Here is a 461,373-nt window from a genome sequence, read left to right on the forward strand (position 1 = left end):
AGGCCGATTTCCAACCCAATTTCCATCTGGAAGTCACGCCCGACTTCCTCCGCGAGATGCTCGCCCATTTGCGTGCCCATGAAGTCGACATCATCACCCTCGACGAGGTGCACCGGCGACTCCTCGAGCAGAACTTCTCGCGGCGCTTCGCCTGCTTCACCTTCGACGACGGCTATCGCGACAATCGCGATTTCGCGCTGCCGGTGATGCGCGAGTTCGATGCGCCGTTCACGATCTTTGTCACCGCCGATTTCGCCGCGGGCAGCGGCCTGCTCTGGTGGCTCGCGCTCGAGAGGATCGTTGCCGACGCGGACATGATCGAGGCGCCGATCGGAGGCACCGCGACGCGATTGGATGCACAGGATGCGACCGCCAAATGCATCGCGTTCCAGCGCCTGCACGACTGGTTGCGCGGATTGCCGGGTGAACACGAGATCCAGCGCGAGATGAGCGCGCTGTGCGCACGACATGGGGTCGATGCGGGCGCGATCTGCCGCGAGCTCTGCCTGTCCTGGGACGAATTGAGAGCACTTGCAGACGAGCCGCTGGTCACGATCGGCGCGCATTCCGCAAGCCACTGCAATCTCGCCAAACAAAGCGAAGAGGACGCGTTGCGCGAGATGGCGGAGAGCCGGGCGCGGATCGAGGACGCGTTGCAGCGGCCCGTGCGACACATGGCCTATCCTTACGGCGACCGCGCCGCGGCCGGTCCACGCGAGTTCATGCTGGCAGCGAGGGCCGGCTTCAACTGCGCAGTCACCACCCGCCCCGGCATGATCTTTCCAGAGAATGGAGAGCATTTGACCGCGCTGCCGCGGGTGTCGCTCAACGGCCATTACCAGGACGCGCGCGTGCTGCCAGTCCTGACCTCAGGCGCGGCCATCGCGATGTGGAACGGCTTCCGCCGCATCGACGCGGCATAGGTTAGAGCGACGTCCTCCGTACAACCGGCAGACTTCGCGCGAACAAGCTTCCGACGCGACCTGCCGGAGCCCCTCGCTTGACTCGAACAGCCACGCGGCCCACACAGATCGCAAAGTCAGGGAGGTACCATGTTGAAGGATCTGTTCTCACTCCAAGGCCGCATCGCGCTCGTGACCGGCGGCTCGCGCGGCATCGGCAAGATGATCGCGGCCGGCTTCCTGAGCGCCGGCGTCTCGCGCGTCTACATCACGGCGCGGAAGGCGGGGCCTTGCGAACAGACCGCCCAGGAGCTCAGCGCCAAATATGGCAGCGAATGCATCGCGCTGCCGATCGACATCTCCACGCTGTCCGGAATCGAGAGGCTCGCCGGCGAGATCAAGGCACGCGAGCCCAAGCTCGACATTCTCGTCAACAATGCAGGCGCCGCCTGGGGCGCTGAGTTCGACGAATTCCCCGAAAGCGGCTGGGACAAGGTCATGGACCTGAATGTCAAAACGCCGTTCTTCCTGACCAAGGCGATTGCCGCGCCGCTGCGCGCGGCGGCGAGCCGCGAGCGGCCGGCCAAGGTGATCAATATCGCTTCGATCGACGGCATCTTCGTCAACCCGCTGGAGACCTACTCCTACGCGGCAAGCAAGGCGGGCCTGATCCATCTGACCCGGCGCATGGCGGCAAAGCTGATCCACGACAACATCGTGGTGACCGCGATCGCGCCCGGCCCGTTCCAATCCGACATGAACAAGGCAGCCCGCGACCATGCCGACGAGGTGGCAACGCGTGTGCCTGCGGGCCGGATCGGGACCGAGGAGGATATGGCGGGGACGGCGATCTATCTCGCCTCGCGCGCCGGCGACTATGTGGTGGGCACCACCGTCGCGGTCGACGGCGGCATCGTCTATGCCAATCCCGGCATTCCCGGCGCGGGCTGGGACAGCTGAGTAGTAAAGGCGAATGGCGAGTAGCTCTTCCCTACTCGCTATTCGCCACGCCCTACTCGCAATTCACATCACGACTCGATCTTCACATACTCGAAATCGCCCGGCTTGTTGTCGATGCCGACCCGGGGCGGGGCGATCCAGGGCGCAAAGCCGCCGATCTCGGTGACCGGCTGCATCAGCGAGGCGATGTAGGCGCCGTCATCGGCCGACGGCAGCCATTCGCTCTTGCGCTTCTGCCAGGTCGCCTCGTCGATCAGGATGCCGTCCGGCGTCGCATGGACGTCCTTGAACTCGCCGATGGCACGGTGGAAGGCGACGTGCGGCAGCTTGAGCTGGAACGCATAGCCTGCCGTGGTGATGATCTTGTTCCAACGCAACAGGCCCTTGACGCAGTCCTGCGAGTAGTCGTCGCGCAGCCGCATGTTGAGCGCCGTCAACGCTGGCTCCTCGACCCGCTTGATCTCACCGTCCACCAGCTTGAGCACCGGATAGGTCGAGTTCTTGAGCTGATGATCGTCCTGGATCTGAGTCTCGTGATAGCGGCCCTTGATGCCGGCATTGAAGGCATTCGCCGCATTGGTCGAAACCTCGGAGCCGAACAGGTCGAGCGAGAGCGTGTAGTGCAGATTGAGCTTCTTCTGGATGGTCGGCAGATCGATGACGCCGAGCGCACGCACCTTGGCAACATCGGTCGGATCATCGATGCCGGCGGCGCGCATCGCGTCAACTGTGCGCTGAATGACGCGTCCGACGCCGGTCTCGCCGACGAACATGTGATGCGCCTCTTCGGTCAGCATGAAGCGGCAGGTGCGCGACAGCGGATCGAAGCCGGACTGCGCGAGCGAATGCAGCTGCATCTTGCCGTCGCGGTCGGTGAAATAGGTGAACATGAAGAAGGACAGCCAGTCCGGCGTCTTCTCGTTGAAGGCGCCCAACATCCGTGGTGAGTCCGCGTCGCCCGAGCGGCGGCGGAGCAACTCGTCTGCCTCCTCGCGCCCGTCACGGCCGAAATATTTCTGCAACAGATACACCATCGCCCAGAGATGGCGGCCTTCCTCGACATTGACCTGGAACAGGTTGCGCATGTCGTACAGCGAGGGCGCGGTCTTGCCGAGATGGCGCTGCTGCTCCACTGATGCCGGCTCGGTGTCGCCCTGGATCACGATCAGGCGGCGCATCAGCGCGCGGTATTCGCCGGGCACCTCCTGCCAGGCCGGCTCGCCATAATGCTCACCGAACGGAATGACGCGATTCTCTTCCTGCGGAGCAAGCAGAATGCCCCAACGATAATCGGGCATCTTGACGTAGTCGAACTTGGCCCAGCCGCGCGGATCGACGGAATAGGCCGTGCGCAAATACACCAGCGACTGCTGGAAGCCATCCGGGCCCATGTCGTTCCACCAATCGACATAGCCGGGGTGCCAACCTTCCAGCGCTTTCAGCACCTGGCGATCCTCGGCCAGATTCACGTTGTTCGGAATCTTGGTGCTGTAGTCGACGTTCATGATGTTCATGTTCATGGCCTTTTCCTCCCGAAAGGGGCGAATGGCGAATTGCGAATAGGAGGAGACCACTCCCTACTCGCTACTCCCCATTCGCTATTCGCTACACTCGTGTCATGTCGTAGCGGGGCTTCTGTCCTGTGCCGTAACGCTTCAAGGCGCCCTCCTCGCCGACCGCATTGGGGCGCTGGAAGATCCAGTTCTGCCAGGCGGTGAGGCGGGCGAAGATCTTGGATTCCATCGTCTCAGGACCGGCGAAGCGCAGGTTGGCCTCCATGCCGGTCAGGCTGTCCGGCGAGAAGCTCGCGCGCTCCTCGAAGAAGACGCGAATCTCGTCGTTCCAGTCGATGTCGTCGAGCGCGAAGGTCACGAGCCCGAGCTCCTCGGCGTCGTCGGCTTCGAGCGCCTGGCCGATCTTGTCGCGGACGCGCTCAAGCTCCGAAGGATCGGCCTGGAACCGCGATTCCAGCCGCGTCAGACCGTGACTCATCGGATAGGGACCGAAATTCATCGCCGACAATTCGATCGCCGGCGGCGGACGATTATCGCCCTGGATGGTGCCGATCAGCATGTAGGAGCGGTCGGCGGCGAACACGAGCTCGGCCAGCGTGCCGGCAAAGCAGGAGCCGGGTTCGACCAGCGTGACCAGCGTGCGCGAGGTGACGTCGATGCGCTTCAAGACGCGCTTCCAGTAATGCCTGATCTCGTTGACCAGCCAATGCGCCTTGTTGGCGTCCAGGAAGGCGTCGTAAGCCAGAACCTGCGCGCGTTCGCCATGCGACTTGAACACGAGCATCGCGATCTCGAGTTCGTTGATCCGCAGATGCAGGATCGCATCATCGATCTCGCGCGCGACCTGCAGCGGCCAGAACGACGCGCCTTGCGCGATCATGCCGTCGATATCGGCCGGCGGCGCGGCCTCCGGCGCCGCGATCGTGATGGTGGCGATCCGCGCCGCACGGTCGATGTCGACATTGACGAAGCCATAGCGCACGCTGGTCGCATCGATCGTGCGCTTGAGCGGCGTCAGCGCGACGCCCTTGCCGCCGCCCTTGCGTTTCGAGCTGGCAGCAAATTCCTTGGCGCGCTCGGCAACCTTGGCGTCGACCTTCGAGTTCGGCGCGACCTCGTCGACCAACCGCCACTGCACGGCGCGCTTGCCCTTGATGCCTTCTTCTACGGTGCAGAAGACGTCGGCGTGATCGCGGCGCACCTTGCGCTTGTCGACCACGCGCGTCAGCCCGCCGGTGCCGGGCAGCACCGCGAGCAGCGGCACTTCCGGCAGCGCCACCGAGGACGAGCCGTCGTCGGCGAGGATGATGTGGTCGGTCGCGAGCGCCAGCTCATAGCCGCCGCCCGCCGCCGTGCCGTTGACGACCGTGATGAAGCGCTGGCCGCTGTTCTCGCTGGAATCCTCGAAGCCGTTGCGGGTCTCGTTGGTGAACTTGCAGAAGTTCACCTTATGCGCATGCGTCGCGCCGGCCAGCATGCGTATATTGGCTCCCGCGCAGAACACGCGGGCCTTGCCCGAGCGCAGCACGACGACCTTCACCTCGGGATGTTCGAAGCGCAGCCGCTGCACGGCGTCCGCGAGCTCGATGTCGACGCCGAGGTCATAGGAATTGAGCTTGAGCTGATAGCCCTCGAACAGGCCGCCATTCTCATCGACGTCCATGGTCAACGTCGCGACCTCGCCGTCGACGGAAAGTTTCCAGTGCCGATAACGAGAGGGATCAGTCTGGAAATCGATGAACGTCTTACCTCCCGCGAGCACGCGGTCTTCCCCGGCCATGAGACACCTTTGAGCGGTGAATGATTATCATTTACATGCACAATAATGCATGTTTTAGATCGCGTCTACCCGGAAAAGCAAAAACATGCATTTTGTTTCATGATTGTGATGCCACGGACGACAGTGTCGCGGCCGCAAAATCCGCGATCGTCTTGACCGTAGCTTCCGGCGCCTCCCGATGCGGCGAGTGGCCGACGCCGGGCAGCATCGTCACTGCCACGGGGCAGTAACATTCCTCTTGGACGATCTCGACCTGGCGCGTGGTGCCGTACTGATCATCGCTCCCCTGGATCACGGCCACGGGCACGCGGACGTAAGCGAGAAAGCCGGTGATGTCCCAATTGCGAAACTGCGGATCGAGCCAGGTGCCGTTCCAGCCATAGAAGGCGTTGTCGACATCCTTGTGCCAGCGCGCCAGCTTGGTCCGGAGTTCGGTGGTCTCGTAGGTCGCCTTGATCGCCGCGATCGACGTGACCGAGACGTCTTCGACGATGACGTGCGGCGCGATCAGGACGACGCCGCGCAAGCGATGATCCTGCGGGCCGCCGGCATAGATCGCCGCGATCGAGGCGCCGTCGGAATGGCCGACCAGGAGACCGTCGCGAAAGCCGATCGCGTCCAAGAGCTTGGGAAGCACAGTCAGCGCCTCGCGCTCCATGTAGTCGAGCGGCCGCGGCAGCGCGACCGGGCTCGAACTGCCGTAGCCCGCGCGGGAATAGACGAAGACCGAAGCGCCGGTCGCCTGCTGGAGCTTGTCCGGAAATTCGCCCCACAGCCCAACCGAGCCAAGCCCCTCATGCAGCATGACGATGCACGGCGCTGCCGAAGGCTGTGGACCGATCAGGCGGTATTCGAGTTCAGCGGAGTCGATGGTGAGGGAGCCGGTCGCTCGTAGCTTCATGCGCTGCTCTTTCCTTCGTCATGCCCGCGCTTGTCGCGGGCATCCACGTCTTTCTTCGCATCAGCAAGGCGTGGATGGCCGGGACAAGCCCGGCCATGATGGCGTAACGACTACTGCGTCCCCTCGCGCAGCTTGAAGCGCTGGATCTTGCCGGTCGCGGTCTTCGGCAAGGCGTCCACCACCTCGATCCAGCGCGGATACTTCCACGGACCGATCTTCTGCTTGACGTGGTCCTTCAGCACCTCGTGTAACGTCGCCCGGTCGGCATCGGGCCGCAGCACGACAAACGCCTTCGGCTTCAGCAGCCCCTCCGGATCGGCGTCCGGCACCACGGCGGCTTCCAGCACGGACGGATGCGTGATCAGTGCGCTCTCCACCTCGAACGGCGAGACCCAGATGCCGGAGACCTTGAACATGTCGTCCGAGCGGCCGCAGTAGGTGTAGCGCCCCTCGGCATCCTTGACATATTTGTCGCCGGTGCGGGTCCAATAGCCTTCGAAGGTCGAGCGACTCTTGTGGCGCTGATTCCAGTAGCCCTCACCGGCTGACGGCGCATGCACCACCATCTCGCCGACCTCGCCATCCGGCACGTCCTGGCCGGACTCGTTGACGAGCCGCACCTGATAACCCGGCACCGGCCGTCCCGAGGTGCCGTATTTGATATCGCCGGGCGCGTTCGACAGGAAGATGTGCAGAAGCTCGGTCGAGCCGACACCGTCGAGAATGTCCACGCCGAAACGCGCCTGCCAAGCTTTGCCCACCGTTTCCGGCAAAGCCTCGCCGGCCGAGGTACAGATGCGCAAGCGATCTCCCGCCTGCTCGTTCTTCAACGACTCGTCGTTCAACATCGCCGCAAACAGGGTCGGCACACCGTAGAAAATAGTGGGATTGTAGCGGTTGAGCAGCTTGAACATCAGCGCCGGCGTCGGCCGTTCCGAATTGAGGATCGTGGTGGCGCCGACGGAAAGCGGAAAGGTCAGCGCATTGCCGAGACCATAGGCGAAGAACAGCTTTGCAGCGGAGAGGCAGACATCGTCCTCGCGAATGCCGAGCACCTGTTTGGCATAGGTCTCGGCCGTCGCGGCGAGATTGCCGTGCAGATGGCGCACGCCCTTGGGCATGCCGGTCGAACCGGACGAATATAGCCAGAAGGCCGGCTCATCCTCATGCGTCGCAACCGTGGCGAAGCTGTCGCTCTCACGCGCGAGCTCTTCCGACAGCAGCTTGTGGCCGAAGGCGTTGGCGCCGGAGACGACGACGCAATCGAGATCGGGCATGCGCCCGACGATGTCCTTCACCGCCGGAAACAACGCTTCGGACACGAACAGCACGCGCGCACGGCAATCCGCGAGCACATAGGCGTATTGATCGGTCGTGAGCAGCGTGTTGAGCGGCACCGGCACCACGCCTGCCCGCATCGCACCCAAGAACACCGCGGGGAAATCGACGGTGTCGAGCATGATCATCGCGACGCGTTCTTCGCGGCGCACGCCCAGGCGGCGCAAGAAATTGGCGACACGGCAGGTCTGCTGCTGCAGCCCGCGATAGGTCAACTCAGAGACCGTGTCTGTATAAGCGAGCTTGTCGCCGCGTCCAGCCTCGATATTGCGGTCGAGCAACCACGATACTGCGTTGTAGGACCCTGAAATCTTGGACTCCAAGGCGTTCCCTCCCCGATTTCTTGAATTATAGTGCATAGAAGGCCACTAACGCCGCTTGCTGTCAATGCTTCGCAGCATTATGTTTCCGACTCGTGATCGCGCCGCCGAGGGACATGACGCAAGACAGCAGCACCGAGCAGGACACGGCGGCCAACTCTGACGCCGAGACTGCATTTCTCGAACAATTAGGCCAGCGGGTGCGCACGATGCGCGCGCTACGCGGCATGTCGCGTAAGGTGCTCGCCAAAGTATCCGGCATTTCCGAGCGCTACATCGCCCAGCTCGAGAGCGGCAAAGGCAACGTCTCGATCGTGCTGCTACGGCGTGTGGCGCATGCGATGGGCGCACCGCTGGAAGATCTCATCCCTGGCGGCGAGCCGTCGCCGGATTGGCCGGTGATCCGCGATCTCCTGAAGAAGGCGAACCCAAGCCAGATCGCGCAAGCGAAGGAGCTGTTGGCCGGCAGCACCTCGGCGCCGCTGCGCCGCGCGTTCTCCGGCATCGCACTGATCGGCTTGCGCGGCGCCGGCAAATCCACGCTCGGCAAACGGCTCGCGGACGCGATCGGTTGGAGCTTCGTCGAGCTCAACAAGGAGATCGAGCGGCAGAACGGGCTCTCGGTGGCCGAGATCATCAATCTCTATGGCCAGGAAGGTTTTCGCCGCATGGAGCAGGCCACGCTGGTGCAACTGCTCGCGCGCAAGGAGCTGATGGTGCTGGCCACCGGTGGTGGCATCGTCTCCGAACCCGTCACCTTCGACCTGATCCTGAAATCCTTCTATACGATCTGGCTGAAGGCCGAGCCGGAAGAGCATATGGCGCGCGTGCGCCAGCAGGGCGACCTGCGGCCGATGGCGGACGACCGCTCGGCCATGGCGGAGCTGCGCAACATCCTGGTGAGCCGCGAGCCGCTCTATGCCCGCGCCAACGCGGTGGTCGACACCGCCGGCCTCACGGTCGACGCCGCCGCGACACGGCTCGCGCAGGCGGTCAAACCGATGCTGGCAAACGACGCCAAGGCGTTCGCGCGGGGTTGACCCATCCAGATGTCGCCGCGACCGCTTTTGTCGTGAGCTTCAAGAATCGCCGTCAGCCTGTCCTTGATCTCCGCGACATCGGCACCGGTCTTCGTCGATCGGCAACCGGCTGCAATGCGCTACGCATCATCCTGCCTGCAATCTACTTGCGTTCGAAGCCCGAGCTCGGACTGCGCGATCGCGATGATGGTGAGGCATTGCGAAACGACACCATTCATCCGCGAGGGCTGGCGTCCCGCGTTAACCACCAGCGTCATTTCAATACCGTCGCGACTTGGCGCGCACCTTCCGATTAATTAATAAAGAGTTAAGTGATCGGAGGACGTATCGTGCAAGACCGTCGTCGCGAGACTCGCCACCGCGTCTATTACGGCGGCGTTCTGACATTCAATGCACGCTGCTCGACGCTCGCCTGCATCGTGCGCAATTTCAGCGATCGTGGCGCGAAGGTCGAGTTCGAAGGGACCGCGTTACTTCCCGACCGCATCGACATCACCATCGAACGACGCGGCTTGTCGCGCCGCGCGCGGATGATGTGGCGCGACCAAGACGCCGCCGGCCTCGCCTTCTGCGATGAAGAGGACGGCGGGGTGATCCCGTTGGAATGGGCGCGGATCTTGCGCGAACGCGAGCTGGCCAACAAGCGGCTGAAAGCGCGCATCGAGCAATTGCTCTCGGAGCGCTGAGCAGAATGTCGGAGCATCAGCTGGAGTCAGCGGACGAGCTTTGGCTCGCCGCAGCCAACACGCCCACCCCGCAAGCGTCGCGCGTCGCGAAACACCGTCCATGGTGGCGCTGGCTCCGACGTCTCGTGCTTCTGTTCGCCGCCCAATATACCCTCGTGCTGCTCGTAGGTGTCGCTGCGGCCGGCACTGTGCGCGCGCTTGTGCTGCCCCAGATCCTCAGCCGCTTCGAGGCGATCGCCGCGGCGCTCAAGCATACGCCGTTCCACTGAACTCTCCGGCAACGAAAGACCTCGTCGTTGGCTTGCGAAGTTCGCATCGCGCCGCCGCACACTCGTTTGCGAATTAATGCGCGACGCCGAAATCCATCGGCCAGAAGTACACCGCTTCGGCCTGAGGTTTGGCCTCCGGGAATTTAGGGAACGGACTGGCGCGGTGAACGATGTCGAGTGCGGCCTGGTCCAAGACCGCATTGCCGGATGATTTGATGATCCGCACGTCGGTGACAACGCCATCACGATTGAGCACGAACCGCAACGTCGCTTTCCCCACCGCGCGATGGGCCGCCGCCGGATAGCGCTTGAACTTCTCGAGGTGGCCGACCACAAGAGCATTGTAAGCGTTTGATGCAGCCTCGGAGAATTGACCGATGCGATCGTTCTTCGGCGGCGCGGTGGTTTCGGGCGTCGGCGGTTGCGCTGCTGCTTGCATCTCCTCCACTTGCTTGGGTTCGGGCTTGGGCAGTGCCGCCTCGGCGTTCTCGGCCGGCGGTGGTGGCGCCATCTGATCGTCGGGCTTCTGCGCCTCGACCTTCGGCGGCTCCGGCGGCGCGGCATCAGCCTGCTGCATTTCCGGCCCGACCGGAAGATCCTCCTGATCCTGGACCTGCGGCGCAGCGCTTTGAACCGGCGCCAGCGTGACCGCGATAGCGGGAAGAATGGCCGGCTCAGGCGACGTGCGCGTGGTCCACAGGACAGCGCCCGCGATGAGCAACGCATGCGCGGCAGCAATCACGATGGCTGCGAGCAACCAGCGCGCGGGCTTTCGTTGTTCCGGCAGATGCAGCGCGAACGAGGTCATGGCGTCAAGATCATCGCTTGAAGATCATGGCTAATAATCATGGCTTGGCCGGCGCCTCTTCGAGACCGACCAGCGCCAGCTTGAGATAGCCGGCGTCCCGCAACAGGTTCATCACGCTCATCAGAGCAGCGTAGTTCAGCTCCTTGTCGCCGCGGATGAAGATCGTCTCATCCTTGCGGTTGGCGGTCGCCGCGTCGAGCGCGCTTGCCAGCATCTCGCGCGCGACCACGGTTTCGCCGACCGCAATGGTCCCGTCCGGCTTGATGGTAAGGAACAGCGGCTTGTCCGGCCGCGGCTGCTCGGGCGCGGTGCTGGCGGGCAGGTTGACGCCGATGTCCACGGTGGCAAGCGGCGCCGCCACCATGAAGATGATCAGGAGCACCAGGATCACGTCGATGAACGGAGTGACGTTGATCTCGTGCTGAACTTCGAGTTCATCGCCGCCTAACCGCGAGCCAAGACGCACAGCCATCGTGGTCACTCCGCCGCATGCGGCAGGGATGCGGGCAGCCCTCGCCGGCTCCGGCTGATCGCCAACAAGATCAGCGCGGAGGCGTCGGTCAGCAGCGCGCGATACCCGGTGATCACCCGCGCCAGGTGGTTGTAGATCACGACCGCAGGGATGGCGGCGACCAGCCCGATCGCCGTGGTCAGCAAGGCCTCCGCGATCCCGGGCGCGACCACGGCAAGATTGGTGGTGTGGGATTCCGAGATGCCGATAAACGCGTTCATGATGCCCCACACCGTGCCGAACAGGCCGACGAAGGGCGACACCGCACCGATCGTCGCGAGGACACTGGTGCCGCGAGAGATCCGCCGCGCCGCCGCGGCTTCGACCCGCTCCAATCGCAGGCCGACGCGCTCCTTGAAATCGTCGTCAAAGCGATCCGACAGCACGGTCTCTCGCACCGCTGACATGACGAGCTGGGCCGCTGCGTCGCTCTTGTCATGACAGGAGGGAATCATCTCCTGCAGGCTACCGGCCTCCAGCAGCTTGATCCGGCGCTGCACGAGTCGTCTCTCCGAGGCGAGTTCGATCGTCTTGGCGAGCCACACCGTCCACGTCAGCAGCGATGCCAGTGCAAGCCCGATCATCACCGCCTTCACGACCATGTCGGCACTCAGGAACATGCCCCAAGGCGACAGATTTCGCGGCAGCAGAGCATTGACCTCCTGCGCCAGGGCAGGCTGTGAAGCCGTGAGGAAGCCAAGGCCGATCAGGAGGCAAAACACGCCGAGGGCAGGATATCTCCTGCCCTCGCACTTCCAGGCCGATTGCGCGCTCTCTTGCATGTCGCCCTTTCCGCGGCCGGCTATCCGACCGCTTTTGATTTTGCAGCTCATATCTTTTGTGAAATGCCGAAATAGAAGCCGCGCCGCGGACCGTATTGCGGAGCAAACACGCCGATGCCGGAGCCGTCCCTGATCTCGTAGATCGAATCGAAAACATTGACGACGTCGAAGCGGAACGTGGTCGGCTTGTTCGGCGCGACCCAATAGAAGTCGTGCGAGACCCCGAGATTGACCTGGGTGTAGGACGGCAGATGGTCGGTGTTGGCGAAGCCGGACCGCAGGCCGCTGCCATAGATCATCGACACGCTGTACCGGGTATCGTTCCACAGGTAGGACGCGCCGGCCGACGCGGTCAGCACCTGCGCATGATCGGTGTAGACGTAGTGCGAGGCGATATAAGCGAGCTCGTCCGGGGCGAACAAATATTGGTTCGAGACGACGTTGGTGGCGACCTGCTTGGCCCAGGCGAGGTTTCCATACAGGCGCAGATTGCCGTTTTCGTAATTCGCCTTGAGCTCGACGCCCACGTTCTCGCCGCGCTCGTAGTTGAACCCGCTCAGCACATAGGCGGCACCGAACTGGCCGTCGTCGAGCAGATCCCTGGCGAGCTTGTAATAGCCGTCGACGCCGACTTCGAGACCGGGAATCGGATAGACCTTCTGCACGACACCGACATCGAACACATGCGAGCGCTCGGGCAGCACGGGGTCGTTCTGCGACACCGCGGGCTGCTGCGTGGTGCCCTGGACCAAGGCGAGATTGGTCGGCGCCGCGATCACCTGCGATGGCGGCGTGAAGTTGCGCGCGTAGCCGGCGTGGAACGTCGTGCCGTCGTAGGGTTTCCAGGTCAGGCTGATCCGCGGGCTCAACTGATTGGCCTCGACATATTGCCACATCTGGTCGAACCGAAGCCCGGCATTCAAGGTCAACTGGTTGTTGATTCGCCACTCGTCCTGCACATAGGCGCCGAACAAATAGCCGAGCTTGGAGCTGGAATCGAAGATGGTGGCGGGAGCCAGCGGATTGCCGGCGGTATCGAAGGCCTGCGCACCGGTGGCATCGATCGGGAACGCCGATGAGATGTTGTTGACCAGCGAGCGCTCCGCACTCGCCGTGAAGCCGAACCGCACGGTATGCGCATAACCGGCCCGCCAGGCGGTATCCTCCTGGATGCCGTTGATGAAGCTTTGCCGATAGACGTCGGACGAAACGCCGTTGAAGACGAGATCGCCGATCGGATCCGGCATGAAGTGGAGCTGGCTGTAACGATTGAAATAGGAGATCTGGTAATCGACGTCGTCAGCCGACTTCTGATAGGCGAACACGTTGAACTGGTTGAACTCGTTCTGATGCTCGTTGAGGAAGGTGGAATCGAAGTTGGTCACGCCGAACGCGTTGAAGGCCGGGGTCTGTCCCGGGTTGTTCGGAATCTGGAAGGTGCTGTTCGAGACTCCGCTCATGAACGTCAAACGGCTGGTTGGGTCGATCAGGGTCGAGAGATAAAGAAAGCCCTTCTCCTGGGACGTGCGGTCGTGGATCGCATCCCGCGCCGGTGTCGGGTTTTCGATACCCAGATTGTTCTGCATAAAACGCCCCGACACGAAATATTGAGTATTCCCGATCGTGCCGCCGTATTCGCCGGTCGTCGTGATCGTGCCGTGACTGCCACCATAGACACCGATCGAACCGGAATTGTTGAACGCATCATTGCGGGTCTGGATATCGATCACGCCAGCCGTGCGCAGACCGAATTGCGCGGGCAAGGCGCCGGTAAGCAGCGCCAGACTGCCGACGATGCCGGTGTCGAGGATCTGCCCGAACGCTCCGACGCCGTCCGGCAGCATGATGCCGTTGATGCGGTACTGAACGTTGGCATGCTCGTTGCGCACATGCAGATCACCGGAAGCGGCGGAATCCTGAGTCACGCCAGGGAGTTGCAGCAGCGCCTTGTCGAGCGGCGCATTGTCGCCTTGCGGCAGGGCCTGGATATTCTGCCTGCTCATCACCGTCGATGTCGCCCCGACCGGGGCGACGATGCCCTGCCGAGCGGCATCGAAGGTCTGGTTCTGGCTGGCGACCGCTTGAACCTGAACCTCTGCCGGGGTCGGCGCGGGAGCCGATGTCGACGCAACTGCGCGTGCGGCGGGCCGCCGCGACGTCGCCACACGGACCGGCGGCGTGCGCCGCCGCGGCCGTTCGGCCGGTGCGACCACGCGGGTCTCCGGCAGCACGGTGCCTTGATCGGATTGCTGTGCAGGCGCCGCCGGCGTCTGAGCGGAATTGCCGTCCTGGGCTGAGGCTGCCGCATTCATCGCGACAAGCAAGGCACATGACGACGCGGAAAGAAAAGCCTTACGGCCGAACTGCGTCCGTGGAGGAAACATAAAACATCTGTCCTGACATCGATTTCATAGGGACTCCCGGCGCTTCAGCGCGCCGGCAGACGACAAATGAGGGCGGCCGCCGGCCGATCAGACCGACGCAGCCAACGCGCGCACTTGCCGAGGCAAGCGTCGATGTCAGGTCAGAGGAGGTCCACGTGATTGGAAAGCGACGCGCGGCCGCTCGATGCGGGCAAAATTCCGGGCAGCCGGGGGACCGATCGCGCCGACGGCGAAATCAACCACCAGCGCCGGTGGCGACGATACCAAGCCCACCGCGATGTCGGAGCTCGCCATGCAGATCGGGCACAGCGTGTCTGCATCGTCATCATCGGGGTGGGCGGGCGTACCACCGTCGTCATGCGCAGCTGCAGAGAGGAGCTTGCCGATCGGTCCGGCACTGACGGCCTTGCCGTCGAAGGAATGAATGTGGCCGAAGGACAGCGACAGGTTGATGACCAGCGCAATCAGCGCCAGCCACGATCCCCGCCCGATATTGTCCCGAAACCAGCGCATGTCCGACTGCGACTTATCATCCCTTGAGGACCGAATACCAGCGCGATCTTATCCAAGCGGATTGGCCCGTCAATTTTGACGCTGGTAACAACCCTCAATGACAATTTTTTGCCATCCTTTGACCGTCGGCGGCATGACGATCTTGCTACGATCGCGCCGCGCGTGTGCTCGCCGCGATCTCGCCGTCTACGATTTGGCTTCGATGCAGCCGATTGCCCGCTGCTCGACCTGCACGTCTTGAGGCTCGGAGCCGCCGCGGCATCGATGGTCTCGCTTCACGGCGCAACGCAAGCTGCCTCGCCGGCCGGGACAATGGTCTGACGCCACATCCGACAGTACAGCGGATCATCGATCCCGCGTATCGGCCTCCCTGAGCTCTGCATAGCTCATCGCCGTCAGCCCCTGCCCGTCGAAATAGACGAAGCGCAGCCGACGCCGCCGCGAAATGAAGTTCGACGGCAACGGATCGTAGCGGAACGTGCCGCCACCGAGATGCGGCGTCAGGCTGCCGACATCGGTCAGGGCATCGATCTCGACGCGCAGCAGCTTCATGCTTGTCCCGTCTCGCATGATCTCGAAAGGGATGCGCGCAAGTCGGAGAAAGCTAGTCGGATCCGGCGCTGCGATGAACCCATCGACGAAGGCAGCCTCCACCTTGTCGAGATCCGCCTCGGGCGCCGCGGCAACCGTCGCACCCTCGGGCTGATGCGGCCTCTGCCACTGCACCGGCCCGCGTCCGCCATGCGGATGATTGTGGCCTGGCCCATGTGGCGGATGCTCGTGATGGTGATCATGGCCATGGTGATGATCATGATCGTGATGATGATGGTGGCCGTGGTGATGTTGGCGCATGACAGTCCTCAATAGGCAACCGGCTTGTTGATGATGGACTTGTGGCTGCCGAGCTTGCCGTGTGCCACCATCGAGCCGAGCGCCTCGACGACAACACGGACGCCGATCAGCGCGGTGATGTCGGAGGTGTCGTAAGGCGGCGAGACTTCCACCACCTCAAGTCCGCACAGCCCTTCGGCAGCGACGAGCCCCAGGATCTTCAGCGCCTCGCGCGGCAGGAAGCCGCCCGGCTCCGGCCAGCCGGTGCCCGGCACGAAGCCACAATCGATGGAATCGACATCGAACGAGATGTAGACCGCGTCCGCATCCTTCCACGCCAGCTCCAGCGCGATCTCCGCGGTCTTCTCCAGGCCGATCTTCTCGATGTCGGCGATGGTCAGCACGTTGGTGTTGCGCTTGCGCGCGACCTCGACGCCCTCGCGCGGCACTTGCCAGCCGCCGATGCCGAGCTGCACCAGATTGGTGGGCGAGACGTTCGGCAGGTTGGTCGCCCAGTACCAGGGCGTGGTGTGCATGCGCTCGTCGAGATCCTTCTCTTGGATGTCGATGTGGCGATCGAAATGGATGATGCCGATCCTCTTGTCGGTGCACTCGGCAATGCCGCGCACGCACGGAAAGCCGATCGAGTGATCGCCGCCCAGCATGATCGGCAGCGCTCCGGACGAGAAGACATGCGCCACGCCGCGGCTGATCTGGTCGAAACTCTTTTCCAGATTGGCCGGAATGGTGAAGACGTCGCCGGCATCGCACAAGGTCATCTGCTCGCGCAGGTCGACGCCAAGCTCATAGTTGTAGGGTGTGTAGAGCGCGGAGATGCGGCGGATGCCCTGCGGCCCGAAGCGCGTGCCAGGGCGATAGGTGGTGCCTGAATCAAACGGAATGCCGATCACGGCCGCATCGTATTTGCCGACGTCGCGCACGTTCTCGACATAGGGCGCCTTCATGAAGGTATTGATCCCGGCGAAGTGCGGCAGCTCGCCACGCGCGAAGGTCGGGATGTCGCGATCGGTCAGGCTGTCGGCGCCGGGCAGGCCCATGTCGAGCGCCCATTGACGCTCCTTGCGCCAGCCGCCGTGGGGCAGCTTGCCTTCGGCCTCCAGCGCCTGCCAACCTTGCGTGGCCATCTTGTCGAAATCCGGATGATGCCGGCGCACGGCTTTGTACTGGGACGACAGTCCGGCGCGGCGCGACCGGCGCATGGACGGGAATGACATCGGAGGTCTCCTTCGTTTCTTCGTTGTTGAAGCTGTTACTGAGCTGCCTGCACGACGGCGCGGATGAAGCCGAGCACGGGCACAGCGCTGTCGCGGGTGAGGTCGAGGTCGTAGGTGATACGCGCGCCGAAGCGCTCGGGCGCCTGCGGGTCGTGCCTGACGCGGTCGAGCGCGATCAGCCGGGTGGCGAGCCCGAAGGCCTCCTTGATGTCGTGCGTGACCATGACGATGGTCATCTTCAGGTCGCGCCACAGCGGCTTGATCAGCGCATGCATCTGCGCGCGGGTGCCGGGATCGAGCGCGCCGAACGGCTCGTCGAGCAGCAGCACGCGCGGCTGTTTGGCCAGTGCCTGCGCGATCGCCAGCCGCTGCTGCATGCCGCCGGACAGCGCGCTCGGATATTTGTCGCGATGCGGACCGAGGCCGACCGCCTCGATCAGGGCGAGGCTCTTCTCGATCGCCCCACGGCGCGATGCGCCGAACAGCCGTGCGGCGAACGGGCTGTTTGCGAATTCGTAGCCGAGCAGGACGTTGCCGAGCACCGTGAGATGCGGAAACACCGAGTAGCGCTGGAACACGATGCCGCGATCCGGACCGGGCTCGGCCGGAAACGGCTTGCCGTCGAGCAGCACCGCGCCTTGCGTCGGCTTCTCCTGGCCGAGGATCAGGCGCAGCAAGGTGCTCTTGCCGGCGCCGGAAGGGCCGACGATCGACATGAACGCGCCGGAAGCGATCTCGAGATTGATGCGCTCGAGCACGACCTGATCGCCATATTCGACCCAGACGTTGCGGAACGAGAGGGCGCTCATCGGCGCGCCTCCTGCTCGTAGGCCCAGGGAAACGCACGCTGGCCGATCCAGACCAGCGCAAGATCGAACAGATAGGCAAGCAGGGTGATCCAGGCGACATAGGGCAGGATCACATCCATCGACAGATAACGACGCACCAGGAAGATGCGATAGCCGAGCCCGACATCGGAGGCGATCGCTTCGGCCGAAATCAGGAACAGGAAGGCCGGGCCGATCATCAACCGCAGGCATTTGATCAGCCGCGGCATGATCTGCGGCAGCACCACGCGGATCGCGATCTGCCAGGTCGAACCGCCGAGGGTCTGCGCCTTGATCAGCTGCTCGTGCGGCATGGCCTGCACTTCCAGCGAGAGATCGCGCACCAGCATCGGCGTGACGCCGATGATGATCAGAACCACCTTGGACAACTCGCCGAGCCCGAACACGATGAACAGGATCGGCAGCACCGCCATCGGCGGGATCATCGAGAGCACCGCCACCAGCGTGCCGAAACCCGCGCCAGCGACGGGCAGAAGCCCGATCGCCAGTCCCAGCACCAGGCCGATGACGGCGGAGATGCCGAGCCCGAGCGCCAACCGCTGCAGGCTCGCCGCCGTGTCGGCCCACAGGACATAGTCGCCGGAGCGGCGATCGGGCTCGATGGCGAGACGCTTCGACGTCGCGACCATCTCGGCGACCGGCGGCAGCAGCTTGTCGTCGGGATTGGCGGCGCGGCGCTCGGCCGAGCCGATCACGTAGATCAGCGCGATCAGCAGGAACGGCAGCAGTGCGAGCAACAGCCGGCTGCCACGTCCGGGGACGATGTTCATTGCGCGTGGAATGGCAGCCTCCCTCGGAGATGATTGCTAACGCCCGGCCTGTTAGGAAAGCTCACAGGAGTTTCTGCGAGCTCGGCTAAACCTCGCCCCGCTTGCGGGAAGAGGTCGGATCCGGGTGAGGGAGGGTCTCCGCGACCCACCTGCAGCGGCCTTGTCGAGGCTCCCCCTCACCCCGACCCTCTCCCCGCAAGCGGGGAGAGGGAGCGCACCGCGAACGCGGCTCGCCTGCCCTCCAATATCGGGCCTACAGCTTGCCGTCGGCAGCGAGCTTCATGAAGGTCGGGTCGAAACGCAGCTTGACATTGGACGTCGAGCCCAGCGCCTTGGAAGGCGTCGAGATGCCGACTGCGTCCTTCGACTTCACATTCTCGCCAAGCAGGTTGTGGTCGAAGCAGAAGGTACGCACGAGGTCCATGGTCTTGGGTAGTTCGGGTCCGGTCATGAAGGCGAGCGCATCTTTCGGCGTGTAGTACATGAAGGTGGTCTTGAGCTGGGTCTCGAAGCCGGCCAGATCGGTGCCGGACAGCTTCGCCATCGCCTCGCGCGCCGCGCGGCCCTTTTCGCTTTGGTCCTTCATCAGGGCGATGGTGTCGTACCAGATGCCGACCAGCGCCTTGCCGAGCTCCGGATTGTCCTTGAGCGTCGCGCTGTTGACGACCAGGAGGTCCTCGATCTCGCCGGGGATCTTGCTGGAGTCGAACACCAACGTCGCGCCGGGCTCGGACTTCACCTCCAGAAGCTGAGGATTCCAGGTCACGACCGCGGTGGTGTCGGGCGACTTCGCCGCCGCCACGATGTCAGCGTCGGAGGTGTTGACGGTCTTGATGTCCTTCTCGCTCAGCTTGACGGTGCCCAGCCCGCGCGCGAGCAGATAATGCGAGACGGACAGTTCGACCAGATTGACCTTCTGGCCCTTGATGTCGGCCAGCGTCTTGCCCTTCTTCAGCACCACGCCGTCATTGCCGTTGGAATAGTCGCCCATGATGATGGCCGACGTGTCGACGCCGCCGGCGGCTGGAATGGTCAGGGCATCCATGTTGGTGACGGTGACGCCGTCGAACTTGCCGGCGGTGTATTGGTTGATCGATTCGACGTAATCGTTGATCTGCGTGACCTTGATCGAGATGCCGTATTTGTCGGCCCATTTCTTGACGATGCCGGCTTCGGCGGCATAGGGCCAGGGCATCCAGCCGACATAGATCGTCCAGGCGATATTGAACTCTTTCTTCTTCTCGGCGAACGCGGGCGACTGCGATGCAGTCGCCAGCGTGGAGGCAGCGATCAAGGCAACAAACAGATTTCGCGCTTTTCCCATATCCAGTCCCTCACGGTTTTTGGTGGACCCGCGGACTGGCATGAAGAACCTCGAGCCTGCCAAGCGCGGCCACTGAGGTCTCCCGGGTTTTTGTCCCGCCGTGCACCAGGGCTCTCCCCTGGCGGCTGCTCTCGGACCAGCATTCTCTACGAGAACCGGAACCCTAGCTGCCAACTCTGATCGTGAAAGGAGCAATCGTCATGCCAGAGGAAAACGCTGGCGATTCAGGCCAACTCTCCGTATCGCCTGCCCAAAAACGCATCAACGAGAACGGATTTTGAGCGGCCTGAGCTGGGAGATCCGAGCCGCGCGGTCAAATTCCGAGGTAGCGATGCTGCAGGTCGGGCTCAGCCATCAGCTGATCCGACGTGCCGCTCCAGACCGTGCGACCGCGCTCGATGATCGTGTGGCGGTCGCAGATGCGGGTGAGGTGCTCGACATTCTTGTCGATGACCAGGATCGACTGCCCTTTTGCCTTCAGCATCGAGAGGCAGTTCCAGATCTCCTCGCGGATCAAGGGTGCGAGCCCTTCGGTCGCTTCGTCGAGGATCAGGAGCTTCGGGTTGGTCATCAGCGCACGGCCGATGGCGAGCATCTGTTGCTCGCCGCCGGAGAGCTGGTTGCCCATGTTGCTGCCGCGCTCGGCAAGGCGCGGGAATAGCGCGTGGATTTTCTCCAGCGTCCAGGGATCGGGATTGCCGAGGCGGTTGGATGACGCCGCGACCAGGTTTTCCGTGACGGTGAGATTGGGGAAGATCTGCCGCCCCTCCGGGACCAGACCGATGCCAAGCTGCGCAATCCGGTAGGACGGCAGCTTGCGCGTCTCCTGGCCCGCGAAACGGATCGACCCGGCGCGAGCCGGCGTCAGCCCCATGATGGAACGGATGGTGGTGGTCTTGCCCATGCCGTTGCGGCCCATCAGCGACATCATCTCGCCCGGGCGGATCGACAGCGACAGGCCGAACAGCACCTGGCTGAGACCATAGCAAGTCTCGATGCCCTCGACCTCGAGCAGGGCGTCAGCCATGTTTCACCACCACATGCTGGTCGCCGAGATAGGCGCGCTTGACCTCTTCGTTCTTGCGGATCTCATCCGGCGTGCCGGAGGCGATGATGCGGCCATAGACCAGGACCGAGATGCGGTCGGCCAGCGCGAACACAGCCTCCATGTCGTGCTCGACCAGCACGATCGACACTTCGCGGCGAAGCTCCATTAGCAGCTTCACCATACGCGCGGATTCGGTGACGCCGAGGCCGGCCATCGGCTCGTCGAGCAGCAGCAGCTGCGGCCTGGTGGCGAGCGCGACGGCGAGCTCCAGCTCGCGCTGTTCGCCATGGCTGAGCCGGGAGACCGGCACATCCGCGCGATGTGCAAGACCGACGCGCTCCAGCGCCGCATGCGCCGCGGCGCGGAGCTGCGGCTCCTTGCGCGCATTGCCGAAGAAGCGGAAGGAGTGACCGTCATGCGCCTGCGCCGCCAGCGCGACGTTGTCCGCGGCGGTGAAGTCCGGCAACAGCGACGTGATCTGGAACGAGCGCGCCAGCCCAAGCGCGCTGCGGCGATAAGCAGGAAGCCGGGAGATATCGCGGCCGGCGAGATGGATGTGGCCGGCATGCGGGGCGAGATGGCCGGTCAACTGGCTGATCAGCGTGGTCTTGCCGGCGCCGTTCGGACCGATGATGGCGTGGATTTCACCCTTGGCGACATCGAGGCAGACATGATCGGTCGCGACGATGCCGCCGAAGCGGCGCACCAGATTGTCGACGCGCAGCAATGGTTCAGCCACGGTTCAATCTCCCGAGCAGGCCCATGATGCCACCGCGACCGAACAGCACCACGAGCAGCAGCAGTGGCCCCATGATCAGCGCCCAATATTCGGTGAGCTGCGACAACAGCTCTTCCAGCACCAGATAGACCACCGCGCCCATCACCGGGCCGAACAAGGTGCCCATGCCGCCGAGGATCACCATCACCATGAGATCGCCGGAGCGGGTCCAATACATCACGGCGGGGCTGACGAAATCGGTGTTGTTGGCAAGCAGCGCGCCGGCAAGCCCGCACAAGGTGCCGGCAATGACGAAGCAGACGAGCTTGTAGCGCTTGGACGCAAAGCCGATCGCCTGCATGCGCTGCTCATTGGAGCGCAAGCCCTGCACCACCAGACCAAAGCGCGAATTGACGATCCGCCAGATCAGAAACACGACGCCCAGCAGGCAGACGAGGCAGAGATAATAGAATTCGATACGGTAGTTGAGATTGACGAGTCCGCCGAAATCGCTGCGCTTGTAGATGGTGAGCCCGTCATCGCCGCCATAGCGGGCGAGGCCCGAGGCGACGTAATAGGCCATCTGCGCGAAGGCCAGCGTGATCATAATGAAATAGACGCCGCGGGTGCGCAGGCTCAATGCACCGATCACCAGCGCGAAGATCGCGGACGCGGCGAGCGCGACCCCGAACTGCACATAGCCGGAGCCGATGCCCTCCTGTGCCAGGATGCCGACCGCATAGCCGCCGATGCCGAGATAGGCGGCGTGACCGAAGCTCATCATGCCGCCATAGCCCATGATCAGGTTCAGGCTGACCGCGGCGAGCGCGAGGATGACGATGCGGGTGAACAGGGTCAGCAGGAAGACGTTGCCGGTCAAGCTCGAATAGACCGGCAGCAGCACCAGGCCGGCGACGAGCGCGGCAGCGACGATGGTCTGGACGTTGGGCGAGGACTTCATCTGCGGTTGGCCGGAAACAGACCCTCGGGCCGCGCCACCAGCACGATCGCCATCAGGAGATAGATCAGCATCGAGGACATTGCGGGGGCTGCGGTCGAGGCCGAGGCTGAGCTCAGGATCAGCCGGAGCAGGTTGGGCAGGAAAGCTCGCCCCAATGTGTCGATCAGGCCGATCAGGATCGCGGCGATGAAGGCGCCGCGGATCGAACCGATACCGCCGATCACGATCACGACGAAAGCGAGGATCAGGATGTTCTCGCCCATGCCGATCTGCACGGTGAGGATCGGCGCCTGCATCAGCCCGGCGAGGCCAGCAAGCGCCGCGCCCAGGCCGAACACCAGCGTATAGAGCAGCTTGATGTTGATGCCGAGCGCGCCGATCATCTCCCGGTTGGAGGCGCCGGCGCGGATCAGCATGCCGATCCGCGTGCGCATCACGCCGAGATAGAGCAGCAGTGCCACGGCCAGCGCGACGACGATGATCGCAAGCCGATAGGCGGGGTATTGGATGCCCGGCATGATCGTGACCGGAAACGCCAGCCAGGACGGCAGCGGCAACGCGAGGCCCGCGGGCCCCCAGATCAGCCGAACCGCCTCGTTGAAGAACAGGATCAGGCCGAAGGTCGCGAGCACATGGTCGAGATGGTCGCGGCCATAGAGATGGCGCAGTGCCGCCAATTCGAGCACGATGCCGAGCAACAGGGTCGCAGCCAGCGCCAGCAGCGCGCCGAGGACGAAGCTGCCGGTCCAGGCCACGAACGTCGCCGCGAAATAGGCTCCCATCATATAGAGCGAGCCATGGGCGAGATTGACGAGGTCCATGATGCCGAACACCAGTGTCAATCCGGCGGCCAACAGGAAGAGCAGCAGCCCGAACTGCAGCCCATTCAGGAATTGTTCGACGACGAGAAGCATGCCCTCACTTCACGTTCAACAAATATGGCGGCAGAACCCGTATGGCGCTGCCGCCAATCCAGCCGGCCGATCTTAGGCCGCCGATGCTTTAAGCTTCAAGCAAATTCCAGGCCGTTTTCCTTCGGCCTATTTCATCGGGCACTTGTCGTGGAAGCGATCCTGGTCGTCCTTGACGATGGTGGTGACCGTCTTCAGCGAGAGCTGGCCGTTGGCCTCCTTGACCACGTCCTGAAGATAGAAATTCTGGATCGGGACGTGGTTGTTGCCATATTTGAAGGAGCCGCGGAGCGACTTGAAGTCGGCCTTCTCCATCTCCGCCTTCATCGCATCCTTCTGCGACGTGTCGCCCTTGACCGCAACCACCGCGCTGTTGATCAGCTGCGCCGCATCATAGGCCTGGGCGCCATAATAGGTCGGGCGCAGTCCAGTATATTTCTTGCGGTAGTCCTCAACGAATTTCTTGTTCTGTTCGTTCGGCAGATCGTTGACCCATTCCTGGGCGCCGGGCACGCCGATCGCGTTGTCCTTCTGCAAGGGCAGCGACAGCTCGTCGATGGTGAAGGCGGTATAGAGCGGCATCTTCTCCTTCAATCCGGCCTGCGCGTACTGATTGAGGAACTGCACGCCCGCCGCGCCCGGATAGAATACGAAGATCGCTTCGGCGTTGGAGTTGCGCGCCTTGGACAGCTCGGCGGAGAAATCGAGCTGGCTCGGCCACACCGTATATTCCTCGCCGACCACCTGCCCCTTGAAGGTGCTCTTCACGCCGGCCAGCATGTCCTTGCCGGCGGCGTAGTTCGGGCCGATCAGGAAGACCGACTTCACGCCCTTCTGGTTCATATAGAGGCCCATCGCTGCGGGCGTCTGGTCATTCTGCCAGGAGGTTGAGAACACGTAAGGCGAACACAATTCGCCGGCCAGCTGCGATGGCCCGGCATTGGCCGAGATCAGGAAGGTCTTCGAGTCCACAGCTGTCTTCAGCGAGGCCAGCAGCACGTTCGACCAGATATAGCCGACGATGAAATCGACCTTATCGGACTGCACCAGCTTCTCGGTCTTCTGCTTGCCGATATCAGGCTTCTGCTGGTCGTCCTCATAGATCACCTCGACCGGCTTGCCGGCCATCTTGCGGCCGAGATGATCGAGCGCGAGCTCGAACGAGTTGCGCATGTCGTTACCGATCACGGCGGTCGGACCGCTGAATGTGGAAACGAAGCCAATCTTGATGCTGTCGGCCGCAAGCGCGGATTGCGCCAGGCACAACGCCGCTGCGCCGGCCAGCCAGACTGTTGCTTTCATGTTCCCTCCCCCTGCTGCTCTTGTCTTTATTCTCTATGTACCATCGGCCGAATCTAGCACCGGCCAATGACGTGCCGGCGGCGTTTCGCCGCAGCGCGCCTCCGGGCTTCTCAGGCTTCATGCACCATAGTTCGCCAAAATGCCCGATGGCAAGAACTATACTGCCGGCGGGACAATGATGGTGAAAGCCGAAGGCCGACCGCATCACATACGGCCGGCCTCTCGCTTGCCACCTCAGATGGCCGCACTCACTTCACCAGCGAACAACCGCCGTCGGCGAGCGGCCGGAACGCCTGGTCGGCGGGAATGGTCGCAACCAGGCGATAGTAGTCGTAAGGGTATTTCGACTCCTCCGGCTGCTTCACTTCGAACAGATACATTGGATGGATCACGCGGCCGTCCTGCCGGATGGTGACCTCGCCGAACAGCTTGTCTTTGCCTTTGAACGTCTTCATCTGCGGCACGGCATCCTTGGCATCGTCGCTGCCGGTCGCCGCAACGGCATTCAGATAGGCCAGGGTCGAGGCGTAGACGCCGGCCTGGTTACCGCTCGGCATCTTGCCGTTCATGCCCGGACGGGCGGCAAAACGCTTTGCGAACGCACGCGTATCGTCGTCCATGTCCCAATAGAACGCCTCCAGGAGTTGCAACCCCTGCGCGGCCTTCAGCCCCATGCCGTGGATATCGTTGATGAAGAGCAGGAAGGCGACCAGCGACTGGCCACCCTGCTGGATGCCGAACTCCGCGGCCTGCTTCACCACGTTGATGGTATCGCCGCCGGCATTGGCGAGCCCGATCACCTTGGCTCTCGAGCTCTGCGCCTGCAGCAGGAACGAGGCGAAATCGGAGGTCCCGAGCGGATGCTTGGCAGAGCCCAGCACCTTGCCGCCATGCTTGTCGATGTAGTTGGTGGCCTCGGCCTCGATGCCCTGGCCCAGCGCATAGTTCACGGTGATGAAGTACCAATCCTTGCCGCCGCGCCCCATCATCGCGGCTGCCGTGGTGTTGCCGGTGGCCCAGGCATCGTTGACCCATTGGATCGTATTCGGCGAGCAGGCCTTGCCAGCGAGATCCGAGCTGGCCGTCGACGAAGCCAGAAAGGTCATCCGGCTGTTGCGCAGCAGCTCATTGACCGTCAGGCCCACGGCCGAATTCGGGACATCGACCACGGCGTCGACCTTGTCGACATCGAGCCATTTGCGCACGATCGCCGAGCCGACATCGGCCTTGTTCTGATGGTCGGCATAGACGATCTCGACCTTGATGCCCTTGCCGCCGCCGTTGAAATCTTCCGCTGCCATGCGCGCGGCCTCGACCGAGCCCATGCCATTGGTGTCCTGGAAAATGCCGGAGATATCGTTCAACACCCCGATGCGGACGACATTGTCAGAGATTTCCGCGCGAGCCGGCGCACAGGCCAAGCCCAGCACGGCAAGTGCGAGCGCGTAGTTCAACTGCTTCATATATCCCTCCCCCGTTTTGATTTGCTTGTTGTTGCGGCCGGGCTCTGCGCCCCGGCCGATCGAACGTCAGCTCTGCCGTTCCGGCAGGCGCAGCACGAGCCCCTCCAGCGCGGGCGACACCTTGATCTGGCACGCCAGGCGGCTATTCGGCAGCCGTTCCGATGCAGTGCCGTCGAGCAGCGCATCCTCGTCGTCGCTCACCGCATCAAGCTTCGGAAGCCAGGCGTCATCGACGTACACATGGCAGGTCGCACACACGGCGTTGCCGCCGCACTCGGCAACGATGCCGTCGACGCCATGGGTCAGCGCCGCCAGCATGATGCTGGCGCCGTCCTCGGCATCGACTTGCTCGCTGCGATTGTCCGGATGAATGAAGGTGATCCTCGTCATGGTCTCGCTCAGGCTGGAGTGATGCTCACCGGCAGGCTTTCCAGCCCACGCAGTGTGTTGTTGTAGCGGCGCTTCACCGCACCATCGATGGAGATCGAATCCACCTTGTGCGCGAGCGCCGTCAGCACCGCCTCTCCTTCGAGTCGGGCCACGAGCTGGCCGACGCACATATGGATGCCCGCACCGAATCCGACATGGCCGGACACCTTGCGCGTGATGTCATATCTGTCGGGCTGCTCCCAGCGCCGCGGATCGCGGTTGGCCGAGCCCAGGAACATCAGCACCTTCTCGCCTTCGCCGATGCTGGCGCCGGCGATCTCGACCTCGCGGGTGGTGGTGCGGAAGAAAGTCTGCACCGGGCTTTCGAAACGCACGGCTTCCTCGAATGCATTTCGGGCCAGCGACGGATCCTGGCGCAGCCGTCGCCATTCCTCCGGGAAACGGGCCAGGCAGTAGACCGCCGCGCCGATGCCATACACCGTCGTGTCCAGTCCGGCCGACAGCAACGAGCGCACCAGAAGCGGCGCTTCCGCCGGCGTAATGTCACCGCTATCGGCGAAGGCGTGGATGCAGGCGCCGAAGCCGCCCGGCGCAAGATTGTCGCGCTGGCACTGCGCGGTGACATAAGTTTGATGCGGTGCCGAGCGCTCGATCGCCTGCTGCCGGAGCTCGTTGGGCGGACCGAACGCATTGAATACCAGACTCGCATAGGGGATCAGATGCTCGCGGCCATCGGGCTTGAGGCCCAGCGCATCCGGAAACACCGACAGCGGATAGGCTTCGGCGAGATCAGTGACGGCATCGAAGCGCCGACGTGCCAGCAGCTCGTCAATCTTGGCTTCGGCCGCCGCCAAGAAGCCGTCGCGCAGGCGCTTCATCACCGCGGGCGACAGCACCCTGCTCAACACCGCCCGGGTACGCGTATGGGCCGGCGGATCGGCTTCCAGAATGAGACTCGGCGGCCGCCACGGCTTCTCCTTGGCAAAATCGCTCAACCCCACGCCGCGGCTGGAGCAGAAGGTTTGGGGATCATTCAGCACCTCATAGACCTCGGCATAGCGGGCAACGCCATAGACATTCCAGCGATCGAGATAAACGACGGGTCCGGCCTGGCGCATTTGGTCATGCGCCGGATAAGGATCATCAAAAAAGGCGATCGAGAACGGATCGATGTCGAGGTGGGGAATATCGGCTGGTGGCACGGCGGGGCGAGCGGCCGGCGCGGAGACATCCGTCTGGTTCATGCAGTCCTCCCGAAGTTTGGCCTTGTCATGCGGCTTTTGCTGTCTCTATGACTGAAATGGACGAGCGGTGATGGAGATCATGAGCGACCAAGCCCGCAAATCGCGTGCAACAAAGCCGCAGATGGAGACGACGGGCGGCCAGCCCCCTGGCCATGACCTCACGCTTGATCTCGACCGCTACGTGCCCGCCTTCATCACCTTCATCGCCAACAAACTGTCGAACAGCGCGACCGCGTTCTATCAGCGCAATTTCGGCGTCAACGTCACGGAATGGCGCATCATGTCGCTGCTGGCGATCGAGCCCGGCATTCCGGCCTCGCGCATCTGCAGCGTGATCGGCTTTGACAAGGGACCGGTCAGCCGCACGCTTGCAGCGATGAAAAAGCGCGGGCTGATCGCCATCCGCTCCGATCCTGTCGATGGCCGCAGCCACTCGATCTCGCTGACCGCCAAAGGACGAGCCACCCACGACAAAGTCATCGTGGCAGCGTTGGAGCGCGAACGTCGGCTGCTGTCCTGCCTCGACAGGCAAGAGCAGGAAACGCTGATCCGGCTGCTCCGCACCATCCACGACAATCTCGACGCGGTCACGGAAGCGGCCAACTCCTAGGAGGTCCATCGCCGCGCGGCTCACCGGGCGATCGCGCTGCGCTCCAGCACGACGTCCGTCGGCGACTTCGCCCGCGTTGGCCGAACCCTGCATCTCGCTTCCATCCCTCTGCAGGCGCGCATTGGTCGCACGCCCCTGCTGTTCTCAACAGCATATCCAGAATATAGTTGCCTTGGCAACCACAAATTCGCGCTATCGCACCGCAACGGCCGCGCCAGCGGCGCGAATGGGATTGGCACGGTGTTGCCCGCATTGCGCCTCATACCAACGCGATAGATTCCTGCTATCGTACGATAGCGCCGACGGGCTTGAAGCAGCCGCACGGACATGTACTTAAAGCTGGGAGCGCATCAGCGATGAACAGCCTCATGACGACCGAACCGCGCAACCTTCATCATGTCGTCATTGTCGGGGCCGGCTTCGGCGGCCTGGAAACGACCTATCGCCTGGCCGGCGCGCCCGTGCGCATCACGCTGATCGATCGTCGCAACCATCACCTGTTTCAGCCGCTGCTCTATCAGGTCGCGACGGCTTCGCTCTCGACATCCGAGATCGCCTGGCCGATCCGCTATCTGGTGCGCCACCGCCCTGAAGTCACCACCTTGTTCGCAACGGTCACCGGCATCGATGCCACGAATCGCCGAGTGCTGCTGGAGGACGGCACGGAGGTGGCTTATGACAGCCTGGTGCTCGCCACCGGCGCGCGCCACGCCTATTTCGGTCACGACGAGTGGGAGCCGTTCGCGCCGGGCCTGAAGACGCTCGAAGACGCCACCACCCTGCGGCGGCGCATCCTGGTCGCATTCGAGCGCGCGGAGCGCGAGACCGATGCCGCCAAACGCGCGGCCTTGATGACCTTCGTCATCATCGGCGCCGGTCCTACCGGCGTGGAGCTCGCCGGCACTATCGCCGATATGGCGCGCGCCACGCTGCCGCCGGACTTCCGCAACATCGATACGCAAAAAGCGCGGGTGGTGCTGATCGAAGCCGGCCCGCGCGTGCTGGCAGGCTTTCCCGACGATCTCTCGGCCTATGCGCTCAAATCGCTCGAAAGCATCGGCGTTGACGTGGTGCTCGGACAGCCGGTGACCGACTGTAATGCGGACGGCGTGGTCTATGGCGGCAAGCAATTGGAGGCCAAGACCATCATCTGGGCCGCCGGCGTGCGCGCCTCACGCGCGGCCGAATGGCTGGGCGCACCGGCCGATCGCGCCGGCCGGCTGCAGGTCGCCCCCGACCTAACCGTGCCCGGTCATCCCGAGATCTTCGCCATCGGCGATACCGTCACCATCCCCGCCTGGAATGGGCAGCCGGTACCGGGCATCGCGCCGGCGGCCAAGCAGGAGGGCCGCTATGTGGCCGAAGTCATCAAGGCGCGGCTCCAAGGCCGCAGCTTGCCGCCATTCCGCTACAGCCATTCCGGCAGCCTGGCCCAGATCGGCAAGCGGCTTGCGGTGATCGATTTCGGCTGGATCAAACTGCGCGGCGCCATCGCCTGGTGGATCTGGGGCATCGCGCACATCTATTTCCTGATCGGGTTGCGCAACCGGCTCGCGGTGGCGCTCAGCTGGCTCTGGATCCACGCCCGTGACCAGCGCGCGGCGCGCCTGATCACGCAAGGATCCAGCAAGGTGATGGACTAGTATCTGCTCATAAATTGAGCAATTTGGCAGACAAGGATCTGTATCCGGCCCCGGCAGCCGCCCCCAACTGCCAACCAAACGATTGAAATCAAAACAATAAGCATCGATGCAGCCGATTTGCGCCGATGTACACAATGGCACGTGCCTTGCTACAGTCGGAGGACATCTGGACTGTGGGAGCGCACGCGAATGCAACGGCTGACGTCAGGTATCTCCAACGATCGGGGCCGTTCGTGATCGAGACCGTTGCCGAGATCGTCGCCGCGCATCGGCAGGAGCTGACGTCACCTGCAGCTACGGTGGCACGCAGCTTCGCGCGCATCCGTGCCCATGGCGATCCCGCCATATTCATCAGCCTGCGTGACGAGCAGGAGGCCATCGCCGAGGCCGAGCGCCTCGGCGACAAGGATGCGGCAAGCCTGCCGCTCTATGGCGTGCCGGTCGCGGTGAAAGACAATATCGACGTCGCGGGCATGCCGACCACTGCCGGCTGCCCAGCCTTCGCCTACACGCCGGCGCGCGATGCGACCGCGGTGGCACGGTTGCGCGCCGCCGGAGCCATCATCATCGGCAAAACCAATCTCGATCAGTTCGCGACCGGCCTGGTCGGCGTCCGCTCGCCTTACGGCATTCCCAAGAATGCCGTGCGCAGTGACCTCGTGCCGGGGGGATCGAGCTCGGGCTCGGCGGTTGCGGTGGCGGCGGGACTGGTGCCGCTCTCGCTCGGCACCGACACCGCCGGCTCGGGCCGCGTGCCGGCGATGCTCAACAACATCGTCGGCCTCAAGCCGAGCCTCGGCATGATCTCGACGACAGGACTGGTGCCGGCCTGCCGCACGCTCGACTGCATCTCGCTGTTCTCGCTGACCGTGGATGACGCCGCGACTGCGCTCGGCGTCATGGCAGCCCCCGATCCGCTCGATCCGTTCTCGCGCGACCGGCCGCTGCAGGCGCTCGCGCCCTTCCCGTCCGGCGTGCGGCTCGGCGTGCCGCGTGCAGGGCAACTGATCTTCTTCGGCGACAAGGCCGCAGAAGCCGCCTATGGCGAGGCGACTGCGCGGTTCGCCAAACTTGGCGCCGACCTGGTCGAATTCGATCTCGAGCCGTTTTATGAGACGGCGCGGCTGCTCTATGAAGGGCCGTGGGTCGCCGAGCGCTATCTCGTGATCCGCGATCTCCTGGCGTCGGATCCGGATGCAATCCATCCGGTCACACGTGAGATCACCATCGCCGGTGCACGCCCGAGTGCCGCCGATACCTTCGCTGCGCTGTATCGACTGCAGACATTGCGCAAGGTGGCCGCACGCACCTTTGCCGAGATCGACGCGATGGTGTTGCCGACCGCTCCGACCACCTACACCACGGCCGAAGTGCTGGCCAATCCGGTCGAGCTCAACAGCCGGCTCGGCACTTACACCAACTTCGTCAACCTGCTCGACCTCTGCGGATTGGCGCTGCCCGCGGCGATGCGCAACGACGGCATTCCATTCGGCGTCACCCTGCTCGCGCCAGCCGGTCACGACGCAAAGCTCGCGAGCATCGGCCGCGCCTTCCATGCCGATACCAGGCTTCCGGCCGGAGCCAATGCCGTGCCACTGCCGCCGCTCGCACCGCTGTCATCGGCGCCGCTTGGCGACGAAATCACGATCGCCGTGGTCGGCGCCCACCTGTCGGGAATGGCGCTGAACAACGAGTTGACCTCGCTCGGCGGGCGCCTGCTGGAAACGACCAAGACCGCGCCGGACTATCGGCTCTATGCGCTTGCGACCATCCCGCCCAAGCCCGGCATGCTGCGCATCGAACCCGGCGAGGGCGTGTCGGTCGACGTCGAACTGTGGGCGCTGTCGGCGGCGAGCTTCGGCCGGTTCGTCGCAGCCGTGCCGGAGCCGCTGTCGATCGGCACGATCCGCCTCGCCGACCAGCGCAATGTCAAAGGCTTCATTGTCGAGTCCGCCGCGACCCACGGCGCCCGCGACATCTCCTCTTTCGGCGGCTGGCGGGCGTATCTGGCGCAGAGCGCGGCATAGACATCAGCGCGGCGTGAACTGATTGAGATCGGCGATGCCGATCTGCTGCTCGAGCGAAGCGACGCGCTGCACCATCATTTCAAAGCCGTCGCCGCCGAACATCTGCTGTTCCTTCTTCTCGAAATCCTCCGCCATCGCGTCATATTCATGCGGCGAGACGATCTTGCGCAGCAGCGGAAACAGATCGGTGTCCTCGCGCGCCGCGTGCGGCCGATACATGGCGATGAAGGCATGAATGCCGTCGACGACCTGACGCCGGTCGTCGCCCGCCTTCCGGCTCCCTGACGCCGCCTGCAAAATCTTCGCAGTCACCCGCCGGCCGGCCTCGTGTTGCGCCAACAGCGTATCGACGAGCGGGACGAGCTTGCGGGCCTGCTTGAATCGCGGAAAGACGGCCTGCTCTTCCGAGTGCTCATGATAGTTCTCGATGAAGTCGCGGACGATTCCCGCCGCATTGGTGATCACGGCCGGATCGAAATCCTCATTGGCCGAGAACTTGCGCACCGCCGCCTCATAGATGAGCAGCACGCGGTCGAGCACGCCATGCTCGCGCATCAGGTCCTCCGGCGGCGTGACCTCCGGCTCTTTTTCGCTCTTTGCCTCTTTGGCGGTAAAGGCGGCCACGGGCGAGAGCACAAGACCACCTGCGACGGCTGCGGTCGAGGCGGCCTTCAGGAAACGCCGCTTGTCGATTTCGGCGACGAGATCAGTTGGCGTGAGCAGGACCATGTTACGTCCCATCAGGCCGATTTGCGCCAGGCCGACTCGTTCTTCTTGCCGTAATCGTCGAAGGCCTTGATCAGGCCATTCAGCACTTCCGCCGAGGTCTCGAACATCGCCTTGAGCTGCGGCTCGTCGACCTTGCCGATATCCTCGCGCAGATGCGTCACCGTCTCTTGCAGGCGCTGCTTCATCCGCTGGGTGTGGTGACGAGGATCCTTCTCCGAAGCTGTAGCCATGGACACGTCTCCTCTGATCAGGACTGAACAGAGAAAACGACCGCCCGCGATGGAGGTTCCTCGCTGCTCACATCAGGATGCAAAGACTAGACGGAGACCGCGTAGATTTCGTATTCGCCGCGGACGAGCTCGATATGCGCGCGCATGGCGTTCGCCGCACCGGCCTTGTCGCCGCGCAGGATCCCGACCACCACGCGGTCGTGCTCGGCATGCGATTTCGCCAGCCGTCCGAGATTGCGGAACTGGGCGCGCCGGAACGGCTGCACCCGCACCCGCGTCGCCAAGGTGATCTCGGCGATATAGGCATTGTGCGCGCCGGCATAGATCGCGCTGTGGAACCGCTCGTTCACCTCGTGGAATCGCTCGGGATTCCCGGCGTGACTGAGCGTCCGCAACTCGTCGTGAATGAGCTCCAGCCGCTGCCGCTCCACCGGGGTCATGCGCTGCGCCGCAAGACCGGCGCAGAGACCTTCCAGCTCGGCCATCGCCTCGAACATCCCGCTCAGGCGTTCGACGCCCGGCCGCGCCACCACCGCGCCGCGATGGGCGCGGGCCTCCACCAGGCCGGAGGCTGCGAGCTGACGCAGCGCTTCCCGCACCGGCGTGCGCGACACGTTGAAGCGCTTGGCAATCTCGGTCTCGTCGAGAGGCGCACCGGGCGCGAGCACCCCGCGCACGATCTCGTCGGCGAGCTGCAGCCGCAGCTCTTCGGCGCGGGTGATCTTGACAACGCTTGGGAGGGCGCGATCGACGCGCTGGAGCTCCGGCTCCCGGATCAACCGCTGGCGCGACCGAGTCGATACATCGTCGAGGCTCATGCCGGGGCGCCCTTCGGTTCGTCGATGATGCTGACATGGGCCGCGACGATTCTCCACCCTTCCGGAAAACGGATCCAGGTCTGCATCTGGCGGCCAACGCGGCCGGGTGCGCTGTCGCGGTAGAACAAGGTCGAAGCGACCGCGCTGTCGCGGCCATAGGTGGAGATCACGGTGCCTGCTGTTCGGCGCATCAGGCCGGCCGGCGAGCGGGCGGCGCGAAAGCTCGAGATCTCGTCATAGCCATACAGGTTTTCCGTAATGCCGTAGCGCAGGGTGCGCGGATCGTTGCGGAACAGTTCGTCGAGCACGGCGACATCGTTCGTCACCAGCGCCTGTTCATAACGCTGGAACTGCGCGGTGACCTCCGCAACGACATCGGGCAGATCGACTTCCATAAACTAGAACCCTTTCGGTGCCGGCGCGGCGGCAACGCCCATCTCTTGCAAGGCGTAGGCCACCCGAAGCGCGATGTCTTCGCGCCAAGGCGCGGCAATCAGCTGCACCCCGATCGGCAGAGGCGATAGCGGAACCGGGACGGCAACGACGGGCAGACCGATAAAGGAGATCGGCTGGGTGTGGATGCCGATATTGGCCCGCACCGGCAGCTCGACGCCGTCGAGCACGAAGGTCGCTTGCCCGAGCTTTGGGGCAACACATGGCGTCGCCGGCGCGATCAGCAGATCGACGCTCCTGAACAGTTCCAGCACTTGCGCGCGATACCAGCGCCGGAATTTCTGGGCGCGATCGACCAGCGGCGCCGGAATCATCGCGCCCGCGATCAGCCGATCGCGTACGGCCGGATCGAAATCGAGCGGCCGCGATCGCAAACGATCGAGATGCAGCGATGCGCCTTCCGTGGTGGATATGACATAAGCCGCGGCGCGGGCGCGCGCAGCCTCCGGCACCTCGATCACCTCGGTCGCGTTCAAAGCCCTGGCGACGCGGGCCACGGCTTCCACCGCCTCCGTAAAGAGGTGCTTCTGGAAATGCCCGCCAGCCATCGCGACGCGCAGGCCTCCGGTGCCCCGCCGAAGCAGAGGCGTTGCCGGCTCCGGCGCGCGCGTCGTGCAGGCGGCGTCATCGGGATCCGGACCTTGCATGGCGTCATAAGCAAGCGCGAGGTCTTCGACCGACCGCGCAAACGGGCCGAGATGATCGAGGCTCGCGACGAAAGGAAAGGAGCGGGCGCGCGACAGCCGCCCATAGGTCGGCTTCAGGCCGAAGATGCCACAGAACGAGGATGGCACCCGGATCGAGCCATTGGTATCGGAGCCGAGCGCGATCGGCACCAGCCGGCCACCGACTGCACTGCCCGAACCGCCCGAGGAACCGCCGCTCATGCGCGTCACATCATGCGGATTGCGCGATGGTCCGTCATGGATGTTCTCGCCGGTGAAATCGTAGGCGTATTCGCCCATGTTGAGCGCGCCGACCAGCACCGCTCCGGCCGCTTCCATCCGCGCGATCAAGGTCGCATCGCGCGCGGCCGGCGCGCGGTCGCGATTGATCTTGGAGCCGGCGCGCGTCGGCAGCCCCTCGACATCGAACAGATTCTTCACGGCGAACGGCACACCCGCGAGCGGGCCCACGCTCTGCCCTCCCGCAATCGCGGCATCGACCGCCCGCGCCTGTTCGCGCGCACGATCCGCCGTCACGTCGGTGAATGCATTCAGCACGCCGTTATGCTGGGCGATCCGCGCCAGTGCGGCCTCGGTCGCCTCGAGGGCGGACAGTTTGCGTGCGGCCACCGCGGCAGCGATGGCGGCCGCGTTCATATCGGAGGAATCAAGCGGTGAAGACACTGGCGGGCTCTGTTTCATCGGGCAGTTGATAGTCGTCGACCAGCCGCGCCATCTTCAGCGAGACCTCGAGATTGGCACGAATCGCCGGGCGCCACGCGTCCTCGATCGGCAGGCCCAGCGCGTGCCCGACCGCGTCGATATAATCGTCCAATGGCTCAGCCATGGGCTTTCCCTCTCAATGACCCGGAAGCGGCGGGTGCGGAATCGCCGTCAGCAGTTCGCGCGTATAGGCATCCTGCGGATCGCCCAGCACGCGCTCCGCCGATCCTTCCTCGACGATCCGTCCCGATCGCATCACGATGACACGATCGCACAACAGCCGCACCACATTCAAATCATGGGAGACAAACAGGTAGCTCATACCCATCCGCTGCTTGAGCTCTTGCAGCAGGTTCAGGACGACCGCCTGCACCGAGACGTCGAGTGCAGCGGTCGGCTCGTCCAGGATCACGAGCTTGGGATGCAGCGCGATCGCGCGTGCGATGCCGACGCGCGCCTTCTGCCCGCCGGATAATTGATGCGGGAAGCGGTCGAGCAGGTCGATCGGCAGGCCGACCAGCGTCGCGAGCTCTTCGCAGCGCGCCCGCACCGCATCGCGCCCCTTGATCATGCCGAGCTGCAGGATCGGATCGGCAATGGCGCGTGCCGCGGTGAAGCGCGGATTAAGGCTGTCAGTCGGATCCTGGAACACCATCTGGATGCGACTGCGCAGCGGCAGCCGCGCGAAGGCCTGCGGCGAGATCTCGCCGATCTCCTCGCCGTCGAACGCGATGCGACCGGAGGTCTGGTCCAACAGCCGCATCACCATCATCGACGTGGTCGACTTGCCGCAACCGGATTCGCCGACCAGGCCGACGCTTTCGCCATGGCCGATCGTAAAGCCGATGCCATCAACAGCGCGAAACACCTCAGGCTCGACCTGCGGCCGGCGCGCAAACAGCTTTGATAGCGTCGCGGTCGCACCCTGACGCGGATAGTCCTTGACGAGTTTGTCGACCAGCAAGAGCGGCCTCTTCTCCCTCTCCCCGCTTGCGGGGAGAGGGTCAGGGTGAGGGGCTCTCTCGGGCAGGACGACTCGCGGTGGGTCCCCCTCACCCGGATCGCTGCGTGATCCGACTTCCCCCCGCACGCGGGGAGAGGTGACGAGAACATCATCCTCCGGCAACAAATCCTGCAGCGAGACGCCCAGCCGCGGCGTCGCCCGCATCAGCTTGCGCGTATAGGGATGTTGCGGACGCGCAAAGATCTCGGCAGCGCTGGCCGTCTCGACCACATGGCCCTTCTCCATCACCACCACGCGGTCGCAATAGGCGGCGGCAAGCCCAAGATCATGCGTGATCAGGATCGTCGACATGCCGCGGCTCTTCGTCAGCTCGACGACCAGATCCATCACCGCCTTCTGGGTCGTGACGTCGAGGCCGGTCGTCGGCTCGTCCGCGATCAGGAGCTGCGGATTGCAGGCCAGCGCCAGCGCGATCACGACGCGCTGGCACATGCCGCCTGACAGTTCGAACGGATAGGCGTGGTAGCGCTCGCGCGGCCGCGCGATCTTGACCTGCTCCAGCGCCGCGATCGCCTTCTCAGCCCGCTCGTTCGCAGCGGCCTGCACATGCTGCTTCAGCACATCCTCGATCTGCAGGCCGACCTTGCGGATCGGATTGAGCGCGGCGCGCGGGTTCTGGAAGATCATCGAGATCTCGCGCCCGCGCAGATCGCGCATTTCGGCCTCGCCGGCGGCCTTGACGTCGATGCCGGAGAACACCACCGAGCCCTGGGCGATGCGCCCCGCACGATCCAGGATACGCATCACAGCATAGGACGTGACCGACTTGCCCGACCCGGACTCGCCGACGATCGCAACGGTCTCACCCTTGGCGACGGAGATGTCGACATGCTGCACCGCCTTGACGATGCCGCGACGCGTGGAGAATTCGACGGTGAGATCGCGGACATCGAGCAGCGGCTGCGCGGTCATCGAAAAGCTCCTTTACGTCCGCCGCTGCGGATCGACGATATCGCGCAAGCCATCACCGAGCAGGTTGAAGCAGAACACGGCGATCATCAGCGCTAGTCCCGGAAACAGCGCGATCCACCATTCGCCGGAGACCATGAAGGACGCCCCTTCGGCGACCATGATGCCCCACTCCGCCGTCGGCGGCCGCACGCCGAGTCCGATGAAGGAGAGGCCGGCGGCGTTGAGGATGGCGTAGCCCATGGTCAGCGACATCTGCACGATCATGATCGGCATGATGTTGGGCAGGATGTGGCCGAGCAGGATCCGAGCTTCGCTGTTGCCGGACAGCCGCGCCGCCTGCACGAAACCGGCATTGCGGCGGACATTGGCTTCGGCCCGCGCCACGCGGGCATAGAGCGGAAAATTCACGATGGCCGTGGCGATGATGATGTTCTGCACGGTGTTGCCGAGTGCGGCGACGATGCCCATCGCCAGCACGAACAGCGGAAAGGCCATGATGGTGTCGGCAATGCGGCCGACGATGCGGTCGGTCCAACCGCCGAAGAAGCCCGCGGCGACGCCGGCGAGGCCGCCCATGGCGAACACCAGCGCCACCGACGCAACCGCGATGAATGTATCGAGGCGGGTGGCGACCACGACACGGCTGAAGATGTCGCGCCCGAGCTGATCGGTGCCGAACCAATGCGCCGCTGACGGCGGCTTCAACGCGGCCGCGGTGTCGCTGGCGAGCGGATCATAGGGTACCATCCACGGTCCCAGCAGCGCGGAGAGCAGGATCAGAACGAGCAGCGCGAAGGCGAAGGCCGTGACCTTGTTCTCACCGAGCACATAGCGGGCATGCTCAACGAGAGCGATCAGGCCGGAGCCTCGCGATGACGTGACGGGTTCTACCGCAGGCGCGACAGTGCTCATCCTTCCAGCCTCACGCGGGGATCGATGACGCCATAGAGAATGTCGATGATGAGGTTCAGCGCGACATACATGACGGCCATGGTCAGCACGAAGCCCTGCACCGGCGCGAAATCGGAGGCGATCAGCGCCTCGACCGCGTAGGAGCCGATGCCGGGCCATGCGAACACCTTCTCGACCAGCACGTTGGCGCCGAGCAGGAAGGAGAACACCATCGACAGCGTCGTGATCACCGGCAGCATGGCGTTCCGAAAGGCGTAAGTTATGGTCACGGTCGACGGGGAGAGGCCGGAAGCGCGCGCGGTGCGGACGAATTCGGATGCCAGCACGGACAGCATCGAGGCCCGGGTCATGCGCGCGATCGGCGCCAGCGAGAAGATGGCAAGCGTGGCCGCCGGCAAGATCAGCTGGCTGAACGCCGAGCGGAACGCCTCGAAGGCGCCCGCAAGCAGCGTGTCAATCAGGTAGAAGCCGGTCACCGTTGGCGGCGCACTGGTGAACACATCAAGCCGGCCCAGCGGCGCCGGCGACCAGCCGAGCCGGAAATAGAACACATAGACCAGAACGAGTCCGGTGAAGAACACCGGCAGCGACACGCCGGCCGTGGTGACGATGCGGCAGAGATGATCGATCCACGAGCCCGGCCGCGTCGCGGCGAGCACACCGAGCGGCAGCGCGATCAGGATCGAGATGAACAGGCCGAGCAGCGTGAGCTCGGCGGAGGCCGGCAAGCGGTTGCGGATCTCGGTCGCGACCGGCTGGCCCGTGGTCAGCGAGTTGCCGAGGTCGCCATGCGCGAGGTCGGCGGTATAACGAAAGAACTGCTCGACCAGCGGCTTGTCGAAGCCGAGCTTCTTACGGATCTGCTCGACTGCTTCCTTGGTCGCGGCAGGACCGGCGAAATAGGCGGCGGGATCGCCCGGCAAGGCGCGCGTCAGCAGGAAGGTGACGACGACGACGCCGATCAGCGAGGGGATCGCAAACGCGAGGCGCTTGGCGATGAGCGTCAGCATGCGAGCAGCCTTGCCAATGGTGCGGTCGGTGGTGAAGCCACCCGCGGTCGGCTCCCTCCCCCCTTGTGGGGGAGGGCTGGGGTGGAGGGTGAGCCGCGACGGCGGTGCGTGTGGCTACCCCCCTCCCTGCCCCGCCCCCACAAGGGGGAAGGGAATGAGAGAACCCGACTCTGAGCCTCAAGGCAGCTCACATCACTCACCCCTTCACCAGGGCGCGATAGTCGAGCCGGCGGTGGAACCAATACTGATAACCAGACACGTTCTTCTGCATCGCGACGTTGACATAGGGCTGATAGAGCGGGATGCGCGGAATGTCGGCGAAGGCGAGATTGACAAAGCCTTTCACGTCGGCATCGTATTTGATCTTGTCGCCGATCGCGGCAGCATCGCGGGCGCCGTCAATGAACTTGTCCATGACGGGCGACTTGTAGCTCATCGTGTTGAACACGGAATTGTTGCCGTGATAGCACCAATAGAAGAAGTATTCGGGGTAATCGAGCCAGCCCGAGAAGATATTGGTGAAAAGCGGCATCTCCTTCTTGTTCAATTCGGTGCGCCAATTGGCACCGGGCACCTTGTTGATCGTGGTCTTGATGCCGAGCTGAGCAAGGCTCTCCTGCACCAGCACACAGAGCGGCTCATTGACCTGGGCAAAGTTGAGATCGAACGACAGCGTGGTCTCGAAGCCGTTGGCATATCCAGCCTCCGCGAGCAGCGCCTTGGCCTTTTCCATGTCGGTGACGTATTTGGTGGCCTGCGGCCAGGCGACCTCGGTCGGCTTGTCGGCTGCCGCGCCGAACATCGGATTGGCGAGACCGAACATCACGGCGTCCATGATCTTCTGATACGGCATCGCATAGGCGAGCGCCTGCCGCACCTTCGGATTGTCGAACGGCGGCTTGGTCACGTTCATGCCGATATATTGGATGCCGTTGGAGATCGGCAGCGACACCACGTTGAGCTTGCCGTTCGCCTTCATCTCCTGGAAGTCCTTGTTGGGCAGCTCATAGGAGATGTCCGCGTCGCCGCGTTCCAGCAGCGCGCGGCGGTTGCCCGCCTGCGGCACCATGCGCCAGATCACGCGCTTGATCTTCGGCAGCGGCCCTGAGGCCCATTCGTCGTTCCGCTCCATGACGACTTCGGTGCCCGCAGTCCATTTGGTCACCTTGTAGGCGCCGGAGCCTGCAGTCTGCTGCTTGGTGAATTCGAGGCCCCAGGGGTCCTTTTCGGAGGCGTTCTTCTTCACGAGCTCCGAATTGACGATGCAGGGCACGATCACGGCGAGATCGGGAATCGTCAGCCGATCCTTCTTGAGGAAATCGATGCGCACCGTGTGGTCGTCGACGACGACAAACTGCTCCGGCTTGGTCAGCGAGCCCGCGCTCATCTGGAAGGTCGGAAAGCCGCCAACGCTCACCGCCCGGTCGAGCGACCATTTGACGTCCTTGGCCGTCACCGGTGCGCCGTCGTGAAACTTGGCATTCTTGCGCAGCTTGAACGTCACCGACATGTCGCCGAGGTTCATGTCCTCCGCGAGCTCGGGCTTGAACTTGTCGCGGTCGTAGTAAGGCACACCGCCCGGACCGCTTTTCATCTCGTGGCTGATCAGTCGGTCGTAGCAATTCCATGACACCTCATAGCCTGGGACGTTGGTCCCGACTCCGTGGATGTCGAGATTGTTCGGCCCGCCCTCGGACACGATCAGAAGCGTCTCGGACCGGGCATCGGCCTTCGCCGATGAGATCACACTGGGTGCAACGGGCAGCACCGCCCCTGCGGCCAGTCCGGAAACCGATTTCAAGAAATCGCGACGCTTCATGCAAATGCTCCGTCAGAAACGAGTCTTGAGGGAACGTTCGCAAGCTTCGTGCCAGCGGCGCTCACCGGCACAACCATTTGGAATTATTAGATAATGGGCGAATTGTCGCAGCCGTCGAGTCGGCGATTGCATACAATCATGCTATTTTGCTCATTCCTTGAGCGAAGATGTTGGGCGATCGCAATTGAGCACCCGGATCCGGCCAGAGCTCCTGAACCTCGTCCAGACTGCTCACCCCTAAAGGCCAGCCGTCGATACGCGACGCATCGATGGGAAGAGTTTCAGGATCAGCTGGTCCCTATCCGGACCAGCCGATTGGTTTCACCCACAAACGGCGCCGGCTCGAAGCTTGAACAGCCATGGTTGCTCGCGGTGTCCCGCGCCAAACGCAGCCAGAACTGCAGAAACGCGCGAAAGCTGCGAAATGACTTCGCGCTCGTCAGTTCGGATGTCGGGATCATCTTGCCGCCATTCTGCGGCGGCGAATTAGCTAGCGGTCTGGGCTTGCGCGCTCGAACTGCCGGAGCAGCTTATTGCCCCGCTCCACTGCGGCATCAAGGGCCGCCTCAGGTGATTTCCGTCCGCTCACGGCCTGTTCCAGCTCGTCCTCGATCGCATCGCGGATCAGCACGAAAGAGCCGAGCCGCAAGCCGCGTGAGTTTTCCGTTGGCGGATGCAGAGTGACCTGCTCGATCGAAATCGCGGTGCCCGGGTTGCGGTCGTAGAATCCTTGCGCCCTGGTGAGGTCGAAGGCGGCCTGGGTGATCGGAAGATAACCGGTGTTCTGATGCCAGGACGCCTGGACCTCGGGCTTTGACAGGAAGCTGAAGAATTTGGCTACCCCCTTGTACTCGGCGCTTGGGCGACCGCGGAGCACCCAGAGCGTCGCACCTCCGATAATCGAATTCTGCGGCGCCCCGGCAACATCCGGCCAGTACGGCATCATGCCGTAGCCGACCTCGAATTTGGAGTTGGCCCTGATGTCGGCCCGCGTCGCCGACGATCCGATGAAGATGCCGCACTCCCCCTTCTGAAAGCGCGGCTCGGCGGCCTGGCCGCGACCGCTATAATCGAACACTTTCATGGACTGCCACTTCGCCATTTGAGCGACGTGGCGGATCAAGACCGGATTGTTGAAGGTCAGGACGGCGTCGAGTCCGCCGAAACCGTTGCGGCGCGTCGCAAGCGGCAGGTTGTGAAAGGCGGAGAGATTCTCAACATGGATCCAGGAGGGCCACGACGTCGTGAAGCCGCAGAGGGCTCCATTGTCGCGCAGGCGCTTCGCGGCCAGGCCGAGCTCAGGCCAAGTCCTAGGCGCAGCATCCGGATTGAGCCCAGCGCGGCGGAACATGTCCTTGTTGTAGTACAAGATCGGGGTCGATGCGTTGAACGGAAACGACAGCAGATTGCCGTCGATATCGGCGTAATAGCCGGTCACCGCAGGCAGGTAGGCCGAGGACGAGAAACTCTCCTGTTCATCGCGCATCAGTTCGAAGACGGGGTAGATTGCGCCTTTGGCTGCCGTCATGGTCGCGGTGGCGATCTCGTTGACCTGCACGATCGCAGGCTGGCTGCGCGAGCGGAATGCGAAAATCGCCGCCGTCACCGTCTCCGTGTAGTTGCCCTTATAGCTCGGCACGATGCGGTAGTCGGTTTGCGAGGCATTGAACTCCGCGGCGAGCTTCTCGACCTGCTTACCGAGTTGGCCCGACATCGCGTGCCACCACATGATATCGGTTGCGGCAAAAGCGGGGGCACCCCAGCAACTCGCAGCGGCGACGAGGCCGATCCAGAAAGGACGCAAACTGAGGGGCACGATACGCTTCCCAATTCAAACTGATGAAATATTGCTCGGCGGAAATGGCGCCCTCACGAAGAGGGAGAGAAGCAACTTCAGGATGAGACAACCATCGAACAAAACGTTGACGGACATCGCGATCTCGGCAGAATCGTCTTATAGCACCCGTCAATAAAATACATTGAACCTTTTCGCGCCGGGCTCGACCTCATCTTCAAGGGGACCATGTTGGCTGTGTACCGCGCCTATCATTCGCGGACTTCGACTGTGGGTGCCGCGCCGATACGAGACGGACTCTCGGCCTTGCCACGGCCGGTCCGCGTCCGTCATCTTGCCGGACACCTCAGCATAGTTGCGATGCACAATGTCGGCGATTGCATATCGCGGCGTGAGGTGCCGCTGGGCCAAAATACAACTAGAGCGAGTTATTCGCTCAGGTACGAGGCTAGGTAGCCCCCTCGTGACGAGCACCGACCAGCGAGGTGCCCCGGCCCGGCAAGTCAGCCTGGCAGCCCTCGGTCGCGCCCGGACGGTGCGCCTGCTGCGCGCGGTGCCGATCCGCTGGCGGATCTTGTCCATCGCAGCATTGAATTCTGCTGTCGTCATCGTGCTCGCGGCCCTGATCTGGAACGGCGCATCGGTGCTGGGCTCGGCCTGGGAAGATGTGCGGCAGGTACGGGAATCCGACAAGATCCTCGCGCTTCTTGAGAGCGAAACCAGCCGGCTGCAGAACCTGATTCACCGCTATATCAATCAGCCGAGCCCGGAACTGTTTGCCGAGATCCTGCTGTTGCGCGAGGCCGTTCTCGGCACCCTGACCACGCGCGCATCCACCGATCCGATGCTGTCCGGATCGGTCGAGGAACTGGAACACGTCACGGTCCGCTTCCTTGACGGATTCGGCGAGTTGCGCAGCCTGCAGGCGACCATCTCGAAGACCTATGAAGACGAGGTGCTCGGACCCGCCCGCGAAATGGCCGGGCTCTATTCTGTGATCGAGGGCGCCACCGGCCACCGCGATGCGCAGATCTGGCCGGCGCTCGGCCGGTCGCGCGAAGCCTTTACCGGGATGCTGGTCGCGGCCAACTCCTATTACTTGTCGCTCGCGCCGGCCTCGGCCGAGGACGCCCGCCGCAACACCGAGACGATCGAGAAGACGATCCCGGTGATGTCGAGCCTTGCCGACAACGACCTGCAGCGGATGGCGCTGGAGCGGCTTGCGGCGCGCACCGCCGCACTGCGCGCCGGCTTCTCGAAGCTCTCCGAGCAGCTCACCAACCGGACCGACCTGTTACGCAACACGATCGATGCGAGCCAGGCCGAGACCATCGGCGCCATCGACGATCTGTCGGTGAAGATGCGCCAACGCGAGCAAAAGGCGCAGACCACCTTCGACCACACGCTGGCCGACATTTCGCGCCGGGTGCTCTCGATCGCCGTGATCTTCCTTGGAATCATCCTGTCCGCAGGGGTGCTGATCGCGCTCTCGATCCGGCTTCCGCTGCAGCAGATCATGACCGCCATGCGAGCAATCGCCTCCGGCGATTATGGCCGCGAGGTCCAGGGCACCGAGGCGCGGGACGAGATCGGCGCCATGGCGCGGGCGGTCGAGATCTTCCGCGAAAACGCGATCGCCAAACGCAAGACCGAGGACGAGCTGCGCACATCCAAGGAAAAGGCGGAGAGCGCCCTGCTCGAGCTCAATGCCGCGCAGCGCAACCTGATCGACGCCGAGCGGCTCGCGGCCTTAGGCGGTCTGGTGGCCGGTGTCGCGCACGAGGTGAACAATCCGATCGGCATCAGCCTCACGGTCGCATCGAGCTTTGCGCGCCGCGCCGAGATCTTCGAAGCGGAGCTGAAATCGTCCAATGGGCTGCGTCGCTCGCAGCTGGAGGAGTTCGTGCGCTCCTCGCGCGACGCTTCGCAGCAGCTGGTCGCCAATCTGCAGCGCGCGGGCGAATTGATCCAGTCCTTCAAACAGGTCGCAGTCGACCGCTCGCATGCGGAGCGACGACAGTTCATCCTCGGCGAGGCGACGGACCAGATCATCACCAGCCTGCGGCCAGTGCTGAAACGGGCGCCGATCGAGTTGACCGCGGACGTGCCCGAAGGACTCCTGGTCGACGGCTATCCGGGCTCCTATGGGCAGATTTTGACCAATCTGTTCCTCAATGCGGTCAATCATGCGTTTGCCGACGGCCGCGCTGGCACGATCTCGATCACGGCGCGGCCGCGCGGGCCCGACGACATCGAGATCATCTTCTCCGATAGCGGTGCCGGCATGACACCCGAAGTGCAGCGCCAAGCCTTCGATCCGTTCTTCACGACCCGCCGCAATGAGGGCGGCACCGGACTTGGATTGCATATCGTCTATAATCTTGTAACCCAGCAGCTCGGCGGCCGCATGATGCTGGAGTCGAGGCTGGGACAAGGCACCACTTTTCGCATTATCATGCCACGGGTCGCCCGAGGTTCTAAAGAATTGGGCGGCTCTGAAACCGCAGGGGACGGAACGACGCAATGGCCGAACAGGACGATGTCCTCCACCTGATCGACGACACCGGCATCGTCGAACACGATCATTCGGCGCGGAAATGGAAGATCGCCGTCATCGACGACGACCGTGCGGTGCATGAGGGTACGCGCTTTGCGCTCTCCGACTACAGTCTCAACGGCCAAGGCCTTGAGATCCTGTCGGCCTATTCGGCGGCCGAAGGCCGCGCCCTGATGCGCGAGCACCCCGACGTCGCAGCGGTCCTGCTCGACGTCATCATGGAGACGGATGTCGCCGGCCTCGAGCTCGTGGAGTATATCCGCAACGAGATCAAGAACGAGACCGTGCGCATCATCCTGCGCACCGGACAGCCTGGCCAAGCGCCGGAGCGGCGGGTCATCGTTCAGTACGATATCAACGACTACAAGGCGAAGACCGAGCTCACCGCCGACAAATTGTTCACCTCGCTGACCGCCGCGCTGCGCAGCTATCAGCAGCTCGAGCGCATGGTGCAGACCCGGCGCGGCCTCGAGATCATCATCGATGCCGCCTCGACGCTCTACGATTTCAAGTCGATGCAGCGGCTCGCCGAAGGCGTGCTGACCCAGATCGCCTCGCTGCTCAATGTCGACTGCGCCGGAATTCTGGTGTTGCGGGACGACGGCAGCCAAACGGAAGATTTTTCCGTGCTGGCGGGCTCCGGATGCTACAGCCGCTTCACGGGCACGCCCAGCTCGAAATCGCTCGACCCGGACCTGCGCGACATGGTGGAGGCCGCCTTCAAGCAGCGCGTGAACGAATTCGCTGACCAGCGCACCGTGCTCTATGTTCGCACCGGAAGCGGCCGCGAGGTGGTCGTGCTGCTGCAGGCCGAACGGCCGCTCTCCGAGACCGACCGCTCGCTGGTCGAGATCTTCTCCAGCCGGTTGTCCATCGCCTTCGACAACGTGATCCTGTACCAGCAGCTGCAAGAGGCCAACACCCAGCTCGAAGACCGCGTCGCGCAGCGGACCCGCGCGCTGATGCAGGCGAACCGCAGGCTGTCGGCGCAATGGCTTCGCCTGCAGCGCGCCAACGGATTCAAGAACGAGATTCTCGGCACCGTCGCTCACGATTTGAAGAATCCGCTCAGCGTGATCCTGGGCCGCACCGAAATGCTCACGGAGTTGATCGCGACCGGTGCATCCAGGGACGGCATCACCTCGCAGGTCGAGCACATCCGCGACGCCGCCAGGCGACTGACTTCGATGGTCGATCATCTGATTTCCGATGCCATGGCGGACGCCTTCGACATCACGATCCGTCGCGAGCCGGTCGATATCGCCGCCCTTGTCCACGAGGTCGTCGAGGCAAACCAGCCGCTGGCGCACAACAAGCAGCAGATCATCTCGGTATCGGCGCCGCCGCATCTGGTGACGATGTGCGACGCGGATCGCATCCGCGAGGCGATCGACAATTTGCTCAGCAACGCCATCAAATACAGCCCGATCGGCGGCCGGATTGCGGTCGAGGTCGCCGGCGACGAGGACAATGTGACGCTCGGCGTGAGCGACCAAGGCGCGGGTCTGTCGCCTGAGGACCTCGGGCGACTGTTCGGCCGGTTCCAGCGGCTATCGGCCAAGCCCACCGCCGGAGAGAGCTCGACCGGGCTCGGCCTCTCGATTGTCAAGCGTATCATCGATATGCATGGCGGCGAGGTGACTGCTAAAAGCGATGGTCCCGGCCAGGGATCGACCTTCACCATCAGCCTCCCGACCACCGAACCGTCATGAGCCAGAACCAGCACATCATCATCGTCGACGACGAGGCACCGGCCCGCGAAATGGTCGGCGATTATCTCAAGATGCACGGCTTCACCGTGACCTTGTGCGACGGCGGCAAAAGCCTGCGCAGCGCGATCGATTCCGGCCCTGCCGACCTCGTCGTGCTCGACCTCAATATGCCCGAGGAGGATGGGCTTTCGATCATCCGCGACCTCAAGAACCGGACCAACATCCCGGTCATCATGCTGACGGCGACTGCAAGCCCGATCGATCGCGTCGTCGGTCTCGAGCTCGGCGCGGATGACTATGTCGCCAAGCCCTGCGAGCTGCGCGAACTGATGGCCCGGATCCGCTCCGTGCTGCGGCGGAGCACGCCGGCGAAAGCGGCGCCGGCCGCACCCGCCCCCGTGGCCGCAAAGCAGGACCAATTGATCCGTTTCGGCACGAAATGGCTCGATCTCGACGCGCAGGCGTTGCGCGACGACGAAGGCAACGAGCATCCGCTTACCGCGTCCGAGTTCGGTCTCCTCAAGGTGTTTGCGGCCAATCCGAAACGGGTGCTGTCGCGGGAACGGCTGCTGGAGCTTGCCAACGCCCGCGATGCCGAGGCGTTCGATCGCGCGGTCGATCTGCGCATCATGCGAATCCGCCGTAAGATCGAGCCGGATCCGGCCAAACCGGCCGTCATCCGCACCGTCCGTGGGGGCGGGTACCTGTTCTCCCCCGCCGGAGAGAAGGCCTGACATCTGCCCTCCCAGCGGTACCGCGGGGTAACGGAATATTCCTTCCTGCGGAAATATCCACAATTTCGCCACAAGTATTTCGCTGCGTTTCTTCCGACGAAACAATTCCGCTGACCCACGAAACCATTTTCCCGGTTCCGTGCAGACGTCCCGAAACCGGAGTTCATTAACAATCCGCTCCGACGAAACGCCGCAAAGGGGGCGGCGGAACGGGAGAGCGTCATGCAAAACGTCGTTGCCATCAATTCCGCAGCCAGTCAGGGCATCATCGCCGCCCAGACGACCTCGGACGAAATGCTCCTGCAGAGCATTGCCGATGGCGGCCGCACCGCGATGCAGATTCTGTATTCGCGGCATAATGTGCGGGTCTATCGCTTCATCCTGCGGATCGTGCGCGACACCACGATTGCGGAAGACCTTGTCAGCCAGGTGTTCCTGGACGTTTGGCGGACCGCCAAGCAGTTCGAAGGCCGCTCGCAGGTCTCGACCTGGCTGTTGTCGATCGCACGCTTCAAGGCGCTGACCGCGCTGCGCCAGCGCCGTTTCGAGGATATCGATCAGGAAGAGGTGCTGGAGATCGCCGACGGATCCGACACGCCGGAAACGTCGTTGGATCGCGCCACAACCAACGCCATCTTGCGCGCCTGTGTCGCAAAATTGTCGCCCGCTCACCGCGAGATCATCAATCTCGTCTACTATCATGAGAAGTCGGTTGAGGAGGTCGGACAGATCATCGGCATTCCGCAAAGCACGGTGAAGACCCGGATGTTCTATGCGCGCAAGCAGCTCGCCGGTTTGTTGCGAGGCGCGGGCGTGAACAGCCTCGCGGCTTGACTGACGGACAAATAGTAAAAAGTCTTCGTATCCAAGAGTTTGTCGGGACGATGCCCCGGCGAGGTTTGCCGGAATGGCGCCGAATGAAACAATTGAAACGATCGGCGAAATCACCCGGAAAAGGTCTGTTGCTAGACATTCGATCGCCGACCGGAGCTCAGTCCCCCAGCTGGCTTCGGTCCTGAGACGAGCAAGTTCTTCATCTGACGAACTGAAGCTTCCAAGTTGCCCGACGGCCCGGAGGATGCCCCCCTCCGGGCCGTAGTCTTTTGCAAGGCCGGCGCGGACACAGCGCCATTTGGGGGCGAAATGCCACCGCGCTCCAGGCTTTTGATCGGGCGCGGTCTTTCCCGGACCACGCCGTGAGGCAATTTGGCATTTGATCTTTCCGAGTAACCAGTGCGATTTCTCCGTCACGTGGCGCGTGCTAAAGCAGCTGCGCAGGGCTGACGGACGGTGCGCATGTTCGGTTTGGACGCAGTTGATCTGGCACGGGCGCAATTCGCATTCACGATGACCTTCCACATCGTGTTTCCGGCGTTCTCGATAGGCTTGGCCTCCTACCTCGCCGTGCTCGAAGCGCTGTGGCTCTGGACCGGGCGCGAGGTCTTCATCAACCTCTTCCATTATTGGCTGAAGATCTTCGCGGTCGCCTTCGGCATGGGCGTGGTGTCGGGCATCGTGATGTCCTACCAATTCGGCACCAACTGGTCGGTGTTCTCCGACAAGGTCGGTCCGGTGATCGGCCCCTTGATGGCCTATGAGGTGCTGACCGCCTTCTTCCTCGAGGCCGGCTTCCTCGGCGTCATGCTGTTCGGCCTGAAGCGCGTCGGTCCCCGCCTGCATTTCTTTGCGACGTTGATGGTCGCGGTCGGCACCCTGATCTCCGCATTCTGGATTCTCTCGGCCAATTCCTGGATGCAGACGCCCGCCGGCTACGCCGTCAATGCCGAGGGCCAATTCGTCTCCGTTGATTGGCTGAAGGTGATCTTCAATCCCTCGTTCCCCTATCGCCTGGTCCATATGGTGCTGGCGGCCTATCTGACTACGGCCCTCCTGGTCGGCGCGGTCGGCGCCTTCCATCTGCTGCGCAACGCGCACCTTCCCGGACCGCGCGTGATGTTCTCGATGGCGATGTGGATGGCGACCCTGGTCGCACCCATCCAGATCCTCGCCGGCGACCAGCACGGCCTCAACACGCTTGAGCACCAGCCGGCAAAGATCATGGCGATGGAAGGTCATTTCGAGAGCCACAAGGACGGCGCGCCTCTGTATCTGTTCGGCTGGCCGGATGAGACCGCCGGGAAGCTGGAATACGCCGTCGGCATCCCGAAACTGGGCTCGCTGATCCTGAAACACGCCCCGGACGCGCCCCTCGCCGGCCTGGATACCGTGCCGCGAGAGAATTGGCCGCCGGTCGCGATTCCGTTCTGGACCTTCCGCATCATGGTCGGGCTCGGACTGCTGATGTTCGCGCTCGGCCTCTTCAGCCTGTGGGAGCGCTGGCGCGGCCGGCTGTACCAATCGCCGCTGCTGCATCGCTTCGCGATCGCGATGGGGCCGGCCGGATTCATCGCTGTCATCGCGGGCTGGATGACGACCGAGACCGGCCGCCAGCCCTTCACCGTGTACGGGCTGCTCCGCACCGTCGATGCAGCTTCACCGCTTGCGGCACCTGCGGTGGGCTCGTCCTTGCTCGCCTTCGTCATCGTCTATTTCATCGTCTATGCCGCCGGCATTCTCTATCTACTGCGCCTGATGGCCGAACCGCCGCATCCCGGCGAGCAAGGACCAAGCAGCGAGAGCCCGATCCGCACCGCGGGCATCACGCCGGCGCCCAGCGTGCCGACAGGAGCTGGCGCAAGATGACTGCATCGATCGATCTCGCCACGCTCTGGGCCTTCATCATCGCCTTCGCCGTTTTCGTCTATGTCGTGATGGACGGTTTCGATCTCGGGCTCGGCATCCTGTTTCCGCTGTTTCCGGCGAAACAGGATCGCGATGTCATCACCAACAGCGTCGCACCCGTTTGGGATGGCAACGAGACCTGGCTCGTGCTCGGCGGCGGCGGGCTGATGGCGGCGTTTCCGCTCGCCTACGCCATCCTGCTGCCGGCGCTCTACACGCCCCTGATCGCGATGCTGGTCGGCCTGATCTTCCGCGGGGTCGCCTTCGAATTCCGCTGGCGCACCCGCAACAGCCGCCATCTCTGGGATCTCGCCTTCGCGGGGGGCTCCTGGATCGCGGCCCTGGCGCAGGGCATCGCGCTTGGCGCGATCCTGCAAGGCGTGCATGTCGAACACAGGCAATATGCCGGCGGCTGGTGGGATTGGCTCAGCCCCTTCAGCATCCTGACCGGCGTCTCCCTGGTGATCGGCTATGCGCTGCTCGGTGCCACCTGGCTGATCCTGAAGACCGAGGGCGAGTTGCGCGACAGGGCCTACCGGCTGAGCTGGTATCTGTTGTTTGCGATGCTGATCGCCATCGGTGTGGTCAGCCTCGCCACGCCGCTGCTCACCATTCAATATGCGCAGCGCTGGTTCTCCTGGCCCGCGATCGTGCTCACCGCGCCGGTGCCGCTCGCCGTGATCGCAGTGACAGTGCTGCTGATGAAGAACCTCGCCGAAAAGCGCGATGGCTGGCCGTTCGCGTTGTCGCTGCTGCTCTTCCTGCTGTCCTATGCCGGGCTCGGCATCAGCATGTATCCCTACATCGTGCCGCAAAGCGTCACGATCTGGCAGGCGGCGGCGCCCGAGCGCAGCCAATTGTTCATGCTCGTCGGCGTCGCCGTGCTGATCCCGCTGATTCTCGCCTATACCGGCTGGGCCTATTGGGTGTTTCGCGGCAAGGTCAGGCCCGAGAGCGGCTATCACTGATGCGCTCCTTAAACGGAGAGCCGCCGCTTGCGAAGCGCCTGCTGTGGTTCGCGGCGTTGTGGCTCGCCGGCGTCGGCACTGTCGCAGCCGTCGCATTCGTGCTGCGGCTCTGGCTGAAGCACGCCTGACACGCAGTTCCCCTGGCTTGACTTCCCACCGAATTCGCCGCTTTGATCTGGCGGGTGGTATGGACGGGGCAAGCTTGGCAGGAGCCGTTAGGGAGAGCTTGGAATGGCGGGGTTGCGTCACCTCATCTGCATCACTACGACCGCGATCGCTTTGGCGTTGTCCGCCGCGCAGGCTTGCGCGCAGCAGCCCGAGGATCCCGGCGATCAGCCCGGCCTCGTCGCCGATGACGGCTACGAGCTCGATCCGGAATGGCGCAAGCAGATCGTCTATTACCGCACCACCGAGCCGCCCGGCACCATCATCATCTCCACCACCGAACGTCACCTCTATCTGGTGCAGCCCGGCGGCCGTGCGATCCGCTATGGCATCGGCGTCGGCCGCGACGGCTTTCAGTGGCAAGGCCTTCTGAACGTCACCAAGAAGGCCGAGTGGCCGGACTGGACGCCGCCGCCGGAGATGATCGCGCGCCAACCCTATCTGCCGCGCTTCATGGCCGGCGGCCCCGGCAACCCGCTCGGGGCACGGGCCATGTATCTCGGCACCACGGTCTATCGCATCCACGGCACCAACCAGCCCTGGACCATCGGCACCAAGATTTCCTCCGGCTGCTTCCGCCTCGTCAATACCGACGTCGCCGATCTCTATGATCGCGTGCCGGTCGGCACCAAGGTCGTCGTGCGACAGAAGCCGGAATTGTGACGGCACTGTCGCGCTCTTCATTTCGATCCATCGGTTTCTTCTGACTTTTGCGAGACACGCATGATGCGCACTTTCTGGGGCGGCCTCTTGATCGGGCTCGCTGTCGCTGTTCTCGTCGCGATCTCCGGCATCATTTATGAGTTCTACGACACCCGCACCTTGAAGCGGACCGTGCGTCGCGGCGAGGTGCTGTGCGGCGTCAACGCCGGCCTGCCGGGCTTCTCGATCCCCGACGACAAGGGCAATTGGACCGGGTTCGACGTCGACTTCTGCCGCGCGGTCGCGGCTGCGATCTTCGACGATCCGAACAAGGCGACGTTCGTGCCGCTCGACGCCAATGAGCGCTTCAAGGAGCTGCAGAGCCGCAAGGTCGACATCCTTTCGCGCAACTCGACCTGGAGCATGTCGCGCGAGCAGAACTACGACCTCTATTTCCCTGCGGTCGCCTATTACGACGGCCAGGGCTTCATGGTGCCGCGCTCGCGCAAGATCGAGAATGCGCTGGACCTCTCCGGCAGCAAGGTCTGCGTCCAGGACGCGACCAGCAATGCGCTCAACCTCGCCGACTACTTCCGGACCAACAACATGAAGTACGAGGAGGTAAAGCTCGCCAAGCTCGACGACGTGGTCCAGGCCTATGACAGCGGCAAGTGCGACACCTTCACCGCCGATGTCTCGCAGCTTTATGCGCTGCGGCTGAAACTGTCGAAGCCGAACGACCACGACATCCTGCCGGACGTGATCTCCAAGGAGCCGCTCGCACCCGTGGTGCGCCAGCGCGACGACGACTGGATGATGATCGTCAAGTGGACGCTCTATGCGATGATCAACGCCGAGGAGCTCGGCGTCACTTCCAAGAACATCGACGAGGCCTTGAAGTCGAAGAAGCCGGACGTGATGCGGCTGGTCGGCAACGAAGGCTCGTTCGGCGAGGATCTCGGCCTCACCAAGGACTGGGCGGTGCGCATCATCCGGCATGTCGGCAATTATGGCGAGGTCTATGAGCGCAACATCGGCAGCCGATCCAGCCTGAAGATTCCGCGTGGCATGAACGAGCTCTGGAACGCCGGCGGCATTCAATATGCGCCGCCGATCCGGTGAGGCGAAGGACGGCGCGGACACAATCCCTCCACCGTCATTCCGGGGCGCCCGAAGGGCGAGCCCGGAATCCATACTCCGGATCGTGGTTATGGATTCCGGGTTCGCGACTTCGTCGCGCCCCGGAATGACAAGCTGAGGGTTCGTAGCCTCTCTCACGACTTCAACGCTGGAACAACGAGATATGCGTCCGCATTCTCGCGGCGCATAGCGTCCGAGCTGTGCAAATTCATCGCCCTTTCGAGATAGAGAGGGCGCAGGGAAGGCCGGACCTCGACTGAGGCCCGTGGCCCGCCTGCTCAAAAAAATGCAGGCGGCAGGTACCACAGGATCAGCCGGACGACCCGGCCTTCCCTGCGCAATGGTTTTAACGGCTGCTTCGCGATCTCCCCGGTGCGCCGGGCTTTCTGGCCACCGTTTGCGCATGATGCTGTCGCATCAGCGCGACCTCAGCGTCGGGAGGTCAGGACCACGCGACTTGACCGTCCGCATCGAAGTCGTTCGTCAGCTTCGCAAACGCAAAGCCCGACACCGATGCGTCCACCGCTCCCCGCTGCTACGCTTCGTGACGATCGGCCGAAACGCCCCTCTTCATCGCGAACGGGATGGCCGAGATCATCCTTGTGATTTGCCCGACACGGCAAGGCCGCATGCCTGCGGCAGATTGGCACGACAGGCAATTTGCGCATGACGGCGCTGCGCGAAATGCCCGTCGGACATCTGACGAGCACGTCATTCCGTGGCGCTCGGAGGGCGACCAGATCCTTGAAGCTGCGGTTCGGGCCGAGCAAATGCTTCGTAGATGTGCTATGCTGTCTCGATGACCAGGCAGATCGCTTCAGGCGATCCGCGTTCCACAAGCGTGTTTCCGCGATGACCATACAGACACCGCAGCCGATCGCGACCGAAGCGTTCACCGACGCCGATGCGGCCGTTGCCCGGCTCGAAGAGATCTACGCGCGCCACACCGAGTTCCTGCGCGACCGTTTCGAAGCCTATGCCAACGGCCAGGTGTTCGCCACGCGCGTCCGCGCCCATTATCCGTTCGTGCGCATCACCACCACTACGCATGCACGGCTGGATTCGCGGCTGTCCTACGGGTTCGTCGCCCGCCCGGGCGTGCACGAAACCAGCATCACCCGCCCCGACGTCTTCCGGCTGTATCTCACAGAGCAGATCCGGCTATTGATCGAGAATCACGGACTGCCGGTCGAGGTCGGCGTCTCCAACGAGCCGATCCCGCTTCACTTCGCCTACCGGCGCGACATCAATGTCGAGGGGACGCTGGCGAGCGCCGACAGTCCTCTGCTGATGCGGTCGCTACGCGACGTGTTCGATACGCCCAATCTCGCCGCGATGGACGATGCCATCGCCGACGGCACGCTGGAGCTGAGGCCCGGCGACCCCGAGCCGCTGTCGCTGTTCCGGGCGGCGCGCGTCGATTACTCGCTGCGGCGGCTTTATCACTACACCGGGACCGATCCGGAGCACTTCCAGAATTTCGTGATCTTCACCAACTACCAGTTCTATGTCGATGCGTTCGCGCAGGCCTGCCAGCAGCGTCTTGCCGCGGGCGAAGCTGGCCCCGACAGCTTCGTCGCACCGGGCAATGTGATCACGCGCAACCAGCGCCTGGGCGGCGGCACGACCGGCACGGCGCCCGAGCGCATGCCGCAGATGCCGGCCTACCATCTGGTCGAGCCGGGCTATCGAGGCATCACCCTGATCAATATCGGCACCGGTCCGTCGAACGCGCGCAACGTGACCGACCATGTCGCTGTGCTGCGACCGCATGCCTGGCTGATGCTCGGGCATTGCGCCGGCCTGCGCAACTCGCAGCGGCTCGGCGACTATGTGCTCGCGCACGGCTACGTTCGCGAGGACCATGTGCTCGATCACGAACTGCCGACATCCGTGCCGATCCCCGCGCTCGCCGAGATGCAGGTCGCGCTGGAGGCGGCCGTCGCCGACATCACGGGACTGTCGGGTTTCGAGCTCAAGCGGGTGATGCGCACCGGCACCGTTGCCTCTGTCGACAACCGGAACTGGGAGATCAGTGGCCCCGAGGTGATTCGCCGGCTGTCGCAATCGCGCGCCGTCGCGCTCGACATGGAATCAGCGGCGATCGCGGCCAATGGCTATCGCTTCCGCGTGCCCTATGGCACGCTGCTATGCGTGTCCGACAAGCCGCTGCATGGCGAGATCAAGCTCGCCGGCATGGCCAATGAGTTCTATCGCCAGCGCGTCGGCCAGCATCTGCAGATCGGGCTGAAGGCGCTCGACACGCTCAAGCAGGAGGAATCCGAGCGGCTGCATTCGCGCAAATTGCGCAGCTTCGCGGAAGTGGCGTTTCAATAGGTTGATGTTGGAACAAGATTCGTGGCCGACGGTGGCACAGGGTGCCGCTGTGATGATCCGTCTGGCTCCGCAAACTCGCGGTCGTCCCTGCGAACGCAGGGATAACCACCGTAATCAGCGGTAGGACGAGATGTGGCCCCAGCCCTGCACAATACCGGTAACGGTGGATATGGGTCCCGGGTCTGCGCTTCGCTTGCCCGGGACGACAGCTGTGGGTCGAATTCTATGGCCTAATACCCGCGCAGGCACGCCAGCTGGTCGGCGTGGTAGTTCGAATCCCCGAACAGCTCCTCGCAGACGCGGGCGCGCTTCATGAAGAAGCCGATGTCGAACTGGTCGGTCATGCCCATGCCGCCATGCATCTGCACGCCTTCCTGCACCGCACGGGTTGCGGTGGCTCCTGCCCGCGCCTTGGCGACTGCCACCAGCGCAGCGGCATCGGCCGGGTCGGAATCGAGCGTCTGCAGCGCCTTCAGCACCGCGGCGCGGGTGATCTCGATCTCGATGTAGAGCTGGGCGGCGCGGTGCTGCAGCGCCTGGAATTCGCCGATCAGCTTGCCGAACTGCTTGCGCTCCTTGAGGTAGGCCACGGTGCGGCCGAACACCTCTTCGCTGAGGCCGACCATCTCGGAGGCGACCGCGCCGCGCCCGAGACCGAGCACGCCATCGAGAATTGCAGAGGCGCCATCGATCTCGCCGAGCACATGGTCGGCATCCACCTCGACATGATCGAATGTGATCCGCGCCGCATTGTGCGCGTCCACCATCACCGTGCGCTCGATCGCGACGCCCTTGGCCTTGGGATCGACCAGGAACAGGCTCAGCCCATCGCGCTCGCCGGGCGCGCCGGCGCTGCGCGCCGCGACGATCAGGAGGTCGGCGACGTGACCATCGACCACCATCGCCTTGGCGCCAGTGAGCCTGAAGCCGTTGCCGGATCGCGCGGCCTGCATCGCGGTATGCAGCGGCCGATGCTTGGCGCCTTCGTCGAGCGCTAGCGCTGCGAGCAAAGAGCCGTCCGCGATCTTCGGCAGATACTCCGCCTTCTGCGCAGCGCTGCCGGCACGCGTCAGCGCGGAGGCCGCGAGCACCGCTGTCGACAAGAAGGGCGAGGGCATCAAGGTGCGGCCGATCTCTTCCATGACAACGCCGGCCTCGACCGCATTCAGGCCGCTGCCACCGTGCTCCTCCGGCACCAGCAGGCCGGCAAAGCCCATTTCGGCGAAGCTCGCCCAGAGCTCGCGTGAGAAGCCGGTCTCGTCGCGGCTGTCGCGCAAGTGCCGCAGATGCGCCACCGGCGCCTTGTCGCTGATCAGCCCGCGCGCACTGTCGCGCAGCATGGATTGTTCTTCGGTGAGGAGGAGGGGCATGGGTAATCCGTTCGAAAAATCGCTGTCAGTGTTAGAGGCGTCATTCCGGGGCGTCTCGCAGAGACGAACCCGGAATCTCGAGGTTCCGGGTTCAGGCTTCGCCTGCCCCGGAACGACGGTGCGGCGCTACGCCCCCGGCAGATCCAGGATGCGCTTGGCGACGATGCCGAGCATCACTTCGGACGTGCCGCCTTCGATCGAATTGGCCTTGGTGCGGAGCCAGGCGCGCGGGCGGGCGCCCTCGCGCGAGCGGTCGCTTTCCCATTCCAGCGCATCGATGCCGCCGGCCGACATCAGAAGCTCGTAGCGGCGCTTGTTGAGCTCGGTGCCGTAATATTTCATTGCCGACGAGAAAGCCGGATGGCCCTGCCCCGCTTTGGCGAGATCGGTCATCCGTTCGGCCGCCGCCGCAAGCGCGGCCTCATCGACCTCGAACGTCGCGATCTGCCCGCGCAGCACCGCATCGTCGAGCCTGCCCTGGCCATCGCTGCCGATCGAGTCGGCGGCGATCTGGCCGAGCGGCCGGCCGGCGCTGCGCTCGCCCATGCCTGATATCATCGCGCGCTCGTGCTGCAGCAGATATTTGGCGACATCCCAGCCGCGGTTGATCTGGCCGACCACATTGGCCTTGGGCACGCGGACATTGTCGAAGAAGGTCTCGCAGAACGGCGAGCGGCCGGAGATCAACAGGATCGGCTTGGTGGAGACGCCCTTCGACGTCATGTCGAACAGGATGAAGCTGATGCCGTCGTGCTTCTTGGCCGCAGGATCGGTGCGCACCAGGCAGAAGATCCAGTCGGCGTAGTTGGCGTAGGACGTCCAGATCTTCTGGCCGTTGATGATGAAGTCCTCGCCATCGCTTGTCGCGCGGGTCTGCAGCGAAGCGAGATCGGAGCCGGCGTTCGGCTCCGAATAGCCCTGGCACCAGCGGATCAGGCCGGCCGTGATCTTTGGCAGATGTTCGCGCTTCTGCGCCTCGGTGCCGTATTTCAACAGCGCCGGGCCGAGCATCGAGATGCCGAACGACGTCAGCGGCGGCCGCGCGCCGATCTCAGTCATCTCCTGGCGCAGGATCTTGGCCTCCTCGCCGTCGAGCCCGCCACCGCCATATTCCTTGGGCCAGTGCGGCACGGTCCACCCTTTGTCGCGCATGCGCTCGAACCAGATGCGCTGCGGCTCGGAGGTGAATTTCGCGTTGCGGCCGCCCCAGAACGTGTCCTCTTCCGAGGTCATCGGCGTGCGCATCTCCGGCGGGCAATTGGCCTCCAGCCAGGCGCGCGTTTCGCGGCGGAATGTTTCGAGATCGGCCATCGGGCGTCCTCACGCGTTTCCATTGTCAAGATCGTTGGCCGAGACCTAAGCCCAAGGACCGGTTAAATTCAATATCGATGTTGCAGCGCGTGCGATGCTATCTGCAATGCTGACGATCGACATGATGGAGGAAACGGACGTGCGGCTGAAACTTCTTTCGCCAGGCGAAATGAGCGCGGAGCAACGGGCTATCTACGACGAGTCGATCGCGAGCAAGCGCGGCGCGCCACCGCCGCCGATGATGGCCTGGCTCAACAGTCCGGACATGGCGCGGCATGCGACCCGGCTCGGCGCCTTCCTGCGCTACGACACGGTATTGCCCGCAGCGCTCTCGGAGATCGCGATCCTGGTCACCGCACGGCATTGGACCGCGCATTACGAATGGTACGCGCATAAGCGGCTCGCGCTGCAGGGCGGGCTGGACATCAAGATCATCGACGATATCCGCGATCGCCGCACGCCTGCGTTCAGCGATCCCAAGGCGAAGATGATCTACGACGTCGCGAAATCACTGCACGAGGGTCACGGCCTGACGGATGCGCTCTACGCTGAGGCGAGCGCGCTGCTCGGCGAGCGCGGGCTGGTCGAGATCATCGGGCTGTGCGGCTACTATACGATGGTGTCGATGACGCTCAATGCGTTCGAGTTCGATCTGCCAGAGGGAGAAGTGTCGGAATTGAAGTGAAGTGCGGATAGCACCTCACCGAGGCGAAGGTGAACTCCCCTCCCCCCTTGCGGGGAGGAGAGCACGGCGGCACTGCTATGAGAGGTCGAACTTCACGGCCGAAAATCTGTGGAGACATCCACCGCCGCGAGCCGCGTGCGGCGTTTCGACGACCAGACCAGCGCCAGCACGCACAGCCCGAGCAGCACCGGCGGAAACACCACGAGGTTCACCGCCGACCAGCCGAAATTGGCGAGCAACTGACCGGAGGAAAACGAGCCCAGCGCCATCAACCCGAAGATCAGGAAATCGTTGAAGGCCTGCACCTTGTTGCGCTCGGACGGCGTATGCGTTTCCAGCACCAGCGCGGAGGCGCCGACGAAGCCGAAATTCCAGCCCACCCCGAGCATCACCAGAGTCGCCCAGAAATGCATGGCGGTGAGGCCCGACAACCCGATCATGGCGGCGACCGCCTCGCAGGCCAAGCCGACCGCGACGATGACAGGTGCGCCGAAGCGCGCTATCAGCGAGCCCGTAAAGAAGCTCGGGCCGTACATCGCCACAATGTGCCACTGCAGGCCGAAATTGGAATCGGACACGGTGAGCCCGCACATCTGCATGGCGAGCGGCGCCGAGGTCATCACCAGGTTCATCACGGGATAAGCGATGGTGCCGCACAGCGCGGCGGCGATGAAGCGTGGCTGGCGCACGATCTCGAGCAGCGGCCGTCCGCCATGCAGATCGGCCGGCGCAGGCTTGGGCATATCGACCCCGGCGACGATGGCCATCGCGACCAGCGCGATCGCGGCCTGCGCCAGATAGCTGAAGGCGAACAGATAAGGCTGCCAGACGTCCATGGTCCATTGCACGAGCTGTGGACCGAGCAGGCCCGCGAAGATGCCGCCCGCCATCACCCACGACACCGCCTTGGGCCGAAACGCCTCGCTGGCGCCATCGGCGGCGGCGAAGCGATAGGACTGCGCCACCGCGCCGTAGAGGCCGCCGAGAAAGGTCGCAACGCAGAACAGCGCGAACGAGCCGCGCAGGATCGCAAGCGAGCCGAGGACGCCGGTGATGACGCCGAATCCGGTGCCGATGACGAACGCGGCCCGGCGGCCGAAGCGCCGCGCAATCGCGCCGGTCGGGAGCGTGCCGACGGCGAGGCCGACCACATACATCGAGATCGGCACCGTGGCGAAGGCGACGCTAGGCGCGATGGTGGCACCGACGATGGCGCCAGTTGCAAAGATCACCGCCGAATTGGCGCCGGTCAGCGCTTGTGCCGCGGCGAGCCGCGCCACATTGCGCCGCGCGCGCGCGTCATCCGTGATCTCGTCGCCGTCTGCGATCAACTCGGTCATTCATCAGTCCACGCCAGGGGCCATTCGCCCGGTTTGCTTCCTTCCAGTAGCAGAAGGTTGGGTCCGAGCAACCGACCCGGACGGACGCGGGCCATGCCGCGGCCTGCGAGCTCATCCGGCTATCGGTATTTCACCCGAAGGCGCCGCCGCGTTTGAGCCATGTCAATCGGATGTCAATCGGGGGTCGCAGCACCATCGCTTCGCCCGAACACCAGAATCATGTTGTTGGCGGGCATGTCGACCGTCTCACGCAGCGCAAGGCCGCAGCGCGAGGCAAGCGCCTCGAGATCGACGATGTCGCGCACGCCCCATTCCGGATTGCCCTCGCGCAACGACGTATCGAACACTGCATTGCTGAGCGCGCTGTGCTTACCGGCGCGCTTGAACGGACCATAGAGAAACAACAGGCCGTCCGGCTGCAGCGCCTGCGCGCTGCCGGCGAACAGCCCTTCCGCCACCGACCATGGCGCGATGTGGATCACGTTGGCACAGAACACGGCGCGTAGCCCGGACGGGCCGCCATCGGCCTGCAGCCTGGCCCACCAGACGGGATCGGACAGATCGATCTGGCGCGGCGGCCGGATGTTCGGCAGGCCCGCATGCGCGCGCCAGGCCGCGATGCTCTTCAGGTGCTGCTCTTTGTAGTCGCTCGGCCACCAGATGATACCGGGGCTCTGCCCGGCGAAATAGACCACGTGCTGGCCGGTGCCGCTGCCGGCCTCGAGCACGTCGCCGGTCTGCTGGCCGAGGAAACGCGCCAGCACCGCCCAGATCGGCTGATGATTGCGGTGGAACGCCGCCGCATCCAGACGCCCGTCCGGTTCCACCCGCCGCCCGTCCTTGCCGAACTCGACCACATACTCCGCCACGGCCATCTCCTTTGGCGATCTCCTTTGTCCTTCAGCTTAACCGAACCGGCGGCGCAGGACAGGCAGCATTGCCAGCCGGTGGCCTTTATGCTTGTCAATCCCTATAGTATTGCGGTTCACCGAACGGGCTGGAACACACCTTGCTTTCACACGCGATCTCGACCACCGCCCTGGCGCTGGGCCTCTCCGTGCTTGCCGCCTCGGTCGCACAGGCCCAATCGGCGGTCAGCGAAGGCCAGAAGCTCGCCTTCGATCGCGGCAAAGGCAATTGCCTGACCTGTCACGAGATCAAGGGCGGCGATCTGCCCGGCTCGATCGGACCGAAGCTCGAGAACCTGAAGCTACGCTACGACCACAACGAGCTGGTTGCGATCCTCAAAGACGAGACCGCACGCAATCCGCAGACGGTAATGCCGCCGTTCGGCCGCAATCGCATCCTGACCGAGCAGGAGATCAACGCGATCGTCGATTTCCTGCAGACCCTCTGATCCCGAGAATTTGGAGAGATTTGAAATGACCGCCAGTTTGGGCTGCTCCGCCGAGCCGTTGGCGACGCGCCGCCTGATCCTCAAGGGCGCCGGCGCAGTGGCGCTGCTCGGCGTGGGCCAAACCCTGGGCCAAACCGCGTTCGGCTTTGCGCCCGCGTTTGCCGCGGCCAACGACGCCTATCCGGAAGACGCCTTCAAGCAGAAGAGCGCGAGCGAGGCCATCAAGCTGCTTTACGGCCGGGACCACGAGCCCTCCGACAAGATCAAGCTGGACGCGCCCGAAATCGCCGAGAATGGCGGCGTGGTGCCGATCGCGGTGACCACGACGCTTCCCGACGTCAGCTCGATCGCCTTCGTCGTCAGCGAGAACCCGTTTGCGCTGGCGGCCTCGTACAAGATCCCGGAAGGCACCATTCCGGCGGTATCGAACCGGCTGAAGATGGCCAAGACGAGCAATGTGATCGCGCTGGTCGAATCCGGCGGCAAGCTCTACAGCGTGACCAAAGAGGTCAAGGTCACCGTCGGCGGCTGCGGCGGATAGCTCAGGAGTTCAACGATGGCATCGAGCATCCGCGTGCGCGCGATCCAGAACGGCGAGGTCACGGACGTGCAGACCCTGATCCAGCACCCTATGGATACGGGCCTGGTCAAGGACCCCAAGGGCGAGCTGATCCCGGCGCATTTCATCCAGCGGCTCACCTTCGAGCACAATGGCAAGACGGTGTTCCTCGCCGACTGGGGCACTGCGGTCTCCAAAGACCCTTACGTGAAATTCGCCTTCAAGGGCGGCGCCAAGGGCGACGAGATCAAGGTGAGCTGGGTCGACAACAAAGGCGCAACCGACAGCCTGACCGCGAAGATCCAGTAGAGAAAACGGGTAGACATGCGTAGCCGCCTCGCTCTTCTCCTCCTGGCTGCCGCCTCGGCGCTCGTTGCGCTCGGCGCCAATGCGCCCGCCGCCGACCAGGTCGATCCCGCGGCGGATGCGAAGGCGTTCCAGGATTTCTTCCGCAAGAAATTTCCGAAGGTGAAGTTCGAGGACTTCGTCAACGGCCCGTACTCGATGAACGAGGACATGCGGAAGCAGTGGGAGGAGAAGGAGGAGTTCCCGCCCTACGAGTTCGCGCTGGAGGCCGGCAGGGAGAGGTTCGAAAAGCCGTTCAAGAACGGCAAGACCTACGCTGACTGCTTCCCGAACGGCGGCATCGGCATCCGCCAGAATTATCCCTATTTCGACGCCAACGAAGGCCAGGTCGTCACGCTCGAGCTCGCGCTCAACCGCTGCCGCGAGGCCAATGGCGAGGCGCCCTATTCCTACGTCAAGGACGAGATGGCCTCGCTCGCCGCCTACATGGCGTTCACCTCGCGCGGCAAGCCGTTCGACATCAAGATCCCCGACGATCCGCGCGCGCTCGAGGCTTATGAGAAGGGCAAGGAATATTTCTACACCCGACGCGGTCAGCTCAATTTCTCCTGTGCGAGCTGCCATGTGCAGAATCCCGGCGAGCGCATCCGCGCCGAGATCCTGGCGCCAGCGCTGGGCATCCTGAATGCGATGCCGATCTACCGCTCGGAATGGAGCGGCATGGGCACGATCAGCCGCCGCTTCACCACCTGCAACAGCCAGGTCCGCGGTGTGCCGCTGGAGCCGCAATCCGAGGAATATCGCGACCTCGAATATTATCTCTCCTACGTGTCGAACGGCCTGCCGATCTCGGGACCGGGAGCAAGACCATGAGCCGGGCCATGAAGTGCATCGCCTTCGCCGCGATCATGCTGACGGCCGCTGTCATGCCGGCCCGCGCGGCGACGGAAGCTGATTTCAAGGCGGCGCTTGCCGCGGCCGATGCCGCCGAGCAGGAAGCGGGCCGCTTGCGCAATCAATGGACCACGACGGAAGCCGCGCTTGCCGCCGCAAAAAAGGCAGCCGAGACTGGCAATTTCGATCAGGCCGTGAAATCGGCCGCGGAGGCCGAAGCGCTGGCCAGGGCCTCGATCTTCCAGGCGACCTCCGAAAAGCAGCGCTGGAAGGCGATGGAGATCCGCTAGGCGGCGGATGCAAGGCGATGACAGTTCGGCGCCGGGATGTTCTGAAACTTACTGCTGCCGCAGCCCTGGCCGCGCCGGCGCTGCTGCGCACTGCGCGGAGCGGCGAGACGGTCAGCCTCTACGACCTCGAACGCTTCGGCAATGCGCGCATCCTGCACCTCACCGATACCCATGCGCAGCTGAGGCCGGTCTATTTCCGCGAGCCCAGCGTCAATATCGGGATCGGCGCGATGTGGGGCCAGCCGCCGCATCTGGTCGAGCGCGCCTTCCTCGAGCGCTACGGCATCCGGCCTGACAGCGCCGAAGCCTACGCCTTCACCTCGTTCGAGTTCGAGAAGTCCGCGCCGCGCTTCGGCCGGCTCGGCGGCTTTGCGCATCTGAAAACGCTGGTCGACAAATTGCGCGGCGATGTCGGCGACCATCGCTCGTTGCTCGTCGACGGCGGCGACCTCTGGCAAGGCAGCGGGCTCGCCAACAGCATGCGCGGCGCCGACATGGTCGATGCCGCCAACCTGCTCGGCATCGAGGCGATGACCGGGCATTGGGAGTTCACTTATGGCGAGGCCACCTTGCGCGCCAATCTCGCCCGCTTCAAGGGCGAGTTCCTGGCGCAGAACGTATTCCTGACCGAAGAGGCGGCCTTCAACGACGCCAAGGCATTCGATCCGGCGACGCATCGCGTGTTCAAGCCCGCCATCGTCAAAGAGATCGGCGGTGCCCGCATCGCGGTGATCGGCCAGGCCTTTCCCTATGTTCCGGTCGCGCACCCGCGGCGCTTCACGCCGGACTGGACGTTCGGCATCCGCGAGGCGGAGCTGCAGACGCTGGTCGACGATCTCCGCGCCAAGGAAAAGGCCGACGTCGTGATCCTGCTGTCGCACAACGGCATGGATGTCGATCTCAAGCTCGCAAGCCGCGTCACCGGCATCGACGTCATCCTCGGCGGCCACACCCATGATGCGGTCCCGCAGCCGGTCGAGGTGAAGAATGCCGGCGGCGCGACGCTGGTGACCAATGCGGGCTCGAACGGCAAATTTCTGGGCGTGCTCGATCTCGAGATTGCCAAGGGCCATATCACCGACGTGCGCTACAGGCTGCTGCCGGTCTATTCGGAACTATTGAAGCCGGATCCGGCGATGCAGGCGCTGATCGATCAGCTGCAGCAGCCGCAGGTGGCAGCCTGGTCCGACCGGCTCACCACCACCGACCGCCTGTTGTATCGCCGCGGCAATTTCGAAGGCTCGATGGACGAATTGATCTGCGATGCGCTGCGCAGCGAACTCGACGCCGAGATCGCGTTCTCGCCGGGGTTCCGCTGGGGCCCCACGCTCCTGGCCGGCCAGCCCGTGACGACGGAGGATGTGCTGGCGCAGACCGCGATCACCTATGCCGAGACCTATCTCCAGGAGATGACGGGCGCTCAGATCAAGGACGTGATGGAAGACGTCTGCGACAACCTGTTCAATGCCGATCCCTATCTGCAGCAGGGCGGCGACATGATGCGGGTCGGCGGGCTCACCTATCGCTGCACCCCGACCGAGGCGATCGGCCGGCGCATCTCCGATCTCAAACGGAGCAATGGCCATGCGCTCCAACCGAACCGTCACTACAAGGTTGCAGGCTGGGCCTCGATGAACGAGCAAACCGGGAAACCGGTTTGGGACGTCGTCACGAGCTATCTCCGGTCCGGCGCGGTGTCGATCAGCGCACCTCAGGTCATGCTGAGCGGCGTTGACGGCAATCCAGGGCTGGCGAACGCCCAATAGGCACCCTCGCGCACGTGCCATGCACCCGCGTTCGTGGACAATGGGCCGCAATCGCCGATAGTGTGACGCATTGTCGCGCATGGCATGCAGGACCTGCCCGCTTGGACTTGCTGGCTCGCGTTCCGTGATGCGCCGGGAAGGAAACGGAAGAGTTCATGGCTGACGTTCTCGCCGCATCGCAACAGACCGAGGGCCTGCCGAAGGCAGCATCCTCGCTGCGGACGCTGGTGCTGGTCTCGCTCGCTCACTGGGTCAGCCACCTGCATATGCTCGTCCTGCCGATGCTGTTTCCGTTCCTGAAAGAGCGGCTCGGCGTCGGCTATGTCGAGCTCGGCTTTCCCTTGACGTTGTTCGCGGCGGTGTCAGCGCTGACGCAAGCGCCGGTCGGCTACCTGGTCGACCGTGCCGGGGCGCGGCGGATCCTGCTGCTCGGCCTCACCGTCGGCGGCCTGTCGCTCGCCATGCTCGGCGTCCATCTGAGCTATGCGAGCCTGATCGTCTCCGCCGTGCTGCTCGGGCTCGCCAACGCCGTCTATCACCCGTCCGACTACGCGCTGCTCGCGGCCCATATCGAAGAAAAGCGGATGGGCCGCGCCTTCGGCGTCCACACCTTCGCCGGCTATCTCGGCGGCGCGGTCGCGCCGGCGATCATGGCGGCGCTGGTGACTACGGTCGGCGGGTTCGGCGCCCTGATCGTGGCTGGCCTCGTCGGTCCCGTTGCGGCGCTGTTGCTCCTCCTCGGCAACGTGCCCGAAGTTCCGCCGCATCCGCATCATGTCGACGGAGTGAAGGTCGCGCAGCCGAACCTGCTGACGCCGCTGCTGATGCTCCTGACGATCTTCTTCATGCTGCTCAGCCTGTCCAATTCCGGCATCGCCAGCTTCGGCGTGGTGGCGCTGATGAACGGCTATGGCATCTCGTTCTCCAGCGCCAACATCGCGCTCACCGCCTTCCTCGGCGCCAGCGCCGTCGGCGTGCTCGCGGGTGGACATCTTGCCGACCGCATCCGTCATCACAATCTGGTCGCAGCCGTCGCCTACGCGATCAATACGGTGCTGGTGCTCGCGATCACCTTCCTGACCTTGCCGACAGTCCTGCTCACCGCTGTCATGCTGGTCGCCGGTTTCCTCAGCGGCGTGATCGCGCCTTCGCGCGACATGCTGGTGCGCAACGCGGCGCCCGCCGGCGCGGCGGGCCGCGCCTTCGGCATCGTCTCCACCGGCTTCAATTTCGCCGGCGTCGTCAGCCCGCTGCTGTTCGGCTGGATCATGGACATGAATGCGCCGCGCTGGGTGTTCGGCGCCTCCGTCGTCTTCATGCTGCTGACGATCGTGCTGGCGTTCTTCACCGAGCGCCCGGCGAAGGCGAAGACCGTCGAGGCGTAGCCCATCATTGCGCCCCCGGTTCCGCGCGAACGGGTGGCAGGCTCCCCCAAGCAATTCAGACGTAGGGTGGGCAAAGGCGCAAAGCGCCGTGCCCACCGCTCGACGCATCCCAGACTCAGCGGTGGGCACGCTTCGCTTTGCCCACCCTACGCACTGCGTGACACCGCAGCTCATCATTTCCCGCGTGTTGACATCCCCGGCAGTCGATCGATGATGTCAGACCAAGAACAACAACCGGGGAAGAACGCCATGACTCAGCAGCCGGATCTCGTCATTCGTGGCGGCACGATCGCGGATGGAACGGGCGGCGCGCTCTACGAGGCGGACGTCGCCATTGCCGCCGGCCGCATCAGCGAAGTCGGCAAGGTACAAGCCAAGGGCCGTGACGAGATCGATGCCAAAGGCAAGCTGGTCACGCCCGGCTTCGTCGACGTGCACACGCATTACGACGGCCAGGTGACCTGGACCGACGAGATCTCGCCCTCGTCGCAGAACGGCGTGACCACGGCGATCATGGGCAATTGCGGTGTCGGCTTCGCACCCTGCCGGCCGGCCGACCATCAGCGCCTGATCCAATTGATGGAAGGCGTCGAGGATATTCCCGAGCCGGTGTTGTCGGCCGGCATTCCCTGGGAATGGGAAAGCTTTCCCGACTACATGGATTGGCTGTCGAAGCGCAACTTCGACATGGATGTCGGTGCGCAGCTGCCGCATGCGGCGCTGCGCGTCTATGTGATGGGCGAACGCGGCGCGCGGCGCGATCCCGCAACGGCGGATGACAACCGGGCAATGGCCGCGCTGGCAGGCGAGGCCGTGCACGCAGGCGCGCTGGGATTTTCGACCTCGCGCACGCTCAACCACCGCACCTCGACCGGGGACTACACGCCGACGCTCAAGGCAGGCGAGGACGAGCTGACGGCAATCGCCGGCGCGATGCAGACGGCAGGCCGCAACGTGCTGCAATTCGTGCTCGACATCTCCACCATCCATGAAGATCTGCCGATGATGCTCCGCGTTGCGGAGACGACGCGCTGCCCGATCTCGTTCTCGGTGACGCAGAACGATCGCGCGCCGGAGCGGTGGCGGCAAACGCTCGCCGAGATCAATGCCGCCGCCGCGCGAGGCCTCTCGGTGACGACGCAGATCGCAGCGCGCCCGGTCGGCCTGCTGCTCGGGCTCGAACTGTCGCGCAATCCGCTGCAGACCCATCCGAGCTACCAGGCGATCGCGCATCTGCCTCTTGCCGAGCGCGTCGCGCGGATGCGGCAGAGCGAGGTACGCGCCGCGATCCTGAGCGAACAGGCGCGCGCGACTGACGATCCGCTGTTCTTCAGGCCGAATTACGACAAGATGTATCTGCTCGGCGATCCGCCGGACTACGAGCAGCCGCCGGAGAATGCGCTCGGTGCGAAGGCGCAGCGCTTGGGCCGCAGACCGGAAGAACTGGCCTATGATGCCATGCTGTCGGACAACGGCCGCGGCATGCTCTACGTGCCGTTCCTCAATTACGCCGATGGGAATCTCGATGCGACATTCGAGATGCTGCGCGATCCCAGCGCGGTGCCTGGCCTCAGCGATGGCGGTGCGCATTGCGGCATCATCTGCGATGCGAGCTTCCCGACCTATCTGCTTACGCATTGGACGCGCGACCGCAAGCGCGGCGAAAAGCTTTCAATCCCCTTCGTCGTGGCCGCGCAATCCCGCAAGACGGCCCTGTCGGTCGGACTCAGCGATCGCGGCCTGATTGCCCCCGGCTACAAGGCCGACGTCAATGTGATCGACTATGACCGGCTGCATCTGCATCCGCCGAAGGTGCATTACGACCTTCCCGTCGGCGGCCGCCGGCTGATGCAGCAGGTGGATGGTTACGAGGCCACGATCGTTTCCGGCGTGGTGACGAGGAGAAATGGAGAGGCGACCGGCGCCCATCCGGGCCGATTGATCAGGGGGGCGCAGGCGTTGAATTGAGGCGGGCGGCCTCAACAAGCTCGCTGTCGTTCCTGCGTTCGCAGGGACGACGGCAGTGATCACGCAAACTCCGGCGTAGTCTGCTGGGCCGTCTGCAACCGGGCGCGCTCGGTATTCGGCCAGAGCAGCGCCAGGCCAAGCAGGCCTGAAATCACTAGGATCACTGCATTGATGAGGTATCCCAGCAGGTAGCCATCGAGAAGGCTGGCGGCGTTCTGCACCACCTTGCCGACCACGTTCGGCGCGATGATGCCGGCCAGCGTATAGACCGCGCCATAGATCGCGATCGCGGCACCACGCTGGGTCACGGGGGTGAATTCGGCGATCATCAATGGACAGACCACGTAGATCGATCCGCTCAGCCCCGCTCCGACCACGAGCAGTGCGATCTGCGTGGCGGCACCGCTGCTGTAAGGCATCAGCGACATGATCAGGCCGCCGACGACCAACGGCGCGGCTCCGAGCACGCCCCGCGCGATGCGGGTGGAATGGCCGCGCGCCATCAGCACCTGCGACAGCCAGCCCGTCGCGAGAACGATGGTCGCACCGAAGAGCCACGGCAGCACCGAGATGAGGCCGGCTTTTTCCTGGCTGAAGCCGAGACCCTTGATCAGGAACGGCGTGAACCAGGTGAGTCCGATCGACAGCGCCCAATAGGCACCGAAGCTCGAAGCCACGCAGCCGATGAAGGTGCGCGACAGCAGCAACTGCGCATAGGAAACGCGCGCATCCGATGCCGCGACCACCTCGCTTTCGCCGAGCGGCCCTTCCTTGCCGACCACGAACCAGGCACCGGCCCACAGCAGCCCGACCAGTCCAAGTGCACCGAACGCGTAGTGCCAGCCGTAGCGAACGATGACAAAATTCAAGGCCGGCACCGCGATGATCACGCCGAAGGCCGAGCCTTGGGTCAGGATCGCGGTCGGCAGCGCGCGCTTCTCGTCGGGGAACCACTTGTAGATCGCATGCATGGCGACCGATGCGGCCGGACCTTCGCCCGCGCCAAGGACGATGCGGCAGACGAGCAGAGTCGCGAGCCCGACCTCGCCGACCATCGGAAGCTGGGCCAGCGCCCAGATCAGTGCCAGAACCAGCAAGACCCAGCGTGTGGCAATGCGGTTCACGGCAAAGCCGACGACGATGGCCGACAGCGAAAACAGGAAGAAGAACGAGGAGCCCAACAGGCCGAACTGTTCGGCATCGAGCTTGAGATCCGTCATGATCGGCACGCCAGCCAATCCCACCACGATCTTGTCGGCGAAGTTCACGACCATGAACAGAAACAGGAGCCATGTGATCGTCCAGGCGCCTTTCGGAGTCTGCTTGGGCGTCCCCATCCGTGTGGCTGCGGTCATGTTCCCTCCCCGGCTCATCTCTTGTTCGCCCCGTCGGTCGGGCGTTCGTATGCTACGCACGGGACGATCAGGCTTGCAATGTCGCTGCTCGCAACCATGACTCACGGGAATACCGACAAGCAGGCAAATTTGACTGCCGGGGCCGTGATCTTGCACTGCGGCCTTGCTATATGCCGTGACGCAAAAAAATCGGCGAATGGATCGTGCTAAGCGTTCGAAACCTGTTCAAGACCTATCGCTCGGCCGGCGAGCCGATCAGCGTTCTCCGCGGCGTCGATCTCGACGTTGGACGTGGCGAACGCGTCGCACTCACCGGCGAATCCGGCTCCGGCAAGAGCACGCTTTTGCACCTCATCGCGGGGCTCGACGCAGCCGATAGCGGCGAGATCATGCTGGAGGGTGTCTCGATCGGTGCGTGCGATGATGCCGAGCGTGCGGCGCTGCGGCGCGAACGACTGGGATTGGTGTTCCAGCAGTTCAACCTGGTGCCGAGCCTGTCGGTGGCCGATAATCTCAGCTTCCAGGCGCGCTTGGCCGGGCGACACGATGCGGCATGGCACACCGAACTGGTGGAACGGCTCGGACTCGCCGCCGTCTTGAAGCGTTATCCCGAGCAGCTCTCCGGCGGCCAGCAGCAGCGCGTCGCGATCGGCCGCGCACTCGCGGTGAAGCCGCAGTTGCTGCTTGCCGATGAGCCGACCGGCAATCTCGACGAGGCCACCGCCGACGAGGTGATGACGTTGACGCGAGACCTGGTGGCGCGCACCGGCTGCGGCTTTCTGATGGTGACGCACAGCACGCGGCTGGCCGCAATGCTCGACCGCAGCGTCAATCTCCACGCTGGGCGCGTCGTATGACGCGCGCGCTCTGGATCCTGGCCGTGCTGCTCAGCCATTGGCGGCGGCATCCGATGCAGCTCGCCACCCTGCTGATCGGGTTGATTTCGGCGACCGCACTGTGGAGCGGCGTGCAGGCGCTGAACCTGGAGGCGCGCCAGTCCTATGACCGGGCGGCCGCGATCTTCGGCGGCGCGCGCACGCCGATGCTGGTCAGCGGCGACGGCAGAACCTTCCCGCAGAGCTTGTTCGCCGCGCTGCGCCGCGCCGGCTGGCCGGTGTCGCCGGTGGTGGAAGGGCGCGTGCAGATCGAGGGCCGTTCGGTACGGCTGCTCGGCATCGAGCCGATCTCGCTTCCAAGCGAGGTGGGCAATGCACCGACCCTCGGCCGCAGCGATCTGGAGACCTTCCTCACTCCGCCGGGACAGACCCTGATCGCACCGGAGACGCTGGCCGATCTCGGGCTCAAGGATGGCACCACGCCGCGCCTGAGCAATGATGCGACACTGCCGCCACTCAAGCTGCAGCCGCAGCTTGCGCCCGGCGTGCTGGTGCTCGACATCGCCGCCGCCCAGAAGCTGCTCGAGAAGCCGGATCAACTCTCGCGACTCCTGGTCGGCAGCAGCACAAGCCCACGGCAACCGCTGCAGCAGGTCGTCGGCGACCGGCTGCAGCTGGTGCAGCCCGATGCCGAGACCGATCTCGAACGGCTCACCGACAGCTTCCACCTCAACCTCACCGCCTTCGGCCTGCTCTCGTTCGTCGTCGGCCTCTTCATCGTCAATTCCGCGACCGGCCTTGCCTTCGAGCAGCGGCTGCCGATGTTGCGAACCCTGCGCGCCTGCGGCGTGTCGGCGCGGCAGCTCAATGCGGTATTGATCACCGAGTTGATCGTCCTCGCGCTCGCGGCTGGCCTCATCGGCCTTGTCTGCGGCTATGTCATCGCCGCCGCGTTGCTGCCGAACGTCGCCGCTTCGCTTCGCGGCCTTTATGGCGCGCAGGTCCCGGGCGAATTGAGCCTGCAGCCGCAATGGTGGTTCGCAGGACTGGCCATCAGCATCATCGGAGCGATCGCGGCCGCGGCAACCAGCCTGGTCAAGGCGCTGCGGCTGCCGATCCTCAGCTCAGCCCAGGCCCATGCGTGGCAGGAGGCGCAACGGCGCTGGCTCAGGCTGCAGAGCGCGGTGGCGCTCGTCATCTTCGCAATCGCGGCCCTGCTGCTCTGGCTCGGCCAGTCGCTGCTCGCCGGCTTCGGCGTGCTCGCCGCCTTGATGCTGGGCGCCGCGCTGCTGCTGCCATCCATCCTGGAATTGGTCTTGCGGCTCGGCGAGCGCGGCGCACGCCAGGCGCTGGCGCAATGGTTCTGGGCCGACAGCCGGCAGCAGATCTCCGGCCTGTCGCTGGCGCTGATGGCCTTGCTGCTCGCGCTCGCGGTCAATGTGGGCGTCTCCACAATGGTGGAGACCTTCAGCCGGACCTTCCTGGTCTGGCTCGACGGCCGGCTCGCGGCGGACATCTACATCAGCCCGGCGGATGAAACGCAGGCACGCGCGATCCAGAGCTGGCTGCGCGCGCGCCCCGAGGTCAAGGCCGTGCTGCTCGGCGGCCGCGCCGAGACGCAGATCGCCGGCGCGCCGGTCGATGTCCTCGGCCTGCCGGATCATGCGACCTATCGCGATCACTGGCCGCTGCTGCAATCGGCTGCCGGTGCCTGGAAGCGGCTGGTGCCGGGCGATGCCGGCTTCGTCAGCGAGCAATTGTCGCGCCGTCTCAATCTGTCGATCGGAGATCACATCGAGATAGCAGCGCCGGGCGGCGAATGGGCTATCGAGATCGCCGGCATCTATGCCGACTATGGCAATCCCAAGGGCCAGATCGCCGTGAATGTCGCGGCCTTGAGCCGCCGCTTTCCGGCGGCGCCGCTGACGCGGATGGCGGTGCGCGCCGATCCCGCCGATGTCCCGACGCTGATCGCCGCGCTCTCGAGCCAGTTCGGCCTCGACGGCCGCAATTTGTTGGACCAGGCGAGCGTGAAGCAGGAATCGAAGCAGATCTTCAACCGCACCTTCGCGGTGACCGGTGCGCTGAATGCATTCACCCTCGGCGTTGCCGGAGTGGCGCTATTGACGAGCCTGTTGACGCTCGCCAACGCCCGTCTGCCGCAGCTCGCGCCGCTGTGGGCGATCGGGCTGACGCGGCGGCGGCTGGCGCTGATCGAGCTGCTCAAGACGTTGTCGGTCGCGACGATCACGGCGCTACTGGCGCTGCCGCTCGGCCTCGTGGTGGCATGGTGCCTGATCGCGATCGTCAATGTGAAGGCGTTCGGCTGGCGCCTGCCGTTCGACGTCTTCCCGCTGCAACTGATCCGGCTGCTGATCGTGGCGTTGCTGGCAGCCGTCGCCGCATCCTTGCTGCCGGTGCTGCGACTGGCGCGCATGCAGCCGGCCGATCTCGTGAGGGTCTTCACCATTGAGCGCTGATCTCATGCTCACTCGTCGTGCCTTCACCGGCGGCGCCGCGCTGCTCGGCCTCGTGGGGACTGCCCGCGCACAAGGCTTCGCCGGCCTGAGCGAGAGCGCCAAAGGCTTTGCGCAAGTGCTGCCCGGCAGGCAATTCACCTTTCCCGCCGATCACGGAGCCCATCCCGACTTCCGCATCGAATGGTGGTACGTGACCGCGAACCTGACGGATGCTGCCGGCAAGGCTTACGGCGTGCAGTGGACCTTGTTCCGCCAAGCGGCGCGCCCGGGGCCGCAAGGCGAGGGCTGGGAAAACCAGCAGCTCTGGATGGCGCATGCGGCGGCGACGCGCGCTGACAGTCACCGCACGGCGGAGAAATTCGCGCGCGGCGGCGTCGGCCAGGCCGGCGTCATCGCCAAGCCGTTTCAGGCCTGGATCGACGATTGGCAGATGGGCGGCACCGAGCGCACCGACGCAGCCTCACTCGCGCCGCTCGACCTGTCAGCGACGACGGCGGGTTTTTCCTACGCGCTGCATCTAGAAGCGGATCGGCCCGTCGTGCTGCAGGGCGATCACGGCTACAGCAGGAAATCCGAGCGCGGCCAGGCCTCCTATTACTACAGCCAGCCGTTCTATCGCGCCCGCGGGAATCTCAGCTTCGACAACCAGGCGGTTGAAGTCTCAGGCGTCGCCTGGCTCGACCGCGAATGGAGCAGCCAGCCGCTCGCGCCCGACCAGAGCGGCTGGGACTGGTTTGCGCTGCATTTTGCCTCCGGCGAGAAGCTGATGCTGTACCGGATGCGGCAGAACGATGGCAACTACACGTCGGGCACCTGGATCGGCACGGATGGCCAGACGCAGCCGCTCGGCCCCGACGGCATCGTCATGACGCCGAAGGACACCGTCGAGATCGCCGGCCGCAAGCTTCCCGTGCGCTGGCGCATCGAGATCGCCTCGCTCTCGATCGGCATCGACAGCGTCCCGCTCAATCCGAACGCCTGGATGGCCACCAGCGTGCCCTATTGGGAAGGCCCGATCAGCTTCACCGGCAGTCACCAGGGGGTAGGCTATCTCGAGCTGACCGGATATTGAGAGCGCGCATCAATGGGGATCGACACGATGTATCACTTCACCGCACTCGTCACCGTGCTGGCCGTCCTGCTCTATTTCTACACTGGCATCCGCGTCGCGAAGGCGCGCCGCACCTTCGGCATCAAGGCACCGGCGACCGCAGGTAACCCGGATTTCGAGCGCGTCTTCCGCGTGCAGATGAACATGCTGGAATGGATGCCGATCTTCCTGCCCGCCCTTTGGCTGTTTGCGATCTATGTCAGCGACGGCTTTGCCGCGCTGATCGGGCTGGTGTGGATCGTCGGCCGGGCAATGTACATGCGCGGCTATGCGGAAGCGGCGGAAAAGCGGCGGCCGGGCTTCGCGACCCAGGCGCTGGCGACCTTCGCACTGCTGCTCGGTGCGCTGGTGGCAATCGTCGGGCAGATCGCGCACGGCTGACCGCGCAGCCCAGCTGTCGTCCTGGCTTTCGCCGGGGCGACAGCTGTTTGTGTTACGACGTCACTTCGTCAGCGGACAGCCACTTTCCTTGGCCGAGAAGAACGCCTTGTCGCCGGGAACGGTCGCGATCAGCTTGTAGTAGTCCCACGGCTTCTTCGACTCCGACGGCGACTTGACCTCGAACAGATACATGTCGTGCACCATGCGGCCGTTCTCCTGCACCTTGCCTTGCGCGAAGGCGTCATCGACCGGAAGCTCCTTGAGCTTCTTGGCCACGGCGTCGGAGTCCTTGGTGCCGGCGGCCTTGACCGCCTTCAGATAGGACAGCGTCGCCGAATAGGTGCCAGCATGGATCATGCTCGGCATCCGCCCGGTGCGCTTGAAGAAGCGCTCCGAGAAGGCACGTGCCTTGTCGTCATGATCCCAATAGAAGCCTTCGGTCAGGACCAGCCCCTGAGCTGCTTCGAGCCCGAGACCATTCACCTCGGCGAGCGTCATCAACAGCCCTGCGAGCTTCTGGCCGCCCTTGACGATGCCGAATTCGGCCGCCTGCTTGATCGAATTGGTGGTGTCGAGCCCGGCATTCGCCAGCCCGATGATCTTGGCCTTCGAGCTCTGCGCCTGCAGCAGGAAGGACGAGAAGTCGGACGAATTGAGCGGGATGCGCACCGAGCCGAGCACCTTGCCGCCCTTGGCCTTGACGATGTCGCTGGTGTCCTTCTCCAGCGCGTAGCCGAAGGCATAATCCGCGGTCAGGAAGAACCAGCTGTCGCCGCCTGCCTCCACCAGCGCGCCGCCCGTGCCCACTGCGAGTGCATGGGTATCGAAGGCCCAGTGGAAACCGTACGGCGTGCAGGCATCGCCGGTGATGCGCGACGTCGCAGCACCGACCACGATGTCGATCTTTTTCTTCTCCGCCGACAATTCCTGCACCGCGAGCGCGACCGATGACGTCGTCAGCTCCGTGATCATGTCGACGCCTTCGGTGTCATACCAGCGCCGCGCGATCGAGGTGGCGAGATCGGGCTTGTTCTGGTGATCGGCGGTGACCAGCTCGACTTTCTGCCCCAGGACTTCGCCGCCGAAATCCTCGATCGCCATCTTGGCGGCCTCGACCGAATATTTGCCGCCGTAATCGGCATAGACGCCGGACTGATCGTTGAGGATGCCGATCTTGACCTGAGCCGATGCTGGCGCGGCCATCAAAAGGGCTCCGACCGCGGCAAAAGCCAACAAGCTCGATTTCATCAGTTTTTCTCCCAGCCATTTTGTTCTGAAATGCCGTTCCCTTGAGAACGCGATCCCGATGTTACGGCATAATGCCGGCGCCGCACACCCCTTCCCGCTTGATCCCGGTCAAGCCGGGGGGGCCTGACATTCGGTATTGATCGCACCGTGACGGAATCGGAATACGCGGAAGAGCGAAGATGCGCGCCCATCAGATCATGAGTCGATCGGTGATAACCGTCACGCCGGGTACGCCGATCGTGGATGCGGCCAAGGTCATGCTGCGCAATCACGTCGGGAGCCTGCCGGTGGTCGACGCGGCCGGAAAGCTGGTCGGCATCGTCACCGACGGCGACTTCATCCGCCGCGCCGAAATCGGCACCGACCGCAAGCCCGGCCGCTGGCTCGGCCTGCTGGTTGGGCGTGGGCGACTGAACGCCGATTTCGTCCGCTCCCACGGCCGGACCGTCGGCGAAATCATGACGCCGGACCCGGTCACGGTCGACGAGAATGCCACGCTGCCCGACATCGTCCGGACCATCGAGGCCAAGCACATCAGGCGGTTGCCGGTGGTCCGCGGTGGCCGGCTGGTCGGCATCGTGAGCTATCGCGACTTCGTCCAGCCCATCGCGGATATCGCGTCCGAGCTTCCGGGCCCGACGCCCGACGACGACCTGCTGCGTAGCCAGATCCTGGATGCGCTGGGTCAAGCGGCCTGCAAGGCTTGTCGTCTCAACGTCCTGGTCCGCGACGGCGTCGCCTATCTCAACGGCGCAGTCCGCGATGCCAGGGAGCGGCAGGCCGCCATCGCGGCGACGAAGAGCGTGCCTGGCGTCAAGGATGTCCGCGACTCCATGTGGATCTACCCGCCGGCAGAAGAGGATCTTGGCGGCGGCGATATCGTCTCGCTGCAGGAGGAGCCGCCGACCGAGGACGATCAGCCGCTGTGAGGAGGTGCCTATGCGACTTGCTTCCCTCGGCCTCGTCATCGCGCTTGCTGCAGCCGGATCGGCAACGGCAGAGGACCTCGACCACGGGCGGCGGCTCGCCGAGCGCTGGTGCGCCGAGTGTCACGCGGTCGCCGACAAGCCGACTAGGTTCCGACGCTCCCTGCCGTTCGCCGCGATCGCGGCCAAGGACGGCGTGACCCTGGAGACACTCACCGCATTCCTGTTGCTGCCGCATGCAACGATGTCGAATGCGCCGCTTAGCCGGCAGGACGCCGCTGACCTTGCCGCCTACATCATGGCATTGAAGAAATAAGTCATCACAACCTGAAATAAGGTCGCAGCCCATCAGCTCGCGTGAAGGTCGCGCAGCCGATTCATTTCCCGTTGTAAGGAACAAACCGGCGCTTAACGCGTTTGGTGTCAGTTCGCGGAAGGTGGCCCGAAGGCTCCCATCAGTTCCGTGCCAGCAAATGACCGCCTGGTGCGGCGAATTTGCAGTTCCGATCAGTTGGGCCGCACCCCCGCCATCGGAACTGCAAATTCAAAGCCGTACTGGATTCAAGGATTTGCTCGTGCTCTCCGATTCCAAGTTCGCCGACGAGAGTACCGCGACATTCGTGCGAACTTCGGAAGCGGAGCACTGGGCAATGCTCGCTGCTGAAAATTAACGATCAACGATCCGGACGGGACGCAGCACCTTGCATTTGAGTACAAATGAGTTGTTACTGTCGATTGCGGGATCCGCTTCGTTCCGCCGTCCATCAAGGAGCCTGCGACGTGCTCGGTAAGCCCGGCGCCCCGTCCGCATTGTTCGTTCCCGACGAGGTTGCCGCCTATCTGGCCGCCATTGTGAACTCGTCGGCCGAGGCCATTATCGGCGCTACACTCGACGGCAAGATCAGAACCTGGAACCTGGCCTGCGAACGGCTGTTCGGCCGCTCCGCAGCCGACATGATCGGACGGCCTGCGTCCGATATCGTACCGCAAGAATTGCTGGCCGAAGACAAGGCGATCCGTGCCCGCGTCGAGAACGGCGAGTCGATCGAGGGTTTCGAGACCGTTCGGCTGACCAAGGATGGCCGCCCGATCGAAGTCGCGATCACGCTCTCGCCGATTCGCGAGGCGACCGGCGCGATCATTGGGATATCCAGCATCATCCGCGACATCAGTCGCGCCAAGCAGGCCGAGCGCGGCGCTGCAATGCTGGCGGCCATCGTTGCCTCCTCCTCGGACGGCGTCGTCAGCAAGACGCTGGAAGGCGTCGTGACCAGCTGGAACAAAAGCGCCGAACGCATTTTCGGTTATCCGGAAGCCGAGATGCTGAATCAGTCGATCCGCCGCATCATTCCGCCGGAGCGCCAGGCCGAGGAAGACCGCATTCTGGCCACCATCGTCGCCGGCGAGGTGATCGACAGTTTCGAGACCGTCCGCTTGCGGAAAGATGGGTCCCCGATCGAGGTCTCGGTGACCGTATCCCCGGTGCGCGATCCGACCGGGCGTATCATCGGCGCGTCAAAGATCGTTCGCGACATCAGCGAAAGGCGGCAGACGCAGCGGCAGCTTCAGATTCTGCTCGCCGAGGTCAACCATCGCAGCAAGAACCTGCTGTCGCTGGTGCAGGCGATTGCAAGGCAGATGACGCGCCATGGCCAGCAGCTCGATCTCGAACGCTTCCTCGAACGTCTGCAGGCGATCGCGAGCAACCAGGATCTCCTGATCCAGAACGATTGGCGTTTCATTCCGTTGAACGACCTGATCCGCTCGCAGCTTCGTACCTTCAGCGACGTCATCGGAAGCCGCATTTCGGTCAAAGGTCCGCATGTCGAGCTGACTCCGGAAGCCGCGCAATCGATTGGCATGGCCGTCCACGAACTTGCCACCAATGCCGCCAAATATGGTGCTCTCTCCAATGATGAGGGCTGCATCGACGTGAGCTGGAGCTGCAACGACGCAACCTTCCGCATGAGCTGGAACGAGACGGGAGGCCCAACCGTGTCGCCGCCGGCGCGCGCAGGGTTCGGCAGCAGGGTCATTTCCGACATGGTGAGGCTGAGCCTGGACGGCACCGTCGATGTGCTATTCCCGCCCGCAGGGCTGCAGTGGCGGCTCACCTGTCAACTGGAGCGCGTCAGCTGTGGCGAGCCAGATGCACCTCGATGACCGCCCCCGTATCCTGATCGTCGAGGACGATCCGCTGATCGGCTTCGATCTTGCGGTCGAGTTGGAGCATGCCGGATACACCATCGTCGGCGTGGCGCCGACCGTCGCCAAGGCGCTGACGTTGTTCGAGCAGCATGGCTGCGACGTCGCCATCCTCGATGTCAATCTCGGGCGCGAAACCTCGGCGCCGTTCGCGAGCACGCTGGCAGCCGCGCACGTGCCGTTCATCGGGGTGACCGGTTATCTGGTCGATCAATGCCCGCCTGAATTCTCCAGCGTACCGCTGCTTTCAAAGCCGTTTCAGACCAAGCGCCTCGTAGCAGAGCTCAGACGGCAGCTGTCTGCGCAGGGGTGATCAGGCTCACGACAGCGCCGCGATTTCGACCAGGATGCGCCCTGTCGTCACCTGCTCGCCCTCGGCAACTTGGATCGCGCCAACCGTGCCGCCGATTCCGGACGCGTGGACATGTTCCATCTTCATGGCCTCGAGCGTCAGCACCGGCTGGCCGGCGGTGACGCGCTCGCCGGGCCGGACCAAGACGGCGACGACCCGGCCGTTCATCGCAGCGCGCACCTTGCCGTCACCGCTCGCGCCGGCTGCTGATTGCGGCGCGGCAAGGCTGACATCGCGGACCGTCATCGCTGCCGTGCGGTGGTGCAGATACAGCCGCTCGTCCTCGCGAATGAAAATTGCACTGTCCATCACGCCGCCGCTACGGAAGCGAATGAGATCGCGGCGGAGCTCCTCGACCTCGAAGCGATGCGCCTCGCCGTCGCACGTGACCACATAGCCGCCGTCGCGGTCGCGCAGGAGCTCGCAATCCTGCATCCTGCCATCGAGCTCGAAACGCAGCGGCGTCGGAAAAGGCGCGGCCAGCGAACGGCCGGTGCGCCACGCGCGCGCGCAAGCATGGCTCAAATGGAGCAGCAGCGCGGCCAAGGCGAGATCGGCGGACCGTGCTGCGCGCGCCAGCAACTCGGTCCGGTGCGTGCCGATGAAGGCGGTGGTGGCAGCTCCGCGCGCGAAAACCGGATGACGCAGGCAGGCCATCAGGAATGAGCGGTTGGTGGTGATACCTAACGCGGTCGCCTGCTCCAGGCCGCAGATCAGCTTCGCTCGTGCCTCATCGCGCGTTGCACCGTGGCTGATCAATTTGGCGATCATCGAGTCGTAATAAGGCGAGATCTCCGTGCCCGACTGCAGCGCGTGCTCCACGCGAACGTTCTCAGGCATTCGCCACAGCGCCATCCGGCCCGACTGCGGCATGAAATCGCGATCGGCATCTTCGGCGCAGAGCCGGACCTCGATGGCGTGTCCGGAAAAGCGCACATCCTCCTGGCGCAGCGGCAGCGGCTCGCCCGCCGCAACGCGCAGCTGCAATTCAACCAGGTCGAGCCCGGTGATCGCCTCGGTCACGGGATGCTCGACTTGCAGGCGCGTGTTCATCTCCATGAAATAGAACTGGCCGTCCGAATCCAGCAGGAATTCGAGCGTGCCAGCGCCCTCGTAGCCGAGCGCCTTTACCGCTTGAACCGCGACCTCGCCCATCCGCACTCGCAATTCGGGACTGACCGCCGGCGAAGGCGCCTCCTCGATCAGCTTCTGATGCCGCCGCTGCACCGAGCAATCGCGCTCGCCGAGATGGATCGCATTGCCATAGCGGTCGCCGAACACCTGGATCTCGATGTGGCGCGGATTGTCGATGGCCTTTTCCAGGATCACGGTGTCGTCGCCGAAGGCGGCTGCCGCTTCCGAACGCGCGTTGCGCAACATGTCGGGGAATGCCGCGGCATCCGCAACCAGCCGCATGCCGCGGCCGCCGCCGCCGGCCACCGCCTTGATCATGACGGGGAAACCGATCCGCTTCGCCTCCGCCAGCATGGTGCCAGCGCGCTGGTCCTCGCCCTGATAGCCCGCCACGCAAGGCACGCCGGCCGCCTGCATGATCGCCTTCGCGCCGGCCTTGTTGCCCATCGATCTGATCGCGTCGGCCGACGGGCCGATCAGCACGAGGCCCGCCCGCCTGCAGGCGTCCGCGAAGACCGCATTCTCTGCGAGAAAGCCATAGCCGGGATGCACGGCATCGGCACCGGTTGCTTTCGCAGCGGCGATGATGGCGTCGATATTCAGGTAGGACTGCGCCGGCGGCGCGTCACCGATGCGCACGGCCTGATCGGCCTCGCGCACATGCAGCGCGTCGCGGTCCGCATCCGAATAGACCGCGACTACGCCGAGCCCATGCCGCCGTGCGCTACGCATGATGCGCAGGGCGATCTCGCCACGATTGGCGATCAGGACCTTATGAAACGGTGTGCGCGACATCGTCTTCTCTTCGCTCATGGCCGTGCCACCGAAAACTGCATGGCTTGCGGGCTGCGCGCATCACCTTCGCGGCAGGTCGCGAGAACCTCGGCGAGCACGGCGCGGGTGTCGCGCGGATCGATCACGCCATCGTCGAGCACACGTGCCGATGTCGCGAACACGTCCATCTGGCTGTCGAACACGCCGACGATCTGCGCCTTCAACGCATCCAGCTTCTCCTTCTCGACCGGCTTGCCGCGCCGCGCCGCCGCCGCTTCCGTGACGATCGCCATCGTCTCCGCCGCCTGCTCCCCGCCCATCACAGCCGTCCTCGCATTTGGCCAGGAGAAGCAGAAACGCGGATGAAAGCCCCAGCCGCACATACCGTAATTGCCGGCGCCGAACGAGGCGCCGCAATAGACGGTGATCTGCGGCACGGTCGCGGAGGTCACCGCCTGGATCATCTTGGAGCCGTGCTTGATCATGCCGGCTTCCTCATAGGCGCGGCCGACGATGTAGCCGGTGGTGTTGTTGAGATAGAGAATGGGCGTGCGGCTCTGGCAGCAGGCCTGGATGAAATGGGTGGCCTTGTTGGCGCCGGCGGGATCGAGCGGGCCGTTGTTGGTGATGATCCCGATCGCCTGGCCTTCGATGCGGGCGTGGCCGCACACGGTCGCGGGACCATAGTTCGGCGCCATCTCGACGAAATCGGAATCGTCGACGATGCGCGCGATCACCTGGCGCATGTCGACCGGGCGCTTGTGATCCATCGGCATGATGCCGAGCAGTTCCTCCTGGTCGTAGCGTGGTGGCCTGAACTGTGCAGCCTCGCGCGGGGGCAGCTCCCATGGCAAAGCGGCCATGATCTCGCGCGCGATGCGCAGCGCGTCGCGATCGTCTTCGGCCAGGTAATCACCAAGGCCCGAAATCGAGGTGTGCATCTCGGCGCCGCCGAGCTCCTCCTCGGTCGCGATCTCGCCGGTGGCGGCTTTCAGCAGCGGCGGCCCTGCGAGGAACGCGCGGGTGCGGCCGCGCACCATGACGATGTAGTCGGACAGGCCGGTCTGATAGGCGCCACCGGCCGTCGACGAGCCGTGCGTGACCGTGACGACGGGAAGCCCGGCCGCAGACAGCCGCGCGAGGTTTCGAAAGATATTGCCGCCGCGGATGAAATCCTCGACGCGGTAGCGCAACAGATTGGCGCCGGCGCTTTCGACCAACTGCACATAGGGCAATTTGTTCTCGAGCGCGAGCTCCTGCACCCGCAAGGTCTTGTCGAGGCCAAAGGGCTGCAGCGCGCCGGCATCGATGCCGGAATCATTGGCCGAGACCATGCAGCGCACACCCGAGACGAAGCCGATGCCCGCGATCACGCCGCCGCCGGGCACGCTCTTGGCCGCATCCGGCACGTCGAACATGTAGCCGGCAAGGGTCGACAATTCCAGGAACGGCGCGCCGGGATCGAGCACCAGCGCGACACGCTCGCGCGGCAGAAGCTGGCCGCGCCCATGGAAGCGCTCCTTCGCGGCGGCAGAAGCCTGGCGCGTGCGTTCTTCCAGCGAACGCAGCCGCGCGAGCAGCGCCAGCATGCCGTCGCGATTGGCCTGGAACGCGGCGCCCGTGGGCGAAATGGTGTTTTCGATGGTGGCCATACCTGGTCGCAAATGCCCTATGAGTAACGACGTCATTGCGAGGAGCGAAGCGACGAAGCAATCCAGCCTTCCTTCTTAGCCCTGGATTGCTTCGCGGAGCCTGTCACCGGCGGCGCTTCGCGCGGACCGGGTGGCTCGCAATGACGCCGCACGGATTGTCAATTCACCGTCCCAAAAACCTGCCGCGCTTCCGCCGGGGTCGCGATCTCGCGGCCCGCGCGGCGGGCCAGAGCCGCGATCGCCTCGATCAGCTGGCCATTCGACGTCACCTTGCTGCCGTCGGCGAGATAGAACGCGTCCTCAAGACCGGTGCGCAGGTGGCCGCCGAGCTCGGCGCAGCGCTGATGCAAAGGCCATATCTCGGCGCGGCCGATCGCGGTGACCTGCCAATGCGCCTCCGGCCGCTTCAACTTGAGCAGGATCGGCAACAGCTCGGGATCGGCCGGCATGCCGGAGGCCACGCCCATGACAAAGTTATATTCGAGCGGCCCCGAATACATGCCGGTCTGGTAGTACATGCCGACACAGCGCACGATGCCGACGTCGAAGCACTCGAATTCGGGGATCGTGTTCGCGTCTTTCATCGCGTCGAGATAATCCTGAATCTTCTCGACCGAATTGTCGAACATCATCGGCGGCCAGGCCCAACTGTCGTCGGCCTTCACCTTCAGATAGTTCAGCGAGCCGGCATTGCAGGCCGCGATCTCGGGCCGCGTTTCGCGGATGCAGGCGAGCGCGCCCTGATAATGCGGCCCCGAAACTCCCGATGTATGGTTGATGATGACGCCGGGACAGGCCTCGCGGATCGCCTGCTGGATGTCGCGCGAGACGCTGACCTCCCAGGACGGCAGATGGCCTTTGCCCGGCGCCTGCTGGCGCAGATGGATGTGCATGATGCTGGCGCCGGCCTCGAACGCGCGCCTGGCCTCGGCCGCCATCTCTTCCGGCGTGACCGGCACATGATGCTGCTTGGGATCAGTGAGCACGCCGTTCAGCGCGCAGGTGATAACGGCTTTGTCGCTCATGCCATGCCTTGAATGATGCTCGACGGCCGCAATCCGCGACCGCCCGCATCATGCGAAGGCGGCTACATTGCTGCTTGCGTCAACGCGCTAGCATCCAGCTTCCGAAGTTGGCCTCATATCGCGGCCAGATCGGCTGCGACCTCGCCGCTGCGGTAGATCGCAAGATCACGCGAGCCGGAAAAGATCGCGCGCGGCTTCAAGCCGTAGAAGCGCCGGATCGAATGGCTGAAATGGGTGGAATCGGGATAGCCGATCTCCTGCGCGAGATGGGCGAGGTTCAGATCCTGATTGGCAAAATTGAGCAGATGCCGCGCGCGCTTCCAGGCACGGAACGCGCGGAAGGAGATGTCAGTCTCCTCCTTGAACAAATGCAGGAAACGCGAGGTCGACAGGCCAACCGCCGCGGCGCAGCTTTCGGCGGTGGCGGCCTCACCCGAGAAACGATTGATCAGCGCGATCGCCTTCACCACACGCGGATCGAGCGTCCGCTGCGGCAGAGCTTCACCGAAAAAGAGACGATCGAACGCGGCGCTGGACACATCACCGCTCAGCGGACGCGCCACCAATTCTTCATAGGCGGTGCGGATGCGACCGGCATACGCCGCGGCATCCTTCGCAATCCAGTTCGCCAACCGATCGAGCGTGCCGACCGGGACGCTCTCCGGCTCGATCGTGACGATGATGACGGTGCGGTAGTCACTCTCCATCGTGTGCTGCTGGTTCGGCGGCACCACCAGAAGCTCGCCCTGCCGCGGCTCGGCACCCTCGGGGATCAGCCGCAAACTGCCGCTGAGCGCGACATAAACGTGAAAGGCCCCGGAGCAGCGCTGGCGCGGGCGGCCGAGCAGCCCGGCATAAAAGACGCGCTCCGGCGTGATCAGCATCAAATGGCCGGACTCCCGGCGGGTCAAATCCATGGCATTCCTCCTGAGGCACGGCTCTCCGGCCGCTTCGGTTGGAAAGACCATAGCGCAAATCACGCGGTAGTCACCGGCACGACACCTCAAATTTCGCGGCGGTTAATCGTCCCGGTCGACGGTTGCTCAACGCACGCAGTCCCGGAATCATGAACCCCGGCATTCATAGCCTGATCCGCGACGGCACACCTTGCACGATCCCCGCGCGCCGTTCGGCCTCGCGGGCCCGCTGGTATCCATCACGTGCCTGCAACCGCCTCCAATAGGCCGCGACATTCGGGCCGAAATCCCCGGCGAGGCCGATGCTCTCGGCAAGGCGCAAGGCGTAGCCGATCACGATGTCGGCGGCGGTAAAGCGGTCCGCGCACAAGGTTTCAGCATTGCCCGTGGCTGCCTCGACGGCGCGCAGGCGGCCCAGGAACCATTTGGCATAATCGGCCGCGACCTGCGGAGACCGCCGCTCCTCCGGCTCGAGTTGGCTGTAACGCAGCACCAGCGTCTGAGGAAAGGTGAGCGTCGCGTCGGAAAAATACATCCAGTTCAGGAACGCGCCGTAGGCCGGCTCGTCGGGGGCGACCATCAGCGGTGTCGGTCCATATTTCACCCCGAGATAATGGCAGATGCCGGAGGACTCGGTCATCCTGGTCTCGCCGTCGATCATCAGGGGAATGGTGCCGAGCGGGTTGAGCGCCAGATAATCCTTGGCCAGCACCCGCGGCGGGAACGGCAGCATCTTCAACTCGTAAGGGAGACCGAGCTCTTCCAGCATCCACAGCGGGCGAAAGGAGCGTGCGCCCTCGCAATGATAGAGCGCGATCATCAGGCGGCTCCCTTTTTCGTAAGGCCCGGCAGCGTGCCCATCATCTTGCAGAGGATGGTCAGCATCACCTCGTCGGCGCCGCCGCCGATCGACGTGAGCCGCGTATCGCGATAGGCGCGGCTGACCGGCGTCTCGTTCATGAAGCCCATGCCACCCCAATATTGCAGGCAGGCGTCGGTGAGCTCGCGCCCGAGCCGGCCGGCCTTCAGCTTCGCCATGGTGGCGAGCCGCGTTACGTCCTCACCCGCGATCAGCGCCTCCGCGGCCCGATAGGTCAGCGCGCGCAACAGTTCCACCTCGGTCTGCATCTCCGCGAGCTTGAAGTGAACGACCTGGTTGTCGAGGATGCTGCGGCCGAAGGCCTTGCGGTTGCGTGTGTAGTCGATGGTCTCGTTGATGATGAACTCGTGCGCCTTGAGGCAGGCCGCTGCCGCCCACAGCCGCTCCTCCTGGAACTGCAGCATCTGATAGGTGAAGCCCTCGCCCTCTTCGCCAACTCGGTTGCGCTTCGGCACGCGCACGTCGTCGAAGAAGATCTGCGCGGTGTCGGATGAGCGCATGCCCATCTTGTCGAGCTTGCGCGCGACCTGCACGCGCTTGCTCTTCATCGGCACGCAGATCAGCGACTTGTTGCGATGGGGCGGGCCATCACTGGTGTTGGCGAGCAGACAGATGAAATCCGCCTGCGCGCCGTTGGTGATCCACATCTTGCCGCCGTTGATGACGTAGTCGTCGCCATCCGAGCGCGCGGCCGTCTTGATCGAGGCCACATCCGAACCTGCACCCGGCTCGGAGACCCCGATGCAGGCAACATAGTCGCCGGAGATTGCCGGCGCCAGGAATTCCTGGCGTACCTCATCGGAGCCGAACCGCGCCAGCGCCGGCGTCGCCATGTCGGTCTGCACCCCGATCGCCATCGGGATCGCGCCGCATTTGATAGTGCCGAGCTCCTCGGCCATCATCAGCGCATAGGAATAATCGAGCCCCTGGCCGCCATATTCGACCGGCTTATTGAGCCCGAGAAAGCCGAGCGTGCCGAGCTTCTTGAACAGCTCATGCGCCGGGAAGATGCCGGCTTCTTCCCATGCGTCGACGTGAGGATTGATCTCGGCGGCGATGAATTTCTGCAAGGCTCGGCGCGGTTCGTCGTGATCGGTGGTGAAGAGCATTCTGTTTCCTCTCGTCATTCTGGGGCGCTCGCGACAGCGAGCGAACCCGGAATCTCGATGTGGTGGACTCATCTCTGGATTCCGGGTTCGCGTCTACGACGCGCCCCGGAATGACGGCTGACATCACAGTCCCATCTGGCGGCTGGCCAGATCCTTCATGATCTCCTCGGTGCCGCCGCCGATCGCGTTGACCTTGACCTCGCGATAGATGCGCTCCACCTTGACGCCGCGCATGTAGCCGGCGCCGCCGAAGATCTGGACCGCTTCCGAAGCGCAATAGGCCATGGTCTGGGTGGCCTGGTTCTTCATCATGCAGATCTCGGCCACCGGATTGTCGCCCTGTTCCAGCCGCCACGCCAGCAGTTCCAGCATCGCCTGCGATGCCGCCACGCGCTGCGCCATGTCGACCAGCTTGTGTCTGACCACCTGATGCTGGGTCAGCGGCTTGCCGAAGGTCTGCCGCTCTTTGGCATAAGCGATCGCCTCGTCCAGGCAGACGCGGGCAAACGCCGTGCAGCTCGCCGCCATGCCCATGCGCTCGCTGTTGAAGTTCTGCATGATCAGCTTGAAGCCCTGCCCCTCTTCGCCGATCAGGTTCTCAACCGGCACGCGGCACGCGTCGAAATGCAAGGTCGCGGTGTCCGACGCCCACCAGCCCATCTTGTCGAGCTTGGTGCGCGCGAGCCCAGGCGTGTCGCCTTCGATCAGGAGCAGGCTCACGCCGGCAGCGCCGGGACCGCCCGTACGCACGGCAACCGTCAGCACATCGGCCCGCATGCCCGACGTGATGAAGGTCTTCTCGCCACTGACGATGTAGTGGTCGCCCTCGCGCCTCGCCTTGGTGCGAAGATTGGCGACGTCGGATCCGCCGCTCGGCTCGGTGATGGCCAGCGCCGAAATCTTCCGCCCGGACAGGATTTCGGGCAGCACGCGGGCCTTGATGTCCGGGCGCGCCGCACGCGCGATCGGTGGCGCTCCGATCGTATGGCTCATCAGGCTGGCGCTGATGCCGCCAGCGCCGGCGCGCGCCAGTTCCTGTGAGGCCACGATCTTCATGAACTGATCGGCCGCGACGCCGCCGAACTCCTCGGGGAAGCCCAGGCCCAACAGGCCGATCTCGGATGCCTTCGCGTAGAGCGAGCGCGGAAATTCGCCGGCCTCGTCCCAAGCGTTGGCGAACGGCGCGATCTCTTTCTCGACAAAGCGCCGCATCACATCGCGAAACGCGTCGTGCTCGGCCGTGTAAAACGGGCTTGTCATGCGGGGCCTATCCGAAACGTCTGCTTCGCCTACGGCCAAGATGCGCCGGAACTGCCGGTATCCACTTGCGTCAAGTGGCTGATCTGGCAGGTCACCGCCGGGCCGTCATGGATTGGCGCTATTGCGCTGCAACCAGCAACTTGACGCAAGACAGATCGCAGCCCTGATCGGCCCACTCCGTCAAAAGCGCGCGCCGCGTGGCAGGCATTCGGTAACACACGAGGCTTGGTCGAGGCGCAGCGTTGAAAAACATCAGGGCGAGGCGGCGCCAGACCGCACGACGGAGGAGGGAATCCCGTGCCAGTACGATATTACGACTGGATTGCACATCATGCGCGGCGCACCCCGTCCAAGACGGCCATGGTCGATCTCGGCAGCAACAGGCGCTTCACCTTCGCCGAGGCCGATGCGCGGATCGCGCGACTGGCCAATCAGCTGGGAAGCCAACTCGGCGTCGGCACGGGCGATCGCGTCGCAGTTCTCGCGCTGAATTCGACCGACACGCTCGAAGTCCAATTCGCCTGCTTCCGATTGGGAGCGATCTTCGTGCCGCTCAACACGCGCCTCACGGTGCCGGAGCTGCAATTCATCGTCGGCGATGCCGCACCCAAAGTCATGATCCACGACGACGATCTCGCCGCGACCGCGCTCGCCGTCAGCGAGCTCTGCAACGTCGCTGGCACCTTGCGCTACGGCGCCGGCCATTCCTATGAGCAGGCAATTGCCTCCGCGCAGCCGCTCACGAGCTCCGAGCCGGTCACGCTCGACGACGTCTCGACCATCATGTACACGTCGGGCACCACGGGCCAGCCGAAGGGGGCAATGATCACCCACGGCATGACGTTCTACAACTGCGTCAATCTCGGCGGCATCGCCCGTATCATGCCATCGTCCGTGTTGCTGACCGTGCTGCCCCTGTTTCACACCGGCGGCCTGAACTGCTACACCAATATCGTGCTGCATGCCGGCGGCACCGTCATGATCATGCGCGCCTTCGATCCCGGATTGGCGCTGCAATTGATCAGCGATCCGGCTGTTGGCATCAACGTCTTCTTCGGCGTGCCCTCGATCTATCAATTCATGGCGCAGCACCCGGCATTCGAGACCGCCGATTTCAGCCGACTCGTGATCGGCGGCGTCGGAGGCGCGCCGATGCCGGTCCCCTTGCTGAACACCTGGGAGGGCCGCGGCGTGGCGCTACAGCAGGGCTACGGCATGACGGAGACGTCGCCGGCCGTGCTCGCCCTCGACCGCGAGGACGCCGCGCGGAAGGCCGGCTCCGCAGGCAAGCCGGTGCTGCACACGGAGGTCCGCATCGTGCGGCCCGACGGCAGCGATGCCGAGATCGGCGAGCTCGGAGAATTGTGGGTGCGCGGCCCGAATGTCACGCCCGGCTATTGGAACAGGTCGGACGCCAACCGATCATCCTTCACCGATGGCTGGCTGCACACCGGCGATGCGACGCGGATCGACGAGGACGGCTTCTACTACATCGTCGACCGCTGGAAGGACATGTACATCTCCGGCGGCGAGAACGTGTATCCGGCGGAAGTGGAAAACGTGTTGCATCAACTGAACGCCGTCGCCGAGGCTGCCGTGATCGGCATTGCCGACCCGCAATGGGGCGAAACGGGAATGGCGATCATCGCGGTGAAGCCAGGCCGCACGTTGAGCGAAGCCGAGGTCCACGCGCATTGTCAGGCCAATCTTGCCCGCTTCAAATGTCCGCGTACCGTTCGCTTCGTCGAAGCGCTGCCGCGCAACGCCACCGGCAAGATCCACAAGCCGACATTGCGCCAGACCTTCTCGACGGCCTCGGCGGTCGACCTCGTCCAGGAAGCATCGTAAGTTTGCTACTGAAGCCCATACGCTCCGGAATGCCCAATATAAGAATCATCACAAGAGGAAGCCCAGGGAATGCCGTCCATTACCGCCAGGACTCTGCTCTCGTTTGCGGCCGCAGCTGCGTTCACGGTACTCGCGAGCCAGGCTGCGCTCGCACAGAAGAAATACGATCCGGGGGTCACCGACACTGAGATCAAGATCGGCAATGTCGAAGCCTATAGCGGCCCGGCGTCGGCCTATGGCGCGATCGGCAAGACCGAAGAAGCCTATTTCAAGATGATCAACGATCAAGGCGGCATCAACGGCCGCAAGATCAACTTCATCTCCTATGACGACGGCTACAGCCCGCCGAAGACGGTCGAACAGGTCCGCAAGCTGATCGAGAGCGACGAAGTGTTCCTGGTTTTCAACGCGCTGGGCACACCGACGCAGAGCGCCGTGCAGAAGTATCACAACGCCAAGAAGGTCCCGCAGCTGTTCGTGGCGACCGGCGCCAGCAAGTGGAACGACCCGAAGGACTTCCCCTGGACGATGGGCTTCCAGCCGAGCTACCGGGTCGAGGCGCGGATCTTCGCCAAATATATCCTGAAGGCCAAGCCCGATGCGAAGGTGGCGATCTTCTATGCCAATGACGATTTCGGCAAGGACTACGTCGCCGGCATCAAGGACGTGTTCGGCGACAGGGCCAAGAGCCTGATCGTGGCCGAAGAGAGCTACGAGACCACCGAGCCTTCGATCGACTCCCACATCGTCAAGCTCAAGGGCACCGGCGCCGACGTCTTCGTCAACATCGCCACCCCGAAATTCGCGGCGCAGGCGATCAAGAAGATCGCCGAGCTCGAGTGGAAGCCGATGCAGATCATGACCGACGTGTCGATCTCGATCGGCGCGGTGATGAAGCCGGCCGGGCTGGAGGCTTCCGAAGGCGTGCTGTCGGCGCAATACATGAAAGACGCCTCGGATCCGCAGTGGAAGGACGATGAGGGCATGAAGAAATTCATGACCTTCGTCGACAAATACATGCCGGGCGCCAACATTTCCGATTCGAACCTCGTCTATGGCTATTCGGCTGCGCAGACCATGGTGCAGGTGCTGAAGCAGTGCGGCGACAATCTCACCCGCGAAAACGTGATGAAGCAGGCCGCGAGCCTGAAGGATTTCGCGCCTGATACGTTGATCCCGGGTATCACGATCAACACCAGTGCAACCGACTTTGCCCCGATCGAGCAGCTCAAGATGATGCAGTTCAAGGGCGGCAAGTGGGACTTCTTCGGCGACATCATCAGCGCCGATCTGGAGCGATAGGTCCGCCGCCACATTGGTGATCACCCCCTGCCCTTGCCGGAGAGGGTGATCACCCGCGGTGTGTCGACAGCGCTCTGCTCAGGATACTCCCGGCGCGAACAGCGCAAACGGCTCCTCGATCGTCTTGCGCAAGTGCTCGCGATAAAGCGCATAGTTCGGATCGGCGGGGGCGATGCGGCCCAGATTCGGCTCCGGCACCGACCTGACCGGCAACAGCGCGATCGGCGCCGCGATCGGGGTCAACAGCGAACCTCGGCCCGCGAGCAAGGTCGTGATGATGCCGTACATCTCGCCGGTGATGGTCGGACGCGACACCGTGATCAGCCGGTGCTGGCCGTGCCGATTCGTGACCAGATAGATGAAGCCGGACTGGTTGGGCACTGCGACCTCGCCGAACTGGGTGAACGCCGCATCCAGCCGCGCGCCTTCACGAAACACCAGTGACGAGGCCGCCTCGTCCCAGGCGATGTCGGTGCGATAGGCGTAGATCGCCTCCTTGTCGCCGAAGGACGGGCGCAAGGTCACGTAAGTGCCTTCGATCCATTCGACCGCACGGCGCGAATAGGAGCCGAGGCCATCCGGCGCAATCCCGCTTGCGATCGGCGCAGCCACCGGCGCGCTTGGCACCTTACGCAAGGGAACGCCGAGCGCCTGTTCCAGCCGCACGATTGTGGCCAGCGTGAACGGCCGGCGGCCGCCCAGCGCCTTCTCCAAGGTCGAGAGGCTGATCTTGGCCTGCTCGGCCAGCGTCTGGCGCGACACGCGCCGGCGTGCGATCTCCTCGCGGATCAAGTCCGCGACCTGGCGGCTCTGCTCGTCGGATAATTCGCTCTCCGGTATCGACATCCTGCCCCCTGCTCCGCGGCGCCGTCCTTTGTAGCAGACGGACATTGCCGGACAAACCCGCACAAAGCCGCCAACGACCCGGTCCGCACGGGACCGGCGAGACGGACCGCGGCCGAACAAGGCCGATCATTCTGCTCGCGACGTCAGGCGCTTGCCCACAGTCTCGCACGCACGGATTTGTTTCGTACGGGGAGCGACGAGATGACGATCGACGACAGAATTGATGGCGACACGATCTGCAGGTCTCACCCGGTCCTGCGGCGGATCGGAGCGGTGCTGCTGTTCCTGCTGGTGCAGGCCGCAGCCGTGCTGCTGGTCGGACTGACGGCGCTGCTTCTGAGTTTCGAACCCGGCTGGTCAGCCGAAGGGCCGATGGCGCCGCAGTCCAAGCCCGGCGAGGCCCGATCCGGCTCGCTCCTGTTCAAAACCGATGACGGCTACAGCGACGCGCCCCGGCTCGGCATCGATGTCGACATCACGGTGTCCGGGCCGACCGCACGTGCTCGCGTCACCCAGCTCTTCCGCAATCCGACCGACCATTGGATAGAGGCGGTCTATGTCTACCCGCTGCCGGCGGGCAGCGCGGTCGACACGCTGAAGATGGTGGTCGGCGACCGCGTCGTGATCGGCGACATCAAGGAACGCGAGCAGGCCAAGGTGATCTACGAGCAAGCCAAGCGCGACGGCAAGACCGCCGCGCTCACCGAACAGGAGCGACCGAACATCTTCACCAACTCACTCGCCAATATCGGACCGGGCGAGACGGTGCTGGTGCAGATCGAATATCAGGAGCCGGTCGCGCAGAACGGCACCGAGTTCTCGTTGCGCGTGCCGCTCGTGGTCGGACCGCGCTACAATCCGGCGCCGATCGTGCAGAGCGTCGAACTGCGCCCGGGCGGCAATGGCTGGGGCGCGGCGAGCAACGATCCGGTGCCGGATCGCGACCGCATCACGCCGCCGGTGCTCGATCCCGCCGAGAACGCGCCGGTGAATCCGACCCGCATCACCGTTCGCCTGCAAGCCGGCTTTCCGCTCGGCGACGTCAAGAGCCAGCATCATCAGGTCAGGATCGAGAGTCCGGATGCGAACACGCGCCTCATCACGCTGGCCGACGGCGTGGTGCCGGCGGACCGCGATTTCGAGCTGACCTGGAAGCCTGCGGCAGAGACGGCTCCGTCCGTCGGGCTGTTCCGCGAGCATGTCGGCGATGCCGACTATCTGCTCGCCTTCGTCACCCCGCCGGCAGTCGCCTCGACATCGCAACAACCGCTGCCGCGTGAGGTGATCTTCGTGATCGACAATTCCGGCTCGATGGGCGGCACATCGATCCAGCAGGCCAAGGCCAGCCTGCTCTATGCGCTCGGGCGGCTGCAGCCCACCGACCGCTTCAACGTGATCCGCTTCGACGACACGATGACCGTGCTGTTTCCGGCGTCGGTGCCGGCCGATCCTGAGCATGTCGGCCGCGCCGCAAGTTTCGTGAGCGGGCTCGATGCGCGCGGCGGCACCGAGATGGTGCCGGCGATGCGGGCCGCGCTGACCGACGACGGCAGCGAGACCGATCATGTACGTCAGGTCATCTTCCTCACCGATGGCGCCATCGGCAACGAGCAGCAATTGTTCGAGACCATCAGCGCGATGCGCGGCCGCTCCCGCATCTTCATGGTCGGCATCGGCTCAGCACCGAACACGTATCTGATGACCCGCGCCGCCGAACTCGGGCGCGGCGCCTTCACCCATATCGGCTCGGTCGATCAGGTCGAGGAGCGCATGCGCGGCCTGTTCGCGAAGCTGGAAAATCCCGCGGTGATCGGTCTTGTCGCCAGCTTCTCGAACGCATCTGCCGACCTTACGCCCGCGATCATTCCCGACCTCTATCGTGACGAGCCGCTGGTGCTGGCCGCCAAGCTCGACAAGCTCGAGGGCTCGCTGCAGATCAAGGGCCGAATCGGCGATCGTCCCTGGACGGTGACCCTGCCGCTGGCCGATGCAGCCGAAGGCAAGGGCCTTTCCAAGCTGTGGGCGCGGCGCAAGATCAGCGACGCGGAGGTGGCGCGCACCACGCGGCAGATCACGCCTGACGAGGCCGACAAGACCATCCTGAAGCTCGCGCTGGAGCATCAGCTGGTGACGCGCTTGACCAGCCTCGTCGCCGTCGACCGGACGCCGCGTCGTCCTGCCGGTGAACCGCTGAAGCTGAGCGGGCTGCCGATCAACCTTCCCGCCGGCTGGGATTTCGACAAGGTGTTTGGCGAGCGCATGCGCGCGCCAGCCGCGCCGGCCGAACGTCGCGCCCAGGCCGATGGCAATGTGCAGGTCGCGGCATTGAAGCGGCCGACCGTGCCGCCCCCGGCGCCGAACACGATCACGCTGCCGAAGACGGCGACGGATGCGGAGCTCAGCATGATGCTCGGCGCGGGGCTGTTAATGCTGAGCCTGGCAATGTGGGGCTTTGCCCGGCGACGCGCAGCTATCACCTGAAGCGACTGTCTGGCCCCACCTCACGTTCAGTCGTCATTGCGAGGAGCGAAGCGACGAAACAATCCAGAGTCGCGCACGAAGCTCTGGATTGCTTCGCTTCGCTCGCAATGACGCAAAGGGACCTCGTATGCTCCGCCTCATTCCCTTGTTCTTCGCCGTGATCGGCATCGCCCTTTTTGGCCATGGCGCTTACATCCATGCCAAGGCGCTTTTCGCCCAGGTGTTGCTGGAACGCGCCTTTGCCGAGACCGTGACGACGGGCCGGCCGATCAAGCCGTGGTCCTGGGCTGATACCTATCCGGTGGCCCGCATCGACGTGAAACGAATTCATGCCAGCGCGCTCGCGCTCGCGGGTTCAAGCGGTCAGGCACTCGCCTTCGGCCCAGGGCATGTGGAGCTGACTGCCGAGCCCGGCGAGCGCGGTGTGGCCGTCTATGCCGCGCATCGCGATACGCATTTCCGTTTCCTTCGCGATGTGCGAATCGGCGATGAGATCGATGTGACCCGGAGCGACGGCAAGATGTTTCGCTATCGTGCCGATTCGACAGATGTCGTACGATTCGATGCGAGCGGCATCGATCCTGCAAGCAGCGGTCACGCGTTGATCCTATCGACCTGCTGGCCGTTCGACGCCGTTCGCTCGGGACCGGAGCGGTATGTCCTGCATGCGACCATGATCGCCCCGGGCGAGTGACCGCGCCCCTCCGCCACGCGTTGGGAAAGAAGGCGGATATTGGCATTTGTCATCCGGCCGGCGCCGTGAGATGCTGGTTCCATATACGGCGCATCGCGACGACAGTCTTCAGAGCTCATGCATTCGGAAGCCCAATATCTGCCGATCACGCCCGGACTGTTCGCCGTCCTGGTGCTGGTGTTCGGCATCCTCATCATCCTGATCCAGCTCCGTATCCTGCGCTATGCCTATATGAAGCTCGGGATCAGCTCAGGCGCGGCGATGCTGCTCTTGTTCGGCTCGCTGATCGGCAGCTATTTCAACATCCCGCTCACTGTGCTGCCGACCCAAGAAGTGCGGTCCGGCGAGATCATCGATTTCTTCGGTATGCAATATGTCGTGCCGCTGGTGCATCAGTGGCCGGGCACGGTGCTCGCAGTGAACGTCGGCGGCGCGGTGATTCCGACCATCATGTCGACCTATCTCGTGCTGCGCTATCAGCTCTGGCTGCGCGCGGCGATCGCCGTGATCGCGATCGCCATCATCATCCATGCCATGGCAACGCCGGTCCGTGGCGTCGGCATCGCTGTGCCGGTATTCGCCCCCGTCGTGGTCACCGCGATCCTCGCCTTCCTGCTGTCGCGCGACTATGCCGCGCCGCTTGCCTATATCGGCGGCTCGATGGGGACGCTGATCGGCGCCGACCTGATGAATCTCGACAGGATCGGCAGCCTGGGCGCCCCGGTGGCCTCGATCGGCGGTGCGGGAACTTTCGACGGCATCTTCCTGACCGGCATTCTTGCCGTGCTGCTCGCCGGCATCGCCGCTCCATCGCGCCCGGGGCTGGCACGATGAGGCGCTGCGGCGCCAAGCTTTCCAGCAGCCCGCTTCGTCGCTAAAGTCACCGCCGGATCATCGGCGTTCGTCCGCCGCCACGATGGGCATCATGCGCGCAACCAACCTCATCATCGGCACCCTGACGCTTGCGGCCGTCGCCGCAGGCATCGGCGGCACGTTGATCACGCAGAAGCTGCGCATGGCCCAGCAGCGCAGCCCGTTGCGTGTGGTGTTCGACGGCGGCTCGGCCTCCGGCCTGCGCAAGGGTGGCCCGGTCAATTTCGACGGCGTTCAGGCCGGGCAGATCGTGTCGGTGACGCTGGAGAGCCCGCGCAAGGTCGTGGCTCTGGTGCTGCTCGACAAGAGCGCGCCGATCCGCAAGGACACCACCGCCGGCATCGAATTCCAGGGACTGACCGGGATCGCGGCCGTCTCCCTGGTTGGCGGCGCGCCGACCGCGCCTCCGGTGCCTCTGGACAAGGATGGCATCCCGGTCCTCACGGCCGACTTGAAAGACCAGGAAACGATGGTCGAGACGGTGCATAACGTCGACAAATTCATCGTCAGCAATGAGCCGGCCGTGAAGGACGCGCTGCAGACGTTCGAGTCGGAGACCGCCTCGTTGAAGGAGAAGAGTGACGCGATCGACGCTGCCATCGACAAGGCCGAGGATGCCTTCAGGGGCTTCGACAAGCTCGTGACCCGGATCGATGATGCGATCCCAGGCTTCGGCCATGGCGATGCGCATGACCTGACCGAGCGGCTGAAATCCGTCCGCGAGTTGGCCGACGACTTCAGGCAGAAATCAGCAAGGCTGATGGAAGACAGCAGAAAGTCCCTGTCTGACGTCAGCGAGAGCGCCAATGCGATGAGCGCCAAGCTCGGCGCAGCGTCGCCCACGGCGCCAGCGCCTGGACCGCGGCGGATGCCTGCGAGGCGGCACTAGGCACAATCGCCCAGCCTCATTCCACTGTCGTCCCGGGCAAGCCTGGCAACGCGCAGCGTTGTCGGGCGCCGACCCGGGACCCATAGAGACCATCATGTGGCAGCACGCTGGAGCACAGCCCGCCCCGCAACACCCGCCTGTGGTTATGGATCCCCGCTTTCGTGGGGACGACACCGCAGTTGTGGCTGTGATCGTGGATCTTGCCAACCGAGGACCACAGCCGAGTTTCTCTTCACCGATCTCAATGGCTGATCATCCACGGCCGCGCGGTCGGAAACCCCTTGGCGCCGCTCCTGGACTTCGTCATTAGCCGGGCCGGCTTCTTCGGCGAGCAGCAGCCGCAGCCTGCGCCGTGCTTGGCCTTGTATTCGGCAACCGTCTGCGGCGCGTGCCGGCTGCGCTCGTTGGTCGCATGCGCCGTACGCCGCTCCGCCGGCATGCAGGCAAAGGCCGGCGCGGTGAGGATCACGCGCGGCGCCATGTCGGAACATTGCGGACAGGCCTGCGGATCATCGCATTCCGCCATCGGACGCATGTCAGTGAACGGACCGCAGGCATCACAGAGATATTCGTAGACCGGCATCGTCGTCTCGTCCCGTTCTATTGATGTTCGATTCAAGGACATTCGAAGTGGATGCGGGGCAGCCAAAGGGACTGTCCCGCATCCTTGTCGCCCAGGGAGGAGACTTATTTGTCCGGCGAGATCGGCATCTGGATGTCGCCAGTGATGTGCTTCACGGGGCCTGCGGCTGACGGCATCACGTCGAAGTCGAAGATCTCGGTCGGCAGCCACAGCGTGGCGCAGGCGTTGGGCACATCGACCACGCCCGAGATGTGGCCCTGCACCGGCGCCGTACCGAGGATCGAATAGGCCTGGGCGCCGGAGTAGCCGAACTTCTTCAGATACTCGATCGCGTTGAGGCAGGCCTGGCGGTAGGCGATGTATACATCGAGATAGTGCTGCTGGCCGGCCTCATCGACCGAGATGCCCTCGAAGATCAGGTAATCGCGGTAGTTCGGCGTGATCGGCGACGGCTTGAAGATCGGGTTCTTGATGCCGTATTTCGACACACCGTCCTTGATGACGTCGACCTTGATGTGCAGCCAGCCGGCCATCTCGATGGCGCCGCAGAAGGTGATCTCGCCGTCACCCTGGCTGAAGTGCAGATCGCCCATCGAGAGGCCGCCGCCCGGCACATAGACCGGAAAGTAGATCTTCGAGCCGCGCGACAGGTCCTTGATGTCGCAATTGCCGCCATGCTCGCGCGGCGGCACGGTGCGGGCGCCTTCTGCGCCGATCTTAGCCTTGACGTCACCGGTGGCCTTTCCGGCATGGGCCGTCGGCGCGAACGGCGGATTGGCGAGACCCGGTACGCGGGTCGGGTTGGTCGCGATCAGTGCGGTCTCGCGCTCGTTCCAGGTCGACAGTAGTTTCGGATCGGGCAGGCAGCCGATCAGGCCGGGATGAATCAGGCCGGCGAAATTCACGCCCGGCACGTGCCGCGACGACGTGAACATGCCCTTGATGTCCCAGATCGACTTCTGCGCCAGCGGGAAATGATCGGTCAGGAAGCCGCCGCCATTTTGCTTCGAGAAGAAGCCATTGAAGCCCCACAGGCTTTCCTTCAAGGGCCCGACGTCGAGCAGGTCGACGACCAGCAAATCTCCGGGCTCGGCGCCCTTGACGCCGATCGGCCCCGAGAGGAAGTGCACGATCGACAGATCGATGTCGCGGACGTCGTCGGCAGAATCGTTGTTCTTGATGAAGCCGCCGGTCCAGTCATAGGTCTCGATGATGAAGTCATCGCCGGGCTTGACCCACGCCACCATCGGAATGTCCGGGTGCCAGCGGTTGTGCACCATGTCGTTCTCGTAGGCCGATTTGGTGAGATCGACCTTGATCAGTGTCTCTGGCATCAAATGCTCCCCTTCTTACTCGCCTTGGCTGCTTGCTTGGACGGACTGGTTAGACGGACAAATATTTGGAGACCTGCGCGGCATCGACGGAGTCGCGCGGATCGTCGCGCACGATCTCGCCGTTCTCGATCACCAGCACACGGTCGGCGATGTCGAGCGCGAAGCTCAGGACCTGCTCGGAGACGACGATCGACAGTCCCTTCTGATCGCGGATGCGCTTCAAGGTGCGCGCCATCTCCTTGATGATCGACGGCTGAATGCCCTCGGTGGGCTCGTCGAGCAGCAGCACTTTCGGCTTGGTCGCGAGCGCGCGGGCAATCGCGAGCTGCTGCTGCTGGCCGCCGGAGAGATTGCCGCCGCGGCGGCCTTTCATCTCGAGCAGGACGGGAAACAGCTCATAGATGTCGCCGGGGACTTCCGACTCGCCGGAGACGACAAGGCCGGTCTCGATGTTCTCCTTCACCGTCATGGTGGAGAAGATCATGCGGCCCTGCGGCACATAGGCGAGGCCCTTGGCCACGCGCTCATAGCTCTTCAGGCCCGACAGCTCGGTGCCGTCCATGTCGATCGAGCCGCTCTTCGCGGGCAGGATGCCCATCAGCGACTTCATCAGCGTGGTCTTGCCCATGCCGTTGCGGCCCATGATCGCGACGATCTCGTTCGGCGCGACCTTGACGTTGAGGCCATGCAGCACCTCGCTCTGGCCATAGGCGACATGGAGATCGGAGATTGCGAGCATCACGCCTGCTCCTTGTTCGTTGCCAGGACGAGTTGTTTCTTCTCCCCTCCCCCTTGCGGGGAGGGGTCGGGGGTGGGGGTACCCCCCACGACGTATGCGCGCTTGGGTACCCCCCTCCCCAACCCTCCCCCGCAAGGGGGGAGGGAGCACACTGCCGCTGCCGCGCTCACGTGCCTCGATGCGTACATGCTCAATGCCCCAGATAGACTTCGACGACCTTGGGATCGTTCTTGACCTTCTCCATCGTGCCCTCGGAGAGGATCTGCCCCTGGTGCAGCACGGTGACCTTGTGCGCGATGTCCTCGACGAACTTCATGTCGTGCTCGATCACCAGCACCGAACGGTCCTTGATGATGCGGTTGAGCAACTCGGCAGTCTTGGCGCGCTCGCTGACGCTCATGCCGGCGACCGGCTCGTCCAGCATCAACAGATCCGGATTCTGGATCAGCAGCATGCCGATCTCGAGCCACTGCTTCTGGCCGTGGCTCAGCTCGTCAGCATAGGTGTCGAGACGATCCTTCAGGAAGATCATCTCGGCGACCTCCTCGACGCGTTCCTTGACCGCCGCGTCGCGCTGAAAGGTCAGCGAGCCGAACACGGTGCGGCCGCGCGGATAGGAGATCTCCAAATTCTCGAACACGGTGAGATCCTCGAACACCGACGGGGTCTGGAATTTCCGGCCCACCCCGGCCTGGACGATCTCGTTCTCCCGCAACCTCGTCAGCTCCTTGCCGCGGAACTGGATCGAGCCCGACGTCGCTTTGGTCTTGCCGCAGATCAGGTCGAGCACAGTGGTCTTGCCGGCACCGTTCGGGCCGATGATGACGCGGATCTCGTTCTCCTCGACGTACAAGGAGAGATTGTTGACCGCCTTGAATCCGTCGAAGGAGACGGTGAGCGCTTCGACCGCGAGCAGGAAATCCTTGGGCTGATGACCGATGAGCATATCGTCTCTCCTCACTCTGCCGGTGCGCCGTTGGCCACCAGGCCATTGCCGGATTTCTTGGTGCGCGAAGCCAGCAGGCGATCGATGCGCGGCTGCACATGGTCGCCCCAGATGCCCGCAAGGCCATTGGGGAAGGCGAGCACGACGGCGATGAACAGCGCGCCCAGGCCGAACAGCCACAGCTGCGGAAAAGATTCCGAAAGGCTGGTCTTGGCGAAATTGACCAGGATGGTGCCGTAGATGGCGCCGAAGATCGACATGCGACCGCCGACTGCGGTGTAGATCACCATCTCGATCGAGGGCACGATGCCGACGAAGGAGGGCGACATGAACCCGACTTCGAGCGTGAACAGCGCGCCGCCGATCGCCGCGAAAATTGCAGCAGCACAGAAAGCGAAGATCTTGAAATTGGCGACGCTGTAGCCGGAGAAGCGGACACGATCCTCCTGCTCGCGCATCGCCACCAGGATGCGCCCGAGCTTGGTCAGGCGGATGAACTGCGCCGCCATGATGCAGGCGAACAGCAGGACCACCTCGACAAAGTAGAGAATATATTTGGCGTGGTCAGTGCGGATATCCCAGCCGAGCAGCGTGCGCAGATCGGTGATGCCGTTGACGCCGCCGGTATAGCCCTGCTGGCCGATGATCAGGATGCCGAGGATCGCGGCGATCGCCTGGGTGATGATGGCGAAGTAGACGCCGCCGACCCGGCGCTTGAACATCGCCGCGCCGATGATGAAGGCGAAGAGGCCGGGCACCAGGATGATCGCGGCCAGCGTGAAAGGGAAGCTGTGAAACGGCTTCCAGAAGAACGGCAATGCAGTGAGCTGATTCCAGTCCATGAAATCGGGAATCCCCGGCGTGGACTGGATCTTGGTGTTCTCGACGCTGGATGCCTCGAGTTTGAGGAACATCGCCATGCAGTAGCCGCCGAGGCCGAAGAACACCCCCTGCCCGAGACTCAGGATGCCGCCATAGCCCCAGCACATCACGAGCCCAATCGCGACAAAGGCATAAGTGAGATATTTGGCGACCAGATTGAGCCGGAACACATCCAACGTCAGCGGCAGGATGACCACGAGCAGAAGCAGCAGCGAGACGAAGCCGATGAGTTCGGAGCGGTTGAAGAAGCGCGCGTTGATGATCATGACCGTGCTTTCTTGTTGAGGCTCGACCCTGCGCGGCCTATTTGCGGACCTTGAGAGCGAACAGGCCCTGCGGGCGCAGCATCAGGATCGCGACGATCGCGAGCAGCGTGATGACCTTGGCCATCGATCCCGACATGAAGAACTCGAGCGTCGAGTCGGTCTGCGAGATGGTGAAGGCAGATGCGATGGTGCCGAGCAGGCTGGCGGCGCCGCCGAACACGACAACGAGGAAAGTGTCGACGATATAGAGCTGGCCAGCGGTCGGCCCGGTCGAGCCGATCATGGTGAAGGCGCTTCCGGCGACGCCCGCGATGCCGCAGCCGAGACCGAAGGTGTAACGATCGACCTTTTCGGTGTTGATGCCGACCGCGCCGGCCATCACGCGGTTCTGCACGACGGCGCGCACCTGCTTGCCCCAGCGCGACCAGAACAGCACATAGGCCACTACCAGCGTGATCAGGATGGTGAGCGCCATCACGAACATGCCGTTGATCGGGATCTGGATGGAGTCGGTCGCCTGCCAGGAGCCCATCATCCACTCCGGCAGCTCGACACCGACCTCGCGGGCGCCGAACACCGAACGGTAGGCCTGCTGCAGGATCAGGCTGAGACCCCAGGTCGCGAGCAGCGTATCGAGCGGGCGCTTGTAGAGGGTGCGGATCAGAGCCCACTCGACCAGCATGCCGAGCGCACCGGATGCGATGAAGGCCAATATCATCGCGACGAAGAAATAGCCGGGAAACAATGAGGGCAGGAATTGCTGGAAGGCGTTCGACGTCATCCAGGTGACGTAGGCGCCGAGGATCATGAACTCGCCATGCGCCATGTTGATGACGCCCATCTGGCCGAAGATGATGGCGAGCCCCAGCGCCATCAGCACATAGACCGAAAACAGGATGAGTCCCGCGAAGCCCTGCATCGCGAAGATGGCCCCGAGATCACCGAGTGAGTAGTCGCCGAACATGGTCTGTCCTCTCAGGCGAAGTGCCCCCGTGCTTGGAGATCGATCTCTCTGAGGATTAGCTCTACTCCCCTCCCCCTTGCGGGGAGGGGTCGGGGGTGGGGGTCCCCAATCACAGTCTTTGCTGGGTACCCCTCTCCCCAACCCTCCCCCGCAAGGGGGAGGGAGCGCAGCTGTGTCGGCGCAACAACGTCGCGTTACCGTGCGCCGTTTGAGAGCGCCTTACTGATAGCCCTTCGGGAACGGATCGGGCTCGACCAGATCGGCGGTCTCGTAGATCAGCTCGTATTGACCGTCCGCCTTGGCGCGGCCGACACGGGTCTTCGACCACAGATGGTGGTTCTCGTGGATCCGGACATAGCCCTCTGGCGCGCCCTTGAATTCGACGCCGGGCGAGGCGGCCGCGATCTTGTCGATATCGAAGCTGCCGGCCTTCTCCACCGTCAACTTCCACAGCCAGGGTCCGAGATAGGCGGCCTGGGTCACGTCGCCGATCACGGTCTTTTCGCCCCACATCTTCTTGAACGCGGCAACGAACGCCTTGTTGTTCGGATTGTCGAGCGACTGGAAGTACTTCATGCAGGCATAGGCGCCCGCGATGTTCTCGCCGCCGATACCGTCGATCTCGTCCTCAGTGACGGAGATGGTCAGCAAGGTCTGCTTCGACATGTCGATGCCGGCCGCCTTGAGCTGCTTGTAGAAGGCGACGTTGGAACCACCGACGATGATCGCATAGATCACGTCCGGCTTGGTCAGCTTGATCTTGTTGATGACCGAGTTGAATTGCGTGTGGCCGAGCGGGAAATATTCCTCGCCGACGACCTTGCAACCCTGCAGATGGTTCTCGATGTGCTTGCGCGCGATCTTGTTCGAGGTGCGCGGCCAGATGTAGTCGGAGCCCAGCAGATAGAACGTCTTGGCGCCCTTGGTCTTGTTGACCCAATCGAGGCCGGCGATGATCTGCTGCGTCGCTTCCTGGCCGGTGTAGATGACGTTCTTGGACTGCTCGAGGCCTTCGTAGAAGGTCGGGTAATAGAGCATGCCGTTATACTGCTCGAATACCGGCAGCACCGCCTTGCGCGACGCCGAGGTCCAGCAGCCGAACACGGACGCGCATTTGTCGTTCACGAGCAGCTTCTTGGCTTTCTCGGCGAAGGTCGGCCAGTCGCTGGCGCCGTCCTCCTGGATGAACTTGATCTTGCGGCCGAGCACGCCGCCTTGCGCGTTGATCTGCTCGATCGCGAGCTTCTCGGCTTCCACCGAACCGGTCTCGGAGATCGCCATCGTGCCCGTAACCGAATGGAGGATGCCGACGGTCACCTCGCTATCAGTGACTGCGAGCCCGGTCGTATTCACCGCGGAAGTTGCAGGCACGTCGGCCAATGACGGCCGCGGCAGCATGGTAAGGGCCGGGATTGCCGCCATTCCCATCAGCAATTGGCGCCGCAGCGGCGATTTCAGGCCTCGTTCGATATCGTCTGACATGACCACCCCATTTTTCGGTTCGATGACTCTCGGGTCGGACGAAGAATGGCGCGGTTCGTGCACTGCACGGATACGCAAGATTGCGTATACTGCACCGCAAAAGCGCGACGTAGGCTCTGCGCAGCGATCACGAGGGGCGGGACGGACTTGGGCAAGGACCGCTACGGTTCAGGAGTTTAGGGAGTGGCAGGGCGGCAGCGGATAGACCGCGTCAGGCGCCAATATAATCAGTGGGTCGCCAACCAGACGTTGGAGGATTACGCGCTTCGGTTCACGGCCAAGAGCGCGCGGCGTTGGTCCGCCGCTCGCGTCGCCAACACGGCGCTGGGCGCGATCTCGTTTCTGGCACTGGAGGCGATCGGCGGCACGATCACGTTGAACTACGGCGTGACCAATGCGACCGCGGCGATCCTGGTGGCGAGCATCATCATCTTCTGTTGCGGGCTGCCGATCGCGTACCAAGCCGCCAAATGCGGCATCGACATCGACCTGCTGACCCGCGGCGCCGGCTTCGGCTATATCGGCTCGACGGTCACCTCGCTGATCTACGCGAGCTTCACCTTCATCTTCTTCGCGATCGAGGCGGTGATCCTGGCTTCGGCGCTGGACATGTGCTTCGGCATTCCGCGGCCGATCGGCTATCTGATCAGCGCCGTCGTGATCATCCCGCTGGTAACATATGGAATCACGCTGATCAGCCGCTTCCAGCTCTGGACGCAGCCGCTCTGGGTGGTGCTGCACATCCTGCCCTTTGCCGCCATCGCCTATGCGAGCCCGCATTCGTTCGCCGACTGGCAACAGTTCCCGGGCGAGCACGGCGATCCCGCCGGTCATCTCGATCTGGCGTTGTTCGGCACCGCAGCCGCCGTGGTGTTCTCGCTGGTCGCGCAGATCGGCGAGCAGGTCGACTTCCTGCGCTTCCTGCCGCGCGACCAGCGCACATCGAAGCGGTCGTGGTGGATCGCCCTGCTGTCGGCCGGCCCTGGCTGGATCGTGCTTGGTGCTCTCAAGCTGCTGGCTGGATCGTTCCTGGCGTTCTTTGCACTCAGTCACGGCGTGCCGGCCGAGCGGGCCGCCGAGCCGGCTCATATGTATCTCGAAGCCTTTCGCTACGTGCTGGCTCAGCCTGACCTCGCGCTGGCCTTGACCGGCACCTTCGTGATTCTGTCCCAGATCAAGATCAACGTCACCAACGCCTATGCCGGTTCGATCGCCTGGTCGAACTTCTTCTCGCGCCTGACCCACAGCCATCCCGGTCGCGTCGTGTGGCTGGTGTTCAATGTCGTGGTGGCGCTGCTCCTGATGGAGATCGGCGTCTACAAGGCGCTCGAACAGACGCTGGCGCTCTACTCCAACATCGCGATCTCCTGGGTCGGCGCACTGGTGGCCGATCTCGTCATCAACCGCCCGCTCGGCTTGCGACCGCAGCATATGGAATTCAAGCGCGCGCACCTCTACGATATCAATCCGGTCGGTGTCGGGGCGATGACGATCGCAACCATCGTCTCGATCTGCGCCTTCTACGGCCTGTTCGGTCCGACCGCAAAGGCGCTGTCGACCTTCGTTGCGCTTGGGGTTGCGCTGATAACGGCTCCCGCGATCGCCTATCTCACCGACGGCAAGTATTATCTGGCCCGCAAGCCGAAACGAAGCTGGCAGACCATCGAGCGGATCCAGTGCTGCATCTGCGAGCACCATTTCGAGCCGGAGGACACCACCTCCTGCCCCGCCTATGCCGGCCCGATCTGTTCGCTATGCTGCTCGCTCGATGCGCGCTGCCACGACCTGTGCAAGCCGCACGCGCGCGTGCAGGCTCAGCTCGCGGCCGCACTCGGCGGCATGCTGCCGGAACGGATCCTGGTGCGGATCAATTCGCAGCTCGGCCATTATCTCGGCGTGTTCGTGACTTCGGCCGGCCTCGTCGCGCTCACGCTCGGCATGATCTATCTGGAGACCTCCGCCGCGCAGCCGGCAGACAGGCAGGTCATCTCGGACGTCCTGTGGAAGGTCTTCTTCGCGCTCTCCATCATCATCGGCGTCGTCACGTGGCTGTTCGTGCTGGCACAGCAAAGCCGCCGTGCCGCGGAAGCCGAGACGCGACGGCAGACCCAGCTCCTGATCGCGGAGATCGAGGCCCATAAGCGCACCGATGCCGAGCTGCAGCGCGCCAAGGAGGTGGCCGAATCCGCCAATCTCGCCAAGAGCCGCTACGTGGTCGGGCTGAGCCACGAGCTGCGCTCGCCGCTCAATGCGATCTCCGGCTACGCGCAGCTTCTCGAGCAAGACGCCAGCCTGCCGCCCAAGCCCCGCGATCAGGTGCGCGTGGTCAGGCGTAGCGCCGACCATCTTTCCGGCCTGATCGACGGCATTCTCGATATCTCCAAGATCGAGGCCGGCCGGCTTTACCTCTCGCGAGACGAGGTGCGCCTGAGCGAATTCCTCGACCAGCTGGTCGGCATGTTCCGGCTGCAGGCCTCCGCCAAGGGCATCGATTTCGTGTTCAAGCGACCTGCCGTGCTGCCTGTCGTGGTCTATGCCGACGAAAAGCGGCTGCGGCAGATCCTGATCAACCTGCTGTCGAACGCGATCAAATTCACGCAAACCGGCAGCGTGCAGTTCGTCGTTCACTATCGCAGTCCCGTCGCGGAATTCGAGGTGATCGACACCGGCCCCGGCATCCAGCCGGACGACCTCGAGCGAATCTTTGCGCCGTTCGAGCGCGGTGCGCTCGGCGCCTCCCAGCCGCATACCGGCACCGGACTCGGGCTCACGATCAGCCGACTCCTGGCCGGCGTGATGGGCGGCGACATCAAAGTCACGAGCCAAGTGGGCATCGGCAGCACCTTCCGGGTCAAGATCCTGCTGTCGGAAGTCACCAACCCGACGCGGCACGCGCCGGTCAAGGCGCCCGTCTCCGGCTATCAGGGACCTCGGAAAACCATCCTCGTGACCGACGACGATCCCGTGCATCGCGATCTCCTGCGCGAGGTGCTGACGCCGCTCGGCTTCATCCTGCTCAGCGCGCCCGATGGCCCGGCGTGTCTTGCGCTTGCCCAGCACTGCCAGCCCGATCTCTTCATCCTCGACATCTCGATGCCCGGCATGGACGGCTGGACCGTCGCCGAGACCCTGCGCAACAGCGGCCATCATCATGCCCGCATCCTGATGACCTCGGCGAGCGCGCTGGAGGCGCACGGCCGGCCGCTGGCGCAGCCGTTCCACGACAGCTATCTGATGAAACCGATCGATATCCCGCGCCTGTTGGAAACGGTCCGGCAGTTGCTCAAGCTCGAATGGAGCTATGAGACCGACGCAATTGCCGTCCCGCATTGGCGGCCCGAAACGGGATCGCGGCCACCGCTGAAATATCTCGAAGAGCTGATCGGGCTCGGCCAGATCGGCTATATCCGGGCCATCCAGATCAAGCTCGACGAGATCGGCACCGAGCACCCGGAGCACGCCGATTTCGTGATGCAGATGCGCGCCCTGGTCGACCGTTTCGACCTCGATCAGTATATGGCAACCCTGAAGACCCTGCACGCCTATGAGCATTGACAGAAAACGCGACGTCGCGCTCGTGGTCGACGACTCGCCGGAGACCCTGCGGTTGTTGACCGACGCGCTCGACGGCATGGGCATGACCGTGATGGTGGCGCTCGACGGCGCGGGGGCGATGCGCATCGTCGACCAGATCACGCCCGACATCATCCTGCTCGACGCCGTCATGCCGGGCATGGACGGGTTCGAGACCTGCCGCAAGCTCAAGCGCGACGCAGGCTTGAGCAACGTGCCAGTGATCTTCATGACGGGGCTCGCCGACACCGAGCATATCGTGAAGGGACTTGACGCCGGCGGCGTCGACTACGTCACCAAGCCGATCGTGGTCCAGGAGATGCTGGCGCGCATCCGCGTGCACCTCGCGAATGCGCGCATGACACAGAGCGCGCGCGCCGCGCTCGACGTCTCCGGACGATTCCTGCTCGCCGTCGACCGAGACGGCCGGCTGATGTGGTCGACCCCTCAGGCGCAGAAGCTTCTGAACGACAGTTTTGGCACGAATGATACGCTGGTGTTGCCGGACTCATTGCGCCAATGGCTCGATCAGGCGCAAAAGGGCAAGGCCGTGGGCAAGGCTGCGGCTTCGATTCCGGATCGCCCGGAACTCAAACTCCATTACATGGGCAGCGCCGGCGCCAACGAGTTCCTGCTCAGGCTCTCCAAGGAATCGACCAGCGCGATGCCGGCCGAGTTCTCTAGCGAGTTCGGCCTGACCACCCGCGAGGGCGAGGTCTTGTCCTGGCTGTCCAAGGGCAAGACCAACCGCGACATCGCGCAAATCCTGGGACTTAGTCCGCGCACGGTCGACAAGCACCTTGAGCAGATCTACGCCAAGCTCGGTGTCGAGAACCGCACCGCGGCGGCAGCGATCGCGACCAGCGTGGCACGGCGGGAGACCTGAAGTTGTTATGTATGGGCGGCACGACAAGCGACGCTGTCGTCCCGGGCAAGCGAAGCGCAGACCCGGGACCCATACCGCGTGACGCAGCTGTAAGCTAAGATCGGTCGTTGCAGTCTTCGCGCAACAACATTCGCCGGTGGTAATGGATCCCCGCTTTCGCGGGGATGACGGCGGCATTTGGCGCAGCTGAAGAATGCCACTCGACGAGATTAACCATACACGAACGCCTTGTCGTCGAGATCGATCGCAGGAATCTCGTCCTTCTCGGCCCAGTAATCCTGGCTGTGCTGCCATTCCGGCTTGTCGCCACGCTTGGGCAACAGATGCATGTTGCGCATCATGTAGCCAGGGTTGAAGTTCTCCGGATCGATCCAGGGCAAGAGCGGCATGTTGTGGTCCTCGGAGCGCAGCGCCGGCACCACCTTGCGAACGCCCATCCCCTTCATGTGCTTGAGCAGCCGGCAGACGAAGTCCGCCACCAGGTCCGTGCGCAAGGTCCAGCTGGCCCGGAAATAGCCGAACACCCAGGCCATGTTCGGCACGCCCGTGAACATCATGCCGCGATAGGTCACGGTATCCGCAAAATCGAGCGGCTTGCCGTCGATAGTGAAGGCAATGTCGCCGAGCATGCACAGGTTGAATCCGGTCGCGGTGATGACGATGTCGGCGTGCAGCTCGTCGCCGGACTTGAGCTTGATGCCGCTCTCGGTGAAACGTTCGATCTCGTCGGTCACGACAGAGGCCTTGCCGCTCTTGATGCCTTCGAACAGGTCGGCATCGGGAACGAAGGCAATGCGCTGCCGCCACGGCCGGTAGCTCGGCGTGAAATGCTTGGCCGCGTATTCGGGACCGAGGATCGCTGCGATCTGACCGACCAGCTCCTTCTTCACCTGCTCCGGCTCGGCGATGCAGCGCTTGGTGAACCAGTCCTGCTCGAACAGGATCTTGCGCCGCACGATCTCGTGGATCCATTCCTCCTTGACCTGGAGCCGGCGCAGCTCCTCGGCGAGCTCGATCGCATTGCGGCCGATCCGGAAATAGGTCGGCGATCGCTGCAGCATGGTGACGTGGGCGCATTGGCCGGCGATGGCCGGCAGGATCGTTGCCGCGGTCGCGCCGGAGCCGATCACGACCACCCGCTTGCCTTCGAGTTCGATGTCTTCAGGCCATCGCTGCGGATGCACGATGCGGCCCTTGAACTTGGCCATGTCAGGCCATTCCGGCGTGTAGCCTTCCGAATGGCGGTAATAGCCTTGGCACATCCAGAGGAAATTGGCGGTGAAGCGCACCGGCGTTTCGTCAGTCCCCTTCACCGCTTCGATCGTCCATAGATTGCTCGCGCTCGACCAACTCGCCGAGACGATCCTGTGCCCGTATCGGATGTGCGGGCCGAGATCGTTCTCCTGGATGACCTCGCCCATGTAGTTCATGATTTCCTGGGCCGTCGCGATCGGCGGCCCTACCCACGGCTTGAAGCTGTAGCCGAAGGTGTGCAGATCGCTGTCCGAGCGAATGCCGGGATAGCGATGCGTGCGCCAAGTTCCGCCGAAACTCTCCTGGCTCTCGAGAATGACGAAGCTGGTCTCAGGCAACTGCCTGGTCAGGTGATAGGCGCTGCCGATACCGGAGATACCAGCTCCGACGATCAGCACCTCGAAATGTTCGGTGGCGTGAGACGCCGACGCCTCCCGCATGGGCGCGATGACATTCATTCTTATTCGCCTTGAGCTTGATTTTTGGCTTGGTTTCCTCAGCCTTCAGGCTGGACCCGATTGCGCGTTCGGTCAACTGATCACCGCGCACGGTCCGACTATTCGATCCGCATCAATTTCCGTCGAGCGGCATGCCCCATTGCCGCGCGGTCTGCATGATCCAGTCCCGGTATAATGTCAGCGGCGTCACGCCGGTCAGTCCGCCACAGCCGTCGGTAACGTTTGGGCCGGTGGACCAGGAAATGACGCCGATCACGGCAGGCCCCGCTTGCTGCTGCTCGAACGCGGGTCCGCCGGAATCTCCGGTGCAAGCACCGAGTCCGGGCTTCGTACCTTGTGTCACCGGATCGACCAGCCTGATCTGCAAGCTACCGGGTTTGCCCGTGGCGACGAGGGACGCCGTTCGAACCACGCCGCCACTCTTGCCGTCGCCTCTGATCGTGACGCCGATGCCTGCGATGGCAAAGGCATTGCCGGCATCGAGCGGAAGCTGCGGGACGCCGAGCATCGCGGGCGAGCGATCCCTGGCCGGTGCATCCAGTTCCAACAGCGCGACATCGGCGGTCGCACGATGCGCCTGGATCGATTGGATGTTGAAGGCGGGATGAACCGCGACGCGTCGGACCGTCTTGAGCTGCGGCTTGCGCTCGCGATCATATTCCACGATGCGGTAGTCGGCACCGGGCTGTACGCAATGCCCGGCCGTCAGCACCAGCTTCGGCGCGATCAGTGCTCCGCTACAGAAATTACCGCGCGAGCCGACGATGGTCACGACTGAACGGCCGACGGCATCGTTCGAAGACGGTGCGCCGCCGACGATGGCGGCGGCCGGAGAGATGCCGAGCAGCAAGACGGCTGCGGTTCTGAGGACGAGCTTCATCGTATTCAGCCATAGCGTCTGGCGCCGATATCGCCAAGCAGTACGCTGCGTGCTAGCGATGTCGCTGCAGGACAATCGGCGAGGAAATGATGGTCGAGGCGGTGATTTTTGATTTTGGCGGGGTGCTGACGACTTCGCCCTTTGAGGCGTTCGCCCGGTTCGAACAGGAATGCGGCTATCCTGCCGACATCATCCGCAACACCAACGCCGCCAATCACCTGGAAAACGCCTGGGCGAAATTCGAACGCGCCGAGATCGATCTCGACGCCTTCGACCGCCTGTTCGCGGAGGAATCGCTCGCGCTCGGCGGCGCCGCGGTGCGCGGCAGGGAGGTGCTGCCGCTGCTTGCGGGCGACCTGCGCCCGGACATGGTCGAGGCGCTGATGCGCATCGGCGAGCAGTTCAAGACCGGCTGTATCACCAACAATCTGCCGGCCAATGCGATCGGCAGCCAGGCCGGGCGCTCGCTCTATGTCGCCGAGGTGATGGCGCTGTTCGACCATGTGATCGAGTCCGCCAAGATCGGGCTGCGCAAACCGGATCCGCGCATCTACCAGATGATGACCGAGGCGCTCGGGGTTCGTCCCGAACGCTGCGTCTATCTCGACGATCTCGGCGTCAATCTGAAGCCCGCTCGCGAGATGGGGATGACCACGATCAAGGTTACGAACGCGGCTCAGGCGATCGCAGAGCTCGAGACCGCAACGGGGATGAAGCTGAGCTAGTCCTGCGTTATTGTGAGCGAACCAAAGCAATCCAGCGTCACACAAAGAGGCTGGATTGCGTCGGCGCATGCGCGCCTCGCAACGACGAAGGGTTAATAGTTGCTCTGCTTCGCCCGCTCCGGAAACGCGGCCGCGAGCGAGGCGCTATCCGCATTCAGCACGCCGCGCTCGGTGATGAGGCCGGTCACCAGCCGCGCCGGCGTCACGTCGAAACCGTAATTCGCCACGGGCGATCCCGGCGGCACGATGCGCACGGTCTCGATCCGCCCGTCGGCGGTTCGGCCGGTCATATCGGTCACCTCGCTGGCGCTGCGCTGCTCGATCGGGATCTGCCGGCCGTCGGCCACCGCGAAGTCGATGGTCGGCGACGGCAGCGCGACATAGAACGGCACGCCGTTGTCGTGCGCCGCCAGCGCTTTCAGATAAGTGCCGATCTTGTTGCAGACGTCGCCATTGGCGGCAACGCGGTCGGTGCCGACGATCACAAGATCGACCATGCCGTGCTGCATCAGGTGCCCGCCGGTATTATCCGGAATGACGGTGTGCGCGACGCCATGATGGCCGAGCTCCCACGCGGTCAGCGAGGCGCCCTGGTTACGTGGCCTGGTCTCGTCGACCCAGACATGGATCGGAATGCCACGATCAGCAGCGAGGTAGATGGGGGCGGTCGCCGTACCCCAGTCCACGGTCGCGAGCCAGCCGGCATTGCAGTGGGTCAGTACATTGACCGGCTCGCCCGGCTTCTTTTGCGCGGCAATCGCCTCGATCACCTCCAAGCCGTGCTGCGCGATGCCCTGATTGATGACGACATCCTCGCCGGCGATATCGACAGCACGGGAATAGGCGGCGCCTTGCCGCTCCGACGGCGCCAGCCGGCGCAGCATCGCGGCCATGGTGTCGAGCGCCCATTTCAGGTTGATCGCGGTCGGCCGCGTCGCCAGCAGCATCTGGTAGGCACGGTCGATCGCCTGGTCGGAGCGGTCGTCACGCATGGCGAGCGCCATGCCGAAGGCGGCCGTGGCGCCGATCAGCGGCGCCCCACGCACCAGCATCGTGCGGATCGCCTCCGCAGCTTCCTCGCAGGTGGTCAGCTTAGCAACGACGAATTCATGCGGCAGCCGGCGCTGGTCGATGGCGGCGACCGACCAGCCGTCGGCGTCGAGCCAGATACTGCGGTAATGCCTGCCGTCGACCTTCATCCGCGCGTCCTCCTCTCAGGGCTGGCTCCGCAACACCCGTCCTGCCACTGCATCGAGCTTCTTGAGCAGTTCAGGATCGCGGGCCTCCGGCGCCGTGATCAGCGCCGCATCGAGCGCCCGGTCCGAGCCGATCGGACAGGCCTCATGTTCGCGCGGGAATTCCTGCGCGAGCCGGGCAACGAGAGCCTTGGCCTTCTCCGCATTCGTCGTCAACACGCGGATGATGTCCTGCACGGTCACTGCGTCGTGGTCCGGATGCCAGCAGTCGAAATCCGTGACCATCGCCACGGTCGCGTAGCAGATCTCGGCTTCGCGCGCGAGCTTCGCCTCCGGCATGTTGGTCATGCCGATCACGGAATAGCCAAGCTCCTTGTAGGTCATGCTCTCGGCATAGGTCGAGAATTGTGGACCTTCCATGCAGACATAGGTGCCGCCGCGCCCGATCGGAATGCCTTCCGCTTCCGCCGCTGCGGCCAGATGGATGCGCAATCGCGGCGACACCGGATGCGCCATCGACACATGGGCGACGCAGCCCTTGCCGAAGAAGGAGCTCTCGCGCTTGTAGGTCCGATCGACGAACTGATCCACCAGCACGAATGTGCCGGGCGGCAGATCCTCCTTGAACGATCCGCACGCCGACAGCGACACCAGATCGGTCACGCCGGCCCGCTTCAGGACGTCGATGTTGGCCCGATAATTAATGTCCGAGGGCGAGAGCCGATGGCCCTTGTCATGGCGCGGCAGGAAGACGATCGGCAGGCCGGCGATCACGCCTCGGCGCAACGGCGCAGAGGGCTCGCCCCAAGGGCTGGCGATCACCTCGTCACGTGCATTCTCAAGTCCCGGGAGATCATAAATCCCGGACCCGCCGATAATGCCGAGAACTGACTTTGTCATGCTCACCCCATCTCACGTCCGGGGATAAGCTATGCCAGCTTTGATCGGATTTGAGAACCGGCGGCGAGAGGTCCACCCGAAGATGTGACCCTCGTGAGCGCATCAGACAGCGGTGGCGGCCTGCAACTGGCCTGAGACCAGCCGCTCCAAAGTTGCGATCGACTGGAAGTTCTCCGGCGTGATCTGCTCTTGCGGAATGGTGAAGTCGAACTCGGCCTCGACCGCAAGCATCAGGTTGACCATGTCCATCGAGGTGAGCCCGGCGTCGACCAGCAGCACTTCGGGGGAGAGTTCGGCCGAAATGGAGTTCTGCGCGAGAATCCCGCGCACCAACGCCACGATCCTGCTGCGAACATCGGTTTCCGCCCCTTGCATATACGCCCTCTCAACTCTCACAATTTCCGAAAATCTATCGCGGTATGCCCACCCGAAAATAACGCGACCATGTTGTAAAATCAGCCGCGCGCGTGGCGGCTTTCTCTCGCATTTGATCTTAAGGCTAACATCTTGGTGACAATTTGCCGAAGCGAAAGAACCGGAAGTTAACCGCCGCGCCCGGATTAGATCGTGTTTACCCTGAATTTCGTCGACGTATTTGAATCAAATCCATACGCTGACGAGCAACAATGAGCGGTCCGAGTATCGGCTTGGCGTCCCCGCGGATGCCGGCGCTGAGCTCCAGTGCCGGCAATCGGAGGCCAGATCGGGTCATGAACGTCCAGGATACCGCACTTCATCACCCCACGCCGAGTGACGGCGGACATCTGCTGCACGATCGCGGCTCGTTGTTCCTGCAACGGATGTCGGCGGTTGCCGCACAGGCCGCGGCGGAAGCGGACGAGGTCGATCGGCAGGGGCGCTTTCCCAAGGCTGCGATCGATGCCGCGCGCCAGCAGAAGCTCCTGGGAATGCAGATCCCGGTCGAGTTCGGCGGCTTCGGCGCTTCGGTGCAGGATATCGCCGAGGTCTGCTACACGCTCGGCCGCGCCTGCGCTTCCACCGCAATGATCTTCGCGATGCATCAGACCAAGGTGGCGTGCCTGGTTCGGCACGGCCGTGGCAGCCCTTACATGGAAGCCCTGATGCGGCGTGTCGCCTCCGAACAGCTCCTGCTGGCGTCCTCGACCACCGAGGGCCAGAATGGCGGCAACATCCGCGCCAGCGCCGCTGCGATCAGCCGCAGCGGCGACGAGATTAGCCTGCTCCGCGACGCCACGGTAATCTCCTACGGCGCGGAAGCCGACGGACTGGTCACGATTGCGCGGCGCGCCGATGATGCTGCCGCATCCGACCAGGTGCTGCTGGCCCTGACCCGGGACGATTATTCGCTGAAGTCGACACTCGGCTGGGAAACGCTCGGCATGCGCGGCACCTGCTCGACCGGCTTCGAACTGAAGGTGCATTGCCCCGCGGATCGCATGTTCGCCGAACCTTATGACCGCATTCACACCCAGACCATGACGCCGTTCGCGCATTTGACCTGGTCGTCGGCCTGGGCCGGAGTCGCGGCCGCTGCCGTCCAGCGCGCCCAACGCTTCATCCGCAAGGCGGCACGCAGCGCCGGCGGCCAGACGCCGCCCGCCGCAGCGCATTTCACCGCCGCCAAGATGACCCTTGCCAAGCTGCGCGCGTTGATCGCGACCAATATGGATGCCTTCATGGCCCGCGAACATGACGAGCGCGCACTGACCTCACTGGACTTCCAGTCCTCGATCACCCTGCTCAAGGTCGAGACCTCCGAACTCGCGGTCGAGACCGTGATGCGGGCAATGCGCGCCTGCGGCCTGTCCGGCTATCGCAATGACGGCGAATTCACGATCGGGCGCCACCTGCGTGACGTGCTGTCTGCACCGATCATGATCAACAACGACCGCATCCTCGCCAACGTCGCGACATCGAGCCTGATGAGCGCCATTCCCACCTCGCTGCACGACTGACGATTCCCATTTCAAGCCCGATCTTTGCATTAGGACCTTTCAAGATGACCATCCCTGTCCTGCGGCAATCGCCAGAAGTTGCGCCGCAGCCGGCTGATCCGTTGGATCACCTCGCCGATAAGCTGTTCCACCGGATGGGCGCTGATGGCGTCTATGCGCGGACTGCGCTCTATGAGGATGTGGTCGAACGTCTGGCCGCACTGATCACACGCCACCGCGAACCCGGCACCGAGGTGATGCGCTTCCCGCCGGTGATGAGCCGCGCACAATTGGAGAAATCCGGCTACCTCAAGAGCTTTCCCAATCTGCTCGGCTGCGTCTGCGGCCTGCACGGCACCGAGCGCGACATCAATGCCGCCGTCAGCCGCTTCGAGGCAGGCGGCGACTGGACCACGTCGTTGTCGCCGGCCGACCTCGTGCTCTCGCCGGCCGCTTGCTATCCGGTCTATCCGATCGCTGCGAGCCGCGGCCCGCTCCCCGAGAACGGCCTTCGCTTCGATGTCGCAGCCGACTGCTTCCGCCGCGAGCCGTCGCGGCACCTCGACCGGCTGCAGTCGTTCCGAATGCGCGAATATGTCTGCATCGGCACTCCCGACGATGTCTCCGGCTTCCGCGAGCGCTGGATGGTCCGCGCGCAGGCGATCGCCCGCGATCTCGGCCTGCCCTTCCAAGTCGATCAGGCCAGCGATCCCTTCTTCGGCCGTGTCGGCCAGATGAAGGCGGTGAGCCAGAAGCAGCAATCGCTGAAATTCGAACTGCTGGTGCCGCTGCGCTCCGAAGCGCAGCCGACCGCCTGTATGAGCTTCAACTACCATCGTGATCATTTCGGCACGACCTGGGGTATTTCGGATGCAAACGGCGAGCCCGCGCATACAGGCTGTGTGGCGTTCGGAATGGACCGTCTGGCGGTTGCGATGTTCCACATTCACGGCACCGACCTCAGCCGGTGGCCGTCTGACATCCGCGAGATGTTAGGTCTGGAGCCGCAGACGACGAGTACGGACTGACATTCGCCGACGCAATGCTCGCAATACAGTCGTTGGCGCGGCCGCCAGATGAGTTCGCTGAAACCCACGATCCGCTGCCGGGAGATCACGCCGGCCGATCTCGAAGCGGTCGCGGATCTGCTCACGCGGGGCTTCTCCGGACGACGGCGCAGCTACTGGCTGGAGGGCCTGCATCGCCAGGCTGCGCGTGAGATCCCGGCGGGCTATCCGCGCTTCGGCTATATGCTGGACCACGACGGCACGCCGGTCGGCGCGCTGCTCTTGATCTACTCCGAACGCAAATCCCAGGCGCAGCCGCAAATCTGGTGCAACCTGTCGAGCTGGTACGTCGCGCCTGCGTTCCGCAACTATGCGCCGATGCTGACCAAGATCGCACAGCGGCTTGGTCACGTCAGCTACGTCAATATCAGCGCCGCGCGCACGACCTGGCCGATCATCGAGGCGCAGGGCTTTCGCGCCTATTGCAAAGGGCTTTTCCTTTCGGTCCCGGCCTTGTCGCCCACGGGACGAGGGGCGCGCGTCGAGATCGTGAGCAGCGATTCCGCCATGATTGACGGCCTGCCCGCCGATGAGGCGGCACTTCTGCTCCGGCACGCGCGATACCGGTGCCTGAGCATAGTGGTTCGCTCCGAGCGCGGCACGATTCCGTTCGTGTTGCAGCCGGCCAGGATGCGCCGCGGCTTGATTCCTCTGCCGGCCATGCAGCTGGTTTATTGTCGCGATGTCGCTGACTACGCGGCCTGTGCCGGTGCCATCGGCCGGTTCCTGGCCAAGCGCGCAAAGATCGCGGTCCTGATCGATGCCAATGGTCCCCTGCTCGGATTGGTCGGCCTCTACACCGAGCGGCGCGGCCGGAAATATTTCAAGGGACCACGTCGCCCGCGGTTGGGCGACCTCAGCGATACCGAACTGGTCGTGTATGGGCCGTGACCCTACGCAGCAAGCTTCGTTCCATGCGCGTGGTCCCAGTACAGCTTGCGCGCCCGGCTGTAGATCGGCCCGATCGAAAGGCTCCGGTCGTCGATCCGGATCACAGGAGCCACTTTGGCGAAATTGCCGGCCGAGAAGATCTCATCGGCCTGGAGAAAGTCCTCATAGCGCAGCGTCGTCTCGACCACAGCCACACCGTCGCTGCGCAACAGCTCGATGATCCGCTGCCGGGTGATGCCGTTGAGGAACGTGCCGTTTGGCGCAGGCGTATACACCACGCCGTCCTTGACCATGAACACGTTGGCGTTGCCGAACTCCGCGACGTTGCCGAGCAGATCCAGCATCAGACAATTGTTGAAGCCCCGAGAGGCGGCATCTAGCAGCGCCCGTGAATTGTTCGGATACAGGCACGCCGCCTTGGCGTCAACCGGCGCGCATTCGGACGTCGGGCGGCGGAAAGGTGAGAGCGTGATGGCGTTACCGGTCGGCTGCGGCATCGGCGCCTCATAGATGCAGAGACACCAATTGGTGGTCTCGGGATCGAACAGCACACCACCGCCGGCGCCGTGCTGTGCCCAATACATCGGCCTGATATACAGTTCGGCATTGGGGCTGAACCGGGCGATACCTTCGCGCGCGAGCCCGATCCAGCTTTCGACATCGATCACCGGCTTGAGCCGGAAATTGGTTGCGGACTGATTGACCCGGGCGCAATGGCGATCGATATCCGGCGTCACGCCTTCGAAGGCCCGCGCACCGTCGAACACGGTGGAGGCAAGCCACGTCGCGTGCGTCCGCACGCCCATGATCGGGGCATTGCCCTCGTGCCATTCTCCTTCAAAGAAGGTCCAGGTTTGCGAATAGCTGACCGGCTTGACGATGTGGCTCATGATGGCTCCTCGCAAAGAGGTTTGACGCGCTTTCCATCACTTCTCGCGCGAATGTTTTAACGATTTGCTTGTCTAGCCTGCGTGGCTCACGATCGATTCACGGTTGACCGGCAGAATGGATGCGGACTCTTCTTCACCGGATCCGCCATGCCTCTCGATCCCCGTGCTCAGCGCCTGCTCACAATGATGGCTGCTGGCTCCCCCGCCACGCGGCAGCGGACATCGGCTGACGAGCGCAGGCAGTCGCTGGCCAAGCTGATGCAGTTCGCACGCGCCGATCTCGACCGCGTGACCACGGTAGACGGCACACTGCCAGGTCCCGTCAGCCAGCTTTGCTATCGGCTCTATACGCCGGCCGATCGGGTGGATGAGCCCCTTCCCGGCTTCGTCTTCTTTCATGGCGGCGGCATGGTGGCAGGCAGCATCGAGACCCATCACCGGTTCTCTGCGGCGCTCGCGCTTGCAATCGGCTGCCGGTTGATTTCGATCGACTATCGCCTGGCTCCCGAACACAAATTCCCTGCGGCCATCGAGGATGCGATCGCCGCCACCGCGTTCATCTGGCGCAACGCTGCTTCGCTCGGAATCGATGCCCGCCGCTTGGTGGTCGGGGGCGATTCCGCTGGCGCCGCGCTTGCCGCTGTCGTCTGCCAGCAGGCGCGACAAACCGCGGCTGTCTCCATTGCGGCGCAGTGTCTGATCTGCCCTGTGCTCGACTTCGCCGGCGCGTCAGCCTCGCGCGCCGCCTTCGCCGAAGGCTATCTGATCGACCGGACAACCCTGCAATCCGATCTTTCGGATTACCTGCCGGCTGGCGCAGATCTTGCCGATCCCAGGATATCGCCGCTGCGCGCCGCTGACGTTGCCGGCCTGCCGCCGGCGATCATCCACACCGCCGAGTTCGACCCGATGCGCGACGAAGGCAATGCCTATGCGCAGCGGCTGACGTCTGCGGGCGTTGCCGTCGCGCATGTGTGCCATGACGGTATGGTCCACAATTTCCATGCGATGGGCGCACTGCTGCCGCAGGCACAGGCTGCGCTGACCCAACTCGGAGAGCAGGTCAGGCAGCTGCAGGGAATACCGCCGATGAATTGATTAGGTTTCGGCGGGAGTCCCTCGGCGAACGTGGCGCCGCGCTGGAGTTTGTTAGGGTTATTTTGTCGTTGTTGTCGCGAATTATTGTCCGCTTCACTCCTCGCCTCTACCAAGGCAAGAAGCGCGGATTGCATCTCGGCGGCCTATGCAACGCGCGAAGCGGAGTTCGACGATGCGCAGCGAGACCATTGCCATTCACGCCGGCTACGAGGCCGACCCGACCACCAAGGCGGTTGCCGTTCCGATCTACCAGACCGCGGCCTACGCCTTCGATAGCGCCGACCATGGCGCCGCGCTGTTCAATCTCGAAGCCGAGGGGTATCGCTACAGCCGGATCTCCAATCCGACCACAGCGGTGCTCGAGAAGCGCGTCAGCGAACTGGAAGGCGGCGTCGGCGCACTCGCCGTCGGGACCGGCCAGGCGGCGCTGCATTTTGCCTTCGTCAACCTTGCCGACCATGGTGGCAACATCGTCTCCGTGCCTCAGCTCTATGGCACCACGCACACGCTGCTGGGCCACATTCTGCCGCGCCAGGGCATCGTCGGACGTTTCGCGGAAAGCGATCAGCCCGATGCGATCGAACGGCTCATTGATGAAAATACCAAGGCGGTGTTTGCGGAGACGATCGGCAATCCGGCCGGCAATGTCTGCGACATCGAGGCCCTCGCCAGGGTCGCTCACCGCAACGGCGTGCCGTTGATCGTCGACAACACCGTGGCGACGCCGATCCTTCTGAAGCCGTTCGATTACGGCGCCGATATCGCCGTTCATTCATTGACCAAATTTCTGGGCGGCCACGGCACCACCCTCGGCGGCATGCTCGTCGACAGCGGCAATTTCCCCTGGAAGCAGCACGCCGACCGCTTTCCCGCCTTCAGCCAACCCGACGCGTCCTATCATGGGCTGGTTTACACCGATCATTTCGGCAGAAGCGCCTTCATCCAGCGGGCGCGCAGCGTCTATCAGCGCACGATGGGCGCGGTGCTGTCGCCGTTCAACGCCTTCCTGCTGCTGCAGGGCATCGAGACGGTGGCGCTGCGGATGGAGCGCCATGTCGAGAATGCGCAGAAAGTCGCCGAATTCCTGCGTGACGATCCGCGCGTCGCGTGGGTGAACTACGCGGGATTCCCGGATAGTCCCTATTATCCGCTCGTGCAGAAATATCTCGGCGGCAGGGCATCGTCGCTGTTCACGTTCGGCATCAAGGGCGGCCTCGAAGCGGGCAAGGTCTTCTACGACTCGTTGAAACTGATTACACGCCTCGTCAATATCGGCGATGCCAAGTCGCTGGCGTGCCACCCGGCGTCGACCACGCACCGGCAGATGTCGGCTGAGGAGCAGCGCAAAGCCGGCGTGTTGCCGGAAACCATCCGGCTGTCGATCGGCATCGAGCACATCAGCGACATCATCGAGGACCTCGACCAGGCGCTGGGCCAAGCGGCTTCACAACAGGCCCGACCGGCGGCGGCTGAATAGCGCAAGGCCATGACGCTGCTGTTCGACCGGCACCGCTCGATCGCAGGCTCCACAGCTGCGCCTGCCAGCGCCGATGGCGACGGGCGTTCAGGCGAGCCGGTCGAACTGACGATCGGGCTGATCAACAACATGCCGGACGGCGCGTTGAAGGCGACCGAGCGGCAGTTTGTGCGGCTGCTCGAGACCGCCGCCCCGCCACGCGTGCGAATCCGGTTCCGCTGCTTCGCCTTGCCCTCGATTGCCCGCTCCCCGGCCGCGCAGACGCATATCGCAGGCACCTATGCCGACATCGCCGATCTCGATGGAGCGCAGATGGATGGGCTCATCGTGACCGGCGCGGAACCGATCGCGGACGACCTGCGTGAGGAGCCTTATTGGCAGGAGCTTGCGGCGGTCGTCGATTGGGCGAAGACAAATACGCGCTCGACCATCTGGTCCTGCCTCGCCGCCCATGCCGCCGTGCTGCATCTCGACGGCATCGCGCGGCGGCCGCTCGGCGCCAAGTGTTCGGGCGTCTATGACTGCGCCAAGGTGGCCGAAGACCAGATGACGCAGAATATACGGTCGGCGCTCAAGGTCTCGCATTCTCGCCTCAACGCGGTGGACGAGCAGGATCTCGTGCATTGCGGCTATCGGGTCCTGACGCGATCGGACCAGGTCGGCGTCGACGTTTTCGTGCGCGACATGCCGAGCCGCTTCATTTTCTTCCAAGGCCATCCTGAATACGATGCGCTGTCGCTGCAGCGGGAATATATGCGCGACATCGCGCGCTATCTTTCGGGGGAGCGCGACGACTACCCGAACATTCCCGCATCCTATTTCGATACGGCGACGGAGGAGGTGCTGAGGCGCTTCGAATTCCGGGCACGGGCGAGGCGCGACCCCACCCTCGCCGCAGAGCTGCCGGGGCTGAAGCTGCGCACTGACCTTGCCGCCGGAACGGCCGCGACACTGCTCCTGAAGAACTGGATCGATCTCCTCGTCCAGTCCGCATCGACAGCGGGGCCGTGAGGCAGTCCGCCTCTCAGGAACACTCCACACCTGCTCGGACATCCACATCAGCGATCACCGAGCGAGGCCAGCGCCGCATTGCCGCCCGCCGCCGCCGTGTTGATGGTCAGTGTCTGCTCAGTGGCAAAGCGCGCCAGATAATGCGGGCCGCCGGCCTTCGGCCCGGTGCCCGACAGGCCACAGCCCCCGAACGGCTGTACGCCGACCACAGCACCGATCATGTTGCGATTGACGTAGACGTTGCCGATCGGTAGCTGCGACACTTTCTCGATCATCTCGCCGATGCGCGAATGCAAGCCGAAAGTCAGGCCATAGCCCGACCGCTTGATCGCTTCCAGCACCTGATCCAGTTGGTCGGCGCGATAGCGGACGACGTGCAGCACCGGCCCGAACACTTCCTTGCCCAGGTCCTCGACACGACGCAGCTCGAACACATGCGGCGCGACGAACGAGCCGCGCGACGGCGCCACGCCTGCATAATGCACCCGCGCCGTCGCCTTCATGCGCGCGATGTGCTCCTCGAGCCGCGCCTTGGCCTCGGCATCGATCACCGGGCCGATGTGGGTCGCGACATCGCGGGGATCGCCGATCGCAAGCTCGCGCGCCGCGCCTATGATCATCTCGATAACGACATCGGCGACGTCATCCTGCAGGCAGAGCAGCCGCAGCGCCGAGCAGCGCTGCCCGGCAGAACGAAACGCCGAGGTCAGCACGTCATCGGCGACCTGCTCGGGCAGCGCGGTGGAATCGACCAGCATCGCATTGATGCCGCCGGTCTCCGCGATCAGCGGCAGGATCGGTCCCTCACGATAAGCGAGGGCGATATTGATCGCACGCGCGGTTTCATAGGAGCCGGTGAACACGACGCCCGCTATCGCCGGATGCGCGACCAGCTGCGCGCCGATCGTGCCATCGCCCGGAACCAGTTGCAGCGCGGTGGGCGCGATGCCGGCCGCGTGCATGATCTGCACGGCTTCGGCTGCGATCAGCGGTGTCTGCTCGGCCGGCTTGGCAACGATTGTATTGGCCGCCATCAGCGCCGCAGCGATCTGGCCGATGAAGATCGCGAGCGGAAAATTCCACGGCGAGATCGCAACGAACACGCCGCGGGGGCGCAGCGACAGCCTATTCGCCTCGCCGGTCGGCCCCGGCAGATCGAGCTCCACGCTGAACAGCTTCTCGCCTTCGGCCGCATAGTAGCGGCAGAAATCGGCCGCCTCGCGGACCTCCGCAATTGCATCATCGAGGGTCTTACCGGCTTCGACCGCAAGCAAATGAATCAGCCGCGCGCGCCGCGCTTCGATCAGATCCGCGGCTTGCCGCAACGCTTGAGCGCGCTGCCCAGCGGGAATCCGACTCCATGCATCAAAGCCGACCACGGCCGCAGCGACGGCGCGATCGGCAATCGCGGCGTCAGCCTCCACGACCGTCCCGGCGGCCACCGCCGGATCGAACGGGCTCGCGACCATGCGCGGGGCGCCGGGCTCGCTCCGTCCATCGATAATAGCCGCCGCGTTTGCCGGCGTTCCTCCCGCACGCGCGACTTCGGCCCGCAAGGCTGCGAGCGAGCCGTGATGGCCGAGCTCCACACCTTGCGAGTTTCGGCGCTCGGGCTCGTAGAGATCGCGTGGCCGCGGGATGGTCGGATGCCGCGCGGCCCCCGCATTGCCGATGATCTCAGCCTCGCTGGCTACGAGCTGGTCGATCGGAATGTTCGGATCGGCGGCAACCGAAACGAATGACGAGTTCGCGCCGTTCTCGAGCAGCCGACGCACCAGATAGGCCAGGAGATCGCGATGCTTGCCGACCGGCGCATAGGTGCGGCAGGCGATGGCCGGGTGCAGCTCGCGCAGCGTCGCATAGAGTGCCTCGCCCATGCCGTGCAGCCGCTGGAATTCGTAGCCCGCGCCGTCGCCCGCGGCGTGAACAATATGCGCAACCGTCATCGCGTTGTGGGTGGCGAATTGCGGAAAAATGCGCGCACGCATGGCAAGCATCTGGCGCGCGCAGGCGAGATAGTTCAGGTCGGTCATCGCCTTGCGGGTGAACACCGGATAGTCGTCCAGCCCGCGCTCCTGCGCGCGCTTGATCTCGGTGTCCCAATAAGCGCCCTTGACCAGCCGCACCATGAAGCGCCGCCTCTGCCCTTCGGCGAGGCCGGCGATGAAGCCGATCACCTTCTCGGCGCGCTTCTGATAGGCCTGGATGGCAAGCCCAAAGCCATCCCAGCCGGCGAGCGACGGATCGGCGACAACGCGCACGATCACCGCCATGGATAGATCCAGCCGGTCCGCCTCCTCGGCATCGACGGTGAAATTCAGGTCGTATGCCTTGGCCCCTCGTGCGAGCTCGATCACGACAGGCACGATCTCGCGCAAGACGCGCTCGCGCGACATCTCCTCATAACGCGGATGCAGTGCCGACAGCTTCACCGAAATGCCCGGCCGGTCCGGCAGTTTCGCATTGCCGGCCGCCTGCCCGATGGCCGCGATCGCCGCCGCATAAGAATGCCGATAACGCTCGGCATCGGCGGCGGTGCGGGCGCCCTCGCCCAGCATGTCGAAAGAATAGCGGAAAAGGCGGCCGCTGCTTGAATTGGCGCGATCGAGCGCCTGCTCGATGGTCTCGCCGAGCACGAAATGGCTGCCGAGCAGCCGCATCGCCTGGCGCGCGGCGGTGCGCACGGTCGGCAATCCCAATCGCCGCGCCAGATTGGCCACCACGCTTTCCGGCGTGTCGCCCGGTGCGATCACGCGGGCCGCAAGGCCCAGCGCCCAGGCGGAGGCTGCAACCAGCGGCGTGTGCGACTTCACCTCGTGATGCAGGAAGTCGCCGTGCCCGAGCTTGTCCTCGATCAGCCGATCGGCGGTCGCATCGCCCGGCACCCGCAACAGCGCCTCGGCGAGCACCATCAGCGCCAGGCCCTCATCGGTCGAGAGCGCGTATTCCTGCAGGAAATCGTCGATGCCGCCGAACCGCGATGCCTTGGTGCGGATGCCCTCGATCAGGCGGCGGGCGGTGGCTTTCACCCGCGGCAGGTCCGACCGATCCTGGGTACGCAGGAGGCGCTCGGCGATGGCGACATCGTCCTCCGCATAAGGCGGCGAAAAGACCGGTTCGGTTATCGGCGCTGGGTCCATTCCATCGGCTCAAATCTTGTCGCGAACGCGCGCGTCTGTTCTGATACATTGAGACGACGGGAACCTTTTGCAAGGACACGATGGCCAAACGCACCGGCAGCGCCGACCTTCCGCTCCACTCCGGGCGCGTCCCCGCCTGGCTTGGCGTAAGGATGGCCTCACTCGGCGCCATCATCACTCAGGCGATCGTGCATCATTACGGACGCGACGACTTCCTGGCCCGGCTGTCGCATCCGTTCTGGTTCCAGTCGTTCGGCGCCGTGATGGGCATGGATTGGCACTCATCGGGCATCACCACCAGCGTGATCGGCGCGTTGAAGCGCGGGCTGAAGCCGCTGCAAGGCGAGCTCGGCATTTACGTGTGCGGCGGCCGGGGCGAGCATTCGCGCAAGACGCCGGACGAGCTGACGGGCTGGAGCGAACAGCTCGGCCTCGATGGTGAGGATCTGGTCCGCACCAGCCGGCTGGTCGCCAAGGTCGACAGCGCCGCGGTGCAGGACGGCTTCGATCTCTATCTGCACGGCTTCTTCTTGGCCGCCGACGGCAAATGGTGCGTCGTGCAGCAGGGCATGAACGGCGACAAGCGCCAGGCCCGCCGCTACCATTGGCATTCGGAGGCGCTGAGAAGCTTCGTCGATGCCCCGCATAGCGCCATCGATGGGCCGAGCCAGGGCGAGATCGTCAACCTGACCGATCACCGCGCCGAACCGTCACGCATCGCCCAGCTCGATCTGCTGGCCGAGCTCGGCCCCGACCGCATCGTCGGCGAATTCGAGCGGATGAACGCAGCGCCGCCGGCGCAAGGCGTGCTGCCGCATCTGGTGATGCCCGCCCATCACGACGTCCGCCCCAAGGACGTATTCGCGCGGCGCCTCCACGGCACGCTGGCCGCCGCCGCCGAGCGCGGGCCGGCGGATTTCCCCGAACTGCTGCTGACGCCCGGGGTCGGCGCCCGCACCGTGCGTTCGCTCGCCATGGTCGCCGAAGTCGTGCACGGCGCGCCCTATCGCTTCACCGATCCGGCGCGCTTCTCGCTCGCCCATGGCGGCAAGGACCGCCATCCCTATCCGGTGCCGATCAAGGTCTATGACGAAACCATCCGGGTGCTGAAGTCGGCGGTCACGAACGCCAAGCTCGGCCGCGACGAGACGCTGGGTGCGCTGAAGCGGCTCGACGATCAGGCGCGCCGGCTGGAGCGCACCGCGACCGGCCCAAGCCTCGACGCCTTCATCGCCACCGAGCGCGCCGCCTCGCCCCAACTGGACGGCCGCTCCGTATTCGGCTGGGAGCGCGACCTTGTCGCCGCCGCCAAGCAGAAGCTGCGTTAAGCGATGCCGGCGCGCAGCGCGGGCGTACTTGCCTATCGTATGACCTCCGGGGCGCTCGAGGTGCTCCTGGTGCATCCCGGCGGGCCGTTCTGGCACTACAAGGATCTTGGCGCCTGGTCGATTCCGAAGGGCGAATATGCCGCCGATGAACCGGCCGAGGCCGCCGCACGGCGGGAGTTCGCCGAAGAGCTCGGGACTGAGCTCAGCGTCCCGCTGCTCCCGCTCGGCGAGATCAAGCAGCGCGGCGGCAAGATCGTCGTGGCCTTCGCTGCCCAGACCGACCTCGATACCACTGCGATCAGCAGCAACCAGTTCGAGATGGAGTGGCCGCCGCGAAGCGGCCGCATGCAGAGCTTTCCGGAAGTCGATCGTGCGACGTGGTTCGACCTCGCGGAGGCCCGCGAGCGCATCAATCCTGCGCAAGCTGCATTGCTGGACCGGCTGATCGAGATGACAACGATGTGACACGGTACTCATTGCGCTGCAGGCAGCGCGCGGCAGTTCCGAATTGCGAAACCAAGGCGAACTACACGCAGTAACACTGCGCTGCCCTGTGTCTTTTCCGCGCAGTCACGCGACATTGTCCGATTTCATCGCGCGCCGAAATTCACTTTGCTCGCGAATGCGACTATATCGGCGCAGTCGCTTGCGCGGAGGCTTTCGGGCCGTCGCGACCGAACCAGGCGATCGCAGTCAGGATCGTGTTGCAAGTGAAACTCGAGAGGATAGATCAGATCGATCGCATCGATCTGACGATCGTGCCGGCCAGTCTCAACAGACAATGCAGGTCGCTGATCGAGAGCTACCATCGCGTTCACGGCTACGCCGCGCTGGCTGATCTGTTGTGGAAGTCCGGCCTTGGTCCTTTCATAGAGAGCCAGAGCGAGCTGCGGCAGCTGCTGAAGCAGGCCTCGATGTCGCGGAGCGCCAAACGCGCCAATGACGGTTTCGTCCAGATCGCGACCACCATCCTCGCGCTCGAGATCCTGGCTTCGGGCTTCGCCGGCTGGGCCGGCCTCTATCCTGAAGCCGCGCTGATCGCGCACATGCTGCTGAAGCCGTTGCCGAGCAATCAACAGCTGCCGCTGATGGCGTTCTACCTTTATCAGAAGCAGCCTACCGTGCCGAACGCGATCACGATGCTGGCGCCGTCGCTCGATCCCAACGCCGACAGCAGCGCGCTCTGACGGGCTCGCACCCGGCTCCGTCTGATTGACGTATCAAACAACGCAACGCGGCTAGGCCGCGCGAACGTTGCCGAGGAAGCGTCCAGTCTCGTTCTTCAGCTGCGCGGATTGCGTCCCGAGCTGGCCGGCAGCACTGAGCACCTGCGCGGCCGCCGCCCCGACCTGGCTCGAGGCCTCGCGCACGCCGACGATGTGCTTCATGACGCCCTGCGTGCCCTCGGCGGCTTGCTGGACGCTGCGCGCGATCTCCTTGGTCGCCGCGCCCTGCTCCTCGACCGCCGCGGCGATGGCTTCGGTGATCTCGTTCATCTGCCCGATCGTGGCGCCGATGTCCCGGATCGCATTCACCGTGGCGCCGGTCGCGTCGCGGATGGCCTCGATCTGGCTGGTGATCTCTTCGGTAGCCTTCGCGGTCTGAGCCGACAGCGCCTTGACCTCGTTGGCGACGACCGCGAAGCCCTTGCCGGCCTCGCCCGCGCGCGCCGATTCGATGGTTGCGTTCAGCGCCAGCAGGTTGGTCTGGCCGGCAATGGTCTGGATCAGCGCCATCACCTCGCCGATCTTCTGGGTGGCGTGCACCAGTTTCTCGACCATCGATTCCGTGCGGGTGGCCTGGCCGACCGCATTCTGCGCGATGGTGGAAGACTGCGTGACCTGCCGCGCGATCTCCTGGATCGATGACGACAGCTGCTCGGCCGAGGCCGAGACGGTCTGCACATTCTTCGCAGTCTGTTCCGCAGCCGAGGCGACGTTGGCGCTCTGCGCCGTGGTGCCTTCGACGATGCTCGACATCGAGGATGCCGAGCTCTGCAACTCGCCGGCAGCGGCTGCGGTGCCCTGGATGACGCCACCGATCGAGCGCTCGAACTCGTCGGCGATGCGCGCCAGCACCGCGCGCCGCTCCTCGGCAGCCTGGGTCTTGCTCTGTTCCTGCTGGGCACGCAGCCGCTCGCTTTCGGCGAGATGGTCCTTGAAGACCTGCAGGCTTCGCGCCATCCGCCCGATCTCGTTCTTGCGATCGACGAACGGAACCTCGAAGTCGAGGTTGCCTTTGCAGAGTTCGTCCATCACCTCACAGGTCGTATCGAGCGGGCCGACGATGCCGCGTCCCAGCCAGAAGGCGATGATGCCGGCAATCACCAACCCGGCCAAGCCGCCGAGCCCGGCCCACAGCGCGCGTTCATAGACGACCGCATCGACGTCGTTGATGTAGACGCCGGCCTGCAGCGCCAGCATCTTGTCGCCGCTGCCGTAGGCGCCGACATAGGAAAGCTTGGGCAGTTCGCCGCCGCCGCCGGAGCGCGGTGCCATATATTCGACGAAGCCGCCGCCGGCGCGTGCGGTGCGCACGATGTCCTGAATCAGGAGCTTGCCGGTGTTATCCTTGAAGTCCCAGCGATTGACGTTGATGTATTTCGGATTGGCGTGAACATAGGTCACGCCGGCGTCGGACGGGCCGGTGCCGTAGACGCCAAGATAATCGGCATATTGTCCCCAGCGCATGGCGCCGATCGCTGCGAAGGCCAACTGGCGCGCGCGATCCGGTTCCATCCGGCCCGACTTGGCTTCGGTATCATAGTAACTCAAAACCTTGGCCGCGGAGTCCACGAGATTGCGCACCATGGTCCGCCGCTCCTCCAGCACGGAATCGCGGAGCAGCAGGATCTGCATGGCGGAAACGGCAAAGAGGGCAATTGAAAGGACCGCAATAATGGTCGCAAGGCGCTGATAGATGGTGAGGTGTCGCATTATCTTGTCCAGCTTCCCATGTCGTGCAGGCCGCGACCGTATCAACTTCAACTTAATAGATTGCTATACGTAGCTACCGGAGGTTTGATTATTAAAATCCGTCGTAGTTCGGTGCAGCGAGTGCACCGAAGACTTTGCCGCACACACCGATTCGTTACACGAGCCGTTCGGCGCAAGCGCAACTCATCTCGCGACGCGATCAACGCCCGAGTCTTGCTCATCTTTTGCCCCTCTCGATAGCAGAGGGTGCAGGGAAGGCCGGGCCTCGACTGAGGCCCGTGGCCCGCCTGCGAAAAAAAATGCAGGCGGCAGGTACCACAGGTCCAGCCGGACGACCCGGCCCTCCCTGCGCGACGGTTTTCACGCTTATACGCAGTCTCCCTGGTGCGCCGGGCTTGTTGGCCACCTCCGCGCGAGGCGAAGCCTCGTCGCGTGTGCGACAACGCGTTACGCGCGTTGCGCGGTGATACCAGCGTCGGGGTATCGGGACGCTGCGACTTCACGTCCGCGCACTACCGTTCGTCCGCACGCAAGGAGCGTGCTGCGGCAGCAGCGCGGCCATCGCATCCCGCCTCCAACGTTTCGTGACGATCGCGATACGTCCCTCTTGATCGAGGCCGGACAAGACTATGGAAGCACGAATTCTGCAAAAACGAAATAGGAATATTCTCGCAATGCCGACCGGACGAGGCGACCGATTTGAAAGACCTCGCGAAATCGGTTTTTCGAGAACGTGAATTCGATCTGCTTTTCGGACTTCGAGACCCCCGCTCGACCGGCAAATCGCACAAGTGATTTGCCCGCCAGGCAGTCCGCTCCCCACCGTAGCCGGACCCGTATCCCAGACGCGCCAGCCGTCAGCGAGCTATCGAGGCGGTTCGCGCGACGACGCAGCCGGGTCGATCGCTCGACGGCATGGATGATTTTTATCGGCGTGCCGGCGCACTGAACGACACCACTGCGACAGCTGCAACAATCCACAATACCGTCGCATAAAGGTTCGTCCGATCCGTCTTGTTGGCCAATTCGGCCGTCAGATTCGCCATGAAATGAAAAAGGATCGCGCCCAGCGTACTACGAGACGTATTGTTGAAGATCCACGTGAATATGACCGTGACCGGTATCGTCTGCAGGACGAAAAGCCAAAACCACTGCGACTGTATGCCGACGTCGTGTTTCATGCCTTCGAAATAAAACAGCGGAAGATGCCATATCGTCCAGACCACGCCGAGAATGATACTCGCCGCCAAGGCGTTCCAGCGTGTCTGCAGCTGGTCCAGGGCATATCCGCGCCATCCCAACTCCTCGGGGATCGGACCGTTGATCAGCGTGACAAGCAAGAAAGGAACGATCGTCGACGGGGCGGATAAAAGCGATGTCGATGCTTTGCTGATTTGCGCGATGGCATCGCTGCCGCCGGAGGCAAGATCCAGCAGCACGGCGATCGTAAACAGCAACGGCGCAAACAGAAGAATTGTCACATACCATCTCGCCGGGATGCGGCCGACGTCGAACACGCGCGCCCAGTAGTCATGCCAATCGGCGTCAGTTTGGGTAAAATATGTGAATCCGATGCCGCCCAGCGTCGGCCCGAGCAACCCCAGCATGAGAAGCAGCCGACCCAAGTTCGTCTGCACACTGACGCCCGATGCCGCGGCCGGTATCCAGAAAGCCCAGCTCCAGCAAAACACCAGGACGAAGAACGGCCCGAGGCCGGCGAAACGTCTAGGGAGTATTTCCTGCATCCAGACAGCTCCGAGGAATCATGCGGGCGTCGCGCTGGCGCAGCATCCGCCTCCACGTGTACGGCGCATGGTCATGCAATCATGCACGCTGGGGTCATGCCTGTTCAAGGGCACTCGGGATCGTCGTCCCCTGCCTGCTCAGGCCTCCGCCCTGAAATTGCGGCCCAGATCGCGCGCATCGCCGAAGTAGTGGCGAAACACGTAGTACAGCGGATTCCATCGCCGCGTATCGATGTGGTTCGTGCCCGGCACCACGATGCGATGATGGGCGTGGACGCGCACAACCTCGCATTCGATGATCAAGGCCCTCTGCGACGCCGGGCTCGGGTCGGCCTCCTCGCCATGGATCGCGACGAGACTGGCTTCGAACTGCAACGGACATTCTGCGATACGCGGCGTTCGTAGCCGCTGCGACGGGACCTGCGTGAATCCACCCGCGTCGAACTTGTCGGCCATGTAGCCGAAGCCCATGGCCTGCTTGAAGGCAGGCACCGGGTCTTTCCCCGTGCCGCGCGCGATCTTCTCGACCTTTGACCACAAATCCGCCGAGGCGAAATTGAGCGTGCATTCGCGCTCGCGCCGCAGATTGGCGGCGCCTTGGCTTGCCGAAGACAAGCCGAGCACCACGCGCGAGCCCAACGCCCAGGCCGACGACATCGGCGTGATATTGGGCGAGCCGTCCTCGTTGCGAGTGACGACCAGAACGACGGGCGTTCCGAAATAGAGCACGGAGGGCGAGATCGACAGGTGCTCATTCTGCAGATCTGCAACGGTCGAGGCGGTCACGACATATCTCCCATTGTGGTTGGCGGGAGACGAGATAGCCGAGCTCGACGCATTCAGGCTTCGATATGGACCGAAGTATCGCTGTGTGGTCACGGCGCGCGGGAGGGGAGCGCAGGCAGATGCCGGGGAGGCCGGCCCACACGCATTCCGCCGCCGTCAGGGCCAGTGCGCAATCACGTCATGACGGCATCAGCGCTGCGGCCCGGTCGCCGCCGCCGCAACAACAGCAGAATCCCGAGCAAGGCGCAGGAACAGGCGAGCACCAGCGCAAGCAGCGCGTTGCTGCCATGGCGCGTAAGCAACCCGACCAGGATCGGCGCGGATATGGCGGAGAGCAGGTTGAGCGGCAGGGCGATGCGCGCGCTGGCCTTGGCGAACTCGGCCTTGTCGTAGAACACCAGCGGCATGGTGGCCCGCGCCACCGCCAGCGCACCGCTGCCAAGACCATAGAGCAGGATGAACGTCGCGGCAGCAAGATAGGAGCCGCCGCTGACCATCAGGAGCAGCATCGCCACCGGCAGCGCGAGCCCGGCCACCAGAGCGGTGGTGATACCGTCCCAGCGGCCGCCGCCGAGGAAATCCAACGCGCGAGCACTGACCTGGATCACCCCGAGCATCGCACCGAAGCTGATCGCCTCCGACGCCGTCAGCCCCTCCGCCTTGAGCAACTCGATCAGCACGGCGCTGAGGCCGAACGCCACGAAGGCATTGAGGCCGATCGCGGCGACCAGCAGATAGAACGTGCTCCGCGCCGGCGCAGCCGCGGCGGTTGCGGTCGCCTCCCCTGCGCCCGATGCAGGCTGCTCCTTGCGCCGCCGCGGCAGCGCGAACGCATAGAGCGGAAGCGAGACCACGAGCAGCAAGGCTGCGTAAACGAGAGACGTGCTGCGCCAGCCGAGCAGGCCGGCCAGATACGCGGTGGTCGGCCAGAAGATGCTGCCGGACAGGCCCGTGACCAGCATCAACGCGCCGATCGCGCCTCTGGCCTTCTGACCTGCGATCTCGTTCAGGACGATATAGGCGGCCGTCGACAGAGTGGCGCTGCCGCCGAGGCCGAGCAGCAGCCAGGCCGCATAATAGGCGACGGGCCCTTGCGCTGCCGACAGCAGGACAAAACCGGGCGCCGCGACCACCGTACCCGCCATCATCACCAGCCGGGCGCCGTAATGGACGAACGGCCGCGCCAACAGCGGCGAGCACAGTCCCATCGCGAGATAGAGCACGGACGTGCTGGCAAATATCGCCGTCAAATCCATGTGCAGATCGGCCGCCATTTCGCGGCCGAGCACGGCGGGAAGGCCGAGCGTACCCCAACCGATGAGCTGGGTGATGGCGAGCACGATGAGCGCGGCGAGAATTCGACGGTCGGCGAACAAGATGCATTCCAGATCGACGCAAGCGGCGCAATGACATTCCGCCGGTCGCGGAACCATGTTTGCCGCGGATGCCTGGCTCATTCAACGCACAGATGGGCAAACGCCGTCCGCGCGTGCCGCATGAGTGCGACAGCCCGAGGCGGCAGGGACGGAGGCGGCAGGAACATCGCTTGCCGCGGCTGGTTGAGGCCCTTTCGCATCAGCACGGGAGCACCACCATGCCCGCCTACAACATCTTCCGCCGCGGCATGCTGAAGGGCACGGCCAGGATGACGGCGCTTGCCGTCATGAACCGGGCCAAGGCGCAGGCCCCGGCAGGCCAGCGCTCGGATACCGACCCGCGCGATCTGCGTGGCCAGCCGGTGCCTGAGCCGCCGGACGACAAAAGTGCAGGGCCGATCCGGCCCGGGCGCGGCTCGGTGCTCACCGGCAAGGTCGCGGTCGTCACCGGTGCGGCGCGCGGCATCGGCCGTGCGATCGCGGTGGAGATGGCGGCCAACGGCGCCGACGTGGTCGCGCTGGACATCGCGGGACCCGTGTCGACCGCCTCCAACGCGGCGCCGGCGACCCCTGAGGACCTGGCCGAGACCGTGCGGCAGATCATGGCCTATGGCAGGCGCGGCGAAAGCATCCGCGCCGACATCCGCGACATCGCCGCGCTTCGCGCCGCCGCCGATCAGGTCGAACAGACCTACGGCAAGATCGACATCGTGGTCGCGGACGCCGCGATCCAGCGCTGGAAGCCGCTGCTGGAGATGGACAATTCCGACTGGCTCGACGTGATCGACAACAATCTCAACGGCACCGCCAACACCATCCGCGCCTTCGCGCCGAAGATGGTGGCGCGCAAGCAGGGGCGCATCATCGTGCTGTCGTCGATGCAGGGCAAGCACGGCACCAAAGACGGCTCGAGCTACGCGGCCTCGAAATGGGGCATTCTCGGCCTGATGAAATCGGCGGCGCTGGAGCTCGGCGAATACAACATCACCGTCAACGCGCTGATCCCCGGCCTCGTCGATACGCCGCTGACCCGCTACGAGAAACGGCTCAGCGAATCGATGAGCGAGCAGGGACAGAAGATGCAGAACCCCACGCCGCAGCAGGCCTGGGATGCCCGTGCGCCGACGGCGGCTCTCAAGGTGGGCTGGCTGCAGCCGGACGATATCTCACCCGCCGCCGTATTCCTCGCCTCCGACGCGGCAGCGATGGTGACCGGCGCGGAATATGAGGTGACCGGCGGGGATAGTGCGAAGAGCGCGTGACAGCATATAGATCGAACGACTGAGGCAGCCGGCCACTTACCCACAAGCTGCTTCGTTGAATTTGAGAGTGGGCGCGATCCGGCTATCGTGGGTACTACATTTGCGCAGCGCGCCTCGCCCGGGAAGCCAAACCAACGATAGCCAAATCGTGCCTCGGATGAATGGTTGCATGAATACGCCATCGTTGCCGTTAGGGCTGGCTTGAGGACCCAGATCGCGTACGAACCTACGGGCTGGCGGCACAGCCCTGCCGGGCAGGATTTCTCGGCATCGGCGTCAAGCCGTCTTCGGATTAGAGCCCTGCTCCCGGCTTGCATCCTGCGTTTGACGATATTCACCGCCGGGCCCTGGAACGATTCTGTCGCGAGCCGATTGGCTCACTGACACAATCACTTTTGGAGAAAATGCCATGAAGGCTCTCGCAATCGCTCTGGCAGCCGCGGCAAGTACGCTTGTTGTGACCGCTGCTTCAGCTGCCCCGCTTTCCGCCAACGTATCAGTTGCACCGGACAGCAACATTCAAAACGTTCGCATGGTCTGCAATGAAGACGGTCGCTGCTGGCGCCAACGTGATGAACGCCGCGTCATCATCCGCGATGGACGTGATGCTTACGGATATGCTCCTCGCGAGCGTTACATCGAACGCCGCGACTATGAAGACCGTGGCGGCGTCGGCTTCAGCGCTCCCGGCGTGAGCGTCGGAATCGGAACCGACCGCTACTGAGGGACGACAGATAGCTTATGAAAATCGCCGCGGAGTAGTCCGCGGCTTTTTTTACTTGGAATGATCCTCGATGGCGCGGGCAGGATGCTTCAATCGCGCCGGACGTGATCTATCCCGCCTTTCCCAGGCGATGAGCGTTCGTCCCCGCAATCGTTCGCAAACCAAAGCGGTCCCGATCGCGACAGGCGCGAGAAGGACAATTCCTCCACAAGGCCGTCGTTTCCTCGTTCGTCGCGCAATTTCGCTGATCAGCGTCGAGCCCCGCGGAAGCAGGACCGGTTCAAAAATTTGCCGCGACCAGATCGTAAGAGCCCCTGCTGCCGCGGACATACATCTTGGCAGCGGCGGCGCATATCAAGTCGCGATTGGAATCGAACGCGTGCAGAAAACCCGATTCATCGTAGCCGGTATCCGGTTGGATTCGCTTCAGCGCATCCTCCTCTATGAAAAACGATGCCTCGATAGCGCTGTCGTGCCCCCAAAATCGTACGGCACGCCGCGTGCGGTCATATGAACGGCTGTGGTTCGGAAATTCAATCATGTGGTCGGGCCCAATCGGTTGTCGCTGCACGAAACCTCCGTGCCGGCTGCACGCGATGTGCGTCGCGGCATATTCGATGGCGATAGCCGATCCTGTCTCCGACGCACTCGCGTGCAGCCGGTCGATACGCTGACAAGATGTGCAGTCGCCAAAGCTTGGTGCCAGGGGAGGGACGTGAATCGGTCCGGTTGCACCTACCTTCAACTGGCTATGGTGAAAGCGGATTACAACCCCGCCCGATCCTGTCACAGCAAATGGTCGCGCCCGGCCTCGCTATTCCTCGGATCGGTACTATATCTTGAATATCACCGCGCGCCCCTCGGCTGTTATCGGTGACTGAGAGCATTGTGCTCCCGCCGCGACCTAGAGGCGGTTTCGATGTCAGACATCTCCAAATTCAGCGTCCAATCATCGTTAGCTTGCAGGCTGAACATCCGGGCGGCAGACGCCCTGGATAGCGCCCGCAAGATGCCGCCGGGAGACGAGCGCGCGGCGGCGATGAAAAAGGCTACGATCCTGGAGAACGCCGCAGAAATGATCGAGCATTTCTGCGGCAAGGTCGGCGTGCCGGTCAAATGACGGTTGAGAGCTATTTTCTTCCCCTGCTCCACCGTCCAGGCGCCAGCTCGGGCATTTAGGAAAAGAGCACCCGGGCATGGATCGTAGGAGCGCCAAGATGCTTGTCCCAGATCGATCGCTCGTTTCGATCAACACTCGTTTTCCAGTGGATGCCCATCCGATGGTGCCCGATCTTTCACGCAGTCCGGCCGTCGTTCTCATCGTCGAGGACGAGATGATGCTCCGCATGCGTGCGGTCGACATGGTGGAAGACGCCGGTTACACGCCGCTCGAAGCTCTGGATACCGATGAAGCCGTCGCAATCCTGGAATCCAGGTCCGACATCGCGCTCATATGCACCGACATTCAATTGCCCGGCAGCATGGACGGCCTGGGTCTTGCCCATACCGTGCATAAGCGCTGGCCGGCGATCAAGATCATCCTGGTATCGGGGAAATTGAACCCATCGAATATCGACCTTCCCCCCTGCAGCAGATTTTTTGGCAAACCAATCCAAGCCTGGCAAATCATTGCCCAGATGCGCAGCATGATCGGCCGTGTGTGAATCTCGTGATTTTTGGCGCCGGATACCGCCAGACCTTTCAATGCGAACGCTCGGCCGAAATCAAGTGCGGTACCCAGTCCAAGGTGATACGGTTGCAAATGCTTGAAGTTGATCTCCGCACAGACAAGCGCCCAGGCGGCGCAGAACTCCACCAGGACTTTCTGGCGGCAGAGAATGTCAGCCTGCGGCTGCTCCTCGCGCAGGCTGAGATCAATACGCGGAGTCTGCTTGCGAAGGCCGGTATCGACGCCAGAGAGCGCGAGGCATCCGACAAGCTGCAGAAGCTGATCCTCGAAGAACTGCACCACCGCATCAAGAACACGCTCGCGACCGTCGCCGCAATCGTCTCCCAGAGCCTACGCACCGTGCAGGGAGTCGAGCACGCGCAGCACGCCATCGAGGGCCGGCTTTTGGCACTGGGCCGGGCCCACGATCTCCTTCTGCAGGCTAAATGGTCCAGCGCCGATCTCGGCACGGTGGTCCGCAGCGCCATTAAAGCCTTCGACAATCCCGACGAGTCGAAATTCTCGATCACCGGACCCGATATCCGGATGACGTCGGGCGCCGTCATCGCCGTTGCGATGACGCTCAACGAGCTCTGCACCAATACCACGAAGTTTGGCGCTCTGTCGGTCCCGGAGGGGCGCGTCGACATCGTCTGGACGATAGACCAAGCGACGCAGCGCTTGCACCTCACCTGGACCGAAAAGAACGGTCCGGTCGTCCAGCCCCCCGCAAGGCGCAGCTTCGGAACACGGCTGATCGAGACGATCGGCACGCAGTTGCGAGGCGACGTGCAACTCAACTATGCGCCGACGGGATTCTCGTACACGTTCGATGTGCCGATAGCTGCGCTGAGTTCCCCGGCAACATAGCCCTTGCGCAAGGCGGCCGCGTGAGCGGAACCAACTTCCCTGCTCCGGCCGTCCCTGTTTTGCGGCGACCTTGGCAAAGGGTGTGCGACAGACCGGACGGCAAAGCAGCAAGATCGCGCGCCGCCTGACCAGCCGCTGATCAATCTTGCTCAGCAAGACTTCCAGACGTGGATTAATATTAAATGGTGCGTCGAGCTCTTCAGGCAAGGTTCCAAAAGACCCGATCGCCGCAACGCCCGGCGATAGCGTGCGTCGCTATCGGCGCGGCATCGGCCGTCAGAGGTTACGTCGTGCCGGACCCGGGTTCGTCGTGATCAGTCCGGCCGTCGAAGACGTCGCGGCTTTGGCGGCCAGTCCGAAAGCAGTTAGACATGGTTCAAGACCCACCAGAAACCCGCGCGTTGGCGCAGCGGCTTGCCCGGTATCGCCAACCCAATAACGCGCGCGGCATTTTCGAGTTGGTCATCACGGCAGGCCCCTTTTCTGTCATCTGGGCCCTGATGGCCGTTGGGGTCGTGCGCGGCCATTGGATTGGTCTGCTGCTGGCAGTGCCCGCGGCGGGCCTGCTCGTTCGTCTCTTCATGATCCAACATGACTGCGGCCACGGGTCGTTCTTCCGCGGCTGCTTTGCGAACGATTGGGTCGGCCGAGCCATCGGCGTTGTTACGCTAACTCCCTACGATTACTGGCGGCGCAATCATGCGAGGCATCACGCGAATTCGGGCAATCTCGATCATAGGGGCTCTGGCGACATCGACACATTGACCGTGAGCGAGTTTGCCGCGCAGCCTCGATGGCGGAGGATCCTTTATCGTCTGTACCGGCATCCGATTGTGATGTTCGGCGTGGGCCCCACGTATCTGTTCGTCTTGCGGCATCGATTGCCGATCGGGATGATGCGAAGCGGCTGGCGGCCGTGGCTGAGCACAATGGGTACGAACGTCGTCATCGCGGTTCTGATCGCCGGCATGATTCGGCTGGTCGGCCTTGGGCCCTTCCTGTTGGTGCATCTGCCGATCATGGTTCTGGCGGCGTCGATCGGTGTCTGGCTGTTCTACGTCCAACACCAGTTCGAGAACACCTCATGGTCACGTGATGAGGCCTGGCGCTTTCACGAAGCTGCGCTCCATGGCAGTTCACACTATCAGTTGCCGCGTGTCTTGCGCTGGTTCACCGCGAACATCGGCGTCCACCACGTCCACCATCTATGCAGTCGAATTCCCAGCTATCGGCTGCCGGACGTGCTCCGGGATCATCCGGAACTCGCTGCGGTGGGACGGATCACACTCCTCGAGAGTTTGCGATGTGTGCCGAGGGCCTTGTGGGACGAGAAGGGACGGCGGCTCATTTCCTTCCGTGAGGCACGCAATCACCAAAAGCCGAGTTTGAAAGAGCCTCCATTCGCGTGACCGACCCGCGCGAGATCCTCGGAGCCGGCGAGCGGATTGATGCAGCGTTTGCATCACACAGAGCGGGTCCATCGCCGACCCGGCTGGCGTCTGTGCACATTAATCAGCTTAGCGTATATGGCGTTGGCGCCCAGTATGGCCGCCCCCGCCTGGGCGCCGAGCAGAGGTTCCATTGCGGCCCCTATAATTCGTCGCTTTATTTCGTGAACCATTGATAGGTTCGCGCCTTGGTTCGCTGGAGAACCAGCTTGGGCCGCATATTCAAACCCTTTGTGTTTCTGATCGCCGCCATCTACTTCCTGGTGGACGCGGTCTTTTTCACGCTCTTGAAACCTGTCTTTCGCTGGCTGGCGGACTGCCGGGCTTTCGAGAGCCTACGCGCATGGATCGTGTCGCTTCGCCCATATCCTACTCTGGCGCTGTTCATCTTACCGGTCATTTTGCTTGAACCTGTGAAGCCTGTTGCCGCCTACCTGACGGCGACAGGTCACGTCGTTGCCGGGCTTATGGCCCTCATCGTAGGCGAGCTACTCAAGCTCTTGCTTGTTGAGCGTCTATTCAGCATCAGCCGCGATAAGCTTATGTCGATTCCTGCATTTGCCTGGTGCTACCACATGTTTCGTCAAGCCCAGGACTGGGTCGTGTCTCAGCAGGCATGGCAGCTCGTGCGCCGTTGGCGCTTCAACGCCAAGCAGGCCATTCGAAGATACGTCCTCGAATTCAACGCTTCGCAGAAGGAAAAGGGTCTTTCTTGGCGATCGCGCTGAACGTCGGCGCATGGCTGAGAAAATGCGCCGCCAGATACGTGAAAGCCTATCGCGACCTCGATGGTGGTCGCGCGACCGGAGACGATCGGCCCGCACCTGAAAGGCTGAAACGAAGTGGAAGGCGGCTGTCCAAAGGGCATGCTGAGATCTAAACCGGCGCTCGCAGCCCGGAATTGATCCACTTCATCGAGTTGGTTTCGCTGACGAACTTATCGACGTGATCGCAATCGATGCCCCGAAACGTGCGGATCTCGAATCCGATCTGAGAGGGTCTTATGTCCATCAGGACCATTGGACCCAGGCATTGAGGGCAGGTGTGGGGCTGAATTGCCATGCGGCTTGCGTCGAACAGGACTGCCAAGGAAGGCATGATGCTCACCTAAACTCAGGCGGGAGCGGTACAGAGCTCCCAGTCACCGGTCGATGCCTTGATGGGACGGTGATGGCATCAGTCTAGAAATCATCGCTGTCACGGCGCTGTTCTTTTCTGCTCATTAGCGAATATTTAATGGATTGGGGCGGCAGCGAGAGTACAGCCCACCGCGTCACATAATGCCTGGTTGGCGTTGGGTAACGGCCGGACCGGCGCTTTCCGCCGGTGATTGCCAGACCAGTAAATAAGTACCGGTAGCCGCTGCCATCTCCTGATTTCCCTCAAGATCCAGACGGTACTGAGCCGTGCGAGGATTGGCCCCCGTGCATCGCAATGGTCTTCAGATGCCCATCCTCGTCAGCCCGGTCGAGCGGCGCGGGTGGAATGGTGACAGCTTGAATCACACCACATTTGACGGCTGGCCTTCGGTGCGCGCAGGAACGTCGCCTGATCTGGCCAGTTAGCTCTCCAAGACCTCATCTGAGGGAGTGTTCGCGTGGAGAACCATCGGATCGGCGGCTCGGCGAAGAAGTTCGCCGGTAAGGTCGAGAGCACCGTCGTCTCGGCCTTGCTTTGGCGCAACGGCTGACGCGGCCGCCGCGGCGGGCGCGATAGCTTATGGGATATATCCGGGCAGTTCACGCTTCGACAACGGGTTTGGAGATTGGATCATGAGTGATGATGTGCCGCTGGCCCCTTTCCCCCACGAAGGCTTGGATCCTGCTCAAGAGCCGAAATCCTCCATCGCGGAAGTCTCTGAAGCTCTGAAGGAGACAGCCCATCGGGTTGCCGGCGCGATAGAAGCGGGCCGAAAGCCAGGGATGCCGCTGAGCATCTTGAGCAATATCGCGCGCGAAGCCCCTTTGGGTTCGCTGTTAGTCGCCTTCCTGCTGGGAGTTGCCATCGGCCGCCGGCGATAGCAGCCGGGGCCAGAAGCTCTCCGGTTGTCGAGATGGTTCGATTGAAATCAAACCGAATTCAAAGACGGCTGACGGACAACTGGCGCACTTAGGGGAGATCTTGCCGAGCCCCGTCACCCTGCTTGGACAGTGCCTTTGATTTGCTTCGCCGATCCGATGGCGCGGTCTTTGTCCAAAGGGGTCTCTTCCAATGCTCAGCCGCTTGAAAACAGCACGGTAAATCGCGCGCCCTGACCATCCGCGCCGCGACCGATCCGTAGCTCACCGCGGATCTGGTCGGTAAAGGATCGAACTATCTTCATTCCCAGCCCTTCGCCGGCGGCGGGGTCGAACCCCTCGGGCAAAGCCGGGCCATCATTGGAAACCGACAGCGCATAGCCATATTTCGGATCCGGCTCCAACTTGATGGCGATCCGGCCTTTGCCATACTTTGCCCCGTTCGTGATCAACTCGTTGGCGATAAAGCCAAGCGGAATAGCGGTGAAGGCAGGCAAATTGATCTCACTACCTTCGACGCGGATTTTTCCCAGGGAGGCGTCCGACGACGACATCGCAGAAAATTCGCGTCCAAGATCCTGAAGGAATTTCTTGAACTCGATTGTTCTCACACCATCGTAGGAATTTAGGCGATGGTGGATACGAGCAATCATGGAAACGCGATTAGCCGCCGCGGCCAATTGTGAGGCCGCTTCGGGATTGGTCGTATTGCGGCTCTGCAGCGCAAGAAGGCTGATGATCATCTGGAGATCGTTCAACAGGCGATGATCGGATTCCGCTTTCAGCAGTTCTTGTCTGTGAATCAACTCGTCCTGTTGAAGAAGTCGCGCCTCGGCTTTCGCAAGCGCCCTTCGCAATTGAACCGCCACAAGCCGGTCGCCCGTCGACTCCGCACGGGGCACATGTTGATCCGAGCGCTGAATAATCACCCCCGGAGGTAGATCGGGATCGCCTGACGGACGCTCATTATTCACGACATCGGCTCCCAATGAGCGGATCTTCTCATTGCACTCAACCACAAGGTGAATTTAGAGCCTTGCAAGAACGTCGAATTGATGCAAGTCAATTTCATCCGGCGCCCGGCCTTGCGAGCCCTGATGCTGTTGCGTCCCGTATTTCGCCCGAAACGCGCTTTTTTCAGCCGCCCGCCGATCAGCGCGCCAGCGATGCCTGCACCAATTCCGATGCCGTACCGCCGCTATAGCCGACGCGCCAAGCCCGACGAGCCACCGCGTGGTGGCAACAACGAGCGCAGAGGCATCGTCTTGGACGATCTGTTCATCACGGCATCTCCGAAACATTTTCGGGTAGCGCGGCCGCCTTCGGTGCAGCCGGCGTCTTCGGAAACGATGCGTAAGAATGATCCAGGAAAGATTGCGTCAATTGATTTAGCGCAACGTGAGCGAGTATCAATTGGACAAACTCAGTTTCGACGATCGGAGACGTTCGCGAAGCAGTGTCCTGCGCACGAGCGAGTGCCGATCTTTCTTTTGGTCCGCGGTGGCGCGCGCGTCGCTGCCACGGCCGCACGGGGGCTTCCATGCTTTCACTCATAATCGGGATCCTGATCATTTGCGTTGTCGGGGCAATTTGTTTCTGGGCCATCGACAAGTTCGTCAATGAATCCAGGCTGGCAGGTCTTCTCAAATTGCTGGTGGTGCTGATCTGCCTGGCCGCGATCCTTCAACGGCTGTTGCCTTTGGCGGGAATCAATTGGTTATAGCCGGCCCGCAATTTACCGCCGATCTACCGCGTGACGTATGCGGCACCCGTGGCCATCGCCTAGGCTGCGGGGCGCGAGGCGCGTCAGAAAAGTCCAGGCTCGACAGCGACCGTCCTTCATGAGCGCGACCGCCTTGAAGCCGAACGGTTGACCAGAAAGGCCGCTGAAAGCCCGTCGATCTAAGATGTGACAAGAACTTCTACAGACGTCCCGGCGAAAGCGCCGATGCTGCCGACGAAGCTGCCGGACACTGGGATCGTCTGCCGGATGTCGCGCGCGACCGCGACCGGGATCAAGTTGAAGCCGCCGAGGCTACGATTCGTCGGGTCGAATGTGATCCAGCCGGCTCCCGGTACGAAGACCTCCGCCCACGCATGGGTTGATCCCGCGCCGCTCGATCCGACGTTGTCCTGTTCCGGATTGTAAAGGTAGCCGGAGACGATTCTGGCTCCGAACCCGAGCATGCGTGCTGCTTCGGTGAACAGCACCGCGAGATCCCGGCATGACCCCCAGCCACGATTTAGGGATTCTACCGGCGTTTGGGTGCCCTCCTCCTCGCGGCTCTGGTACTGCACAGCTTCAGAAACGCCGACGCTGAGGTCCTTCAGCAGTGATAGCGTATCAGTCCGACTCCCTCGAACGAACATTTGTGCCCAATTTCGCAGGACCCCCGCCGTATCCGAGAACTGGGGGAGAGCCAGGGCGCCGAGATCGGTCCAATCGTCATCGGAATAGCGGAATGGATAAGACATGGCCGAGACGGCGATATCGAACACCGGCCATGCAACCGCATCGAGCTGAAGCTCTGCGGCGCTGGTGATCACCAGGCTGGAGGCCGTCATCTGAAACGTGGCCGTCGCGATTGCATTGCCGAACACATCGTGCGCCCAGGTCAAAGTCGCAGGCGGCGTCAGCGTGATGTTGCTCGAAATCAAACGAAGCTCGCGGCTCTCGCGCGGACGAAGCATCAAGCGGTGCGGCAGCAGGCGCACGTTTTCGTTGAATCGATAGGTCGTCGTGTGAAGAACCTTCAGGGTAATCAACGAAAGCTCCGATCGGGGCAGCCTTTGGGCCAGGCCCCTCATCCGGTGGCGCTCTCGGGAAGTATGGCCGAGTTGAACGTGCCACGCAAATGGCGATCCGGAGTCCGGACAGCCGAAACTGGGTGGACTTACGGACGAGGCACCGAGCAAGAACGTCGCGATTCATTCATGCGGCTATGTTGACGGCCGCCGAAGTGCAAGCACAACATCAGCTTCGCAGTGCGATCGTGATCCGACAGGCGTGACCTGACCGCCGGTCGGAGAGCTGCAAATATATGGACCACCTCGTGTCATCGCGCCGACGCTGGATGGTGAGGCGACCAGGAAGGAACGAACCATGAAGAACCGGCCAGCACGTCCGCAACATTTGAGTCGCCACAGATATCACGCGCTGCTGGTCCGGCTGCAGATCGAGCTCGTCAAGCTGCAGCGCTGCGTGATTGAGCGCGGCCAGCGTATCCTTGTCATCGTCGAAGGCCGCGATGCCGCCGGCAAGGATGGCACGATCAAGTCTATTGTCGAACATCTAAGCCCGCGTGATACCCGCGTCGTGGCGCTGGGGCCGCCAAGCAATCGGGAACGGTGTTCATGGTACTTCCAGCGTCACGTTTCGCACTTGCCAGCGGCGGGAGAGATCGTGCTGTTCAATCGCAGTTGGTACAACCGGGCCGGAGTCGAGCGTGTCATGGGGTTTTGCAGCAAGAAGGAAACCGAGGAATTCCTCGAGACCGTGCCGGCTTTCGAGGCGATGATCGAGCGTTCGGGTATCACCCTGCTCAAGTACTACCTTGATATTTCGAAACAGGAACAGAAGCGACGGCTTGCCGACCGCCAAAAAGACCCCCTGAAGCAATGGAAGATGAGCCCCGTCGATGCCAAGGCGCAGAAGTATTGGAAAGCCTATTCCGAGGCACGGGACAAGATGCTGGAGCGGACGCACACCGTCAGCTCGCCCTGGACCGTGGTCCGGGCCGGCGACAAGGAACATGCGCGACTTAATGTTATTCGCGATATGCTGTGGCGGCTGAATTATCCGGGAAAGCACCGTCGCCTCCACAGGCCGGATCCGGCGGTCGTTTTTCCCTACGACAAAGCCTGTTATGAGCGTGGCCTGATCGAGGCTTAAGGTGGCGTGGCTTGCCTTGATGCCTCAGTTTGCATCGAGCGAGATCGTGTCGCCTGCATTTTCGAGAGCGGAGCGGACGCTGTTGCGGCGGTCTTGCATTCACATGCACCGGCCGCTACCGGACGAAGGTCTCAAAGTTGCTCACCTTCCGATGCTCTCCTTGCTCATGATCAGCGTAGCGACAAGCCCCTCCTCCGACCAGTCGAATGCGATGGAGCCCCCAAGCTGGGCTGCCATGGTCCGCTGCATCAGGCTGCTTCCAAAGCCGTTGAGCATCGCGGGAGCCTTGAGAGGCGGACCGCCCCGCTCGGTCCAGGTCATGACGACTTCGTCGTCATGGGCATTGCACGACACGTCCAAAGTGCCCCTTGCCAGCGACAGCGAACCGTATTTCGCCGAGTTCGTTGCCAATTCGTGCAACACAAGTGCGAGCGTTGTACTCGACCTCTCGCCGACATTCATCTTCGGCACGGCAACGCGAATGCGGACGCTCGCTCCTCTTTCGTCGTAGGGCGCGAGCAAGACGGAGACGAGGTCGCCAAGAAGCGCTCCTTCGCTCTTCCTGCCCGGTCCCGGGCGAATGAGGTCCTGTGCACGTCCTAGGGCCATCAGCCGGCTTGTTAGCTCATGGGCCATGTCTTCTTTGGTTGCGGCCGAACGCGATGTAAATTGAGTAAGCGCGGTTGCGATGGTCAGAAGGTTCTTCACTCGATGGCTCATCTCCCCCGCCAGCAATTCGTTCGCTTCCTCGGCTTGCTTGCGTTGGGTGACGTCGAGAAAGATGCCAAACATAGTTCGATCGGCAATGTCCGCATCGTCACCTTGCCCGCGCGCGGAGATCCAACGAATGTCGCTGCCAAACAAGATACGAAAATCGATCTCGTAAGCGCCCACTATTGCGCGAGTAGCGGCAAACGCCGACCTGACCCGCTCCAGATCAGCAGGATGGATATTCCTGGACAAGATTTCGAATGTGATGTGTTTTTCGGTCTTCGAAACCGCCCACAGGTCGTAGGCGCGTTCGTCCATGGTAATGGCGTCCGTATCCACGTTCCAGGCCCACAAGGCCACGCCGGCAGCGTGGGTCGCAGCACGCAGGTGCTTTTCGTGCCAAACCGGCATCGACATGTTATCGGACGACATTCGGCTTTGCTTCCCTTGGTTGGACGACTGCTTCTGTCAGCCCAGCGCGGGCCTCCCGTTCACCTGTCCGCCGCAGCTTCGTCGATCGCAGCCGTGACGACGCCGGTCGCAGTCTGATGGACCATGTGGCCGGTTCGGGGAGCGCGGTAAAAGCTCCTCTGAGGAACGTTGCGTTGCAGGCGCGTGGATTGCTCGCCTCTGCCGCCAGGAAGTCCCGGTGCGCTTCTAAGCCGCCTGAGTGCCGGCTTGTGCGGAGATCGTTTTCGAGCATTTGTAACTATATCCCCCTGGAGTAGGTACCGCACCCATATTTCGGCCGAGCGGTCGCATTGGAGGACTCTGACGGTCGCGGCGCCAAAGCCCAAGCTCGGGCGTGGCCAATCCTGCAGCACGACCTCCGGAACCCTGCTTACAGTTTTGTGCGCGGCAAACCGGCCATCTCGACGCCCTCCTGGCACGCACACGAGGCACTTTCGCAACTTCATGGGGCCTGGAACCTGGCTTGGAGTCCGAAGTTCCGAACACAGTCACTGACGGACGCTATTAGGCATCGGGCGAGGCGGCACCTGGCCTGCTCTTGCGGACAGGTTGAAGTCCTGTCGGGCATCGGTAGGGACGCCGGACTGGGCTGTTGTTCGAGGAAGGGCTCGCTTACGACGGCGCGCGATTGCCGCAAGCCTTGATGCTGACGGTGATGACGGGATGACGACGCAAACGTCTCAATGCCTCGATGCCGGATCGCGGTCACTGCGCCGGCCGATGACGCAGCAGACAACAGCCGCAGGACATTTCCGGCCGGTAGGGACCGCCGGCTTGGGCGAACAGCGCCAAGATCCCCGAGGCCTTCGATCAGCACACCGGGAGCTGCGGTCATGGATTGCACCCCGATCGCGCCAACGAAAGCCGCGGAATACTGCTTCCCTCGGTCCCCTTGTAAGCGCAAACAACAACGGCCCGAGCTCGGCACTGGTCGCGATCTCGGGCCGCCCGAACGTCGCGGAGCGGCCCGCGACGTTCGCCCTCACCCGATCACATCGAGCTTGCCGTCGCTGTCCAATTTTGCTCACTCCTATTCGAAACCCGACTCGTCTCGCCCCTTGGAGAGCTGCATTTGATCCGCGTCGCGCGCCGGAGCGAAAAGCTGATTTCAGCGGCATGCATCCAATGCAGAGACGGCTGTGTTCCCGACCTATTCGCACGCCTTGACGCCAGGCCGCACGCTGATCTTTGCGAGCTCCCGACGCTCGTCGTCTGTCAGCTGCCAATCCTCGCACTGGCTGTAGAGTTGCCAGAAAACATCGTGCAATCTGCTTCGGGCCACCTTGACGATCTCCGTATCGTCGAATTCGCAAGACTTCAGGAAAATTGGCAAGTCAAAGCTGGTCTGACCGCTTTCGAATCGGAACGTCAGGCGAATGTCCTCGCCGCGCTCATTCGGCGAAATCATCTCGATGCGTGCGATCTTTATCTTGAATACATTCATGCACATCACCTTGCTCTATCGAACTTGAAACGAGTTTCTCCGCAAGCAACGGCATTTGCCACCGTCCAGCACCGCCGGAAGAAGATCAAAGTCCGTCCCGCGATCAATACAATGCGCTTGGCAAGCTGAAACTTGCAGCGATCCAACGGATCGTGAGTGCGGAAGACCGGCGATGAGCCGCGTTCATAATCCGGCAACAGAGACGACAAACCGTTGACGAGCCCAGTTAGCCCTGATCCCTGATCTTCAAATGGATGCCGCGCATTTCCAGCCGTATCGATCTTTGGTCGCGCGTCGGTCAGTCCTTCCGGACTATTTCAGACTTGTCGATCAGAATGGCGCTCAGGAGGGAGCTATGGACCTCTCTATTGTAGCTGATGAACCCGAGCCGGCGGAACTTATTTTATGAAGGCGGCTTGAGGTCCGCACCGATACCGGACGGGTGTTCCCAGGCCGCGCTCATCTTCGACGTGAATGCCAAGCGACAATAGGCCGCAACAGGCGGACTTCAGGTGCCAGCCTGAGCCCGGAGATACGAGAAACAACCTAATTAGAGAGCGAGCTGTTCAAATCTGCTCAGATTTGGTCCGCCACAGGTGTTAACAAGACTTATCACCGCCCGGCCCGCCGAGCATCCATCGGTGACTGAGAGACCCGCGCGCTCCCGCCCTCACCCTGTCAGGGGAGCCTCATGACCAACCTTCAAAACCAAGTCGAATTTTTCGAACTGCAAGGCAACGACGCAGAACTGCTCTGCCTGCTCACATCTGATTCGGTCTGCGCTTTGTGGCGCAACTCGACTGCGCGCACACGGAAATCGACCCATCGCCCGACGCGCGTCTGACGATGAGCCGTCCCGGGTGGATGGCGCGAGCTGGTGGTCAGGTATCGCACCACAGACCGATATCACAATCTCTCAATTGGACAGTCGTTTCTGTCAGACGTCCGTCGCCGAGGGCGAAACCTTGACTCCCATGCTGCTTGCGCGACGCTTCACCCTGAACCCCGTTCTGATCATCTTGTCGCTGGTGTTCTGGTTCTGGATGTGGGGGGGGGGCCTGGCGCGATCCTGGCCGTTCCAATGCTGGCCATCCTGAAGATCGTCAGCGATCGCGTGCGCCCGCTAAAAGCTTTGGGGCACGTCCTCGAAGGATAGTCGCAGTATCGCCTCTCGGCGAAGGATTTAGGAACGCGCAGCCAGCGCGGCATGCGAGTTACGGCTGCGATCCCAGGTCGTCTGGCTCTCATCTAATCCGAGGAGGGCCGCCGTTCCTTGTCCATTTGCCTGACGGCCTCGACGAGGCGGTCGGTTTGGTAGGGCTTGTGCAAGGTGAGACTGCCGGGCACCGGACGAGCCTCGACGGGCGAGAAGCCCGTCGCGTAGATCACCTGGAGCTCGGGATCATGCTCCCGACAGCGTTCGGCGATCTGCCATCCGTCGACGCCACCGGGCAGCCTGATGTCGGTGACCAGAACGTCCGCGATCTGCCTCTTGCACCACGCCAGCGCTTGTTCTCCGTTGGCAGCGTGAATTACCTCATACCCTTCTTCGCGCAGAGCTTCGACCACCAATTCGCGGACCAGCGGATCGTCCTCGACCACAAGTATTCGCACTGCCGGTTCCTCACCACTTTGATCTCTGATGCAAGTCAGCAACGGCCCGCCTGTGAGGAGGTTCCGCGGGGACGCTCGCCGAGCCTTCGAGAGTTGTCAGCTCAGAGACGCCGCAGATACACTTATGTCTTCGCAGTTGCCTCGAGCGGCGCTTTGACGACTATCAGCGACGAGCAGAACGCCGAAGCATTCTCGTGACGCGCATCTCACGCCACCAGGGACACGCCGGCAGCAACGCTTCTCGAACCAGTTCACTTAGATTCAGAGCTCGCCGCTTTCCGAGAAATCAGAGTATAGACCCTCGACGATAGTCATGACTGGCGCGCACCGAGCGTAACGGGCTGACGCCGCTCCAAGACCATAGGATGTCTCCTCAGTTCGGAATCTCCGATTGACTTCCCGTGTCGATCTCTTCGTTGGGTAGACCCGCACCGGTGGTGGATTGATGGCAAGGACTCAGCCCTCGTCCCGTGAGTGGGACTCGCAGCCCGCACGCAAGCGCGATTGCTGCGCTTGAGCACCAAGCGGCGCCGCCCGGCGCGCAGCGAACCGAGGTCGTCAAAAAGGCGGACCTGCCTCCCTAGAACTGTCGACAATCCGGCGGTAATGTCCGCGAAGCGGGGCAAGCCCCCGCAAGCGATCGGCTGGCTGAAGACGCAGTTCGCCGCTCGGTGCGAAACGCTTGGCAGCGGGCCGGAATCAATCGTTCGTTGAGAAGGAGGCTCGCGTGCCGAAGCCGACCAAGGACATGTTCGACCCTAAACAATTTCTCGCCAGGGTGGGCGCGGGCAAGACGATTCTCACGTTTCGCAAGAACCAGCACGTGTTTCAGCAGGGCGACCCTGCGGACTCAGTCTTTTACATTCAAAACGGCAAAGTCAAGCTGACCGTCGTGTCGGAGCAGGGCAAGGAAGCGGTCGTCGCAATTTTGGAGCCTGGTCAGTTCTTTGGCGAGGGATGCATGAACGGTCATCCGTTGCGTATCGCGACGACAACAGCGATGGAAGATTGCGTCATCACGTCGATAACCAAAGAAGCGATGATGGCGGCTATTCGTGACGAGCCGAAATTTTCGCAGCTATTCATGTCATACCTCCTGACCCGGAACAGCCGGATCGAGGAGGACCTGATCGACCAGCTATTCAATTCGAGCGAACGGCGGCTTGCTCGTCTGCTGTTGCTGCTCGCGAATTTCGGCAAGGAAGGCAGCCCGCAGCCGATCAGCGCGAGTATCAGTCAGGAAACATTGGCCGATATGATTGGAACCACGCGATCGCGGGTCAGCTATTTCATGAACAAGTTTCGAAGGCTGGGCCTCATCAGCTATAATGGGCACATTGAGGTCCACAACTCGTTGCTAAGTGCGGTGCTGCACGAGAAGCCTCTGCTCAGAGAGCGCGACTAGAGGACTTTCCCAAGAAACGGCCCCAGAGCGTGGGGGACGCACTGAGACCGTCATTTCCTCGGATGCTTTGGGGGGCGTTTGCATCCGGTCGCCCCTTACCAAGTTACGCCACCGACATTCGTTCCGGCAGAGGCTCAGCTCGCTTTCGTACAGCTAAATCGTTTCCCAAGTCTGGGAGCATTTCTCTTGAAGGCGCCCTCAGACTCAACTGTATGCTGCTTAGGAAGGGATCTCATCGGTCCACACTTTAAAGCTGACCAGGGTATTGGGTCCAAATGTCTGAGTAATAGGGACGTCAGCGGCGTCACGTCCTTGAGCAATCAGTATACGCCCAATCCGGGGGACGTTGTTACGCGGATCGAACGTGTACCAACGCCCGCCAATGTAGGCCTCGAACCATCCCGCGAAATCTCCTGGGGCATATGGGGGAGGCATGCCGATGTCGCCCAAATAGCCGGTGCAGTATCTGGCCGGAATGTTCATGCAGCGACAGAACGTGATGGCCAGATGCGCAAAGTCCCGGCAAACGCCCTTACCCTCCTTGAACACGTCCCGGGCCGTCTTGGTTGCGCGCGCGTGCTCATAGCCGAACTGAATGTGATTGTGGACGAAATCGCAGATCGCCTGAACGCGTGCCCATCCGGGCGGCTCCTTCTCAAAGAGCTTCCACGCGACATCGGACAGCTGGTCGGTTTCGCAATAGCGACTGCCAAGAAGATACACGATCGTCTCTGCCGGCAAGTCCTCAATCGCGTGCTGGGAAGCCGAGGGCACAATGACGTCCGGCAAGCCCGTGTCGCGAATGATACCATCAGCCGCCAGGCGCATTCGACCGGCCGGAGCAACGATGCGACTGCACCAGTTACCGAAGCCATCGCGGTATGGGATGATCGCAACTGAGGGGTCAGTGGTCAGATAATCGGGCACGATGACATCTGAAGCCCGCGTAAAATGGACGCCCAGGACCATGATCATGGGTGTGGGTTGCGGAAAGTCGTAGACCATCTCATAGCCGACCCGAATCTTCACTCGGCGTCCTCCAAAGTTGACTAGACCGCACTGACCTCGTTTATGTTTACGCTATACTTTGCGCCGCGCAAGCTTTGACGGTCGCCGGACGCCTGTGTTCCGGCCACTTCGTTGAGCAATAACTACAAAGGGACCGACACTGTTTTGACGCTCACCGCCTTCTGAACTATGGCGCCAGGTCAGATCCTGGTTCCGCACCGGCCTATTTCAGCAGTAGCCTGACGCTGGGCGGCCTGATCATGGTGGCGGGCGCGTTCACCCAGGTACAATTGGCGTTGCTATAGCTCGTCGATAATTTCTCACGGCTCGTCGACCGGCGGGCGGCAGTCCGCCCGGCGCAGCTCTCGCGAGGCGCTCGACAATCTCCCTGCGATCGAACAAGGCGCAGAAGAAATCAAACGCGCCCTACACCCGGACGGACATATCGTCATCGATGATGCGACGGTCAGCATCACCCCGGGCGAGCGCGTACTAATTGTCGGCGACACCGGAAAAGGGGGATCGACGCTGTTCCGCGACGCCTTTCCCGAAGCGAATGTTCGCCAGGCGCTCGAGCGCTGCGATCTCGGCAGCCTGATCGCCAAGCTCGATCTGGTGGAGCGCTGGGACAAGGAGCTTTCGCTCGGCGAGCAGGAGCGCCTCGCGTTTGCGCGCCTTCTGCTGCACAAGCCGGGATGGGTCTTTCTCGACGAAGCAACAGCCGCGCTCGACGAAGACAGCCAGCGCCGCGTCATGGCTCTGTTCGATGACGAGCTGAAGCAGACCACGGTGCTGAGCATTGGTCACCGGCCGGACCTTGCCGTCTATCACACCCGAACGCTTCAGCTCGTTCACGGACGCGACGGCGACCGCCTCAAGCTCAAGCCGCCCCCTGCGCCGCCTCCGCCTCGGCGCTGGCTGCAACGGCTGGACGACTGGCTGCTAACTATTCGATGATAATGCGGGGTGCCGTTTCGAACCATCTACATCCTTGATTTGAGTCAACTGGACTTTACTATCTTTGTTACAAGATTGAGTTCCTTCTTGAGAACCCACTTGAGATCCGCTGGCTAAGTAATCTTCGAGACAATGACGTCGCGACCAAACTGCAAGGGGGAGATACCGAAATGTCGATTTGGACCATCGTTCTGATCATTCTGGTGATCGCGCTGCTGGGCGGCTTTAGCGGCATCGGTGGCGGTCCGTTTTACGGTACTGGCTACTACGGCGGTGGCGGTCTCGGCCTCGTGATCGTCATCCTGCTGATATTGGTCTTGCTTGGCAAACTTTGACCAGGCGGTGGCGGCCGGCAGATGATGAGCCGGCCTGAAATGCCGCTAATTCCACGAGAATTGCGTTAAGAATGCTTCCGCCACTTCTGTTCGTCAATGGCGGTGAAGTTCGTTGAACTGGATTGGTCAGACCCAGGCAAGTCGAAGCACACAATTCAAAACACACAATTCGGGATTCCCGGAAAATGTCTCGCAATATGCTCTACTTGGTCATCGGCGGTCTCGCTGTCGTCGCCATGATCCTAGGCTATCAAGTCTACCGGGAGCGACAGAAAATCACCGGCGTCGAAATCAGCATTGGCGAGCGCGGCATTTCAATCGAGAAGAAGTAGCAGCTCTTTCCCACTGATACGGCGACAGTCGTCGCCGGAAGCTCGAAAGCACTAAGCTCGATCCACCGAAAGTTCCTATATCACCAAGACCCAGCAAAGGAATCAGACAATGTCGATCGGACTTATCCTCATCATTATCCTCATCATTTTCCTGCTTGGGGGCTTCAGTGGCCGATTTGGCGGCTACGGTTACGGCTACGGCCACGGCGGCATGGGTGTCATCGGGATCATCCTGGTTATCCTTGTCGTATTGCTGCTGCTGGGCCGGCTCTGATCCCGTCGCGGCCGACTGCGTCGACCAGACACGCCGTCCCAAAAGGTCCTATCACCAGCGTGCCGGATCCCCGACCCGGCACGCTGTCGTGGCCTTCCAGTTTGCAATTACTTCGTGTGAGGGCTCGGCGTAGAGCGCTGATTTGATTTTCTGAGCAGCCGCGAGCTGCGAGCACGGCATTCTCGCCGTGGCATCGCTAATCGGCCAAAAGGGAGCCGCTCGAAGAGATAGCCGTTCGATCAACTGGAGATCCGGATGCGCCATCCGAAGCCGACACCAGCCGCGGATGAAGAGGTGTTTGCGCCGGCGTCGGTCCTGCTGCAGCGGCTGCACGACGAGGCGCCGACAGATCACTTTACTTTGGGCTGGCTGATGGGCCGCCTGCACGAGCGCTCCTTCGGCCTCATCATGCTGCTGCTCGCCGTGGTCGCCATCACGCCGGGCGTCTCGATCGTAGCCGGCCTGCTACTTATGATTCCCGCGTTCCAGATGATCGCGGGGCGGGACATGCCGATGTTCCCACGCCGCATCGCTGCCCGTCCGTTACCGACCCGGCACCTTGCCGCTCTGGTGCAACGAGCTGTGCCCGTGCTGAGGTATCTCGAGAAACTCATCCATCCGCGCTAGCCGACTCCGTTCGATACGACCAAGCGTGTCGTTGGCGCCGTCGTCGTGCTGCTGAACATCACCCTGGTCTTCACTCCGGTGCCTCTGAGCAATGTCGTGCCCGCCCTCGTCATCGCGCTGACCTATCTCGAGGAAGATGGACTCCTGCTCTCGATAGCGCTGCCGGTCGGCGTCGTCGTGGTGGCGGTCGAGTTGGCGGCTGTCTGGGAGACCATCCTCGGTGCGAAATCGATCTTCGGCCTGTGGTAAATCACGGGGACGACCGGCCAAGGAGCGGAGCTATGCCCTTCCCAATACCCAGCAACGGTAAGGTGCGTCCCGCAGCGGCGACCGGAGGCAGCAGAAGCGCGGCCCCGGGCAGGCTCCGAACCGAATAGCTTGATCCCAATCAACAATTCGGCCCCGTGGCAGCCTATGGTGGCAACAGCTCTAATCCGACGCCTGGAGCCGAAGCGAAATGAACACGCAGCGCGGCACTGGTGCTGCGGCCGAAAGCAGGGAAGCTCTGCCCTATGTACCGCTTCCATCGGCTGGACGCGCGGTCAGCGCGCCGGCCGTACAGCCGCGATTTGCGACGCGGCGCTGGGTTCTCGTCGGGGTCGTAACGCTGCTTCTCGCGACATCCTTGGGCATCTGGTGGTCGTTCAGCGGCAACGCTACGGTTGGTTACGAGACGGCGCCTGTCACCATCGGCAACGTTGCACGCGACATCAACGCCACGGGCTCGGTCAACCCGGAATTGACGATCATTGTCGGAACCTACGTATCCGGCGTCATCCAGGAATTGACCTGCGATTACAATACAGAGGTCAAGCGAGGACAGACCTGCGCCAAGATCGATCCACGCCCTTATCAGAGCGTCGTCGATCAAGCGAAGGCCAGTCTCGCCATTGCAAAAGCGCAGCTGGAAAAGGACAAGGCATCGCTCACCTATGCCAAGGCCAACGTCGGGCGCCTCGCCATTCTCGTCAAGACAAGGGCCGCGTCGGAGGACGCCTACGACAATGCGAGGAACGTGTACGATCAGGCTCTGGCGCAAATCACATTCGACGAAGCCACCATCCAGCAGCGCCAGGCCGTGCTCGACGCGGCACAGGTCAATCTCGACTACACCAACATCATCTCGCCAGTCGATGGCACGGTCGTTTCGCGCGCCGTCACCATGGGACAGACCGTCGCAGCAAGTTTCCAGACTCCCACCTTGTTCCTGATCGCGACCGACCTCACCAGGATGCAGGTGGACGCCAATGTCAGCGAAAGCGATATTGGCGGCATCAAGAACGGCGACAAGGCGACGTTCACCGTCGACGCATATCCCAAACGGTTGTTCGACGGAACCGTAACTCAGGTCCGCCAATCCCCGCAAACCGTGCAGAATGTCATCACGTACGATGTCGTCGTCAGCGTCAACAATCCTGATCTGGCGCTCAAGCCGGGCCTGACGGCGGCGACGCGGATCATCGTCGATCAGCGGAGCAACGTACTCCGTGTTCCGAACCAGGCATTACGCTATGTCCCGACCGGCACAGTCCTTGGCGACACGAAGCAAGCGCGCGTTTGGGTGCTCCGGGACGGATCGCCGGTGCCGGTGCCGGTTACGGTCGGGCTCGACGACGACGAGTTCACGGAGATCGTGCACGGCGACCTGAAAGTCGAAGACAGGGTGATTGTCGCGGAGCAGCGGAATTCGGCGAAAGCGCGCTCCCGCGTGCCACCACCACGACTCTAGTTGCAACAGCCGCAACGATTGAAGGCACATGGCGGAGCCGGTCATCAGGATTGAAGGGGTGTCGCGGACATATCATGTCGGCGACATAGATGTTCGCGCGCTTTCGGGCGTAAGCCTGACTGTCGAACGCGGCGAGTTCATCGCCATCATGGGCGCGTCCGGATCGGGCAAGTCGACGCTGATGTCGATCCTTGGATGCCTCGACCGGCCTACGGGCGGTCATTACTGGTTCGACGGCATCGACGTCGCACAGCTTGCGGAACCGGATCTTGCCGGCCTTCGCAGCGAGCGGCTTGGGTTCGTATTCCAGAGCTTCAATCTCTTGCCACGCACCAGCGCCATCGACAATGTCGCCTTGCCGCTCTTGTATGCGATGTCGGGCCAGAGCCATGCGCGCGCACGCTTCGAGCGGGCTCGCGCAGTTCTGGACAAGCTTGGGCTGCGCGATCGGGAACGCAACACGCCAGGCCAGCTGTCAGGCGGCCAGCAGCAGCGGGTTGCAATCGCCCGGGCCCTCATCAATCAGCCGAGCCTGCTGCTGGCGGACGAGCCGACCGGCAATCTCGATACACGCAACTCCAACGAGATTATGCAGACGCTCAGCTCGCTCAACCGCGAACAGGGCGTCACCATCATCGTGGTGACCCACGAGCCTGACGTCGCGGCCTTTGCGGATCGCGTGCTGACCATGCGCGACGGCCAGATCATCTCGGATGTGAAGAAGACGGAGCTCGCCAAGGCACCCGAGCCGGCGGGAGAGGCCGCGGGCAAATTGGTCCAGTTCAGAGAACCGCCGATCTATGTTGGAATGTCGGGCGCGTCATGGCCCTTTGCCTGGATGGTGATGACGGCGGCCGCCGAGGCGATCTGGCGCAACAAAATGCGTTCAGCGCTGACGATGCTCGGGGTCTTCATCGGCGTCGCCGCATTGATCGTCATGGTGTCGGTCGGCCAGGGAGCGAACGAGGCGGTCCGAAAAGAGATCGCAAGGCTCGGGACCAACCTCGTGGTTATCCTGCCGGGCGCCGCCACGAGCGGGGGTGCTCGGGGCGGCTCCGGAAGCGCTTCGACACTTACCGTTGCCGACGTGCGAGCAATCCGACAGGAAGCGCCTGCTGCCGGGGCTGTAAGCTATCTCATCCGCCAGTCGGGGCTGATCCGCTTTGCGAACCAGAACTGGACCACCGGCATCCAGGGCGTGAGCCCCAATTATCCTCCGATGACGAACTGGCAGATCGCCGCAGGGCGGGCAATCACTCCGGAGGATGAGCGAAGCTCGGCGCTGGTTGCGGTCCTCGGCGAGACCGTGCGCCGGCAACTCTTCGGCACCTTTCAGAACCCGATTGGCGCCATGGTGCAGGTGAAAGGTGTGTCGTTGCGGGTGGTCGGAATTCTCGACTCCAAGGGACAGACATCCTTTGGACAGGACCAGGACGATCTAATCATGGTTCCGTTCACGACGGCCGAGCGCAAGATTATCGGCGTTGCGTCGCCAAGCCAGCAGCAAACCGCGATCAACTGGATTTATCCGACGCCGCCGAATCCGTACGGGCTTCAACCGCGCATGACCGGGTTCGTAAATCAGATTTACGTGCAGGCGTTGGATCCGACCGGCGTCAAGGCGGCGATCGACCAGGCCACTGAAATCCTGGCGCGGCGTCACCACATCAGGCCAGGCACCATCAACGATTTTTCCGTGAGAAACCTCAGTCAGATCGCAGAGACCGCCGAAGGCAGCAGCCGCATCATGGCGCTGCTCCTGGCCGCGGTGGCGTCCATCTCGCTTGTGGTCGGCGGCATCGGCATCATGAATATCCTGCTGGTCTCGGTGACGGAACGAACGCGGGAGATCGGACTACGGATGGCGATTGGCGCCCGAAGATTGCACGTCCTGCTGCAGTTCCTTGCCGAGGCGATCTTCATCAGCGTCAGCGGCGGCATCGTGGGAATTGTCATCGGCGCGGCGTTGTCCGTCGCCATCTCCGCCCTCACGGGCTGGCCGGCGCCGATATCTCTGGCCGCGATTGCCGGCGGGTTCCTGTTCTCGGCAGCCGTTGGCATATTCTTCGGCTACTACCCCGCGCGAAAGGCCGCTCGGCTCGATCCTATCGAAGCGCTGCGCTACGAGTAGGCCGCTCAACTTTGACGCAACCTTCGTAAGACGGGATCCGCTTGAGCCGCTTACCCGCGCGGAAACGGCGAGAGTTCATCACGCGTCCCAGCGTTCGCCTTTTTTGCCGGCTCCTGCAAAAAAGACCCGGCATTTCTGCGGGCCTTCTTGTTGAGCGTTAAACGGGTTGGACTTAAAAATCCATACCACCCATGCCGCCGCCTTGAGGCATCGCGGCTCCACCGGCGTTCTTCTTCGGCAGCTCGGCGACCATCGCTTCGGTCGTGATCAGCAGAGCCGCAACAGAAGCCGCGTTCTGAATCGCCACACGAACGACCTTGGTCGGGTCGATGATGCCCTTGGTGACGAGGTTGCCGTACTCGCCGGACTGGGAATCAAAGCCGTAGCCGTACTGGTCCTTCTCCAGGACCTTGCCGACGATGACGGAGCCATCCTCGCCCGCGTTGATCGCGATCTGGCGCGCCGGATAGGATAGCGCCTTGCGCACGATCTCGACGCCGGTCTTCTGGTCATCGTTCTTGGTGCGAAGTCCCTTGAGATGCTCGGAAGCACGCAGCAGGGCGACGCCGCCGCCCGGCAGGATGCCTTCCTCAACGGCCGCGCGGGTTGCATGCATCGCGTCGTCAACGCGATCCTTGCGCTCCTTCACCTCGACCTCGGTCGCGCCGCCGACGCGGATCACCGCGACGCCGCCCGCGAGCTTGGCCAGACGCTCCTGCAACTTCTCACGGTCGTAGTCCGAGGTGGTCTCCTCGATCTGCGCCTTGATCTGCTGAACGCGCGCCTCGATGTCGGCCTTCTTGCCGCCGCCGCTGACGATGGTGGTGTTCTCCTTGTCGATCATCACCTTCTTGGCGCGGCCAAGCATGTTCAGCGTCACGTTTTCGAGCTTGATGCCGAGATCTTCCGAGATCGCCTGGCCGCCGGTCAGGATCGCGATGTCCTGCAGCATGGCCTTGCGGCGATCGCCGAAGCCCGGAGCCTTGACGGCCGCGACCTTCAGACCGCCGCGTAGGCGGTTGACGACCAGGGTGGCCAGCGCCTCGCCCTCGACGTCCTCGGCGACGATCACGAGCGGCTTGCCGCTCTGGACCACGGCCTCGAGCAGCGGCAGCAGTTCGTTCAGCGACGACAGCTTCTTCTCGTTGATCAGGATGTAGGCATCGTCCATCTCGACGCGCATCTTGTCGGCGTTGGTGACGAAGTAGGGCGAGATGTAGCCGCGGTCGAACTGCATCCCTTCGACGATCTCGAGTTCGGTCTCGAGCGATTTGGCTTCCTCGACGGTGATGACACCCTCGTTGCCGACCTTCTTCATGGCGTCGGCGAGGAACTTACCGATCTCAGCGTCGCCATTGGCCGAGATGGTGCCGACCTGGGCGATCTCCTCATTCGAGGTGACCTTCTTGGAGTTCTTCACGAGATCGGCCACCACGGCTTCCACCGCGAGGTCGATGCCTCGCTTCAGGTCCATCGGGTTCATGCCGGCGGCAACCGCCTTGGCGCCCTCGCGCACGATCGCAGCGGCGAGCACGGTCGCCGTGGTGGTGCCGTCGCCGGCTGCATCCGCCGACTTGGAGGCAACTTCCCGCACCATCTGGGCGCCCATGTTCTCGAACTTGTCGTCGAGCTCGATCTCCTTGGCGACGGTGACGCCGTCCTTGGTGATGCGCGGGGCGCCGAACGACTTGTCGAGGACGACGTTGCGGCCCTTCGGACCGAGCGTGACTTTGACCGCATTGTTGAGAATTTCGACACCGCGCAACAGCCTGTCGCGCGCATCGACGCCGAACTTGACTTCCTTGGCCGACATAATGATCTCCGTTTTCAACCGTAAAATCCGAAAGACCGCGCGACTTAGCCAGCTCCCTAGGCACGTGATTTCAACTTGCGCGCCTTATCCTTCTTCGAGATGCCGGCTGCTTAGGATAAGGAAAACAGGCAGACCGGCGCTTAGGCGACCTTCTTCTTGGCGACGGGCAGCTCAGCGGAGCTTGTCGAGATCGAGTGGTCACTCACGAGCTGCGTCAATGCGCTGAGCGTCAGCCAAATCGGCCGGGCTGATCGAAATCATCTCCATCGTTGAAGTTCGCGGCGGCGCCGCCGGCACCATGATCATAGTGGCAACCCGGCGAAACGACGCGAACGACAATCCTTCGATCATCTCCTCATCGGTGATGATCTCGTAGGTACCCGGAGGCAGGAGGCGGTCGATTCCCTTGATCCGAAAGGGATGTTTGAAGGTTACTACTTCGCGTCGGGAGCGCATGGTCATGACCGGCTATCCTTCAGAAACAGCCTTGCATCGGCGCTATCGTGAAGCAATCCGTTTACCGTGCTCTTTGTGCCCAGCTTGGCGATCTCTTTATCAGGAGATGGCTGCGAAGTCACCAAATTCAGGGCAATCGCGGATTTGTTGTCGATGCCGGCGCACGAGATGCTTGCTAGCGCCAAATGGAGAAATGCGAACTGGCGATCGGCGAGCGCCGCGACTGTGGAAGACGAAATGTTATCTCGCAAATCTACCAGTAGAGATAGACCTGTGGCGGTTGGCTGCAACCGTCAAGGCGAGATGGATCTGCGGGCAAGCACGTCTCCAGTTGAAAGAGAAATTGGGTCTCGATCCCTTCAAGGGACTGTCCTGGCACGGGACTGTCCTGGCACGGTCTTCGCCGTCACGCTGTTATGACGATCATTGCTCGCACCTTCTTGCAGCACTGCCGTGTTGCCAAAACGGGCCGGAAAAGCGCATCGACAGCCCCCTCGAGCCGCAGCCTGCCGGTGCGGTCCGCCGCCGTCGCGCGCTCATTCTTCGGCTATCAGGTTCGCGATACCCATACTGCAGAAGACGGGTCAGCAAAAAGCAACGGCGTGAACAACTCTGCCAAGCTCGTGTTAGCGCGAGGCACCTTTATGATCGTGCAGGAAACGGGCGATCTGCGTCTTCAACACGGCGGCATCACGCGATTTGCCTGAGGCCGCGTGCTCAAAAAGTCTGCGCTGGACATCAGTAGGCAGATCATTCCATTCGCTGACAAGGGCAGTACCCAGACATTCCAGGACTCTGCGCTCCACGTCCCGCAACTCGCCGGCTTCATAGGGTAACGGCCACGCCACCTCCTGCGCTCCGCCTTCCTCGTCCCAACGGTCGAGCGCGGTTGCCATTGCTTCCCCTGACGTTGGCCTTCGACCTTTTTTGACCATTCTATATAATCGCACATATCGGTATTAAGCGCCATACGCTCGATCGCGGGTCGATCCGAGGCCCGATCGTTCCAGTACGAGAATGCCGCGGCCGCGGAACTCGGTAGTTCGCCGGTCGGCTATTGCAACGCGGCGTAAAGGCTCAAGGCTCATAATGGATGTAATCGTTACACCTGCAAAAGGAGACACGGTTTGGCAGCTGACGGACCTGCTCGGCCGCTCGATGGGCCGCATCACGACAAGCGCTCCCGGTCAGTTCATGATCCATCCGGAGGGCCACGCTTTGGAAACTATGGCCGGCATACAGCAAGGGCCGCACGCCTCGCTCGATGCCGCACTGGCTGAGATCGAAAGGCACACCCGGGGCCCCTGCCGTCGAAATCCTGGCGAAGATCCGTCTTAGGCGGCGCCTAACAATCCAGCTTGGTCGGCAGAGTATCCTATACTTACTGCGAGAAGATCTATATGTCTTACAGGTAACGCCTTGATCTTGCCGCTCAATATCCATGCGTTCCGTCCGACCTCAAGCACCCGGATTGCCTGATGACGGGCCCTTCGGTTCCAATAGAGGGACGTGCGGATATTCGCGTGAGGACCGAGGCGAATATGGGCTCCGGCGGATGTCACCGCTCGATCATTTGCGTTGCCGTGTTCGCCGAGATCCTTTGGCGACGGCTCGGCTCGACGCAACCATGACAGTGCGGAGGGAACCGGCTTGAGCCGCTTGGTCATCGTCTCCAACCGTGTCGCCTTGCCGGGAGAAGGTGCGCAGCGCAGCGGCGGGCTCGTGACCGGCCTCGTCGACGCTCTGCATCAGGCTGGAGGCTTATGGTTTGGGTGGAGTGGCAAGCTAGGAGAAACAACGAAAGAGCCGAACGTTTTTGAGACCGAGGGGGTGACGTACGCCACCGTCGATCTTACCCGCGCGGACCATGACGGCTACTACAGCGGCTTCTCCAACGCGGCGCTGTGGCCCTTATTCCACTATCGGCTTGACCTCATGAACTTTACCCGCCGGGACTTGGCCGCCTATCGGCGGGTGAATGCCCTGCTCGCCGATATCCTCGCACCCTTGCTCTGGCCGAGTGACCTCATCTGGGTTCATGACTACCACCTGATCCCCATGGCCGAGGAGCTTCGCCGCGCCGGGGCCACACAGCGGATCGGGTTTTTCTTGCATACGCCGTTTCCGTCCTTGGGCGTGTTGGCGGCCCTTCCCCACTATGGCGACCTGCTGAAATCACTGTGCGCTTACGATCTCGTCGGCTTCCAGACGGTGGAGGATTTGACCGCCTTCCATGACGCCATTGTTCGCTGCGCAGGAGGCAAGGTTTCGTCCGATGGCCGCGTTCAGGCTTTCGATCGCGTTCTCCGCGCCGGCGCGTTCCCGATTGGCATCGATACCGAAGCCATCGCCGAAATGGCCAGCCGCGCTGCGAAATCCCGCACGGCACACCGGCTGCAGGAGAGTCTCCGGGGACGCCAGCTCATCATCGGGGTGGACCGGCTCGACTACAGTAAGGGACTGGAACACCGGTTCAAAGCATTCGCCGGGTTTCTCGACGCCTATCCCGAGTACCGCAACCACGTCCGATTCCTGCAGATCGCCACCGCGACACGCAGCGACGTTCCTGAATACCGTGAGCTGCGGCAGAGGCTCGGTGCGCTGGCGGGCGACGTGGCCGGTCGCTTCGCGGAACTCGATTGGGCACCGATCCAGTATTTGAACAGGAGCTTTTCCCAGCGCTCGCTCGCTGGCTTCTTTCGGCTCAGCCGCGTTGGTCTTGTCACTCCATTGCGCGACGGAATGAACTTGGTTGCCAAGGAGTACGTCGCTGCACAGGACCCTGACGACCCCGGCGTGCTCATTCTCTCGCCCTTCGCGGGCGCCGCCTATGAACTCGACACTGCCGTGATCGCCAACCCGTACGACCCCGACGCCGTCGCCGAAGCATTGCAGACAGCGCTGGGGATGCCACTTGAGGAGCGGCGTGAGCGTTGGGGAGCCATGATGGCGGTACTGCGCCGCAATAGCATTACGGCGTGGCGCGAGAGTTTCCTGGGGGCACTCGGCCGCTAACTCCGATGCCATTCGACAGGAAAGGGGCATCTGTGTAGCGGCCGCGACCGGTCTGCTTCGAGCATCGTATTCCTTCTCGTAGCGTCTATCAGGCGCGCGATTTTCTCTCCTGCTCTATCGTCAAGCTTGTCAATCGTCGCCCCTCCGCGACCGCTCTTGGCGAGATTGGGATCGGCAACCGTTACGGTTGAATATGCGCGGCGTCTGCGCTCAATCGTCACAAACAATGCGCTCGGCCCACCAGCTTTCGGCGAGCGATGCAAGCTCATCGAGCATGCTCGCTCCTTAGGTCAGCCTCGCTGACATGCTCTCTGCGCTTGCGGCTTCGGCATCGTGACCGGCGTTCCGCCTTCAAATAACTCAGCCATTTCTTGCGCTACATCAACGCCGGCGCGATCGCGTAGAGCACCATTTTCGCGTTCTTCAATCAGTGGAGAGAGCAGATGAGCGTTCCGAGATTGTGGACCACCAGCCAGGAGCCTGCATTCGCCCCCTTCCGGGCCATGCGGCGTGAGGTAGAAAACGCCCTTCGCGCTTTCGATCAGGGTTCGTCCTCTCCCAGTATTGGGGCAGGCGCGCCGCCAATCAATGTGGCTGAAACCAAGGATGCGTTCGAAGTGACCGCCGAACTTCCCGGCGTGGACGAGAAAGATATCAAGGTCAGCCTGGACGGCAACCAGCTGGTCATCTCCGGCGAGAAGAAGGCGGAGAGCATGAGGGATGAAAAGGACTGGCATGTCGAGGAGCGCAGCTACGGTTCCTTCTATCGATCGATGTCTCTGCCTTTCGAGCCGGAAGAGGGAGCCGTCGAAGCTCATTTCGACAAGGGCGTGCTGCATCTCGCTATCAAGAAGCCAGCCAAAGCCGTGAAGACCACCAAGACGATCGACATCAAGACAGGCGCTCCACCGAGCGCGAGTCCAGTATCGAATAAGGCCGCTGCGCCGGGCAAGGCTGCCTAGTCCTGCACCGCAGTCGTAACAAGCCGGAGATCCGAACCGAGAAAGCCGGTTGCGGTCTCCGGGCTTTGTGATCCCACTTTCCTGCCGTGACGAGATGTCGCCGCCGATGAACTGTCGCCCCGAAAGAGCCGCCCGTTACGGTTCTGCGATACGATGAGGGTTCCGATGAAGAAGCCAGTTCACTCAGTTGACGAACCTGAGCAGAAAGTACGACGTGCCGACAGGCCGCCGACGGAAGGATTCGTGGTCATTGTCGACGGGCACTTCAAGTCGGAGTTTGGCACAGTCGAAGCTGCGGAATCATCGGCCCGCAAACTTAAATCGAGCTATCCGATGCTCAAGATCGAGATTTATGACACCGTCACGAAGGCCAGAACCTTATTGGACTAAGATACCCAACTGTCGCACCGTTCTGATCGGGAGCGGCAAGTGGCTTAGAAAATAGTTGTATTCCCTCTGCGAGACCGGCTGCAGCTGTGAGGCGTCACGTCAGGCTTTGCTTCTCCCTAACAATTTCCGCCAACAGCTTGTGTACTCGCTCATCGTGAAATGCGATTCCGAAAAGAGCCAGAACAACTTGACCGGGCGGAAGCTCCTCATCGCCCCTTGCCTGGCGGATGAACATTTCCATTTCACCATTCTCGCGAACGACGATAGCCGCGTCGTTGGCGCGGAGATCAATGCGGGTTGGCCGCTTTAGTCCGAACATTTTCAACTCCTGTTGCGCTTTCGCGAGATAACACAACTCACAATTCGTGGAAAGAATACCGGAGAAGTCACTCCTGATTGATCCCCGGCCGGGCCTACACCCAGTCAACGCAAACACGCTCCTAGCGGGCGACTCCGTGGCGATATCGATGCTTTCGAAAGAGAGGCTTCATGATGGGGAGGATTGAACCGCGCCAACTTACGGGTTCACCGGATGGGTTGCATATCGTCCGGCAACGTCTTTCGCGAGGCGGGCGAAGGGTGCGTCTTGAGATTACGAAGCCAGCCGAATTCAACTCAACCCGAACCGTCGAACGAACCACGTCTTCACGACGTGCGTCAGGATGACATAGCTTGGAAGAATAAGCCCGAGCGCGATCCAGTAGGTCGGTGGTAGCGGGACGAAACCCAAAAAGCTTGCAAGCCAGGAGTATGGGAGAGCGACCCCAATGACGGCAATGATCAGTGTTGTCGTAATGAGCGCCGTGCTGGCTCGACTCTGGAAAAACGGAATCTTGGCCGTGCGAATAATGTGGATGATCAAGGTCTGCGTAAGCAGGGATTCGACGAACCAGCCCGTCTGGAACAATGCCGGGTTATTCCACGCATTGAAGACGTAGAGCATCGTAAAATAAGTGACATAATCGAAGATCGAGCTGATCGGACCGATGAACAGCACGAACTTCGTGATGTTGCCGATGTCCCATCGCCGCGGCACCGCCACAAATTCCGGATCGACGTTGTCCGTTGGGATCGCGGTCTGCGAAACGTCGTAAAGCAGGTTGTTGGTAAGCACCTGAATCGCCGTCATCGGCAGAAACGACAGGAAGATACTGGCTCCTAGCACGCTGAACATATTACCAAAATTTGAGCTCGCCCCCATCTTGATATACTTGGTAATGTTGCCGAACACCTTACGTCCCTCGATGACGCCGTCGCCGAGCACCGCCAGGCTCTTCTCGAGCAATATGATATCCGCGGATTCCTTGGCGATGTCGACGGCGCTGTCGACGGATATGCCGACGTCTGCAGTCTTCAGCGCAGGCCCATCGTTGATGCCGTCCCCCAGGAAGCCGACGACGTGCCCCTTGCGGTGAAGTGCATCGATGATGGCGGCCTTCTGCGACGGCGACACCTTGGCGAACACCGTCGTGGTCTCCGCCAGGTTCGCCAACTCTTCCGGCGACAGCGCCGACATCTCGCTGCCGAGAACGATCCGGTCCACGGAAAGACCAACATCATGACAGATCTTGCGCGTGACGATGTCGTTGTCCCCTGTCAGGATCTTCACTTGCACACCGCCAGCCTGTAGCGCAGCAATTGCGGGGGCGCATGTCTCCTTCGGAGGGTCAAGGAATGCGATGTAACCGAGCAAGGTGAGATCGGCCTCATCAGCGACAGAGTACGCCGCCTGAGTTGCCGGCATCTCCTTGGTGGCGACGGCGATGACCCGAAATCCGTCCGCGTTGAGCTTTGCAGTCGTTTCTTTCGCGGAGGCCAGATGGCTCTCATCGAGGAGGCCGGTCTCGTCGCCAATCACGTAGTGCCTGCAAACCGCGACGACTTCTTCGACGGCACCTTTACAGATAAGGACATGAACCCCGTCGTCGCGCCCAAGAACGACGGACATCCTCCGCCTCTCGAAGTCGAATGGTATTTCGTCGATTTCGCGGAACCGCTCCCGAACCTTTAGGCCACCTTCGAGATCGCCGTGCTTCAGGACCGCGACGTCGAGCAGATTCTTGAGGCCGGATTGGTAATAACTATTCAGATAGGCGTACTCAAGCACGCTGTCCGAATCGGCGCCCCTGATATCAAGATGACGCTTGAGGATAATCAGGTCCTGAGTGAGTGTGCCGGTCTTGTCCGTGCACAAGACGTCCATGGCCCCGAAATTCTGGATTGCATTGAGACGCTTAACAATGACCTTCTTTCGGGACATTGCCATCGCACCCTTTGCCAGATTGACCGTCACGATCATCGGCAGCATTTCAGGCGTTAGACCTACCGCTACGGCGACCGCAAACAACAGCGCTTCGAGCCAATTGCCCTTGGTCACGCCATTGATCACAAAGACAAGCGGCGCCATCACGAGAATGAACCCCAGCATCAACCAGGTAAATCGACTGATGCCCTTGTCGAAGCTTGTCAGCTCCCGCGTCTCGGCGATTGCCTTTGCTACGATGCCGAAAGCAGTTCGCGGGCCGGTCAGCACCACGACGCCGCAGCCGATTCCGCTGACCACAGCGCTACCCATAAAGCAGATATTGGGGAGATCAAATGGCGTCTCAGCCGTGCCTTCATGAGCCGCCGCAAATTTCTCAAGCGGCATCGCCTCGCCAGTGAGGGTCGATTGGTTGATGAAGAGATCCTTGGCCGAAATCAGCCTGAGGTCGGCGGGGATCATGTCGCCAGCAGACAGCAGAACGATGTCGCCAGGCACAAGTTGATCGATCGGAACATCGACGTGGTCAGCACTCCCCTGTCGGCGCACAGAAGTGGTTATCGACACCATCTTCTGTAATTCGTCGGCAGCATTGTTCGACCGATACTCTTGAAGGAAGCCTAGGGCGATGCTCAGGACAACCATGATAGCGATCATCACCGCTGCATGCTGATCGCCGAGGAAATAGGACGCCGTCGCCAACGATAACAGAAGGATATTCAACGGATTGATCGAGCGCACAGCAAGCTCGCCGAGAACCGTATGACGCGCTTGTCGAGCGATCCGATTGAGCCCGACCGCGCGGAGCTGCTCCTCGACCTGGCCAGGCGCGAGGCCCGCCGTCGTGCTGGACAACCGCTGCAAGGCCTCGTCGGGCGAAAGACGAGCGACTTCGGCCAGAGCTTTTCCGCTCTGGGCAGATCCTTCGGGCGTGCTCGACGGCGACGGCACAGGGACCAAGGCAGTCGCAATCGCTATGGGATCCCGCTCGTTCAAGAACATATCTCCTGCACCGAAGGGATCCGCTTGGACCAATGAAAGGATCTGCTCGGGCGAGTACGCGCATTCTCCCGAGTGCATCGGACCAATGTTCGCTACGACAAGAAGCGACTAATTACGAAGGATATCGGCTGACGATGAGTGAACTTTGATGAGGATCAAAGGCTTCTCGTTCCGCACATCGAAGGCGGCTGCCGCGTCTGGATATTCTTCAAGAAGCCGCAAACGTTTGCCACCGCGCCGTCGGAACAATCAAGAACCGGGTGAGCCGCGCTCACTCCCGGCTTTCGCAACTCTTGCGGCTCGGCAACACCCCGCTTCAGCACACCGATCAGTAGCGGGACGAGCGGTGCGTGCTTGATCCTTATCAACATGAACATGTACTGTGATGCCAATCATTTTGTGCAACTATCGGCACCCGCGCGAAATGGACGCCAAATACCTTCTGCTCGTCTTCCGGGAGCGACATAATGAGCCGCCTGCACTTGGAGAGTCACGCCGTCGAACGCATTGGCTGGCTCAGAGCCGCGGTTCTCGGCGCGAACGATGGAATCATCTCAACGGCCAGTTTGGTGTTGGGCGTCGCATCGGCCGCTGCTTCGCGAAGCGACATACTGCTGACGGGGATCGCCGGCCTGGTCGCCGGCGCGATGTCGATGGCCGCCGGCGAATACGTATCGGTGAGTTCGCAATTGGATACGGAGCACGCCGACATCGCGCGGGAAACCCGGGAGCTTTCGACCGATCAAGCCTTCGAGATGGAGGAACTCGCGCAGATTTACGTCTCGCGCGGACTCGAGATCGATCTTGCGCGGGAAGTTGCGAAGCAGTTGATGGCAAAAGATGCGCTGGGCGCGCATGCGCGGGACGAACTCGGGATTTCGGCGATCACGACGGCGCGCCCCATTCAGGCCGCGCTTGCCTCCGCCAGCACGTTTTCGGTGGGGGCCGCGGCGCCTCTGCTCCTGGTCACGGCCTCGCCAGTGAACGCACTCATTCCCGTCGTTTCGGTGGGCTCGCTGATGTTCCTTGCGGTTCTTGGTGCTATCGGTGCAAAGGCCGGTGGCGCAGGTTTGCTCAAACCGACGCTGCGGGTGACGTTCTGGGGCGCATTTGCAATGGGTCTAACCGCTGGTATCGGCGCAATGTTTGGCAAGGCCATCTGATCGGCCCACATCGACCGAGCGGCTATTGGATAGCTCCGGCTGCCAGCACTCTGATCGCGCAGGTTGTTCGATTCGCTCGCCGCAATAGCCAATTCTGCGACACGCACGGAGTTCGACCTGGACCAACCAACGATTCTATGCGGGCCATCTCGTTGGCGCGAAGGGCAAGCTCGGCTCCCGACCGAATTTCAGAATGTCACACTCGGCTCCCGACACGTCCAGCCCGGGGACCGAAAAGCGAAATTTGCAATATTTTTCAATGTCAGATGGCGGAGAGAGTGGGATTCGAACCCACGGTACGGTTTCCCGCACACACGCTTTCCAAGCGTGCGCCTTAAGCCACTCGGCCATCTCTCCGGGCGCCCTCTCTTGGCGGGGCGCACGGCCTTTTGCAAGCCATCAAGCGGGTCTGCCGGCAAAAAATTCGGCAAACCTTTGGTGAATCGAGCCATTCCGGGGGCAGCGCCCGAGGGCGGAGGCGATTTCAAAGGGGGGATGAACCCCGAATCGGCCCGGCGAGACCATTGATGACGCCCCCTCACGCCCGGAGATCAACGGATGACCACTGCCCACCCGTTCCGCCCCCTCACCTTGGCCGTGCTGCTGCTGAGCCTGTCGGCCGGGCTGACCACAGCCCGCGCCGACCAATGCACCCGGCAGGGGGTGGACGTGACCTGCAACGATGGCCGCAAAGGCATCTGGCAGGGCGACGCCATCCTGTGGCCGGACGGCACCCACTCCCGGCTGAAAGGGCACGACAGCGTCATCGTCGGCAACAAGGCGTCGGTGGTGGTCGGGCCGGGCGTGTTCGTCGGCCAGGGCAAGGGCATGGTGCCGATGGAAAACCCGAGCGCGCCGAACAAGCTGCGCTGCGCCGTGCTGGACGGCGTGTCGTACTGCAATTGACTGCCATCGAGCGAAAGACGATGGAGCCTCATGGTTCTCCCGGCGATGCGAAGCATCGTCCGGAGGCGGCGCGTCCGCGCCTGCTCGCCATGACAGTCCAACTCAGTGATAGCGCGCGCCCGAGGACGACGCCCGCCGCGCCCAGAAACCGGGCGGCGTGGCCGGCAGCGGCTCGATCTCGGCCTGCTCGACATCGGTGGCCTGCAGCGCACCGAGAAAATCCGCGAGCCATTGCTGGATCGAGTGCCGATGCAGCTTCGTCATCATCGCTTCGTAGCGCGCACAGCGCTCGGCGAGCGGCATTGCGAGCGCCTTTGCGATGGTCCGCGCCATGTCGTCGATGTCGTGCGGATTGACCAGGAGCGCGGCGTCGAGCTCATTGGCGGCGCCGGCGAACTGCGACAGCACCAGCACGCCCGGGTCGTTCGGGCTTTGCGCCGCGACATATTCCTTGGCGACCAGGTTCATGCCGTCATAGAGCGGCGTCACGACGCCGACCCGGGCCGTGCGATACAGCCCCGCCAGCACGCTCTGGCCATAGCCCTTGTTGAGATAGCGGATCGGGGTCCAGTCGACCTCGCCATGGCGGCCATTGACCTCGCTGACGAGTCGCGCGACTTCGTTCTGCAGCTGGCCGTAGGCCTCGATCGATTCGCGCGAGGGCGTCGCGATCTGCAACAGCGACACCGAGCGCAACAGGTTCGGATGCAGGCTCCACATCCGATCGAATGCGCCGATGCGGTTGACGAGGCCCTTGGAATAATCGAGCCGATCGACGCCGATCGCCAGCTTCTCGCCCTGCAGGCTGCGGCGCAACCGCGAGACATCCGGGTGCGACACCGCCTTGGCGGCGGCCTGCGCGAATTTGTCGGCATCGATGCCGATCGGGAACACGGCGAGGCGCGTCCGGCCATGGCGTGACTGCACCACGCCGCTCTTCACCTTCAGGCCGAGATGTGAGCGGATGCAGGCGATGAAATTCTCGCAATCGTCTTGGGTCTGGAACCCGATCAGGTCATAAGCGAGCATCGCCTCCAGCAGCTCGGCATGGTGCGGCACGCCGTCGACGACGCTGCGCGCCGGCCACGGCGTGTGCAGGAAGAAGCCGATCGGGCTCTTCACGCCGAGCACGCGCAGCTCGGCGCCGAGCGACAGGAAGTGATAGTCCTGGATCCAGAACGCGGTATCGGGCTTATGGAAGCGCAGCAGGGAGCGCGCGACGAAGGCGTTGACCTCGCGATAGGACTCGTAATCGTCGTGGGACACGCGGATCAGGTCGCTGCGCGAATGCAGCGCCGGCCATAGCGCGGAATTGGCGAAGCCTTCGTAATAGCCGGCATAATGTGCGGCGGGCAGATCCAGTAGAGCCAACGCGCCCGCGCCCAGCGGCTCGATCTCCACAATCGGTTCCAATTGCGCCCCGTCGCGCACGCGTCCCGAAGAACCGACCCAGATAGCACCGGATTTCTCGACTACCGGCAGCAACGCTGCTGCCAGTCCGCCAGTCATCGGCTCGTTGGCTTTGCCACGTGCCACCCGATTCGAAACCACGACGAGGTTCACAGGTCCCCTCCTGTTGTCCACGGTCCAGTGCGGCGAAATGAAGTTCCGATCTGTCCACGTCGGCAAGTCAATGGAACTCCATAGTCAAGGCTGCACCAGATCCTTGGTCTGCCAGTGCCATTCACGTCCGAAGTCCGCAAACGGGCATAGCGCGATGGTCATGCGAGCCTCGGAAGCGTAGCCTTGGTTAACAGACGTTCATCAATATGGTTCCTCGACACCCTTTCAACCAAATGAAACCAAATTCAGGCGGTGGCGGGGTGTTATCGAAGCAGAGGCAAATTCAAGAGCGATTCAAAGCAATTGAAAGTCGGTCGCGTGTTCGCCGCAGAATCTGCACAGCTCCCGATGGAACCGGCGCAGGATTCCACACCGGGCTCCCGCTGCGCTCCTCACTCTTCTAATAAGATCAGCACCGACCGCCAGCCGACGTCTAGGAATCGCGACGTGCCAGTTCACCCAGGAACGTCCGGACATCATGCGGCGTGCCGAATTCACCATGGACGCCGCGCGCCGGGCGACCGACCGAGAACGACAGGCCATCGAAGTCCGGCATGATTGCGAACACGGTCTCGTCGGTGACGTCGTCGCCGATGAATAACGGCCTGCGACCCTTGAACGGCGAATGCGTCATCAGTTCGCGCACGCCGCTCGCCTTGGTGAAGCCGGCATGCTTGATCTCGCAGACGCATTTGCCCGGCAGGATCTCGATCGGCGCCTCCGGCAGATCGGCACGTATCCGAGATACGGACTCATAGATCGCCTGCTCTGCCTGCGGCGCCAGCCGATAATGCAGCGCCAGTGAATAACCCTTGTCTTCGAGCAGAATGCCGGGGCTGAGCTTGGCGATCGCGGCGAGGCGCCGCTTCAGCTCCTTGTCCAGCGGCGGCGCCTGCACCGCATCAGCCTCGCTGTCGATCGCAAGCCGCATCTCGGCGCCGTGACCGCCGACCGCCGGAAAGACCTGCGGGGCGAAGATCAGATCGATATCGTTCAACGAGCGGCCGCTGACCAGCGCGAGCGCGCCCGCCGTGCGCCGATGCAGCGTGTTCAAGGTCTCGGTAAGGCCCGGCGGCACCCAGACCTCGCGCGGCGTCGCGGCGAGGTCGAGCAGCGTGCCGTCGATATCGAGCAGGATCGCGATGTCGTCGAACCGCGGCACCAGGCTGGTCGGGGTTGATCGGGCCGTGTCGGCTGGCTTGCCAGGATCGTCTTGCAATGGCAGCTCCGGGAAATCGGTGGTGTCAGCCATGATCATATCATTCCATGACGGCCAGCGGGCGCGCCACGCTTTCCAGCGATTTCCGCTCCGCCGCCACCGCATAACGGAAGGCGACGGCCGCGGCGACCACCATCAACACAGCGCCGAACAGATAGCCGCCGAACACGGCGATGCGCGAGCCGGAATCGAGCAGCGCGCCGAACAGCGCCGGCCCCGCCACGCCGCCGATCCCGGTGCCGACGGCATAGAAGAAGGCGATCGCGAGCGCGCGCACTTCCAGCGGGAAGTTTTCCGAGACGGTGAGATAGGCCGCGCTCGCGGCCGGCGACGCAAAGAAGAAGATCACCATCCAGGCCGCGGTCTGGGTCTGCGCACTCAAGGCGCCGATCGAGAACAGATAGCCGGTCAGGGCGAGCAGGATGCCGGAGACACCATAGGTGAATGTGATCATGGTACGGCGGCCGAGCGTGTCGAAAAGCCGGCCGAGCAGCAGCGGCCCGAGCACATTGCCGGCCGCAAACGGCAGGATGTACCAGCCGACGCGATCCGGCTCGATGCCATAGAAGTCGGTCAGCACCAGCGCGAAGGTGAAGAAGATCGCGTTGTAGAAGAAGGCCTGCGCCACCATCAATGTCAGCCCGACCAGCGCGCGCTGGCGATAGGCCACGAACAGGGTGCGCGCGACTTCGCCGAGCGGCGTGTGGCCGCGCATGCGCAGCTTCATGTTCGGCAGCTCCTTCGCGCGCTGCTCGCGATCATGACCGGTGACGTCGCGCTCGATCTCGACGACGATCCTGTGCGCTTCGTCGGGATGGCCGTGGATCATCAGCCAGCGCGGGCTCTCCGGAATCCACATCCGCATCACGAGCACGATCAGGCCGAGACAGGCGCCGGTGCCATAGGCCAGCCGCCAGCCGAGATCGGGGCCGGTGATCGCCGGGTCGAGCAGCACGATGGCGCTGCCGGCGCCGATCGCGGCGCCGAGCCAGAAGCTGCCGTTGATCAGAAGGTCGGTCCAGCCGCGATAGCGCGCCGGCACCAGCTCCTGAATCGTCGAATTGATCGCGGTGTATTCGCCGCCGATGCCGGCGCCGGTGAGGAAACGAAACAGCGCGTAGCTCGCCACGCTCCAGGACAGCGCGGTGGCCGCGGTTGCCGTGAGATAGAGCGCGAGCGTGATGAAGAACAGTTTGCGGCGGCCGATGCGGTCGGTCAGCCAGCCGAAGCCGAGCGCGCCGAGCACGGCGCCGGCGAGATAGGCGCTGTTGGCAAGGCCGACGTCGAGATTGGAGAAGTGCAGGCTCGGGCTCGCCTTCAACGCCCCGGACAGCGCGCCCGCCAGCGTCACCTCCAGCCCGTCGAGCACCCAGGTGATGCCGAGCGCGAGCACGACGCGGGTATGGAAGCCGCTCCAGCGGAGATCGTCGAGCCGGGCCGGAATGTTGGTGACGATGACGCGGCCGTCATCGCCGGGCTGCACAGTTGCGGATTCGGCTGCAGATGTCCCGGATTGCGGCACAGCGGCGGCGCCATCATCGGGTGCGAATGCGTGCCGAAGAGCCATGCGGGACCATGCGAGAGCGCGGAAGCCGACCGTTCGGAGACGATGAACGGTAACGGTGAAGCAAATGCGGCAGCGCGCCGCCATGCTCCAACGCGGTGCTCGGGGACGGGTTCCAGCAGACAGGAGACGAGAAACGATCCCTGCGCATTCGCATGCAGCGGGGCCATGTTCGCAGATCACTTGTTTGAAGGCCTGCCAGCGGCCGCACGAACCGTGTCGTCCCGGCGAAAGGCAGGATCCGTGCTGCGGAATTCATCGAGGGAGCGCGGTGGCTGATGGCTTACATCGAAACCATTGCCTGGGCCATGGATCCCCGCTTTCGCGGGGATGATAGCGTGTGTGCGGCGAGCAACGTGGCAGTCAGCAGCGCTACGCCGCTCGGATATTCGCCATGAAGCGGTTGAGCTCCTCGCGCAGCCGCGCGCTTTGCGACGACAGCGATTTCGCCGAGAGCAGCACTTCTTCCGAGGCTGAACCGGTCTCGGTGGCGCCGCGATTGACCTCTGTGATATCGGCGGCCGCTTCACGCGTGCCGGCAGCGACGCCTTGCACATTGCGCGCGATCTCCTGGGTCGCCGTGCCCTGCTGCTCGACCGCGCTCGCGATCGACGAGGCGATGGTCGAGATCTGGCCGATGGTGCCGCCGATCTGCTTGATCGCGGCGACCGATTCCTTGGTCGCCTCCTGCATGCCGGAAATGTGGTTCGAGATCTCGTCGGTGGCCCGCGCGGTCTGGCTGGCGAGCGACTTCACCTCGGAGGCGACCACGGCAAAGCCGCGCCCGGCATCGCCCGCCCGCGCCGCTTCGATGGTGGCATTGAGCGCAAGCAGATTGGTCTGCTCGGCAATTGCGGTGATCAGCTTGACCACGTCGCCGATCTCCTGGGCAGCCGTCGACAGCTTGCCGATGCGACCATCGGTCTCCTCGGCCTGCACCACCGCCGATTCGGCGATGCGGTTGGATTCGCGCACCTGGCGCCCGATCTCCGCCACGGAGGTCGAGAGTTCCTCGGTCGCGGTCGCGACGGATTCGATGCCGCCGGTGGCTTGCTCCGAGCTGCCGGCGACACGGCCGGCGAGATTTTGCGTGGTCTCCGCGGTACGGGTCAGGGTGGCCGCAGCGGATTCAAGCTGATGGGCCGATTCCGAGACATTGGCGACGATCGAACCGACCGCGGTCTCGAACTCGTCGGCAAAGCGGATCAGTTCGGCGCGGCGTGCCGCACCGGCCGCCTTGTTCTGTGCATCCTGGCTCGCGGCATCGCGCTCGGCCTTGGCGATGGCCTGCACCTTGAACTCTTCGACCGCCGCCGCCATCTCGCCGATCTCGTCAGTGCGCCCGAGCCCGGGAAGCCTGACGTCGAAATTGCCGGAGGCGAGTTCGCGCATCGCCTTGCACATCGTGATCATCGGCCGCGAAATGCCGTTGCCGAGCATCAAGGCCAGGGCGGCGCAGAGCGCCAGGCCGCCGATCGCGAGCATCGCGATCAGCCGCTCGATGTCCGAAATCGTCGCGTTGGTGGCGGTCTCGATGCGCTCCTGGTCCGCCGTCAGGTCGGAGCGCAGCCCATTCGACAGTTTGAGGATCGTGACCGCGGCCTCGCCCATCTCCTTCTCGCGCTTCGCGAGCGCCTTGACGTTCTCCGCCAGCTTGGCAAAGCTGGTCCGGTACTGCTTCAGGAGCTCGCCGAGCTCGGTCACGCGCTGGGATATCTTTTCGTCGTTGGCATAGATCGTGACCAGCGAGTTCTCCAGGAAGCGGATGCGCGCGATCGCCCCATCCGCCGCACGCGGCTCGGATTTGGGGGTGAACGTACCGACCAGCGTCGAGGCGGTCAGGTACTGGCCGGTCAGGTCCTTGGCAGTGGTCTGGATGCTCGGAAGGCCCGCCAGCGCCGCGGTATCGGCAAGATCGTCGAACTTGTAGCGGATCTTGTTGCCCGTGACCGTCAATTGCTCGGTCGATATCCGCTTGTTCTCGCGTGTCAGGGTGACGATGTCGGCAAAGATCTTGCTGAAGACCTGAAACTCACTTTGCAGTTGCGAAAGCTGCGCGCGCCGCTCCGGCGCCGTCGTCGCCGCCGCCGATTTCGCCACGGCCGCCTGCAGCCGCTCCTGTGCCGCCATCGCCGCGCTCTCATCGTCCGGGCTGCCGGTCAGCGCGTAATAGCGGGCGAGCGCCTGATAGGAGACCAGCTCCCGGTCGATGATGCGCGCCGCATCCGCTTCCGCGACGCTGGCGCGATACGCAGCAACGGCCGAGGCAACCCGCTCGAACCCGAAATAGGCGAAGCCGAGGCTGGCCGCCGAGATCACCAGAACCAGGGCAAATCCGACAATGATCTTACCGCGGAAGCGAAGGGTCAGAAAACTTCCAGGCCGCTGCCCTGTCGCCGAACGCGCAGACATTCTCCACCCCCCAATTCCACCCGTCGCAAATAGCGGCCACGCCGGGCGGACGGCCCAGCCGCGATCAAAACTACGTCACAATGGATAAGGGCCGGTAAATTTGCGGAGGCTACATACAAGGTATGCCGCCAGATCCGGCTTGCCTCAGGCATAGGCAGGTAGAGCGCCTCCCGTCTCGTACTGCTCGACGCAAGACGCCGCGATGACATCCGGGACAAAAATTCGAGTTGCAAAGTGACGAGGCGCTGTTTCTAATTGGAATAAGTAAAAATCAAGCGGGAGGATCAACGTGTCGACAGTCAAACTGACGGTGAACGGCAAGCAGGTTGCGGTGGAGGTCGAGGACCGCACGCTGCTGGTCCAGCTGTTGCGCGAGAACCTGAACCTGACCGGGACCCATGTCGGCTGCGACACCAGCCAATGCGGCGCCTGTGTCGTCCATATCGACGGCCGCGCAGTGAAATCCTGCACGGTTCTGGCGGGCCAAGCCGCCGGCAGCAACGTGACCACCATCGAAGGCATCGCCAAGGGCGACGAACTGCATCCGATGCAGGCCGCCTTCCGCGACAATCACGGCTTACAATGCGGCTATTGCACGCCGGGCATGATCATGTCGGCCATCGATATTGTGCACCGCCATGGCGGCGAACTCGACGAGGCGACCGTGCGCGAGGAGCTCGAAGGCAACATCTGCCGCTGCACCGGCTATCACAACATCGTCAAAGCCGTGCTCGACGCAGCGGGCCGCATGAAGATGGCTCAGGCCGCCGAATAGGCGGGGCCACCCCACGACATCAACACTGCCGCTCTCGATGGGGAAGCGGTGGAATAACGAACTCCGGCAGGGAGAGGATCGCATGGGCATTGAAGGCATTGGCGCCAGCGTTGTGCGCAAGGAAGACAAGCGTTTCATCACCGGCAAGGGCCGCTACGTCGACGATATCAAGCTGCTGGGCATGACCTATGCCCATTTCGTCCGCAGCCCGCATGCGCATGCCAAGGTCAGGAGCATCGACACCTCCGCAGCCGAGGCGATGCCGGGCGTGGTCGCGGTGCTGACGGGCCGGCAGCTTGTCGACGACAAGATCGGCAACCTGATCTGTGGCTGGGCCGTTACTTCCAAGGACGGCTCGCCGATGAAGATGGGTGCGTGGCCGGCGATGGCGCCGGAGACCGTGCGCTTCGTCGGCCAGGCGGTGGCGGTCGTGATCGCCGAAAGCAAGAACCTCGCACGCGATGCCGCCGAGGCCGTCGTCGTCGATTACGAGGAGCTGCCGGCGGTGCCGGACATGCCCTCCGCCTTGAAGCCGGGCGCACCGCAGCTGCATCCGGAAGCGCCGGGCAATGTGGTCTACGACTGGTCGATCGGCGACGAGGCCGCCGTCAACGCGGCCTTTGCGAAGGCCACCAATGTCGTCAAGCTCGAGCTCACCAACAACCGCCTGGCGCCGAACGCGATGGAGCCGCGCGCGGCGATCGCCGATTATGACGCGGCGGAAGAACATTTCACGCTCTACACGACCTCGCAGAACCCGCATGTCGCCCGCCTCGTGCTGTCGGCGTTCTACAACGTCGCGCCCGAACACAAGCTGCGGGTGATCGCCCCGGACGTGGGCGGCGGCTTCGGCTCGAAGATCTTCATCTATCCCGAAGAGATCGTGACGCTGTGGGCGTCCAAGAAGGTCAACCGTCCGGTCAAATGGACCGGCGACCGCAGCGAGGCGTTCCTCACCGACGCGCATGGCCGCGACCACATCTCCACCGCCGAGATGGCGTTCGACGCAGACAACAAGGTCCTGGGGCTTCGGGTCAAGACCCACGCCAATTTCGGCGCCTATATGTCGCTGTTCTCCTCCTCGGTGCCGACCTATCTCTACGCCACCCTGCTGTCGGGCCAGTACAACATCCCGGCGATCTATGCCGAGGTGATGGGCGTCTACACCAACACCACGCCCGTCGATGCCTATAGAGGTGCGGGCCGCCCGGAAGCCAGCTATCTGCTGGAGCGCATGATGGAGACGGCCGCACGGCAGCTGAAGGTCGATCCGGCCGAACTCCGGCGCAAGAACTTCATCACGCAGTTCCCGCACCAGACCCCGGTGATCATGGCCTATGACACCGGCGACTTTAATGCCTCGCTCGACGCGGCACTGAAGGCGATCGACTATGCCGGCTTCCCCGCGCGCAAGGCGCAGGCGCAAGCCCAGGGCAAGCTGCGCGGCATCGGCTTCTCCTGCTACATCGAAGCCTGCGGCATCGCGCCCTCGAAGGCAGTCGGCAGCCTCGGTGCCGGCGTCGGCCTGTGGGAATCCGCCGAGATCCGCGTCAACCCCGTCGGCACCATCGAGGTCCTCACCGGAAGCCACAGCCATGGCCAGGGCCACGAGACCACGTTCTGCCAGCTCGTCGCCGACCGGCTCGGCATACCGATCAGCCAAGTGCAGATCGTCCATGGCGACACTGACAAGGTGCAGTTCGGCATGGGCACCTACGGCTCGCGCTCTGCGGCCGTCGGCCTCACCGCGATCCTGAAGGCGATGGAGAAGGTCGAAGCCAAGGCCAAGAAGATCGCGGCGCATCAACTCGAGGCGAGCGAAGGCGACATCGTGATCGAGAACGGCGAGTTCAAGGTCGCGGGCACCGACAAAGCGATGGCGCTGCCGATGGTCGCTCTCGCCGCCTATACCGCGCACAACCTTCCCGACGGTATGGAGCCCGGACTGAAGGAGAGCGCCTTCTACGATCCGACCAACTTCACCTTCCCGGCCGGGTCCTATGTCTGCGAGCTCGAGGTCGATCCGAAGACCGGCAAGACCTCGTTCGTCAACTTCGTCGCGGCAGACGATTTCGGGCGGCTCATCAACCCGATGATCGTCGAAGGCCAGGTCCATGGCGGCCTCGTCCAAGGCATCGGCCAAGCCCTGCTCGAGCACGCGGTCTATGACGGCAATGGCCAGCCGGTCACGGCATCGTTCATGGACTACGCGATGCCGCGAGCCGACGACGTGCCCTCGTTCAAGCTGAGCCACACCACCACGCTCTGCCCGGGCAATCCGCTCGGCGTGAAGGGCTGCGGCGAGGCCGGCGCGATCGGGGCCTCGGCGGCAGTGATCAATGCCATCACGGATGCGATCAGCAACAACAAGCTCGAAATGCCGGCAACCCCGGACCGCGTCTGGCACGCGATCCACGGCAACGCCTGAAGACGACGGAGGAGCAACTATGTATCAGACCACTTATCATCGCCCCTCTTCGATCGACGAAGCAGTCGCCCTAGTGTCTTCCAAGGGCAGCGAAGCGAAGTTCTTGGCCGGCGGGCACACGCTGCTTCCTGTGATGAAGCAGCGTCTTGCCGCCCCGTCCGACGTCATCGACATCGGCAAGATCAAAGAGTTGATCGGCATCGAGGCCTCTGCCGACACGCTGACGGTCAAGGCGGCGACGCCGCATTATGACGTCGCAACCTCCGACACGGCGCAGAAGGCGATCGCGGCACTCGCCTATCTGGCTTCGCTGATCGGCGATCCTGCCGTGCGCCACCGCGGCACCATCGGCGGCTCGCTCGCCAACAACGACCCGGCGGCGGACTACCCGGCGGCCGTGCTCTCGCTCGGCGCTACCGTGAAGACGAACAAGCGGTCGATCGCGGCCGACGACTTCTTCCAGGGACTGTTCACGACCGCGCTGGAGGACGGCGAGATCATCACCGAGGTCTCGTTCCCTATCCCCGAGAAGGCCGGCTATGCCAAGCTGCGTCATCCGGCGTCGCGCTTCGCGCTCACCGGCGTCTTCGTTACCAGGACCAAGGGCGGCGATGTGCGGGTGGCCGCGACCGGCGCTTCGCAGAGCGGCGTGATGCGCGTTGCCGCGATCGAAGCCGCACTCAAGGCGAACTGGTCCCCGTCGGCGCTCGACGGTGTCACCGTCTCTCCCGACGGCCTCCTGAGCGATATCCATGGCTCGGCCGATTACCGCGCCAACCTGGTGAAGGTGATGGCGCAGCGCGCCGTGCAGGCTGCGGGCTGAGGTCGCGGCGCGGCTGATTCCGCGTCACGGCACACGACATTCCATGCGGCGCGCAGCGATGCGCGCCGTTTTGCTTTGCGGGATACAGCGCGCCTGCCTTGGTGCTTGCCTTGGTTGCACTCACGCGGGACAATCGGACATCAGGAAACGCCACGTCGCGCGTGACGACGCTTGATCGAGACAGACAGCCACCACGCACTTGCAGCCTCCCGCAACGGTGAGGGGTGTAACTCGCCGCTGCCGCTTTCGTCCGATCCGCCGCCTCACGCGCTGAGACACTGCAGGAAACACAACGTGCTCGACACGACCGCACCGCAGACATCAGTTCGCGCCACCGGCCCGCTCGCCGGATATCGCATCGTCGAGTTCGCCGGCATCGGCCCCGGACCCTTCGCCTGCATGATGCTGGCCGACATGGGTGCCGATGTCGTCACGCTCGATCGCGTCGGCGCGCGCAAGGCCATGAAGTCGGTCGCCGGTCGCGGACGCAGGGTCGTCGAGATCGATCTGAAGGACAAGGCGGCGGTCGCCCAGGTGCTGGACCTGCTCGCCGGCGCCGACGCGCTGATCGAAGGTTTTCGTCCCGGCGTCATGGAGCGGCTGGGCTTAGGTCCAGACGTCGTCCTCGCACGCAACCCCAAACTGGTCTATGGCCGCATGACCGGCTGGGGCCAGGAGGGCCCGCTGGCGCAGGCCGCCGGCCACGACATCAACTACATCTCCATCACCGGCGCACTGGCCGCGATCGGCCCCAAGGAGCGGCCGGTGCCGCCGCTCAACCTGGTCGGCGATTTCGGCGGCGGCGCGCTCTATCTCGTGGTCGGCGTGCTCGCCGCCCTGCTCGAGGCCTCGAAGTCCGGCAAGGGCCAGGTGGTCGATGCCGCGATGTGCGATGGCGCGGCCTCGCTGATGTCGATGTTCTTCGACCTCACCGCAATGGGTCGCTGGACCGAAGGCCGCGAGCGCAACTTCCTCGACGGCGGGGCGCATTTCTACGGCGTTTACGAATGCGCCTGCGGCAACTTCATCTCGATCGGCTCGATCGAGCCGCAGTTCTATGCGCTGCTCCGCCAGCACGCGGAATTGTCCGACGCCTGCTATGATGCCCAGATGGACCCGAACGCTTGGCCGGACCTGCGCGAGAGGCTCGTCGCCATCTTCAAGAGCAAGACGCGCGACGAATGGTGCCAGATCATGGAAGGTACCGATATCTGCTTCGCCCCGGTGCTGACCATGTCGGAAGCGCCCAAGCATGCCCACATGGCGGCGCGCGGCGTGTTCGTCGACCGCCACGGCATCACCCAGCCCGCGCCTGCCCCGCGCTTTTCGCGCACCCCGTCCACCATCCGCGAACCCGAGGTGGCCGACATCGGGGCGGTGGTGAACGCGTGGCGGGAGGAACGGTGATTCGGCATTTCCGACCTGTCGGCGACCGACGCTAGATCAATATTCCGATGTCGTCCCGGCCCGGCGCGCCTTCGCGCGCGGAGGCGGGACGACACCTCTCAACTCGGCTTTCATCGCGCCAAGACCGGCAGACTCGGCATCACCGCTCGCCCAGCCCACCCCCGATAACAACCCATCACAAATCCCGCCTACCATGGCGGTCCGGATGACTGCCGAATCGGCCCGCTTGAACCGACCCGCGATAGTGTGGGAAGGAGGCGTCGCTGCGGCGCACAAGCACGACCGGCGGGACGAGACACGCGCGATGATACTTCAAGACATCAACACAACCGTGTTGCGAGAGGCGGTGCGGCCCAATATCTGGGACATCGTCGCGTTGATCATCGTGATCGGCGCCATGGTCCTGATCGTCTATGGCGGCGAACAGACCACGCTGCCGCTGTCCGCGCTGGACACCGCGCCGGTGTCGCTCGATCCATCGCACCTGCCGCTCTATGCGCTGCGGACCACGCTGCGCATGCTGTTCGCGATGCTGTGCTCGCTGATCTTCACCTTCGTCTACGCCGCGCTCGCCGCCAAGAGCCGGCGCGCCGAGATGGTGCTGATCCCGCTGCTGGACATCCTGCAGTCGGTGCCGATCCTGGGCTTTCTCACCTTCACGGTCGTGTTCTTCATGAACCTGTTCCCGGGCAAGGTGCTTGGGGCCGAGGCCGCTTGCGTGTTCGCGATCTTCACCAGCCAGGCCTGGAACATGACCTTCAGCATGTACCAGTCGATGCGCAACGAGCCGAAGGACCTGGACGAGGCCACGCGCAGTTTCCACCTGTCCGCCTGGCAGCGCTTCTGGCGCCTCGACGTGCCATTCGCGATGCCGGGCCTGATCTGGAATGCGATGATGTCGATGTCCGGCGGCTGGTTCTTCGTGGTGGCCTCCGAAGCCATCACGGTCGGCAACACCACGGTGACCCTGCCCGGCATCGGCTCCTATGTCGCGCTCGCGATCGCGCAGAAGAACCTCGTCGCGATCGGCTACGCGATCCTGACCATGCTCTTGGTCATCATTGCCTATGATCAGCTGCTGTTCCGGCCCATCGTGGCCTGGGCCGACAAGTTCCGCTTCGAGCAAACGGCCTCAGGCAATCCGCCGACCTCGTGGATGCTCGATCTTTTCCGGCGCACGCGCGCGTTGCGCGCGCTGACGATCCCCTTCGCCGCCGTGAACCGGTCGTTTTCCAATCTGCGGATCAACTGGCCGACGACCTTCAATGCGACGGTTCGCACCAGTCAGCCGTCGCGGCTGATCGACGCGCTGTGGCTCGCCGTGATCGTGATCGGCTGCGGCTATGCCGGCTGGAAAACCTATGCCTATCTCTCGGCAACGCTGGCCCTTGCGGATGTCGCCATATCAATCGGCTACGGCCTGATCACCCTGCTCCGCGTGGTGGTGCTGATCGCGCTGGCCTCGCTGATCTGGGTACCGGTCGGCGTCTGGATCGGGCTCCGGCCCAAACTCGCCGAACGCATGCAGCCTCTGGCGCAGTTCCTGGCGGCGTTTCCGGCCAACCTCGCTTTTCCGGTGGTGGTGGTGCTGATCGTGCGCCTCAAGCTCGATGCCAATGTCTGGCTGAGCCCGCTGATGATCTTAGGCACTCAGTGGTACATCCTGTTCAATGTGATCGCGGGCGCCAGCGCCTTCCCGACCGATCTGCGCGAAGCCGCGTCCAGCTTTCACCTCGGCGGTTGGCGCTGGTGGACGAAGGTCATCCTGCCCGGCATCTTCCCCTATTACATCACCGGCGCCGTCACCGCGTCCGGCGGCTCCTGGAACGCCTCGATCGTGGCGGAGGTCGCAAGCTGGGGCGACACCCATCTGACGGCAACAGGGCTCGGCGCCTATATCGCGACCGCGACCGAACAGGGCGACTTCCCGCGCGTCGTGCTCGGCATCGCCGTGATGTGCATCCTGGTGACCTTGTTCAACCGGCTCTTGTGGCGGCCGCTCTACGCGTTCGGCGAGCGCCGGCTGCGCCTTGGCTGAGGAGGAGGACTCTCATGCGCGACCAGATCAACCAGGCTTCGCTGATCGACATCAAGAGTGTCAGCCGACTGTTTCCCAAAGGCAGCGGCGAGGATCTCGTCGTGCTGGAGAAGGTCGACCTGACCATTCGCGCCGGTGAGATCGTCGGCCTGCTGGGCCGCTCCGGCTCGGGCAAGTCGACGCTGTTGCGGATCATCGCGGGCCTGGTCTCGCCGTCCTCGGGCGAAGTCAAATGCCGCGGCGAGACCATCTCAGGGCCTCCCAATGGGGTCGCCATGGTGTTCCAGTCGTTCGCGCTGTTCCCCTGGCTCACGGTGCTGCAGAACGTCGAACTCGGACTCGAGGCCCTCGGTATCGACAGCGCCGAACGGCGCAAGCGCGCGCTCGCCGCGATCGACCTCATCGGTCTCGACGGTTTCGAATCGGCATACCCCAAGGAATTGTCCGGCGGCATGCGCCAGCGCGTCGGCTTCGCCCGCGCACTGGTCGTGCATCCCGACCTCTTGCTGATGGACGAGCCGTTCTCCGCGCTCGACGTGCTGACCGCCGAGACGCTGCGCACCGACCTCGTGGACCTCTGGACCGACGGAAGGCTGCCGATCAAATCGGTCTTGATGGTGACGCACAACATCGAGGAAGCGGTGCTGATGTGCGACCGCATCCTCGTCTTCTCCTCGAATCCCGGCCGTGTCGCCGCCGAGTTCAAGGTCGATCTGCCCCATCCGCGCAACCGCCTCGATGCCGCCTTCCGCCAGCTGGTCGACAGTCTCTATGCCCGTATGACGCAGCGGCCGGAGCCGAAAGCGCCAACCATCGACGGCGCGCCGGGTGCGGGCGTCGGCATGGTGCTCAGCCACGTAGGGTCGAACTCGATCTCGGGTCTGATCGAGGCGCTCGCGGGCGAGCCCTATAATGGCCACGCCGACCTGCCGGTGCTGGCCGGGCATCTGCAGCTCGAGGTCGACGAGATCTTTCCGCTCGCCGAAGCGCTGCAGCTGTTGCGCTTCGCCCAGCTCAGCGAAGGCGACCTGACGCTGACCGAAGCCGGCAAGCGCTTCGCGCATCTGGAGACCGACGAGCGCAAGAAGCTGTTCGCCCAGCATCTGACCGAGAACGTCCCGCTGATCGGCCTGATCCGGCGCGTGCTCGACGACCGGCCGTCGCACACAGCGCCGGCCGCACGCTTCCGCGTCGAGCTTGAGGACTACATGTCCGAGCACTATGCCGACGAGACGTTGGAGACGATCATCTCCTGGGGACGTTATGCCGAGCTGTTCGCCTATGACGAGCAATCCGAAGCGTTCAGCCTGGAGAACCCGCACTGAGGCCGACAACATCAGCGATCGATTTTCAGAGTCGCCTTCATGTTGGGATGATAGCGACAATAGTAATCCACCGTCCCTGCCTTCTTCAGCAGCAGGCTCCCCGTCTTGTTCGGCGGCAGGACGACGTCGAAATTGCCATTGCGCGCCGTGGCGGTATGGACCAGCGCATCCTTGTTGATCCATTCAATGGTGTCGCCGACCTTGGCCGAGGCCATGGCCGGCGATATCTCGAGATTCTGCATCGAGATCTGGATGGTGGCCGCGCGCGCCGGAACGCTCGCGGCCGCCAGCATGAGCGCGCTCGACAGGGCAAGTCGTCCTATCCGCATGGCACCGTCCTACTTCAGATCGGCTTCGACATGCTCGGCATGCTGCTCGTGGCCTTGAAAGATCTTCAGGCCGGTCTGCAATAGGCTCTTCAGCTCGGCATTGCTGGCGGAGGGAATCAGCTGGGTTTCAAGCGCGTTGTTCACGGTCTTGTGGAAGGCGACTTCGTTGGCGATATACGCCTTGTCGAAATTCGCGCCCTTAAGCTTGGCGAGCTCGCTGCGTTTTTCGCCGGCCTGCTTGGACAGCGTGCGGCTGGTGTCGTTGTCTTCCGGGGTGACCTTCAGCTTTTTCACGAGGTCCAGCGCCTGCTTGTTGACGGCTTCGTGGTCGCGCACCATGCCTTCCGCGAACTCCTTCACCTCCTTGTTGCTGGACTTGTCCAAGGCTTGCTTCGCAGCTTTGATGTCGATCTCGCCTGCGGTGTACGCGATATGGGCGATCTGCGGATCGGTGAGCTTGGCGCCTTGCGAGAGCGCCGCGATACTCGACAGGCAGATCACGACGGCCGCCGCGCCGATACGGTTGAACATGGCTTCAATCTCCTGTAGCGCCGGACCTCGCGGCCGGCGGTAAATGGTTGCACAGGGATTGGATGAAGAACCGAGGCCGACGTTCCCGAAAAAGAATCAGATCGGAAAGCCGAGCCGTTTGAGCACCGCGTCGGTCAGCTTCTCGCAGCGACGGCCGGCAAACGGAAAGGCGTCGAGGACGACGGGACCGATCTCCTTCTCGACGTTGTGCCGCAACAGCGAGCGGGCGCGGTGCAGGCGCGTCTTGACGGTCTCGGGCTTCAGCTCCAGCAGTGCGGCAGTCTCCTCGATGCTCATCTCCTCGATCACGCGGGCAATGAAGACCAGACGAAACGGCTGCGGCAACTCATCGATGGCGCGTTCGACGACGCCCTGGATCTGGCGCTGTGCCATGGATTTTTCCGGATCGTTCGATGCGGCGGGAAAGGGAATGATCTCGGCCTCAGGGGTGCGTTCCGCGGGCCTTTCCAGTTGCACGGTGGGCCGGCGCCCGCGCAGCCGCCCCATCGCTTCGTTCATGGCAATGCGTGTGAGCCAGGTCGAGAGGCTGGAATCGCCGCGAAAGCTCTCCAGATGCGTGAGCGCCCGGACATAGGTCTCCTGCACCACGTCCTCAGCTTCGGCATCGTTGCGCAGGATGCCGCGGGCGATCCGGAACAGGCGACGGTTGTTCGCCAGCAGGATGGCCCGGATGGCCGTCTCGTCGCGCGCCCTTGCCCGCCGGATCAGCTCATCCTCGCCGCCCGGCGCAGCGGATGGGGTCGTGGCCGTCGTCCAAGGCGTTGTCCAAGCCATTGTCGCTCACCCAAATTGAGGAACTCGTGACTTAGATGCAAGCCGGGCCCGGAAGTTCCCGAAAAAGGATGGCGCCGGCAACGCCTCTCACGATGCCGGCGCAAACGTATCCGCACGGGCCATCCGCCAGGCATCGCGATAACGCTGGTCTTCGGTGCCCCCGAGCAATTCACCCGGCTGCAATGCCGGATAGAGTTGTGCAAACGAGGAGACCTCAGTGGTCGAGGTCCGCTGCGAGAAGTGGATCGGCCGCAGGTCTTGCGGATGTTCGAGGCCGGCGGCAGCCAGCAGCTCGGCCAGCGCATGCAACGTCGCGTGGTGATAGTTGTAGACGCGCTCCAGCTTGTGCGGCACCACCAGCGCGCGGCTGCGGGTCGGATCCTGCGTGGCCACGCCGGTCGGGCAACGATCGGTGTGGCAGCTCAAGGACTGGATGCAGCCGAGCGCGAACATGAAACCGCGTGCGGAATTGCACCAGTCGGCACCGATCGACATCGCGCGCGCCATGTCGAAAGCGGTCGCAACCTTGCCGGAGGCGCCGATCTTGATGCGGTCGCGGATGTTGAGACCCACCAGCGCGTTATGGACGAAGTTGACGCCCTCGCGCATCGGCATGCCCAGATGGTCCATGAATTCGAGCGGCGCCGCACCGGTGCCGCCTTCATTGCCGTCGACTACGATGAAATCGGGATAGATGCCGGTCTCCAGCATCGCCTTGCAGATCGCCAGGAACTCCCAGGTATGACCGATGCAGAGCTTGAAGCCGGCCGGCTTGCCGCCGGACAGTTTTCGCATCTCGCCGATGAACTGCATCATGCCGATGGGCGTGGAGAAAGCGCGATGCGCTGGCGGGGAGATGCAATCCTCCCCCATCGCCACGCCGCGGATCTTGGAAATCTCCTCCGAGACCTTTGCCGCCGGCAGCACGCCACCATGACCGGGCTTGGCGCCCTGGCTGATCTTGAGCTCGACCATCTTGATCTGGTCCAGGCCGGCGACCCGCGCGAAGGCTTCCGGGTCGAACGCGCCGTCGCGACGGCGGCAGCCGAAATAGCCGGAGCCGATCTCCCAGATGATGTCGCCGCCCATCTCGGCGTGATAGGGGCTGAAGCCGCCCTCGCCCGTGTCATGGGCGAAGCCGCCCTTCTTGGCGCCACCGTTCAGCGCGCGCACCGCATTCGGGCTGAGCGCGCCGAAGCTCATCGCCGAGATGTTGAAGACAGACGCCGAATAGGGCTTGGTGCAATCCGGGCCGCCGATCTGAATCCGGAACTTCTCTTCCGCATGCGGCTTCGGCGCGACCGAATGGTGCAGCCATTCATAACCTTCGCGATAGACGTCCTCCTGGGTCCCGAACGGCCGCTTGTCGAGCGCCATCTTGGCGCGCTGATAGACCACGGCGCGGGTGTCGCGTGAGAACGGCATGCCGTCCTTCTCGCTCTCGAAGAAATACTGCCGCATCTCCGGGCGGATTTCCTCGAGCAGGAAACGCATATGGGCGGAGATCGGATAGTTGCGCAGCACTGCGTGGCTCCGCTGCACGAGATCGTGGATGCCGAGCAGGGTGAGCGCGCCGAAGATCAGGAGCGGAAGCAGGACCAGATCGAAGATCTTGCGATCGTAGAGCCCGAGCGCCAGCAGCAGCGCCGTGACCACCACGCAGATCGTCAGGACGATGAAGCGGGGCGAGAGCGGGAGCAGCAAGGTTTCCATGAAATCCCTCGGGGCCAATGTCGTCGGCAGGCGTCGGCGATGTCGCTTCTACGGGATGTAGCGGAGCAACGTTACCAAAGGACTAGGCTGGCCGGCAGCCTGTACCGACAGCGTGCCCGCAAGATTACGAGTTCCCGCAGCAATCATCTATCGCCCAACCGGCTAGTCTTTCGACTTAGCTGTTGCGGCGCAACGCCTCCAGTCACGACCTCCCGCCGCGTCTGTCGTCCTGATCACCTTCCGGTGAGCGGTGAGCTCATGGGCTTTCGGCAAACAGATCGGCATGCATTTCGCGCAATTGGCGCTTCAACAGCTTGCCGCTGGGGTTTTTCGGCAGCGCATCGACGAAGACGACGCGCTTCGGGGTCTTGAACGACGCGAGCCGGCCCGAGACCTGCTTGAGGATGTCCTCCTCGGTCGGCCGGCAGCCGGACTTGGCCACGACCACCGCCACCACCGCCTCGACCCAGCGCGGATGCGGCAGGCCGACCACGGCGACCTCCGAAACCTCGGGGATCAGATACAGCGCCTCCTCGACCTCGCGACTCGCGACATTCTCGCCGCCGGTCTTGATCATGTCCTTCTTGCGGTCGACGATGGTGACGTAGCCTTCGTCGTCGATGGTGGCGAGATCGCCGGAGTGGAACCAGCCACCGGAGAAAGCTGCCGCGGTGCGCTCGTCATCGTGGAAATAGCCGAGCATCAGATGCGGCGAGCGATGCACGACCTCGCCGACCACCCCGGGGGGCACGTCATTCATCTGATCGTCGACCACCCGAGTCTCGACATTGAGCACGGCGCGCCCGCAGGAGCCGGGCTTGCGCAGCTGATCCTCTGGCCCGAGCATGGTGGCGAGCGGCGCGATCTCGGTCTGGCCGTAGAGATTCCACAGCCGCACGTCGGGCAGCCGCTGCGCGAGCTCGCGCAACACCTCGACCGGCATGATGGAGGCGCCGTAATAGCCCTTGCGCAACGACGACAGATCGGTGGTCTCGAACAGCGGCGAGCGCAGGATCGAAATCCACACCGTCGGCGGCGCGAAGAACGAGGTGATGCGATATTTCGCCATCAGCGGCAGCAGATTGTCCGGGGTCGGAAACGCGGTGATGATGCTGGTGCCGCCGACATAGATGGCCGGGCCGAAGAACACGTCGAGCTGTGCGCAGTGATAGAGCGGCAAGGCGTGCAGCGTGACGTCGTCGGCCGCGATGCCAGCGTCGACCACGCAGGAAACATACTGCCAGATCACGGCATCATGAGTCAGCATCGCGCCCTTGGGCAGCGACTCGGTGCCGGAGGTGTAGACGATCTGCGCGAGATCGCTCCCGTTGAGCTCGACATCCGGCACTGGGGCGGCAGATGCCGCGAGCGCGGCGAAATCGATCATGTCCGCCTGGCGCTCGCTTGGGCCTTCCGACGGCAGCCAGATCAACTGTTCGACCGCCGGCGCCAAATCCCTGGCAGCGCGCGCCAACGGCGCGAAGCCGCTATCGGTCGCAAGCAGGCGTGCGCCGGCATGCTTGAGGATGTAGGCGACTTCCTCCGGCTTGAGCATGAAGTTGATGGGGACCAGCACGGCACCGAGCCGAGCCAACGCAAAGCGCAGCGCGGCAAAAGCATGCGAGTTGCGGGCGAGGATGGCAATGCGTTCGCCCTTGCCGATGCCGCCTTCGGCGAGGCCAGCCGCGAGACGGTCGACGATGGCGTTGAATTCGGAATAGCTCCAGCTGACATCGCCGCAGATGACGGCCGTCTTCTGTGGCGTGCGCGCCGCGCTGCGCCGCAGGAGATCGCCGAGCGTTTGCCGCCGTATGATGGAATTCATGCATGTCCCCTGTCATCACGGGGGACGGCCGCGCGAGGCGCGATCAAATCCCCTCCCTGCTGCGCCGGGCCTTCGTGGGCCCGGTCCTTGCGGCTGAACCTCGCACAGCCGCTTCAAAACCTGCAAGGGAGGATATTGGCAGGAAAGGCGGCGCCCCGATTGCGTCGAGGCGCCGGTAAGCTGACGTATCAGCGCTCGACGAACGCCTTCTCGATCACGAAATGGCCGGGCGTGTTGCCGCTGCCTTCGACGAAGCCGCCGGACTCGAACATGCCCTTCAGCTCCTCCAGCATCGCCGGACTGCCGCACATCATGATGCGGTCCGTTTCGATGTTCAGCGGCGGCTGGCCGATATCCTTGAACAGCTGCTCGGAGGTGATCAGGTCGGTGATGCGGCCGCGATTGCGGAACGGCTCGCGGGTGACGGTCGGATAATACTGCAGCTTCTCCTCGAGCAGCGGCCCGAACAGTTCGTCCTCGCGCAGCTTGGCCACGACGGTCTCGCCATAGGCGAGCTCGGCGACTTGGCGGCAGCCATGCACCAGCACGATGTTGTCGAAGCGGTCGTAGACGTCCGGATCCTTGATCAGGCTGGCGAAGGGCGCAAGGCCGGTGCCGGTCGACAGGAGCAGCAGCCGGCTACCGGGCAAGAGATTGTCGGTGATCAGCGTGCCCGTCGCCTTGCGGCCGACCAGGATGGTGTCGCCTTCCTTGATCTTTTGCAGGCGGGAGGTCAGCGGACCGTCCTGGACCTTGATGCTGAAGAATTCGAGCTCTTCCTCGTGGTTGGCGCTGGCCATGCTGTAGGCGCGGAGCAGCGGCCTGCCCTCGACCTCGAGGCCAATCATCGCGAACTGGCCGTTCTGGAAGCGGAAACCGGAATCGCGGGTGGCTCGGAAGGAGAACAGGGTGTCCGTCCAGTGCTGGACGGAAAGAACTTTCTCTCGATAGAACGCGCTCATGATGTTTGTTTCTTCACGCAGGCTGATGTTGGAAGAAATGGGCTGCGCCGCAAAATGACTGCAACCCTCTGTAACTGCTGCAGATTTGTCGTCGCCTGATGTACACAAAACCGGCCGGAAATCAACCCGCTGCAATGCACAATCGATAGCCGGCAAATGCATGCCGGCCTATGCTCCCCAGCGGCCCCGGAGATTCATTCGTACACAAACGATCTTCGCAATTTACTTGTTGAAGCCCGATCTTCCCAGCACTTAAATTCCGCATCCTTGGCCAATCCTTGAGCAATGCTTAACCGCCCCCGGATCCTGATCGACGCTGTCAGGCGTTACTGCGCCGAGCACGGGATTGCGCTCGACATCCGGGCCGAGGGCTGGCTGCTCGTGCTCCATCGCGCCGGCCGGCGGAACCTGATCTTCGGCTACGACCTTGGCCTGAACAGTGCGGTGGCGCACCGATTGGCCAGCGACAAGGCGGCAACCGCGGACCTACTTAGCCTGTCCGGCCTGCCCGCGGTGCCTCATGCGTTCTTCATCGCACCAGCATTCGACGGGGACGCCGAGACTCCGTGGCCTTCGATGCTGGACTTGCTCGAAGCGCATCCCGCCGGGCTTGTCGTGAAACCCAACGAGGGCACGTCGGGACGCTTTGTGACGCACGTCCTGCGGCGGGACCAGCTGGTGGATGCCGTGACCGGCCTGTTTGCGGCCAACACGAACGTCGCGATCTCGCCCTTTCTCGACATCGAGGACGAGGTGCGCGTGGTGCAGCTCGATGGCTCGCCACTCCTGGTCTACCGCAAAGAGCGGCCAAGCGTGGTCGGCGACGGCGAACGAACGCTACTGGAGCTTGCGCTGGCGACGGTCGCGCCTTCAAAGGGGAAGGGGATGCTCGCGCGCTTGCGGGACGACTTCAGCGCGACCGCGCTTGCGGCCATCGTGCCGGCCGGCGAGCCGCGGCTGCTCAATTGGCGGCACAATCTCGAGGCGGGCGCCAAGCCTGTGCTCCTCGATGGCGACCCGGCGCGCGAGGCCTGCGTGATGCTGGCAGCGCAGGCCGCACAGGTGATCGGCATCCGCTTCGCCTCGATCGACGTGGTATATGCAGAAGGCCGCTGGCAGGTGCTGGAGATCAATTCCGGCGTGATGATGGAAGCCCTCGGCAGGCGATATCCCGACGCGGTCTATGCGGCGTATCGCGCTGCGCTGGATAAGGTGTTTGCGAGCTGACGACGGCCGATCGCGCGCTGTCCAACGGCCACTTCCGGAGGGTTTGCCAGTGCCTCCCCAATATGGGATGAGGCCATAAACAACAGCGCCGCATGTGTTCTCAACGACATCAAGTTGCGGCGCCGGAGCGCAGGGAGCGAAGCTTATGAGCAACACGACCAATCGCCAGATCCTTCTGGTCGAAAAGCCGAGCGGCAAGCTCGGCCCTGAGCATTTCCGCTTGGTCGAGGGCGCAATACCAGAGCCGAAGGACGGCGAGGCTTTGCTCCGCGTGCGCTACATCTCGCTCGATGCCGCCAACCGCGCCTGGATGCAGGGCGCGACCTATCGGTCCGCAGTGGAGGCGAACAGCGTCATGGCGGGCGGCGCGGTCGCCGAAGTTATCTCGTCCAAGGCGCCCGGCCTTGCTGCCGGCGACATCGTATTCGGCGACACCGGTTGGCAGGATTATGCAGTCGTATCAGCGAAGCACCTCGTCAAACTGCCGAAGATCGAGCCGCTGACCCATCTGCTCAGCGTCTACGGCATCGCCGGCCTGACCGCCTATTTCGGCCTGCTGGAGATCGGCAGGCCGAAGGCCGGAGACACCGTGGTGGTCTCCGCCGCCGCCGGCTCGGTGGGTTCGATCGTCGGGCAGATCGCCAAGATCAAGGGCTGCCGCGTGATCGGCATTGCCGGCGGCAAGGACAAATGCAGTTGGCTGACATCCGAGCTCGGCTTCGATGCTGCGGTCGACTACAAAGAGGGCGCTGTGTTCAAGGCGCTGAAGGCGGCGGCACCTGACGGCGTCGACGTCTATTTCGACAATGTCGGCGGCGATATTCTCGAAGCCTGCCTGCCGCTGATGAAGAATTACGGCCGGATCGCCTGCTGTGGGGCCGTCTCGCAATATGACCAGGCTCCCTCGGCGCACGGCCCGCGCGGCGTGCCCGGGCTGATCGTGGTGAAGCGGCTGGTGATGCAGGGCTTCATCGTGACGGACTTCATGGACCGCCGCGACCAGGCGATCGCCGACCTGCAGAGCTGGGTGGCCTCGGGCCGGCTGAAGGTGCAGGAAGACGTCATCGACGGACTGGAGAACACGCCGAAAGCGCTGATCGGCCTGTTGGCCGGCGAGAACCGCGGCAAGCGCATGGTCCGGGTCTAACTCGCCTCTCTCCTCCCCGATCGCAAATTCCGCTGGCGCGTTCCGCGCCGGCGGATTAGTCTCACCCAAAATAAACAGTATACTGTCAATTGGGAGGAGAGGCGCGTGCGTATTGCCGTGCTCGGCGGTGGCCCTGGCGGGCTCTATTTCGCTTATCTGTGGAAGAAGCGTCATCCGGACGCCGAGGTCGATCTGTTCGAGCAGAACCCGGCGGATGCGACCTGGGGCTTCGGCGTGGTGTTCTCGGAACAGGCGCTCGAATTCCTGCGCGCCGACGATCCGGACGCCGTGGACGCGATCGCGCCGCACATGGAGAGCTGGCGCAACATCACGCTGAATTTGCGCGGGCAAAGCGTCGAGATCGACGGCGTCGGCTTCTCCGCGATCGGCCGGCTGGACCTGCTCCGACTGCTGCAGGCGCGCGCGGAAAGCGTCGGCGTTGCCGCACGCTACGGCACCCAGGTGCAATCCTTGGATCAGCTTGCAGGCTACGACCTGATCGTCGCCGCCGACGGGCTGAACTCGCTGGCACGCCGGACCTACGAAGGCGATTTCGGCTTCTCGATCTCCCATTCCAGCAACAAGTTCGCCTGGTACGGCACCAGCAAGACCTTCCCGACACTGTCGCAGACTTTCGTCGCAACCAAGCGCGGCTTCTTCAACGCTCATCACTACCGCTATTCGCCCGAGATGAGCACGTTCCTGGTCGAATGCGACCGGGCGACATGGCAGGCCTATGGCTTCGCCGAGATGTCGATCGAGGACTCGAAGGCGATCTGCGAAGAGGTCTTCGCTGCCACGCTGGACGGCCATCCCCTGGTCTCGAACCGCTCGGTGTGGCGCAACTTTCCCTGGGTCTGGAACGAGCATTGGTGGCATCGCAATGTCGTGCTGATCGGCGATGCCTTGCACACGGCGCATTTCTCGATCGGTTCCGGCACACGGCTGGCGATCGAGGACGCGATCGCATTGCTCAAAGCGCTGGAGGCCGAACGGCGCATCCAGGACGGGCTGGCGCGCTACCAAGCGGAACGGCAGCCGATCGTGAAGAAGCTGGTGGCGGCGGCGCGCACCAGCGCCGATTGGTATGAGAAATTCCCCGGGCATATGAAACTCGATCTGCTGGATTTCGCCTACAGTTACATCACCCGCTCGGGCCGGATCGACGACGCACGTCTGCGTGCAATGTCGCCGCAGTTCATGGCGCGCTATGAGGGATCGCGCGGCAAGGGAGGACGATCATGAGCAACGAGATCGTCGATCAGGTCCCTTGCGACAGCTCGGGCGCGCGCGAGATCGGTTTCGCGATCCCTTCGCGCTACAACGCCAGCCGCATCCTGTTCGACAACCTCAGGAAGGGACGCGGCGACCATCCGGCGCTGATCGGCCCCGCAGGTTCGCGCAGCTATGCGGAGCTCTGCGCGGAAGCCTGCCGCTGGGGCAACGGCTTTGCCTCGCTCGGGCTGGCGCGCGGCGATCGCATCCTGTTGTTTCTTGACGACACGCCGGCCTATCCAGCCGCGTTCTTCGGCGCGGTGCGCGCCGGCTTCGTGCCGCTGCTGATCAACACGCTGACGCCGCCGGATCTGTTGCAGTTTTATCTTGCCGATTCCGGCGCGAAGGTCGCCGTCGCCGATGCGGAATTCGCGGCGCGGTTCGACGCCCAAGCCTGCGCGAATACGAGCCTGCGCACGCTCGTCGTGGTCAATGGCGAGGTCGGTCGCAACGCAGCGCCGGAGGCGTTGAGCGCCGCGCATTGGCTGGCCGGCTTCCCGGTCGAACTCGCCGAGGCCGAGACCGACCGCAACGAGATGGCGTTCTGGATGTATTCGTCCGGCTCGACCGGACGGCCCAAGGGAATCGTCCATCTGCAGCACGACATGGCCTATAGCGATCAGGCCTTTGCGAAGAATGTGCTGCGACTCAAGCCCGACGACATCTGCTTCTCGGTGCCGAAGATCTTCTTCGCCTATGGCTTCGGCAATTCCATCACCTTCCCGTTCTCGGCGGGGGCGACGACGTTGCTGCTGCCGGGCCAGCCGAAGCCGGCGGCGATCTTCGAGGCGATCGGGCGTTTTCGCCCGACCGTATTCTTCGGCCTGCCGACGCTCTACACCGCACTGACCAAAGCCGATGGCGCAAGAGCCACCGACTTCTCCCCGCTACGCATGGCGATCTCCGCCGCGGAGGTGCTGTCGGCCGAGGTCTTCGATGGCTGGAAGGAGCTGACGGGGCTCGAGATCATCGAGGGGCTCGGTTCGACCGAAGTGCTGCACATCTACCTTTCCAATCGCGAGGACCGCAAGAAGCTCGGCGCAGCGGGCTTGCGTGTGCCGGGTTATGAGATCGCGCTGCGCGACAGCGACGGCCGCGAGGTCGGCACCGGTGAGGAAGGCATTCTGTGGGTGCGCGGCGATTCCAATACCCCGCTCTATTGGAATCGTCCGGACAAGACAACGGAGACCATCCGCGAGGAGGGGTGGATTTACACCGGCGACCGCTTCACGCGCGACGCGGACGGTTTTCATTTCTTCCGCGGCCGCGCCGATGACCTGGTCAAGATCTCCGGCCAATGGGTCTATCCGCTCGAGGTCGAATTATGCCTGATCGAGCACCCCGAGGTGCGCGAGTGCGCCGTGTTCGCGCATGAGCTGCCGGACCGCCGCATGAGCCTGAAGGCCGTGGTGGTGATCAACGGGGCAAACTACGACGAACGGGAGACGACCAAGCGGCTACAGGATCATGTGAAGGCAACGCTGTTACCCTACAAATATCCGCGCGAGATCGTGTTCGTCGATGAGCTGCCGAAGACCGGAACCGGCAAGATCGATCGCCAGGCGGTGATGCGGATGTGAGCCTAGAGCATGATCCGGAAAAGGGGGGAACCGGCTTTCCCTCGCGACAAACGCCATAGGCGTTTGCGCGGAGATCATGCTCAATCAAAAAGATGAGCTCACGATGCGCTTCCTTCTAATCGCATCATGATCTCGGACGTCGCCGTACACTCGCCCGTCATTGCGAGCGAAGCGAAGCAATCCAGAATTACGCCAAAACTCTAGATTGCTTCGTCGCTTCGCTCCTCGCAATGACGGATTCATCGAGCTCTTTTGTGGGACCGAGACGAAAGCGAGCAGGCGTATCTCTCTCAACCCGCCTTTCCCAACCGCTCCAACGCGTCCTCGGCGCGCAGCGGCACGCGCGAGGCCTCGTTGTTGAGATCGACGAGTTGCGACAGCAGCGCCAGCAGGGTCTTGCGGTCGGCCGGCTTGAGCGGCGCCAGCATGCGCGCCTGCGCGCGGTTCACCGATGACATGACGTTGCGCAACAGCGCTGCGCCGGCCTTCGTGATGGCGAGCAGCTTGACCCGCTTGTCCCCGGGCGACGCCTCGCGCGCGATATAATCCTTCGCTTCCAGCCGCTCGATCACGCTGCCCAGCGTGGACCGATCGAAGGCGATCACGGCCGACAGCCTGGTGGCATCGATGCCGGGATGGGTCTGGATCGCGACCAGCGCGGCATACTGCACCGGCGTGAGGTCGAACGCCCTGCATTCCTCCATGAAGATCGAGACCGCGATCTGCTGCATGCGCCGAAACAGATAACCCGGCTTGCCGTAGACCGCGTCCATCGTGATGTCAGGCGGCTTACTCGGCATCGCGCTGGCGCTCCGGGGCGGCATCGGCGAAGGCCGGCTGCGCCTTTGCCGCGGCCTCCGCCTGCAACAGCCGCGGGAAAGCGGCGACATCGACGCCGAAACGCCGGGCGTTGCCGAGCTGGGGCACGAGGCAGAGATCGGCCAGCGTCGGCGCAACACCAAAACAGAACGGTCCCGGCTCGTGCTTGATCAAGGCTTCGCAGGCGGCGAGCCCTTCGCGATTGACCCAGCCGGCCCAGGCCGTGACCTTATCCTCGGGCAGGCCGAGCTCACGCAGCCGCGCCAGCACCTTCAGGTTCTGCACCGGATGCGTGTCGCAGGCGAGCACCTGCGCGAAGGCCCGCACCCTGGCACGGGTGAGCGGATCCTTCGGCAACAGCGGCGGCACGGGATGGGTCTCGTCGAGCCATTCGATGATGGCCAGCGACTGGATCAGCACGGCGCCGCCGTCGCCTTCCAGCGTCGGGACGAAGCCTTGCGGGTTGAGCTTCAGATAATCAGGCGCGCGTTGTTCGCCCTTGCGAAGGTGATGCGGCAGATGCTCGGCGGTGAGCCCTTTGAGGTTCAGCGCGATCCTGACCCGATAGGACGCACTGCTGCGGAAATAGCCGTGCAGCTTCATCGTGATCCTCCCTTGAACGCTGTCATTATGCCCGCAATTGACGCTCGTGAAATCGTCAGTATACTGTCAATCAACAACAAGGTCACGGGAGGCGCTCATGGCAGCCATTTCGACGCCCGAACGCGAGGCGTTCTACAAGAAGATCGACGGCCAGAACCTTACCGCATTGTGGACCGTGATGAGCGACCTCATCACGCCGGAACCGAAGAGCGGGTGCCGTCCGCATCTGTGGCAGTTTGCAGCCATCCGCGACTACATGGTGGAGGCCGGCCGGCTGATCACGGCGAAGGAGGCCGAGCGGCGCGTGCTGATCCTGGAGAATCCGGGCCTGCGCGGTCAATCCAAGGTCACCACCTCGCTCTATGCTGGAATCCAGATGGTGATCCCCGGCGACATCGCGCCGGCGCATCGGCACAGCCAATCAGCGCTGCGCTTCGTGCTCGAAGGCAAAGGCGCTTTCACCACGGTCGACGGCGAGCGCACCCTGATGCAGCCCGGCGATTTCGTCATTACGCCGTCGATGACTTGGCACGATCACGGCAACGAGACCTCCGAGCCGATGTTCTGGCTCGATGGGCTCGACATCCCGCTGGTGCAGTTCCTGGACGCCTCCTTTGCGGAAGGATCGAAGGAGGATCAGCAGAAGGTCGCCCGTCCCAGCGGCGACAGCTTCGCCCGCTACGGCCACAATCTGCTGCCGGTCGATGCCAAGGCGAGATCCAGGACCTCGCCGATCTTCAGCTATCCCTATTCCTACACCCGCGAGGCCCTGGAACAGGCGAAGCGGCGCGACGAATGGGACGCCTGCCACGGGCTGAAGCTGAAATTCTCCAACCCCGAGACCGGCGATTTCGCGATGCCGACCATCGGCACTTTCATTCAGCTGCTGCCGAAGGGCTTCAAGACGGCGCGCTATCGGTCAACAGATGCGACCGTGTTCACGGCGGTCGAAGGCCGGGGTCGCACGCGGATCGGCGAGCAGACATTCGAGTGGGGCCCGCGCGATCTATTCGTGGTGCCGAGCTGGCAGTGGGTCACACACGAGGCCGACGAAGACGCGGTGCTGTTCTCGTTCTCGGACCGGCCGGTGCAGCAGAAGCTCGACCTGTTCCGGGAAGACCGGGGGAATGCTTGAACGCTTTCTGCTTCGTCATGGCCGGGCTTGACCCGGGCATGACGACCTTTTAGTTGGCCGCAGCGCTCTCCTCAACTATCGCCAATGCAGCAGCCGGGCCTCCAGCAGGCTGATCAGCTTTCCAATCGCGAGCCCGAACACAGATAGAACGACGATGCCGGCCATCAGCTGATCGGTCTGCATCAGATTGCCGGCCTGCAGCACGAAGGTGCCGATACCTGTGTCGGCGCCAATCATCTCGGCAGAGACCACCAGCATCAGTGCGACCGAGGCGGTGATACGAAAGCCGGCCAGGATCGATGGCAGTGCGCCGGGCCAGATCACGCGGCGCACGATGGTGGCAAACGGCACGTCGAAGCTCTGCGCCATCCGGATCAGGTTGCGCGGCACCGCATCGACGCCGCTATAGACCGAGATGGTGGTGGAGAAGAACACGCCGAGCGCGATGGTCGCAATCTTCGGCGCTTCGCCGATGCCGAGCCACAAGATGAGCAGCGGCAGCACCGCGATCTTCGGGATCGGAAACAGCGCCGAGACGAAGGTGATGCCGACGCTGCGCGCGATGCGCGACAGACCGATCGCGAAACCGACGACGATGCCTGAGACGGTGCCGAGCGCCCAGCCGACACCGATCCGAAACAGCGACACCGAAACATGCTGCCAGAGCGCACCGGAGATCGCGAGTTGGTAAAGTGCGCGGGCGATCGCGAAGGGCGTCGGCAGGAACAACGGATTGACCAGCGCGAGGCTACCAGCTGCCTGCCACAACGCGAGCACGGTTGCGAGCGCGATCCAGCCGGCGGAGCGACTAGTCGCCGGGGTGAAGCCCGCGCCGCGAAAGCGGATCGGCCGCAGCGCGCCGGTCGCCTGACCTGAAGCGGGCTCGGAGCTCTCAGCACGGTCAAGCATGCTGGACCTCGCGCTCGGCATCGATCGCCTCGGCACGGATCAGAGACCACAAATCATTCTGCAAACGCAGCAGGCGTTCGCGCAAGCCGACGTCGCCACGCTCGGCACGGGTCATCGGAACAGTGACGACCTCGCGGATGCGGCCGGGACGCCGCGAGAGCACGACGATGCGGTCGGCGAGACGCACCGCTTCCTCCAGATTATGCGTGACATAGATCGCGCCCATGCCGCCGTCCGCCAGCAGGCCGACGAAGTCCTCCAGCAACAATTCGCGTGTCTGCGAATCCAACGCCGATAACGGCTCGTCCATCAGCAGCATCGCAGGCTTGACCGCCAGCGCCCGCGCGATGCCGACGCGCTGGCACATGCCGCCGGACAGCTGCTTCGGATAGGCGCCGCGGAAGTCGGACAGCCCGGTGCGGCGAAGCGCATCATCGACCGCAGCAAGGCGCTGCTGCGTCGAGAGCTCGGTGTGCAGAAGCGGAAACGCGACGTTGTCCTCCACCGTGCTCCAGGGCAATAGCGCGAAATCCTGGAACACGAAGGTCAGCGGATTGAGACTGTCCGGCGGCGGCGCACCGCGCAACATAGCCTGTCCTTCGCTCGGCTGCAGCAGGCCGCCGAGGATCGACAGCAGCGTGCTCTTGCCGCAACCGGATGGCCCGACGATCGCCACCACCTCGCCGGCGGAGACTGTGAACGAGACGCCATCGAGCACGTCGAGCGTGTCGAAGCGATGACTGATATGGTCGGCGATCAGGTCCATTGCGGTCTCTCGGATTCAGGGGCGCAGGAGGCCCGGGCGCCCTTCTAATCCGGCTTCACGTAATCCTTGGCGATGATGCTCTCGGCATCATAGCCCTTGTCGGCGAAACCTTGCGCCTGCAGCCATTTGATCTGGTTGTCGACATTCTTCACGTCGAGTTTGCCGTGGGGATCGATATAGGCGCAATTGCCGGCCACCTGCTCGACCGGCAGATTGGTATATTTGCCGATGATCTCGAGCAGTGGCCTGGTCTTGTCGTCAATCACGGCTACCCCGTCCTTGATCGAGACAAGAATCACATCGTGATATTCACGATCCGCGCGCTCGAGAGCACCGAGCAAACGAGTGACCACCGTCTTGTCGGCCAGCGCCTTCGGGGATGCGAATACGGCGCCCAGTTGCCACGGTGTTTCGTCACCCACCCAGCCCAGCAGCTTGGCGCCGCCGTCATCCATCAGCTTGCGCGCGGTCGAGACCGGCAGCAGCGCTGCATCCACCGTCTCGCCTTTCAGTGCGGCCGCCACGTTTGACAGCGACTGCAAGGGCACGATCTTCACGTCCGACAGCTTGAACCCATCCTTTTCGGCGAGCAGGCCGAGCGAGTAGTGAAAGCTCGAGCCCACCTGCGTGACCGCAATGCGCTTGCCGGCCAGATCCTTCGGCGTCTTAAGGCCGGACGCGTAGGCCTTGTTGCTGGCGAAGTAACCGATCAGCGGATAACCCGGCTTCTCCCGGCTCATCCCCCCGATCACCTTCAATGTGCCTTTGCCGGCGAGATTGTAGAGCCCGGCGGTGAAGGCAGTGATGCCGAAATCGACATCGCCCGTGGCGGTCGCAACCGCAATCGGCTGCGCCGCATCGAAGAACTTCAACTCGACGTCGAGCCCGGCCTCGCGGAAATAGCCCTTGTCCTGGGCGATGAACACCGGCGCGGAGGATGACAGCCGCAGCACGCCGATCTTCACCTTCGCCGGTTCATCGGCGCGCGCGAGCGCCATGCTGGCCAGGGCAAGAAGCGCGGCCAACAAAGGCCTGGCATGCTGGATCATACGTCTCCTCCGGATCTAGAGCTGTTGCGCGTCTAAAGGCCCGTCGGGACCTGCTGATGCCGCCCGATAAAGGCCCCCCGCTGTGTCAGCTCCAGTTGGAGCGTGTCAATCGAGATCTCACGGGGCCGGGTCTTGGCGGCAAGCGATTGCGCCGCGGCGGCGCCAGCGGCTTCCCCCATCGCAAAACAGGCGCCGGAGACGCGCGCCGCCGACTGGCCCTCATGTGTCATCGATGCACAGCGACCCGCGACCAGAAGGTTATCGATGCCTTCGGGAACCAGCATGTGGTAGGGCAGCTCGTTGTACCCGCGCGATTGGGGGATCGGTGGAAACTTAAAGATCACATCGCCGGCGACGTGGGCCTCGATCGGCCAACCGTTGACGCCGATGGAATCGGAGAAGGACGCGCAACCGAGCACATCCTCTCCGGTCAGGCAGTAACCGCCGGTGACGCGCCGGGTCTCGCGGATGCCGAGCTGGGGCGGCAGATCGACGATGTAAGCCTGTTCGAAGCCGGGCACCGTGCGCAGGAACTCGAAGGCCTCGACGGCCTGTCGCCGGCCCACGATCTCACCCTGAGTGAGATCATCGGCCACGATGCCGCTGATCGCGCTGCCATCCGCGCGTGCCAGCTGAGTGAAGTTCACCCGCCATTCGACCGGCGATCGTTGTGGCCGAACAATTGCCGCCTTGCGCGGGAATTTGTGCGTACCTGCAGCCTCGGCAGCTGCCATCAGCCGCGGGATGGTCTGCCACGCCTCGCCCGCCCGCGCCGGATCGATGCCATTGAGGCGAAACATCATCGAGGGGTAGAGCATGTGCCCCTCGCCGTCGCCGACTTCGAACGGCGCGCCGGCCCAGGCCGCGAGGTCGCCGTCGCCGGAACAATCGATGAAGATGTTCGCGCGCACGGCCTGCCGTCCGGACTTGGTCTCAATCGCAAGCGCCGCGATGTTGCGCGCGTCGTCCATGACGACGCCGGCCCCGAGTGCATGGAACAGGATGTCGACCTTATGCGCCGCTAGCAGGTCGTCGGCGGCGATCTTGTAGGCGGCGGTGTCATAGGCCTGTGCGAGGATCTTGCCGAGCACCAGGTGCGGCGCGTTCAATCCGCCGAGACGATCGATGCGCGCGAGCAGCTCGGTCGCGACACCTTGCACGACGCGATGCATCTCGCCATGGACATTGGCATGCAGCCCGCAGAAATTGGTCACGCCCGCCGCGGTGCCCATGCCGCCGAGAAAGCCGTACCGCTCGATCAGCAGCGTGCGCCGTCCTGCGCGGGCGGCAGCAACCGACGCCGCAATCCCGGCCGGGCCACCGCCGAGCACTGCAACTTCGTACTCGCCATAAACCGGGATTCGACGGGCGGGCTCTTCAATGACCTTGGACGACAAGCTGGCGTTTCCCCGGATGCAGGCCCGCATCATGCATCGTCGAGACCGGTTTGACCACCCGCGCGAACGGAGCTCACGCGGGTTTCAGTTACGGACGCAATTTGGCGATCCTACCGCTCAGGCCGCCGAGCGGATAGTCTTGAGGAAATCGGCGACGTTGCTCTTCAGCGAGACCGCCTGCTGCTGCAGCGCCGCGGCCGCTGCAAGCGCAGCTTCGGCGCCGGCGTCGGTCTCGCCGGCCACCGCACGGACATCGACAATCTCGCGGCTTACCGCGGCGGTACCGCTCGCGGCTTCCTCGACATTGCGCGCGATCTCGCCGGTCGCCGCCCCCTGCTGTTCGACCGCCGAGGCGATCGCGTTGGAGATTTCCGCCATCTCGCGCACCGTGGATTCGAACTGCGTGATCGCGCTCACCGTCTCATCCGTCGCGTCCTGGATCGTGGCGATCTGGCTTGCGATCTGCTCGGTCGCCTGTGCGGTCTGTGAGGCCAGGTTCTTCACCTCGCTCGCCACGATCGCAAAGCCCTTGCCGGCATCGCCGGCGCGCGCCGCTTCGATGGTCGCATTCAATGCCAGCAGATTGGTCTGGCTGGCGATCGCCTGGATCAGCTGAATGATATTGCCGATCTTCTCCGCCGCACTCGACAGCCCGTTCACCAGTTCGGAGGTGCGCTGGGTTTCCTGCGTGGCGCGGTTGGAGACCGCGACCGAGCGTTGCACCTGGCTCGAGATCTCGCGGATCGAAGCGGCGAGCTCCTGAGTGGCGGAGGCCACCGTCTGCACGTTGACCGAGGCCTGCTCGGCGCGGTTGGCGACGGCTTCGGCGAGTCCACGGCCGCGCTCGGCGACCCGCGCCAGATCGCTGGCGCTGCTCCCCATCTGGTCGGCGCGGCCGCCGACGCCGGTGATAACACCCTGCATGCCCTGCTCGAAGCGGCTGGCGAGCTCGGCCATCATCCTGTTCCGGTCAGCCTCGGCCGCTTCGCGTTGCGCGGCGGCCTCCTGCTCCATACGGCGAACCGCCAGCGCATTGTCGCGGAACACTTCGACTGCCCGGGCCATGCGGCCGATCTCGTCGCGCTGCTCGCCGCCGGGAATCGGCTGCTCCAATTCGCCTGAAGCCAGCGACTGCATGCGGTCGGTCATGCCGCGGATCGGACCCGAGACGCTGCCACCGATCAGCCAGGCCAGCACGCAGCCCAGCACGAGCGCCACGGCCGCGGTCGTGATCACTGTCTGGCGGGTGTCGCCGACCGCGACCGCGGTCTTGTCGCCCTGTTCGGCGCGCATGGCGCCGAGCCTTTGGTTGATGCGATGGACCTGCTCCTCGATTGCCGTGCTGGCATTGACGAGCTCTGCCTGCTTGCTGCGGAGGTCCGAAGCTGCCTTGACGACTTCGTCCAGCGCCGCCGCGTCCGCCGTAAGCTCAGCCTTCAATGCCGCAACCAGCATCTTCAGCTTGGCCTCGCTGGTCGGAGCGATTTCGGTCTCGGTCGCGGCAACGACGGCCTGCGCGTTGGCCAATGTGTTCTTGGCATCGATGGCATCGGCATTGGCGAGCGTCGTTCCAAAGCGCATCGCCGAAACGCGCACGCCGTCCACCGCGGCGGCAATCCGTAGCGGCTGGAACAAGCGCTGGGTATCAGTCCGATTGGCGAGCGCAACCTGAATGCCCGCGGCATCGAGCCCGGCGGTCGCGCCGTGAGCGTCGGTCTTGGTGGTCGCCGCGCGCAGCCGGTCGACTGCGTCAGCCGCGGCGGAGAACGCCGACCGGTAGATGTTCAATGCAGCACGAACCTGGCCAAGCCCCTCCGCGATCGCACCCAGCTTGCCGTAGCGTTGCTCGACCTGATCGGCGAGCTGGCTGACATTCTCAATCGCCTTGGTCGCCGCGTCCTTGTCGCCGACGTTCCAGGTGCGGATGAACTTCTCCACGGCACCGTTGGCACTCAACAGTGCGGCCCGCACCTGCGACATCGCGGCATCGCCTGCGGCACTGGTCACGAGTTCGTTGACGGTGCCGCCGATATGCTCGACCTGGACCACGGCGAAGCCTGCGAGCAGCACGAGAAAGCTCAGGACCAGCGCGAAGCCGCCGAAGATGCGCGGGCGGATACCGATCAAAGACATGATGGAAGAGGTTTTCATGATACTGCCGTGCACTTAGCGGGTGGACCGGATGGCGGCGATCAGCTCCTTGCCGAACCGCTTCTCGAATTCGGGATCGAGCGGCTTGACCGCATCGACGAAAGCCTGGCGGTCGATCTTGTCGACGACCTCCATTCCCGCGGCACGCAACTCCTGCAGCTTGGCGCCGTCGACCTGAGCCTGCCAGGTTGCCTCGGCGCCGGCCTTGGCTGCCGCGATCATCGCTTCCTGCTCGGCCGGCTCGAGCTGTTCGAACATCGCGCGATTGGCGACGAAGGCCACCGGCGCGAAGAAGTGGCCGGACATGGTCAGATATTTCTGGACCTCGAAGAAGCGGCTCGTGGCGATGGTGGTCAGCGGGTTCTCCTCGCCGTCGAGCCGGCCGTCCTTCAGCGCGGTATAGACCAGCGGGAAATCCATCGGGACCGCTTCGGCGCCGAGCGCCTTGAAGGCCATCTTGTAGGTCTCGTTGGGGATCACCCGGATCTTGAGACCCTTGATGTCTTCAGGGGTGCGAATCGGGCGCTTGGAATTGGTGAGATTGCGGAATCCCTGCTTGCCGAGCGCGAGCAGCACCAACCCCTTGTCGGCGAACTTGGCGGCGATCTGCGCGCCGATCGGGCCCTGCATCACCGCCTTGGCATGAGCCTCGTCGCGGAACAGAAATGGAATATCGAACACGCTTAGCTCGGGCACGACGGCGCTGACGACGCCACCGGTCAGGACGGCCGCGTCGAGGGCGCCCGAACGCGTCGCGGACAGGATGATGGGCTCGCCGCCAAGTGCGTTGCCGGAGCGCGCATCCACGATGAAGCGGTGGCTTGCCGCAAGCTTCTCACGAAACTCCGCAGGCCCCGCCGCCACCGAGATCATCCGCGGGGCGGATACGCCCTGATGTGGCGCAAGCAGCGCAGCCCCCATGATGCCGGCGATCCAAAATTCTCGAAACGTCTTGCCCATAGCCCCACCGTTACGTTCAGCCCATGCGAACGGATAGCAAGGAATGGTAGGAAAGGTATTAAGGGCGGGTATGTGCGCGCGCGAGAGGGGATGCTTGCGGCACGCATGGCGAGCGCGCGCTCACAATGCGGAGCTGCCGCAACGGGCGTGCCTAACGATGAGAGGCCCGCGCGAACCAACGCGCGGGCCTCTCGTCGCCAGACGCCGAAAACTGGAACTCAGGCGCAGCTACGCCGCCGAGCGGATGGTCTTGAGGAAATCGGCGACGTTGCTCTTCAACGAGACCGCCTGCTGCTGCAGCGCCGCCGCGGCTGCAAGTGCAGCTTCGGCGCCGGCATCGGTCTCGCCGGCCACCGCACGGACATCGACGATCTCGCGGCTCACCGCGGCGGTGCCGCTCGCGGCCTCCTCGACATTGCGCGCGATCTCGCCGGTCGCCGCCCCCTGCTGTTCGACCGCCGAGGCGATCGCGTTGGAGATTTCCGCCATCTCGCGCACCGTGGATTCGAACTGCGTGATCGCGCTCACCGTCTCATCCGTCGCGTCCTGGATCGTGGCGATCTGGCTTGCGATCTGCTCGGTCGCCTGTGCGGTCTGTGAGGCCAGGTTCTTCACCTCGCTCGCCACGATCGCAAAGCCCTTGCCGGCATCGCCGGCGCGCGCCGCTTCGATGGTCGCATTCAACGCCAGCAGGTTGGTCTGGCTGGCGATCGCCTGGATCAGCTGGATGATGTTGCCGATCTTCTCCGCCGCACTCGACAGCCCGTTCACCAGTTCGGAGGTGCGCTGGGTTTCCTGCGTGGCGCGATTGGAGACCGCGACCGAGCGCTGCACCTGGCTCGAGATCTCGCGGATCGAGGCGGCGAGTTCCTGAGTGGCGGAGGCCACCGTCTGCACGTTGACCGAGGCCTGCTCGGCGCGGTTGGCGACGGCTTCGGCCAACCCACGGCCACGCTCGGCGACCCGCGCCAAATCGCTGGCGCTGCTCCCCATTTGATCGGCGCGGCCGCCGACGCCGGTGATAACACCCTGCATGCCCTGCTCGAAGCGGCTGGCGAGTTCGGCCATCATCCTGGTCCGGTCAGCCTCGGCCGCTTCGCGTTGCGCGGCGGCCTCCTGCTCCATGCGGCGAACCGCCAGCGCATTGTCGCGGAACACTTCGACTGCCCGGGCCATGCGGCCGATCTCGTCGCGCTGCTCGCCGCCGGGAATCGGCTGCTCCAATTCGCCTGCAGCCAGCGACTGCATGCGGTCGGTCATGCCGCGGATCGGACCTGAGACGCTGCCACCGATCAGCCAGGCCAGCATCGCGCCCACGACAAGCGCGGCGGCGGCGGTATAGATCACGGTCGTCCACGTATCCTGGACAGAGGCGGCGGTTCTGTCGCCCTGCTCCGCACGCACGACGCCAAGCCTCTGATTGATGCGATCCACCTGCCCGTCGATCGCCAGCGAAGCCTTGGAGAGATCGGCCTGCTTGGCGCGCAGATCGGCGGCGACCTTGATCACCTCCTCAAGCGCGGCGGCATCAGCAGTCAGCGCGGCCTTCAAGGCGGTCACCAGCGACTTCAGTTTGGCCTCGGCGGTCGGAGCAAGCTCGGCCTCCGCATCTCCCAGTGCGGCCTGGGCGTAGCTCAAAGTCAGCTTGGCATCGTCGGCATCGCCTGTCGCCAGCGTAGCTGCATAGCGCATCACCGCGATCCGGACCGTATCGACGGTGCCGGCGAGGCGCATCGAATTGATCAGGCGTTCCGAATCGGTGCTGTTGGCAAGCGCGACCTGGATGCCACCGGCAACGAGGCCGGCGGTGGCGCCCTGGACGTCCGTCTTGGTGGTCGCCGCCCGCAGCCGATCGACAGCGTCAGCTGCAGCGGCGAATGACGACCGATACGATTCCAGCGCGCTCCGGACCGGACCAACGCCGTCAGCGATGTCCTTGAGCTTGCCGAATCTCTGATCAACTTGGTCCACAAGCCGACCGACATTGTCGATCGCTTTGGTCGCGATGTCCTTATCCCCGAGGTTCCAGGTGCGGATGAACTTCTCCACCGCACTGTTTGCACCGAGCAGCGCGGCGCGAACCTGCGACATCGCCGCGTCGCCGTCGGCACTGGTCACCAGTTCGTTGACGGTGCCGCCGATGTGCTCGACCTGGACGACAGCGAAGCCTGCCAGCACGACGAGGAAACTGAGAACCAGCGCGAAGCCACCGAAGATCCGGGGGCGGATGCCGATCGCGGACAGCAAGGACGAGAGTTTCATGGGATGACCGGACCTATTGTGTAGAGCGGATGGCGGCAATCAGCTCCTTGCCGAACCGCTTTTCGAACTCCGGCTCGAGGGGCTTGACTGCGTTGGCAAAGGCTTGGCGATCGACCTTCTCGATGATCTCCATCCCCTCCTTGCGAAGCTCAGCGAGCTTCTCTGCATCCATCTGCGATTGCCAAGTTGCCTCCGCGCCGGCTTTGGCGGCGGCGATCAGGGCCTGCTGATCGGCGGCGTCGAGTTGTTCGAACATCGCGCGATTGGCGACAAAGGCGATCGGCGCGAAGAAATGGCCGGTCAGGGTCAGGTACTTCTGGACCTCGCTGAAGCGGCTCGAGGCAATCGTCGGCACCGGATTCTCCTGACCGTCGAGCCGGCCGTCCTTCAGCGCGGCATAGACCAGTGGAAAGTCCATCGGCTTCACGTCAGCGCCGAGCGCCTGAAACGTCATCTTGTAGGTGTCGTTCGGGATCACCCGGATCTTCAGCCCCTTGATGTCGTCGGGGGTCCGCACCGGCCGCTTCGAGTTGGTCAGGTTGCGAAAGCCCTGCTTGCCGAGCGCCAGCAGCACGAGCCCCTTGTCGGCGAATTTGGCGGCGATCTGCGCACCGACCGGGCCTTGCATCACCGCCTTGGCATGCGCCTCGTCCCGGAAAAGGAACGGAATATCGAAGACGCTGAGTTCGGGAACGACAGCGCTGACAATGGCTCCCGACAGCACCGCAACATCGGCGGCACCCGAGCGCGTCGCGGTCAGAATGGTGGCCTCGCTGCCGAGCGCATTACCGGCGCGTTCGTCGACGACGAAGTGCTTGCCGGGCATAGCCGTGAGCTTCTGGCGAAAAACGTCCGCGCCGATCTGCTGCGGATTTTGCACTTGCGAATTGAAGACCACGGAGATCAGGCGGGGGGACGCCGAAGCCGCATTGACCGAAGCCAGCGCCGCTGCTGCGGTTATAAGCGCTCCTCCGATGAGATATCCTCGTAACCGTCTGCGCATGTCGCACCGCTCATCTTGATGATTGGTACCGACGTAACAGACATTTATGGTTAAGGTCTTAAGGACAACGGACCGCCGCGCCCGAACCGATGCTCGGGGCGACTTCCGCCCTCGCTCCCTAACTAATTACCGTAGCTGACAACAAACGCCTCGACGCACCTCTGCTGCGCAGGACAGCATCCCGAGGAAACTTCTGCGCAGCACAACAAGCGCTCAGAGCGGCTGCAGACCGAGCCGGTCGAACAGGTTGCGATCCTTGGCGGCCTCGGGATTGCCAGCTGTCAGCAGCGTGTCGCCAACAAAGATCGAGTTGGCCCCGGCAAAGAAGCAAAGCGCCTGCATCTCATCAGTCATCGCCGAGCGTCCGGCGGACAGCCGCACGAAGGAGGCCGGCATCATGATGCGGGCCAGGGCGATGACGCGAACGAACGCCAGCGGATCGACGCGCTTGGCCTCCGCGAGCGGCGTGCCGGCAATCGGGATCAGCATGTTGATCGGCACGCTCTCCGGCGGCTCGGGAAGATTGGCGAGCGTGATCAGCATATCGACGCGATCCGCCTCGCTCTCGCCGAGGCCCAAGATGCCGCCAGAACAGATTTTCATGCCGGACTGTCGGACCTGATCCAGCGTCTCCAGCCGATCGGCGAATGTACGTGTCGAAATGACGTTCGGATAATGGGCTTCCGACGTGTCGATGTTGTGGTTGTAGTAGTCGAGGCCGGCCGCGCTCAGGCGCTCGGCCTGTTCGCGATCGAGCATGCCGAGCGTCATGCAGGTCTCGAGCCCGAGCGCCTTCACGCCGCTGATGATGTCGACCAGCGCATCCATGTCCCGCGGCTTCGGGTTGCGCCAGGCGGCGCCCATGCAATAGCGGCTGGCACCGCCCTCTTTCGCCTTGCGCGCCTCGGCGACGATATCGTCGACATCCATCAGCTTCGAGGCCGGCAAGCCGGTTGCGTGATGCGAGGACTGGCTGCAATAGCCGCAATCTTCGGGGCAGCCGCCGGTCTTGATGTTGAGCAGCTTCGATAGCTGCACGCGATTGGGATCGAAATGCTGGCGGTGGATCGATTGCGCCTGGAACAAGAGATCGTTGAAAGGCAATCGGTAGATGACCAGGGCCTTCTCTCGGGTCCATGCCTGCGGCGGCACTGTTTCCGTCCCGACGGCCGCCTGATCCTGCACGCTCAACATCGCACGCTCCATTCCAACACTTGCGCGGGTTGCCTTAGCCGAGAGCGCCCCTTCCTGCCAGTGGAATGATCGTGAGATCAGCCATGCCGCGCCTCCAGCGCGCCGGCCCAAGACACGAATGTGTCGAGTATTTCGTCCATGACGGCGCGGTCGTTGCGTCCAGAACGCGCCGGCACGTGGAAGGAGTGGTCGGCGTGATCGACCAGATGCAGGCTCGCGCGCGTGCCGAGACGCGCGACCACCGGCTGCAGCAGATCCAACTCGGCGAGCTTGTCGCGCATTCCCTGAAGGAACAGCATCGGAAGCGCGACGTCATCGAGGTGGTCGGCACGTTCGGTCGATGGCTTGCCGGCCGGATGCAAAGGAAAGCCGAAGAAGGCGAGGCCCTTCACGCCCGGTAGCTGCGCCTTGGCTTGCGCCTGCGAGGTCATGCGCGCGCCGAACGACTTTCCGCCGGCAATCAGCAGCAGGCCGGGACAGCGCATGGCCGCTTCGGCAACCGCTGCACGCACGGCCGCATGAGCCAGCGCAGGCGGGTCAGGTCGCTTGCTACCCTTTTCCATGTAGGGAAATTGATAGCGCAACGTCGCGATCCCGCGGGCGCCGAGGCCTTGCGCGACGTCAGTCATGAAGGAATGCGTCATGCCGGCGCCCGCGCCATGGGCGAAGACGAAGCAGGCGCGCACCTTCGGTGGGCGGTCAAGCAGCGCGGAGACCGAAACGGTCTCCGCGACGTGGATGACAAACTGTTCAGAAGCGGTCATGGCAATGCCTTATAGCATCTCCATCCGCGCCGGACGAACTCACGCGCCCTTGCGGCGCTCCGCGGCCTTGGCCATCGCTGCCGCAAAGGCGCCGCCACCGGAGGGCTTTTCCTCGCGCTGGCGCATCGCGGACGCCGGCGGCCGTGCGCTGCCGGACTTGCGCTCACCCTTGGCGGGCAGCGGGTCTGATAGCCGCAGGGTCAGCGAGATGCGGTTGCGCGGCACGTCGACGTCCAGCACCTTCACTTTCACGACCTGGCCCGGCCGCACCACCTCGCGCGGATCGTTGACCCGCTTCTCCGCCATGGCGGAGATGTGGATCAGGCCGTCCTGATGCACGCCGATATCGGCAAAGGCGCCGAAGGCGGCGACGTTGGTGATCGTCGCTTCAAGGATCATGCCGGGCTTCAGATCGGTGATCTTCTCGACGCCTTCCTGGAAGGTCGCGGTCTTGAATTCGGGACGCGGGTCGCGGCCCGGCTTCTCCAATTCGCGGATGATGTCGGTGACGGTCGGCACGCCGAAACGCTCGTCGGCGAATTTGGCCGGATTGAGCGCCTTCAGCGCCTTGGTCTCTCCGATCAGCGCCTTGATGTCGCTCTTGGTCGATTCCAGGATCTTCTTCACCACCGGATAGGATTCCGGGTGCACGCCCGAAGCATCCAGCGGATTCTCGCCGTCGCGGATGCGCAGAAAGCCTGCGCACTGCTCGAATGCCTTCGGACCCAGCCGCGGCACTTCCTTCAACTTGTCGCGGCTCGGGAACGGACCGTTGGCGTCGCGATGCGCGACGATGTTCTGCGCGAGGCTTTCGCCGATGCCCGACACCCGCGCGAGCAGCGGCGCGGAGGCCGTGTTGAGATCGACGCCGACCGCGTTCACGCAGTCTTCCACGGTGGCGTCGAGCGCGCGCGCGAGCTCATACTGGTTGAGGTCGTGCTGATACTGGCCGACGCCGATCGAGGCCGGCGGCACCTTGACGAGTTCCCCGAGCGGATCCTGCAGGCGGCGGGCGATCGACACCGCGCCGCGGATCGAGACGTCGAGATCGGGGAATTCCTTGGCGGCAAATTCGGAGGCCGAATAGACCGACGCGCCGGCCTCGGAAACGACGGCCTTGGTCAGCTTCAGGTCCGGCTTCAGCTTCATGAGATCGTTGACCAGCTTCTCGGTCTCGCGCGAGGCGGTGCCGTTGCCGATCGCGACCAGTTCGATGCGGTGCTTCACGCAGAGCTGCGCGAGCGTCAGCATGCTCTCGTTCCACTGCCGCTGCGGCTCGTGCGGATAGATCGTGGTGTAATCGACAAACTTGCCGGTGCGATCGATGACAGCGACCTTGACGCCGGTGCGGAAGCCCGGATCGAGGCCGATGGTGGCGCGGCCACCGGCGGGGGCGGCAAGCAGCAGATCGCGCAGATTGGCCGCGAACACGCGCACGGCTTCCTTCTCCGCCTCCTGCCACAGCCGCATCCGGATATCGAGCGCCAGCGAGGTCTTGATGCGGGTGCGCCAGGCCCAGCGCACGGAATCGGAAAGGAACTGATCGGCAGGACGGCCCTGGCGCGAGATGCCGAAGGTGACCGCGATGCGGTTCTCGTAAAGCGACGGATCGGTCGAATCCTCCGGCTCGCCATCGCCGAAATCGAGCTGCAGCACCTCTTCCTTCTCGCCGCGCAGCATGGCCAGGATGCGGTGCGAAGGCAGCTTGGCATAGGGCTCTGCGAACTCGAAGTAATCGGCGAATTTGGCGCCGACGGTCTTCTTGCCGTGGCGCACCGTCGACTTGATCTGGCCGCGCCCCCACATCTCTTCGCGCAGCGAGCCGACGAGATCGGCGTGCTCGGCAAAGCGTTCGACCAGGATCGCGCGCGCGCCTTCCAGCGCCGCCTTGACGTCCTTGACCGGGTTTTCGCCATCCTTGGTGATGAAGGCCTTGGCCTCGACCTGCGGATCCTTCATGGGATCACCGATCAGCATGTCGGCGAGCGGCTCCAGCCCGGCCTCCTTGGCGATCTGCGCCTTGGTGCGGCGCTTCTCCTTGAACGGCAGATAGATGTCTTCCAGACGCGCCTTGGTATCGGCGGTCGCCAGCGCCAGCTCGATCTCCGGCGTCATCTTGCCTTGCGACTTGATGCTCTCGATGATGGCGGTGCGGCGTGCGTCCATCTCGCGCAAGTAACGAAGCCGCTCTTCCAGAGTGCGCAGCTGCGTGTCGTCCAGCATCCCCGTCGCTTCCTTGCGGTAGCGCGCGATGAACGGGACGGTCGCGCCTCCGTCGAGGAGGTCGATCGCGGCCTGGACCTGTGCGTCGCGCACGGCGAGTTCGGCGGCAATGATGGACGCAAAATTCGGCACGGCAGTTCTTCCGAGATTCGTGACGGGCCTGATTGGATAGGAGTCGCCGCGCGCCAGCGCAAGCGGCTCTCGCGCAGTCTGTGGGCAACCGTGGCAAAAAAGCGCGATTGCGAATCACGCGGAGCTGCGCCTAGCGGCGGCATTTCGTTGCAACGCCGCCAGGAATAGCCGATTCTGCCGCTATCAAGGGGCGATTCGTGCTGGCTCAAGCGGCAACATATCTCGACGATCTCAATCCGGAGCAGCGTCGCGCCGTCGAGCACGGCGGTGAAGGCGCATGTCCCGGTCGTCCGCTCCTGATCATCGCCGGCGCGGGCTCCGGCAAGACCAACACCCTGGCCCACCGCGTCGCGCACCTGCTGGTCAACGGCGCCGACCCCCGCCGAATTCTGTTGATGACGTTCTCGCGCCGCGCTGCCGCCGAGATGAGTCGCAGGGTCGAACGTATCGCGCGCAAGGTGCTGGGCGGCAATGCCGAGGCGATCACCGCAAGCTTGACTTGGGCCGGCACGTTCCATGGCATCGGCGCGCGGCTCTTGCGCGAATACACCGAGCGGATCGGATTGGACCCTGCTTTCACGATCCACGATCGTGAGGATTCCGCCGACCTAATGAATCTGGCGCGCCATGAGCGCGGGCTCTCCAACACGCAGCGCCGCTTTCCGACCAAGGGCACGAGCCTTGCGATATATTCGCGGTGCGTCAATGCCGACATGGCGATCGAGGAGGCCTTGGCCCGGCATTTCCCCTGGTGCGCGGAATGGGCCGGCGAGCTGAAGGAGCTGTTCGCCGCCTATGTCGAGGCGAAGCAGGGACAGAACGTGCTCGACTACGACGATCTGCTGCTCTACTGGGCGCAGATGATGGCTGATAGCGCGATCGCCGAAGAGCTCGGCGGCCGCTTCGACCACGTGCTGGTCGACGAATATCAGGACACCAACCGGCTGCAGTCGCAGATCCTGCTGGCGCTGAAGCCGGACGGCGCAGGCCTCACCGTCGTCGGCGACGATGCACAGTCGATCTACGCCTTCCGCGCCGCGACCGTGCGCAACATCCTGAACTTTCCGGATCAGTTCAGCCCGCGCGCCGAGATCGTCACGCTCGATCGCAACTATCGCTCGACGCAAGCCATCCTCTCGGCGGCCAACGGCGTCATCGGCCTGGCACGCGAACGTTTCACCAAGAACCTGTGGACCGACCGGCCGTCCTCGCGCAAGCCGCTCCTCGTGACGATCCGCGACGAGGCCGATCAGGCCCGCTATGTCGTCGAACAGGTGCTGGCCAGACGCGAGGAAGGGCTCGCCCTGAAGAGCCAAGCGGTGCTGTTCCGCACCTCCTCGCATAGCGGCCCGCTGGAGGTCGAGCTCGTCAGGCGCAACATCCCGTTCGTGAAATTCGGCGGCTTGAAGTTCCTCGACGCCGCCCACGTCAAGGACGTGCTGGCATTCCTGCGCTTCGTCGAAAATCCGCGCGATCGGATCGCCGGCTTTCGCATCCTGCACCTGATCCCTGGCGTCGGGCCAGCATCCGCGCAGCGCGTGCTCGATGGCGTTGCGGAGGCGTCGGATCCGGTCGCGGCGCTTTGCCGGCAGTCGGCACCGGCACGCGCCGGCGATGATTGGATCGCATTCATCCGCACCGCAGAGCAGTTGAGATGTTCCGAGTGGCCGGCCGACATCGAACGCATCAGACTGTGGTACCAACCGCACCTGGAACGCGTGCACGACGATGCCGAGGTGCGGACCGCCGACCTGCTGCAGCTCGAACAGATCGCGAGCGGCTATGCATCACGCGAGCGCTTCCTGACCGAGCTGACGCTCGATCCGCCGGATGCGACCTCCGACCAGGCCGGCGTGCCGCATCTGGATGAGGACTATCTGATCCTGTCCACTATCCACTCGGCCAAGGGCATGGAGTGGAATTCGGTGCACGTGCTGAACGTGGTCGATGGCTGCATGCCATCCGATCTCGGCGCCGGCACCAGCGCCGAGCTGGAAGAAGAGCGCCGGCTGCTGTATGTCGCGATGACGCGGGCCAAGGACGACCTGCATCTGCTGGTACCGCAACGCTTCTTCGTCCACGGACAGCCGGTGCGGGGCGACCGCCATGTCTATGCTTCGCGCAGCCGCTTCATCCCGGAAGGGCTGGTGCCGCTGTTCGAGCGCGCGAGCTGGCCGCGGGTGCAGCCCTCAGCCTATGCCGCAAGCCAAGGCCCGCGCATCGACATCGGGGCTCGCATGCGCGAGCGCTGGCGCTAGACCGAAACGGTGCGTTTCGCGACACGCCCTTTCCGCGAGCCCGCCGAGCACCTAGATGGCCGGCAGCACCGGGAGCGGCTCTCATGCGATGAGCGCAGACCGCGCCGGAATTGGAAAGCACCCGATGACCACACAGGTTGAATTTGGACTGGATACGTTCGGCGACGTGACGCGCGGCAACGACGGAAGTCCGTTGCCGCATGCGCAGGTGATCCGCGACGTCGTCGAGGAAGCCGTGCTCGCCGACCAGCTCGGCATCGACTTCATCGGGCTCGGCGAACATCATCGCGGCGATTTCGCAATCTCCGCACCCGAGGTGGCACTGGCTGCGATCGCCTCACGCACGCACCGCATCCGCCTCGGCTCCTCCGTCACGGTCTTGAGCTCGGACGATCCGATCCGCGTATTCCAGCGTTTTGCCACGCTGGACGCGGTCTCCAACGGCCGCGCCGAAGTCATCCTGGGGCGCGGCTCCTTCACCGAATCCTTCCCGCTGTTCGGCTTCGATCTGAAGGACTACAACGAGCTGTTCGAGGAGAAGCTCGACCTGTTCGCTACGCTGCTTGCCCAGCAGCCTTTCACCTGGGAAGGAAAGCTGCGGCCGCCGCTGCGGAATCAGCTTGTCTATCCGCCGGTCGAACACGGTCGGTTGAAAACCTGGATCGGTGTCGGCGGCAGTCCCGAGTCGGTGGTCCGCGCCGCGCATTATGAGCTGCCGCTGATGCTGGCAATCATCGGCGGCGATCCCAAGCGCTTTGCGCCTTATGTCGAGCTTTATCAGCGCGCGCTGAGAGAATTCGGCCGCGAGGCCAAGCCGATCGGCGTGCATTCGCCCGGCTATGTCGCCGAGACGGATGCGCAGGCGCGGGAGGAGCTGTGGCCCGACTACAAGACCATGCGCGATCGCATCGGCAGGGAGCGCGGCTGGCCGCCGATGGGCCGCGACGAGTTCGTGAACGAAGCCGATCACGGCTCGCTCTATGTCGGATCGCCCGAGACGGTGGCCCGCAAGATCGCCGCCACCGTGAAGGCGCTTGGGCTGTCGCGGTTCCAGCTGAAATATTCGGCCGGACCGCTGCCGCACGATAAACTGATGCGCAGCATCGAGCTCTATGGTCGCAAGGTGGTGCCGCTGGTGAAGGAGCTGCTCGCGGCCGATTGATTCCGCATGGCCTGCGGCCAAATCAATTCGCGCTGGCCGGCGGCAACGCGGGCAAGCTCCGTTGCAGCGCGCGCAAGCACGCGATCCCAGGCGCGCGGCTGCTCCTGACGGAACAGCCGCATGGTCGGATACCACGGGCTGTCCTCTCGCTCGCGCAGCCAGCGCCAATCGAGCGCGTATGGCAGCAGTATCCAGACCGGGCGCCCCATCGCTCCGGCGAGATGCGCGACCGAGGTGTCGACCGAGATCACGAGGTCGAGTGCGGAGATCGCGGCGGCGGTATCGGAGAAATCGCCGAGCGCCGGTGCAAGGTCGACGATCGCATCGCCGAGTTGCGCCAGCACCGGCGCATCGGCCGGTCGCGGCTCCTTCTGCAAGCTGAACAGTTGAATGCCAGGAGTGACCAGGTGCGGCAAGACCGCCTCGACCGCGAGCGAACGCTGACTGTCGCCCTTGTGCCTGGGATTGCCGGCCCAGACCACGCCGACCTTCAACAAAGACGTTTTGCCGAGCTCCGCGCGCCAGGCCGCGACTTTCACCGGATCGGCGTGCAGATAGGGGATGTCGGCCGGAATGGTCTGAAGCGTCGTGCCGAAGATGCGCGGCAGATCCATCAGTGGCAGCTGCAGATCGAAGCGCGGCAGCGGTTCCCCGCGGGCGACGACAGTGACGCCCGGTACCGCGCGGAGGAGTGATGCGATCGCGGGCTGCACCTGCAGCACGATGGAGCCGCCCTTCGCAGCCACCATCGGCAGATAGCGCACGAACTGGAGGGCATCGCCGATGCCGTAATCGGCGAACAGGAGCAGCGTGCGACCGTCGAGCGGATCGCCCTGCCACTCCGGCGCGTCGAAGCTCGGCATGCCCTCGGACAGGCTCTTGCACTTGCGGCCCCATTGATGCTCGGCGAACCCGTTCTTCAGGTCGCCGCACATCAAGAGGAAATGCGCATGATTGTAGCGGGTCAGCGCGTTGTCCGGCGCCAGCGCGACGGCCTGATGCGACACCGCGAGCGCCTCGTCGATGTCGCCGGCGTTGCGCAGCGCAACGGCAAGATTGGCGTAGCCCTTGGCGTAGGAGGAATCCGCGGCAACCGCGCGCCGATGCGCAGCGACCGCTGGGTCGACATTGCCTCGCATTTCGTGGATGATGCCGAGATTGGTATGCGCCGGCGCATGATCGGGCTCGAGCGCCAGGGCGCGTTCGCAGGCCATGACGGCTTCGTCGAGGCGGCCAAGGCCGCAAAGACAGGCGCCGAGATTGCTGAGCACGACGACATCAGTCGGATCAAGGCGCGCCGCTTCAGCGTAGGCTTCGATCGCCTGCTCGGGACGCCCGGCGTCATGGAGAGCATGACCCAGCAGCCTTAACGAAGCGACATCGTCAGGAGCAAGCGCGGTGGCGCGGCGGAACTGACTGATCGCGTCCTCATACCGGCCTTGCTTGAACAGCACCGCTGCGAGAGCGATGCGCAAACGGGCGTCGTTCGGCTCGCGTCCCAGTCCGTCCAGATAGGCCGCAACCGCTTCGCCGAACTTGTCCTGATCGGCGAGAACGCCGCCGAGTGCGACCCAGGCGCCGGGATAGGCAGGATCGCTGCCGAGAACGGCACGGTAGGTCTGCTCGGCGTCGGCGTATTTCTGCTGGCCAGTCAACGCGACCGCGAGATTGAAGCGCAAGCGTGTCATGTCCGGAGCAAGCGTCAAGGCATGGCGATAAGCGGCTTCGGCCTCCGCGAACCGCGACAGCTTGACCAACGCGGTGCCGAGCTTGGCATGGACACCGGCATCCTGCGGCCGCAAGGCAGCGGCGCGCGCGAAGGCGGCGACCGCCCCTTCATGTTCCCCCTTCACCGCCAATGCATCGCCCAGCGTATGAAGCGCCGGCACGTGGTCGGGAGCGAGATCGAACACGCGGCCAAGCAGCGCGGCGCCCTCCGTCATTCGCCCGGCGGCAAAGGCAATGACAGCGGACAGATGCAGCGCCGGCAGATATTCCGGCTGCTCGGTGAGGATGTCCTTGCACAGCACGTCAGCCGGCGCCGGGCGGCCTGCATTGTAGTGCTCCGCCGCCTGCATCAACATCCGATCGACCGCACCCATGAAGCCCCCCGCTCGTCCCGCACTCCGTTGCAAGCTTTAACGGGCCGTCGCGGCATTTCAGGCAAACAGGAATGCCTGTAGCACCAAGCGCGCTGTAGAGACTATGTTAAGCCCCTGTTGAGAGATGATGCTTGCGCGAGGCATGCGGCCACCGGCCCGCACGCACGCCAACGGGGCTGACCATTTTGCCGATGCGGAAGAAGGATACGGCTGACAATCCCGGGGCGACGAGCCGGCGCGGTCGCCCCCGCTCGGCCGAGGCCGCAGCCGCGATCCTCGAGAGCGCCTATGCGCTGATGGCAGATGCCGGTCTTTCCGCGGCGACGATCGATGCAATCGCCCGCCGCTCCAATGTCTCGAAGATGACGATCTACAAATGGTGGCCGTCGCGAGAAGCACTGCTGGTCGATGCGTTCCTCAACCGCGCCGCGCAGACCTTGCCATTGACTGGCCCGGGCGATGCCGGCGCGCGGCTTCGGCGCCATGCGGCAGCCTATGCAGGCGCGCTACGCGGCGAGTTCGGCCGCGTGCAGCTCGCGGTGATATCCGAATGCATCGCCAATACCGGATCGGCGGAACTGTTCTTTGAACGCTACCTGCGGCATCGCCGCGACCCCCTCGTTGCGATCATCGCCGAGGGACAGGCGGACGGCAGCATCACAGCCGAGGCCGAGCCCGCCGATCTTTATGACGCGCTCTATGGCGGGCTGTTCTATCGTTACGTGTTCGGGATCGAACCGCTGTCGCCCGCCGCGGCGCGACGGCTGGTCGACGCCGTGCTCCAGCCGCAGCCGTGAGCCTCAGCGGTCGATCGGAGCGAAGCGCGCGCGAAACCAGCTCCAGGTCTCGCGCGTGACCGCAACATAGCCGCGGCCGCGGTAGACGATTTCGCCATCCACGATCCGGTTCAGCTTCGGCAACGCGTGGAACGGCACCGAGGGATAGGCGTGGTGCTCGACGTGGTAGGGCATGTTCCAGGCAAACCAGTGGACGAACGCCGTCGTGTATGTCGTGCGCGTGTTCTCGAAGGCACTTCGCGTGGTCTCGCAACCCGTGTGCTCGGCATAGAGATAGGGCCGCAGGATCAACTGCCCGAGCAGGACCGGCAGAATCCAGACCCAGAGCAGCGATGCGGTGTGGAGCGCGAGCGACGCGATCAGCAGCAGCGCGTAGCCGGCGACATAGCAACGCGCCTCGCGCACGATCAGGGCGCGCTTGTTCTCAGGCACCCAGGGAACAGTCACGTTCCCAATCAGCGCATGGCGCCACATGAGCCGAACACGGGTTGCGAGCTGCCGCAGGCCCGAATAAGCGATCGCGAGCTGGGTCTCGTTGCTCGGCTTCGGCCCGACGATCAGCTCCGGATCCTTGTCCGGATCCTGGGTGTGGCGATGATGCTCCCAGTGGAAGAGACAATAATATTCATAAGGCAGCGCGATCACGAAGGCCGACACGTAGCCGACGAAGATATTGAGCGCGCGGCTGCGGAACGCTGTCTTATGGGCGGTCTCGTGCACGGCCATGAACAGGAAGGCGACGAAGAAGCCTTGGACGAACATCAGCGGCAGCGCCCAGATAACGCCGAAGCGCGAGGAGGCCAGCCAGATCAGCGCGCCCGTCGCAGCGATCGCAGCATAATGTCCGAACGCACGGAGCGCGCCATGCAGATCGGATCGCGCCGATAGCTCCCGGAGCATTGCCGGCGTCAGCGGCTTCGGCCGATCCGGCCCGTCCATCGCGTGTGCCACACTCATGAGATCCCCGATGCTTCTTTTCAGCTCTGCAAGAGGCGCGAGACCGCCGCGTTGATGAAGGCGCGATCGGCCGGAATCCGGATCGGATTGCCGGCGCGATGGCCGTGGATCGAAGGGATCGGACACAGTTCGGCAGAGCGGGCATTGACCAGCTTGCCCAATTCGGCCTCGTTGTCGCGCCAATCGAAATAGCGGTCGGTCTGGCCCGGCATCAGCAGCATGCGGGCGCGGATCGCACCAAGCGCCCGGTCGAGATCGCCGTCGAAGGCCGCACAGCGGCTGATATCCCCGTTGTGCCAGGTGGCGATCTGCGCCAGCAGATTATTGCCGTCCCGATGCGCGAAGGCGGTGTCCCAACTGGCGGCCAGATAATCCTCCAGTGAGACAAAGCCGGATTCGCGCCAGATCTCCTGACGATAGAATTCGTACGACATCGCCCAGCCGGCATAGACCCGTCCCATGGCGCGCAGGCCCGCGGCCGGCCGCTCGATGAAGCGGCCGTTCTTGAAGGCTGGATCGGCGGTCAGCGCCCCCCTCACACCTTCCAGAAACACCTGATTGTAGGGCGAGCAGCGCGCGCTGCCGCAAACGATCGCGGCACGCTCCACCATGTCGGGATGGCAAGCGGCCCAGTGATAGGCCTGCATGCCGCCCATCGACCAACCGTACACGAGCGCTATCCGCGCGATCCCGAACTGTTCGACCAGCAGGCGGCGCTGCACTGCAACCGCATCGTGATAGGTGATCAAGGGAAACGGCGCGCCTGCGAGCAGGTCTTGCGAATTGGACGGCGAGGACGACAGCCCGTTGCCGAACAGGTTCGGGATGACGACGAAATAACGCTCCGGATCGAGCGCGCCGCCCGCCTCGATCAGCCATTCGGTGTCGTAATGCTGCGCGCCGAACGAGGTGGGATAGACGATGACGTTGTCCTTGGCGGCGTTGAGGGCGCCATAGGTCTTATAGGCCAGGCGCAACGACCGGAACACGGCGCCGGACTGCAGGGTCACGTCGCCGGCCTCGAAGACCTGATAGTCGCTGCCGTCAGCCATGCCTCGACCCCACGATATCGCTTTTGCCGCGCGCACCACTTCAATAAGTGGACTTATCGTACACTATAAGAAGGGACTGTCATGCCCAAATTCGGTTCAGCTCTGGTGAGGCGATAGGCGCCCGGACCGCATCGACGACGGCAGACAGATACTCCTTAAGATTGAAATAGGCATTTCTTCTACCTCAAAGACAAAACGTCTTGGAAGCGTCATCGGGCTGATAAATCGCGCAAGCTAATTCGCAAGCTCTCCACCACACCTTTGAGGGGGCTTAATGATGAAGTTGCACCATCTTGCGTACGCAATCGCCTTTGGTGGCGCGTTGCTGTCCGGACAATCCCACGCCGGCGGCGGATCGTTCAATACGCTGTCGTACAATATCGCGGGCATTCCGTTTGAATATTCCGGAGCCAACGCCACACTGCACACGCCGATCATCAGCTGCTACGTCAAGCCGTTCGCGATCGTCAACGTGCAGGAGGACTTCAACTGGCACGCCGATCTCTACAACGATTGCGACAATCACCTGTACCGGACGCCGACCTCCGGCGGCATCGGCTTCGGCGACGGTCTCAACACGCTGTCCAATTTTCCGTTCGACGACCTCGATCGCGTGACCTGGACCAACCGGGCCGATGCGGACGCGCTGACACCGAAAGGCTTCACCATGGTTCGCGTGCGCCTCGCCGAGGGGACCTATCTCGACGTGTACAATCTGCACGGCCAGTCCGGCACCTCCTCGACGGATCTCGCCGACAGCGTATCGGACGTGAACCAGATGCTCGGCTATATCGAATCCAACTCGGCCGGCAACGCGATCATGGTGCTGGGCGACACCAACACCCGTTACACCCGCGTCGGGCAAAACATGTGGGAATTCCTGCATCACGGCTTCAGCGATGCCTGGATCCAGGACATCCGCAACGGCGGCGTGCCGGCAGTTGGCGGCGGCGATCTGGTGTGCGGCTCTTCCGAGACGGCACGGCCGGACTGCGAGATCACCGACAAGGTGCTGTGGCGCAGCAACGGCTTCTTGAATCTGCAGGCGCCGACCTATGTCGACCATCAGGATGCCGTGGACAGCTCCGGCACGCAGCTCTCGGACCACCATCCGATCGAAGTCGACTGGACCTATACGACGGCGGCCAGTCTCATGCTGAGCGACCAGTTCGGCGGCCCGCATGGCACGAGCTATAACGACAGCTCGGCGCTGCCGCTGACCCCGGTCGTCAAGCAGCTGACGATCCAGACCGGGAACCGGGTCGATCACGTCGAGATCGCGCTCTCGAACGGCTACGTGTTCTCGCATGGCGGCACGGGCGGCACCGCACAGACGCTGACCCTGGGCAGCGGCGAAGTGCTGAGCTCGGTCAATCTCTGCATCGACCAGTATCAGGGTCATACCCGCGTCTTCTCCATCAACTTCGCCACCAGCGCAGGGCGACATCTGTCGGGCGGCACGACGACCTCGAACTGCACCACCTACGCAGCACCCGCCGGCTGGCAGATCACCGGCTTCCACGGGCGTTCAGGCGATGGCGTGGACAAGCTCGGCGTGGTCTATGCGCCGGTCAGCAGCGGCACGGCCCCCACACGCCAAGCACTGCGCCTTGTCAACCGCAGCTCGTCGCTGTGCATGGACGTCAGTGGCGGCACCATCGCCGACGGCACCGCGGTGATCCAATGGTCGTGCAATGGCGGCGTCAACCAGACCTGGAGCTATGACGACCAGACCGGCATGATCCGCAGCATGGCCGACCCGCATTATTGTCTCGACAACAACGGCACCTATGGCGACGGTGCCCAGCTCATCATCTGGACCTGCACCGGCAACAACAACCAACGTTTCAAGTACGACAGTTCCGCCGGCACGATCGCGGTCCGCAGCTATCCCACGGAGGTGATCGGCATGAACGGCACTTCGCTCGGCAACCAGCTCGTGACCGCGACCGCCTCCGGCGCGGCCACCCAAGCCTGGACACTCACGCAGTGATGTGAGCGCAACGACGGCGCCGCAACCGGCCCTCGGCGTGCGGCGCCGTTCGACATCGTGTTAGGGCGTTTTTTTTACAGGGTGTGAGCGCGCGCAGGCCGATCACGAGGGCGAGATCAGCCTCTTACCGAAAGCCGATTGCACCAAAAGCCCATTGCGCCGAAAGCCCAGACCAACGCGGCTGGCTGGAATGAAAGCTGGCGATCCCGGCATGACTCGAACATGCGACCTACGGTTTAGGAAACCGCCGCTCTATCCAGCTGAGCTACGGGACCGGATCCGGCACGACGTGCAGGAGCTTCGCGGGCTTCATAGCAGACCGAAGCCAGGACCGGAAGCCTCCACCTCTCCTCCCTCCGGGCGAGGACAGGGCTGATTCTGTCGGCCTCCTCAATGGCCCGCACGATCCGCGGAGCACCCCGGCAAATCGAACAGTGCCTGCAACCCGCACGCCGACGTCAGCATCTTGTCGCCATCGTGGCCGACGCCCTCGACGTCCCACAAAAGATGGTTCGGCGTGTCATGATCGCGCGCCGCCATTGCCGCAGCATAGGCATGTCCGCGCGCATAGCGGTAGGGCCCTTGCGCTTCCGCCATGCAGCTTCGGTCGAGCGCCGGATGGTTTGGATTGGTGTCGCGGGTCCCGAGCAGATAGATCACCCGACGCGAAACATAACGGCGTTCGAGCTCGGCCGGCGGCGGGTCGGCGAGGTACTGGGGCCGCACCTGCATGCCATATTTCCAATTGTCATAGCCGGAACATGATGCGGCAATCGCGGGCTCTGGCCGTCCGGGAGAGAAATAGGCGTAGGAAGACGGATTGGCGACGACGTAACGCACCGCGACGTGTTCGGCGGTGAGCGGCGCCTCGCCCCGCCCGGCGATCGCGTAACGCTGGACCACCTGGCCGCCGCCGGAATGGCCGGCGAGCACGACATCGGTCAGCTTCGGAAACAGCCGGCGGTCCGCCAGCCGCGCCAGAATGGCGTCGATCGCCTCGAATGAACTGACCGGGCTCGGCCCGGTCGCGGCATCGCCGCTTTCCCATCCCTCGAAGGTCCAGCGCAACGTGTCCGGCGGCAGCTGATGCGCCTCGACATCGACCTCGCTGAGGAATTGCGGGACGATCATGATCGTCGCCTGGCCGGCGGCCCCGGCGGCGGCCTGCGCCGTTCTGGCCGATCGGTAATAGACATCGGCGTTGCGCAGCCTCCCATGCAGGATGACCACTGCACGTGTGATGTCAGGCAGCGGCCGGGACCAGTCCGCAGAGACGTAGAGTGGCAAAATGCCACGATTGCCCACCGCCATCTGCGAATCCGCGATTACCTTCACCGGTCTCCGGTTCGGCGCCACCTCATCCTCGGCAACGGCCTGGCGGCTCAGAATCACAAGAAACAGGAGCAGAGCCCAACCCAACCTGGCCATTTCAGCATTCTCCATCGGCGGACCGCTTGAGATGCCTAAAGCGCCTCGATCGAGTCAACTGGAAGCCGGGCGGACCGCCGGGAACTGACCACTGCGCGGCCAGTTATCGGGCGCCAGCCCGATCACAGCGGCGTTGGACGACCGCGGTTTCACTATCCGAGCCGATGCCGATGGTTTAAGAGGACGGCGCCGGCAGCGGAACCGGGCGCATGCCCCAAACCCCGCCGGTCGTGCCCGCGCCCGGCCCCAATGGACAACCGTCCTGGAGGTCCGGTCCTGCCTGTCACCGGCACGCCGTCTGATCGTTCAGCCGAGGGAAACAGACAAGTCGATGCTCATCCGGTCGGTCATTTTCGGCGCGCTCGCAAGCGTCTTGTTCACTGCAGCCAGCCAGGCGCAGGACACCCGCCATCTCCTGGAATCCAAGGAGTCGCTCTACAACAACATCTATGTGTATGAGCAGCCACCCTATCGCAGCATGACCTTCGGCCATAACCGCCGGATCTACACGGAAAGCGTCTACAACACCCAGGACGAAAAAGATCTGCCGGTCGACTATACGCGCTTCATGACGGCGAGCCTGATGTACGCGAAGGACGTGCATTCGATCCTCGAGATCGGCTTTGGCGGCGGCCGCACCGCCTGGTACCTGCACCGCTTCCTGCCCGACGTGCCGGTGACATCGGTCGAACTCGACCCCACCGTGCTCGAACTCGCCAAGAAGTATTTTGGCATCAAGGAGGAGCCCAATTTCCACGTCGCCAATCGCGACGGCCGGCTGTTCCTGCAGGAATCCAAGGATCGCTACGACGTCATCCTGATCGACGCCTATCGCGGCCCGTTCGTGCCGTTCCATCTGCTGACCAAGGAATTCTATCAGCTCGTCAAGGATCATCTCGCCGACGGCGGCGTGGTCGCGCAGAACATCGAGCCCACGACCATGCTGTTCGATTCAGCGATCAAGACGATCAACACCGTGTTTCCTCAGCTCGACTTCTACCGGGCCGATGGCAACATCGTCACGGTCGCCTATCTGGGCGACGAGCGTAAGGCGGAGGACCTCGCCGCGCTCGCCCAGGAGCGCGACAAGGCCTATGGCCTGCGCTATCGCCTGCAGGACATGCTGGCCGAACGCCGCCGCATCGATGTCAACGGCGGCGATGTGATCGCGGCCGATGCCAAGGTGTTGAGCGACGACTTCGCGCCGGTCGAGAATTTGAAGAGCATCGAGCGTCACAACAGGAAGCTGCCGTGACCGCTGCTCTCTCTCGCACAGGTCTGCTTGCCATCTACATTTGCGCCTTCATCGTCGGCGGCGTGCTGATGGGCTTCGAGATGCTCGGCAGCCGCTATCTGTTTCCCTATTTCGGCGGCGGCATCGGCACCTGGGCGAGCCTGATTTCCACCGTGCTCTGCGCGCTTGCGATCGGATATTTTGCGGGCAGCGCCATTGTCGACCGCCATCCCTCGCCCCGGACGATCGGCATCATGATCCTGGTTGCCGCGGCCTATCTGGCGCTGGTACCGGCCTCGGCCGATCCGGTGATGGCCGATATCCTGGACCGGATCGGCGACGGGCCGACCGCCACGCTGCTCGCCTCCACCGCGCTGCTGCTGCTTCCCTTGACCTTGCTCGGCACCTTCTCGCCGATTGCGGTGAGCCTTCTGACCCGATCGGCCGACGAGGCCGGCCGCGTCGCCGGGCTGGTCTACGGTGTATCCACCATCGGCAATGTCGTCGGGACGCTATTCACCACATTCACGCTGATCCCTTCGATCGGCTCGCGCGCGATCACTTACCTGTTTGCACTGGCGCTCGCGGTCTGCGCCGGCATTCTCTTCATCCCGTTCGGGAAGAAGGGATCATAGAGTTGGTCTGTTGAGGTCACGGATGTTTGGTCTTTTTCGGCGCCTGGCGATTGCAGCCGCCGTCCTCTGCGTTGCCCATCCAGCCGGCGCCGTAGAGGCGCAGACCGAGTTGTGGGACGGGCAGCGCGCGCTGACCCATATCGCCGATCTGCTGCGCTTCACGCCACGATCGATGGGAGCGCCAGGCCATCAACAGACCATCGATTACATCAAGGCGGCGATGGCCAAGAGCGCGACCGACGCGGTGCTGACCCAGAACTTCACGGTGAAGGACGACGACGGCAAGCCGCTCCACCTGACCAACATCGTCGCCCGCTTCCAGGTGCAGAATCCGCGACGCATCATCGTCGCCACGCATTACGACAGCATCGTGAAAGCCTATCGGGACGCCAAGACGCCGGACGCACCGATGCCGGGCGCCAACAATTCGGCCTCGGCTGTGGCGCTGCTGCTGGAGACCGCGCGCGTGCTGTCGCTGTCGTCGAAGCCGGACATCGGCATCGACATGATCTTCTTCGATGGCGAGGAAGGACCAAAATCGCTCGGCGCGGGTGACCCGACCTGGCACCCACTGGGCTCCCCCTATTTCGTCGCGCATCTGAAGGACTATTATCCGAACCGCAGGCCGGAGAAGGTCGTCGATTTCGACATGGTCTGCGACAAGGATCTCGCGCTCAAGCCCGATCCCTCCTCGCTCGCATCGGCGCGGCCGGAGGTGCAGAAATTCTGGACCATCGGCCGGACGCTAGCTCCGTCAGCATTTCCGCTCGAACCGACCGCCTATCCGATCAGCGATGATCACACCGCGTTCCAGGAGGCTGGTATCCCGAGCTTCCTGGTGATCGATTTCGATTACGAGCCCTATTTCAACACCACGCAGGACACGATCGAGCAATGCTCGGCGGCGAGCCTGCAGACGGTCGGCCGCACGCTGCTGCAATATCTCTACACCCCGTAGGCTTCTGCGCTGTCGGCGCGCAGCGTATCCGATCTACTTCTATGCCAGCGCCGGCTCCGGCGCTGGCATTCGTCGGGCCGCCTCGGCGGGTTTGCGCGCCAACAGCCCCGACACCAGGGCCTCGGCCGCCTCGGCACCCGAGATGACGACAGCCTCAACGCCCGCACCTGCATTGCCGCCGCCGGCAATGACGAGATTGCGCAGGGGCGATTTCGCGCCTTTCAGCCGCCCCGCACCCGATGCCCCGTAGATCGCGCCCGTGCTGGACCAGTCGTAGCGCGCATAGGTCACGGGGCTGGCATCGGTCCGATAGACGATGTGCTGCGATAGGCCGGGTATAACGGTCTCTGCCGCCGCGATCATCCTGTCCCCGAGCGCCTGCTTGCGCGCCGCATAGTCGCCCGAGCGCCGCCATTCCTTCCAATCGTCCCCGCCCTGATCCGGAAACCAGGTCTCGGCCTCTTGGTTGGACATCAGGCTGATCAAGGTCATCGTCGCGTGCCCTTCTGGCGCCGCAGACGGATCGAGCTTGGACATCACGGCAATCCCGACGTCCATCGGCGAATCGAGATGGGTCGCGGGCGCGATATCCGGCACGAGGTCGAGGCCGAGATGCACGCTGAAGGCGGAATTCGCCGGCTCGGCCGCTGCGATACGCGCGCGAAAATCTCGAGGCAATGCGTCAGGCGGGAGGAGGTCCAGGAAAGCGTGGCGGAGGTCGGCATTCGATACCACGGCGTGCGCGCGAATGATCCTGCCGTCGCCAAGCACCACACCTGTCGCACAGCCCTGCTCGACCACGATGCGACGCACCGGCGACTTCAGATGGACTTCACCTCCGCGCGATTCGATCGCCTCGACCAGCACATCGGCGAAGCGGCCGGAGCCGCCGAGCGGATAAAAGCCACCCTTGAAATAATAGCCGAAGATCGGGACCATCTGCGCGCAGCTCAGCCGCTCGCTCCCGTCGCCGAGATAGCCCGACAACGCGTAGAGATAGCGAACCGCCTGCGGATCCGTCACATGCGCCGCGACCAGTTCGTCGAATGGCCGGTCCATCCAGCGAAAGGCTTGCGGATGCCTCTTGGGAAAGGCGAGCATGTCCTCGAGCCGCTCCGGCATGCCGGGGATACCCGAGCGCTCGTCCCCGGTCGAATACATGTCCTCGAAGATCGCGTGGATGGTATCGAACAGCTGCGTCAGTCCCGCGGCACTATCGGGGAACATCTCGCATAGCAGCCGTACATAGTCGCGCCAGTCCTGCGGCACGTCGATCCGCTGGCCGGCCAGGCGATAGGAATGCATGACGCGCTTCCATTGCAGGCGATCGGCAACGCCAAGCCGCCGCAGGACGCTGTCGACAGGGCCGCCCTTCCACACGCCGGAAAAGTCGTGCGGACCGGCATCAAAGCGATACAGCACTGACTTATGATCGTGACGTGCCTTGCGCAGATAGGTGTGGCAGAAACCGCCTGCCACGACGTGATGCTCGAACACGCTGACCTTGAGGCCGGCATCCGCGAGCAGCGCTGCCGCCGTTAGCCCGCCGATGCCGGCACCGACCACGGCGACATCGCAATCATGGTCTGCCACACCGGCAAAGGCTGGCGCCGGCCAACGAAATTCTTCACGCGAGGCGCGGGCGCGCGACAAGAGAGCGCGGATGACAAGCTGCGGTCCGAAGATCGAGAACAGTGCGCCGCCGACCACGATCAATGTCGTGATCCATGGCGCGACAGCGGCAAAGCGGCACCAGGCGAGTCCGGCAAACAGCACGCCCCAGAGCCCGCTTATTATGGCATTGACCAGCTGGAATTCCGGCGTGGAGGCGTTCTCGGAGTAGGCCGCACGCGAGTAGTCGGCAGTCCAGGGGTGGCCGAGCACGAGGGAGCCGAGGCTGATCGCGGCAAGGCCTGCGAAAGACAGCCACAGCGCGTTCGCCGCCATCATATCTGGCGCGACGTCGACACCGATCGCCATCAGCACGAACAGAGCAAGACCGCCGAGCTCCAGTACGATGAGTTCGCCGCGGAACGCACGCCACAGGTTGAATGCCAGCGAGAGCGTCAATCCGACCCAAGCTGCCCAGTCGACATGATGGGCCCCGAGCAGCCCCCAGAACGCGGCGAAGGGAAGCAGCGCGAGCTTGATGGCTAGGAAGGTCTTCATCACAGCCTCCGACCGGCCAGATTGGCAGCAGCGGATCATCTTTCCAATGTCAAGATAATCCTAAAAGGAGGCGCGCCGTCTGTCAATTGGATCTTTACACCGTAAAAATTGGACGCAAGCGCAACCTGCGGATGAAAGCAAAGCGAGCACGTGATGCTCTAAATGACTTTTCCGCCACATCAAGGAGCCAAATTCGGCTCATTGCGCGAAAAAAGCGGGCCCAATGTGTCGTCTTCATCACAACGACAGAATGGGCTGCAAAGAAAGCCACGAAAAGCGCAGCATTGCGGTGACACATCGCCGCAAATTGGCGACAATTCGCCGTCATTTCACGGCGAAAGCGCAAAGGAAAGTCGTTCGTGTTTGCATCTCGCGTACCAGTCCTGCTCGTCCTTACTGCGTGCAGCTTGGCAGCTCTGCGGTGTGAACCTGCACACGCGCAGTGGTGGAGCCGGGCCCCAGCCGATTTTGAAGAGTGCGCGGATCTCGCCGAACAGTCCCCGTCCAAGGAAGAGAAGACGGCAGCGCTCGCCCAATGCAATGCCAAGTTCGCGGGCCGTCGCAAGCCGGGCGGCGGCTACACTTATTACGACTTCATGCAGAACCGCATCTTCGATATTGCAGGTCCCAATCCAACGCCAGAAGAGCAGAAATATATCGACCAGCAATATTCGCTCTATCTGGAGAAACGCGGTCGCGACAACGTCGCGACCGCCTTCATGACGCGGCCGCAGCCGCAGAACCTGCAGCAGGCCTCGCTACGCGATGTTCCGGTGCGGGCTGCGATCGAACCCGAGCGCGTGCCGCTTCCGATCCAGCGACCGAGTAGGCCGCCGAGCGCCGACGCCCGCGCGCGGGTCAAGGTCGTGCCCTGCGTCAAGGAGCCTGGAAAGGATTCACTCTCCTGCAGCTTTCAAATGCTGTCGGAGAAGCTGAGCGACCTGAAGCGGTTCCTCACGGGCCAAACCCCGCCCCCCGCCCCTGCATCCAAGGCGAAGAAGGGCTGAGCCGAACTGCCGCGCAGCTTTCGGCCGGCCGCTTTCAGTGCGCGGCGCGATCGTGATGATGATGGCGATGCCGGCGCATGTGGTCGCGGTGCGGATATGGCACCGAGGTCATTTCCGCCGGCGCTCCTGCGCGCTGCGCCGCTCTCTGCTCCTGCAGCCGCGCGTCATAGCCAGGTGACGGCACCACCGTCGGCGGGGCCGCATCGGCGGACGTCGAGCCAAGGGCTGCGATCAGGCCGGCGGCAACGCAGGCAAAAGTCGTGACGAGGCGCATTCTCATCTCCTCCCGCACGCCATCAGGCGCTTCTCCTCGAATTGAGATTCGCATCGGGTCATTTCAAGAGCTGCCGGCGCCATTGCGATCGACAAAGATGCGCAAATCTCACGCGCGCACCACGCGCGCCGTAGTGAGCGGCTTGTAACCTTAGCCACCGATCACTACCCTGATCACCGGGGCACGTAGGGAGGCATGGTATGGGCTTACTCGACATCCTCAACGGCATGCAGAACGGACCGAACGGGCCGTCACATCCGAGCACGCAGAAGAATGGCGGCATGTCGCCGCTGACCATGGCGATCCTTGCGCTGCTGGCCTGGAAAGCGGTGAAGCATTTTTCACCGGGCACGCAGCCGAACGCTACGCCAGCCCCCGTCCCGCCGCAGCCGGCGCCGCAAGGCAGCCCCGCGGGCGGAGGTCTCGGCAACATTCTGGCCGGCGGGCTCGGCGGCCTGCTCGCAGGCGGCGCGGCCGGGAGCATCCTGTCCGGCGGACTCGGCGATCTCCTGAAGCAGCTCCAGCAGAGCGGCCAAGGCCAAGCGGCCAATAGCTGGGTCGGCAGGGGACAGAATCAGCCGATATCGCCGAACGATCTCGCCAATGCGCTGGGGGCCGATCAACTCGACCAACTCAGCGCCCAGAGCGGCTTGCCGCGTGATGAACTGCTGAACGGGCTTAGCCAGTATCTGCCCCAGGTGGTCGATCATTTGACGCCGGATGGGCGGTTGCCAAGCGAGCAGGAGCTGTCGGGACGGATTTAACGGGCCGATCGAAGCGGCTCCAGAGAGGACGTTGGCCCATGCTGCACATCATCATCGTCGGATTCGTCGCCGGCATCATTGCGCGGCTTCTCTCGCCTGGCCCGAACAATCCATCCGGCTTCATCGTCACCACCGTGCTCGGCATTCTCGGCGCCTTCCTCGCCACCGCCGTCGGACAAGCGATCGGGCATTACGGTCCTGAGCAAGGCGCCGGCTTCATCACGGCCGCGATCGGCGCCGTGGTCGTTCTGTTCATCTGGAACAGGCTGGTCGCAAGCGGCACGATCCGGGACTTCAATCGCTAGTTACCGCTGTCGTCACTACGAGCCAACGGGTCCGCGCGGACGCGCAGCCCGATGACGAGCTCCACGAAGCAATCCAGTCTCAAGAAGCAAGTCTGGATTGCTTCGGAGCTGACGCTCCTAGCGATCATGGAGGGAAGCAATCAGGCGATGAGATGCATGCCGGCATCCATGCGCACGACCTCGCCGGTCATGTGGGCCGATGCGGGGCTGGCCAGGAATGCGACCAGCTGGGCGATGTCCTCCGCCGTCGATGCCGCCTTGAGCGGGACACGCGCCACCACGGCATCGCGCACCTGCTTCGCCCCGTCTTCGCCGCGGCCCTTGGTGAACCAGGGCGTATCGATATAACCGGGGCAAACCGTATTGACGCGAATGAACGGCGCGAGCGCACGGGCCAGCGACAAGGTCATGGTGTTGAGCGCGCCTTTGCTTGCCGCATAGGCGATCGACGAACCGGTACCGCTGATGCCGGCAACCGATGAGACGTTGACCACCGCGGATGCGCGCCCCGATCCTTTCGCAGCAGCTTCCAACAACGGCCGCGCGGCACGAACCATTTGATAGGGTCCGATGGTGTTGACCGCATAGATGCGTTGGAAATCTTCGGCCGACAGACCATCGAGCTGGTCATGCGCCACGTGCTTGGTCGTCCCGGCATTGTTGACCAGCGCGTCGAGCTTACCCCATGGCGCAGCCGCCGCGACGATCTTCTTGCAGTCATCGTCTCGCGAAACGTCGCCCTGGACCACCACCACCTCGACGCCTTCCTTACGGCAGAGATCGGCGGTTGCTTCCGCCTCGCTCTTGCTGTTGGAATAGTTCACGACAATCCGTGCGCCCGCCTTCGCCAGAAGCAGCGCGGTCGCCGCTCCCAATCCCGATGCCGAGCCCGTGACGACCGCGCACAGACCATCTTTCGCCATGACGAATTCTTCCTTTTGTTTGAGTGGTCCTTCTTAGCCAAGTTCGCGGGGGCTGCAAACTCCACCAATCTCCGCCGGATGGAATGCCACCATGCTGTGACCGAGGAGCGCCCTGCGGCCGCGATGCTTGCCACGGCGCGGCGTTTTCCTCATCATGCCCAGCAAATAAACGGCGGCGCAACACGTGCCGCAAAAGCCGAGGAACGCTGTGGCGGAGAGCGACAACATCGTCGTCGGGACGGCCGAGAGGATTTTCGCCGATCTCGCCGATGCGCAGACCATCAATCACGACAAGGACGGCCGCTGGCAGGCGCCGCTCTGGCAGGCCCTGAGTGAGGCTGGCCTTCCGCTTGCGTGGGTGCCTGAGGATCTCGGCGGTGCCGGCGTCGACCTCGCCGATGGTTTTGGCGTGTTGGCCGCCGCCGGGCGCTTTGCGATTCCGCTGCCGCTCGCGGAAACCATGCTTGCCGGCTGGCTGCTTGCCGAGGCCAAAATTGCCTCGCCGGAAGGCGAGATGACGGTGGCGCCGGCGCGCCCTCAGGACACCGTCGTGCTGGATTGCGATGGCCGCCTGACAGGCCGCTGCCGCGGCGTGCCATCTGCGAAAGCCGCCAAGCATGTTGCCGTGCTCGCGGCTGGTCAGGATGGCCCCTCGATCGCGCTGGTCGAGACGGCGAAGCTGCGGATTCAGGGCGGACTGAACCTCGCCTTCGACGGCAGCGACACTGTGGTCTTCGACAATGTCGAGCCTCTCACGCTCGTGCCTGCTCCGGACGGATTCGATCAGACATCGCTGATGCTGATGGGGAGCGTGGTGCGAAGCCTTCAGATCGCGGGCGCGTTGGAGCAGCTGCTCGAGATCAGCGTCAAGTACGCCGGCGAGCGGGTCGCATTCGAGAAGCCGATCGCGAAATTCCAGGCGGTGCAGCACAATCTGGCGAAGCTCGCCGGCGAGTCCGCGGCGGCGCTGGCGGCGGCAACCTCGGCGGCCGATGCGCTGGCCCATGCCACGGGCTTTGACGATGCGGTTTTTCTCGAAGCGGCCGCGGCGAAAATCCGCTGTGGCGAAGCCGCGGAAAAGGGCGCAGCGATCGCGCATCAGGTCCACGGCGCCATCGGCTTCACCACCGAACACATCCTGCATCGCTTCTCGTTGCGCGCACTGGCCTGGCGCGACGATTTCGGATCGGAGAGCTATTGGGCGGTCGAGCTCGGCAAGCGCATCGCGGCGCGCGGCGCCGACGAACTGTGGCCGCTGGTCGCCTCACGCTGACCGTTCGAAACGAAAGAGGACCGTTCAATGACCGCACTTCGTTTCGATCCGATCCGTCTGCCGAGCGAATGCGAGGAGCTGCGCAAAGAGGTGCGCGCGTTTCTCGCCGAGGAAATTGCCACTGGGACCTTCAATCCGTTCCAGCCGCTGCGTGAGGATGCCGATGCACGCGAGTTCTCGCGGCGGGTTGGCGCCCGCGGCTGGATCGGCATGACCTGGCCGAAAAAATATGGCGGCCACGAACGCTCTTTCCTGGAGCGTTACGTCGTGACCGAGGAGATGCGCGTCGCCAACGCTCCGGTGCGCCGCTTCTTCGTTGCCGATCGCCAGAGCGGCCCGATCCTGCTTCGCTACGCGCCCGAGCACGTCAAATTGGATATCCTGCCGCGCATCTGCCGCGGCGAATTGTGTTTTGCGATCGGCATGAGCGAGCCGAATTCAGGCTCCGACCTGTTCGCGGCCAAGACGCGCGCGACCAAGACCGACGGTGGATGGCTCATTAACGGCGCGAAGATCTGGACCACCTCGGCGCACATGGCCGACTATATGATCGCGATCTTCCGGACCTCAGCTCCGACCAAGGAGAACCGGCGTCACGGCCTGACCCAGTTTTTGGTCGACATGAAGACGCCGGGCATCCAGGTGAACCCGATCGGCCAGATCACGGGCCAGAAGGAGTTCAACGAGGTCGTCTTCACCGATGCCTTCGTGCCCGACGATTACCAGCTCGGCGAGATCGACGGCGCGTGGAAGCAGGCGACATCCGAGCTCGCTTATGAGCGATCCGGCCCCGAGCGGTTCCTGGAGACGTACTACGTGCTCACCGAGTTGGTGCGTGCTGTCGGCAGCGATCCCGATACGCGCAGCGCCGAGGGCATCGGCCGGCTGGTCGCGCAACTGCACACGATGCGGCGGATGTCGGTGTCGGTCGCCGGCATGCTGCAGGCCGGCAAGGAGCCGGTGGTCGAAGCCTCGATCGTCAAGGACATCGGCACGGTATGGGAGCAACAATTGCCGCACCGGGTGCGCGAGCTAGCAGCCTTCGTCGATGACGACGCCGGCAATCGCGAGACGCTGGAGAGCCAGCTCTCCTTTGCGATTCGTACCGCGCCCAAGCTGACGATCCAGGGAGGCACCACGGAAGTGCTGCGCGGCATCATCGCGCGCGGACTGGGCCTGCGGTGACGCCGGGCGAGGGTCGCGCTGCGATCTGGTAGTTGCAGGCGATAGGCGAGCGGCTGGCTCGGCGCGCCCTCTCCCACAAGGGGAGAGGGGTGCATCGACCGTGTGGAATTGGTTCAGATTGATTGGAGACACGACATGACCACCTTCACTGACATCGGCGTCGAGATTCATGGCCATGTCGGCCTGATCGAAATCCGGCGACCGCCGCTCAACTTCTTCGACATTTCGCTGATCAACCAGATCGCGGATGCCCTCGACGAATTCGATCGCAACATCGAGATCCGCGCCTCGGTGCTCGCTGCACAAGGCAAGGCGTTCTGCGCCGGCGCCAACTTCAACGATCCGGCACGGCAGGCCCAGGAGGCCGGCGACAGCAAGGGCGACCCGGCCGACAGCTTGGGACAGATCAATCACCTCTATATGCAGGCGGTGCGGATCTTCCGCTGCAAGAAGCCGATCGTGGCTGCCGTGCATGGCGCGGCGATCGGCGGCGGCCTCGGTCTTGCGGTGTCCGCCGATTTCCGCGTCACTTGCCCCGAAGCGCGGTTCTCGGCCAACTTCACCAAGCTCGGTTTTCATCCCGGTTTCGGGCTGACGGTCACGCTGCCCGAGCTGATCGGCAAGAACAATGCGGAATTGATGTTCTACACCAGCCGCCGCGTCACCGGCGAGCAGGCATATCAATGGGGCCTTGCCAATGAATGCGTGCCGCAGGGCGAGGTGCGGCCGGCGGCGATGAAACTCGCAGCGGAGATCGCCGAATGCGCGCCGCTCGGCCTGCTCTCGACCCGCGCCACCTTGCGCGCCGGCCTCGCCGACCGGGTGATGGCAGCAACCACCCACGAGCTCGCCCAGCAGACGCGGCTGCGCGCCACCGAAGACTTCAAGGAAGGGGTCAAGGCGACCGAAGAACGGCGCGCCGCAAACTTCAAGGGACGGTGATCCTGCGGCCGCAGGCGAGACGCTCGCGCGCGCCGCTCACGCCGCGGCGTGTTTGCGACCCGGCACCGCTGCCAGCAGCTCGCGCGTATAGGGATGCTCCGGATTCGCGAACAGCGCGGCAGTCGGCTTCAATTCGACGATCGCGCCCTTCTGCATCACCGCGATACGGTCGCAGATCTGGGCAGCGACGCGCAAATCGTGCGTGATGAACAGCATCGAGAGTCCAAGCCGTACCTTCAGATCCTCGAGCAGCTTCAAGACTTGAGCCTGCACCGAGACGTCGAGCGCGGACACCGCTTCGTCGGCGACGATGATCTCCGGCTCGAGCGCGAGCGCGCGGGCAATGCCGATGCGCTGACGCTGACCGCCGGAGAATTCGTGCGGATAGCGCTCGATCGCGCCGGCGTCGAGCCCGACCATGCCGAGCAGCTCCTGTGCCCGCCGCAGCGCTGACACCAGCGGCGTACCGCGTGCGACCATGCCGTCGGCGATGATGCGGCCGACCGTGCGGCGCGGATTGAGCGAAGCGAACGGATCCTGAAAGATCATCTGGATGCGATGGCGCTGTTCGCGCAACGCGCCGCCTTCGAGCGCCGTGAGGTCGGTATCGCCGATCCGCACCGTGCCCCGATCCGCGTCAATGAGGCGCATCACCAGCCGTGCCACCGACGACTTGCCGGAACCGGACTCGCCGACGAGCCCGAGCGTCTCGCCCTTGTGGATCGTGAAGTTGACCTCATTGGCTGCGCGGGTCTGCCGTTTCGGGCTGAACCAGCCGGTCGGCGTCACATAGGTCTTGTCCAGCCCGATGACGTCGACCGCCTTGGGCGCAGCTTCCAGTGAGGCGCGCGGCGGCGGGTCGAACGAGGGCACGGCGGCGAGAAGCGCGCGGGTGTAGTCGGCCTGCGGATCGGCGAAAACGTCGCCTGCCGTGCCCTCCTCCACCACCTTGCCATGACGCAGCACCACGACCTGATCGGCAATGTCGGCGACGACGCCGAAATCATGGGTGATGAACATCACCGCCATGTTGTGGCTCCGCTGCAGGTTGCGGATCAGCTTCAGGACCTGCGCCTGCGTCGTGACATCGAGCGCGGTGGTCGGCTCGTCGGCGATCAGCACGGCGGGCTCGAGCGCAAGCGCCATCGCGATCATCGCGCGCTGACGCTGGCCGCCGGAGAGCTGATGCGGATAGGCGCGGATGATGCTTTCCGGATCGGGCAGGCCGACCTCGCGGACCAGCGCCAGCGCTTTCGCGCGGCGCTCCTTCGGCTTCAGCAGACCATGCGCTTCGAACACCTCCGTGAGCTGGTCGCCGATCCGCATCAACGGGTTGAGCGCGGTCATCGGCTCCTGAAACACCATGGCGATGCGGCGGCCGCGCAGATCGCGCCAGCCGTCGTCATCCACCTGCAGAAGATCGCGGCCTTCGAACAGGATCTCGCCGCTATCGACCTGCACGGTGTCCGGCAAGAGGCCCATCAGCGCATGGGCGCACATCGATTTGCCCGAGCCGGATTCGCCGACCACGCAGACGATCTTGCCGGCTTCGAGGTTGAACGAGACGCCGTCGACAGCGTGTGCACGCTCGGCGCCCTTCGGCAGGGCGATGCGCAGATTTTTGATCGAAACAACGGGATCGGTCATCGGATCACTGTCTCGTCGCTGTAGGCCACATCTGCGAGCCGCGGACGCGGTTCACCTCTCCCCTGTGGGGGGAGGTCGCGGGCGACAGCCCGCAGGTGAGGGGGCGCGGCTCCATCGAGGGACCGTGATCCCTCACCCCCAACCCTCTCTCCAAGGGAGAGGGAGCCGACCATCATTGTTGCAGCAGCCGGGCTCACAGACGCCATCGCTCACCTCCCCTCGCGCGACAGGCGCGGGTTGAGCGCATCGTTCAAACCTTCGCCGATCAGATTGAGGCCGAGCACGGACAGCAGGATCGCAAGGCCCGGAAACACCGTGATCCACCAGGCCTGACGGATCACGGTGCGGCCTGCGCCGACCATGTAGCCCCAGGAGATCAGGTTGGGATCACCGAGGCCGAGAAAGGAGAGCGAGGATTCCAGCAGGATCGCGGTCGCAACCATCAGCGAGGCCAGCACGATCACCGGCGACAGCGCATTCGGCAGGATCTCGCGCCAGATGATCCAGCTGCTGCTTTGCCCGGTGACGACGGCGGCCTGGACGTATTCGCGGGTGCGCAGAGACAGCACCTCACCGCGGACGAGGCGAGCGACCGGCGGCCAGCTGACGATGCCGATCGAGATCACGATGGAATAGATCGAAGGCTGCAGGATCGCGACCAGCACGATGGCGAGCGCGAAGCTCGGGACGGTCTGGAAAAATTCGGTGAAGCGCATCAGCGCGTCGTCAATCCGCCCGCCGAAATAGCCGGCCACAGCCCCGAGCGGAACGCCCACCACGAGCGCGACCAGCGTCGAGACCAGCCCGACAAGGAGCGAGACGCGCGCACCGAAGATGAGGCCGGCAAGCACGTCGCGCCCGAGCGCGTCGGTGCCAAGCGGCACGGCCGGCGCCGTGAACGGCGGCAGGAACGGCCGCTGCACCATGCGCCAAGGCGAGTTCGGGACATAGATAGGACCAACCACTGCGACAAAGATCGCTAGCGCCAGGATGACGAGGCCGATCACTCCGCTTGGGCTCCGCAGCATGGTTTTCCAGAACTGGGTCATGCTGCGAACTCGATGCGCGGATCGACCAGGCGGTAGACGAGGTCGGTGACGAGATTGAAGATCAGGACCATGGCCGAGCAGACCACGAACACGCCGAGTAGCAGATTGTAGTCACGCTGGATCAGGGCGTCGTACATCAGCCGGCCGATGCCGGGCCAGGCGAACACCGTCTCCGTCAGCACCGCGCCGCCGACCAATGTGCCGGCGTGCACGCCGGCCAGCGTCACGACCGGCAGAAGCGCGTTGCGCAGCACGTGACGGCGCTGGATCACGCTGTCGCGCAGCCCCTTGGCGCGCGCGGTCTTGACGAAATCGAGCCGCCTGACCTCGAGCATCGAGGCGCGGGTCATGCGGGTATAGGTCGCCATGAAGAACAGGCCGAGCGTCGCCGCTGGCATGACGAGATGAGCGCCGACGTCGAACGCGTGGCGGAGGCCGGTGTAGTTGGCGCCGACGGTTTCGTAGCCGAAGCTCGGCAGCCAATCGACCCAGACCGAGAACACAAGGATCGCAATCAACGCGATCCAGAACAGGGGCGTGGCATAGAAGATCAGCGCGAGCACGGTGATCGCGGTGTCCATGAAAGTGCCGGCAAAGCCCGCGGCGAGCACGCCGAACAGAATGCCGAAGGCGAGCGAGATCAGAAAGGCGGTGAGCGTCAACAGCAAAGTCGCCGGCAACCGCTCCAGAATCAGCTGCGCCACCGGTGCCTGCTGGCGGAACGAAAAGCCCAGGTCGAAGCTGGCGATGCCCTTGACATAGATCAGAAGTTGTTCAGGCAGCGGCCGGTCGAGCCCGAATTTCTGCCGCAGCTGGTCGACGAACACCTTGTCAGAGGCGCCGGCTTCGCCCGCCATGACGACGGCGGGATCGCCGGGCGCAAGGCGGATCAGGAAGAAGTTCAACACGACGATCGCGAGCAGGACGATAACGCCCTTCACGAATCTTTGGACGATGAAGGAGAGCATATGAAGCCCGTGATGATCAGCTCGAAATACGGATGGCGCGGCATCGCGCGAAGCTCGGACCTCGCACGCCGCATAGCCGCCTTACTTGTCGAGCCAGGCGTCGCGGAAACCATCGTTGACACCGATGCCGGTGGTGATGAGGTTCTTCACCTTGCACTTGGTGATGGTCGGGAACTGCAGCTCGAGCAGCCAGGCGACCGGCACGTCCTCGACCAGGATCTTCTGCACCTTGTCGTAGATCTCCTTGCGCTTGGAGTCCGGTGTCGCCACTGCACCGTCAGCGAACAGCTGGTCGACCTCGGGATTGGAATAGCCCTCGACGTTGTTGAACAGCTGACCCTTGGCAATCGCGCTGGTCAGATAGTTGCGGGAGACGCCGAGCGCGGGATCGCCATACTGGTAGAGATAGGTGAAGGCGATATCGTAGTCCCAGTCCATGATCTTCTGATTACCGCCGGGAACGTCGGTCGCGACGGTCTCGATGTTCATGCCGACGTCCTGCAGGTTCTGCTTAACGGCCTCGCCCCAGCGCTGCCAGGTTTCGCCATAAGCGAGCGGCAACATGCGGAGCTTCTCGCCCTTGTAGCCGGCCTCCTTCAGGAGCGCCTTGGCCTTGGCCGGGTCGTAATCATATTTCGGCACATCGCCCGTATAGAACTTGATGGTCGAGGCGGATGGGCCGGTCGCGACGTTGCCGAGCCCGTTCCAGATCACGTCCTTGGCGAAGTTGCGGTCGATCGCATACATGATCGCCTGCCTCACCTTCTTGTTGGCGAGGATCGGGTTGCGCTGGTTCAGCCACAGCCAGGAGAGCGGGCTGAAGAATTCCCAGCCGGCGCCGGTCATGCAGGCGCCCGGCAGCTTGGACACCCGCTGCACATCGAAATTCTCGATCGAGCCACCCGGCAACACATCGACCTTGCCGGTTTCGAACGCCACCGCGCGCGCCGCGGCATCCGGAATGATCTGCCAGTAGATCTCGTCGAGATAGGGCTTGCCCTTCTCATGGTAGTTCGGATTCTTGACGAAGTGAATGAACGAGCCCTTCCGCCATTCCTTGAACATGAAGGGGCCGGTCCCGACAGGGGCATTGTTGTATGGGTTGGTGTTCCAGTCGGTGCCTTCGTAGAGATGCTTCGGCACCATCGGCATCGAGCCGACCTCGAAAATGCCGAGGAACGGACCGAACGGCTGCTTCAGCGTAAAGACGACGGTGAGATCGTCGGGCGCCTCGACCTTCTCGACGACAGAGAGATTGTTGCGGGCGCGCGCGTGGGTCTTCTTCAGCATCTCGATCGAGAACAGCACGTCCGCCGAGGTGAAAGGTTTGCCGTCATGCCAGGTCACGCCCGGCTTGAGCTTGAACGTGTAGATCTTGGCGTCCGGGCTGATCGTCCAGCTTTCCGCAAGCTCCGGCAACGGCTCGAGCTTGGGGCTGTAGCGGAGCAGGCCTTCGAAGATATTGCCCGAGACCATCTGGGTCGGTCCATTCTGGACCATCGCCAACATCAGGCCCGGCGGCTCGGGCTGGATCACGGCGTTGATCACTCCACCGAGCTTGGGCTCCTCGGCCCGAGCCTGAATTGGCAAAGCCGCCGCGGACAATCCGCAGCCCAGAACAACAGCTAATAATACCCGCTTCAACATCATGCGACCTTCCAAACGTTCCAATCGGCCGCTATGCATTCCGCGCGCCAAGCGCACGAATGTAGCCGCCTCCCGATGTGCAATTGTTCGCAAGGCGCGCCGGCCGTTGGAGCGCCAGCTGGCTTTGCGTGTTGATCGAGCTTGGAATCGCGAAGCCGACGCGTTGGAAGCACGGCGCGGCCAGGGTCGGAATGCAGTCCAGAAGCACCCTGGCTCCGGTCAAGCTCGTGCAAGAAGGCTCACACGGCTCGAATGAGCGCGGCAAGATGAAAGTCGCGACAACGATCGCCCAAAAAATAAACAGCGCAAATAGGATTCGTGAACACCCTCAGCGGGCACTGCGGATGGAGCTGTCACCTCGACGAGATCACTGATCGGCGCTCCCGCGCGATCGTGCCCGCCACCATCTGCATCACCACGCCCGTCATCCAGCCGGCCATGATCAGCCACGTCCAGCCGATATGAGGGGTCTCGCGCAGGATGATAATGGCAACCGCGAAGAACGCGGTGAGTGTCGCGAGGAAAGTACCGACTGCACTGAGAAACTCCGGCGCGTCGATCTTTCTCGCCGCCGGCGTGCCTTCCTCATGCGGATGGAATGGCCGGGGCGGCGTATCGATACCGAGATAAAACCCGAAGCCCCCGCACAGCATCATCAGAAGCAGGAAGCCTTGCGTCGTCAGCCATGGAACGCTGGAGCCGACATGGGCGCCCACGAACAAGCCGCAGGCCGCGCCGGCCAGGGCAAGGCCCGAGCGTTCCAGGATATGGGCAATTTTCCGGACACGAATCCGCATGAGCTAGTCCCCCGCCCGATACGGACCGGCGCCGAGAGGCGCCGGTCCCGCTTCGAAAATTCGCTGAGCCTAGGCAGCCTGGTTCAGGCCGGCATTGAGATGGCGCAAACGCGGCAGCACCTCGTGCTTCAAGAGCTCGAGCGAGTGCCGCCAGGCTTCCGGTTTATGCTTGTAGTCGAAGCCGAACACGAGCAGCGTTCCGAAGCCGCCGACCTCGCGCCAGATCTGTTCGATCTTCTCGGTGACGGTCGCCGGCGAGCCGATGATCCAGTTGCGCCGCGCGCAATAGTCCACAGTAACATCGGTATCGGGTACGTCAGGCGCGTGCTTCAAATAGTCCTTGAAGCCGAAATGGCCGAGCAACGGCAGGAAGTACTCGCTCATCATCCGGCCCATCATGTCGCCGGTCGAAAGCCGCCAAGCCTCCTCGTCGGTATCCGCCACGAACACCTCGCGCACCAGCCGCCAGTCGCTCCGCTGGGGTTTGCGGCCGGTCTTTGCCGCGCCCGCCTCGACCGAATCCCAATGCGACGAGACATAGGCCGGGTTGAGATTGAGGCTCATCGGAATGAAGCCGCGCTCGCCGGCGAGCTTCAAGGTGTCGGAGTTCTTCGACAGGCCGGCAACGCCGATCGGCGGGTGCGGCGCCTGTACCGGCTTGATGTGGGGTTTGAGGAAGTCGAACATCACCTCGGGCTTGGTCACCGTCCAGTATTTGCCCTTGTGCGTGAACGGTGCCGGCTCGGTCCAGAGCCTCAAGATGATTTCCAGTGCCTCGCGGGTCATCTCGCGGTTCTGCCCGCTCATGCCGTCGACATTGAACATCGCCCAGTCGCTCGGCAGGCCCGATGCAGCGACGCCGAAATTGAGTCGGCCGTCGGAAAGATGGTCGAGCATCGCAACCCGATTGGCGAGCTCGGCAGGGTGATGATAGGGCAGCAGGAAGCCACCGGGACCCAGCCGGATGTTCTTGGTCTCGCGAAAGGCCTGCGCCAAAATCAGATCGGGTGCGGGATGCGGTTCCCAGGGTGCCGTGTGATGCTCGCCGATCCAGGCTTCCTGATAGCCGAGCTCGTCGAGCCAGCGCAGCACCTGCAGGTCCCACTCCTGGCCCTCCTTCAATCCGCACTCCGGCGGATGCGAAGGCATTGTGAAATATCCGATTTCCATAGCGCTTTCCTCTCGCGTTTTGTTGCGGCGCATCTTCGCGGATGCGCTCATCGTCACGCGAGACGAAACACGACCAAGCGAGCCGGCATCGCCGCACGTGGTCTGCGAAGTCTAGCACGTCGCAGCACGCCGACAACCGTCGGCTGTGCCGCAGGCGAGCAAGCAGCAGCGGAGCTCGCGGCTATTTAAGGCCCGTGGTCGGCGACGGGAAGCCACTGGGAGATTTTGACGATTGGAGTCGCTGCACGAGATCCCGCGGCAAGGAAATCGTGGCTCCTCCCGGCGAAACGGGGCCTGCCGGCAGCTCACGATTCGGGGCAGCTGCTGCATCCACCGCAATGGCCCGAACTCTATTAGCCGGCGCAGCCGCGGCAGTTGCGTTGGCAGACACGACCCGGGTCGCGACATGCTCTCTGAGCAGCTCGCCACTATCAGGAAACCACATCGAGCTCGGCTCCGCCGTGTTGGCGCGTTCGGCAAAGGCGAGGCTCAATCCCAACTTCTGCAGCCGTTCCTTCTCGATCGTGACGGTCCGACTGCGCTCGGCAGCGGTGATTCCGCGATAGGACGGCTGGTGGAAGCCCAGCCGCGCATCCGACAGGATGACGCGGTCCTTACCACCCAAGAAGACAATGGTGCAGGCTGACAAACATTGCTTCTCGACCAGGGTGGACAATCCGCGCGCCTTGATGAGGTCGGACATTGTCTGCGCCTCGCGGATACGGCCACCGATGGAGTCGAGCCGCACCGTCTTGACATCCGGCATCGCGTTCAAGAAACCTTCCAGCTCCTTGGCCACGCCGAACTTGATGCCACCGGTGAATTCCAGCATCTCGCCGGAGCCGAGGACCCTGAACTGATGCGGGCCGAGCGAGTTATCGCCACCCACGATTTCGGCGATACCTGCGATCTGCGGCAAGCCTTGCGTAAAGAACTGCCAAAGCGCGCTCGCAACGCCGAGCGTCACCATGATCTTCGCGATGCCGCCCCATGGGCCATTGCCGACGCTGCGATAGCGCGTTCCCGACCGCCAGATGCCGACGGTCTGCCAAAGCGTGAGCAACAAGATGCAGAGCCATATTGCGCAGATCAGGATGAGCGCCGGCAGCGGTTGTGCATCGAGCCGCTCCTGAACGACCAGCGCAGTGGCGACCGCGATCGCCAGGGTCGCAATCACCCCAAGCAGCATCCCGTTGACCCAGTACGACACGGGCAAGGACAGCTCACCGTGCCAGTGACGGGCGAGATAACTCCGCTGCACGTGCGCCAGCGCGGCCGGGAGCGGAGGTGGTAACGCGGCAAGATGCGGCTCATCGCCCGCGGCCGCCCTAACCGCAGCTCCGGCCCGCTCGGCATCGGCGGCCTCCGCCGCAGGCTGCGCCGACCCGGCACTCGCCGGCGTCCGATCAAGGCAATAGACCGCAGTGGCCGCAAAGCGGTCGTACCAGGTATCCGTTCGGACGTAGACTTGGCGCCACGCGGCAAGGCCGACAATCAGCAGCGGACAATACGATGCGAGCGTCAGGCCGAGGAGCAGAGATGCAGGCAGCGCGACGATGTCCAGGAATGATAGCGCGATCGGCCAGATCAGCGCTGGACTCGCGATCAGGAGCAGCAGGCCGTAACGCCGCCTGACCGCGGCATTCCTCGCCGCGCTGCCATCGGCGCTCGCGAGACGGATACGACAGATCCTTCGGCCGGGCGTGCCGCCGCGAATGTCGAACATGGCGCGCAAGGCCAGCAACAGCGGCAACAGGAAAATCCCGAGCGACAGTCCCTTGATCGGAGTGCCGCCCGCATCGAGCATGCTGTCGATGTGGATGTCCTTGGTGAACGGACCCGTCTGCGTGACCTGCGCGAGCCGCAGCATGCGAGCGGACGGCAGACCGAGCACGCTATGTGTGCAGTCGACGATCGTGTTGGGCTTGAGATCGGCAGGCACGACGACCCCCGACGGGATGACCTCAAGCTTTCTGCAGCTGATGGCATAAACGCCGTCAGCGAATTGAACGCGGCCATTGGTCAGCGGAAACAGGACCAGGGCGCAGACCTGCAGAACGATTGCAATGGCCATGATGTCGATCAGCAGCGCACCCAGCCGGCGCCAGATGCCGGCGCGCTTAAACTTGCTGCTGAGACCCTGCCCCGTCACGAAACCGCTCGGCGAACATCGCTGGCAATGCCCACCGCACGCGGTAGACCATACGCATGCTGCCTGGAATTGATTGCGGTGGCAAGCGTTCACAGCCTGATCGTGCGCGGACGGTTAAAGCTTCACCCCCGCATGTGTCACGCCACGGCGGCTCTGGAAGCATGCGTTCAGCGCGCCCCAAAGGTCGTCCTGCCGAACAGCTCCTTGTGCGTGGACGGCTGGGAGCGCCAATATTGCGGCGGCGCGGAGACCTGACCGCCGAGTTCGGCGGCGGCATGCCAGCCCCAGCGCGGGTCGTAGAGCATGCCACGCGCGAGCGCGACCATGTGGGCCTTGCCGGAAGCAACAATCTCCTCGGCCTGTTGCGGTTGCGTGATCAGGCCGACTGCAATGGTCGGAAGCTCCGTCGCCTGCTTCACCGCCTGCGCGAACGGCACCTGATAGCCTGGACCGAGCGCAATCTTCTGCAGCGGCGATACGCCCCCTGAGGAGACATCGATCCAATCGACACCGCGGCGCTTCAGCTCCTGCGCAAACACGATGGTCTGCGCCAGGTCCCACCCGCCCTCGACCCAGTCGGTCGCGGAGACGCGCATGCCGACCGGCTTGTGCGCCGGAACGACCGCACGCACCGCCTCGAACACCTCGAGCGGAAAGCGCATGCGGTTGTCGAGGCTGCCGCCATATTGATCGGTGCGTTGGTTCGACAACGGCGACAAGAACTGATGCAGGAGATAGCCGTGCGCGCCATGCAGCTCGAGTGCATCGATGCCGAGCCGGTCGGCACGTCGTGCCGCATCGACGAAGGCAGCGCTGACGCGTGCGAGGCCTGCCGAATCGAGCGCCAGCGGCGCGGCTTCGCCTTCCTTGTGCGGAATCGCCGACGGTGCGACCGTCTGCCAGCCACCTTGCGAGAACGGGATCTGCTGGCCGCCTTCCCACGGCCGATAACTCGATCCTTTGCGGCCGGCATGGGCAAGCTGCATCGCCACTGCGGTCTTGGAATGTTTGCGGACCGAAGCGAGGATCGGCTTTAGTGCGGACTCGGTGTCGTCATCCCACAGGCCGAGGCAGCCGGGCGTGATCCGCCCGATCGGCTCGACATGCGTCGCCTCGATGCAGAACATCGAGGCCCCCGAGAGCGCCAGCATGTTGATGTGAGTGAAATGCCAATCGTTGGCCGCACCATCGTCGGCGGAATATTGGCACATCGGCGAGACCATGATGCGGTTGGCAAGTTCGAGGCCGCGCAGCTTGATCGGGGAAAACAGAGCGCTCATGCGGGAGGGTTCCGGGCTTGGGAAAGACCATCGTAAGCTAATAGCCGCGATCGCGAACACCAGCCCTCCCCTTGCCGAGGCGAACGCGGTGCCTCCATGCCACGGCTCGAACCCGGCGGCAGGCGCTCATTCCACCAGCGTGAACTGCAATAGCAGCGTGCGCTGAATCATCGAAAAATTATCGTCGGATATCAGGGTCAGCACCGTGTCGCCCTCGGGCGTGACGTGAGCGTCGATGCCTTCCATGTTGTCGATCTCCTGGCCCAGATCGGCGGCGAAGATCGTGGGGCCGTCCATCAGCACACCGGGCGCGATGTCCGCGAGCCGAAGTCGGCGGATCCGGATGCCGACGCCGGAGACCAGCGAGAACTTGCGCTCCAGCACCAACAGATCGCCTGAACGCAACAACACGGCGTCGCTGATGTCGAAATCCTCGGTGCGCCGGACACTGAATTGCCCAGGGGTCGGGCCACCGATCAGGAACGAGATCAGATTGCCGTCCGCATCCAAGCCGCGCTCCGAGAGGGCGATCAAGGTCCCGGCGAGCGGCTGGCCTTTCGGCACGAACACGAGCGCCTCGAGTCCCTTGTTGTTTGGGAGTCGTTTCGCGGCAGGCGGCAGCGGCACGATCTCGCCGCGCGCACCGGTGAAACCCTTGGAGAAGTCGTAGCGCAGCACCTGGTTGACGCGCTCGAGCCCGACGTAAACCTGATCGCCGTCCATCGCAATGGACTCGGAATCGTACCAGCCGCGATCGAGGATCGGCCGCCCGTCGGGTCCGAGCAGCGGTGCAGCTTCGACGTCGGCCAGTCCCGCCATATCTCGGCCCGAATACATGATGCGACCGGTGAACCAATTTCCCTGGTCGCTGAGCGCGATGAAGCGCTCGCCTTTCGGATCGAGCCGAAGGCCGGACAGGCCGCCGAAGCCGGGAAACGATGAGGTCAACACCAGACCGCTGCGATATTCGAGCGAGCCGAAGCGCAGGCGGGAACGATCCCTCAAATCGAACGACGGCATCGGCCGCGCCCTGACCTCGATTGCAACCGGGCTGCTGACGGAATGCTCGCCGCGGACAGCGCGATTGGCCGCGGGCGTCGCACTGAGCTGGGCGCGGGCCCATTCGGGAGCTGCGACAGCGGCAGCGCCCATGACGGCGAGCGTCAGGAAGCGACGCCGACCGAACACCGCATCTGGCGACATGGTTGACAGGACCCCTCTCGCCCCTCCTCCGTCAAAGGAGGAGGAAGCGCCAGCGCATCGCGCCGTCTCACACGGTTACGAATGCAGCCGCCGCTTTTGATGGGTGGCAGGCTGCGGCGCAGCGTGGGTCTCGGTGAACAGCTCCGCGAGCTTCTCGGTGATCGCTCCGCCCAGTTCCTCGGCATCGACGATCGTGACCGCGCGGCGGTAATACCGCGTCACGTCGTGGCCGATACCGATCGCGATCAGTTCGACCGGAGAGCGGGTCTCGATCTCCTCGATGATGTGACGCAGGTGCCGTTCCAGGTAATTGCCGGGATTGACCGAGAGCGTGGAATCGTCGACCGGCGCACCGTCGGAGATCATCATCAGGATCTTGCGCTGCTCAGTACGGGCGAGCAGGCGCTTATGCGCCCAGTCGAGCGCCTCACCGTCGATATTCTCCTTCAGCAGGCCCTCGCGCATCATCAGGCCGAGATTCTTGCGGGCCCGCCGCCATGGCGCGTCCGCCGCCTTGTAGATGATGTGGCGAAGATCGTTCAGCCGGCCCGGGTTGGCCGGCTTGCCCGCGGCAAGCCAGGCCTCGCGCGATTGCCCACCCTTCCAGGCGCGCGTCGTGAAGCCGAGAATCTCCACCTTCACGCCGCAGCGCTCCAGCGTGCGCGCCAGGATGTCGGCGCAGGTCGCCGCCACCGTGATGGGACGGCCTCGCATCGAGCCGGAATTGTCGAGCAGCAGCGTCACCACGGTGTCGCGGAATGTCGCCTCCTTCTCGCGCATGAAGGACAGCGGCTGATAGGGATCGATGACGACGCGCGACAGCCGGGCTGGATCAAGGATGCCCTCTTCGAGATCGAACTCCCAGGCGCGGTTCTGCTGCGCCATGAGCCTGCGCTGCAGCCGGTTCGCGAGCCTGGCGACGATGCCCTGCAGGTGGGCGAGCTGCTTGTCGAGATAGGAGCGCAGCCGTTCCAATTCGTCATGGTCGCAGAGATCCTCGGCGGCGACGACCTCGTCGAACTTCGGCGCGAAGGCGTGATATTCCGGACCGCGCGGCTCGTTGGCGCCACCGCGGTTCGGCCGCGTCGCCTCGCCCGGCGTCTCGTCGTCGCCGAGTTCGCCGTCATCGAGCGTGTCGCTGGCCGAGGCTTGTGCGGCCTCCATCGCGCTTTCCGACATCTCATCCGATGTGGTCTGCGCCTGATCGGCACTCATCTCCTGCGCAGCGTCGGAATCGGGCGAGCCCTCCGCACCGGATTGCTCGTTGTCGCCGTCGCGGTTGTCGTCCTGATCCTCGTCTTCGTCGGAATCGGCATTGCGCTCGTCGCCGAGATCGAGCGCCGACAGGAGATCGTGGACCATATCGCCGAATTTCGCCTGATCCTCGGTGACACGGCTCAATTCATCGAGACGGGAGCCGATCTTGTCCTCGAGAATCGGGCGCCACAGATCGACCAGCTTGCGTGCGGCCGCCGGCGGCGCCAGGCCGGTCAGCCGCTCGCGCACGAGCATGGCGAGCGCATCCGACAGCGGCGCATCGGCGCGATCGGTGATCTCGTCATATTTGCCGCGGTGGAAATGGTCGTCGAGCATTGCGGTGAGGTTCTTCGCCACGCCCGCCATGCGGCGGGCGCCGATCGCCTCGACGCGCGCCTGCTCGACCGCCTCGAAGACGCCGCGCGCCTGCGGATTAGCCGGGATCAGCTTGCGGTGGACCTTCGGATCGTGACAGGCGAGCTTCAGTGCGATGGAATCCGCATGTCCACGCACGATCGCAGCATCGCGCTTGGTCATCTTGCGCGCGGGCTCCGGCAACCGCGCCTTGCCCGGCGCGAGGCCCGGACGTTCGGCAGCAAAGGAGACTTCGAGCTCCGGGGTTTTCGCGATCGCCCGCAGGCAGCCCGTCACGGAGCGCTTGAATGGCTCGGTCGGCGCTTCCTTGCCCTGATTGCGGAATTTGCTGTTGGATGTGCTCATCGCTGCTCAGCTCGTCGTCCCCACGAAAGCGGGGACCCATAACCACCAGCGGCTATTACCGTCAGAGAAAGCAGCCGCGTGGTTCGATTGAAAGAGTCCGCGGTATGGGTCCCGGGTCGCGCTTCGCTCGCCCGGGACGACACCTGTTTAGCTCAGCACTTGTTCAGCTCAGCGCCACGTTGACCGCGGACTCCGGCAGCTCTGCATTGAAGCAGCGCTGATAGAACTCCGCCACCAGTGGCCGCTCGAGCTCGTCGCATTTGTTGAGGAAGGTGACACGGAAGGCGAAGCCGATATCGCCGAAGATCTCGGAATTCTCCGCCCAAGTGATCACCGTGCGCGGGCTCATCACCGTGGACAGATCGCCATTGGCGAAGGCGTTGCGGGTCAGGTCGGCAAGCCGGACCATCTTGTTGACGATGTCACGACCCTGCTGGTTCCGGTAGTGCCGTGCCTTGGCCAGCACGATCTCCACCTCCTCGTCATGGGCGAGGTAGTTGAGCGTGGTAACGATCGACCAGCGGTCCATCTGGCCCTGGTTGATCTGCTGCGTGCCGTGATAGAGACCGGAGGTGTCGCCAAGGCCGATCGTGTTCGCGGTCGCGAACAGCCGGAACGCCGGGTGCGGCTTGATCACCTTGTTCTGGTCGAGCAGGGTCAGCCGACCCGAGACCTCGAGCACGCGCTGGATCACGAACATCACGTCCGGACGGCCGGCGTCATACTCGTCGAACACCAGAGCCACATTGTGCTGCAGTGCCCAGGGCAGGATGCCGTCGCGGAATTCGGTGACCTGCTTGCCGTCCTTGATGACGATCGCGTCCTTGCCGACCAGGTCGATACGGCTGATATGGCTGTCCAGATTGACGCGCACGCACGGCCAGTTCAGCCGCGCCGCCACCTGCTCGATATGGGTCGATTTACCGGTGCCATGATAGCCCGTCACCATGACGCGGCGGTTCTTGGCGAAGCCGGCCAGGATGGCAAGCGTGGTGGCGCGATCAAACCGATAATCGGCATCAACTTCTGGGACATGCGGATCGGTTTGGGAAAAGGCCGGCACCTCAAGGTCGCTGTCGATCCCGAACACTTGGCGGACCGACACCTTCATGTCGGGCAATCCGGTGATCTCCTGCGCATTGGTCGTAGCGGCGGTCGTCATTCGTCCTCCGAGGTCCCGGGCGTTTTCCGAAACCAGATGTGTCTGTGGCTGCGGTTGGTGGGCTTCGCAACAGCCTAGCAGAGAGCGATGGCGGGCAGAAGCCTAAGGGTTAATCAAAGTTCCGTTGGGATATCATCAAGATAGGCATGAGACGCGATTTTTGAAAGGCTGCCCTGCGTGCCGTCGCCATCTTTTTGCCCTGCGTCCGGCGCTGCGGCGCGGCATGGCACTTTTGCCGTTGGTTCCTAGTTATGAGACATCATCGTCTGCCTGCTCGGGATTTGTGTGGCCCACCTGCTTGACCCTCTCATCGGCTTCGTCTCGGATCATTCCGGATTGGCCTATCTCACCATCTTCCTGGCTGCCCTTTTGGAAGCGGTACCGATCGCGGGCTCCGTCGTCCCCGGTACGACCATCATCCTCGCCTTGAGCGCGCTGATTGCGGGCGGGGAGTTAAAGCTGGAATGGGTGCTGACAGCGGCAATCCTCGGCGCTTTGCTGGGTGATGGCTCGGCGTTCTGGGTCGGCCACCGCAGCCAGCGCGAGATCCTCACGGCTTGGCCGCTCTCGAACTATCCCCGCCTGGTGGCGCAGAGCGAGGCCTTTTTCCATCGGTTCGGCACGTTGGCGATCTTCTTCGCCCGGTTCGTCGCCCCAATCCGCGCCGTCGTGCCGATCACGGCCGGCGCACTCGACGTGCGGCCGCTGCGCTTCTATGCCGTGAACGTCCCGGCCATCGTGCTCTGGGCCTGCGCGCATGTGCTGCCGGGCGTGTTCGCCGTCCAGCTTTTGCATCGCTATGGCGGCATCCCGCATCACAGCCATATCGCCAAGCACACCTGGATCCTGGCGGTGGTCGCCGGCAGCATTCTGGTCTGGCTGGTGCTTCGCCTGTTGCGCAAGCGCCGCGAAGGCCAGGTGATGGCTCAAGCGAGCGAGTAGCGTGGTAACCCGTCACAGCGACTCCAGAATGGCGCCGCGCCCGGGAAACGGCCCGACGTAGCGGGCGCGCGGCCGGATCAGGCGGCCGTGCTGAAGCTGTTCGCAGGCATGCGCAATCCAGCCCACGGCGCGGGCCATCGCGAACAACGCAAGCTCGCTGCCCGCAGGCAGCCGCAGACTGTGCACCAGCACGGCCAAGGCATAATCGATATTGACGAATTCCCCGGTCGCCTCCGCGATCCGCTCCGGCACCTCGCGCGTGAATTTGCGCGGTGCGCCGGCGCGATTGAGCGCGTCCAAAAGGGCGACCGCGCGGGGATCGCCGCGTTTGTAGATGCCGTGCCCAAATCCGGCGAAGCGCTCGCCGAGCGCGACCCGCTCCCGGATCAGAGGTGCGACATCCCGATCGATCAATGTCTTGACGAGCTGCGAGGCCAGAACGCCGGCGCCGCCATGCTTGGGGCCTTTCAGCGCAGCCAAGCCGGCAATCACGGCATCATACAGGCTCAATCCCGTGGATGCCGCGCAACGCACAGTGAAGGTCGAAGCGTTGAGCTCATGGTCGGCGAGCAGCACCAATCCGCGACGGATCAGGTCGGGCGCGTGTTTGTGCTCCGGCGCCCATACCTTTGCGATTTGCTGATGGAGAAGCTCCGTGGATGGCGTCGCGTCAAGCATGGTGGCGACCAGAAGCCGGACGATGCGCGCGCCGACCAAGGCCCGGCCTTCGGCTGCACGATTGAAGGCTCCGGGATCGGCGCTGGTCGCCAAGGCCAGGACTGCGATCGCTCGGTCCAGCGGTGCGGCGCGGTGTGCTGCGGCAGCGATGGCGCTCATGTCCTCAGAAACCACCGGGCGGTTATCCGCGGTGAACGGATCGATCGCGGTCACGTCCCACAACAACGTCGCTGCGTGCTCCAACGTGTCCTTTTCGGCCAGCTCGACGCAGTTGACCCCACGATAGATCGGGCCGGCCGCGGTGATGGTGGACACTGCCGAGTCCAACACGGGCAGCTCGGCATCGAAGCTGCGGAAGCCCTTGGGCTCCGGGGCTGGCGCCCGGCGCTCCTTCAGCGAGCGAACATCGTCGGCCCGGTAGCGATGGCTCCGCGAATCCGGCGACGGCTCGGAGCGAATGAGGCCCCGGCTGACATAGGCGTAGAGGGTCGCCGGCGAGATCGCCAATTCCGCGGCAGCCTCGCGCGCGGAGAGATACAGACCGGGTGAATTTTTCATATTGATTATCTTAATCAAGATTGATCAATCCGTCGAGTCGACCGACTTTCTTCCTGATGCGCCATTCCACCGGAAGGAGATACCGCCATGAACATTCAGCTCGGCAAGACCCCCATCGGCCTGGACGGCATTCCAGCGGCCGAGACCGCGTTGAGCCACGTCGACGGCGAGCAGGGCGAGTTGATCATCGCCGGGGAGCACGTCGCCGATCTGGCGGCGCATGCCAGCTTTGAAGATGTGACCGCACGGCTGTGGAGCGCAGCCAACGGACGCGCCTTCGATACGGCTGAGGTCCGCCGCCAGCTCGGCGTGGCCCGTGAACGCGCGTTCGCTCGGACGCCCGAGTTGCTGGCCGCATCTCGGGGCATGAGCATCGTCGACAGCTTTCGCGCGGCGGTCGCGGCGCTGCGTGCCGAAGACGGGCTGGAGCACGAGGCCACCATCGTGGGCGCCTGCTCCGTCATTGCCGGCGCATTGGTTCAGCGCGCGAACGGTGCGGCACCGATCGCGCCGGATCGAGCGGCCAGCCATGCCGCTGACACGTTGCGCATGCTACGGGGGCGCGCCCCCGAGCCGCGCGAGATCGCCGGGCTCGATACGTATCTCGTGACCGTCTGCGACCACGGCATGAACGCCTCGACCTTCGCTGCGCGGGTGGTGGCTTCGACGCAGGCCGACCTGTTCGCTGCGGTCACCGCCGGTTACTGCGCGCTGACCGGACCACTTCATGGCGGCGCGCCTGAGCCGGTGCTCGAAATGCTCAACGCCATCGGAATGCGGGAGCGCATCAAGCCGTGGGTGGATGCGGCCCTCGCACGCGGCGAGCGGCTGATGGGGTTCGGCCATCGCATCTACCGGGTGCGCGATCCGCGCGCGGACGTCTTGAAAGCAGCGATCGAGCGGCTCGCCTGCGCCGGCGCAGACCTTCCCTTCGCCAGCGAGGTCGAAGCTTATATCCGGGAGGCGCTGCGGCGAAAGAATCCCAACCGCGTGCTGGACACCAATGTCGAGTTCTTCACCGCGATTCTGCTCGATGCGCTGAAGATTCCGCGGCAGGCGTTCACGCCGATCTTCGCAGTGGCTCGCGTCGCCGGCTGGACGGCACATGCCCGCGAGCAGCAGCGTACCGGACGACTGATCCGGCCGAGCTCGGCCTATATCGGACCAAGGCCGGATGCGACGAATGCGTGAGTGGAGCTGACAATCCCTGAACTTGCGCGCGTCCCCGCAATGGGCGCGCGCGTTCCCGGCGGCGGCGGATCAGGCCCGCACCACCGTCTTCAAATAATTGTAGGCCTTGATGATCTCGATCAGGCGATCCTCGGTCGAGCGATCGCCACCATTGGCATCGGGATGATGCTGCTTGACCAGCGCCTTGTACTTGGCCTTGACGTCATCGAGCGTCGCATCCGGACCGAGCCCCATCACCTGCAGCGCCTTGCGCTCGGCATTGAAGATCTTGCGGGCCTCCGGCTTCTGCGCGGCCTGCGGCCCGGGTCGCCAACTCGCGCGACCGTTGATCTCGGCAAACACGCTGAACGGATCGGCCGCATCGCCGAGGTCGCCCTCGACACTGCCGGTGCCGCGCTTGCCAGCGGTGTTGGCGCCCATCTTCCAGGTCGGGCGATGGCCGGTCAGCGCATCCTTCTGATAGCGCGCCACGGCCTCCGCATTCATGCCCGAGAAGAAATTGTAGGACTGGTTGTACTCGCGCACGTGATCGAGGCAGAACTGCCAATATTCGCGCGCATTCTCCCGCCCCTTGGGCGCGCGATGCGTGCCCCTGTTCAGGCAGTCCGGCCACTGGCAACCCGCGGCCTCCTCGCGCACCTGCGGCTGCTTCGCCGCCTGCTTCCTGGGCTTGATGCGGATGGAGTCGAAGAATTTGGATGAATCGATCGGCATGACGGACTTTGACTACGCAACGCGACAAGCTTCAAGTCTTGACATTGCGAATACCTCGGAGGGGGTCGGCGGATTGACGAAAATTAATTTGATGCGTATTGGCTGAACCATGAGCACGCGAGAGGCTATCACCAACAAGTTGCGCGAAGCTTTCTCGCCAGAAAGCCTCGAAGTTCAGGACGAGTCACACCTGCATGAGGGTCACGCCGGCCACGCGCCGGGCGGCGGAACGCATTTCAGAGTGTATATTGTGTCGCAGGCCTTTGCCGGCAAGAGCCGGATCGAGCGTCACCGCCTGATCAACGCCACATTGGCTGCGGAACTAGCGAGCTCGGTGCACGCGCTCGCGCTGCATGCCAGGGCCCCCGGCGAAGCCTGAGTATCGCACAAAAGCCCGTTCGCGTATATCTACATCTTCCGTAGATGTTCCTTGAACGTCTACGCGACGTCAGCGCGAATCCGCATGCAACGACAACACGCAGACTGACCTTACCTCAATTTCCCCGGCACGCGGATCAGAACGCCGTGCCGGCGCGCCGAGGTCTTGCTTCTTCCAGCTCTCCGCGCGGCACCGGCACGATCCTAAGTGCCGTGATGCGGTTGCGCTCCCGCCGCAGCACACGGAAGCGAAAGCCATGGAAGGTGAAACTCTGGCCGCGCTCCGGAATCGAACGGGCTTCGTGGATCACGAGGCCCGCCACCGTGGTCGCCTCCTCATCGGGCAAGTCCCAATCCATCGCACGATTGAGGTCGCGGATCGGCACCGAGCCGTCGACCACGACTGAGCCATCCGGCTGAACGCGAACACCGGCAACCTGCACGTCCTGCTCGTCGGAGATGTCGCCGACGATTTCCTCCAGAATATCCTCCAGCGTGACGATGCCTTCGACTTCGCCATACTCGTCGACGACGAGGGCGAAATGAGTCTTGCGGCGGCGGAACGCCTTGAGCTGCTCGGACACCGAGCGCATCTCCGGAACGAACCACGGCGGCAGCGCCAGCGATGCGACGTCGATGCGCGACACATCACCTTCGGAGGAACGGATCGCGCGCAACAGATCCTTCGCATGCAGCACGCCGATGATGTTTTCCGGCGTGCCGCGCCAGAGCGGGATGCGGGTATATTCCGATGCCAGCACCTCGCGCACCGACTCTTCCGGCGGCAGGTCCGCGTTGACCATCACCATCTCGGTGCGATGGACCATGACGTCGGAAACCTGCAATTCGCGCAGGTCGAGCAGGCCGCCAAACATATCGCGGTCCTGCTTCTCGACCTTGCCCTCGTGGTGCAAGAGATCGACGGCGCCGCGCAAGCGCTCGGTCGGCGACAGGATGGGCTGGTTGGCACCGACCTTGAAGCCGATCAGCCGCATCAATACACGGACCACCGCTTCGATCACCGAGAGCAGCGGCCCGAGCACAAAGACCGTCGTTCGCATCGGCCGCGCGACCGCAAGCGAGACCCGGTCCGGCGCATTGATCGCAATCGTCTTCGGCAAAACCTCGGCGAAGATCACCACCAGCGCCGTCATCACACCGGTGGCATAGAGCACACCGACTTCGCCGAACCATGCCGTGAATAGTCCGGTCGCCAGCGCGGACGCACCGATATTGGCGATGTTGTTGCCGAGCAGCAGCGCGCCGATCAAGCGCTCACGCATCTCGAACAGACTTGAGACGACGTCGGCATCGCGATTGCCCTGTTTCGACAGCCGCAACATGCTGGCGCGGGAGGCGCCGGTCAGGGCGGTCTCGCTGAGCGCAAAGAATGCGGAAGCCGCAAGCAGGACGATGACGATCGAAAGTGTGATCCAGTCCATGACGCTGATATCGCTTTGCATATGGGCTGCCGTTTCGCTGCCGCTGCTCAACACGGCCGGGACCGTCAGCCGCGGCGCTGAAGCTTGGCCTGCAAGAAGTCGCGGACCCTCGACGGATCGACATCCTTGGCGATCACGGCCCGGCCGATCGCCTCCAGCAGAATGAACGTGAGCTTGCCGCGCTTGACCTTCTTGTCCTGGGCCATCAAGGCCAACAGGCTGTCGGCATCGCCGATCCCTTCCTGGGCGAAGCCGGCGATATCCTGCAGATGGGTCGGCAGGCCGACCGCAGCAAGGTGATGCACCATGCGCTCGACGTCCGCGGCAGCCAGCATTCCCAATTCGGCGGAGAATTGCGCCGCCAGCACCATGCCGACCGCAACGCCCTCGCCATGGAACAGGCGGTCCGAAAAGCCGGTAGCCGCTTCGAGGGCGTGGCCGAAGGTGTGGCCGAGATTGAGCAGCGCGCGGTCGCCGGTCTCGCGCTCGTCGCGGGCGACGATCGCGGCCTTGGCGCGGCAGGAGGTGGCGACGGCGTGCTCGCGCGCGGGCCCGCCGTTGACGATGTCGGCGTGATTGGCCTCGAGCCAGGTGAAGAAGCCCTCGTCGCCGAGCAGGCCATATTTGGCGACCTCGGCATAGCCGGCACGGAACTGCCGCGCCGAGAGCGTATCGAGCACCGCCGTATCGGCGATCACCAGCACCGGCTGATGGAAGGCGCCGAGCAGATTCTTGCCCTGCGGCGAGTTGATGCCAGTCTTGCCACCGACGGAGGAATCCACCTGCGCCAGCAGCGAGGTCGGAACCTGGACGAAATCGACACCGCGCCGCAGGACCGCGGCCGCAAAGCCGGCGAGATCGCCGACCACACCGCCGCCGAGCGCGACGACGAGATCGTTGCGCTCGATCCTGGCCGCGATCAGCGCCTCGCTGACCTTCTCCAATCCGGCATAGGTCTTCGACCCCTCGCCCTCGTCGACCACGATCCGCGTGGTCGGAATGCCGGCCCGCGCCAGCGCGGCCTCCGTCGGCTCCAGCCAGTGGCCGGCGACGGTGCGGTCGGTCACGATCGCGGTGCGGACGCCCGGTCGCAATGCCGCGATCCGTTCGCCGAGCGAGGCCAGGACCCCGCGGCCGATGATGATGTCATAGGCGCGCTCGCCGAGCGCGACATCGACCGTGATGGGATCGCAGGCCTTCACCGGGGCGGTCATCGCAGCCCACCGATGGCTTGCGTCACGTCGGCCGGCGCGGTGTCGGCCTCGGCAATCCCAGCCTCCGTCCGGCCATTGGCGGCCGCTGCGGATAGGCCGCAGAGCCGGGCGTAGAGGGCGTCGATGCACTCCTCGACGATCTTGTCGTGCGGAACATCGCGCGACCAGATGGTCAGGTCCGCGCGCTCGTAGACCGGCTCACGTTCGGTCAGGAGACGGGTGACGGTGCCGGCGGGATCGGCGGTCTGCAACAGCGGCCGGTCGGCCCGGCGCTTGACGCGGCGCATGATCACGTCCGCATCGGCCTTGAGCCAGATCGAAATCGCCTTGTCCCGGATGCGCCCGCGGGTCTCTTCGCGCATGAAGGAGCCGCCGCCGGTGGCGAGCACCGCCGGACCGCTGTCGAGCAGGCGCGCGATCACCCGCGCCTCGCCGTCGCGGAAATGCGTCTCGCCATGGGCGTCGAAAATCTCCGGTATGGTCATGCCGGCCGCAGCCTCGATCTCGTTGTCGGCGTCGACGAAGGGCAGTTTCAGCCGCGCCGCCAGCCGCCGCCCGACCGTCGACTTGCCCGCCCCCATCATGCCGACCAGCACGACGAGCCGCTTGCCGAGCGCCGCGACGATGGCGGCCTCGGGAGCGATCTGGCTGGCGGCTGGTTGAGGCGTGTCGATCATCAATTCGGCTATTAACCCACCGGCTTGCTGCATTCAAAGGCACCTGTTCCAGGCAGCTATACTCCGTGGACGCCCCGCCTTGCCAGACAGACTTGCAAGCCGGGAGCGAACATGGTGGATGTCCGAGGTCGTTCGCTGCCTGCCGGCCAAGATGCCCAGCCTGTTCCGATTCCTCACCGTGGTCGCCGTGATCGTCGGCGTCGTGTATGGCGCGATCTTCGCGCTGGCGAATTTCGTCACTCCCAAGCCACGGGAGATGACGGTGACCATCCCGCCGGACAAGTTCCAGAAAAAATAGATCGGCCGCGGCGAGGCTGGCTGAAAAGCCACACCAATTTGATTAAGTTTTTTGCGGTTGTCTTTTGGAGGATTGGCGCCGCGATATCGGCCAACTTCGCTTCCAGGCCTCGGCCATCGAAATGAAGTTCCTACGGCGCAGCGATTCGAACTTCGACCGGACGCGGATAGCACATGCGGGCCAAGGCCTCGAACGCCAAGCTCATCACCCTGTTCCTGGACATGCTGGCCGCGGAACAGGGCGCGGGCGAGAACACGCTCGACGCCTATCGCCGCGACCTCACCGATCTCGCCACCTTCCTCAGCCGCAAAGCCAGCAGCTTCGCGAGCGCCGACACCCAGGCGCTGCGGGACTACCTCGCCGACCTCGACACCAGGGGGTTCAAATCCTCCAGCGTGGCGCGAAGGCTGTCGGCGACGCGGCATCTGTTCCGCTTCCTGCTCAACGAGCGCATCCGAACCGACGATCCCGCAGCCATCCTGGCCGGGCCCAAGCGCGGGCGGCCGCTGCCGAAGGTGCTGTCGATCAGCGATGTCGACCGCATGCTGACCCGCGCCAAGGAGCTCACCTTGGTGGCAGACGCCTCGCCGACGCAGCGGCTGCGGGCGATGCGCCTCTATTGTCTGCTCGAAGTGCTCTACGCCACGGGCCTGCGCGTCTCCGAGTTGGTCACGCTGCCGCGCACCGCGGCGCGTCACGACGCGCGGATGATCGTAGTGCGCGGCAAGGGCAACAAGGAGCGGCTGGTGCCGCTCAACCAGGCCTCGCGGCAGGCGATGGCGGATTATCTCGCCGCGATGGATGGGCTGAAGCCTGAGAAAAAGGCCAACGTCGCCGCTTCGAAATGGCTGTTCCCCTCCTTCGGCGAGAGCGGTCACCTGACCCGGCAGCATTTTGCCCGCGACCTCAAGGAGCTCGCGGTGGCCGCTGGCCTGCCCGCCCGGCTGGTCTCGCCGCACGTGCTGCGCCATGCCTTCGCCAGCCACCTCCTGCACAACGGCGCCGACCTGCGCATCGTGCAGACCCTGCTGGGCCATACCGATATCTCCACCACCCAGATCTACACCCACGTGGTGGAGGAGCGGCTGAAGAGCCTGGTGCGCGACCTGCACCCCCTGGCTGAGAAATAGGCCCGCGGGCACACCGCCTCGAAACCAAATCCGGTGGCGTAATGCCCCGGCCGCTTGACTTCGCGCCCGTCTGCCCCGAAAGAGCGCCATCCTGCCCGCATTCCCGGCCCGAGGCCGGGTGGCGGCGCACCAATCGCATGCTAAGCTCCTGAAGTCATTTGCCTTCAGGTCTACACGCCGAACCGATTTCGCCTTCCAGCGCCTTCCTTCAGCTCCTCCATGCCGGACCCCATGCGCAGTTATCTCGATTTCGAAAAGCCTGTTGCCGAGCTCGATTCCAAGGTCGACGAGCTGCGCGCGATGGCCGCCTCCGGCACCGACATCGGCGAGGAAGTGGCGCGGATCGAGGAGAAGGCCGGCCAGGCGCTGGCCGAGCTCTATGCCAATTTGACGCCCTGGCAGAAGACGCTGGTGGCGCGGCACCCGCAGCGGCCACATTTCACGGATTTCGTCAGCGGGCTGATCACCGAATTCACCCCGCTCGCCGGCGATCGCAAATTCGGCGAGGACGCCGCCCTGCTCGGCGGCTTCGGCCGTTTCCGTGGCGAGCCGATCTGCGTCATGGGCCAGGAGAAGGGCGCAACCACCGAATCCCGCCTGAAGCACAATTTCGGCATGGCCCGCCCCGAAGGCTATCGCAAGGCGGTCAGGCTGATGGAGATGGCCGAGCGCTTCGGCCTGCCCGTGCTGTCGCTGGTCGATTCCGCCGGCGCCTATCCCGGCATCGGCGCCGAGGAGCGCGGCCAGGCGGAAGCCATCGCCCGCTCCACCGACGCCTGCCTGGCGCTGGGCGTCCCCAATGTCGCGATCATCACCGGCGAAGGCATGTCCGGCGGCGCCATCGCGCTGACCACGGCCAATCGCGTGCTGATGCTGGAGCACGCGATCTACAGCGTGATCTCGCCGGAGGCGGCCTCCTCGATCCTGTGGCGCGATGGCACCAAGGCCCAGGAAGCCGCCAACAGCATGAAGATCACGGCCCAGGACATGCTCCGCTTCGGCGTGGTCGATTCCATCTTGAAGGAGCCGGTCGGCGGCGCCCATCGCGATCCCGCCGCCATGATCGCAGCCACAGGCGAAGCGATCGCCCAGGCATTTGAGGAGCTGAAGGGCCTCGACGCCGATGCCGTCCGCAAGCAGCGCCGGCAGAAATTCCTCGAGATCGGCCGCAAGCTCGGCTGAGACGCCGTGGCCGGCCGTCCTGCGCGCCTCGGCGCTCGCGAATTTGTGAGTGAACGCAGCCCCTTGGTCGCATTTCGGCCTGGACGCGGGTATTTCCTGTTTAGACATTGTTGACCACGCTGGCCGCGTGGCCGGACAGCGTGGGGGGAGCGGGTTGCGACCCCCAGGCTCAAAGGTTACAATTTTAATTACTGGTTCGAGGCATGACGCATGGCTTGATCGGCATTCCTTCTCTGCCGCTCCGGCCTTGGAAGTGAGACGAGTGGGGTTTTGCGACATGCCGTCGTGGCGGGGAGCTTTGCATTGATCAACCGCGCATTTGTCCGGGTCCTGCTGACCTCGGCGGCGCTGGCCACGAGTGCGCTCTTGGCCGGCTGCAACAGCGACCAGGTGTCGCTTGCCCAGAATGCCAAGGCCAACCAGCCGGTGCCGCCCAAGCTCGTCGCCGCGATGGGCGAGAAGAACATGGATCTGCAGTCGCCGATCCTGATCCGCCTGTTCAAGCAGGAGGCCGAGCTCGAGGTCTGGAAGCAGGATCGCTCCGGCAAGTTCGGGTTGCTGAAGAGCTATCCGATCTGCCGCTGGTCGGGCGATCTCGGGCCCAAGGTGCGCGAAGGCGATCGCCAGGCGCCGGAAGGCTTCTATTCGATCTCGCCGGCGCAGATGAATCCGCAATCGGCCTATTACCTCTCCTTCAACACCGGCTATCCCAACGCCTACGACAAATCGCTCGGCCACACCGGCTCGGAGCTGATGGTCCATGGCGACTGCTCCTCGCGCGGCTGCTACGCGATGACCGACGAGCAGATCGCCGAGATCTATTCGCTGGGTCGGGAATCCTTCTTCGGCGGCCAGCGCGCCTTCCAATTCCAGGCCTATCCGTTCCGGATGACGGCGGTGAACATGGCCAAGCACCGCAACAATCCGAACATGCCGTTCTGGCGCATGATCAAGGAAGGCTACGACCATTTCGAGGTCACGCGCCAGGAGCCGAAGGTCGACTTCTGCGAGCACAAATACGTCTTCGATGCCGAGAAGCCGCCCGGTGCGACGCGCGATCCGGTGTTCGACGCCTCGGCGAAATGCCCGGCCTATGTGGTGCCCGACGAGATCGCGAACGCCGTGCGTGAGAAGGAGCAGGCGGACGAGGCGGAATTCGCAAAGCTGATCGCCAAGGGCACGCCGGTTGCCAAGCTCAACACCGGTATCGACGGCGGCATGAACAGCGTGTTCGCCTCGCGCGTACCAGGCGCCTCGACCGGCCTGTCGGAGCCTGGTGAAGCGCCGGGCCTGTCGCTCACCCAGTTCTCGCCGCTGCCGGGCACGATCCCCGGTCACGTCAATCCGCCGCGCGCGCCGAGCGCCGACGAGATTGCGACAGCGGCCGCGCCTGAGCCGGCCTCGGTCGGCTCGACCACGCCGCGCGTCGCCGCGGTCAGCGCCCCGGAGAAGGCAAGCCTGATCTCCAACCTGCGCAAGATCAGTTCGAGCGGCGCGATCGCGGCCAACGCCGCGGCTGTGACCTCCAAGCCTGTGGAGAGCAAGCCGGCGCCGAAGGCCGTGGCGGCGAAGTCCGCCGAGGCGAAACCGAACGTGATCAGGCAGGCCGCGGCGCGCCCGCCGTTCAAGCCGTCGGCGACGACCGAGGCCGCAAGCGCCGCCGCGCCCGCACCGGCGCCGCAGCAGACTGCACTGGTTGCAGGCTCGGCGCCGATCATGTCGACGAACTCGTTCGACAGCCGCTTCTCGGCGGTGAAGTAGCTCGGCTTCCCGCCAGACATTTCTTGATTCGATTGTCGAACAGTTCAAGCCTATCGTCCTTGGAATGGACCGGAGGGCGGCAGTCTTCCAGAGATGCGCTGATCCCGCCGGCTGCCTCGGCATCATTGCGGAGCGCGCCGCGCCCAAGCAAGCCGGGAGCCGCGCGACGGTTCTGCATCGTTTCGTTGCTTCGCTCCTGGCGATGACGACGACATAGGCTCGCGTTCTCGCGGCGCGTTTTGCGTCCGAGCTATCCATCCATTCACCCTCACTTGATAGAGGGCACAGGGAAGGCCAGGAGCTTGCCGCCCCCATGGCCCGCCTGCGAAAAAAATGCAGGCGGCAGGTACCACAGGTTTGGCCAAGACATCCCGGCCTTCCCTGCGCGACGGTTTTAACGGCTGCTTCGCGTTCTCCCCGGTGCGCCGGGCTTTCTGGCCACCGTCATCAGCGTGATGCGCAGCATCATCGCCAATTTGACACCAGCGTCGGGGTGCCAGGACCGCGCGACTTGACCGTGCGTATCGGATCGTTCGTCCGCGTGAACTTCACTTGGGCATGATCGTTTTCGGATCATGCCGTCACGCTGCAACCCGACACGCCCATCGCATCCCGCGCCCAACGCTCGTGACGATCGCGAGGCGCCCCTCTCATCGAAGCGCGGGACGCAGAGATAGAACCATGGATTTCTGAAAAAGCGAAGATCAATATTTTTCGAGATCCGACTTGACCACCCAAACCAGCTTGATCGGGCGGGCAAAATTAGTTCTTCGGCGCAAGCGGCTTGGCCCCGACGTTTGGTTCGCCACCGCCGCGTCAGCATGTCCAAACTGCGCGACGGCTGCCGCATGGGCGCTTTCCTACCGCGATTGACGGACCGTAAATCATGTAATATCAAAAGTTACATGAGACCCAACAGCCAGCTGTCCGGCGTGCTGCACGTGCTGCTTCACATGGCGGAGCTCGACGGCCCGGCCACGTCGGAGACGCTCGCGCTGATGATGCAGACCAATCCCGTGGTGATCCGACGGATCATGGCGGGCTTGCGGGACCACGGTTATGTGCACTCCGAGAAAGGCCATGGTGGCGGATGGACGCTCGCCTGCGATCTCACCGCGGTCACCTTGCGCGACATCTACGACTCGCTCGGTCGTCCGTCGCTGTTCGCCCTCGGCAACCGGACCGAAAGCCCGGACTGCCTGGTCGAACAGGCCGTGAATGCGGCGCTCGACACCGCCTTCCATGATGCGGAGGCCTTGTTGCTATCTCGTCTCGGCGACGTGACGCTCGCCAGCTTGAGCGCCGATTTCCACCACCGCTTGGTCCAACGCAAGCGGTCGCGCAAAGGACAGGTCTGCGATGCCGGCTGACAGCACCGATGGCGCACAGTCATTTCTGCGCGCGTTTTCCGATCCGGAGATCGTCGCGCGCTACACCGACGGACCGCGCCGCTTCGTGCCCGGTCTCGACGGACTTCATCGGATGGCCTCCATCCTCCTCGCCGAGCGGGCGCCTGCACATGCGAAAGTGCTCATACTGGGAGCCGGCGGCGGCCTCGAGCTCGCGGCCCTGGCCGATGCCCATCCGTCCTGGACCTTCGTCGGTGTCGATCCGTCGGCGCAGATGTTGCGGCTGGCCGAGCGGACGCTCGGGTCCCGCATCGATCGCGTCGAACTGATCGAAGGCTATATCTTCGATGCTCCCACAGGCCCCTTCGACGCGGCGACGTGCCTGCTGACGCTACACTTTCTCTCAGCTTCGGAGCGCCTGAGGACGGTCCGCGCCATCCATGACCGGCTTCGGCCAGGGGCGCCGTTCGTGGCCGCACATGGCTGTCTGCCGCAGGATCCGGCACAGCGAGGGCTTTGGCTGGATCGTTATGCCGCCTACGCCGTCGCCTCGGGTGTCGATCCCGAGCAGGCGAAAACGATGCGCACGACCGTCGAGGCCAGCGTCAACATGCTGAGCCCCGAGGAGGACGAAGCCATTCTGCGCGGCGGCGGCTTTTCCGATGCCAGCCTTTTCTTCACCGCTTTCACCTGGCACGGCTGGACCGGTCACGCGTGAACGTGGGACAATCCCCACCGGCCCGGGGCGTCTTTCGGAGAGTGCTCCGCTTGTCGTGAGAAGTCCCATGACATCTGACGCGGCATCGAGACACTGCGGCGATTGCACGCTGTGCTGCAAGGTGATGGCGATCGAGGCACTGGCCAAGCCGGCCAATAGCTGGTGCTCACATTGCGACCCGAAACGCGGATGTGCAATCTATCAGGCGCGCCCCGGCGAATGCCAGGCGTTCCGCTGCCTATGGCTAGTGAACGAGCTGCTCGACGAGCAATGGAAGCCAGCCAAAGCGAAGTTCGTGCTGACGACGTCGGACGACGGCATCGAGGTGCGCTGCGATCCCGGTCTTCCGGATGCCTGGCGCAGGGAGCCATATCACGCCGAGATCCGCGAATGGGCCGTCTCCGGCGAAGAGCATGACGTCACCGTGGTCGTGATCACCACAGGCGGGCGCATCATCCTGGTCACGCGTGAGCGCGACTTCGATCTCGGCACCGTCGGCCCTGACGAGCGCATCGTCCGTGAACTCGAGGGCACGCGCGTGATCAATGCCACGGTGGTGAAGGCAACGGAGCCGGATCGCAAGTGAGTGCGCGTCATCCGCCGAGCTTCATTGCGGCAACCGGACGATTGCAGCGATCGGTCCGCCGCCGGGCGGTCCCTGATGCTCGGCACCGCCGGAAACGTAGACGGCACTCGTCCCTGCGAGGCCGCTGATCAGACCACCAACCGCAGCGCGGGCATGCCGCGTGGCGCTGATGTCGGTATCCTCCAGCATGGTGTGCCGAAAGCCGCGCACGCTGCCATTGGGCGACGCCTCGGCCTTGGCGAAGATATTGACCAGTTGCCGTCCATCGCCCGACGTGGCGCCGATCGCCAGGCCGACGCTGCCGAGAGCCTCGATCACCGCCGCGGCGTCGATCGCATCCTGCATCACCGCGTGGCCGATCTCGCATGCGCTCGCGGAGTTTTCGGAGTTGCCGAGCACGATCACCACATTATGCATCAGCTCGATGCCGGCCGAGGTCGATGCGACCCGCGAATACAGATCGAACCGCCGCATGACGTGCTCATCGGCGATCTCGCCTTCGATCTCGCCGAGCGCAACTGCAATGCCGAGCGCCGAGGCGCCGCGCGAATAGGCCATCGACGTATAGGCGTTTCCGGTTACGGTCTTGGTGCCGCGTGCCAATGCGGCCTCGACGCGCTCGCTCGTCAGCAGCGGGCATTTGATCTGGGCGAAATGGACATCGCTGGGATCGGCGATGCCGGCATCGAGCATGGCAGCCGCCACGGCCTTGGCGGTTTCCCCGATCTGCGCGCTGCGTCCGAGTTCTTCCGGCAGGAAGTCGCGGGTCTGCGCAATGCCGATGCTCAAGCGCTTGCCCGCCGCCTCACCCGGGCCTCGGTCGCTGACACCATCATGACGGGTAAAGACGGTGATGTGTGGGCTGAGCACGCCTTCGGTGCCGCCGGACATCACGAAGGCAATCCGCTGTTCGACACCGTGCGGCGGCAGATCGAGATGCGGCGCCAGCGCCGCGCACAGCGCGGCAACCGCATACTCCCTGGTGAAATCGTTGACGCCGCCATTGCCCTCGGTCTTGCCGAGAATGGCGACGATCGCGTGCGGATCGATCGCTCCGGACTCGATCCGGCTCATGAGGCCCGAGACGTCCCCGGGGCCATGGGTCGCGATGCGAATGACGTCCACCGATCTTGTCCGCATGCGAACCTCTTGCATCTGCTCTCCCGGCGCGTCGTCCAGCAAATTCCCCTACCAGGTTCGTCTAGCAAGATTGACGCCAGCGCGGAGCTGAAGCCAGCCGATACCGCAGCTCATCACACCGGCGGCAAGATGCGCCTGTCGGCCGGCAGCCCTCATGCTAATATAGGTGAACGATCGCAACCGGTGGTGATTCACGCGGATGTTCGAGCGAACCTATCGTCAGCGTCTTGAGACTGATCTGGCGCGGTGGGAGGCCGATGGCCTGATCACGCCCTCGGCAGCGATTGCCATCCGCAACGCACTGCCGCCGCTTTCGCCTGCCGCCAACATCTCGGTGGTGGTCGGCATCGTCGGCGGCCTGTTGATCGCGGCGGCGTTCCTCGCCTTCGTCGCCGCGCATTGGACCGATATCGCGCGCCTGTTGCGTTGCGCCATTCTGGCGGCCGGCATCATCGTCGTTTACGGCCTCGGGGCGTGGTTCGCGCGCGCCGACCGCTCCATCCTCGCCGATCTTTGCGCCAGCGTCGGCGCGATCATCTTCGGCGCCGGCATCGCGCTGGTCGGCCAGATGTATCACCTCGGCTCGGATTTTGCGGGCGGCATGCTGCTGTGGGCGATCGGCGCACTCGCCGCGGCCGCGCTCACGGGCTCGCGCGGTGCGCTGGCGACGGCCCTCGTCGCGGCATGTATCTGGAGCGACATGCGCCTGTCCGAGGGCGATGAGGTGCCGCACCTTGCCTTCGTCGGGTTCTGGCTCGTTGCCGCCGGCCTTGCCGTGCTCTGGCAGTCGCGGGTCGCCGCCCATCTGGTCGCACTGGCCGCCGTCAACGGCTGGATCGCAACCGCGTCGCGGCTCGACCTGGCCGATCCACTCGCGGTGTTCGCCGACGGCACGGCATTGCTGCTCGGCGCAGGGCTGGCGCTGGCCGCGCTGCGTCCGCCGCGGCTGTCGGGCTTCGGTATCGTACTATCCGCCTATGGCGGCTTCATGCTGGCCGTGGTCGCCGTCCTGGGCGGCGTGGCATTCGACTCCCTGCTTCACCCGCGCTCGGGAGCGGGTCATCCCGCCTGGGCCCATATCTGCGGCATCGGCGGCATGTTGCTGGCCTTCGCCGCTGCCGCGATGACACGGCGCCCTGGCCCGGCCTTGGCGGGACTCGCGAGCGGGCTTGCGCTGCTCGCGCTGGAGCCGGGGATCGTCGGGCAAGGCGGCCAGCCATGGCTGGTTTACGCCATCGAGCTCGGCGCCATGATCTGCCTCGTCATCTCCGGCATGACCGATACGGCGCTGCCGCGCATCGTCGCCGGCTGGCTCGGCATCGCCGGCGTCATCGCCGCCATCACCTGGATCGTCAGCGAATCCCTGTTGAGCCGGTCGCTGTTTCTCGCGGTGGCCGGGCTGGCCGCGGTCGCGCTCTCGATCCTGCTCAATCGCCTGCTGCCGAGGGATGCACGATGACCCTCAGCTCAGCCGCAGCCGTGACCGATCGCCTGCAGCGCATTCCGAAGGCCGTGCTGTTCGGCGCGGCCGCCTTGATACAACTCGGCTTGCTGGCCGCGATGGTGGTCGACCGCGCGGAGATCCTGCGCGACGGCAAGGAGGTGACCCTGCAAACGCAGCCGGTCGATCCGCGCGATCTCCTGCGCGGCGATTATGTCGTGCTCGGCTACGACATCTCACAGCTCCCCGCGGGCGCGCTCAAGGACCAGCCGGCGCACGGGCAGCACCCTGTGCTGTTCGTCAAGCTCGCGCCCGACCAGAGTGGCGTCTACCACGCGGTCTCGGTGCACACCGAACCGGTCGCGGTGAAGGGCGCAGAGGTGTTGATCCGCGGCCGCGTGATCTCGGGCGCGAGCTGCGGGCCGAAGAGCGACTCGTTTTGCGACAGCTTGGGGGTTCGCTACGACATCGAGAATTATTTCGTGCCGCAGGGCGAAGGCCAGAAGCTCGAACAGCTGCGCAACCAGCGCAAGCTGCTGGTGGTCGCGGCCGTGCTGCCCTCGGGCCGGGCCGCGATCAAGCGGCTCCTGGTCGACGGCACCCCGGTCTATGAGGAGCCGTGGTTCTAGACCCGGTACCGCGGGTCAGCCTGACCCGCCGGCGCGGCCAGGATTGAATCTCAGCGCAGGCTGATCGGCTGGACGATCTCGGCCTGCGACACCGCCGCCGACTGCGCGCGGTAGTTCAGCAGATCATGGTCGAGCGAGGAGAGCACGCACAGCGCCAAGCTCGCCCACACCGCCGCACTGAAATAGAGCGACATCCAGGCGATCTCGTCCTTCCAATGATCGAACTCATGGGTGACGATCCAGCGCGTCGCGGCGTCACGCAGGCCCTCCAGCGGATGCAGCAGCCTAGTGCCGTTGGCTCGCCCGATGCGCCAGCGGTTGAGATACATCGGCACGTCGATGACGATCAGGAAGCCGAGATAGAACGCGATGCCGACGAGGCCCGTGATGAGCAGCCAACGCAGCGGCCCCTCGAATTCCGGCAACAGCCGGCCGAGCCCGATCCCGACCAGCAGGAAGGTGACCGCCCACAGCGAATTCTCGATCGCGTTGCCGAGGAAGTTGGTGGTCAGGACCGCGTACCAGGAGCAGATCTCGGCGACGATGATCAGCGGCACGATGATGCGCGCGATGTTCACGGCGGTTGGCGCGTCCGCGATGGTGCCGAGCTGGCCCAAGATGATGGCCCATTGCGCGGCGAAGCAGACTTCCGCGATCGTTGCCACCGAGCGGCCGACGAACACGCTCGACAGCCAGCTGTCGACCAGGCAGATGCGCTGCACGTCGGCGCGCGGCAAAACCGAGCGGAAAGCGCAGCCGAACACATAGGCCGCGCAGAGCATCAGCATCGACGAGGTCTCCGATCCGCTGGCGGACGTGACGGGCTGGCCGGAGAGCTGGCGGTACAACAGAAACCAGAACGCGACATTCGCAATGCTGACCAGCGTCAGCAGCGCCCACCACCAAGCCACCGGATTGGATGCCGCCTGCCGTCGTAAACCCAGTCGCAACCCCATGGCCACGCTCCACGCTTTTCGTCGAACTGACATTTCAACGTAATGATACTGTCATAATCGACCCGGCAGCCAGTACAAAAAGCCGTGTGCGGCCCCGCGGCCGGCAACCGGGTCCTTACGCCAAGGTTCCGGTCGCGCCACCGCCGCGCAATGGCCGGTGGCGGACGCGGCAAGTCCGGCGACAGGAACTTTCTGCAATGTCGGATGGTTCTTGAAGGCGCCGGGTAAACGCCCGATCATCAGTCGCAAAATCAGGAGACGCGCATCATGGTCAGCGCCCGCGAGCTGCAGCGCGCGCCGCTGCTCGTCTTCACGGTCATCGTCGTTGCGCTGATGGGCATCGCCCTCGTCGCAGGCGGCGCCTGGCTGTTGGCGCTGGGCGGCTCGCTTTATTACATCATTGCCGGCGCGGCGCTGCTCGTCACCGCCTGGCTGTTATGGCAGCGGCGCGCCGAGGCGCTGTGGGTCTATGCCGCGCTGCTGCTCGGCACGATGGCCTGGGCGCTGTGGGAAGTCGGCCTGGATTTCTGGTCGCTGGCGCCGCGCGGCGACGTGCTGGTGCCGCTCGGCATCTGGCTGCTGTTGCCGTTCATCACCGCCCACCTTGCAGGCGACATGCGCCCGGCGCGCTGGGGCCTCGTTGCCGTGCTCGTGCTCGCCGCGATCGTGCTCGGCGCATCCTTGCGCGGCGACCGCTTCGGCCTCAACCGCGTTTTGCAGCAGGCAGCGGCCACGAACGCGCCAGGAAACGCATCAGGAAACGCGCAAGGAAACGCGCAAGGAGCGGACGTCGGGGCGGCACAGGCGCAGTCCGACTGGACCGCCTATGGCGCGACCAATTTCGGCACGCGCTATTCGAGTCTCCACCAGATCACCAAGGACAATGTGAAGGACCTCAAGCTCGCCTGGGAATTCGAGACCGGCGACCGCAAAGGGCCGGATGATCCCAACGAGTTCACCAATGAGGTGACGCCGCTCAAGATCGGCGACCTGCTCTACACCTGCTCGCCGCATCAGATCGTGTTCGCGCTGGATGCGCAGACCGGCAAGCTGCGCTGGACATTCGATCCGAAGATCGAGCATCACAAGAATTTCCAGCACATGACCTGCCGCGGCGTCGCCTATCATGAGACCAAGCCGGGCGCCGTCGACATCACCGGCGCCGCCGCACCAACGGAATGTCCCAAGCGCATCTTCCTGCCGACCAATGACGGCCGGCTGTTCGCGCTCGATGCCGACAGTGGCAAGCCCTGCGAGGGCTTCGGCGATCACGGCCAGATCGATCTGAAGGCCGGCAACGAGATCACGACCCTCGGCTTCTACGAGGGCACCTCGCCGCCTGTCGTCACCGACAAGGTGCTGATCATGGCCGGCGCCGTGATCGACAACTACTCCAACAAGGTGCCGTCGGGCGCGATCCGCGGCTTCGACATCTACTCCGGCAAGTTGATCTGGGCGTTCGACGCCGGCAATCCCGATCCCAACGAGATGCCGTCGGCGACGCATCATTTCACGCCGGGCTCGCCGAACTCCTGGGCGGTCGCCGCCGCCGACGAGAAGCTCGGCCTGGTCTACGAGCCGCTCGGCTCCAGCTCGCCCGACATCTGGGCCGGCAACCGCACTCCGGACGAGGAGCGCTATGATTCCGCGCTGGTCGCGCTCGACATCGCCACCGGCAAGCTGCGCTGGTCGTACCAGAACGTGCACCACGATCTCTGGGACATGGACATGCCGTCGCAGCCGAGCCTTGTCAACATACCCGGCAAGGATGGCGTGGTGCCCGCGATCTACGTGCCGGCCAAGACCGGCAACATCTTCGTGCTCGACCGCCGCGACGGCCACCTGCTGGTGCCCGCGCCCGAGACGCCGGTGCCGCAGGGCGCGGCACCCGGGGACCACGTCTCGCCGACCCAGCCGTTCTCCGATCTCAGCTTCCGCCCCCGCGAGAAACTATCCGGCGCGCAGATGTGGGGCGCCACGATGTTCGATCAGCTCGCCTGCCGCATCAAGTTCAAGCGGCTGCGATATGAGGGGCCGTTCACGCCGCCGTCCGAACAGGGCACGCTGGTCTACCCGGGTGATTTCGGCATGTTCGAATGGGGCGGCATCGCCGTCGATCCGGTCAGGCAGATTGCGATCGCCAATCCGCAATCGATTCCGTTCGTGTCGCGGCTGGTGCCGCGCGGCAAGGACAATCCGGCAGCGCCGAACGCAGCGCATCCGCCCGGCACCGAGCTCGGCGTGCAGCCGATGTACGGCACGCCCTATGGCGTCGATCTCGGCATTTTCCTGTCGCCGCTCGGCATTCCCTGCATGGCGCCGCCCTGGGGCAGCCTCGCCGCGATCGACTTGAAGACCAACCAGATCGTCTGGCAGCACCGCGTCGGCACCATCCGCGATGAAGCGCCGCTGCCGCTGCCGTTCAAGCTCGGCGTGCCGATGCTCGGCGGCCCGATGGTCACCGCCGGCGGCGTCGCCTTTCTCACGAGCACGATGGACTACTACATCCGCGCGTTCGATGTGAACGACGGACGGCTGTTGTGGCAGGACCGGCTGCCGGCCGGCGGCCAATCGACGCCGATGACCTATGAGGCCGGTGGCCGGCAATATGTCGTGACCGTCGACGGCGGCCACGGCTCGTTCGGCACCAAGCTCGGCGACTACGTCCGCGCCTACGCGCTGCCGGGCAATGTCGCGCGCCGGTGAGATTAGTTGTAAATATCGTCATTGCGAGGAGCCGACGGCGACGAAGCAATCCAGACTGCCTGCTCGGCCCTGGATTGCTTCGCTTCGCTCGCAACGATGTCGAGTGCGCTCAGTGGCCCGAGTTCGCCGGCGCCGGCACTGCGGTGCGGTTGGCGAACACGTTGACCGGCTGGTACGAGAACACGTCGCGGCTGCGCGGGTCGACCGTGACCTTCAGCCAGCGCACGTCATTGTTGCCGTTGCCCTGGTTGTCGCCGAAGGTCTCGACGCGGGTGAAGTTCTCCAGACGGCGGCCTTGCGAGTCCAGAAACGGCTGGTCGACGCGGAAGTAGTGCGAATCGCCATGCACGTAGGCCACGGGTTTGCGGAAGGCGATCACCTCGTCGCGCAGCGCCGTCAGGAAGCTGACGAATCCGTCCGGCTGGCCGTCGGTCTCGGCGAGCGTTTTCGGATTGCGCAGCGGCGCGCGCGTCGGGTCCGAGAGGTCCCAGCCCGGATTGGCCTGCGAGATGAACATCACGGCGACCGAATTGCGCTGCTTGGCGACCGCGAAGGTCTGCTTCATCCAGGCGATGACGGCGGCGTTGCGGGCATTGAACTCGGCCGGATCAGGATTGGTGTCGCAGAGATTGTTGCAGGAGCCCTGGACGTTCAGCGTCGCATAGGTGACGCGGCCGACGTGCCAGCGGCGGTTTTCGACGCAGCCGGTCATGTTGCCGGAGGCATCGAGGCAGAGCTTGTCGGTCTGCACCTCCTGGCGCAGGCGGTGCTTGCCGAGCGTGAATGGGGTCGAGAAGAACACCTTTCGCTCGTAGTCGAGACGGTCGCGCGAATTGAAGCCGCCATTGGAGGCGCGATCGCAGTCGACCCAGTCATTGTCGCCGGGCGTGAAGACCGCCGGCGCTTCCAGGCTGTTGAAATTGGCCAGCGCCTGCGCATAGAGGCCGGCGTCGCAGAGCGAGCCGGAGCCCTGCTTCAGGTCGCCGTCATGCGCGGTGAACTTCAGCCGATGCGCGTTCATGTCGGCAATCAGGTTCGGCACGCCGACGGTCGCCTGCAGCGTCGAATACGGCAGATCGCCCCACAGACCGATTTGATAGGTCTCGTCGTCGTCAAAATCGAAGTCGGAATCATGCGCGGCCGCCGGCACTGAAGCGGCGATCGACAACAGCGGCGTCGCGAGCAACAGCAATTTGCGCAGACGCGGCAGCGCGCGCAACCACGACGACGAATCGTTTGGACTCGTTGACATCAAGAATTCCCCCAATACGGAAAATAGCCGCCGTCCCAGCGGCGGCGCGCCACCATGTTCGGCGTCGTTAACCGGGGCATGACGGCTGCTTGACAGCGAGCTGACGGCCAGATGTCAGGACGGTGAGCCGCCCCGGCGGTCAATTCCGGTCAAGCTTGGGGATGACGCGAGAGCCTGTCCGAGGTCGCGCAGCTAAGGCGCGAGGTAACGCACCAGGTCGGGGCTGTGGCGGACCTCGTCCGCCGGGCCCTGCAGCGCGACGCGGCCACGGTCGAGCACATAGGCGTAGTCGGCGACGCGCAAGGCGAGCTCGAGATGCTGCTCGACGACGATCACCGCGATCTCCTTGGCGAGATCGATCAGCCGCTCCGTGATCTCCTCGATCACCCCGATCCAGACGCCCTCGGTCGGCTCGTCCAAGAGCAGCAGCTTGGGCTCGCCCAGCATCGCACGGCCGATCGCCAGCATCTTGCGCTCGCCGCCGGACAGCGTTCCCGCCGGCTGGTCGAGCCGCTGTGCCAGCTTCGGAAAGATCGCGAGCACGCGGTCGACGGCCGCGGCGTTCTTGTTGAACAGCGACCCGACGGCGAGATTGTCGCGCACCGACAGCCGCGCGAACACCGAATGCTCCTGCGGCACATAGCCGATGCCGCCGCGCACGCGTTGCTCGGTCGGACTACGGCCGATGTCGCGGCCATCGAACATCACCTCGCCCTTCCAGACCGGAAGGTCGCCGACGATGGTCTTCATCAGGGTGGTCTTGCCGGCACCGTTGCGACCGAGCACGGCGACCCCGCCGCGCCAGGGGATGCCCAGATTGACGTCGAACAGGACCTGGCTGCGATTGTAGCCGGTGTCGAGATGGCGGATATCGAGGAAGCTTTGCTCAGGCACGGCGTAAATAGATCTCCTGCACGCTGCGGCTCGCCTGGATCTCGGCCACCGTGCCGGTCTCCAGCACCGCGCCCTGGTCGAGCACGGTGAGGCGATCGCAGATATCGCGGATGAAATCGAGATCGTGCTCGACGATGACCAGCGAGCAGTGCGCCTTGATCGGCGCGAGCAGCTCGCCGGTGACGCGCCGCTCCTCCAGGCTCATGCCCCCGGTGGGCTCGTCGAGCAGCAACAGCCGCGGCTTGGCGGCGAGCGCCATCGCAATCTCCAGCCATTGCTGCTGGCCATGCGACAGCGCCGAGGCCGGATCATGGGCGCGGTCGGCGAGCCGAAACTGCTGCAGCATGGTCATGACCTGGTCGTGCAGCGCGCCGCGCGTCCGCGACAGCACGAGATCGAGCAGCGAGGCCTGCGCCTGCAGCGCCAGCAGGATGTTATCGTAGAGCGAGAGCGCCGGCAGCACGCTGGTGATCTGGAATTTCAGGCTCATGCCGGCGCGGGCGCGCTCGGCCGGCGACAGCGCGGTGATGTCCTGCCCGGCAAAGCGGATGCTGCCTTGCGTCGGCGTCTCGGCGCCGGCGACGCATTTCATCAAAGTGCTCTTGCCCGAGCCGTTCGGCCCGATCAGGCCGTGGAATTCGTTTTCGGCAACGGTGAGGGCGGCGCCATTGAGGGCCGTGAGCTTGCCGAAGATCTTGACGATGCCCGAAGCTTCAAGAAGCGCCATGACCGACCTTTTGATGGCTGCCCTGCTTTGGCGTGATGCCGAAACGGCCGACGCGCTCGCGCTCGGACAGGACGAAGCTGATCAGCCCCAGCGGACGGAACATGATGACGAAGAGCAGCAGCACACCGAGGATGATCGGCCAGACGTCGCGGTAATTGTCGGAGAGCCAGAAGCTGACGCCCTCGATGATCACGGTACCGATCACCGCCCCGATCAGGGTGCCGGAGCCGCCAAACAGCACGTAGAGCACGACCTGGGTCGAGATGACGACGCCGACCATGTTGGGCCAGACGAACCCCTCGTGCACGGCGTAGAGACTGCCGGCCAGCCCAGCGATGGCACCACCGATCGCGAACACGATGGCTTTGAGATGCTGCACCTTGTAGCCGAAGAAAGCGATGCGGGTCTCGTTCTCGCGCAAGCCCGCGAGCGCCAGCCCGAATTGCGAGCGCACCAGGAAGCGGCAAAGCAGATAGACGACGACGAGCAGCGCGAGCGCGAAATAATAGAAGACCGGCCCCTCCTCGAACTCGTAACTGCCGAGTGTCATGGGCGGAATCGAAGGGATGCCGTTCTGGCCGCCGAGATAATACCAGCCGCGCGCAAGACGATCGGCGGCATAGGAGCCGGTCAGGGTGCCGAGCGCGACGAAGATCATGCTGGTCGGATGCCGCCCCAGCAGCAGGAAGCCGCCGAGCAGCAGCGCGAACGTCAGCCCGATCAGCACGCCGGCCGGCAGCAGCAGCAGGAGCGCCGAGACGTTGAGATCGCGCCCGAGCAGCGCGACGCCATAGCCGGCGGCACCGAAGAACAGCGCCTGGCCGAAGCTCATGATCCCGGCATACCCCCACACCAGATCGAAGGAGAGCGCGAACAACGCCAGGATCGCCACGCGGGTGGCGAACACCGTGAGATAATCCGGCAGCACGAGCGGCATTGCTGCTGCCAGAACCAACAGGACGAGCTCTACGATCGGCAAGACCTTCCAACGCGGCCCGCTCGCTGCTGCCGCCGGCGCAAGGCCCGCCACTCCACTGTCAGCCATCAACGAATGCCATCCTTGCCACTGTCCATTTCTAACGTGATCTAGTTCTAACGTGTGCCAGCAGACCCTCACGGTGAGGAGGCGTGTCAGCGCCGTCTCGAACCATGAGGCCCCATTCCTCCGGCCTCGTCCTTCGAGACGCTTGGCTTCGCCAAGCTCCTCAGGACGAGGAGGTCGCGCCATTCACAAGCAGCTTCTCATCACGCCTCAGCATTCCTTCGGATCGACGAGACCTTCGCTGCGCGCGACGATCTCGTACTTTCCGCCCTTGGCCACCGCCGTATACATCTTCATCTTGCAGTGGCGCTTGCCCGGCACCATCTCTGCGGGCCCGCCCGGTCCTTCCGCGATCTTGGCGTGATCGAGCGCGGCCGCGACGGACTCGCGGTCCACTTTGCCGGCCTCCTTCACGGCGGCCGCCCACAGCATCAGGCCGCGATAAGTGCCGGTCGCCGCCGAGCCAGCGGCGAACAGGAAGTTGCCGGGATAGTCCTTCTCATAGGCCGCCTGGATCTTGGCCGAGACCGGATCGTCCTTGGTCAGCACCTTGAAGTAGTCGAGGCAGCTTGCCAGCCCCTCGATCTCACTGGCCTGGTTGATGCCGAGCGTGTTCTCGTCATAGTAGACGCAGGCAAGCCGCCCGCCGTTCTTCTGGAAGCCGGCCTCATAGAGCTGCTTGAAGAACGGGCCGACGCCGGGCGGAATGATGGTGTTGAAGACGACGTCGACCTTGTTGGAGACGATGCGGTTGACGGTCGCGGAGAAGTCGACCTGGTCGAGCGGATAATATTCCTCGAACACGACCTCGCCGCCGTTCGCCTCGATCACCTTGCGCGCATATTCGTTCAGCACATGCGGCCAGACATAATTGGCCGAGGGCAGCGCGAACTTCTTGCCGCCGTTCTTGATCAGCCAGGGAATGAACTCGTCGCATTGCTGCGCCGGCGTCGGTCCGGTGCAGAACAGATAGGGCGTGCACTCCTTGCCTTCGTAGAGCTGCGGGTAGATGTAGAGCGTCTTGCCCCGCGCGACGATCGGGTCCTTGATGGCATTGCGCATCGACGAGGTGATGCCGCCGAGAACCATGTCGACCTTGTCGCGCTGGGTCAACTTGCGCACGTTGCCGACCGCGACCGATTCGTTCGACGCGGTGTCCTCGATGAACAGTTCGATCGGCCGGCCCAAGAGGCCACCGGCATCGTTGAGCTGCTTGATCACCATCTTGGCGGTGTTGGCGTCGGCGTTGCCGGCATAGCCCATCGGGCCGGTCAGGTCGGTGGCGATACCGACCTTGATCGGGCCTTCCGCCGCATTGGCCCACTCGGGCCGGATCACCCAGCTGCCGACTCCGGTCGCGATCGCGCCGGAGGCGACGGCCAAGCCGGACAGGAAGCGCCGGCGCGACAGATCCCCATGAAACTCAGACATGAAACTAAACCCCCTTGCCAGATAGCAGGCCTTGCGGCCGGAATTTGATGAAAGCGATGGCGAGAACGAAGACGAGCACGTCGGCGATGACGGGCGCCATCACCCATGGCAGCGCCGCGCTCATGGTGCCGATCACGGCCGCGCCCGCGACCGGGCCCATGAACGAGCCGACGCCGCCGACCATGACCGCGACGAAGCCCTGGATGAGGAAGCGGATGCCGAGATCGGCGAACAGGCTGAACACCGGCACCACCAGCGCGCCGGCAAGGCCGGCGAGTGCGGCACCGAAGGCAAAGGTCGCACCATAGATCTTGGCGGTGGAGATCCCCGAGGCTCGCGCCAGCGCCGGATTTTCCAGCGTTGCCCGCACCCGCAGGCCGAAGCTCGTGCGCGACAGCAGCAAGTAACAGCCGATCATGACGGCGACCGTGACCACCACGATCACGAAGCGCCAGGCCGAGATGTGCACGCTGCCGAGATCGATCGAGCCGCCGATCGGCTCCGGCACGGAGAGATACAACCCGCCGATCAGGCCGCGCACGATTTCCCGAATGATCAGACTCAGCGCATAGGTGCCGAGCATCGCCACGATCGGCGCAGCATAGAAGCGCCGGATGATCAGCGCCTCCAGGACGAAGCCGAGCCCCCCGACCAGGAACGGCGCCGCCGCCATCCCGATCCACACCGGCATGCCGTGCGAATGGGCGAGGTAGGTGATATACGCGCCCAGCAGCACGAATTCGCCCTGGGCGAAGTTGAAGATGCCCATCATGCTGGCGATGATGCCGAGGCCCAGCACCACCAGCACGATGATCGCGGCAAAGCTCAGGATCTCGAAGCCGGCGACGAACGAACTAGCCATGGCTTACGGTCCATTCCGGCGGCAACGGCGGCTCCCTCACATCTTCTTCCAATCGCCGGCCTGCTCGAAGGCGTGCGCGGCGCGATAGATCGTCGTCTCTGCAAAATGCTTGCCGACCAGCATCAGGCCGACCGGCAGCCCATCGACCATGCCGCAGGGCAGCGACATCGCGGGATGATGGCTGATGTCGAACGGGGCGGTGTTGGTAATCATTTCGAGCGCGCGCGCGACATAGTCCTCGCGGCTTGCGGTCGGCTCCGGCAGCGGCGTCGCCTTCATCGGCGTGGTCGGCAGCAGCAGGAGATCGTACTTGGACAGCGCGTGGTCATAGGCGGCGGTCAGCCGCCGCGAGATGTTCTGCGCCTTGCCGTAGAAGCGGGGCCCGTAGATGTTGTTGATGTAGGTGCCGAACAGCAGGAACAGCTTGGTGGTTTCCGACAGCGCGTCGGCCTGGCGGCGCCAGCCGCGATGGAAATCCATCAAGGATGTCGAGTACAGGTCGGGCCGGCTCAGGCCGTAGCCGTCGCCGACCATCATGGTCTGGGTCATGCCCTCCACGCCGATCGGGGTCCAGATCGCCGGCCCCATCAGGTGCATCGGGATCGAGATCTCTTCCACGATCGCGCCGAGGCTGGCGAAGCGCTTGGCGGCTTCCTTGACGCTCTCATTGACCGCAGCTTCCGCGCCGGGCTGCTCGAAGCCCTCCTTCAAGATGGCGATCTTCATGCCCTTCACGCCGGCACCGAGCGCCTTGGTGTATTCCTCGACCTTCGGGGCCTTGATGCGCGGATCATAGCCGTCGTCGCCCGCGACGACCTCCAGCAGCAGCGCGTTGTCCTCGACCGTCGCCGTCATCGGCCCGGTGTGATCGACGAAGATCTCGATCGGCATGATGCCCGTATACGGGACGAGGCCCCAGGTCGGCTTCAGGCCGTAGATGCCGCAGAACGAGGCCGGCATGCGGATCGAGCCGCCCTGGTCGCCACCCATCGCCATGTCGACCTCGCCGAGCGAGACCACGACGCCAGCGCCCGATGAGGAACCGCCGGCCGAATAGCCCATCTTGTGCGGGTTGTGCACCGGGCCCGTCGCGCCGGTGTGGCTGCCGCCCGACATGCAGAAGGATTCGCAGTGCACCTTGCCGGCGATCTCGCCGCCGGCATCCAGGATGCGCGTCACGACCGTGGCGTCGAAGTCGGGCATATAGCCCTCCAGCGTCGCCGAGCCGTTCATCATGGGAACGCCGGCGAGCATGATGTTGTCCTTCAGCGCGACGGTCTTGCCCTTGAGCTTGCCGGACGCGGCCCCTTTCACGGTCGCCTTGCGATACCAGGCGTTGCGCGGATTCTCCGAAGGCTGCGGGCGATAGCCGGGTGTGCGCGGATATTTCACCTCCGGAACCTCGTCCGGCAGCGCCGCCACCAGATTATAGGCCTCGACCGATCCCTGCATCAGGCCGCGGAACGAGGCGACATCCTCATCCGTTAGCGACAGGCCACATTGCGTGGCGACGTCTTGGAGTTGGCTGGGAGTGGGAAGCACGACCGACACGGCGCTCTCCTGGGTGCTGTTTTGTTGCGCGATACGTTTCTTGCACGCCGCCAAGCCCGGGCAGGCTCGGCAACGCGTCGGAATTACTAGAACCTGAAATATTTTCCTTTTCAAGAATTATTTTATGCCGCGGCCGGCTTGAGCTTCGGGATCGCGAGAAGCGTCAGCGACGCCGTCGCCCTTCGGGCTATGGCGGACAAGTCACTCCGCCCGCGATGACGATCCCTTTAGCTTTCCGGCAAACTCAGAACGTCCTGATGACGCTGAAGTCGAGGCCGTCTGCTTGGCAAAGATACATCGGCATCTCGGCCCGGCCGTTGCGAATCGTGACAGGCCCGCGCGCGCCGGCATAGACGAGGTTGCGGCCGGCCGCCTGGAGCGGCCGCAGCGCCAGCGAGCCGGCGCGCTGAGCAGCCGCCTGCAGGAAGCGCAAGCCTTCGTAGTTGGACTGCCCGACCGAGCCGACCGGCGGGGCATGGACCCCGAACATGCCGGTATAGCGGCTCATGAACTCGTCGTTGGCCCTGGAGCCGACGCAGTTGAAATAGCCGGAGGCGCAGAACAGGTTCTCGGTGTTGTCAGCGCCGATGCCGAGCAGCACCGTCTCGTCCATCGCACCGGCCAGCCGCAACGTGGTTGCGGCAAGGCCGGCCTCCGCAAAAGCCCGATTGAAGGTGATGCTATCGGTGCCGATCAGAGAGATCAGCACGACGTCGGGCTGCGCGGCGCGAATCCGCGCCAGATGTGCTTCGTGATTGTCCTCGCCGACCGGCACAAACTCCTCGCCCACGATCTGACCACCGGCTTCCGCGATATAGGTCTTGATCGACCGGTGCGATTGCCAGGGCCAGACATAGTCGCTGCCGATCAGGTACCAGCGCAGCGCCTTCCTGGTGTCGGCAAGCCAGTGGATCGCAGGCCGGGTCTGACTGCGTGGGACTTCGCCGATCGCCATCACGCCGGGCGTGCGCTCACCGCCCTCATAGACCGGCGTATAGATATAGGGCACGCGGCCGCGGGTGACCTTGCGGAGCGCCACCCTGACCGCGCTGATATGCGAGCCCATGATGATGTCGACTTCATCGAACTCGACCGCGTCGCGGGCGCGCTGCACGACATCCTCGATCGCCCCACCGGAGTCATACATCGCAAGTTCGAGCTCGCGCCCGAGAATGCCGCCGCGCGCATTGATCTCGGCGACTGCCAGCAGCGCACTGTTGACCGATGACGGCCCCCAAATTCCCGGCGAGCCGGAAAAAGTCAGGAAGTTGCCGATCCGCAGTTTGTTGCGGGCGCCGCCCCGCTCGAACCGGTCGCGATCCAACGGAGACAAGCGCGGCACGCCGGACGGCGCGGGCGAGCCCCTGAACAGCAGATGCGGCGGGACGTTGACATGAGCTGAGACAGGGACTGTCGAAAGCACACTCACTCCTTGGCCGTCATGCGTGGCCATCATGCACGGGCCGGCACCTTTGCCGACGATTGAAGCCAGTAATTATTGAAGCCAGTAATTTGAGCACCCGCGCCCACAAATATCCTATTTGAAAATATTGAAAGTTCAAGAATTGGCATGCATATAGAAACGGCAGCAACTGCCGGACATTCATTCAATTCCGCTGACCAGTGAAGTTCCACCGTGGCCAAACCGCCCAGCGCTGACGCGCCCCTCACCGACCATCTCGCTTATCTGCTCGCGCAGGCCAGCCGGGAGATCAACCGGCAGCTGGAAACGCGCCTCAGCACCGAGGGCGTGCCGGTGGAGCAATGGCGCATCCTGAAGGTGCTGTCCGACGGCGAGGGGCACTCGATGGGCGAGCTCGCGGACGCGGTCCTGCTCAATCATCCGACCCTCACCAAGATGGTCGACCGCATGGTATCGGACTCGCTGGTCTATCGCCGGCAGGATGCGGAGGATCGCCGCAAGGTGCTGATGTTCATCTCCGACCGTGGCAAGGCGCTGTGCAAGCGCCTCAACTCGCTCGCGGTGAGCCAGGAGGCCCACATCGTGGAGAACTACGGCGGCAAGGCCACCGGCGAACTGAAGCGGCTCTTGGAGAATCTGATCGACGCGGCGAGCTGACGATCGGTCCCCGATAGGACGGTGTCGTCCCGGCGCACGCCGGGACCCAAACGCCGCAGCAGTCGTTTTTGGCAGGCTTCGAGTAACAATTATCGCAACACAGGCGGCGGTGGTTATGGGTCCCGGCATGCGCCGGGACGACGGCGATCATGTCGCTCAATCTGCGGCAAATCGAACGCGGCTCAAACCGGCGATGGACGCCAGCCGAATCCTCCATCATTGTTGACGTGATCGGTCGCGACGAACGGGCCAAAGAGCCCGCGCGCGACCGGCGGGCGACCTCCTCTCGCGGAGGCCGGCCGGGAAGGAACGTCACCGGGAGGATCAAGGCCATGACAGGCATCCACCTGCTCGATCGCATGATCGGCAGCGATTATCCGAACTTCGCCACTGCGGCGGATATCCGCGCTTTCGAACAAGTCCCTTACGCCGAGCGCATTGCAGCGCAGAGCACGTTCGACGCGATCAAATGCGGTGCGGCCGCCAACCTCGACGCACCGGCGATCCAGTTTCTTGCCAACGCCGATCCCGCAGACACGCCGCTGGTCGTGACCTATCGCGACCTCGTGGCCAAGGTCACGCAGGCCGCCAACATGTTTCACGCGCTCGGTGTCGGCCCTGGCGACGTCGTCAGCTTCATGCTGCCGCTGCTGCCGGAGGCCTTCATCACGCTGTTCGGCGCCGAGGCCGCCGGGATCGCCAACCCGGTCAATCCGCTGCTGGAGCCGCACCAGATCGCCGAGATCCTCGACGCCGCACGGACCAAAGTGCTGGTGGCGCTCGGCCCCGTGCCCGGCACCGACATCTGGCAGAAGGTCGAGAAGGTGCGCGGCGGCCTGAAGCATCTCAAGGCGATCGTACAGGTGCATGGCGGCGGCGACCCCGGCAACGGCATTTTCGCCTTCAACGACCTGATCACGCCGCAGCCGGCCGATCGCCTGGTGAGCGGCCGTCAGATCGCAGCCAGCGACACCGCCGCCTATTTCCATACGGGCGGCACCACGGGCACGCCCAAGCTGGTGCGGCACAGCCACGGCAATCAGGTCTACCAGGCCTGGGCCGTGAACCTGCTTCTGAAGACGAGGCCCGGCGCCACGCTGCTGTTCGGCATGCCGCTCTTCCATGTCGGGGGATCGCTGACCCAGGCGCTGCCGACCTTCAGCGCCGGCGGCTCGCTCGTGGTGCTGTCGCCTTCCGGATGGCGCAATCCGGCCGCCGTCCGCAACATCTGGGGCCTGGTCGAACGCTTCAGGCCTGAGACGCTGTCGAGCGTGCCGACCGTGCTGGCGGCGACGCTCGCAATCCCGCAGGGCAATGCCGACATATCGAGCCTGCGCTATGCCGCCGGCGGCGGCTCGGCGATTCCGGTCGCCGTCGGCCAGGCCATCCAGGACAAGCTCAAGCTGCCGGTGGTGGAGGTCTACGGCATGACCGAGACCTCGAGCGTGCACACCATGGCCTATCCCGACCGGCCGATCCGGCTCGGCTCGGTGGGCCTGCCGCTGCCTTACGCGCGCGTACGGATCGTCAAGCTCGATGCGAGCGGCGCCTATGAGCGCGATTGCGCCGCGGACGAGATCGGCGTCGTCACCATGGCCGGCCCCGGCGTGTTCTCGGGCTATCTCGACGATGCTCACAACAAAGGCGCGTTCGTCGAGGGCCATTGGGTGAACTCCGGCGATCTCGGCCGGCTCGACCAGGACGGCTTCCTCTGGATCACCGGCCGCGCCAAGGATCTGGTGATCCGCGGCGGCCACAACATCGATCCCGCGCCGATCGAGGACATCCTGTTCCAGCATCCGGCGGTCGGCTTCGCCGCCGTGGTCGGACAACCCGACGCTTACGCCGGCGAGTTGCCGGTCGGCTATGTGCAGCTCAAGGCGGGCGCGTCCGTGCAGCCGGGCGAGCTCGAGGACTGGGTACGCGCACGCACGCCCGAGCGGGCGGCCGTCCCCGTGCAGGTCATCCCGATCGACCCGATGCCGCTCACCGGCGTCGGCAAGGTGTTCAAGCCGCAGCTGCGCTGGGACGCGGCGAGCCGCGTCTTCACCAAGGCGCTGTCGCAGCTGACCGGTCGCGGCATCGATTGCACCGTGAAGGTCGGCCCGCACGGCAGCCATGGCAGCCTCGCGACGGTGACGTTGCGGAATGTGCCGGCGGACGCGCGCGAGGCGATCGAGAACGAGGTGCACACGCTGCTGGCGCCGTTCGTGATGCGGCACGAGGTGGTGCAGGAGTGATTTTTGGTTTCGAATGAAGCCGCCGTCTCGACGTTTGATCGAGACGGAGATGGTCTGGTACAACGCCTGCGTGTTTCGTTGCGTTTGCAGGGCCGGGGCAGATGAACCATACGGATATCGCCATTGCGGTCGAAGACGCCAAGCAAGCTGACATAGCCGGCCTCATCGCAGAGGCCGACGCATATTTGCGGACGCTCTACCCTGATAAAAGCAATCATCCCATCGACGCCAACGCGCTCTCGGCACCCGGAGTCGTCTTTTTTGCCGCCCGTCGCGAGCGAACGCTGCTGGGCTCGATCGCCCTTCGGTTCCTCGTTCCAGGACATGGCGAGATCAAGCGATTATTCGTGCGCGAAGCTGCCCGAGGCTGTGGCCTCGGACGCAAGCTCCTCGTGACATTGGAACGCGAGGCCAAGGCTCGCGGGATCGAGCGCGTCAGCCTAGAAACGGGGATCAGCCAGCCGCAGGCAATCCAGCTCTATCGCAGCTCCGGCTATCAGGAATGTGGGCCTTTCGGTAGCTACCAACTCGATCCGTTAAGCCTGTTCATGAGCAAACGATTGGCGCCTTGACCGGGGCTGCGCGCGAACGGAGCTTACGCAGAGCAGAGGCCGGATGGCGTCGAAAGATGCGATCCGGGTGAGCGGGTCCAATCCAACAGCAAGAATCCCCGCGCGTCTGCCTCTCACCCCAACCCTCTCCCCGTGAAGGACGGGGAGAGGGAGCGGACCGTCTGTGTGCAACAGCTCGCTTCTGTCGGAGCCGTATCGCGGGGCAAGCGACCGCAGCTAATCCTTCGCCGGAAGGCCCGGCCCGAGCCGTTGTACGCGCAGTACTCCCAGCGGCTCTGCGCCCCCCCTTGTCTACCGCGACCTTGCGCAGCAAATCCGGCCGGTCCGAGATGATGCCATCGACGCCCATGTCCATCAGGCGCGCCATGTCCTCGGGCTTGTTGACGGTCCAGACCACGACGCGCAGCTTCAGGTCATGTGCCTCGGCCACCAGCGCGGGCGTGACGTCCTGGAAATAGGGCGACCAGACTGCGCCGCCGGCCACCGCAATCGTACGTGGCAGCGAGCCGCCATGGTCGGCTGGATTGAAGCCCGCGGTCCAGCTCGTGGCCGCATCCAACGACACGGTCGGCGCCTTGCCTCGTTGCAGGGTGAGATAGACGGTCGGGATATCAGGCGCGCGCGCTTGCACCAGTAGCAGCGTGCGCCAGTCGAACGACTGGATCATCACGCGGTCGGTGAAGTTCTCTGCCTTCAGCAGCTCGAGCAGCAGTGTGACGAAGCGCTCCGGCTCCGGCGCCTCAGTTGGGTGATCCGGATCGAGCTTGGTCTCGATGTTAAGCCGCACGGTGGTGTTGCCGGAGCTGCGGACGAGGTCGATGACCTCCTTCAGCGTCGGAATCCGCGGCGGCGGAACGGCCGGAGCCGCGAGAGCATGCTGCTCCGGAAACTGCTTTGCATAGGCGCTGCCGGGTCGGATCTGGCCAATGTCGTAGGATTGCACCTCGGCCAGCGGCAGCTCGATCAGCAGTGGCCCAGGCGGCGCGACATAATTGCCGCTCGCATCGCGCGCCAAATCAGGATTGAGCCGCCGCTCATGCGAGACCACGAGCACGCCGTCACGGGTGACGCCGACATCGAGCTCGAGCGTGTCGACGCCCATCGCCAGCGCGGCGGCGAAGGCCTGCAGCGTGTTTTCCGGAAACAGTCCGCGGCCGCCGCGATGGGCCTCGATGTCGAATGCCATGGCCGGGCTTGCGAGCAGAAAAAACGAGAGGGCTAGAGAACGACACCACATCGCGCAAGCCTATCATACCGCAGCACGCCGGTCCCCATTTCCCTTGTCTCGCCTACCCTTCTGAATTAGGCCTAAGCTCCAAGACCGGCGCCAATACCGGCGCCATCCGGAGGGAGCTCGACGCGGTGCAAGGCCGCCTCGCCATAACGCGACGCATCCAGCCTCTTCCAGACCTTCTTTCGAGCCTACGCGACGGACCATGCCCATGACCGATCTTCCCGTAATCATCGCCGGCGGCGGCATCGGCGGCCTCGCGACCGCGCTCACGTTGCAGCAGATCGGCGTGCCCTGCGTGGTCTATGAGTCGGTGCGCGAGATGCGCCCGCTCGGCGTCGGCATCAACCTGCAGCCCAATGCGGTGCGCGAGCTGTATGACCTCGGCATCGGCGAGGCCGATCTCGATCGGGTCGGCGTGCCCGCCAAAGAATGGGCGCTGGTCGGGCTGAACGGCAACGACATCTATTCCGAGCCGCGCGGCGTGCTGGCCGGCTACAACTGGCCGCAATATGCCGTGCATCGCGGTCAATTCCATCTGCTGCTCTACCGGACGTTCATCGAGCGGGCCGGGCGCGACGCCGTGCGGCTCGGCAGCCGCGTCCATGCTTACGTGAAGAACGCAGACGGCTCCGTGACCGCTTTGATCGAGCACGCCGATGGCACGACCTCGAAGGCGCGCGGCAGACTGCTGATCGGCGCCGACGGTATCCACTCCGCTGTTAGGTCGCAGATGCATCCGAACCAGCCGCCGATCCATTGGGGTGGCGCGGTGATGTGGCGCGGTGTCACCCGCGCCAAGCCGATCCGTACCGGGGCGTCCTTCGTCGGGCTCGGCACCCATCGGCATCGCGTGGTGATCTATCCGATCTCCCATCCCGACAAGGATGGTCTGGCGCTGATCAACTGGATCGCCGAAGTCACGATGGACAATTCCGAAGGCTGGAAGCAGACCGGCTGGTTCAGGCAGGTCCCGGTCGGCGACTTCGCGCACCACTTCGCCGGCTGGACCTATGACTGGCTCGACGTTCCCGCGCTGATCGCAGGCAGCGATGACGCCTATGAGAACCCGATGATCGACCGCGATCCGATTCCGACCTGGGTCGACGGTCCGGTGGCGCTGCTCGGCGATGCCGCGCATGCGATGTATCCGACCGGTTCGAACGGCGCGAGCCAGGCCATTGTCGACGCTCGCGTGCTGGGCGTCGCGATGCTGGAGCACGGCGTCACGCCGGCCGCTCTCGTCGCCTACGATGCAAAGCTGTGCGGTCCGATCTCGCAAGTCATCCTGCGCAACCGTGGCGCCGGCCCGTTCGGCCTGCTCAACATGGTCGACGAACGTTGCGGCGGCACGTTCACCAACATCGACGACGTGATCCCGCCGGCCGAGCGCGACGCCTTCATGGCCGGCTACAAGAAGGCCGCGGGCTTTGCGGTCGAGCAACTCAACGCCGCGCCGCGGACGATCGCGGAAGGCGCGAAGGTGCAGGCGAACGCCGCCTGATCCGAACTCGCTGTCGTCCCGGGCAAGCCCAGCGGCGCTGGGCGCCGACCCGGGACCTATACTCACCGTTATCAGTTAGGAAGCACGCTGGAGCGACCAGCGCACCTCACCACATCGCCCTGTGGTTATGGATCCCGGCGTTCGCCGGGATGACGGCGGGAGGCTGGGAGGCAGCTCGGCCAACAACGTCATCGCGAGCGGAGCGACGCAGTCCAGGGACGAGGACGCGACTCTGGATTTCATCGCTACGTTTGCGATGAGGGCTGAGAATCCGCCCTCAAACGTTACGCGTACCGGCCGTGGCAGTGCTTGTACTTCTTCCCGGAGCCGCACGGGCAGTCCTCGTTGCGGCCGACCTTGCCCCAGGTCTCGGGATTTTTCGGGTCCCGCGCCTCGGCGACGGCGGCATTGGCGGCCGGTGCCAGCGAGACATTGGCGAACGCCATCTCATCCTCGCCGGTGTTCGGATCAGCATGGTGCACCTGCATCGGCGGCAGCATCTGCTGCTGCTCTTCCGGCGGCACGATCTCGACCCGCATCAGCTGCGCCGTGACGGCCTCGCGCAGGTGAGCGACCATGGCCTCGAACAGCGTGAAGGCTTCCGACTTGTACTCCTGCAGCGGATCGCGCTGGCCGTAGCCGCGCAGGCCGATCACCTGGCGCAAATGGTCCAGCATGATCAGGTGCTCGCGCCAGAGATGGTCCAGCGTCTGCAAGAGGATCGTCTTCTCGACGTAGCGCATTACGTCGGGACCCCATTGCGCCACCTTGGCCGCCATCCGCTCGTCGACGTGCTTCTCGATGCGGTTGAGCAGCTCCTCCTCGGCGATGCCTTCCTCCTTGGCCCATTCGTCGACCGGCAGATCGACATCGAGCACGCGTTTGAGCTCTTCCTTCAGACCGGCAACGTCCCACTGCTCGGCATAGGCATGCTCGGGAACGTGCTTGGCGACGAGATCGTCGATGAAGGCGTGACGCATGTCGGCGACGGTCTCGGCGACGCTGTCGTCCTTCATCAGCTCGACGCGCTGATCGAAGATCACCTTGCGCTGGTCGTTCTGGACGTTGTCGAACTTCAGGAGATTCTTACGAATATCGAAGTTGCGCGCCTCGACTTTCTGCTGCGCCTTCTCCAACGCCTTGTTGATCCAGGGATGGATGATGGCCTCGCCCTCTTTCAGGCCGAGCCGGGTCAGCATGCTGTCGAGCCGGTCGGAGCCGAAGATCCGCATCAGATCGTCTTCCAGCGACAGGAAGAACTTGGAGCGGCCGGGATCGCCCTGACGACCGGAGCGGCCACGCAGCTGGTTGTCGATGCGGCGGGACTCGTGGCGTTCCGAGCCGATGATATAGAGCCCGCCCGGCTTCTGCACCGTCTTGGCGGCCTTCGAACCCTTCGCAGGCTCGACCTCGACGGTCTCCTCCGCCTTCAAGACGATCTCGCGGAAGCGCTCGACATCGGCCTTGATCTGCTCGATCTTCTTGGCCTTCTCGGCCTCGTCGGTGATGCCCGCCGTCTCGAGTTGCATGCGCATGTCGAGCGAGCCGCCGAGCTTGATGTCGGTGCCGCGGCCGGCCATGTTGGTCGCGATCGTGATCGCGCCGGGAACGCCGGCTTCCGCGACGATATAGGCTTCCTGCTCGTGGAAGCGCGCGTTCAGCACCGCGAACAGCTTGGCGGGCTTGCCGGCGCGGGCGGCCGCGTAGAGCTTGTCGAGCGCGCGTTCGCTGCCGAAATCGATCTGCTTGTAGCCGTGCTGCTTGAGATAGGCGGCCAGCACTTCCGACTTCTCGATCGACGCCGTGCCGACCAGCACCGGCTGCAGCCGCGCATTGGCGCGTTCGATCTCGGCCAGGATCGCGGCGTATTTCTCCTGCTGGGTGCGATAGACCTCGTCGTCCTCGTCGAGGCGGGCCACCGGCAGGTTGGTCGGGATCTCCACCACCTCGAGCTTGTAGATGTCGAACAGCTCGTCGGCCTCGGTCGCGGCCGTGCCGGTCATGCCGGCGAGCTTGTCGTACATGCGGAAGTAGTTCTGGAAGGTGATCGAGGCGAGCGTCTGGTTTTCCGGCTGGACCGGCTGGTGCTCCTTGGCCTCCAGGGCCTGGTGCAGGCCTTCCGAATAGCGGCGGCCGGGCATCATGCGTCCGGTGAATTCGTCGATGATGACGACCTCGCCGTCGCGGACGATGTAATCCTTGTCGCGGGTGAACAAGGTATGCGCGCGGAGCGCCTGGTTGATGTGGTGCACGACGGAGACGTTCTCGACGTCGTAGAGCGACTCGCCCTTCAGGAGCCCGGCATCGCGCAGCAGGGTCTCGATCTTCTCCATGCCGGCTTCGGTGAGCGTCACCGTGCGCTGCTTCTCGTCGACCTCGTAGTCGGTCTTGTCGAGTCGCGGCACGAAAGTGTCGATGGTGTTGTAGAAGTCGGAGCGGTCATCGAGCGGACCGGAGATGATCAGCGGGGTGCGCGCCTCGTCGATCAGGATGGAGTCGACCTCGTCGACGATCGCGAAATAATGCCCGCGCTGGACCATGTCCTCCAGCCGGTACTTCATGTTGTCGCGGAGATAGTCGAAACCGTATTCGTTGTTGGTACCGTAGGTGATGTCGCAGGCATAGGCGGCCTTGCGTTCGGCATCGTCGAGGCCGTGGACGATGACACCCGTGGTCAGGCCGAGGAAGCCGTAGATCTGGCTCATCCAGCCGGCGTCGCGGCGGGCGAGGTAGTCGTTGACGGTCACTACATGCACGCCCTTGCCGGCGAGCGCATTGAGATAGACCGCGAGCGTCGCGACCAGGGTCTTGCCTTCGCCGGTCTTCATCTCGGCGATGTCGCCCTCGTGCAGCACCATGCCGCCGATCAGCTGCACGTCGAAATGGCGCTGGCCGAGTGTGCGCTTGGCGGCCTCGCGCACGGTCGCGAAGGCCGGCACCAGGATGTCGTCGAGCGTCTTGCCCTCGGCGAGTTGCTTTCGGAACTCCTCGGTCCTGGCTTTCAGGGCCTCGTCCGACAGCGCGGCCACCTCCGGCTCGAGCGCGTTGATCGCGTTGACACGCGCCTGGTACCCCTTGACCCGTCGGTCGTTGGCGGAGCCGAAAAACTTGCGGGCGAGCGCGCCGATCATGCGAAAATCCTGCCTATGTGGGTCTGCGTTGCAGCCGTAGAGGGTCTATCCGGTTCGCCCCGGTCCCATGATGACGCACCGCAGCACCAGCAGACCGGCTCAAGGTTGGGAGCTCGCGCAGTACCGCCAGATGCGTGGGATGTGAGCAAACCAAGGTCCAACGGCCAAAAACGCAGTAAAATAAGCGCTATCGCCCTTGAAGCGATCGGCCAGAGATATGGCTGGGGGGCATGCTTGTCAACGGCGCGCCGCGCTCGCCAAATCGGCCCTGACCTGTCGCTAATTTCACGAAATTGACAGACTTTTCGCGTTGCCAAGGCCGCGCGATTGGGCGAGTGTCCCGCCGCTTTGAGGTCCCTCTCGCGCCCTCACTTCAAGAAGGATTTTCCATGACCACCTCGTTCCCGGTTACGAAAACCGGCCTGCGCTTCGGCCTCGCGACCGCGCTGGCCGGCAGTCTCGCGCTGACCCTGATCGCGGGCCCCGTGCGCGCCGCGGAGGACCCGAACCCCGTGCTCGCCAAGGTGAACGGCGTTGAAATCCGCAAAAGCGACGTGGCGCTCGCCGAGGAGGAGCTGGGGCCGAGCCTGGCACAGATGGATCCGGCCAGCCGGGACGACAATGTGCTGTCGTTCCTGATCGACATGAAGCTCGTCGCGAAGGCGGCCGAGGACAAGAAGATCGCCGACACCGAGGATTTCAAGAAGCGCCTCGCCTTCACCCGCAACCGCCTGTTGATGGACAGCCTGCTCGCCAGCGAGGGCAAGACCGCGACCACCGACGATGCGATGAAGAAGGTCTATGACGAGGCCTCCAAGCAGATCGGCGGCGAGCAGGAGGTGCATGCCCGGCATATCCTGGTCGAGACCGAGGACGAAGCCAAGGCCGTGAAGGCTGAGCTCGACAAGGGTGCCGACTTCGCCGAACTCGCGAAGAAGAAGTCCAAGGACCCCGGCGCCTCCGACGGCGGCGATCTCGGCTTCTTCACCAAGGAGCAGATGGTCCCGGAATTCGCCAAGGTCGCCTTCGCGCTGGAGCCGGGCAAGATCTCCGATCCGGTGAAGACCCAGTTCGGCTGGCACATCATCAAGGTTGAAGAGAAGCGCAACCGCAAGCCGCCGGAGTTCGACCAGGTCAAGAGCCAGATCGAGACCTATGTCACCCGCAAGGCGCAGGCCGACTACGTCGCCAAGCTGCGCGCCGACGCCAAGATCGAGCGCACCGACAAGCCGGCGGATGCGGCCGCCAAGCCGGATGCCGCGAAGCCGGCGGATGCAAGCAAGCCGGCCGATCCGGCGAAGAAGTAAAACGAGGGACGCCATACGCGTCATCCGCTCGTCATAATCAGTATCGCCCCGGCCTTGCGCCGGGGCTTTTTTTTGGCGACGCCCGTCCGCGGGGGCACAGGACGTCTCCGCATCAACGGTGTCGTCCCGGCGCCGGGACCCAGATCGCGTGATGCTCGATGCGGGCACGCGGCAAGTACCGGGCACGTCAGCAACTCAGGTGGTTATGGGTCCCCGCGTTCGCGCGAACGACAGCGGAGTACGGCGCACTCACTCTCCCACCCTGGCATCGAAAGTGATACAGAGCGGCTCCCGCCAATCCTGCCGCCGGAAGCCCGATGTCCTCAGCCGTTTCTCCGCTCGCCCCGACCGACGTTCCCGATATGCCCGCTGTTGCGGGCGTCAAGCTCGCCACCGCGGCCGCCGGCATCCGCTACAAGAACCGCACCGACGTCCTGTTGGCCCTGCTCGACCCTGGCACAACCGTTGCCGGCGTGTTCACGCTGTCCAAATGTCCCTCGGCGCCGGTGGAATGGTGCCGTGCCAAGCTCAAGGGCGGCAAGGCCCGCGCGCTCGTGGTCAATTCCGGCAATGCCAACGCCTTCACTGGCAAGACCGGCCGGCAATCGACTGCACTGACCGCCTCGATCGCTGCCAAGGCCGTCGGCTGCAAGCAGGACGAGATCTTCCTGGCCTCGACCGGCGTGATCGGCGAGCCACTCGACGCCACCAAATTCGACGGCGTGCTGCAGGGCTTGGCCGGCACCGCCATACCCGAGGACTGGATGGGCGCTGCGCAAGCCATCATGACCACCGACACCTTCCCGAAAGTCGCGACCGCGACCGTGAAGCTCGGCAAGGCCAAGGTGACGATCAACGGCATGGCCAAGGGCGCCGGCATGATCGCGCCCGACATGGCGACCATGCTGTCCTTCATCTTCACCGACGCACCGATCTCCGCCCCGGCGCTGCAGGCGCTGCTCAAGGCCGGCGTGGAGGACACCTTCAACGCGGTGACGATCGACGGCGACACCTCGACCTCCGACACCCTGCTCGCCTTTGCCACCGGTGCGGCGGCCGCCAATGGCGCGCCGAAGATCAGCCGGGCCAGCGATCCCAGGCTTAAGGCCTTCGTCAAGGCCTTCAACGCCGTGCTGGCCAACCTGGCCGAGCAGGTGGCCCGCGATGGCGAAGGCGCACGCAAGCTGGTCGAGATCATCGTCGAGGGCGCCAAGAGCAAGCCGTCGGCGCGCAAGATCGCGATGTCGATCGCCAATTCGCCGCTGGTGAAGACCGCGATCGCCGGCGAGGACGCCAATTGGGGCCGCGTGGTGATGGCTGTCGGCAAGGCCGGCGAGCCGGCCGATCGCGACAAGCTCTCGATCTCGTTCAACGGCATCCGCGTCGCCAACAAGGGAGCGCGCGATCCGTCCTATGACGAGACGGAAGTCTCGGAGGCGATGAAGGCGCAGACCATCCAGATCAAGGTCGCGCTCGGCCTTGGCAAGGGCCGCGACCGCGTGCTGACCTGCGACCTCACCAAGGACTATGTCGCTATCAACGGCGATTACAGGTCGTAGCCGCTCAGAGCCGCCCTGCGACCTTGACCGTGAGATTGACGGTGCGCGTGACCGGGTGATTAAGCATGTCCTGCCCCTCGCGCGCATAGACGAGATGATCCTCGCCGACGAAGCCGGGCCGAGACACGTACACGATCCGGTTGCCACTGATCGAGACGGCGCCGTTGCTCGGCGGGGAAACCAGCCGCGTGCCAAAAGTCGGTCCCATTGAACGCGTCAGAATGATGCTGCAGCGCTTGCCGGTGACCGCGAACATTGTTCCTTCGACAGTCTGATTGTTAAGGGTCCTGATGAAAGGAACACTGCAGGTCCCCGCGGAGGCCTGGGTGCTGAGCACCAAAGCCACCATCCACGCAAATCCTATTGTCCTGATCATGCCTGTCCCGCCCGACGATTGCGACGACAACTGGAGCGCGAATAGAGCTGAGGCGGAGTTATAAATCAATGCCTCCATGCAGCTGCAGAGCCCGAGCAGACTTCAACCGCTGATGCGCGCGTCGGCGACCGCCTTCTTGAACAGCGCGTTCATCGCGTCCGCGATCCCCTGCGTCGGCGAGACCTCGAAGTAGAAGCCGTCCGAGGCGCAGGCCTGCATGTTCTGCGCGATCTCGCTGTTCGGTGATGGACCGAACGGTCCCTTGTTGAAGGGATCGATCCAGGCCATGTACCAGCTGTTGGTCGGCAGCTGCAGATAGGTGGTGTAGAGCACGGCGATCTTGATGCCGCGGTCCTTGAGCGTCTTGCAGAGCGCGGGATTGATCGGCGACTGGCAGCGCGGCGAAATATTGCCGAAGGTCGTGTTCTTCATCGGCTTCAGGCAGCCGGTGTTGCTCTCGTCCGCCACACCGTCGGAGACGAAGAACAGATATTTGAGCGGCGAGCCGGCGCTGCCGTCGCCCGGGTTCGGGATCTGGTTGTTGATCGCGGGAAAGATGGTGCTGAACTGGGTGTCCTTGTCGGCGGTGTAGGCGTCGTTGTTGCCGTAGACCCCCATCAGGTCGATGTTTCCGGCCGCCGTCTTGGCGCTCGACAGGCTCGATGACAGGCTGAACAGCGCCCGCAGGCCGATCGTCTTCGACGCTGCGCCGAAATCGTAGATCGCCATCCGGAACTGGTTTTGATAGGTCTGGGTCTGCGCCGCCGTATCCATCAGTTGCTGGGTGGCGCTGCGCAACACGTCGATCCGCGTGGTCACACCGAGCGACTTGGCGAGATTGTAGTAATTCTTTGACGTGTTGTAGTCGTGGCAGGCGAAAGCACACTTGTCCGGCGTGTTGCTGACCATCTTGGTCACGTCGGCCGGCGTCGCCGCCACGCCCATCGACGGCGAGTTGTCCAGGAGCAGATAGAAATCGATATATTTCGGCATCGTCGCCGTGGCCGTCGAGGAGCCGTTCATGGTCATCGACTTGATCCCGACCACGTTCATGAACATGGTCGGCATGGTCGCCGTGTAAGACACGGTGGCGGTGACCACCGAACCCTTCTTCTCCACCAGCGGCGTCAGGCTGGTCAGCGTGTAGCCGGTGCTGCCGGCGATATTGCCGTTGAAGATGTTCTTTGCATCGGTATTGCCCACGTCGATCGTGCCATCCGAAGTCATCGAGCCCGCAGCAGCGAAGGCCGGCGACGTCCTGGACACGGCACCGACCGAGGCAGCGTCGACTGCGGCCTGCAGCTTGGCCCGGACCTGGTTGTGACGGCTATAGTCGACAGCGCAGCCGACCGCCGAGATCACCGGCACGCAGACGATGGCGAAGGTGACCGCAATATTGGCCTTGGTGTCGCGGCGAAATCGCGTGAATAAACTGGACAAAGAACTCATGGGACAATGCCTGACGAACGTGCGCCTGTAACGGCCAAGTCCCGTAGAATTGCGCGAAAACAGATTAAACTTGGCTTATTTCGATCGTAGAAATCGGCCCCTTCCAAGGTCGGAATCCGAAGTTCGCTCCATTTCGTAAGCGGCCTCGTCGGCGAACGTCGAATTCGGACCCTCGTGCAGCATCTGCAGCAGGCAGCTGGCGAACTTCGAATTCACTGGTTAAAGAACGGTAACCGCTGCGGCGTGGCTGCAGCCTGTAGACATCGAACCGCGAAGAGCGAACAGCATCGAACATGGCCGAATTCAAACTCACGCTCGTCGTCGCCTGCGCCCTGATCGATGCCGACAAGCGCGTGCTGCTGGCGCAGCGTCCGCCCGGCAAGACGCTGGCAGGCCTCTGGGAATTCCCGGGCGGCAAGGTCGAACCCGGCGAACGGCCGGAAACGAGCCTGATCCGCGAGCTGCATGAGGAGCTCGGCATCACCGTCAGCGAGCCGTGCCTCGCGCCGCTGACCTTTGCGAGCCACGCTTACGAGAATTTCCACCTCTTGATGCCGCTCTATATCTGCCGGCGCTGGGAAGGACAGGTGGCGGCGCGCGAGGGCCAGACGCTTGCCTGGGTGCGGGCCAACAAACTGCGCGACTATCCGATGCCGCCCGCCGACATTCCGCTGATTCCGCATCTGATCGATCTGTTGATGTGACAGAGCACGGACGGCACCGCATACTCCGTCATCGCCGGGCTTGACCCGGCTATCCACGATGCGGCAACGGGAAAGACCTGGATGCCCGCGACGAGCGCGGGCATGACGAGTGACATGCGGACTAAGCCTTCGTTCCGCGCTTCACCGCGTCCTCAAGCCTGGCTGTCGCCGAGCCGGGCTTCAGCGGCTTCTGCTGGCTCTCATGCGGGGCCCAGCCCGACAGCCAGATGATATCGAAGGTGGCACGGATGCGGCCGTCGGGATCGGCGAACCGCTCGGCGTAGATCTCGGCCATACGGAGCAACGTCGACCGGCGGGTCGGCGTGCGCCGCCGCTCGATCAGGCTGTTGGCGGCGCCCATGCGCCTGATGTCCTGCATCAGGCTGAACGCATTGGCATAGCGCACCACCACGCGATCGACATCGCTGACAGGAAGCGCGAATCCGGTACGCTGCAACAGGCCGCCGATGTCGCGCAGATCGGCGAAGGGCGCCACCCGCGGCGACACCCCGCCCTCGCATTCGGCCTCCGCGGCAGCGAACGCCTGCCGCAGCTCGGTCAGGCTGTCGCCGCCGATCATCGCCGCCAGCAACAGCCCGTCGGGCCGCAAGCTGCGGCGGATCTGCGCCAGCACGCCGGGCAGATCGTTGACGAACTGAAACGCGAGCGCGGACAGCGCCAGATCGAGCGATTGTGGCGCGACGCCCAGTTCCTCCCGCGCGGTCTCCGGCGCGACCACATGCGAGAATTTCGCAAAGCGATCGACGAACGGCGCCCGCAGGCCGCCTGGCGACCAGATGTCGGCAACATCGGCAAAGCTGCGGTTCACAGCCAGCAGCCGGTCGCCTATGTCCTCGACGACGCGCTCCATCAGGAACGTCTCGGGCGCGCGCGCCGCGCGGCGCTGCCGCGCTGCCAGCAGCGCGCGATCGAACAGGATGGGCGCGGAATTGGGATTGGTCGTCATGGTCCGTGGTTACGCCGATCTGAGGGGCCTTAGCAATCCGCCGCTTGAGCCTCTGCGGGAGCGGCGGTACCGTCAACGCATGGACGTCGGCATCGCTCCCCTCCGTTCAGCTGCGACCAGGATGCGCACCGCTTTCGGCGCCATCAACGGCGCTTGCGCTGGCCTCGCCAAGCTCGCGCTCGACATCGCCCTGCCGACGCTATGCATTTCCTGCCGCGAACCGGTGGATGGCGAGGGCGTCTGCGCCGCCTGCTGGGGCAAATTGTCGTTCATCGAACGCCCCTATTGTCCGAAGCTCGGCATTCCCTTCGTCTACGATCCCGGCCCGGAGCTGCTGTCGATGGAAGCGATCGCGAGCCCCCCGGCCTATGCGAGGGCACGCGCGGCGGTCCGCTATGACGAGGTGGCCCGCACCCTGGTTCATGCCCTAAAATACCAGGATCGCACCGACCTCGCGCCGGTGATGGGCCGCTGGATGGCGCGGGCCGGCCGCGAGCTGCTCGAGGGCGCCGATGCGCTGGTGCCGGTGCCACTGCATTGGCGGCGCGGCTTTGGCCGCCGCTACAACCAGTCCGGGGCGCTGGCGCGGTCGGTCGCACGCGAGACCGGCGTCAGGCTCCGGAGCGACCTCCTGCGCCGGGTGCGCGCGACCGAGCAGCAGGTCGGGCTGTCGCGCAGCCAGCGCGCCAGCAACGTGCAGGGCGCCTTCCAGGTCGCGCCGGACTGCCTTTCCGATGTGCAGGGGCGCCGGATCGTGCTGGTCGACGATGTCTTGACAACAGGTGCGACGGTCGACGCCTGCGCACGCGCGCTGCTCAGGGCCAAGGCTGCAGAGGTCAGCGTGCTGGTCTTCGCCCGGGTTGTCGATGCGCCGCGAAGTCCCATATAATCCTGCACTTTGGAAAACATTCGAGCGCGAGATGACAGCTGCTATTGAAATCTACACCCGCCCGGGCTGCGGCTATTGTTCCGCAGCCAAGTCGCTGCTTTCTCGCAAGAAGGCCACTTTCACCGAATATGATGCCGGCAAGGACCCGTCGTACCGGCAGCAGATGTATGATCGGGTCGGACCCGGCTCGACCTTTCCGCAGATCTTCATCGGCGAGAGACATATCGGCGGCTGCGACGATCTCTATGCGCTCGATCGGGAGGGCCGGCTCGACGCGATGCTGGCGGGGGAAAAGGCAACATCATGAGCACGGATCGCAGCTTCACGGCCGCCATGGTGCAGATGCGCACCTCCCTCCTGCCTGAGCCGAGCCTCGAGCAGGGCACAAGGCTGATCCGGGAGGCGGTCGCGCAAGGTGCCGACTACGTGCAGACGCCGGAAGTGAGCAACATGATGCAGCTCAACCGGGCGGCGCTGTTCGAGCAATTGAAGAGCGAGGACGAGGATCCCTCGCTGAAGGCCTATCGCGCGCTGGCCAAGGAGCTGAAGATCCATCTGCATATCGGGTCGCTGGCGCTGCGCTTCTCCGAGGACAAGGCGGTCAACCGTTCCTTCCTGATCGGCCCGGAGGGCGATATCCTCGCGAGCTACGACAAGATCCACATGTTCGACATCGATCTGCCGGGCGGCGAGAGCTACCGGGAATCGGCGAACTACCAGCCGGGCGAGACCGCCGTGATCTCGGACCTGCCCTGGGGCCGGATCGGACTGACCATCTGCTACGACGTACGCTTTCCGGCGCTCTATCGGGCGCTGGCCGAGAGCGGCGCCTCGTTCATCAGCGTGCCCTCCGCCTTCACCCGCAAGACCGGCGAAGCGCATTGGCACACGCTGCTGCGGGCACGGGCGATCGAGACCGGCTGCTTCGTGTTCGCGGCCGCCCAATGCGGCCTGCACGAGAACAAGCGCGAGACCTTCGGCCATTCGCTCATCATCGATCCCTGGGGCGAGGTGCTGGCCGAAGGCGGCGTCGAGCCCGGCGTGTTCCTGGCGCGCATCGATCCCTCCCGCGTCGAGACCGCGCGCAAGGCGATCCCCTCCCTGCAGCACGGCCGGCGCTTTAGCGTCGCCGACCCCAAGGCCGGCCCCGACTATCTGCACCTGGTGCGGGGATCGGTATGATCCGCTACGCCCTGCGCTGCGAACGCGACCATGCGTTCGACAGCTGGTTTCAGAGTTCGTCCGCGTACGAATCGCAGGTGAAGCGCAAGCTTGTGGAATGTCCGGTCTGCGGCTCGACCAAGGTCGAGAAGGCGATCATGGCGCCGCGGATCGTCGGCAAGAAGGGACGGGAGGCCAATCTGCCGGTCCCCGCCCCGGCGGCCGAGGTCATTCCGCCCGGACCGACCCCGCTGATGATGGCGCAGGAGCAGGAGCTGCGCGCCAAGCTCAAGGAGCTGCGCGACCACATCGTCAAGCACGCCGACGATGTCGGCGAGCGCTTCCCGACCGAAGCGCGCAAGATGCATTACGGCGAGGCCGAGCACCGGCCGATCTATGGCGAAGCCTCGCTGCAGGAAGCACGCGAGCTGATCGACGAAGGCATCGAGGTGGCGCCGCTGCCGGTTCTGCCGGACGACCGGAATTGACTGGCGTAGCGCATCAGGCGGCGATCAGCATTGCCACGCCGGCAACGATCAGCACGATGCCCGAAACTTCGCGCAATGACACCGGCTGCTTGAACGAATAGTGCGATACGGCCTGCGCGAACAGCACCTCGACCAACGCGAGGGTGCGGACGTTGGCGGCCGCGGTCAGCGCAAAGGCCAGGAACCAGAATTGCGAGGCGAACGCGCCGACGAAGCCGGCCAGCATCGACGGCCGCCACAGCGCGAGGATGCCCCGCAGCACCTCCGGCGCCCGCGCCAGGAGGTAAACGCTCAGGATCAGCGTCTGCACGAACAGGCCGCAGACCAGCGTGTACGACGCGGCCGTCACGAAGGAGACGCCTTCGACCGCGATAATCGCGCCGCGAAAGCCGACCGCCGAAAGGGCAAAGGATGCGGCCGCGACCAGGCCGATGATGGTGGGCTTCCATGCCGCAAACCGCGTCTCGCCGCCCGGCCGCAGCGCTGTGACAACCACGCCGAGGGTCGCGATCCCGATCGCAACCAGCTTGGTGACCGACAGCGGATCGCCCAGGAACACGAACCCGAAAATCGCGGTCTGGATCGCCTCCGTTTTCAAATACGCGGTCGTCACCACGAAGGACCGGTCGGTCATGGCCAGAAGCATCAGGCCGGTACCGAGGATCTGGGTCAGCGCACCCAGGAGCAGCCAGGGCCAGAACGCAGCCGGCGGCCACGGCAGGTGGTCGCCCGAACTCAGCAGCACCGCAGCCAGAAACAACAGCGAGAACGGGAAGCCGAACAGGAAGCGGATGTTGGTGGCGCCCCACGTGCCGAGCTTCGCCGTCAACGACCGCTGCATCGCGTTGCGCGCGACCTGACCGGCGGCGGCGATCAGGGTGAAGGGAATCCAGAGCGAGGTGAGGGAGAGCATAACTGAGAGCCGGCTGAACGCAGCCACCGTGCAAAGCGGAGCTCACGAGGTCAACCGCGGGACGCCGCATGTCCGCATTGCGGCTGATGCCGCAAGCACGCTGTCGTGCAAGCCCCGCTTGCGCAGGGACGATACAGTGTACGAGGCCGCGGCGCCGGAAACCAAAATCAATCTACACCATCTGCTCCGCAACCAGCATGTAGTTGACGTCCATGTCGGACGACAGGCTCCAGCGGTCGGCGAACGGGCTGTAGACCACGCCGCTCTGCTCGGTGACGACCAGCCGCGCGTCGAGCAGATGTTTGGTGAGTTCGTCCGGCGTGATGAACTTGTTCCACTGATGCGTGCCGCGCGGCAGCCAGCGCAGCACATATTCGGCGCCCACGATCGCAAGCGCGAAGCTCTTCCAGTTGCGGTTCAAGGTCGAGACCACCATCATGCCGCCGGGCTTGAGCACCGAGGCGCAGCGCCCGAGAAAAGCGCCGACATCGACGACATGCTCGACCACTTCCATCGCCAGCACGATGTCGAAGCGTTCGCGCGGATCCATCTCTTCGATCGCGGTGTTGCGATAGTCGATCGACAGATGCCCTTTCTCTGCGTGCAGCTTCGCCGCGGCAATGTTGCTCGCGGACGGGTCGACGCCGACCACCTGCGCGCCGAGCCGCGTGAACGGCTCGCACAACAGGCCGGCACCGCAGCCGATGTCGAGCATGCGCAGGCCGGACAGGCAGTTCAGGCTCTTGGCGTTGCGCTCGAACTTCCGGCAGGCGGCGTCGCGGATATAGGCGAGCCGCAGCGGATTGATCTTGTGCAGGGGCGCCATCTTGCCCTTGGGGTCCCACCAGGTCTCCGACAGTTTGGAGAATTTCGCGATCTCGGCCGGATCGACGGTGGACGTCTGGGCGGACGCTGTGGAGGCGGTGTCCTGTGGCATCGACATGAACTCGCCCCTTTAGCGTGCAGTAATCGCGTTGCGGAACGCGAGCGGCTCGGCGATGGTCGCGATCGTCTCCCTGCCCTCGCCGACACCCATGATGGTGACGTCGCCGTAATTGAGGATGCGGCCCATGATGGTCTGATTGACGTCGACGCTCTCCACCTTGTCCAGCGCGATCTCGAAGGTTCGGCGCTTGATGAAGCCGGTCTTGTGCACGACGCGCTTATTGGTCACGTCGGTCTCGGTGGTCATGCGGTGGAACCAGGCCCTGACGGTCCAATACAGCGCGACCACGGCAATGACCGCCGCGGCGGCGAGGCAGATCAAGGACAGGTTGTAGACGGCAGTGCCTTGCGACAGGATCAACAGCGCAAATACAACGATCCAGGCGCCGATGGCAGGCAGATAGAACATCCAATGCGCGTTGGTCGAATACAGCACCTTCTCCCCGGGCTGCAAGATCTCGTCGATATAACGCCCCATTACCTTCGCCTCTACCTCACCTGCGCGGCCCGGGGAAGAGTTGAAAGCCCCGATCCAGGAACCCGCTTGCCCCCGGCCGCGCCGCTCTGTATACGCGCCTTTCGGCTGGCGCGCCTCCGGTTTCGCGCCGGCCCACCAACTTATCCTCCCCGAGGGAATTGAGCGCGCCGTCATGAGCCGCCTCGTGCTGAAATTCGGCGGCACATCCGTCGCCAATATCGACCGTATCCGCAACGTCGCGCGCCATGTGAAGCGCGAGGTCGACGCGGGCCACGAAGTCGCCGTGGTCGTCTCCGCGATGGCCGGCAAGACCAACGAGTTGGTCGCCTGGTGCACCGAGGCCTCGCCGATGCATGATGCGCGCGAATATGACGCCGTGGTGGCGTCGGGCGAGCAGGTGACCTCCGGCCTGCTCGCGATCGTGCTGCAAAGCATGGGTATCCAGGCCCGCTCCTGGCAGGGCTGGCAAATACCTATCAAGACGAGCGATGCCCACGCCTCCGCCCGCATCGTCGATATCGACGGGTCCGAACTGATCCAGCGCTTCAAGGAGCGCAAGGAGGTTGCCGTCATCGCGGGCTTCCAGGGCGTCGACCCGCAGACCAATCGAATCACCACACTCGGCCGCGGCGGCTCCGATACCTCCGCGGTCGCGATCGCGGCCGCGATCAAGGCCGACCGCTGCGACATCTACACCGACGTCGACGGCGTCTACACGACCGACCCACGGGTGGTTCCCAAGGCGAAACGGCTCGGCAAGATCGCCTTCGAGGACATGTTGGAACTGGCCTCGCAGGGCGCCAAGGTGCTGCAGGTACGGTCAGTGGAACTGGGCATGGTGCACAACATGCCGATCTTCGTCCGTTCCAGCTTCGACAAGCCTGAGGATATCGACCCCCACGCCAATCAGCCGCCGGGCACGCTGATCTGCAGCGAGGAGCAAATCATGGAAAATCACGTCGTCACCGGCATCGCCTTCTCCAAGGACGAAGCCCAGATCTCGGTGCGCCAGATCGAGGACAAGCCGGGAATCGCGGCCTCGATCTTCGGGCCCCTCGCCGACGCCAACATCAATGTCGACATGATCGTGCAGAACGTGTCGGAGGACGGCAAGACCACCGACCTCACCTTCACGGTGCCGGCGACCGACTATAATCGCGCGCGTGAGACCATTTCCGCCGCCAAGGACAAGATCGGCTATCACCGGCTCGATACCGCCACCGATGTCGCCAAAGTGTCGGTGATCGGCAGCGGCATGCGCAGCCATGCCGGGGTTGCGGCCCAGGCCTTCGCCGCGCTGGCGGCCCGCAACATCAATATCCGGGCCATCACCACCTCCGAGATCAAGTTCTCGGTCCTGATCGACGCCGCCTATACCGAGCTTGCGGTGCGGACGCTGCATACGCTCTACGGGTTGGACCAGGTCTAGAAGACGCTTCCCTCCGGATCCCGCTGTGCAACAGCAGGACCTGAAAACGTTCTGCGGACGCTCCGAAAGCCGTTGACGCGGCCGGGGCTGGCAGGCGTTTTGCTTGGCAAAACAAGTCCCGATTCGCTATACGGCCATCGCAGAATAATCGCTGCAATTGCGCCCCCGGCGATGGCTGTCCCGATTCGGGCCGGCGCATGGGGCTACGACGGCCTCGCATCAAGAAAGCTGTTGTATTTCGCAAGCTTAGCACCAGATTCGGGCTGACCACCGAACTGGTCCCAAGAAGGGGGATTGTGCCACATGCGAAGCGCGTCGGGAGGGCCCCGCGTCTTACTGAGACGGCTTCGCGAGACCATGGCGGAGCAGGTCTCGGCACAGGAGCGCCTCGACAAGATCGTGGTGCTGATCGCGGCCAATATGGTGGCCGAGGTCTGCTCGGTCTACGTGCTGCGCGTCGACAATACGCTCGAGCTCTACGCCACCGAAGGTCTGAACCGCGACGCGGTGCACATGACGGTGCTGAGCGCGCATGAAGGCCTGGTTGGCCTCGTCGCGAGCGAGGCCACGCCGCTCAATCTGAACGACGCGCAGAGCCATCCGGCGTTCTCCTACCGCCCCGAGACCGGCGAAGAAATCTACCACTCCTTCCTCGGCGTGCCGATCCTGCGCGCCGGCAACACGCTCGGCGTGCTGGTTGTGCAGAACCGCGCCAAGCGCACCTATGTCGAGGAAGAGGTCGAGGCGCTGCAGACCACCGCGATGGTGCTCGCCGAGATGATCGCCTCCGGCGAGCTCGCGGCATTGGCGCAACCCGGCGCCGAGCCGGCGGTCCGCCATTCGATCCACAAAACCGGAACGGTGCTGTCGGACGGCATCGCGCTCGGCCATGTCGTGCTCCATGAACCGCGCGTGGTGGTCAACAACTACATCGCCGAGGACCTGCCGAAGGAGATCAAGCGGCTCGATGCGGCACTGCTCATGCTGCGCGCCGATCTCGACCGCATGCTGGAACGGGGCGACGTCGCCGATGGCGGCGAGCACCGCGACGTGCTCGAAGCTTACCGCATGTTCGCCAATGACCAGGGCTGGTCGCACAAGCTGCACGAGGCAGTGGCAACCGGCTTGACGGCCGAGGCGGCGGTCGAGCGCGTGCAGTCCGACACCCGCGCCCGCATGCTGCGTTCGACCGACCCTTACCTGCGCGAACGGCTGCACGATCTCGAGGACCTCGGCTATCGCCTGTTGCGCCAGCTCGTCGGCCGCGACCACGCGCCCTCGCGCGAGCAATTGCCCGACAACGCGATCCTGATCGCGCGCGCCATGGGTCCGGCCGCGCTGCTCGACTACGATCGCAAACGGCTGCGCGGCCTCGTGCTCGAGGAAGGCACCACCAATTCCCACGTCGCGATCGTGGCGCGCGCGCTGGGCATTCCGGCCGTCGGCGAAGTGCCGAACGCGCCGGGCATCGCCGATCCCGGCGACGCCATCATCGTCGACGGCACATCGGGCTCGATCTATGTGCGGCCGTCGGCCGAGATCGAATCCGCCTATGCGGAACGGGTGCGCTTCCGCGCCCGCCGCCAGGCGCAATATAGCGAGCTGCGCAACAAGCCCTGCGTCACCAAGGATGGCCAGCCGGTCGAATTGATGATCAATGCCGGGCTCGTCATCGACCTGCCGCATATCGAGGACACCGGCAGTGCCGGCATCGGACTGTTCCGAACCGAGCTGCAATTCATGGTCTCGGCGAACCTGCCGCGCTCGAGCGACCAGCTCGCGCTCTACCGCGCCGTGCTCGATGCGGCCGGATCGCGGCCGGTCACATTCCGCACGCTCGATATCGGCGGCGACAAGGCCCTGCCCTATATGGAGACGGTGATCGAGGAGAATCCCGCGCTTGGCTGGCGCGCGATCCGCCTCGGGCTCGACCGTCCAGGACTGTTGCGCGGCCAGATCCGAGCGCTGTTGCGCGCCGGCGGCGGCCGCGCCCTGCGCATCATGTTCCCAATGGTCTCGGAGGTCGCCGAATTCGACGCCGCCAAGGCGATCGTCGAGCGCGAGCTGACCTATTTGCGCCAGCACGGCCATACGCTGCCCGAACGCATCGACGTCGGCACCATGCTCGAGGTGCCGGCGCTGCTCTATCAGCTCGACGAGCTGCTCACCAAGGTCGACTTCATCTCGGTGGGCTCGAACGACCTGTTCCAGTTCCTGTTCGCGGTCGACCGGGGCAACGCCAAAGTCTCCGAACGCTTCGATACGCTGTCAGCGCCGATTCTGCGGGCGCTGCGCGACGTGGTGCGCAAGGCCCAACGCGCCAGGAAATCGGTCTCGCTGTGCGGCGAGATGGCTTCCAGACCGATCGGTGCGCTGGCGCTGATCGCGCTCGGCTATCGCTCGCTATCGCTGTCGGCGACCGCGCATGGCCCGGTGAAGGCGATGCTGCTCGAACTCGATGCCCGCAAGGCCGAGGCCGCGATGGATCAGTTGCTCGCAGAGCCCGCCGGCAGCATCTCGATCCGGCAGAAGCTGGCCGAGTTCGCCGAGGCCGAAGGCCTGGCCTTGTAGCGGCACCGCCGCCGCTCCGCCGCTCATTTGCTCCCGAAAATCGTTTATCCTGAGATTCTGTCATGTCATCGCTTCCCGAAGCCAAACTGGACATCATGCTCGCGCATCACGCCGCGCTGGAAGCGGAGCTGCTCGGCCAAGTCAATTCCGACAAATATGTCCAGATCACCCGCGAGCTCGCCGAGCTCAATCCCGTGATCGAGGCGGTGAAGACCTATCGTGCAGCGGTGAAGGAGCTCGCCGACGCGGAGGCGCTGATCTCAGATCCCGCCACCGACCCGGAGATGCGCGCAATGGCCGAGGCCGAGCGCGAGGAGCTGATCGAGCGCCGCGCCGAGCTCGAGCAGAAGATCCGCGTGGCGCTACTGCCGAAGGACGCGATGGACGATCGCAACGTCGTGCTCGAAATCCGCGCCGGCACCGGCGGCGACGAGGCCTCGTTGTTCGCGGGCGACCTGTTCCGCATGTATGAGCGCTTTGCGGCGTTGCAGGGCTGGAAGGTCGAGGTGATCTCGGCCTCCGAAGGCACCGTTGGCGGCTACAAGGAAATCATCGCCGAGATTCAGGGCCGCGGCGCCTTTGCGAAATTGAAGTTCGAATCCGGCGTGCACCGGGTGCAGCGCGTGCCCGACACCGAAACGCAAGGGCGCATCCACACCTCGGCGGCGACCGTGGCCGTGCTGCCCGAAGTCGAGGATGTCGACGTCGACATCAAGAACGACGATCTGCGCATCGAGACCATGCGCGCACAAGGCGCCGGCGGCCAGCACGTCAACAAGACGGAATCGGCGATCCGCATCACCCATCTGCCGACAGGAATCGTCGTGATGATGCAGGACAGCCGCTCGCAGCATAAGAACCGGGCCTCGGCGATGAACATCCTGCGCTCGCGCATCTACGACGCCGAGCGACAGAAGGTGGATGCGGCGCGCTCCGCCGACCGCAAGGAGAAGGTTGGCTCCGGCGATCGCTCTGAGCGCATCCGGACTTATAATTTCCCGCAAGGGCGCGTGACCGATCACCGCATCAACCTGACCCTCTACAAGCTGCCGCAGGTGATCGCAGGCGAAGCGCTGGGCGAGCTGATCGACGCGCTGACCACGGAGCATCAGGCGGCGCAGCTGGCTGCGCAGGGCGCAGCGGCGTGACAAGCATCTGCGCTCTGTTCGCCCTGGCGCGACGACGCCGCGGCATTTCAGATGTCGTCCCGGCGCACGCCGGGACCCATAACCACCCGTCTTCGTGGTCGCAGCAGCAGACAACTCCGACCTCTCGTATCGACCAGTCGCGGCGTATGGGTCCCCGCTTTCGCGGGGACGACGTCGAAAACTTTGCAAGAGCTCAGGCCCTCTCGTGAGCGACAGAGCGCCCCCCGTCACCATCGACACCGCCCGCCGCGCGCTCGCAGCGCGCTTCGCCGGCGCCGGGCTGGACTCGCCCGAGCTCGATGCGCGATTGCTGGTCGGTGCGGCGCTGAACCTCGATCTCACGGGCTTGGTCAGCCACGGGCAGCGGCAGCTCACCGCAGATGAAGCTGCGCGAATCGAACGGCTCGCCCAGCGCCGATTGGGCGGCGAGCCGGTCGCGCGCATCCTCGGCACAAAGGAATTCTGGGGCCTACCGCTTCGGCTTTCTGCCGAAACGCTGGTGCCGCGGCCGGACACCGAAACCGTGGTCGAGCTGGCGCTGGAAGCGCTAGGCAGCGACAGAAAAAATCGCCGGCTTTGCGTCGCCGATCTCGGCACCGGTTCGGGCGCGATCCTGCTTGCACTGCTCTCGGAGCTGCCGAACGCCATCGGCATCGGCACCGACCTCAGCCTGGATGCGCTGCTGACGGCACGAGACAACGCGGTGAGACTAGGTCTCGCCGATCGTGCGGGCTTTGTCGCCTGCTCCTACGCCTCGGCGCTGTCGGGATGGTTCGACCTGATCGTGTCGAATCCGCCCTACATCCGCGCCGGTGACATCGCCGGGCTTGCGATCGAAGTGCGCGCGCATGATCCGCTCCGTGCGCTCGACGGCGGCGTCGACGGACTTGACGCCTATCGTGCCTTGATCCCCCAGGCGGCTGGCCTGCTACGGCCGGGAGGAGCTCTGGTGGTCGAGGTCGGCCAGGGCCAAAGCGGGGATGTTGAAGGCTTGATGACAAAGGCGGGCTTGCAGGTTGATTTTCCTGCCACACGAGCCGATCTGGCCGGAATTCCCAGGGCCGTGATCGGCCGAAAAAAGCCCTGACAAGCGCGAATTAACCAGCAAAAACCTCTTGGAATATCGCCTCGGAGCGACTACGTTCCGTTCAGAGCATCGGCGCAAGCCCCCGTAGAGCGGTATCGATTGACCACCGCCACGGATTCACTAAGCGAGCCGCGCCGGGCAATAGGTTCCAAAACGCAGGTCGGTTGAGCACGGTAGCCGTGAAAAAGGCTGTGCTGCTCGCGATTGCAAAGCGAACGAAAGCCTGATTTTGCGCTTGACGTCTTACGCAAAGAAAACGGGGTCTGCCGCAGCTCAGGCTGGGTTCGCAGGCTGAATGACATGGTTCGCCGGCACAGCCGCTGGCGGGTGGGGAACGCGTGTTGAACGCGCATTGTCGAGACATCGGTCGAGATGATCGCTGGTCGAACAATTCGGCTTCCGATCACAGTTATCGATCACGACATGAGTCGGATTGCAACGCAGGTCCGCGGCTGGCACGCGCGGACCGCGCAGGATGGTATTTGCATCACGGTGACAATTCACGGTGGCAGTTCAGTGCTCCTAACACAGGGTTGGAATAAAGGCAGGACATGAGAAACGGTCAAAACAACAAGCGGATGCGCAACCGGAATAACAACAATAATAATAACCGGCGCGGCCAGAACCCGCTGACCCGTGTGTTCGAGTCCAACGGGCCGGACATCAAGATCCGCGGCACGGCCTCCCACGTGGCGGAGAAATACGTTCAGCTTGCCCGCGACGCCCGCTCCTCCGGTGATCCGGTGGCGGCCGAGAATTACTATCAGCACGCCGAGCATTATTTCCGCCTGATCGCCGCGGCCCAGGAGCAGCTCCGCCAGAACCAGCCGCAGCCGCGCCACACCGAAGACCTGACGGTGGACGATCTCGACGACGAGGGCGACGGCTTCTCGAGCTTCGGCCAGGAGCCGGGCTTCGCTCCGGCCCCCCAGCAGCAACCCTTCATGCGTGACCGCGACGGCGGTCAGCGCGATCGCGAGCCGCGCGACAACCAGCCCCATCAGCGCGACCAGCAGCAGCCGCGGGAACAGCGCGAGCATCGTGAACCGCGGGAACATCGCGAGCACCGTGAACCGCGCGAACAGCGCGAGCCGAGGGAGCATCGCGAGCCCAGGGAACACCGGGAACCCCGGGAGTTTCGCGAGCGTCCGCAGCCGCAATATCAACCGCAGCCGCAACCCCAGCCCGTGATCGCCGACAGCGGCGTTGACCGGCTGCCATCCTTCATCACCGGCCCGCAGCCGCAGATCTCGAACGCGCCGACCCCCTTCGAAGGCGGCGAGCGCTACCCGCGCCGGCGCCGCCGCCCGCATGCCCCGCGCCCCGCGGAGACGGCCGCCGCTCCGGCCCCTGCGCCGAGCGAAGATTTCAACCCCGGCGAATAGTCCGGGCAGCGCTTTGCAAAGGCGGGCGGACGACGTGTCCGCCCGCCTTTTTTTGTTGCTGACTTCTTTGTTGCAGACGAAGGCTCAGCAAAGCCGGCCTTCGGCCCTGTCAGCACGAAGTCACGTCCGCATGCTAGCGCTGGACGCATGACGTATCTGCTGCTCGCGATCGCGATTCTGGCCGAGGTCCTGGCCACGACCGCCCTGAAACAGGCGGAGGGCTTCAGCCGGCCGCTCTGGAGCGCACTCACATTGGCGGGCTATGCGGTCGCGTTCTACTGTCTGTCACTCAGCCTCAAGACCATCCCGACCGGGATCGCCTACGCTATCTGGTCGGGGGCGGGGATCATCCTGATCTCGCTGTTCGCGTGGCTGTCCCACGGGCAAAGACTGGATACACCGGCCCTGATCGGCATGGGTTTCATCATTGCCGGCGTGGTGGTGATGAACCTGTTCTCCAACGTTACGGCGAATTAGCGCTGCCTTGCGGGCGGCTACCCGCGTCCGCTTCGGCCGTTCGCGGGCGCTGACGGCACCAGCACCGGCTCGAGCCTCGGGATCAGCCGGATGCGCTGCCGGCGCGCCGGAATGACACGATAGACCTGCTTGGTGGCCTCGATGATCAGCACGCCGGCGAAGGGCAGCGACAGCGCCGCCCCACCCCGCTCCCATGCCAACGCCGAGCGCAAGAACCAGCTTGCGGTCACCGGCGGCATGAACAGCGCCTCGCTCCAGGCGGTCGGGGTGAACCAGGTCTGCCGCAGCAACTCCGTGATCTGCGACCGCGAATAAGGCCGGCCATGGCCGAAGGGCGTCCTGTCGGTGCGCGTCCAAATGCCGCGCCGGTTCGGGATCACGATGATCATGCGCCCGGACGGCGCCATCACCCGCCACACTTCGCGCAAGAGCCCGGCGGGATCGTCGGACATCTCGAGCGCGTGGACGAGCAGAATGCGGTCGACCGCTGCATCCGGCAGCGGCAGCGCATATTCATCGACCAGCGAGGCGAGCGTCGGCCGCGCGGTGGGCCATTTCAACACGCCCTGGGCCGCCGGCATGAAGGCGATGCAGCGCTCGGAATCCTCCCGGAACAGACCGAGATACGGGGTCGGGTAGCCGATGCCGAGCACGCGCTGGCCTTTTGCGCTCGGCCAACGTTCCCTGATGCCGCGATTGATCAAACGCCGCGCCACGATGCCGAGGTGCTGCGAGTAGAAGTCGCGGAGGTCGATCACGTCCATGCGCCTAATCTACCACGTCGCGAGCCATCTCTGCCCGCGGAAGATTGCGTTGCGCCGGAAGCGTTAACGCCATATCTCTCGCCGACGCGGGTGGCACCAGACCAGAATGCCGCGCCTGCCCGCCGATGGAGACATCATGGCCGCCGAGATCCGCGTCTTTACCTGCCTGTCAGACAATTTCGGCTATCTGATCCATGATCCCGCAACCGGCGCCACGGCCTCGGTCGACGCGCCGGATGCGGCGCCGATCATCCGCGAGCTGAACGCCCAAGGCTGGCGGCTGACCGACATCCTGATCACCCACCACCATCATGATCATGTCGGCGGCGTCGCTGAGCTCAAGGAGGCCTATGGCTGCCGCGTGGTCGCTCCGCACGATAGATCGACGAAGATCGCCAATGTCGACCAGCGCGTCGCCCATGGCGACGTCGTCAGGGTCGGCGAGTTGCTCGCGCGCGTGCTGGAAACGCCCGGCCACACGCTGGATCACGTCGCTTACGTGTTCGATACGGAGAAGGCGCTGTTCGCGGCCGACACGCTGTTCTCGATCGGCTGCGGTCGCGTGTTCGAAGGCAGCTATCCGATGATGTGGGATTCGCTGCTCAAGCTGCGCGCCCTGCCAGACGACTTCAAGCTCTATTGCGGTCACGAGTACACCGCCTCCAATGTCAAGTTCGCGCTCACCGTCGAGCCCGACAATGCGGCGCTGCAGGCACGTGCCGAGGAGGTGACCCGGCTTCGCGCCGCGGGCCGGCCGACCATTCCCGCGCTGCTTGGCGACGAGAAGAAAGCCAATGTGTTCCTGCGTGCCGACGATCCGGCGGTGGCGATCAAGCTGCGCATGAAGGGCGCCAGCGCAGAAGAGGTGTTCGGCGAATTGCGCGAGCGCAAGAACAAGTCCTGAGCCTTCGTCCCGGTCATGAACGCCCTCACCGCCGCAGAGATCATCGCGCAACTCGCCCTCGAGCCACATCCCGAGGGCGGGCACTTTCGCGAGACGTTTCGCGACTCCAAGCTCGACACGAGCGGGCGTGCCGCTTCGACCCTGATCTACTTCCTGCTCGCGCGCGGCGAGCGTTCGCATTGGCATCGGGTCGATGCCGGCGAAGTCTGGCACTTCTATGCTGGCGCTCCGCTGACGTTGCGGATCGCCGAAGATGAGCAGCAGCCATCGCAGACGCTCGTGCTCGGCCTCGAGCTCGCCGCAGGCCAGCGCCCGCAAGCGGTGGTGCCGGCATATGCCTGGCAGTCCGCCGAAACGACCGGCGACTGGACGTTGGTGGGCTGCTCCGTCGCGCCCGGCTTCGAGTTTTCGGCATTCGAGCTGGCGCCGCCGGGCTGGGAGCCGGGCGGCTAACGTCCGAACGCGTTCGCGCCGTCAGCCGGCGTCAGAGGCTCGCGGCGATCTTCTGCCCAGCCGGCGCGAAGCGCCGTCGTTCCTCGGTGAGAAAGCCCGCAACGGCGTCGGCCGGCATCGGCTTGGCGAGATAGTAGCCCTGAACGAAATCGCAGCCGAGGCAGCGCAGGCTGTCGAGTTGCGCCTGGGTTTCGACGCCTTCGACGATGCAGGCGATCTCCATGTCGGCGCACAGGCCCGTCAGCGACTTGATGATCTTAAGGCTGACCGGATTGGTGTCGATATCGGCCACGAAGCTGCGGTCGACCTTGAGCTTGTCGAGCGGCAAGCGATGGACGTGGCTGAGCGACGAATAGCCGGTGCCGAAATCGTCGAGCGAGATGCTGCAGCCCATCACCTTGAGCGCGGCGATCGAGTGCTCGGCACGGGAGAAATCGTAGGTGACCGCGGTCTCCGTGATTTCGAACCCGATGCGGCTCGGCGAGACGCCGCTCGCCTCGATCGCCGAAATCAGGTGCAGGATGCCCTCCGGCGAGCAGATGTCGTGGGCCGAGAGGTTGAACGAGATGCGGATATCCTCCGGCCAGGTCGCGGCCGCGGCCAGTGCCTTGACCAAAAGGATCCGGGTCAAACTGCGAATGACGCCGGTGCGCTCGGCGGCGGGAATGAAGTCGGCCGGCGACACCAGCCCCAGCTTCGGGTTGTGCCAACGCGCAAGAACTTCAAGGCTCCTTGTCCGCAGGCATCTGGTGTCCTTGATCGGCTGGAACGCCAGCCGCATCTCGGCATCGAAATCGGCGGTCCGCAACATGTGCTCGATCACGCCGCGGCTGCGGATTTCGGCTTCGAGCTCGCTCGAGAAGATGATGGCGCCGCCACGCGCATGACGCTTGGCGTGATAGAGCGCATAATCCGCACACTCATACAGCGGCTCCGCGGCCGTTGCCGAGCGCGGGTAGAGCGCAAAGCCCGTCGAGCAGGACAACCCCGTATGCGCCGTATCGAGCTGGTAGGGCAGCTTGATGCGGTCGGTGATCTGGCGGCCCAGCGCAAGCAGATCCTCGTCCGTGGGATCGCCGCCGACCACCAGCCCGAACTCGTCGCCGCCGAGCCGGGCGAGATGAACCTTGGGACCGTAGCTGTTGCAGACCTCGCCAAGACGGCGCGCCGCCTCGATCAGGACGCGGTCGCCGACGGTGTGCCCATAGGTGTCGTTGATCGGCTTGAAGCCGTCGAGGTCGATGATGCCGACGGCGAGTGTCGTGCCGTTGCGCTCGGCCTCGGCAAAGAAGCGCGCGAGCTCAGAGAAGAAGCGGCGGCGATTGGGCAGATCTGTCAGGGAATCCAGATTGGCCAGCCGGAAATTCTCGTCCGACAGAGCCTGCGTCGCCGCCTGCTGCGCGAGCAGCGACTTGCGGCTGGCAACGAGATCAGCAAAGTCGCGGTAGTAGATGAACAGCACCGTGACCATGGCGCCGGAGACCAGAAGCTGGTTCACCGCAATCGCCCGCAAGGCGGGCACGCCGGTCGCCAGGAAATAGACGACGAAGGGACCGATCACGACCAGCGTCACGATCAGGGCCGCCGAGCGCAGATGCATCAGGCAGAAGATGATGCCGATGACGGTGACCGCCATGTAGAACGCCACCTGGCCTTTGGCGAACGGATCGCCATAAGGAAACAACGCGAACGACCAGATGACGAACAAGGCGCCGAGCGGACCGGCAATCCGATTGGTGAAGCGGAGATTGCGCAGAACTTCGGCGTCATCGCAGACGACATTGCGCTGACGCAGCCACCAGATCATCCGGAAGCCAGTCACCGAGCTCAATAGCGCCGGCGTGCTGATGGTGAGCCACGTCGGCGCCAGCGGCAAGAAGGTCGATGCGAGGGCAATGCTGTTGGTGATCAGGATGAAGTAGAGCAGCGGCACCTGCTTCGAGAATGCCTTGAACTGGGCACGCGTGAGCTCCGGATTGTCTGCGGGCACGCGAAACAGATCTCGCGCGCGAGCCACCTCACCTCTCAAGTCCCGCATATTTCCCGCCCCGTCTCAACTACCGACCATCGAGATCACGAGGTTGCGGATCGCGGGTAAAAGCGGAGTTAGGTGCCTTGGCGGGAAAAACAAACGATCGGTTGTAAGCTACCACTCGAAAGGCACTTGAGTGCCTGCCGTTAAGCCGGGATCAACGATACGAGCAAGAGATCGCGTTCCGCCGCCGTCGCAGGCCACGAAGCACGGCGGCTTAACGACGGAGTCGAAACATGTCCTTGGCCGCGACCAGGCCGCCGCCGGCGATCAAGAACGCAGCGAGCGCGATGTTCGCGCTCGGCTGGGCAAAGCCCGCCAGGATCAGGAACGCCGTCGAGAGCAGAGGCGTGGCGTAGGAGGCCGCACCGAGCACGCGGATATCGCCGCGCTTCATGCCGATGTCCCAGGCATAGAACGCAGCCCCGACCGGCCCGACGCCGAGACCGATCACGGCGAGCCACTGCGTCAGTGTCGCCGGCCAGACCGTCGTCTCAAAGGCGACGTGCATGGTCGCCGCGAGCGCTGCCGTCACCAGACAAAAGCCGGCGACTGCATCGGTCGGCACCGACTTCAGCCGGCGCGACAGCACCGAATAGGTCGCCCACACGAAGGCGGCGATGAAGGCCGCCAGCAGACCCGGGACCTGGGCTGCCGCGAAGCTCGCGCCATTGCCGACGAACAGCAGCACGGTGCCGGCAAGTCCGAGTGCGGCGCCGACGACGTGATACGGCGCCAGCCGTTCGCCGGGCAGGAAGGCGGAGAACAGCACGATCAGAAGCGGCCAAAGATAATTCAGCAGCCCGGCCTCCGCCGGAGGGGCAAAGCGCAGCGCCAGGAAGTACAGCGCATGGTAGCCGAACAGGCCGCCAACGCCGACGATCCAGGCGACAGGCGGCTGCCGCAGCGCCTTCATCGCCCCATGCCGACCGATCCAGGTCAGCGTGCCCACCACGCCGCCGATGGCAAAGGTCATGGCGGCGAGCTGAAACGCCGGGACGGTGCCGGTCGCAACGGTCATCACCGCAAGCAGCGACCACATCAGGATCGCGGTGAGGCCGATCAGGGTCGCGGTACGAGAGGACATGGACAACATTGCTCCGTCATGGCCGGGCGAGAGCGCGACGCGCGCCTTCGCCCCTCGGCGATCCACGCCCATGAGCTGCTCAGAGATCGCAAAGACGCGGATGCCCGCGACGAGCGCGGGCAGGGCGAATCATATGCAGCAGACAGTTCGCTTACGCAACGCCGTTCGGCGTCAGGTCATGTACTGGCCGCCATTGATGGTCAGCGTCGAGCCGGTGATGGCGGCGGCGTCATCGGCGGCAAGGAAGACGACGGCGCGCGCGATCTCCTCGGGCTCCCCAAGGCGGCCGATCGGAATCAGCGGCAGGACCGACTTTTCCAGCACGTCCTTCGGCACCGCCTGCACCATCTCGGTGTTGATGTAGCCGGGGCAGATCGCATTCACGGTGATGCCGGCCTTGGCCGTCTCCAAGGCCAGCGCCTTGGTGAAACCGATGTCGCCGGCCTTGGCGGCCGAATAGTTCACCTGGCCGAACTGGCCCTTCTGGCCGTTGATCGAGGAGATGTTGATGATGCGGCCGAACTTGCGCGCGCGCATGCCCTCGATCACCTGGCGTGTCATGTTGAACAGCGAGCCGAGATTGGTGTTGATCACGGCGCTCCACTGCTCGAGGCTCATCTTGTGGAACGCGGTGTCGCGGGTGATGCCGGCATTGTTGACCAGGATATCGATCGGGCCGAGATCGGCTTCGACCTTCTTGATGCCCTCCGCGCAGGCCTCGAACGAGCTGACGTCCCATTTATAGACAGGGATCTCCGTCTCGCTCTTGAACTTCTCCGCAGCCGCATCGTTGCCGCCATAATTGGCCGCGACCCTGTATCCGGCCGCTTTCAGCGCCTTGGAGATTGCCGCTCCGATGCCCCGCGTTCCACCCGTCACCAACGCAACCCGTGCCATGTCGAATCCTTCCCTTGGTGCTCGCTCAAGCGCAACAACTTATAGATGCATATCTGCAACGACGTTGTCACGCTTCACGCCGTTGCCGAATGATGGCCGTTGAGAAAAATTTCGTCATCGACCGGGGATCGCAGCGCTTTGGCTTCTTATCGACGGATTATGCGACGCGTTTGACGGACATCAAGAGCAAAACGCCCGGCGAGGCCGCCGGGCGTTTTCGTTGTTGGGATGCGTGCAGCTGCGAAGCTGATCGCGTGCGCAGTCTGCGAGGTTTTTAGTCGCGCGCGATGCACATCGCGATGCCCATGCCGCCGCCGATGCACAAGGTGGCGAGCCCCTTCTTCGCATCGCGCTTCTGCATCTCATGCAGCAGCGTCACCAGCACGCGCGCGCCGGAAGCGCCGATCGGGTGGCCGATCGCGATCGCGCCGCCATTCACGTTGACCTTTGCCGGATCCCAGCCGAGATCCTTGTTGACCGCGCAGGCCTGCGCGGCGAACGCCTCGTTGGCCTCGATCAGATCGAGGTCGGCGATGTTCCAGCCGGCCTTCTTCAGCGCGGTGCGCGAGGCCGGGATCGGGCCGGTGCCCATGATCTTCGGATCGACGCCGGCCTGGCCCCAGGAGACGATGCGGCCGAGCGGGGTCTTGCCTTCCTTCGCGGCCTGCTTCGCGGTCATCAGCACCACGGCCGCAGCGCCGTCATTGATGCCGGAGGCATTGCCCGCGGTCACCGTACCGTCCTTCTCGAAGGCCGCGCGCAGCTTGGCCATCGCTTCGAGCGTGGCGCCGTGGCGCGGATATTCGTCGGTGTCGACGATGATGTCGCCCTTGCGGCTCTTGACCGTCACAGGGACGATCTCGTCCTTGAACCTGCCGGCCTTCTGTGCGGCCTCGGCCTTGTTCTGGGAGGCCACCGCAAACTCGTCCTGCTGCGCACGGGTGATCTGATATTGCTTCGCCACGTTCTCGGCGGTGTTGCCCATGTGATAGCCGTTGAAGGCATCCCACAGCCCGTCCTTGATCATGGTGTCGACGAGTTCGAGCGAGCCCATCTTGACCCCAGCACGCAGATGCTGCGCATGCGTCGCCATGCTCATGGATTCCTGCCCGCCGGCCACCACGATCTCCGAATCGCCATTGACCAAGGCCTGGTAGCCCAGCGCCACCGAGCGCAGGCCGGAGCCACAGAGCTGGTTGACGCCCCAGGCGGGGCTCTCGACCGGGATGCCGGCGGCGATCGAGGCTTGGCGGGCCGGGTTCTGCCCCTGCGCCGCGGTCAGGATTTGCCCCAAGATGACTTCGGAAACGCGACCGGGCTCGACGCCGGCACGCTCAAGCGCCGCCTTGATCGCGACCGCGCCGAGCTCATGAGCCGGCAGATTGGCGAAGGCGCCGTTGAAGCTTGCAACCGGGGTGCGGGCGGCGCTGACGATGACGACATCGTCTGACATGGGCATCTCCTGACTTTTGCTCTTGGGGACCAGGCTCGGGGACCGGGGAGTCTCTGAAACCTAAATGAAATTGGAGCGGGGCGCTGCAGCGTGCCGGTGGGAACGACGGCAAACCCCGGATTGGCGGATGCGCAATCTCTAGGGCGCATCCTGTTAACGTCGTTGCGGCATGTCAATGAGACAAAGGCCGGTTTCCTGCTGCAGCGCATTCAAATTGGCGCGCCTGTCCGTTTCATAAGCACAATTTGTGCTTTGGAATTAACCGTCGCGCACAAAACCGTAGCCGAACTCTCTCGAACGTGATTACGCTAGTGCGATTGCGTAGCTCGTCGCCCTGCGGCGTAACCGCGGGGTTTCCCGTCCTCGGTCTGAATGTGTGAGCTTCCATGGCGAAATCCGACCAACCCACCACGATCAAGAAATATGCGAACCGGCGGCTCTATAATACCGGGACGAGTACTTACGTGACCTTGGAAGACCTCGCCGCGATGGTGAAGGAGGGAGAGGACTTCCTGGTCTACGACGCCAAGACCGGCGACGACATCACCCGCTCGGTGCTCGCTCAGATCATCTTCGAGCAGGAGAACAAGGCCGGCCAGAATCTGTTGCCCACGACCTTCCTGCGGCAGCTGATCCGGTTCTATGGCGATAGCATGCAGATGGTGGTGCCGAAATATCTCGAGCAGTCGATCGACACGCTGACCCGGGAGCAGGAGAAGTTTCGCAAGCAGATCGCCGAGACCTTCTCAGGCACGCCGTTCGCGCCGCTCGAGGAGCAGGTCCGCCGCAACATGGAGCTGTTCCAGCAGACCTTCTCGATGTTCAAGCCGTTCGCTCCCGCACGGACGGAAGAGAAATCGGCCGAGCCGGCGGCCGGCGGTGACAACATCGACGACCTGCGGCAGCAGATGAAGGAAATGCAGGAACGCCTCGATCGCATGTCGAAGGAGCCGCCGAAGCAGGAGGAATAGCCTCGGCGTCGCTTCCGGCCGAGGCCAGGCCTCCTGGGGCTATGGGCGGCTGCGCCGCCGCGCGGCGACCAGCAATCTCCCGCGCGACGGGCTGCCCTGCATGTGTCCCGCATCGCGCGCGCATGCGCCGGCATGGAACGATGCCGCCGATCGAGGTCATCCCGCGGCGGGCAAGATTTCTCCAGCCGCGGACCGCCACGGGCACGCGATCGAGGCGAGCCCGATCAGCCGTCCCTGGATGTAGTCGCAGCCCCATTCGCGCAGGAGCGCGGCCGACTCCTCGTCCTGCACCCATTCCGCAACCGTCTTGATCTGCAGCCGGCGCGCCAGATCGACCAGCGTCTGCACGAAGGCGCGGTCGTCGGCGGAGCGCGCCAGGTTCTGCACGAAGGCGCCGTCGATCTTGACGATATCGACACCGAGCTTGCGCAGGTTGCGGAACGAGGTGTAGCCCGCGCCGAAATCATCGATCGCGATCCGGCTGCCGAGATCCTTCAGTCGGGTGACGAAACCTCTGACATCGTCGATGTCCTGGATCTCGACGGTCTCGGTGATCTCGACCACCAGCCGTTCGGCAACGCCCGGATGCGCACGCATCAGAAATTCGATCGAAGCCCACCAGTCCGGGTCCATGGTGGTCTCCGGGGAGATGTTGAGGCTGAGCCGCACGTTGGGCGCGGCGGCGAGTTCGGCGATGACGAGCTCCAGCACCCGGTGATCGACCAGACGGATCAGCCCAAGGCGCTCGGCCACCGGCACGATGTCGGGCGCGTGCAGGACCCGCCCGTCGTCCTGCCGCATCCGCACCAGGCATTCATAGAACGCCGACTCGCGGGTGTCGGCCGCGACCACCGGCTCGAAAGCGGTGACGATGCGCCGCTCGTTGAGCGCCGTGACGATCTGGTCGGTGACGCGGATATTGACCTTGCGCTGGGCGTCGCGCTCGACGTTCGGCCGCCACACGGCGAATGAGCCGACCCGACGCCGCTTGGCGCCGTCGAGAGTCTCATGGGCGCGGTTGATGGCCTCGTCGGCGGTGCGCGCGTGACGCGGCACGCTGACCGCGCCGATCGTCACGGTCACCGCGACGGGGCCGGATTTGGTGGGCACCACGTCGTCGCGCACCGCGGCCAGAAATCGCTCGGCCGCGATCGTCATGTCGTCCATGGTGCAGTTCTTGAGGATCAGCCCGAACTTGTTGCCGGAGAAACGGCCCAGCACATCGCCGCTGCGCAATCGGGCCCGAATCCGTTGCGCGACCTCCAGGAGCACGCCGTCCGCAACATCGAAGCCGAACGCGTCGTTGAGGCGCGCCAGATGATCGACGCCGACCAGCATGAAGGCGCAGGAAAAGCGGAAGCGCTGCGCCTCCTCGATCGTCGCCGCCAAGGTGGCGATCAGGTGGCTGCGGTTGAGCTCGCCGGTGAGCGGATCGTGCTGCGAGAGCTTGATGAGCTGCTCGTCACGGGCGTGGCGCTCGTTGTTGATACAGACGACGCCTTGCGCGCGGACTGGACGGCCGTCGGCATCCGCGAACCAGCAGCCGGTCTCCTCGACCCAGAGCAGCGGCGCGCCGGTATGGGCGCGGACACCATATTCGATCCGGTAGGGTGTGCCGCCGGCGCCGTGCAGCGGCGGCGACTGCAACAACACCTCGGAGCGGATCGCTTGCTGCGGCTCGATCAGCTTGGCGAAATCGGCGCCGCGCGACAGCTGCGGCAGCGCGATATCGGGAAACACCGCACCGACATGATCGCTCCAGACGATCACGTCGGCGGCGATATCCCACACGAAGGCGGCCTGGCCGACCGAAGCCAGAATCATCGAGGTTTGCGGCACATCGGCTGTCAAGATCGCCTCGTTTCGGGACACGGCCGGTCGCGATCGCGGCCTCACAATCGGTTACGGATGACCGGCATGCGGCGCATATGGCCGCAGCGGTCTTGCGAATCAGCCTACGGACATCTGGTTAATGAGAACATTTTCTTGCGACAGGCCATTTGCAAGCCCCGGTGCCGCAGGCGTAAGCTAAAAAGGGAGGCGCCGAAGGAACAAACGCCCGTGAAATAACGATAACTCCGTGAGCGGCATTGCTCTTGCGAGAGTTCGGGAGGAAAGGATCCGGCGCCCCAGAATAGAACAGTCAGGCCGGATTTGGTTGGACGATGTTAACGATCGACCGGAACGAGACGGCTAGGCAGGACGGCGAATCGCGCGAAAGCGTCGCGCTGGTTCCGCTCGTCCATGGACCGGAATTCCGATCTCCGCCGCGGCGCTCGGTCAGGCCAGATGCCAGTTTCGTGACCCATTTGATCGCTACGGCCGAGCAGGTCCCGCAGACCCGCCATCTGCGCCGCGCCGCCACGGCCGACGCGCTCTCCGCCTATGCGACGCATCAGCATCCCACGGTCAGCGCCGCCGGGCGGACCCGGCAAGTCATCTAGGCAATCCCTTTCAGGTAAGCGCCGGCGCCGCTTCAGGGCTTCGGCGCGGCCGGCGCCTGCTCGTGCTCTTTCGCCTGGTCCGGCGCGTCAGCGTTCGGGGCCGGTTCAGTCGCAGCCGGGGTGGCGATGCGCGGATCGGGATGAGCCATCAGCACGGATTCGGCGACGGCTGCCGCGGCCGGCACCTCGATGTCCGGCGGCGCCGGTGCGGGCTCGGGCTCGGGCTCGGCATGAGCGGCCGGTGCCGGGACGACCGAGCCAGGGACATCCGCCGCACCCGCCGATTCTGCGACCTGTGGCTCCGGTTCAGCCTTGGCCGGCTCAGACTTGGCCGGTTCGGGCTTGGACGCAGACGCAAGGACGGGTTCAGTCCGAACCACCGGCGCGGCTGCAAGCACGGCCGCTGCGCGGCGGCGCTTCGTGCGCAGGCCGACGCCTGCGAAGAAGTCCACCATGGCCAGCAGCGCCAGCAGGAAGAAGGTCGAATTACCGAATTTCGGCCACATCACGAATTCGGCCGCAGCGCCGCCGGCGACCAGCAGCGAGAGCAGATGATCCGTGAGATATTTGCCGTGAGGCCGGGCGGCCTTGATCACTTCGAGCCACAGCAGCAACACCCCGAGCGCAAGCAGGATGTCGCCCAGCGACACCGTCCACGTCTCGCCCGAAACCAGCCGCACCTGGATCAGCGTCTCGCCGAAGCCGACCCCCGGCATCAGGAAGGCGATCATGTTGTAGATCGCCAGCGGGATCAGCAGCAGCGGAAAACCGACCATGGACATCGGTGACGCCTTCAACCGCGCAAGGGATCAGCACCTGCGCATTTCCAAGGACCGGGGACGGGAATACGACGGGCTCGTCCGCGAATGCCTTACGCGCAAAGGTCCCGGCGAATGGACTCGCACGGGACCGCGCTCAACCCGTCGGCGCCGCGTTCCGGCGGGCGACAAGCCCGCCGCATGGGCACAGACGATCAGGCGTCCTTTTTCTTCAGGACCTGGCGACCCTTGTACATGCCGGTCTTGAGATCCAGGTGGTGCGGACGACGCAGCTCGCCGGAATCCTTGTCCTCGACATAGGTCGGCTTCTTGATCGCATCGGCCGAGCGACGCATACCGCGTCGCGACGGCGACGTTTTTCTTCTGGGGACGGCCATATCCGTATCCTCTAGGGGTAATCTCTTATGGCATCAGCGGAACATCGTCGCGTGGCGACGGCCGCAAGCGCAAGCGCCGGCGAGCCCCGATGCCGATTAAGGCCGGGCTTATAGAGGATGAGGTCCCGTAAAGCTAGCGCCGTTTACGGCAATTTCGGGCAAATTCGCGCGTTCGCGCTCATCGGCCCCCGCCCCAACAGGTCTGAAGCGCGGGTGATTGCCCCCGCGCCATGTAGGTCATGGCGAGCCGGCGTACGCCCGGACCCGGATTCCGTGCGCTGCGTTTGACCGGGTTGGGCAGGATCGAAGCCAATAGCGCCGCCTCGCGCGGCCCCAAACCTGCTGCCGACCGGCCGAACGCATAGTTTGCGGCGGCCTCGGCCCCGAACTGGCCGGACGGGCCGAGTTCGGCGACGTTCAGATACAGTTCCAGGATTCGCCGCTTCGGCAGCACGGCGTCGATCCAGAGCGCCAGCGGCAGTTCCAGCGCCTTGCGGACGAAGCTGCGCCCTGGCCATAGGAAGAGGTTCTTGGCCAGCTGCTGGGTGATGGTCGAGCCGCCGCGCGTGACTTCCCCCTCCTCGGCATCATCCACGACCTCGCGCAGCGCACCCCAATCGACACCGTGATGGCTGCAGAATTTAGCGTCCTCCGCCGCAACCACCGCGCGCGGCAGGTAGGGCGACATCGCCGACAGATCGATCCAGCGCCGTTCGACCGGCCTGCCGGTCACCGAGCGCCACAGCATCAAAGCCGACATCGGGTGTCCTGTCGCATAGAACGGCGTCAGCCCGTAAGGCACGAGCAGCACCAGCAGGACCATGGCAAGGAGCGTTCGGAGCGAGCGCAAATTGAGGTTTCGCGGGGCTAGTGGAGCATGATCGGATGGTCGTCCGTCGCGATTATCCGATATCTCCATGAAATTTCCTGCCTTTTTCGGACAATCGAGGCCAAGTGTCGCGCTCGCGCCCGCAATTGACGAAGTCGGCGTCATCAACGATTGTCCGGCGAATTTTTTGCCTCTGGAGCACTACTTGATGACCGCGACGGCCCTGACCGACTTCACCCAACGCCTGGACAAGACCGCGGAAGACACCGAGGCCCTGCTGGGCGAATTGCTGTCGGACGCGCCGATGCAAGACGAGATCGTGCGGCCGAAGCGGCTGATCGAGGCCATGCGCTATTCAAGCCTCGGCGGCGGCAAGCGGCTGCGTCCGTTCCTGGTGGTCGAGAGCGCGGCGGTGTTCGGCGTGCCGCGGCAGGGCGCGCTGATGGCAGGCGCCGCGCTCGAATGCATCCATTGCTACTCGCTGATCCATGACGATCTGCCGGCGATGGACAATTCCGACCTGCGGCGCGGGCGGCCGACGCTGCACAAGGCCTATGACGATGCCACCGCGATCCTCGCGGGCGATGCGCTTCTGACGATCGCGTTCGACATCATCACCCGCGACGAGATCCATCCCGATGCCGGCGTGCGGCTGGCCCTGACCCGGGCCCTGGCACGCGCCTCCGGGATCGGCGGCATGGCGGGCGGGCAGATCCTCGATCTTGCCGGCGAAGGCCGGTTCGGCGATCGCGAGCCGGTCGACGTGGCGCGCCTGCAGCAGATGAAGACCGGCGCGCTGCTGCGCTTCGGCTGCATCGCGGGCGCCCTCCTCGGCCAGGCCTCGGCGCAGGAATATCAGGCGCTCGATGATTTCGGCCGCGCGCTTGGCGAGGCCTTCCAGATCGCCGACGACCTGCTCGACGTGGAGGGCGATGCGGCGACGCTCGGCAAACCGGCCGGCGCCGATGCCGAACTCGGCAAGACCACCTTCGTCACCCAGCTCGGGATCGACGGTGCCAAGCAGCGCGTGCGGGACCTGCTCGCGCGCGGCGATGCGGCGCTCGCGATCTTCGGCGCCAAGGGCGACGTGCTGCGCGCCGCCGCGCGCTTCGTGGCCGAGCGCAAGAACTAGAGCCCGCGCGGTGCCGATCCAGCCAGAGCACAAGGAAGACCCCGCGCTCGCCCACTTCACCAGGCTGCCGATGGCGCTGCGCGTGGTCTATGCGCGGCCGCGCACCTTCATTGCGCTTGGCATCGCTATATTCTCGTTCTTTGCGCTGCCCGGCGCCTGGCGAGTGATGACCCGGCTCCTGCTCTGCTGGGACATCTTTGCCACGCTCTATCTCATGCTGGTGGTGCTCATGATGCTGCAATGCGAGCATCAGCACATCCGCCGCAACGCCATCAAGCAGGACGATGGCCGCTTCGTGATCCTGATGGTGACGGCGCTCGGCGCCTTCGCCAGCATCGTCGCGATCGTGTTCGAGCTCGGCGCTTCCAAGCGCGGCGCCGTCGAGCTCACGCTGGCGACACTCACTGTCGCGCTGTCCTGGGCCATCGTGCACACCACCTTCGCCCTGCATTATGCGCACGACTATTATCGCGGCAGCAAACCGGGCGGCCTGCAATTCCCGAGCGGCGAGAGGCAGGATCACGCCGACTACTGGGATTTTGTCTATTTCTCCTTCGTGATCGGCATGACCGCCCAGGTGTCCGATGTCGGCATCACCGACAAGGTGATCCGACGCACCGCGACCGTGCACGGCATCATCTCGTTCATCTACAACACTGCGCTGGTCGCGCTGATGGTCAACATCGCCGCAAGCGCGATCTCGAACTGATTCAAGAGGCGGGGTGCGGCCTCCCACGCCCGGAATCGGAGAGGGCCAAAACCGACGCTGCCGCAACAGCTGCGCCGAGCGGCGGCACGGTCTACTTCAATTGCACACTTCCACGCTGGCGTTGTGGCTCGGGCCGCCGCCGCCCTGATAGTCGAGATGGCAGCCGCGCTGGACCGGCCGGCACAGATAGGCATCGCAATAGATCTGGCCTGACGCGCGCCCCGGCTTCTCCGCCCGAAGCTGCGGCTTGGCAAAGCCCGACAGCGGCCGGCCGGCATCGACCTCGGGAAGCGTCAATCGCCGCTCCGACCGCAGCCGCTTGCGGGCCGGCTCGTCGTCGCGATCGTTGCGGCTCGCGACCGGCTTCTTGCTGCGCTTCTCGCATTCGTTGTCGTCGTTGAGGAACGAGCCGGCAGCACAGACGATCCTGTCGCAATGGTCGACGTCGACCTCGAAACCATGCGGGCAAGCCAGCGGACACACCCGCCCCTGCTTGCGCTTGATCACATCGAGCGCATCGCCGGAGACCGTCTGCGTATCGAGCTTGGTACCGGCATAGCGGTTGAATGCCGACAGCGACCGCCGCGAGGCCGAGCCCCAGTCCCCATTGGCATCCTCGTTCAGGCAGCCGACGCGGCGCAATTCGACCTGCACCGCTCTGGCGAGATCGGCCGGCGGTGCGGCCGGGGTCAGCGATGCCAGCCTCGGAGCTTTCTCCGGCTGGGTGGCCGCAGCCGCGGCGGGGACCGATGCCGCGGTCGTGGTCACCGCTATGAGCGAGGCTTGCTGCTGGTTCGACGGCTCGTCCTGCGGCCTGCCGTTCGCCTCCGCGGCCTGCTGCCGCGCGACCTCCGTGACCTTCTCGGCTGCAATCCGCGCCTGCTCGGCCGCCTTCGCCTCGGCCGCCGCCTTGGCTTCAGCCCTGGCCAGCACATCCTTGCCCGCGCCTTCGGCGACGAGACGCGCCCGCTCGACTTCGGCCGCCCGGGCCTGCTCGGCCAGTGCGACGTGGTTCTCCTCCGCCGTCAGCTTATCGAGCTGCAGCCTGGCGAGGCTCGCATAGAAGCCATCCGGATATTGCGCCAGAAAGGCGTTCCAGGCCGCCTCGTTGCCGACCTGCAGCGCGAGCTCATAGTCGCGGCGCATCCCCGATTGCGCATTCGGCGCGGCCGCCGCTTGCGGGACTCGGGCGGCAGCCGGCACCAGTGCGACATCCTCACCGCCGAGCGAGCCATAGACGAACGGCTCCTGGCGATTGCCGGTCGCCTTCAACACCTCGTCGCGCACGAAGCCGAAGGCCTTGCGGATATCGAGCCCCGGCGTGCCGATACGCCGCGACAGCGCCAGCGTGAACGGACTGTTCCTGCCGTCGCCGTCCTGCGCCGTCGATCCTGCCTTCGCCGAATAGGCGACCAGGGTGTTTGGGCTGGTCGGCTCGATCCTGGCAAGGCCGCGACCGATGCCGCGCACGGCAACCGTGCGCTCCATGGTCCTCGCGAACGGATTGTCACGACAGGCATCGAGAATGACCAGGCGCAGTTTCTTGGCCGGCTCGACGGCGACCAGAATGCGGTCCAGCGACAGCGTCTCGTCATAAACGTCGGTGTCGCGTTCAAGCCGCGCATCGACCGGAATCAGGTAATTGGCGCCTTCGACCTCCATGCCGTGGCCGGCGTAATACACCACGGCGATGTCGGCATCCCGCGCGGCATCGGCGAAATCGCGCAGCGCCCGCCGCGTCTCCCCTGCCGACAGGTCGCGCCGGAAGTCGACCACGTCGAAACCGGCCGCCTTGAAGGTCTTGGACATGACGGCGCCGTCATTCACGGGGTTCGCCAGCGGCGGAACATTCCGATACGCCGAGTTGGCGATGACCAATGCCACCCGCTTCTCGGCAAAGGCCGGCTGGCATGCAAGCAGCAACACCGCTGCAATCAGCAAGCGGGGGATTTGAAAGGATCGCGACCGGAACATGACTGAGAGCCCATGATGCTGGGAGACTTGCAGAAGCCGACTACCAGAGCTGGGAACGGCTGGGCTGTGATTGCGGTCACACACCTCGCTCCCAGGCCAAACCGCATCCTTGTTCGTCGCCGCTGATGTGGCCTTGGTTCGTCTTGCCAATCACGTTATTGCGTTGAAAATAAGCTGATCGTTCCGCAGCGAGGAGAGAGCCGTGAACCCTGACCGATCCAGTGTCGAAGCCGTGGTCCAAGGCTATTTCGACGCGCTCTATGCGGGCGACGCCGACAAGCTCGGCGCGATTTTCCATCCCACCGCCGATCTGCGCTGCGTGGAGAATGGCGAGCTGAAGATCCTGACCATGGCCGACTGGCTGGCCTGGGTCCGCAAACGGCCTTCGGCGCAGGCCGAAGGCAAGCCGCGGGACGATTTCATCGTCACCATCGACCGCTCGGATGACAACACTGCCTTCATCAAGGTCCGCTGCCAGCTCCCGCCGCGCTATTTCACCGATTATCTGGTGGCGATGAAGCTGAAGGATGGCTGGCAGATCGTCTCCAAATCCTATCGCTACGATCTGCGGGACTGAGCGTCGGCACCGACGCGCAGATCGCATGGAAGATCATTTTCAGCTGTTTTTGATCCTGCTCGCCGTGCTGGCCGGAACCGCACTGCTCGCGCGCCGTGCGAGTATTGCGCCGGCCATCCTGCTGATGCTGGCCGGCATCGCGCTGGCCTTCGTGCCGACCATGCCGGCGTTCGCGCTGCCGCCGGAGCTGGTGCTACTGGTGGTGCTGCCGCCTCTGATCTACTCGGCCAGCGTCGCCATGAGCTGGCGCGAGTTCAAGCTGAGCCTGCGCCCGATCGTGCTGCTCGCGGTCGGCTGCGTGATCTTCACCGCCTGCGCGGTCGCAGCCGCAACCCACGTCCTGATCGGCCTGCCCTGGAGCGTCGGCTTCCTGTTAGGGGCCATCGTCGCGCCACCCGACGTGGTGGCGCCGCTCGCCATTGCCCGCCGGCTGCATCTGCCGCGGCGGATCCTGGTGGTGCTGGAGGGCGAAGGGCTGGCCAACGACGCCACCGCGCTGATCCTCTATCGCTTCGCGGTGGCCGTGATCACCACCGGCACGTTCTCGCTGCCGGTCGCCGCCGGCGAGTTCGCCCTCATCGTGGTGGGCGAGATCGCCTTCGGCATCGGCGTCGGCTGGCTGATGCTGCGCGCCCGCTATTATAGCCGTGACCCGCAGATCGAGATCACGCTGTCCCTGCTCACGCCCTATCTCGCCTATTGGATCCCCGAACATGTCGGCGGCTCCGGCGTGATCGCGACCGTCGCCTGCGGCCTTTATATGAGCTGGAACGGGCCGCTCCTGATCCCCTCGGCGACCCGGCTGCAGGGCGTCTTCTTCTGGGACCTCGTGATCTACCTGATCGAGGGCATGCTGTTTCTGCTCACCGGCTTCCAGATGCGGCTGCTCTACGAGAGGTCTAAGGCCTTTCCGCTGCATGACATCCTTCTGGTGACGGCGCTGGTGGTCGGCATCGTCATCCTGGCGCGGTTCGCCTGGATCTTCCCCGCGACCTATCTGCCGCGCTGGTTTTCGAAAAGCCTGCGCCAACGCGACCCCTCGCCGCCCTGGCAGTGGGTGTTCATCCTCGGCTTCACCGGGGTACGCGGCACGGTCTCGCTGGCGGCGGCGCTGGCGCTGCCGCTGACGCTCTCGACCGACGACGCCTTCCCGTTTCGCGACCTCATCCTGTTCGTTTCCTTCGGCGTGATCTTCTTCACCCTGGTCGGCCTCGGGCTCACGCTGCCGCGCGTCGTTCACTGGCTCGGCGTGACCCGTGCCGGCCGCGCCGAGCATGTCGCCGAGCACGAGCAGGAGATCGCCGCACGCCGCGAAGCGCTCGAGACCGCGCTGCACTCGCTGGAGACGATGACCAATGATCGCGAACTGTCCGACGAGGTGGTGCGGCTGCTGCGCGCGCGCCATGAGGTCCGCGTCAACCAGCTGCCGCAATCGCTCGATCCCGATCAGCAGGACTCCTCCGCGCTCGGCATCGAGCTGACCCGCGAATTGATCGCCGTAGAGCGTCAATTCATCCATGTCCTGCTGCGCGACGGCAGGATCACCGACGAAACCCGGCGCCGGATCGAGCGCGACCTCGACCTCGAGGAGGCGAGCCTCGCCAACCGCGAATATGGCGAGCTGCCGCTGTGAAGAAAAAGGCAGCTCGCCTTTGCTAGCTCAGCCTGCCGCACCATGGTCCTCCAGGACCGGGCCGAACAGCTCCCAGCGCTCGCCGTCGAAACGCATCATCTGCAGCTGCTTGTTGACGCGATAGTCGGTCGGCGACGTGTTGATCTCCATGCCCGGCAACGCGAGATCGCCGGTGACGTGCTTGAGCGAAGCGGCCTGCTTCATCACGTTCTCGCGGGTCAGATTGTCGCCGCACATCTTCAGCACCGTGGTCAGGAGCTCCGCGGTCGAGTAGCCATAGATATTGAAATTCGAGTTCTTGTCGCCTTCCGGATAGTACTTCGCCATGAACGAGAAATAGCGCTTCATGCCGGGATCGTCCTTCCAGGTCGGGTCCAGCGGGTCCAGCGGGTCCTTGCCGTAGTTGACCGAGATGACGCCCTTGGACGCCTCCAGGCCCGCCGGCTTCATCACGGCGCCGACCGAGGTAGCGTTGATATCCACGATGTGAGTCGGTTTCCAGTCGAGCTCGGCGATCTTCTTGATCGCCTGCGCCGCCTGCTTCGGCGTCGCCGCCGAGAACACGAGATCGGCGCCGGCCGACTTGATCTTCAGGATCTGCGAATCGATGGTCGGATCGGAGACCTCGTAGGACGCCTCGGCGACGATCATGCTCGACGCTTTGTCGCCCAGCCCGGCCTTGAGGCCGTTCAGATAGTCCTTGCCGAGATCGTCGTTCTGATAGAGCACGCCGATCTTGGCGTTCGGATGTTCCTTGAGAATGTACTGGCCGTAGATGCGCCCCTCGGTGAAGTAGTTGGGGTTGAAACCCATGGTCCAGGGGAAGTTCTTCGGATCGGTAAACCTCGTCGCGCCAGTGGCCGCGAACAGCTGCGGCACCTTTTTGGCGTTGAGATATTTCTGCACGGCGGCGTTCGACGGCGTGCCGATGATCTGGAAGGTCAGCAGCACCTCGTCGTCCTCGACCAGCTTGCGGACCTGCTCGACCGCCTTCGGCGGCGAATAGGCGTCGTCATACTGGACCAGCTTGATCTTGCGGCCGTTGATGCCGCCCTGTTCGTTGATCATGTTGAAATAAGCGGCCTGGGTCTTGCCGATCGAGGCATAGGCCGAGGCAGGGCCCGAGAACGGCACGGTCTGGCCGACCTTGATCTCGGTGTCGGACGCGCCGGGATCGTATTTCTTCTGGGCGTAGGCGGATGTGACCGAAAGCGTGGCCGCAAGCGCGGCGGCCCCGGCAAGACGGACGATGCCAGATCGCATCGTGCCATGTGTCGTCATACCATATCTCATGGGCAATGTTCCTCCTGGATGTTTTGCGCGATGGTCTGATTGTTTTGGACGCCATCGCTGCCAGGATTGTGGAGGAAGCCAAGGCGCCATGCAAGACGAGGCGGCCGGCCCGCGGATGCGGATTTCGGGTCGACGCCTACGCTCGGAGCGGCCATAGAGCTTCGGAATCGATCAACCGAGAGCGGTGAAACGGACATGCCCGAACGCATTAGTCCGGCGCAAAAGCCGGCCACGGTGTTCCGCCTCGACCGACTGGCGACGCCGATCGGTATAGCGCTGCTGGTCACCGATGACGACGGCGTGCTGCGCGCCCTCGACTGGGACGATCATGCACCGCGCATGATGGATCTGCTTCGGCGGCATTATGGCGTGGTGATGCTGAACGAGCGGCAGGCGCCTGCCGCGATCAAGGCGGCCCTGACGGCCTATTTCAATGGCGATCTCGATCGGCTGGCCGAGGTGGCATGGCGGGTGGCCGGAACGGAGTTTCAGCGCAAGGTCTGGTCGGCATTGCCGGGCATTCCAGCGGGCCAAACCATGAGCTATGGCGCGCTGGCGGCCCGATTGCAGGCGCCCAAGGCGACGCGCGCGGTCGGCCACGCCAATGGCGCCAATCCGATCAGCGTCGTGCTGCCCTGTCACCGCCTGATCGGCGCGAACGGCGCGCTGGTGAAATATGGCGGCGGCTTGACGCGCAAGCGCTGGCTGCTGCGCCATGAGGGCGTGGAGGTTTAGCCTCCTCTGCCAATCGACACATGACAAACAAACAGCGTCATTGCGAGGAGCGAAGCGACGAAGCAATCCAGACTTCCGGCGCCGCCCTGGATTGCTTCCGCCGTCGCCCTTCGGGCTATGGCGGACAAGTCGCTGCGCTCGCAATGACGAGCGGATAAAATCGAGACGTGCGCTTCAAGCCGCCGGCTGCGCGGCGCTTACGTCGCTCGACAGCAGATGCAGGAGCGCGCTCTTGATCGCGGCCTGCCGGGTCGGCGCGGTGATCTGGGCGCCCAACAGGTCCGTGACATAGAACACGTCGCGGGCGCGCTCGCCGAAGGTCGCGACGTGAGCGGAGGTGATGTTGAGGTTGAGCTTGGAGATCGCGGTGGTCAGCTCGTACAGCAGTCCGGGACGATCGAGACCGGAGACCTCGATCACGGTGTAGAGCTCCGACCACTGATTGTTGATGGTCACCTCCGGCTCGACCGAGAATGCCTTGTGCTGCTTGCCGCGGGTCGCGCGCCGCGCCACCGCTTCCGGCAGCTTCAGCTTGCCTTCCAGCACCTGCTCGATCATCTCGCCGATCCGCGTGGCGCGCCTCGCCTCGTCCTCGTCGCGCTCATATTCCCGGGAGATCGCGATGGTGTCGAGCGCGCGCCCGTCGGTCGTGGTGTAGATCTGCGCGTCGACGATGTTCGCGCCGGCCGAGGCACAGGCGCCAGCGATGATCGACAGCAGCCAGGGATGGTCCATCGCGAAGATCGTCAGTTCCGTGACGCCGCGCGCCGGATCGAAGCCGACATTGATCGCAAGCTTGTGGCCGGCCTCTTCGCTCGCGCGCACGAAGCGGGCGTGGCGGATCTTGCGCGGCAGCTCGACCTTGAGCCAGTAGGCCGGATAGTGGCGGGCGATATAGCCGTTGAGCTCGGCCTCCGGCCAGTCGGTGAAGCCGGCGCGGAATTCGGCTTGCGCCGCGGCGATCCGCTTGGCGCGGTTCACCTCCGAGAAGCCGCCGGTCAGCACCGGCTCGGTCTCGTAATAGAGCGTGCGCAGGAGCTGCGCCTTCCAGCCGTTCCAGACGCCCGGACCGACGCCGCGGATGTCGGCGGTGGTCAGGATGGTCAGGAGCTTCATCTGCTCGACCGACTGCACCACGGCGGCGAAGTTCTCGATGGTGCGGCGGTCCGAGAGGTCGCGCGACTGCGCGACCGTGGACATCGTCAGGTGCTCCTCGATCAGCCACGCCACGAGCTCGGTATCGGCATTGCTGAAGCCGAGCCGCGGGCACAGCCGCCGCGCGACCTTGGCGCCGGCGATCGAGTGATCCTCGGGCCGGCCCTTGGCGATGTCGTGCAGCAGCACGGCGATGTAGAGCACCGACCGGTGCTCGGGCCGGATCTTGCGCATGAGATCGGAGGCGAGCGCGAACTCGTCGCTGCCGCCGCGCTCGATCTCCTGCAGGAAGCCGATACAGCGGATCAGGTGCTCGTCGACCGTGTAGTGATGATACATGTTGAACTGCATCATCGAGACGATCCGGCCGAAAGAGCGGATGAAGTGGCCGAGCACGCCGGTCTCGTTCATCCGCCGCAGCACCACTTCGGCGTCGTTGGAAGTCAGGATCTCCATGAATAGCCGGTTGGCTTCCGGATTTTCGCGCTGGCCTGTGTCGATCAGGCTGAGCGAGCGCGTCACCGCGCGCATCGCATCCGGATGGAAGGCAAGGTTGTTCTTCTGCGCGAGACGGAAGATGCGGATCAGGTTGACCGGATCGTGCTTGAAAACATCGGGAGCGGCGAGATTGATGCGGTTGTTGTCGACGATGAAATCGTCGCTCTCCGGCACGCGCCGCCAGGTCGAGCCGGTCGTCAGCCGCGAGATCACCCGGCTCAACACCGGTGCCGGCTTGGCCTGCTGATCCTCCAGCTTGGCGCACAGGATCGCGGTGAGATTGCCGACCTCCTTGGCCACCAGGAAGTAGTGCTTCATGAAGCGCTCGACGTCCTGCATGCCGGGATGGCTGGTGTAGCCGAGCCGCACGGCGATCTCGCGCTGCAGGTCGAAGGAGAGCCGCTCCTCGGCCCGGCCGCTCAGGAAATGCAGGTTGCAGCGGACCGACCACAGGAAGTCGGCGCAGCGGCGGAAGGTGCGGAATTCGTGCGCGTCGAACACGCCGCGCTCCAGCAGCTCGCCGGTCTCGCGCACCCGGTAGACATATTTGGCGATCCAGAACAGCGTGTGCAGGTCGCGCAAGGCGCCCTTGCCGTCCTTGACGTTGGGCTCGACCAGGTAGCGCGACTGGCCGGCGCGGCGATGACGTTCCTCGCGCTCGGCCAGTTTTGCGGTGACGAATTCGGCCGCGGTGCCCTGCACGACCTCCTTGTCGAAGCGCTCGACGAGTTCGTCATAGAGCGGACGGTCGCCGGCGAGATAACGCGTCTCCAGGATCGCGGTGCGGATGGTCATGTCGCCACGCGCCTGGCGGATCGATTCGTCGACCGAGCGCGTCGCATGGCCGACCTTCAACCCCATGTCCCAGAGGCAATAGAGGATGGCTTCGGCGACCTGCTCGCCCCAGGCGGTCTGCTTGTAGGGAAGGATAAACAGCAGGTCGATGTCCGACTCCGGCGCCATCAGGCCGCGGCCATAGCCGCCGGTCGCCACCACGGCCATGCGCTCGGCGCCGCTCGGCACGTCCGAACGGTAGAGGTGCCCGGTGGCGGCGGCATAGAGGATGCGGATGATCTCGTCCTGCACGAAGCAGAGCCGCTCGGCGCAGCGCCGGCCATGACGATCCTTCAACAGCTGCGCCTGGGCGGCCGCACGCGCCTTGACCAGCTCGGCCTTGAGGAGCTGCGCCACCGCCGAGCGGAACATATCCTCGCGGCCGGAATGCTGCGCGGCGAGCGCCTCGACCGCCGCAGCGATGGTGGCGCTATCGAAATCCGGATCGGCCTTGAGTTTGTGATCTGTCGCGATGCTGTCCATGAACCATCCGGATATCGAACACAGCCTGTGCTGTCACGACACATTCTATGCAACAAACGATCCATGCTGTCGCGCGCCATCGGCGCATGATGTTCGTGCTGGGAATAGCTCCGCTGGGGAAAGGTAATTCTCGTTGACGCGCCATCTAACTAATTGAAATAAGAGAGTATTTTAATGAGCAGGGAGGAACGGGGATGGACGGAATATCGAGGCGGGCTTTCGCCGCCATGGCAGCGGTGTTCTTGTGCGGCGGCATCGCCTCGGCGGCCGAGCCGCTCAAGGAAATCCGGATCGACTGGGCAACCTACAATCCGGTGTCGCTGGTCCTGAAGCAGAAGGGCCTGCTCGAAAAGGAGTTCGCCAAGGACGGCATCGGCATCGTCTGGGTGCAATCGGCGGGCTCGAACAAGGCGCTCGAGTTCCTCAATGCCGGCTCGCTCGATTTCGGCTCGACCGCGGGCTCGGCCGCGCTGGTCGCCAGGATCAACGGCAACCCCATCAAGTCGATCTATGTCTATTCGCGCCCCGAGTGGACCGCGCTGGTCACGACCAAGGACTCCAAGATCGCCAGCATTGCGGATCTGAAGGGCAAGCGTGTCGCTGTGACGCGCGGCACCGATCCGCACATCTTCCTGGTGCGCGCGCTGCTCGGCGCGGGACTGTCCGAGAAAGACATCACGCCCGTTCTGCTGCAGCACGCCGACGGCAAGACGGCACTGCTCCGTGGCGACGTCGATGCCTGGGCCGGGCTCGATCCGATGATGGCGCAGGCCGAGGTCGAAGACGGCGCCAGGCTGTTCTACCGCAACGCGGGCGCCAACACCTGGGGCATCCTCAATGTGCGCGAGCAGTTCCTGAAGGATTATCCCGACATCGTCCGCCGCGTACTCGCCACCTATGAAGAGGCGCGCAAGGATGCGCTCGGCAACTATGACGATCTGAAGAAGACCTTCATCGCCGTCACCAGGCTGCCGGAACCGGTGGTCGACAAACAGCTCAAGGAGCGCACCGAACTGACCCATAGCCGCATCGGCGCACCCCAGCGCGAGTCGATCCTGGCCGCGGGCCAGGCGCTGCAACAGGCCGGCGTGATCGATGCCAAGGTGGATGTGAAGGCATCGCTGGATGCGCTGATCGACGATCAGGTGCCGCTGCCGACCAACTGAGACAACAAAATCGGTGTCGTCCCGGACAAGCCCGACAACGCGCCAGCGTTGGCGGGCGCCGATCCGGGACCCATACTCCCGAATGCTTGTTGCGAGGCACGCCGGAGCGACATCTCGTCTCGCAACAAACGCCGCGGCGTATGGGTCCCGACTCAAGGCCGGGACGACACCGAGTTTGTAGCGCGGCCATCATTTTGTAATTTGCTTGAGGCCCTTCTTACGGATGTCCATGACCGCCGAATTGCAGGCCGCCGCGCCAATCGAACAAGCAATGCCCACGCAAGCCGCGCCGCGGCTCTCGCGTCTCGCGCGGCCGCTGCAAGGCCTCCTGCTCCCAGTCGCGCTCGCCGCCGGCTGGGAGCTCATCGTTTGGCTCGGCTGGTCCACCGGACGGCTGGTGCCGCCGCCGTCCCGCATCATCACCACGCTCATCGAGCTTGCACGTTCTGGCGAGCTGATGCGCCACATCACGGCCACCCTCGCGCGCGTCGGGCTCGGCTTCGGCCTCGGCGTCGCCGCCGGCACGGTGATGGGAGGCATCTGCGGCTATTGGGGATTGGCGCGGCGGCTGATCGATCCCACCGTTCAGGCATTGCGCGCGATCCCGTCGATCGCCTGGGTGCCGCTGTTCATCCTCTGGCTCGGCATTTTCGAGACCTCGAAAGTGGCGCTGATCGCGGTCGGCGTCTTCTTCCCGGTCTATCTCGGCCTGATGGGCGCGATCCTCTCGGTCGATCGCAAGATCGTCGAGGTCGGCCGCATCTTCCGCCTGTCGGGCCTCTCGATGATCCGCCGCGTCTTGCTGCCAGCCGTGCTGCCCGCCTATGTCGTGGCGCTGCGGGTCGGACTGGGGCTGGGCTGGATGTTCGTGGTCGCCGCCGAGTTCATGGGCGCCTCCGAGGGGCTCGGCTATCTCCTGATCGACGGCCAGCAGCTCGGCAAGCCCGCGCAGATCGTGGCTGCGATCGTCATCTTCGCCATCATCGGCAAGACTACCGACTGGCTGCTCGAGCTGGCGACCGCGCCGCTGTTGCACTGGCAGGACAATTTCGCGCGTCATGGCGGAGCAAACTGATGCTGTCGCTGCAATCCCTCGGCAAGGTCTATCCGAACGGCGTCCACGCGCTGGAGCGATTCTCGGCCGAGATCAATCTCGGCGAGATCGTCGCCATTATCGGCGGCTCCGGCTGCGGCAAGTCCACGCTGCTCCGCGCCATCGCCGGCCTCGATCCGGCCAGCCGCGGCACGGTCACGCTCGATGGCGAGGCGATCGCCGCGCCGCACCCCAAGATCGGCATCGTCTTTCAGGAGCCGCGGCTGCTGCCGTGGCTGTCCGTCGCCGACAATATCGGCTTCGGCCTGTCCGAGCTGCCGCCTGCCGCGCGCCGCGAGCGCGTGGCGCGGGCGCTCGCGCGGGTCGGCCTTGCCGACAAGGCCAGAGCGTGGCCGCGCGAACTCTCCGGCGGCCAGGCCCAGCGGGCGGCGATTGCGCGGGCGCTGGTGCCGCAGCCCGAAGTGCTGCTGCTCGACGAGCCGTTCTCCGCGCTCGACGCCTTCACCCGCAAGGACCTGCAGGATCACCTGCTCGACCTGTGGGCGGATACGCGCCCGACTCTCGTGCTGGTCACCCACGACGTCGAAGAGGCGGTGGTGCTGGCGGACCGCGTGCTGGTGATGCGGCCGCATCCGGGACGGCTGTTCGAGGAGATCACGATCAATCTGTCGCGACCGCGCGACCGCAATGCGCCGCTGTTCGACCAGTTCAAGCGCCATGTGCTGGCGAGCCTCGACCGCTCGCTCGATCGAACGATGCCCGACCGGCAGAACAGCCGTGACGCCAGCGCGGCGATGTGGTGGTGACATCGGCGGCCGGTCCCGGTACACCTCAACCGTAAGAAATCCGGGAGAGAGCGACGATGGATGCTGCCGAGCTGCGCGCGCTGCAGGCGCCGATCAAGGAACGCTACAAGTCGGATCCCGCCGCTGCCATCATCACGCTGAAGGCCAAGGGCTCGGTCGGCGACGAGGGGTTGACCTGCAAGGTCGAGACCGGACGTGCATTGGCGGTGGCCGGCCTGCATCCGGGAACGGGCGGCTCCGGGCTCGAGCTCTGCTCCGGCGACATGCTGCTGGAGGCGCTGGTCGCCTGCGCCGGCGTGACGCTGAAATCGGTCGCCACCGCGATCGAGGTGCCGCTCAAGAGCGGACAGGTGATCGCCGAGGGCGATCTCGATTTCCGCGGCACGCTGGGCGTCGACAAGGAGGCGCCGGTCGGCTTCCAGGAGATTCGCCTGCGCTTCGAGGTCGATACCGATGCGCCGCAAGACAAGCTCGATCTGCTGCTCAAGCTGACCGAACGCTATTGCGTGGTCTATCAGACCATCAAGAACGGACCGAAAGTCTCGGTGAGCCTGAAGCGGGTGTGATCTCGCTTTGCCATGCCGCGGATGATTGCAGCGGGCAATGCTCGCTCGGTCTGCGCCTCCCCCGCCTGCGGGGGAGGTCGCCTTGCATCGAAGATGCGAGGCGGGTGGGGGAAGTCTCTCCACACGGCGCGAATGTTTCGGCTCGGGCCATCCCCCACCCCAGCCCTCCCCCGCAAGCGGGGGAGGGAGACTACTGCCCGCACCGAATGAGCTGATGTCCCCCGACCTTTCCTTCATCCTCCTCCTCGGCCTGCGCATGGTCATTGCGGCCGCCTTCGTGGTGACGGCCTCGATGATCGCGGAGCGCACCGGGCCCGTGATCGGCGCGCTGGTGGCGACCTTGCCGATCTCGGCCGGCCCCACCTACGTCTTCCTCGCGCTCGATCATGACGCCGCCTTCATCGCGCAAGGCGCGCTCACCAGCCTGCCGGTCAATGCCGCCACCATCTTTCTCAGCCTGATCTACGCGGTGCTGGCCCAGCGCCGCGGTGTGGTCATCAGCACGGCTTGCGCGGTGGCGGTCTGGCTCTTCCTCGCAGCGCTGGTCCGCAGCGTGCAGTGGTCGCTGCTCGGCGGCCTGATCGCAAACGCCGTGACGTTCGCGATCTGCCTGCCGCTGCTTGAGCGCTACCGTCACGCCAAGATGCCGCTGATCACCCGCCGCTGGTACGACGTGCCGCTGCGCGCCTCGCTGGTCGCCGCGCTTGTCGCTACGGTTACATCGGTCTCGGGCTGGGCTGGTCCAAGTGTGTCAGGCATCCTCGCGCTGTTTCCGATCGTCTTCACCTCGATGATGCTGATCCTGCAGCCGCGCATCGGCGGCCCCGCGACTGCGGCCGTGATTGCCAACGGCGCCTACGGCCTGATCGGCTTCGGCATCGCGGTCGCGGTGCTGCATCTGGGCGTCCTGCATCTCGGCGCGCCGGCCGGCCTGAGCCTCGCGCTCGCGACCTGCGTGGGATGGAATCTCGGCCTGTGGTGGATCGGGCGGCGAAGGGCTTCTCCGCTGTCATTGCGAGCGAAGCGAAGCAATCCAGGAGCCGATCGGGGATAGTCCGTTACTGGATTGCTTCGGCGCAAATGCGCCTCGCAATGACGGCGTCGGTTCGTAGGGTGGGCAAAGCGAAGCGTGCCCACCGACGCGCATCCTGCGATGGAGGTGGTGGGCACGACGCTTCGCGCCTTTGCCCACCCTACGGCACTGTGGTGTGTGGGAGAAAGAAAGTCTCTCCGCCGTCATTGCGAGCGAAGCGAAGCAATCCAGAGGCCAATCGGGGATAGTCCGTTGCTGGATTGCTTCGGCGCAAATGCGCCTCGCAATGACAGTGACTACGATTTTCCGAGCTTCGCCTTCAGCGCGTAGAGCGCGTCCATGGCCTCGCGCGGCGTCATCTCGTCCGGATTCAGCGCCTTCACCGCGCCGATCAGCTCTTCCGCCTCCTTCGACATCGCAGGCTCCACGGCCGCGCGCGACGGCACCGCGAACAGCGGCAGGTCATCGACCAGAGCACGCGCACTCTGGCCGCGGTCTTGCGCCTCTAACTTCGCCAACACGGATTTGGCGCGGTTGATCACCGCTGGCGGAAGGCCGGCGAGCTTGGCCACTTGGATGCCGTAGGAGCGGTCGGCCGAGCCCGGCAGCACCTCGTGCAGGAACACCACGTTGCCCTGCCATTCCTTGACCCGCACCGTGGCGTTGAACAGCCGCGGCAGCTTGGCGGAGAGCGCCGTCAGCTCGTGGTAATGCGTGGCGAACAGCGTGCGGCAGCGATTGGTCTCGTGCAGATGTTCGATCGCGGCCCAGGCGATCGAGAGTCCGTCGAAGGTCGCGGTGCCGCGTCCGATCTCATCCAAAATCACCAGCGCCCGCTCGCCGGCCTGGTTGAGGATGACGGCGGTCTCCACCATCTCGACCATGAAGGTGGACCGCCCGCGCGCCAGATCATCGGCGGCGCCGACCCGCGAGAACAGCCGGTCGACGATGCCGATGCGGGCGCGCGAGGCCGGCACGAACGAACCGATCTGCGCCAGCAGCGCGATCAGCGCATTCTGGCGCAGGAAGGTGGATTTGCCGGCCATGTTCGGACCGGTGAGCAGCCAGAGCTGACCGCTGTGATGGCCCGGCGTCGGCGACAGGTCGCAGGAATTGGCGATGAAGGGCTGGCCGTCGCGCTTCAATGCCTGCTCGACCACCGGATGCCGGCCGCCTTCGATGGCAAAGCCGAGCGAACCATCGACGTCGGGCCGCACATAATTGTCATCGACCGCGAGCTTGGCCAGCGACGTCGCGACGTCGAGCATGGCAAAGCCGTGCGCGGCGGCGCGCAGATCGTCGCCGGCGGCGAGCGCGACAGCACAGAGCCGGTCGAAGATCTCAAGCTCGAGGTTGAGCGCGCGCTCACCGGCATTGGCGATCTTGGCTTCGATCTCGCCGAGCTCCGAGGTCGTGAAGCGCACTTGGCCCGCCAATGTCTGGCGATGAATGAAGGTCGCGTTCAACGGCGCGGCCATCAGCTTGTCACCATGCTGGGCGGTGACCTCGACGAAATAGCCGAGCACGTTGTTGTGCCGGATCTTCAAAGCCTTCACGCCGGTCTGGTCGGCATAGCGCGCCTGCATCGAGGCGACGACGAGCCGCGAGGCGTCGCGCAGATTGCGCGCTTCGTCGAGCGCCGGCTCGTAGGCGGCGCGGACGAAGCCGCCATCGCGCTTGATCAGCGGCAGCTGCTCATCGAGCGCGCGGGCAAATTCGGCCGCCAGCTCACGCGACGGCCGGCCGAGCGCCGCCATCACCGAAGCGATCTCCTGCGGAGGCTGGTCGAGTTCGGACAGGCGCGCCAGGGCCTGATCCGCGGCGAGAATGCCATCGCGGATCGCAGCGAGGTCGCGCGGGCCGCCGCGGCCGACCGAGAGCCGCGCCAGCGCGCGCGACATGTCGGGGGCGCCGCGCAGGATGCTCCTGATGTCCTCGCGGGCGGGGCTGTCGGCCACGAACGCCGCGACCGCATCGAGGCGCCGCGCGATCTGCCGATCATCGGTCAGCGGCGCCGCCAGCCGCTGCGCCAACAGTCGCGAGCCGGCCGAGGTGACGGTGCAGTCGATCGCGTCGAGCAGCGAGCCGCGGCGTTCGCCGCCGAGCGTGCGCGTCAATTCCAGATTGGCGCGGGTGGCCGGATCGATCGCCATCGTGCTGCCGGTCGCCTCGCGCGAGGGCGGCGACAGCGGCGGACGCTTGCCCACCTGGGTGCGATCGACATAGGTGACAGCAGCGGCCGCTGCGGTCGCTTCCAGCCGCGACAGCGCGGCGAGCCCGTCCATGGTGGCGACGGCGAAGTAATCGCACAGCCGCCGCTCCGCGGTGGCGCCGTCGAACACGTCGCGCGTCAATGGCGTGACCGCGGCGAGTTCGCGCAGGATCGGCTCGAATGCATGGTCCGAATAGAGCGCATCGCTGACGATCACCTCGTTCGGATTGATGCGGGCGAGCGTCGCAGCGAGTTCGGCGAACGCGCATTCGGCGACCACGAATTCGGAGGTCGAGATGTCGATCCAGGCGAGCCCGAGGCGATCGCCGCTGGAGGAGCCGCGGGCGCGTGCAATCGCGAGCAGGTAGTTGTTGGCACGTGCATCGAGCAGGTTGTCTTCGGTCAACGTGCCCGGCGTCACGACGCGAACCACGCCGCGCTTGACCACGCTCTTGTTGCCGCGGGCGCGCGCCGCCGCCGGATCTTCCATCTGCTCGCAGACTGCGACCCGGATGCCTTGCGCGATCAGCCGGTGCAGATAATCTTCCGAGCGTTCGACCGGCACGCCGCACATCGGGATGTCGACGCCCTGGTGCTTGCCGCGCTTGGTCAGGACGATGCCGAGCGCCTTCGAGGCGACTTCGGCGTCCTCGAAGAACAGTTCGTAGAAATCGCCCATCCGGTAGAACAGCAAGAGTCCCGGATGGGCCGCCTTGATCTCCAGATATTGCTCCATCATCGGCGTGAGCTTGGCCGGCGCATCTTGCGCGGGCGTCGTGTCGGGCATGTCAGGCGCGGAGATGGGCTGCTGGATCGTCATGGCGCGGAAATTACCCAAATTGCCGGCACGCTCCTACCGCTTTGCGGCCGCTGTCCCGGTTTTCCACGCCCGGTGCAAGCTGAACTCTGCCTCTCCCGCTTGCGGGGGAGGTCGCATCGCATCGAAGATGCGATGCGGGTGGGCGAAGTGCTTCCGTTTGCACCTGCCGTGGGGTTTGCCCCCACCCCAACCCTCCCCCGCAAGCGGGGGAGGGGCGCACCGATCACGACGAGAGAGCGACCATACTTCAGTCTCCCGCATACCACCCCGCGTCGCCGTCATTTGACCTGCCTGCGGCGCACTCCTAAAACCGCCATCAACATCCGATCAGAACATCCGAAAATCCAGGGAGAGAGCGATGCGAGACGTCTATATTTGCGATGCGGTGCGGACGCCGATCGGCCGCTTCGGCGGATCGCTCGCCAAGGTGCGCACCGACGATCTCGCCGCCACGCCGATCAAGGCGCTGATCGCGAAACATCCGAATCTCGACTGGTCCGCGGTCGATGAAGTGTTCTTCGGCTGCGCCAACCAGGCCGGCGAGGACAACCGCAACGTGGCGCGCATGGCGCTGCTGCTTGCAGGCCTGCCCGATTCAGTTCCGGGCCAGACGCTCAACCGGCTCTGCGCCTCGGGGCTCGACGCGGTCGGTGCCGCGGGCCGCGCGATCCGCGCCGGCGAGATCGATCTTGCCATTGCCGGCGGCGTTGAATCGATGACGCGCGCCCCCTTCGTGATGGGCAAGGCGGCGGAAGCCTTCTCGCGCTCGGCCGAGATCTTCGACACCACCATCGGCTGGCGCTTCATCAATCCGCTGATGAAGCAGCAATATGGCGTCGATTCGATGCCCGAGACCGGCGAGAATGTCGCCGAGGAATTCCAGGTCTCGCGCGCCGACCAGGATGCGTTCGCGATCCGCTCACAGCAGCGCGCCGGCAAGGCGATCGCCGCGGGTTACTTCGCGGAAGAGATCACGCCGGTCACGGTGCCCGGCGGCAAGGCCGGCCCCGTCATCGTCGACAAGGATGAGCATCCGCGTCCCGAAACCACGCTCGAGGGCCTCGCCAAGCTGAGGCCGATCGTGCGCAATCCCGGCACGGTGACGGCAGGCAATGCCTCCGGCGTCAACGACGGCGCCGCCGCGATGATCCTCGCTTCCGAGGCTGCCGTAAAGAAGCACGGCCTGACGCCGCGGGCGAAAGTGCTGGGGCTGGCGTCGGCCGCGGTGCCGCCGCGCATCATGGGCATCGGACCGGTGCCGGCCACGCGCAAGTTGATGGAGCGGCTCGGTCTCAAGATCACCGATTTCGACCTGATCGAATTGAACGAGGCCTTCGCGAGCCAGGGCATCGCCTGCCTGCGCCAGCTCGGCGTCGCCGACGATGCCGATTTCGTCAATCCGCATGGCGGCGCGATCGCGCTGGGGCATCCGCTCGGCATGAGCGGCGCGCGGCTCGCGCTCACCGCCGCACACGGCCTGGAAAAGCGCGGCGGCAAGCGCGCGCTCGCCACCATGTGCGTCGGCGTCGGCCAGGGCGTGGCGCTGGCGATCGAGAAGCTGAATTGAGGACGCGTCCTGCGCTTCGTCATTCCGGGGCAGCCCGCAGGGCTGAACCCGGAATCTGGAGATGAGTCCAACAACATCGAGATTCCGGGCTCGACGCTGACGCGTCGCCCCGGAATGACGGAGGGACAGCCATGACCATCTCCCGCGAGCAGGACGTCACGCCGGCGGTGCTGGCCGTGATGGAGCGAACGACAAATCCGCGGCTGCGCGAGATCATGCTATCGCTGATCACGCACCTGCATGGATTCATTCGCGACGTTCGGTTGACCGAGGCAGAATTCCGCGAGGCCGCCGCCATCATCGCCGAGCTCGGCCAGCGCACCAACGACACCCACAACGAGGTGGTGCTGATGGCCGGCTCGCTCGGCGTCTCCTCGCTGGTGTGCCTTTTGAACAATGGCGACAACGGCAACACCGAGACCTCGCAGTCCCTGCTCGGCCCGTTCTGGCGCTTGAATTCACCCCGCGTCGAGAACGGCGGTTCGATCGTGCGCTCGGAAACGCCCGGCCCGTCACTGTTCGTCAGGGGCCGCGTGGTTGATCCGGACGGCGCGCCGGTAGCAGGCGCCGAAGTCGATGTCTGGCACGCCTCGCCGGTCGGCCTCTATGAGAACCAGGATCCCGAGCAGGCCGACATGAACCTGCGCGGCAAGTTCACCACCGATGCCGACGGCCGCTTCTGGTTTCGCTCGGTGATGATGGTGGGCTATCCGATCCCGACGGACGGCGTGGTCGGCCGCCTGCTCGCGGCACAGGGGCGCCATCCCTATCGTCCCGCGCATCTGCATGCGCTGATCGTCAAGCAGGGCTTCAAGGTCCTGATCTCGCAGGTCTACGACCCCAGCGATCCGCATATCGACAGCGACGTCCAGTTCGGCGTGACGAAAGCGCTGCTCGGCGATTTCATCCGCCACGACGAGCCGCACCCGACCGCGCGCGATGTGGTCGCGCCCTGGTATTCGCTCGATCACCTCTATCGGATGGAAGCCGGCGAGACGGCGCTGCCGCGCGCACCGATCAAGTAATTGCCGGAGAAGCCCGCCGGACTGGGGGCGGCGCTGGAGGAACCGCCGCCCCCATCCGGCACATCATGGCGGGGCGTCCATGAGATGTTGCCTCCGCGCGCAACTCATACGCGGAGCCGCCGGCTTGGTCTTGCATAGCCCGAAACGTGACGATGTTTGGTCGAAAAGCCATCACGTTTCAGTCACCTTTTCGCTACCGCCGGGCAGCTCCTATTCCATCACCGCATGATCCGCCGGCGCGGCCTGGGCGCGCAGCGCCGTCCGGGTCGAGCCGATCATGATCGCGAGCGGGATCGAGGCCAGGATGAACACCATCACCAGCTGGTAGTCATGCGAGAAGGCGAGGATCTGCGCCTGCACGGTGACCATCGCGTCCGCCATCGCCCGGCCGGCATCGGTCGAAAGATCGATCATTCTGGAGACGTTCGGCATCTGCAGGGCCTGGTTGAACGGGTTGATGTGCTCGACGAGGATCGCGTGATTGCGGCGGGTGCCTTCCGTGAGCTGGGCGATCGCGATCGAGATGCCGATCGAGCTCGCGACGTTGCGCACCAGCGTCAGCATCGAGGTGCCGTCGGTGCGCAATTGCCCCGGCAGGGTCATGAACGCCACCGTCGACAGCGGCACGAAGACCAGCCCGAAGCCGAAGCCCTGCATGATGCTGATGGTGATGATCTCGGGAACGCCGGTCTGGTCGGTCCACGCCGTCATCTGGAACAGCGACAGCGCGGTGAGCCCAAGCCCCACCACGATGAGGGTGCGCGCCTCGATGTAGCGGAGCAGCCGGCCCACGATCATCATGGCGACGAAGGTGCCGCAGCCGCGGCTTGCAAGCAGCACGCCGGCAGTGATGATGGGATAGCCGATCACGTTCTGCAGGTACGGCGATGACAGCGCCATGGTGGAGAACAGCACCAGCCCCATCACGGTCATGAACACGCAGCCGCCGACGAAATTCTTGTCCTTGAACAGAGCGAACTGGATGAACGGCCGCCTCGTGGTCAGCGAATGCGCCAGGAAGTAATAGAAGCCGATGGCGGCGACGATGAACTCGGCGATGATCTCGTTCGATTCGAGCCAGCCTTGATCCTCGCCGCGGTCGAGCGCGATCTGCAGCGAGCCGATGCCGACCGCGAGCGCAAAGAAGCCGAACCAGTCGAAGGTCAGCTCGGTATTCGGCCGGGTCTCGTCCATGAACGCCATCAGCCCGAGCACGGTGACGAGGCCGAACGGCAGGTTGACGAAGAACACCCAGTGCCAGGAATAGGTCTCGGTCAGCCAGGCGCCGAGCGAGGGGCCCATGATCGGGCCCATCATGACGCCCATGCCCCAGATCGACATCGCCTTCGCCCGCTCGTGCAGCGCGTAGGAATCGAGCAGCACGGCCTGCGACAGCGGCACCAGCGAGGCGCCGAACACGCCCTGCAGCAGGCGGAACAGCACCATCTGGTTGATGTCCTGCGCCAGCCCGCACAGCACGGACGCGACGGTGAAGCCGGCCGAGCAGACAATGAAGGTGCGCTTGCGGCCGAAACGGTTGGCGATCCAGCCGACCGGCGCGGTCATGATCGCCGCCGCCACGATGTAGGAGGTCAGCACCCAGTTGATCTGGTCCTGCGAGGCCGACAGCGTGCCTTGCATATAGGGCAGCGCCACGTTGGCGATCGTGGTGTCGAGCGCCTGCATGATCGTCGCCGTCATGGCGCAGATCGTCACCATGTTGCGGCGGAAGCCGGGGACCGCGGAGGGTGAAGGCGCAGGCGCGTTCATCGCCTACTCCTCCTGCTCCGAGGCATGCGCCGTGCCGAACAGCGCCGCCAGCGAACGCTGATGGCCGGTATCGATCGAGACGTTGACGCTCATGCCGGCCTTCAGCTTCGCGACATACTTGTCGTTCTTGCCGAAGTAGATCCGCACGGGCACGCGCTGCACGACCTTGACGAAATTGCCGGTCGCGTTCTGCGGCGGCAGGATCGCGAATTGCGCCCCGGTGCCGGGCGACAGCGAGCCGATATAGCCCTTGAAGGCGTGGTTCGGGAAGGCATCGACGTCGAGCTCGACCGGCTGGCCGACCGCGACATGGGTGAAATCGCTTTCCTTCGGATTGGCATCGACCCAGGGATTGGCGACATCGATCACCGAGAACACCGGCGTGCCGGCGGGCAGGAAGCGGCCGAGTTGGATCTGGTCGACCTGGGTCGCGATGCCGTCGATCGGCGCCCGCATCACGGTGTGGTCGAGATTGCGCTGGGCGATGCCGAGTGCGGCCTCGGCCTGATAGTAGGGCGGAAATTCCGCGATCGGGAGATCGACATTGCCCAGTAGCTGGGTCTTGGCGCTGGACATTTGCTGCAGGACGAAGGCGTATTCCGCCCGTGCCGTGACCAGGGCCGACGATGCATTGTCGAGATCGAGCTGCGAGCCGAAGCTGCTCCTGGCCAGGGTCGATTTGCGATCGACATCCTTCTGCTTCAGATCAATGGTCTGCTGCATCAGGTCGGCCATCTGCTGATAGATCTTGATGTTGGCGACCAGGTTGTCGTGCGTGGTGCGAGCCTGCTCCAAGGCGGCCTTGGCCTGGTCGACCGCGAGCCGATAGGGCTCGGGGTCCATCTCGAACAGCTCGTCGCCCTTTTTGACCTGCTGCCCTTCCTTGACGACGATCTTGACGATCTTGCCGGAGATGTCGGGCGTGATCAGCACCTTCTGCGCGCCGACATAGGCGTCGTCGGTGGTGACGTAACGGCCGCCTTGCAGGTAGAGGGCAACGCCGCCGATCGCGGCGAGGATCGGCAACACCACGAGCAGCACTGTGCGGCGATAACGCCTGACCAGGCCGCCTTTCGGCGCCGCCGCGGCGGCGGCCGTGCGGTCGGGGCTGGCCTTCTGTTCGGCGGCAATTTTCAAGGCGGGTTCAGCCATAATGCTGCTCCTTTCGCTGCTCGTCGCACAGCGACTGCAGGGCGTTTCTCACATTTTCTTTGATGGCTTCGAGTTGGGTCATCAGCCGTTGCGCATCGGCCGGGCCGAAGCCCGCCAGGGCCGTCGCGGTCAGTTCCGCTTTGAGCTCGGCGAGCTCGGCCAGCAATGGGCGAGCCGCCTTCTTCAGATAGAGCCGGTTGACGCGGCGGTCGCTGTCGTCGCCGCGGCGTTCGATCAAACCGGCATCGGCCAGCTTGTCGATCAGCCGCGTCAGCGTGATCGGCTGCATCTCCATCTGCTCGGCCAGTTCCGACTGCTTCATGCCCTCGTTGCGCTCGACCCTGGCCAGCACCGCCCATTGCGCGCGGGTCATGCCGAAACGCGCCGCCTCCTTGTCGGCATAGACGCGCACCAGGCGCTGCAGCTCGCCCAGGGTAAACAGGAAGTTCACGTCCACGGGATCGCGGGCCATATCCGTCCAATCGGGAACTTTGGGAATGAAGCCAAGCTTGGCTCCAATAAGCTTCGAATATTATAAGCAAGCTTATGAATTTTCCATGGCCAAGTTGCGCAAGCTCATGCGAATGGCTTGCATGGCTCGTCTGCGGCGAGCTTTGTCCGCCGCGGCCGGAAGATGCTAGATTGACGCCGATGACGCTCGCCAAACCCACCTTCCCCGCGCCCGACCATGATCACGGCCGCTGTGCCGCGGATGCGCTCGATCATGCCGAGCGCGTCTGCGCGCAGCGTAGCCAGAAATTCACCCCGCTCCGCCGCCAGGTGCTGCAGGCGCTGCTCGCAAGCCATCGGCCGCTCGGGGCTTACGAGATCATCGAGGAACTCGCCAAGGCGGCGGCCCGTCCGGCACCGATCACGATCTATCGGGCGCTCGAGTTCCTGATGGCCAACGGGCTCGTGCACCGGATCGAAAGCCGCAATGCCTATCTCGCTTGCGCGCAGGATCACGACAACGCCGCGCTGGTCGCCTTCCTGATCTGCGAGCACTGCGGCGCGGTCGGCGAGGTCCCGGCGGCGCCGATCGCCGAGAGCCTGAAGACTGCCGCCTCAGCCTCCGGCTTCGCGCCAAAGCTCTCGGTCGTGGAGATCACCGGCATCTGCGCGCATTGCCAGCAGGTGGCGTGACGTGGATAGCGGCCGGACCAACGAGAAGACCAAGAACAAGAAGAAGAACGTCTAAGCGGGAGCAAAATGTCCTCGAAGCAACTTTCGTCGGCGGCCCGGCCACTGGGTCCGGGTGCCATTGCCGTCATCGTCGTGCTCTGCCTGTCCTGGGCCTTCAATCAGATCGCGGTGAAGCTGGCGCTGCCGGAGATTCCGCCGATGCTGCAGGCGACCTTGCGCTCGGCCGGCGCCTTGCCGGTGCTGCTGCTGTTTGCATGGGTGCGCGGGGTCAGGATGTTCGAGCGCGACGGCACGCTGATCGCAGGTCTCGTCGCCGGCACCATGTTCGGCATCGAGTTCGTCCTGATCTATGGCGGCCTGCTGCTGACCTCGGCCTCGCGCGCGGTGGTGTTCCTCTACACCGCGCCCTTCTTCGTCGCGCTCGGCTCCTACCGCTTCCTCGGTGAACGCCTCGGCACGACCCAATGGATGGGCCTTGCGCTCAGCTTCGCCGGGGTGGCGCTGGCGATCGGCATTCCGCAGGCCAATGTCGACCGCAGCGTGCTGCTCGGCGATCTCATGGTGGTGGGCGGCGGGCTCTTGTGGGGCGCGACTACCGTGCTGGCCAAGGGCACCAGGCTGCGCTTGGCCCCGCCCGAGAAGGCGCTGGCATACCAGGTGACGATGTCGATCCCGATCCTGGGAGCGGCGGCTCTACTCTCGGGCGAGCGGATGGCGCAGGTTCCTAGCGCCTTCGTGCTGTCCTTGATGGCCTACCAGTCGATCTGGGTGGTCGGAACCACCTTCACCCTGTGGTTTGCGCTGGTGAAGACCTATTCCGCCAGCAAATTGTCGGCATTTACCTTCATCACCCCTTTATTCGGGGTCGTCGCCAGCTATTTCATCCTGCATGACGCCCTGACGCTGGCTTTTGGCGCCGCCGCCCTGCTTGTGATTGCAGGGCTTTTTCTGGTCAACCGGCCCAATCGCGTCGCTGCGGCGCCGACTGATCCATTGCTGAATGTCACCAAAACCTGATATCCGAGGCCTCATGAACAAGCCCGAAATTCTGCCTCAGAACGACATCGCCGGCCCCGCTCCCCGGCACCAGACCACCCAAGTCATGGTCGGCAACGTCGCCGTCGGCGGCGGCGCGCCGATCGTGGTGCAGTCGATGACCAACACCGACACTGCCGATGTCGAGAGCACGGTGGCCCAGGTCGCAGCGCTGGCGCGCGCCGGGTCCGAGATGGTCCGCATCACCGTGGACCGCGAGGAGGCCGCCGCCGCCGTCCCGCACATCCGCGAGGCCCTGGACAAGCGCGGCATCACCACGCCCTTGATCGGCGACTTCCATTACATCGGCCACAAACTGCTGACCGAATATCCGGCCTGCGCCGAAGCGCTGGCCAAATACCGCATCAATCCCGGCAATGTCGGCTTCAAGGACAAGCGCGACACCCAGTTCTCCTCGATCATCGAGATCGCCAACAAGAACGACAAGCCGGTCCGCATCGGCGCCAATTGGGGCTCGCTCGACCAGGAGCTGCTCTCCAAGCTGATGGACGAGAATGCGGCGTCCGCCGCCCCGCGCGACACCCGCGCGGTGACGCGCGAGGCCATGGTGCAGTCGGCCTTGCTCTCCGCCGCGCGGGCGCAGGAGCTCGGCATGCCGAAGAACCGCATCATCCTGTCGGCCAAGGTCTCGGCCGTGCAGGACCTGATCGCGGTCTACCAGGATCTCGCCGCGCGTTCGGATTACGCCATCCATCTCGGCCTCACCGAGGCCGGCATGGGCTCCAAGGGCATCGTCGCCTCCTCGGCCGCGCTCGGCATCCTCCTGCAGCAGGGCATCGGCGACACCATCCGCATCTCGCTGACGCCGGAGCCCGGCGGCGACCGCACCCTCGAAGTGCAGGTCGCGCAGGAGCTGCTGCAGACCATGGGCTTCCGCACCTTCGTGCCGCTGGTGGCGGCCTGCCCCGGCTGCGGCCGCACCACCTCGACCGTGTTCCAGGAGCTGGCGCGCTCGATCCAGGATTTCATCCGCGACGAGATGCCGGCCTGGAAGAGCAAATATCCCGGCGTGGAAGAACTCAACGTCGCGGTGATGGGCTGCATCGTCAACGGCCCCGGCGAATCCAAGCACGCCAATATCGGCATCTCGCTGCCCGGCACCGGCGAAGCGCCGGCCGCTCCGGTGTTCGTCGACGGCAAGAAATTCCGCACCTTGCGCGGCCCGACCATCGCCGCCGACTTCAAGGCCCTGGTGATCGACTATATCGACCAGCGCTACGGCAACGGCGCCAAGCAGCCGGAGACGGTGACGGCGGCGGAGTAGCCGCTCCAATATCGGTAGCGTCGCTCAAATATCGGTGTCGTCCCCGCGAACGCGGGGACCCAGACTCCGCAGCCGTCGTGATCGGCCGGTCTGCCATTCCATCTCGCGCAACCAGAACCTGCGGTGGCTATGGGTCCCGTCTCAAGGCCGGGACGACGGCGTTGACTGCAGCGCCATTGCACTCCCTTTTCCCCGCGCTACCATGCCCTCAATCCACGATCGAGGGAGAACGCGGATGAGCTCGCTCGCAAGCCTGCAGGGGCCGCGCTACAAACATGCTGCGGACGAGACTGCCCCCTATGAGACCATCTCCGTCGACAAGCTGACGCCGATCATCGGCGCAGAGATTTCAGGCATTGATATTGGCCAGCTGGTCTCCGACGGCTCGTACAACAACCGCCAGATGGACGAGATCCATCGCGCGCTCGCCGAGCACCTCGTCATCTTCTTCCGCGATCAGCACATCACGCCTGAACAACATCTCGCCTTTGGCCGCAAATTCGGCGAGCTGCATATCCATCCGGCAGCGCCGCATGACGGCAGCGATCCGGCCCTGATGCGCATCTACGCCGACAAGGATTCACCGCGCGCCAATGGCGAGGGCTGGCACTCCGACGTGTCCTGCGACGTCGAGCCGCCGATGGGCTCGATCCTCCACATCCGGCAATGCCCGCCCGCAGGCGGCGACACGCTGTTCGCCTCGATGTACGCCGCCTATGAGGCGCTGTCGGATCGCATGAAATCCTATCTCGACGGGCTGACCGCCTTCCATGACGGCGAGAGCGTCTATCGGGGGCTCTACGCCAACTACGGCGTCGCCGACCGGCCGGCCTATCCGAGCGCGGAGCATCCGATCGTGCGCACCCATCCGGTGACCGGCAAGAAGGCGCTCTACGTCAACCGCGGTTTCACCCGCCACATCATCGGCATTCCCCGCGACGAGAGCGATGCCATTCTCGCCTATCTCTACCAGCACGCGGAGAACCCGCTGTTCCAGTGCCGCTTCCGTTGGACCGAGAACGCGATCGCATTCTGGGACAACCGCTGCACCCAGCACCGCGCGATGTGGGACTACTGGCCGCACACGCGTTCAGGCACGCGCGTCACCATCAAGGGCGAGCGGCCGGTGTGAGGGCAAGCCTGCTATTCCAGCCGTCATCGCCCGGCTCGACCGGGCGATCCAGCACGCCGAGACCTCTCCTTCATCATCCGCCGTCTCGAAATACTGGATCACCCGCTTTCGCGGGTGATGACGGATTGAGCGAGTTGTAGGGTGGGCAAAGGCGCAAAGCGCCGCGCCCACCGCTTTCAAGGATGATCCCGGTGGACGCGCTTCGCTTCGCCAACCCGACAGCTCAAACTGGACACGTCATTGCGAGGAGCCGGAGGCGACGAAGCAATCCAGAGCCGACCTCGAGATCTGGATTGCTTCGCTATCGCTCGCAATGACGGCACAATGAACGATGAAAGAGTCCGCGACCGGAGTCAAAAGCAATGAACCTCGACGTCCGAGAGATGACGCTCGACGAGATCGGCATCGTCATCGACTACTTCCACTCTTCCACGCCAGAACATCTGGAGCTGATGGGCGTCGATCCGACCCGGCTGCCGAGCCGGGCCGTTTGGGCCGGCCGCTTCAAGGAGCTCTATGCGCAGCCGCTCCCCGAGCGCGCAAGCCTTCTGGTCCTGTGGCGGCGCGACGGCAAGCCGATCGGCTTCTCCAGCTGTGACAAGATTGTATACGGCAGCCGCGCCAACATGCACCTGCATGTCACCGAGCCTGAGCTGCGGCAACAAGGCATCGGCGCCGAATGCGTTCGCCGCAGCGTCGACATCTATTTCCGCACGTTCAGTCTCAAGCAGCTGTTCTGCGAGCCGAACGCCTACAATGTCGGCCCGAACCGCACGCTGCAGAAAGCCGGCTTCAAATATCTCAAGACCTACAAGACGGTGCCCGGCTATCTGAACTACCACCAGGCGGTGACGCGCTGGGTGATCGAACGCTGAAGCAGAGCTAGCGGGCACGGCGCGCCCAGCATACGCGTCATGCGCAAATTGCCCGTCGTGTTACTTTGCCGCAGCCGTGTGCGCTTGTCGTGTCGGGCAAATCACCGGCAGATTCTTCGCGTCTCGGCCCGATGAGAGGGGCGCTACGCGATCGTCACGAGCGTTGGGCCGCAGATGCGATGGACGCGACATGTCGCAGTGAACTTGTCAGTTCACGGACGAACGATGTATCGCGGACGGTGAAATCGCGTGGTCCTGGCCTCCCGGTGCTGAGGCCAAGTTCGCGTCGCTCGACGAGCGCACGGATGACGGGGGCAAGAACGCCGGTCCCCGGGGAGAGCGCGTATAAGCCGTAAACCACTCGCGCAGGGAAGGCCGGAGCGATCCGGCTGAGCCTGTGGTTCCTGCCCCGTGCACTTCTTCACGCACGGGGGCCGCGGGTATCAGTCGATGCCCGGCCTTCCCTGCTCCCTCTATTAGTTAAGGGAGCCACGCTGCAGCAAGACTCGGGCGCGATTGCGTCGCGGGAATGCGGATGCATACACCCATGTCCGCTTGACGTTTGAGGATGGTGATGAGCTTGCACCCCGCGTTCCACTGCCATCCCGGCCTTGCCTGTCCGCCGCAGCTGGCAGAGCGAGGGCGGAAGCCGGGACCCATATTCCAGAGACGTCCGTTGTCGGCGAGTTGCCGGACCATCGTTCGCAACAACAACGGCGTGTGGTTATGGATCCCCGCTTTCGCGGGGATGACGACTGAGGATTTGGCGCGAGCGTCGGATCGTCAGCTGCCAGACCTACTCCGGAATCTCGCCAAAATTCTCCCCGATCGGCAGCACGGCATGACGGATCAGGCGCGAGTCCTCCACCGCGGCCTGGCGATGCTTCACGGCCTCGCGATAGACGGGATCGCGGATCATCTCGACGAAGGCGGCGACGGAGGGATACTCGGCAATGAAGCAATGATCCCAATATTCCTCGCGCGGTCCGATCAGCATCAGTTCGAACTTGCCTTGCCAGACGATGCGACCGCCGAGCCGCTTGAACACCGGCCCGCTCTCGCGGCCATAGGCGGCATAGGCTTCCGCGCCGCTCGCCTTGCGGCCGTCAGGATAGGCCGCCTCCTTGCGCAGCCGCACCAGGTTCAGCATGTGGATCGGACCTGCGCGGTCGCGCGCACGAAATTCGGCAAAAACCTCCTTGGTCGGATCGACGTATCCCATGCGCGTTTCCTCTCGTTAACTTTGCCTTAACCATAACAGCGCGTGCACGTCGTGAAACACCTAATTGGGCGTTAACCTCTTGCTAACCGGCCTTTAAACTCCAGCGATTAGCGTGATCGGACCAGGTTGCGGGCACAATTGCGTATGGCGGGACGAAAGAAGAGCGGCGGGCGTAAGGAGCCGCTATTCGGCCTCGCGGCGGCCATGCACGATCTGCGTCTCGACTCCAAGGATCGCATTCCCACGGCTGAGGATCCGCCGAAGAAACCCGCAGCGAAGCGCAAGCCGGTCATCGACGACGCTGACGACGAGCCGCCGCCGCGCGAGACCAAGCCGCGTCCTGCCAAGGGCAACAAGCGCATGAGCAAATCGCGTGTCGGTTTCTCGATCGGGCGGATGTTCTATTGGGCGCTGGTCTGCGGCCTCTGGGGCGTGATCGCGCTGGTCGGGGTCGTGGTGTGGGCCGGCGCGCATCTGCCGCCGATCCAGTCGCTGGAAATCCCCAAGCGCCCGCCGACCATCGAGATCGTCGGTCTCGACGGCAGCGTGCTGGCGCAGCGCGGCGAGATGGCCGGCGCCAATGTCGCGCTCAAGGAGCTGCCGCCCTACCTGCCGAAGGCCTTCATCGCGATCGAGGACCGACGCTTCTATCAGCATTTCGGCATCGACCCGATCGGCATCACCCGCGCATTGGTCGCCAACGTCCTGCATCGCGGCGTCTCGCAAGGCGGCTCGACGCTGACGCAACAGCTCGCCAAGAACCTGTTCCTCACCCAGGAGCGGACGCTGCAGCGCAAGCTGCAGGAGGCCGAGCTCGCGCTGTGGCTGGAGCGCAAGCACTCCAAGAACGAGATTCTCGAGCTCTATCTCAATCGCGTCTATTTCGGCTCCGGCGCCTATGGCGTCGAAGCCGCGGCGCAGCGCTATTTCGGCAAGTCCGCGCGGCACGTCACGCTCGGCGAAGCGGCGATGCTCGCGGGCCTCGTCAAATCGCCCTCACGGCTGGCGCCGAACCGCAACCCGGAAGGCGCGGCGAAACGCGCCGAGACCGTGCTCGCTGCGATGGCCGACGCCGGCTTCATTACCGATGCACAGGCGAAGGCCCAGATCGCTCATCCCACGATCACCGTGAAGCCCGCCGGCGCCGGCACGGTGAACTACGTCGCCGATTGGATCGGCGAGGTGCTGGACGATCTCGTCGGCCAGATCGATCAGTCCATCGTGGTCGAGACCACCATCGATCCGAAGCTGCAGTCGGCAGCCGAGGCCGCCGTGATCGACGAACTCGCCGCCAAGAGCGTGAAGTTCAATGTCAGCCAGGGCGCGCTGGTGGCGATGACTCCGGACGGTGCGGTTCGCGCGATGGTCGGTGGCCGGAATTATTCCGAGAGCCAATATAACCGCGCGGTCACCGCCAAGCGCCAGCCAGGCTCGGCATTCAAGCCGTTCGTCTATCTCACCGCGATCGAGCAGGGCCTGACCCCGGAGACGGTCCGCCAGGACGCGCCGCTGGAGCTGAAGGGCTGGAAGCCGGAGAACTACACCCGCGAATATTTCGGCCCGGTGACGCTGACGCAGGCGCTGGCGATGTCGCTGAATACGGTCGCGGTGCGCGTCGGCCTCGAGGTCGGGCCCAAGAACGTCGTGCGTACCGCGCATCGGCTCGGCATCGCCTCCAAGCTCGATCCGAACCCGTCGATCGCGCTCGGCACATCCGAAGTGTCGGTGCTCGAGCTGGTCGGTGCCTACGCGCCCTTTTCCAATGGCGGCTTCAGCGTATCGCCGCATGTCGTGACCCGGATCAGGACGCGCGAGGGCAAGCTGCTCTATCTGCGCCAGGCGGATCCGCCGACCCAGGTGATCGAGCCGCGCAATGTCGCGATGATGAACCAGATGATGCAGGAGACCTTGATCTCCGGCACCGCGCGCAAGGCCGAGATTCCCGGCTGGGTCGCGGCCGGCAAGACCGGCACCAGCCAGGATTTCCGCGACGCCTGGTTCATCGGCTACACGGCCCGCCTCGTCACCGGGGTCTGGCTCGGCAACGACGACAATTCGCCGACCAAGAAGGCGACCGGCGGCGGCCTTCCGGTCGAGGTCTGGAGCCGTTTCATGCGGTCAGCGCATCAGGGCGTGCCGGTGGCGGCGCTGCCGAACTCGCAAGGTTCGGGCCTGGTGCCGACCTTGGCGCAGATCACCTCGCAGATCACGGCGCCCACCGCTCCGGCGGCGCCAGCGCCTGCAGCCAATTACGGCGGCGGCCGCTCGGCCACGCCGACGCGCACGGCGGCGCGTCCGGAGGCCGCAGCAGGCCTCGACGGCTGGCTGGTGGACCGTCTGTTCGGCGGACAGCGTTGACGGCGGCGCGGCGAAGCGGCGCGATCAGGCGGCGGGCTGAGCGGCGTCCTTCGGCAGCTTCGTTTCGGCGGAGGGTTTGGGCGAAGCTCCGGCGAGCGTACGGCCGATCTGCTTGAGCATATGGCTCGCACGATCCGCACTGTGCTCCAGCAGCCAGCGCCCGAAGCCTGCAGCCGGCAGGGGCCGCGCATACAGGAAGCCCTGCAGCGCCTCGCATCCGAGCTCGTGCAGCAGGTGGCGCTGCCCCTCGGTCTCGACGCCTTCGGCGACGACCGCGAGGTCCATGCTCTGCCCGACCCGGACCACCGCGGTCACGATGGCGCGGGTGCCGGGGTTTTCCTCGACGTCGCGCATGAAGCTGCGATCGATTTTCAGCTCGCTGATCGGCAGCTGCGCCAAGCGGCTGAGGCTGGAATAGCCGGTGCCGAAATCGTCCAGCGACAGCCCGACGCCGAGATTGCGCAGCTCGCTCATGGTCGCCACCACCGTGGCGCGCTCGTTCAGGAACACACCCTCGGTGATCTCGAGCATCAGGCGGTTCGGCGGCAGGCCGAATTCGCCAAGGATCTGCGCGACGCGCGCAGCCAAATTGACGTTCTGGAAATTGATCGGCGACAGGTTGACCGAGATGCTCGGAATATCGAGCCCGGCCCGCTGCCAGATGGCCATCTGCCGACAGGCCTCGCGCATCGACCACAGCCCGATCTGCTCGATCAGCCCGCATTCCTCGGCAAGCGGAATGAATTTCGATGGCGACACGTCGCCGAGAACCGCATCGTGCCAGCGCGCGAGGGCTTCCACCCCGTGAATGCCGCCGTCCTGCGACCGGATCTGCGGCTGGTAATGCAGGCTCAGGGCCTCGTTGGCGACCGCATCCCGCAGCGCGGTGCTGTGCATCAGGCGCTGCTCGGCGATCTTGTCGAGATCGGCGCTGAAGAAGCGATAGGTCGCGCGCCCCGCACTCTTGGCCTTGTACATGGCGGCATCGGCCTGCTTGATCAGCGTGTCGATGTCCGAGGCATTGTCCGGATAGAGGCTGAGCCCCATGCTGGCCGACATCGGCACCTGCCGAGTGCCGATCGTAAGCGGCACCGCCAGCGCCGCGGTGATGCGGGCGGCCATCAGCGAGGCCTCGATCGAATCCCGGTTCGGCAGGAGCACCAAGAACTCGTCGCCGCCGAGCCGGCCCAGCATGTCGCCCGGCCGGAGCTGCCCGCGCAAGCGCTTGGCAAAGACGACCAGGAACTCGTCGCCCGCGGCATGGCCGAGCGTATCGTTCACGTCCTTGAAATTGTCGGCGTCGAGATAGGCGACCGCCACATGCCCGCCCTCCGGGCAGGCCTCGAGCGCCGTCGCGATCAGCGAGCGGATATGGGCGCGGTTGGGCAGGCCGGTCAGCATGTCATAATAAGCGAGGCGCGCGACCGCAGACATCGCCTCCTGCCGTTCGATCGCCAGCGCGCCGAGATCGACGCAGGCGTCCACGATCCGCTCGTGCCAGTGGCTCGGGCCGCGGCATTCCCGGAAGTAGAAGGCGAACGTTCCGATCACCCGGCCGTCCTTCCCCTTGATCGGGGTCGACCAGCAGGCGCGCAGCCCCGCGGCCAGCGGCTTCTCCTTATAAGGCTGCCAGCGCGGATCGGTGTCGATATCCTGCGCCAGGACCGGCTCGTCGAGATAGGCGGCTGTGCCGCACGAGCCAACCTCCGGCCCGATCGGGATGCCGTCCAGTGCGGCCGAATAATCCGGCGGCAGGCTGGGCCCGCCGAGCGGGTGAACCACGCGGTCCGCGTCGACGTGCAGGATGGAGCAGACGACGTCGGGCGCGAGCTCCTCCACCCGCCGACAGAGCCGGTCGCAGATCTCCGTGATCGGAAGATTGTCGGCGAGCGCCGTCGTGATCAGTTGTTGCAGCGACCTCAGCTGCTTGCTCTCGCTGATGTCGCTGAGCATGCCGACCAGGTATTTCACGCGGCCGCGGGCATTGCGATGCGCCTTGACATAGGCGGTCACCCAGATTTCTCGGCCGCTCTTGTCATAGACGAGGACTTCCTCCTCGCCGCCGCGGTCTTCGCCGAACCAGAGCTGCAGCCTGTCGATGGCCTGTCGATCCGTGCATGGACCGACCATGAGCTCGTCGACACGACGCCCGATCGCCTCGCCGCGCTGATAGCCGAACAGGTCGGAAAACGCGGCATTGGTATAGATGATCTCGAGATGGTGATCGGTCACCACCATTGCCCGGTTGGTCTGATCGGCCACGGAATGCAACAGCGCCAGCCGGTCGCGCCGCTCGACTTCGGCCGAGACGTCTCGCGCAAACAGCGCAAGCCGGGTCGTCCCGCCAACATCCAACGGCGATGCAGTCAGGCTTACGCAGATGCGCTTACCTTCGCCTGGTCTGAGGATGATCTCGACCGGCGGTGGCATGATCTCGCGAACGTCACCGGGCAGCGGCTGTCCGGCCTCGAGCGACGTCTTGAAGATGGGATGGTCGGGCCGGATGCCCAGACGGCTGACATCGGCGCCGATCAGTGCGGCGCGGTCGAGTTGGAACAGCCGTTCGGCCGCTGCATTGGCATGCCGAACGCGCAAGTCCTCGTCGAGGATGACCACAGCTTCGCTGGAGCGTTCGAGCGCGGCCAACAACACGTCGGCAGGTTCGGCCATGGGCTACTCGTGGGGCGCATCACGTTCGGTGGAAACGCAGCCGCGCTCGGTTGGAGTCGACGTCTCATCACCTGGGGTTAGAAGCCCTAGTTGTGGCAAACTCCCCCTTACAACGGCGTTAAGACCGAGGCTCCTTGTGCGCGCTATCATGCTTAAGGGAATGCTACCCGGGGCGGGATTGGCGAGATGAGGTCGCGCCAAAAGAAAAGGTCCGGACCAGCCGGACCTTGTCATGCCTTGATCGTCAAAGCTTCAATCGTCGATGCCGTAGCGATGGAGATCATTGCCGCAGGTGTCGAGCCACTTCTTGGCGCGTTCCACCGAACCGCAGATCCGCCCGCAGACTTTCCAGAACCGCGGCGAGTGATTCATCTCGATGAGATGGGCGACTTCGTGAGCCGCGAGATAATCGAGCACGAAGGGCGGAGCGAGAATCAGACGCCAGGAGAACGACAGCGAGCCCGCCGAGGTACAGGACCCCCAGCGGCTGGACTGGTCCCGGATCGACAACCGCTTGACCTTGACGCCAAGCTGATCGGCATAGGCCTCGGCGGCCTTCTGCAGATCGCGCCGCGCCTCCCGCTTCAGGAAGTCGTGCACCCGCCGCTCGACATGCTCGATGCCGCCGGCCACGCAGAGGATCTTCTCACCACTGTCGCGCGTCTCGGTCCACACCGTGCCGCGCTCGCCCGCGCGATGCACGATGCGGTGGGGTGCGCCACGCAGCGGGACGATCGTTCCAGGCAAGAACGGTGCCGCCTTCGGCAAGCGGCCGAGACGTGCGGCGATCCAGGCGCCGTGACGCTGCGCGAAGTCTTTGGCTTCCGCGATGGTGCCACGCGGAGGCATTGTCAGGATCGCTTCGCGATCCGAGGGGTGAATTCGCAACGTGTAACGGCGCGCCCGTCGATGGCGGCGCAATCTGATCGAATAGATTTGCGAGCCATGCTTGACGAGAAGACGCGAAGGTTCGGCGGGCCGCCGATAAAGGAGCGCGCGAGTGGCCATATATGTCAGTCCGGGGAGTAAGAGTTCGCCCGGATTCTGCCATATCCGCCGCCAGGGAAAGCGCTCGGCGCAAAAACAAATCATTTGCCCAACATACAGGGGTTCGGCGCCTTCCGAACCCCAGACCTTGGGCCTGAAAACAACGTTTTTGAGTGAATCTCGAGTCAAAAGCGTCGCTCAAGGGGTGACGCCATATTCACCCCTTGACTCATTCATGGAACTCGGTTTCACCGGGCAAATCAACGCCTTACCCGTACCCGGATTCGAGCCGGGCAACAGCGGTCAAAGCGGCTATCCCGCGGCGAGAGCGAGCAATGACTTCGGATCCGCGGCCGACATCATGAAATCAGAGATGCGCGGCACGATTTCCGACTTGAATCGCGAGCCATTGAACACGCCGTAATGTCCAACGCCGGGCTGCACGTAATGAACGCGGCGATGCGCCGGGATCGACGTGCAGAGCCGGTGTGTCGCTTCGGTCTGTCCGAGACCGGAAATGTCGTCTTTCTCCCCTTCCACCGTCATCAATGCCACACGCATGATCTTGGATGGATCGACCGGATTGCCGCGATGGGTCATTTCCCCCTTCGGCAAGGCGTGCCTGATGAACACCGTCTCGACGGTCTGCAAATAGTATTCCGCAGCCAAGTCCATCACTGCGAGATATTCGTCATAAAAGACGCGATGTTTGTCGACCTGATCGCCGTCGCCCTTCACCAGATTGGCGAACAGCGCCTTGTGAGCATCGACATGGCGGTCGAGGTTCATGCTGATGAACCCGTTGAGCTGCAGAAAGCCCGGATAGACGTCGCGCATGACGCCGGGATGCGGGAACGGCACTTTGGTAATGACGTGGTTGCGGAACCAATCGATGCCCCGCTCGACCGCAAGCTGATTGACCGCGGTCGGATTGCGGCGCGTATCGATCGGGCCACCCATCAACGTCATCGACAGCGGCACGAACGGATCGCGCTCGGCCTCCATGATCGAGATCGCCGCCAGCACCGGCACGGCGGGCTGGCAGACTGCCATCACGTGCATGTTGGTGCCGAGCGCATGAAGCATCTCGATCACGTAATCGATGTAATCGTCGAGATCGAAGCGGCCCTCCGCCAGCGGCACCATGCGCGCGTCGGCCCAGTCGGTGATGTAGACCTCATGCGTCGGCAGGAACGCCTCGACCGTACCGCGCAACAGTGTCGCGTAATGGCCGGACATCGGCGCGACGATCAGGAGCCGCGGTTGCGGGCTGCGCAACGGCCGCGTCAGCTTGCGATCGAAGTGGAGCAACCGACAGAACGGCTTTTCCCAGACGTTGCGGACCTCGACCGGGGTTTTGACGCCGTTGACCTCGGTCTCGTCGAGCCCCCATTCCGGTTTCCCATAACGGCGCGTGGTGCGCTCGAACAATTCGCAGGCCGCCGCGATCGATTTGCCGGCCTCCGTATGCGTCCAAGGATTCAGCGGATTTTGAAACAGGATCTTGGTGGCGTCCGTGACGGCCCGCGCAGGATTGAGCGAGGCATGCGCCATCTCGTACATCCAGTACATCGGCGTGGTCAGGACCGGACTGCCTTCCGACGCCAGCGGCGGCGCGCCGCCAAACTCACCTATCGGCATTCTCTTCAACCCTCTCGGCAATGCAGCATAGTGCCGAATGCGTAATTAAGCGTCAATGCGCTGCCGCGCCAGCTAACGCGTTCAAGCGGCAAAATCCCCCGGGAATTCACGGGAAAACATGAATTATTCACCACTGGCGAGCAGCGACCCGGCCCGTCGCGCGCTCCGCAACAGGGCAATGAATGCCGCAAACGACGCCAATAGCAGGGCGGCATTGAGCGCAAGCGAAGCCAGCATCAGATCGGCACGAAACACGTGCTCGATCAGAAGCGCACGCATGCCCTCGAAAACATAGGTCGGCGGCAGCGCCCAGGACACCCATTGCAGCCACCCGGGCAATACGCTGACCGGATAGTAGACGCAGGCAAGCGGCATCAGCGCGAACATCAACGTCCACACGATGCCCTCGGCGCCCAGACCGTTGCGCAGCACGAGACCCGACACGAAGATGCCGACCGCCCAGGACGTGAAGATCAGATTGCAGAAGAAGGCGATCAGCGGCAGGCCCAGGCTGTAGAAATTGAATTGGAAGAAGACGATGGCAAGCAGGGTCATCGGGATCACGCCGATCGCCAGCCGCACCAGGCTCATCGCCATCAATGCGATCAGGAACTCGACCGGCTTGAGCGGGCTCATCATCAGGTTGCCGAGGTTTCGCGCCCACATCTCCTCCAGGAACGAGATGGAGAAGCCGAGCTGGCCGCGGAACAGAATGTCCCAGAGGATGACGGCACCGATCAGGGTGCCGCCCGCGCGTGCAAAGAAGCCGGCGTTGGTCGCTATATAGGTCTGCAGGAACCCCCAGGTGATGATCTGTAGCGTCGGCCAGTAGATCAGCTCCAGGAGCCTCGGCCAGGAGGAGATCAACAGATACCAATAGCGCAGGATCATCGCGCCGATCCGGTGCGGGGCAATGGCGAACGAGAGATCGTTCATTGCGCGACCTCGCGATGGCGGCCGCGGGCTACGTCGAGGAATACCTCTTCCAGCGTGCTCCGGTTATAGCGCGCCATGATCTGCGCCGGGCTGTCGTCATCCTCGATGCGGCCGCGCTTCATGATGATGACCCGGTCGCAGAGCCGCTCGACCTCCAGCATGTTGTGGGAGGCGAGCAGGATCGTCGCACCGCACCGCTTGCGATAACGTTCGAGATGGCCGCGCACCCAGTCAGCCGTATCAGGATCGAGCGAAGCGGTCGGCTCGTCCAGGAGCAGAAGCTCGGGATCGTTGATCAAGGCCTTGGCCAGGGCCACCCGCGTCTTTTGCCCTGCCGACAGCTTGCCCGAGGCCCGATCGAGAAAATCGGCAAGATCGAGATCGGCAGCGAGCTGCGCGATCCGGTCTTTCAGGTTTTCGACCGCGTAAAGGCGGCCAAAGATCGTGAGGTTCTGCCGCACCGTCAGTCGCATCGGCATGTCGACATAGGGGCTTTCGAAATTCATCCGCCCCAGCACCGCAGCGCTTTCATCCGGCATCCGATGTCCCAGCACCTCGACCAGGCCCGAGGTCGGCAGCACCAGCCCCATGATCATGGCGATCGTGGTGGTCTTGCCGGCGCCGTTGCCGCCGAGCAGGCCGGTGATGCTGCCGCGGCCGATCCGAAACGAGATATCGTCGACCGCGCGGGTCGCCTTATAGACTTTCGTCAGATGCGTGACCGCGATAGCCGCCGAAATATGCGGATCCTGGGCGGCAGCGCTGGACAAGGCTGCGTCATCATGTGTCATGGGCCCCGTTCATTGGGCCATTGCGCTCCGAAGCGCAACAGGCCAAGGACGTGAACAGGCCGATTTGTCGCCGCCATCGGGCGGCACTAAGTTTCGGGTCATGACCGACACGCTGATCACGGACACGCCGGATACCCAGCTTCGCCATCCGCGGCGACGGGTCCGGCTCGACACCATTCTGCGGCTGCGCTGGCTGGCTGCACTCGGGCAGCTGACCGCGATCTTCGTCGTGTTGCAGGGATTGGAATTCGATCTTCCGGTGGTGCCCTGCCTTGCCGTGATCAGCGTATCGGCGCTCCTCAATCTCGCGCTGCAGATCGCCTTCAATCCGATGCAGCTCTTGGAACCGCGCTATGCCGGTGCCCTGCTCGCGCTGAACATCGTCGAACTGGCAGTATTGCTCTATCTGACCGGCGGGTTGGACAACCCGTTCTCTTTCATGTTCCTGGTGCCCGTCCTGATCTCGGCGACGGCTCTGCCGGTCCGGCTCACCGTGGCCCTTGGATTGCTCGCAGTCGCCTGCGCCAGTGTGCTGTTATTCTATCACATGCCGCTGCCCTGGGTGGTTGAGGAGCCGCTGGATTTCCCACCGATCTATATTTTCGGTGTTTGGCTTTCGATCGCGCTCGCGATCGGCGTGACCAGCCTGTATTCGTTCCAGGTCACCGAGGAAGCGCGCAAGCTGTCGGACGCGCTCGCGGCCACCGAGCTCGTTCTCGCACGCGAGCAGCATCTGACCCAGCTCGATGGACTGGCGGCAGCCGCGGCGCACGAGCTCGGCACCCCGCTCGCGACCATCGTCCTGATCTCACGCGAGCTCGAGCGGGCGCTGCAAAGCAACGATCAGGTCGCAGACGATATCAAGACGTTGCGCGAGCAGGCGCAGCGCTGTCGCGACATTCTCAGCAAGATCACCCAGCTCTCATCGACCGGATCGATGTTCGATCGCATGAAGCTCTCCACCCTGATCGAGGAGACGGTGGCCCCGCATCGGGATTTCGACGTCGACATCAAGGTGCGCATTGCAGTCGCCGCAAGTCCGGAGCCGGTCGGCACGCGCAATCCCGCGATCCTCTATGGCGTCGGCAATATCCTCGAGAACGCGGTGGACTTCGCTCGCGATACGGTCGAGGTCAACGCCTGGTGGAACAAGGATACGGTCGAGATCGTGATCTCCGACGACGGTCCAGGTTTCGCGCCTGAGATCCTGAAGCGGATCGGCGAACCCTATCTCTCACGGCGCCGCGGCAACGACGAATCCCAGGGCGGCGGTCTCGGGCTCGGGGTGTTCATTGCGCGGACGTTGCTTGATCGCACCGGCGCCAAGGTCTCGTTTACCAATCGCTCATTTCCCGACCATGGCGCGGTGGTGCAGATCGTCTGGCCACGGGAGCGGTTCGAGGCCGTCGAGGAAGGTGAAATCAAGGCATCATGATCGACGCGAGCCCCTAGCCCCCGGCAGGTCCTGCCTGACAGGAAGCCACTGATACCAATGATGAAAAATGCGCGGCGTCACGCCGCACGCCGACCGCCTTGGCAGATCATGGGCGCGACGCCATATGTTCCGCGAGCTTTCCCGTAAACCCAAGCCTTTCCGAGGATGACCGTGGGTGCCATCGCCGAACTTGCCAGTCAGCCCGACCGTTCGCTGCTGATTGTGGAAGACGACAAGCCGTTCCTGGAACGGCTCGCGCGGGCCATGGAGACCCGCGGCTTCATCGTCACTTCCTGCGAAAGCGTGGCCGATGGTATCTCGCAGATCGGCAAATCAGCTCCCGCCTTTGCGGTCGTCGATCTCAGGCTCGGCGACGGCAACGGGCTCGACGTCGTCTCTGCGCTGAAGCGCAAGCGCCCCGAAGCCCGCGCAATCGTCTTGACCGGCTACGGCAATATTGCCACCGCCGTCACCGCGGTGAAAATGGGCGCGGTCGATTATCTCGCCAAACCTGCCGATGCCGATGATGTCGTGGCGGCGCTGCTCTCGACCACCACGGAAAAATCGGAACTGCCGCAGAACCCGATGTCGGCCGACCGAGTCCGCTGGGAGCACATTCAGCGCATCTACGAGATGTGCAACCGCAATGTCTCGGAAACGGCACGCCGGCTCAACATGCACCGCCGCACGCTGCAGCGCATCCTCGCCAAGCGGGCACCGAAGTAGGCGGCCTCGGCTCGAGGCCGACCGGCAGCCGCCGGAATTTCAGAATTCCTGATGTCCTTGCGGATCGATCAGCCGGCTCATCCGCTGCGCAGCGACAAGCGCAAACCGCACCGTCATCAGCTTGCGTGTCGGCGCCGGTAGCTTGTGCAAGGGCGCCTCGCAGTGCAGATGCGCACCATAAGCATCGGCGACGATGAGCCCCGTCTCCTTCGGGAAGATCTCGCACGGCAGATCCTGCGTGAAGGCGAAGAACAGCCGGTCGCAATGCAGCCGGTAGTCCTCCCATTTGTTGTCCGCGCGCAGGTCCTCGACCGAGGATTTGATCTCGACGATCCAGATCTCGCCGCGCTCGTTGAGCGCCACGAGATCGGCGCGGCGGCCTGACGGCAGCGGCAATTCACTGACAGTGGCAAAGCCGAGCGAGCGCATCAGCCGCGAGGTCCCGCGCGCGACCGCCAGCGCCGTTTCGGACTGGCGCCCGTCAAGCGGAACGAGAGTGATCTTGGCGGCCGACGATTCCATGTGGCCAGAATAGCCGATTCCGCGGCCGACCCAAGGGCACTCTCATCATCACGGAACCGGGAACTCAGCGGACACCTTTGGCTTAACAAGCGGCCGCCGTGACGGCGGCGCCACAGGGGCGGCCGTCCATGATCGATGATCTCTGGTACAAGAACGCCATGTTCTACTGCTTGGCCGTCGGCACCTACATGGACGCCAATGGCGACGGCATCGGCGACTTCATCGGCCTGACCCGCCGCCTCGACTATCTGCACGGGCTCGGCGTCACCGCGATTTGGCTGATGCCGTTTCAGCCGTCGCCGCAGCGCGACGGCGGCTACGACATCGCCGACTATTACGGCGTCGACCCGCGCTACGGCACGCTCGGCGATTTCGTCGAGTTCACCCATGGCTGCAAGCAGCGCGGCATCCGCGTCATCTTCGATCTCGTCGTCAACCACACTTCCGATCAGCATCCCTGGTTTCAGGATGCGCGGCGCTCGAAGGATTCGCCCTATCGCGACTGGTATGTGTGGTCGGACAAGAAGCCGGCCAACGCCGAGTCCTGTTCGCATGCGTTGCGCCCCAACGCCGGAACAGCCGCCAAGTTCAGAGCAGGTTCAGAACGCACCCTGTCGGCCTTCGTCTCGGCTACGTTCGACAGGTCCATTCAACAGGGCGAAATCGTGCGTCTTTTCGCTTGGCGCGATGCCAAAAATGAGCATGCTTGGGGGCATGACCCAGAACACCAGGCAAGCAACCGAGAACAAAGCCAAGGCCGGCGCGATCATCGTTCCCGTCACGCCGTTCGAGCAGAACTGCACTCTCCTCTGGTGCGAGACGACCAAGAAGGCGGTCGTGATCGATCCCGGCGGCGACGTGCCTGTGATCCGCGACGCCATCGCCAAGACCGGGGTCACGGTCGAGAAGATCTGGCTCACTCACGGCCATATCGATCATGTCGGCGGCGCTGCCGAGCTGCGCGAAGCGCTGAATGTGCCGATCGAGGGCCCGCATATCGCCGACAAGTTCCTGCTCGACAACGTGGTGTCGAGCGGCGCCCGCTTCGGCATCACGGGGGTGCGCGATTTCACCCCGGATCGCTGGCTCGACGAGGGCGACCGGGTCGAGATCGGCGAGCTCGCCTTCGACATCTTCCATTGCCCCGGCCATTCGCCGGGCAGCGTGGTCTATTTCAACAAGGGGATGCGCTTCGCGCTCGTCGGCGACGTGCTGTTCAACGGCTCGGTCGGCCGCACCGATCTGCCCGGCGGCAGCCATGCCACGCTGATCCGGTCGATCACGGAGAAGCTGCTGCCGCTCGGCGACGATGTCGGCTTCATCTGCGGCCATGGCGCCGGCTCGAGCTTCGGGCAAGAGCGGATGACCAATCCGTTCCTGACCGGCGAGCTCTAGTCAGGGCAGCATCGAACGCGCAGGAGCTATTTCTTCAGGCCGGCCGCGTGCAACGCGCGCTCGATTACGGCGGCGACATCGATCTGCGGTCGCCGCGGCTTTCGCTCCGGATGCTTCGGCGCGCTCCTGGCAGCCGTTTCTGCCGGCTTTGTTGCGGCAGGCCGCAGCTCCGCCGGCGCTGGCTCGGCGGGCTTCCCATTCAGCGGCTTCGCATCAAGCGTCTTCTCGGCAGGCGCCTTCCCGTTAAGGGGTTTGCCATCAAGCAGCTTGGCATCCGCAAGCTGCTGATCCGCCGTCTTCGGCCACAGCATCTTGGTCAGGCTCGGAAGCGCGGCCGTAATCGGCGAGACCTGCGGAATGAGCTTGGCGCTCGGCGATTCCGGCGCCACCTTCGGCGGACGGATCCAGTCGGTGACCCCGAAGAATTTCGCGATGTGGTAGGAAGACGAGATTCCTGCCTCGAGCAGGAACGGTCCCTGCTTGCCGTAGCGCTTGTCGTTGGCGGCGAGCCCCAGCGGCGTCCCATGCGCCATGTCGGTGATGGCGAAGGCCTCTACGACCGGCTCGCCATCGGCGTTCCACCACTGCTGGCGCGGATAGCCGTCGACCTCGGCGGTCGCCATCGGCGGCAGCGGCAGACGATGCAGGTCGAGCCACTGCTTGACGATCTCGTCGGCATTCTGCGGATGCACGGTGCGGTCCGCCGTGCCGTGCCACACCGACAATTTGGGCCAGGGACCGCGGTGGCGTGAGTTGCCGCGCACCAGCTTGCCGAGCTCGCCGGCGGACCTCGTCTGCGGCATGCGCATCTGCATGATGGCATCGCGCATGTTGCGCGCCGTGCCGAACGGCAGACCGGCGATGACGGCGCCGCCGGCGAACAGCTCCGGATAGTTCGCCAGCATCGCCATGGTCATGGCGCCGCCCGCCGACAGGCCGGTGATGAAGACGCGCCGGGGATCGATCGCGAGATCGGCGACCATGCGCGCGATCATCTGCCTGATCGAGCAGACTTCGCCCTGGTCGCGCGTGATATCTTCCGGATCGAACCAGCTGAAACAGCGTTGGCCGTTGTTGGCGCGTTGCTGCTCCGGCAACAGCAGCGCAAAGCCGTAATGCTTGGCGAGCGTCGACCAGCCTGCACCAAGGTCATACTCGGCCGCGGTCTGGCCGCAGCCATGCAGCACGACGACGAGCGGCAGCAGCGGCTGGCGCTGCGCCGGCACATAGGCGAACATCTTCAAGCGGCCCGGATTGGAGCCGAAGCGGTCGATCTCGATCAGCGGAGTGGATGGCGCCGGCCGAGGCTGGCGCTGGAAGTCCCCAAATCCTGTGATGCCGTGCAGCTCTCGGAGCCGTCGCAAATATTCTACATTTTCAGCGAGGGACACCCGCAACTCCTTGTTGGCAGCGACGGAATCAACACGACATCACCTAAATAGTTGCTGCAATGCAAAATAAAAAGAAGCAGGATTCACCGTCTCCGGCAATTCTGTTGCGAATTTCTCGCTTGCTGCGATCTAAATGTCACGAACAGCGGCACACGCCATACAAAGCGGGTTCAACGCGATGTTTGCCGGCGCGATCGCGAGCCCAGCGGACCACGACTTTTACCTGCTGACAGCTTCGTGACGCGGCGTGCTGCGATTGTGAGCATCAAATGCCGCGTCAGAGCAATAGACACGTAAGATGTTTCTCGGCCCTCAGATCGCTTTCAGCTTGCGATAGGCGAACCACACCATTTTCAAGAGCAGCCAGCCGTCACGGAAGCGCGAGATCTGCGTCTCGCCGAACGTGCGCGCCTTGTAGTGGATCGGGGTCTCGATGATCTTCAGGTTCTGTTTTGCGGCGCCGAAGATCAGGTCGAAATCGCCGAACGGATCGAAGTCGCCGAAATAGCCGCGTTCTCTCGCCAGCACTTCATAGTCCTTGCGCAGCAGCACCTTGGTGCCACACAGCGTATCGGTGAGGCGGGTGTTCACCAGGAAGCTGAACAGATAGGCGAAGCAGCGATTGGCGATGAAGTTGAGCGGGCGCATCGCTTCGTCTTCCATCGGATAGACCAGCCGCGTGCCGTTGACGAACTCGGCCTTTCCGCTCTCGATGACCGTGTGATATTTCGGCAAGGTCTCCGGCGGCATGGTGAGATCGGCGTCCAGGATCATCAGCACGTCGCCGCTCGCCGCGGCGAACCCCTTGCGCACCGCGTCGCCCTTGCCCTTGCCGTCCTGTTTGAAGACCTTGATGTCCCACTGATCCTTGTAGGCGTCGCGGACGCGCTCGCATTCGGCGAAGGTGCCGTCGCTGGAATTGCCTTCGACGAACAGGATCTCCTGGTGCGATCCGAAGCGCGGCATGCGCTTGATCGCGTCCTCGATATTGCCGCGCTCGTTGCGGCAGGGAATGACGATGCTGGCGGAGAGCTTGCGATCCGGGAAATGTCGCACCGGGCGCGCCACCAGATATGTCCGCAGGCACAGCGCGCGGATGCCCGGCAGTGGAGCGATGTAGCTGTTGATGAACGTCCCAAGCCCGAACCAGCGCTGCGGCAACAGCTGCCGCTGTTCGTGGCGGATGACCTCGAAATCCGCGAGGTCCATCAAATTGAGGAAATCGGCGGTCGCGATGTAGTTGATCTTGGGCTGCTTGCGCCGCAGGTTCACGGCTTCGGCGGCCTTCAGGATCGGCTCCCACAAATGGGAGTAGTAAGAGATGATGATCCGCGTCGACGGCGCGCAGAGCTTCTGGATCAGCCGCATCGTGCCGTCGATATCCTCGAACATGCCGATGGTATCGGCGATGACGATGTAATCGAACGGCCCTTCGATCGCATCCAGTGTTGCGGGATCCTCGACGTCGCCGAGCACGAAATTGAGCTCAGGATGCCGCGCGTTCGCGGTGGCGATGGTCTGCGCGCCGAAATCGATGCCGACGCCGTAAGAAGGCTTGAGCCCGGCGAGCAGATCGCCGCGGCCGCAGCCGAGCTCCAGCACCCGCTTTCCCGGCGGGATCAGGAACTGCATGAATTTAAGGTCGTCGGCGTGATAGGCCGCGTTGAATTCGCGCCAGCGGTCGAGCTCCTCGACGTTGCTTTCATAGTGATCGAGCAGATCGCGCTTGCGCTTGCTCGGCAGTTGCAGCGTCGCGTTGGCGTCGGACGGCCTCAGATACATCACAGCCTCAGGCGAAAAGTGCGGATATTCCGGTTCATGGACGGCCCCCCGTTATAGGTCGCGCGGGCAGCGGGTCAATCGGCGCCCGCCGTTTAGGGCCGCGTATGGTTGCGCCGCTGCAACCGCAGGCCCATCCACGAAGGACGACCCGGCTGGGTGCAATCGCACCAGTGTTTCCGCCTGCGGCCGTCCTTGGTCACGCCAAGGTCACGAATGCAGCCCGCCACAGCGGACACGCCCCGTTCCGCGCAAGACGTCAATCCGCCTTGCGCCGCCAGCAATTGCCTAATCACGGTCCACCCCATAGCCTCTCCGAGAGACAACAATGAATTCCACGCGGGAGAAAACACATGGCGCGCCTCAAATTCGGAGCTTTCCTGGCTCCGCATCATCCGATCGGCGAGCATCCGATGCTGCAATTCCGCCGCGATCTCGACCTCGTCGCGCAGCTCGATGAGCTCGGCTATGACGAGTTCTGGTGCGGCGAGCATCATTCGAGCGGATGGGAGACGATCGCCTCGCCGGAGATGTTCCTGGCCGCGGCCGGCGAACGCACCAAGCGCATCAGGCTCGGCACCGGCGTCATCTCGCTGCCCTATCACCATCCGTTCAATGTCGCCCAGCGCATGGTGCAGCTCGATTACATGACCGGCGGCCGTGCCATTTTCGGCTCCGGCCCCGGCGCGCTGGCCTCGGATGCCCACACGCTCGGCATCGACCCGATGACGCAGCGCGACCGCCAGGACGAGGCCATCGCCGTCATCCGCCGCCTGTTCAACGGCGAGCGCGTGACCGCCAAGAGCGACTGGTTCACGATAAACGACGCCGCGCTGCAGATCCTGCCGCTACAGGAGGAGATGCCGTTCGTCGTGGCTTCGCAGATCTCGCCGTCCGGCATGACGCTCGCCGGCAAATACGGCATCGGCATCATCTCGCTGGGCTCGATGTCGACGCAAGGATTGATGGCGCTGCCGCAGCAATGGGAGTTCGCCGAGGACGCCGCGAAGAAGCACGGCACCACCGTGAGCCGGGCGAACTGGCGCGTGCTGCTGTCCTGGCACATCGCCGAGACTCGCGAGCAGGCGCGCCGCGAGGCCGGCGCCGGGCTGATGCGCTGGCACAACGAGTACACTGTCGGCACCCTGATGCGCCCCGGCCTGAAGCCGTTCGCCTCGCCGGACGAAGCCGTCGACAAGACCGCCTTCGTCGAGGGCGCCGCCTCCACCATCGGCACGCCCGACGATCTCGTCAAGACGATCAAGAACCTGATGCAGGTGTCCGGCGGCGTCGGCACCATCGTCGGATTCGTGCACGACTGGGCCAACCCCGAAAACACGCGCCGCAGCTGGGACATGGTCGCGCGCTACGTGGTGCCGGAGATCAACGGCTACATCGACGGCCTGCGTCGTTCGCAAACCTTCGTCATCGAGAACCGCGACATCTTCGAGCGCGCAGGCCAAGCCGTGATGGCCAAGATCATGGACAACGAGAAGGCCGCCGCCGCGCTGGCGCAAACCGGGCCAGGCCGAGTCGCGATCCCCGCGGTGAACGCGCCGGATTTGCAGGAGGCGGCAGCGAAGCGGAAGGTGTGAAGGGGCAGAGCGTGCGACGTAAGGCGAGCACGCTGCCGGCTCTCCCCTCCCCCTTGCGGGGAGGGGTCGGGGGTGGGGGTACCACACGAAGACTGCCGCTGAGTTTGCCCCTCCTTCATCCTCCCCGACGGATTCGATCTCACAGACCGTAGCGCGGATGAGGTATCCCAGCGTAATCCGCTGCTATCGATCAGAGCCACCGCCTCACTGACGAGAAACGTCGAGGCCGCTGACAAAACCTTCTGTCCACCGGCCATCCATCTCAAAAAGGATACGCCAGAAATAGCCCGTTCTATCGAACGACGGCGTGCCGTATAGACCATACACATCGACCCCACCGGGGACCGTTCCAAGGACTTCGCTTAACGCGTCGGCCTTTCTGTAAATCGTTACACAGGGGCTCATCAATTTGAGCGGAAATGTCGACGAGGTTGGTCTCCTTAGCACCTTTTTACGCGCACTGAGGCGCAATGCTATGTCGATGGTATTATCCAATACATAGGAAGCGCGATCCTCGATTCCCTCCGCAGCAAGCTTTTGCGGCTCGTGCTTCACGAGCCAATCAGCACCTTCCTTGCCCGACCGGTAGAGCGCCGGCGTCAGGCGTGAGATATTCCAGTATACCTCTGGGTCTATGCCATCCTTCATTAATTCAGACTCCAGACGGGAGTGATCGAGATGGACAAAGTCAAATGGCGTCTCGACATGATTTGCGATGAACTCGCGGCTGCAGGCGTAATCCGCCGCGAGCCAGCTCGCAAAAATCGGCTCGCTAAACCGGCCATCCCGATAACCTTCGATGCTACCGCGGCATTCATACTTGATGAACATAACTTTTCGACAAGTAATGAGACATTCGGAGTAATCTCCTCCATGGAACTGTCGTTCCGCCAATAGAAGAAGGCCCTTCGCTTCATCTGTCTCGGGAAGTAGATCGACGAGACTGACGGCCCAGAATGGCCTTCCGAAGATCAGAGCCGCTGCTTGGTCGAAGAACTCGCGAGCCGCCTGAAGATAACCCATCAATTCCGAGGGATTCGGAGGAATCCCTTGGTGCTTCGAAAGAACACGCACCTTGTTGATTTCAATTAGTCGTCTTCTGAAGGGCAGTTCCTTTTCGCCGAGCCGATCATTGACCTTGTCGATGTACTGTTCGAACTCCGTCTTCTTTCCGAGATCGACGTTGAGATAATCCGTGGCCGCTAAAAAAAAGACCTCGATTGCATCCTGAAGCGTATTGATCGCTGCGAATTCGGTGACTTCCCGACGCAAAACGGCGTTTTCCAACGCCTGATTATAGAGAAAACGGGCGAGAACGAGTCGCCTTAACACCGCCGAACTTAGCTCCGCGCGTGGTTCCTTATGGTCGTCCATTGCGTGCGCCCTTCCGATCATATCGTCAGCCCTTAGGGCGGATTAGAAAAACGTAATCCGCCGGCGCTGATGTGATTCGAATCTATCAGGAGATTGACGTTTATTGATATCGTCGGCGCGAGAGCCGCCGCGGCACATAACGATCACCTGGATCACGAGGGCGGATTACGCTTCGCTAATACTACTGCGTCAATCAGCCCTACGCTGTCGCCGCCTTCAGCCACTGTTGCCCCGCAATACGGCCGAAGGGAGCGTGATCACGACCGCGAGAATGCTCGCTCGATCCGACGGGCAAATCGCTCCTGCGCAATCGGCCTTAAATGCGCAAATTCCCTGCACCGGCCGTCGATCACAGGCCAGCCAGCTCCGAACCGCCTGCGCCGAAAAACTCATTTCGCCAGGTGACTCAATCACATCATCCCTGTCCAGTCCTCCCCGCAAAAATATTCCTGTTTCGTTTTATCAGAAATCATGTTTCTCTATCCCCGTCCCGCCTCGCTTGAGGGGCGTTTCGCGGTCGTCACGAACGTGGAGGCGGGATGCGGTGGGCGTGTCGATGTTGCAGCGCGGGTTTCCGGCGCAGACGAACAGCAGCGATGCGCACGGTCAAGTCGCGTGGTCCTGATACTCCGACGCTAGTATTAAGCCTGAGCTGGCGCTCACGCGTCGCGCAGGTGACGGTGGCCAACAAGCCCGGCGCACCGGGGAGATCGCGAAGCAGCCGTTAAAGCCATCGCGCGGGGAATGCCGGGTGTCCCGGCTGAGCCCGTGGTGACTGCCGCCTGCTTTCTCTTCTGCAGGCGGGCCATGGGTGCGGCCAGCGCCCGGCATTCCCCGTGCCCTCTGCTTGAAGAGGGCAGGACTTCCAGCAAGACTCGGACGCGCGAAATGCGTCGCGAGATCGCGAACGCGTGCGATGCAGCGGAACTGAAGAACGAATGAAACCGCGGAACATATTGCATCACGGCTGCAACCGCATATCAATGAACGCTCCGATGTGCGACCGCCCCTCCTGCCTTTCCGATGAGATGGAGCTTCCGCGATGTCGATGCAAAGTGTGGCCTCTCCCGCGCTCGTGCTGAAATCGCCGAAGCGCAATTCGCTGACGCATATTCCCGGCGACGAGGGCTGGCCGATCATCGGCAAGACGCTGCAGATCCTGGCCGACCCCAAGGGCCATGTCGAAAGCAACGCGGCCAAATACGGGCCGGTCTATCGCAGCCACGTGCTGGGGGAGACCACGGTCGTGCTGCTCGGGCCGGAGGCCAATGAGCTCGTGCTGTTCGACCAGGCCAAGCTGTTTTCATCGGCGCATGGCTGGGAGCCGGTGCTCGGCCTGTTGTTTCCGCGCGGGCTGATGCTGATGGATTTCGAAGAGCATCGAGCGCATCGCAAGGCGCTGTCGGTCGCGTTCAAGGCCGGACCGATGAAATCCTACCTCGCCGGGCTCGACCGCGGCATCGCCGCGCGGGTCGCGCAGTGGAAGGCCCATCCGGGCGAGATGCTGTTCTATCCCGCAATCAAGCAGCTGACGCTCGACCTTGCCGCGACGGCCTTTCTCGGCACCGAGCTTGGGCCGGAGGTCGAGACGATCAACCGCGCCTTCATCGACATGGTCGCCGCCGCGGTCACCCCGATCAGGCGGCCGCTGCCCGGCACGCAGATGGCGCGCGGCGTCAAGGGGCGCAAGCGCGTCGTCGCCTATTTCTCCGAGCAGATCCCGCTGCGCCGCGCCAAGGGCGACGGGGAGGACCTGTTCTCACATCTCTGCCGCGCGACCGACGATGACGGCGCGCTGTTGTCGACGCAGGCCATCGTGGATCATATGAGCTTCCTGATGATGGCGGCCCATGACACGCTGACCTCGTCGTTCACGTCCTTCGTCGCGCAGCTGGCCGCGAATCCGGACTGGCAGCAGGCATTGCGCGCGGAGGTCACGAGCCTCGGCCTCGCCGACGGCGAGCCGATGGATGCGAACCATCTGGAGCAGATGAAGCTGACCGGGATGGCGTTCCAGGAAACGCTGCGGCTGATGCCGCCGGTGCCGTCGCTGCCGCGCCGCGCGCTCAGGGACTTCACCTTCAAGGGCTATGCGATCCCGGCCGGCACGGGCGTCGGCGTCAATCCGATGTTCACGCACCATATGCCGGAGATCTGGCCCGAGCCTGATCGCTTCGACCCGATGCGCTTCACCGACGAGGCCCAGCGCGGACGCCACCGTTTCGCGTGGGTGCCGTTCGGCGGCGGCGCCCATATGTGCCTCGGTCTGCACTTCGCCAACATGCAGGCGAAATGCTTCGCGCGGCACTTCCTCGCCAACGTCGAGGTGTCGTTCGCATCGGACTATCGGCCGAGCTGGCAGGTGTGGCCGATCCCGAAGCCGCGTGACGGGCTGAAGGTGACGCTGAAGGCGCTGTGAGTGCACGCTCGAACAGAACATGCAGCACGCGGATCAGCTTCCCGGTCGCTTCGCTAACGCTCGCGATGACGGAGTTCATGATCTCGGCCCGTGCAGCACGTCATCGCGAGCCAACGGATTTGCGCGAGGCGCGGAGCGATGACAGGCTTCGCGAAGCCATCCAGAAAGCGCATCAGGCTTCGGGATTGCTCCGCAGTGACGAGGCATCGCCGCGAACGCTCTCCGCCTTACTCCACCGCCTGACCCAGCAGCTTGCGCATCGCTTCATATCCTTGCTGCTGCTGGCTCCAATTGCGGCCGCCGGTGATGGCGCCGTCGACGACGAGGTCATGCCCGTTGATGAAGCTCGATTCGTCGCTGGCGAGAAACACCGCGGCATAGCCGATGTCGTCGGGCAAGCCGGCACGCGGGATCGGCTGCGCCGTCGCATAGGCGTTGCGAATCGTCTCGGGTGTCTTCTCCGCGGCATCGGTGGACAGCCCCAGCGCCTTGCCGAAGATGCCGGTGGCGATCAGGCCCGGCGAGATCGAGTTGACGCGGATGCCGGACTCGCCGAGCTCCATGGCCACGCATTTGGTGAGATGAATGACCGCGGCCTTGGCTGTGCTGTAGACCAGCGAGGTCGAAAAGCCGGCGAGCCGGCCGGCGATGCTGCCATTGTTGATGATGCTGCCCGAACCCTGCTTCTTCATGTGAGGCGCGGCATACCTCATACCAAGCATCACGCTGCGCAGCAGGACAGCAATCGCGGCATCAAACCGCTCCGCCTCGAGCCCTTCGATGCCGCCGGTCTGCGCGGGACCGCCGGCATTGTTGAACAGGCAGTCGAGCCGGCCGAAGCGTTCGACCGCGCCATCGATCAAGCCACGCACCTGCTCGTCGACCGCCACGTCGGTCTGATGAAAAATGCAATTCGCGCCCAACCTGCGCGCCAAGGCTTCGCCCTCGGCCGCGCGACGGCCGGCAGCGACGACCTTCGCGCCCTCGGCCACGAATATTTCAGCCGTGCGCAAGCCGATGCCGCTGGTGGCGCCGGTGATCACCGCGACCTTGCCGTTCAGTCGTCCCATGTCTTGCTCCCTTGTGCTTATCCAGGCGTGACCAGCGAGGATCCAGTTCCGCGTTGGAACTATTCTCAACCGTACCGCATGACAGGACAAACGGGAGACGACCTATCCACCATCGTGTCGAACTTCCGCCCTCTTGGCCTTAATTTGGATGCGCCATTCAGGCTGATGAATGCAATGAGGCGATTCGTCGACGAGTTCCGGAGCGCTTGGCGGGGCGAATTGCAGCCGGCGCCAGCGATGAGTGTCGGTTTTGGTGTTCTCTGCCTGGCGCTGGCGACGCTGGTGCGCTGGGGGCTGGCGCACATCCGTCCGGACATCTTTTTCACGCCGTATTTTCCTGCAGTGGTCTTCGTCGCCGCATTCGGCGGTCCGCGCTATGGAATTGCAACCTCGATCGCAGGCGGCGCACTCGGCATGCTGCTGGAATTCGGCGCCGGCCCGTCCGATGGCGCGAAGCTCGTCTTGTTGGCCCTGTATCTGGTCGCCTGCGGCCTGGTGATCTGGGGCATCAGCCATTATCGCGCCATCGCAGCCAAGCAGCGCGAGATCGCCAAGCGCCTGATCGAGGAAGAGCAGTATCGGAAGCTCGTGGTCGATGAGCTGCAGCACCGGCTGAAGAACAAGACCTCCACCATTCACGCCGTGCTGCATCAGGTGCTGTATGATCGCCCGGACGTATGGGCGACGATCGATCATCGCATTCGGGCCCTGGCCACCGCCGATGACCTGATCGCCAAGGTCGATGGTCGCGGCTGCGACCTGAAGGACCTTTTGGTCTCCGAGCTCGGTCCGTATGGCCATGTGCGCTTCGAACTGAACGGCGGCCCGCTATTCCTGCCCGCCAAGCTCGCCGTCAGCCTGGCCCTCATCTTTCATGAGCTTGCGACCAATGCCGCCAAATACGGCGCCTTCTCGTCGCCCTGCGGCTATCTGCAGGTGAGGTGGACGGAGCAGGACGGCCGGCTCAAGCTCGCCTGGGACGAGTCCGAAGGACCGCCGATCGAAACCGTCGGCGATCCCGGCTTCGGCACCAAGCTGCTGAAGGCGGCTCTGTCGACCTTCGACGGCACGTCCGAGACCAGCTTTCTCAAGACCGGCATTCACTGCACCATGCAATGTCGCATTCCGCCGAGCTGACGTATCGAAGCGAGACAATGCCTTGATCCCGCCACGCCCACCAAGCGATCGCATCAATACTCCATTAACGATGGCACGCCCGCAGGCCCCTGGAAATCGGTGCACGCGGCCGGCGAGCTCCGTGTTTCTACGTAGCGCTTAACTAAAATGAAGCGGGAACTTGCGCACATTCGCGCGCATGTACGGCATCGATCGTTTCAACCTTTCCTCCGGCGCAGATCAGAGCACAGCCACCACAGAGGCCGAGCTTCACTTCTTGCGCAATGTTCTCGGCCTGCTCCCGACCGGCGTGACGGTCCAGGACGAGCACGGCCGCTTTGTGCTGATGAACGATGCGGCCGCAGCGCAGCTCGGCTTGACTGCGGAAGGTCCAGCCGCGGCCACCAAACATGTCCAACGGCGGCAGGCGGCCGGCCGCGACGTCTTGAGCTCGGGACGGCCGATGGTGGCGGAAGAGCCGGTTGCGACCGAGCACGGCGCGCAGACGCTGCTGACGGCGCACCGTCCTGTGCGGATCGGCGATCGCAACCTGCTGATCTCAAGCTCCGCCGATATCAGCGAGCAGAAGACCTTCGAAGAACAGCTCTTCCGTTCCGCCTATTACGACGAATTGACCGGCTTGCCGATGCGTCGCGTGGTGGAGCATCGTGCCGAGACTCTGATCAGGCAAGGCAAGACCGCCGGCCGGTTCGCCCTCGCCTTCCTCGATCTCGACAATTTCAAATACATCAACGATTACTACGGCCACGCCACCGGCGATGCGCTGCTGATCGCGCTTGCCAAGCGGATCGGCCGCGACCTGCGCGAGAGCGACCTGTTGTCGCGGATCAGCGGCGATGAATTCCTGCTGCTGCTCCACCCGATCGAGCGCGCCGAGGAGGTCTCCGAATTTCTGCAAGCGACGCTGCATCGGCTGAGCGCGCCCTTCTTCATCGACGGCGCCGAGGTCTTTGCCTCCGCATCGATCGGGGTCAGCCTCTTCCCCGAACATGGGACGAACTACGAGGTGCTGCGCCAGAACGCCGACCTCGCAATGTACCGGGTGAAGAATGCCAGCAAGGGTGCGATGGCGTTCTTCAACAGCGGCATGGAGCACGAAGCGCTCGCCCGCATGCAGGTCGAACAATCCCTGCGGCTCGCCATCCTGGAGAAGCGCTTCTGCTGTGCGTTCCAGGCGAAGGTCGACATCCGCACCGAGGAGATCAAAGGCATCGAGGCTCTGGTGCGGCTGCGCGACAATGAGGGCGTGATCCAGGCGCCGGGCGCCTTCGTCAACCTGGCCGTCGAGCTCGGGCTGATCGACGAATTGACGCATCTGGTGCTGGCCGAGATCATCCGATCCATCGACCTGATCAACGAAACTTTCGGCGCGGACACGACCATCAGCATCAATGTCGCGGCCAAGCAGGCCGGCAACCCGGACTTCATGCGGCCGTTTGCGCAGGCGATCGCGGCGACCGGCTTCCCAAAGCGCTTCATGGTCGAGGTCACGGAGGATGCGTTCGTCGCCCGCAGCAATTTCCAGGATCAGATCCTGCCGCTCTTGCGCGAGATCGGCGTCGGCATCTCGATCGACGATTTCGGCATCGGCTATTCGTCGCTCTCAGCGCTGGCCGACATCACCGCCGACGAGATCAAGATCGACCGTTCCTTCATCACGGACATTCACAAGCGTCCGCGCAGCCAGGGCATCTTGCGCGCGATCGAATCCTTGAGCGAAGCGCTCGGCATGACCGTGATCGCCGAAGGCATCGAGACATTCGAGGAGCTCGCTTACCTGCAAGCCGCGACCCGCATCCGCTACGCGCAAGGTTATTACTTCTCGCGGCCGATCTTCCTCGAGGAGTTGAGACCCGCGACGCCACTTGCAAGCGAAGCGCGCGTCAGCCTGGCGAGTCGCGCGGTGCAGGAAAACCGGCAGGCCTATATCCGCGGCAACCGCTATCGACGCTAGCCTGGCGGAACGGACGGGAGGCACCTTGCGGCGCGGAAACCGCCTTGCCTTGACCGAGCCCCCACACTATCAGTTCTCCCTATAAGCGCCCGAAAGCTGGGAGGATGGCTCGTGCGAAAGTCTGATTTTTTTAAGGGTATTGTTTCCGGGCTGGCCGTTGCGCTGCTCGCGACGTCGGCGCTGGCCGACGACCTGAAGGTCGCGCTGATCTACGGTAAGACCGGACCGCTCGAAGCCTATGCCAAGCAGACCGAAACCGGCCTCCGGATGGGCTTCGAATACGCCACCAAGGGCAGCATGACGATCGACGGTCGCAAGATCGTCATCATCACCAAGGACGACCAGGGCAAGCCGGACCTCTCCAAGGCGGCGCTGGCGGAAGCCTATCAGGACGACGGCGCCGACATCGCCATCGGCACCACGTCGTCGGCCGCTGCGCTCGCCGACCTGCCGGTCGCCGAAGAGAACAAGAAGATCCTGATCGTCGAGCCGGCGGTGGCCGACCAGATCACCGGCGAGAAGTGGAACCGCTATATTTTCCGCACCGGCCGCAACTCCTCGCAGGATGCGATCTCGAACGCGGTCGCGATCGGCAAGCCGGGCGTGACGGTCGCGACGCTGGCGCAGGACTATGCCTTCGGCCGCGACGGCATCGCGGCGTTCAAGGAAGCACTCGCAAAGACCGGCGCGACCCTGGCTGCCGAGGAATATGTCCCGACCAACACGACCGACTTCACCGCCGTCGCCCAGCGGCTGTTCGACGCGCTCAAGGACAAGCCGGGCCGCAAGTTCATCTGGGTACTTTGGGCTGGCGGCGGGAATCCCCCGGGAAAGCTGCAGGACATGGACCCCCAGCGCTACGGCATCGAGATTTCGACGGGCGGCAACATCCTCGCGGAACTCGCGGCCTATAAGCGGCTGCCCGGCATGGAAGGCGCGACCTATTACTATTATGACATCCCTAAGAACCCGATGAACGACTGGCTCGTCTCGGAGCACCAGAAGCGCTTCAACGCACCGCCGGATCTCTTCACGGCAGGCGGCTTCTCTGCAGCCATGGCCGTCGTCACCGCGGTGAGCAAGGCGAAATCGACGGATACCGAGAAGCTCATCGCGGCGATGGAAGGCATGGAGTTCGATACGCCGAAGGGCAAGATGATCTTCCGCAAAGAGGACCATCAGGCTCTGCAGAGCATGTATCACTTCCGCGTCAAGGTCGATCCGAACCTCGCCTGGGCCGTCAACGAGCCGGTGCGCGAGATCAAGATCGAAGAGATGGACATCCCGATCCGCAACAAGCGGTGAACGCTGCTCTCCCTCCCCTGCTTGCGGGGGAGGGCAGGGGTGGGGGAGCCTCGCGCGAGATCATTTCCGTACGAGAGACTTCCCCCGCCCGCATCGCATCTTCCGATGCAATGCGACCTCCCCCGCAAGCGGGAGAGGCAACACCTGCTCCAGCGGATTGGTCTTCGAGCATCATATGTCCCATCTCGAAACGAGAGACCTCACCATCCGCTTCGGCGGCCATGTCGCCGTCGATGGCGTGAGCTGCAGCTTTCGCCCGGGCGAGCTGACGGCGATCGTCGGGCCCAACGGCGCCGGCAAGACCACCTATTTCAACCTGATCTCGGGCCAGCTCCGCGCCACCTCGGGCACGATCCTGTTCGAAGGCAAGGACATCACCGGCTATTCGGCACCGCTGCGCACCCGCGCAGGGCTTGGCCGCGCCTTCCAACTCACCAATTTGTTTCCGAACCTGAGCGTGGAGGAGAACGTGCGCCTTGCCGTTCAGGCCCAGCGCGGCGTTCACTACGACCTCTTGCGCCCCTGGATGGCACACCGCGACCTGATCGCGCGCGCCGACGCGATCCTCGACCAGGTCGCGCTCGGCAGCCGCCGCCAGGTCGCAGCAACTGCCCTCTCCCATGGCGATCAGCGCAAGCTCGAAGTGGCGTTGATGATGGCGTTGGAGCCGAAAGTGTTCATGTTCGACGAGCCCACCGCCGGGATGAGCATCGACGAGGTCCCGGTGGTGCTCGATCTGATCGCAAAGCTGAAGCAGGACAAAGCCAAGATCATCCTGCTCGTCGAGCACAAGATGGACGTGGTGCGCTCGCTCGCCGATCGCATCATCGTGCTGCATAACGGGCGGCTGGTCGCGGACGGCAAGCCGGCCGAGGTGATCGCCTCGCCGATCGTGCAGGAAGCCTATCTCGGCATTGCGCCGGGGCGGAGTGCGGCATGAGCGCGCTCCTCACCCTTGCCGGCGTCCACACCTATATCGGGCGCTACCACATCCTGCAGGGCATCGACTTCGACGTGCCGCAAGGCCAGACCACGATGCTGCTCGGGCGCAACGGCGCCGGCAAGACCACGACCTTGCGCACCATCATGGGGCTCTGGCAGGCCAAGAGCGGCATCATCACGCTTGCCGGCGAGCGCATCGAGCAGCTTGCCACGCCTGACGTCGCGCGCGCCGGCGTCGGCTACGTGCCGGAAAGCATGGCGGTGTTCTCGGACCTCACCGTGAAGGAGAACCTCGTCCTCGCGGCCCGCAACGGTCCCCTTGATGACGCGCAGCTCGCCTGGATTTTCGGCTTCTTCCCGGCGCTCAAGAAATTCTGGCTGTCGCGCGCGGGCTCGCTCTCCGGCGGCCAAAAGCAGATGCTGTCGATCGCGCGCGCCATCGTCGAGCCGCGCAAGCTGCTCCTGATCGACGAGCCGACCAAGGGCCTGGCGCCCGCCATCGTGATGGCGCTGATCGAATGCCTGAAGGAGATCAAGCGCCGCGGCGCCACCATTCTCCTGGTCGAGCAGAACTTTCACGCCGCGCGCGAGCTCGGCGACCAGGTGCTGGTGATGGACAACGGCACCATCGTGCATCGCGGCGAGATGGCGGCCCTCGCCGCCGACGTGCCGCTGCAGGAACATCTCCTCGGCCTTAGCTTGGAGGCGCATCAGTGACCGAGATCGCCGCAACGGATGCCTTGCCGAAGCCGAAGCGGGACATCGCGCCCGTGCTGCTGCCGATCGTACTCGCGCTCGTCATGTTGCCGCTGATCGGCTCTGCCAGCTCCTGGGTGACGCTCACGGTGGCGAGCCTTGCGATGGGCATGATGATCTTCATCATGGCCTCGGGCCTCACGCTCGTGTTCGGCCTGATGGATGTGCTCAATTTCGGCCACGGCGCCTTCATCGCGGTGGGCGCCTATATCGCCACCCTCGTGCTGGTGCCGCTCGCAAGCTTCACCCAGGCCGACTCGCTGTTGACCAACCTGATCGTGCTGGTTCCGGCCGCGCTGCTGGCGATGGCGGTGACCGCCGCACTCGGGCTCGTGGTCGAGCGCGTGCTGGTGCTTCCGGTCTACGGCCAGCATCTGAAGCAGATCCTGATGACCACGGGCGGGCTGATCGTCGCCGAGCAGACGCTCTATGCGCTGTTCGGCCCCCAGATCATTCCGATGCCATTGCCGGCGGCCTTGCGCGGCTCCTTCATCATCGGCGATGTCGCGATTTCGAAATATCGCGTGCTCGCGATGCTCGTGGGGCTCGTGATCTTCGTCGCGATCGAGCTCGTGCTCAATCGCACCAAGCTCGGCCTGTTGATCCGCGCCGGCGTCGAGAACCGCGAGATGGTGGAAGCCCTCGGTTATCGCATCCGCCGCCTCTTCCTCGGCGTCTTCATGACCGGCTCGGCGCTCGCAGGCTTAGGGGGTGTGATGTGGGGGCTCTATCGCGAGCAGGTTCATGCCTCGATCGGCGATGAGCTGACGGTGCTGGTGTTCATCGTCGTGATCATCGGCGGCCTCGGCTCGATCACCGGCTGCTTCATCGGCGCGATCCTGGTCGCCATGGTCGCCAATTACGGCGGCTTCCTGGTGCCGAAGCTCGCGCTCGTCTCCAACATCCTGCTGATGGTCGCCGTCTTGATGTGGCGGCCGCGCGGCCTCTATGCGGTGACCAGCCGATGATGATCCTTTCCGGCGACCCGCCGCGCAGCCGCGTGCTCTCCGCCCTGCTCCTCATCATCATGCTGGCGCTGCTGGCGACGCCCTTCATCTTCCCTGGCGCCAAGGCGATGAACGTCGCCGCGAAGATCTGCATCTTCGCCGCACTGGTCGGCTCCTACGACCTCCTGCTCGGTTACACCGGCTCGGTGTCGTTCGCACATACGATGTTTTACGGCATCGGCTCCTACGCGATCGCGATCGCGCTCTATGCGCTCGGCTCGAACTGGGGCGCCGTTGCTGCCGGCGTCGCCGCGGGCCTGCCGCTCGCGCTGTTGCTGGCGCTTGCCATCGGCCTGTTCTCGCTGCGCGTAGAGGCCATCTTCTTCGCCATGATCACGCTGGCCGTCGCCTCCGCCTTCCTGGTGCTGGCCTCGCAACTGTCCTGGCTGACCGGCGGCGAGGACGGCCGCAGCTTTCAGCTGCCCGAGCTGTTGCGGCCGGGTACGGTGTTCATCCCGAAGGACTGGTTCGGCATTCCCATCAACGGTCGCGTTCTCACTTATTACATCGTGTTCGCGGTCAGCGCCCTGATGATCCTGGCCTTGCTGCGCGTCGTGAACTCGCCGTTCGGCCGCGTGCTGCAGGCGATCCGCGAAAACCGTTTCCGCGCCGAGGCGCTCGGCTATCGCACCGTGTTCCATCTCACCTACGCCAACTGCATCGCCGCCGTGATCGCGGCGCTCGCCGGCATGTTGAACGCGCTGTGGCTCCGCTACGCCGGCCCCGAGACCTCGCTCAGCTTCTCGATCATGCTCGACATTCTCCTGATGGTCGTGATCGGCGGCATGGGCACGATCTATGGCGCGATCATCGGCGCTGCGATCTTTCTGCTGGCGGAGAACTATCTGCAGAGCCTGATGGGCGCGGCATCCGCGGCCGCGGCGGACGCCGGGCTGCCGCTGCTGCCCGGCCTGTTGCATCCGGACCGCTGGCTGTTGTGGCTTGGCCTGTTGTTCATCGCCAGCGTCTATTTCTTTCCGACTGGTGTCGTCGGGCGCCTGCGCAGCAAGCCGCGTCCCGCAAGCGGGCATTAACCAGACCGCCGACGCGCGTTCTGGCGCCCGCGCCCCCTTTCAAAGGTGAAATCTATCAAGGGGTGCCAGCTAAACTGGGCGTGGCGCCATCCATCCTTATTGCGCTTAATGATCCGGTAACCGCATTTCCTAACGGCTAGGCCATCTGTCCCGCTTATGTCTGGTCGGGAGCGGAAGAGAAATCGCGGAAACCCATCCAACATGCCTCCCGGCCTCGACCTGTCCGGCCCGATCGCGGCCAAGCCAGCTCCCAGCGAACTGCCGCGTCAGCGAGATCCGGTGCGGTGGCTGATCGCCTGCGGCTGTCTGCTGATCGGCGCCATCATCGTCGGCACCCTCGTGATGGCCGACGGCTTTCGCAGCCGCGCTCTGGACAATGGTGGCCGTGAACTCGAAAACACCGCGCTGCTGCTGACCCGTCATTTCGAACAGCAGTTCAATGACGCCGAAACCGTGGCGCGCGATCTCATCGACCGCATGCATCTGTCCGATATCGCCACGTCCGACACATTCCGCGCGCAAATATCCGGCGGCGCCATCCGCGAACTGCTGCAGTCGGAGGGGAACGGGCTGTCCTATATGGGCGACCTCACCATCGTCGACGCCGACGGCCATATCATCAACTGGTCCGGCCCCACGCCGGCGCCATCGATCAACTTGGCTGAGCGCAACTACTTCAAGACCCTCAAGACCAATCCGTCGCCTGATCAGGTCGTGATCGAGACGATCCGCAGCTACGTGACCGGTCGCTGGAGCGTGCTGGTGGCGCATCGGCTCAGCGGCAAGGATGGCGTCTTCCTCGGCTTGTTGTCCCGCCGGATCAATCCAGAGACTTACGAGACCTATCTGCAGTCCATGGCGCTCGACCGCGGCACCGCGATCACATTGCTGGACGGTGACGGCACGCTGCTGGTCCGCCATCCGCGAGCCGACGACTTGGTCGGACACAAAATCACCGACGTAAAGCTGCTCGCGCCCGTGCTTGAGCAAGGCCGGCATAGGGCACGGATGCGGAGTCCGATCGACAATATCGAGCGGATCGGCGCCGGCGCCAGGATCGCTGATCTTCCGCTCGTCGTCGTCGCAACCAGGCACGTGGACGATGTGCTGGCGGACTGGCGATCGCAGGCCGTGCTGCTCGCCGCCGCCGCCGCGCTGACGGCCTGCGTGATCGCTGCGATGTTCGCGCTGATCATCCGGCAGATCGCGCGGCAGAATGGCGATGCCAAGCGCCGGCTCGAGCAGGAGAAGCAGCGGGTGGATACCGCGCTCAACAACATGACCCAGGGCCTCGTGCTTTATGACGCTAAGGCACGCGTGGCCATGTTCAACCAGCGCTTCCTCGACCTGCTCGGACTGGATGATCACGAAGAGCTGTCCGGCTGCCATTTCCGCGACCTCGTGGAGCGCGTCCGACATCGCGGTCTGCTGGACGTCGACGTCGATCAGTTCTGCACGCGGGTGATGGACAACGTTGCGGCCGGCGTCACCACACAGGCAGTGCTGGAGACGACGAGCGGCCGCTTCTATCATGTGATCGACAAACCGTTGGCCCATGGCGGATGGGTCACCACGATCGAGGACATCAGCGAGCATCGCCGGCTCGAGCAGGAGCGCGACCGCGACCGCAGCTTCCTGCGCAAGATCATCGACCACATCCCGTCCCAGATCACGGTGAAGGACGTTCGCGATCGCCGCTACCTGCTGGTCAACCGGGTCGCGGAACGGCATTTCCTGCGCGCGCGCGACAGCATCATCGGCAAGACCGTTTTCGAGCTGTTTCCCGAAAGCGCTGCGGAGCAGGTGACGGTCGACGACGATCGCGCGATAGCGAGCCCCGACGGCTTGTTCCTCGATGAGCATCCCACGGAGAGCCTGGCGCTGGGCCTGCGTTACGTCACCTCGTACCGCATCGCCATTCACGATGCGGCAGACGCGCCGCGCTACCTGATCCATATGGTCGAGGACGTCACCGAGCGCCGGCAGGCCGACGAGAAGATCGCGCATCTGGCGCATTACGACGCCCTGACCGATCTGCCGAACCGCGTCCTGTTCGCAGAGCGAATCGAGCAAGCGCTGGAACGGGCACGGAACGGCGAGCCGTTCGCGCTGGTCTATATCGATGTCGACGAGTTCAAGGGCATCAACGATTCCCTCGGCCACCACGTCGGCGACGAGCTCCTGAAGACGGTCGCCGAACGCATCAACAGCTGCGTTGCACCGGGCGATCTTGTGGCGCGGCTCGGCGGCGACGAATTCGCGCTGCTCCTGACCTCAGTGAAGGACCGCGACGACGTCCTCGACGTCGTCAGTCGGATCTTCGGTGCGATCCGGCGCCCCGCGCACTGCCTCGGCCACCAGCTTTCGATCGACGCCAGCATCGGCATTGCGCTCGCGCCGCAGGACGGCACTGAGCGCGACCAGCTGATCAAGAACGCCGATCTCGCGATGTATGCGGCCAAGGCCGGGGGGCGGCGCACGTCGCGCTTCTTCGAGCCGGCGATGGACGAGAGCGCACGCGCACGATTGCGGCTGGAACAGGATCTCCGCCGGGCGCTCGCCGAAAATCAGTTCGAACTGCATTATCAGCCGCTGGTCGACCTCCGCGACAACCGGATGACAGGATGCGAAGCCTTGCTGCGCTGGCGCCATCCGCAGCGGGGCATGATCCCTCCGCTCGACTTCATTCCGCTTGCCGAGGATACCGGGTTGATCGACGAGATCGGCGACTGGGTGCTCCGCACCGCGACTGCGGAGGCCGCCACTTGGCCGGCCGATATCCGCATCGCCGTGAATGTCTCACCGGTGCAGCTGAAATCGCAAAGCCTGGCCTTGCGCGTCGCCGGCGCGCTCGCGGCTTCCGGGCTCGCCCCGCAACGACTCGAGATCGAGATCACCGAGGCCGTTCTGATCCGAGACGACGAGACGGCGCTCAATATCCTGCACCAGCTGCACGAGATCGGCGTGCGCATCGCGCTCGATGATTTCGGCACCGGTTATTCGTCGCTCAGCTATCTCAAGCGGTTTCCATTCGACAAGATCAAGATCGATCGCTGCTTCGTCAGCGATCTCGAGGTCGGCGGCTCCTCGGCGATCGTGCAGGCCGTGGTCGGCATCGCCGCCGCCAGCAACATGACGACGACTGCAGAGGGCGTCGAGACCGGGCAGCAGCAGGCGCTGCTGCGTCAGCTCGGCTGCACCGAGATGCAGGGCTACCTGTTCAGCGCGCCAAAGCCAGCCTCCGAGCTGCGCAATCTGTTCGTGCCGGCGGGGAGCGCCAGGGCGGCAGGCTGAGCCGGGCCGAGCTGCGGCGCCCTATGCCCGACCGGGCTTACCGGGTATAATGCCGATATCCCGTCTGTGTCGGACGGCCATGTCAGGCAGGTCACCATGCAGCCCATGTCCCTTCTCCTGAACATCCTGTGGATCCTGTTCGGCGGCGCCTATATGGCGTTCGGCTGGCTGGTCGCCGCCGTGGTGATGGCGATCACCATCATAGGCCTGCCCTGGGCCCGCGCCGCCTTCAATATCGCGATCTATACCCTGCTGCCGTTCGGCTCCCGCGCCGTCCGTCGCGACGAATTGACCGGCGAGGAAGACGTCGGCACCGGCCCGCTCGGGCTGATCGGCAACATCATCTGGTTCGTGCTCGCCGGCTGGTGGCTCGCGCTCGGGCACCTGGTCACCGCGGTGCTGCTCGCCGTCACCATCATCGGCATTCCGTTCGCCTGGGCCCACCTGAAGCTTGCCGGCATCGCGCTGTGGCCGATCGGCAAGACCATCGTGCCGGCGTAACGGATCGGCTGGGGCCGGGAGGCAGGCGCAAGCTCCAGACCCCAGCCCGAAGGCCAAGTTCTATGGAACAATCGGGGTACGCCGATATTCGGCGGCTTTGAGGCCGCCATGCCCGGCTTCGCGCGCCAAGCCCGTTGCCCATCGCCCGCCAATCAGCTAAATGGACGGCTGCTGCACCCGTAGCTCAGCTGGATAGAGCGTTGCCCTCCGAAGGCAAAGGTCACACGTTCGAATCGTGTCGGGTGCGCCACTTCGGTACTGAACTGGGCACGCCAAAACCCGCCGTTTTTGCGTTTGACGCAGCGACGAGCGTGCGAAGCAGCACGGTTTTCGCCCCCATGATGCGAACTTCTTTCGCATCCACCTCGATGCGCTGAGCCAGGGCGCGGAGGTGGTCGCGGCGGTAACCGCCCGACTCGGTCCGCATGCGCCTGCGGGCCTGGCTGGCGAAGGTTTTCAGCGCCTGCGGTGATCTCGGCCCAGCCCGATCGAGCGCGCCCTCAGCCCGCTCTGCGTCAGCGCGGGCCTGGTCGCGGACGGACTTTAGCTCGGTCACGCGCTCCTTGAGCAGCGGATCGGAGGAGACAATCTCCCAACCGCGCGACGCGCAGTAAGCCTTCGCCTGGCGGCGCTGATCCGGGATGGAGAGATCGCTATCGGCTTGCCGTCCCGTCGAGACGCGCAGGTAGAGAGCCGCCCGAACCGTTGCAGCCATGGTGATGTTCCCTCAGTCCTTTCCAAACAACTCGTCGAACAGATCACCGAACCAAGCTTCGAAAACATCGATCTCCGTTTCGGTCACCGGCACGTCCTTCGGCCAGTCGTCCGTCACCGCCCATGTCACCGAAGCACGCTTCGCTCGTCGTCGACCAGGACGCGCGGGCGGACGTGCATAGTCGTAGAGATCGTCAAGTGGGGCGCGGTCCGGCGGACGCCGTAGCTGCGATTTGTGAGGGGGAGCCATGGCGCCACTGTGGCAAGCCTGACCGATCCACAGAACGGCCGATGTCTACGCCAAGTCACGCTGCAGCCCTGCGAACTCGCACTTTCTCTGCAGCATGAGCGCGACCGCGCAGAGCAGGCCATGAACGCATGGAAGCAAAAGAGCCGGGCCAGCGGAGCGCAGTCAAGGCCGCAAGCCGGCGGAGCCGGTCGCGCGCAGCGCGAGCCTTGACGGCGCCGTTGGTTCGGCAGCGGCCTCCCATGCGATCATGGCCGGACATCCCGCCGAGCACGCGCGACAAGACGCTATGCTGCGAACGATGGCGCTCGGAACGTTGATTTTGAATGTTTTTGCCGTTCGAGCGGCACCAGCCCACTTCATGCGGTGCCGCTGCAGCGCCATCCAAAACAATGTGCAGACAAAGACTTACGCCCCCCGACGGCCCCGAGCGACATCGTCGCTTTTATCTTGCAGTCTTAATTGGTCGAGAGGTCGAGATCTGCGTCCCATCAATCCTGATGACAAGTACCGGCCTTCGGTCGGTAATATCGGGATTGTCGATAGCGGACGAGAAGGCGGACTTGGCAATATCTACGTTTGTGATTACGACTGTGGGTAAGCGAGAAGGGACCTCGTTATGCCAAAGGCGCGCAAGGTCGCGTTTCCCGTGGAAAGCCAACTGCACCGGAACCTCGATCAAGCGTTCTACAGCGACGCCTTCGAGACTGACTTGGTCGATGCAAGTTTGACGCCCGTAGCGATCGCCACTCGTGCGTTGGCATCCACGCCAGGATGGGTAGAAGGGCTAGTCGAGCTCCGCGACCGCATCGTGTCATTGTTTCGGCTCAAGCAGGTCGGCCGCCTCAAATTGGCGGGCGGTGGTCGCTCGTTAAGCGAACCGGCAGTTGGCGACGCGTTCAGCATCTTCCGTGTTGTTTTTGTGGACAGTTCTGAACTGGTGCTCGGCATCGATGATACGCACCTCGATGTGCGCATGTCGTTCCTAAAGCGTCTCACAGATTCGCGTGCGAGCTACGTCGTCAGTTCCTGGGTCAAGACGCACAACGTGCTGGGCCGCGTCTACATGCTGCCAGTCGCGCCCGTTCATCGCCTTCTAGTTAGCCTTATGATGCGCGGTGTTCGGATGTGAAATGCGTGGTCGGCGGAGCAGCAGGCGTCATCGCTCCCTGCCATCTGCGCACATCAAAGCTCCTCACTCTCAATGCTTTTATTTGCGCTCACGATGTCCCTGCGAGAGCCGTGCATGCCAGAAGCGCACCGGTCAAAATGTTCGACTGGAAAAGTCTAAAATTCAACTCCGGGCGTTGGAGGTCAATCCGCCAGGCCTGCCAAGCGAGATGAGCGCCGATTGCCACCATTCCGGCAGCATATGGCAGCGACATCCCCAATAACCAACCTCCCAGCGACCATGAGGCAACTGCAAGGGCGTATAACAGGGCGATGCAGATTTTTCCTCTCTGACCAAACAAGATTGCTGTCGATTTCAGACCGAGGCGGGTGTCGTCTTTCACATCCACGTAAGCGTAGACGGTGTCATACCCAACCTGCCATGCGATGGCACCAATCCACATGGCAAAGGCTCCTGCCGGAATGTGCCCTGCCACCTCGGCCCACGCCATCAGCATTCCCCAGTTGAATGCCGCTCCCAAGACGACTTGGGGCCAGTAGGTGAGTCGCTTGCAAAGCGGATAAACAAAAACGAGCGGAAGAACACACACGGCTACCACGCGATGGGGTCAGAAAAAACAGGAGCGATGCGGCGAGTCCGAGTTCGATAATCAGGAATGCGAGAGCCTGGGGGATTTGTAGCTGATCGCCAGCCAACGGGCGAAAGCGTGTCCGTTCGACGTGCGCGTCGAACTTGCGATCTGCAATATCATTGACGGTAGAACCCGCGCTTCTCATCAGCAAAGCGCCCAGTGAGAACACAAGCAATTGCCGCAAGGCAGGGAATCCAAGAGAGGCCTGGACGAGCGCTGCCAGGCACGGAAACAGCGTGAGCCATACCCCGACAGGCCGATCTAGCCGCGCGAGCCTTGTCTAGGGCCGCCATGCTGAGGGCAACCGGCGATCAACCCAATCGCCGGGATGAATATCAGTCAGGTCGGGGCGGCTCTTCGCCGTCATGCTACGGATCCTCATTCAGCAATGTGAGCGGGCGATATTACTTATCGGGCGACTGCTCTCTACCTATCACGCCGCTCCCGGGATTGATCGAAAGGGCCGCTATCGAAGGGTAACCGGACTGCCCGCGAAATCGGGAAGGCGGCCGTCGATGACGGCGTAGCGGCAGATCGCAGTCCGTCGCAGGTTATTCGGCCGGATCGCCTGGGCGGCCGCTACATCATAGCGCCACGGCGATGCTATAGTGCCCATCTTTATCGGCCGTGGTGCGCCATTTCGGTATGGGACCGGGCACGCCAAATCCCGCCGCTTTTGTGCGCGATGCCGCGACCAACGTGCGCGGGGCACGCCTTCGACCATCTCTTCCGCGTCCACTTCGATTCACTGGACTCAGCGCGTCCGCCACACGCGCGCCGCTGACGCCATCGGCGGCGCCCTAGCCGATCAAGGTCGCGATGCTCTCGGCAAGCCGCACCAGTGCAACGCCAGTGAGAACATGGGGTGCGCAATCGCGCACACGCACGAACCCGAGCTTACGATAGAGACTCCGCGCCGAGTTGTTTTTGCGCACTTCCAAGTCGATGAAACTTGCTTGACGGCTAAGCGCTTCGTGTGCGGCCCAGGCTAGTAGCGCCCGACCGATGCCGCGATGTCTACTCTCCGGGGCCACGAACAGATCATTGACGTGCAGGGTGGGTTGGGTCCAGCCGGGAAAGAAGCGCTCGCTCACGATCATCATACCGACGACGCTACCGGCGAGTTCGGCAACGAAGGCAGCAAACCTCGGCGCGTGGCCGAACAAATCGCGCTGCCAATCTGCCTCGCTGGCGTTGATTGCATGCAATGACCCCTCGGCGCGTGCGAGCCTTTCCTTCATGATCCGGATCACTGGAACGTCGCTCGGACGCGCCGGGCGGATATTGCAAGGAAGTGAGTCCATTGGGAGCAGCGAGCGGTTCACCTTGGCGAGTCGCCAATGAGGCGGTCTTAGCTTTTCAGAACGAGCCTTGCGAATTCGCTCACGTATTGCAGCCACCAATTTCGTCGCAAGCGGGCGATCTGTTCAAGAGTCTGTGCTGTCGGCAGGAGCATGCAACCGATCCTTGTGCGATTCCGTATGAGGTGCAAGTCTGAACAGGAACTGTTCACAAATTGTAAACCATGGAATTGCGCGGAACGGAGCATAGCAAGCGGTAGCGAAGCACTCGCGCGACTGGACCTAGTACCTCCGATCCGAAATCGCGACACGCCGCGAGTTTGTCTCAGTGGCCGCAGCACCATAGCGCTGTGACGAGGTCATAGAGCCCGTCTTCATCGGTTATGCCCGCAAATTTACGGAACTTCCGAGCAACGACTAGGACTGGCAGCGTTCCATGGATCTGTTCATCGGCACAATGGGCGCAGGGCAAATCGCCGGCGGGAGCGGTCCGGCCAGATAATGCCTGTCGCTCATTCGCGCACGGACAGCACGATCTTGCCGATATGGCCGTTTGATTCCATGTGCGCGTGCGCGCGGGCTGCTTCGGACAACGGATAGACACGATCGATATACGGGCGAACCGCGCTCGCGAGAAGCGGCCAGACCTGCTGCTGCAGGCAGCCCGCAATCCGCCGCTTGAGTTCGAGCGGCGTCGAACGCAGGAACGCGCCGGTGACGCTGGCGCGGCGCGCCATCAGACTGCGCAACGGCACGCTGAGCTCCTTGCCGCCGCCGGCCGAGAGAAAGGCGATACGTCCGCCCGCTGCGAGTGCAGCGAGATCCTGCATGATGTGCACGCCGGCCGAGGTGTCGAGAATGCAATCGACGCCGCGCCCGTTCGTCGCGGCGCGAACCTGTTCAGCGAGATCGGGATCGGCGTAATCGAACACGGCGCGGGCGCCGAGGCCACGCGCCACCGCGCGCTTCTCTTCCGTGCCGGCGGTAGCGAAGACATCATGACCGAGCGCATGCAGCAGTTGGATCGCGATCGTGCCGACGCCGCTGCTGCCGCCATGGATCAGCGCCGTCTCTCCTGGCGCCATGCGCATCAGGTCGAAGAAATTGAACCAGGTCGTGAACAAGGCTTCGGGCAGCGCAACGCCGCGCACCCAGTCGAACCCGTCTGGCATCGGTAGCGCAAGATGCTGATCGGTCGCGACATATTGCGCATAGGCGCCGCCATCCGTCAGGGCGATCACCGCTTCGCCGAGCCGCTCCTTCGCGACGTTGCTGCCGCAGGCGACGATGCGGCCGGAGGCCTCCAGGCCCGGCACCGGATTCGGCTCGCGTGAGGGCCCCGCTGCGCGCTGATTGCAATCGTGCCGGTTGATCCCGGCGGCTGCGATCTCGATCAGCACATCGTCGGGCCCGAGCTGCGCCGGCACCGGCCAGTCAAACCGCTCGAACAGGACCTCCGGGCCACCGGCGGCGGTGATGATGACGGCGTGCTGAATCTCCGGGATCATGCTCGTTTGCTCATGCGCTCACTTCCCGACCAGGCTGCATTTGCTGCGATCGAGCGAGCGGAAGGCCTGATCCGGCGGGATCGTCGCGACCAGCTTGACGAAATCCCATGGGCCTTTCGATTCGGCCGGCGTCTTCACCTGGACCAGATAGAGATCGTGCACCATGCGCTGATCGTCACGGATGTGACCGTTGCTGGTGTAGGCATCCGACACCGGCGTGGCCTTCATCTTCGCCATCACGGTTGCGCTGTCGTCGGAGTCGGTGTCCTTCACCGCCTGCAGATAATGCCGCACCGCGGAGTAGACTCCGGCCTGGATCTGCGAGGGCATCGCCTTGCGGCGCGCGTAGAAGGCATCCGAGAACCGGCGCGCGGCAGGAGAGGCATCTTCGAAGAAGCTGGTGACGACGAGATCGCCCTGCGTGGCCTTGAGGCCGATGGCTTCGATATCGACGTTCTGGAACGACATCGGCACGATCTTGATGCCTTGCGCCGCGAGCCCGAACTCGTCGGCCTGCTTGATCGCGGTGGCATTGTCGCCGGCGACGTTGAGTGCCAGAATTTTGGCCCCCGAAGCCTGCGCCTGCAGCAGGAAGGAGCTGTAGTCGGGCGTGCCGAGCTGCGCCTTGACGCTGCCGGCGACCTTGCCGCCAAGCTCCGCGATCCGGGCGCGCGCAGTCGCCTCCAGCGAATGGCCGAACGCATAGTCACCGGTGATGAAGAACCACGGCTCCTTGCTGGTCTGCATGATGCCCGAGACCATTGCGGTCGCGGTCGAATAGGCATCGTGGGTCCATTGCACGGAGGTCGGGGCGCAGGCCTCGTCGGTGAGCTGGTTGGCGCCTGCCCCCGAGATCAGAAAGATCTTCCCGTTGCTGCGCACCAGCTCCTGCACCCCAAGCGCGGCGCCCGAGCTTCCGCCATCAGCGATCGCCTGCACACTATCCTGCTCGAACCAGCGCCGCGCGATGGAGACCGCGATGTCCGGCTTGTTCTGATGATCCGCCTGCAGGATCTCGATCGGCTTGCCATCGATGTTGCCGCCGAATTCTTCCGCTGCCATCCGTGCCGCTTCGACGGAGCCAGGCCCCATGGCGGTGGCGAAAATGCCGTTCATGTCCGTGAGCACGCCGATGCGAATGGCATCGCCTTTGATCTCGGCCTGCGCGGACGAGGCTGCAAGCAGAAGCGCGACGACAATGCTGGACCTGAGACAGCGCGACATGATGATCCTCCCCGGATTCAACGACTTTGTTTTTGATTGTGGTGTCTTGGTTGTGCGCCTCACGACGTGCCGTGAGGCGCACCAGCTCACGCCGCGGCTTCGGCCGCGACGGGATTGCGCAGGATGCCAATGCCCGAGATCTCCACTTCCACGGTGTCGCCCGGCTTCATGAACAGAGGCGGGTTGCGCTTGAAGCCGACCCCGCCCGGCGTGCCGGTGACGATCACGTCGCCGGGCATCAAGGTCATGATGGTCGAGCAATAGACGATCAGATCCGGCACGTCGGTGATGAGGTGATCCGTGGTGGTCCGCTGCACGGTTTCGCCATTAAGGCGCGTCTGCAGCGCGAGCTTTGAGGGATCGGGAACCTCGTCGGTGGTGACCAGCCACGGACCGAACGCGCCGGACCGATCGAACGTCTTGCCGGACAGAAACTGCGAGGTGTGGCGCTGCCAATCGCGGATGCTGCCTTCGTTGTAGCAGGAATATCCGGCGACATGCTTGAGCGCGTCCTCGCGCGTGATGTGACGGCCGGCTTTGCCGATCACGAGTGCTAGCTCGCCTTCATAATCGAAATGCTCCGAGACATCAGGACGGATGATCGGCTGCAGATGCCCCACCTGGCTGGTCGGAAAGCGCGCGAACAGCGCCGGCTTCTCGGTGACGGCCCGTCCGGTCTCGGCGACGTGATCGCGATAATTCAGGCCGACACAGATGATCTTGCCGGGGTCTGGGATCACCGGCGCGTAAGTCAGCGCGTCCAACGCATAGTCCGGCGTCTCGGATGCGAGCAGACCGGCGACGCCGCCGAGCGCGCCCGCTTCGAGCAGCGCACGCAAGCTTTTCGACGGAAGACGACGGCCGAGATCGACCACGCCGTCTCCTTTGACGACGCCGAAGCCGGATCGGCCGTCGATGACAAATGACAATAGCTTCATGCGCGAACCCTTGTTTCGATTGCAATGATCAAGCAGCGCTCGGCATCGGCGCCGCGAAGGAGAGCGTGGACAGCAGCGCGGCGAGATCGTCGGCTTTGCGTACGCCTCCCAGGATGTAGCGGTCCGGCCGCATCAGCACGGCCTTGAGGCCGCACCGGTGCAGCCAGTCTTCAAGACCGGCGGCCTCCTCGCTGTGCAGAAGCTCGACACCCGCTGCGGCCATGATCGCGCGGTGCTGCTCGCTCAGGGCGGAGCCGAGATCGGCGCCGCATAGCAATGCAGAGCGATAGCCGACGCGATCATCGGCGCGCTCGCCATTGTCCAAGCGGAATTGCGGCGCCAGCTTTCCCGTCATGCCGGTGTCGCCGCCGGTAAGACCTGGGCCGAGCACCGGCTTCTGGACATCGAGCTTGAGCTGGCCATTGTCATGGGGCGTTCCGGTCGCCAGCGCGACCTCGACGGCCTTGGTGTTGATCAGCCCGCCGAGCCGGATCGCAAGCTCGATGAACTCTCGCACATGCGGAGCACGCTCGCTCTGATAGCTGTCGAGCAGGTCAGGCGCGGCCCTGCCGCCGACGACATAGGCCAGCTTCCAGGCGAGATTGGCGACGTCGCGAATGCCGGCGCACATGCCCTGGCCGAGAAAGGGTGGCGTCTGATGCGCGGAATCACCGGCCAGCAAAAGCCGTCCCGCGCGCCACTGCTTGGCAACGGCCGAATGAAACGTATAGACGGCGGCGCGCTCGATCTCGGCCTCGTCGGGCCTGAGCCACGGCGACAACAGCTCCCACACCCGCGCCGGCTGCGCGATTTCGACGACATCCTCATCGGGACGAACCGTGATCTCCCAACGCCTGCGGTTGCCGGTGCCGCGGATATAGGTCGCCGGCCGCTGCGGATTGCAATGCTGAACGCTGAAATCGCCAAGATCAGGCCGCTCGCTCCTGAGCAGCACGTCGAGCACCAGCCAGCGTTCATGGAAACCGAGGTCGTCCAGGCCTGAGCCGATGAAGCGACGCACCAGCGAGCGCGCACCGTCGCACCCCACGACATAGGCGCAAGTCGCCTCGAGGAGCTGGCCCGTGCCCAGGTCCTCGTAGCGAACCCGCGCGCCATCGCGATCCTGATCAATGGCAAACACATCGCAGCGGTTGCGCAGCTCGACGTCGGGCCAGCGCTCCAGGCCCTTGTTGAGCACATCCTCGAGATCTGGCTGATGAAAGCGGTAGCTGAGATTCCACCCCATCGGCGTCAATTCGCGGGGGCGCGGCCAATCGAGCAGCAGCCGGCCCTCGGCATCGACGAACCGCATGCCGGGACTCAAGGTGACGTGCGGCAGGATCGCGTCGGCAAGGCCGACGGTCTGGAACACGCGCATGCATTCGTCATCGAAATGCACCGCGCGCGGCAAGTGATAGGTCTTCGCCTCGCGTTCCAGCACCAGCGTGCGCACGCCGCATAGCCCGAGCAAATTGGCAAGCGTTGCGCCGACCGGGCCCCGGCCCACGATGACCACGTCGAAGCTTCCGGAAGATGCGGATATGTCGCTCATATCCGCATCTGTTCCGCAACCGCCTCGCAGCTTCAAGGCGCGGGTGCGAACTGTCCGCGCAGCGGACGCTCAGGCCTCGACCGGGATCGCAGCGGCGGTTTCGAGCAGCGGAGCGGCGTATTTCGCGACGGCCTCATCCAGCGACATCGCCGAGCGGATCCAGATGATCGAGATGCAGCCGAATACGACGTCGCCGCGGGTGATCGGCACGGCGATGGAGGATGTCCTGGCGTTATATTCGCCTTCATTGCGGATGGCGTAGCCGCGCTGAGACGTCTCCACGATCATGCGCTTCAAACGGTCGGGCGCGAGAAACGGGCGGTCGTCGGCATCATCGATGCGCCGCAGATGGTTGATGATGACGTCGCGCTCTGCCGGCGCGCAGGCGGCCAAATATGCGCGGCCGGCAGAGGTCTGCAGCATCGGCAGGCGCTTGCCGATCATGCCGCGATCGATCGAGAGCGGGCTGCGCGCATGGGTGGTCTCCTGGATGACCATCGACGCATTCTCATAGGTCGACAGATCGACCGGCCACACCAGCGTCCTGCTGAGTTCGGCGAGATAGGACGCGGCCACCTGACAGATGAAGATGCCGGGATCGTAGCCGTCGCCAAGGCTCAAGGCGTGACGGGTGACACGGAAGCGATCATCGCTGGCGCTACGCGCGACATAGCCGAGTTCCTCGAGCGTCTCCAGCAGGCGATAGACCGTGGGCCGCGGCAGATCGAGCTGGCGCGCGACATCGCCGGCGCGGATGCCGCCGGATCGATTGACCTCGCGCAGCACGTCGAGACCACGCTTGAAGGCGCGGACACCCTCCGCCGGACGGGCCCGCGGAGATCGCGTCCGTTGCTTGGACACCTTGAAATTCCTCCCTGTCCTTCTCATCCGCTCGCCGATACCGTCTTGAAAACGCGAACCGGATGCAGGGACGACAGTCTACTGCAGGAACGAACAGGGCTGATACGAAATTCCGCACCAGCCCCTGTCGGGAGGACAGCATGGAAATCACCGCACTGGGTTACGTCGGCATCAAGTCCTCCCAATTGGAGCAGTGGAGCCGTATGGCCACCGACCTGCTCGGAATGCAGCGGGTCGATGGTGCGGCCAAGGTGCAGGCCTACCGCATGGACGATCGCAAGCAACGGCTGATCGTCGACGGCAGCGACGATTCCGGACTCGCTGTGATGGGCTGGGAAGTTGCCGATGCGGCGGCGCTCGACCGCCTCGCCGGGCGGCTCGAAGACCATGGGGTCAGGGTGACGCGGGGCGCGCGGGCGTTGGCCGAGCAGCGCCACGTCACCGAGCTGATCTCCTTTCAAGATCCCGCCGGCCATCCGATCGAAGCGTTCTGGGGCGCGGCGCTCGCGTCCGATCCCTTCCGGCCGGGGCGACCGATCTCCGGCTTTCGCACCGGCCCGCTCGGCATGGGGCACGTCGTGCTCAACGTCGAGGAGGTCGAGCCGCTGTTGCAGTTCTACCGCGACCTGCTCGGCTTCAAGGTCTCGGACTTCGGGCTCACCCCTTACAAGCTCTATTTCTTCCACGTCAACGGCCGGCACCATAGTTTTGCGATGGTCGGCTCGGGGCGCCGCGCGCTGCATCATTTCATGGTGGAGGTCGGCAGCCTCGACGATGTCGGGCAAGGCTATGATCTCGCGCAGCTCGAAGATGGCCGCGTGGCCTACACGCTGGGCCGCCACACCAACGATCACATGACCTCGTTCTACGTCAATACGCCGTCGGGCTTCTTCATCGAATATGGCTGGGGCGGCCGGATCATCGATCCCAAGACTTGGCAGCCGCATGAGACCTTCGATGGCCCCTCGCTCTGGGGCCACGAGCGCTTGTACATGCCGGAAGAGCAGCGCAAGCGGCTGCGGGACATGCGGCTGTCCGCCGCCGCGCGCGGCATTCGCGTGCCGGACCCCAGCGTGCCGCCCTTGAACTGCCCCTGGCTGGACACGGTGATCGCGCAGGAATGAGCTGATGTTGCTGTGGGCGGCACAGCGAGCGGCGATTTCGATCTCTGATGCTCTCCCGACGGCGCCTCTGATCCGGCCGCGCTTCGGCCGGCACCGAGCGTCATGTAGTTATGAGTTGCGGGGTGCGGAGACCTCGGGTCATGCGCCGTCCTGACTGCTCGATCCTTCGGACTTGCCGCGATCCATGCCGCTGGAGGCTCATTCACATGCTGGTGAACCATGATCCAGATCAAGACTCACCTCCAATCGTTGAATTTTCATTGCGTCGCAACCAGGAGATGTTTTGAGAATTTTAGGAATCACTCCTGGATCAAAGCGACATCAAGGAGCTGACTATGACCAAACGTATTCTTGTCAGTCTTGCTATCCTCACTCTCGCCGCTTCCGCCGCTTCGGCCGCGCCTCGGAACCATCATCAGCGCGCAATGAACGCGTATGCCCGCGTCGGCGGACCTCCGGTCAGTGCGCCGGCCGGTGTGAGCAACGATGACCGCGCCTTGTATTTCCAGAACCTGCGCGACTCCGGCTACAACCCGAGGAACGACTACAACGCGAACGGAACTATCAAGACGCAATAACGTCAGCTCTCGTTGATCCATTATTCCATCATTCCATCATCGCCTTCCCCTCGGGCTCAGACAGCAGCCTAGCGGGGGAAGGCGTGTTGGCGCTTTTCGACGCGCTCGGGCTCTTCGATTGATTCAGGTGGCTTCCGGCCATCGCTGGCGCGTCTCGGGCCCCGCAATCAACATTGTCAGTCGAAAATCCGCCCAGCCCGCGAACGACATTGAGACTTGCTGATAGTGCAGCAGCCCATCAGCCGGGTGTTTGAAGATGCGCTCGCCGCCTTCGCGGGCCAGCACGCCATGGGCCGCCCAGGAGCGCGCAAAATCGGGGCTCTTCCCACGCAACTCTTCGACCAGACCGCACACCGCGGGATCATCGACGTGCCCCGTGGTTGCAGCACGAAACTCGGCAACGACGCGCTGTGCGCGAATGTCCCAATCGACGATGAGCGAGCGCGCCTCGGGCCGCAGGAAGATATAACGTAGCAGGTTGGGCTCGCCCCCGCGATCGAGCCAGCCCGCAAATAGTCGCGCCGCTTTGGCATTCCAACGACGCCCCGTCCAGGTGCGGTCGAGGATATAGGCCGGACCGTCGATCGCATCGACACAGCCAAGCATCTCATCCGGGGGATTGTCGTCGGTATCGGCCCTGTCGGGGTCGCGCTTGCCGGACAGTTCGAACAGATAGCTTCGCTCGGCCCGCGACAGGCGCAGGCCTCGCGCCAGACGGGCAAGTGCCGCGGGCGAAACGGAAACGTCGCGGCCCTGCTCGATCCATGTGTACCAGGTCGCGCTCAATCCGCAGAGCTGCGCCAGTTCCTCGCGCCTGAGACCGGGCGTGCGCCGCCGTGGCGCGCCAGCAAGTCCGTGCGCGGCTGGATCCTGGCGCTCTCTTAACGAGCACAGAAATGCCCCCAGAGAGAGGGCTTGGTTTTCCGGTGCGTGTCCCTTCATGGTGCAGGAAATACTAGGATAAGTTCCGATATTAAACCGGCATGCCGCCGATGATACCCTTCGCCATCTGGAAGGGAAGGGAGGATCGGCATGGGCAAGCAGTTCGCGAAGATCGAGCCGGAGCACCGGTATTTCATCGCGCGGCAGAAGATATTTTTCGTCGCCACTGCCCCGCCGAAGGGGCGCATCAACGTCTCACCGAAAGGATTATCGTCTCTGCGCGTCCTCGCCGACAACGAGGTGGCCTACCTCGATTGCACCGGCAGCGGCAGCGAGACCCGCGCCCACCTCGCGGCCTCCGAAGACAAGCGGCTGACCATCATGTTCTGCGCATTCGAAGGCCCGCCCGTCATCCTGCGCCTGTACGGTCAGGGGCGGTCGCTGATGCGCGGCACACCGGATTATGCCGCCCTGCTCCCGCAGTTCGAGGAGATGCCCGGAGCCCGCCAGATCGTGCGTCTCGCCGTCGATCTGGTGCAGACGTCGTGCGGCATGGGCGTGCCTCTCTTCGACTACAAGGAGGAACGGGGCAGCCTGATCCGCTACTGGACCGCGCAGGGGCTCGACAATCTGCGCAAATATTGGGGGCTTAAGAACACGAAAAGCATCGACGGGCTGCCGACCGGCTTCTCCCCGGACAGCATGGCCGGGATGCGTTGAGGCTACTCGGGATGGCATCGTGCTGGCGGATTTCCGCGAACGGCCGCTCGCGCCCAAAAGCCGATTCCGCCCATTCGCTCAATACGATGACCCCTGTCCAGATCACGAACGAAAAATATTCTTCTTTCGTTTTTTCAGAATTCATGATTATCTACTGCCATCCAGCCTCGTGCAGAGGGCGTACGCGCGATCGTCACGATACGTGAGGCGGGAAGCGGTGGCCGCGAGGCATTGCAGCATTCATTGGCAGCATTCATTGAATGCGGACGAACGGTGCTCTTGCGGACGGCCAAGCCGCGTGGTCCTGGCGCCTCGGTGCTGGCGCTAAGTTCGCGACGGTGCCACTCGACATCGCTCTGCGATGAGATGGCATCGCGCTGATGACGGGGGCAAGAGAGCCGATCCCCGGGGAGAGCGCGGAGTAAGCCGTAACACCATCGCGCAGGGAAGGCCGGGTCATCTCGGCTGAGCCTGTGGTTCCTGCCCCGTGCACTTCTTCACGCACGGGGGCCATGGGTGCCAGCCGGCACCTGGTCTTCCCTGCCCCTCTCGCTTGCAGAGGGCTCGCATTCAGCACAACTCGGGCGCATCAGCACCGCGAGACCGCGGCGGCTTGGATCGTCTCGTGCACCGCTTCCTTGCATCGTTCCGAACATCATCATCAAGACCGCGCGAGCGCGGAATTAGAGATTGCAGCGGCCCGATCGATCCGGTCGAGTCATGCAGACACGTTCAGGGGGGTGGAGGCATCCACCTCGTCCTGACATTCGTCCGAACCAATGCGAGAGGTCAAGCCGATGAACGGTGCAGAGCTTTTGGTCGCCGCCTTGCAGAACGAGGGCGTCACTCGGATCTTTGGCGTACCTGGCGAGGAGAATCTCGATGTGGTCGAAGCGCTCCGGCGCTCTCCCATCGAGCTGGTGCTCACACGGCATGAACAGGCCGCAGCCTTCATGGCCGCCACCCACGGTCGGCTCACCGGCCACCCCGGCGTCTGCCTGGCGACACTGGGACCGGGCGCACTCAACTTCACGACCGGCGCCGCCTATGCGCTGCTCGGTGCCATGCCGATGATCATGATCACGGGACAGAAAGGCATTCTGAGCCGCAAGCAGGCGCGGTTTCAGGTGGTCGACATGGTCTCGACCATGACGCCGCTGACCAAGATGGCGCGCCAGATCGTCAGTCCGGCGACCATTCCCTCGATCGTTCGCGACGCCTTTCGCGTGGCTCAGCAGGAGCGGCCGGGACCGGTGCATCTGGAACTGCCGGAAGACATCGCCGCCGCCAAAACTGCAGACACCGCTCCGATCCCGCCGCATCCGATCGACATGCCGGTCGCCCAGCCCGCAGCCCTCGATCGCGCGGCCGAGCTGATCAGAGCCGCACAGCGGCCGCTGATCATGTTAGGTGCCGCCGCCAGCCGGCCACGCATCGCGGCGGCGCTCGCCGATTTCGTCCGCCGCCTGCAGATTCCGTTTTTCAACACGCAGATGGGCAAGGGCTCGGTGGCCGGCGGCTCCGGACTCTACATGGGCACCGCCGCGCTTTCCGAGCGCGACTATGTTCACGACGCGGTCGACCGCGCCGACCTGATCATCGCCATCGGCCACGACACCGTAGAGAAGCCGCCGTTCCTGATGGGGCCCGGCGGGCCGACGGTGCTCCACGTCGGCTATCTTCCCGCGACGGTCGAAGAGGTGTTCTTTCCGCATGCCGAGCTCATCGGCGATGTCGGTCCAAGTCTGAAGCTGCTGGCTGACCGGCTCGAAGGCCAACTGCCGAATGCCGGCGCGTTGCTGACGCTGCGCGCGGAGATCCTCCGCCACATCGCAGACCGCGCCGAGGAGAGCCGCTATCCGCTGACACCGCAGCGGATCGTGCACGACGTGCGCAAGGTGATGCCCGAGGACGGCATCGTTTGCCTCGACAACGGCATGTACAAGATCTGGTTCGCCCGCAACTACAGGACCCGCGTCGCCAACACGCTGCTCCTCGACAATGCGCTTGCGACCATGGGTGCCGGGCTGCCGTCGGCGATCATGGCTGCGTGTCTTTATCCCGATCGGCGCGTCATGGCGGTGTGCGGCGACGGCGGCTTCATGATGAACTCGCAGGAGCTCGAGACGGCGGTCCGGCTCGGCGTGAACCTGGTCGTGCTGATCCTGCAGGACAATGCCTATGGCATGATCCGCTGGAAGCAGGGCGTCGACGGCTTTCCCGATTTCGGCATGACCTTCGGCAATCCCGATTTCGTCGCTTACGCGCAGGCTTATGGCGCCAAGGGCAGCCGGGTGGCGACGGCCGACGGGCTGGCTCCGGCGCTCGAAGCCGCGTTCGATGCACAGGGCGTGCATCTTGTGAGCGTTCCGGTGGACTACTCGGAGAACATGCGCGTGCTGGTGCAGGAGCTGCAGGCGCATGCGCCGGGAGGCGGGTGCGGGAGGAGGTGAATGAGCGCCACGTTCCTGCCTGGACAATCTACTCCGCCGCGGCGGCGCCCAGCTCGCCGGCGCGATCGAACACCACCTTGCCGTTCAGCAGCGTGAGATCGCAGCGGACATCATGCTCCAGATGAGCAGGCTCGATCGCGAAGAGGTCATCGCTGAGCACCGCGATATCGGCCGCCTGCCCAGGCACCAGCCGTCCTACTTCATGTTCTGCAAACTGCGTGTAAGCGCCGCAATAAGTGTAGGCATGCAGCGCTTCGGCCATCGAGAGCACCTGATCCGGCCCCAGCACGGTGTGGCGGTTCGACATCCGCGTCGTCATCGTGAACAGGTTCTTGAACGGATCGGTGGTCGACACCGGCGCATCCGAGCTCGCCGCCGGGTGCAGGCCGGCATCGAGCCATTTGCGCATCGGATAGGCCGCGGCCGTGCGCTCGGCGCCGACATTGCGCAGATAGAGGTCACCGAACTCGTACATGAAGATCGGCTGCGGCACCGGATCGATGCCGGCTTTCGCCATGCGCACGATCTGGCTGTCACTGAGAAAGCCGCAATGCTCGATGCGGTGGCGGCGGCCCTCGATCGGCTGATCTGTCGTGCCGGCCTTCTCGATCCCACCCAGCACCTGCTCGATCGCGGCATCGCCGATCGCATGAATCGCGAGCTGATAGCCGAGCGCGTGATAATGCGCCAGGAACTGATGCATCTCGGTATCCGAGAAGCAGAAGATGCCGCGATTGTCAGGCTCGCCGACCAAATAAGGCTCGCTCATCGCCGCGGTCAGGCCGCCGGCGCTGCCGTCGCCGAACACCTTCATCGCGCCATAGCGCAACAGGCCGGTACGGCGGCCGAAGCGATAGCCGGCTTCAAAGGCCTTGTCGCCGATACCGTCGGGATTGCCGTAGATGCAGGCCCAGACCCGCAACGGCAATTCGTTCGCGGCCGCGAGTTCTTCATAGGCCGCGATCTCTTCCATCCCGGCGGACATGCCGACCGCCGCATCCATCACGCTGGTGAAACCCTGCGACAGCATAAAGCGGCTCGCACGGTCGATCGCCGCGCGCAGCTCGGCCCGGGTCGGCTTCGGGGCGACCTCGACGATCAGACGCATCGCGCGCTCGGCCAACAGCCCGGTCAGCTCATTGTCGCGCCGCTCGATCAGCCCGCCATCCGGGCTCGGCGTGTTGTGGCCGATGCCGGCCTCGCGCAGCGCCAGCGTATTGGCGATCGCGACATGGCCGCAGGTGCGCTTGATGTAGACCGGATTATCAGGCGCGACGCGGTCGAGCTCGGCGGCCGTGGGGTGGCGCTTTTCTGCAAGCTCGTTGTGGTCGTAACCGCGGCCAAGAATCCACTCGCCGGGCGAGGCCGTTTTGGCCTTTTCCGCGATCCGGCGCAGGATCTCGCCGACGCTGCGCGCGCCCGTCTCGGGGCGCAGATTGATCTCGGCCATATGGAGACCAAAGGGCAGCAGATGCATGTGCGCATCGTTCAGCCCGGGCACTGCGAGGCGGCCGCCGAGATCGATCGTGCGCGTCGCGGGACCGGCAAGGCCTGCGATATCGGATACTTTGCCAGTTGCAAGGACGCGACCGCCAGCGACGGCAAGCGCTTCGACAAAGCCGTCATTCAGGCCGCAGAAGATGCGGCCGTTGCCGACGATGAGATCTGCCTTGTCCATTGCCTACGCCCCGATTGCCTGTCGCGCCAAGCTCAGCGGGCCGATGCGGTGATGTCAATCGCGCTTGCCGCATGGGGCAATGCGATGGCGGGGCGTGAGGAAAATTTGCGCAAGGTGATCGCGGCGTGCACGCGACGCGGCGGCTTCAGCCGGCATTTCTGCTCAAGCCGTCGGCAACCGTTCTCGAAAGAAACTGACGACGCGCGCCACGGCATCGCCCGTCGCGGGATCATTGTCGGCGAAGTCGAAACCATGGGCCTTGCCGGGATAGGTGACGAGCTCGGCCGGTGCCCCCACCGCCTTGGCGAGTTCGACCAGAGCCTTGCCGCGCGCCAGCGGGACGTTGCGATCGGCATCGCCGTGCAGCTCGATCAATGGCGGCATATGCTTCACGCCGGGCGCGATCTGGTCGGGCATGCCGGCATACAGCACTGCGAGCGCGGCAACGCGCTCATCGCGCGCGGCTGTCGCCGCAGCAACGAAGCCGCCGAGCGAAAATCCGACCAGGCCAAGCCGGCCGGAACTATCGGGCCGCGCCAAGACCGCGGAGATAACCGACGATACCCGCTCGGCCCAGGCAGCAAATCGTGCGTCCTGATGAGCGATGCGAGCTTCCCGCGTGCTGATCTTCGCCAGCGCCTGTTCGTCGACCGGGCTGTAATAGCGCACCAGGTAGGTGTCGATGCCCGCTTCCGTCAGCGCGTTGGCATAGCGTTCGTAGGCACGCTGCCTCAATTCGACACCGCGCGCGCCGTGCAGAACCAGGACGCTTGGCCGCTTCGCCGTGCCGCTTGCGGCATAGCGGGTCAAAGCGATCGGGCCTTCGGCCGACTCCACGTTGAACTGTTCGGCAGGCTCCGCGCGCAAAGGGTGAGCTGCAACAAGAAGGGCAAGACCGCTCAGGACGGTCCTGCGGGTGACCGGGAGGGTCGCAATGGATATGGATGGGATATCCGGCGTCGACATCGTGACAGATCCTTATGCCTAGACCACTTACGGCAAAAGGGACCGGCGGGAACGGACTGTCAAGTCGGTGCCGCGATCCCAGGATACGCGACACGCAGCTGCTGCGGCTTAGGCGGCTGCGGCCATCTCCCAGCGCGCCGGCGCACGAAAGGCCTGATGCGAAACCGCGAACGCGCTCGCAGCGCTGCGCGCGGCAAAATAGTCCTCAAGCTCGGCGACGGCGCGGCTTTCCCACTCTTCCGCCTGCTCCAGCAGCGACCAGCGCTGATGCGGGCGGCGCGCTGCGGTCTGGCGATACAAGGATGCGATGGTGCGATAGCGGCGCACGTTTTCCAGGACGGCTTCCCCATTCATCGTCATGCTCAATCTCCCCACTCTGTCCCCCTCAGGACAGAACCACGGTGCACCAGCGCGATTTTCGAAATCGTTAGCGGCCCGGTTCGGCCGATGCGATGGTTGGCGAACCGTTGCCAGCGCGCCCAGGCCAGCGTGCCCAGACCGGCACGGCCGAGCGGCGCATGCCGCGTCGTCCTTCTCGCCCGCGCGGTTAAACATCCCGAAACCCTGTTCGGCAGAGGGCCGGAGGGTGTCTCCTTTCGGCTACGCACCAGTCGCGGTGACCGAGGCGCGGAAGCGCCAGATCGTCAGCCCCAGAAACACGGCGGCGATGCCGGCAACCAGGAGGAACTGCGGCCAAACCACATCGAACCCGGCGCCGCGATACAGGATCGCCTGCGCGAACGACACGAAATGGGTCGAGGGCGACGCCTTCATGATCGTGGACAGCCATTCCGGCTGGCTCTCGACCGGGGTCGAGGCGCCGGACAGCATGTTCATGGGGACGGCAACCAGGATATAGAGCAGCCCAAGCTGCGGCATCGAGCGCGCAATCGTCCCGAGAAACAGGCCGACGGCGGTGGCAAAGAACAGGTAAAGGACCGCGCCCACCATGAACAACGGGATCGAGCCGTTGATCGGCACGCCAAGGATGAGCCGAACCACGACATAGAGCGCCAGCATCACTGCGACCGCGATCACCAGCGCATTGGCCCATATCTTCGACATGGCGATCTCGAATGGCGAGAGCGGCATCACCAGCAGATGATCCATGGTGCCATGCTCGCGCTCGCGCACCAGCGCAGCTCCGGCCAGTATGATCGCGAGCATGGTGACGCTGTTGATGATGCCCATCACGCCTTCGAACCAGGCGGTGTCGACATTCGGATTGAACGCGATCCGCGTCACCAGATTGACCGGGGACAACGGCGTTTTTTGCGCCCGGGCCAGGAACCAGTCGATCTCGGTGTCGATCATCTGCAGGATGTAGCCAGAGCCGAGGCCCGCCTGGACCATCGCCGTGGCATCGACATTGACCTGCAAGGACGGCTTATGACCGGCCATCACGTCGCGCTGGAAGTTCGGCGGAATGTCCAGCACGAAGGTGAACTTGCCGTTGTTCATCAGCGGCTCGATCTGTCCTTCCGCGATATGAACCGGTGGCTGGAAGTAGGGCAGCAGAAATGCACCGATGATCCGACGCGAGAGTTCGGAGTTATCCTCGTCAGCCACGGCAATGGAGGCGTGGTAAAGCTCTTGCGAGTTGCTCTGCGCCTGGCTGATCACTGCGACGGTGAACGAATAGATCACGAGACCGATCAGCACGAAATCGCCGAACAGGCTGCGCAACTCCTTCGTTCCGAGCCAGAAAATGTTGGACAGCGAGCGCATGGCGCCTCACCGCTCCTGCTTCGGCAGCAGGACGAGACTCAGCGTCGTCAGCACCGGAATGAACACGAGCAGCATCAGGATATATTGGCCGAGATCGGCAAAGCCGAGACCCTTGGTGAAGGTACCGACCGTGATCGGACGGAAGTAGGTCATCGGAAAGCACATCCCGAGCAGCTGGGCGAATCCCGACAGCGAGGACACCGGGACCAGCATGCCGGAGAACTGGGTGGCCGGCAGGATGGTCAGGATTGCAGTCCCGAACAGCGCCGCAATCTGGGTTCGGCAGAAGGTCGAGATCAGCATGCCGAAGCCGGTCGTCGTGAAGACATAGACCAGAGTTCCGACGAGCAGCGGCAGCAGGCTGCCTTTGAAGGACACTCGGAACAGCCACAATGCCATGATGAACATGACGACGAAATTGACCAAGGCGACTGCGATATAGGGCAGCTGCTTGCCAAGCAGGAATTCCAATCGCGTCACCGGCGTGACGTAGAGATTGGTGATCGAGCCGAGCTCCTTCTCGCGAACCACCGCCAGCGCCATCAGGATCGCCGGAAACAGCGCCAGCATCAGCGCGATCGTGGTCGGTACCATCGCATAGATGCTGTCGAACGACTGATTGTACTTGAATCGGATGGCGATAGTGGCGGGCGAAGGCGCAGCCGGCTGCGTGGTCTTGACGGCCGGATCGGACAGATAGAGCAGATGCGTGCCCTGAAGATAGCCGCGGATGGTCTCGGCGCGGAACGGCATCGAGCCGTCGATCCAGGCCGATACGAAAGCCGGGCGGCCTCGCTTGATGTCGACGCCGAAGTTCGGCGGAATCTCGATCGAGGCCTTGATGTCGCCGTTCTTCATGCGCCGTTCCAGGTCGGCGTAATCGGTGATCGGCGGCCGTTCGGTGAAATAGCGCGAACCGCGCAATTCCGAGAGATAGGCGCGACTTTCCGGCGTCTGATCGTGATCGAGCGCCGCAAAAGTCAGATTGTTGACGTCCGTGGAGATGCCGAAGCCGATCACGATCATGAGGAAGGCGGTGCCGAACAGCGCAAACAGCAGCCGGATCGGATCGCGCACCAGTTCGAGCCCCTCCCGGATCGTATAGGCGAACAGCCGTCGCGAACTGAACAACGCGCGCCTTCCGTCGGCCTCCGATCCGGCTTCCGCCGATCTTGCCGCAACCGCGCGGTCGGGATTCGTCTGGGTCAGCGTGACCGATGCGCCGTCCTCCACGCCCGCATCCTGCTCGAGGAAGGCGATGAAGGCTTGCTCGAGCGTTTGCACGCCTTTGGCCCTAACCAATCCCTCGGGGGTATCGGTCGCAAGCACGCGACCGTCGTGCATCAAGGACAGACGGTCGCAGCGCGCCGCCTCGTTCATGAAGTGCGTCGAGACGAAGATCGTCATGCCGTCGCGGCGGGACAGCTCGATCAGAAGGCGCCAGAACTGGTTGCGCGCCACCGGATCGACACCCGACGTCGGCTCGTCCAGGATCAGCAAGTCCGGCTTGTGGACGATCGCAACCGCAAGCGACAAGCGCTGGCGGATGCCGAGCGGCAGATCGGCCGCGAGACTGTCGAGATGGTCGGCGAGATCGCAGCGATCGACCAGTTCGTCGATGCGTTTTCCTGCCTGATCGAGCGGCAGATGAAACAATCGTGCATGCAGGACGAGATTTTGCCGCACCGTCAACTCGCCATAGAGCGAGAAGGCTTGCGACATGTAGCCGACCCGCTGGCGGGATTTGTTATCGCCGGCCTCCATGCTACGCCCGAAGATCAGGGCCTCGCCTTCGCTCGGCGACAACAAGCCGGTGAGCATTTTCATCGTGGTGGTCTTGCCGGAGCCGTTGGAGCCGACGAAGCCGAAGATCTCACCCTTGCGGATCGAGAAGCTGACACGGTCCACGGCCGTGAAGTTGCCGAACCGGCAGGTGAGGTCGCGCGCGATGATCACGGGCTCGGCGCTGCCGTCGAGCGCCACGCGGATCGGCATCTCCGCCTGTGCCTGGCCGGGGGCTTGCGGCAACAATGCGACGAAGGCGTCTTCGATCGAGGCAGCGCCGGTCTGCGCCCTGAGCTCCGCGGGCGAGCCGGTCGCGAGCACGCGACCATCGTTCATGGCAATCAGCCAATCGAAGCGCTCGGCCTCTTCCATATAGGCGGTGGCGACCATCACGCTCATGCCGCCGACACTGCGCGCGCGCAGCCGATCGATCAGATCCCAGAACTGGCGACGCGACAGCGGATCGACGCCGGTGGTCGGCTCATCCAGGATGAGAAGATCGGGATCGTGGATCAACGAGCAGCACAATCCGAGCTTCTGCTTCATGCCGCCGGAGAGCTTCTTGGCCGGACGGTCCGCGAAATCTGCCAGCCCCGTGCTCTCGAGCAGCTCGGTGATGCGCCATTCGCGCTCGTCCTTCGATTGGCCGAACAGGCGGGCGAAGAATTCGATGTTCTCGCGGACGCTGAGATCGGGATAGAGGTTCTTGCCCAGGCCTTGCGGCATGTAGGCAATGCGCGGGCAGACCTTGGCCCGTGCGCGCTGGTCCCCAATATCAGCGCCAAGGACGGTCGCCTGTCCTTCCTGAATCGCGCGGGCTCCGGCCACGATCGAGAGCAGCGACGACTTTCCGACCCCGTCGGGGCCGATCAGGCCGACAAGGCAGCCGGATGGAAGATCCAGCGAGACATCGTCGAGGGCGGTGACGTCGCGATAGCGCTGCGAGACGTTCCTGATCACCGCAACCGGAGGCCCACCCACGCTCATGGCGATGCTTGCAGGCTGGCTGGCCAAGCGACGTCGGGCTTCCAGCGGATATAGGCAATGCCCGGCAGCCCGCTCCTGACGGCATCGGCGTGCGCAGCCAGCAGCTCCTGGTCGACCCGCACGCGGATGCGGAACATCAGCTTGTCGCGCTCGGTCTGCGTCTCCACCGTCTTGGGCGTGAACTGCGCTTCGCTGGCGACGAACGAAACCTTGGCGGAAATCGGATGGTCGGGGTAGGCATCGAGGACGATGCGGGCGTCGGCTCCGACCTTGACCTTGCCGGCCTGCTCGGTCGGCAGGAAGATGTCCATATAGACATAGCCGACATCGAGCATGGTGAAGACCTTGCCGCCTGCGGCCAATACTTCGCCGATATTGGCGAGCCGATACTGGATGCGGCCGGCTTTCGGTGCGATCAGCGAGTTGTCGGCAATCTGCACGCGATAAAGCGCGGCATCATGACGAACCGCTTCCAACGCACGCCCGGCTTCCGACACCCTGGCCTGAGCGCCGATGAGCCCCGCGGTGGCCGCATCGAGCGTCTGCTGCCGCTGGTCGGCGATTTCCTTGGTGGTCCAACCGTTCTGCAACAGCGCGCGGGTTCGCTGCATCTCCTGCTCGGCCAGGGTCTTCTGCGTCTGGGCTTGCGTGACGTTCGCCTGCGCCTGGTCGACGACATGTTGCGCCTGTTGCTCCTGGGCCTCGGCTTTCGACAGCGACTGTTGGAGCTCCTGGGTGTCCATTCGAGCGACCACCTGCCCGGGCACCACCGTATCGCCGATGTCGGCGAACAACGCGGCGACGCGTCCGGCGTATTTGGTGGCGATATCGATCTCGTCGGCCTCGATGCGGCCGTTGCCGAAGCTGATGCCGACCGGCAGCGGCGGATGCAGATGCTTCCAGTAGAGATAGCCGCCGCCCGCGCCGGCGCCGAGAACGGCAGCGAGCAGCAGGAACGGCCAGAAGCGGCGCCTCGGACGGGCAACATGCCGCACGGGAACGGGCAGAGCGCTGACGTGAGCTGGATCCACCCGATGGGGCTCAGATGCGCTCGCGGCTTGCGGAGCGGCGACGAGCTGATCTTGCTGCGGATCCATGTACAACGCCTTTGCATTCCAGAACACCCGTGTCGTGCCACAGGCACCCGCGGATCCGTTGACGCAGCTCAAACGGCGCGCGCGGCGCCTGGCGAGACGGGATCAAGTTTTGGTTATGGCGTTCAGCTCATCGCGCACGCGCGCAATCACCGGGGCGTAGTCGCGGCCCAGATCCTGCCGGAACAATCGCACGTTCGGATACCAGGGGCTGTCGTCACGGTTCAACAACCAGCGATAATCCGGCGTGAACGGCAGCATGATCCAGGTCGGCGTGCCGAGGGCGCCCGAAAGATGGGCAACGCTGGTGTCGACCGTGATGACGAGATCGAGGCAGGAGATCAGCGCCGCGGTGTCGACAAAGTCCACGATATCGGCGGTCAGATCGAGGATGTCCGGACGCAGCGCGAGAAACGCCCGATCCGCGGCGCGAGGTTCCTTCTGCAGGCTGATGAACTGCGCATTCAGCTCGAGGAGCGGCGCCAGCGCCGACAGCGGCACCGAGCGATTGTGGTCGTTGAGATGGGCGGGGTTGCCCGACCAGACCAGACCGACGCGCAGCTTTCCGGTCGGGCCGAGCCGATCCCGCCACATCTGCATGCGCGCGGCCGGCGGGGGCGACAGGTAGGACGGCGCGGACGGAATCGTTTCCAGCTGTGTTGCGAAAGCAAGCGGCAGGCTCGACAACGGACAATGAAAGTCGATGGCGGGCAATTCATCGACGCCGCGTGCAAGACATCGTTCCACGCCGGCAACGCCGGCCAGCAGCAGCTGCAGCACCGCATCGACTTCCAGCAGCACGCGCGCGCCTTGCGCGGCCACCATAGTCGCATAACGGCAGAACTGGATGGTGTCGCCGAGCCCTTCGTCGCTGTGCAGCAGGATCGTTCTGCCCGCGAGCGGCGCATCGGCGAGCCACAAGGGAGCGGAAAATCTGCGCTCGACGAAGCCGACCGCGCGGCAGTTGCGGCCCCATTCGCGCGCCGCCCAGCCGCGCTCGAAATCGCCGGTCAGGAGCCAAAACAGCGCCGCGTTCCAATGCGCATCGGCAAAGTCCGGCTTCAGCGCGATCGCGCGCTCGAAGCTCGCAAACGCCGCCTCGAAGCGGTGCAGCTCGGCGAGCGACGTGCCGCGATGATTGTGAAAATCGGCAACGTCCGGCCGGATGGCGATCGCCGTATCGAACACGGCAATGGCCTCGTCATGCCGACCCAGATTCTGCAGGATGCAGCCGAGGCTGTTGGCGATATCCGGGTCGTGCGGTGCCAGCGCATGGGCGCGTTTTCCGACCTCGAGCGCTTCGGCGTAGCGACGCACCCGCCTGAGCGAGATGCCTTTGAGGCAGAGCACGCCGGGCTGATCCGCTTTCAGCTGCAGCGAGCGGTCGAACCGCGCAATCGCGTCGTCATAGCGGTCGGCGTCGAAATAGGCCAACCCCGCGTGATTGGCGGCGTCGAGATCATTGTGCCCGCATTTCAGCGCTTCATCGAAGCTCAATGCCGCCTCGATGTGGCGGTCCTGCGCCTTCAACAGCTCGCCGAGCCGAAACCAGGTCTCAGCCCGCTGCGGGACGAGTTGCAGCGCCTGGTCATAGGCCTGCGCGGCTTCACTGAACCTGCCCTGCTGCTGCAACAGCGCGCCAAGAGCCTCCCAGCTTTCGACCGCATCGGGCTTCAGCTGCAGCGCGCGATCGTAGCATTTGATGGCTTCGTCCCATCGCCCGCTCGCGCGCAGCGCCTGGCCGAGATCGACGAAGTAGTCAGCGACCGCCGGATCCTGGGTGATCGCACGGGCAAACCATTCGATCGCAAGATCGTGCCGCTCCGTCGCAAGACAAACCCGTCCCATCGCATGCAGCGCATCGGCATGGCCCGGATCCAGGGTCAGCGCACGCCGGCAGGCCTGTTCGGCATCCGCCACCCGGCCGGCCCGCAACATTCGAAGCGCCGCCGCGCACAGCGCCTCTGCCGTATCGGGCTGCGTGGCGCCGGCGACCTTGTTGGACTTGCCGGAAGGCCGGCGCTGCTGGCGATTCATCGCGGATTTCTGCCACTCCTGCAGGCAGCAGTAGATGATTCCCGGATTCCGGAGAAGATTGTTCCGCGCGGTCTTATCGGTCTCAAAGGCTCGGCGCCGGAGCCAGCGGCAGCGCCTGGAGCCCGCCGAAGCGGCGCTCGCGACCATGGAAAGAGGCCAAGGCTTGCGCGAGGTCCTGCGCATCGAAGTCGGGCCACATACGCGAGGTGAAATGCAGCTCGGCATAGGCGCCTTCCCACAACAGGAAGTCGGACAACCGCTGCTCGCCCGAGGTGCGGACGATCAAGTCGACGTCGCGCAACCCGGCCTCACCGGTGACCAGGTTCGAGAAGGTCTCGCGGCTGAGCTCGCCGAGCTCGCGCGCCTTCAGCGCAGCGTTCAGGATCGCGTCGCGCGCCGAGTAATCGACCGCGATCCGCAGGTGCAAGGTGGTGCCGGCCTTGGTCGCTGCTTCGGCGCGGACGATCGCGGCCGCGATCCCATCCGGCAGGCGGTCGCGACGGCCAATGACGGTCAGCCGCACGCCGTTGCGCACCAGCGCCTGGACCTCGTTGGTGAGATAGACGCGCAGCAACGTCATCAGTCCTGCGACCTCGGCGCGCGGGCGGCGCCAATTGTCGCTGGAAAACGCATAGAGCGTCAGGGTGCCGACGCCCTGCTCCGGCGCCGCTTCGACCACGCGGCGGATCGCCTCCACGCCGGCCTCGTGCCCGCGCAGCCGCGACAATCCGCGCCGTGTGGCCCAGCGGCCGTTACCGTCCATGATGATCCCGACATGGAGCTTCTCGCTCACGATCGGTTCATGTTGAGGCTGGAAAGGACTTTGCATCACAAAGCTCCTGGTCAAAAAAAGGGGAGATCAAGCCCGGCTTGGCAGCACGCCGAGCGAGGCGGCCGCATCCTTGCCGACGGGCTCCTTGCCGGCGGCTTTGGCAGCGTCGCGCACCAAACCTTCGAGCACGGCAAGATAGTCGAGGAAGCGACGACGGCCGGTCTTGGTCAGGCGGCAAGTGGTATGCGGGCGGTTGCCCTCATATCCTTTCATCACCTCGACGAGGCCCGCGTCCTGCAGCACTTGCAGGTGTCGCGACAGGTTCCCATCGGTCAGTCCGCATAGCTGCTTCAGGTCGGCAAAGGCCAGCCCCTTTGGATGCGCGATCAACGATGTGAGCAGGCCGAGCCGCGCCTTTTCGTGAATCACGCGGTCGAGCCCGTCGTAAGAGAATGGCGCGCTGTTATCAGTCTTCGACATCGGCTTCTCCGGACGCAAAATACAAAATTGCCGCCATCAACGCCTGACCGACCGCGAACGGCAGGCCCATGGTCCAAGGCGACAGCGAGTGGGTTGCGCTGGCCAGCACGAGCACGGCAAAGCCGGCGAGAAAATACCAGGCGCCCGCCAGCGCCACGGTGCGCGGCAGCAGGCGGACCGAGGCGAATACGCCGAGCGAGGTCAACACCTGCCAGAGCCCCGGCAGCATCCAGAGCGCTTCGGGGGCGAACCTCCACAACAGGATTGCCAGCAGGACGCCGGCAATCCCTGCGGGCAGGAACTGCTCGACCGCCTGGTGGATCATCGCGTCCGCAAGACCGGAGTGATGCCGGCGCGAGCGCGCCCGCATCTCGACCCAGATCATCGCGAGCGACAGGACCGCCGCGGCGGCCCAGCCCAGAAGGAAAGCTAACGGCTGAGCTGTGGGATCATCCAGCAAGGTGTGCTGCAGCACCGCGGTGATGAGCGCAACGGCCGACGTTGCCGCCATCGTGGCCGGACCATAGCCGCGGAACGCGGTGCCGGCAGCGAGTTGACTGCGAATGGCGCCGATGTCGGCGAGCGCCTTGTCGAGATCGCGCATCTCATACCCCGAACGAGTCGAACCGGACCAACTCGTACTTTGTACGGCAAAGTATACGGCCTTGCAAAGTGGATGCAAGGTCTTTCACGTGCTGCGCGACCGATTTTCTCCCTCAGTAATACTGACGGTAGCGATAATACCGCCGACGTTGCGGGGGCGGCAGTTCGTCGGCATAGACCGGAAGACCCCGACGAGCGCGCGCGAAAGCAACCACCGGGTTGATGCCGCAGGACACGAAGCGTCCGGACGCGCTGGCCTGGCATTGAGCGAATGTCTGGTAGGAGCAGTCACCGGGATAGCCGACGCCGCGGCCCTGCACGCACCAGGGATATTCGTATGCCGCCGCCGGCGTGACGCTGGCCGTGCTCGCCAAGCCCGTACCAACCAGGGCCGCTGCCATCAACGCGATCCGACGCATGATTCCTGCCTCCTCCGTCACCGAAGCGCGTTGAAGCACGGTGCCATGGTCAAAAAACGACATTTTCGCGGGCCTCGCGCGATGCGTTCGTCGTGAAGCGACGGAGCCACACCGCCGCGCTATTCCACCTTCAGCCCGGCGAACTCGACCACCTTCTTCCACTTCTCGGTTTCGGCCGCGATCATCGCGCCGAACGCCTCCGGAGACTGGATCAGCGGCTCGCCGCCGAGCTCTATGAGGCGCTTCTTCGTCTCGGCTTCGGCCAGGATGGTGTTGATCTGCTTGTTGAGCGCCGCGACGATCTCCTTCGGCGTGGTCCTGGGCGCACCGACCCCGAACAGCGCGCTCGCCTCATAGCCCGGCACGGTCTCGGCGATCGCCTGTACCTCCGGCAATTGAGGCGAACGCTCGGCTGTCGTGACGCCCAGCGCCCGCAGCGCGCCCGAACGGATGTGCTGGATGATCGAGGGCATATTGTCGAAGATCACCTGCACCTGGCCGCCGAGCATATCCGTGATCGCCGGCGCCGCGCCACGATAGGGCACATGCTGCATCTTGGTGCCGGTCATCGCCATGAACATCTCACCCGACAGATGCACCGAGGTGCCGTTGCCGGAGGAGGCCATGTTCACCTTGCCGGGATTGGCCTTCAGATAGGCAATGAATTCGGCGACGTTGTTGGCCGGCACGTCCTTGTTCACGGTGATCACATTCGGCACGCGATTGAACGAGGCGATCGGCGCGATGTCTCGGACGAAATTGAACTTCAGGTTGGCGTAGAGCGTGGCGTTGATGTAGTTCGCCGGATTGACGAGGAGAATCGTATAGCCGTCGGGGGCGGCGTTCACGACGGATTCGGTGCCGATATTGTTGCCGGCGCCCGGCTTGTTCTCGATCACGAATTGCTGCCCCATGCTCTCCGAAAGCCGCTGACCGATCAGCCTTGCCAGGATGTCGGTGGCGCCGCCAGGCGGATAGCCGACCACGAAGCGGATCGGGCGGGTCGGATAGTCCAGCGCCGACGCGCCGCGGATGAAGGCAGTGGCCGGAACTGCGGAAGCGATCAGGCCGATCGCGTGGCGACGTGAGATCATGCGTTTCCCCGAGGCATTATCGTTGTTATTGCTGGCCCGTCCGCCGCCGTCTTAGCTGGCGGTCTTGAGACCGGATCACCCGCTTCATGAAAAAGGGATAGTCCATGTCGGTCAAGGTCAATGCGCTCGATCACCTCGTGATCAATGTCAGCGACGTCGCCCGCACGACGGAATGGTATCGCAAGATCCTGGGCATGGAGGTCGTCGTATTCGACCCCGGTCCGGGCAAGGCGAAACGCACCTCGCTGATGTTCGGCAATCAGAAGATCAATGTGCGGCCGAAGGACGCGGACAAAGCCGACTGGTTCACCGCCGACCACGAGATGGCCGGCAGCGACGATCTATGTTTCCTCACCACGGCCGCGCCTGAGGACGTGGTGGCGCATCTCAAGGCGCATGGCGTGACGATCGAGGAGGGGCCGGTCGCCAAGCAGGGCGCCCGCGGCACCTTGCGGTCTGTCTACTGCCGCGATCCCGACGGCAGCCTGATCGAGATTTCGTCGTATGCCGAATGAGAGCTGCTTCGACGCCCCGGAGCGGGCCACGTTGCGCGCGATGGCTAAGTAACGGGGGAAACGCGTCCGCGGACCGCGGCGCGAATGCGATCCGCGCCGGCGAGCACGCGACCCGTCAGATCAATGTGCACCCATCGCAACGGGGCGGAAGGCCTGCAACAGCTGCTGATCCAGCTTCGCTCCCATGTTTTCCATGATCGCGAACGCGCGGGCCGGCGGGAACGGCGCCCGGTAGGCTCGCCGCTCGGTCAGCGCGCTATAAATGTCGACGATCGTGGTGAGCCGCACGATGTCGCTGATCTGTTCGCTGCGCAGCGCGTTCGGATAGCCGGTCCCGTCGAGAAATTCGTGGTGGTGCAGAATGACGTCGAGCATTTCCGGCGGGAAGCCACCTTGCGCGGAGAGCGCTTCATAACCGCGCCGCGGGTGCTGCCGCAGGATCGCGATGTCGTCGGATGTCAGCTTGCCCTGCTTGTCGAGCACCGCGACCGGAATGAACGCCTTGCCGACGTCGTGCAGCAGCGCGGCGCGGGTCAGGCGCCGCTGGTCGCCGTCGCGCATGCCGAGATGCAGCGCAAAGCCGACCGCAAAGCCGGTCACGAACAGGCAGTGGCGGTAGGTGTCGTTGTGATGGCAGCCGACGACGGTCAGCCATTCGCGCAGCGACGAATGCTTGATGGCCTTCAGGATCCTGCCCTCGGCCGCGATGATGTCGTCCATCGACAGCGGCACGCCGGCCGGCAGCTTCTCGAAGATCTTGACCATGACCTCGTGCGCCGCCTCGACGCCGCGGTTGAGCAGCTTGCCGCGATCGGTCTCGTCATAGCCGTCATTGCCGGGAAAGGCACCGCGGACCCGCTGCAGCACATCCCCCGGGCTGAACGGACGGGCGATCGTATCGGTCGCGCCGAGCGCCCAGGCCTGCATGGTGGCGTGATGCAGAGCCTCTTGCAGCACGAACAGCCGCGGCATATCGCTGTAAGCGCGCGACGACAGCTTCTTGCGCACTCGCTGCACGCTCTCCGGCGAGCGCAGATTGATGTCGACGATGACGCCGGAGAAGCGGCCTTCTGGATCTTCCGGGATCTCGGCGGTCGGGATCATGTCGACGTCGCCGACCGACCGCAGGATGCGCGCGAGCTCGCTGCTCTGGTCGCCGCGATCCGATGCCAGCAACAAATGGCGCTTGGTTGCGGATGCGGTCTTCTTGGCTACTGCAGTCATGCGTGCGCGCCCCCGGGCCGTTTTGTTGCCGGCAGAATTTACCCGGCCGCGAGTTCCTCGCGGCTTAAGCAGCTCGTTCAAACTGTCTGCATTGCGGTAACCGCGAAGCTAACCTGATCGCGAGAATGCGCGGGAATTCCGGACGATTTGAATCAAAAGATCCGCGGGAAGGCGTACCGGCGCCCGGTCCGCATCACACCCTCCGCAACCCTACGCCTTCATCGCGCCCTTCTTCACCTTGACCTCACCCGAGCGCGCCACCGCGACATGGGCTACGCAGGCGGCCGGCTTGCGGGGCTTTGCGCTCCAGCGAGAAGTCGATCCCCATCCGCACCTGGGAACAATGATCGCGATATCGTGACGGCGCGACGACATCCCAAAGACATCCGCGCCAACTCGCGCGCCCTGCGCTCTATGCTTTGCGATGTGGTGCGAGGCATGCGATCCGACCACATGCTGTTGCAAGCCGCGGCTGTTTTCCTGATCCGCCGGATCACGCTAGACTGCGGCGCAACACACCAGCATCGAGACCGAACAACATGACCTGCATGGAACGCGGCACGGTACGGAGACTGCGGTTTCAGCTTCTGGCCTTGGTCGCCGGCATCGCGACGCTTGGCTCGGCAAAGGCGGATGCGCAACAGATTGGGTGGAGCGCCGCGCACCGCGTGCCGTTCACGGCAACGCTCTCCAACAACATACCGCTTGCCTTCGGTATGGACACCGAGACGACAGCCCGCGCGCTCGGCCAGCCGCTCCATTACGTGAGGGGATCGCCGGGCAACGAGATCTTTCTGGTGCTGCGCAATCTCGGCGGCAGCGGCCTGGTCCCGCATCACCATCGGCTGTTCCTCAAGTTTCGCCAGGGGCGGCTGACGGGCTGGAAAGAGGACTATGGCGAGAACTGGATGTGGCAATAGCAGCGAACGCGCCGCTTCGATCCGATCTCCAGCAAACTCAATGAGGAACGATCCGTGGGACACGACACCAAGCTGACGGCATCCGACAATTTTGAGCTCGGCGCCTACCGCGCCGATCCCGCAGGCCAACCGAAGGGCGCGCTGGTCGTGATCCAGGAGATCTTCGGCGTCAATCACCACATCCGCCACGTCTGCGATCGCCTCGCCGCGGAAGGCTATATCGCCGTGGCACCCTCGATCTTCGATCGGGTCGAGCCCGGCTTCACCTCGGGCTATTCGCCGGAGGAAGTCGCGGTCGCGCGCAAATTCATCACCAATCCGGATTGGGAGGCGATGCTGCGCGACACCCAGGCCGCAATCGATTCCGTGCAAGCCGCCGGCCCTGTCGGCATCATCGGGTTCTGTCTCGGCGGCAGCATCGCCTATGCGGCGGCTCTCAGGCTGTCGGGGTTGAAGGCCGCGGTCGGCTATTATGGCGGGGCGATCGTGCGCTTCGCCGACGAGCCGCTAAAGGTGCCGGTACAACTGCATTTCGGGGAGAAGGATGCCGGCATTCCCTTGAGCGACGTCGAGACCATCAAGGCCAAGCAGCCAGAGGTCGAAATCTTCGTCTATCCGGGGGCGCAGCACGGCTTCAGCTGCGACGAGCGCGCGAGCTACGACAAGACCTGCGCCGATCTCGCCTGGCCGCGGGCGATGGCATTTTTCGGCAAGCATCTGAAGTGATCGGCTGTCATTCCGAGGCGCGCGAAGCGCGCCCCCGGAATCACCGATCACGTCAGAACCAGCGTTCGCTGACCTGGATGGTATCGCCGGGTTTCAGCGAGGTACCGAGTGGCACCTCGTAACGTGCCGTCCCCGATGCGTCGGTATGGGTCAGCGTCACCGTGTCGCGCCGGGCCCTCGGCGAGAAGCCGCCGGCAATCGCGATCGCGCTCTCGACCGTCATGTTCGGCACGTAAGGATATTGGCCGGGCGCCTGCACCTCGCCGAGGATGAAGAACGGCCGATAGGCTTCGATCTCGACAGCCACCGACGGCTCACGGATGTAGCCGTTGCGCAAGCGGCCTGTGATCTCGGAGGCGAGGCCGGCCGTGGTGCGGCCGCGCGCGGGCACGGCACCGATCAGGGGCATGGTGATCGATCCCGATGCGTCGATCGCATAGGTATTCGTCAGGCCCTCCTGGCCGTAGACCACGACGCGCAGCTTGTCGCCGGCATCGAGATGATAGACGGAGTCGCGACTTCGCACCGGGCCGCCATAGGCGACCGGCATGGGAGCGGCGGCGAACGACTCGCGCAGCGCCGCGATCGCCCCCCCGCCCTGCCCGGTGGCGGCAACCGGGCGTGAAGCAGGCGGCGGACCGTAGGCCATTGCATCGAGATCGCTCGCGGACTGGCCGACGGCCACGGGGGAGACCGTCTGCATGCAGCCCGACAACAGCGAGGCAATGACGATGGCAATGACCGGCAGAGAGAACGCGCGCACTCGGGACAATCCCAGAAAGAGGATATGCCTAGTGATGCGCGGTTAAGGTTAACAAAGCGTTGGCGCGCGGTGCGGCGTCCCGTCCTCCGCGATCCCAGCCGATCGAAACAGCGAGTTCCGTCCTCCGCTCAGCGAGGAGGAAGACGGCGAACGTGCACCCACCGAGCTTCACTCAGCTTACGCGCTGACGCCGATACCGATCGGACAGGCGACGCCGGTGCCGCCGAGGCCGCAATAGCCGGCCGGATTCTTCGCCAGATATTGCTGATGATAATCCTCGGCGAAATAGAACGGGCCGGCGGGCCCGATCTCGGTCGTGATCGCGCCGAGGCTCTTCGCGCTCAGCGCCTTCTGATAGGCGGCCTTGGACTCTGCAGCCGCCTTCGCTTGCGCGTCGTCGAAGGTGTAGATCGCCGAACGATATTGGGTGCCGACATCGTTGCCCTGGCGCATGCCCTGGGTCGGATCGTGGCTTTCCCAGAACGTCTTCAGCAGCCGCTCATAGGAAATCAGCTTCGGATCGAACACGACCAGCACGACCTCGGCATGCGCGGTCCGTCCCGAGCACACTTCCTCATAGGTCGGATTGGGCGTGTGACCGCCGGCGTAACCGACTGCGGTGACATGGACGCCATCTCCGAGCTGCCAGAACTTGCGCTCGGCGCCCCAGAAGCAGCCGAGCCCGAACATGGCCTGCGCGAAGCCGGCCGGATAAGGCGCTTGCAGACGATGGCCGTTGACGAAATGCGTGGTCGCGGTCGGGATCGGGGTGCTGCGGCCTGGCAGCGCCTCGGCGACGCTCGGCAGGTCGGTGGCTTTGCGCGTGAACAGCATGGCTTTCCTCCGGGCACGGTCCGACGGCCCGCAGGAGGCGGCGCCGTCACCTTCGGCCGATCTTATATAGGGCTCTACGTTGGGACCGGCAGGCCCGTTACCGATCGGCAGCTATGGAGATCAGTCGCGGGAATAGCCGATCAGAGGCTTGCGCGGGCGGAACACCAGCATCAGGACGATGCCCAGGAGACCAAACACGGCAAACACCGGCTGATCCAGCACGCCCTTGACGATCCATTCCCACAGGAAGGGCGCCCTGGCCTCGATCCAGGCATGGAACGCGGCCTGGCTGGACTGATGGACGTCGTTCCAGAACTGGCCGAAGCGGGTGAATTGCAGGGTCTGATCGGCCACCCAGCGAGCGCCGTCATAGACCATGAAGATGAAACCGCCGGCCAAGAGCAACAGCCCCACCAGTCGGAAGAAACCGCGGATCATGCCTCACCTGCTCCTGTGGCGCGGTCAGCGCGCTGCTAGGCCTTACCGGGCGATTTCAGGAAATTCAACCTCGTCAGGGGCTTACGGCCGCAATTGGCCTGCCGGACCGGGCTTTCCAGCCGCGCGAGGCCGTTGACGCTCCAAAGACCGCCCTCTATAAGGGCCGAAATGGCGGTGGGCGCAATCCCGCCGCCGCTGTTCTTTGAGCAGCGCCGACCTACCGAGCCTCTGGCGCTCCGGTCATGGCATTCTCAGAGAGGCGTCCAAACAACCCATCGCGTCGATCGGGCCGCAAGCCGCGGCCAGCGCGGATCTGCAGATTGCGGCGACGCTTGCCGCCGAAGGATATGTGAGAGCATGGCCAATACGACTTCAGCCAAGAAGGCGACGCGCAAGATTGCCCGCCGCACCATCATCAACAAGTCGCGTCGCACCCAGATGCGCGGCGCGGTGCGCAGTGTCGAGGAAGCGATCGCGAAGGGCGATCGCGAGGCGGCGTTGCAGGCAATGACGCGCGCCGAGCCGCAGCTGATGCGCGCGGCACAACGCAACATCATTCACAAGAACAGCGCGAGCCGCAAAGTATCGCGCTTGTCGCACCAGATCGCGAAGCTCGCGAAGTGAATTGATCGCACCATCCTAATCACGCAATGATGCATCGAAGCCCGGCGCGACGCCGGGCTTTTTTGTTGTCTTGTTCTGCGCGACTGCAGTGCAGATATTTTTCTGCGCACACGCGCGACGCATTTGCACGTGCGTTCACCACGTCTGTAGCTTTGCGTGCACGGTCCGTAATTTTACGAGGTGACAATTTAGCCGCACCTGCAACGCGAAGAACGACAGCGTCGCAGACCCAGCACCAACAGTGTCAAGACAACGCGCTTGGCGATTCCGAGCACAGCTGCACGCGCACGATGCGACGCGGGAGTTACTCGAAAAAACAATCTCGAAAAACTTCGGCTCGAAAATGACTTACCCACATAGCGCGACCAAGTATTTGGAAAAGATGCTCGTCAATCGGCCAACGTAAATTTTTTATGAAAAATTTTTGCGCGGCGCGTGCGATCCGTCACATCCGAGATTCCTCGCGCTGATTCAAGAACATGCTTTCTCGAACTGCAACGCTGCACTGCAGAGCGCTCGACGACTCGTTGCAGTGCGCCGATCAAATGGATTGCGAGAACTGGCGCATTGTGTATTTCTTAAATGGCTCGCGGGCGCCCACGATCTTTAAGACCAGCGCGGTTTTAGAAACGGGGCGGACGTGCAAATCGGCGGCGGTGTGCGCGTTGGCGACGCTTTCCAAGCGATTGTCGGTTCGTGGCCCATAGCAATATGGGTGACGGTGAAACTATGTCGAAATTTCTCGGGCGAGGCATCCATGCTTCGTGGTTTTGAACAAGAGAAATACGGGATAGGATCACTCCGGCAGCCACTTCGATAGCAACGCCTGACGAGTGGGACAGTTACGGGATGTAGTGGCGTAGCGGCTGAATCTGGGGTTCAGGCGCGGCTGCATTTGGGACATGTGCGAGATGACAACTTGTCGTGAGCAATCACGGCGAGGCGGGGAGGTTGCATGCTTTACGGACAAGTCGCGGTTTTACACCAACAGCCAGTTCCGGCTCACCCCCTCTTAGCGATCGACTTGGCAATCGATACCGCTAGCACTGCGATGGGCCCTCCCCCCAAGCCTTACCAGGCACCACCGTCGAGTCCGCTCTGATCTCGCGGAGGCCTTATTCCAGCCAGCACTGATCTGACCACCGGCGCTCGCGTCGACGGCGGAGCTATGCCTGGAATCAGCTTCCGGTTCGAGATCGCGCGCGCTTCGGCAGCAAATCTGCGCGAGGGCTCATGGCATTCATCACTCACCTTCAAGAAGTTACGGCGACAATGACAAATTCGGAACAGGAACGCTGGTCTCGGGTCAAAGGTCGGCTGCGGTCGACTGTCGGCGAAGACGTCTACACCAGCTGGTTTGCACGCATGGATTTGGAAAGCGTTCAGGATGAGAGCGTCCATCTGTCGGTGCCCACCCGGTTTTTGAAGAGCTGGATCCAGGCGCATTATGCCGAGCGCGTGCTGTCGTGCTGGCAGGCCGAAATGCCGGAGGTCCACCGGATCGATCTGACGGTGCGCTCGGCGATGCGCAACGCGATGCCGGCAAAGGAGGCGCCCGTGGCGGTCGAAGCACGCCGGGCTGAACGCAGCGACAATCGCCCGACGTTCGAGCCGCGCGCAGCGGCGATGCCGCCGGTCGCCGCCAATCATGACGCCCTCGGCGGCTCGCCGCTCGATCCGCGCCTGACCTTTGCAAGCTTCGTCGTCGGCCGCTCCAACACGCTGGCACATGCGGCGGCCCGCCAAGTGGCGGAAGGCCGTCGCGGCGACCCCGTGATGTTCAACCCGCTTTACATCCATGCCGGTGTCGGCCTCGGCAAGACGCACCTGCTTCAGGCGGTGACGTGGGCCGGCAATGCGAACCCCGAGCGCAAGGTGCTGTATCTTACCGCCGAAAAGTTCATGTACGGCTTCGTCGCGGCGCTGAAGAGCCAGACCGCTCTTGCCTTCAAGGAAGCGCTCCGCGGCATCGACGTGCTCGTCATCGACGACCTGCAGTTCCTGCAGGGCAAGTCGACCCAGGCCGAGTTCTGCCATACGCTGAATGCGCTGATCGATGCCGGCCGTCAGGTCGTGATCGCAGCCGACCGCCCGCCGTCCGATCTCGAAAGCCTCGACGATCGCGTCCGCTCGCGGCTGGCCGGCGGCCTCGTCGTCGAGATGGGAACGCTTGGCGAAGACCTGCGGCTCGGCATTCTCAAATCGCGCGTCGCCGCAGCCCGCGTGCATCACGCCAGCTTCGACGTGCCGGAGCCCGTGCTGGATTATCTCGCCCGCTCCATCACCCATAACGGCCGCGACCTCGAAGGCGCCATCAATCGCCTGCTCGCACACTCCAAGCTGAACAATCAGCCTGTGACCTTGGATATGGCCGAGCGCGAGGTGCGCGACCTGATCCGTCCCTCGGAGCCGAAGCGGATCAAGATCGAGGACATCCAGCGCGTCGTGGCGCGGCAGTACAACGTCAGCCGCTCCGACCTTTTGTCCTCGCGTCGCACCGCCAATGTGGTGCGGCCGCGCCAGGTGGCGATGTACCTGGCCAAGACCTTGACGCTGCGGTCGCTGCCGGAGATCGGCCGCCGTTTCGGCGGACGCGACCACACCACGGTGCTGCATGCCGTGCGCAAGATCGAGGGGCTGGTCGGCAAGGACAGCGCGCTCTCGGAAGAAGTCGAGTCGCTGAAGCGGCAGTTGCAGGAGTAAGTCTCTGCCGCGAGAGGCGCGGACAGAACGTCCTGCACCCGGCGGCCCCCGGCAGCCTTCTTGGCGCCCTTCACCATCCTGTCTTAAACACTGCGCCGGCGGCCTGAAACGGCCGCCGAAAGGTGGGAAATGACCATCCCATCTCTTGCGCTTCCGTCCCATCCGCGCCACTTTACGCTCCCCCTGCGCCCCGACTGAACCGAGGTTCCGATCGGAAGCGGGGTGTCATCGGCCGCGGCGCAGCTCAAAAGCCCGCCGGCATTTCCAGGACATGCTCAATCGGAGCGGGCGGGTATTGCTATGAAGGTCACGGTTGAACGCGCGCAACTCCTGAAGTCGCTGGGACACGTCCATCGTGTGGTCGAACGGCGCAACACCATTCCGATTCTGGGCAATGTGCTGGTCCGCGCCGAACAGTCGCAGCTGTCGCTGAAGGCCACCGACCTCGACCTCGAGGTCACCGAGACGCTGGCCGCGGAAACCGCGACCGCCGGCGCGACCACCGTGCCGGCGCACATGTTCTACGACATCGTGCGCAAACTGCCGGACGGCTCGCAAATCGTGCTCGAAAGCGACGGTGAACGTGCAGTGCTGGCGATCCGCGCCGGCCGCTCCCGCTTTACCCTGCAGACCCTGCCGGAGAGCGACTTCCCCGACCTTGCTGCCGGCGAGATGACGCACGCCTTCACGCTCGCGGCCAAGGACGTCAAGGGCCTGATCGATCGCACCCAGTTTGCGATCTCGACCGAGGAAACGCGGTATTATCTGAACGGCATCTACCTGCATGCGGCCGGCAACGCCAAGCAGCCCACCTTGCGGGCCGTGGCGACCGACGGCCATCGGCTGGCCCAGGTCGATCTGCCGCAGCCGATGGGCGCGGCCGACATGCCCGGGGTGATCGTACCGCGCAAGACGGTCAGCGAAGTCCAGCGGCTGATCGAGGACAACGAGGCCGAGATCCGGATCGAACTGTCGCAGGGCAAGATCCGCTTTAGCATCGGCCAGGTGGTCCTGACCTCGAAGCTGATCGACGGCACCTTCCCCGATTACGGCCGCGTCATTCCGCAGAACAACGACAAGGAACTGATCGTCGACAAGGTCGATTTCGCCGCCGCCGTCGACCGCGTTTCCACGATCTCCAGCGAACGCGGCCGCGCCGTGAAGCTGGCGCTGTCGGCCGGCAAGCTGGTGCTCTCCGTGACCAATCCGGACTCGGGCAGCGCGACCGAAGAGCTCGAGGTCGAATACGCCTCCGACCCGCTCGATATCGGCTTCAACTCGCGTTATCTGCTCGACATCGCCGCCCAGATCGAGGGCGAGGTCGCCGTGCTCCGCCTCGCCGACCCCGGCTCGCCGACCCTGATCCAGGACCGCGACCACAGAAACGCGCTCTACGTGTTGATGCCGATGCGGGTGTGAGGCTGTGGGCATAGCGGCAGCCTTCACCGAGCGCACAGCTTGCTTTATTCGTCATGGCCGGGCTTGACCCGGCCATCCATCCAAACAAATGACCTACTGGGTGTACATTCTTGCCAGCAAGCCCGGTGGAACGCTGTACGTCGGCGTGACTAACGACCTCGTCCGGCGCGTCTACGAGCGTCGCGAGGGCTTGGCTGAGAGCTTCACCAAGCGTTACGGCGTGAAACGGCTGGTCTATTATGAGCCGCACGACACGATTACCGCAGCGCTCCCGCGCGAGAAGAACATCAAGCGCTGGTCACGCGAATGGAAGATTGATCTGATTGTGGCGAGCAATCGCGACTGGCGTGACCTATATGATGAAATCGTCCGCTAGCGCGGACGATGGATTGCCGGGTCAGGCCCGGCAATGACACAGCTCCCGTCACTGCCGTCCGTTCTCAATGACCCCGTCCCGCATCAACCGCCTGGCGCTGACGCATTTTCGCAGCTATCGCTCCGCGAGCGTCGAGGCGCGCGGCGATCTGATCGCGCTGGTCGGCCCCAACGGCGCCGGCAAGACCAATTGCCTGGAGGCGATCTCCTTTTTTGCACCCGGCCGCGGCCTGCGCCGCGCCACGCTGGAGGATGTCGCCGATAACCAGGGCGACGGTTCCTGGGCCGTCTCGGCCGAGGTGGAAGGCGCGCTTGGCCTCGCCACTTTCGGCACCGGCATCGAGCCTCCGAGGAGTGATGCCGCCACGAGCCGGCGCTGCCGGATCGATCGCGAGCCGGTGGCCTCGGCGAGCGCCTTCGGCGACCACATCCGCATGGTGTGGCTGACGCCGGCGATGGACGGGCTGTTCATGGGCGCAGCCTCGGAGCGGCGGCGCTTCTTCGACCGCCTGGTGCTGGCGATCGACAGCGAGCATTCCAGCCGGGTCTCGGCGCTGGAGCGGGCCTTGCGCTCGCGCAACCGGCTGCTGGAAGTGCGCAATTTCGACGACCATTGGTGTGACGCCATCGAGCGCGAGACCGCTGAGCTTGCGGTTGCGGTGGCGGCGAGCCGCGGCCAGACCGCGGTCAAGCTCGCCGCCATGCTGCGCGCCCGCGGCGCCGCCTCCGCCTTTCCATCCGCGGAGATCGCGCTCGACGGCTGGATGGAGAATGCGCTGCTCGCCGAGCCTGCGCTCGCGGTCGAGGACCGCTACCGCGCGATGCTGCGCGACAATCGCGTGCGCGACGCCGCCGCGGGGCGCACGCTCGACGGCCCGCATCTGACCGACCTCCACGTCGTCTACGCGCCGAAGACCATGCCGGCGCGCGATGCCTCGACCGGCGAACAGAAAGCGCTGCTGATCGGCCTCGTCCTCGCGCATGCGACCCTGGTCGCGGAGACCACCGGGATCGTGCCGCTGCTGTTGCTGGACGAGATCGTCGCCCATCTCGATCCCGGCCGCCGCGCGGCGCTGTTCGGCGAGCTTGGAAAATTGGGCGCGCAGGTGTGGTTGACCGGCGCCGATCCCGCGGCCTTTGCCGAGCTCGGACCGTCCGGGGAGGTTTTCGATGTCGAGGCCGGCCGCATCAGCCGCCGCACCGCCTGACCGTCTCGGATTCCGGCACCTTCCTGCGCCTTTCGAGGCACGAAATTCCGTCGTTTTGCGGGGCTGAAATGGCCGGCCGAATCGGGCTTTTGCATCGCCCAAAACGGCGCGCTGCGCACCTTGAAAAACCGTTAAAAAATGCTATCTCTTCAATATCTTACAGGCGTCCACTTTGCGCTAGGCGCGCATCGCCTTTCGTGGCACAAATAGCATTCATCCCATCCCTGCGCGGCACCGCGCCTTCGGGATATCTCAAAGGCCTCACATGACTGAACCCGCCCGGCAAACGATCGCCGAAAACGAGCCTGCCATTGCGAGCACGTATGGCGCGGAATCGATCCGGGTGCTGAAGGGCCTGGACGCCGTGCGCAAGCGGCCGGGCATGTATATCGGCGATACCGATGACGGTTCCGGCCTGCATCACATGGTCTACGAAGTCGTCGACAACGCGATCGACGAAGCGCTCGCAGGCTATGCCACCGCGGTCGAAGTGGTTCTCAATCCCGACAATTCCGTCACCGTGCGCGACGATGGCCGCGGCATCCCGGTCGACATCCATAAGGGCGAGGGCGTATCCGCCGCCGAGGTCATCATGACCCAGCTGCATGCCGGCGGAAAGTTCGACCAGAACTCCTACAAAGTCTCCGGCGGTCTGCACGGCGTCGGCGTCTCCGTCGTCAACGCGCTGTCGAGCAAGCTGCAGCTGCGTATCTGGCGCGAGGACAAGGAGCATTTGATCGAGTTCGCCCATGGCGATGCGGTGGCGCCGCTCAAGGTGGTCGGCGAGGCGAAGGGCAAGCGCGGCACGGAAGTGACATTCCTCGCGTCGACCGACACGTTCAAGATCGTCGAATACGACTACGCCACGCTCGAGCATCGCCTGCGCGAGCTGGCCTTCCTCAATTCCGGCGTCAACATCGTGCTGTCCGACATGCGCCATGCGGTCGAGAAGCGCGAGGAGATGCACTATTCCGGCGGCGTCGAGGAGTTCGTCAAATATCTCGACCGCAACAAGAAGGCGATCGTCCCCGCGCCGATCATGGTGCGCTCGGAGGCCAATGGCATCACGGTCGAAGCTGCGCTGTGGTGGAACGACAGCTACCACGAGAACGTGCTGTGCTTCACCAACAACATCCCCCAGCGTGACGGCGGCACCCATCTCGCCGGCTTCCGCGGCGCGCTGACACGCCAGGTCAACGGCTATGCCGAGGCCAACGCGAAGAAGGAAAAAATCGCGCTGACCGGCGACGACTGCCGCGAAGGCCTGACTGCGGTGCTTTCGGTGAAGGTGCCGGACCCGAAATTCTCGTCACAGACCAAGGACAAGCTGGTCTCGTCCGAGGTGCGGCCGGTGGTCGAGAACGTGCTCAACGAAGCGCTCTCGGCCTGGTTCGAGGAGCACCCGGCCGAAGCCAAGGTGATCGTCGGCAAGGTGATCCAGGCTGCGGCTGCGCGTGAAGCCGCGCGCAAGGCGCGCGAGCTCACGCGCAAGAGCCCGCTCGCCATCTCGTCGCTGCCGGGCAAGCTCGCCGACTGCCAGGAGAAGGATCCGGCCAAGTCCGAGCTTTTCATCGTCGAGGGTGACTCGGCAGGCGGCAGCGCCAAGCAGGGCCGCAACCGCGAATTCCAGGCGGTGCTGCCGCTGCGCGGCAAGATCCTGAATGTCGAGCGCGTGCGCCCGGACAAGATGCTCTCCAGCGAGCAGATCGGCACCCTGATCACCGCGCTCGGCACCGGCATCAGCGACGACTTCTCCGCCGACAAGCTGCGCTATCACAAGATCATCGTGATGACCGACGCCGACGTCGACGGCGCTCACATCCGCACCCTGCTGCTGACCTTCTTCTATCGGCAGATGCGCGAGATCATCGATCGCGGCCATCTCTATATCGCCCAGCCGCCGCTCTATAAGGTCAGCCGTGGCAAGTCCGAGCAGTATCTGAAGGACCAGCGCGCGCTGGAAGATTATCTGATTGCCGCGGGCCTCGACGACTGCGTGTTCAGGACTGCCGATGGCGAGGAACGCAAAGGCCGCGATTTGCTGTCGCTGGTCGAGGATGCCCGCATCATGCGCAACGTGCTAGGCAATCTGCACAGCCGCTACGACCGCAAGGTGGTCGAACAGGCAGCGATCGCCGGCGTGCTGCGACCGGACATCACCCGCGACATCGCCACCGCGGACGCCGCGGCGGAATACATCGCCAAGCGGCTCGACGTGCTGGCGGACGAGGTCGAGCGTGGCTGGGTCGGTCAGTTTGTCGAGGGCCAGGGCTTCACCTTCGAGCGCACCGTGCGCGGCGTCAAGGATGTCGCCGCGATCGATGATGCGCTGCTTGCCTCGGCGGACGCCCGCAAGCTCGACGACTACGCGCCGCGCCTGCAAGAGGCCTATGCGAAGCCCGGCCTGCTCCGCCGCGGCGACACCGAGACGGTGATCCACGGCCCGACCGACCTGTTCGAGGCGGTGACCGATGCCGGCCGCAAGGGCGTCACCCTGCAGCGCTACAAAGGTCTCGGCGAGATGAACCCGGAACAGCTCTGGGAGACCACGCTCGACACCGAAGCGCGCTCGCTGCTGCAGGTGAAGATCAAGGAGGTCGACGAGGCCGACGACATCTTCACCAAGCTGATGGGCGACGTGGTCGAGCCGCGCCGCGAATTCATCCAGGACAACTCGCTTTCCGCCAATGTCGACGTGTAGCTGAGTGCGACCCGGCCGCCATCGGCACGAGTCTCGCGAGACCCTCGCGCGATCCATCGTGATTGGGCCTGTCGCTCAACGGTTGCATCCGCTATAGTTGGATCGGACGAGCATCGCGCGATGCGGACCTGATTCCACATCGCGCGTGCCTCGCAAGCCCCTGTGCAGCTTCGGGCGGAGGCGCAGCCGATCGTAAGCAGCGTGTCGAGCGAAATGTCAGTCGCGGATGAGGCACTCCCTCGCGCGGCGCATGTCGCCGTCGAGAAGGGCACCGTGACCGCAGTCAAGGCCGGCGCGGCGGGCCGCAACGGCGGGATTGACGCGCTTCGCGCAGCGGTCACGCTGCTGGTCGTGTCCCATCACACCGCGATCACCTATGGCGCCATCGGCGGCTGGTACTACAAGGAAATCGCTCCATCGGAGACACTGGGCGGGGCGTTGCTCGTCCTGTTCTGCACGGTGAACCAGGCCTGGTTCATGGGTCTGTTCTTTCTGCTGGCGGGCTACTACACGCCGCCCTCCTATCGGCGCGACGGGCTCGCCGGTTTCGTCCGCGAACGCCTGGTCCGGCTCGGCATTCCCCTCGCGGTCTATTTTGTCGTCCTGCATCCCCTAACCGTCGCGCTGGCGCAGACGGCGAACGGACGCTCCTTCTCTCGCGTGTTCGAATATCTCTGGACGCACGGCCGATTCGAACCCGGCCCGTTGTGGTTTGCGGAAGCGCTGCTGATCTTCGCGGCGACCTGGCTGCTGTGGCAGTGGGTACAGCCGTTACCACGCGCGACGACAAAGCGAGCATTTCCGTCCGATGCCGTTCTGCTCGTGACCGCGCTGCTGATCGGCTTCGCTGCGTTCTTGCTGCGCCTGGTCTGGCCGGTCGGCGTAAACGTGGCCTTCCTGCAGCTTGGCTATTTCGCCTCCTACATCGCCCTGTTCGCGGCGGGCTGCGCCGCCGCCGACGGCCGCTGGCTCGAACACATTCCAGAGGCTCAGAAGAAAACTTGGCTCCGTGTCGCCTTGATCGCCGTTCCGGTCTTTCCGCTGGTCGGATTCATCGACCTGAAGTTTCACGTGCTGCCCGGCAACGCGGAAGGCGGGCTGAACGTCCAGGCGCTGGTCTACGCCTTCTGGGAGCCGTTCGTCGCCTGGGGCTTCCTCCTCGGATTACTGACCGCCTTTCAGCGGCGCTTCGCCCGGCTGACCGACGGCTGGACGCGGCTCGCCCGCCGCGCCTACCTGATCTACATCATCCACCCGCCGATCCTGGTCGGCACGGCGCTGGCTTGGCGCGACATCGCCGCGCCGGGGCTGCTGAAGTTCGTGATCACGGGATCGGTGGCCTGCACGCTGTGCTATCTTGCCGCGGGTCTGCTGTTGCGCGTTCCTGGCGTCGCACGCGTCGTGTAATCGGCATGCCTGCCGGGTCGCCATGGGATTGCTGACCTGCCCGCAATTGCCCTAGATGTCCGCCATGACGCCGCCGCGCGTGGCCGGCACCGCCGGCGTTTCCGAAGCCAGACTCGGATAGGAACCTCATGGATCACGACCTTCGGAAGCCTGAAGCCGGCGGGACGCCCATCAAATACATCGTCGAGGGCGGCCATCGCCTCAAGGGCGCCATCGAACCCTCCGGCAACAAGAATGCGGCGCTGCCGATCATCGCCGCTGCTTTGCTCACCGAGCATCCGGTCACGCTCGACAATGTACCGCGCATCCGCGACACCGAGACGCTGGTAGAACTGATCCGTTCGGTCGGCGCTTCGGCCGAATGGCGCGGCCGCAACCGGCTGGCGATCCACGCCAAGGAGATCCGCGCCGCGGATCTCGACCCCGATCTGTGCGCGCGCATTCGCGCCTCGATCCTGCTCGCCGGCCCCTTGCTCGCACGTTGCGGCGAAGTGGCGCTGCCGCCGCCGGGCGGCGACGTGATCGGCCGGCGCCGCCTCGACACCCACTTTCTCGCCTTCGAGCAGCTCGGCGCCACCGTGACCGCGACCGACAAGATCGAGCTTCGGGTCTCGCAACTGAAGGGCGCCGACGTGTTCCTCGACGAGCCGAGCGTCACCGCGACCGAGAACGCGCTGGTGGCCGCGGTAGCCGCGCAAGGCACCACCTATCTGCGTAACGCGGCGTCCGAGCCGCATGTGCAGGATCTCGCGCATTTCCTGGTCGCGCTCGGCGCCAATATCGAAGGCATCGGCACCAACACCATGGTGATCCATGGTGCGGCAACCCTCGGCCAGGCCGCCTACGCGATCCAGCCCGACCATATCGAGGTCGGCTCGCTGATCGGGCTCGCCGCGGTCACGCGCTCGCCCCTGCGCATCGTGCGAGCCGGCGTCGATCACCTGCGCTCGATCCGCATGGGCTTCGAGCGGCTCGGCATCGTCTGCGAGATCGCCGGCGACGATCTCATCGTGCCGTCCGACCAGACCTTGAAGATCAAGGACGATTTCGGCGGCCACGTGCCGAAGCTCGAGGACCAGCCTTGGCCGGCCTTCCCGGCCGACCTGATGTCGATTGCGATCGTCACGGCGACCCAATGCGACGGCGTCATCGTGATGTTCGAGAAGATGTTCGAATCGCGGATGTTCTTCGTCGACAAGCTGATTTCGATGGGCGCGCGCATCGTGCTGTGCGATCCGCATCGCGCCGTGGTCGCCGGTCCCAGCAAGCTGCGCGGCGCCTCGATGATCTCGCCGGACATCCGCGCCGGGATGGCGATGCTGCTGGCCGCGGTGTGCGCCGAGGGCACCTCGACCATCAATAATGCCGACCAGATCGAACGCGGCTATGAGCGCATCGACGAGCGGCTGAACGCGCTCGGCGCCAAGATCACCCGCGTTCCGGAGCGGGGGCGGTAGCAGCTCTTTCTCGAGCGCAATGATGCGATCCAGCGGCCATCTCACGTTTGAGCGCTTGGTCCATTCGGACTGGAGCAGCAATGCTCCCAAGCGCTGGAGCGCCTGCGCGCTTCGCAGGCAAGGTGGCTGGCTGGTCGAGCGGGTCGCACAAACGCCGTCGTCGGACGCATTTCTCGACGAGTTGTTCGGCCATGCAAAACCGACGCTCGCCGGCTTTGATTTTCCGATCGGCCTGCCACTGGCTTGGCTGGGGCGGATTGGAGCCGGCTTTCGCGAATTCGTCTGCTCGCCGCAGGCCCAGCATTTTCTCCAACCCGCCAACACCCTGTTCCGCATCTCGCCGCTACAGCCGTTCTATCGCAAGCATCCCGCCGGCGGCCGGCGCGCCGACCTGTTGCGCGCGCTCGAATGCTCCACCTTCGATCAGCTGCTGCGCGACTGTGACCGGCCTACGTCTTGCCGCTCCCGCGCGGAATCGATCTTCTGGACGGTCGGCGCCAAGCAGGTTGGGAAGGCGGCCTTGGCCGGCTGGCAAGATATCCTGATTCCGGCGCTGGAACGTGGCGCCGCGCTGTGGCCGTTCGACGGGATGCTGGCAGCGCTGCAAGGACCTGCCCTGACGATCGCGGAGACCTATCCGGCGGAGGCCTATCAGCATATCGGCATGCGGCGGACGATCAGGAAGCGCACCCAGACCGGACGCAGGGAGGGCTGCGCCGCGATGTTCGCCTGGGCGGCCCGCCATGGCATCCAATTCTCGTCCGATGTCGAGGAGAAGCTGCACGACGGCTTTGGCCCGCGCAAAGACGGCGAAGATCCATTCGATGCGCTGGCCGGTCTCTGCGGCATGATCGAGGTCGTTGATGGCCGTCGGGCTGAAGCCCCTGTAACGGCACCATTGTCATTTCCTCGCGAAGGCTGGATTCTCGGGCAGATCGACCTACCCTGCGCGTGACCTCGCCTGTCAGCGCAGACCGGACTCCAGATGAGAGGCTCGCCGCATATGACGATCAACGAGACCAGTCCCACCGTCGACCGTGCGCGATGGCTCGACGGCGCCGAGTTCGCCGACGCCTTTTGCATGACGGTCGCCAGCAATACGATCGATGCCCGTACAGCAGCGACGCGGATGTTCGGCCGCTCGCCGCGTTGGGTCGAGGCGCTGCTCGCCTTGCGCAACCTGCTGGTCGCACCATTCGGGCTGAAGACCTCCGGCGCCGGCGATAGCGGCAGGCTCGGCTTGATCGGCATGTTCCCCGTGATCAGCGAAACACCGGAGCAACTGGTCGCTGGTTTCGACGACAGCCATCTCGACTTCCGCGTCGTGATCGACGTCACCGCCGCAAGCGGGGGCCGCCAGGTCACGGCCACGACGCTGGTCAGGACGCACAACCTTCTCGGCCGTTGCTATCTCGCCGTGATCACACCGTTTCACCGGCTGGTCGTGAAGGCGATGCTCGGGCAGATCGCACGGCCCGCCTGATCACGCGCCCGTCTCGGCCGCCTCCTCCATGTGCACCGCGCCGTTTTCACGTCCATTGACGCGTTCGACCAGGCCGTCACGACGCATTCCAGATCAAACGGGAGGTAAGGCGCCCCCATTCAGCCGAGGCCATGAGACGCCGCCTCATGGCGACTGACGCGATCCGGCAAACCCGTCCCGCGCATCCCGACGGAAAAGCATCGAAACGGCGAGGGCTGATACGACGAATGCGATACAGGAAATGATTGCCATGGCAGGGTTGAAACGAAACCGTGCTTCGAAACTCAAGATGACACTTGGAATGCCGCCGATCACCGAAATCATGCTGATCCAGCGCGCCCAGTTTGTTCGCCGACGCGCGACCAGCCAGATCCATAGTCCCTGCGCTACAAATAAAGCTAAGACCAGGATCGGGTACGCGACTGGATGTTGATTGGTGTATTTGACAAGGGTCGCCCGATCGGCGACGGCGGATGCCGCAGTCGCGACGACGGCCACGATTGCAAGCCGTTCGTACCAGATGACGCTGACGGGACGGATCGCGGACTGCGGCTTCTCCGATACTCCATTGATCACGAATGCCTCTCCCTGCGTTATCGGCACCGCATGGTCGCAGATGCAAGCACAACCTTCAACAGTGGGCATACGCTCCCCTGCAGCGGCCGCTGGATCTCATCGGCGGCCGCCCCACGCCTTGCGCGGAGACATTTAATTCCGCAATCGGATGAACGTCATGCATTAGAAGAGACCGATGCGTCTGAATCTTCGACTTGCATAAATTCCGAAAATCAGAAATACTGCATCTGTCCCGCCCTCATGAGAGGGACGCTTCGCGATCGTCACGAACGTTGAGAGCGGGATGCGGTGGACGCGGTCGCTTCACAGCGCGCACTCGGTTGAGCCGAGGCTGGCGCGTGGACGAATGAGCGGCGGCGTACGGCGAAGTCGTATGGTCCTGACCTCCCGACGCTGAGGTCAAGTCTGCGGCGCGATCCGCAGGTGACGGTGGCCAACAAGCCCGGCGCACCGGGGAGAGTACGTATAAGCCGTTCCAACTACCGCGCGGGGAAGGCCGGATGTGCGGCCAGACCTGTGGTGACTGCCGCCTGCCTTTTCTTCTGCAGGCGGGCCATGGGTGTGGCCAAACACCCGGCCTTCCCCGCCCCTCCTCGTTTCGAGGGAGACGCTTGGCGAGCATCACTCGGGCATGTCGTGCCGCGAGAACGCGAACTGACGCCCCGATGTGATCAACATGGCACGAGAGCAGACCCCGATGCTTGCCATCACGAACGGAGACATCGACGAGCTCGCCGTACTGATCGTCGCTCCCACGTCGCCGCCATGGACGCAACTTGCTCTCGCGATGTGCACGGCACGGCAGAGGCTGCTATGATGACGATCATGACCTCCTCAGCCGGAACCAACCACGCGCCGCCAGCCGCGGCGCTGACCACCCCGTTCGCGCACGAACTTTGGGACACCGTGCGCCTCGCCGCACCGATGGCGCTGACGCAGCTGTCGCAGATCGCGATGATGTCGACCGATCTCGCCTTCATCGGCCGGCTCGGCGGTGAGGCGGTCGCGGCTGCCGCATTGTCCGGAACCGTCTATTTCGTCAGCTTCACCGTCGGCATGGGCCTGATGTCGGCCGTGGCGCCGCTCGCCGCGCAAGCCTTCGGTGCTTCCGATCCCGCGCTCGTGCGCCGCTCGCTCCGTGTCGGATTGTGGGTCGGCCTGTTCATCGCGCTGCCGATCATGGCGATCTCGTTCAACGGGGAAGCGATCCTGGTTGCGCTGGGTCAGGCGCGAGGCGTTGCGCATCTGGCCCAGCAATATCTACTCGGACTGGCCTGGGGCGTGGCGCCGGCGCTGTGGTTCCTGGCGCTGCGCAGCTTCATGGGTGCGGTCAATCGGCCCGAGCCGGTGTTGTGGATCACGCTCGCGGCGATCCCCATCAACGCGCTGCTGGTCTATCCGCTGCTGTTCGGCCATTGGGGCCTGCCGCAGCTCGGGCTGACCGGCGCCGGCCTCGCCACCTCGCTCGTCAATCTCACGACCTTCGTCGCCGGGCTGTGGTTCGCAATCCGCCGTCCACCATTCCGCGGCTATCACGTCCTCGCACGGCTCTGGCGCATCGACTGCCGGCTGATGTGGCAGCTGGTCGTGATCGGGGCACCGATCTCGCTCGCCTTTCTGCTCGAATACGGCATGTTCTCGGCCGCCGCGCTGCTGATGGGGCTGATCAGCACCACCGCACTCGCGGCGCATCAGATCGCCCTGCAGGTCACGGCGGTCCTGTTCATGATCCCGTTCGGCATCAGCATGGCGGCCACGGTGCGGGTCGGCCACGCCGCAGGGCGCGGCGATGCCGCCGGCATCAGGCGCGCGGGATGGATGGCGATGCTGCTCGGCGTTACGCTGGCCGTGATCCTGACCTTAGCCGTCATCGCCGCACGATTTCCGATCGTGCATCTGTTCCTCGGCGATGGCGCAACGGACGTTGATGCGACGGCGGCCCTCGCCGCCGGCCTGCTCGCCGTCGGCGCCACCTTCTTCGTCACCGATGCGCTGCAAAGCATTGCCATTGGCGCACTGCGCGGCATCAAGGACACCCGTGTGCCGCTGCTGTTCGCGATCCTCGGCTACTGGGTGATCGGCTTCCCGGCCTCCTACGCGCTCGGCCTTCACACCTCGCTCGGTGCGACTGGAATCTGGATCGGGCTCTCGGCCGGGACCGCCCTCTATGCCAGCCTACTCATCCTGCGCTTCGTGAAGCTGAGCAGATAGGCATCATGCGCCGGCCGTATCGGTGGATTCTTCGGGGCGCGATGGTTCCTTCTTCGCGCGCGACGGCGCATCCGACCACTCCGCCACCACGCGTTCGAGATCGACGAGATTCTGCCGCATCTGCTCCAGCGAGAAGCCGAGCGCGAAGAACCGCTCGGCGGCATCGGCCGGCATACCGTGTGTCAGCCCCTCGCTGCGCACGATCGCAACCTGCTCGGCATAGGCCTTGACGGCGACATGAACGGGCCAGATCGGCGGCGGCTGGGTGCGGGCGCGCAAGCTCGCTGCGCAGCCGCGAAGGTAGGAGGCGATGGCCTCGCTGAGTCTGCCCACCGGACCGGCGAGCCGCGCCTGCAGCTCCGACGGCAGCGGCACCACGCTGGCGCGGCCGATCATCACCACGTCATGGCGCAGCCGCAGGATGGTGCGCAGCATCGGCCCGGTGTCCGCCCCCGACGACAACCGCGCCGAACGCTCGCGCTCGGCCTCCGCGCCGGTGGCGTTCAGATCAACCAGCGCGGCGCCGATGCCATCCTGGATCCGGTGCAGCGCGTCATTGTCGCGACCGCGCGACAGGCCCGCCAGCAGCTCGGTGAATGCCGCTGCGATCAGCTCCAACAGCCGTCCCGCCGCGCTGCGGATCTGCACATGCGCGCGCGACGGCAGCACCAGGAACGACACGGCAAGTCCGGTGAATGCGCCCACCGCGACCTCGCAGACGCGATCGATCGCGGAGCCCACCGGATCGAGATGGCCCATGGTCGGCACCAGCAGCACGATCACGGCGGTGACAGTGGCCGCACTCAGGCTTGGATTGAGTGCAGCGATCAAGGCCAGCGGCGTCACCGCCAGAACCAGCATGCCCAGCAATTGCAGCTCGCCGGAATGCGGGATCAGCACCGTGATGGCGCCGCCATAGATCGCACCGCCGATCGTGCCGAACATGTAGTCACGCGTCGCCTTCAAAGATCGGCCGACACTGCCCTGCGTGACGATCAGCGAGGTCAGCACCGCCCAGAGCGGCAGCATCAGATGCAGGGCGCTGGCAGCCGCGAATGCCGCCGCGGCCGCGACCGTGCTCCTGACGGCGAGCGCCAGCTGCGCCTTCCTGGCACGCAAACGGCCGAACAAACTGGAGAGAAGCATCGTGCTTTCCGCTTGAAACAACAGATCGGCGCAAACACAGATTCGGCATGGCAGCTTCTCGCCACGCCGAAGCCGCTTGAACTGGTGAATCGCCACGCCTACCCTACCGGCAAACCGAGGAAACACGATGGCCCAGGAAACCGCAACACTCGCCGGCTATGTCGCCGCGCTGAATTATGACGACATCCCGCCGGAAGTCCTGGAGCGCGCCAAGGTCCTGGCGCTCGATTTCCTCGGCAGCGCGATCCGGGCGCGACGCGAGGCGGAATCGACACCGTCGATGCTTAAAATGCTCGCCGGCTTGAAGCTGGATGCCGCGGGCGAAGCCACCGTGTTCGGCGATTCCAGGACCTGGACACCAGCGATCGCCGCGCTCCTGAACGGTGCCATGGGCCATTCGCTCGATTTCGACGACACCCACGCCGATTCCTCGTTGCATCCGAGCGCTCCGGTGGTGCCGGCCGCCTTTGCCGTCGGCGAAATGGTCGGCGCCTCCGGTCGCCAGGTGCTGACCGCGATCGTAGCGGGATACGAAGTCTGCTGCCGGCTCGGTAACGCGCTCGATCCGACCTCGCATTACGCGCGCGGCTTCCATCCCACCGCGACCGCCGGCACCTATGGCGCCGCCGCGGCCGCCGCGAAATTGTTCGGCCTGTCGGAGCAGCAGATCATCTCGGCATTCGGCGTCTCCGGCAGCCAAGCTGCGGGCTCGCTGCAGTTCCTGGTCAACGGCGCCTGGAACAAGCGCTACCAGGTCGGCGCCGCCGCGATGAACGGCGTGATTGCGGCCACACTCGCCAAGAACGATTTCGTCGGCGCGATCGAATCAGTCGAAGGCAAGCACGGCCTGCTTGTCGGCTACAGCGATACGCCGCATCCCGAGAAAGCCGTCGCCGGGCTGGGCACGACCTTTGAAACGATGAAGATCGGCGTGAAGCCCTATCCGAGCTGCCGCTACACCCATGCCGCGATCGATGCGCTGATCGCGCTGCGGCGCGAGCACAATCTGACGCCCGACCAGGTCAAGCGGGTCGAGATCGGCCTGCATCGGAACGGCATCACGCTCACCGGCGACGCCGCGACCAAGCGGCATCCGACCTCCATCGTCGGCGGCCAGTTCTCGATGTTCTTCACCGGCGCGCTCGCACTGGATCAAGGCCGCTTCGGCTGGGATGATTACAACCGTCTCGGCGATCCCGCGATCGACGCGCTGGCCGACAAGTTCGATGTCGTTCAGGACGACCGGCTGGAGATCGGCCGCAGCCATCCGTTCGGCGCGCGTGTGGCGATCACGACCGAGCACGGCGTGCACGAGCGGCTGCATGACGATCCCTCCGGCGAGCCGAGTTCGTTCCCGACCTCGCAGGCCATGAGTGAGAAGTTCTTGACCCTCACGCGCCCGGTGCTCGACGGTGGAGCGCAACAATTTGCCGAGGCGATCCTGTCGCTGGAGCGGTTCGATCGCGTGTCGCAGGCGACGGAGTTGGGGCGGCAATAGGAGCTCCATTTCGCACCGGCGGACCGTGAACCTCGCCGCACGCGGAAGCCGGGGCCACAAGCCGCATTTGCTGGTAGTGTGCAAGAAGCCCAGGTGGTTTCTCAGGAGGTGCTCATGAGCTGGATGCCGTCAAACGATCCCGAGCTGGGCGATCCCGTCACCTGCGATGCGCTGGAGCTTGTCATCGTGCCACGCACGCGCGATCTCGGCGATGGCTTTGCGGTGCGTCGCGCGCTCCCGCATGGCCGGCGGCAGATGGTCGGGCCGTTCATCTTCTTCGATCATTTCGGCCCGGTGCAGTTCATGTCCGGCAAGGGCATGGACGTACGGCCGCACCCGCATATCGGACTTGCCACCGTCACCTATCTGTTCGACGGCGCCATCATGCATCGCGACAGCGAGGGCAATGTGCAGGAGATCCAGCCCGGCGCGATGAACCTGATGACCGCCGGGCGCGGCATCGCCCATTCCGAGCGCACGCCGGACCTGCAGCGGCAGAACGGACAGAAAATGCTGGGCCTGCAGAGCTGGATTGCGCTGCCGGTCGAGGCCGAGGAGATCGCGCCGAGCTTCCAGCATTATGCCGCGAGCGATCTGCCCACCGTACAGGACACCGGCTTCGCTGCGCGCATCATCGCCGGCCGCGCCTTCGGGGCGAGTTCGCCGGTGTCGATGGTCTCGCCCTGGTTCTATGTCGAGGTGACGGCGGACGCCGGCACCAGCGTGCCGCTCGATCCCGATCATGAGGAGCGCGCCATCTATCTTGTCGACGGCGAGGTCGAGATCGCGCGCGAGCGGTATGAAGGGCCGCGGCTGCTGATCTTCCGCCCGGGCGACGCCATCACCGTGCGCGCCATCACGCCGGCCCGGATGATGTTCTTGGGCGGGAATGCGCTGGAGGGCCCGCGCCACATCTGGTGGAACTTCGTCTCCTCGAGCCGGGAGCGGATCGAGCAGGCCAAGCAGGACTGGAAAACCGGCCGTTTCGCGCCCGTGCCGCAAGAGCACGAGTTCATTCCGCTGCCGGAATAGGGTAAGTCCTCCACACGATCCTCACGTCCTCGAAAGTACCGTCATGACCACGCTTCTCGCCAGCAATCTGCCGCTTCCCAAGATCGGGCGCGGCAAGGTCCGCGACATCTACGCCGTCGGCGAGGACCGCGTGCTGTTGCTCACCACCGACCGCATTTCCGCTTTCGACGTGGTCATGGCCGAGACCATCCCGATGAAGGGCGCGGTGCTGACGCAGATCTCCGCCTTCTGGTTCAACGAGCTTGAAGGCGTGGTGCCGCATCACATGATCACGGCGGACGCCGATGCCATCATCGCGGAAGTGCCTGGTTTGAAAGATCATCGTGGCGAGATCCTCGGGCGCGCGATGCTGTGCAAACGCACGAGCGTGTTTCCGATCGAATGCGTGATCCGCGGCTATCTCTCGGGCTCGGCCTGGAAGGAATATGCCGCAAGCGGAACGCTGGCCGGCGAGAAGCTGCCGGAAGGCCTGGTCGAGAGCGCCAAGCTCGATCCCGCGATCTTCAGCCCGGCCACCAAGGCCGAGACCGGACACGACGAGAACATCACGATCGCCCGCATGCGGGAGGTCGTCGGCGACGAGGTGACCTACACACTCGAAAGCATGACGCGCGCGATCTACACGCTGGGCGAGGAACTCGCCCGCGAGCAGGGCATCATCATCGCCGACACCAAGTTCGAATTCGGCCGCGACCAGGAAGGGCGCATCATCCTGATCGACGAGGTGATGACGCCGGACTCCTCGCGGTTCTGGGCGGCCGACGCCTATCAGCCTGGCCGGCCGCAGCCGAGCTTCGACAAGCAGCCTTTGCGCGACTACCTCGATGCCGAACGGCGCGCGGGCCGCTGGAACGGCGAAGCGCCGCCGCCGCCCTTGCCGGCCAGCGTGGTGGAGGCGACCAGCAAACGCTATCTCGATGCCTATCGGCGCATCACCGGCCGGGAGCTTGCGATCTGAGCTGCCCTCCAGCGTCGCGCCGTCGCTTCCTGCCCATTTCGCGGGTGGAATGGCACTTGTCGTAAGTTTGTAGTTTGCGTGCCAGTGTCCCTCGCTGCCATTGGCACGGAGTTGTTGAGAGCATTTTTTAGATGACGATTCTATCGGTCGGCGCCAGTCCGGCGGGACGGCGCGCATTTGACGACGTTTTTGGCGGGCTCGCTGCCAGTGCCCTCACCATCACCTACGGCCTATCTTACGCGCTCCTGATCTTCGCCGGGCCGCTGGCCCCCTATCTGGGTCAGGGGCTGGGCATCACCTTCATCGTCTCCGCGGTGCTGGCGCTGGTCCTCGCCTTCGGCAGCTCGCTGCGTTTCGCGATCGGCGCGCCGGACAGCTCGACGGCCGCAGTAACAGCGATCCTCACCTCGTCGCTGATCGACCGGATCGTCGCGGTCGACCCCAATGCATCGATCTTCGCACCGGCCGTCATCACGTTCGGCCTCACCAGCATCGCGACCGGTCTCGTCCTCTGCGGCTGCGGCATGAGCCGGCTCGGGCGCGCCATTCGCTACGTGCCCTATCCCGTCGTTGGCGGCTTCCTCGGCGCCACCGGCGCGCTGATCGTGTTCGGCGCGATCCGCGTCATCACCGGCCAACGGCTACAACTGGGCTCGCTCGCCTCGTTCGCCAATCCGCAGACCGCCTACCAGCTCACCGCGGCGCTCGCGATGGCGCTTCTGCTCTATTTGACCTGGCATCGCTCGCGCAGTCCGTTCGGGCTTCCGGCGATCCTGGTCGCGGTCACCCTGGCCACGCATGTCGGGTTCCGGCTTGCCGGCATTTCCCCGGCGGATGCGCAAGCGATGGGTTGGACCTTCCAGCCACCCGGGCAAGCCTCGTTCGTCTGGGGCTGGGACCTGCATGCGCTCGCCCAGTATCCATGGCACATGTTACCCGACATGTCCGGCGATCTGATCGCAGTCGCCTTCGTCACCGCGGCGAGCACGCTGTTCAATACTGCTGGCATCGAGGTCGCAACCCATCGCGAGGCCGATATCGAGCGCGAGCTCACCGCCACCGGTATCGCCAACATCCTGTCCGGCCTGCTCGGCGGCTATACCGGCTGCATCTCGATCAGCCGGACCATTCTCAATTTCAAGGCCGGCGGAAGCGGTCGCCTCTCCGGCGTGACGGTCGCAGCCGTCTCGGTTCTGATGCTGGTACTCGCTCCGTCGTTGCTCGGCTACATGCCCAAATTCGTGCTCGGCGGGCTCCTACTCTATCTCGGTGCCGATACGCTGCACAAATGGGCCGTGCAATCGCGGCGGCGATTGTCCCGTACCGACTATGTATCGCTGCTTGCGATCATCCTGATCATCCTGCAATGGGGCTTCATCGCCGGGATCCTGATCGGGGTCCTGATCGGATGCATCGCTTTTGCGCTCAGTGCTTCGCGCATCAATTCGATCAAATACAGCTTCGATGGCACCGAATATCGCTCTTCGCTCGATCGTTCGCGCCACGACCAGGCGCTGCTTGCTACGCACGGCAGCGAGATCCAGGGTCTCAATCTGCAGAGCTACCTGTTCTTCGGCTCGGCGAACCGACTCTACCAGTACGTCAAGGCGTTGCTCATGCGCCGGCCCGAATGCCGCTTCCTGGTGTTCGACTTCAAGCTCGTAACAGGGATCGATTCTTCGGCTGCCTATAGCTTCGCCCAAATCAAGCGGGTGGCGCAGGAGCGCGGTATCAAGCTGGTGCTCGTACATGTGCCGCCCGCCGTCGAACGCGCGCTGCGCGCCAGCGAGTTCATTACACCGGACGTCGCGATCGCGCCGGAGCTCGATCATGCGTTGGAATGGTGCGAAGACGCGATCATTTCGCGCCACCAGGGACATCCGCGGGAAGAAGCATCCCTGCGCGACTGGTTCGCCCAGATCTTGGGTAGCCAGGAGGAGGCCTCTGAGCTGATGCATCGTTGCGAGCGGCTCGAGGTAGCTGCCGGCAGCACGATCGTTCGCGCCGGCGACGCCGCCGACTCCATGCACTTCATCCTGGACGGCCGCGTCGGCGTGATGATCCCGGCCGAGCATGCCGGCGCCACCCGGGTGCGCAGCCTCGGCCGCTACACCACGATCGGCGAGATGGGCCTGGTCGCGCACACGCCGCGCAGTGCCACGATCCAGGCCGAGACCGACAGCGTTCTCTACGTCCTGACGACGCGACAGTTCGAGGCCATCACGCGCGACCGGCCGGCGCTGGGGCAAAAGCTGCTGGTCTATTTCGTCACCGTGATGGCCGAGCGCTTGAGCTTCGCCAACCGCGCCATCGCGGTGCTGCGGCGATAGGCCGCGCGGCTGCGAGGGGCCGGGCGACGGAGCTTAATTGCTCGTTAACCTAGCCGGCATAATCGGGTCATTGTCACGGTTTGTAACGACCAGAAACATTGAGAAAAGAGCTTCCGAGCTCTTTGCATCGCACATGGCCGTCGTCCAAAGCACCAGCCGGATATCTCCCGCCATGGAGCGGATGTATCACCAGAGCAATCTGCTCGGTGAATGGAAAGGCACTTGGACCGCCAACAATCAGACCGTCAGCTTCAAGGTGGTGAACATCCGCGGCTCCCAGGCCGTGGTTGAATACACCCACAATGGACGGACCGAGCGCGGCATCGGCACGGTCAACGGCTCAACCATCGACTTCGGCTCAGTCACGCTCGGGACCAAGAACGGCAAAAAGGCGGTATTGCTGTTCTCGGCCGGCGGCGGCAAGGCGACCGCGCTGCTCGACAAGCAGTCGCCGGCTGCCGACCAGAGCAACCTGACCGGCAGCTGGGCAGGCTATTCGGCCAACAACGGCAAGAGCGCCAGCTTTCGCGTGCTCTCGGTCAGCGGCAACGAGGCCCAGGTCAGCGTCACCACGGACGGCATCACGCGCCAGGGCACCGGGATCGTGTACAAGAATGTCATCATGTTCGGGCAGTCGCAGATCTCGACCGACGACGGCAAGAACGGCAAGGTCATCTACCAGATCGGGAACAAGTCCTACATGGTTCCGGTGAGCAAGCTTCCGAAGTCGGCCTGAGCTGAGCTCAAACGCCCGCCATCATCACATATTTGATCTCGAGATATTCCTCGATGCCGTGATGCGAGCCTTCGCGGCCGAGGCCACTCTCCTTGACGCCGCCGAACGGCGCGACCTCGGTGGTGATCAGGCCGGTGTTGACGCCGACCATGCCGGACTCCAGCGCTTCCGCCACTCGCCAGACCCGGCCGAGATCGCGGGCGTAGAAGTAGGACGCAAGACCGAACGGCGAGGCGTTGCACATCGCGATCACGTCCGCTTCGTCCTTGAAGCGGATCACGGGTGCGAGCGGGCCAAAGGTTTCCTCGCGCGCCACCAGCGCATCGGCCTTCACATTCGACAGCACAGTCGGCTCGAAGAAGGTTCGCCCCAATGAAGAGCGCTTGCCACCGGTGACGACCTTGGCGCCACCGCCCACCGCATCGGCAATGTGGCGTTCGACCTTCTCCACCGCTTCCGCATTGATCAGCGGCCCCTGCACCACGCCGGGCTCGGTGCCATCGCCGATCTTCATCGCCGCCACTTTCGCCGCGAGCTTCTCGACGAAAGCGTCGTAGATCTTGTCCTGCGCATAGAGGCGGTTGGCGCAGACGCAGGTCTGGCCCATGTTGCGGTATTTCGAGACGATGGCGCCCTCGACCGCTGCATCCAGGTCGGCATCGTCGAACACGATGAAAGGCGCGTTGCCGCCGAGCTCGAGCCCGAGCTTCTTCACCGTGCCGGCCGACTGGCGATACAGGATCTTGCCGACCTCGGTCGATCCGGTGAAGCCGACGAAGCGCACCGCCGGATGCTCGCACAACACCTTGCCGATCGGCGGCGCATCGCCGGTGATGATGTTGAACACGCCCTTCGGCACGCCGGCGCGCTCGGCCAGAACGGCCAGAGCCAGCGCGCTCAGCGGCGTTTCGTTGGCCGGCTTGAGCACCACGGTGCAGCCCGCGGCCAGCGCCGGCGACACCTTGCGGGTGATCATCGAGTTCGGGAAATTCCAGGGCGTGATGGCGCCGCACACGCCGATCGGCTGCTTGATCGCGAGCAGGCGCGCGTCGGGCTTCTGCGTCGGAATAGTCTCGCCATAGACCCGCCGTGCTTCCTCGGCGAAAAACTCGATATAGGCCGCACCGATGTCGACCTCGCCGAGCGCCTCGGCCAGCGGCTTGCCCTGTTCGGAGGTCAGGATCAGCGCGAGATCCTCGCGGTTGGCTGCGATCAGCTCGAACCATTTGCGCAGGATGTTCGAGCGCTGCTTCGCGGTCAGCTTCGCCCAGGCCGGAAAGGCTAGCGCGGCAGCCTCGACCGCCTTCGTCGCATCGTCAGGCCCGAGCTGGGCGACCTTCGCGAGCTCGGCCCCTGTCGCGGGATTGTTCACGGCGAACACCGGCGAGCCGACCCACGCGCCATCGATGTAGCACTGTTCGCGCAACAGCGAGGGGTCCTTCAGACGGTCCCGCAAGTTCTGCTGTGACGACTGAGATGCGCGTGCGGCGGCGGTCGGGGTCATGAGCGGTCTCCTCACAGGGTGCGGATTTTGCGCGAATATAACGGCGACGACGCCATTACGCACCGCGCAAATGCGCAGAGCACCTCAGCCGACCAGATGCGGCCTCAGGCCGCGCCGCTCAGATAGATCTCACGCTGCCCGATCATCCGCTCGGCCGCGGCCTTGGCGTCGGCCTTGGTCGAGGTCGCACAGGTGCGGTATTCGAGATCGGGCAGCGACGCAGGATCGCGCCGTCCAAACCAGGACTTCGGGCCGACGGGCAGCAGTGCCAAAGCCTGCGCCACATTGTCGACCGCTCCGAACGAATGCAGCGCTCCGGTGGCGGCGACGCGGACTTCGTAGATGCCGGGCGTGATCGGCGCTTCGATATTGTCGCCGCGGCCCGGTCTCGGGTACCGCTTCCATTCGCTCCAGGTCGAGATCATCTTGCCCCCTCATGACGGTCGTCGTCGCCAGTCTGTCTCATTGCCGCCGCAACTGCCGGCCTTGCCGAACTCATTGACACACAGATAGTTTCAAGGCGCCCCACGCCAAGCGCGGCCGGCGCATGACGCCCATGCACCGCGGCGATTACGACCGTAGCCACAATTCCCTCGAACTCTAAAAGTCCGTGGCTCGTCTTCCCGTCGGCGCTTTCGCTGTCGCATCATCACGAGATCGCGACCGGTCGCCCTTCCGGGAGTTCTTGCCGAGCAGCACGGGCGAGACAACAATCGCCTTACCAAAAATCAAAACAGCGGGAGGACCTCATGCAGAACCAGACAGACATCGATCGGCTGCTGCGCCAGAAGGCCGATGCCGGCGCTATTCCCGGCGTGGTCGCCGTCGCGGCCAGCGGGAGCGAGGTGATCTATCAGGGCGCGTTCGGCAAACGGGACCTGGGCAAGGACGATCCAATGACCACGGATAGCGTGTTCTGGATCGCCTCGATGACCAAGGCGATCACCTGCGCCGGCGCGATGCAACTGGTGGAGCAGGGACGGCTGTCCTTGGATGCACCGATCGGCCGAGTCTTGCCGGACCTTGCCGCGCCGCAGGTGCTGGAAGGTTTCGATGCCAAGGGCGATCCCATCCTGCGCCCCGCAAAGGCTGAGATCACACTGCGCCAGCTCATGACCCACACGGCAGGCTTCTGCTATGACATGTGGAACGGCGACATGGTCGCCTATGCAGAGAAGGCTGGACTGCCCGGAATCATCAGCTGCAAGAACGATGCGCTGAAGACGCCGCTTGCCTCCGATCCCGGCACGCGCTGGGAATATGGCATCAACATCGATTTCGTCGGCAAGGCGATCGAGGCCGTGACCGGTCAGAAGCTCGATGCCTACCTGCATAAAAATCTGTTCGCCCCGCTCGGCATGACCGACACCGGGTTCAAGCTCGGCCCGTCGCAACGCGAGCGGCTGGTCGCCATGCACGCGCGTGGTGCGGACGGCGCGCTGGCGTCGATCCCGTTCGAGATGGAACAGGAGCCGGAATTCCACATGGGCGGAGGCGGGCTCTACGGCACCGCGGGCGACTACATCAAGTTCACACAGATGATCCTGAACAAGGGCCGCGGCAACGGCAACCAAGTGCTCAAGCCGGAGACCGTCGGCACGATGTGCGAGAATCACATCGGCGAGCTGGAAATGACCAAGATGGTCGCGGCGGTCCCCGGCGTGACCAACGATGTCGATCTCTATCCGGATATCGTCAAGAAGTGGGGCTTGAGCTTCATGATCACCACGGCCCGCACTCCGGAAGGGCGGAGCGCCGGGAGCCTCGCCTGGGCCGGACTTGCCAACACCTATTACTGGATCGATCCCGCGCGCGACGTGACGGGCGTGATCCTGATGCAGGTGCTGCCGTTTGCGGACAAGGAGTGCCTCGAAGCCTTCGCCGGCTTCGAGCGCGGCATCTATGCCGGGCTCGATGCGGCGGGCGGCAAGCAGGCGGCGTGACCTTCCGGGGTCATCATGGCCGGGCTCGATCCGCCTGCGCGGCCAAAGCCGACTCGGCGAGGCCGCGGCCCGGCCACCGACGCACGAGCATAGAGCGAAGACGTTGATGCCCGGGACCAGCCCGGGCATCACGTGCCAGGATCGGCAGCTTCAAGTTTTCCGTCTAAACCGGCAGACCGTTTTGCTCGGCAAGCTCTTTCAGCGAGAGCTGCGGCCGCGCGCCAATATGTTGGATCACCTCGGCGGCGGCGAGGCCGCCAAGCCGGCCGGCGTTCTCATAGCCAGCCTGGCGCACCAGGCCGAACAGGAATCCGGCCGCGAACAGATCGCCCGCGCCGGTGCTGTCGATGAGATTGTCGATCGAAAACGCCGGCACCGAGATCACGCCATCGTTCGAGACGACGACGCATCCCTTTTCGCTGCGGGTGACGATGCCGAGCGTGGCGTCCTCACGCAGCTGCTTCAGCGCGCCGTCGAAATCCGAGGTCTGATACAGCGAGTGCAGCTCGGCCTCGTTGGCGAACACGATATCGACGGTGCCACCGCGCATCAGGTCAAGAAACTCGCCGCGATAACGATCGACGCAAAACGCGTCCGACAAGGTCAGCGCGACCTCGCGTCCCGCGTCATGCGCGATGGCAGCAGCCTTCACGAACGCATCCTTGGCATCCTTCGGATCCCACAAATAGCCTTCGAGGTAGGTGATGCGCGACGCCGCAATCTGCCCGGCATCGATATCGTTGGGCGTCAGCTTCTGGGCCGCGCCGAGATAGGTGTTCATGGTGCGCTCGCCGTCCGGCGTCACCAGGATGTAGGTGCAGCCGGTGGCCGGGCCGTCCGCGGCAGGCAGGGTGTCGAACACCACGCCAGCGGAGCGGATGTCGTGGGTGTACATCTTGCCGATCTGGTCGTCCTTGACCTTGCCGACATAGGCGGTGCGCGCACCGAAGCTCGCGAGCCCTACGATGGTATTCGCAGCCGATCCCCCGGACATCTCCGTGGCCGGACCCATGTCGCGGTAGATTGCGGCCGCCCTCGCCTCGTCGATCAGGGTCATGCTGCCCTTGGCCATGCTGTGCTTGGCGAGAAAACCTTCGTCGGTCTGCGCCAGCACGTCGAAAATGGCGTTACCGATCGCGAGAACGTCGAACTTTGCGTCAGTCATCCACCGGCCCCGTCTGCGGCGATTGCGAAAGGCTGGGGCCTATCACAAGCTGTGCTGCTATAGAAGCCCGATGATCCGATCTTTTCTCACCATGGCTTCGGGGACACTGGCCTCGCGGCTGCTCGGCTTCGTCAGGGACTCGTTGATGGCCGCGCTACTCGGCACCGGCCCCGTCGCCGACGCCTTTCTTGCCGCGTTCCAACTGGTCAACGTCATCCGCAGATTGCTGACCGAGGGTGCGCTCAACGCTGCGCTGGTGCCGGCCTGGCTGCGACTGCGTCAGAACGAAGGCGCGGCCGCGGCGGCCGCCTTCGCCGGCCGTGTGCTCGCCACGTTCAGCGCCGGAGTTGTCGCCACCGCAGCGCTGCTGGCACTCCTAATGCCAGTCGTCATGACCGTGCTCGCGCCCGGCTTCGCGGGCGAGGTGACACTGACCATCGCCGTCGATGACGCCCGGCTGATGCTGCCCTATCTCGCCTTTGCCGGACCTTCGACGGTGCTGCTCGCGCTCGCGAGTACCCACGGGCGCTTTGCGCTGACGGCGTTTTCGCCGCTATTGTTCAATCTCGTGCTGGTCGCCGCGACGATCGCGCTGCTCGTCGTGCCCGGCGAGCCGGCGTTTGCGGCTTCGATGCTGGCGGCCACCGTCGGTGTCGCCGGCCTGCTGCAGCTCCTGATCCTCTTGCTGCGCCGGGGCCGCAATGACGCAAGACCATTGCGCATCTCGCTCGATCCCGAGCTTCGCGCTTTCATCGGCAAGGCGCTTCCTGGCATGATCGCCAGCGCGGCGCCGCAGTTGCTTGCAGTGGCAGGAGCGATCATTGCCTCGGCGCAGAGCTCGGCGGTGTCCTGGCTCTATTTCGCCAACCGCCTGATCGAACTACCGCTCGGCATTGTCGGCGTCGCGATGGGGACCGTATTGGTGCCGGAGCTGACGCGCGCCGTCCATGCAGGCGACAAGACGGCCATCGCACATGCGCAATCGCGCGGCATCGAACTCACGATCGGCCTGGCTCTGCCTGCAACCCTGGGACTGATGCTGCTCAGCCATCCCATCGTCGCCTTGCTGTTCGAGCATGGCGCGTTCACCCCCGAGGATACGGCCGCCACTTCGGGCATCCTGATGTGGCTTGCGGCGGCGCTGCCTGCGCAGGTCCTCACCAAAGCACTCGCGCCCGGCTTCTTCGCGCGCAACGACACGCAGACACCGCTGCGAGCCACCTTGATCGGGTCCGGCGCCGCGATCGCGCTGGGCTTCCTGCTCGGGCAAGTCCTGGGTGCCGGCGGCATCGCGGCGGGGCTGGCGCTCGGCGCCTGGGCCAATACGCTGGTGCTGATCCGGCGCGGCGCGGCACGCCTGGGCTTTGCGATCCAGCCGGCGTCACGGCGCCGGCTGCCGCGCATCGTGCTCGCCGCCATCATCATGGGCGGCGCGCTTTGGCTCGCAACGACGGTCACGGGCGCGCACCCTCCACAGCATGTTCTGAGCCGGGCGACCGTCCTGCTGGCGCTGATTGCGACGGCGGTGGCCGTCTACGGCGTGCTGCTTCGGGTACTCGGCGTCATCGGCTGGCGCGAAACCATCCGGGCGATCCGGCAAAAGCCGCCCCGCGACTTGCACGTTTAGGGCGCTCGTGCCAAACGACGCTGCAAATCTGCAGGGAATATCGACCATGGCCTTCGTGGAACGGGTTTTTTCGGGCGTCCAGCCAACCGGCAATCTGCATCTCGGCAATTATCTCGGCGCCATCGTCAACTTCGTGAAGATGCAGGAGACCCACAACTGCATCTATTGCGTCGTCGACATGCACGCGATCACGATGCCGGTCGATGTATGGGGCGGCCCGGCGGAACTGCCCCGCGCCACGCGCGAGGTGACGGCGGCATTCATTGCAGCCGGCATCGACCCGAAGAAGCATATCGTCTTCAACCAGAGCCAGGTCTCGGGCCATGCCGAGCTCGCCTGGATCTTCAACTGTGTCGCGCGCATCGGTTGGCTCAACCGCATGACCCAGTTCAAGGAGAAGGCCGGCAAGGACCGCGAGAACGCCTCGGTCGGCCTCTACGACTACCCGGTGCTGATGGCGGCCGACATCCTGCTCTACCGCGCCACCCATGTGCCCGTCGGCGAAGACCAGAAGCAGCACATGGAGCTGGCGCGCGACATCGCACAGAAGTTCAACAATGATTTCGGCGAGTCCATCCGCAGCAACGGCTTTGGCGACGGCGTGTTTTTTCCGATGCCGGAACCGTTGATCCAAGGGCCGGCGACGCGCGTGATGTCGCTGCGCGACGGAACCAAGAAGATGTCGAAGTCTGATGCCTCGGACTATTCGCGCATCAACTTGACGGATGATGCGGACACGATCGCGCAGAAGATCCGTAAGGCAAAGACCGATCCGGAGCCGTTGCCGACCGAGGAGAAGGGTCTGGAACCACGACCCGAGGCCGACAATCTGGTCGGCATCTACGCCGCGCTGTCGAACCGCAGCAAGGCGGACGTCTTGCGCGAATTCGGCGGCGGTCAATTCTCCAGCTTCAAGAACGCGCTGGTGGAGCTGTGCGTGGCCGAGCTCGCGCCGATCGCGGCCGAGATGAAGCGGCTCACGGCGGACCCCGGCTACGTGGATTCCGTTCTGGTCGACGGCGGCGAGCGCGCGATGGCGATCGCCAGCGAGACGATGCAGACGGCCAAGGACATCGTCGGCTTCATTCGCAAGCGCTGAACCTCGGCGGCATGAGGGCCGCCCTCGCGCCCGAGGGCAGCCCTCCCAAAGCGGCGCCGGTTATGGCAGCATGATGCCGTTTGACGTCGGACGACCTCGAGCGAGCGAAGCATCGATGTCCCCTCAGCGGCAGAGCTATCAGACCGGGCACACGCCGAAATGCCTCGTTGTCGTCGACGACAGCGCAGAGTGGGACCGCGCGCTGCGCTATGCGAGCCGCTGGGCGATCCGCAGCAGCGGCGGCATCGTGATGCTGCGCATCATCGAGACCGAGGACCAGAACCAGCAATGGCTGGGTGTCGCCGACCTCATGCGGGCGGAGGCCCATGACGAGGCGAACGCCGCGCTGGATCGCGGCACGGCGCTGGCGGCTGCCGCCGGCGCCAGACCGCCGGAACGGGTCATTCGCGAAGGCGACCCCACCGAGCAGATCCTGACCACGATCGAAGCCGATGCCGACATTGCGGTTCTGGTTTTGGCGGCCAATTCCGGCGCGGAGGGGCCAGGTCCCCTGATCACGCAAGTCACCAATACCGTCGGCACGTTCCCGATTCCGGTGCTGATCGTGCCGGGCGACCTCAAGGATGCCGAGATCGACGCGCTGGCATAGCCGGCCTGCTGTCTTGATCGTGCGCCCGCAGGCGCCATCTGATAGAGAAGCCCCCACACGCCGGCCTTGAACCGGCGCTGCCGGAGAAAACCATGTTCATCCAGACCGAAGCTACCCCCAATCCCGCAACATTGAAGTTCATCCCGGGCCGCCTCGTACTCGAGACCGGTACGATGGAGTTCAACAGCCGAGACGCCGCCGCGCGTTCGCCGCTCGCCGCGCGCCTGTTCGACGTCGAAGGCATTACCGGGGTCTTTTACGGCGCCGACTTCATCACGGTGACCAAGGACGGCGGCGAGTGGCAGCACCTCAAGCCGGCGATCCTCGGCGCCATCATGGAGCACTACATGTCGGGCGCACCGCTGCTCGCCGACGGCAGCGTAGCCAATGACGAACTCGCCGACGAAGACGACGAATTCTACGATGAGGCCGATGCCGAGACGGTCGACATCATCAAGGACCTGATCGAAACGCGCGTGCGTCCTGCGGTCGCCAATGACGGCGGCGACATCACCTTCCGCGGCTTCAAGGACGGCATCGTCTATCTCAACATGAAGGGGGCCTGCTCCGGCTGCCCGTCGTCGACCGCGACGCTGCAACACGGCATCCAGAACCTGCTGCGGCACTTCGTGCCCGAAGTGGTCGAAGTCCGCCCAATGTAAGAAGGCCATTGGGGAGCTGCGTCCATTCGCCGCTCCCCAATCGCTCCCCGCCCGCCGGCGAACATCTTCAAGCGGCCGTTCGCCCGCAGAATCTTGGCTTAATCCCCCATATTTTCAACCATTTAGACTTCCATCGGGCGCACCGAGGTGCGATATTGAGCCCGTTCTATTCAGTAAGAATAACGAACTTTACCGCATTGGCCTCAGAGATGAGGCGTCCGCCGCCCCGACTCGGGGCGACAACCACACCGACACGATGTTGATTCTCGCCATCGATACCGCACTGGATCATTGCGCTGCCGCGGTGCTCGACACGGATACGGGCAAGATGCGCGCCCTCGAATCACAGCCGATGAAACGCGGTCATGCCGAGGCGCTGATGCCCATGATCGCACGCCTCATGGAGCGGTCGGGGATGTCCTTCGCGGCGCTCGATCGCATCGCCGTCACGACGGGCCCTGGCAGCTTTACCGGGCTGCGCGTCGGCCTGTCGGCCGCGCGCGGCATTGCGCTGGCCGCCGACAAGCCGGTAGTCGGCGTCACCACATTGTCGGCCTATGCGGCTCCTGTCGTCAGCGAGGATGGCCCGCATCCCGTGATCTCGGCGATCGATGCCCGCCATGATCAGGTCTATTACCAAGTGGTCGCCGGCAGCGGCGACGAACTCGTCGCACCGCAGGTGGCGCCGGTCAGCGAGGCGCTGGCCGCCGCGCGGTTTGGTGCAGTGCATCTGGTCGGCAACGCTGCCCAGCTCTTGGCCGAACGCTGGCCGATCGATGCCGAGCCTCCAGTGAGTGTCCAGACGCAGGCCGCGCCCGACATCACGTGGATCGCCTGGCTCGGGGCCGCGGCGGATCCCGAGCGCGCGAGCGCCCGCCCATTCTACTTGCGGGCCCCTGACGTCAAGCTCCCTGCAGAAATACCGCACGCGGCCGCGCAGACGGCAACGTCGTGATGGGCTGGCTTTCACTGTTGTGCGGGGGCGGCAAGCCGGCGGTCGAGGCTGCCTCATTGCGCGATGCAGCGAAGCTCGCGCAGATCCATGCTGCGTCATTCCACCGCGGCTGGGGCGAGAGCGAGTTCGAGGCCATGCTCGCCGAGCGCAACACACTGGTGCACCGCCTGAGGCTGCGACGGCGCACCGTCGGCTTCATCGTCTCGCGCATCGGCGCCGACGAAGCCGAGATTTTATCCGTCGCACTTGACCCAAAT

General features: G+C 64.1%; 396 protein-coding genes, 3 tRNA genes, 6 pseudogenes and 1 riboswitch (2 of these 406 only partly in view). Of the genes and pseudogenes, 202 read left to right on the forward strand and 203 right to left on the reverse strand.

From position 1 onward, the window contains the following. Together QX071_RS00780 and QX071_RS00785 are read left to right on the forward strand one after the other, a co-directional pair. On the forward strand, nt 1-923 hold the 3' portion of the coding sequence (locus tag QX071_RS00780; protein WP_315702748.1) for a polysaccharide deacetylase family protein. 136 nt of this gene lie to the left of the window's left edge; the window shows 923 of its 1,059 coding nt (coding positions 137-1,059); its start codon lies beyond the left edge, outside the window; it ends in the stop codon at nt 921-923. A gap of 129 nt (nt 924-1,052) precedes the next feature. Continuing rightward, nucleotides 1,053-1,862, forward strand: coding sequence for an SDR family oxidoreductase (locus QX071_RS00785; RefSeq protein ID WP_315702747.1), 810 nt, complete (start codon nt 1,053-1,055; stop codon nt 1,860-1,862). A 68-nt stretch (nt 1,863-1,930) separates the two neighbouring features. Here the strand turns inward: QX071_RS00785 and boxB are convergent, their stop codons facing one another. From boxB to QX071_RS00805, 4 genes are all read right to left on the reverse strand, one after another. Then, nucleotides 1,931-3,382 (reverse strand): benzoyl-CoA 2,3-epoxidase subunit BoxB, encoded by a 1,452-nt coding sequence (boxB, locus tag QX071_RS00790; protein WP_315702746.1) that lies wholly within the window; start codon nt 3,380-3,382, stop codon nt 1,931-1,933. An 85-nt stretch (nt 3,383-3,467) separates the two neighbouring features. Continuing rightward, complete coding sequence (gene boxC, locus QX071_RS00795) at nt 3,468-5,156, reverse strand: 2,3-epoxybenzoyl-CoA dihydrolase (protein WP_315702745.1); 1,689 nt, start codon at nt 5,154-5,156, stop codon at nt 3,468-3,470. 97 nt (nt 5,157-5,253) lie between these two features. Then, nucleotides 5,254-6,057: an alpha/beta hydrolase gene (locus QX071_RS00800; protein WP_315702744.1), complete on the reverse strand. Its 804-nt coding sequence runs from the start codon at nt 6,055-6,057 to the stop codon at nt 5,254-5,256. Between the two features lie 110 nt (nt 6,058-6,167). Continuing rightward, on the reverse strand, nt 6,168-7,718 hold the full coding sequence (locus QX071_RS00805) for a benzoate-CoA ligase family protein (protein ID WP_315702743.1): 1,551 nt from the start codon (nt 7,716-7,718) through the stop codon (nt 6,168-6,170). A gap of 113 nt (nt 7,719-7,831) precedes the next feature. Between QX071_RS00805 and QX071_RS00810 the strand changes: the two genes are divergently transcribed. The 3 genes from QX071_RS00810 (at nt 7,832) to QX071_RS00820 (ending at nt 9,710) form a co-directional block, all read left to right on the forward strand. After that, the gene (locus QX071_RS00810; protein WP_315702742.1) at nt 7,832-8,755 is read left to right on the forward strand and encodes a helix-turn-helix transcriptional regulator; all 924 of its coding nucleotides are present in this window, start codon (nt 7,832-7,834) and stop codon (nt 8,753-8,755) included. A 329-nt stretch (nt 8,756-9,084) separates the two neighbouring features. Then, nucleotides 9,085-9,441 (forward strand): PilZ domain-containing protein, encoded by a 357-nt coding sequence (locus QX071_RS00815; protein ID WP_315702741.1) that lies wholly within the window; start codon nt 9,085-9,087, stop codon nt 9,439-9,441. Nucleotides 9,442-9,446: 5 nt separating this feature from the next. Further along, a complete protein-coding gene (locus tag QX071_RS00820) occupies nt 9,447-9,710 on the forward strand; it encodes a hypothetical protein (protein ID WP_315702740.1) in 264 nt (87 codons plus the stop codon). 73 nt (nt 9,711-9,783) lie between these two features. Here QX071_RS00820 and QX071_RS00825 read toward each other — a convergent pair whose 3' ends face one another. The 18 genes from QX071_RS00825 to QX071_RS00910 all read right to left on the reverse strand — a co-directional run bounded on the left by QX071_RS00825 (nt 9,784) and on the right by QX071_RS00910 (nt 27,753). Next, nucleotides 9,784-10,518 carry an energy transducer TonB gene (locus QX071_RS00825; RefSeq protein ID WP_315702739.1) on the reverse strand — a complete coding sequence of 245 codons (735 nt, stop codon included), beginning with the start codon at nt 10,516-10,518 and terminating at the stop codon, nt 9,784-9,786. A gap of 37 nt (nt 10,519-10,555) precedes the next feature. After that, a complete protein-coding gene (gene exbD, locus QX071_RS00830) occupies nt 10,556-10,990 on the reverse strand; it encodes a TonB system transport protein ExbD (protein ID WP_315702738.1) in 435 nt (144 codons plus the stop codon). 5 nt (nt 10,991-10,995) lie between these two features. Beyond that, nucleotides 10,996-11,811, reverse strand: coding sequence for a tonB-system energizer ExbB (gene exbB / locus QX071_RS00835; protein WP_315702737.1), 816 nt, complete (start codon nt 11,809-11,811; stop codon nt 10,996-10,998). A 47-nt stretch (nt 11,812-11,858) separates the two neighbouring features. Beyond that, nucleotides 11,859-14,123 (reverse strand): TonB-dependent receptor, encoded by a 2,265-nt coding sequence (locus tag QX071_RS00840; RefSeq protein ID WP_315702736.1) that lies wholly within the window; start codon nt 14,121-14,123, stop codon nt 11,859-11,861. A gap of 207 nt (nt 14,124-14,330) precedes the next feature. Continuing rightward, complete coding sequence (locus tag QX071_RS00845) at nt 14,331-14,708, reverse strand: DUF2946 family protein (RefSeq protein ID WP_315702735.1); 378 nt, start codon at nt 14,706-14,708, stop codon at nt 14,331-14,333. Between the two features lie 345 nt (nt 14,709-15,053). Next, nucleotides 15,054-15,434, reverse strand: coding sequence for a hypothetical protein (locus QX071_RS00850; protein WP_315703174.1), 381 nt, complete (start codon nt 15,432-15,434; stop codon nt 15,054-15,056). Between the two features lie 134 nt (nt 15,435-15,568). Further along, on the reverse strand, nt 15,569-16,774 hold the full coding sequence (locus QX071_RS00855; RefSeq protein WP_315702734.1) for an agmatinase family protein: 1,206 nt from the start codon (nt 16,772-16,774) through the stop codon (nt 15,569-15,571). A 35-nt stretch (nt 16,775-16,809) separates the two neighbouring features. Further along, the gene (locus QX071_RS00860) at nt 16,810-17,583 is read right to left on the reverse strand and encodes an ABC transporter ATP-binding protein (protein ID WP_315702733.1); all 774 of its coding nucleotides are present in this window, start codon (nt 17,581-17,583) and stop codon (nt 16,810-16,812) included. After that, on the reverse strand, nt 17,580-18,404 hold the full coding sequence (locus QX071_RS00865; protein WP_315703173.1) for an ABC transporter permease: 825 nt from the start codon (nt 18,402-18,404) through the stop codon (nt 17,580-17,582). Before QX071_RS00865 ends, QX071_RS00860 begins: the two co-directional genes overlap by 4 nt. 241 nt (nt 18,405-18,645) lie before the next feature. Further along, nucleotides 18,646-19,716 carry a putative urea ABC transporter substrate-binding protein gene (locus QX071_RS00870; RefSeq protein ID WP_315702732.1) on the reverse strand — a complete coding sequence of 357 codons (1,071 nt, stop codon included), beginning with the start codon at nt 19,714-19,716 and terminating at the stop codon, nt 18,646-18,648. 77 nt (nt 19,717-19,793) lie between these two features. Next, a riboswitch (guanidine-I (ykkC/yxkD leader) is annotated at nt 19,794-19,894 on the reverse strand. A gap of 135 nt (nt 19,895-20,029) precedes the next feature. Continuing rightward, nucleotides 20,030-20,743 (reverse strand): ABC transporter ATP-binding protein, encoded by a 714-nt coding sequence (locus QX071_RS00875; RefSeq protein WP_315702731.1) that lies wholly within the window; start codon nt 20,741-20,743, stop codon nt 20,030-20,032. Continuing rightward, nucleotides 20,736-21,503: an ABC transporter ATP-binding protein gene (locus tag QX071_RS00880; protein WP_315702730.1), complete on the reverse strand. Its 768-nt coding sequence runs from the start codon at nt 21,501-21,503 to the stop codon at nt 20,736-20,738. Before QX071_RS00880 ends, QX071_RS00875 begins: the two co-directional genes overlap by 8 nt. Continuing rightward, complete coding sequence (locus QX071_RS00885; protein WP_315702729.1) at nt 21,496-22,443, reverse strand: branched-chain amino acid ABC transporter permease; 948 nt, start codon at nt 22,441-22,443, stop codon at nt 21,496-21,498. Before QX071_RS00885 ends, QX071_RS00880 begins: the two co-directional genes overlap by 8 nt. Further along, nucleotides 22,440-23,357: a branched-chain amino acid ABC transporter permease gene (locus QX071_RS00890; protein WP_315702728.1), complete on the reverse strand. Its 918-nt coding sequence runs from the start codon at nt 23,355-23,357 to the stop codon at nt 22,440-22,442. The genes QX071_RS00885 and QX071_RS00890 overlap by 4 nt, the downstream gene beginning before the upstream one ends. Nucleotides 23,358-23,483: 126 nt before the next feature. Further along, entirely contained in the window at nt 23,484-24,656 is a 1,173-nt protein-coding gene (locus QX071_RS00895) for an ABC transporter substrate-binding protein (RefSeq protein ID WP_315702727.1), read from the reverse strand. 248 nt (nt 24,657-24,904) lie between these two features. After that, nucleotides 24,905-26,119 (reverse strand): ABC transporter substrate-binding protein, encoded by a 1,215-nt coding sequence (locus QX071_RS00900; protein WP_315702726.1) that lies wholly within the window; start codon nt 26,117-26,119, stop codon nt 24,905-24,907. 66 nt (nt 26,120-26,185) lie between these two features. Continuing rightward, nucleotides 26,186-26,509 carry a 2Fe-2S iron-sulfur cluster-binding protein gene (locus QX071_RS00905; RefSeq protein WP_315702725.1) on the reverse strand — a complete coding sequence of 108 codons (324 nt, stop codon included), beginning with the start codon at nt 26,507-26,509 and terminating at the stop codon, nt 26,186-26,188. 8 nt (nt 26,510-26,517) lie between these two features. After that, a complete protein-coding gene (locus tag QX071_RS00910) occupies nt 26,518-27,753 on the reverse strand; it encodes a cytochrome P450 (protein ID WP_315702724.1) in 1,236 nt (411 codons plus the stop codon). A 121-nt stretch (nt 27,754-27,874) separates the two neighbouring features. Between QX071_RS00910 and QX071_RS00915 the strand changes: the two genes are divergently transcribed. From QX071_RS00915 to atzF, 3 genes are all read left to right on the forward strand, one after another. Continuing rightward, on the forward strand, nt 27,875-28,363 hold the full coding sequence (locus tag QX071_RS00915) for a MarR family winged helix-turn-helix transcriptional regulator (RefSeq protein WP_315703172.1): 489 nt from the start codon (nt 27,875-27,877) through the stop codon (nt 28,361-28,363). A 368-nt stretch (nt 28,364-28,731) separates the two neighbouring features. After that, a complete protein-coding gene (locus QX071_RS00920; RefSeq protein ID WP_315702723.1) occupies nt 28,732-30,006 on the forward strand; it encodes an NAD(P)/FAD-dependent oxidoreductase in 1,275 nt (424 codons plus the stop codon). A 233-nt stretch (nt 30,007-30,239) separates the two neighbouring features. Beyond that, nucleotides 30,240-32,033: an allophanate hydrolase gene (gene atzF / locus QX071_RS00925; protein WP_315702722.1), complete on the forward strand. Its 1,794-nt coding sequence runs from the start codon at nt 30,240-30,242 to the stop codon at nt 32,031-32,033. Nucleotides 32,034-32,036: 3 nt separating this feature from the next. On the opposite strand, the gene QX071_RS00930 is transcribed toward atzF, so the two are convergent. The 11 genes from QX071_RS00930 to ugpB all read right to left on the reverse strand — a co-directional run bounded on the left by QX071_RS00930 (nt 32,037) and on the right by ugpB (nt 43,132). After that, nucleotides 32,037-32,762 (reverse strand): hemerythrin domain-containing protein, encoded by a 726-nt coding sequence (locus tag QX071_RS00930; RefSeq protein WP_315702721.1) that lies wholly within the window; start codon nt 32,760-32,762, stop codon nt 32,037-32,039. Between the two features lie 11 nt (nt 32,763-32,773). Beyond that, nucleotides 32,774-32,992: a hypothetical protein gene (locus QX071_RS00935; protein WP_315702720.1), complete on the reverse strand. Its 219-nt coding sequence runs from the start codon at nt 32,990-32,992 to the stop codon at nt 32,774-32,776. An 86-nt stretch (nt 32,993-33,078) separates the two neighbouring features. Further along, entirely contained in the window at nt 33,079-33,810 is a 732-nt protein-coding gene (locus QX071_RS00940) for a GntR family transcriptional regulator (protein ID WP_315702719.1), read from the reverse strand. Then, complete coding sequence (hpxZ, locus tag QX071_RS00945; protein ID WP_315702718.1) at nt 33,807-34,205, reverse strand: oxalurate catabolism protein HpxZ; 399 nt, start codon at nt 34,203-34,205, stop codon at nt 33,807-33,809. Before hpxZ ends, QX071_RS00940 begins: the two co-directional genes overlap by 4 nt. A 3-nt stretch (nt 34,206-34,208) precedes the next feature. Further along, nucleotides 34,209-35,585, reverse strand: coding sequence for an AtzE family amidohydrolase (locus QX071_RS00950; protein WP_315702717.1), 1,377 nt, complete (start codon nt 35,583-35,585; stop codon nt 34,209-34,211). A 10-nt stretch (nt 35,586-35,595) separates the two neighbouring features. Beyond that, nucleotides 35,596-35,775 carry a DUF4089 domain-containing protein gene (locus tag QX071_RS00955; protein WP_315702716.1) on the reverse strand — a complete coding sequence of 60 codons (180 nt, stop codon included), beginning with the start codon at nt 35,773-35,775 and terminating at the stop codon, nt 35,596-35,598. Between the two features lie 12 nt (nt 35,776-35,787). Then, entirely contained in the window at nt 35,788-37,587 is a 1,800-nt protein-coding gene (locus tag QX071_RS00960; protein ID WP_315702715.1) for an ABC transporter ATP-binding protein, read from the reverse strand. Nucleotides 37,588-37,599: 12 nt separating this feature from the next. After that, complete coding sequence (locus QX071_RS00965; RefSeq protein WP_315702714.1) at nt 37,600-38,499, reverse strand: ABC transporter permease; 900 nt, start codon at nt 38,497-38,499, stop codon at nt 37,600-37,602. Further along, a complete protein-coding gene (locus tag QX071_RS00970) occupies nt 38,496-39,509 on the reverse strand; it encodes an ABC transporter permease (RefSeq protein ID WP_315702713.1) in 1,014 nt (337 codons plus the stop codon). The genes QX071_RS00965 and QX071_RS00970 overlap by 4 nt, the downstream gene beginning before the upstream one ends. A gap of 196 nt (nt 39,510-39,705) precedes the next feature. Then, complete coding sequence (locus QX071_RS00975; RefSeq protein WP_315702712.1) at nt 39,706-41,328, reverse strand: ABC transporter substrate-binding protein; 1,623 nt, start codon at nt 41,326-41,328, stop codon at nt 39,706-39,708. A gap of 490 nt (nt 41,329-41,818) precedes the next feature. Further along, complete coding sequence (gene ugpB, locus QX071_RS00980; RefSeq protein WP_409977477.1) at nt 41,819-43,132, reverse strand: sn-glycerol-3-phosphate ABC transporter substrate-binding protein UgpB; 1,314 nt, start codon at nt 43,130-43,132, stop codon at nt 41,819-41,821. 544 nt (nt 43,133-43,676) lie between these two features. On the opposite strand from ugpB, the gene QX071_RS00985 reads away from it, so the two are divergent. The 10 genes from QX071_RS00985 to QX071_RS01030 all read left to right on the forward strand — a co-directional run bounded on the left by QX071_RS00985 (nt 43,677) and on the right by QX071_RS01030 (nt 56,120). Then, nucleotides 43,677-45,677 (forward strand): ATP-binding protein, encoded by a 2,001-nt coding sequence (locus tag QX071_RS00985; protein ID WP_315744246.1) that lies wholly within the window; start codon nt 43,677-43,679, stop codon nt 45,675-45,677. Then, nucleotides 45,647-47,392, forward strand: a complete 1,746-nt coding sequence (locus tag QX071_RS00990) for a DUF3369 domain-containing protein (protein ID WP_315702711.1) — start codon at nt 45,647-45,649, stop codon at nt 47,390-47,392. Before QX071_RS00985 ends, QX071_RS00990 begins: the two co-directional genes overlap by 31 nt. After that, nucleotides 47,389-48,126, forward strand: a complete 738-nt coding sequence (locus QX071_RS00995; RefSeq protein ID WP_315702710.1) for a response regulator — start codon at nt 47,389-47,391, stop codon at nt 48,124-48,126. Before QX071_RS00990 ends, QX071_RS00995 begins: the two co-directional genes overlap by 4 nt. A 222-nt stretch (nt 48,127-48,348) precedes the next feature. Next, nucleotides 48,349-48,960 carry a sigma-70 family RNA polymerase sigma factor gene (locus QX071_RS01000; protein WP_315702709.1) on the forward strand — a complete coding sequence of 204 codons (612 nt, stop codon included), beginning with the start codon at nt 48,349-48,351 and terminating at the stop codon, nt 48,958-48,960. Nucleotides 48,961-49,422: 462 nt separating this feature from the next. Further along, nucleotides 49,423-50,829, forward strand: a complete 1,407-nt coding sequence (locus tag QX071_RS01005; protein WP_315702708.1) for a cytochrome ubiquinol oxidase subunit I — start codon at nt 49,423-49,425, stop codon at nt 50,827-50,829. Then, nucleotides 50,826-51,836: a cytochrome d ubiquinol oxidase subunit II gene (cydB, locus tag QX071_RS01010; RefSeq protein WP_315702707.1), complete on the forward strand. Its 1,011-nt coding sequence runs from the start codon at nt 50,826-50,828 to the stop codon at nt 51,834-51,836. Before QX071_RS01005 ends, cydB begins: the two co-directional genes overlap by 4 nt. After that, entirely contained in the window at nt 51,836-51,964 is a 129-nt protein-coding gene (locus QX071_RS01015) for a DUF2474 domain-containing protein (protein WP_315702706.1), read from the forward strand. Before cydB ends, QX071_RS01015 begins: the two co-directional genes overlap by 1 nt. A gap of 103 nt (nt 51,965-52,067) precedes the next feature. After that, nucleotides 52,068-52,664 (forward strand): L,D-transpeptidase, encoded by a 597-nt coding sequence (locus QX071_RS01020; RefSeq protein WP_315702705.1) that lies wholly within the window; start codon nt 52,068-52,070, stop codon nt 52,662-52,664. 63 nt (nt 52,665-52,727) lie between these two features. Then, nucleotides 52,728-53,765 (forward strand): amino acid ABC transporter substrate-binding protein, encoded by a 1,038-nt coding sequence (locus QX071_RS01025; RefSeq protein WP_315703169.1) that lies wholly within the window; start codon nt 52,728-52,730, stop codon nt 53,763-53,765. A gap of 870 nt (nt 53,766-54,635) precedes the next feature. After that, nucleotides 54,636-56,120 carry an AMP nucleosidase gene (locus tag QX071_RS01030; protein WP_315744225.1) on the forward strand — a complete coding sequence of 495 codons (1,485 nt, stop codon included), beginning with the start codon at nt 54,636-54,638 and terminating at the stop codon, nt 56,118-56,120. 230 nt (nt 56,121-56,350) lie between these two features. On the opposite strand, the gene QX071_RS01035 is transcribed toward QX071_RS01030, so the two are convergent. Together QX071_RS01035 and QX071_RS01040 are read right to left on the reverse strand one after the other, a co-directional pair. Then, on the reverse strand, nt 56,351-57,490 hold the full coding sequence (locus QX071_RS01035; RefSeq protein ID WP_315762498.1) for an acyl-CoA dehydrogenase family protein: 1,140 nt from the start codon (nt 57,488-57,490) through the stop codon (nt 56,351-56,353). 126 nt (nt 57,491-57,616) lie between these two features. Continuing rightward, on the reverse strand, nt 57,617-58,801 hold the full coding sequence (locus QX071_RS01040) for an acyl-CoA dehydrogenase family protein (protein ID WP_315702702.1): 1,185 nt from the start codon (nt 58,799-58,801) through the stop codon (nt 57,617-57,619). Between the two features lie 139 nt (nt 58,802-58,940). On the opposite strand from QX071_RS01040, the gene QX071_RS01045 reads away from it, so the two are divergent. Continuing rightward, nucleotides 58,941-59,486: a carboxymuconolactone decarboxylase family protein gene (locus QX071_RS01045; protein ID WP_315703168.1), complete on the forward strand. Its 546-nt coding sequence runs from the start codon at nt 58,941-58,943 to the stop codon at nt 59,484-59,486. A 92-nt stretch (nt 59,487-59,578) separates the two neighbouring features. On the opposite strand, the gene QX071_RS01050 is transcribed toward QX071_RS01045, so the two are convergent. Both QX071_RS01050 and QX071_RS01055 read right to left on the reverse strand, forming a co-directional pair. Then, nucleotides 59,579-60,826 carry an MFS transporter gene (locus tag QX071_RS01050; RefSeq protein WP_315702701.1) on the reverse strand — a complete coding sequence of 416 codons (1,248 nt, stop codon included), beginning with the start codon at nt 60,824-60,826 and terminating at the stop codon, nt 59,579-59,581. 173 nt (nt 60,827-60,999) lie between these two features. Continuing rightward, nucleotides 61,000-61,695, reverse strand: a complete 696-nt coding sequence (locus tag QX071_RS01055; RefSeq protein WP_315703167.1) for a DUF938 domain-containing protein — start codon at nt 61,693-61,695, stop codon at nt 61,000-61,002. A gap of 140 nt (nt 61,696-61,835) precedes the next feature. Here QX071_RS01055 and soxX point away from each other — a divergent pair, with 140 nt between their 5' ends. The 8 genes from soxX to QX071_RS01095 all read left to right on the forward strand — a co-directional run bounded on the left by soxX (nt 61,836) and on the right by QX071_RS01095 (nt 69,351). Next, nucleotides 61,836-62,183, forward strand: a complete 348-nt coding sequence (gene soxX, locus QX071_RS01060) for a sulfur oxidation c-type cytochrome SoxX (RefSeq protein WP_315702700.1) — start codon at nt 61,836-61,838, stop codon at nt 62,181-62,183. A 25-nt stretch (nt 62,184-62,208) separates the two neighbouring features. After that, on the forward strand, nt 62,209-62,724 hold the full coding sequence (gene soxY / locus QX071_RS01065; RefSeq protein WP_315702699.1) for a thiosulfate oxidation carrier protein SoxY: 516 nt from the start codon (nt 62,209-62,211) through the stop codon (nt 62,722-62,724). 15 nt (nt 62,725-62,739) lie between these two features. Beyond that, a complete protein-coding gene (gene soxZ / locus QX071_RS01070) occupies nt 62,740-63,051 on the forward strand; it encodes a thiosulfate oxidation carrier complex protein SoxZ (RefSeq protein ID WP_315702698.1) in 312 nt (103 codons plus the stop codon). A gap of 15 nt (nt 63,052-63,066) precedes the next feature. Further along, nucleotides 63,067-63,921 carry a sulfur oxidation c-type cytochrome SoxA gene (soxA, locus tag QX071_RS01075; protein WP_315702697.1) on the forward strand — a complete coding sequence of 285 codons (855 nt, stop codon included), beginning with the start codon at nt 63,067-63,069 and terminating at the stop codon, nt 63,919-63,921. Further along, nucleotides 63,918-64,232 carry a hypothetical protein gene (locus QX071_RS01080; RefSeq protein ID WP_409977460.1) on the forward strand — a complete coding sequence of 105 codons (315 nt, stop codon included), beginning with the start codon at nt 63,918-63,920 and terminating at the stop codon, nt 64,230-64,232. Before soxA ends, QX071_RS01080 begins: the two co-directional genes overlap by 4 nt. A gap of 17 nt (nt 64,233-64,249) precedes the next feature. Next, on the forward strand, nt 64,250-65,998 hold the full coding sequence (soxB, locus tag QX071_RS01085) for a thiosulfohydrolase SoxB (RefSeq protein WP_315702696.1): 1,749 nt from the start codon (nt 64,250-64,252) through the stop codon (nt 65,996-65,998). Between the two features lie 155 nt (nt 65,999-66,153). Next, nucleotides 66,154-67,383, forward strand: coding sequence for an MFS transporter (locus tag QX071_RS01090; protein ID WP_315702695.1), 1,230 nt, complete (start codon nt 66,154-66,156; stop codon nt 67,381-67,383). A gap of 249 nt (nt 67,384-67,632) precedes the next feature. Further along, a complete protein-coding gene (locus QX071_RS01095; RefSeq protein ID WP_315728204.1) occupies nt 67,633-69,351 on the forward strand; it encodes an N-acyl-D-amino-acid deacylase family protein in 1,719 nt (572 codons plus the stop codon). Nucleotides 69,352-69,410: 59 nt separating this feature from the next. Here the strand turns inward: QX071_RS01095 and QX071_RS01100 are convergent, their stop codons facing one another. Next, entirely contained in the window at nt 69,411-70,724 is a 1,314-nt protein-coding gene (locus QX071_RS01100; protein WP_409977461.1) for an MFS transporter, read from the reverse strand. A 185-nt stretch (nt 70,725-70,909) separates the two neighbouring features. Between QX071_RS01100 and QX071_RS01105 the strand changes: the two genes are divergently transcribed. The 4 genes from QX071_RS01105 to QX071_RS01120 are packed head-to-tail and all read left to right on the forward strand — an operon-like array spanning nt 70,910 to nt 75,514. Beyond that, the gene (locus QX071_RS01105) at nt 70,910-71,563 is read left to right on the forward strand and encodes an ABC transporter ATP-binding protein (protein WP_315728201.1); all 654 of its coding nucleotides are present in this window, start codon (nt 70,910-70,912) and stop codon (nt 71,561-71,563) included. Continuing rightward, a complete protein-coding gene (locus QX071_RS01110; protein WP_315728199.1) occupies nt 71,560-74,022 on the forward strand; it encodes an ABC transporter permease in 2,463 nt (820 codons plus the stop codon). Before QX071_RS01105 ends, QX071_RS01110 begins: the two co-directional genes overlap by 4 nt. Then, nucleotides 74,012-75,094, forward strand: a complete 1,083-nt coding sequence (locus QX071_RS01115; RefSeq protein ID WP_315728197.1) for a lipocalin-like domain-containing protein — start codon at nt 74,012-74,014, stop codon at nt 75,092-75,094. The genes QX071_RS01110 and QX071_RS01115 overlap by 11 nt, the downstream gene beginning before the upstream one ends. A gap of 27 nt (nt 75,095-75,121) precedes the next feature. After that, on the forward strand, nt 75,122-75,514 hold the full coding sequence (locus QX071_RS01120) for an MAPEG family protein (protein ID WP_315703165.1): 393 nt from the start codon (nt 75,122-75,124) through the stop codon (nt 75,512-75,514). A 60-nt stretch (nt 75,515-75,574) separates the two neighbouring features. Here the strand turns inward: QX071_RS01120 and QX071_RS01125 are convergent, their stop codons facing one another. Next, the gene (locus tag QX071_RS01125; RefSeq protein WP_315702689.1) at nt 75,575-76,762 is read right to left on the reverse strand and encodes an ABC transporter substrate-binding protein; all 1,188 of its coding nucleotides are present in this window, start codon (nt 76,760-76,762) and stop codon (nt 75,575-75,577) included. 179 nt (nt 76,763-76,941) lie between these two features. Between QX071_RS01125 and QX071_RS01130 the strand changes: the two genes are divergently transcribed. The 4 genes from QX071_RS01130 to QX071_RS01145 all read left to right on the forward strand — a co-directional run bounded on the left by QX071_RS01130 (nt 76,942) and on the right by QX071_RS01145 (nt 80,206). Further along, on the forward strand, nt 76,942-77,691 hold the full coding sequence (locus tag QX071_RS01130) for a CBS domain-containing protein (protein WP_315728195.1): 750 nt from the start codon (nt 76,942-76,944) through the stop codon (nt 77,689-77,691). Between the two features lie 10 nt (nt 77,692-77,701). Beyond that, complete coding sequence (locus QX071_RS01135) at nt 77,702-78,004, forward strand: cytochrome c (RefSeq protein WP_315702687.1); 303 nt, start codon at nt 77,702-77,704, stop codon at nt 78,002-78,004. A gap of 464 nt (nt 78,005-78,468) precedes the next feature. Further along, nucleotides 78,469-79,851, forward strand: coding sequence for a PAS domain S-box protein (locus QX071_RS01140; protein WP_315702686.1), 1,383 nt, complete (start codon nt 78,469-78,471; stop codon nt 79,849-79,851). Then, nucleotides 79,838-80,206: a response regulator gene (locus QX071_RS01145; protein ID WP_315702685.1), complete on the forward strand. Its 369-nt coding sequence runs from the start codon at nt 79,838-79,840 to the stop codon at nt 80,204-80,206. The genes QX071_RS01140 and QX071_RS01145 overlap by 14 nt, the downstream gene beginning before the upstream one ends. A 6-nt stretch (nt 80,207-80,212) precedes the next feature. Here QX071_RS01145 and QX071_RS01150 read toward each other — a convergent pair whose 3' ends face one another. The 7 genes from QX071_RS01150 to QX071_RS01180 all read right to left on the reverse strand — a co-directional run bounded on the left by QX071_RS01150 (nt 80,213) and on the right by QX071_RS01180 (nt 88,996). Beyond that, nucleotides 80,213-82,174, reverse strand: coding sequence for an acetyl-CoA carboxylase biotin carboxylase subunit (locus QX071_RS01150; RefSeq protein WP_315728335.1), 1,962 nt, complete (start codon nt 82,172-82,174; stop codon nt 80,213-80,215). Nucleotides 82,175-82,188: 14 nt separating this feature from the next. Further along, the gene (locus QX071_RS01155; RefSeq protein WP_315702684.1) at nt 82,189-83,805 is read right to left on the reverse strand and encodes an acyl-CoA carboxylase subunit beta; all 1,617 of its coding nucleotides are present in this window, start codon (nt 83,803-83,805) and stop codon (nt 82,189-82,191) included. A gap of 158 nt (nt 83,806-83,963) precedes the next feature. Then, complete coding sequence (locus tag QX071_RS01160; RefSeq protein ID WP_315702683.1) at nt 83,964-84,830, reverse strand: 3-keto-5-aminohexanoate cleavage protein; 867 nt, start codon at nt 84,828-84,830, stop codon at nt 83,964-83,966. Between the two features lie 113 nt (nt 84,831-84,943). After that, the gene (locus QX071_RS01165) at nt 84,944-85,747 is read right to left on the reverse strand and encodes a helix-turn-helix domain-containing protein (RefSeq protein WP_315702682.1); all 804 of its coding nucleotides are present in this window, start codon (nt 85,745-85,747) and stop codon (nt 84,944-84,946) included. A 163-nt stretch (nt 85,748-85,910) separates the two neighbouring features. After that, on the reverse strand, nt 85,911-86,567 hold the full coding sequence (locus QX071_RS01170; protein ID WP_315702681.1) for a glutathione S-transferase family protein: 657 nt from the start codon (nt 86,565-86,567) through the stop codon (nt 85,911-85,913). Continuing rightward, complete coding sequence (locus QX071_RS01175) at nt 86,567-87,736, reverse strand: acyl-CoA dehydrogenase family protein (RefSeq protein ID WP_315702680.1); 1,170 nt, start codon at nt 87,734-87,736, stop codon at nt 86,567-86,569. The genes QX071_RS01170 and QX071_RS01175 overlap by 1 nt, the downstream gene beginning before the upstream one ends. Before the next feature lie 123 nt (nt 87,737-87,859). Further along, complete coding sequence (locus QX071_RS01180) at nt 87,860-88,996, reverse strand: acyl-CoA dehydrogenase family protein (protein WP_315702679.1); 1,137 nt, start codon at nt 88,994-88,996, stop codon at nt 87,860-87,862. A gap of 297 nt (nt 88,997-89,293) precedes the next feature. On the opposite strand from QX071_RS01180, the gene QX071_RS01185 reads away from it, so the two are divergent. Both QX071_RS01185 and QX071_RS01190 read left to right on the forward strand, forming a co-directional pair. Beyond that, entirely contained in the window at nt 89,294-90,844 is a 1,551-nt protein-coding gene (locus QX071_RS01185; RefSeq protein ID WP_315702678.1) for a long-chain fatty acid--CoA ligase, read from the forward strand. A 69-nt stretch (nt 90,845-90,913) separates the two neighbouring features. After that, nucleotides 90,914-92,146 (forward strand): ABC transporter substrate-binding protein, encoded by a 1,233-nt coding sequence (locus tag QX071_RS01190; RefSeq protein ID WP_315702677.1) that lies wholly within the window; start codon nt 90,914-90,916, stop codon nt 92,144-92,146. Nucleotides 92,147-92,224: 78 nt separating this feature from the next. Here QX071_RS01190 and QX071_RS01195 read toward each other — a convergent pair whose 3' ends face one another. Further along, nucleotides 92,225-92,992 (reverse strand): helix-turn-helix transcriptional regulator, encoded by a 768-nt coding sequence (locus QX071_RS01195; protein ID WP_315702676.1) that lies wholly within the window; start codon nt 92,990-92,992, stop codon nt 92,225-92,227. A gap of 201 nt (nt 92,993-93,193) precedes the next feature. On the opposite strand from QX071_RS01195, the gene QX071_RS01200 reads away from it, so the two are divergent. The 4 genes from QX071_RS01200 to QX071_RS01215 all read left to right on the forward strand — a co-directional run bounded on the left by QX071_RS01200 (nt 93,194) and on the right by QX071_RS01215 (nt 97,929). Continuing rightward, nucleotides 93,194-95,473 carry a marine proteobacterial sortase target protein gene (locus QX071_RS01200; RefSeq protein WP_315702675.1) on the forward strand — a complete coding sequence of 760 codons (2,280 nt, stop codon included), beginning with the start codon at nt 93,194-93,196 and terminating at the stop codon, nt 95,471-95,473. A 127-nt stretch (nt 95,474-95,600) separates the two neighbouring features. Next, the gene (locus QX071_RS01205; RefSeq protein ID WP_315702674.1) at nt 95,601-96,167 is read left to right on the forward strand and encodes a class GN sortase; all 567 of its coding nucleotides are present in this window, start codon (nt 95,601-95,603) and stop codon (nt 96,165-96,167) included. Between the two features lie 117 nt (nt 96,168-96,284). Further along, nucleotides 96,285-97,001 carry a DUF1614 domain-containing protein gene (locus QX071_RS01210; RefSeq protein ID WP_315702673.1) on the forward strand — a complete coding sequence of 239 codons (717 nt, stop codon included), beginning with the start codon at nt 96,285-96,287 and terminating at the stop codon, nt 96,999-97,001. Nucleotides 97,002-97,092: 91 nt separating this feature from the next. Next, nucleotides 97,093-97,929, forward strand: coding sequence for an MlaD family protein (locus tag QX071_RS01215; protein WP_315702672.1), 837 nt, complete (start codon nt 97,093-97,095; stop codon nt 97,927-97,929). Nucleotides 97,930-98,170: 241 nt separating this feature from the next. Here QX071_RS01215 and QX071_RS01220 read toward each other — a convergent pair whose 3' ends face one another. From QX071_RS01220 to urtA, 7 genes are all read right to left on the reverse strand, one after another. After that, the gene (locus QX071_RS01220; protein ID WP_315702671.1) at nt 98,171-98,512 is read right to left on the reverse strand and encodes a zinc ribbon domain-containing protein; all 342 of its coding nucleotides are present in this window, start codon (nt 98,510-98,512) and stop codon (nt 98,171-98,173) included. Nucleotides 98,513-98,616: 104 nt separating this feature from the next. Next, nucleotides 98,617-99,846, reverse strand: a complete 1,230-nt coding sequence (fmdA, locus tag QX071_RS01225) for a formamidase (RefSeq protein ID WP_315702670.1) — start codon at nt 99,844-99,846, stop codon at nt 98,617-98,619. Between the two features lie 49 nt (nt 99,847-99,895). After that, nucleotides 99,896-100,585, reverse strand: coding sequence for an urea ABC transporter ATP-binding subunit UrtE (urtE, locus tag QX071_RS01230; RefSeq protein WP_315702669.1), 690 nt, complete (start codon nt 100,583-100,585; stop codon nt 99,896-99,898). 190 nt (nt 100,586-100,775) lie between these two features. After that, nucleotides 100,776-101,531, reverse strand: coding sequence for an urea ABC transporter ATP-binding protein UrtD (urtD, locus tag QX071_RS01235; protein ID WP_315702668.1), 756 nt, complete (start codon nt 101,529-101,531; stop codon nt 100,776-100,778). 11 nt (nt 101,532-101,542) lie between these two features. After that, the gene (gene urtC / locus QX071_RS01240; RefSeq protein ID WP_315702667.1) at nt 101,543-102,679 is read right to left on the reverse strand and encodes an urea ABC transporter permease subunit UrtC; all 1,137 of its coding nucleotides are present in this window, start codon (nt 102,677-102,679) and stop codon (nt 101,543-101,545) included. 37 nt (nt 102,680-102,716) lie between these two features. Beyond that, the gene (gene urtB / locus QX071_RS01245; protein WP_315702666.1) at nt 102,717-103,643 is read right to left on the reverse strand and encodes an urea ABC transporter permease subunit UrtB; all 927 of its coding nucleotides are present in this window, start codon (nt 103,641-103,643) and stop codon (nt 102,717-102,719) included. Between the two features lie 219 nt (nt 103,644-103,862). Next, nucleotides 103,863-105,125 (reverse strand): urea ABC transporter substrate-binding protein, encoded by a 1,263-nt coding sequence (gene urtA / locus QX071_RS01250; RefSeq protein WP_315702665.1) that lies wholly within the window; start codon nt 105,123-105,125, stop codon nt 103,863-103,865. A gap of 183 nt (nt 105,126-105,308) precedes the next feature. On the opposite strand from urtA, the gene QX071_RS01255 reads away from it, so the two are divergent. Together QX071_RS01255 and QX071_RS01260 are read left to right on the forward strand one after the other, a co-directional pair. Next, a complete protein-coding gene (locus QX071_RS01255; RefSeq protein ID WP_315702664.1) occupies nt 105,309-108,680 on the forward strand; it encodes an ATP-binding protein in 3,372 nt (1,123 codons plus the stop codon). After that, nucleotides 108,670-109,584: a response regulator transcription factor gene (locus QX071_RS01260; protein ID WP_315702663.1), complete on the forward strand. Its 915-nt coding sequence runs from the start codon at nt 108,670-108,672 to the stop codon at nt 109,582-109,584. Before QX071_RS01255 ends, QX071_RS01260 begins: the two co-directional genes overlap by 11 nt. A gap of 209 nt (nt 109,585-109,793) precedes the next feature. Here the strand turns inward: QX071_RS01260 and QX071_RS01265 are convergent, their stop codons facing one another. After that, the gene (locus tag QX071_RS01265) at nt 109,794-111,296 is read right to left on the reverse strand and encodes an NAD(P)/FAD-dependent oxidoreductase (protein ID WP_315702662.1); all 1,503 of its coding nucleotides are present in this window, start codon (nt 111,294-111,296) and stop codon (nt 109,794-109,796) included. A gap of 112 nt (nt 111,297-111,408) precedes the next feature. Next, nucleotides 111,409-112,176 carry a S1 family peptidase gene (locus tag QX071_RS01270; RefSeq protein ID WP_315702661.1) on the reverse strand — a complete coding sequence of 256 codons (768 nt, stop codon included), beginning with the start codon at nt 112,174-112,176 and terminating at the stop codon, nt 111,409-111,411. An 86-nt stretch (nt 112,177-112,262) separates the two neighbouring features. Here QX071_RS01270 and QX071_RS01275 point away from each other — a divergent pair, with 86 nt between their 5' ends. Beyond that, the gene (locus QX071_RS01275) at nt 112,263-112,901 is read left to right on the forward strand and encodes an HAD-IA family hydrolase (protein WP_315702660.1); all 639 of its coding nucleotides are present in this window, start codon (nt 112,263-112,265) and stop codon (nt 112,899-112,901) included. A 92-nt stretch (nt 112,902-112,993) separates the two neighbouring features. Here the strand turns inward: QX071_RS01275 and mtnA are convergent, their stop codons facing one another. The 3 genes from mtnA to QX071_RS01290 form a co-directional block, all read right to left on the reverse strand. Beyond that, nucleotides 112,994-114,100 (reverse strand): S-methyl-5-thioribose-1-phosphate isomerase, encoded by a 1,107-nt coding sequence (gene mtnA / locus QX071_RS01280; RefSeq protein WP_315702659.1) that lies wholly within the window; start codon nt 114,098-114,100, stop codon nt 112,994-112,996. Between the two features lie 15 nt (nt 114,101-114,115). Continuing rightward, nucleotides 114,116-114,997 (reverse strand): S-methyl-5'-thioadenosine phosphorylase, encoded by an 882-nt coding sequence (locus QX071_RS01285; RefSeq protein WP_315702658.1) that lies wholly within the window; start codon nt 114,995-114,997, stop codon nt 114,116-114,118. 102 nt (nt 114,998-115,099) lie between these two features. Further along, on the reverse strand, nt 115,100-115,372 hold the full coding sequence (locus QX071_RS01290) for a phosphopantetheine-binding protein (RefSeq protein WP_315702657.1): 273 nt from the start codon (nt 115,370-115,372) through the stop codon (nt 115,100-115,102). Between the two features lie 335 nt (nt 115,373-115,707). On the opposite strand from QX071_RS01290, the gene QX071_RS01295 reads away from it, so the two are divergent. Genes QX071_RS01295 through QX071_RS01305 form a run of 3 tightly spaced genes read left to right on the forward strand, consistent with a single transcriptional unit; the run spans nt 115,708 to nt 118,871 of the window. Beyond that, nucleotides 115,708-116,934 carry an acyl-CoA dehydrogenase family protein gene (locus QX071_RS01295; protein WP_409977462.1) on the forward strand — a complete coding sequence of 409 codons (1,227 nt, stop codon included), beginning with the start codon at nt 115,708-115,710 and terminating at the stop codon, nt 116,932-116,934. A 44-nt stretch (nt 116,935-116,978) separates the two neighbouring features. Beyond that, entirely contained in the window at nt 116,979-117,941 is a 963-nt protein-coding gene (locus tag QX071_RS01300; protein ID WP_315702656.1) for an amino acid--[acyl-carrier-protein] ligase, read from the forward strand. Nucleotides 117,942-117,989: 48 nt separating this feature from the next. After that, nucleotides 117,990-118,871: an acyl-CoA acyltransferase gene (locus tag QX071_RS01305; protein ID WP_315702655.1), complete on the forward strand. Its 882-nt coding sequence runs from the start codon at nt 117,990-117,992 to the stop codon at nt 118,869-118,871. Nucleotides 118,872-118,873: 2 nt separating this feature from the next. Here QX071_RS01305 and QX071_RS01310 read toward each other — a convergent pair whose 3' ends face one another. Beyond that, nucleotides 118,874-119,761 carry a branched-chain amino acid aminotransferase gene (locus tag QX071_RS01310; RefSeq protein ID WP_315702654.1) on the reverse strand — a complete coding sequence of 296 codons (888 nt, stop codon included), beginning with the start codon at nt 119,759-119,761 and terminating at the stop codon, nt 118,874-118,876. A 147-nt stretch (nt 119,762-119,908) separates the two neighbouring features. Here QX071_RS01310 and QX071_RS01315 point away from each other — a divergent pair, with 147 nt between their 5' ends. The 3 genes from QX071_RS01315 to QX071_RS01325 all read left to right on the forward strand — a co-directional run bounded on the left by QX071_RS01315 (nt 119,909) and on the right by QX071_RS01325 (nt 123,347). Next, nucleotides 119,909-120,859 (forward strand): alpha/beta hydrolase, encoded by a 951-nt coding sequence (locus QX071_RS01315; protein WP_315702653.1) that lies wholly within the window; start codon nt 119,909-119,911, stop codon nt 120,857-120,859. 172 nt (nt 120,860-121,031) lie between these two features. After that, the gene (locus QX071_RS01320; protein WP_315702652.1) at nt 121,032-122,336 is read left to right on the forward strand and encodes an O-acetylhomoserine aminocarboxypropyltransferase/cysteine synthase family protein; all 1,305 of its coding nucleotides are present in this window, start codon (nt 121,032-121,034) and stop codon (nt 122,334-122,336) included. A gap of 9 nt (nt 122,337-122,345) precedes the next feature. After that, nucleotides 122,346-123,347 carry a homoserine O-succinyltransferase gene (locus tag QX071_RS01325; protein WP_315702651.1) on the forward strand — a complete coding sequence of 334 codons (1,002 nt, stop codon included), beginning with the start codon at nt 122,346-122,348 and terminating at the stop codon, nt 123,345-123,347. Between the two features lie 47 nt (nt 123,348-123,394). Here the strand turns inward: QX071_RS01325 and putA are convergent, their stop codons facing one another. After that, nucleotides 123,395-126,487, reverse strand: a complete 3,093-nt coding sequence (putA, locus tag QX071_RS01330; protein ID WP_315702650.1) for a bifunctional proline dehydrogenase/L-glutamate gamma-semialdehyde dehydrogenase PutA — start codon at nt 126,485-126,487, stop codon at nt 123,395-123,397. 80 nt (nt 126,488-126,567) lie between these two features. On the opposite strand from putA, the gene QX071_RS01335 reads away from it, so the two are divergent. From QX071_RS01335 to QX071_RS01345, 3 genes are all read left to right on the forward strand, one after another. Next, on the forward strand, nt 126,568-127,815 hold the full coding sequence (locus tag QX071_RS01335; protein WP_315702649.1) for a DUF763 domain-containing protein: 1,248 nt from the start codon (nt 126,568-126,570) through the stop codon (nt 127,813-127,815). A 3-nt stretch (nt 127,816-127,818) separates the two neighbouring features. Further along, nucleotides 127,819-128,280: an NUDIX domain-containing protein gene (locus QX071_RS01340; RefSeq protein WP_315702648.1), complete on the forward strand. Its 462-nt coding sequence runs from the start codon at nt 127,819-127,821 to the stop codon at nt 128,278-128,280. Between the two features lie 245 nt (nt 128,281-128,525). Then, nucleotides 128,526-129,002, forward strand: a complete 477-nt coding sequence (locus tag QX071_RS01345; protein ID WP_315702647.1) for a hypothetical protein — start codon at nt 128,526-128,528, stop codon at nt 129,000-129,002. A 51-nt stretch (nt 129,003-129,053) separates the two neighbouring features. Here the strand turns inward: QX071_RS01345 and QX071_RS01350 are convergent, their stop codons facing one another. The 4 genes from QX071_RS01350 to QX071_RS01365 form a co-directional block, all read right to left on the reverse strand. Continuing rightward, nucleotides 129,054-130,751, reverse strand: coding sequence for a methyl-accepting chemotaxis protein (locus QX071_RS01350; RefSeq protein ID WP_315702646.1), 1,698 nt, complete (start codon nt 130,749-130,751; stop codon nt 129,054-129,056). A 926-nt stretch (nt 130,752-131,677) separates the two neighbouring features. After that, entirely contained in the window at nt 131,678-132,496 is an 819-nt protein-coding gene (locus tag QX071_RS01355; RefSeq protein WP_315702645.1) for a CPBP family intramembrane glutamic endopeptidase, read from the reverse strand. Between the two features lie 138 nt (nt 132,497-132,634). Continuing rightward, nucleotides 132,635-133,282 carry a flavin reductase family protein gene (locus QX071_RS01360; RefSeq protein WP_315702644.1) on the reverse strand — a complete coding sequence of 216 codons (648 nt, stop codon included), beginning with the start codon at nt 133,280-133,282 and terminating at the stop codon, nt 132,635-132,637. Between the two features lie 173 nt (nt 133,283-133,455). Beyond that, the gene (locus tag QX071_RS01365; RefSeq protein ID WP_315702643.1) at nt 133,456-134,658 is read right to left on the reverse strand and encodes an MFS transporter; all 1,203 of its coding nucleotides are present in this window, start codon (nt 134,656-134,658) and stop codon (nt 133,456-133,458) included. Nucleotides 134,659-134,876: 218 nt separating this feature from the next. Here QX071_RS01365 and QX071_RS01370 point away from each other — a divergent pair, with 218 nt between their 5' ends. Next, nucleotides 134,877-135,920, forward strand: a complete 1,044-nt coding sequence (locus QX071_RS01370; protein ID WP_315702642.1) for an SDR family NAD(P)-dependent oxidoreductase — start codon at nt 134,877-134,879, stop codon at nt 135,918-135,920. 409 nt (nt 135,921-136,329) lie between these two features. Continuing rightward, complete coding sequence (locus tag QX071_RS01375) at nt 136,330-136,644, forward strand: hypothetical protein (protein ID WP_315702641.1); 315 nt, start codon at nt 136,330-136,332, stop codon at nt 136,642-136,644. A 280-nt stretch (nt 136,645-136,924) separates the two neighbouring features. Here QX071_RS01375 and QX071_RS01380 read toward each other — a convergent pair whose 3' ends face one another. Then, entirely contained in the window at nt 136,925-137,185 is a 261-nt protein-coding gene (locus QX071_RS01380) for a DUF1488 domain-containing protein (RefSeq protein WP_315702640.1), read from the reverse strand. Between the two features lie 378 nt (nt 137,186-137,563). Here QX071_RS01380 and QX071_RS01385 point away from each other — a divergent pair, with 378 nt between their 5' ends. The 6 genes from QX071_RS01385 to QX071_RS01410 all read left to right on the forward strand — a co-directional run bounded on the left by QX071_RS01385 (nt 137,564) and on the right by QX071_RS01410 (nt 142,652). Next, entirely contained in the window at nt 137,564-137,764 is a 201-nt protein-coding gene (locus QX071_RS01385) for a hypothetical protein (RefSeq protein ID WP_315702639.1), read from the forward strand. Between the two features lie 160 nt (nt 137,765-137,924). Then, nucleotides 137,925-138,308 (forward strand): response regulator, encoded by a 384-nt coding sequence (locus QX071_RS01390; protein WP_315703162.1) that lies wholly within the window; start codon nt 137,925-137,927, stop codon nt 138,306-138,308. A gap of 98 nt (nt 138,309-138,406) precedes the next feature. Beyond that, the gene (locus QX071_RS01395) at nt 138,407-139,183 is read left to right on the forward strand and encodes a sensor histidine kinase (RefSeq protein ID WP_315703161.1); all 777 of its coding nucleotides are present in this window, start codon (nt 138,407-138,409) and stop codon (nt 139,181-139,183) included. A 371-nt stretch (nt 139,184-139,554) separates the two neighbouring features. Further along, complete coding sequence (locus tag QX071_RS01400; RefSeq protein WP_315702638.1) at nt 139,555-140,592, forward strand: fatty acid desaturase; 1,038 nt, start codon at nt 139,555-139,557, stop codon at nt 140,590-140,592. 248 nt (nt 140,593-140,840) lie between these two features. Continuing rightward, the gene (locus QX071_RS01405; protein WP_315702637.1) at nt 140,841-141,359 is read left to right on the forward strand and encodes a hypothetical protein; all 519 of its coding nucleotides are present in this window, start codon (nt 140,841-140,843) and stop codon (nt 141,357-141,359) included. A gap of 1,044 nt (nt 141,360-142,403) precedes the next feature. Continuing rightward, on the forward strand, nt 142,404-142,652 hold the full coding sequence (locus QX071_RS01410; RefSeq protein WP_315702636.1) for a hypothetical protein: 249 nt from the start codon (nt 142,404-142,406) through the stop codon (nt 142,650-142,652). A 194-nt stretch (nt 142,653-142,846) separates the two neighbouring features. Here the strand turns inward: QX071_RS01410 and QX071_RS01415 are convergent, their stop codons facing one another. After that, nucleotides 142,847-143,623: a sensor histidine kinase gene (locus tag QX071_RS01415; protein ID WP_315702635.1), complete on the reverse strand. Its 777-nt coding sequence runs from the start codon at nt 143,621-143,623 to the stop codon at nt 142,847-142,849. A 566-nt stretch (nt 143,624-144,189) separates the two neighbouring features. Between QX071_RS01415 and QX071_RS01420 the strand changes: the two genes are divergently transcribed. Next, the gene (locus QX071_RS01420) at nt 144,190-144,372 is read left to right on the forward strand and encodes a hypothetical protein (protein WP_315702634.1); all 183 of its coding nucleotides are present in this window, start codon (nt 144,190-144,192) and stop codon (nt 144,370-144,372) included. A 179-nt stretch (nt 144,373-144,551) separates the two neighbouring features. Here the strand turns inward: QX071_RS01420 and QX071_RS01425 are convergent, their stop codons facing one another. Beyond that, nucleotides 144,552-145,415: a transglutaminase family protein gene (locus tag QX071_RS01425; protein ID WP_315702633.1), complete on the reverse strand. Its 864-nt coding sequence runs from the start codon at nt 145,413-145,415 to the stop codon at nt 144,552-144,554. A 337-nt stretch (nt 145,416-145,752) separates the two neighbouring features. Between QX071_RS01425 and ppk2 the strand changes: the two genes are divergently transcribed. Next, a complete protein-coding gene (gene ppk2, locus QX071_RS01430) occupies nt 145,753-146,541 on the forward strand; it encodes a polyphosphate kinase 2 (protein ID WP_315702632.1) in 789 nt (262 codons plus the stop codon). Between the two features lie 141 nt (nt 146,542-146,682). Here the strand turns inward: ppk2 and QX071_RS01435 are convergent, their stop codons facing one another. The 3 genes and pseudogenes from QX071_RS01435 to QX071_RS01445 form a co-directional block, all read right to left on the reverse strand. Beyond that, the gene (locus QX071_RS01435; RefSeq protein WP_315702631.1) at nt 146,683-147,684 is read right to left on the reverse strand and encodes a sensor histidine kinase; all 1,002 of its coding nucleotides are present in this window, start codon (nt 147,682-147,684) and stop codon (nt 146,683-146,685) included. A 1,189-nt stretch (nt 147,685-148,873) separates the two neighbouring features. After that, nucleotides 148,874-149,167 (reverse strand): hypothetical protein, encoded by a 294-nt coding sequence (locus QX071_RS01440; RefSeq protein ID WP_315702630.1) that lies wholly within the window; start codon nt 149,165-149,167, stop codon nt 148,874-148,876. 298 nt (nt 149,168-149,465) lie between these two features. Further along, nucleotides 149,466-149,570 (reverse strand): annotated as a pseudogene (locus tag QX071_RS01445) (Crp/Fnr family transcriptional regulator); the annotation flags it as partial. A 288-nt stretch (nt 149,571-149,858) separates the two neighbouring features. Between QX071_RS01445 and QX071_RS01450 the strand changes: the two are divergent. Continuing rightward, nucleotides 149,859-150,011 carry a hypothetical protein gene (locus QX071_RS01450; RefSeq protein WP_315702629.1) on the forward strand — a complete coding sequence of 51 codons (153 nt, stop codon included), beginning with the start codon at nt 149,859-149,861 and terminating at the stop codon, nt 150,009-150,011. 103 nt (nt 150,012-150,114) lie between these two features. Further along, nucleotides 150,115-150,323, forward strand: a pseudogene (locus tag QX071_RS01455) (AI-2E family transporter); the annotation flags it as partial. A gap of 92 nt (nt 150,324-150,415) precedes the next feature. On the opposite strand, the gene QX071_RS01460 reads toward QX071_RS01455, so the two are convergent. Continuing rightward, complete coding sequence (locus QX071_RS01460) at nt 150,416-150,781, reverse strand: response regulator (protein WP_315702628.1); 366 nt, start codon at nt 150,779-150,781, stop codon at nt 150,416-150,418. 727 nt (nt 150,782-151,508) lie between these two features. Here QX071_RS01460 and QX071_RS01465 point away from each other — a divergent pair. Then, nucleotides 151,509-152,186, forward strand: a complete 678-nt coding sequence (locus QX071_RS01465) for a Crp/Fnr family transcriptional regulator (RefSeq protein WP_315702627.1) — start codon at nt 151,509-151,511, stop codon at nt 152,184-152,186. Nucleotides 152,187-152,405: 219 nt separating this feature from the next. On the opposite strand, the gene QX071_RS01470 is transcribed toward QX071_RS01465, so the two are convergent. Beyond that, on the reverse strand, nt 152,406-153,215 hold the full coding sequence (locus tag QX071_RS01470) for a transglutaminase family protein (RefSeq protein ID WP_315702626.1): 810 nt from the start codon (nt 153,213-153,215) through the stop codon (nt 152,406-152,408). A 594-nt stretch (nt 153,216-153,809) separates the two neighbouring features. On the opposite strand from QX071_RS01470, the gene QX071_RS33985 reads away from it, so the two are divergent. From QX071_RS33985 to QX071_RS01505, 7 genes and pseudogenes are all read left to right on the forward strand, one after another. Then, nucleotides 153,810-154,151 (forward strand): hypothetical protein, encoded by a 342-nt coding sequence (locus QX071_RS33985; protein ID WP_409977463.1) that lies wholly within the window; start codon nt 153,810-153,812, stop codon nt 154,149-154,151. 170 nt (nt 154,152-154,321) lie between these two features. Further along, nucleotides 154,322-154,486 carry a DUF3309 family protein gene (locus QX071_RS01480; protein ID WP_315702624.1) on the forward strand — a complete coding sequence of 55 codons (165 nt, stop codon included), beginning with the start codon at nt 154,322-154,324 and terminating at the stop codon, nt 154,484-154,486. Between the two features lie 185 nt (nt 154,487-154,671). Then, nucleotides 154,672-154,818, forward strand: coding sequence for a hypothetical protein (locus tag QX071_RS01485; RefSeq protein ID WP_315702623.1), 147 nt, complete (start codon nt 154,672-154,674; stop codon nt 154,816-154,818). Nucleotides 154,819-154,927: 109 nt separating this feature from the next. Then, a complete protein-coding gene (locus QX071_RS01490; RefSeq protein ID WP_315702622.1) occupies nt 154,928-155,092 on the forward strand; it encodes a DUF3309 family protein in 165 nt (54 codons plus the stop codon). A gap of 255 nt (nt 155,093-155,347) precedes the next feature. After that, a pseudogene (locus QX071_RS01495) lies at nt 155,348-155,968 on the forward strand (exopolysaccharide biosynthesis protein). A 208-nt stretch (nt 155,969-156,176) separates the two neighbouring features. Beyond that, nucleotides 156,177-157,448 carry an efflux RND transporter periplasmic adaptor subunit gene (locus QX071_RS01500; protein WP_315702621.1) on the forward strand — a complete coding sequence of 424 codons (1,272 nt, stop codon included), beginning with the start codon at nt 156,177-156,179 and terminating at the stop codon, nt 157,446-157,448. A 58-nt stretch (nt 157,449-157,506) separates the two neighbouring features. Beyond that, nucleotides 157,507-159,579 carry an ABC transporter permease gene (locus QX071_RS01505; protein ID WP_315702620.1) on the forward strand — a complete coding sequence of 691 codons (2,073 nt, stop codon included), beginning with the start codon at nt 157,507-157,509 and terminating at the stop codon, nt 159,577-159,579. A gap of 172 nt (nt 159,580-159,751) precedes the next feature. On the opposite strand, the gene groL is transcribed toward QX071_RS01505, so the two are convergent. Beyond that, nucleotides 159,752-161,392, reverse strand: a complete 1,641-nt coding sequence (gene groL / locus QX071_RS01510) for a chaperonin GroEL (protein WP_315702619.1) — start codon at nt 161,390-161,392, stop codon at nt 159,752-159,754. A gap of 198 nt (nt 161,393-161,590) precedes the next feature. After that, nucleotides 161,591-161,854: a hypothetical protein gene (locus QX071_RS01515; protein ID WP_315702618.1), complete on the reverse strand. Its 264-nt coding sequence runs from the start codon at nt 161,852-161,854 to the stop codon at nt 161,591-161,593. Between the two features lie 123 nt (nt 161,855-161,977). On the opposite strand from QX071_RS01515, the pseudogene QX071_RS33990 reads away from it, so the two are divergent. Continuing rightward, nucleotides 161,978-162,454, forward strand: a pseudogene (locus tag QX071_RS33990) (IS701 family transposase); the annotation flags it as partial. Between the two features lie 20 nt (nt 162,455-162,474). Here the strand turns inward: QX071_RS33990 and QX071_RS33995 are convergent. Beyond that, complete coding sequence (locus tag QX071_RS33995) at nt 162,475-162,744, reverse strand: hypothetical protein (RefSeq protein WP_315769385.1); 270 nt, start codon at nt 162,742-162,744, stop codon at nt 162,475-162,477. Nucleotides 162,745-163,498: 754 nt separating this feature from the next. Here QX071_RS33995 and QX071_RS01525 point away from each other — a divergent pair. The 3 genes from QX071_RS01525 (at nt 163,499) to QX071_RS01535 (ending at nt 166,215) form a co-directional block, all read left to right on the forward strand. Continuing rightward, a complete protein-coding gene (locus tag QX071_RS01525; RefSeq protein WP_315702616.1) occupies nt 163,499-164,863 on the forward strand; it encodes a trehalose-6-phosphate synthase in 1,365 nt (454 codons plus the stop codon). A gap of 443 nt (nt 164,864-165,306) precedes the next feature. Beyond that, nucleotides 165,307-165,825, forward strand: coding sequence for an Hsp20/alpha crystallin family protein (locus QX071_RS01530; protein WP_315702615.1), 519 nt, complete (start codon nt 165,307-165,309; stop codon nt 165,823-165,825). Between the two features lie 165 nt (nt 165,826-165,990). Next, a complete protein-coding gene (locus tag QX071_RS01535; RefSeq protein ID WP_315702614.1) occupies nt 165,991-166,215 on the forward strand; it encodes a hypothetical protein in 225 nt (74 codons plus the stop codon). Between the two features lie 94 nt (nt 166,216-166,309). Here the strand turns inward: QX071_RS01535 and QX071_RS01540 are convergent, their stop codons facing one another. Together QX071_RS01540 and mgtA are read right to left on the reverse strand one after the other, a co-directional pair. Beyond that, entirely contained in the window at nt 166,310-166,534 is a 225-nt protein-coding gene (locus QX071_RS01540) for a hypothetical protein (RefSeq protein WP_315702613.1), read from the reverse strand. 291 nt (nt 166,535-166,825) lie between these two features. Next, entirely contained in the window at nt 166,826-169,480 is a 2,655-nt protein-coding gene (mgtA, locus tag QX071_RS01545) for a magnesium-translocating P-type ATPase (RefSeq protein WP_409977705.1), read from the reverse strand. Between the two features lie 467 nt (nt 169,481-169,947). Here mgtA and QX071_RS01550 point away from each other — a divergent pair, with 467 nt between their 5' ends. Beyond that, nucleotides 169,948-170,643 (forward strand): VIT family protein, encoded by a 696-nt coding sequence (locus tag QX071_RS01550; RefSeq protein ID WP_315702611.1) that lies wholly within the window; start codon nt 169,948-169,950, stop codon nt 170,641-170,643. Between the two features lie 267 nt (nt 170,644-170,910). On the opposite strand, the gene QX071_RS01555 is transcribed toward QX071_RS01550, so the two are convergent. Continuing rightward, nucleotides 170,911-171,000, reverse strand: a tRNA-Ser gene (locus QX071_RS01555). A gap of 201 nt (nt 171,001-171,201) precedes the next feature. Here QX071_RS01555 and QX071_RS01560 point away from each other — a divergent pair. Next, complete coding sequence (locus QX071_RS01560; RefSeq protein WP_315702610.1) at nt 171,202-171,549, forward strand: hypothetical protein; 348 nt, start codon at nt 171,202-171,204, stop codon at nt 171,547-171,549. 102 nt (nt 171,550-171,651) lie between these two features. Here the strand turns inward: QX071_RS01560 and QX071_RS01565 are convergent, their stop codons facing one another. The 4 genes from QX071_RS01565 to QX071_RS01580 all read right to left on the reverse strand — a co-directional run bounded on the left by QX071_RS01565 (nt 171,652) and on the right by QX071_RS01580 (nt 178,307). Next, nucleotides 171,652-173,112, reverse strand: a complete 1,461-nt coding sequence (locus tag QX071_RS01565) for a trehalose-6-phosphate synthase (protein WP_315702609.1) — start codon at nt 173,110-173,112, stop codon at nt 171,652-171,654. A gap of 433 nt (nt 173,113-173,545) precedes the next feature. Next, a complete protein-coding gene (otsB, locus tag QX071_RS01570) occupies nt 173,546-174,370 on the reverse strand; it encodes a trehalose-phosphatase (protein ID WP_315702608.1) in 825 nt (274 codons plus the stop codon). A 1-nt stretch (nt 174,371) separates the two neighbouring features. Continuing rightward, nucleotides 174,372-175,898, reverse strand: coding sequence for an MFS transporter (locus QX071_RS01575; protein ID WP_315702607.1), 1,527 nt, complete (start codon nt 175,896-175,898; stop codon nt 174,372-174,374). Between the two features lie 369 nt (nt 175,899-176,267). Further along, a complete protein-coding gene (locus QX071_RS01580) occupies nt 176,268-178,307 on the reverse strand; it encodes a HAMP domain-containing methyl-accepting chemotaxis protein (protein ID WP_315702606.1) in 2,040 nt (679 codons plus the stop codon). 289 nt (nt 178,308-178,596) lie between these two features. On the opposite strand from QX071_RS01580, the gene QX071_RS01585 reads away from it, so the two are divergent. From QX071_RS01585 to QX071_RS01610, 6 genes are all read left to right on the forward strand, one after another. Continuing rightward, nucleotides 178,597-179,082: a (2Fe-2S)-binding protein gene (locus QX071_RS01585; protein WP_315702605.1), complete on the forward strand. Its 486-nt coding sequence runs from the start codon at nt 178,597-178,599 to the stop codon at nt 179,080-179,082. An 82-nt stretch (nt 179,083-179,164) separates the two neighbouring features. Beyond that, nucleotides 179,165-181,510, forward strand: coding sequence for a xanthine dehydrogenase family protein molybdopterin-binding subunit (locus QX071_RS01590; RefSeq protein ID WP_315702604.1), 2,346 nt, complete (start codon nt 179,165-179,167; stop codon nt 181,508-181,510). 19 nt (nt 181,511-181,529) lie between these two features. Further along, complete coding sequence (locus tag QX071_RS01595; RefSeq protein ID WP_315702603.1) at nt 181,530-182,333, forward strand: xanthine dehydrogenase family protein subunit M; 804 nt, start codon at nt 181,530-181,532, stop codon at nt 182,331-182,333. Between the two features lie 294 nt (nt 182,334-182,627). Beyond that, nucleotides 182,628-183,740 carry a CaiB/BaiF CoA-transferase family protein gene (locus QX071_RS01600; RefSeq protein ID WP_315702602.1) on the forward strand — a complete coding sequence of 371 codons (1,113 nt, stop codon included), beginning with the start codon at nt 182,628-182,630 and terminating at the stop codon, nt 183,738-183,740. 304 nt (nt 183,741-184,044) lie between these two features. After that, entirely contained in the window at nt 184,045-185,778 is a 1,734-nt protein-coding gene (locus QX071_RS01605; protein ID WP_315702601.1) for an ABC transporter permease subunit, read from the forward strand. Nucleotides 185,779-185,792: 14 nt separating this feature from the next. After that, entirely contained in the window at nt 185,793-187,103 is a 1,311-nt protein-coding gene (locus QX071_RS01610; protein WP_315702600.1) for a nitrate/sulfonate/bicarbonate ABC transporter ATP-binding protein, read from the forward strand. Nucleotides 187,104-187,114: 11 nt separating this feature from the next. Here the strand turns inward: QX071_RS01610 and QX071_RS01615 are convergent, their stop codons facing one another. From QX071_RS01615 to QX071_RS01640, 6 genes are all read right to left on the reverse strand, one after another. Continuing rightward, the gene (locus tag QX071_RS01615) at nt 187,115-187,432 is read right to left on the reverse strand and encodes a cupredoxin family copper-binding protein (RefSeq protein ID WP_315702599.1); all 318 of its coding nucleotides are present in this window, start codon (nt 187,430-187,432) and stop codon (nt 187,115-187,117) included. 9 nt (nt 187,433-187,441) lie between these two features. Then, entirely contained in the window at nt 187,442-187,963 is a 522-nt protein-coding gene (locus QX071_RS01620; RefSeq protein ID WP_315702598.1) for a DUF4142 domain-containing protein, read from the reverse strand. A gap of 96 nt (nt 187,964-188,059) precedes the next feature. After that, nucleotides 188,060-188,758: an RNA polymerase sigma factor gene (locus QX071_RS01625; protein ID WP_315702597.1), complete on the reverse strand. Its 699-nt coding sequence runs from the start codon at nt 188,756-188,758 to the stop codon at nt 188,060-188,062. 87 nt (nt 188,759-188,845) lie between these two features. Beyond that, a complete protein-coding gene (locus QX071_RS01630; protein ID WP_315702596.1) occupies nt 188,846-190,471 on the reverse strand; it encodes an FMN-binding glutamate synthase family protein in 1,626 nt (541 codons plus the stop codon). 256 nt (nt 190,472-190,727) lie between these two features. After that, on the reverse strand, nt 190,728-192,296 hold the full coding sequence (locus QX071_RS01635) for an acyl-CoA synthetase (RefSeq protein ID WP_315702595.1): 1,569 nt from the start codon (nt 192,294-192,296) through the stop codon (nt 190,728-190,730). 188 nt (nt 192,297-192,484) lie between these two features. Next, complete coding sequence (locus QX071_RS01640) at nt 192,485-193,258, reverse strand: ferredoxin--NADP reductase (RefSeq protein ID WP_315702594.1); 774 nt, start codon at nt 193,256-193,258, stop codon at nt 192,485-192,487. Nucleotides 193,259-193,543: 285 nt separating this feature from the next. On the opposite strand from QX071_RS01640, the gene QX071_RS01645 reads away from it, so the two are divergent. The 4 genes from QX071_RS01645 (at nt 193,544) to QX071_RS01660 (ending at nt 198,487) form a co-directional block, all read left to right on the forward strand. Continuing rightward, entirely contained in the window at nt 193,544-194,485 is a 942-nt protein-coding gene (locus QX071_RS01645) for a RimK-like protein (RefSeq protein ID WP_315702593.1), read from the forward strand. Between the two features lie 145 nt (nt 194,486-194,630). Then, nucleotides 194,631-195,632 (forward strand): NADP-dependent oxidoreductase, encoded by a 1,002-nt coding sequence (locus tag QX071_RS01650; RefSeq protein ID WP_315702592.1) that lies wholly within the window; start codon nt 194,631-194,633, stop codon nt 195,630-195,632. 105 nt (nt 195,633-195,737) lie between these two features. Next, nucleotides 195,738-196,877, forward strand: coding sequence for an FAD-dependent monooxygenase (locus QX071_RS01655; protein WP_315702591.1), 1,140 nt, complete (start codon nt 195,738-195,740; stop codon nt 196,875-196,877). Next, nucleotides 196,874-198,487 carry a benzoate-CoA ligase family protein gene (locus QX071_RS01660; protein ID WP_315702590.1) on the forward strand — a complete coding sequence of 538 codons (1,614 nt, stop codon included), beginning with the start codon at nt 196,874-196,876 and terminating at the stop codon, nt 198,485-198,487. The genes QX071_RS01655 and QX071_RS01660 overlap by 4 nt, the downstream gene beginning before the upstream one ends. Before the next feature lie 290 nt (nt 198,488-198,777). Here QX071_RS01660 and QX071_RS01665 read toward each other — a convergent pair whose 3' ends face one another. Together QX071_RS01665 and maiA are read right to left on the reverse strand one after the other, a co-directional pair. Next, nucleotides 198,778-199,287 carry a MarR family transcriptional regulator gene (locus tag QX071_RS01665; protein ID WP_315702589.1) on the reverse strand — a complete coding sequence of 170 codons (510 nt, stop codon included), beginning with the start codon at nt 199,285-199,287 and terminating at the stop codon, nt 198,778-198,780. Beyond that, nucleotides 199,277-199,909 (reverse strand): maleylacetoacetate isomerase, encoded by a 633-nt coding sequence (maiA, locus tag QX071_RS01670; protein ID WP_315702588.1) that lies wholly within the window; start codon nt 199,907-199,909, stop codon nt 199,277-199,279. Before maiA ends, QX071_RS01665 begins: the two co-directional genes overlap by 11 nt. Before the next feature lie 97 nt (nt 199,910-200,006). On the opposite strand from maiA, the gene gtdA reads away from it, so the two are divergent. After that, nucleotides 200,007-201,044 carry a gentisate 1,2-dioxygenase gene (gene gtdA / locus QX071_RS01675; RefSeq protein WP_315702587.1) on the forward strand — a complete coding sequence of 346 codons (1,038 nt, stop codon included), beginning with the start codon at nt 200,007-200,009 and terminating at the stop codon, nt 201,042-201,044. A gap of 75 nt (nt 201,045-201,119) precedes the next feature. Here gtdA and QX071_RS01680 read toward each other — a convergent pair whose 3' ends face one another. From QX071_RS01680 to QX071_RS01730, 11 genes are all read right to left on the reverse strand, one after another. Next, nucleotides 201,120-201,953 carry an ABC transporter permease gene (locus tag QX071_RS01680; RefSeq protein WP_315702586.1) on the reverse strand — a complete coding sequence of 278 codons (834 nt, stop codon included), beginning with the start codon at nt 201,951-201,953 and terminating at the stop codon, nt 201,120-201,122. Next, entirely contained in the window at nt 201,946-202,719 is a 774-nt protein-coding gene (locus QX071_RS01685; protein WP_315702585.1) for an ABC transporter ATP-binding protein, read from the reverse strand. The genes QX071_RS01680 and QX071_RS01685 overlap by 8 nt, the downstream gene beginning before the upstream one ends. Nucleotides 202,720-202,763: 44 nt before the next feature. Then, nucleotides 202,764-203,768, reverse strand: a complete 1,005-nt coding sequence (locus tag QX071_RS01690) for an ABC transporter substrate-binding protein (RefSeq protein ID WP_315702584.1) — start codon at nt 203,766-203,768, stop codon at nt 202,764-202,766. Nucleotides 203,769-203,800: 32 nt separating this feature from the next. Then, nucleotides 203,801-205,165, reverse strand: coding sequence for an FAD-dependent oxidoreductase (locus QX071_RS01695; RefSeq protein ID WP_315702583.1), 1,365 nt, complete (start codon nt 205,163-205,165; stop codon nt 203,801-203,803). 117 nt (nt 205,166-205,282) lie between these two features. Continuing rightward, a complete protein-coding gene (locus QX071_RS01700; protein WP_315750663.1) occupies nt 205,283-207,298 on the reverse strand; it encodes a HAMP domain-containing methyl-accepting chemotaxis protein in 2,016 nt (671 codons plus the stop codon). 33 nt (nt 207,299-207,331) lie between these two features. Continuing rightward, complete coding sequence (locus QX071_RS01705) at nt 207,332-208,276, reverse strand: TRAP transporter substrate-binding protein (RefSeq protein ID WP_315702581.1); 945 nt, start codon at nt 208,274-208,276, stop codon at nt 207,332-207,334. A gap of 228 nt (nt 208,277-208,504) precedes the next feature. Then, the gene (locus QX071_RS01710; RefSeq protein ID WP_315702580.1) at nt 208,505-210,538 is read right to left on the reverse strand and encodes a HAMP domain-containing methyl-accepting chemotaxis protein; all 2,034 of its coding nucleotides are present in this window, start codon (nt 210,536-210,538) and stop codon (nt 208,505-208,507) included. Nucleotides 210,539-210,551: 13 nt separating this feature from the next. Continuing rightward, nucleotides 210,552-211,541 (reverse strand): TRAP transporter substrate-binding protein, encoded by a 990-nt coding sequence (locus tag QX071_RS01715; protein WP_315702579.1) that lies wholly within the window; start codon nt 211,539-211,541, stop codon nt 210,552-210,554. A 213-nt stretch (nt 211,542-211,754) separates the two neighbouring features. Then, the gene (gene bioB, locus QX071_RS01720; protein WP_315702578.1) at nt 211,755-212,735 is read right to left on the reverse strand and encodes a biotin synthase BioB; all 981 of its coding nucleotides are present in this window, start codon (nt 212,733-212,735) and stop codon (nt 211,755-211,757) included. A 77-nt stretch (nt 212,736-212,812) separates the two neighbouring features. Continuing rightward, entirely contained in the window at nt 212,813-213,499 is a 687-nt protein-coding gene (locus QX071_RS01725) for an alpha/beta family hydrolase (protein WP_315702577.1), read from the reverse strand. A 39-nt stretch (nt 213,500-213,538) separates the two neighbouring features. After that, nucleotides 213,539-215,854 (reverse strand): Tex family protein, encoded by a 2,316-nt coding sequence (locus QX071_RS01730; RefSeq protein WP_315702576.1) that lies wholly within the window; start codon nt 215,852-215,854, stop codon nt 213,539-213,541. A 197-nt stretch (nt 215,855-216,051) separates the two neighbouring features. On the opposite strand from QX071_RS01730, the gene QX071_RS01735 reads away from it, so the two are divergent. Both QX071_RS01735 and QX071_RS01740 read left to right on the forward strand, forming a co-directional pair. Next, nucleotides 216,052-218,112: an ATP-dependent helicase gene (locus tag QX071_RS01735; protein WP_315702575.1), complete on the forward strand. Its 2,061-nt coding sequence runs from the start codon at nt 216,052-216,054 to the stop codon at nt 218,110-218,112. A gap of 124 nt (nt 218,113-218,236) precedes the next feature. Then, nucleotides 218,237-219,274 carry an LLM class flavin-dependent oxidoreductase gene (locus QX071_RS01740; protein WP_315702574.1) on the forward strand — a complete coding sequence of 346 codons (1,038 nt, stop codon included), beginning with the start codon at nt 218,237-218,239 and terminating at the stop codon, nt 219,272-219,274. Here the strand turns inward: QX071_RS01740 and QX071_RS01745 are convergent. Then, nucleotides 219,223-221,376, reverse strand: a complete 2,154-nt coding sequence (locus QX071_RS01745) for a tetratricopeptide repeat protein (RefSeq protein ID WP_315702573.1) — start codon at nt 221,374-221,376, stop codon at nt 219,223-219,225. The two genes, QX071_RS01740 and QX071_RS01745, sit on opposite strands and share 52 nt — an antisense overlap. Before the next feature lie 191 nt (nt 221,377-221,567). Between QX071_RS01745 and QX071_RS01750 the strand changes: the two genes are divergently transcribed. Next, nucleotides 221,568-222,173, forward strand: a complete 606-nt coding sequence (locus tag QX071_RS01750) for a TetR/AcrR family transcriptional regulator (RefSeq protein WP_315702572.1) — start codon at nt 221,568-221,570, stop codon at nt 222,171-222,173. 3 nt (nt 222,174-222,176) lie between these two features. Here QX071_RS01750 and QX071_RS01755 read toward each other — a convergent pair whose 3' ends face one another. Both QX071_RS01755 and QX071_RS01760 read right to left on the reverse strand, forming a co-directional pair. Continuing rightward, a complete protein-coding gene (locus tag QX071_RS01755) occupies nt 222,177-223,130 on the reverse strand; it encodes a fatty acid desaturase (RefSeq protein ID WP_315702571.1) in 954 nt (317 codons plus the stop codon). Between the two features lie 20 nt (nt 223,131-223,150). Further along, on the reverse strand, nt 223,151-224,182 hold the full coding sequence (locus tag QX071_RS01760; protein WP_315702570.1) for an alpha/beta fold hydrolase: 1,032 nt from the start codon (nt 224,180-224,182) through the stop codon (nt 223,151-223,153). Nucleotides 224,183-224,456: 274 nt separating this feature from the next. On the opposite strand from QX071_RS01760, the gene QX071_RS01765 reads away from it, so the two are divergent. After that, a complete protein-coding gene (locus tag QX071_RS01765; RefSeq protein WP_315728153.1) occupies nt 224,457-226,175 on the forward strand; it encodes a jacalin-like lectin in 1,719 nt (572 codons plus the stop codon). Nucleotides 226,176-226,373: 198 nt separating this feature from the next. Here QX071_RS01765 and QX071_RS01770 read toward each other — a convergent pair. Together QX071_RS01770 and QX071_RS01775 are read right to left on the reverse strand one after the other, a co-directional pair. Further along, nucleotides 226,374-226,450: transfer RNA gene (locus tag QX071_RS01770), tRNA-Arg, on the reverse strand. A gap of 115 nt (nt 226,451-226,565) precedes the next feature. Then, a complete protein-coding gene (locus QX071_RS01775; RefSeq protein WP_315702568.1) occupies nt 226,566-227,603 on the reverse strand; it encodes an alpha/beta hydrolase in 1,038 nt (345 codons plus the stop codon). A 331-nt stretch (nt 227,604-227,934) separates the two neighbouring features. Between QX071_RS01775 and QX071_RS01780 the strand changes: the two genes are divergently transcribed. The 3 genes from QX071_RS01780 to QX071_RS01790 are packed head-to-tail and all read left to right on the forward strand — an operon-like array spanning nt 227,935 to nt 230,430. After that, nucleotides 227,935-228,858, forward strand: coding sequence for a fused MFS/spermidine synthase (locus QX071_RS01780; RefSeq protein WP_315702567.1), 924 nt, complete (start codon nt 227,935-227,937; stop codon nt 228,856-228,858). Beyond that, nucleotides 228,855-229,472, forward strand: a complete 618-nt coding sequence (locus tag QX071_RS01785) for a fused MFS/spermidine synthase (protein ID WP_315702566.1) — start codon at nt 228,855-228,857, stop codon at nt 229,470-229,472. Before QX071_RS01780 ends, QX071_RS01785 begins: the two co-directional genes overlap by 4 nt. A gap of 22 nt (nt 229,473-229,494) precedes the next feature. Next, nucleotides 229,495-230,430: a M28 family peptidase gene (locus QX071_RS01790; RefSeq protein WP_315702565.1), complete on the forward strand. Its 936-nt coding sequence runs from the start codon at nt 229,495-229,497 to the stop codon at nt 230,428-230,430. A gap of 39 nt (nt 230,431-230,469) precedes the next feature. Here QX071_RS01790 and QX071_RS01795 read toward each other — a convergent pair whose 3' ends face one another. Further along, nucleotides 230,470-232,599, reverse strand: coding sequence for an NAD(P)/FAD-dependent oxidoreductase (locus QX071_RS01795; RefSeq protein ID WP_315702564.1), 2,130 nt, complete (start codon nt 232,597-232,599; stop codon nt 230,470-230,472). 407 nt (nt 232,600-233,006) lie between these two features. On the opposite strand from QX071_RS01795, the gene QX071_RS01800 reads away from it, so the two are divergent. Further along, nucleotides 233,007-233,606, forward strand: a complete 600-nt coding sequence (locus QX071_RS01800) for a hypothetical protein (protein ID WP_315702563.1) — start codon at nt 233,007-233,009, stop codon at nt 233,604-233,606. Between the two features lie 34 nt (nt 233,607-233,640). Here QX071_RS01800 and QX071_RS01805 read toward each other — a convergent pair whose 3' ends face one another. Beyond that, nucleotides 233,641-233,880, reverse strand: a complete 240-nt coding sequence (locus tag QX071_RS01805; RefSeq protein WP_315702562.1) for a hypothetical protein — start codon at nt 233,878-233,880, stop codon at nt 233,641-233,643. Nucleotides 233,881-234,080: 200 nt separating this feature from the next. On the opposite strand from QX071_RS01805, the gene QX071_RS01810 reads away from it, so the two are divergent. Together QX071_RS01810 and QX071_RS01815 are read left to right on the forward strand one after the other, a co-directional pair. Further along, nucleotides 234,081-234,644 (forward strand): YidB family protein, encoded by a 564-nt coding sequence (locus QX071_RS01810; RefSeq protein WP_315702561.1) that lies wholly within the window; start codon nt 234,081-234,083, stop codon nt 234,642-234,644. Nucleotides 234,645-234,682: 38 nt separating this feature from the next. Further along, nucleotides 234,683-234,949 carry a GlsB/YeaQ/YmgE family stress response membrane protein gene (locus QX071_RS01815; protein WP_315702560.1) on the forward strand — a complete coding sequence of 89 codons (267 nt, stop codon included), beginning with the start codon at nt 234,683-234,685 and terminating at the stop codon, nt 234,947-234,949. 140 nt (nt 234,950-235,089) lie between these two features. Here QX071_RS01815 and QX071_RS01820 read toward each other — a convergent pair whose 3' ends face one another. Beyond that, the gene (locus QX071_RS01820) at nt 235,090-235,872 is read right to left on the reverse strand and encodes an SDR family oxidoreductase (protein WP_315702559.1); all 783 of its coding nucleotides are present in this window, start codon (nt 235,870-235,872) and stop codon (nt 235,090-235,092) included. 208 nt (nt 235,873-236,080) lie between these two features. On the opposite strand from QX071_RS01820, the gene QX071_RS01825 reads away from it, so the two are divergent. The 3 genes from QX071_RS01825 to QX071_RS01835 all read left to right on the forward strand — a co-directional run bounded on the left by QX071_RS01825 (nt 236,081) and on the right by QX071_RS01835 (nt 239,272). Beyond that, nucleotides 236,081-237,145 carry an acyl-CoA dehydrogenase family protein gene (locus tag QX071_RS01825; RefSeq protein WP_315702558.1) on the forward strand — a complete coding sequence of 355 codons (1,065 nt, stop codon included), beginning with the start codon at nt 236,081-236,083 and terminating at the stop codon, nt 237,143-237,145. A 27-nt stretch (nt 237,146-237,172) separates the two neighbouring features. After that, entirely contained in the window at nt 237,173-238,330 is a 1,158-nt protein-coding gene (locus QX071_RS01830) for an acyl-CoA dehydrogenase family protein (RefSeq protein ID WP_315702557.1), read from the forward strand. A gap of 135 nt (nt 238,331-238,465) precedes the next feature. Next, on the forward strand, nt 238,466-239,272 hold the full coding sequence (locus tag QX071_RS01835; RefSeq protein WP_315702556.1) for an enoyl-CoA hydratase/isomerase family protein: 807 nt from the start codon (nt 238,466-238,468) through the stop codon (nt 239,270-239,272). Between the two features lie 36 nt (nt 239,273-239,308). Here the strand turns inward: QX071_RS01835 and QX071_RS01840 are convergent, their stop codons facing one another. From QX071_RS01840 to cobS, 11 genes are all read right to left on the reverse strand, one after another. Further along, on the reverse strand, nt 239,309-240,919 hold the full coding sequence (locus QX071_RS01840) for an ABC transporter ATP-binding protein (RefSeq protein WP_315702555.1): 1,611 nt from the start codon (nt 240,917-240,919) through the stop codon (nt 239,309-239,311). A 209-nt stretch (nt 240,920-241,128) separates the two neighbouring features. Next, a complete protein-coding gene (locus QX071_RS01845; RefSeq protein WP_315702554.1) occupies nt 241,129-241,968 on the reverse strand; it encodes an ABC transporter permease in 840 nt (279 codons plus the stop codon). Next, nucleotides 241,965-242,936 (reverse strand): ABC transporter permease, encoded by a 972-nt coding sequence (locus QX071_RS01850; RefSeq protein WP_315702553.1) that lies wholly within the window; start codon nt 242,934-242,936, stop codon nt 241,965-241,967. Before QX071_RS01850 ends, QX071_RS01845 begins: the two co-directional genes overlap by 4 nt. Nucleotides 242,937-243,017: 81 nt before the next feature. Then, complete coding sequence (locus tag QX071_RS01855) at nt 243,018-244,583, reverse strand: ABC transporter substrate-binding protein (protein ID WP_315703160.1); 1,566 nt, start codon at nt 244,581-244,583, stop codon at nt 243,018-243,020. A 353-nt stretch (nt 244,584-244,936) separates the two neighbouring features. Next, entirely contained in the window at nt 244,937-245,380 is a 444-nt protein-coding gene (locus QX071_RS01860; RefSeq protein WP_315702552.1) for a hypothetical protein, read from the reverse strand. A 69-nt stretch (nt 245,381-245,449) separates the two neighbouring features. Continuing rightward, nucleotides 245,450-246,550 (reverse strand): LLM class flavin-dependent oxidoreductase, encoded by a 1,101-nt coding sequence (locus QX071_RS01865; protein ID WP_315702551.1) that lies wholly within the window; start codon nt 246,548-246,550, stop codon nt 245,450-245,452. A 181-nt stretch (nt 246,551-246,731) separates the two neighbouring features. Further along, nucleotides 246,732-248,702 (reverse strand): RDD family protein, encoded by a 1,971-nt coding sequence (locus QX071_RS01870; protein ID WP_315702550.1) that lies wholly within the window; start codon nt 248,700-248,702, stop codon nt 246,732-246,734. A 167-nt stretch (nt 248,703-248,869) separates the two neighbouring features. Continuing rightward, nucleotides 248,870-249,982, reverse strand: a complete 1,113-nt coding sequence (locus QX071_RS01875) for an NADH:flavin oxidoreductase/NADH oxidase (RefSeq protein ID WP_315702549.1) — start codon at nt 249,980-249,982, stop codon at nt 248,870-248,872. A 126-nt stretch (nt 249,983-250,108) separates the two neighbouring features. Further along, nucleotides 250,109-251,185, reverse strand: coding sequence for an esterase-like activity of phytase family protein (locus QX071_RS01880; RefSeq protein ID WP_315702548.1), 1,077 nt, complete (start codon nt 251,183-251,185; stop codon nt 250,109-250,111). 75 nt (nt 251,186-251,260) lie between these two features. Next, entirely contained in the window at nt 251,261-253,162 is a 1,902-nt protein-coding gene (cobT, locus tag QX071_RS01885) for a cobaltochelatase subunit CobT (protein WP_409977465.1), read from the reverse strand. Nucleotides 253,163-253,325: 163 nt separating this feature from the next. Beyond that, complete coding sequence (cobS, locus tag QX071_RS01890; RefSeq protein WP_315702547.1) at nt 253,326-254,324, reverse strand: cobaltochelatase subunit CobS; 999 nt, start codon at nt 254,322-254,324, stop codon at nt 253,326-253,328. Between the two features lie 285 nt (nt 254,325-254,609). Here cobS and QX071_RS01895 point away from each other — a divergent pair, with 285 nt between their 5' ends. Next, on the forward strand, nt 254,610-255,266 hold the full coding sequence (locus tag QX071_RS01895) for a DedA family protein (protein ID WP_315702546.1): 657 nt from the start codon (nt 254,610-254,612) through the stop codon (nt 255,264-255,266). Nucleotides 255,267-255,278: 12 nt separating this feature from the next. Here the strand turns inward: QX071_RS01895 and QX071_RS01900 are convergent, their stop codons facing one another. After that, a complete protein-coding gene (locus QX071_RS01900) occupies nt 255,279-256,502 on the reverse strand; it encodes a citrate synthase family protein (protein ID WP_315702545.1) in 1,224 nt (407 codons plus the stop codon). A gap of 87 nt (nt 256,503-256,589) precedes the next feature. Here QX071_RS01900 and QX071_RS01905 point away from each other — a divergent pair, with 87 nt between their 5' ends. After that, on the forward strand, nt 256,590-257,693 hold the full coding sequence (locus QX071_RS01905) for a citrate synthase/methylcitrate synthase (RefSeq protein WP_315702544.1): 1,104 nt from the start codon (nt 256,590-256,592) through the stop codon (nt 257,691-257,693). A 69-nt stretch (nt 257,694-257,762) separates the two neighbouring features. On the opposite strand, the gene QX071_RS01910 is transcribed toward QX071_RS01905, so the two are convergent. Continuing rightward, a complete protein-coding gene (locus QX071_RS01910; RefSeq protein ID WP_315702543.1) occupies nt 257,763-258,407 on the reverse strand; it encodes a J domain-containing protein in 645 nt (214 codons plus the stop codon). A gap of 109 nt (nt 258,408-258,516) precedes the next feature. On the opposite strand from QX071_RS01910, the gene QX071_RS01915 reads away from it, so the two are divergent. Further along, the gene (locus tag QX071_RS01915) at nt 258,517-258,786 is read left to right on the forward strand and encodes a BolA family protein (protein ID WP_315702542.1); all 270 of its coding nucleotides are present in this window, start codon (nt 258,517-258,519) and stop codon (nt 258,784-258,786) included. Nucleotides 258,787-258,922: 136 nt separating this feature from the next. Here QX071_RS01915 and QX071_RS01920 read toward each other — a convergent pair whose 3' ends face one another. The 3 genes from QX071_RS01920 to QX071_RS01930 form a co-directional block, all read right to left on the reverse strand. Next, nucleotides 258,923-260,227 (reverse strand): HlyC/CorC family transporter, encoded by a 1,305-nt coding sequence (locus tag QX071_RS01920; RefSeq protein ID WP_315702541.1) that lies wholly within the window; start codon nt 260,225-260,227, stop codon nt 258,923-258,925. 65 nt (nt 260,228-260,292) lie between these two features. Next, complete coding sequence (aroB, locus tag QX071_RS01925) at nt 260,293-261,441, reverse strand: 3-dehydroquinate synthase (protein WP_315702540.1); 1,149 nt, start codon at nt 261,439-261,441, stop codon at nt 260,293-260,295. Then, nucleotides 261,438-262,118, reverse strand: coding sequence for a shikimate kinase (locus QX071_RS01930; protein ID WP_315702539.1), 681 nt, complete (start codon nt 262,116-262,118; stop codon nt 261,438-261,440). The genes aroB and QX071_RS01930 overlap by 4 nt, the downstream gene beginning before the upstream one ends. 151 nt (nt 262,119-262,269) lie before the next feature. On the opposite strand from QX071_RS01930, the gene QX071_RS01935 reads away from it, so the two are divergent. The 7 genes from QX071_RS01935 to QX071_RS01965 all read left to right on the forward strand — a co-directional run bounded on the left by QX071_RS01935 (nt 262,270) and on the right by QX071_RS01965 (nt 269,142). Beyond that, nucleotides 262,270-262,416, forward strand: coding sequence for a histidine kinase (locus QX071_RS01935; protein WP_315703159.1), 147 nt, complete (start codon nt 262,270-262,272; stop codon nt 262,414-262,416). A 173-nt stretch (nt 262,417-262,589) separates the two neighbouring features. Continuing rightward, on the forward strand, nt 262,590-263,546 hold the full coding sequence (gene xerD, locus QX071_RS01940; protein ID WP_315702538.1) for a site-specific tyrosine recombinase XerD: 957 nt from the start codon (nt 262,590-262,592) through the stop codon (nt 263,544-263,546). A gap of 219 nt (nt 263,547-263,765) precedes the next feature. Next, the gene (locus tag QX071_RS01945) at nt 263,766-264,728 is read left to right on the forward strand and encodes an acetyl-CoA carboxylase carboxyltransferase subunit alpha (RefSeq protein WP_315702537.1); all 963 of its coding nucleotides are present in this window, start codon (nt 263,766-263,768) and stop codon (nt 264,726-264,728) included. A gap of 303 nt (nt 264,729-265,031) precedes the next feature. Then, nucleotides 265,032-266,489 (forward strand): murein L,D-transpeptidase family protein, encoded by a 1,458-nt coding sequence (locus QX071_RS01950; protein WP_315702536.1) that lies wholly within the window; start codon nt 265,032-265,034, stop codon nt 266,487-266,489. A 905-nt stretch (nt 266,490-267,394) separates the two neighbouring features. Then, nucleotides 267,395-267,859, forward strand: a complete 465-nt coding sequence (locus tag QX071_RS01955) for an Rrf2 family transcriptional regulator (protein ID WP_315702535.1) — start codon at nt 267,395-267,397, stop codon at nt 267,857-267,859. Then, nucleotides 267,849-268,556 (forward strand): class I SAM-dependent methyltransferase, encoded by a 708-nt coding sequence (locus tag QX071_RS01960; RefSeq protein WP_315702534.1) that lies wholly within the window; start codon nt 267,849-267,851, stop codon nt 268,554-268,556. The genes QX071_RS01955 and QX071_RS01960 overlap by 11 nt, the downstream gene beginning before the upstream one ends. A gap of 67 nt (nt 268,557-268,623) precedes the next feature. Next, complete coding sequence (locus QX071_RS01965; protein ID WP_315702533.1) at nt 268,624-269,142, forward strand: hypothetical protein; 519 nt, start codon at nt 268,624-268,626, stop codon at nt 269,140-269,142. 21 nt (nt 269,143-269,163) lie between these two features. On the opposite strand, the gene QX071_RS01970 is transcribed toward QX071_RS01965, so the two are convergent. Then, nucleotides 269,164-270,282 (reverse strand): ring-opening amidohydrolase, encoded by a 1,119-nt coding sequence (locus QX071_RS01970; RefSeq protein WP_315702532.1) that lies wholly within the window; start codon nt 270,280-270,282, stop codon nt 269,164-269,166. A 199-nt stretch (nt 270,283-270,481) separates the two neighbouring features. Here QX071_RS01970 and QX071_RS01975 point away from each other — a divergent pair, with 199 nt between their 5' ends. Then, nucleotides 270,482-271,741: a DUF2157 domain-containing protein gene (locus QX071_RS01975; protein WP_315702531.1), complete on the forward strand. Its 1,260-nt coding sequence runs from the start codon at nt 270,482-270,484 to the stop codon at nt 271,739-271,741. Then, nucleotides 271,738-272,352: a GDYXXLXY domain-containing protein gene (locus QX071_RS01980; protein WP_315702530.1), complete on the forward strand. Its 615-nt coding sequence runs from the start codon at nt 271,738-271,740 to the stop codon at nt 272,350-272,352. The genes QX071_RS01975 and QX071_RS01980 overlap by 4 nt, the downstream gene beginning before the upstream one ends. Nucleotides 272,353-272,402: 50 nt before the next feature. On the opposite strand, the gene QX071_RS01985 is transcribed toward QX071_RS01980, so the two are convergent. Further along, nucleotides 272,403-273,308, reverse strand: a complete 906-nt coding sequence (locus QX071_RS01985; RefSeq protein ID WP_315702529.1) for a hypothetical protein — start codon at nt 273,306-273,308, stop codon at nt 272,403-272,405. Between the two features lie 267 nt (nt 273,309-273,575). Here QX071_RS01985 and QX071_RS01990 point away from each other — a divergent pair, with 267 nt between their 5' ends. After that, the gene (locus tag QX071_RS01990; protein ID WP_315702528.1) at nt 273,576-276,014 is read left to right on the forward strand and encodes a glucose/quinate/shikimate family membrane-bound PQQ-dependent dehydrogenase; all 2,439 of its coding nucleotides are present in this window, start codon (nt 273,576-273,578) and stop codon (nt 276,012-276,014) included. Nucleotides 276,015-276,123: 109 nt separating this feature from the next. On the opposite strand, the gene QX071_RS01995 is transcribed toward QX071_RS01990, so the two are convergent. The 8 genes from QX071_RS01995 to QX071_RS02030 all read right to left on the reverse strand — a co-directional run bounded on the left by QX071_RS01995 (nt 276,124) and on the right by QX071_RS02030 (nt 285,196). Then, nucleotides 276,124-277,266 carry a hypothetical protein gene (locus QX071_RS01995; RefSeq protein ID WP_315702527.1) on the reverse strand — a complete coding sequence of 381 codons (1,143 nt, stop codon included), beginning with the start codon at nt 277,264-277,266 and terminating at the stop codon, nt 276,124-276,126. Nucleotides 277,267-277,458: 192 nt separating this feature from the next. Beyond that, a complete protein-coding gene (locus QX071_RS02000; protein ID WP_315702526.1) occupies nt 277,459-278,160 on the reverse strand; it encodes an ABC transporter ATP-binding protein in 702 nt (233 codons plus the stop codon). Further along, nucleotides 278,153-278,887 (reverse strand): ABC transporter ATP-binding protein, encoded by a 735-nt coding sequence (locus tag QX071_RS02005; RefSeq protein WP_315702525.1) that lies wholly within the window; start codon nt 278,885-278,887, stop codon nt 278,153-278,155. The genes QX071_RS02000 and QX071_RS02005 overlap by 8 nt, the downstream gene beginning before the upstream one ends. Further along, the gene (locus QX071_RS02010) at nt 278,874-279,932 is read right to left on the reverse strand and encodes a branched-chain amino acid ABC transporter permease (RefSeq protein ID WP_315702524.1); all 1,059 of its coding nucleotides are present in this window, start codon (nt 279,930-279,932) and stop codon (nt 278,874-278,876) included. Before QX071_RS02010 ends, QX071_RS02005 begins: the two co-directional genes overlap by 14 nt. Nucleotides 279,933-280,139: 207 nt before the next feature. After that, complete coding sequence (locus QX071_RS02015; RefSeq protein WP_315702523.1) at nt 280,140-281,360, reverse strand: substrate-binding protein; 1,221 nt, start codon at nt 281,358-281,360, stop codon at nt 280,140-280,142. A 4-nt stretch (nt 281,361-281,364) separates the two neighbouring features. Then, the gene (locus tag QX071_RS02020; protein WP_315702522.1) at nt 281,365-282,222 is read right to left on the reverse strand and encodes a branched-chain amino acid ABC transporter permease; all 858 of its coding nucleotides are present in this window, start codon (nt 282,220-282,222) and stop codon (nt 281,365-281,367) included. Nucleotides 282,223-282,258: 36 nt separating this feature from the next. After that, complete coding sequence (locus QX071_RS02025) at nt 282,259-283,773, reverse strand: amidase (protein WP_315702521.1); 1,515 nt, start codon at nt 283,771-283,773, stop codon at nt 282,259-282,261. 244 nt (nt 283,774-284,017) lie between these two features. Further along, a complete protein-coding gene (locus tag QX071_RS02030; RefSeq protein ID WP_315702520.1) occupies nt 284,018-285,196 on the reverse strand; it encodes a substrate-binding domain-containing protein in 1,179 nt (392 codons plus the stop codon). A gap of 213 nt (nt 285,197-285,409) precedes the next feature. On the opposite strand from QX071_RS02030, the gene QX071_RS02035 reads away from it, so the two are divergent. The 3 genes from QX071_RS02035 to QX071_RS02045 all read left to right on the forward strand — a co-directional run bounded on the left by QX071_RS02035 (nt 285,410) and on the right by QX071_RS02045 (nt 288,665). Next, the gene (locus tag QX071_RS02035; protein WP_315702519.1) at nt 285,410-285,853 is read left to right on the forward strand and encodes a MarR family transcriptional regulator; all 444 of its coding nucleotides are present in this window, start codon (nt 285,410-285,412) and stop codon (nt 285,851-285,853) included. A 332-nt stretch (nt 285,854-286,185) separates the two neighbouring features. Further along, nucleotides 286,186-288,093, forward strand: coding sequence for an acyl-CoA synthetase (locus tag QX071_RS02040; RefSeq protein ID WP_315702518.1), 1,908 nt, complete (start codon nt 286,186-286,188; stop codon nt 288,091-288,093). A 101-nt stretch (nt 288,094-288,194) separates the two neighbouring features. Further along, nucleotides 288,195-288,665, forward strand: a complete 471-nt coding sequence (locus QX071_RS02045) for a GNAT family N-acetyltransferase (RefSeq protein ID WP_315702517.1) — start codon at nt 288,195-288,197, stop codon at nt 288,663-288,665. Here QX071_RS02045 and QX071_RS02050 read toward each other — a convergent pair. Next, the gene (locus QX071_RS02050) at nt 288,640-289,851 is read right to left on the reverse strand and encodes a glycerophosphodiester phosphodiesterase (RefSeq protein WP_315702516.1); all 1,212 of its coding nucleotides are present in this window, start codon (nt 289,849-289,851) and stop codon (nt 288,640-288,642) included. The two genes, QX071_RS02045 and QX071_RS02050, sit on opposite strands and share 26 nt — an antisense overlap. Before the next feature lie 256 nt (nt 289,852-290,107). Here QX071_RS02050 and QX071_RS02055 point away from each other — a divergent pair, with 256 nt between their 5' ends. Then, on the forward strand, nt 290,108-291,400 hold the full coding sequence (locus tag QX071_RS02055) for a flavin-dependent oxidoreductase (RefSeq protein WP_315702515.1): 1,293 nt from the start codon (nt 290,108-290,110) through the stop codon (nt 291,398-291,400). A 284-nt stretch (nt 291,401-291,684) separates the two neighbouring features. Here QX071_RS02055 and secA read toward each other — a convergent pair whose 3' ends face one another. Further along, complete coding sequence (gene secA, locus QX071_RS02060) at nt 291,685-294,531, reverse strand: preprotein translocase subunit SecA (RefSeq protein ID WP_315702514.1); 2,847 nt, start codon at nt 294,529-294,531, stop codon at nt 291,685-291,687. A 389-nt stretch (nt 294,532-294,920) separates the two neighbouring features. Here secA and QX071_RS02065 point away from each other — a divergent pair, with 389 nt between their 5' ends. After that, nucleotides 294,921-295,838 carry a peptidylprolyl isomerase gene (locus QX071_RS02065; RefSeq protein ID WP_315702513.1) on the forward strand — a complete coding sequence of 306 codons (918 nt, stop codon included), beginning with the start codon at nt 294,921-294,923 and terminating at the stop codon, nt 295,836-295,838. A gap of 317 nt (nt 295,839-296,155) precedes the next feature. Continuing rightward, on the forward strand, nt 296,156-297,397 hold the full coding sequence (argJ, locus tag QX071_RS02070) for a bifunctional glutamate N-acetyltransferase/amino-acid acetyltransferase ArgJ (RefSeq protein ID WP_315702512.1): 1,242 nt from the start codon (nt 296,156-296,158) through the stop codon (nt 297,395-297,397). Nucleotides 297,398-297,401: 4 nt separating this feature from the next. Here the strand turns inward: argJ and QX071_RS02075 are convergent, their stop codons facing one another. Together QX071_RS02075 and QX071_RS02080 are read right to left on the reverse strand one after the other, a co-directional pair. Then, nucleotides 297,402-297,653, reverse strand: a complete 252-nt coding sequence (locus QX071_RS02075) for a hypothetical protein (protein ID WP_315702511.1) — start codon at nt 297,651-297,653, stop codon at nt 297,402-297,404. Nucleotides 297,654-297,875: 222 nt separating this feature from the next. Further along, nucleotides 297,876-299,222: a TadE/TadG family type IV pilus assembly protein gene (locus tag QX071_RS02080; RefSeq protein WP_315702510.1), complete on the reverse strand. Its 1,347-nt coding sequence runs from the start codon at nt 299,220-299,222 to the stop codon at nt 297,876-297,878. 293 nt (nt 299,223-299,515) lie between these two features. Between QX071_RS02080 and QX071_RS02085 the strand changes: the two genes are divergently transcribed. Next, complete coding sequence (locus QX071_RS02085) at nt 299,516-299,926, forward strand: (deoxy)nucleoside triphosphate pyrophosphohydrolase (protein ID WP_315702509.1); 411 nt, start codon at nt 299,516-299,518, stop codon at nt 299,924-299,926. Between the two features lie 121 nt (nt 299,927-300,047). Here the strand turns inward: QX071_RS02085 and QX071_RS02090 are convergent, their stop codons facing one another. Next, nucleotides 300,048-300,893 carry a methyltransferase domain-containing protein gene (locus tag QX071_RS02090; protein WP_315702508.1) on the reverse strand — a complete coding sequence of 282 codons (846 nt, stop codon included), beginning with the start codon at nt 300,891-300,893 and terminating at the stop codon, nt 300,048-300,050. A 79-nt stretch (nt 300,894-300,972) separates the two neighbouring features. Between QX071_RS02090 and QX071_RS02095 the strand changes: the two genes are divergently transcribed. Genes QX071_RS02095 through QX071_RS02110 form a run of 4 tightly spaced genes read left to right on the forward strand, consistent with a single transcriptional unit; the run spans nt 300,973 to nt 303,431 of the window. Further along, the gene (locus QX071_RS02095; RefSeq protein ID WP_315702507.1) at nt 300,973-301,782 is read left to right on the forward strand and encodes a ComF family protein; all 810 of its coding nucleotides are present in this window, start codon (nt 300,973-300,975) and stop codon (nt 301,780-301,782) included. 31 nt (nt 301,783-301,813) lie between these two features. After that, nucleotides 301,814-302,089: a glutaredoxin 3 gene (gene grxC / locus QX071_RS02100; RefSeq protein WP_315702506.1), complete on the forward strand. Its 276-nt coding sequence runs from the start codon at nt 301,814-301,816 to the stop codon at nt 302,087-302,089. Then, a complete protein-coding gene (locus tag QX071_RS02105; RefSeq protein ID WP_315702505.1) occupies nt 302,086-302,964 on the forward strand; it encodes a carbon-nitrogen hydrolase family protein in 879 nt (292 codons plus the stop codon). Before grxC ends, QX071_RS02105 begins: the two co-directional genes overlap by 4 nt. Next, nucleotides 302,961-303,431: a DUF1178 family protein gene (locus tag QX071_RS02110; RefSeq protein WP_315702504.1), complete on the forward strand. Its 471-nt coding sequence runs from the start codon at nt 302,961-302,963 to the stop codon at nt 303,429-303,431. Before QX071_RS02105 ends, QX071_RS02110 begins: the two co-directional genes overlap by 4 nt. 13 nt (nt 303,432-303,444) lie before the next feature. On the opposite strand, the gene QX071_RS02115 is transcribed toward QX071_RS02110, so the two are convergent. From QX071_RS02115 to QX071_RS02125, 3 genes are all read right to left on the reverse strand, one after another. After that, the gene (locus QX071_RS02115) at nt 303,445-304,344 is read right to left on the reverse strand and encodes a DMT family transporter (protein WP_315702503.1); all 900 of its coding nucleotides are present in this window, start codon (nt 304,342-304,344) and stop codon (nt 303,445-303,447) included. A gap of 172 nt (nt 304,345-304,516) precedes the next feature. Beyond that, nucleotides 304,517-305,287 (reverse strand): bifunctional 2-polyprenyl-6-hydroxyphenol methylase/3-demethylubiquinol 3-O-methyltransferase UbiG, encoded by a 771-nt coding sequence (gene ubiG / locus QX071_RS02120; RefSeq protein ID WP_315702502.1) that lies wholly within the window; start codon nt 305,285-305,287, stop codon nt 304,517-304,519. Between the two features lie 12 nt (nt 305,288-305,299). Continuing rightward, the gene (locus tag QX071_RS02125; RefSeq protein ID WP_315702501.1) at nt 305,300-305,767 is read right to left on the reverse strand and encodes a PH domain-containing protein; all 468 of its coding nucleotides are present in this window, start codon (nt 305,765-305,767) and stop codon (nt 305,300-305,302) included. Between the two features lie 172 nt (nt 305,768-305,939). On the opposite strand from QX071_RS02125, the gene QX071_RS02130 reads away from it, so the two are divergent. The 6 genes from QX071_RS02130 (at nt 305,940) to QX071_RS02155 (ending at nt 313,864) form a co-directional block, all read left to right on the forward strand. Next, on the forward strand, nt 305,940-307,196 hold the full coding sequence (locus QX071_RS02130; protein WP_315702500.1) for an aspartate kinase: 1,257 nt from the start codon (nt 305,940-305,942) through the stop codon (nt 307,194-307,196). A gap of 303 nt (nt 307,197-307,499) precedes the next feature. Next, a complete protein-coding gene (ptsP, locus tag QX071_RS02135) occupies nt 307,500-309,767 on the forward strand; it encodes a phosphoenolpyruvate--protein phosphotransferase (RefSeq protein ID WP_315702499.1) in 2,268 nt (755 codons plus the stop codon). 62 nt (nt 309,768-309,829) lie between these two features. After that, complete coding sequence (gene prfA, locus QX071_RS02140) at nt 309,830-310,915, forward strand: peptide chain release factor 1 (RefSeq protein ID WP_315702498.1); 1,086 nt, start codon at nt 309,830-309,832, stop codon at nt 310,913-310,915. A gap of 205 nt (nt 310,916-311,120) precedes the next feature. Beyond that, nucleotides 311,121-312,002 (forward strand): peptide chain release factor N(5)-glutamine methyltransferase, encoded by an 882-nt coding sequence (gene prmC / locus QX071_RS02145; protein WP_315702497.1) that lies wholly within the window; start codon nt 311,121-311,123, stop codon nt 312,000-312,002. A 551-nt stretch (nt 312,003-312,553) separates the two neighbouring features. Next, the gene (locus QX071_RS02150; RefSeq protein ID WP_315702496.1) at nt 312,554-313,387 is read left to right on the forward strand and encodes a DUF4167 domain-containing protein; all 834 of its coding nucleotides are present in this window, start codon (nt 312,554-312,556) and stop codon (nt 313,385-313,387) included. Between the two features lie 147 nt (nt 313,388-313,534). After that, nucleotides 313,535-313,864 (forward strand): DMT family transporter, encoded by a 330-nt coding sequence (locus QX071_RS02155; protein ID WP_315702495.1) that lies wholly within the window; start codon nt 313,535-313,537, stop codon nt 313,862-313,864. Nucleotides 313,865-313,881: 17 nt separating this feature from the next. Here the strand turns inward: QX071_RS02155 and QX071_RS02160 are convergent, their stop codons facing one another. Next, complete coding sequence (locus QX071_RS02160) at nt 313,882-314,628, reverse strand: class I SAM-dependent methyltransferase (RefSeq protein WP_315702494.1); 747 nt, start codon at nt 314,626-314,628, stop codon at nt 313,882-313,884. A 136-nt stretch (nt 314,629-314,764) separates the two neighbouring features. Here QX071_RS02160 and gloB point away from each other — a divergent pair, with 136 nt between their 5' ends. After that, nucleotides 314,765-315,532, forward strand: coding sequence for a hydroxyacylglutathione hydrolase (gene gloB / locus QX071_RS02165; protein ID WP_315702493.1), 768 nt, complete (start codon nt 314,765-314,767; stop codon nt 315,530-315,532). A gap of 15 nt (nt 315,533-315,547) precedes the next feature. Next, nucleotides 315,548-315,985 carry a cupin domain-containing protein gene (locus QX071_RS02170; RefSeq protein WP_315702492.1) on the forward strand — a complete coding sequence of 146 codons (438 nt, stop codon included), beginning with the start codon at nt 315,548-315,550 and terminating at the stop codon, nt 315,983-315,985. 31 nt (nt 315,986-316,016) lie between these two features. On the opposite strand, the gene QX071_RS02175 is transcribed toward QX071_RS02170, so the two are convergent. The 4 genes from QX071_RS02175 to QX071_RS02190 all read right to left on the reverse strand — a co-directional run bounded on the left by QX071_RS02175 (nt 316,017) and on the right by QX071_RS02190 (nt 321,454). Next, nucleotides 316,017-318,023, reverse strand: a complete 2,007-nt coding sequence (locus QX071_RS02175) for a putative bifunctional diguanylate cyclase/phosphodiesterase (RefSeq protein WP_315702491.1) — start codon at nt 318,021-318,023, stop codon at nt 316,017-316,019. 211 nt (nt 318,024-318,234) lie between these two features. After that, nucleotides 318,235-319,104 (reverse strand): DMT family transporter, encoded by an 870-nt coding sequence (locus tag QX071_RS02180; protein ID WP_315702490.1) that lies wholly within the window; start codon nt 319,102-319,104, stop codon nt 318,235-318,237. Nucleotides 319,105-319,275: 171 nt separating this feature from the next. After that, nucleotides 319,276-320,001 carry an acetoacetyl-CoA reductase gene (gene phbB, locus QX071_RS02185; protein WP_315702489.1) on the reverse strand — a complete coding sequence of 242 codons (726 nt, stop codon included), beginning with the start codon at nt 319,999-320,001 and terminating at the stop codon, nt 319,276-319,278. Nucleotides 320,002-320,275: 274 nt separating this feature from the next. Continuing rightward, the gene (locus QX071_RS02190; RefSeq protein WP_315702488.1) at nt 320,276-321,454 is read right to left on the reverse strand and encodes an acetyl-CoA C-acetyltransferase; all 1,179 of its coding nucleotides are present in this window, start codon (nt 321,452-321,454) and stop codon (nt 320,276-320,278) included. Nucleotides 321,455-321,840: 386 nt separating this feature from the next. On the opposite strand from QX071_RS02190, the gene phaR reads away from it, so the two are divergent. Beyond that, nucleotides 321,841-322,425 carry a polyhydroxyalkanoate synthesis repressor PhaR gene (phaR, locus tag QX071_RS02195; protein ID WP_315702487.1) on the forward strand — a complete coding sequence of 195 codons (585 nt, stop codon included), beginning with the start codon at nt 321,841-321,843 and terminating at the stop codon, nt 322,423-322,425. A gap of 156 nt (nt 322,426-322,581) precedes the next feature. On the opposite strand, the gene QX071_RS02200 is transcribed toward phaR, so the two are convergent. Further along, entirely contained in the window at nt 322,582-324,276 is a 1,695-nt protein-coding gene (locus QX071_RS02200) for an EAL domain-containing protein (protein WP_409977466.1), read from the reverse strand. Nucleotides 324,277-324,725: 449 nt separating this feature from the next. Here QX071_RS02200 and QX071_RS02205 point away from each other — a divergent pair, with 449 nt between their 5' ends. Further along, entirely contained in the window at nt 324,726-324,869 is a 144-nt protein-coding gene (locus tag QX071_RS02205) for a hypothetical protein (protein WP_315702486.1), read from the forward strand. Between the two features lie 32 nt (nt 324,870-324,901). On the opposite strand, the gene QX071_RS02210 is transcribed toward QX071_RS02205, so the two are convergent. From QX071_RS02210 to mtgA, 3 genes are all read right to left on the reverse strand, one after another. Continuing rightward, the gene (locus QX071_RS02210; protein ID WP_315702485.1) at nt 324,902-325,651 is read right to left on the reverse strand and encodes a hypothetical protein; all 750 of its coding nucleotides are present in this window, start codon (nt 325,649-325,651) and stop codon (nt 324,902-324,904) included. A gap of 191 nt (nt 325,652-325,842) precedes the next feature. Continuing rightward, entirely contained in the window at nt 325,843-326,025 is a 183-nt protein-coding gene (gene rpmF, locus QX071_RS02215; RefSeq protein ID WP_006610266.1) for a 50S ribosomal protein L32, read from the reverse strand. A 178-nt stretch (nt 326,026-326,203) separates the two neighbouring features. Next, nucleotides 326,204-326,944: a monofunctional biosynthetic peptidoglycan transglycosylase gene (mtgA, locus tag QX071_RS02220; protein WP_409977467.1), complete on the reverse strand. Its 741-nt coding sequence runs from the start codon at nt 326,942-326,944 to the stop codon at nt 326,204-326,206. 118 nt (nt 326,945-327,062) lie between these two features. On the opposite strand from mtgA, the gene QX071_RS02225 reads away from it, so the two are divergent. Continuing rightward, entirely contained in the window at nt 327,063-327,986 is a 924-nt protein-coding gene (locus QX071_RS02225; protein ID WP_315702484.1) for a farnesyl diphosphate synthase, read from the forward strand. Between the two features lie 70 nt (nt 327,987-328,056). Next, on the forward strand, nt 328,057-328,695 hold the full coding sequence (locus QX071_RS02230) for a DUF1345 domain-containing protein (protein WP_409977478.1): 639 nt from the start codon (nt 328,057-328,059) through the stop codon (nt 328,693-328,695). Nucleotides 328,696-328,791: 96 nt separating this feature from the next. On the opposite strand, the gene QX071_RS02235 is transcribed toward QX071_RS02230, so the two are convergent. Beyond that, the gene (locus QX071_RS02235; RefSeq protein ID WP_315702483.1) at nt 328,792-330,669 is read right to left on the reverse strand and encodes a caspase domain-containing protein; all 1,878 of its coding nucleotides are present in this window, start codon (nt 330,667-330,669) and stop codon (nt 328,792-328,794) included. A gap of 202 nt (nt 330,670-330,871) precedes the next feature. On the opposite strand from QX071_RS02235, the gene QX071_RS02240 reads away from it, so the two are divergent. Next, a complete protein-coding gene (locus tag QX071_RS02240) occupies nt 330,872-331,246 on the forward strand; it encodes a nuclear transport factor 2 family protein (protein ID WP_315702482.1) in 375 nt (124 codons plus the stop codon). 25 nt (nt 331,247-331,271) lie between these two features. Next, complete coding sequence (locus tag QX071_RS02245) at nt 331,272-332,879, forward strand: Na+/H+ antiporter (RefSeq protein WP_315702481.1); 1,608 nt, start codon at nt 331,272-331,274, stop codon at nt 332,877-332,879. 27 nt (nt 332,880-332,906) lie between these two features. Here QX071_RS02245 and QX071_RS02250 read toward each other — a convergent pair whose 3' ends face one another. Beyond that, nucleotides 332,907-334,142: an ABC transporter substrate-binding protein gene (locus QX071_RS02250; protein ID WP_316171795.1), complete on the reverse strand. Its 1,236-nt coding sequence runs from the start codon at nt 334,140-334,142 to the stop codon at nt 332,907-332,909. A 225-nt stretch (nt 334,143-334,367) separates the two neighbouring features. Here QX071_RS02250 and QX071_RS02255 point away from each other — a divergent pair, with 225 nt between their 5' ends. Next, on the forward strand, nt 334,368-334,907 hold the full coding sequence (locus QX071_RS02255; RefSeq protein WP_315702480.1) for a methylated-DNA--[protein]-cysteine S-methyltransferase: 540 nt from the start codon (nt 334,368-334,370) through the stop codon (nt 334,905-334,907). A 174-nt stretch (nt 334,908-335,081) separates the two neighbouring features. Here QX071_RS02255 and QX071_RS02260 read toward each other — a convergent pair whose 3' ends face one another. Beyond that, complete coding sequence (locus tag QX071_RS02260; RefSeq protein WP_315702479.1) at nt 335,082-337,877, reverse strand: [protein-PII] uridylyltransferase; 2,796 nt, start codon at nt 337,875-337,877, stop codon at nt 335,082-335,084. Nucleotides 337,878-338,071: 194 nt separating this feature from the next. On the opposite strand from QX071_RS02260, the gene QX071_RS02265 reads away from it, so the two are divergent. The 5 genes from QX071_RS02265 (at nt 338,072) to QX071_RS02285 (ending at nt 342,523) form a co-directional block, all read left to right on the forward strand. Continuing rightward, nucleotides 338,072-339,043, forward strand: a complete 972-nt coding sequence (locus QX071_RS02265; protein ID WP_315702478.1) for an aliphatic sulfonate ABC transporter substrate-binding protein — start codon at nt 338,072-338,074, stop codon at nt 339,041-339,043. 223 nt (nt 339,044-339,266) lie between these two features. Continuing rightward, nucleotides 339,267-340,118 (forward strand): ABC transporter permease, encoded by an 852-nt coding sequence (locus QX071_RS02270; RefSeq protein WP_315702477.1) that lies wholly within the window; start codon nt 339,267-339,269, stop codon nt 340,116-340,118. After that, the gene (locus QX071_RS02275) at nt 340,118-340,903 is read left to right on the forward strand and encodes an ABC transporter ATP-binding protein (protein WP_315702476.1); all 786 of its coding nucleotides are present in this window, start codon (nt 340,118-340,120) and stop codon (nt 340,901-340,903) included. The genes QX071_RS02270 and QX071_RS02275 overlap by 1 nt, the downstream gene beginning before the upstream one ends. Before the next feature lie 56 nt (nt 340,904-340,959). Continuing rightward, nucleotides 340,960-341,469 (forward strand): OsmC family protein, encoded by a 510-nt coding sequence (locus tag QX071_RS02280; RefSeq protein ID WP_315702475.1) that lies wholly within the window; start codon nt 340,960-340,962, stop codon nt 341,467-341,469. A 214-nt stretch (nt 341,470-341,683) separates the two neighbouring features. Beyond that, nucleotides 341,684-342,523 (forward strand): hypothetical protein, encoded by an 840-nt coding sequence (locus tag QX071_RS02285; RefSeq protein ID WP_315702474.1) that lies wholly within the window; start codon nt 341,684-341,686, stop codon nt 342,521-342,523. Between the two features lie 275 nt (nt 342,524-342,798). Here the strand turns inward: QX071_RS02285 and mutS are convergent, their stop codons facing one another. Beyond that, the gene (gene mutS / locus QX071_RS02290; RefSeq protein ID WP_315702473.1) at nt 342,799-345,534 is read right to left on the reverse strand and encodes a DNA mismatch repair protein MutS; all 2,736 of its coding nucleotides are present in this window, start codon (nt 345,532-345,534) and stop codon (nt 342,799-342,801) included. A 358-nt stretch (nt 345,535-345,892) separates the two neighbouring features. Between mutS and pcaF the strand changes: the two genes are divergently transcribed. Both pcaF and QX071_RS02300 read left to right on the forward strand, forming a co-directional pair. Next, nucleotides 345,893-347,101, forward strand: coding sequence for a 3-oxoadipyl-CoA thiolase (gene pcaF, locus QX071_RS02295; RefSeq protein WP_315702472.1), 1,209 nt, complete (start codon nt 345,893-345,895; stop codon nt 347,099-347,101). A 131-nt stretch (nt 347,102-347,232) separates the two neighbouring features. Next, entirely contained in the window at nt 347,233-348,126 is an 894-nt protein-coding gene (locus QX071_RS02300) for a dioxygenase (protein ID WP_315702471.1), read from the forward strand. A 210-nt stretch (nt 348,127-348,336) separates the two neighbouring features. Here QX071_RS02300 and QX071_RS02305 read toward each other — a convergent pair whose 3' ends face one another. The 3 genes from QX071_RS02305 to QX071_RS02315 are packed head-to-tail and all read right to left on the reverse strand — an operon-like array spanning nt 348,337 to nt 351,520. After that, a complete protein-coding gene (locus QX071_RS02305) occupies nt 348,337-349,896 on the reverse strand; it encodes a DHA2 family efflux MFS transporter permease subunit (protein ID WP_315702470.1) in 1,560 nt (519 codons plus the stop codon). Between the two features lie 3 nt (nt 349,897-349,899). After that, a complete protein-coding gene (locus tag QX071_RS02310) occupies nt 349,900-351,048 on the reverse strand; it encodes an HlyD family secretion protein (RefSeq protein WP_315702469.1) in 1,149 nt (382 codons plus the stop codon). Then, a complete protein-coding gene (locus QX071_RS02315; protein ID WP_315702468.1) occupies nt 351,041-351,520 on the reverse strand; it encodes a MarR family transcriptional regulator in 480 nt (159 codons plus the stop codon). Before QX071_RS02315 ends, QX071_RS02310 begins: the two co-directional genes overlap by 8 nt. 179 nt (nt 351,521-351,699) lie before the next feature. Here QX071_RS02315 and QX071_RS02320 point away from each other — a divergent pair, with 179 nt between their 5' ends. The 5 genes from QX071_RS02320 to QX071_RS02340 all read left to right on the forward strand — a co-directional run bounded on the left by QX071_RS02320 (nt 351,700) and on the right by QX071_RS02340 (nt 356,518). After that, entirely contained in the window at nt 351,700-352,191 is a 492-nt protein-coding gene (locus QX071_RS02320; RefSeq protein WP_315702467.1) for a Fur family transcriptional regulator, read from the forward strand. Nucleotides 352,192-352,257: 66 nt separating this feature from the next. Then, the gene (locus tag QX071_RS02325; protein WP_315702466.1) at nt 352,258-353,208 is read left to right on the forward strand and encodes a DMT family transporter; all 951 of its coding nucleotides are present in this window, start codon (nt 352,258-352,260) and stop codon (nt 353,206-353,208) included. Nucleotides 353,209-353,221: 13 nt separating this feature from the next. Then, entirely contained in the window at nt 353,222-354,511 is a 1,290-nt protein-coding gene (gene ispG, locus QX071_RS02330) for a flavodoxin-dependent (E)-4-hydroxy-3-methylbut-2-enyl-diphosphate synthase (RefSeq protein WP_315702465.1), read from the forward strand. A 235-nt stretch (nt 354,512-354,746) separates the two neighbouring features. Then, nucleotides 354,747-355,643: a TauD/TfdA dioxygenase family protein gene (locus QX071_RS02335; protein WP_315702464.1), complete on the forward strand. Its 897-nt coding sequence runs from the start codon at nt 354,747-354,749 to the stop codon at nt 355,641-355,643. Nucleotides 355,644-356,005: 362 nt separating this feature from the next. After that, nucleotides 356,006-356,518 carry a GNAT family protein gene (locus QX071_RS02340; RefSeq protein ID WP_315702463.1) on the forward strand — a complete coding sequence of 171 codons (513 nt, stop codon included), beginning with the start codon at nt 356,006-356,008 and terminating at the stop codon, nt 356,516-356,518. 796 nt (nt 356,519-357,314) lie between these two features. Here the strand turns inward: QX071_RS02340 and QX071_RS02345 are convergent. Then, nucleotides 357,315-357,740, reverse strand: a complete 426-nt coding sequence (locus QX071_RS02345; RefSeq protein ID WP_315702462.1) for a DUF1330 domain-containing protein — start codon at nt 357,738-357,740, stop codon at nt 357,315-357,317. Between the two features lie 144 nt (nt 357,741-357,884). On the opposite strand from QX071_RS02345, the gene QX071_RS02350 reads away from it, so the two are divergent. Further along, the gene (locus QX071_RS02350; protein WP_315702461.1) at nt 357,885-360,098 is read left to right on the forward strand and encodes a penicillin-binding protein 1A; all 2,214 of its coding nucleotides are present in this window, start codon (nt 357,885-357,887) and stop codon (nt 360,096-360,098) included. A gap of 24 nt (nt 360,099-360,122) precedes the next feature. Here QX071_RS02350 and QX071_RS02355 read toward each other — a convergent pair whose 3' ends face one another. The 5 genes from QX071_RS02355 to QX071_RS02375 all read right to left on the reverse strand — a co-directional run bounded on the left by QX071_RS02355 (nt 360,123) and on the right by QX071_RS02375 (nt 367,123). Next, nucleotides 360,123-362,768 (reverse strand): EAL domain-containing protein, encoded by a 2,646-nt coding sequence (locus QX071_RS02355; protein WP_315702460.1) that lies wholly within the window; start codon nt 362,766-362,768, stop codon nt 360,123-360,125. A 252-nt stretch (nt 362,769-363,020) separates the two neighbouring features. After that, on the reverse strand, nt 363,021-363,860 hold the full coding sequence (locus QX071_RS02360) for a SprT family zinc-dependent metalloprotease (RefSeq protein WP_315702459.1): 840 nt from the start codon (nt 363,858-363,860) through the stop codon (nt 363,021-363,023). Between the two features lie 207 nt (nt 363,861-364,067). After that, nucleotides 364,068-365,396: a polyhydroxyalkanoate depolymerase gene (locus tag QX071_RS02365; protein WP_315702458.1), complete on the reverse strand. Its 1,329-nt coding sequence runs from the start codon at nt 365,394-365,396 to the stop codon at nt 364,068-364,070. Nucleotides 365,397-365,519: 123 nt separating this feature from the next. After that, complete coding sequence (locus tag QX071_RS02370; RefSeq protein WP_315702457.1) at nt 365,520-366,332, reverse strand: ABC transporter permease; 813 nt, start codon at nt 366,330-366,332, stop codon at nt 365,520-365,522. Then, nucleotides 366,329-367,123 carry an ABC transporter ATP-binding protein gene (locus QX071_RS02375; protein WP_315702456.1) on the reverse strand — a complete coding sequence of 265 codons (795 nt, stop codon included), beginning with the start codon at nt 367,121-367,123 and terminating at the stop codon, nt 366,329-366,331. Before QX071_RS02375 ends, QX071_RS02370 begins: the two co-directional genes overlap by 4 nt. Before the next feature lie 100 nt (nt 367,124-367,223). On the opposite strand from QX071_RS02375, the gene QX071_RS02380 reads away from it, so the two are divergent. Both QX071_RS02380 and QX071_RS02385 read left to right on the forward strand, forming a co-directional pair. After that, nucleotides 367,224-368,558 (forward strand): ActS/PrrB/RegB family redox-sensitive histidine kinase, encoded by a 1,335-nt coding sequence (locus QX071_RS02380; protein WP_315702455.1) that lies wholly within the window; start codon nt 367,224-367,226, stop codon nt 368,556-368,558. A gap of 171 nt (nt 368,559-368,729) precedes the next feature. Then, entirely contained in the window at nt 368,730-369,284 is a 555-nt protein-coding gene (locus QX071_RS02385) for an ActR/PrrA/RegA family redox response regulator transcription factor (protein WP_315702454.1), read from the forward strand. Between the two features lie 39 nt (nt 369,285-369,323). Here QX071_RS02385 and QX071_RS02390 read toward each other — a convergent pair whose 3' ends face one another. Continuing rightward, the gene (locus QX071_RS02390; protein ID WP_315702453.1) at nt 369,324-369,806 is read right to left on the reverse strand and encodes an MmcB family DNA repair protein; all 483 of its coding nucleotides are present in this window, start codon (nt 369,804-369,806) and stop codon (nt 369,324-369,326) included. A 128-nt stretch (nt 369,807-369,934) separates the two neighbouring features. Between QX071_RS02390 and QX071_RS02395 the strand changes: the two are divergent. Both QX071_RS02395 and QX071_RS02400 read left to right on the forward strand, forming a co-directional pair. Further along, nucleotides 369,935-370,345, forward strand: a pseudogene (locus QX071_RS02395) (alpha-amylase family glycosyl hydrolase); the annotation flags it as partial. A 163-nt stretch (nt 370,346-370,508) separates the two neighbouring features. Further along, the gene (locus QX071_RS02400; RefSeq protein WP_409977479.1) at nt 370,509-371,201 is read left to right on the forward strand and encodes an MBL fold metallo-hydrolase; all 693 of its coding nucleotides are present in this window, start codon (nt 370,509-370,511) and stop codon (nt 371,199-371,201) included. Between the two features lie 26 nt (nt 371,202-371,227). Here QX071_RS02400 and QX071_RS02405 read toward each other — a convergent pair whose 3' ends face one another. Both QX071_RS02405 and QX071_RS02410 read right to left on the reverse strand, forming a co-directional pair. After that, on the reverse strand, nt 371,228-372,592 hold the full coding sequence (locus tag QX071_RS02405) for a PHB depolymerase family esterase (protein ID WP_315761691.1): 1,365 nt from the start codon (nt 372,590-372,592) through the stop codon (nt 371,228-371,230). A 312-nt stretch (nt 372,593-372,904) separates the two neighbouring features. Beyond that, nucleotides 372,905-374,374, reverse strand: a complete 1,470-nt coding sequence (locus QX071_RS02410) for a glycosyltransferase (protein WP_315702451.1) — start codon at nt 374,372-374,374, stop codon at nt 372,905-372,907. Nucleotides 374,375-374,724: 350 nt separating this feature from the next. Here QX071_RS02410 and QX071_RS02415 point away from each other — a divergent pair, with 350 nt between their 5' ends. Next, nucleotides 374,725-375,966, forward strand: a complete 1,242-nt coding sequence (locus tag QX071_RS02415) for an LLM class flavin-dependent oxidoreductase (RefSeq protein ID WP_315702450.1) — start codon at nt 374,725-374,727, stop codon at nt 375,964-375,966. Nucleotides 375,967-376,170: 204 nt separating this feature from the next. Here the strand turns inward: QX071_RS02415 and QX071_RS02420 are convergent, their stop codons facing one another. Continuing rightward, nucleotides 376,171-377,340, reverse strand: coding sequence for a hypothetical protein (locus QX071_RS02420; RefSeq protein ID WP_315702449.1), 1,170 nt, complete (start codon nt 377,338-377,340; stop codon nt 376,171-376,173). A 1,042-nt stretch (nt 377,341-378,382) separates the two neighbouring features. Between QX071_RS02420 and QX071_RS02425 the strand changes: the two genes are divergently transcribed. After that, nucleotides 378,383-379,759 (forward strand): cytochrome P450, encoded by a 1,377-nt coding sequence (locus QX071_RS02425; protein ID WP_315702448.1) that lies wholly within the window; start codon nt 378,383-378,385, stop codon nt 379,757-379,759. A gap of 227 nt (nt 379,760-379,986) precedes the next feature. Here the strand turns inward: QX071_RS02425 and QX071_RS02430 are convergent, their stop codons facing one another. Further along, nucleotides 379,987-380,829 carry a glucose 1-dehydrogenase gene (locus tag QX071_RS02430; protein ID WP_315702447.1) on the reverse strand — a complete coding sequence of 281 codons (843 nt, stop codon included), beginning with the start codon at nt 380,827-380,829 and terminating at the stop codon, nt 379,987-379,989. Nucleotides 380,830-381,003: 174 nt separating this feature from the next. Here QX071_RS02430 and QX071_RS02435 point away from each other — a divergent pair, with 174 nt between their 5' ends. From QX071_RS02435 to QX071_RS02480, 10 genes are all read left to right on the forward strand, one after another. Then, nucleotides 381,004-381,966, forward strand: a complete 963-nt coding sequence (locus tag QX071_RS02435) for a sensor histidine kinase (protein ID WP_315702446.1) — start codon at nt 381,004-381,006, stop codon at nt 381,964-381,966. Between the two features lie 178 nt (nt 381,967-382,144). Beyond that, entirely contained in the window at nt 382,145-383,920 is a 1,776-nt protein-coding gene (locus tag QX071_RS02440) for a putative bifunctional diguanylate cyclase/phosphodiesterase (RefSeq protein ID WP_315703154.1), read from the forward strand. A 111-nt stretch (nt 383,921-384,031) separates the two neighbouring features. Further along, nucleotides 384,032-385,225: a substrate-binding domain-containing protein gene (locus QX071_RS02445; RefSeq protein ID WP_315702445.1), complete on the forward strand. Its 1,194-nt coding sequence runs from the start codon at nt 384,032-384,034 to the stop codon at nt 385,223-385,225. Nucleotides 385,226-385,400: 175 nt separating this feature from the next. Next, nucleotides 385,401-386,165: an ABC transporter ATP-binding protein gene (locus tag QX071_RS02450; protein WP_315702444.1), complete on the forward strand. Its 765-nt coding sequence runs from the start codon at nt 385,401-385,403 to the stop codon at nt 386,163-386,165. Continuing rightward, the gene (locus QX071_RS02455) at nt 386,162-386,884 is read left to right on the forward strand and encodes an ABC transporter ATP-binding protein (protein WP_315702443.1); all 723 of its coding nucleotides are present in this window, start codon (nt 386,162-386,164) and stop codon (nt 386,882-386,884) included. Before QX071_RS02450 ends, QX071_RS02455 begins: the two co-directional genes overlap by 4 nt. After that, nucleotides 386,881-387,891 (forward strand): branched-chain amino acid ABC transporter permease, encoded by a 1,011-nt coding sequence (locus QX071_RS02460; RefSeq protein WP_315702442.1) that lies wholly within the window; start codon nt 386,881-386,883, stop codon nt 387,889-387,891. Before QX071_RS02455 ends, QX071_RS02460 begins: the two co-directional genes overlap by 4 nt. After that, a complete protein-coding gene (locus tag QX071_RS02465; RefSeq protein ID WP_315702441.1) occupies nt 387,888-388,964 on the forward strand; it encodes a branched-chain amino acid ABC transporter permease in 1,077 nt (358 codons plus the stop codon). The genes QX071_RS02460 and QX071_RS02465 overlap by 4 nt, the downstream gene beginning before the upstream one ends. A gap of 201 nt (nt 388,965-389,165) precedes the next feature. Beyond that, nucleotides 389,166-392,258 (forward strand): EAL domain-containing protein, encoded by a 3,093-nt coding sequence (locus QX071_RS02470; RefSeq protein ID WP_315702440.1) that lies wholly within the window; start codon nt 389,166-389,168, stop codon nt 392,256-392,258. Between the two features lie 96 nt (nt 392,259-392,354). Next, nucleotides 392,355-392,759 (forward strand): YccF domain-containing protein, encoded by a 405-nt coding sequence (locus QX071_RS02475; RefSeq protein WP_315702439.1) that lies wholly within the window; start codon nt 392,355-392,357, stop codon nt 392,757-392,759. A gap of 173 nt (nt 392,760-392,932) precedes the next feature. Further along, nucleotides 392,933-393,009 (forward strand) — tRNA-Arg (locus QX071_RS02480). Here the strand turns inward: QX071_RS02480 and QX071_RS02485 are convergent. After that, complete coding sequence (locus QX071_RS02485) at nt 392,980-393,474, reverse strand: recombinase family protein (protein WP_315702438.1); 495 nt, start codon at nt 393,472-393,474, stop codon at nt 392,980-392,982. The two genes, QX071_RS02480 and QX071_RS02485, sit on opposite strands and share 30 nt — an antisense overlap. Before the next feature lie 865 nt (nt 393,475-394,339). Between QX071_RS02485 and QX071_RS02490 the strand changes: the two genes are divergently transcribed. Beyond that, nucleotides 394,340-394,852, forward strand: coding sequence for a DUF2867 domain-containing protein (locus QX071_RS02490; RefSeq protein WP_315702437.1), 513 nt, complete (start codon nt 394,340-394,342; stop codon nt 394,850-394,852). Between the two features lie 88 nt (nt 394,853-394,940). Here the strand turns inward: QX071_RS02490 and QX071_RS02495 are convergent. The 7 genes and pseudogenes from QX071_RS02495 to QX071_RS02525 all read right to left on the reverse strand — a co-directional run bounded on the left by QX071_RS02495 (nt 394,941) and on the right by QX071_RS02525 (nt 402,867). Continuing rightward, a pseudogene (locus QX071_RS02495) lies at nt 394,941-395,850 on the reverse strand (4-hydroxybenzoate octaprenyltransferase). Nucleotides 395,851-396,283: 433 nt separating this feature from the next. Beyond that, nucleotides 396,284-396,724 (reverse strand): GNAT family N-acetyltransferase, encoded by a 441-nt coding sequence (locus QX071_RS02500; protein ID WP_315702436.1) that lies wholly within the window; start codon nt 396,722-396,724, stop codon nt 396,284-396,286. Nucleotides 396,725-397,296: 572 nt separating this feature from the next. After that, a complete protein-coding gene (locus QX071_RS02505; RefSeq protein WP_315702435.1) occupies nt 397,297-398,292 on the reverse strand; it encodes an NAD(P)H-quinone oxidoreductase in 996 nt (331 codons plus the stop codon). An 18-nt stretch (nt 398,293-398,310) separates the two neighbouring features. Next, nucleotides 398,311-399,516 (reverse strand): ABC transporter substrate-binding protein, encoded by a 1,206-nt coding sequence (locus QX071_RS02510; RefSeq protein WP_315702434.1) that lies wholly within the window; start codon nt 399,514-399,516, stop codon nt 398,311-398,313. An 86-nt stretch (nt 399,517-399,602) separates the two neighbouring features. Next, nucleotides 399,603-400,454 (reverse strand): fumarylacetoacetate hydrolase family protein, encoded by an 852-nt coding sequence (locus QX071_RS02515; protein ID WP_315702433.1) that lies wholly within the window; start codon nt 400,452-400,454, stop codon nt 399,603-399,605. A 28-nt stretch (nt 400,455-400,482) separates the two neighbouring features. Continuing rightward, nucleotides 400,483-402,006, reverse strand: a complete 1,524-nt coding sequence (locus QX071_RS02520) for a bifunctional 3-(3-hydroxy-phenyl)propionate/3-hydroxycinnamic acid hydroxylase (RefSeq protein WP_315702432.1) — start codon at nt 402,004-402,006, stop codon at nt 400,483-400,485. A 69-nt stretch (nt 402,007-402,075) separates the two neighbouring features. Then, on the reverse strand, nt 402,076-402,867 hold the full coding sequence (locus QX071_RS02525) for a DNA-binding transcriptional regulator (RefSeq protein WP_315702431.1): 792 nt from the start codon (nt 402,865-402,867) through the stop codon (nt 402,076-402,078). A gap of 140 nt (nt 402,868-403,007) precedes the next feature. Between QX071_RS02525 and QX071_RS02530 the strand changes: the two genes are divergently transcribed. Both QX071_RS02530 and QX071_RS02535 read left to right on the forward strand, forming a co-directional pair. After that, nucleotides 403,008-403,991 carry a VOC family protein gene (locus QX071_RS02530; protein WP_315702430.1) on the forward strand — a complete coding sequence of 328 codons (984 nt, stop codon included), beginning with the start codon at nt 403,008-403,010 and terminating at the stop codon, nt 403,989-403,991. A 335-nt stretch (nt 403,992-404,326) separates the two neighbouring features. Then, nucleotides 404,327-404,569, forward strand: a complete 243-nt coding sequence (locus tag QX071_RS02535; RefSeq protein WP_315702429.1) for a hypothetical protein — start codon at nt 404,327-404,329, stop codon at nt 404,567-404,569. A 123-nt stretch (nt 404,570-404,692) separates the two neighbouring features. Here QX071_RS02535 and QX071_RS02540 read toward each other — a convergent pair whose 3' ends face one another. Continuing rightward, on the reverse strand, nt 404,693-405,511 hold the full coding sequence (locus tag QX071_RS02540; protein WP_315703153.1) for a helix-turn-helix transcriptional regulator: 819 nt from the start codon (nt 405,509-405,511) through the stop codon (nt 404,693-404,695). A 90-nt stretch (nt 405,512-405,601) separates the two neighbouring features. On the opposite strand from QX071_RS02540, the gene QX071_RS02545 reads away from it, so the two are divergent. Both QX071_RS02545 and QX071_RS02550 read left to right on the forward strand, forming a co-directional pair. Continuing rightward, the gene (locus QX071_RS02545; RefSeq protein WP_315702428.1) at nt 405,602-406,171 is read left to right on the forward strand and encodes a pyridoxamine 5'-phosphate oxidase family protein; all 570 of its coding nucleotides are present in this window, start codon (nt 405,602-405,604) and stop codon (nt 406,169-406,171) included. 797 nt (nt 406,172-406,968) lie between these two features. Continuing rightward, entirely contained in the window at nt 406,969-408,624 is a 1,656-nt protein-coding gene (locus QX071_RS02550) for an acetolactate synthase large subunit (protein WP_315702427.1), read from the forward strand. 28 nt (nt 408,625-408,652) lie between these two features. Here the strand turns inward: QX071_RS02550 and QX071_RS02555 are convergent, their stop codons facing one another. From QX071_RS02555 to QX071_RS02610, 12 genes are all read right to left on the reverse strand, one after another. Continuing rightward, nucleotides 408,653-410,302, reverse strand: coding sequence for an amidohydrolase (locus QX071_RS02555; protein WP_315702426.1), 1,650 nt, complete (start codon nt 410,300-410,302; stop codon nt 408,653-408,655). Nucleotides 410,303-410,464: 162 nt separating this feature from the next. Then, nucleotides 410,465-411,268, reverse strand: a complete 804-nt coding sequence (locus tag QX071_RS02560; RefSeq protein ID WP_315702425.1) for a dienelactone hydrolase family protein — start codon at nt 411,266-411,268, stop codon at nt 410,465-410,467. A 108-nt stretch (nt 411,269-411,376) separates the two neighbouring features. Continuing rightward, a complete protein-coding gene (locus tag QX071_RS02565; RefSeq protein WP_409977468.1) occupies nt 411,377-411,628 on the reverse strand; it encodes a hypothetical protein in 252 nt (83 codons plus the stop codon). A gap of 240 nt (nt 411,629-411,868) precedes the next feature. Next, nucleotides 411,869-412,996, reverse strand: coding sequence for an ABC transporter permease (locus tag QX071_RS02570; protein ID WP_315702424.1), 1,128 nt, complete (start codon nt 412,994-412,996; stop codon nt 411,869-411,871). 6 nt (nt 412,997-413,002) lie between these two features. After that, entirely contained in the window at nt 413,003-415,768 is a 2,766-nt protein-coding gene (gene rbbA, locus QX071_RS02575; protein ID WP_315702423.1) for a ribosome-associated ATPase/putative transporter RbbA, read from the reverse strand. Beyond that, nucleotides 415,765-416,865 carry an HlyD family secretion protein gene (locus tag QX071_RS02580; RefSeq protein WP_315702422.1) on the reverse strand — a complete coding sequence of 367 codons (1,101 nt, stop codon included), beginning with the start codon at nt 416,863-416,865 and terminating at the stop codon, nt 415,765-415,767. The genes rbbA and QX071_RS02580 overlap by 4 nt, the downstream gene beginning before the upstream one ends. Before the next feature lie 102 nt (nt 416,866-416,967). Continuing rightward, entirely contained in the window at nt 416,968-418,899 is a 1,932-nt protein-coding gene (locus QX071_RS02585; protein ID WP_315702421.1) for a tetratricopeptide repeat protein, read from the reverse strand. A gap of 82 nt (nt 418,900-418,981) precedes the next feature. Beyond that, nucleotides 418,982-419,728, reverse strand: a complete 747-nt coding sequence (locus QX071_RS02590) for a di-trans,poly-cis-decaprenylcistransferase (RefSeq protein ID WP_315702420.1) — start codon at nt 419,726-419,728, stop codon at nt 418,982-418,984. Between the two features lie 30 nt (nt 419,729-419,758). Further along, nucleotides 419,759-420,151: a transcriptional regulator gene (locus QX071_RS02595; RefSeq protein WP_315702419.1), complete on the reverse strand. Its 393-nt coding sequence runs from the start codon at nt 420,149-420,151 to the stop codon at nt 419,759-419,761. Continuing rightward, a complete protein-coding gene (locus QX071_RS02600) occupies nt 420,138-420,755 on the reverse strand; it encodes a hypothetical protein (protein WP_315702418.1) in 618 nt (205 codons plus the stop codon). The genes QX071_RS02595 and QX071_RS02600 overlap by 14 nt, the downstream gene beginning before the upstream one ends. 112 nt (nt 420,756-420,867) lie before the next feature. Beyond that, nucleotides 420,868-421,173, reverse strand: coding sequence for a DUF3551 domain-containing protein (locus tag QX071_RS02605; protein WP_315702417.1), 306 nt, complete (start codon nt 421,171-421,173; stop codon nt 420,868-420,870). Nucleotides 421,174-421,292: 119 nt separating this feature from the next. Beyond that, nucleotides 421,293-422,267, reverse strand: coding sequence for a tripartite tricarboxylate transporter substrate binding protein (locus tag QX071_RS02610; protein WP_315702416.1), 975 nt, complete (start codon nt 422,265-422,267; stop codon nt 421,293-421,295). A 104-nt stretch (nt 422,268-422,371) separates the two neighbouring features. Here QX071_RS02610 and QX071_RS02615 point away from each other — a divergent pair, with 104 nt between their 5' ends. Continuing rightward, nucleotides 422,372-422,782, forward strand: a complete 411-nt coding sequence (locus QX071_RS02615) for a VOC family protein (RefSeq protein ID WP_315702415.1) — start codon at nt 422,372-422,374, stop codon at nt 422,780-422,782. Nucleotides 422,783-422,902: 120 nt separating this feature from the next. Here QX071_RS02615 and QX071_RS02620 read toward each other — a convergent pair whose 3' ends face one another. Beyond that, on the reverse strand, nt 422,903-424,006 hold the full coding sequence (locus QX071_RS02620) for an HD-GYP domain-containing protein (RefSeq protein WP_315702414.1): 1,104 nt from the start codon (nt 424,004-424,006) through the stop codon (nt 422,903-422,905). Nucleotides 424,007-424,216: 210 nt separating this feature from the next. After that, nucleotides 424,217-424,381: a hypothetical protein gene (locus QX071_RS02625; protein ID WP_315702413.1), complete on the reverse strand. Its 165-nt coding sequence runs from the start codon at nt 424,379-424,381 to the stop codon at nt 424,217-424,219. Between the two features lie 173 nt (nt 424,382-424,554). On the opposite strand from QX071_RS02625, the gene QX071_RS02630 reads away from it, so the two are divergent. Together QX071_RS02630 and QX071_RS02635 are read left to right on the forward strand one after the other, a co-directional pair. Further along, nucleotides 424,555-424,926 carry a hypothetical protein gene (locus tag QX071_RS02630; RefSeq protein ID WP_315703151.1) on the forward strand — a complete coding sequence of 124 codons (372 nt, stop codon included), beginning with the start codon at nt 424,555-424,557 and terminating at the stop codon, nt 424,924-424,926. Between the two features lie 54 nt (nt 424,927-424,980). After that, nucleotides 424,981-425,652 (forward strand): dienelactone hydrolase family protein, encoded by a 672-nt coding sequence (locus QX071_RS02635; protein ID WP_315702412.1) that lies wholly within the window; start codon nt 424,981-424,983, stop codon nt 425,650-425,652. 52 nt (nt 425,653-425,704) lie between these two features. On the opposite strand, the gene QX071_RS02640 is transcribed toward QX071_RS02635, so the two are convergent. The 3 genes from QX071_RS02640 to QX071_RS02650 form a co-directional block, all read right to left on the reverse strand. Next, nucleotides 425,705-426,415 (reverse strand): polysaccharide biosynthesis/export family protein, encoded by a 711-nt coding sequence (locus QX071_RS02640; protein ID WP_315702411.1) that lies wholly within the window; start codon nt 426,413-426,415, stop codon nt 425,705-425,707. A 177-nt stretch (nt 426,416-426,592) separates the two neighbouring features. Further along, on the reverse strand, nt 426,593-427,249 hold the full coding sequence (gene msrA, locus QX071_RS02645; RefSeq protein ID WP_315702410.1) for a peptide-methionine (S)-S-oxide reductase MsrA: 657 nt from the start codon (nt 427,247-427,249) through the stop codon (nt 426,593-426,595). 120 nt (nt 427,250-427,369) lie between these two features. Beyond that, a complete protein-coding gene (locus QX071_RS02650) occupies nt 427,370-427,687 on the reverse strand; it encodes a hypothetical protein (RefSeq protein WP_315702409.1) in 318 nt (105 codons plus the stop codon). Nucleotides 427,688-428,044: 357 nt separating this feature from the next. Between QX071_RS02650 and rpsT the strand changes: the two genes are divergently transcribed. After that, nucleotides 428,045-428,311 (forward strand): 30S ribosomal protein S20, encoded by a 267-nt coding sequence (gene rpsT / locus QX071_RS02655; RefSeq protein ID WP_315702408.1) that lies wholly within the window; start codon nt 428,045-428,047, stop codon nt 428,309-428,311. Nucleotides 428,312-428,852: 541 nt separating this feature from the next. Here the strand turns inward: rpsT and QX071_RS02660 are convergent. Then, on the reverse strand, nt 428,853-428,993 hold the full coding sequence (locus tag QX071_RS02660; RefSeq protein ID WP_315702407.1) for a hypothetical protein: 141 nt from the start codon (nt 428,991-428,993) through the stop codon (nt 428,853-428,855). Nucleotides 428,994-429,583: 590 nt separating this feature from the next. On the opposite strand from QX071_RS02660, the gene dnaA reads away from it, so the two are divergent. The 9 genes from dnaA (at nt 429,584) to QX071_RS02705 (ending at nt 441,064) form a co-directional block, all read left to right on the forward strand. Next, a complete protein-coding gene (gene dnaA, locus QX071_RS02665; protein ID WP_315702406.1) occupies nt 429,584-431,014 on the forward strand; it encodes a chromosomal replication initiator protein DnaA in 1,431 nt (476 codons plus the stop codon). A gap of 300 nt (nt 431,015-431,314) precedes the next feature. After that, nucleotides 431,315-432,433 (forward strand): DNA polymerase III subunit beta, encoded by a 1,119-nt coding sequence (gene dnaN / locus QX071_RS02670; RefSeq protein WP_315702405.1) that lies wholly within the window; start codon nt 431,315-431,317, stop codon nt 432,431-432,433. A gap of 88 nt (nt 432,434-432,521) precedes the next feature. Beyond that, nucleotides 432,522-432,809, forward strand: coding sequence for a GIY-YIG nuclease family protein (locus tag QX071_RS02675; protein ID WP_315702404.1), 288 nt, complete (start codon nt 432,522-432,524; stop codon nt 432,807-432,809). A gap of 67 nt (nt 432,810-432,876) precedes the next feature. Beyond that, nucleotides 432,877-434,016, forward strand: a complete 1,140-nt coding sequence (gene recF, locus QX071_RS02680) for a DNA replication/repair protein RecF (RefSeq protein ID WP_315702403.1) — start codon at nt 432,877-432,879, stop codon at nt 434,014-434,016. A 265-nt stretch (nt 434,017-434,281) separates the two neighbouring features. Then, nucleotides 434,282-436,717 (forward strand): DNA topoisomerase (ATP-hydrolyzing) subunit B, encoded by a 2,436-nt coding sequence (gene gyrB, locus QX071_RS02685; protein ID WP_315702402.1) that lies wholly within the window; start codon nt 434,282-434,284, stop codon nt 436,715-436,717. A 213-nt stretch (nt 436,718-436,930) separates the two neighbouring features. Further along, nucleotides 436,931-438,124, forward strand: a complete 1,194-nt coding sequence (locus QX071_RS02690) for an acyltransferase (RefSeq protein WP_315702401.1) — start codon at nt 436,931-436,933, stop codon at nt 438,122-438,124. Nucleotides 438,125-438,252: 128 nt separating this feature from the next. After that, a complete protein-coding gene (murA, locus tag QX071_RS02695; protein WP_315702400.1) occupies nt 438,253-439,581 on the forward strand; it encodes a UDP-N-acetylglucosamine 1-carboxyvinyltransferase in 1,329 nt (442 codons plus the stop codon). A gap of 19 nt (nt 439,582-439,600) precedes the next feature. Beyond that, nucleotides 439,601-440,536, forward strand: a complete 936-nt coding sequence (locus QX071_RS02700) for a DUF429 domain-containing protein (protein ID WP_315702399.1) — start codon at nt 439,601-439,603, stop codon at nt 440,534-440,536. Between the two features lie 48 nt (nt 440,537-440,584). Next, nucleotides 440,585-441,064 (forward strand): DUF2867 domain-containing protein, encoded by a 480-nt coding sequence (locus QX071_RS02705; protein WP_315702398.1) that lies wholly within the window; start codon nt 440,585-440,587, stop codon nt 441,062-441,064. Between the two features lie 144 nt (nt 441,065-441,208). Here the strand turns inward: QX071_RS02705 and QX071_RS02710 are convergent, their stop codons facing one another. Beyond that, the gene (locus tag QX071_RS02710) at nt 441,209-441,709 is read right to left on the reverse strand and encodes a hypothetical protein (RefSeq protein WP_315702397.1); all 501 of its coding nucleotides are present in this window, start codon (nt 441,707-441,709) and stop codon (nt 441,209-441,211) included. A gap of 756 nt (nt 441,710-442,465) precedes the next feature. Here QX071_RS02710 and QX071_RS02715 point away from each other — a divergent pair. Further along, nucleotides 442,466-443,851 (forward strand): MATE family efflux transporter, encoded by a 1,386-nt coding sequence (locus QX071_RS02715; RefSeq protein WP_315702396.1) that lies wholly within the window; start codon nt 442,466-442,468, stop codon nt 443,849-443,851. 3 nt (nt 443,852-443,854) lie between these two features. On the opposite strand, the gene QX071_RS02720 is transcribed toward QX071_RS02715, so the two are convergent. Next, nucleotides 443,855-444,997, reverse strand: coding sequence for an FUSC family protein (locus QX071_RS02720; RefSeq protein ID WP_315702395.1), 1,143 nt, complete (start codon nt 444,995-444,997; stop codon nt 443,855-443,857). Between the two features lie 127 nt (nt 444,998-445,124). Between QX071_RS02720 and QX071_RS02725 the strand changes: the two genes are divergently transcribed. From QX071_RS02725 to QX071_RS02745, 5 genes are all read left to right on the forward strand, one after another. Continuing rightward, entirely contained in the window at nt 445,125-446,495 is a 1,371-nt protein-coding gene (locus QX071_RS02725; RefSeq protein WP_315702394.1) for an MmgE/PrpD family protein, read from the forward strand. Nucleotides 446,496-446,609: 114 nt separating this feature from the next. Continuing rightward, nucleotides 446,610-447,527, forward strand: a complete 918-nt coding sequence (locus tag QX071_RS02730) for a pirin family protein (RefSeq protein WP_315702393.1) — start codon at nt 446,610-446,612, stop codon at nt 447,525-447,527. A gap of 43 nt (nt 447,528-447,570) precedes the next feature. Then, complete coding sequence (locus tag QX071_RS02735) at nt 447,571-448,485, forward strand: phosphoribosylaminoimidazolesuccinocarboxamide synthase (RefSeq protein ID WP_315702392.1); 915 nt, start codon at nt 447,571-447,573, stop codon at nt 448,483-448,485. A gap of 131 nt (nt 448,486-448,616) precedes the next feature. After that, a complete protein-coding gene (locus QX071_RS02740; RefSeq protein WP_315702391.1) occupies nt 448,617-450,815 on the forward strand; it encodes an SLC26A/SulP transporter family protein in 2,199 nt (732 codons plus the stop codon). A 133-nt stretch (nt 450,816-450,948) separates the two neighbouring features. After that, entirely contained in the window at nt 450,949-451,551 is a 603-nt protein-coding gene (locus tag QX071_RS02745; RefSeq protein ID WP_315702390.1) for a hypothetical protein, read from the forward strand. A gap of 7 nt (nt 451,552-451,558) precedes the next feature. On the opposite strand, the gene QX071_RS02750 is transcribed toward QX071_RS02745, so the two are convergent. Both QX071_RS02750 and QX071_RS02755 read right to left on the reverse strand, forming a co-directional pair. Next, entirely contained in the window at nt 451,559-453,055 is a 1,497-nt protein-coding gene (locus tag QX071_RS02750; protein WP_315702389.1) for an NAD-dependent succinate-semialdehyde dehydrogenase, read from the reverse strand. Nucleotides 453,056-453,159: 104 nt separating this feature from the next. Then, nucleotides 453,160-453,480 (reverse strand): hypothetical protein, encoded by a 321-nt coding sequence (locus QX071_RS02755; protein WP_315702388.1) that lies wholly within the window; start codon nt 453,478-453,480, stop codon nt 453,160-453,162. Nucleotides 453,481-453,804: 324 nt separating this feature from the next. Between QX071_RS02755 and QX071_RS02760 the strand changes: the two genes are divergently transcribed. After that, entirely contained in the window at nt 453,805-454,998 is a 1,194-nt protein-coding gene (locus QX071_RS02760; RefSeq protein ID WP_315702387.1) for a serine hydrolase domain-containing protein, read from the forward strand. 163 nt (nt 454,999-455,161) lie between these two features. Here the strand turns inward: QX071_RS02760 and QX071_RS02765 are convergent, their stop codons facing one another. Next, nucleotides 455,162-456,163 carry an adenosine kinase gene (locus QX071_RS02765; protein ID WP_315702386.1) on the reverse strand — a complete coding sequence of 334 codons (1,002 nt, stop codon included), beginning with the start codon at nt 456,161-456,163 and terminating at the stop codon, nt 455,162-455,164. 70 nt (nt 456,164-456,233) lie between these two features. On the opposite strand from QX071_RS02765, the gene murJ reads away from it, so the two are divergent. From murJ to rimI, 6 genes are all read left to right on the forward strand, one after another. Beyond that, a complete protein-coding gene (gene murJ, locus QX071_RS02770) occupies nt 456,234-457,790 on the forward strand; it encodes a murein biosynthesis integral membrane protein MurJ (protein ID WP_315702385.1) in 1,557 nt (518 codons plus the stop codon). 46 nt (nt 457,791-457,836) lie between these two features. Beyond that, nucleotides 457,837-458,889 (forward strand): tryptophan--tRNA ligase, encoded by a 1,053-nt coding sequence (gene trpS / locus QX071_RS02775; protein ID WP_315702384.1) that lies wholly within the window; start codon nt 457,837-457,839, stop codon nt 458,887-458,889. Nucleotides 458,890-459,004: 115 nt separating this feature from the next. Further along, entirely contained in the window at nt 459,005-459,499 is a 495-nt protein-coding gene (locus tag QX071_RS02780) for a universal stress protein (protein ID WP_315702383.1), read from the forward strand. A gap of 92 nt (nt 459,500-459,591) precedes the next feature. Beyond that, nucleotides 459,592-460,161, forward strand: coding sequence for a NifU family protein (locus QX071_RS02785; protein WP_315702382.1), 570 nt, complete (start codon nt 459,592-459,594; stop codon nt 460,159-460,161). A gap of 256 nt (nt 460,162-460,417) precedes the next feature. Continuing rightward, complete coding sequence (gene tsaB / locus QX071_RS02790) at nt 460,418-461,116, forward strand: tRNA (adenosine(37)-N6)-threonylcarbamoyltransferase complex dimerization subunit type 1 TsaB (RefSeq protein ID WP_315702381.1); 699 nt, start codon at nt 460,418-460,420, stop codon at nt 461,114-461,116. Beyond that, nucleotides 461,116-461,373: the 5' portion of a ribosomal protein S18-alanine N-acetyltransferase gene (gene rimI, locus QX071_RS02795; protein WP_315702380.1), read on the forward strand. It continues 225 nt past the right edge of the window; only the first 258 of its 483 coding nucleotides appear in the window; the start codon lies at nt 461,116-461,118; its stop codon lies off the right edge, out of view. The genes tsaB and rimI overlap by 1 nt, the downstream gene beginning before the upstream one ends.

Origin of the sequence: Bradyrhizobium sp. SZCCHNS1022, from assembly GCF_032484835.1 — a bacterium.
GTDB lineage: Bacteria > Pseudomonadota > Alphaproteobacteria > Rhizobiales > Xanthobacteraceae > Bradyrhizobium.

Excerpts from the sequence above, each read along its gene's own strand:
- QX071_RS00785 (WP_315702747.1), top strand. The coding sequence starts at position 1,053 with ATGTTGAAGGATCTGTTCTCACTCCAAGGCCGCATCGCGCTCGTGACC.
- boxB (WP_315702746.1), bottom strand. The coding sequence starts at position 3,382 with ATGAACATGAACATCATGAACGTCGACTACAGCACCAAGATTCCGAAC.
- boxC (WP_315702745.1), bottom strand. The coding sequence starts at position 5,156 with ATGGCCGGGGAAGACCGCGTGCTCGCGGGAGGTAAGACGTTCATCGAT.
- QX071_RS00800 (WP_315702744.1), bottom strand. The coding sequence starts at position 6,057 with ATGAAGCTACGAGCGACCGGCTCCCTCACCATCGACTCCGCTGAACTC.
- QX071_RS00810 (WP_315702742.1), top strand. The coding sequence starts at position 7,832 with ATGACGCAAGACAGCAGCACCGAGCAGGACACGGCGGCCAACTCTGAC.
- QX071_RS00820 (WP_315702740.1), top strand. The coding sequence starts at position 9,447 with ATGTCGGAGCATCAGCTGGAGTCAGCGGACGAGCTTTGGCTCGCCGCA.
- QX071_RS00825 (WP_315702739.1), bottom strand. The coding sequence starts at position 10,518 with ATGACCTCGTTCGCGCTGCATCTGCCGGAACAACGAAAGCCCGCGCGC.
- exbD (WP_315702738.1), bottom strand. The coding sequence starts at position 10,990 with ATGGCTGTGCGTCTTGGCTCGCGGTTAGGCGGCGATGAACTCGAAGTT.
- exbB (WP_315702737.1), bottom strand. The coding sequence starts at position 11,811 with ATGCAAGAGAGCGCGCAATCGGCCTGGAAGTGCGAGGGCAGGAGATAT.
- QX071_RS00840 (WP_315702736.1), bottom strand. The coding sequence starts at position 14,123 with ATGAATGCGGCAGCCTCAGCCCAGGACGGCAATTCCGCTCAGACGCCG.
- QX071_RS00845 (WP_315702735.1), bottom strand. The coding sequence starts at position 14,708 with ATGCGCTGGTTTCGGGACAATATCGGGCGGGGATCGTGGCTGGCGCTG.
- QX071_RS00855 (WP_315702734.1), bottom strand. The coding sequence starts at position 16,774 with ATGTCATTCCCGTCCATGCGCCGGTCGCGCCGCGCCGGACTGTCGTCC.
- QX071_RS00860 (WP_315702733.1), bottom strand. The coding sequence starts at position 17,583 with ATGAGCGCCCTCTCGTTCCGCAACGTCTGGGTCGAATATGGCGATCAG.
- QX071_RS00870 (WP_315702732.1), bottom strand. The coding sequence starts at position 19,716 with ATGGGAAAAGCGCGAAATCTGTTTGTTGCCTTGATCGCTGCCTCCACG.
- QX071_RS00875 (WP_315702731.1), bottom strand. The coding sequence starts at position 20,743 with ATGGCTGACGCCCTGCTCGAGGTCGAGGGCATCGAGACTTGCTATGGT.
- QX071_RS00885 (WP_315702729.1), bottom strand. The coding sequence starts at position 22,443 with ATGAAGTCCTCGCCCAACGTCCAGACCATCGTCGCTGCCGCGCTCGTC.
- QX071_RS00890 (WP_315702728.1), bottom strand. The coding sequence starts at position 23,357 with ATGCTTCTCGTCGTCGAACAATTCCTGAATGGGCTGCAGTTCGGGCTG.
- QX071_RS00895 (WP_315702727.1), bottom strand. The coding sequence starts at position 24,656 with ATGAAAGCAACAGTCTGGCTGGCCGGCGCAGCGGCGTTGTGCCTGGCG.
- QX071_RS00900 (WP_315702726.1), bottom strand. The coding sequence starts at position 26,119 with ATGAAGCAGTTGAACTACGCGCTCGCACTTGCCGTGCTGGGCTTGGCC.
- QX071_RS00905 (WP_315702725.1), bottom strand. The coding sequence starts at position 26,509 with ATGACGAGGATCACCTTCATTCATCCGGACAATCGCAGCGAGCAAGTC.
- QX071_RS00910 (WP_315702724.1), bottom strand. The coding sequence starts at position 27,753 with ATGAACCAGACGGATGTCTCCGCGCCGGCCGCTCGCCCCGCCGTGCCA.
- QX071_RS00915 (WP_315703172.1), top strand. The coding sequence starts at position 27,875 with ATGGAGACGACGGGCGGCCAGCCCCCTGGCCATGACCTCACGCTTGAT.
- QX071_RS00920 (WP_315702723.1), top strand. The coding sequence starts at position 28,732 with ATGACGACCGAACCGCGCAACCTTCATCATGTCGTCATTGTCGGGGCC.
- QX071_RS00930 (WP_315702721.1), bottom strand. The coding sequence starts at position 32,762 with ATGGTCCTGCTCACGCCAACTGATCTCGTCGCCGAAATCGACAAGCGG.
- QX071_RS00935 (WP_315702720.1), bottom strand. The coding sequence starts at position 32,992 with ATGGCTACAGCTTCGGAGAAGGATCCTCGTCACCACACCCAGCGGATG.
- QX071_RS00940 (WP_315702719.1), bottom strand. The coding sequence starts at position 33,810 with ATGAGCCTCGACGATGTATCGACTCGGTCGCGCCAGCGGTTGATCCGG.
- hpxZ (WP_315702718.1), bottom strand. The coding sequence starts at position 34,205 with ATGGAAGTCGATCTGCCCGATGTCGTTGCGGAGGTCACCGCGCAGTTC.
- QX071_RS00950 (WP_315702717.1), bottom strand. The coding sequence starts at position 35,585 with ATGAACGCGGCCGCCATCGCTGCCGCGGTGGCCGCACGCAAACTGTCC.
- QX071_RS00955 (WP_315702716.1), bottom strand. The coding sequence starts at position 35,775 with ATGGCTGAGCCATTGGACGATTATATCGACGCGGTCGGGCACGCGCTG.
- QX071_RS00960 (WP_315702715.1), bottom strand. The coding sequence starts at position 37,587 with ATGACCGCGCAGCCGCTGCTCGATGTCCGCGATCTCACCGTCGAATTC.
- QX071_RS00965 (WP_315702714.1), bottom strand. The coding sequence starts at position 38,499 with ATGAGCACTGTCGCGCCTGCGGTAGAACCCGTCACGTCATCGCGAGGC.
- QX071_RS00970 (WP_315702713.1), bottom strand. The coding sequence starts at position 39,509 with ATGCTGACGCTCATCGCCAAGCGCCTCGCGTTTGCGATCCCCTCGCTG.
- QX071_RS00975 (WP_315702712.1), bottom strand. The coding sequence starts at position 41,328 with ATGAAGCGTCGCGATTTCTTGAAATCGGTTTCCGGACTGGCCGCAGGG.
- QX071_RS00990 (WP_315702711.1), top strand. The coding sequence starts at position 45,647 with ATGGCCGAACAGGACGATGTCCTCCACCTGATCGACGACACCGGCATC.
- QX071_RS00995 (WP_315702710.1), top strand. The coding sequence starts at position 47,389 with ATGAGCCAGAACCAGCACATCATCATCGTCGACGACGAGGCACCGGCC.
- QX071_RS01000 (WP_315702709.1), top strand. The coding sequence starts at position 48,349 with ATGCAAAACGTCGTTGCCATCAATTCCGCAGCCAGTCAGGGCATCATC.
- QX071_RS01005 (WP_315702708.1), top strand. The coding sequence starts at position 49,423 with ATGTTCGGTTTGGACGCAGTTGATCTGGCACGGGCGCAATTCGCATTC.
- cydB (WP_315702707.1), top strand. The coding sequence starts at position 50,826 with ATGACTGCATCGATCGATCTCGCCACGCTCTGGGCCTTCATCATCGCC.
- QX071_RS01015 (WP_315702706.1), top strand. The coding sequence starts at position 51,836 with ATGCGCTCCTTAAACGGAGAGCCGCCGCTTGCGAAGCGCCTGCTGTGG.
- QX071_RS01020 (WP_315702705.1), top strand. The coding sequence starts at position 52,068 with ATGGCGGGGTTGCGTCACCTCATCTGCATCACTACGACCGCGATCGCT.
- QX071_RS01025 (WP_315703169.1), top strand. The coding sequence starts at position 52,728 with ATGCGCACTTTCTGGGGCGGCCTCTTGATCGGGCTCGCTGTCGCTGTT.
- QX071_RS01030 (WP_315744225.1), top strand. The coding sequence starts at position 54,636 with ATGACCATACAGACACCGCAGCCGATCGCGACCGAAGCGTTCACCGAC.
- QX071_RS01035 (WP_315762498.1), bottom strand. The coding sequence starts at position 57,490 with ATGCCCCTCCTCCTCACCGAAGAACAATCCATGCTGCGCGACAGTGCG.
- QX071_RS01040 (WP_315702702.1), bottom strand. The coding sequence starts at position 58,801 with ATGGCCGATCTCGAAACATTCCGCCGCGAAACGCGCGCCTGGCTGGAG.
- QX071_RS01050 (WP_315702701.1), bottom strand. The coding sequence starts at position 60,826 with ATGACCGAGTTGATCGCAGACGGCGACGAGATCACGGATGACGCGCGC.
- soxY (WP_315702699.1), top strand. The coding sequence starts at position 62,209 with ATGACCGCCAGTTTGGGCTGCTCCGCCGAGCCGTTGGCGACGCGCCGC.
- soxZ (WP_315702698.1), top strand. The coding sequence starts at position 62,740 with ATGGCATCGAGCATCCGCGTGCGCGCGATCCAGAACGGCGAGGTCACG.
- soxA (WP_315702697.1), top strand. The coding sequence starts at position 63,067 with ATGCGTAGCCGCCTCGCTCTTCTCCTCCTGGCTGCCGCCTCGGCGCTC.
- QX071_RS01080 (WP_409977460.1), top strand. The coding sequence starts at position 63,918 with ATGAGCCGGGCCATGAAGTGCATCGCCTTCGCCGCGATCATGCTGACG.
- soxB (WP_315702696.1), top strand. The coding sequence starts at position 64,250 with ATGACAGTTCGGCGCCGGGATGTTCTGAAACTTACTGCTGCCGCAGCC.
- QX071_RS01090 (WP_315702695.1), top strand. The coding sequence starts at position 66,154 with ATGGCTGACGTTCTCGCCGCATCGCAACAGACCGAGGGCCTGCCGAAG.
- QX071_RS01095 (WP_315728204.1), top strand. The coding sequence starts at position 67,633 with ATGACTCAGCAGCCGGATCTCGTCATTCGTGGCGGCACGATCGCGGAT.
- QX071_RS01100 (WP_409977461.1), bottom strand. The coding sequence starts at position 70,724 with ATGAGCCGGGGAGGGAACATGACCGCAGCCACACGGATGGGGACGCCC.
- QX071_RS01110 (WP_315728199.1), top strand. The coding sequence starts at position 71,560 with ATGACGCGCGCGCTCTGGATCCTGGCCGTGCTGCTCAGCCATTGGCGG.
- QX071_RS01120 (WP_315703165.1), top strand. The coding sequence starts at position 75,122 with ATGTATCACTTCACCGCACTCGTCACCGTGCTGGCCGTCCTGCTCTAT.
- QX071_RS01125 (WP_315702689.1), bottom strand. The coding sequence starts at position 76,762 with ATGAAATCGAGCTTGTTGGCTTTTGCCGCGGTCGGAGCCCTTTTGATG.
- QX071_RS01130 (WP_315728195.1), top strand. The coding sequence starts at position 76,942 with ATGCGCGCCCATCAGATCATGAGTCGATCGGTGATAACCGTCACGCCG.
- QX071_RS01135 (WP_315702687.1), top strand. The coding sequence starts at position 77,702 with ATGCGACTTGCTTCCCTCGGCCTCGTCATCGCGCTTGCTGCAGCCGGA.
- QX071_RS01145 (WP_315702685.1), top strand. The coding sequence starts at position 79,838 with ATGCACCTCGATGACCGCCCCCGTATCCTGATCGTCGAGGACGATCCG.
- QX071_RS01150 (WP_315728335.1), bottom strand. The coding sequence starts at position 82,174 with ATGTCGCGCACACCGTTTCATAAGGTCCTGATCGCCAATCGTGGCGAG.
- QX071_RS01155 (WP_315702684.1), bottom strand. The coding sequence starts at position 83,805 with ATGGCCACCATCGAAAACACCATTTCGCCCACGGGCGCCGCGTTCCAG.
- QX071_RS01160 (WP_315702683.1), bottom strand. The coding sequence starts at position 84,830 with ATGAGCGACAAAGCCGTTATCACCTGCGCGCTGAACGGCGTGCTCACT.
- QX071_RS01165 (WP_315702682.1), bottom strand. The coding sequence starts at position 85,747 with ATGGATTTGACCCGCCGGGAGTCCGGCCATTTGATGCTGATCACGCCG.
- QX071_RS01170 (WP_315702681.1), bottom strand. The coding sequence starts at position 86,567 with ATGATCGCGCTCTATCATTGCGAGGGCGCACGCTCCTTTCGCCCGCTG.
- QX071_RS01175 (WP_315702680.1), bottom strand. The coding sequence starts at position 87,736 with ATGCTCTTCACCACCGATCACGACGAACCGCGCCGAGCCTTGCAGAAA.
- QX071_RS01180 (WP_315702679.1), bottom strand. The coding sequence starts at position 88,996 with ATGACAAGCCCGTTTTACACGGCCGAGCACGACGCGTTTCGCGATGTG.
- QX071_RS01190 (WP_315702677.1), top strand. The coding sequence starts at position 90,914 with ATGCCGTCCATTACCGCCAGGACTCTGCTCTCGTTTGCGGCCGCAGCT.
- QX071_RS01195 (WP_315702676.1), bottom strand. The coding sequence starts at position 92,992 with ATGTCGATACCGGAGAGCGAATTATCCGACGAGCAGAGCCGCCAGGTC.
- QX071_RS01200 (WP_315702675.1), top strand. The coding sequence starts at position 93,194 with ATGACGATCGACGACAGAATTGATGGCGACACGATCTGCAGGTCTCAC.
- QX071_RS01205 (WP_315702674.1), top strand. The coding sequence starts at position 95,601 with ATGCTCCGCCTCATTCCCTTGTTCTTCGCCGTGATCGGCATCGCCCTT.
- QX071_RS01210 (WP_315702673.1), top strand. The coding sequence starts at position 96,285 with ATGCATTCGGAAGCCCAATATCTGCCGATCACGCCCGGACTGTTCGCC.
- QX071_RS01215 (WP_315702672.1), top strand. The coding sequence starts at position 97,093 with ATGCGCGCAACCAACCTCATCATCGGCACCCTGACGCTTGCGGCCGTC.
- QX071_RS01220 (WP_315702671.1), bottom strand. The coding sequence starts at position 98,512 with ATGCCGGTCTACGAATATCTCTGTGATGCCTGCGGTCCGTTCACTGAC.
- fmdA (WP_315702670.1), bottom strand. The coding sequence starts at position 99,846 with ATGCCAGAGACACTGATCAAGGTCGATCTCACCAAATCGGCCTACGAG.
- urtE (WP_315702669.1), bottom strand. The coding sequence starts at position 100,585 with ATGCTCGCAATCTCCGATCTCCATGTCGCCTATGGCCAGAGCGAGGTG.
- urtD (WP_315702668.1), bottom strand. The coding sequence starts at position 101,531 with ATGCTCATCGGTCATCAGCCCAAGGATTTCCTGCTCGCGGTCGAAGCG.
- urtC (WP_315702667.1), bottom strand. The coding sequence starts at position 102,679 with ATGATCATCAACGCGCGCTTCTTCAACCGCTCCGAACTCATCGGCTTC.
- urtB (WP_315702666.1), bottom strand. The coding sequence starts at position 103,643 with ATGTTCGGCGACTACTCACTCGGTGATCTCGGGGCCATCTTCGCGATG.
- urtA (WP_315702665.1), bottom strand. The coding sequence starts at position 105,125 with ATGTCAGACGATATCGAACGAGGCCTGAAATCGCCGCTGCGGCGCCAA.
- QX071_RS01260 (WP_315702663.1), top strand. The coding sequence starts at position 108,670 with ATGAGCATTGACAGAAAACGCGACGTCGCGCTCGTGGTCGACGACTCG.
- QX071_RS01265 (WP_315702662.1), bottom strand. The coding sequence starts at position 111,296 with ATGAATGTCATCGCGCCCATGCGGGAGGCGTCGGCGTCTCACGCCACC.
- QX071_RS01270 (WP_315702661.1), bottom strand. The coding sequence starts at position 112,176 with ATGAAGCTCGTCCTCAGAACCGCAGCCGTCTTGCTGCTCGGCATCTCT.
- QX071_RS01275 (WP_315702660.1), top strand. The coding sequence starts at position 112,263 with ATGATGGTCGAGGCGGTGATTTTTGATTTTGGCGGGGTGCTGACGACT.
- mtnA (WP_315702659.1), bottom strand. The coding sequence starts at position 114,100 with ATGAAGGTCGACGGCAGGCATTACCGCAGTATCTGGCTCGACGCCGAC.
- QX071_RS01285 (WP_315702658.1), bottom strand. The coding sequence starts at position 114,997 with ATGACAAAGTCAGTTCTCGGCATTATCGGCGGGTCCGGGATTTATGAT.
- QX071_RS01290 (WP_315702657.1), bottom strand. The coding sequence starts at position 115,372 with ATGCAAGGGGCGGAAACCGATGTTCGCAGCAGGATCGTGGCGTTGGTG.
- QX071_RS01295 (WP_409977462.1), top strand. The coding sequence starts at position 115,708 with ATGAACGTCCAGGATACCGCACTTCATCACCCCACGCCGAGTGACGGC.
- QX071_RS01300 (WP_315702656.1), top strand. The coding sequence starts at position 116,979 with ATGACCATCCCTGTCCTGCGGCAATCGCCAGAAGTTGCGCCGCAGCCG.
- QX071_RS01305 (WP_315702655.1), top strand. The coding sequence starts at position 117,990 with ATGAGTTCGCTGAAACCCACGATCCGCTGCCGGGAGATCACGCCGGCC.
- QX071_RS01310 (WP_315702654.1), bottom strand. The coding sequence starts at position 119,761 with ATGAGCCACATCGTCAAGCCGGTCAGCTATTCGCAAACCTGGACCTTC.
- QX071_RS01315 (WP_315702653.1), top strand. The coding sequence starts at position 119,909 with ATGCCTCTCGATCCCCGTGCTCAGCGCCTGCTCACAATGATGGCTGCT.
- QX071_RS01320 (WP_315702652.1), top strand. The coding sequence starts at position 121,032 with ATGCGCAGCGAGACCATTGCCATTCACGCCGGCTACGAGGCCGACCCG.
- QX071_RS01325 (WP_315702651.1), top strand. The coding sequence starts at position 122,346 with ATGACGCTGCTGTTCGACCGGCACCGCTCGATCGCAGGCTCCACAGCT.
- putA (WP_315702650.1), bottom strand. The coding sequence starts at position 126,487 with ATGGACCCAGCGCCGATAACCGAACCGGTCTTTTCGCCGCCTTATGCG.
- QX071_RS01335 (WP_315702649.1), top strand. The coding sequence starts at position 126,568 with ATGGCCAAACGCACCGGCAGCGCCGACCTTCCGCTCCACTCCGGGCGC.
- QX071_RS01340 (WP_315702648.1), top strand. The coding sequence starts at position 127,819 with ATGCCGGCGCGCAGCGCGGGCGTACTTGCCTATCGTATGACCTCCGGG.
- QX071_RS01350 (WP_315702646.1), bottom strand. The coding sequence starts at position 130,751 with ATGCGACACCTCACCATCTATCAGCGCCTTGCGACCATTATTGCGGTC.
- QX071_RS01355 (WP_315702645.1), bottom strand. The coding sequence starts at position 132,496 with ATGCAGGAAATACTCCCTAGACGTTTCGCCGGCCTCGGGCCGTTCTTC.
- QX071_RS01370 (WP_315702642.1), top strand. The coding sequence starts at position 134,877 with ATGCCCGCCTACAACATCTTCCGCCGCGGCATGCTGAAGGGCACGGCC.
- QX071_RS01375 (WP_315702641.1), top strand. The coding sequence starts at position 136,330 with ATGAAGGCTCTCGCAATCGCTCTGGCAGCCGCGGCAAGTACGCTTGTT.
- QX071_RS01380 (WP_315702640.1), bottom strand. The coding sequence starts at position 137,185 with ATGATTGAATTTCCGAACCACAGCCGTTCATATGACCGCACGCGGCGT.
- QX071_RS01385 (WP_315702639.1), top strand. The coding sequence starts at position 137,564 with ATGTCAGACATCTCCAAATTCAGCGTCCAATCATCGTTAGCTTGCAGG.
- QX071_RS01390 (WP_315703162.1), top strand. The coding sequence starts at position 137,925 with ATGGTGCCCGATCTTTCACGCAGTCCGGCCGTCGTTCTCATCGTCGAG.
- QX071_RS01395 (WP_315703161.1), top strand. The coding sequence starts at position 138,407 with ATGCTTGAAGTTGATCTCCGCACAGACAAGCGCCCAGGCGGCGCAGAA.
- QX071_RS01400 (WP_315702638.1), top strand. The coding sequence starts at position 139,555 with ATGGTTCAAGACCCACCAGAAACCCGCGCGTTGGCGCAGCGGCTTGCC.
- QX071_RS01410 (WP_315702636.1), top strand. The coding sequence starts at position 142,404 with ATGAGTGATGATGTGCCGCTGGCCCCTTTCCCCCACGAAGGCTTGGAT.
- QX071_RS01420 (WP_315702634.1), top strand. The coding sequence starts at position 144,190 with ATGCTTTCACTCATAATCGGGATCCTGATCATTTGCGTTGTCGGGGCA.
- ppk2 (WP_315702632.1), top strand. The coding sequence starts at position 145,753 with ATGAAGAACCGGCCAGCACGTCCGCAACATTTGAGTCGCCACAGATAT.
- QX071_RS01435 (WP_315702631.1), bottom strand. The coding sequence starts at position 147,684 with ATGTCGTCCGATAACATGTCGATGCCGGTTTGGCACGAAAAGCACCTG.
- QX071_RS01440 (WP_315702630.1), bottom strand. The coding sequence starts at position 149,167 with ATGAATGTATTCAAGATAAAGATCGCACGCATCGAGATGATTTCGCCG.
- QX071_RS01450 (WP_315702629.1), top strand. The coding sequence starts at position 149,859 with ATGACCAACCTTCAAAACCAAGTCGAATTTTTCGAACTGCAAGGCAAC.
- QX071_RS01480 (WP_315702624.1), top strand. The coding sequence starts at position 154,322 with ATGTCGATTTGGACCATCGTTCTGATCATTCTGGTGATCGCGCTGCTG.
- QX071_RS01485 (WP_315702623.1), top strand. The coding sequence starts at position 154,672 with ATGTCTCGCAATATGCTCTACTTGGTCATCGGCGGTCTCGCTGTCGTC.
- QX071_RS01490 (WP_315702622.1), top strand. The coding sequence starts at position 154,928 with ATGTCGATCGGACTTATCCTCATCATTATCCTCATCATTTTCCTGCTT.
- QX071_RS01500 (WP_315702621.1), top strand. The coding sequence starts at position 156,177 with ATGAACACGCAGCGCGGCACTGGTGCTGCGGCCGAAAGCAGGGAAGCT.
- groL (WP_315702619.1), bottom strand. The coding sequence starts at position 161,392 with ATGTCGGCCAAGGAAGTCAAGTTCGGCGTCGATGCGCGCGACAGGCTG.
- QX071_RS01515 (WP_315702618.1), bottom strand. The coding sequence starts at position 161,854 with ATGACCATGCGCTCCCGACGCGAAGTAGTAACCTTCAAACATCCCTTT.
- QX071_RS33995 (WP_315769385.1), bottom strand. The coding sequence starts at position 162,744 with ATGGCAACCGCGCTCGACCGTTGGGACGAGGAAGGCGGAGCGCAGGAG.
- QX071_RS01530 (WP_315702615.1), top strand. The coding sequence starts at position 165,307 with ATGAGCGTTCCGAGATTGTGGACCACCAGCCAGGAGCCTGCATTCGCC.
- QX071_RS01535 (WP_315702614.1), top strand. The coding sequence starts at position 165,991 with ATGAAGAAGCCAGTTCACTCAGTTGACGAACCTGAGCAGAAAGTACGA.
- QX071_RS01540 (WP_315702613.1), bottom strand. The coding sequence starts at position 166,534 with ATGTTCGGACTAAAGCGGCCAACCCGCATTGATCTCCGCGCCAACGAC.
- mgtA (WP_409977705.1), bottom strand. The coding sequence starts at position 169,480 with ATGTTCTTGAACGAGCGGGATCCCATAGCGATTGCGACTGCCTTGGTC.
- QX071_RS01550 (WP_315702611.1), top strand. The coding sequence starts at position 169,948 with ATGAGCCGCCTGCACTTGGAGAGTCACGCCGTCGAACGCATTGGCTGG.
- QX071_RS01560 (WP_315702610.1), top strand. The coding sequence starts at position 171,202 with ATGACCACTGCCCACCCGTTCCGCCCCCTCACCTTGGCCGTGCTGCTG.
- otsB (WP_315702608.1), bottom strand. The coding sequence starts at position 174,370 with ATGATCATGGCTGACACCACCGATTTCCCGGAGCTGCCATTGCAAGAC.
- QX071_RS01575 (WP_315702607.1), bottom strand. The coding sequence starts at position 175,898 with ATGGCTCTTCGGCACGCATTCGCACCCGATGATGGCGCCGCCGCTGTG.
- QX071_RS01580 (WP_315702606.1), bottom strand. The coding sequence starts at position 178,307 with ATGTCTGCGCGTTCGGCGACAGGGCAGCGGCCTGGAAGTTTTCTGACC.
- QX071_RS01590 (WP_315702604.1), top strand. The coding sequence starts at position 179,165 with ATGGGCATTGAAGGCATTGGCGCCAGCGTTGTGCGCAAGGAAGACAAG.
- QX071_RS01595 (WP_315702603.1), top strand. The coding sequence starts at position 181,530 with ATGTATCAGACCACTTATCATCGCCCCTCTTCGATCGACGAAGCAGTC.
- QX071_RS01605 (WP_315702601.1), top strand. The coding sequence starts at position 184,045 with ATGATACTTCAAGACATCAACACAACCGTGTTGCGAGAGGCGGTGCGG.
- QX071_RS01610 (WP_315702600.1), top strand. The coding sequence starts at position 185,793 with ATGCGCGACCAGATCAACCAGGCTTCGCTGATCGACATCAAGAGTGTC.
- QX071_RS01615 (WP_315702599.1), bottom strand. The coding sequence starts at position 187,432 with ATGCGGATAGGACGACTTGCCCTGTCGAGCGCGCTCATGCTGGCGGCC.
- QX071_RS01620 (WP_315702598.1), bottom strand. The coding sequence starts at position 187,963 with ATGTTCAACCGTATCGGCGCGGCGGCCGTCGTGATCTGCCTGTCGAGT.
- QX071_RS01625 (WP_315702597.1), bottom strand. The coding sequence starts at position 188,758 with ATGGCTTGGACAACGCCTTGGACGACGGCCACGACCCCATCCGCTGCG.
- QX071_RS01630 (WP_315702596.1), bottom strand. The coding sequence starts at position 190,471 with ATGGAAACCTTGCTGCTCCCGCTCTCGCCCCGCTTCATCGTCCTGACG.
- QX071_RS01635 (WP_315702595.1), bottom strand. The coding sequence starts at position 192,296 with ATGAATTCCATCATACGGCGGCAAACGCTCGGCGATCTCCTGCGGCGC.
- QX071_RS01640 (WP_315702594.1), bottom strand. The coding sequence starts at position 193,258 with ATGAGCGCGTTCTATCGAGAGAAAGTTCTTTCCGTCCAGCACTGGACG.
- QX071_RS01645 (WP_315702593.1), top strand. The coding sequence starts at position 193,544 with ATGCTTAACCGCCCCCGGATCCTGATCGACGCTGTCAGGCGTTACTGC.
- QX071_RS01650 (WP_315702592.1), top strand. The coding sequence starts at position 194,631 with ATGAGCAACACGACCAATCGCCAGATCCTTCTGGTCGAAAAGCCGAGC.
- QX071_RS01660 (WP_315702590.1), top strand. The coding sequence starts at position 196,874 with ATGAGCAACGAGATCGTCGATCAGGTCCCTTGCGACAGCTCGGGCGCG.
- QX071_RS01665 (WP_315702589.1), bottom strand. The coding sequence starts at position 199,287 with ATGCCGAGTAAGCCGCCTGACATCACGATGGACGCGGTCTACGGCAAG.
- maiA (WP_315702588.1), bottom strand. The coding sequence starts at position 199,909 with ATGAAGCTGCACGGCTATTTCCGCAGCAGTGCGTCCTATCGGGTCAGG.
- gtdA (WP_315702587.1), top strand. The coding sequence starts at position 200,007 with ATGGCAGCCATTTCGACGCCCGAACGCGAGGCGTTCTACAAGAAGATC.
- QX071_RS01680 (WP_315702586.1), bottom strand. The coding sequence starts at position 201,953 with ATGCTTGACCGTGCTGAGAGCTCCGAGCCCGCTTCAGGTCAGGCGACC.
- QX071_RS01685 (WP_315702585.1), bottom strand. The coding sequence starts at position 202,719 with ATGGACCTGATCGCCGACCATATCAGTCATCGCTTCGACACGCTCGAC.
- QX071_RS01690 (WP_315702584.1), bottom strand. The coding sequence starts at position 203,768 with ATGATCCAGCATGCCAGGCCTTTGTTGGCCGCGCTTCTTGCCCTGGCC.
- QX071_RS01700 (WP_315750663.1), bottom strand. The coding sequence starts at position 207,298 with ATGTCTTTGATCGGTATCCGCCCGCGCATCTTCGGCGGCTTCGCGCTG.
- QX071_RS01705 (WP_315702581.1), bottom strand. The coding sequence starts at position 208,276 with ATGGGCAAGACGTTTCGAGAATTTTGGATCGCCGGCATCATGGGGGCT.
- QX071_RS01710 (WP_315702580.1), bottom strand. The coding sequence starts at position 210,538 with ATGAAACTCTCGTCCTTGCTGTCCGCGATCGGCATCCGCCCCCGGATC.
- QX071_RS01715 (WP_315702579.1), bottom strand. The coding sequence starts at position 211,541 with ATGCGCAGACGGTTACGAGGATATCTCATCGGAGGAGCGCTTATAACC.
- bioB (WP_315702578.1), bottom strand. The coding sequence starts at position 212,735 with ATGTTGAGCGTGCAGGATCAGGCGGCCGTCGGGACGGAAACAGTGCCG.
- QX071_RS01725 (WP_315702577.1), bottom strand. The coding sequence starts at position 213,499 with ATGACCGCTTCTGAACAGTTTGTCATCCACGTCGCGGAGACCGTTTCG.
- QX071_RS01740 (WP_315702574.1), top strand. The coding sequence starts at position 218,237 with ATGACCACACAGGTTGAATTTGGACTGGATACGTTCGGCGACGTGACG.
- QX071_RS01745 (WP_315702573.1), bottom strand. The coding sequence starts at position 221,376 with ATGGGTGCGGTCGATCGGATGTTGATGCAGGCGGCGGAGCACTACAAT.
- QX071_RS01750 (WP_315702572.1), top strand. The coding sequence starts at position 221,568 with ATGCGGAAGAAGGATACGGCTGACAATCCCGGGGCGACGAGCCGGCGC.
- QX071_RS01755 (WP_315702571.1), bottom strand. The coding sequence starts at position 223,130 with ATGAGTGTGGCACACGCGATGGACGGGCCGGATCGGCCGAAGCCGCTG.
- QX071_RS01760 (WP_315702570.1), bottom strand. The coding sequence starts at position 224,182 with ATGGCTGACGGCAGCGACTATCAGGTCTTCGAGGCCGGCGACGTGACC.
- QX071_RS01765 (WP_315728153.1), top strand. The coding sequence starts at position 224,457 with ATGATGAAGTTGCACCATCTTGCGTACGCAATCGCCTTTGGTGGCGCG.
- QX071_RS01775 (WP_315702568.1), bottom strand. The coding sequence starts at position 227,603 with ATGGCCAGGTTGGGTTGGGCTCTGCTCCTGTTTCTTGTGATTCTGAGC.
- QX071_RS01780 (WP_315702567.1), top strand. The coding sequence starts at position 227,935 with ATGCTCATCCGGTCGGTCATTTTCGGCGCGCTCGCAAGCGTCTTGTTC.
- QX071_RS01790 (WP_315702565.1), top strand. The coding sequence starts at position 229,495 with ATGTTTGGTCTTTTTCGGCGCCTGGCGATTGCAGCCGCCGTCCTCTGC.
- QX071_RS01795 (WP_315702564.1), bottom strand. The coding sequence starts at position 232,599 with ATGAAGACCTTCCTAGCCATCAAGCTCGCGCTGCTTCCCTTCGCCGCG.
- QX071_RS01805 (WP_315702562.1), bottom strand. The coding sequence starts at position 233,880 with ATGCGCCTCGTCACGACTTTTGCCTGCGTTGCCGCCGGCCTGATCGCA.
- QX071_RS01810 (WP_315702561.1), top strand. The coding sequence starts at position 234,081 with ATGGGCTTACTCGACATCCTCAACGGCATGCAGAACGGACCGAACGGG.
- QX071_RS01815 (WP_315702560.1), top strand. The coding sequence starts at position 234,683 with ATGCTGCACATCATCATCGTCGGATTCGTCGCCGGCATCATTGCGCGG.
- QX071_RS01820 (WP_315702559.1), bottom strand. The coding sequence starts at position 235,872 with ATGGCGAAAGATGGTCTGTGCGCGGTCGTCACGGGCTCGGCATCGGGA.
- QX071_RS01830 (WP_315702557.1), top strand. The coding sequence starts at position 237,173 with ATGACCGCACTTCGTTTCGATCCGATCCGTCTGCCGAGCGAATGCGAG.
- QX071_RS01835 (WP_315702556.1), top strand. The coding sequence starts at position 238,466 with ATGACCACCTTCACTGACATCGGCGTCGAGATTCATGGCCATGTCGGC.
- QX071_RS01840 (WP_315702555.1), bottom strand. The coding sequence starts at position 240,919 with ATGACCGATCCCGTTGTTTCGATCAAAAATCTGCGCATCGCCCTGCCG.
- QX071_RS01845 (WP_315702554.1), bottom strand. The coding sequence starts at position 241,968 with ATGACCCAGTTCTGGAAAACCATGCTGCGGAGCCCAAGCGGAGTGATC.
- QX071_RS01850 (WP_315702553.1), bottom strand. The coding sequence starts at position 242,936 with ATGCTCTCCTTCATCGTCCAAAGATTCGTGAAGGGCGTTATCGTCCTG.
- QX071_RS01855 (WP_315703160.1), bottom strand. The coding sequence starts at position 244,583 with ATGTTGAAGCGGGTATTATTAGCTGTTGTTCTGGGCTGCGGATTGTCC.
- QX071_RS01860 (WP_315702552.1), bottom strand. The coding sequence starts at position 245,380 with ATGCGGATTCGTGTCCGGAAAATTGCCCATATCCTGGAACGCTCGGGC.
- QX071_RS01865 (WP_315702551.1), bottom strand. The coding sequence starts at position 246,550 with ATGGAAATCGGATATTTCACAATGCCTTCGCATCCGCCGGAGTGCGGA.
- QX071_RS01875 (WP_315702549.1), bottom strand. The coding sequence starts at position 249,982 with ATGAGCGCTCTGTTTTCCCCGATCAAGCTGCGCGGCCTCGAACTTGCC.
- QX071_RS01880 (WP_315702548.1), bottom strand. The coding sequence starts at position 251,185 with ATGTCGCCAGATGCGGTGTTCGGTCGGCGTCGCTTCCTGACGCTCGCC.
- cobT (WP_409977465.1), bottom strand. The coding sequence starts at position 253,162 with ATGAGCACATCCAACAGCAAATTCCGCAATCAGGGCAAGGAAGCGCCG.
- cobS (WP_315702547.1), bottom strand. The coding sequence starts at position 254,324 with ATGACGACCGCCGCTACGACCAATGCGCAGGAGATCACCGGATTGCCC.
- QX071_RS01900 (WP_315702545.1), bottom strand. The coding sequence starts at position 256,502 with ATGAAAAATTCACCCGGTCTGTATCTCTCCGCGCGCGAGGCTGCCGCG.
- QX071_RS01905 (WP_315702544.1), top strand. The coding sequence starts at position 256,590 with ATGAACATTCAGCTCGGCAAGACCCCCATCGGCCTGGACGGCATTCCA.
- QX071_RS01910 (WP_315702543.1), bottom strand. The coding sequence starts at position 258,407 with ATGCCGATCGATTCATCCAAATTCTTCGACTCCATCCGCATCAAGCCC.
- QX071_RS01915 (WP_315702542.1), top strand. The coding sequence starts at position 258,517 with ATGAGCACGCGAGAGGCTATCACCAACAAGTTGCGCGAAGCTTTCTCG.
- QX071_RS01920 (WP_315702541.1), bottom strand. The coding sequence starts at position 260,227 with ATGGACTGGATCACACTTTCGATCGTCATCGTCCTGCTTGCGGCTTCC.
- aroB (WP_315702540.1), bottom strand. The coding sequence starts at position 261,441 with ATGACCGCCCCGGTGAAGGCCTGCGATCCCATCACGGTCGATGTCGCG.
- QX071_RS01930 (WP_315702539.1), bottom strand. The coding sequence starts at position 262,118 with ATGATCGACACGCCTCAACCAGCCGCCAGCCAGATCGCTCCCGAGGCC.
- QX071_RS01935 (WP_315703159.1), top strand. The coding sequence starts at position 262,270 with ATGCCCAGCCTGTTCCGATTCCTCACCGTGGTCGCCGTGATCGTCGGC.
- xerD (WP_315702538.1), top strand. The coding sequence starts at position 262,590 with ATGCGGGCCAAGGCCTCGAACGCCAAGCTCATCACCCTGTTCCTGGAC.
- QX071_RS01945 (WP_315702537.1), top strand. The coding sequence starts at position 263,766 with ATGCCGGACCCCATGCGCAGTTATCTCGATTTCGAAAAGCCTGTTGCC.
- QX071_RS01955 (WP_315702535.1), top strand. The coding sequence starts at position 267,395 with ATGAGACCCAACAGCCAGCTGTCCGGCGTGCTGCACGTGCTGCTTCAC.
- QX071_RS01960 (WP_315702534.1), top strand. The coding sequence starts at position 267,849 with ATGCCGGCTGACAGCACCGATGGCGCACAGTCATTTCTGCGCGCGTTT.
- QX071_RS01965 (WP_315702533.1), top strand. The coding sequence starts at position 268,624 with ATGACATCTGACGCGGCATCGAGACACTGCGGCGATTGCACGCTGTGC.
- QX071_RS01970 (WP_315702532.1), bottom strand. The coding sequence starts at position 270,282 with ATGCGGACAAGATCGGTGGACGTCATTCGCATCGCGACCCATGGCCCC.
- QX071_RS01975 (WP_315702531.1), top strand. The coding sequence starts at position 270,482 with ATGTTCGAGCGAACCTATCGTCAGCGTCTTGAGACTGATCTGGCGCGG.
- QX071_RS01980 (WP_315702530.1), top strand. The coding sequence starts at position 271,738 with ATGACCCTCAGCTCAGCCGCAGCCGTGACCGATCGCCTGCAGCGCATT.
- QX071_RS01985 (WP_315702529.1), bottom strand. The coding sequence starts at position 273,308 with ATGGGGTTGCGACTGGGTTTACGACGGCAGGCGGCATCCAATCCGGTG.
- QX071_RS01990 (WP_315702528.1), top strand. The coding sequence starts at position 273,576 with ATGGTCAGCGCCCGCGAGCTGCAGCGCGCGCCGCTGCTCGTCTTCACG.
- QX071_RS01995 (WP_315702527.1), bottom strand. The coding sequence starts at position 277,266 with ATGTCAACGAGTCCAAACGATTCGTCGTCGTGGTTGCGCGCGCTGCCG.
- QX071_RS02005 (WP_315702525.1), bottom strand. The coding sequence starts at position 278,887 with ATGGCGCTTCTTGAAGCTTCGGGCATCGTCAAGATCTTCGGCAAGCTC.
- QX071_RS02010 (WP_315702524.1), bottom strand. The coding sequence starts at position 279,932 with ATGGCTGACAGTGGAGTGGCGGGCCTTGCGCCGGCGGCAGCAGCGAGC.
- QX071_RS02015 (WP_315702523.1), bottom strand. The coding sequence starts at position 281,360 with ATGTCTGAGTTTCATGGGGATCTGTCGCGCCGGCGCTTCCTGTCCGGC.
- QX071_RS02020 (WP_315702522.1), bottom strand. The coding sequence starts at position 282,222 with ATGGCTAGTTCGTTCGTCGCCGGCTTCGAGATCCTGAGCTTTGCCGCG.
- QX071_RS02040 (WP_315702518.1), top strand. The coding sequence starts at position 286,186 with ATGACAGGCATCCACCTGCTCGATCGCATGATCGGCAGCGATTATCCG.
- QX071_RS02045 (WP_315702517.1), top strand. The coding sequence starts at position 288,195 with ATGAACCATACGGATATCGCCATTGCGGTCGAAGACGCCAAGCAAGCT.
- QX071_RS02050 (WP_315702516.1), bottom strand. The coding sequence starts at position 289,851 with ATGGCATTCGACATCGAGGCCCATCGCGGCGGCCGCGGACTGTTTCCG.
- QX071_RS02055 (WP_315702515.1), top strand. The coding sequence starts at position 290,108 with ATGACCGATCTTCCCGTAATCATCGCCGGCGGCGGCATCGGCGGCCTC.
- secA (WP_315702514.1), bottom strand. The coding sequence starts at position 294,531 with ATGATCGGCGCGCTCGCCCGCAAGTTTTTCGGCTCCGCCAACGACCGA.
- QX071_RS02065 (WP_315702513.1), top strand. The coding sequence starts at position 294,921 with ATGACCACCTCGTTCCCGGTTACGAAAACCGGCCTGCGCTTCGGCCTC.
- argJ (WP_315702512.1), top strand. The coding sequence starts at position 296,156 with ATGTCCTCAGCCGTTTCTCCGCTCGCCCCGACCGACGTTCCCGATATG.
- QX071_RS02075 (WP_315702511.1), bottom strand. The coding sequence starts at position 297,653 with ATGTTCGCGGTCACCGGCAAGCGCTGCAGCATCATTCTGACGCGTTCA.
- QX071_RS02080 (WP_315702510.1), bottom strand. The coding sequence starts at position 299,222 with ATGAGTTCTTTGTCCAGTTTATTCACGCGATTTCGCCGCGACACCAAG.
- QX071_RS02085 (WP_315702509.1), top strand. The coding sequence starts at position 299,516 with ATGGCCGAATTCAAACTCACGCTCGTCGTCGCCTGCGCCCTGATCGAT.
- QX071_RS02090 (WP_315702508.1), bottom strand. The coding sequence starts at position 300,893 with ATGACGACCAATCCCAATTCCGCGCCCATCCTGTTCGATCGCGCGCTG.
- QX071_RS02095 (WP_315702507.1), top strand. The coding sequence starts at position 300,973 with ATGGACGTCGGCATCGCTCCCCTCCGTTCAGCTGCGACCAGGATGCGC.
- grxC (WP_315702506.1), top strand. The coding sequence starts at position 301,814 with ATGACAGCTGCTATTGAAATCTACACCCGCCCGGGCTGCGGCTATTGT.
- QX071_RS02105 (WP_315702505.1), top strand. The coding sequence starts at position 302,086 with ATGAGCACGGATCGCAGCTTCACGGCCGCCATGGTGCAGATGCGCACC.
- QX071_RS02110 (WP_315702504.1), top strand. The coding sequence starts at position 302,961 with ATGATCCGCTACGCCCTGCGCTGCGAACGCGACCATGCGTTCGACAGC.
- QX071_RS02115 (WP_315702503.1), bottom strand. The coding sequence starts at position 304,344 with ATGCTCTCCCTCACCTCGCTCTGGATTCCCTTCACCCTGATCGCCGCC.
- ubiG (WP_315702502.1), bottom strand. The coding sequence starts at position 305,287 with ATGTCGATGCCACAGGACACCGCCTCCACAGCGTCCGCCCAGACGTCC.
- QX071_RS02125 (WP_315702501.1), bottom strand. The coding sequence starts at position 305,767 with ATGGGGCGTTATATCGACGAGATCTTGCAGCCCGGGGAGAAGGTGCTG.
- QX071_RS02130 (WP_315702500.1), top strand. The coding sequence starts at position 305,940 with ATGAGCCGCCTCGTGCTGAAATTCGGCGGCACATCCGTCGCCAATATC.
- ptsP (WP_315702499.1), top strand. The coding sequence starts at position 307,500 with ATGCGAAGCGCGTCGGGAGGGCCCCGCGTCTTACTGAGACGGCTTCGC.
- prfA (WP_315702498.1), top strand. The coding sequence starts at position 309,830 with ATGTCATCGCTTCCCGAAGCCAAACTGGACATCATGCTCGCGCATCAC.
- QX071_RS02150 (WP_315702496.1), top strand. The coding sequence starts at position 312,554 with ATGAGAAACGGTCAAAACAACAAGCGGATGCGCAACCGGAATAACAAC.
- QX071_RS02155 (WP_315702495.1), top strand. The coding sequence starts at position 313,535 with ATGACGTATCTGCTGCTCGCGATCGCGATTCTGGCCGAGGTCCTGGCC.
- QX071_RS02160 (WP_315702494.1), bottom strand. The coding sequence starts at position 314,628 with ATGGACGTGATCGACCTCCGCGACTTCTACTCGCAGCACCTCGGCATC.
- gloB (WP_315702493.1), top strand. The coding sequence starts at position 314,765 with ATGGCCGCCGAGATCCGCGTCTTTACCTGCCTGTCAGACAATTTCGGC.
- QX071_RS02170 (WP_315702492.1), top strand. The coding sequence starts at position 315,548 with ATGAACGCCCTCACCGCCGCAGAGATCATCGCGCAACTCGCCCTCGAG.
- QX071_RS02175 (WP_315702491.1), bottom strand. The coding sequence starts at position 318,023 with ATGCGGGACTTGAGAGGTGAGGTGGCTCGCGCGCGAGATCTGTTTCGC.
- QX071_RS02180 (WP_315702490.1), bottom strand. The coding sequence starts at position 319,104 with ATGTCCTCTCGTACCGCGACCCTGATCGGCCTCACCGCGATCCTGATG.
- phbB (WP_315702489.1), bottom strand. The coding sequence starts at position 320,001 with ATGGCACGGGTTGCGTTGGTGACGGGTGGAACGCGGGGCATCGGAGCG.
- QX071_RS02190 (WP_315702488.1), bottom strand. The coding sequence starts at position 321,454 with ATGTCAGACGATGTCGTCATCGTCAGCGCCGCCCGCACCCCGGTTGCA.
- phaR (WP_315702487.1), top strand. The coding sequence starts at position 321,841 with ATGGCGAAATCCGACCAACCCACCACGATCAAGAAATATGCGAACCGG.
- QX071_RS02210 (WP_315702485.1), bottom strand. The coding sequence starts at position 325,651 with ATGTCCATGGTCGGTTTTCCGCTGCTGCTGATCCCGCTGGCGATCTAC.
- rpmF (WP_006610266.1), bottom strand. The coding sequence starts at position 326,025 with ATGGCCGTCCCCAGAAGAAAAACGTCGCCGTCGCGACGCGGTATGCGT.
- mtgA (WP_409977467.1), bottom strand. The coding sequence starts at position 326,944 with ATGGAGATATCGGATAATCGCGACGGACGACCATCCGATCATGCTCCA.
- QX071_RS02225 (WP_315702484.1), top strand. The coding sequence starts at position 327,063 with ATGACCGCGACGGCCCTGACCGACTTCACCCAACGCCTGGACAAGACC.
- QX071_RS02230 (WP_409977478.1), top strand. The coding sequence starts at position 328,057 with ATGGCGCTGCGCGTGGTCTATGCGCGGCCGCGCACCTTCATTGCGCTT.
- QX071_RS02235 (WP_315702483.1), bottom strand. The coding sequence starts at position 330,669 with ATGTTCCGGTCGCGATCCTTTCAAATCCCCCGCTTGCTGATTGCAGCG.
- QX071_RS02245 (WP_315702481.1), top strand. The coding sequence starts at position 331,272 with ATGGAAGATCATTTTCAGCTGTTTTTGATCCTGCTCGCCGTGCTGGCC.
- QX071_RS02250 (WP_316171795.1), bottom strand. The coding sequence starts at position 334,142 with ATGCGATCTGGCATCGTCCGTCTTGCCGGGGCCGCCGCGCTTGCGGCC.
- QX071_RS02255 (WP_315702480.1), top strand. The coding sequence starts at position 334,368 with ATGCCCGAACGCATTAGTCCGGCGCAAAAGCCGGCCACGGTGTTCCGC.
- QX071_RS02260 (WP_315702479.1), bottom strand. The coding sequence starts at position 337,877 with ATGGACAGCATCGCGACAGATCACAAACTCAAGGCCGATCCGGATTTC.
- QX071_RS02265 (WP_315702478.1), top strand. The coding sequence starts at position 338,072 with ATGGACGGAATATCGAGGCGGGCTTTCGCCGCCATGGCAGCGGTGTTC.
- QX071_RS02270 (WP_315702477.1), top strand. The coding sequence starts at position 339,267 with ATGTCCATGACCGCCGAATTGCAGGCCGCCGCGCCAATCGAACAAGCA.
- QX071_RS02275 (WP_315702476.1), top strand. The coding sequence starts at position 340,118 with ATGCTGTCGCTGCAATCCCTCGGCAAGGTCTATCCGAACGGCGTCCAC.
- QX071_RS02280 (WP_315702475.1), top strand. The coding sequence starts at position 340,960 with ATGGATGCTGCCGAGCTGCGCGCGCTGCAGGCGCCGATCAAGGAACGC.
- QX071_RS02285 (WP_315702474.1), top strand. The coding sequence starts at position 341,684 with ATGTCCCCCGACCTTTCCTTCATCCTCCTCCTCGGCCTGCGCATGGTC.
- mutS (WP_315702473.1), bottom strand. The coding sequence starts at position 345,534 with ATGACGATCCAGCAGCCCATCTCCGCGCCTGACATGCCCGACACGACG.
- pcaF (WP_315702472.1), top strand. The coding sequence starts at position 345,893 with ATGCGAGACGTCTATATTTGCGATGCGGTGCGGACGCCGATCGGCCGC.
- QX071_RS02300 (WP_315702471.1), top strand. The coding sequence starts at position 347,233 with ATGACCATCTCCCGCGAGCAGGACGTCACGCCGGCGGTGCTGGCCGTG.
- QX071_RS02305 (WP_315702470.1), bottom strand. The coding sequence starts at position 349,896 with ATGAACGCGCCTGCGCCTTCACCCTCCGCGGTCCCCGGCTTCCGCCGC.
- QX071_RS02310 (WP_315702469.1), bottom strand. The coding sequence starts at position 351,048 with ATGGCTGAACCCGCCTTGAAAATTGCCGCCGAACAGAAGGCCAGCCCC.
- QX071_RS02315 (WP_315702468.1), bottom strand. The coding sequence starts at position 351,520 with ATGGCCCGCGATCCCGTGGACGTGAACTTCCTGTTTACCCTGGGCGAG.
- QX071_RS02320 (WP_315702467.1), top strand. The coding sequence starts at position 351,700 with ATGACGCTCGCCAAACCCACCTTCCCCGCGCCCGACCATGATCACGGC.
- QX071_RS02325 (WP_315702466.1), top strand. The coding sequence starts at position 352,258 with ATGTCCTCGAAGCAACTTTCGTCGGCGGCCCGGCCACTGGGTCCGGGT.
- ispG (WP_315702465.1), top strand. The coding sequence starts at position 353,222 with ATGAACAAGCCCGAAATTCTGCCTCAGAACGACATCGCCGGCCCCGCT.
- QX071_RS02335 (WP_315702464.1), top strand. The coding sequence starts at position 354,747 with ATGAGCTCGCTCGCAAGCCTGCAGGGGCCGCGCTACAAACATGCTGCG.
- QX071_RS02340 (WP_315702463.1), top strand. The coding sequence starts at position 356,006 with ATGAACCTCGACGTCCGAGAGATGACGCTCGACGAGATCGGCATCGTC.
- QX071_RS02345 (WP_315702462.1), bottom strand. The coding sequence starts at position 357,740 with ATGGGATACGTCGATCCGACCAAGGAGGTTTTTGCCGAATTTCGTGCG.
- QX071_RS02350 (WP_315702461.1), top strand. The coding sequence starts at position 357,885 with ATGGCGGGACGAAAGAAGAGCGGCGGGCGTAAGGAGCCGCTATTCGGC.
- QX071_RS02355 (WP_315702460.1), bottom strand. The coding sequence starts at position 362,768 with ATGGCCGAACCTGCCGACGTGTTGTTGGCCGCGCTCGAACGCTCCAGC.
- QX071_RS02360 (WP_315702459.1), bottom strand. The coding sequence starts at position 363,860 with ATGATTTGTTTTTGCGCCGAGCGCTTTCCCTGGCGGCGGATATGGCAG.
- QX071_RS02365 (WP_315702458.1), bottom strand. The coding sequence starts at position 365,396 with ATGCCGATAGGTGAGTTTGGCGGCGCGCCGCCGCTGGCGTCGGAAGGC.
- QX071_RS02370 (WP_315702457.1), bottom strand. The coding sequence starts at position 366,332 with ATGAACGATCTCTCGTTCGCCATTGCCCCGCACCGGATCGGCGCGATG.
- QX071_RS02375 (WP_315702456.1), bottom strand. The coding sequence starts at position 367,123 with ATGACACATGATGACGCAGCCTTGTCCAGCGCTGCCGCCCAGGATCCG.
- QX071_RS02380 (WP_315702455.1), top strand. The coding sequence starts at position 367,224 with ATGACCGACACGCTGATCACGGACACGCCGGATACCCAGCTTCGCCAT.
- QX071_RS02390 (WP_315702453.1), bottom strand. The coding sequence starts at position 369,806 with ATGGAATCGTCGGCCGCCAAGATCACTCTCGTTCCGCTTGACGGGCGC.
- QX071_RS02400 (WP_409977479.1), top strand. The coding sequence starts at position 370,509 with ATGCTTGGGGGCATGACCCAGAACACCAGGCAAGCAACCGAGAACAAA.
- QX071_RS02410 (WP_315702451.1), bottom strand. The coding sequence starts at position 374,374 with ATGTATCTGAGGCCGTCCGACGCCAACGCGACGCTGCAACTGCCGAGC.
- QX071_RS02415 (WP_315702450.1), top strand. The coding sequence starts at position 374,725 with ATGGCGCGCCTCAAATTCGGAGCTTTCCTGGCTCCGCATCATCCGATC.
- QX071_RS02420 (WP_315702449.1), bottom strand. The coding sequence starts at position 377,340 with ATGGACGACCATAAGGAACCACGCGCGGAGCTAAGTTCGGCGGTGTTA.
- QX071_RS02425 (WP_315702448.1), top strand. The coding sequence starts at position 378,383 with ATGTCGATGCAAAGTGTGGCCTCTCCCGCGCTCGTGCTGAAATCGCCG.
- QX071_RS02430 (WP_315702447.1), bottom strand. The coding sequence starts at position 380,829 with ATGGGACGACTGAACGGCAAGGTCGCGGTGATCACCGGCGCCACCAGC.
- QX071_RS02435 (WP_315702446.1), top strand. The coding sequence starts at position 381,004 with ATGAGGCGATTCGTCGACGAGTTCCGGAGCGCTTGGCGGGGCGAATTG.
- QX071_RS02440 (WP_315703154.1), top strand. The coding sequence starts at position 382,145 with ATGTACGGCATCGATCGTTTCAACCTTTCCTCCGGCGCAGATCAGAGC.
- QX071_RS02450 (WP_315702444.1), top strand. The coding sequence starts at position 385,401 with ATGTCCCATCTCGAAACGAGAGACCTCACCATCCGCTTCGGCGGCCAT.
- QX071_RS02455 (WP_315702443.1), top strand. The coding sequence starts at position 386,162 with ATGAGCGCGCTCCTCACCCTTGCCGGCGTCCACACCTATATCGGGCGC.
- QX071_RS02465 (WP_315702441.1), top strand. The coding sequence starts at position 387,888 with ATGATGATCCTTTCCGGCGACCCGCCGCGCAGCCGCGTGCTCTCCGCC.
- QX071_RS02470 (WP_315702440.1), top strand. The coding sequence starts at position 389,166 with ATGCCTCCCGGCCTCGACCTGTCCGGCCCGATCGCGGCCAAGCCAGCT.
- QX071_RS02475 (WP_315702439.1), top strand. The coding sequence starts at position 392,355 with ATGCAGCCCATGTCCCTTCTCCTGAACATCCTGTGGATCCTGTTCGGC.
- QX071_RS02485 (WP_315702438.1), bottom strand. The coding sequence starts at position 393,474 with ATGGCTGCAACGGTTCGGGCGGCTCTCTACCTGCGCGTCTCGACGGGA.
- QX071_RS02490 (WP_315702437.1), top strand. The coding sequence starts at position 394,340 with ATGCCAAAGGCGCGCAAGGTCGCGTTTCCCGTGGAAAGCCAACTGCAC.
- QX071_RS02500 (WP_315702436.1), bottom strand. The coding sequence starts at position 396,724 with ATGAAGGAAAGGCTCGCACGCGCCGAGGGGTCATTGCATGCAATCAAC.
- QX071_RS02505 (WP_315702435.1), bottom strand. The coding sequence starts at position 398,292 with ATGATCCCGGAGATTCAGCACGCCGTCATCATCACCGCCGCCGGTGGC.
- QX071_RS02510 (WP_315702434.1), bottom strand. The coding sequence starts at position 399,516 with ATGTCGCGCTGTCTCAGGTCCAGCATTGTCGTCGCGCTTCTGCTTGCA.
- QX071_RS02515 (WP_315702433.1), bottom strand. The coding sequence starts at position 400,454 with ATGAAGCTATTGTCATTTGTCATCGACGGCCGATCCGGCTTCGGCGTC.
- QX071_RS02520 (WP_315702432.1), bottom strand. The coding sequence starts at position 402,006 with ATGAGCGACATATCCGCATCTTCCGGAAGCTTCGACGTGGTCATCGTG.
- QX071_RS02530 (WP_315702430.1), top strand. The coding sequence starts at position 403,008 with ATGGAAATCACCGCACTGGGTTACGTCGGCATCAAGTCCTCCCAATTG.
- QX071_RS02535 (WP_315702429.1), top strand. The coding sequence starts at position 404,327 with ATGACCAAACGTATTCTTGTCAGTCTTGCTATCCTCACTCTCGCCGCT.
- QX071_RS02540 (WP_315703153.1), bottom strand. The coding sequence starts at position 405,511 with ATGAAGGGACACGCACCGGAAAACCAAGCCCTCTCTCTGGGGGCATTT.
- QX071_RS02545 (WP_315702428.1), top strand. The coding sequence starts at position 405,602 with ATGGGCAAGCAGTTCGCGAAGATCGAGCCGGAGCACCGGTATTTCATC.
- QX071_RS02550 (WP_315702427.1), top strand. The coding sequence starts at position 406,969 with ATGAACGGTGCAGAGCTTTTGGTCGCCGCCTTGCAGAACGAGGGCGTC.
- QX071_RS02555 (WP_315702426.1), bottom strand. The coding sequence starts at position 410,302 with ATGGACAAGGCAGATCTCATCGTCGGCAACGGCCGCATCTTCTGCGGC.
- QX071_RS02560 (WP_315702425.1), bottom strand. The coding sequence starts at position 411,268 with ATGTCGACGCCGGATATCCCATCCATATCCATTGCGACCCTCCCGGTC.
- QX071_RS02565 (WP_409977468.1), bottom strand. The coding sequence starts at position 411,628 with ATGACGATGAATGGGGAAGCCGTCCTGGAAAACGTGCGCCGCTATCGC.
- QX071_RS02570 (WP_315702424.1), bottom strand. The coding sequence starts at position 412,996 with ATGCGCTCGCTGTCCAACATTTTCTGGCTCGGAACGAAGGAGTTGCGC.
- rbbA (WP_315702423.1), bottom strand. The coding sequence starts at position 415,768 with ATGAGCGTGGGTGGGCCTCCGGTTGCGGTGATCAGGAACGTCTCGCAG.
- QX071_RS02580 (WP_315702422.1), bottom strand. The coding sequence starts at position 416,865 with ATGGATCCGCAGCAAGATCAGCTCGTCGCCGCTCCGCAAGCCGCGAGC.
- QX071_RS02585 (WP_315702421.1), bottom strand. The coding sequence starts at position 418,899 with ATGAATCGCCAGCAGCGCCGGCCTTCCGGCAAGTCCAACAAGGTCGCC.
- QX071_RS02590 (WP_315702420.1), bottom strand. The coding sequence starts at position 419,728 with ATGCAAAGTCCTTTCCAGCCTCAACATGAACCGATCGTGAGCGAGAAG.
- QX071_RS02595 (WP_315702419.1), bottom strand. The coding sequence starts at position 420,151 with ATGTCGAAGACTGATAACAGCGCGCCATTCTCTTACGACGGGCTCGAC.
- QX071_RS02600 (WP_315702418.1), bottom strand. The coding sequence starts at position 420,755 with ATGCGCGATCTCGACAAGGCGCTCGCCGACATCGGCGCCATTCGCAGT.
- QX071_RS02605 (WP_315702417.1), bottom strand. The coding sequence starts at position 421,173 with ATGCGTCGGATCGCGTTGATGGCAGCGGCCCTGGTTGGTACGGGCTTG.
- QX071_RS02610 (WP_315702416.1), bottom strand. The coding sequence starts at position 422,267 with ATGATCTCACGTCGCCACGCGATCGGCCTGATCGCTTCCGCAGTTCCG.
- QX071_RS02615 (WP_315702415.1), top strand. The coding sequence starts at position 422,372 with ATGTCGGTCAAGGTCAATGCGCTCGATCACCTCGTGATCAATGTCAGC.
- QX071_RS02620 (WP_315702414.1), bottom strand. The coding sequence starts at position 424,006 with ATGACTGCAGTAGCCAAGAAGACCGCATCCGCAACCAAGCGCCATTTG.
- QX071_RS02625 (WP_315702413.1), bottom strand. The coding sequence starts at position 424,381 with ATGTCGTCGCGCCGTCACGATATCGCGATCATTGTTCCCAGGTGCGGA.
- QX071_RS02630 (WP_315703151.1), top strand. The coding sequence starts at position 424,555 with ATGGAACGCGGCACGGTACGGAGACTGCGGTTTCAGCTTCTGGCCTTG.
- msrA (WP_315702410.1), bottom strand. The coding sequence starts at position 427,249 with ATGCTGTTCACGCGCAAAGCCACCGACCTGCCGAGCGTCGCCGAGGCG.
- QX071_RS02650 (WP_315702409.1), bottom strand. The coding sequence starts at position 427,687 with ATGATCCGCGGTTTCTTCCGACTGGTGGGGCTGTTGCTCTTGGCCGGC.
- rpsT (WP_315702408.1), top strand. The coding sequence starts at position 428,045 with ATGGCCAATACGACTTCAGCCAAGAAGGCGACGCGCAAGATTGCCCGC.
- dnaA (WP_315702406.1), top strand. The coding sequence starts at position 429,584 with ATGACAAATTCGGAACAGGAACGCTGGTCTCGGGTCAAAGGTCGGCTG.
- dnaN (WP_315702405.1), top strand. The coding sequence starts at position 431,315 with ATGAAGGTCACGGTTGAACGCGCGCAACTCCTGAAGTCGCTGGGACAC.
- QX071_RS02675 (WP_315702404.1), top strand. The coding sequence starts at position 432,522 with ATGACCTACTGGGTGTACATTCTTGCCAGCAAGCCCGGTGGAACGCTG.
- recF (WP_315702403.1), top strand. The coding sequence starts at position 432,877 with ATGACCCCGTCCCGCATCAACCGCCTGGCGCTGACGCATTTTCGCAGC.
- gyrB (WP_315702402.1), top strand. The coding sequence starts at position 434,282 with ATGACTGAACCCGCCCGGCAAACGATCGCCGAAAACGAGCCTGCCATT.
- QX071_RS02690 (WP_315702401.1), top strand. The coding sequence starts at position 436,931 with ATGTCAGTCGCGGATGAGGCACTCCCTCGCGCGGCGCATGTCGCCGTC.
- murA (WP_315702400.1), top strand. The coding sequence starts at position 438,253 with ATGGATCACGACCTTCGGAAGCCTGAAGCCGGCGGGACGCCCATCAAA.
- QX071_RS02700 (WP_315702399.1), top strand. The coding sequence starts at position 439,601 with ATGATGCGATCCAGCGGCCATCTCACGTTTGAGCGCTTGGTCCATTCG.
- QX071_RS02705 (WP_315702398.1), top strand. The coding sequence starts at position 440,585 with ATGACGATCAACGAGACCAGTCCCACCGTCGACCGTGCGCGATGGCTC.
- QX071_RS02710 (WP_315702397.1), bottom strand. The coding sequence starts at position 441,709 with ATGCCCACTGTTGAAGGTTGTGCTTGCATCTGCGACCATGCGGTGCCG.
- QX071_RS02715 (WP_315702396.1), top strand. The coding sequence starts at position 442,466 with ATGACCTCCTCAGCCGGAACCAACCACGCGCCGCCAGCCGCGGCGCTG.
- QX071_RS02720 (WP_315702395.1), bottom strand. The coding sequence starts at position 444,997 with ATGCTTCTCTCCAGTTTGTTCGGCCGTTTGCGTGCCAGGAAGGCGCAG.
- QX071_RS02725 (WP_315702394.1), top strand. The coding sequence starts at position 445,125 with ATGGCCCAGGAAACCGCAACACTCGCCGGCTATGTCGCCGCGCTGAAT.
- QX071_RS02730 (WP_315702393.1), top strand. The coding sequence starts at position 446,610 with ATGAGCTGGATGCCGTCAAACGATCCCGAGCTGGGCGATCCCGTCACC.
- QX071_RS02735 (WP_315702392.1), top strand. The coding sequence starts at position 447,571 with ATGACCACGCTTCTCGCCAGCAATCTGCCGCTTCCCAAGATCGGGCGC.
- QX071_RS02740 (WP_315702391.1), top strand. The coding sequence starts at position 448,617 with ATGACGATTCTATCGGTCGGCGCCAGTCCGGCGGGACGGCGCGCATTT.
- QX071_RS02745 (WP_315702390.1), top strand. The coding sequence starts at position 450,949 with ATGGCCGTCGTCCAAAGCACCAGCCGGATATCTCCCGCCATGGAGCGG.
- QX071_RS02750 (WP_315702389.1), bottom strand. The coding sequence starts at position 453,055 with ATGACCCCGACCGCCGCCGCACGCGCATCTCAGTCGTCACAGCAGAAC.
- QX071_RS02755 (WP_315702388.1), bottom strand. The coding sequence starts at position 453,480 with ATGATCTCGACCTGGAGCGAATGGAAGCGGTACCCGAGACCGGGCCGC.
- QX071_RS02760 (WP_315702387.1), top strand. The coding sequence starts at position 453,805 with ATGCAGAACCAGACAGACATCGATCGGCTGCTGCGCCAGAAGGCCGAT.
- QX071_RS02765 (WP_315702386.1), bottom strand. The coding sequence starts at position 456,163 with ATGACTGACGCAAAGTTCGACGTTCTCGCGATCGGTAACGCCATTTTC.
- murJ (WP_315702385.1), top strand. The coding sequence starts at position 456,234 with ATGATCCGATCTTTTCTCACCATGGCTTCGGGGACACTGGCCTCGCGG.
- trpS (WP_315702384.1), top strand. The coding sequence starts at position 457,837 with ATGGCCTTCGTGGAACGGGTTTTTTCGGGCGTCCAGCCAACCGGCAAT.
- QX071_RS02780 (WP_315702383.1), top strand. The coding sequence starts at position 459,005 with ATGTCCCCTCAGCGGCAGAGCTATCAGACCGGGCACACGCCGAAATGC.
- QX071_RS02785 (WP_315702382.1), top strand. The coding sequence starts at position 459,592 with ATGTTCATCCAGACCGAAGCTACCCCCAATCCCGCAACATTGAAGTTC.
- tsaB (WP_315702381.1), top strand. The coding sequence starts at position 460,418 with ATGTTGATTCTCGCCATCGATACCGCACTGGATCATTGCGCTGCCGCG.